The organism is Kitasatospora atroaurantiaca, from assembly GCF_007828955.1.
Taxonomy (GTDB): domain Bacteria; phylum Actinomycetota; class Actinomycetes; order Streptomycetales; family Streptomycetaceae; genus Kitasatospora; species Kitasatospora atroaurantiaca.
The window spans coordinates 282,844-742,550 of the sequence record NZ_VIVR01000001.1 but is presented as its reverse complement, the minus strand read 5'-3'; the positions used below and the strand labels follow the sequence as shown (position 1 = coordinate 742,550).

Here is a 459,707-nt window from a genome sequence, read left to right as displayed (position 1 = left end):
CCCGCAACCACTGGTGCCGGGGGATCAGCGAGGACAGTGCCGTGAACCACCGCCGGTCCGCCGGCTCGTACCGCACTGGCGCGGTGACCTGCCTGCGCAGCACCGCGTTCTCACGCCGCAGCACCAGCAGTTCGGCGTCCTCGGTGGCGTCCCGGCCCAGCAGTACCGCCGGGACCGCGAGCAGCTTCCGCGCCACCTGATACACCAGTGAGACGATCACCCGAACAGGCTTCCAGCAGGGAGTGGTGGTGCGCCAGACCTACTTTGATCAGCAGCGATGAGTTTCCAACGGCGCAGGTGGCGCGTCAGAGGACTTCCGGCTCGGGCGGCTCGAGAACTGGCATTACACCCGGGATGTCGAGGACCAGCTGGTCGCCGTGACCACGCCCGACGGACAGCTCTGGCGCTACACGTACGACCCGCTGGTCGCCGCACCGCCAGGTTGCGCATAGCGGAGGACGGGACCACCGTCCTGGAATGGACCGACTTCACCCGGGACGGCACGGCCCTCTGCGAGCAGACCACCTACGCTCCGCACCTCCCGGCCCGCACTCGCTCACCCGGGCAGTCTGACGTCAGAGTCACCTCGTGTGCCTGCGCTGCCGGTATGTCGTTCGGCATCAGGGTGACCCGGGATGCCGTGACGGCGCATCGGTGTCGAGCGCTGTGCCGGACCGGCCGGAGGAGGCCGCGGCCGGATCCGGTCGTGGCCTGCGCTGTGGTGCGGGAATGTTGTCCTGAGTGTTCCGGGGACTCTCGTCCGCGGCGACGTGGAAGAGAAACGCCAGATCGACCACGGATCGCCCGCGCATCCGGGTGTTGAAGTCCGAGTACTCCTTTTTGTTCGGGTCCTTGAGCCCTCCCCAGGGATCTCCCCAGCCCCGCTCGAGGAACGTGTTGTTGGTGAATTCGAAGAACGCTCGGGAGCCCCCACCGAGCGGGATGTGGATCTGAAGCCCTTGGTTCTTCAGCGCGGAGATCGGGTAGTCGCGGCTGATGACGTGCCGGTTGTGGCGCTCGGTGCCGGTCCACACCCGGAATCGGACGTCGGAGGTGAGATCGGCTCTGTCTCCGGGGGGACCGTCAGTGATCCGCCAAGTGCCGATGACCGTGTGGTCACGTTCCCAGCCTCCGAGCGCGGTCGGGCCCTGGCCCTCAAGGCCCTCGATCGGGACGAACCACTCCAGTCCGCGCTCCGGTACCACCGTGGTGGTGAGGGTGTGCCGGACCGGATCCGACTCGTCGGTGGTGTCGATGCCCTGAAGGACGAATGTCGTCGGCCCGTACAGATCCTCCGACTGCCAGACACGCGTTCCGGTCACGTCGATGCCGGCCGGGTGCGCGGCGGACAGGATCCGGTACCCGATGTGCGGCCCCTCCCACACCAGCCGGGCCGGATTGCCGTAGGACGGCTGGATCGGCTCCGGCCGGAAGTGCCGTGGCACGTCCGCGCCCGGCGGTACGGTCGCGTGTTTCTGGATGGTCAGGGTCTTGTCCGTCGTCTCCGCTCTGGCGTCGATCGTCAGGTCCTCGATGATGCTGATCACGGCCTCCCCGGTGCTCGAGGAGACCTCGACGTGGTGCAGGAGCAGAGTGAACCGGGCGTTCTTCGCCAATTCGCCCTTGTGCGCCGGGTGGTGGGGCGGTTTGCCGGGCTGCCTGTGGAACGTCGCGACGTAGATGTCGTTCGTCTCGCGCTTGAACGACCACTCGCGTGATGGATCGCAGACCGGGCGAATGGCTCCGGGGTTGGCCGTCAGTTCGGCCGAGATCTTGATGATGATCTTCGCGCGGGTGACGCCGGTGATGCCAGGGTTGGAGACCTGGATCTTCACGGTGGCGATCGTCGGCGGGCCGCTTTCGGGCGAGATCTGCAGTTTGCGTGAGTCCTTGGCGAGCTCGTACTCGAACCGCACCATCTTCTGCTCCCTACGGTCGTGGCGGCGGCGTCAGTGTGATGCCGGTGGTGGCCCATGAGGACGTGTGTTTCTTACCGTTCCTCCAGTACTCGTCCATGCCTGACCACCCGCGCGGGACCGCGAAGTCGCGGTGTCCCGGCAGGCACGGATTGTCCGGCGGAGCTCCGTAGCTGACCAGGCCGTCCCAGCGGCTCTGTGCGCGGTGGCGGAAGGGGTTGTACGGATCGCCCTCGGCCTTCTTCCTGATCAGTTCGCCCGTCTCGCGTGTGCGGTAACGCGGTTCGGCCGGGCCGCCCCGCTTCGGTACCGTGTACTCGACGGTGAAGGTCACTTGGGTGGCCTTGGTGATCGCGGAGGCCGGCACCAGGTGCGGGGCGAGCCACTCGCCGTTCTGTTCCGCCGCCCGCCTGGCCTGGTCGCCCAGGAGCGCCTGGCGGGTGGACCCCGCGTTCGTGGCGACGTGGAACATGTAGCGGCTCGGCAGGACCGAGTAGATCCAGCCGGTCACCCCGCCGTCGCCGACGGCCTGCTTCGTCAGCCTGGCCAGGTCGTCCGAGAGGCGTACCTGCTGGGCCGGGGTCAGGTTCCGTGTCGTCAGCCGTCTCCTGATCGCTGCTGTCGCCAGCTCGATCCAGCTCGCGCCGACCCGGCCCACCAGGTCGGGGGCGTACAGGTCGATGGCCGCCTTCTTGTCCGCACCGAGGCTCACGAAACCGTCCTGGGTGTACCAGGATCCGGGTCGCGGGTGAACGTGGTGCTCCAGGTCGTACCAGGTGCCCCAGGCGCGGAAACCGGCGCTGAAGACGGGCGCCAGATCCCGGGGCTCGACGGTGATGCCATGGGGGTTCTCGGTCCTCTCCTCGGGGCCGCGCAGATCGAACCGATAGAGCCGCTTGGTGATCTCGGGCGCGTCCTTGGCCTGGCTCCGCAGATACGGGAAGACCGTGACCTGATTCGAGGAGACCGGCGGGCGGGACGGCCCCGAGGCCGGCACGGGTGCGGGTCGGTCCCGCCCGCCGCGTACCTCGACTCTCAACTCACCTGCGGGCTGAGGCGGCGCGGTGTCGCTCGGGCGCCAGATCTCGGCGGGTGTCTGCCGCACCGAGAGGCCGTTGATGAGATTCCATGCCTCTGGACCCTTCATCGCCAGTTTTCTGGGCGCCGCGTATCCGACCACGTCGTCCGGCGCGGCTGGGTGCACGCAATCCACGACCCCGACCGTGGACGCCCAGGTCGTGAGCGCGGCCAGTTTGGCGCGCAGGGGGTGATCGGGAGTGCTGCCCGGCGGGATCGTGAAGAGCTCGTCAGCCACCTCGCCGCGTGCCTTCTTCAGAATGCCTGCACGGGGGGTCTCGGAGATGAAGTTGTGGTACGCCCGCCGTGTCGTCTGCTTGAGCTCCGCGGCGAGCCGTACCTCGCTGACGCCCACCACGTCGAACCGGGCGCACTGGGTGCGCGTCCAGCGCCTCCGCTCGTCGTCGTTCTTGGCCGTGCGGGCGAGTTCTGCCGCCGAGCGGAGCCCGGTGATCTGGGGCTGGGTCGCCTTGATGGCGAGCACTCCGCCCGGATGGTGGACCCCGAGGGACGCGGTGAGCTGGAGATATCCGCCGTGCGTGACGATCTCCTCGAAGGGACTCTTGGTCGTCGCGAATTTCCCGGGGCTCTCCAGCGCCGGGACGTTGAGCTCTCCCTCATCGATCGCGCCGCTGACCGCGTGGGCCGCGTGGATCATCTCGTGAGCGATGATCAGCTCTGGCGAGATCGCCAAGCCGTCCATCGTGAGCACCATGCGCGGATGGATCTGCACGTACGACACGGAGCCCGCCCCGTAGTACCTGCCCGTCTTGTAGGTGCCGAGCGTGACTGCCGTGAGCTGGGGCAGCCTGGGGTCGAGCTGGTTGATCGTCAGCCTGATCTCGGCGGGGCAGCCGTTGTCGGCGTAGACCGCCTCCTGCTCCCAGTAGGTCCGGTCAGCGGGCCTCTTGGGGACCTTCGGCGGTGGCACCGACGCGTTCGCGAAGAACTCGACCAGGGTGCGGCCCGACGGGACCTTCTCCAGCAGCCTCAACAGATCCATCACCTCGGTGACGAACACCTCCGGCTTCACCTGCGCGATGCTGGCCAGGGTCACGGTCGAGTCTCCCTGTTGTTCGTACAGCCGCTCGGTCAGCTTCATCACCGGCAGCGCGACGATGCCGGGCCGCACCTCATAGCCGTTGAACCACACCGGATTGTGATCCTGGGACAGGAAGAACCGCGGCGCCCTGAGCCGCACCTTGCGGAGCCGGTCGAACGAGAGGTCATCCACGGCGCTCCCTCAGATGTGTGTATCCGGTTCGGATCTCGACGGATTCCTCGGGCAACCTGGCGTTCACGTCCACCGCCGCGATCGGAGAGAACGCCCAGGTGGTCTCGGATTTCTCCCACCGGGTCTCGGCCCACTCCCAGGTGCCGGCGTGATGCGAGGAGGGGGCGGGCACGGCGACCGCCCCGCCGCGCGTCGTCGTCAGCAGCGGCCCGGTACGGAACGAGGGACGCAGCGCGGCGAGGGGATCGCGCACCAGCTCGTCCGGAAGCCGGAGCGTCGTTACCGGGAGGATTCCGGTCGTGGCATGGACGGACGCGTGCGGATCCATGATCATGGTCAGCTCGGTGACGGCCGAATCGGCGGCCAGGCTCACCGACTCGCCCTTTCCGACCGGGACGACGTAGCGGCTCGCGCCCTTCGCCGGGGACACCGCGTGAAAAGTGCCGTACGCCGTGCCCGTGTAGTAGCCGACCAGGCCGTCCCCCAGCCGCTCGGCCTCGCCGAGCCGGACCGGCCACCGGACCTTGGTGAACTCGGGCTTACCGGGCGCGAAGGCGTACTGCCAACTCGGGTCGGTGATCGGCGGGCCGTCCAGGTCGAGCGCGATCCTGGCCCTGACCACAGCCAGTGGCCGGCCAAGCAGGCAGGCGTGGGCGGCGGCGTGTTCCTCCTCGCCGTGTTCGATCCGCGCCAGCGACAGGCGCAGAGTCTCCCACCAGTGGGCGAACCCGTCCGGTCCTGAGGCGATCAGTCCGCCCAGCGTCGCCGCGAGCGCGGGGGCTCTGCGGGCGAACTCCGGCGGCAGCGCCCCGGTGTCGCGGGACAGCACACCCGGCAGCGGTTCGGCGACGACCCGCTGTGAGCCGGATTCGCCGCGAGCCACGCGCAGTTCCGCGAGTCCGCCGCCGTCGGGGGCGAAGCAGAGCAGTGCCCGGTCCGCGAAGTTCGGCAGCAGCCAGCCGACGATCGGAGCGGCGACGGGCTCGAACCGCAGTCGTGCCGGCTGGACGAGCCGGGGCCGCAGTTCTACGTAGTGCTGCCGTTCCTTCTCGTCGACGGCATGGCCCGGCTTGAGGGACGAGGGCAGGATCGGCCAGGTGGTCCGTTCGTCGGAGCCGATCACGATGGTCTGCGCCTGGCCGAACGCGTCCACCACCAGGAGTCGGGTGAACCGGAACTGGCCGGCCCTGATCGCCTCGAAGGGTGACGCGGGCCAGGAGCCGTCGTCGCCGGGCAGGTTGCCCGGGTTGGGGATGTGGTGCGGAGCCGGGCCGATCAGGTCCGCCAGGGCCCCGGTCGGCCTCCGGCCGAAGAACCGCTCGCGCAGCGCGACCTGGTCGGTGAGACCGCCCAGCGCCTGCGACAGCGGGTCGATTCCGGCGACCGTTTCGAGGAGTTTCGTCAGCGCGGCGATGTCGGCAGCGGGCAGTTGGGGATGATCCTCACGGTACTGGCGCACCTGGTTGCCCAGGTTGGCCAGCAGATGCGGGGTGAGCAGATTCCGTCCGCGCAGTGCGGTCACCGGGCCGTGCGGACCCTTGCCGTCCCACCGGTATTCAATTCCGTCGAAGGTCCAGTGCTTTCCGAACGGCAGCGGGATGTAGTCGATCTCCCAGATCAGGTACAGCGGCGACCAGGGTTGTCTCCACGTCGCTGCGGCGAAATCGGGTAGTCCGGGACTGGGCTTCCCGGCGTCGAGGGCGCCGAGTTCGCCCACCAGGGCCTTGATCGTCTCTGCGGGCAGGCTCTCCACATTGGGCGGCGGCGCGTAGGCGACCCCTCCGGACGGCAGATCCTCGATGAATCGGCAGTGCAGCGGCCCGCGGGTGAGCGGACGACCGGCTCGCGCGCCGGCCAGCAGCAGCACGGGGTCTCCGGCCCGCCGGTACGCGGCCAGCGGTACCCGGATCAGCTTCTGATAGCGCCCGAGCGAGTACCCCTTGGCGTCGAGGAATTTGGCGATCGCCGTCTCCCAGCCGCGGGGCTCGGGGGACCATGGCACGTTCTCCAGGGCCTTGTCGCGCGTGCGCCGTGCTCGGGCCACCTCACTCGCCAGGCTGCCCGCGCGGGTCTCGTCGAGTTGATCGGTGAAATCGGCCTTCTTGTACGCCTTCGGCAGCACGTCCAGATCCCGCAGCCACCACAGACAGAAGAGCCGCCAGCGCAATGCCTCCAGCGCGCGGTCCGCCGTCAGATAGCTGTCCTGCGCGGCGCGCAGGGTGTCCAGCCAGGCCGGCGGCGGAACGGGGCGGGTGCCCGAGGGCGCGTCCACGGTGACCACCGCGTACTGGTGGCCGCCCGGGGTCCGGGTGAATCCGGCCTGGTGGACATACTGCTCGTACTCGAACAGTCCGTCCGGTGTGCCGTCCAGCCGGTCGGACAGGCCGTGTTGAAGCGTGGTCAGCACCTCGGCCGAATAGGGCAGCTGGGAGTGCTGGTGGCGGACCAGTGCCGTCAGCGCCTCCACACCGGTTGTCCCGGCCGCGACCCTCATCCCGTTCGACGGGGGCACCACGACCAGCGACCGGTCGTCCTTCCGCCAGCGCACCGAGCGTGCCGTGCCGGCGCAGAACGTGTTCAGAGCACCGAGCCTGCCTCGTCGCCGACGGAACCAGCCGAAGTCGCGCAGGACGTCCTTGACGTTCGGTGTGGTCAGTGGATCACCCGCCCCGTTGGCGTACCATCCGGCCACCAGATAGCTCAGCGTGGCCGATTCCCCCACCCCGGTCAGGTCGTCGTGGAAGGAGAACACGTTCTTCTGGTACGGCTGGTAGGCGGCGAAGTCCACGATGCCGGGACCGAACGCGGTCAGGTGCGGCGCCCGTGGCGCGGGCTCCTGCCACGCACCGGCGGTGAGATCGTGCGCGCGGCCCAGCATGGTCTCGTCGCCGATCGGGGTGTCGTGCCGTACGAACATGACGGAGCCCCACTCGCCGACGTAGTCGCTCTCGATCAGCCAGGCCGCAGGCTTGCTGTCCGGCTTGCCGGTGAGATATCGGGCGACGAGCCAGCGGTTCGGTACGAACGGGAGCTCGAGCGCCCCTGACGTCGGGTGCTGGCGGGCGTGAGTGAGGGCCTCGGGGAGTACCCAGCGCAGGTGGACGCCGTTGTTCTCCGGATCGGTGCCGAAGCCGTTGTCGATGGCGCCCTCGTCGACCGGGTTGCTGCGGGCGTCGGTGAAATCCTGCGACCAGCGCTGGAAGGTCACCTCCTTTCGCACCGTGTCGTTGACGACCAGCGCCTCGATCTCCATCGGGACGATCCACTGCTTGCGTACGGCCATTTACGCGTCTCCCGCCACGGTCAGCACCTGGTACTCGGTGGAGGCCACAAGTTGAAGCGCCATCGCGCTCGGGCCGATGCCGGTTCCGAACTCGGTCTTCAGCAGCTCGTGCAGCCTGGCGCCGAGATCGAGCACCATCGGCTCGGCCGAGCGGAGCGCACCGGAGACCGGGACAGACTTGCGTGAGGCACCGATTCGTCCGGTGATCTCCCGTAGCGTGATCTTCTTCTCGGGGGTGATCCCGAGATGGGCGCTGCGGTGCGGCTCTTCCAGCGTGACGTTCGTCGGCGGGCGGCCGAGGAGCATCAGCTCCACGCCGGAGGCGAGGGTGGCTCGGCGCGCGACCGCGACCGGGCCCGCTTCGTCCACGCAACGGATCGCCATCCCCGGCCATGCGGTCACCAGCGCGGAACGCAACAGCAGTGCTGCCGCCGGAGTGGGGTGAGCGCGCAGGGCCCACAGCTGGTCGGCAGCCCACTCGTCCTCGGGGTCGCCGGTGGCGACGCTCGCCGCGCCGGCCTCAAGGGCATTGATCCAGTCCGGGTCCACGTGACAGAGCCGCAGGCGCTCCGACGGCAGCATTCGCGCGTCCGGGACCAGATACGCGAAGGGGACATGGTCCAGCAGGCGCAACCGGCTCAGCCAGCGTGCATGTGCGCTGCGCGCGTCCGGTTCGTGCTCGGGGGCCTTCGGCGGGGTGACCGTGGGTGCGAAACGTTTTCCGCTCGCCTTCAGGCGCCGCTGGGACCGGACCCCACGCGTGTAGCCGCTGCCGAAGTCCGTGTCGGCCACCGCGAGGGCCCGGCCGAGACTGAACGCGGCCGCGTAGCTGACGTCGAAGATCCCGAACTCCTCCAGATAGATCAGCAACTGCGACGCCGAACGGGGTCGGCCGAGCAACTCGGGAGGTGTGGGCAGCGGGCGCGGGCGCACCGGCGACAGCGGGCCCCGGTACCAGGCGAATGTGTGTTCGCCGCTGTGCGCGCGGAAGGGCAGCGGCACGAATCCCTGCCGGAGCCGTTGGGCCGTGTGCTTCGCGCTCGCGCCGGCCGACGGCGGTGCGGCAACCGGGACGCGCAGCGCGTTGTCTTTGACCGACGCCGCCGCCAGCGCCGCGGCGAGTGTCCCGAACCCCTGGCGGCTGGTGGTCAGATGGGTGTCGAACGACCACGACCAGAGTGACAGCAGGCGTACGGGCTTCGTCGGCGCGGTGTCCAGGACACTGCCGAGACCTTCGAGCGACACCAGGTGCGCGACGTATCTGCTCGGCCGGTCGGGGAATCGGGTTCCGGCGACGACCGCGTACCGCCGCCCGTCAGAGGCCGCACCTCTCGCTGTGTCGTCGGTCGATCCGCCCTGCCGGAGGTGCGCGATGTAGGGCAGGTCGGCGGTTCGCGGGGCCACTTTTGCGAAGAGGGCCGCCGGGACCAGAACGGTATGGCAGGTCGAGGACTTCTCGTCGGCCGACGGTGCGACAGCGGGCAGCGGGCGGACCTCGCCCGGCACAGGCGTCAGCAGGTCCGCCAGGCGGATCGCCTCGGTACGGCCCTCGGCGCCCGGGTCGCCGGTCAGCTCGCCGCGCGCGAACAGCAGAACCGCGAGCCACGAACCCTTCGGCGTGACCGGTACCTCCCACGGCAGGGTCTCCCGCGTGAGCGTCACGTGGGGGAGCAGGTTGGCGTAGCGACCCGTGCTGTTCGGGGCCGGGTATGCGCCGTGAACGAAGGCCGGGTCGAGCACGAAGCGGGGGGCGCGTACCTCGAAGCCGTGGTCGGCCTCGCTCACCTGCTGCGTGCCACCGTCGGAGTAGACGATCCGCTGCCCTGCCTTGAGCGTATAGTCGCCGACGGGCAGACGCGGGATCAGGCTGTCGTGGTAGCGCAGTGGGGGAGCCGGCGCGGCAGTGGGGTCCGTGATCACGAGGCGGCTCCGGCGGTGACGACGAGCGGGCGGTCGGCGAAGGCGTGGTCGGCGCCGGCGGCGAGCCGGGAAACCGATTCGTTGGCGCCGGGGCCGACGCCGAGGCGCACCAGCTCGTCGTACATTTCCTTCCGTGCGGCGGCCTTACTGTCCGCCTGCGCGATCCGTTTCAGCGAGTCCTCGCAGACGGTGGCGGGGTATCCGGTGACCTTGCCGGGTAGCGAGAGGACGCCCAGCGGCGTCAGTTCCGTCCGCTGCAGGGCCGATTCGTCGATGGCGCCGGGGCCGGCGGTGAGGGCGGCGTCCGGGATACGTACCACTACGCCGGTCAGCAGTCCCGTCACGAGCGGGTCGGTGGTGTCCCCGATGCTCTGAGCCCGTTTGATCGACCCCGACCAGAGCGCCTTGGGTACCTTGTGTTCCTCGCGGGTGACGGCCCAGTCCGAGTCCCTGGCGTCCTTCTCCTCCTTCCAGACCGGTGTGGCGACCCCGGCCGGACCCGTCACGGTGAGGGTCACCTCGGAGCGGACCGCCTCGCGCGCCATCGGGCGGATGTCGAGGCGCCCTTCCACGGCGAGCGGCAGCGGTGTACTGCCCAGACCGCCGACCGTGAGCGAGGTGACGGGTACGGTCGCGCCGAGCCGGAACCGGAATCCGTGTGCGCCGACGGCCCATGGCGTCTTCTGGTCCGGCGCGGGTCTCTTCGCGTCCGCGGCCCCGGGCAGCAGGCCCGACAACGCAGTCAGGCACAGCCGGTCGCCCGGCGGAAGGAGCTTGGCGAACGCGTCCCAGGCGATCGCCTCCGGCCCCGCCGTCCAGTCCGCGCCGAAGGTGACGCCGACGGAGAACTTCCAGACGCTGATGCGGAGATGACCGCCCGTCGCGGGCCCCCAGAGGGCCAGGTCGACGCCGACCTCGCCGTCGATGGAGCCGCCGCAGAGCATCCAGGACGAGACGGACCAGCGTACGTCGGCGCTGAACGTGGCCTCGAAGTGGAAGGGCTTCCACTCGACCAGCACATCGGTCTGCACGGTGAGCGAGGCGGACAGATGCCCGGCCGAGCCGCGGTGGGAGTAGCCGGCTTCCAGCCTCCCGCCGGCCATCGCGGCCGACGGGGTCAGCGCCATGTACGCGTCGCCCTCGATCGACAACCCCGAGGCCTCCCAGGAGAGGGAGAGCCGACGTGGCCTCGGATACCAGGCCGGCACCGGGAACGCCTTGTGGTACCCGCCGAGCGTGTACACGAAGTCGCCTTCGTGCGTACTGCCGGGGAACCACAGGTAGAAGGCGAATCCGCCGGACAGCACGGCGGCGGGGTCGATGACGTACGACCCTGCCGCCATCCGCCCGTCCATCATGAGCGTCCGGGTCGAGGACCGGAAGAGCGCGATCATCTCGACGCCGACCCGCGCGTAGGTCCGGCCCGCCTCGGTGAAATCCGCTGTCGCCTCGCCGAGCAGCCGAACCGTGAACTCACTGCCGAACTCGAGGAGTACGACGGCTTTCGCCTTGATCAACTCGAACGAGGTGACATGGATGCCGGCGGCCAGCCAGACGTGGCCCGCCAGCGGGGTGATCCACCCGCCCGGCCCGGCCAACGAGTCCAGGACCTCCAACGGAGACCGGCCCTTCACCTCGACGCCGGTCAGCAGCGGAAACGTGGCGACCTCGTCGAGGGTGGGGGCGCGGACGGTGCTGTTGTAGCCGAATCCGGCGGCCAGCCCGGTCACCACGAACGGCGGCGGCCCGCCGATCGTGCCGGTCGCCTGCGCGAACAGGAACATCGACGTCTGACCGTCGCGCTCATGCAGGTAACTGCCGACCGCGGCGAGCCCCACCCGAGGCGTGGTGATCGTGGCGAGTCCCGCCATGTTGAGGTCGTACCTGTCGTCCGGCGGTCGCATCATCAGCGCTCCGGACATCCCGATGGGCGGCTTGTCGTACGCCAGGCCGAGGCCGTCCAGCCGCGCCGCGACGGACGTGCCGTCCAGTGCAAGGCCGAGCCCGAGTCCCAGTGCGGAGATCGTCAGGCCGGCCGCGCCGAGCGAGGCGTCGAAGAGGACCCACACGCGCTGATCGGCGTAGCCGATGCCGACGCGCGCCACCTGGAGCGGGCCGAACCCGCGCCGCACCGGCAGCCAGGCAGTGGCGCTCGGTGCGTTGGCGACGGCGTCGTACCAGGTCTCCCCGGTGGTGCTCTCGATCACGGCGCCTTCAACCACTGAGCCTTCGACCACGGCGCGTTCGACCACGGGGCGCTCGACCACGGGGCGCTCGAGCGCCGGCCGAGTGCCCACGGCGATGGTCTCCGACGCCTTGCCCCAGTCGAGGCTGAGTGTCTTGGCCTCCCCGGCGACCTTCAGCTCGACGTTGAGCCGGGTTCCACCGTCGGCGGCGAACGTTGGCAGGTGGCGGTTCAACGTGGTGATCGCCGCGTTGAGCTTGTTGATCAGTGCCGGGGTGATCTTCGAAGGTAGGGACACCAGTGTCAGCTTGGTGACCGCGATGTCCTCGTCCTCCGGCAGCCTGCCGCGCAGCAGCGGTACCTGCGACAGCCTTGCCGGTGCGCCGGGCGGTGGCGTCACGCTCGCGGAAAACGCGTACTGGGCAGGCTCCTTCGCCTGCTCGCGCAGGCCAGCGAAGACCACGCTCGCGTTCGTGGTCCTGGCCCCGGCGATCAGCGTACGCCTCGTGGCGTCGTACGCCAGGTCCAGTTCGGTCACCGTCGGCACGAGCGCGGCCGGTACGTCAGGCGTTCGCATCCCGAGCGCGTCGGTGACAGCCGTGAACGGCACGCCGGTGGCGGCCTTACCACGCATGAGCACCGTCTGCTGGTCCTGGCCCACGTCGACGGTGAACGTGATCGCCTGCCGGGTGCCGTTCGTGCATACCGGCAGCGTCACCGTGAGGTCGGCCTTCTTCCTGGCGCCGAGGGCCGCGCTGACCCCGAGCGTGAGGAGCGTGTCCTCGAGCGGGATCGCCGCGGAGCCGGTGAACGCGGAGCCCGCGCCCGATGCCCAGGTGAAGCCGAGCCGAGTCAGGGTGAGCCCGCTCAGCGGCTTGGGCACGGAGAGCGAAGTGTGCCGGTCGAGCCAGCGGGTGAATCCGGCGAGGTCGACGTCGTACGCGTCGGCCGCCACTGCCCACGTCCTGCCCAGCCGGGAGGCACCGGCCGACATGCGGACCTCGCCGGCCTGGAGCGTCCCGGCGATCGAGACATTGAGTGCGCCGATCCCGGTGCTCGTGGCGCTGAACGACAGCCCGCTCAGAGTGAGGCCGAACTCCCTGGCGAGAGCCCACTCGCCATCCAGTACGCAGGAGATCGTGAACGTGGTCGCAGCCAGGTCGGCGACCGCCGTCGCGTGCGTGAAGGCATGTCCGTGCAAGGGCGTGCCAGCCAGGTGATCGGCTACCTGCTTGGGCAACTTCGCTCCGGGGCCGGTCAGTTCGGCGGACAGCTGTGTCAGTCCAGGCCCGGTGACAACCGCGTCCAGGGTGAAGCCGAGGATGTCGCAGGCTCCAGAAACCACCCACGAGACCCGGGGTTTGTCCGTGTCGAAGGTGACGCCGATCTCAAGGCCGAGGTTCTTCAGCGAGACCGCGCCGGGCACGAACGGCCATTCCTTGGTCGTCTGGACGCGCAGCGACGCGGTGATGAGTCTCCTGGTGTCGGCATCGGCGGTGACGGCGATGCGCGTCACGGACAGCCCCGCGAGGAGCTCCTTGACCGCAGCGGGAGGTGTCACATCCGCCTTGAGCAGAAAGGGCAACTCGGTGAGCCGTGAGATGTCGGGCAGGGGGAGAGCAAGGTCGGAGCTGAGTGTGTACGTGCCGGTGCGGCCCTCCCGCGCGACCAGCAGGCGCGCGCGAGCGCCGTTCGCGGCGTAGCCGTCGGTGGGAGTGTCGAATCCGGCGGACACTTCGGTCTTGACCGCCGTGGTGCCGTCCTTGGCGAGTTCGGCGGACAGCGTCAGGGTCAGGTCGCGGAACCCGAGCGCGCGTAGGAAGTCCAGTTCGAAGTTGAGGCCGCCGTACACGGACCACCCGGTGAGCGTGATCGTAACCCGGATCGCGCCGACGTTCTTCTCGGCGTGATCGGGGAAGAGGTCCACGGTCACCGTGGGCTTTCCCGGGTGGCCCGTGACCGTGGTCAGCCCGGTCAGCCGGTATTTCCCGGTGCGGACCCGGCGCGGCTTGACCACCGACAGCGTGGAGGTACTCAGATGAGCGGCGAACAGCGGGGCCAGTTCCCTCATCCCGAGTTCGCCCGGCGCGAGGGCGAACGACTCGCCAGGGCGATCCAGCCTCTTGTCCAGTTCAGCCAGCGACAACGGCACGCGGTACCTCCGGGGCACTGGTCGGGAAGTCGAGTACGAGAGGCGATGCTGATGGTCGGCCCTCGCCAGGGATGGCGACCTGGGCAACGCGGACCGGCTGATGGGTGGCGCCGACTGGGTCGGGCCCGACGGCAATGTCGGTCACTTCCCAGCCCGGGGCGTCGATCCACGGTGCGCCGACGGCTGATGCCGCGTCGGGATGTCCGACGAGCGCGATGCTCGTGAGGCCCTTCAGCGCGTTGCCCGTGCCGCCGGTCTCAAGCCGCGCCTTGGCCAGCAGCCAGGTCTCGGAGGTGGCGTCGCCGAGCAGCAGCACCCCGTTGGTCCCGTAGGTCAGCAGCAGCACCATGGCGTTGACTGCAGGGTCGGCGGCGTTGCGGTCACCGGAGGCGTTGACGGCGAGAATGTACAACTGGGCACTGCCCCTGGACAGGTACGGGCCGAACGCGTTGCCGTACGGGGCGGGCAGCTCGATCGCGCCGCGCGCGTTGAGCCATGCTTGCGCGGCGCCGTACTGTTCCACGCTCCCGGCCACGCAGACAGTGCCGAACTCGAATCCCGTTGGAATCCCGGGCAGTGCGTTGTAGTGGCTCCTGGTTGGCCCGGTGAGGAACAGGTAGTCCACGCGGCGTACGCCTTTGGATGCTTCCGGAACCAGGTCCGCCACCGGCGGCGGATCTGCGGATGTGGTCCCGCAATCCACCATGACGATCAACGGCCTCTCCTTGGTTGCCGCAGGATTGTCCCGGGGGAACCGAATGACGGTGCACGTCTGCCGACTGGACCGGGTCATGCTGACCACCGTCGGATCCGCAGCCATGCCGTACCTCCGCCACAAGGAGTTTCGTGCAAAAACCGATTGGCGACAGTATAGTCCGCATGCGTTCCATGTGGTCTCGCGGCGCGATCCCATGCAAGTGAAGGAAAGTCAGTCATTAAGAGAATGGGTCCTATTTGCGAAATCATATGCAAATTACTCGGGTTGAACTGGCCGTGTGGTAGGTGCTGACGGTCATTGATCCCTGCGGTATGCCGTCCTTGCGCGGTACGCGCAGAGGGTGGGTTGACCGCCCGGGAGTTTCAGCGACCGAGTCAAGCCGCCTGCGCGACCGGCTGGGCGGGGTGAACTCCCGTCCGTCGCGCAGAAGAGCCCAGAGCACGTTGACCCTTCGGCGAGCCAGGGCGATCAGGGCCTGGACGTGCTTGCAGCCTTCCGCGCGCTTCTTGAGGTAGAAGTCCCGGTTGGGTCCGTCCTTGATGATGCTGGTCTGGGCGGACAGGTAGAACACCCTGCGCAGGCGGCGGCTGTACCGCTTGGGGCGGTGCAGGTTGCCGGTGCGGCGGCCGGAGTCGCGCGGTACCGGGACCAGGCCGGCCGCGGAGGCGAGGCGGCCGGCGTCGGCGTAGGAGGCCAGGTCGCCTGCGGCAACGATGAACTCGGCGCCCAGGATCGGGCCGATGCCCGGCATGGACTCGATGACGTTCGCCTGCGGGTGGGCGTGGAAGGCCTCCTTGATCTGCTTGTCCAGGCCGCCGATCCGCTCGTCCAGCGCGAGCAACTGGGCCGCGAGGTCGGCGACGGTCGACGCGGCGACGCTCTCGCCGGGCAGCACAGTGTGCTGGGCGGCAGCGGCCTCCAGGGCGGTGGCCGTATCCGGGAGGCCGGCGCGTGGACTCGGGCTGCCCGAGATGGGCGGTCGTGACTACAGGGCCGTGATCGGGGCCAGGACTTGGGCGGTGAACTCGGCGAAGGCGTCGGGAAGATCGGCCATCGGAACCTTTGGTGGATACACCAGTACCACGGACGCTCCCATGGCGCGCAGCTCCCTGGCCCGCTCGACCGTGGCCGGCCTGGCACCCGCCGCCAGCGTGATGTCATCGGGATCGCGACCAGCTTCCGCGGCGGCCTGCCGGCAGTGCGCAAACAGCGGAGCCGGATCACTGCCGACTGGGAAGAATCCGTCGGCCAACCGGCCGGCTCGACGCGCGGCCGCGACGCTGTGTCCTCCCATGATCAGGGGGATCCCTCGGGGCTGAGCGGGTTTGGGGTAACAGCGGGCACGGTGGAACCGGTGGTGGCCGCCGGCAAAGGACTCCTCGTCGCTCCAGAGCGCGCGCAACACATGCACGTACTCCTCGAACCGGTCGACCCGATTGTCGAAGTCGACCCCGACCGCGTCGAACTCCTCCCGGTACCAGCCGAGACCGACGCCGAGCGACAACCTGCCGCCGGACAGGAAGTCGATGGTCGCGGTCTCCTTGGCCAGCACCACCGGGTTGCGTTGGGGCAGGATCAACATCCCGGTGACCAACCGAATCCTGGAGGTCATGCCGGCCACGTAACTGAGCCACGCCAACGGATCCGGGTAAGGCCACTCCGCCGGTACCGGCATTACGCCGTCCGCGGAGTACGGATAACGAGTGCACGACTCTGCGGGCAGTACCACGTGCTCGGGCACCCACAGCGAGTCCGCACCGTGCCGCTCGGCCAGCGTGACGAGCAGGCGGACCGCCTCCGGTGAGTCGAACGGCGGCATGCTCGGTGACAGTAGGCCCACTCTCATGCCCGGTGACCGTTTCCTTGTGTGCCGCCCAGCGAGGTCGCCAGCAGCTCACCCAGCCGATCGGCGACCGCCACCGTGGTCAGATGCGTGTTCGCTCTGGGAATGACCGGCATTACCGAGGCGTCAGCCACATAGAGGTTGTCCAGCCCGTGTACGAGGCCGCGTGCGTCGACCACCGCCATCGGATCGCGGGCAGGGCCCATCGCGCAGGTGCCGACCGGATGCCAGTAGCCACCGGCGGCCTGCTGGATCGCGGCGTCCTCCCGCTGCTCGTCCGACCACGGTGTCAGGCCGGCCAGCTCGGTCAGGCGATCGGTCTTGGCCAGCTGATGGGCCAACTCGACACCGTCCAGGACCACTTGCGCGTCATGGCCCTCCCGGTCGGTGAAGAACCCGTGCTCGATCACCGGCTGGGCCGATGGGTCCAGCGACTTCGCCCGTACCCTGCCGCGCGAGCGCGGGGTCATCACGAACACGTAGAGACTCGCCGACAGCGGCCCGGTGGAGAAGCCCTGTGCGTCCTTGGCCGGCCCTGCGGCGGGCACGATGTGCAGGTCCCAGAACTCGTCGGCTGCCTGGCCGGACCGAGCCTTGATCACGGTCTGCGCGACGTAGGACTCGGCCGCGTCCGGCATGGCCGCGGTCAAGGTCGGCAGCGGGTTCAGCGACACGCGGAGCGAGCTGTGGTCGACCAGGTTCTCACCCACGCCGGCCAGCGGATGCGATGCCGGGACACCCAAGGCCCGCAGTACCGGCTCCGGACCGACACCGCTTCGCATCAGCAACGGCGGATTGCCGTAGGTGCCGCAGCACAGCACCACCACATCGGCGGTCAACCGCCGGTATCGGCCGGTGCCCTCGGCGGCAGAGGCGGTCAGCACTCCGGTCGCCCTGGTGCCGTCGAATTCCACCTGCGCCGCCACGGAATCCGCGATGATTCGGAGGTTCGGTCGACTGCGGATCGGATCGAGGTAGGCGAACGCGGCGTGCCAGCGCGTGGAACCCACCGCATTCAGCGGCACCCAGCCAACGCCCTCCCGCTCGGTTTCGCCGTTGATGTCCTCCAGATAGGGCAGGCCGACCGTGCCGGCCGCCTCGATCACCGCCTGGTGCCACGCCGTGCGGTCGGTCTGCGGTACCGAACGGACCCGCAGTCTGGCCATCGCCTCCCGCAGGTAGGGCCGCAGAGTCCGGTAGTCCCAGGCGCCGTCGGAGAACGCCGCCCACCGGTCGTAGTCGGCGGCGGCGCCAATAGTGGCCCAACATCCGTTGTGTGCCGACGAGCCGCCGACCACGCGGGCGCGAGCGCAGCATGACGGCGCGGTCAGATCCCAGTCGTGGCCGCGTGCCGCCGACTTCGCGTTGAGCAGTTCGGCCGGCCAGCGCCGCGGGTCGAACGGCCCGTAGTCCGGTCCCGCCTCCATGAGTCCGACGGCGACCCGTTCGTCCTCGCTGAGCCGGGCGGCCAGCACACAGCCGGCCGCTCCGGCACCGACGATCAGCACATCGAAGTGTGTAGGTGGCACCACCGGCTCCTCCACCTCAGAACCCATTTACCGTTCGTGGTCGCATCTTGACTCATCGACACTGTAGTGGAATCGCTGCGTGAATCGATGGAGACCGCGCGTGGCCTGTCAAAACACGGAAGCCGCCTACGAACTAAGTGGCCCGGCTGAAGTTATTCTCAACCGGTCGACAGTTCTGCGTGGACGCTCCAGGGACGTGAATGAATGGCAGAGTACGTGAGAGTGTCCGAACGGCTCGCGCTGTCGTGCGATCTGGATGTTCCGATCACGGGTTCCGCCCAGCGGCAGGATGAGTACGCGGTCCATGTGTGCCAGGACGAGGCGAAGGCCTTGGAACGCCTCACGTCGGAGATCGGCGGCAGACGCGTCGCGCTGATCACGGATGACTCCGTGGCAGTCCTGCACGCGAGGCGGCTCGCCGCGCGGCTGGCCGACGCGGGGCTCGACATGTCGATGACCTCCTTTCCCGCCGGGGAGGCCAGCAAGAACCTCCGCACCGCGGGCGATCTGCTGGACTGGCTCGCAAGCACCGAGTTGGCCCGTCGTGATGTCATCCTGGCGGTCGGCGGCGGCGTGGTGATCGACACTGTCGGCTGGGTGGCGAGCGCCTATATGCGCGGGGTGCCGTACATCAATGTGCCGACGACACTGCTGGCCCATGTCGATGCCGCGCTGGGCGGCAAGGTCGCGGTCGACCACCCCAGCGCCAAGAACCTGATCGGCGCGTTCTACCAACCCGCGGCCGTGGTCTCGAATGTGGGTTATCTGAGCACGCTTGCCGACCGGGACCTGCGCGCAGGGCTCGCCGAGGCGATCAAGAAGGGTGTCATCGCCTCGCCGCAGCTCTTTGAGCTGATCGAGTCGAGGCACTCCGACATCCTGGCCGCCGAACCGGAAGTCACCGCCCAGCTGGTGCACGGGGCGAGCCTGATCAAGTGTCGGCTGATCGCCAAGGACCCCTACGAGGACGATCTGCGGCGGCCGCTGAACTTCGGTCACACCATCGGTCACGCGGTGGAGACGATGGCCGGATACGGACATGTGCTGCACGGCGAGGCGGTTGCCTTCGGCATGGCCTGCGCCGCACGGATCGCCGAGCGCCGCGGCCTGCTCGAACCTGCGCTGCTTCGGCGGGTCACTGGCCTGCTCGGCGAGATCGGACTGCCCATCACCCACGACGACCTCCCGGCCTGGCTGGATCCGGACGGGACACTGGCCGCGCTGGGCCAGATCCGCAAGATCAGGGGCGGCCGGCTCCGCTTCGTCCTGCCCGTGGAGATGGGTGAGACGGTCATCGCCGATGACGTGACAGACGACGAGATCCGCGCCGCGCTGACGGCAGGGCCCCCTGGGGGAAGCGATGACTGAGTTGGACGTGCTGGTCGTGGGCGGCGTGGGCGTGGACACCATCGTGCGGGTGCCCGAACTGCCGCTACCGCTGCGAGAGACCATCAGAGTCCCGCACATCCACCAGTACGTCGGCCACACCGGCAACGGCGTGGCACTGGGCTGCCACCACCTCGGCCTGCGGACCCACCTCGCGGACGTGATCGGGGCGGACCCGGAAGGCGACCTGGTGCGCGCCCGCTACGCGGAGGCCGGGCTCTCCTTCGGTTGCCTGATCCACCCCAGCGGCACCCGACGGAGCGTCAACCTGGTGGACCCGCAGGGAAGGCGGCAGTCGCTCTACGACGGCCGCCATCCGGCGGGCATGCGAGTGGACCCGGAACTGTACCGCGAGCCGCTGGCCCTCACCCGGCACGCGCACATCTCACTCATCGACTGGGCGCGCCGCGCGCTGGCGGACGCGATCGACGCAGGGCTGTCCACCTCGACCGATCTGCACAACTGGGACGGCAAGGAGGAGTACCGCCAGGACTTCGCGTACGGCGCCGAGTTGGTCTTCCTCTCCACCAACGCGCTGGGGGCCCGGATCGAGGAGACGGCCGAGGAGATCCTGGCGCGTGGCCGCGCCAAGGCGGTGGTCGCGATGGCCGGAGGCCACGGAAGCTACCTGAAGCTCCCCGGCCGGCCGCTACGGCACGTACCCTCGGTCGAGGTGCCCCCCGAGCAGGTGGTGGACACCAACGGAGCGGGCGACAGCTACGTGGCGGCCTTCCTCTACGCGTGGCTGTCAGGCAGAGCCTGGGAGGAGTGTGCCAGGGCGGGCTCGATGGCCGGAGCCCACGCCGTGCGCGCGGCGGGTACCCACACCTCCTTCATCACCGCCGAGGAGCTGGACGCTGCGCTGTCGTGAACGGCCGGGGCTACGGGAGCCCGAAGCGGTCGGTCGTCAGCTCCTCGCCGGCCAGCACGATGCCGTCCCGTACGCTCACGCCTGCAGGCACCGTCGCACCGGGCAGAACGACCGAACGCAGCACCTTCGCGCCGGGCGCGATGCGGCAGCCCGGATGCAGCACGCTCTCCTCGACCACCGCGCCGGCCGGCACGTCCACGCCCAGCAGGCTGCCCGTGTCCGGAGCGAACCGCGGCGCGGAGCCGGACAGCGTGTGCGGCAAGGACTCCGGCGGGATCGGGTGCGGCCGCGTCAACAGCCCGAGCTGCTCGCGGTGGTAGCGGTCCACGGTCCCGATGTCGGCCCAGTACCCCTCGACCGGAAAGGCCGTCACCGGGCGCCCTTGCGCGATCATCTCCGGTAGCACGTCACGGCTGATGTCGTGCTGCCAGCCGTCCGCGCCGCGCGCCGCCAGCTCGGTGAGCACGGCCCGCAGGGCGTCGATGCGGAACAGGCAGAAGGCCGTGAACACCAGGTCCGAGGTCGGGTGCTGAGGCTTCTCGACCAGGGCGCGTACGCGGAGGTCGGCATCCACCTCGACCATGCCGAACAGCCGCACGTACTCCGGCTCGATGTGCTGGACGCCGATCGTGCAGTCGGCGCCCGAAGCGCGGTGCGCGGCCACCATCGGCCCGTAGTCGAAGAGGTAGACGTGGTCGGCGTGCTGCACCAGCAGGTCGTTCGCGCCGGGCGCGAAGAGGTACTCGGCGTTGGCCAGCAGTGCGTCGGCGGTACCGCGCTCGGCCGGGCGTGGCGGCAGTACGGTACCCGGGCGGCGGCCACCGTCGGCGCGCAGCAGCTCCTCGTGCGGTCCGAAGTGCAGCCTGGTGCCCGGCCGGTCGTCCCAGTGCGTCAGCAGGTGGTGCACCAGATCCGACTCACGGTGCAGGGAGAGCAGCACCAGCTCGGGGACTCCTGAACGGACCGCGTTCGCCACACTGAAGTCGACCAGCCGACAGGAGGCCGCGTAGGGGACGAGCGGCTTGCAGACCCGCGAGGTCAGCGGCCCCATGCGTTCGCCGAGGCCGCCCGCCAGCAGCCCGGCGCGCACGCCGTCCAGGCTCACCAGGTCCTGCCCTGGGCGGTGGCCGAGGGGAGCAGCCGGCGCAGCACCGCCAGCGAGTTCGCCACCCCCTGCTCGGTCGGCAGCAGGGCGTCCTCGTGTTCCACGTAGATCACTCCCCGGTAGTCCTCGTCCAGCAGCGCAGCCACGATGTCCGGCCACGGGAGCTCGCCGGAGCCCAGCGCGCGGAACCGGATCGCGGGGCCTGGGCCGTAGCGCGACCAGCCGGCCCCGCGTGGGTCCTGCGGCTCGCGCCAGCGCTGGAGGTCCTTGGCGTGCACGGCGACGAGCTTCGCGCCCCAGCCCCGGACCGCGTCGACCGGATCGTGGCCCACGGCGGCGAGATTTCCGGGGTCCACGCAGAGCCGCACCCCGTCGGCGGCCGCCAGCAACGACCTCGCACTGGCCGGGTCGTAGACCACCTGCTTGGGGTGCGGTTCCACCACGACCTGTACGCCCAGCCCGTCGGCCAGGTCCAGCACCGGCCGGGCGGCCTGCGCCCAGGCGTCGATGTTGTCCTGCCAGTTCACCTCGCTGCCCCACCAGGAGAGCCAGCGCCCGAGGTCGGGCACGCCGAGCATCAGCCGCGCCTGCGGGGCGCCGAGGGCGGCGGCCAGCCTGACCGTCCGGAGTGCGGCACGCAGTCCGTGTGCCTGCTTCGCCTCGGCCGGGCCCGCCAGCACCGGATCGGTATGCGGCCCGTGCGGCCCGAGCAGCAGCTGGGTGTCACGGCTGTTGCTGACGCAGCCCACCTCCAGCTGCGCCGCGTCGAACAGTTCACGCAGCTCGCGGTCGTGGCCCGGGTGCTCCGACCGGTCGGCAGCGACCAGCCCGAAGCTGCTGTCGGTCGGCAGATCGATCACGTCGACCCCGGCCCGCGCGGCGGCCCGCAGCGCACCGTCGAGCCCGACGGGTGCGAAGGCCGCCAGGCACAGGCCCAGCCGGATCGGTCCGTGCGTCATCCGGCTCCTCCCTCGGCGTCGGCCAGGTCGGCGTGGTTACGGTCGACGTGGTTCAGGTCGGCGTCGTCCAATGAGTGCGTCCATGCCCACCGCCCCGCCATGGCCGCAGGCAGGCCGCTCGCATGCTCACGCAGGGCGGCCAGGACCGCCCCTGGCGGATCGTCGACGACCGTCGGCGGGGTGTCGGCTCCCAGTTCCCCGGCGATCCTCGTTCGCAGCGTCTCGGCGAACTCCGGGCAGCCCCGGAACACGCCGCCGGTGAGCGTCGCCGACCAGTCCTCGGTCAGCCGTACCGAGTCCCGCGCTGTGCGCACGCCGTGCAGGAGCTCGTCCAGAGCGGCGCCCACGACCTGGCCCGCCACCGTGTCGCCGTCCAGCCAGCAACGGCAGACGACGGCGGACAACGCGGCCACCGAGGCCTTGGGGTATGGCTGCGCGGCGAGCCGGCGGGCGAGCTCCTCCGCCGGTGCGTCCGCGTACTCGGCGATGGCCACGCCGAGCGCCGTCGGCGCGCCCCGCCCGTCGGTACCCCGTACGGCGGCCCGCAGGCCGCCCAGCCCGAGGGCGAACGCGCTGCCCTCGTCGCTGCCGAGGTACTCGCAGCCGCCGATCGAGTGGGGTGCGCGGACCCCGTCGCCCGCCAGGAACCCCGAGCCGGTTCCGCACACCACGGCCACGCCTCGGCCGCGCAGCGGGGGAGCGAGCAGCAGCGGCAGGATGTCCCGGGAGACCACCAGCGTCCCGGTGAGCCCGGCCGCGCCCGCCAGCCGGGTGAACCGGTCCCGTTCGCGCTGCGGCGCGGCGGTGTCGAGCGCGGCGGTAGCCAGCCACCCGGACGCCGGTTGCCCGCCCAGCCGGCCCGCAAGGGCGCGCAGCAGATCCAGCAGGCCTCGGTCGGCGGCACGTGAGCCGACCGACGCAGGGTTCACCGAACCTCGGTGCCACCGCGTCCCGTCGTCGAGCAGGGCCGTCGTGCTGCTGCCACCTGCGTCGATAGCCCAGTATCTCACTGTGAGATGCCTCCGCGGTTACTCTGCGTCGACCATTGCGCGCTACGCTACCGGAGCAGGGTGGTCGATCCCGCCCATCACGGCGCGGTGGCTTGGGCCAGATCTGACGGACGGGGTGTCTGACGGAGTGTCTGCGCGGCGGGGAGACGACCGAAGGCGGGAAGACGACCTGAGGGGCGGAGTCGCCGGCCTGCTGGCCGTCGCGGTGAGCTGGGGGCTGTTCTGGGGCGGCTGGTCCGCCCTGATCCCCGCGGTCAAGGCGGACCTCGCCCTGACCGACGAGCAGCTCGGGCTGGCACTGTTCGCCGTGCCGGTCGCCGCGGTGCCGGCCATGCTGCTCACCGGGAGGCTGGCCCAGCGGCTGGCCCAGCACACCCTGCCCGCTGTGACCGCGGCATTCGCCGTCGGCTGCCTGCTGGTCGGGCTCGCCTCCTCCCGCTGGACGTTCACCGCCGCACTGCTGCTGGTCGGCGTGGCCAGCGGTGGGATCGAGGTGGCGCTGAACGCCACCCTCGCCGCGCGGGAGGCCAGGGACGGCGTCCGCCTGTTCAACAAGGTCCACGCGGCGACTCCGCTGGCGATGGTGGCTGCGGCACCCGCGACCGGCCTGGCACGTGCCATGGGCGCGTCGCCGCGCGCGGTGCTCACGGTGATCGCGGTACTGGTGGCGCTGAGCGCCGTACTCGCGATCGACCCGCGCCCGTGGCAGGACGCGGCCACGGCGCCGGAGGGTGCGCCGCCCGGCCGGCTCTCCGGGGCGCTGCTGCTGGTCGGCGCGGTCGGTGCGCTCGTCCTGCTGATGGAGAACAGCGTGGAGCAGTGGGGCGCGATCCACCTCGGACAGCAGCTCGCAGCGGGGCCGTTCCTCGCCTCCTGCGGCCCTGCGGTGTACATGGCCGGCCTGTCGGTCGGCCGGATCCTTGCACAGTGGCAGGGCCCGCGGTTCGACGACGGCACGCTGGTGCGGCTCGGCGGAGCACTCGGCGGGGTCGGCCTCGCGGTCGCGGCGGCAGGCTGGAACGTGCCATGGACCTTGACCGGTTATGCGCTCGCGGGAATCGGGCTCGCGCCGGTGGTGCCGACCCTGCTGGGCGCGGTCGGTCGTGCGGTCGGCCCGGACCGGCGATCGAAGGTGATCTCGGTCGTGACGACGGTGGCCTACGCCGGCTTCCTGGTCAGCCCGCCCCTGGTCGGTGTGCTGGCCGGCCGGCTGGGGCTGCCGACGGCGCTCGGCATCGTGGCAACCTGCGGGGTGCTGGTGGTGACGGGCGCTCAGGCAGTGCGTCTGCTCCCGGCCCTGACCCCGACCGGAGAGGAGAGCTGATCGTGACGGTGCGTCACATGGGCGGCACTCGCGTGCGCGTGCTGGTGGTCGGGGCGGGCTACCTCGCCGGCCACATCGGCCGGCGGCTGGCCGGGCTCGGTCCCGCCGTCACCCTGAGCTCGCGGCATCGACCGGCCGGGTCCGAAGCCCGGCGCCTCGACTGGCTCCCGGTCGACGTCGCCCGGCGCAGCTCCGTACAGGCCCTGCTCGACACGGCCCGCCCGGACGCGCTGGTCATCGCGCACGGCCCGTCCGACATCACCTGGTGCGAGGCCAACCCCGAGCTGGCGGCCGCCGTGCACCACGGCGGCGCCCGGCACCTGGCCGAACTCCTCGGCGGCCGCCGGGCGGTGCTGATCTCCACCGACAACGTCTTCCCCGGCCGCGCGGCGAGCTGCGGCGAGTCGGAGCCCACCGAGCCTGCCAACGCGTACGGCCGCGCCAAACTCGCCGCCGAGGACACGCTGCTCGCGAGCGGCAACGTCCTCGTCTTGCGGGTGAGCCTGGTCTACGGTTGGGACCGCGAAGGTTTGCGGCCGAACTTCTTCACCACCTGCGCGCTGAAGCTGAGCGCGGCCGAGCCCGTAGCGGTACCCGACGACCACTGGAACAGCCCCGTGCTGGTGGACGACGTCGCCGCCTGGACCAGCGCGCTGCTGGCATCCGAGCACACCGGCGTCGTACACCTCGGCGGCCCACGACGGCTGACCAGGCTCACCTGGGCGCGGCACATCGCGCAGAGCTACGGAGTGGACCCCGCCCTGGTGAGCCCCGCACCCAAGCAGAGCACCGGCTACGCCTGCCGCCCCCGAAACGCCTGTCTGCACAGCGAGCGCGCCGGGAGCCTCCCCGAGCTCGCGGGCCTGGCCCCGACGGACGTCTTCGAAGCCACCGCCAAGCTCATCGCCACATAAATCGCCCGAGGAATCGCCCAACGAGAGGACCGGCCGTGACGGATCGCCAGCTGTTCCTGGCCAGCAAGCGGGCCGCCGTCAGCTTCGCGCCCGACCCGGACACCGGCGAGCTCCGACCCTGGCTGGCGCCCGGCGGCACCGGCAACGTGGTGGCGGAGCAGGCCGGTGTGCTGGACGTGACCTGGATCGCCAGCGCGGACACCGACGACGACCACCGCGCCGCCCGGGAGAACCCCGACGGTCTCACCCTCGGCCTGCGGTCAGGCCACAACATCCGGATCCGGCTGCTGCGCCACGACCGCGGCACCTTCGAGGTGGTGCAGAACTTTCTGACCGCACAGCTCCTCTGGGCGGCCAACAACTACGGCTGGGACACGTGGACCTCGCCCACCTTCGGTGCCGAGACCTACGGGGCGATGGAACACTTCGCGGAGTTCACCGGCGATTTCGCCGACGCGCTGCTGAAGAGCTCGGCCGAGGCGGCGGACCCGGTCTACCTGGTGCACGACTACCAGCTCGTCGCCGTCCCCGCCAAGCTGCGCGAACAGCGACCCGACGCGCCGATCCTGCTCTTCGTGCACATCCCGTGGCCGTCGCCCGACTACTGGCGGGTGCTGCCGAAACCCGTCCGCGTCGGCCTGCTGGAGGGCATGCTGCCCGCCACCACGATCGGCTTCTTCGCCGACCGCTGGCGGCGGAACTTCCTCGACTGCGTGGCCGACCTGATCCCCGACGCCGAGGTCGACCGCGACGCCGGCATCATCCACCGGCGCGGCCACCGCACCCGGGTACGCACCATGCCGCTCGGTTACAGCCCGCTGGCCATCGGCAGCGGCGAGCCCAGGATGCCGGACGGCTTCGCCGAGTGGGCGGGCGATCGCCCGCTGGTCGTCCACAGCGGGCGGACCGACCCCATGAAGAACGCCGAACGCGCGGTGCGGGCCTTCGTGCTCGCGGTGCGCGGCAACGAGCGCCTGCGCGATGCCAGGATGCTGGTGCGGATGAACCCCAACCGGCTCTACGTCGAGGCCAACGCCGATTACCTGCGCCGGGTCCAGGGCGCGATCGCCGAGGCCAACGCGGAGCTGGGCGCGGACACGGTGCGCCGGCACTGCGACAACGAGGTCGATCACACCCTCGGCTGCTTCCGCCGCGCGGACCTGCTGATGTTCAACTCCACGGTGGACGGGCAGAACCTGAGCACCTTCGAGGCGCCGCTGGTCAACGGGCGCGATGCCGAGGTGATCCTCTCCGAGCTGTGCGGCGCGGCCGAGGTCCTCGGCCCGGTCTGCCGGACCGTCAACCCGTTCGACCTGATCGAGCAGGCCCGGGCGATCGAGGCCGGTCTCACCATGCCGGCGGCCGAGCGCGCCGAAGCGGCCGAGCGCCGCCGCCGGGCAGCCGAGCCGTGGACACTGGAGGCCTGGGTGCGCGCCCAGCTCGACGGGCTGGCCGTCGACCACCGGGCCCGCCATGAGTGATCTCGCCGTCGACCCGCAGCAGGTGGCGCAGTATCAGCTCGGTGACGCCGTCCTGGTCAGGGGCGAGGGCGTCCGCGCGTGGGACAGCAGCGGGCGCGAGTACCTGGACTGCATCTCGGGAACCTTCAACCTGCTGCTCGGATACCAGCATCCCGAGGTGATGGCGGCGGTACGGGCACAGACCGAGGAGCTGGCGTTCGCAAGCTCCTCGTTCCAGACCGAGCCGACCAACCGGGTGATGCAGGAGCTGGTCAGGATCAGCCCGGACAACCTGACCCGGGTGAACCTTCGCAGCTCCGGCGGATCCACCGCCAACGAGGGCGCGATCAAGATCGCCCAGCACCACACCGGGCGGCGCGACGTGATCGTGCCGTTCCGAGGGCACGTCGGGCAGACCCTGGCCGCCGCGAGCCTCAACGGCAGCAGCCGGCTGCGCGCACCCTTCCCGCACCGGTTCCCCGGCGCGCTGCACGTGCCCGGGCCGTACTGCTTCCGCTGCTTCTACCGGCAGACGCCGGACGTCTGCGGAATGCTGTGCGTCGAGCGGATCGAGGACTTCATCGACTACGCGAGCTCAGGCAGCGTGGCTTGCGTGATCATGGAGCCGATCAGCGGCGTGGGCGGCAACGTCGTCCCGCCGCCCGGCTACCTGCAGGAGCTCAAGGCGTTCTGCGACGCCCGCGACATCGTGCTGATCTTCGACGAGATCCAGACCGCGTTCGGCCGCACCGGCCGGATGTTCGCGGCCGACCACTTCGGCGTGCAGCCCCACATGATGACCGTCTCCAAGGGACTGACCGGCAGCGGTCTGCCGTTGGCAGCCATCCTCACCGAGGAGCGAATGGCACCGTGGGACCGCTCACTGCACGGCTTCACCTACGGCGCACACACCCTGTCCGCCGCGGCTGCCGTGAAGACCCTGGAGATCGTCCAGCGACCCGGCTTCCTGGAGAACGTCAGGGCCGCTGGAGACGTCCTGCTCGACCGCCTACGTGCCCTGCAACAGGACAACCCGGTCATCGGCGAGGTCCGGGGGCTCGGGCTGATGCTGGGCGTGGAACTCGTCAGGCCCGACGGCGGCAAGGCGGTCGAGGAGGCCGAGGCCTACCAGCGTGCGCTCCAGCGACGGGGCGTACTCACCCGCGTGTCCGAGCACGGCCTGGGCAACGTCATCGAGCTGCGTCCTCCGCTGATCCTCACCCCGCAGGACGCCCACCTGGTCGCCGACCGCTTCGGCGAGGCCCTGGAGGCCCCGGAGGCTCTCGGGTGAGGGTGGTGCTGGGAGCTGACGGTCCGTCTCTGGACCGCACACCGTCCGTGCGCCCACCGGGGGAGCACGCTGTGCGCGTCCGCATCGAGGTGGCCGGGCTGTGCCGCTCGGACCTCAAGGAGATCGTCGGTGACCGGCACGGGGTGAGCCAGTTCGGCCATGAACTCGTCGGTGTGGTCGAGGAGTCCACGGTGCCAGACCTGCCACCGGGGCAGCGCGTCAGCCTGGACCCTAACGTGGCCGTAGAACGCGGAACGGGCTTCGCGACCCGAATGTGGGCGGCCGGCCCGGCCGACCGCCTCACGGCGGCGCTGCCGGTGGTGCCGCAAGGAGTCGACGCGCGCAGGCTGGTGTTCACCGAGCCGCTGGCCTGCGCCCAGCACTGCCTCGCCGCGATCTCCCGCCACCTGGGCAGGGACCTGCCGGGCCTGCGCCTCGGCGTGCTCGGTGCGGGGACCGCCGGAGTCCTCATCGCAGGGCTAGCCGACGCCCTGGGAGCCGAGGTCGTCCTCTGCAACCGCAGCGCGGACCGCACGTCGTTCCTGCGTGGACGCGGCGTGCTCGACGTCCCGATCGGGCCGATGGAGTCGTTGCCCGCCAACGGCCTGGACGTGGCAGTGGTGGCGACCATCCTCGTACGGCCCGTGGTCCTGGAACAGGCGCTGCGCGCGATCGTTCCGGGCGGCCTGGTGATGCTCTACGGCGGCACGGCCCCGGGTGACGCGCTGGCGGGGCTGAACTGCGACCTGGACACGACACGCCGCGACGAGATTGCGGTCGCCGCGTCATGGCAGGGCAAAGCGGTGCGCGTGGGTGGCAGCTACGGGACGGTGCCCGCCGACTTCGGTGCGGCGGTGGGAGCGCTGACGGAGCAGGCGTCCGCGGCTCTGCCCGTGGAGCGGATGATCACGCAGGAGATCCAGCTCGCCGACCTCCCGAGGGTTCTCCGGGACCAGATCACCGGCCGGCCCCTCGGCAAGACGTTGATCCGGCCGTAGGGCGATGCGGGCGCTACTGACGGAGTCGGCCGCCACCGGGCCCGTGAAGGCCGACGTGAACCGACCAGTGGATCCTGGACCCGCTCAGGCGTAACTGCAGCTTCGCATCCCGCTCGGCGCCTATGAGGTGGGGCGCGTGTCAAGTCGGGAGCCTTGGCGCGAGGCCTTGCGGTGGATCAGCGGTCGGCGGCTCGGCATCGTAGGGCGCGCGGGAGACCTGCCGACCGTTAGAAGTCATCGGCGTGCCGCGGTGTCACCCGCTTTCGCCGGGCGAGGAGAAGCGCGGAGATGAGGGCGCAGAGCTCGATGGCTCTGTAGCCGAGGAGAACTTCCTCGCCCCAGTTGTCGCGCATCCAGCCATGTATCGAACTGTCGATCACGGCGATGGCAATCGCAATCCATCGGGGCGGGCTTTTCCATCCTGTCGTCCGGAGGAATACGCAGACCAGGAGGGCCAGGCAGGCGATCCCGATGAACAGAGTTCCGAGATCGAGAATATGAAGGCCGGACATGCAACTCTCCATGGGTCGGTGACCGGTGGGGCGAGGTGGCGATCCCTCCTCGCCCCACCGGTGTCAGTCGCGTACGACTGCTAGGTTCCTGAGGATTCTAGCCGTGGGCTAGTACACCTCGTCGTCGTTGATCCATCTGGTGGTGAATGTGTAATCACCGATGAAGCGAACCGAGTACTCGAATCTGGCGTGCTCCTGCCACCACCCGGTGTACTCGTTCTTCCAGTAGACGTTGTTGTTGTAGTACTTCTTGTACTGGCGATACCTCTTTCGCGTCTGCCACGAGGAGCCTTCGATCGTGATGAAACCGGCGAAGGCCATGCTCGTGAATTCCTTGAGGATCGACCGGAATACCTTCGGCATCGAACTGTAGAAGGACGGTACCCAGTTCCCGTACGACCAGTAGCTCTGGACGTAGATCCACCCGGTGTTGGCGTGCCTCTCGCAATACCGTCCGTACCAGCCGTTGTCACACATGAGCTGGCGGCCGTCCAGGTCGTAGCCCATCACCGGATCAGCCGGGTACACGTACGCATTGGCGTTGCCGCCGTAGACGGGGTCCACTGACAGGAAGCGGCCGACGGCGGGGTTGTAGAGCCGGACTCCCATGAGGATGTCGCCGCTCGGGGTTTCGCTGGAGCGTTCCTGACCGCCGAGCCAGCCGTAGCGGGCAGTGGCAGTGCCGGACAGCGGGTTGCCGAACTCGTCGGCGGCCATCACGGTGACGGAGGCGTTGGGGTTGTTGGTGGGCAGGGTCATGGTGACGTCACCGTGCAGGTTGGTGAGTTGCAGGGCGATGTCACCGGTGGCGGAGGTGTAGGTCGCGCCGACACCGCCGCCGAGGTCCGCGACGTAGCGGGTGTAGGCGCCAGTGGTGGTGTTCTCCACGGTCCAGGACGGCGAGTCTCCGGAGCCGTCGTAGTGGTTGATCCGGGACGCGGTCTGGGCCCAGGTGCCCCCGGAGTTGGCCTCCGTGGTGTGGGCGCGGAACCGGCCGATGGGGTCGAGCTGCCAGGTGGTGCGGTTGTTGCCGGAGACCTGCTGGTAGACCAGGTTGTTGGTGTAGTAGGAGGTGGTGGTGCCACCCGGCTCGGCCGTGGTGCGGCCGAGTGCATCGTAGGCGTAGCCGGTGTCAACCAGCCGGTCGGCAGTGTCGTAGGTGTGGGTGACCGTGGTGCCACCGCTCGTGGGACAGGCCGGGGTCGAACCGTCGACCGCGGTCGCGCTGGTGGCGGTGGTCTGGCTGGTGCGGTTGGTGTTCCGGTCGAACCCGTAGGTCCGCACGGTGCAGGCCTTGGCCTGGCCCTGAATGACGGTCTCGCTGGTCGTGGTCAGGCGACCCCGCGCGTCGTATCCGTAGGCGTCGTTGATTCCCAGTCCACCGGAGGTCGACAGGGCGCGGGACACCTTCTGTCCGGTAGCCGAGTAGCCGGCCTGGTCGGAGACCAGGACACCGCCGGTGGAGTCGGTGTAGACGTGTGCAGTGCTCCGGCCGGTCTCGTCCACGCGCTCGGTCAGGGTGACCGAGCCGGGGAGGCTTTCGGTGGCCAGGCTCCCGTCGCCGTCGTACGTCGCGCTGAAGGTACCGGCGTTGGAGTCGGTCTTCGAGGTGGGCAGGCCGCGAGGGTCCTGGGCGGTGTCGTAGGTGTAGGTGGTGGTGGACGGCGCCGAGTCGGCCACTCGGGTGGGCCGGTTGAGGGCGTCGTACTGGACGCTCGCGGTGTTGCTGTCGGCGTCGGTGTAGGTCAGCAGACGGCCGAGTTGGTCGTAGGACTGGGTGACCGTCCTGCCGTCCGGGGTGGAGGCAGAGGCGAGCTGACCGGTGTTCTGGTCAAACGCCAGGGTCGTCGTCTGAACCGCCTGGCCGACGCCGTCGGAGATCGCCACCCGGGTCTTGCGTCCCGCGGTGTCGTAGCTGTTGGTGGTGGTACGGGCGACCCCGTTGGCGGCCTCGGCCGCCGTCGCCGGAGCGCCGTAGATGTTGTAGGTGGTTGTGGTGGTGGCCAGTTGGCCCGGGTTGGAGCCACCGCCGGTGATCGCCCCGGCCGGGGCGGTCTGGCAGACCAGGTCGGCCCACTCCGGGTGTCCGCCGCACGGGCCGGTGCCGGTGGCGGTGTAGTACGCAGTGGTGATCGTTCCTGCGTCGGTACCGGTCGAGGCGGGCTGCGAGGTGGAAACGACCTGACCGGCCGCGTTGTATGCGGTCACGGTCGTGATCGCCAGGCCGCCGGGGTCGACGACCGCCCGTACCGGGCTGCCCAGCGTCCAGTCGTAGGACGTCTGGGTCGTCCGCGTGTCGGCGTCGGAGGAGTAGCCGCTGACGGCTGCTCCGGTGACCGAGGTGGTCACCAGGTCGGAGGCCCTCGCCGAGCCGTCGGTCGGGCGGCCTTCGTCGTAGGTGTTGCGGGTGTGGGTGCGCGCCGAAACCACGGCGCCCGCGCTGAGTGCCGCGGAAGTACCCGATGCGGCGAGGGCACGCTCCAGGGTGGTCCTGTGCAGCGGCCCGAAGGTGTCCGTCCTGCGCAGACCGGCGGGGTCGAACACCTGCTGGGTCGACAGCAGCGTGGCACGCTGTGCGGTGCCCATCGAGGCGATGCCGAGCGTGTTGAGTTCGACGTTCGTGGCGTCTGCCAGGGCGAGTTCGCGGTTGGCCGCGGTCAGCTCCCGGACGGTGTTGCCGAAGGAGTCGTACTCGCTGGTGGTGATGTGCCCGCCGGGTTGGGCGGTGTTGACCTGACGCCCGGTCACGTCCAGGTAGGAAACGGTGGCGCGGGTGTACGAGGTCGAGGTGAGGTTGCCCGCTCCGGTGTTGGAGCCCGGTACCTGGTCGGCCGGGAAGACGGCGGTTGCGTCGGTGGGAGCATCCGTCTGCGCCCAGGCGGCGACATTCGAGGTGCCCATGCCGTAGGGGCCACCGGCCGCCGTGGTGAGCGGAACGCCGTAGACCACGGTGGTCGTGGCGGTGCCGTTGGTGGTCGAGGGCGAGCCCGGGGCGAGGGTCGGGTGGGAGACGTTCAGCAGGCGGCCCGCGTTGGTGTCACCGTCGGTACCCGCGGTGCCGTAGGCGAAGGTCCACGCCAGTTGGCCCGCTGATGTGAGGGTGCTGACCCGGCCGGCCGCGTCGTAGCCGTACGAGGTGACCACGTTCGGGGTGATCCGCGGGTCCCAGGCCGTGCGGAGCCGGCCTGTGGTGTCGTAGGTGTACTGCTCGACCACGGTCGCGGTTTCCGTGCCGGTGGCCGGGTCGGTCGCCCACAGGGTGACTTTGGTGGCCTGGCCTGCGTAGTCGCCGAACATCTCCGGGGTGGCGGTGGTGCTGTTGGCGTAGCCGAGCTCCAGGACACGGCAGCCGACGGCCGGGGTGGCCGGGGTGAGGCAGGAGGCGGTCAGGTCGGTGATCGCCGAGGTCGGCGCAGCCATCCTCACGAGCCGCACCGAGGCGGTGGCACCGACGGTCACGGTGTCGAACCGGTAGCGGGTGGTGTTCCCGGAACCAGCAGGGGTGGTGGAGGCCACCGTCCACACGCCCGCAGTGGCAGCGGACTTGGCGAACACGGTGACGGTGCCGTCGGTGTCGGTCAGGGTGTACTGGTCCGCCGTGCCGTCGTAGGACAGCGTGTACCCCTTCGCCCCCGGCTCCGGCGACCACGTGCCGTTCGCGTTCTTGGTGAACGCGGCTTCCGCACCGCTGGCGAGCACCAGCTGCACAGCGCTCGAGGTCACGGGCCGGATCTGGATGTAGTCCGCAGCGGCACGCTCGGATACACCGCCCAGGGACCACTGCGGACCGAACGGCGCGATCTCCCCGGCCGCAGCACCACCGGAGGGGTTCCGCGAGGAAGCGGTCCGCTCCACGGACAGTCCGAACCCGGAGGCGTCGACGGCCGACAGCCGGTAGTCGCCGGTGGACAGGTTGACCGTGCCGGGGCCGACCTGAGCGGTGGCCGCGCCGGAGGACTTGCGGTCCAGCGTGGCAGTGACCGCCGAGGAGTCGTACGGAGTGGTGGCGGTGGTGAACTCGCCACGGATCTGGACCGATCCGTCATCGGTCAGGGTCGAGGCTGCGTCCCACACCAGCGAGGGCGAGGCACCGTTGGTCATGGCCACCGGCCAGGCGCTCAGCGGGCTGCCGCCATTGGTCACGTGTCCGACCGGGATGTCGCTCCAGGCGTCCGAATCGGCGCGGCGGTACTGGAACTTCACCGCGCTCGACGTCGAGGGACCAGCCGCACCGAGGGTGACGCGGCGCGACGTACGGTCGCCGAGTCGGGGCGAGGTGACCGCACCGCCACCGGCGTTGAACGAGTAGGTGACCGGGTCGGACAGGCTGCCGGCCACGTTCCGCGTGAACACGGTCAGCGCGTGCGGGCCGTCCGTAGCCGGGGCAACCGGTACCGTCACCGCCGCACCCGTGGTGGCGACCGTGGCCTGCACACCCGAGTCGAGCTGCCACACCACGCCGGCCGTGTCCGTCGCACCGGACGGGGGCGTGATGGTGATATTGCCGCTCTGGCCCGCGCCAAGCGCCCAACCACCGGACGGGTAGTCGGTGGAGGTGACGGACGGCGTGCCGGGCTTGGCGGTGTTCACGGTGAAGACAAGCCCACCCTGAACGGTCTGGCGCGACCATATCGAGCCGTCGTAGCCCCACGGCCAGGCCGTGTACGTGTGCCCGTCGAGGAGCTTGCCCGCCGGGATCTGAGCGTTGGAGATACCTCCGGAGGCGGTCCAGGAGCCGTTGAGGTTGGCGATGACCTGGGTGTTGCCGCCGCCGGTGGTGTCGTAGACGTTCCACTGGGCCATCACATTGCCGCCGTCGGCGTCGGTGACGGTCGCCTGCAGCTGCGGGGTGGCGGTGTTGCTGTACAGCGTGGTCGTCGAGCCCGAGACCGAGCTGACGCCCGGTGCGACGGTCGGCGCGCTGGACATCGGGTAGGAGTTGTACGTGACCGACAGGTACGGGACGTTGCTGCCGTTGTTGGCGGAGTAGAAGCGCTTCCAGCTGTTGGAGTCGGTCTCGCTGGTCGCCCGCAGGCCGATGTTGGCGTAGTTGTAGCCGTGGTCACCGGCGTACTGGAGGAAGGTGCTGGGGTCGATGGAGACCCAGCCGGGGGCGATGGCGCCGCCGCAGGAAGCCGGGTAGCCCTTGGTCTGCGTCGTGGTCGCGTACTTCGTCGTCCAGGAGGGCTGGTTGGTCCACACCGTGGAGGTGGTGGCGGCGTTGGTCTGCCACAGCTCCCAGGAGTTCTGGACGCAGTTGGCGGACCAGTACTCGTACAGGTTGAGCGAGGAGGAGAGGACCTTGGTGTTGATCAGCTGCTGCACCGGGAACTGAAGGAACGAGCGCGCGACGTCGCCACCGGCGTTGTAGGTGCCGAGTTTGAGGTCGGTCGAGCTGTACTGCGGGGTGGTGTAGCTGATCTGCGCGAAGGTGTCGAGCACCGTGGACAGCGTCACCGAGGGGTCAACGGTGACCGGGTACTGGGTCTTCGCATCGGCGAGGAACTTCGCGTCCGGGGTGAGCGTGAGGTTCACCGTGTCGCCGGACTGGGTGACGTCCATCTTCACGGCGGCGCGGTGCGGGTGCTCCAGCGACTTTGCGTCGACGGTGGCGTCCCACATCACCGGCGCGGGGATGAACCCGGCGGCCTTGCCGTTCACGTCGGTGAACTCGACCGAGCCGTCCTTGGTCTGCTTGGCCATCAGGCCCTTGGCTGACACCGGGATGGTCACCTGGTAGCCCGCCACAGGACGCGACTTGAGGACGACGTTCTCCTCGAAGCCGGTCCGGGTGGCCTGTACCGTGACATCCGCACCCGGGGTGACGTCCCGGTAGGTGGCAAGGTCGCCGTGCAGGGACGGCTTCGGCAGGTTGCCCTGCCAGCCGATGGCGATTTGGTGCGCGCCCGCGCCCTCGGCGGCGAGGGTCGGGTTCTTGCCGCCACCGGCGAGCTTCAGGCCCTTGGTGTGCCCCTTCGGAGCCACCGAACCGTCCGGCGCTGCCTGCAGGGTGGTGTCCACGTCCACCCACTGCCCGTCCCGCTTGAACCGGAACGGGAGCGCGTATGAATCAGTGGTCAGCGTGCCGTCCGGGTTCGCCCAGGTCTTGGTCTGCTCGGTGCCCGCACCGAGCACCTCGACCTTGGCCTTGCGCAGCCGCGCCGTCGCGATCGCCGACGCCAGATCCGGCGCTGTGAGCGGCCCCGAGGGCGCCTTGGCGGCGGCCTTCTTCGAGGCGCCGGCCGAGCCGGCCGCCACGGCCTGCCCTGTGGAAGCAAGCGTGGCAGCGGCCTCTGCGGTCAGGATCAGGGCAACTGTTGCCGCGATCGGTACCAGCAGGCTGCGCTTGCCGCCTCTTTCGGGACTTGATGACACCCTGGGTGATGTGCGCCAGGGTGATGGCATTCTTCGATTCACCTGTGGTTCCTCCAGAACAGCCCGTCCGTGATTCGGAGGGCGTCGGGAGCCTATACAGGAGCCGCGTGACACGGTTTCGGGTGCTGACCTGCGAAAAGGTCTTCCGGTGCGATGGCAGGGCCGCCTCACAAACGCCAATTTCCGGGTAAGGCGCAGGTATTGGCTGTTTATTGATCTTACCAAGTTCTGACGATCCAACAGCTTTTCTGTTGGTCGGCCGAAACCTTGATCCGAACGTAATCGGATCGGTTTCCCGAAGTAGCAAAAGGACTGGGATGAGTGATCCCATGTCATGTGCTCAACCGATACATCGTGATTTGTCGGATTTAACGCTCTGGCGCCATCGACGGACCCTCGAATGGGTTCTTCCCGTGTGCTTCGGGTTGAGAATAATTCACTGCTCGAACACGGTGGGTTTACAAATTTCGCAACCCCGCTCGGTCGGTTCCGCAGGGTGTCCCCCTTGTCGGCTGGCCGGGGCACGGTGCACCAGCCCAGGTCGGGGCTGTGTTTTGCCAGGTCAGTGAGATTTTCTCGGCGAAATGATCTTCGCGAAGCCGGGTGAACCACTCGCTTCGGTGTGGACCGGACATCGTGGCCCTGGTGCCGGACAGACGTGAAGCCCCTGGGGAGACGCCGGCGTCGCGGGCCAGGCAGTGCATCCGCAGCCCGGTCCGACGCCCAAAGGGCAAGTCCGACCAGACACTTCACGTCGACAGCCGCATGTTCAACACCCTGCTGCGGCACGTACAGGCCCTCGGCGAGCGCACCGCAGCCGAGCTCAAGCAGCGATGGCGCACCCTGCCGCACGTCACGCTCAGCCCCACCGGATCGGCGACATCGCCCTCGCCGCCCTCGTCCTCAACGGAATCTGGGGTGATCACCGTTGAGAAAGCCTCAGTGGTCAGCGTTGTTGCAGGTAGTCGAGGTAGGTATCCAGGGTGGAAGGGCGGCGGGGAGCTCGGCGCATGACGTCGTGCCAGGTGCGGGCCCGGGCGTACTTGCGCACCGTGCGGCATCCGGCCGCCGGTGGCGCCGACGGCGGGTCGCTGGGTGTGCTCGACGATGTCGATCAGGTCTTCGAGGTCCCGGGGCCGGCGGACGAGGCGGTCCAGGTCGTAGAAGATGACGGCGTCGATGACTCCGCCGACGAGGTCGGCGAGGTCGGCGAGGAGGCGGCGGAACTGGGGGCGGACCACGACCCAGTCAATGGTGCCGTCGTCGCGGGTGATCTTCCGCTTCTTGAAGGCAGAGGTGTCGTTCTCCTTGTAGATCTTGGCGAACGGTCCCCAGCGCAGGTGGCGTCGGGTGTCCTCCGTGTCCTCCTGCTGCCGGTCGACTCCGGCTTCCAGTCCGAACCGGTCGGAGGACGTCCGCAGGTATGCGCCGGGCCGCTTCGGGCGGTAGGCGGACAGCTCGTCGTACAGGTTGAGGGTGACTCGGCCCCCGCGTGCATGGGCGGGGACCTCGAAGTCGTCCCAGATGGAAATGGTCATGGCGGGGGTCAGCTCCGGTCGTCGTGCCTTCCGACACCGGGCACGTTCCGTCCAACCCAGGGGTTTGGTCTGCCGCGAGTGGCTAGGATCCGCCGTCCCTGCATGGATACTTGCTGCATGCGCGTCGACTTCGATCCTCAGACCATGGGCCGCGATGCCTTCTACCGGCTGCTGACCGCTGTGGTCGTGCCCCGGCCGATCGCGTGGGTGTCCACGGTGTCGGCGGACGGCGTCGACAACCTGGCCCCGCACTCCTTCTTCACGATCTCGTGCGTCGAGCCGCCGATCGTGCAGTTCACCTCGGTGGGCCGGAAGGACTCGCTGCGCAATGTCGAGGCGACCGGCGAGTTCGTGGTGAACCTGGCGCCGGAGGCGTTGTTCGAGCAGATCAACGCCACGGCGACGGACTTCCCGGCGGAGCAGGGGGAGTTCGAGGCGGTCGGGATCGAGCCGGAGCCTTCGCTGGTCGTGAAGCCGCCCCGGGTGGCGGCCTCGCCGGTCGCGCTGGAGTGCCGGCTGCACAGCACCGTCTGCCTGGGCGACTCGACGATCGTGCTCGGCCGGGTCGTGCACGCGGTGGTGGACGAGGAGGCGCTGGTCGACGGGCACCCGGAGATCACCAGGCTGCGGCCGCTGTCCCGGCTCGGCAAGAACGAGTGGGGCACCACGGGCGAGCTCAGGGAGATCGCCCGGGTGCCGTACGCGAACTGGCGCGAGCGCTGACGAGGAAGGGCCTCTGGGGGAAGGGCGTCTGACGGACTAGCCGCAGTCGCAGCCGCAGCATTCGCACCCGTCACCGCAGCAGTCACAACCGTCGCAGCAGCAGTCGCAGCCGTCACAACAGTCGCCGCAGCTCTCGCAGTTGCGCTTGCACCAGCCCTCGCGCCGCTGCCTGTTCCACGGGTCGTCGTGGTCGCAGCAGAGCAGTTGGCACGTGCAGGCCATCAGCGACCAGACGGCGCAGCCCGCCAGCAGGTTGCGGCGCCGGGGCGGTGCCTCGCCGGGCGGCGCGCTGAACGCCCCGCCCTGCGGCACCCATGCTGCCGTCGGAGCCTGCTCGTCGGCGTGCGTTCCGGAGGCCGAGGTGCCGCAGCTCGGAGCGTGGCGGCCCGCGCGGCCGAAGACGCGGTCCACGGCCTGCTCGGTCTCGTGGGCGAGGAGCAGATGGACGAGCGCGCGGTCGGTGAGCTCGACCTCGCGGAGTGCGAGCCGGATGCCGTGGACGGCGTCGCGGCAGAGGCGTTCGGCCTCCGCGCGGTCCGTACCGGTGGCGGTGAGCGGGTTCCACGCGCCGGCGGCCGCATCCTCGGCCTGGTCCTCGGCGGCGTCCAGCAGGTGGGCGAGCCGTCCGAACAGCCGGCCGGCCTCGCTCAGCGCGTCGGCGTTGCCGGGGCGCCCGGCCAGGACGGCCGTGTGCGCGAAGGCGGCCGCCGTGGCGCTCTCGGTGGGCTCGGTCACCAGCAGCACCGAGCTGCCCGGTATCGCGCTGCGCTCGAGCTCGCCCTGCCGGGCGGCAGCGCTGAGCAGGACACCGGTGTCGAAGCCCACGACCGAGCCGCCGCCCGCGCTCTGCCGGTCCCACCGCCGGGCCACCGCCCGGGCGCTCGCCGCGACCGGGCGGCGCGCGAACACGCCGTCCCCGTCCAGGACGTGGTCCCGTACCTTCACCGAGGCGAGGGCCAGCGACACGGCCGCCGCCAGCCGGGCCCCCTCGCCGCGAGCCACCTCCGCGCTGCGCATGCCGCGCAGCGGGCACGGTCCGGCCTTGCGCCGACCTGATCCGCCAGACCCGCGCTGGTCCGCGCTCTGGGCCTCGACCAGCACCGAGATGATCAGGCCGTCGTAGTTGGTGGCCGTCCGGGCCAGCTGGCCATGGTCGTCGCGCAGCGCGAGGCAGAGCCCGCACAGGTGAGCCATCCACGCGGCCTTGAGCCGCTCGGACATGCGGTGCCCACAGGGCCTGATGATGCCGAACACGATCCCCCCTCGCGCCCCGGGCCGGTGCCGTCGGCCCGGGATGATCACGCGTCATCCTACGGCTGTGGCCGCCCCGTCAGGTATCCCCCGGGGAGGGCGGTGAAGAGCGGACCGTCCGGCCCGGCCACCGTCCACGGCTGGTAGGTGCTGTCCGGCGGCACGGAGAGGGTGCGGCCGCAGTCGAAGGCGAGCTCCAGCCCGCCGGCCAGGGTCGTCCCGGCCTCGGTCACGCGGGCGCCGATCAGCTCCAGCAGGCCGCCGGAGGGCTCCATGGTCAGCCCCGGGTAGAAGTGCTCGACCCCGGAGGCGGCGGTCAGGCGGAAGTCGCTCTCGACCGTCACCACGAGCCCCTCGGAGAGTTCGAGCGCGAGCTGGAGCCCGCCCTTGAGGGCCTCGACACGGCGGCCACCGAGCACGGAGGCGATCGAGCGGGCCATGGTTCCTCCCGGGTTCTTCGCGGGCCGAGCTGGTCCATTGTCGCTCGCTGACCTGCCCGTGTCAGTCAGAACGGTCCATCGGCGCGCCCGCCGGTGCCCGCGCGCACCCACCGCAGTCAGACCGGCACACCGCGCACCAGCTCCGCCGGTCCACCGCCGGCCGACCTCGTGGTACGGGCCGCCAGGCAGGAGCTCAGCCGGGCCCAGGAGAGGCCGGAGAGCAGCGAGCGCGCCTCCTCGGGCGCGCACATCCGCCACTCCACCAGCTCGGCCGGCGGCAGCCGGATCCCGTCCAGCTGAGCGGGCGTCACCTCGCCGCCGTCGAAGACGTAGACGAGCAGGGCCGGCCCCTCGGCAGCGGGCAGCCAGTCCAGCGCCAGCAGCCGTCCCGGCTCGCGCTCCCAGCCGAGCTCCTCGCGGACCTCCCGCCGCGCCGCCTGTCGGGGAAGCTCCCGGTCGGCCTCCACACTGCCGCCGGGCAGTATCCAGTGCGCGTCCTTCCCTCCGGGTCGTGGCCGTACGAGCAGGACCCGCCCGGCCGCGTCCGTGAACACCATCCGGGCCTTGGCCCGGATGCGCGGACGCCCCGCGATGTACGCGGCCCGGTCCTGCGGCGGGGGCTGGGCCGGTCGGCCGGAGCCGGTGAGCTCGAGGCCCTGGGCCCCGGTGTACGGCGGCGGGGGAGTGGGGGAGAGGTACGTCCGGGACCGGCCGACGGGGAAGCTGTCCTCCAGCTCCAGGGGCGCGGCGGCGCGAGGGGCCTTCAGACACGCCGTCACCCGCCGCGAGAGCTTGGGCGGTAGGGCGGAGGCAGCCTGGCGCGGTGTCAGGAAGCCCCAGCCGCCGATCTCGTCCGCCTGCGGCCGCAGCGCGGCGAGCTGCTCCGGGTGCAGCGGCGCGGCCCAGTACAGGTGTGCGGCGATCGGCGGGCGGAAGTGGTCGACGGACCAGTCGATACAGGCGAGTGGGCCGAGTTCCGGTGTGATGCCGAGTTCCTCGGTGATCTCACGGACGGCGGTCTGCCTGAGGGTCTCGTCCGTCGGCTCCCAGCCGCCGCCGGGGATCGCGATCGGGTGCTTGGCGTCGTACGGCAGCCGTACCACCAGCAGGCGTCCCTGCTCGTCCTGGAACAGCACACCGGCCGCCGCCAGCAGGCCCCGCCCCTCGCCACCGACGTCACTCAACCGCTGGTCCCCTTCCTCGGCCCTCCGGGGCCGTACGTCCTCGGAGTCGTGCCCCCTCCGGACAGGATGCAGGACACCGCACGGCGCATGCGCGGTTCCCGGCCACGGGACGGCGACTATGGCCCGGACGGGTCAAGGGCGCGTGGAACCTACAGGTTCACCCGGTCGGCGCTCCTGAGTGCCCGTCGGCCACAGAGGCAGCCACGGGTGCAACAGGCACCGTCAGGAGGTGCACCAGAACAGGAAACGCGTGCACGTCGGCGAGGGCGACGGCGCGGGCTTGCTCGGGTGGGCGGTGGACGGCTGGGGCTTGGGTGTGGCGGACGGGGCCTGGGAGGAGGCCGTCGGAGCTGCGGAGGACGGGCTGCCGCTCGGGCGCGCACCGGCGCTGGATCTGGCCGGTTTGGGCGAGCCGGAGGCGCTCCGGCCGGCCGCGGAGGCCGAGGGCACCGCCGTGGCGAGCTCGGTCCCGGGCTGCTGGTCCTCGGTCGGGGTGGGTACGGGAGTGCGCGCCTCGCCCGACTGCGGTGAGGCCAGCGACAGCACGCCGGCTCCGCCCACGGCCAGCATGGCGGCCGTGAGGGCGAGCGTGCGCCGCCGCTTCCTGGGCTTGCGTCTGCTCCGCCGGGTCTGGGCAGCTCGCGGCAGGGGTTCGGCGTCCGGCAGACGTACCGCGGCGGAGGCCGGGGCACCACAGCCAGGACATGACAGCGCACCGTTGAGGTGGCGCTGGCAAGGTGCGCAGTAGTCCATGGAATCTTCCCGTGCTTCCGTCTCGCGCGCAGGGCACGACCTGCAACACGACAGTAGGCACGGCACCCTTACTACCGACAGGTGTCAAGTGTGAGGCTTTGGGAGAGATCCCATGGTCCTGCCAACAACCTTGCCTGGCAGCCGAGTTGGCAGGACCGACCTTATTGACGTGCTCATGTGCCACCTCTGACACTTGCTCCCAGCTGACACCGGGTGCGCCGACCGGACGCGCCCGTGACCGCATCTCAGGCCCCCCAGGGAGACCCCCATGAGGAACCGCCGAACCAGCCGCCGCGCCGCCCTGCTGGCCGCCGCCGCGACGCTGCTCACCGGCACCGCCCTCGCCCTGCCCCAGACCGCCACCGCCCGCCCGGCCCCCACCGGCGAGCAGGCCGCCGCCATCGCGGCCGGCCTTCAGCAGCAGCTTGGCGCCGATCGCAGCGCCGGCTCCTATCTGGACGGCTCCGGCCGATTGGTGGTCACCGTCACCGATTCGGCCGCCGCCGATCAGGTACGAGCCACCGGCGCGGTGGCCCAGCTGGTCGCCCGCAGCAGCACCCAGCTCGCCGCAGCCACCGCGGAGCTCGACCGCACGGCCTCCGTGCCCGGTACCGCCTGGTCGGTCGACCCGGTCACCAACCAGGTCGTGGTCTCCGCCGACTCCACCGTCAACGGCGCCAGGCTGAACCAGGTGCGCAGCGCCGCCCAGGCGCTCGGTGCGGCCGTCCGGGTGGAGCAGGTCGCCGGCACCTTCAGCACCAAGCTGGCCGGCGGCGACGCCATCTACGGCGGGGGCTACCGCTGCTCGCTCGGCTTCAACGTGCGCAGCGGCAGCACCTACTACTTCCTGACGGCCGGCCACTGCGGCAACGTCGCCTCGACCTGGTACTCCAACAGCAGCCAGAGCACCAAGCTCGGCACCACCTCCAACTCCAGGTTCCCGAGCGACGACTTCGCCATCGTCAAGTACACCAACGGCAGCGTCCCGCCGTCCTCCGTCGACCTCTACAACGGCACCACCCGCCGGATCACCAGCGCCGGCACCCCCTCCGTCGGACAGAGCGTCAGCCGCAGCGGCAGCACCACCCACGTGCACAGCGGCACGGTGACCGCCCTCAACGCCACCGTCAACTACGCCGAGGGCACCGTCCGTGGCCTGATCAAGACCACCGTCTGCGCCGAGGGCGGTGACAGCGGCGGCTCGCTGTTCTCCGGCAGCACCGCGCTCGGCCTCACCTCGGGCGGAAGCGGCAACTGCTCCAGCGGAGGAACCACGTACTTCCAGCCCGTGGTCGAGGCGCTCAGCGCGTACGGGGTCAGCGTGTACTGACCCGTCTGACCCGTCGGACCGATCCGACCCGTCCGACCCGTTGTCCTGACGTCCCGCCGGGCGGCCGCGCGTGATCCGACACGCGCGGCCGCCCGGCGGACCGCCTCCCGGCCGTGGCCGAGCCGGATCATGCCCGGGTGAGCGAGACGAGAGCCGGCGAGGCGAGCGCACTGCCGTACGTGCTGATGGCGCTCACCGTCGGCAGCGGGTTCCTCGACGCGGTGAGCTTCCTGGGCCTCACCGGGTGTGAGGCGGTTCGGGCAGCCAGTCGTGGGCCGGGTTGTACTCCAGCCATCGGCTCTGCGCTGCTTCCGCGGCGCAGGCGGCGGTGAGGCTGGTCAGTCCCGGGTGCCGGTTGCCGGTGCGCCACAACAGCGACCAGGCGTACAGCGGTGTGGGACTGACCAGCGGGACGGAGCGCAGCCCGGGGATCTCCGGCCGGGGCACGTCCGCGGGCAGTAGCGAGAAGCGTTGCGGGTCGCCGGCCACCTCGGCGAGGAAGTGGGCGAGCCCCAGGTTGACGCTCGAGGCCCTGTTCCGGATGTCGAATCGGTCGGCGAACTGGTGGAGGAAGTCGAGCCGGTCCAGCGCACCTGGTGCCCACAGCACGCCGCCACGCAGCTGGTCCGGTCGCAGCGCCGGTTCGGCTGCGAGCGGATGGTCCGCGCTCAGTACGGCGTCCACCGGTTCGAGGCGGACGAGCCGGTGTGCCAGCCCTGCGTGCAGCGGAGGGTGGACCCGGCCGAAGGCCGCGTCGATGTCGCCGTGAAGCAGCGCCGCCGCCACCGACGGCAGGTCGCGCCCGTGCCCCAGCACCAACTCCCCGGCCCGTCCGGCGACCTGGGCCAGCGTCCGCATCGGCGCGTAGAGGTGCCCCCAGACGTCCACGCGCAGCGGACGGTCCTTCCCGACCGCCGCTGCGACGGCGGCGTCGGCGGCGGCCAGGGTCTGCCGGGCCGGTTGGAGAAAGCGCTGTCCGGCCGCGGTGAGGCCCACCCCGTTGCCGCCGCGCTGGAACAGGTCGGTGCCGAGCAGGGATTCCAGCCGCGCGATCCTCTTGGACAGCGCCTGCTGGGAGATACCGAGCGTCCCGGCCGCCCGGCCGAAGTGCATTTCCTCGGCGGCGCGCACGAAGGCACGTACCTGCGCCATGTCGAGATCCATGGCTCCCACCATAGGTGACAACCGAAAGTTGTCTGCTGTGCTTGTTCGTTGTTGGATCGCGGGGCGGGTGCGGGGGTTGCATCGTGCTCATGCAGAGACTGATTCCCACGGGGGAAGCGGCGCGCCCGGTCGCGTTCGCCGAGGTTGCCCAGCCAGTGCCGGAGCCCGGTGAGGCCTTGATCAAGGTCGAGGCGTTCGCGCCGAACCGGGGCGATACGTTCCTCCTCGACCATCCCCGGCCAGGGCTGCTGCCCGGCAAGGACATCGCAGGCCTGGTCGTGCAGGCCGCAGCCGACGGCTCGGGCCCCGGCATCGGCACCCGAGTGGTCGGCCATCCGGCGCAGGGCGGGTGGGCCGAGTACGCCGCCGTGCCCACGCACTCTCTCGCGGTGCTCCCGGACAGCCTCGACAGCGTACGGGCGGCGGCCCTGCCCCTGGCCGGGATCACCGCCTTGCGGCTGCTGCGCACGGCCGGTTCCCTGGCCGGCCGACGGGTGCTGCTGACCGGCGCCTCGGGCGGCGTCGGCCACTTCGTCACCGAGCTGGCCGTGGGGGCCGGGGCCGAGCTGACCGCGGTGACGGCCACGCCGCTGCGTGGCGAGCGCCTCGAAGAGCTGGGCGCGCAGGTGGTGCACGACGTGGCGGCGGCTCAGGGACCGTTCGACATCGTGCTGGAGTCCACGGGCGGGCCGGATCTGCCGATCGCCCTCTCCAAGGTGCGCCCGGGCGGCCTGCTCGTCTGGTTCGGGCAGGCGAGCCGCAGGCCGGTGACCCTCGACTTCTTCGAGCTCCTCAACGGGCCCGAGCGTGTCACGATCCAGCACTTCCACTACGCCGGCGGCCCCTACGGCTCCGATCTCGCGGCCTTGGTGCACCTGGTCGAACGGGGCCGGCTGCACCCGGAGATCGGCCGGATCGCCGACTGGACGGAGACCGCCGACACCCTGGTCGACCTGCGCGAGCGCCGGATACGCGGCAAGGCCGTCCTGCTGACGGGAGGAGCACGATGAGCGCCACCGAGTTCGCCGCCGCCCAGTGGACACGTGCCACCGGCGCGGGCGTCGACCCCCACGAGTACCGGCGCGTCACCGACGGCCTCACCTCCGTCGCCGACTGGGGACCGTCCTTCCTGCGCACCGGATTCGCCCACCTCCAGCGCGCGGAGAAGGCGGGATCGTCCGTCTCCGCGGGTGAACAGCTGCTGATGGCGGCCCGGTGGTTTCACCTGGCCACGCTGGCGCCGTATGCGGAGGCCGGTCGTGCCGCCGCCGAGGCGGACCACGCCTTGAGCAGGGCGCTCATGGTGCTGGAGCCCGGCGCCCGGCGCGTGAGCGGCGAGGGATTCACGGGCTGGCTGCGCGGCCCCTCCGACGCGCCCGGCACCGTGGTCGTCCTCCCCGGCCTGGACTCGGCCAAGGAAGAGTTTCTCGATCTGGTGTCCGCGCTGCTGGCCAGAGGGCTGGCCGTGTTCGCGATGGACGGCCCGGGGCAGGGCGTGCTCGCGGCCACGACGACCCTCAGGCCGGACTACGAGCAGGTCGTGGGCCGGGTCATCGACGCCCTCGGCGTCGCACGCATCGGACTCGTCGGCCTGAGTCCGGGCGGCTACTTCGCGGCCCGGACCGCGGCGCTGGAGCCGCGCGTGGCGGCGGTCGGGACCGTCAGCGGCCCCTTCCGCCTCGACTGGGAGGACCTGCCCCCACCGGTGAGGGACATCATGGCCCGACGCACCGGCGGACCCGACGCGGCCCGCGCGTTCGCCCGCCAGGTGGACCTTGCCTCCCTGGCACCCCGCATCGCGGCCCCGCTGCTGGTCGTGGACGGAGGCCGGGACGTCATCGCCGGAGTGACGAACGGCAAGCCCCTGGCCCGTCTGGCACCGCACGGCACTCACCTGTCCGTCCCGCACGGCGACCACCTCCTCGGCAACGCGCGGTCCGACTGGCTGCCCCACCTCAGCGACCACATCAGGAACGCCTTGACGGGAGCACAGGCATGAACCGCTTCGGCTGAGTGACACAGGCTCAGTGGCACAGGCTGAGTGGCACAAGCCGCTCCGAAGTGACCGCCGGCGTCGGGCATGCGCGCGGGCCGGCCCCCGCGAAGGGGAGCCGGCCGCGCGCATCAGGGCTACGCCGGGGCGCTTGCGTCCTCATGGAGCTGTGCGTACGGCGCGAGCTTCCTGATCGACTCGATGCTCTTCAGGCACTGTTCCTTCGACTCATGGGCGTCGCCGGTGACGACGACCGAGCCGTTGCTCGCCTTGAGCCGGAACCGGTGCATGCCCGATTCGTCGGTGTAGAGCTCGAATTTTCCTGGCATGGGAGTGTTCACCTCTCGTAGGTCGGCTCCCCCCAGGCGCAACCTAGGCCGAGCGCTGCTCGCGCGCATCCCGGGGCGTTCCGACCGGGTGTAGCGGATGCAGCGAGTGGCGCCGGCAGGTGACTGACGTCCGGTCAGCCGCCGACCACGGGGTAGTGGTCCGACAGGTCGTTGTAGGTGTAGCTGGTGCCCCAGCTGCTGACCGTCCACGGGGCGCTGTGGAAGCGCACGACCTGGTTGGTGTACGTGGCGGGCCGGGCGTGGTCGGCGCGGTAGAGGACGTAGTCGAGGTCCTCCTTCGGCTCGCCGGGGTAGCGGTACGCGGCGATCGAGTTGTCGACGGTGTCGAAGGAGTTCGCCCAGCCGGTGCGCGCGGTGGCCGGGACCACGTTCGCGTTGGACAGCAGGGACGGGTACTCGGAGTCGTGCGAGTTGATGTTGAGGTCGCCCGCGAGCAGCACCGGCTCGCTCGCCGGGATCTGCTTGGCGTCGATGAACGAGCGCATCGCGGCGAGCTGCGCCGCCCGTACCGTGGCCGGCTGGCCGCTGCTGCAGCCGCTGTCGGTGGACTGCAGGTGGGTGCCGACCACGTGGGTGCGCACGCCGTTCACGTTCAGCACCGCGTAGACGAAGCCCTTGTTGGACCACCAGTCCGCGCCGCAGGCGTCCTTGAAGATGTACTGCTCCTTCCGGAGGATCGGCCACTTGCTGAGCAGCGTCACCCCGCCGTCCTCGGGCGTGGTGGAGCTGTAGCTGCCGCTGGTGGCGTCCCACCCGCTGGTCGACCGGCCGACCACGGGGGTGTGGTACGGGTACGCGGCCGAGGCCTGGGAGATCAGGCTGTCCGAGGCCGCGTTGTCGAAGGCCTCCTGGAGCACCACCACGTCGTGGCCCTGGAAGACGTCCGCGGCGGCGATCGCCTTGGCCCGGTAGGCCTGGCCCCAGTTGGGGTACAGGTTGGTGCTCATCAGGAACGTGTTGTAGGTGAGCACGTTCAGCGGCTGGACCGTGACGGGGGCGCTCTCGGCGTGGGCGGCCGGCGCGGTGGCCAGCGGGCCGAGGAGGGCCGCGGCCGTACAGGCGACGGCGGCCAGGCGCGGGGTGCGACGGAGGACGGTCTTGGGCATCGAGGCTCCGCGAGAGGGTGTCGAGGACTCGTCAAGCGACGAGCTGTTGTGTAGTCAACTCGGGCTTCTTCACGCCTTTCAAGACGTTGGGCGATCATCAGATGAACTCGTCCGAAACTAGACCTACCGTCCAGTAGCGGAGCCGAAGCCCTCGACGACGAGCCGGTCGGCCCATCGGCGCAGCAGTTCGTCCACGGGCGGATGCCTCAGTCCGGCGGCCGCGGCCAACCGGTCCGCGGAAGAGGTGTCGTACCGGTCCTCGGAGAGGAAGGAGAGCGTCTCCGGTTCGACGCCGGTCAGCGCACGTGGCAGCCGCCGGACCAGGCCCACGGGCAGGATCAGCCGGGGCGCCCGCACCTTGAGGTGTTGCGCGAGGAGGGCGATCAGCATGGGCAGCTCCGGCGTGGCCGGGTCGAGCACCACGTGGTGCCGGACGGCGCCCTCGTCGTGGACGGGCGCGGCGGCGAGCAGCCGGGCGAGGTGGTCGATCGCCACCACCGGGACGAAGGTGCGGCGGCTGCCCGCCAGCGCGGGGAGCCGGCCGCTCCACAGCTGCTCGACCATGGGCGCCAGGCCGATGTACTGCCCGGCCTCGCCGGTGACGGAGTGTCCGATGACCGTGCTCGGGCTGACCACCGTCAGTGGGACGCCGAGCTCGGGTGCGAGCACTCGGACGACCGTGTCGCCCTCGACCTTCGAGGCCTCGTAGGCGCCGAGCGTGCGGTAGAGCCGGTCGGCCCGCTCGGGCGGCAGGGGAGCCTCGTGTCCTCCGACGCGGTAGCCCGAGAGGTGGACCAGCCTGCGCAGCCCCGGCCGGGTGGCGGCCCAGCGGACGGCGTTCGCGGCGCCGTCCACGTTGGCCGCCCGGGCCTCCTCGCGGCTCAGTCCGAAGCGGTACAGCGCGGCGAGGTTGAAGACGTCGCGGACCGCGCCCAGGCGTTCCTCGTCCTCCGGTGCCAGCCCGAGCCCCGGGCGGGCGATGTCGACGGCGACCGTGGTCAGGGCGCCGTCCTCGGCGCCGTGGTCGCGCAGCCAGCCGCGCAGTTCGCCGTCGCGCTCGGCGCCGCCGCGTACGCCTGCCGCCACCGGGTGGCCCTGGGTGAGGAGTTCGAGCACGAGCCAGCGGCCGATGAAGCCGGTGGCGCCGAGGACGAGGCTGGTCGGCTTGGGCATGATGAGCTCCTTTGTAACTGGATCGGTCTACATATTTTTGACACCTGAAACGATGTCGCCTGAAGGCTCGTCAGGCGAGCAGCAGCTCCGCCGCCCTGGCCGCCCGGTCGAGCGGGGTACGGCTGCGCTGCACCCGCGCCAGCAGCAGCGCCCCTTCGAGCAGGGCGAGGACGGTACCGGCCGAGGCGTCGGCCCCGGCCGGATCGCGGCCTTCCCGGACGAGCAGCTCGGCCAGCGCCCGCTGCCAGTCGGCGTAGGCGTCGGCGCAGAGGCGGCGCAGCGGCTCGTTGCTCGCGGAGACCTCCAGGGCCACCGTCGCCAGCGGGCAGCCCTTGGTGTAGCCGGACTGCTCCATGCGGTCCCCGAGGGTGTCCAGCAGGTCGCGGACCATGCCGGCCGGGCTGCCGCTCAGCGAGCCGATCAGCTCGCCCACCTCCCGGCCGGCCTCGGCCAGGGCCTGGCCCACCAGTTGGTCCTTGCCGGCCGGGAAGTGGAAGTACAGCGAGCCGCGCGGTGCCCCGCTCTCGGCCAGCACCTGGTTCAGGCCGGTACCGGAGTACCCCTGAGCCTCCATCAGGGCCCGGGTCGCCCGGACCAGCCGGGCCCGCGTCTCCTCGCCCTTGGCTCCCATGGGAGAGACAGTAGACCGATCGACATATTCCTGTCCAGGCGGTAACGAGGCCCGCTTCAGGCCGTTACGAGACCGGTTTTCAGGCCGTTACGAGACCCCGCGCGACGCCCAGAAGTCGGCTCGCGCCAGCACGGTGGTGTCGGAGTTGTCGGTGAAGAACCCGTCCACGCCCTGCTCGTACAGGAACCGCGCCCAGCCGATCGCGTCCCCGTACGCCGCCGGGTCGGTGCCGTGCCGGAAGTCGGCGGGCAGGAAGCCGTTCTCGTTGCGGACGGTGTACGGGTGCAGCACCAGGCCGCTCGCGTGGGCGTCGGGCACCAGGCTGGTCACCGGCTGCAGCTTGCCGGTGGCCGGGTCGGTCGGGGCGATCAGCTGGGTGGTCGGCCCGATGCCGTGGGCGTACCCCGCGATCCACCGCAGCCCGGCGGGCGTGACCAGGTCGGCGACCGTGCGGGTGTCCCCGGCGAGGACGAAGTCGTACGGGCGGGTCGTCCGGTCACCGAGCAGCTGGATGCGCGGATTCTCGACCAGGGCGGCGAGGCGCTGCAGGCTGCTCGGCTCGAAGGACTGCAGGATCGCCCGCCCCCGTCGGCCGGCCAGCCCGGCCCGGCGCAGCTCGGCGGCCAGCCGCTCCTCCAGCGGCAGTCCGATCGAGCGGAAGTAACTCGGGTGCTTGGTCTCGACGTACAGCCACACCTCGCGCCCGAGCGTGCGCGAGCGGCGCTCGGCGAACTCCGTGACCTCGCGGAAGGTCGGGATCGGCCAGCGGCCGTCGTAGAGGGTGTTGCGCTGGCGCTGCTGCGGCAGCCGCTCCTTCGCGCGCAGGGTGCGCAGCTCGGCGAGCGTGAAGTCCTCGGTGAACCAGCCGGTGAGCTGCTGGCCGTCCACGGTCTTCGTGGTCCTGCGGTCGGCGAACTCCGGGTGGTTCGCCACATCCGTGGTCTCGGCGATGTTGTTCTCGTGCCGGACGACCAGCTGTCCGTCCTTGGTGGGCACCAGGTCCTGCTCGATCACGTCGGCGCCCAGCTCCAGCGCCAGCTCGTACGAGCCCAGGGTGTGCTCGGGGCGGTAGCCGCTGGCACCGCGGTGGCCGATCACCAGCGGGTGCGGCAGCCGGTCGAGACCCGTCCCCGTCCGTACCGGCGGACGCGTTCCCGTGCTCTCGGCGGGCGCGTCGGCGAACGCCTCCGGCACCGCCGCGGTGCTCAGGGCGGCGGCGCCGAGGCCGACCGCTCCACTCGTACGCAGGAACCAGCGGCGCGAGTTCTCCGTCATGGGCTCTCCCGGCTCGTGGGTGTGTGTGCATGCCATCCGCACCCTAGGAGCGTAGGAAGCCGTGACGGTGTCCTGCTGCCGAACCCTGCGGAAAGCTCCGGGTAACCGGCGGCCCCCTCAGGAGCTTTGAGCCGCCGTCGGACGCCGGGCCCCGGCCCGCCTGACCACCACGACGACCAAGGTGACCAGCCCGAGGAGGACGGCGCACCGGGCCTGACCCCTCCGCCTCTACGGCCCGTGAGACCGGCGAGTTTCAATGAGCCTTTTCAGAGTTGAAGCCCGAGGGCGAGGACGGCCTTGGCGGCCCCCTCCACGAGCGCGTGCGGCAGGGTCTGTGACCAACGAGGCTCCCTGGCTGGTTGGTTGAGACGTGAGACATCTCGCTCAACCGCCCGGGAGCCTCGTTCGTTCTTCCCTCACACCGATCGCCCGGCCGTCGCCCGATCGGTGTCCTCCCTGAAGAGCTCGTACTGATCGCGTTACGGACGAATGATCCGGGAGAGAGGCCTTTTCGCGGACGTGACGGCCTTGTGGCGCGGGCGGCCGGCGCCGTGTTCCGCGCATGCCTCTTGCTGGAGGATGACGGCGATCTCGTCGACGTCGTCGTTGACGTCGAAGAACCCCTGGATGTCCGGTGCCGCCGCGCCGTTGACGCCGACGAAGAAGGTGTAGAGGTGGCCGTCGTCCGCCTCCAGGTAGCCCGCATACGTCTGCGCGTTGATCGCGAGCTGCTGGTTGAGCTGGTCGAAGCCGATGATGGTGCCGGGCTTGGCGAAGACCTTGCCCTTGGCCGGGCAGTCGGTGGTGCAGAAGAGAGCGCCCGTGCCGGACACGCCGAGGATCGGCAGTGAGGTGCGGAAGGCGTCCGCGTCGGGGGTGCGCAGCCAGTATGCGAGCAGCTGGTTGAGCCCGGCGGGCGTGACGCGGTCGACGGGAACATCGCCGCGTCCGTCCGCCATCTGGAACTGAGTCGGGTCGACGTTCGCGGTCTTGGTGAGGAAGTCGTGGATGACCGGGAAGCCGTCGAAGCAGTTGTTGCTGCCGCGGCTCACGGCCATGTTGCACAGGGCCAGGTTGGCGCCGAGGTTGTGGCTGACATTCAGGATCAGCTTGGCGTACTCGTGGTACGGCGGCGAGACGAAGGCGGCCACCTGGGGATCACCGGTGTACGAGGCGGGCAGCGTACTGTCCGGGTTGGGCCCGGTCGGCGGGGCGGTGACGGTCACCCCGGCGCGGCCCAGTGCCTCGATCAGGGCCGTGCGCCCGAATGCGTTGGGGTCCTGGATCTGGGAGATCTTCAGGGCGGGCTTGGCGTCGGCGGCGATCGTTCCGGAGAGCGTGATCCTCGTGCCGTCGGAGGACGCGGTGACCTGGATGTCGGTGGTGCCACCGGCGGCCACCGTCTGGACGTTGGAGGTGACCTGGTACGGCGCGACCTGCGGGCGCCAGCTCAGCTGGGCGGCCTGCCCGGGGGAGGTCGGCGTGGTCAGCAGGTCGATGAGGTTGTCGTTGATGATGAGCGGTGTCGGCTGGGGGCTGATCGACGGGGGCGTGAACAGCCGCGGGTCGATGACGACATCGCCGTCGACCGTGGTGATGCCCGAGTCGCGGACCTGGTGGGCGATCTGGTCCAGGCCGGCGAGCGGGTCCTCCGGCGTGAGGGTGGCGCCCGGGATGTCGTCGGCATAGGTGTGGTCGATGGGGGTGAAGTCGACCGACCCGTCCGGCTTGGTCCGGCCGCCCATGGTGAGGTCGCCCTGGGCGACGAGCGCCAGGTTCCCGGTGAGGGTCGACCCGTTGAGGTGGCCGATCGCGTTCACCGGCGTGGTGAAGCGGTGGTCCGGGCCGAGGGCGTGCCAGGCACCGGAGATGGTGATGAGCTTGATGGTCGAACCCGGCATGAAGAACTGGTTGGGGTACATGGAGTGGACGACCCGCCCGTTCTCCGGGTCGATCTCCAGCAGACCCCACTGCGCGTTCTCGTACGCGGGCTTGTTCATGATCGCCGTGATGTCGGGCCCGAGGTCGCTGTGAGGGCTCTCCGCAGGTGCGGCGGCGGCTGTACCTGCCACGACCGCGAGGGTGACGCCGACGGTGGCCCAGGCCCGAAGCCGACCACGGATCCTTGATCTCATTCGTCCAGCCGTTTCTGGAGTCGGAAGCCCCGTTTTGCAGGGCGCTCACGGCGCATGGTAGGTGTACGGACTCCGGGGGCGGGGCTGCTGCGCGGTGTGCTGACGGCGTGGGGTGTGAAAATCATTCGGTCGGTCGAAGGTGGGCACCCATATGAGTCGGGGTTCGAACACTTGACGAGTCGTCAGCCTGCGAGCATCTGCCGCTGAACCGGGTCCACGCCCGACTCCGCTTTCCCGTCGAACGAGGCGTGGCCACGGTCAAGTGCCGGCAGATCTTCCGCCACGCCCGCTGCAGCCCGAACTGGCTGACGTCAGCCGCCAAGGCCGTCCTCACCCTCGAGCGGCAACGCCGAAAAGGCTCAATGGCCGAGTCAAGCTGCCTGCGGAACCGGCTCGGATGGCGTGAACTGCCGCCCGTCGCGCAGGAGAGCCCGGAGCACGTTGACCCTCCGGCATGCCAAAGCGATGAGCGCTTGGACGTGGCGGCAGCCCTCGGCGCGCCTCTTGAGGTAGAAGTCGCGGTTGGGTCCGTCCTTGATGATGCAGGTCTGCGCGGACATGTAGAACACCGCCGCCGGCGATCTGTCCGCCCATGCAGATGCAGGCCGCACCGTGCACCTGGACGCCGGCTACGACTCGGACAGGACCCGCGCCCTGCTCGACGAACGCGGCCTGCACGGCCACATCGCGCGCAAGGGCGAGAAGGCGCCGATCCAGGCAAGTCAGAGGTGGTACGTCGAACGCACCCACGGCTGGCAGAACGCCTCCACCGCCTCGCCCGCTGCTACGAGCGCCGCGCCACCGTCATCGATGCGTTCTTCGATCTCACCGACACCATCATCACGGTGCTTAGCCTGATCCGCCGGGCATGGCCGACCCACCGATGGGACGAACACCCGAACCGCCGCCCGTGACACGTGAGGTGTCGAGGAGGTGGAGCAGCACCACGCCCACCGGGTGCGGCCCGGTGGGCACGGGCAGCGTGAGTTGCGACGAGCCGGGGGCGGTCGGAGCCGCCCACGCGTGGCGCGCTGCATCGATCGGTACGGCGGCCCCAACCCCTGCGGCCAGTGCGGCTGCGAGCATGCGACGGCGCGTCAGGTCCGTCTTGGCGACCGGTGTGATGGTCACGTGTCCTCCCCTGGCTTCTTGGACGGTGTTCGGCGTGCTGTCCGGGTTCGCCGGACGTCAGCGGGAGCCGCTCACGGCTCACCACGGTGTGCAGGAGTCCGGATCAGGACTCCGGGGCTGAGCTGCCTTGTTCGATCTGGTGGATGAGTCGCTTGAGGTGGGTGACCTCGTCCTGCAGGGCGCGGTCGCCGGCCGGGGTGAGGGAGAGCCAGGTGCGGGCGCGTTTGCCCTCGTAGCCCTTCTCGATGTCGACCAGTCCGGCCTTCTCCAGGACGGCCAGGTGCTGGCTGAGATTTCCGGCGGTGAGTCCGAGCGCCGTGCGCAGGAAGCCGAACTCGACCCGGCGCGCCTGGTGGGCGACGGTGAGGATGCCGAGGCGGACGCGCTGGTGGACCACGTCGTCCAGGCCGGTGACGGGGTGCGGGTCGGGCTGATCGGTCATGAGACGTCGCGCCGACGGGACAGTTCGGCCAGACCGAAACCGAGGGCGCCTAGCAGGAGCAGCACACCGGGTACGCCGAAGCGGGGCACGGCGGACCAGGGCGAGGTGAACGGGATCCCCGACCAGCCGGTGGTGAGCGGCACCAGCTCGATGGCCAGGTACACCGCGGTGAGCAGCAGCAGGGCGCGGCTGCGTTCCACCCAGGACAGCACGAGCAGGGGCAGCCCGACGGCTGCGGCGTTCCCGGCGAGTCGATGGAGGAACATCGCCACCCCGGACGTGGGGTCCAGGCGCAGGCCCCAGAAGTCGAGCTGTTCGCCGGGCTGCGGCATCCCGTGGCGGAGGCTCCAGATCGCGGTGGCGGTCACCAGGCCGACCAGGACGATCCCGGTGAGGATGTACGGCCGGACCGGGGTGCCGACGCCGCGGTTGCGGGAGCGGCGGATGTAGAAGAACGCCGTCGCGGCGTAGGCGAGGGCGAGCCCGATGGGCCAATAGACCGGCGAGCCCTGCGTAACCAGGGTGCAGCCGGTGCCTGCCGCAGGGTCGGTCGCCGTGCAGGGCACGGTCTCGACCTTGAAGGTGAAGCGGCTGACCAGGATCCCGCCCAGCGTGAGCGCACCGAGCAGCAGGAGGGGAAACCAGGCGCCGCGCTGGGCGGAACGGACTCGGCGGGTCAAGTCACCAAGGCCGGCGAGGACTTGTTGGGGGGTGTCCGGCGAGGGCACCGATGCGTCTGTCATGCAGTCAGCTTTGCATTGCAAACCAGTTATGACAAGAGACGACCCCCTGGGCCGCAAAGTCATCACGTTCCGACACCCGCAGACGCGCGCCGAGTGAACACTGCTCCGGGCGTGAGCACGCCACTTGAGCCGGACCAGTTCGAACCCTGGTCGCAGAGCCCGCCGAGCGCACCGAGCTGACGGCATGTCACGCCTTCCTCGCCAGGGCGACACCCTGGTGGTCCCCTCGCTCGACCGCTACGGCCGCTCGCTGAAGCACCTGGTCAACATGGTCGGCGAGCTACGCGGGCGCAAGATCGGGTTCTCCTCGCTGCCGCAGCACGTCGACGAGTGGTCGGCGGATCTGCGCTCGGTCCACGGCTGCGTCCGCTCCACCCTTCGCAACTACCAGGGCTCTGTACGGCAGTTCTGCGACGTCCTGACCAATCCGGCCTACGGGTGGGCGGAGGAGTGCCTGCGCCTGTTCGGCACGCACCCGGTCCAGGTGGTCCACGACTGGAACGCGGCGGTGCACGCAGACGAGGCCGAAGGCGAGCCGGAACGCCGAGCGTCTTTCTGCGCTCGGATGTGGAGCGCTTCTGTCAGCAGCTGGACGGGCTGGCCCCGGCACCGCGGATGCGGTTTGCTGGAGGAGCAGCAGAGCGCGCTGGTGGGCGTTTTGGACGAGGCCCGGGTGGAGGCGATGGCTCGGATGAGGGGTCGGGGCTGCGGCGGATCGGTACGTTCTGCGGGTCCCGCCCGAGCAGTACGGCGGCTGCTGGCCGAGCGGCAGGCCGGGGGCGGCCCGCGGGTCTGCCGCAATGCACCAAGCGGGCGCCCGACTGCTACTGGATGACCTCGTAGATCTCCTTGTGGCCGGATGTCGCGTTGCTGTTCAGCGTGTTGATCAGCGACTGCGTGTTCTCGTCCGGATTCACGAAGAACCCTCGTTCCATGGTGAGGTACTGGTCGAGGCTGTCGAATTCCCATTGGCACACGACCGTGTCCATGGGGCCGGCGTAGTCGACGTAGATGCGCCGATTCGTATACCCGGCTTCTTCAAAGACCTTGGTGAGGGTCTTGAACGCCGCCACGATCTCCGGCGCTTTCCCTCGTTCGGCTCTGTACACCTCGCGCATCATGTACACGACGCGATCGCCTTTCCGTTGCGGGACGAATGAATTCAGACGAATCAATGGGCGGTGGCTGCTACCGCACCAGAGGGGCCGATACGGCTGCCGTTGCCATGATGGCAGTCACACTCGTTGAGTGGCGTGTACGCCACGGAGCAACCTGGGCGCAGAGGCGTGAACGTATCGCGCAAGCATCCGACGACCGCATGCGCCCCACTCCGATGTGTATCGCGAGGGGGGGGAACGCCGATGACTCGTCAGCGGCAGCGGAAGGCCCGCAGCGTCCAATCAACCAGGGCCCGAACCCAAGATCAATCCTTAGCAATCCTGGAGGAATACCGGCCGAACCCCTGATCGCGCTGTGGCCGACGAGGGCGAAGTCGGCCGAGTGGTCCGACGGGCCGATCTGCTGCACCTGCTACGAGCGCGCCAATGCGCGTCCGGGGCCGCTGTCAGGGCTGCGGCACCGACCGGCTGCTGCCCGGCCGCGATCCGAACGGCGTCCCGGTCTGGCGCGACTGCGCGGGGATCAGCCGCGACTTCTTCTGTGACCGCTGCGGCTTCGAGGGGATGCTGCTCGGCCGTCGGCTCTGCGAACGCTGCACCCTGGCTGACCGGCTCGCCGACCTCCTTGACGACGGGACCGGCCAGGTCCACCCCCGCTGGAGCCCCTCGTGGACCTCCTTCAGGAGCTCGACCGCCCGAACAGCAGGCTGATCTGGCTCCGCCCCAACGTCTTCCACCTCCTGCAAGGCCTGGCAATCGCCGGCGCACCGCCTTTCAGTACCGGTCCCGACCCCCATCGACTGTTGACGCAGAGCAACAAGGTCCCATGGGCGTCCAGGAATACGCGACACCTCAACATGCGAGCCCACCAGTCCCAAGGGCCTCTACCGGGAACGCCCGCCGTCGTGCTGCGCCAGCAGCGCCTGCTCCTCCTCGGACGAGAAGCCGCGCCCCAGTGGCGGCTCGCCACGTTCGCGGTCCCAGGCCAGGACATCGGCCGCCGTCACCTCCAGCGGGGTCGCGGGCATGCCCGCCGCGCGGGCCCGCGCCGAACTGCGCTGCTGGGTCGGCCAGTCGGCCCGTACGAGGGGAAACAGCGGGGGGAGCGTCTCGGGAGTCACCCGGACGATCTCGACCTCGGTGCCCGCCACCTTCGCGCAGGTCTCGATGAGCCCGCCGAGCGTGGTCGGCTCGGCCGGTCCCACCGCGTGGAACGCGCCGGGGCGATCGTCCACGAGCAGCTGCACCACCAGACGGGCGAGGTCGCGCGAGTCGATGATCTGCACCGGCTGCCCGGGGTCGGCCGGAAGCGCCACCCGCCCGCCCTGCGCGGCCCGGCGCACCCAGTACGTGAACATCTCCGAAGGGTCGTGCGGCCCGGCGACCTTCCCCGGCCGCACGATCGTCGCCCGCGAGCCGTACCGGGCCAGCACATCGTCCTCGCAGGCCACCTTGGCCGGGCCGTAGGTGGAGTCGTCGAGCTCCTCGTGAGTCCGGACGTTCCGTACGGGCTCGCGGCGCGGCGTGTCCTCGTCCGAGCCCGGCTCCACACCCGTCTGCGCGTACACCGCATGGCTGGAGATGAACAGGTACCGGCCGACCCGGTCGCCCAACGCGTCCATCGCCTGCCCGACATGGTGCGGGACGTAGCCGCTGAGGTCCACGACGGCGTCCCAGCTGCCCTCGCGCAGCGCCGCGTAGTCGCCGGTGTCCCGGTCACCGATCAGGCGGGTCAGCTCGGGGAACAGATCCGTCCCGGTCTTCCCCCGGCCGAACAGGGTCACCTCGGCCCCGGTGCGGACGGCGTCCTCCACGATCGCGCGGCCCACGAATGACGTACCGCCAAGCACAAGGATTCGCATGGCCGTCGACCCTACCGACGGGGAACGTCCGAGGCTCCCGCATTTTCGGCGGATACCGAACGCGCAGGCGGATCAAACCATGTGCAGAGGCGGACGGCCTTCGGGCACACTGCGCGGGTGAGTGCCGACCTGTCCCGATCGCCGCAGGAGCGAGCGCTGCGCCACGTCGAGTCCCAGTCCTCAGGTGGGCCGCTCGACCCCGGGCTGCGGCTGACAATGAACCTCCACCCCGACCGCCTGGCGGGCGACCGGCTGATCCTGCTCAAGCTGGCCGAGGACGGCGTCTACCACTCGCAGTTCGTGACTGGGACCAGCAACGGGGGCCTGACCGCCTACCCCGGCGGTGACCGATGGCGCTGGGAGAGCCGGATCTTCGGCGGCGCGTATGACGACGCGCCCGTTCAGGAGCGTCCCGTCTACGGCGCGCTGAACTACCGGCGAGCGCCCGCCGGCGGGGCACCGCGGTTCGGTTCCGCACACTTCAGGCTGACCGCCGAGACCCTCCCACGAGCGACCTTCTGCTACCCGGACAGCTCGGCCGAACCATCGGACTTCGGCGTCGCGCACCGCTTCTCGCTGATCGAGGCGGCGGAGGTGGACGGCCACGACGCCCTGGACGGCCACATCGAGGCGCAGATACACGGACCGGTCAGGCTCGACCGCCACGTCGAGGCCTTGGTCCTAGACCCCAGCTATCGCGGCACGCCAGTCGAGGCTGCGGCCCGCCTGCTTCCGTGCCCCGTCGAGTGGCACGCCGGATTCCGGCTCACTGTTGCGGAGCTGCGACGCCACCCGGAGTACCGCGGGCAGGAGTACGTCGACCTGGGCGCCGAGATCGCGGCGGACGGCCGGCTCGACCCTCGGATCATCGGGGACGCCGCCCGTACGGGCCGCCACGACCAGCAGGACCTCAAGAAAGTCTGGCACTGCCTGGCACGTTTCGGCTCACCGCCCCACTCGGACGATCCCCTGAGCCGATGACGCTCGCTGGGATCGGCCACCACGCTTCCTGGAACACACCGGCAACCAGCGGTGGCGCCTGACGACCCGTCCGAACTTCCCCACCTCGGACCTGGCCGACTACGCCGAGGCCGCGCACCCGATGGTCCGACGACTCGCCCTCCTCGACCTGCAGACCCCTCCGGACACCGTGGACCGGCTGTCCACCGACCCCGCCCCGGAGGTACGGGCCGACGCCGCCCGGCACCCGCGCCTGCCGCTGCGGCGGCTCATCGAACTCCTCGACGACGAGGAACTCGCCCACGAGGCCGCCGCCAACCCGGCCCTGCCGCCGGCCGTCATGCACCGCCTGGTGGCGGTACTCGAGCTCCCTGAGGACAGGAACGTGGATCGCGTGGCGGGTAACCCGAGCCGGTCCTGAAAGCTGATGACTCCTGGCGGCCGCCGGGACACAATGCTCTGACGGCCATTCAGAGGAGTTGACGATGTCGTATCCGGAGCCCCGCTACCTTGGAGAAAAGGGCGAGATCAAGGCGGTGTTCAGGCCCGCTGACACCGAACCCGAGCTGAGCTCCCCTTCGGGCAACCGAACCCACTACCTGGCCACCCACGCGACCACGGGCGGTGAGTTCGGGCTGTACAAGGTGGACCTGGGCCCCAAATCGCCCGGCCCGGCGACTCACTTCCACCGGTCGATCTCGGAGTCCTTCTTCGTACTGTCCGGCGAGGTGCGGCTGTTCGACGGTGACCACTGGACCACCGGACGTCAGGGGGACTTCCTGTACGTACCGGTGGGCGGGCTGCACGCGTTCAGGAACGAGTCGGAGGAGCCCGCATCGATGCTCCTGCTCTTCTCCCCGGGCGCGCCGCGGGAGGAGTACTTCGAGCAGGTCGCCGAGATGGCCCGGCGTGGCGGCGAGGAGTTCACCGAATTCCTCGTCCGCCACGACAGCTTCTTCGTCGACTAGCGGTTGGTGTGCGGGCCGGCGGTGTCCGTGACGGTGCTGTCACTCGCCGACAGCGGAGCCTGGACGTCGGTCTGGGTCAGCGTCTTGACGTTGTTGAGGCTGCTGTCGACGACGCCCGCGTGGGCACTGGGGGCGGTCAGGGACGCGACCACACCGGCGGCGAGGGACGCGACGGCGAGCATGCTGCGCTTCTTCATACCGGGGCCAACGACTGGAACGGCCGCGCGTCACGGGTCCACAGCGGCTGATTCCGACGGAAGGATGGGCGACGGCGATGGCTTCGAGGCGTGCCGGCCACCAGCGGGCCCCGTGGGAGCGGCGTACGAGCCGCCCGGTTCACGTGACGCGGTGGATCGAGGTCCGGCAGGACGAGGTGGTGCGGCCGGACGGCTCCGTCGGGTACTACGACCACGTCGTGCTGCCGGGCTCGGTCACGGTGCTCGCGGTGGACGGCGGCGGGCTGGTCGCCGTGACGTCGCAGTGGATCTACACCCACGGCGGGTTCCAGTGGCGGCTGCCCGGCGGCGCGATCGATGCCGGGGACCAGGGGCCCGAGGACGCCGCGCGACGGGAGCTGGCCGAGGAGACGGGGGCCACCGCCCGCACCTGGGAGCTGCTGGGTGTGGTCCACGGGGCGGACAGCGCCACCAACCACCGCGATCACGTCTTCCGGGCGAGCGGGCTGATCCACGGACCCGCGCACCTGGAGCCGACCGAGGCCGACCTCGAGGTGTCGTGGCTTCCCTTCGAGGAGGCGGTCGCGATGGTGCTGCGAGGCGAGATCCACCACGCGGGAAGCACCTTCGCGCTCCTCGCGGCCGCCGCCGGAGCCTGAGGCGGCCTCAGTTCAGGGGCCTGGCAGCGCACTCCAGCCCCGCCAGGCCCGGACGGTGATCAGGACGACGCTCCCTTCCGGCGGCCGCGGGCCGTACTGCGGGTACTTCCGCCGCAGGAGTTCGATCGCTTCGTGATGGTCGGGAGAGGCCGCCGGGCCACCCGCGACGGGCGGCGGCACGACTCGGGCGTCACCGTCGGCGCGTACCCACCACAGCCGTTCCCACTGCTCGTCGTACTCGTCCACCAGGAGGCAGACGGCCGGGTGGGCCGCGATGTTGCGGAGCCGCTTCAGTTGAGGTGACCGTTTGGGTTTGTGGTCGACGGCGGTCACCACCGTGTCGCCGGCCTCGGTGAAGCTCCCGGCGAAGGTCACCGGGACCAGGTGGGGCCGCCCGTCGCTGCCGACGGTGGCGAGGCGGGCCACCCGGGCGAGTGCGAAGCGCCGCCGGGCCTCCTCGACGGCCATGTCCGGCACGGCGTCAGCGGTACGCCGAGGCGACATCGGCCATCCTGTCGAGGGCGCGCAGGGTCTCGCTCTTCGGCTGGGTGGGCAGGTAGAAGAGCACGCGGTCGACGCCGATCCGCGCGTAGGTCTCCACCGCCTCCGGCTTGTGGCCGGCCCCGTACACCACCACGGGCGTGTCGGGCCCGGCGACCTCCCGTAGCTTCTCGACCTTCGGCCCCAGTTGCTCCGGCGGAATACCTGTGGGCAGCCAGGCCGCGCCGTACTCGGCCACCCGCTCGAAGGTGCGCGGGGCGTCGCCGCCGACGTAGATCGGCGGATGGGGCTTCTGCACCGGCTTGGGCCAGCAGTAGGAGCGTTCGATGTTCACGAGATCGCCGTGGAACTCGGCCTCGTCCTTCGTCCACAGCTCGATGACGGCTCGGATGCGCTCGTCCATCAGTCTGCCTCGGGTGTGCGGATCCGTGCCGTGGTTGCGGACCTCCTCCAGATTCCAGCCGGCGCCTACACCGAGGACGGCCCGGCCCCCGGAGATCAGGTCGATGCTGGCCACCTCCTTCGCGGTGATGATCGGGTCCCGCTGGATGACCTGGGTGATGCCGGTGCCCAGCAGCAGGGTGGTGGTGACCGGGGCGATGGCGGCCAGGGTCACGAAGGGATCGAGCGTGCGGTAGTACATGCGCGGGAGCTCGCCACCCGCCCAGTACGGCGTCTCCCTGCTGACCGGGATGTGGGTGTGCTCCGCGAGGAACAGCGAGTCGAAGCCGCGCTCCTCCAGCGCGGGCCCGAGCACGGTCGGCTTGATGCCTTCGTCGGTGACGAACGTCGAGATCCCGAACTTCATCCACCATCACCTCATCCTGGGTCCCCGGAGCATAGCCACCGACGACGTATTTCGTGACAGACCATCACGAAAGGGACCCCCGATCGGCCGTCAATCCTCACCCCGGCTAAGGTCGCACGGATTCCTTCGGGTCGACCTGTAACGCGGGGGGTGGTTCCCCGCGTGCATAGGGAAGAAATCGGATCACGGAAGGACACATCTCGGTGGGGGAAGCACCCGCGGACTACCTGGAGTTCGCCACAGCGCGCAGCGGGCATCTCTTCCGCACCGCCTGCCTGCTGACCGGTGACTGGCACTTGGCGGAGGACCTGGTCCAGGAGACGCTCGCCAAGATGTACCGCTCCTGGCGGCGCATCGACCGCACCGCGTCACCGGTGGCGTACGCGCACAAGGTCCTGGTCCGCACGTACCTCTCGCAGCGCCGCCGTCGCAGCTCCGGCGAACGGCCCAGCGACCAGCTCCCCGAGCAGGCCGGCCGCGCCGACGACGCCGAGCTGCGCCTGACGCTGCTGGACGGGCTGGCACAGCTGAGAGCCAAGGACCGCGCCGTCCTGGTGCTGCGCTACTGGGAGGACCGATCGGTCGAGGAGACCGCGGCGATCCTGAAGCTCACGCCGGGCACCGTCCGGACCCAGAGCCTGCGTGCCCTGCAGCGGCTGCGCACCGTGCTCGGCGACGAGTTGGCCGAGCTCACCGCCTCGTAGCCGCACCGGCTTCCCACACCCACTCGCCCCACCGCGACGCTCCGAACGAACGGAGAACACCCATGTCCTCGGACGAGAACTTCGAACAGCGGATGCCCGACGCCATGAGCCACGCCGTCGCGCAGTTCGCCCCACCCCCCTCCGACCTGGTCCTGCGGGCCACGGCCCGAGGCAGGCGCCTGCGCCGGGCGCGCAACGCGCAGCTCGGTGCTGCCGCGGTGCTGGTCGCCGGCGGGCTGTTCGTCGGCCTGGGGGTGCTCGGCCCGTACACCGCCACAACGTCGAAGGCGAACCCGGCCGCCCCGCCGAGCCCGTCCCTCACACCCTTCGCCGACCCGTCGAAGATCGGGTCCACCGCCTACCGGAAGGACCTGCTGGTGTCGATGATGCCCAAGCGCGGAACGGTCTCGGAGGCCTCCGACAACCTGAGCAACGTCCGGCTGTCCTACGTCGACGGTCATGGCCAGAGCATGGTGGAGCTGAGAATCGAGGACGGTATGACCAGCTCCTTGGCCGGCCACATGGCCTGTCAGGACGTCCATCAGGCCAACACCGGCTGCCGGGCCGAGACCCGTCCCGACGGAACCCTTGTGCAGATCACGGAGAAGGGGACGCTCCCGGAGGGTCACATCGATGAGTGGAGGGTGGACACCCTTCGCCCGAACGGCCGCCGCGTGGTGGTGACCGCGAGCAACACGGCGCCCGCCGTGGGCCCGCAGAGCTGGCCGACGCCCGTGCCGAGCCGGGAGGAGCTGAAGGCGGTCGCGCTCGACCCGCGGTGGGACCGCTGACGGCCGGTCCGCCCCGTACGACCCGACACGCGGGGCGGACCCCCTGACGGCAGGGACGGTTCGTCGGCTACGGTGTCGGGCACGAGATCGAATCCTCCCGCGTGCGGGCCGGAGGGCGGTCGCGACGGGCGGCGCTGCCCGCGCATCCCCACCCGTCCCCCAGGCAAGCCGCGCACCGGAGGCCACCCGCGGCACAGTGCTGTGTCCGCGCCCTCTGAACTCCCCCCGAGGTGCGCGCAGATGAGGCTCACCCCCCATGAGCAGGAGCGCCTGCTCATCCACGTCGCGGCCGACGTGGCCCGCTCCCGGCGGGCCCGCGGGCTGCGGCTCAACCACCCCGAGGCGATCGCGCTGATCACCTCGCACGTCCTGGAGGGCGCCCGTGACGGGCGCACCGTCGCCGAGCTGATGGAGTCGGGACGGCACGTGCTCACCCGCGAGGACGTCATGGACGGCATCCCCGAGATGATCCCGGACGTCCAGGTGGAGGCCACCTTCCCGGACGGTACCAAGCTGGTCACCGTCCACGGGCCCATCCTGTGACGGGCGGGCTGCCGGTGACACCCGGCGAGATCCTGTACGGCGACGGCGACATCGGCCTCAACACCGGACGCCCCGTCACCCGCCTGACCGCCGTCAACGCCGCCGATCGGCCGATCCAGGTCGGCTCCCACTACCACTTCGCCGAGACCAACCCCGGTCTGGAGTTCGACCGCCGGGCGGCGTACGGGCTGCGCCTGAACATCCCGGCGGGCACCGCCGTGCGCTTCGAGCCGGGCATCCCGGTCGAGGTCGAGCTCATCCCCATCGGCGGCCGCCGCGAGGTGGCCGGACTGCGCGGCGAGACCGGAGGCCCCCTTGACCGCTGACCGTCACGCCCTCACCGTCACCCGCGAGCGTTACGCCGCGCTCTATGGACCGACCGCCGGGGACAGGATCAGGCTCGCCGACACCAATCTGCTGATCGAGATCGAGGAGGACCGCAGCGCCGGCGGCGACGAGGCGGTCTTCGGCGGCGGCAAGGTGATCCGCGAGTCGATGGGCCAGTCCCGCGCCGGCCGGGCCGAGGGCACCCCCGACACCGTGATCACCGGCGCCGTGGTGCTCGACCACTGGGGCATCGTCAAGGCCGACATCGGCATCCGCGACGGCCGGATCACCGCGCTCGGCAAGGCCGGGAACCCCGAGACCATGGACGGCATCCACCCGGACCTGGTGATCGGCCCGGAGACCGAGGTCATCTCCGGCAACGGGAAGATCCTCACGGCCGGGGCGATCGACGCCCACGTCCACTTCATCTGCCCGCAGCTCGCGGACGAGGCGCTGTCGTCGGGCGTCACCACCCTCGTCGGCGGCGGCACCGGGCCGGCCGAGGGCAGCAAGGCCACCACCATCACCCCCGGCAGCTGGCACCTGGCCCGGATGTTCGCCGCGATGGACGACCTGCCGCTCAACATCGGCCTGCTCGGCAAGGGCAACACCGTCAACACCGCCGCCATGCACGACCAGCTGCGCGGCGGCGCCCTCGGCTTCAAGATCCACGAGGACTGGGGGGCCACCCCCGCCGCGATCGACGCCTGTTTGCGGGTCTGCGAGGAGACCGGCGCCCAGCTGGCCATCCACACCGACACGCTCAACGAGGCCGGCTTCGTCGCCGACACCCTGGCCGCGATCGCCGGGCGCGGGATCCACGCGTACCACACCGAGGGCGCGGGCGGCGGTCACGCGCCGGACATCATCACCGTGGTCTCCGAGCTCAACGTGCTGCCCAGCTCGACCAACCCGACCCGCCCGCACACCGTCAACACCGTCGACGAGCACCTCGACATGCTGATGGTCTGTCACCACCTGAGCCCGTACGTGCCCGAGGACCTGGCCTTCGCCGAGTCCAGGATCCGCCCGTCCACCATCGCGGCCGAGGACATCCTGCACGACCTGGGCGCGATCTCGATCATAAGTTCCGACTCCCAGGCCATGGGCCGGGTCGGCGAGGTGGTCATGCGGACCTGGCAGACCGCGCACGTCATGAAGGCCCGCCGGGGCTCGCTGCCCGGAGACGGCCGCGCCGACAACCACCGCGCCCGGCGCTACGTCGCCAAATACACCATCAACCCGGCCGTCGCCCAGGGCCTGGACGGCGAGATCGGCTCGGTCGAGACCGGCAAGCTGGCCGACCTCGTCCTCTGGACGCCGGCCTTCTTCGGCGTGAAGCCCGACCTGGTGATCAAGGGCGGCCAGATCGCCTGGGCCCAGATGGGCGACGCCAACGCCTCCATCCCGACCCCGCAGCCCGTGCTGCCCCGGCCGATGTTCGGTGCCAAGGGACGGGCACCGGCGCGCAACTCGCTCAACTTCACGGCCCATGCGGCCATCGAGGACGGGCTGCCCGAGCGGCTCGGCCTCGCCAAGCCCTTCACGGCCATCCGCAACACCCGGGGCGTCACCAAGGACCACATGGTGAACAACACCACCCGACCCGAGGTCCACGTCGACCCCGACACCTTCACCGTCACCATCGACGGCGAGCCCGTCACCCCCGCCCCTGCCGCCGAACTGCCGCTCACCCAGCGGTACTTCCTGTTCTAGTGTCAGCGTTCCTGCTGCTCGCCGACGGGCGCTTCCCGGCCGGCGGCCACGCCCACTCCGGTGGTGCCGAGGCCGCCGTCAAGGCCGGCCGGGTGCACGACACCGCCAGCATGGCGGCCTTCCTCACCGGCCGCCTGCACACCGCGGGCCTGACCGCCGCCGCCCTCGCGGCAGCGGCGGCGGCCGGCCGCGACCTCGCCGAGCTCGACGAGGCGGCCGATGCCCGCACCCCGTCACCCGCCCAACGCGCGACCAGCCGACGCCTCGGCCGCCAGCTCCTGCGAGCCGCCCTCGCCGCCTGGCCGCACCCCGCCCTCGACACCCTGAAGGCGCAGTACCCGCGCGGCGCCCACCAGAGCGTCGCCCTCGGCGTCACCGCGTACGCCGCCGGGCTCACCCCCGCCCAGGCGGCGGCCATCGCCGCGTACGAGAGCGTCAACGGCCCCGCCACCGCCTGCGTCCGGCTGCTCGGCCTCGACCCGTACGAGGTCGCCGCCCAGCTCGCCCGGCTCGCCCCCCAGCTCGACGCCGTCAGCGCCGACGCCGTACGGGCCGCCGAAGCCGGCGAGCTCCCCGCCGCCTCGGCACCCCTGCTCGACATCTACGCCGAGCAGCACAGCTCCTGGAAGGTGCGTCTCTTTGCATCGTGACCACGTCGACCCCCACGACGCCCCCGTCATCCACCACGCCCACACCGAGCACCCCCGCCACCACCGTGCGCTGCGCATCGGCCTCGGCGGCCCGGTCGGCTCCGGCAAGACCGCGACCGTCGCCGCGCTCTGCCGGGTGCTGCGCGAGGAGCTCTCGCTCGCGGTGGTCACCAACGACATCTACACCACCGAGGACGCCGAGTTCCTGCTCCGCAACGCCGTCCTGCCGCCCGAGCGGATCACCGCCGTCGAGACCGGCTGCTGCCCGCACACCGCCATCCGGGACGACATCTCCGCCAACCTCGAAGCCGTCGAGGAACTGGAGGACGCGCTCGGCCCGCTCGACCTCATCCTGGTCGAGTCCGGCGGCGACAACCTCACCGCCACCTTCAGCCGGGGCCTGGTGGACCATCAGATATTCGTCATCGACGTCTCCGGCGGGGACAAGATCCCCCGCAAGGGCGGGCCGGGCGTCTCGACCTCGGACCTCCTCGTCATCAACAAGACCGACCTCGCCCCGCTGGTCGGCGCCGACCTCGACGTGATGGCCCGGGACGCCAAGGCCCAGCGCGGCGAGCTGCCCACCGTCTTCTGCTCGCTCGCCGCCGCCGACGGAGTCGCGCCCGTCGCCGCCTGGGTGCGCGAGCGGCTCGCGGCGTGGCGTACGCGATGACGGACGTGCTGGCGGAGGCGGTGACCGGCGCGCTCGTCGCCATGGCGCGGATCACCGCCGCACCCGACGGGCGGGGCGGCACCGCCCTGCCCGTCCTGGCCGGGGCCGGCCCGCTCGCGCTGCGCCGCACCCGGGGCCCGGGGACGGCGGCCCGGGTGGTGGTCATCGGCTCGATGGCGGCCCCGCTCGGCGGTGACCACCTGGCCATCCGGGCGGACGTACAGCCCGGCGCCGAACTGTCCGTCACCAGCGCGGCCGCCACCATCAGCCTGCCCGGCCGGGAGAGCGCCCCCGCGCGCTACGACCTCGACCTGACGGTGGGGGAGGGGGCCCTGCTCGACTGGCTTCCCGAACCCGTGGTCGCCGCCGCCGGCAGTCACCTGATCATGACCACCAGGATCGACCTGGCCCCCGGGGCCCGGCTGCGCTACCGCGAGGAGCAGGTGCTCGGCCGCCACCACGACTGGGCCCGGCAGGCCCCGCCGGGCAGGCTCACCTCCCGCCTGACCGTCCGTCAGGGCGGGCGGCTGATCCTCGACCAGCAGACCGACCTCGGGCCCGGCGCACCCGGCTGGGACGGCCCGGCCGGTCTCGGCGGCCACCGCACCGCTGGGCAGCTGCTCACCGTCGGCCCCGCACCGGCCCCACCCGACCCCTCGGCCGAAGCGGCCCTGCTCACCCTCCCGGGAGCCGGGGCCACGCTGCTCGTCGCCCTCGCCCCGGACGCGCTGACGCTGCGCCGGCTGCTCGCGCCATAGGCCCTGCCCAGCCGGCGCGTCCGGACCAACAGCCCGTGCGGTCCCTCGCCCGGCAGGCCTAGCCTGGATCATGAGCCCCAGCCAGGCCCAGCCGCGCCACCGCCCTCACTCGCCTCGCCGCCCTCGCTACCGCCCGCTGTCCCCGCTGCGCGAGCACCTGCGGGAGTCGTTCTGGCCGGCGCCGCTGGTCGCCTGCCTCGCTGCGGTCGTCCTCGCGGGCACGACGGGCTGGCTCGACGAGAAGGTCGTCGCCCTCACCATCAAGGAGACGGGGACGGCGGCGGACCTGCTGGCCTTCGGCGGCGCCGCGAAGAGCGTGGTGTCCACCGTCAGCTCCGCCATGCTGACCTTCATCGCCGTGGTCTTCAGCATCTCCCTGGTGGCCCTTCAGATGGCCGCCAGTCAGTTCAGCCCGCGTGTTCTGCGCCTGTACGTCCGCAGTCGGCTCACCAAGGCCACCTTCTCGGTCTGCCTGGCGACCTTCCTCTTCGCACTGCTCGTGCAGCTGAGCTACGACGACACCACCGACCCGACCAAGGTCGTCTCCGTCCCCGTCGTGTCCAGCGTGGTCGCGACGCTGCTGGTCGTCGTCAGCCTGGCGCTGTTCGTGCTGTACGTCCAGGCCACCATGCGTCTGCTGCGGGTGCCGCACGTGATCGACCGGGTGGCCACCGAGTCGCTCGCGACCATCGCCCAGTACCGGCTGATGCCACCCGACCTCGAACCCCCGGACTCGCCGACGGCCCCGACGACCCTGCTGTACGCGGGGCGTTCCGGGGTGCTGCGGGACATCGACATCCGGCGGCTGGTCCGGCTGGCGCGCAGGCACGACGCCGTCCTCCACCTGGTCCCGCGGATCGGTGACTTCATCGCGCCGGGAACCCCCGTCGTGCTCGTCTCCGGTGACCGCATCCCGCGAGCCGCCCGGATCGCCTCCGCGCTCAACGTGGGCGTCGACCGGACCATGCACCAGGACCTGAGTTTCGGCTTCCGCCAGCTGGTCGACATCGCCATCCGGGCGCTCTCGCCGGCGGTCAACGATCCGACCACCGCAGTCCAGGCGATCGACCGGATCCATCAGCTGCTCGCCCTGCTGGTGGATCTGCCGTTCGGTGATCTGCAGTTCCGGGACCGCGACGGCACGGTCCGGCTGGTCGAGCCGGTGCCGGACTGGCCGTCCGCGATCGACCTCGCCTTCACCGAGATCAGGATCTGCGGTGCCGCCCAGCCCCAGGTCACCCGTCGGCTCGCGGCGGCCCTGGACGACCTGCTGCGGATCACCAAGGACGACCGCCGCCCGCCCCTGCTGGTCCAACGGGACCTGCTGGAGCGGGCGGTCGCGGCGAGCGTGGCCGACCCGCAGAACCGCAGCTTCGCGCTGACACCCGACCGCCAGGGCATCGGCTGAGAATCGGGTATCCCAGGGGCGCGAGGAACTGCGCGAAGCGGTAGGGCACAGGTCGTTGCCTTCCGTCTCGCGCAGTTCCCGCCCGCCCCTGTGGTTGCCCCGCTGCCTCAGCTACCGGCGGCCGCCTCCTCGTGTGGCCGGGCGCGCTCGGGCAGGAGGAAGGCCACGGCGAAGGCCAGGGCCAGGCCGGCCGCCGCGAGCCCGAGCGTCCAGCCCGCCGCGTGCTGGAAGCCGTCGGAGGCGGCCCAGCCGAAGAAGGTGGTGCCGAGCACCGCGACACCGACGGACCCGCCGAGCTGCTGGACGGCGTTCAGTACGCCGGAGGCCGAGCCGACCTCGTGCTCCTCGACCCCGGCGAGGGCGATGTCGAAGAAGGGGGCCATGATCAGGCCCAGGCCGAAGCCGGTCACCAGCACCGCGGGCGCCAGCTCCCAGCTGGTCAGCGAGCCGGCCCAGTGCGCGGTGGTCGCCCACACGCCCAGGGCGCCGAGCGCGGCCACCACGAGCCCGCCGTGCAGCACCCGCCGCCCGTACTTGGGACCGAGCACCGCGCCGGACAGGACGGCGCCGCCGGCCATGCCCAGCGAGAGCGGAATCATCGTCAGGCCCGAGTGCAGCGGCGTCCAGCCGAGCCCGAGCTGCAGGTAGAGCGTGAAGACCAGCATCAGCCCCGAGAGCGCGCCGAAGAACACCACGCCGGTGGCCAGTGCGGCGGTGAAGGCACGGCGGCCGAACAGGGAGGGTTCGACCAGCGGCGAGCCGCCGCGCCGCTGGGCCAAGCGCTGGTAGCGGGCGAAGAGCAGCAGGACCGGCACGGAGGCGGCCATGCTCAGGTACGTCCACAGGGGCCAGCCGAGGTCGCGGCCCTGGACCAGCGGGAAGACCAGGAGCACGGCCGCCGTGCTGATCAGCGGCACGCCGATCAGGTCGAGCCGGACGGCCTCGGCGGCGCGGGTGAGCGCGTTGGCGGGGAAGAGCTTCGCGCCGGCCAGGACCGCGACGGCGCCGAGCGGCAGGTTGACCAGGAAGATCATGCGCCAGCCCGTACCGAACCAGTCGGCGTCGACCAGATAGCCGCCGAGCGTCGGCCCGAGCACCGAGGAGAGGCCGAGCACAGGGCCGAAGAGGCCGAAGGCGGCGCCCATCTCCTTGGGCGGGAACATCGTCCGGATCAGACCGAGACCCTGCGGGATCATCAGCGCGGCGAAGGCGCCCTGGACGGTGCGGGCCGTGATCAGCAGGCCGGGTCCGTCCGCGGCAGCGCACAGCGCCGAGGCGAGGGTGAAGCCGGCCGCGCCGAGGACGAACAGGCGCTTGCGCCCGTAGATGTCGCCGAGGCGGGCCCCGGTCACCAGCAGCACCGCGAAGGAGAGCGTGTACGCGGCCGAGAGCCACTGGATCTGCGACTCGCTGCCGCCGAACTCGCGGTGGATGGCCGGCGCGGCGACGCCGGTGATGGTGGTGTCGAGCAGGTCCATCGCCTCGACGACGAGGATCACGGCCAGTGCGAGCCAGCGCCGGCGGTAGAGCTGCGGTTCGGGTGGTGCTTCGAGCAGGTGAGTCGCCATGCGGGCGCCCTTCTGGAACGGCGTTCGACCGAACGAACGGTGTTTCTTGCGACGAACAGTGTTCTACAAAGGAACGGCGTTCGTGTCAAGTAATCTGTGGAGGTCGACGACCCCGGAGGTTCCCACCGTGACGAGTGCCGCACCGCGTCCGAGCTGGCCCCATTCCTGGCAGGCGAGCGAGAAGCCGAGTTCCAAGCGGCAGCCGCTCACCCGCGAGCGGATCGTCCGGGCGGCGCTCGCCATCGTGGAGTCCGAGGGGCTCGACGCCCTCTCCATGCGCCGCGTCGCCCAGGAGCTCGGTACGGGTGCGGCCAGCCTCTATGCGCACATCAGCAGCAAGGAGGAGCTGCTGGAGCAGGTGCTGGACCTGGTGTACGGCGAGATCGCCGTCGAGCCGCCCGACCCGTCCCGCTGGGAGGATCAGCTCAAGGAGCACCTGCGCCGGGCGCGTGCCGTACTCACCAGCCACGGCGACCTGGCCCGCGCCGCGATGGCCGCCAACGTCCCGGTCACCCCGAACGCCCTCGACAGCGCCGAGGCGATGCTGGCGATCCTCCGGGCCGGTGGGCTGGACGAGCAGACGATCGCGTACGGGGTGGACCTGCTCTCGCTCTTCGTCACCGCGACGGCCTTCGAGGAGAGCAGCCGGCAGCACCTCGGCGAGGATGACTCGCACGACTACGCCGAGCGGATCCGGGCCTTCTTCGAGACCGTCCCGGCCGACCGCTACCCGCTGGTGACCGCGATGGCCGGCCCCCTGACCAGGGACGTCGGCGACGAGCGCTTCGAGTTCGGCCTCGACATCCTGGTGGCCGGCCTGGCCCGCCGGGGACGCGGCTGACCGCCCGCCGCGCGCGCCTGACCCGGACAACGGCGAAGCCCCGCCTCGGGTGAGGCGGGGCTTCGAGAGCTTCGAGAGAGGGGCTTCAGCTCGCGTCGGCGATCTTGCGGCCGCGCCTGTCCAGCGAGGCGAGGTACTCGTTGTACGCCGCCAGCTCGGCGTCGCCGTCCCGGTCGGCGGCCCGGTCCTGGCGGCGGGCCTGCCGCTCCTCGGACTTCGCCCACTGCAGGGTCAGCGCGATCAGCACGATCGCCGTCGGGATCTCGCCGAAGGCCCAGGTGATGCCACCCGCGATCTTCTGGTCGTTGAGCAGGTTGGTGCCGGGCGGCGCCACCGCGGCGTTGAAGGTGGTGACCAGCTGGCCGGTCGCCATCATCACCGCCACGCCGAAGAAGGCGTGGAACGGCATCCCCATGAACAGCTCGATGATCCGCATCACGAAGCCCGGCCGGTGCGGCCCCGGGTCGACGCCCATGATCGGCCAGAAGAACAGCAGGCCGACGGCCAGGAAGTGCGCCATCATCCCGATGTGTCCGACCTTGTACTGCATCAGGAAGTCGAAGAGCGGGGTGAAGTACAGCGCGTACAGGCTCGCGATGAAGAGCGGGATGGTGAAGCCCGGGTGCGAGATCACCCGGACGTACCGGCTGTGCAGCAGCGCCACCACCAGCTCGCGCGGCCCCCGGCCGCTGCCCTTGCCGGCCGGGCGCAGCGCGCGCAGCGCGAGCGTGATCGGCGCGCCGAGCAGCAGCAGGATGGGGGAGAGCATGGACAGCACCATGTGCTGCATCATGTGCGCGCTGAACAGCACCATGCCGTAGTCGTTCAGCCCCGTGCAGGTCACCAGCGTGATCGAGCCGAGGCCGAGCACCCAGGCGATCACCCGGCCGACCGCCCACTTGTCGCCGCGCCGCCACAGCCGCACCGCGCCCGCGCCGTAGAGGACGAGCGCGACCAGGCAGCCGATCAGGAACGGCCAGTCGGGGGACCAGGTGAGGGCGGAGGAGGGGGTGAACGGTCCGAGCGTGCCCATGCCCCCGTGGTGGTGCATCCCTGCCATGCCGTCGCCCATCGGCGCGTCCTGCTTTCCCTCGTCCGTCCGCACGATCGGGCACCCGCGGGGTCCGGTTCGTCCGTTTTGCTTCGGCCCATAGCCTAGGCCGGGCTTACGCCGGGCCCGCAGCCGACCCCACCGCGAGTCCGTTCTCGGGGCCCGCCCCCGAGAACCGGCGTACATTCGAAATATCGGCGGGCAGGCGGTGTCGCATGGTCGAACTGCGGATCCAGCTTCTCGGCGGCTTCCGGGTGCAGGTGGGCCCGCGGGAGATCGCCGACGGGGAGTGGCGGCTCCGGAAGGCACGGAGCCTGGTCAAGCTTCTGGCGCTTGCGCCGGGCCACCGGCTGCTCCGGGAGCAGGTGCTGGACGCGCTGTGGCCGGATCTCGACCCGGAGGCCGGGGCCAACCAGCTGCGCAAGGTGCTCCATGAGACCCGGCGCACGCTGGATCCGGACCCGGCCGCGACCTACCGCTACCTGGAGTCCGGCGAGCAGCTGCGCCTTCGCCGCGCGGTGACCTGGGTGGACGTCGAGGCCTTCGAGGCGGCGGCGCTGCTCGCCCGGCGGACGGCCGACCCGGCGGCGTACGACCTGGCGATCGAGCTGTACGGCGGCGACCTGCTGCCGGAGGACCGGTACGCCGAGTGGGCCGTCGAGCGCGAGGAGACGCTGCGGGCCGAGTACCTCGGCCTGCTGGTCGAGCTCGGCCGGCTGCTGGAGGCGCGGGCCGAGGTCGACCGTGCGGCCGCCGCGCTGCGCAGGGCCCTGGCGGCCGACCCCTTGCACGAGGAGGCCGCCGTGGCGCTGATGCGGGTGTACGCGCTGGCCGGGCGACGGCACGAGGCCCTGCACGAGTACGACCGGCTGCGGGCCGCCCTGGAGCGTGAGTTCACTGCCGCACCGGGCCCGGCCGCCGAGCGGCTGCGCGAGCAGATCCTGACCGGCCAGGTCTTCCAGCCGGAGCTCACCGGCGACCTCTGGGAGCAGGTGGGCGATCTGCGGATGCTCTCGGGCGACACGGCCGGGGCCGCCGCCGCGTACACCTCCGCGCTGGCGGCCGCCGAGCCGGGGCCACTCGCGGTCCGGCTCCACCGCAAGGCGGCGACGGCGCACCTGGCGCACCACGACACCGAGGCCGCCGAGCGGCAGTTGCAGGAGCTCGCGACGCCGGATGACCGGGCCGTTTCGACCGACCGGGCCGAGGCCGGGCGGGTGCAGTACGTACGGGCCAACTGGCTGTGGGAGAAGGGCCGTTACGCCGAGGCGCAGCAGGCCGCCGAGGCGAGCAGGGAGGCCGCCGAGCAGTACGGCACACCGGACGACGTGGCGGCGGCGAACGAGGCGCTGGCCATCGTCCACCACATGCGCGGGGCATGGCGGGAGGGCCTGCGCAGCGAGATCGAGCGGATCGGCGCGGGCGCCGACGGGGACGAGCGGCTGGCGCGGATCTTCGACATCCACTGTTGCATCGGGGAGTACCACCTCTACGGCGACGGCCTCAACGACAGCGTCGAGGACTACGCCCGGCGCACCCTGGACCTGGCGATCACGCACGGCGCGCGCCGTGCGGAGGCGTTCGGCTGGTGCCTGCTCGGCGAGTCGCTGCTGCTCCAGGGCCGCTGGGACGAGGCACCGGGTTGCCTGGAGCGCAGCGCCCGGATCTACGAGGAACTCGGCGGCCGCTCCACGGGCCTGCCGCTGCAACGGCTCGCCGAACTCGCCGCCGGCCGAGGCGACAGCGAGGCGGCGGCGGAGCATCTGCGCCAGGGCATGGCGGCCGCGGCGATCTCCCCGCTCGCCCGGCACGCCTTCGGGCGGCTCTACGCGACCGCGGCCTTCGACGCGGTCGAGCGCGGCGAACCGGCGGAGGCGGTGCGGGCGGCACGGGCGGCCTCGGCCGCTGCCGCACGCTACGGCGAGTGCCCCAGCTGCGCGGCGCTGCTCTACCCGGTGGCCGCCGAGGCCTTCGCGGCGCTCGGCGACCGGCCGGGCGCGGCGGAGCACGCGCGGGCGGCCGAGCGGGTGGCCGGCCTGTTCCAGAGCTCGGCGTGGAGCGCGATGGCCGAGTCCGCCGCCGGGGCGCTGGCCGGGGCGCAGGGCGACCTGGCGGGGGCGCGCCGTCGCCACCTCGCTGCGGCCCAGCTGTACGGACGGGCCCGGCAGCCGTTCTGGGCGGCTCGGTCGAAGGTGCAGGCGGCGACGGCCGGTGCACTGCAGGAGACGGAACGCGAGCTGCTCGCCGAGGCCGCCGCGACCTTCGAGGCTCTGGGGGCGAAGCGGCCGCTGCGTGCGGTCGAGCTCCAACTGATCTGACGTTCTGATGTTCTGACGGAGAGGTGAGTGGCATGGCCGGGACGGTTCTTCCCCTGTCGCCCGAGACGATGACGACCGACCCGTACAACGCCCAGACGCCACCGGTCGCGCTGACCCAGCCGCTCACGCCGGTCGGCGCGTTCTTCGTACGTGACCACTTCGGCATGCCGCGTCTGGACCCGCACCGGTGGCGGCTGAGCCTGGGCGGCGCGGTGGAGGCGCCGTACGAGCTCGGGTACGACGAGCTGCTGGCCATGGGGCGGCGGGAGATCGACGTGGTGCTGGAGTGCGCGGGGAACGGCCGCAGCCGGATGACCCCGCGGCCGCCCGGACTGCCCTGGGGCGAGCGGGCGGTGGGCTGCGCCCGCTTCGGTGGCGTGCCGTTCCGCGAGTTCGCCGATCGGGCCGGGGTGGACCCTGACGTGGTGGAGTTCGTGTTCACCGGCGCGGACTCCGGCGAGGCCCACGGCCGCCAGGTCGCCTTCGAACGCAGCCTTGCGCTCGACGTCGCCCTGCACCCGGACACGCTGCTCGCCACACACATGAACGGCGAGCCGCTGGCGCCCGAACACGGCGCGCCGGTGCGACTGGTGGCCCCCGGCCAGTACGGGGTGGCCGATGTGAAGTGGCTGGTCGGGGCGCGCGCCGTCACCCGGCCGTTCACCGGCGTCTTCCAGACGGACGAGTACGTCTACGTCGACTCGAAGGGCACCCCTGACGGGCCGGTGACGACCGTCCGGGTCAAGTCGATGATCACCACGCCGGGGCCGGGCACGACCGTGCCCCGCGGCTCGGTGGTGGACGTCCACGGCTGGGCCTGGTCCGGCGGCACGCCCGTACGACGCGTCGAGGTGCAGCTGGACGACGGCGACTGGCACATCGCCACGCTCTCGCCGCCGACCGGCCCGTACGCGTGGACGGGCTGGTCCCTGCGCTGGGCCGCGAAGCACCCCGGAGACCACCGGCTGCTGGCCCGCGCCACCGACGCGGACGGCGACACCCAGCCCCTGCAGACGCCGTGGAACGCCCAGGGGTACGGGTGCAATCCGGCCGCGTCCGTGGACGTGGTGGTCCGCTGAGCCGACCCAGGGAACGGACAGGGAACGCTGACGGAGCAGGTTGGCCGACATGGACGAGTACGAGATCGGTGTCATCACCACCACCCCGCTGGGCGACACCAGCTACCTCCTGGTCAGCGGCGACGAGGCCGCGCTGGTCGATCCCCAGCGGGACTGCTGGGGGCTGCTCGAGTCCTGCGAGTCGCGGGGCGTGCGCATCCGGTACGTCCTGGAGACCCATGTGCACAACGACTACGTCTCCGGCGCCCTCGAAGTGCGGGCCTCGACGGGCGCCACGGTGGCCGGGCCGGCCCGCGCGGCGTACGCCTTCGACCACCTGCCGCTCGCCGAGGACGACGAGATCGCCGTCGGCGACGTGCTGGTCCGGGCCATGGAGACGCCCGGGCACACCGCCGAGCACACCTCGTACCTGGTCTTCGGCGACTCGCAGCTGGCGCCGAAGGCCGTGTTCACGGGCGGCAGCCTGCTGGTCGGCAGCTCGGGCCGCACCGACCTCTCGGGCGCCGACCGGACCGAGGGTCTCGCCCGGGCGCAGTACCGCTCGCTGCGGCGCCTCGCGCTGCTTCCGGACGGCACGCGGGTGCTGCCCACGCACGGCGCCGGGAGTTCCTGCGCGGCCGGCCCGGCCTCCGCCGACCGGACGACGACCGTGGGCGCCCAGCGGCACACCAACCCCGCGCTGGCGGCGGCGGACGAGGAGCAGTTCATCAGCGAGCGGCTCGTCGGGCTGCCGCCGTACCCGGCGTACTACCGGCACATGGCGCCGCTCAACCGCGCCGGGCCCCGCGTGCTGGGCGGTCCGCCGGGCATCCGGCCGCTGACTCCGGACGCGGTCGCCCGGCTGGTCGAGTACGGGGCGCTGGTCGTCGACGCGCGCGACCGCAGGTCCTTCGCCGAGGCGCACCTGCCGGGCTCGCTCTGCAACGAGCTGGACGACGGCTTCGCCACCCTGCTCGGGCAGGTCGTTCCCTTCGGAACGGCGCTGGTCCTGGTGCTGCCGGAGCCGGTCGCCGAGGCGGCGGCCGAGGCGGTGACCCAACTGCTCCGCATCGGCTACGAGGACATCGGGGGATACCTGGACGGCGGGATCGCACGATGGCTGGACAGCGGCCGCGCGCTCGGCTCGTTCCGGGCCGCCGGCGTGTCCGACCTGGTCCTGTCCGACCCACGGCCTCGCGTTCTGGACGTCCGCTTCCGGACGGAGCCCGGGACCGTCCCGGGCGCGCTGGCCATCCCGATCGACGAACTGCCCGGCCGGCTGGCCGAGATCCCCCGGGACCGCGAAGTGTGGACGGTCTGCGGACGCGGGCGGCGGGCATCCCTTGCGGCCAGTCTGCTCGATCGCGCGGGCATCCCCGTGACAGCCGTCGTCAGCGGCGGCGCACGGGATCTGATGACAGAAGTGACAGAACGGGATCTGATGACAGAAATGACAGAAGGGAGAGAGTTGTGAGTACCAACGGCTACGCACACCCGGAGACACTGGTCAGCACGGAGTGGCTGGCCGACCACCTGGGCGACGGCAGACTGCGGATCGTCGACGTGGACGAGGACACCGAGGCGTACGACAAGAGCCACATCCCCAGTTCGGTCGGCTGGAACTGGACCACCGACCTGCACACCGAGGTCGGCCGGGACTACCTCGACCGGGCGGCCCTTGAAAGGTTGCTCGGCGCGGCGGGCCTGGAGGACGACACCACCGTCGTGCTCTACGGCGGCAACAACAACTGGTTCGCGGCGTACGCGTACTGGATCCTTCGGCTGCGCGGCTTCGACAGGGTGAAGCTGCTCGACGGCGGGCGCAAGAAGTGGGAGCTCGAGAGCCGTCCGATGACCCAGGAAGTGATGGACTACCAGCACACCCACGTCACGATCGCGGGGCCGGAACGCCCGGAGATCCGCGCCCTTCGCGGCGAGGTGCTGGCGAAGGCCGGAACGGATGTGGGCATGGTCGACGTGCGGTCCCCCGAGGAGTTCCGGGGCGAGAAGCTGGCACCCCCGCACCTGCCGCAGGAGCAGGCCCAGGTGCCCGGCCACATCCCCGGCGCGGCGAACATCCCCTGGGCCCAAGCGGCCAACGACGACGGGACGTTCAAGTCGGCGGCCGAACTGCGGACCCTCTACGAGGGCAAGGGCATCACATCCGACCGCGAGGTGATCGCGTACTGCCGGATCGGTGAGCGCTCCTCGCACACCTGGTTCGCGCTGACCGAGCTGCTCGGCTACCCGGAGGTCAAGAACTACGACGGCTCCTGGACCGAGTACGGCTCACTCGTGGGCGCCCCGGTCGAGGTGGGCTGACACAGGAAGTCGGCCTGGCGGCGCTGCCGCCAGGCCGTCGCCCGTGCGCCGACCGGAGGTCAGATCGCGCGGACCAGCTCGTAGCCGCCGCCCTGCATGTCCGAGCAGAGCGCCCGGCAGCCGCCGAAGTGCTCGGCGAACTCGGGCTTGTCCTTCCATGCCTTCATGCTCGCCGGGTCCTGCCAGGACGCGAACGACACGAAGTGGTCGGGATCCTGCAGGTCGCGGATGAGCCTGGCCGACACGAAACCGTCGTTGGCCTGCTTGGTCCAGGTCAGAAACCTCGTCCAGCGGTCCACGAACTCCTCCGCCTTCCCATCGGACACCCGCCAGTTACCCGAGGCGAAGTACTTGCTCTGCTCGGTCATCGTGAACACCTCACTCATCCTCGACGCTCCGTACCTCCACCGTACGAACCCGGTGTTCCCCACGCGTTCCCGGGGATCAGTAGGTCGGGAACTCTGCCGTCTCGATGTCGTACACCCCGAGCTGGACGGTCTCGCCGAACTGGAAATCGCGGCGGGTGCTGTATCGGCGTCCTTCGGGAGTGGTGTGCGGAGCGGAGAGGACGAGCCCGGTGCCGTTACGGGGGTCGATGATCAGGTAGTGCGGGATCCCCATCGTGGGGTAGTCGCGCATCTTGCCCTCGTAGTCGTTCTCCGGGTTTGACTTGGAGACGACCTCCACCACCGCCGTCACGTCCCGCGGGTGGACGGCCTCGCCCGACTCCAGGGCGCTCTCGGGGAAGACCATGACGTCAGGGCGCCGCTTGATTCCCGACTCCGGGTCTTCGATGTCGGCTCCGCCGTGGGCGATCAACCCGGGTGTCGACTGCTCAAGTTGGCGGTCGAGGTGCTTGGCGAGCCGGTAGACGATGAGTTCGTGCAGGTTGGCCGGGCTCATCATCATGATGATCTCGTCCCCGCTGATCTCGGTCGCCCAGACGTCCTCCGGTGCGTGAGCGGCGAGCTCGTCCGCGACCGCGCGCATCCTGGCGTAGTCCATGTGCTGCCTCCTCGACGGATTCAGGTCCTGGTGAGCTGGGCCAAGCCTAGTGCGGTGAGCAGCGCCATCGGCACGGCGACGTCATTCTGTGGCGTGGAGGAATACCGGGTTGGTGAGGGCGGCCATCGGGCCCCAGGGGAGGTCGGCGCCCATGCTGTTGCCCTTGCCGGGGGTGCCGTCGGGCTTCGGGTGGCGGACCTCCGCGCGGACGTAGGTGGCGAGTGAGGCGGTGGTGCGCCAGACGACGGTGCCGGAGCCGGCCGCGGGGAGGGACTCCTGGTGCAGCTGGCCCTGGTCCGTGAGCAGGCGGACGGTGCCGCCGGGCACGCCGGCCACGGTCAGGCGGACGTCCACGGGTGCGTCCGCGGGCACGGCGAGCCGCTCGCCGATGCCCGCCCGGCGGCCGTGGCCGGTGGCGGTGAGGTCGAGCTGCACGGCGGAGGACTCGGCGATCCAGCTGCGGCCGGCACGGATCCCGTCGAGGACGCCGTCGCGGGTCAGGTCCTCGGCCAGGACCACGTTGTGCGGGGCGCCGATCACCTGCGGGACGCTGTGCGCGTCGCTGTTGCCGATGGCCGGCAGCCACCGGCGGCCGTGCCGGACGGCTGCGGCCAGCTGGGCGTCCCAGGTGTCCACCGCCGACTCGTCGTCGTACGTCCAGGGGCCGTTCCAGACCTCGACCGCGTCCGCGTCCTCGTAGCCGAACTTCCACTGGCAGCCGATGTACGGGCAGTACGGGTGCGCGGGCACCACCAGGCCGCCGCCGCGCCGCACCTGGCGGGAGAAGCGCGGGTACGCGTCGTCCCGGGACCGGTAGCGCCAGTCGATCCAGTCGCCCGGCGGCAGGCCGAGAGCGAGCCAGTGGCCGTTGCGGGTGGTGACCTCCTCGCCCGGGAGGATCAGGAGGTCGGGCCCGGCCAGGGGGCCCCAGACACCGTGCGAGGCCGAGGTGTTGTGGTCCGTCGAGACGATGAAGTCCAGCCCGGCCGTCCGGGCCCCCGCGGCGACCTCCACGGGGAGTCGGCGGCCGTCGGAGTACACCGTGTGCAGGTGGCAGTCGCCGCGGTACCAGGCGCGGCCGCGCCCGCGGGCGCGCTCCGGGGGATAGGACGGCACGAAGTCCGGGCCCGGCTCGCCGAAGCGCAGGGTCACCTCGACCCGGTAGTCCAATCCCTGGGGCGCCACCTGGTAAGGGCCGAGCACCACGTGCCAGGTGCCCGGACGCACCGGGCCGGGCAGGTAGCCGGGGGTCGCTTGCGAGCGGCTGATGGCGAACTCGCTGCGGAAGCCGCCCGACCAGCCCCGGAAGCCGGGGCCGCCGAGCCGGATACCGTGCTGGTCGAAGATCCCGATGTCGCAGGAGTTGCCCGGCGTCCCGGCCGGGACGGGCGGCCGGTCGTAGCTGTACGAGACGGCGATCTCCCGTACACCATCCGGCACTTCGACCGGCAGGTAGACGAAGTCGGCGGCGCCCGGCTGCAGACGGCCCGTCACCACGGAGGTCGCGTCCAAGTCGGCGGCAGCGGTGGGTGACACCGCCGCCAGCGTGAGCGCGGTCGCCGCGCCCGTCGCCACCCCCGCCCGGAGCAGGCTCCGGCGGTCGACCAGGTTCCGCTCCTCGGACTCACCTTGCCCGTGCTCACACATACGGCAGCCTCCCACCACCCGACAGCCGGTGCCGTACGGGACACCGGGCCGTTCCCAGGTGCCCTACCCGGCCGGGTGAACCACCGGTGAGGCGTACCCGGCCGGCACCGGTCCGCCGGCCGTCGATCGGGTGCGCCCGGGCCGCCGGATGTCAGCGGGGGCGGACCCGCGCGGCCAGGAGGGCGATGTCGTCCTCCGCGGCATGCGGGGTGAGCCCGTGGAGGACGGCGTCCAGGAGCCCGTCCAGATCTCCTGCCGTGGGCGGCCGGAGGGCGGCCAGTCTGGCGAGGGAGACGTCGATGTCCTCGTCGCGCCGCTCCACCAGGCCGTCGGTGTAGAGCAGCAGGACCTGCCCGGGAAGCAGCTCGCGGGTGCCCTGTTCGTAGCCGCCGAGGCCGGTGCCGAGGGGCGGGCCGGTGGGGACGTCGATGAGCTCGGTGGGACGGTCCGGGGCGATGAGTGCGGGCGGCAGGTGGCCGGCGCTGGAGAGGGTCCAGCGGCTGCGCGCCGGGTCGGCGAGCGCGAGCAGGCAGGTGGCGGGGCGGGCGGACTCGTCCTCGGAGATCAGGGCGTCGAGCTGGCGCAGGATCCGGTGCGGTGGGAGGTCCATGGCGGCCACGTAGCGGAGCATCGAGCGGTAGTTGCTCATGTCGACGGCCGCCTCGACGCCGTGGCCCATGACGTCCCCCATCACCAGCAGGGTGCGCCCGAACGGCAGCCTGACGGTCTCGTACCAGTCGCCGCCGACCACCGAGCTGGTGCCGGACGGGAGGTAGCGCGAGGCGAGTTCCAGGTTGGGGTGCGGGTTGCCCGGCTCCGCCAGCAGCGCGCGCTGCAGCTCCAGCGCGATGCCCTGCGACCGGGCGTAGCGGCGGGCGTTGTCGATGCTGATCGCGGCCCGCCCCGCCAGGTCCTCGATCAGGACGACCTCGTCGTCGGTGAAACCCGGGGACGATCCACGGGCCCGCGCCAGCACCATCGCGCCGATGACGTGGCCCCGCGCGGCGAGCGGCACCACGAGGACCGAGTCAATGCCCGCGGCCCGGTACGCCTCGAGGGTCCTGTGGTCCATGGCCGTCCGGCTCAGCTCGTCCTCGGACAGCAGGTTCGCGACCACCGGCCGGCCCGTTTCCAGGCTGCGCGCCACGGCGGAGCCTTCCCGGTACCGCACCGACTCGCCCGGCAGAGCGAGCCCGTCGGTGCGGAGCCGGACCTCCGGGGTGCGGGCCAGCCCGGTCCTGCGCAAGCGCGGCAGGCCGGAGTGCGTGCCGCCGCCGCTCGTACTGCCGCGGGCCGGCGCGTCGGGTGGCAGAAGGTCCACGGTCACCAGCTCGGCCAGTCTGCGGACGGCGAAGTCCGCCAGCTCGGCGCAGGTGGTGTCGATGTCGAGGGTGGTGCCGATCTGTTCGGCCGCCGCGTCGAGTATGGCCAGGCGGGCGTTGGCCTGCTCCAGGTCGTGCTGCTGTTGCTTCTGCGGCTCGGCGATGTCCAGGACGGCGGCGATGACGCCGGCCACCCGCCCGCCGATCTCCAGCCGCTGGTAGCGGGTGCGCAAGCCCGGCGATGCCGGCGTGGCGCCCGGGTGGGCCGGGCCTTCGGTGACCAGCTCGCGCGGTCGCCCGTCGTCGAGGACCCGGTGGAGGGTGCGGAGGGCGGCGGCGAACGGGGTTGCGGCGACGGGCTTGCCGATCAGGTCGGCGGGCTGCAGGCCGGTCGTCCGGGTGAAGGCGGCGTTGGCGTACTGCCAGCGCAGCTCCGTGTCGAGCAGCGCGAGGCCGACCGGGGCGAATCCGACCACCTGGCGCAGCAGGTCGGAGCTACCGGTTGCCAGGGCGGCGGCTGCCGCGTCGATCAGGGCGTCGGCGGCGGCCGGGCCCGGAACCTCCGCGTGCACCGTGTCCTCCTCACTCGCCGTACGGGACCTGCCCCATGCCCATGATCACGCCGCACCCGGCGGGCCGCACCCGGGTCGGACCACAGTGTGCCGCAGCGGACGCTGCGGCTCTCGAGCAGGGGGCGCGCCACACCCCGTCAGTCGGCCGCGAGGGCGCCGGCGGCGGGCCAGATCACGCTCTCGTCCATGTCCAGCCGCTCGGCCAGCGGGTGTCTCCACGCGGGCGGTGTGAAGGGCTCGCCCCAGTAGTCGGTGACGCGGACGGCCTCGCCGTCGATCAGCTCGGCGATCGACACGTTCCGGTACACCCGTCCGTCGCCGTAGTCCCCGCTCCACTCGACGACGAGCGTGTCACCGAGGGTGCGCCGCCTCCCGACGCCGAGACTCAGCCCGACGAAGTGCGACTCCACCTCCGCGATCCGCCCCCTCCCACGGATCAGCTCGCCGCTCTGCGGCCACTGACGCACCGCACCCTCCGCGAGCGGAACTCCGAGGATGCGCTCAAGACGGGTCTGGTACGCGGCGTCTCCCATGCCCGCACTCTAGGACCGCCCGCCGCGACGGCCACGGAGGCGGCGCCGACGGCGTCCTGATCCATCGTCAGGCTCCGGTCAGGGGCAGCTGAGGCGCGTGAGTCCGCGCTGCTACGAGCGGCGGCGCGCGAAGGTGAGGCAGTGGGATAACCACAGGGGCGCGTGGGGGCACCTCCCGGCCGAAGGCTGGGGGAGAACAGCGCGAAGCGGTAGGGCACGGGTCGTTGCTTCCGATCTCGCGCAGTTCCCCGCACCTCCCCCGTCGGCTTCCTGAGCTACGCGCCTCGGTCGGCCTCCCGGGCTGCGCGCTCCAGCCGGTTCCGATGGGCCTCCCACCATGCCGAGTCGCCGGGGGCCACGTTGTCGTCCCCGTTCCGCAGTCCCACGGTCCCGTCGACGAGTTCCCGGACGATGTCGGCGTGTCCGGCGTGCCGCTGAGTCTCGGCGATCACGTGGACGAGAATCCGGTGGAGCGTGAGTTCGGCCCGCTTTCCCCAGGGCACTTGGCCGAGCGCGTCGAGGGGGAGCGACTCGATCGTCGCGTCCGAGTGGGCCCACACGTCGCGATACAGCCCGACGATCCGGTCGCGCGTCTCGTCGGGGGTCGCCCACATGTCCGAGTTGGGCTCCGCGTCGCCTGTGATCCACAGCGCCGGCGCGGCGAAGGGCCGTCCGAAGGTTTCGCCGAAGTACACCGCCTCGGCACTGGTCACGTGCTTGACCAGTCCCAACAGGTTGGTGCCGGTCGGAGTCACGGGGCGGCGAATATCGTACTCCGACAGCCCCTCAAGCTTCCACAGCAGGGCATCGCGAGCGTCCTGCAGGTAGATGCGAAGGTCTGCTTTGTCATCCAGTCCGATCATCGGGCCAGTCTGCCGCTCGCGCGATCTCCGCGCACCGCCTTTGTCGACCGCTCGGGCATTGCCGGCCGCACTCGGCGGCGTGTGAGGCGTGGCGGCATTGCGCCATCCTCGGGGCGTGAGGCGGGCCACGGAAGATCGATGCGGCCGAAGGATCTCCTGTTTTCCGCCACATCTGCCGCAAGAATATCCATGAAAAGCTCACAAATGCAGCAGGAAGTGAAACTCCTCCTGGGGCGGTCGGAAGGTCCTTCGTCTGCGAATGGCCGGAAAGTCGGCCAACCATGAGCCCCCGCCGTTCGACTGTTACGGGCGGCATGTCCGCTCTGTAAGCATGGGATCGAGCGGATCGATCATGAAATATGCCACCGGCCAAGTCCGTGAACCAGGCCGTGTCCGAGCATTTCTGACGGTCCGCCGGTCCCAAGCGATGAACGGTTCTTCACGCGCCCCGCCACTCACGGGGCGCACAAGGGGGTACAGCTGTGTCCGAATCCACCCATGCCACCGAGCTGACGCGCCGCAGGATGCTTCAGGGGGCGGCCGTGGCGCTCACCGCCGCCGCGGGAACGGCGGTGCTCGGCCTGACCGGGCCCGCGAACGGGCCCGCCTCGGCGGCCGGGCTCGGCGCGTCCGACGAGTTCGACGAGGCCTACCGGGGCCGCCGTATCCAGGGCCGGCCCGCCCATGGCGCCGGCGGCGAGCACCACCACGGCGGCGGCTACACGGTGCTCATCGACGGCGAGCCGCTGCACATGATGCGCAATGCCGACGGCACCTGGATCAGCGTCGTCAACCATTACCAGACCTTCTCCACCCCGCGCGCGCTCGCCCGCGCCGCGGTGAACGAGCTGCAGGGCGCCGCGCTCGTCCCGATCGCCTGAGAGTCCGAACCACCCACCCAGCCGCACCACTTCACGAGAGGGACTCATGGCAGTCCGCAAGAACCAGGCGACCCTGACGGCCAAGGAGAAGCGGGACTTCGTCAACGCCGTCCTTGAGCTCAAGCGCACCGGCCGTTACGACGCGTTCGTCAGCACCCACAACTCCTTCATCGTCGGCGACACCGACAACGGCGAGCGGACCGGGCACCGTTCGCCGTCCTTCCTGCCCTGGCACCGCAAGTTCCTGCTCCAGTTCGAGCAGGCCCTGCAGAGCATCGACCCCAACGTCACGCTGCCCTACTGGGACTGGACGGCCGACCGTACGCCGGCCTCCTCCCTCTGGGGCGCCGACTTCCTGGGCGGCAACGGCCGCAGCAGCGACGGCCAGGTGACCACCGGCGCCTTCGCCTTCTCCGGCGGCAAGTGGACGCTCGGTGTACGCCCCGACAGTCGCTCCTACCTGCGCCGCGCCCTCGGGAGCGCGGTCGCCTCGCTGCCGACGCGGGCGGAGGCCGAGTCCGTACTGGCGATATCCACCTACGACGCCGCGCCGTGGAACAGCTCCTCCGAGGGCTTCCGCAACAACCTGGAGGGCTGGCGGGGCGTCAACCTGCACAACCGGGTGCACGTCTGGGTAGGCGGTCACATGATGACCGGCATGTCGCCCAACGACCCGGTCTTCTGGCTGCACCACTGCTTCATCGACAAGCTGTGGGCCGAGTGGCAGCGCCGCCACCCCGGACAGGGTTACCTCCCCACCGGCGGAACGGCCAACGTGGTCGACCTCAACGACACGATGAAGCCGTGGAACGACACCACCCCGGCGGACATGCTCGACCACACCCGCCTCTACACCTACGACACCGGCTTCTGACACGCCGGTGCCCCCGGCTCCCGACACTCGGGGACCGGGGGCACCCGGGGTGGTCAGATGACGGTCTCGGCCTCGATGTACCGCTCGGCGGGGACGGTCTTCAGGTCGGCGACCGCCTCGGCCAGCGGCACCAGGTTGATCGCGGTGCCCTGGAGGGCGGTGATGTGCCCGAAGGCGCCCTTGTGGACGGCCTCCACGGCGTGCCAGCCGAAGCGGGTGGCGAGCACCCGGTCGTACGCGGTGGGGGTGCCGCCGCGCTGGGTGTGGCCGAGGATGACCGGCTTGGCCTCCTTGCCCAGGCGGTGCTCCAGCTCTCGGGAGAGCTGGTTGGCGACACCGGTGAAGCGCTCGTGGCCGTAGATGTCCTTGACGCCCTCCTCCCAGTGCATGGTGCCGGGCTCGGGCTTGGCGCCCTCGGCGCAGACCACGATGGCGAACTTCTTCTGGCGGTCGAAGCGCTCGCGGACGACCGCCGTGAGCTTCTCGATGTGGAAGGGCCGCTCCGGCACCACGATCGCGTGGGCACCGGCGGCCATGCCCGCGTGCAGGGCGATCCAGCCGGTGTGGCGGCCCATCAGCTCGACCACCATGACCCGCTGGTGCGACTCGGCGGTGGTCTTGAGGCGGTCCAGGGCCTCGGTGGCCACCGAGACGGCGGTGTCGAAGCCGAAGGTGACGTCGGTGCAGGCGATGTCGTTGTCGATGGTCTTCGGGACGCCGACCACCGGCAGGCCCGCGTCGCTCATCAGCTTGGCGGCCTTCAGGGTGCCCTCGCCGCCGATCGGGATGACCGCGTCGATGCCCAGGTCCCGGCAGTACTGCTTGGCCCGTTCGACGCCGTCCCGCAGGTGGCTCGGCTGGACCCGCGAGGAGCCCAGGATGGTGCCGCCCTGAGCGAGGATGCCGCTCACCGAGTCAAGGGTCAGGGGGCGGTGCACGCCCTCCAGAAGTCCGCGCCAGCCGTCCTGGAAACCGATGATCTCGTCGCCGTGGTCGACCACCCCCCGGTGGACCACGGAACGGATCACGGCGTTCAGGCCGGGGCAGTCACCGCCGCTGGTCAGCACACCAATACGCATTGCTTTGCAACTCCCGAGCAGAACCGGACGGCCGGACTTCTGGCGTGAATCGGACAAAACTCGTCAGATCGGGCCATTGAGCAGCATACGGCTCCTGCGTCCGGCCGGGCAGGCGCCGACGCGGGGGCGGCGTCGTCGGCGCACCCGCGCGGAACTGCGGCTGGACGCCGAGGAGGGTGTGCGTCCAGCTTCGCTATTGTCGTACGAATTCATGCTCCCGGACACCGGCTGACCGCGATGCGGTCAGCCGGGCCCGTCGGCGCCGGATCAGGCGGGCTGGCGGGTCGCCGCGATCCGCTCGGCGCGCAGTGCGTCGTACCAGGTGGTGTCGGCCGGCGGCAGGGCGTTCACGTCGAGCGCCAGCTTGATCAGCATGTCGGCGACGGCGGGGTTGCGGGCCATCACCGGGCCGTGCAGGTAGGTGCCGAAGACGGTGTCCCGCCAGGCGCCCTCGGTGCCGTCCCCGGTGCCGTTGCCCCGGCCGACCTGGACGTTCGCCAGCGGCGAGACTCCCTGGCCGAGGTGGGTGACGCCCTGGTGGTTCTCGAAGCCGGTCAGCTGCGGCAGGCCCAGGCGCTGGTCGGTCTCGGCCAGCACGTCGCCGACACAGCGGGCACCCTCGCCGCGGGTGGTCCACACGTCCAGCAGACCCAGACCCGGCTCGCGCTCGCCCAGGTCGTTGATGAACTCGTGGCCGAGGATCTGGTAGCCGGCGCAGACCGAGAAGATGATCGCGCCGTTCTCCGCGGCCCGCACCAGGCCGCTGTCGGCCCGCAGCCGCTCGGCCGCGAGCCGCTGCGGACGGTCCTCACCGCCGCCGATCAGGTAGATGTCACCGCTGGTGGGCACCGACTGGTCGGAGCGGACGTCGATCCTGGTGACCCCGAGCCCGCGCTGGCGGGCCCGGCGCTCGACGACCAGGGCGTTGCCGCGGTCGCCGTAGGTGCTGAGCAGGTCCGGGTAGACCCACACCAGGCGCAGGCTGCTCTCACTCATCCTCGAAGGCCTTCCGTACTGCTGCGGCTCGCTCGGGTAGGACATCAGTTGGCCACGGCCTTCCGCAGCTGCTGGAAGGCGGTGTAGTTGGCGATCGCCTCGATCCGCCCGGGCGGCGCCATCCGGACGGCCTGCTCCAGCGTGTCCACCACGTGGAACTGCAGCCCGGCGACCTCAAGGCGGACGGCCAGGTCCAGCTTGCGCTGGCCCATCACGAAGATCGGGTGGCCGGCCAGGCGCTCGTAGTCGACGTCCCAGAGCCAGGAGGTGTCGGTGCCGTCGGCGTCCAGCGCGTTCACCGAGAGGATCACCGGCGCCGGCGGCTGGTCGATCAGCGAGAAGGTCTCCAGCCAGCCGGCCGGGTTCTTCGCGAGCAGCAGACGGACGTCGCGGCCCTGGTACGAGACCACGTCGTAGCGGCCCGCCACCGCCGTCACCGTCTGCATCCGCTGCAGGGCGACCTGCGGGGCCACGCCGAAGACGGCGGCCACGGCGGCCGAGCTGGTGGCGTTGGCGAGGTTGGCGCGGCCCGGCAGCTGCAGCTGGATCGGCCAGGCGCCGCGCTGCGGGTCGATGACATGGGTGCCCTGGAGCGCCCAGTGCGGCTGCGGACGGCGGAAGCCGCAGTCCTGGCAGAACCAGTCGTCCCCGGGGCGCTGCATCACGCCGCCGCAGGACGGGCAGGACCAGGCGTCCTCCTTCCACGCCTGTCCGGCGGCCACCCAGACCACCTTCCGGCAGGAGGAGGCGGCCCAGGTCACCAGCGGGTCGTCCGCGTTGGCGATGATCACCGCGTCGGTGTCCTTGAGGCCCTCGCGCCACTTCTCGGCCATCATGCGGGTCTCGGCGGCGCGGTCCAGCTGGTCGCGCGAGAGGTTCAGCAGCGCTATGGCCTTCGGACGGGTGTCGCGGGCGACCCCGGCCAGGTACTTCTCGTCGACCTCGATCACGCCGAACTTGGCGTCCGAGCCGCCCGCCAGCGCGGCTGTGATGCCGGCGGGCATGTTGGCACCGAGGGCGTTGGACACCACGGGGCCGGCGGCGCGCAGCGCCTCGGCGATCAGCCGGGTGGTGGTGGTCTTGCCGTTGGTCGCGCTGACCAGGACCACGTCGAGGTGCTCGGCCAGGGTGGCGAGCAGGTCGGGGTCGAGCTTGAGGGCGACCTTGCCGCCGATCACCGAGCCACTGCCGCGGCCCGCCTTCTGCGAGAGGGCTGCGGCCATCCGGCCGGCCGTCACAGCGATCTTGGCGCGCGCGGGCAGCGAGGCGTCGCGTACGGCCGCGGCTTCCGAATCGGTGCCTGGCATGCTCAGTGGTTCCTCCTTGCTGCGGCACCACCCTTGGGTCGTGCGGAGACCGTCGGGCGGCGGGGACGGGGCCAGCCTACCTACTCCGGCCCCCGGCACCGAGCGCCGGACCCCGTACGGCCTGTGACGGACTCTCGGGACGGGGTACCCGACAGGGGCGCGGGGAACTGCGCGAAACGGAAGACTTCGTGCCGCACCGACTTACGGAGAGCACCTTGCACCGCCCGGATCAGGTAGGAGGTGCAACGTGCTCTTCGGGAAGTCGGCTCAGGGTGGACGTCTTCCGGTTTCGCGCAGTTCCCCGCGCCCCTATGGGCTCGCCCGAAGCCCGGAGGGCCTCAGCGGCCGGGGCCGGTGGGCCAGGGGGTGGGGAGCTGTTCGGTGGCCTCGGCGAGGTGGGCGGTGATCACCAGAGTGCCGTCCTCGACCTGGTAGTCGAGCGGGGCCGCCAGCCGCCGCATGGTGGAGATCAGCCCGGTGTTGGAGGCGTGGGTGACGGCGTACACCGTCTGCACGCCGGCCTCCAGCGCGAGCGCCGCCATCCGCCGCAGCAGGTCGAACCCGAGCCCCCGCCGCTGCCACGCGTCCTCGACCAGCAGCGCCACCTCCGCGCTGTCGTCGTCCCACATCAGGTGCGCCAGCGCGACGACCCGCCCGTCCGAGGCCTCGACCGCGAGCGTCTGGCCGTGCCGGGGGTCGAGCAGGTGGTCCAGGTACTTGTCGGCGTCCTTGACCGGTCCGTGGTAGCGCTTGCGGAGCGCGTCGGGGGAGCAGCGGGCGTGCATTTCCAGCGCCGCGCCCTTGTCGTCCGCGTCCGCCCGGCGCACCGTGAGGTCGGCCCCGGTCGGCTGGCTCAGCCGGGCCTCGACCTTGGGGACGCGCGGCCCGAGCAGCGTGTCCAGCTCGACCAGCGCCTTCGCGCGGGCGAACTCGGTCGGGGTGAACGGCAGGTGCGGCCGGCTCAGCTCGATCAGGTCGCCGGACGGGGCCGCCAGCCGCATCACATGACCGTCCACACCGGTGGCGGCCCGCTGCCCGCCGCCCGGGAACTGCCGGATGGTGCAGCGGCCGAAGAGCTGGCGCAGGGCGACCGGCAGCTCGGCGGCGTCGAGCGCCGTCCGGGTGGCGAGGGCGAGGACATGCGTCGGTACGTCGACCAGGTCGTGCGCGTCGGCGGGGTCGGTCCAGATGTCGTGGCCCCCGGCGGCGGCCACCGTACGGGCCAGCTCGGCCCGGGTGAGAGTGAGCGGCGCGCGGACCAGGAACTCGTCCACCGTGCCGGTCGGCAGCGGGTGGGCCTGCATCGAGATGATGTTGATCCGCAGCTCCGCGAAGGCCGTGCAGACCCGCGCCAGACTGCCGGGGGAGTCCGAGACGGTGGTCCGGACCCGCCACAGCGCGGTCTGCTCGAAGCTGTCCAGCGGCCCGGTCACCGCGGGCTCGCCGGGCGGTGCGGCCGGATCGGGCGCGGGAGGCCCGTGTGGATGGCGATGTGCCCACCAGGCGTGGAACAGAGCCGTGGCGAGCAGCGCGGCCGCCGAGGCGGCCAGTACCACCGGGCCGTCGTGGCCGTGCACGACCACGTTGGCGACCAGGTCGGCCGCGGCGACGGCCAGGAACACCGCGGCGAGCTCGACGGTGTCTCTGCGCCACCGGTGCAGCCGGGCGCTGCGCCGCTGGGCGCGTGAGGGGTTGGCGGGCTGGGTGTGTACCGACGTGTCCATGGGAACATCGTGTCCCCCGGGTGTTTCACGATCACGAATCCTCCGTGACCTGTTGGTTAATGTCTCAGAATGGCATCCGAACGATTACCGGAGGATCAGCGCCCGCCCCGACGCTCCGTCAGCTCGGCCCCGGCGGCACGCACTTCCGCCAGCAGAAGCTCCAGGTCGGCCTCGGTGGTGGCGGCATTCAGAAGGCAGGCCCGCAGCATTTCGCGTCCGTCCAGCAGTGCCCCGGTGACAAACACGCGGCCGCGCAGCTGTACCTCCACCGGCAGTTCCTTGTTGATCGCGTTCACGACATTTTCGTCCGCACCGGCCGGCTTGTAGCGGAACGCGACGATCGAGGTCCGTACGGGCGCGAGCAGCTCCAGCTCCGGGTCGGCCTCGACCAGCTCACCGAGCCGCCGGGCCAGCGCCGTGCAGCGCGCGATGTCGGCGGCGATGCCGTCCCGGCCCCGGTGCGCGATGGTGGCCCAGACCTTGAGGGAGCGGAACGGGCGGGTCTGCTCCATCCCGTACTCGGAGAACCAGCCCAGCGCACCCGCCGCCTCGTCGCGCAGGTACGAGGGCACCAGGCTGAAGGTCCCGCGCAGCTCCTCGGTGTCGCGGACCAGGGCACAGCCGCAGTCGACCGGCACCCCGAGCCACTTGTGCGGGTCCAGCGCCAGCGAGTCGGCGCGGTCCATCCCGGCGTACTGGCCGGCGATGCTCGCGTCGAGGACGCCGAAGGCGCCGTACGCGCCGTCCACGTGCAGCCACAGCTGCTCCGCCGCGCACAGGTCGGCGATCGGCTCGAAGGCGTCCACCGCACCGGTGCCGACCGTGCCGGCCGAGGCGACCACCAGGAAGGGCAGCAGCCCGGCGGCGCGGTCCTCGGCGACGGCCGTGGCCAGCGCGGTGACGTCCAGCCGGCCGTCGGAGTCGGTGGCGACCGTGCGAAGGTGCCTGCTGCCCAGGCCCAGCAGCTCGACGGCCTTGCGGACGCAGGAGTGGGTCTCCCCGGTGGCGTACGCGATCAGCGGGGGCATGCCCGCCAGGCCGTCCTGGCGCACGTCCCGGCCGGCGCGCCGGGCGGCGCGGTTACGGGCGGCGGCCAGGCAGAGGATGGTCGCCATCGAGGTGCCGGAGGTGAGGATGCCGCCGCCGGCCGGGTGCGGGAAGCCGACCAGCTCGGCGATCCAGCGGACCACCGCCCGCTCCAGGTGGACGTCGGCATGGTCGCCGCCGGCCGAGCTGGGGTTCATCGCGGAGGCGGCCAGGGTGGCCAGCACGCCGGCCGGGGCCGGGGCGGAGTTGACCCAGCCGAAGAACCGGGGGTTGCCGTTGCCCATCGGAGCGGGCATCACCTGAGTGCCGATCACCTCCAGCAGCCCGGTGAGCGGCAGGCCCTCGGCGGGCAGCGGTGCCGTCAGCAGGGCCTGCCGCGCGGCGGGGTCCATCGGCTGCCAGACCGGCCGCCCCGGCAGCGCGTCGAGGTAGTCGGAGACCAGCTCGGCGGCCGCCCGGGCGGCGGTGCGGAAGTCGTCGGCGGAGGTGTCGCTCATGGTGCTGCTCCAGCGGAAGGGCCTGGGGCGCGGCATCCTCGGCGCACCTGACTGCGACGATCATATGGGGGCGTCAGTCGAGCGTGCCGGAGAGCCCGCCCGCGGAGCGGCAGTACCCGACGATCTCCTGATTGGTGATCTTGGAGCAGAGCCGTGCGGCCGCACCGGACTCGGTGTAGTTGACGGTGTAGTAGCTCACCAGGCCCTGCGTGCAGGCCTTGCGCTGCCAGCCGTCGGCGGCGCTGGCGCACTGCTGGGCGGCCCAGTCCTCACGGTCCAGGTTGTACTTCATGGTCCGCGAGCCGACGCCCCGGCTGCAGTCGTTGGCACCGCCGCTGGCCTTGCCGTTGAGGCACCACTTGAGGGCCTCGGCGAAGACCTCGGGGTGGTTGGCGTAGTCGTGCGAGCTCAGGTAGAAGGTCGGCGCGTAGAAGAAGCAGGCGGACTGGAAGAGCGAGGGCTGGTCCTTGCACGGGTACAGCGGGTCCTTGGCCAGCTCGGCCGCGGGGAGGTTGGCCTTGGCCTTCTCGTCCTCCTCGTCGGGGCCGAAGAGCTGCATGAACAGGCCCTCGGAGCAGGTGATCCGACGGCTGTCGGTGGGGAACTTGTTGCACAGCGCCCGGGCCTTCGCCACGTCCTGCTTGGCCACGAACATGGTCCCGTGGCCGACGCCGTGGATGCACGGGCCCTTGTTGGCGGGCGCGCAGAGCTTCAGCAGGTCCGACTCGGGGTCCTTGGAGGCGTTGAGCATCTCCTCGACGGCGCCGTGCAGATAGCCCGCCGCGCAGGTCTCGTGCGGGAAGGAGATGACCTTCTGGAAGTCCTCGTGATACCGCTTGACCGCCGCGTGGCCCAGCTCGTGCGCGATCGGGTGGCAGAAGCGGACGGTGTACGGGAGCTTCTTGGTGATCTTGTCCAGGTCGGCCAGCACCACGCCGGGGTCGCTCGCCTCCATCTCGCTCATCAGCTTGTTGCGCAGGGTGCTGCGCGTCCACACCGCCGGGTCTCCGGTCGGACCGGCCGAGACGCTCTGGGTGGCGCCCGGCTGTCCCGGCGCCTTCGCCGGCGGGCCGCCGACGGCGGCCACCGGAGCGGTCGACGGCGTCCACTGGGTGACGGCGACCGCCCCCAGCCCCAGCGCCCCCAACAGCACGGCTGTGATGATCGCGAAGATTCGCGGCTGCATGAGAATGGTCCCCCGGTTTGCCTCGGACAGGTTGCCTTCCCATCCTGGCGGTACCGGAGCTGGTTGCGCTGTCTCTGACGGCCATTCGGGAAGTGTCGGCTCCGTCGCCGGTGCGCCGAACTGGTCAACGAGAAGCGGACCCCCCGGTCACCAGGCGCACACAGTCTCACAGCATCTGCGACACGTGGTAGTCCCGGGGCCGGGAGTCCGGATCGCGAGCGGGCCCGCCGGACAGAGCCCACCCGACAGTGCCTCTGCGTGTACGGAGGGTAGCGGAGGGCGTCCACCGAAGACGCCCGGGGTGTCGGACTGAGGGCTGAATGTCTGAAGATCTGCCCGATTTCGGGCAGGATTCTTGGTTAAGCGTCGGTCGGCGGCCTAGGCTCCCCACTCGTGTCCGCCTCACCGCACCCTCACGAAGACCTGCTCGCCCACCTCACCCGCACCAGCCCGCTGGGGCCGGGCGAGGCCGCGCGAGTGGTCGCGGAGGTGCTGGCGTACTTCTCCGAGAGCACCGAGGAGTACGTCCGCCGCCGCCACGGTGAGCTGCAGGCACGGGGCTTGGTGAACGAGAAGATCTTCGCCCGGATCGGCGCCGAACTGGCCGCCCGCCGGGTCGCCGCGCCGGAGCTGTCCACCCGTCAGCTGCGCAGGATCGTCTACGGCTGAGCGCCCCCGGCCTCCGGCTGGGAGGCACCCCCGACCGCCAGTACCGAGAACCGAAGGAGTCTGCCCACCATGTGCGGAATCGTGGCCTACATCGGCCCCAAGGACGCGACCCCCTTCCTCCTGGAGGGGCTGCAGCGCCTCGAGTACCGGGGCTACGACTCGGCCGGCGTGGCCGTCACCGGCAAGAAGGGCGCTCTGAAGGTCTGCAAGGTCAAGGGCCGGGTCGCCGACCTCGCCGCGGCCGTCCCCGCCCGCCTCAGGGGGACGACGGGCATCGGCCACACCCGCTGGGCCACCCACGGCGAGCCCAGCGACGCCAACGCGCACCCGCACACCGACAACGCCGAGCGGATCGCCGTCGTCCACAACGGCATCATCGAGAACGCCGACGAGCTGCGCGCCCGCCTCGCCGCCGACGGCGCCGTCTTCACCTCGGAGACCGACACCGAGGTCCTGGCCCACCTCGTCGCCGCGCACGTGGTCGACGGTACGGAGCTGGAGGACGCCGTCCGCGCCGCGCTCGGCCACGTGGTCGGTACGTACGGCATCGCCGTGGTGGACTCGGCCCAGCCCGACCGCATCGTGGTCGCCCGCAACGGCAGCCCGATCGTGCTCGGCCTCGGCGAGAAGGAGATGTTCGTCGCCTCCGACGTCGCCGCCCTGGTCCGCTACACCCGCCAGGTCGTCCACCTGGAGGACGGCGAGCTGGCCACCGTCCGCGCCGACGGCTTCCGCACCTTCACCGAGGACGCCCGCACGGTGACCCGGCAGCCGTCCACCGTGGACTGGGAGATCGCCTCCTACGACACCGCCGGGTACGAGCACTTTCTGCTCAAGGAGATCCACGAGCAGCCCGCCTCCGTCGAGCGCACCCTCAGCGGCCGCCTCGACGAGCGCTTCGCCACCGCCCACCTCGGCGGCCTCAACCTGGACGCCCGCGAGCTGCGCGAGATCCGCCGGGTCAAGATCCTGGGCTGCGGCTCCGCGTACTACGCCGGTGAGATGGGCGCCCAGCTGATCGAGGAGCTCTCCCGCATCCCCGCGCACAGCGAGCCCGCCTCCGAGTTCCGCTACCGCAACCCGGTGATCGAGGCCGACACCCTGTACGTCGCGGTCAGCCAGTCCGGCGAGACCTACGACACGCTGGCCGCCGTCCAGGAGATCAAGCGCAAGGGCGGACGGGTGCTCGGCGTGGTCAACACCGTCGGCAGCGCCATCGCCCGCGAGTGCGACGGCGGCATCTACCTGCACGCCGGCCCCGAGATCTCGGTCGCCTCCACCAAGGCCTTCACCTCCACGGTGATCGCCTTCGCGCTGCTCGCCCTGCACTTCGGCCGCATCCACGACCTCTCGCCCGCCGACGGCCGCCGCATCGTGGCCGGGCTCAAGGCGCTGCCCGGCCACATCCGCGAGATCCTCCAGCAGGAGGACGAGATCGCCCGGCTCGCCGCCGAGTACGCGGACAACGCCGGGATGATGTTCATCGGCCGGGTCCGGGGCTACCCGGTCGCCCGCGAGGGGGCGCAGAAGCTCAAGGAGATCAGCTACGTCCACGCGGAGGCGTACCCGGCCAGCGAGCTCAAGCACGGCCCGCTGGCCCTGATCAGCCCCGAGCTGCCGACCGTCGCCCTCGTCCCCGACGACGAGCTGCTCGACAAGAACCTCACCACCCTCGGCGAGATCAAGGCCCGGTCCGGCCGCGTCCTCGCCATCGCCCACCGCACCCCCGAGGCCAAGCTCGCCGACCACTGCATCCTGGTCCCCAAGAGCGAGCCGGAGCTCGACCCGCTGCTCCTCAACATCCCCCTGCAGCTGCTCGCCTACCACGCCGCCGTCGCCCTCAAGCGCGACGTCGACAAGCCCCGCAACCTCGCCAAGAGCGTCACCGTGGAGTAGCCCACCTGTGGTGCCGCGCTGATGCCTCTTCAGCGCGGCACCACAGGCTCTCCGGAGCTATGGTTTCGAGCATGGGCTTGGAGTGGGAGCAGGTTGTGGTGGACGCCGCGGACCCCGCCGCGCTCGGGCGGTGGTGGGCCGGGGCGCTCGGCTGGGCCGTGGTCAACGACGCGGACGACGAGTTCGAGATCCGGCCGGCCCCTGACCGGCTGCCGGGGATCGTCTTCGTGCCCGTCCCGGAGGCGAAGAAGCTGAAGAACCGGCTGCACCTCGACTTCCGGCCGGACTCCCAGGCGGCGGAGGTCGAGCGCCTGCTCGCCCTCGGCGCGCGCCGCGCGGACGTGGGCCAGGGCCGGCAGACCTGGGTCGTCCTGGCCGACCCCGAGGGCAACGAGTTCTGCGTTCTCAGCCAGAGATGAACCGCAGCCCGGCCGGTTCCCGCGACACCGGTCGTCGTACACCGGCTGCCGGGACTCCCGGCCTGAGTGAGCGTCAGCTATGGTGCGAGCACGGATAGAGCGCGGCTGGAGCACGGACAGCGGTCGACGGGAGACGAGCGATGCGGTTCGGGATCATCGGTACGGGCACCGTCGGCAGGACACTGGCGGCCAAGCTGGTCTCGCTGGGCCACGAGGTCACCCTCGGGTCGCGGACCAAGGACAACGCGGCCGCAACGTCCTGGGCCGAGCAGGCGGGGCCGTACGGGCACAGCGGGACGTTCGCGGATGCCGCCGCCTTCGGTGACGTGCTGATCAACGCGACCGCCGGGACGGTCTCGCTGAAGGCCCTGCGGGCCGCCGGCGCCGAGCGGCTCGCCGGGAAGGTGCTGATCGACGTCTCCAACGCGCTGGTGTTCTCACCCACCGGCGAGGTGACGCTCGACCCGGTGAACACGGACAGCATCGCCGAGCAGATCCAACGAGAGTTCCCGGACACCAAGGTGGTGAAGGCACTCAACACCCTCTCCGCGCCCCTCATGGTGGACCCGGGCCGGGTGCCGGGCGAGCACAACCTCTTCATCGCGGGCGAGGACGTCGAGGCCAAGGCCACGGTGACGGCGGTGCTGGAGCAGTTCGGCTGGCCGGCCGGCTCGGTGCTGGACCTCGGCGGCGTCGCCTCCGCGCGCGGCATGGAGATGCTGATGCCGTTCTGGCTCAGCGTGATGCGCCGCTTCGGCCACGCCGACTTCAACTACGCGATCAGGAAGGCAGACTGACCCATGACCGAGCAGCCGCCACCCCCGTTCGAGCCGCTCGGCGAGGACTGGGAGACCGCCCTCGCCGTGGTCGCGCACCCCGACGACATGGAGTACGGCGCGGCCGCGGCCGTGGCCCGCTGGACGTCCCAGGGCAAGCGCATCGGCTATGTGATGGTTACCAGCGGCGAGGCGGGCATCGACTCGCTGGAGCCGGAGAAGTGCCGCCCGATCCGCGAGGCCGAGCAGATCGCCTCGGCGGCGCTGGTCGGCGTGGACGACGTGGAGTTCCTCGGCCACCCGGACGGCGTCCTGGAGTACGGCCTGCCGCTGCGCCGGGACATCGCCCGCGCGGTGCGCAAGTACCGCCCGGACATCGTGATCACGACCAACTTCCGCGAGACGTACGGCGGGATCTTCCCCAACCAGGCCGACCACATCGCCACCGGCCGGGCCACCCTGGACGCCGTACGCGACGCGGCGAACCGCTGGGTCTTCCGCGAGCTGACGGCGGAGGGCCACCAGCCGTGGGGCGGCGTGCGCGAGGTCTGGGCGGCGGGCTCGCCCGAGGCGCGGCACGCCGTGGACATCACCGACCACTTCGACAGCGGCGTGGCCTCGCTGAAGGCGCACAAGGCGTACCTGGAGGGGCTCGGCGGCCAGATGGCCGATGCGCAGGACTTCCTGGAGTCCATGGGCCGGATGGCGGGCAGCCGGCTCGGGGTGCGTTACGCGTCGTCCTTCGAGGTGATCTCGCTGCGCTGGTGACGCCGGCGCAGCAGCTTCACCACCACCAGGGCGACGACCAGCGCGCCGAGCACGGCCAGCAGGACCACCTGGTAGCGCACGGCCTGCCGGTAGAGCGTCCCGATGTCGGAGCCGGCCAGGTAGCCGAGTGACGCCCAGACGCCGACCCACAGCGCCGCACCGAGCACGTTGGCGGGCTGGAAGCGGCGCCAGCGCATGTCGGTGGTGCCGGCGATGATGCCGTTGGTCTGCCGGAGGCCGTCCACGAAGCGGGCAAAGGTGACCACCTGGCCGCCGTGGCGGGCGAAGAAGCGCTCGGCCTTGGCCATCCGGGTCGGGGTGATCAGCACGTACCGGCCCCAGCGGTGGACGAAGGCGTGGCCGCCGGTGGTGCCGATCAGGTAGCCCAGGCTGTTCCCGGCCACGGCCGCCACGAAGGCGATGGCGACCACCGCGGCGATGCTGAGCCGCCCGGTGCCGGCGTAGACGGCGGCCAGCACCAGGATGGTCTGGCCGGGCACCGGGATCCCGCAGTTGTCCAGGAAGACAAGGGCGCCCACCGCCGGATAGCCGTAGCTGTCCAGCAGTGGGGCCAGGTGGGCCAGGGGGCCCGGGAGCGGCGGCGGCATGGTTTCGGTGCTCCGTCCCGGGCCGCGAGCGGTGGGTTACCGGTGTGGCTGCTGACGCTCGATGACGGTGTCGGGACCCGGGTAGATCAGGCCGTCGTGGCCGTCCTCGAAGTGGACCAGATACGGCGGTTCTCCGTTGGCACCGCGAACCTCCATGATCTCGCCCTTGCGGTCCACCATGCCCACGTGCTTCCCGTGGATGAGGACCTGGTCACCTACCATGGCTTGCATCTTGTGCTCCTCCGCGTACGAGGACTCTCGGCGGCAGGCCTGCCGCCTGCGGCGCAGGAGGCCGTCCCGTCTTCCACTGTGCGGCGTGATCAGGGCAGCCGCAATGGCGTGAGGGCCTCAGACCGTGACCTGGTCGGCCAGGTAGCAGCGGAGCAGGCGCTTGCACTCGGCGATGAGCGCCGGATCGCCGTCCGGGTCGGTGCGGAAGGCGAGCTTGAGGACGGCGTCCGCGCACTCCATCGCCACCCGCAGGGCGAGGGGGAACCCGGGGGCGGCGAAGAGTCCGCCGCCGAGGGCCTGCAGGCGGACGGCGACGGCGGCGTTGTTGTCGAGCTCGGCGTCCAGCAGGTGCTCGGGGTCGGCCAGTCGGGCCGGTTCCTGGTCGGCCGCCGGGAGGCCGTCCACCAGGCCGAAGTCGACGTGGCCGAAGCCCGGCACGGCGCGTTTCATCGCGACGAACTCCTCGACGGCCAGGTCGACGAAGCCGGCTACGCCCTTCGGGGCCTCGGCGTCCGTCCGGCGGGCCAGCCGCTCGAGGTAGCGGTCCAGGTTCTGCTCGGCGAGGGCGGCCAGCAGGCTCTCCTTGCCCGAGAAGAACTGGTAGAGGGTGCCGATCGGCACCCGGGCGCGCCGGGCCACCTCCTTGGTGGTGAGCGCGCCGACGCCGACCTCGTCGAGGACGGCCGCGCAGGCGTCGAGCAGGCGCTCGTACCGCTCCAGACTGCGCTGCTGTACCGGTCGTCGTCGTGCCGCGCCGCCGCTGCCGGCCCGCTCGCGGCCGCCCGTCTCCGCCTTCATGGGCCCACTGTGCCGCATCTGGCATTCCGGGCGCGAATCACTAACATGAGGTGGACTCATATTTGTGGTTTCGCTTCCAAGGAGCAGCCCCATGCCGCACCCGAGCCGACTCGCCCTGCCCGCCGACTTCCGCTGGGGGGTGGCCACCGCCGCGTACCAGATCGAAGGGGCCACCGGGGAGGACGGGCGCGGCGCCTCCGTCTGGGACACCTTCACCGCCAAGCCGGGCACCGTCAGGGACGGCCACACCGGCGAGGTGGCCTGCGACCACTACCACCGCTGGCCGGAGGACATCGCCCTGATGCGGGAGTTGGGCATCGACGCGTACCGCTTCTCCGTCGCCTGGCCGCGGATCCAGCCCACCGGCACCGGGCCGGTCAACAAGGCCGGTCTCGACTTCTACGACCGGCTGGTCGACGGCCTGCTCGCGGTCGGCATCACGCCCACGCCGACGCTCTTCCACTGGGACCTGCCGCAGGCCCTCGAGGACCGGGGCGGCTGGCTGGAGCGGGACACGGCCCGGTGCTTCGCCGAGTACGCGGGCGTGGTGGCCGCGCGGCTCGGCGACCGCGTCGGCACCTGGATCACCCTCAACGAGCCCTTCGTCCATATGGTGTTCGGGTACGCCCTCGGCAGCCACGCCCCCGGCCGCTCGCTGATGCTGGACGCCCTGCCGGTGGCGCACCACCAGCTGCTCGGCCACGGCCTGGCCGCCGCCGTGCTGCGCGAGCACGGGGGCCGCGTGATGATCTCCAACAACTGCACCCCGGTCAGGGCCGCGAGCGAGGACCCGGCCGACCTTGTTGCCGCCGAGGCGTACGACGCGCTGCACAACCGACTCTTCAACGACCCGCTGCTACTGGGTAGTTACCCCGATCTCTCGGCCTTCGGCGTCGACCGTGACCTCGGCGGCGCGGTACGCGAGGGCGATCTCGACCTGATCGCAGCACCCCTCGACGGGCTCGGCGTGAACTACTACAACCCGACCAGGATCGCCGCGCCCACCGCCCCCGGCCTGCCCTTCGAGGAGGCCCCGATCGAGGGCGTTCCCCGCACGGCCTTCGGCTGGCCCGTGGTCCCGGACGGGCTGCGGGAGCTGCTCACCGGCCTCGGGCGGCGCTACGGCGCAGCCCTGCCGCCGATCACCATCACCGAGAACGGCTGCTCGGTCGAGGACGAAGTCCTGAACGGCGCGGTGGACGACCGGGCGCGGATCGACTACCTGGCCGGCCACGTCGCGGCGGTCGAGGCGGCGGTGGCCGAGGGCGTCGACGTGCGCGGCTACTTCACCTGGTCGCTGATGGACAACTTCGAGTGGGCCGAGGGGTTCAGTCAAAGATTCGGCCTCGTCCACGTCGACTTCGAGACGCAACAGCGGACCCCCAAGGCGTCCTACGCCTGGTACCGCAACCTGATCGCCGACCAGCGGGCGCGACACGGGAGGTAGGTTCGGGGGGTGTTCCTCGAAGGGACGACGCAGATCGACACCGCCTGACGAGAACCGGGTTTGGCTTCCGGCTGTCCGTTGTTGGCAAGACAGTAGACGGAGATTCCGGCCGCACCAAGCGACCTCAATCGGAACCGTCCACCCCCTTGCTGCCAGCACTTCGTCGGGAGCGGCCTCAATGCAGGTACCGCGCTGCGGCAAGGGGGCCCGGCCCTCGTAGGGTCATGTCAGAGCTCATATCCGTGCTTCGGGATACGGAACCGCAGGGGTCGTGGCAGGTAGGCGTGCCTGTCGTTCGGGGCCGTACAGGTGGGTGCCCCGCGTGTGCTGAGTGCCGGTCATCACGGCAATCGCCTGCTCGCTGGCACCCCCGCGTGCCCTGGGCCGGGCCAGGCTGGGCGGGTGCTCAGGAGATGGCCTGCACGACCTTGAACGCCTGTGCCCCGCTCGTGCCGCCAGCCCTCTCTGTTCGGTTCGAGGGAGCCGAATGCGTCGGCGTTGACGTCGCCGAGTTCACATCGAGCGGTCACGGCCGGTCGCCGAAGCGATGGCCGGCTTCGGGACCGTCACCCGATCACGTCCTGATGACGGGCGCTGACCACAGAGGACCGGGTCGAGGGGGCACCGCCGCGGCTCGATAGCTCCACGTGGCTCCGTTCGGACCCCTCGGGGCCGGCCGCAGTGCTGATGGACTGGCCCGTCACGTGACCGCCTGGCTGTGTGGTCTGTCGGCTGAGGTGTTCGTCCAGCTGTCGGGGCGGGTCCAGCGGTGTTCTTGTGCGCGGCAGCGGGGCGGGTGCCCGTGCGGCTGGGAAGGGCGCTGGACAGAGGTGACGGCCACCAGGACTGCGACCGGAGCCGGGTTGCTGCGCACGCTGTTCTTAGGAGAGCCGGGCGACCGCACGGCCGCGTACGGTGGGAAGGGGTGGCGAGCGGCTGGAACCGCCGCCCGGAGCTTGAGGGAAGGCCTTCGCCGTCGTGAAGCCGTCCGGTCGAGAACGTGAGCGCGACACGTATGCCGGCCGTCCCGCGGCGGTGGCTGACGGACCGGATCGGGGCGGCGCCGGGCAGCTGCTGCTGGAGCGTGAGAACCAGCTGCGGCGTCTCGAGGCGGCGATGGCACGGGCGAAAGCCGGCACAGGCGCCGTTGTGGCATTGGAGGGCTCGCCGGGGATCGGCAAGACCCGGCTGCTGCGGGCGGCGATGGAGCGTGCGTCGGAGGGCGGCATGGCCGTGCTCAGTGCTCGCGGCGGGCAGATGGAGACCGAGTTCGCGTTCGGTGTCGCCAGGCAGTTGCTCGAGCCGGTGTTGCTCGCTGCGGACGCAGGCGAGCGTGGGGTGTTGCTGGAGGGCGCTGCCGCTCCCGCCGCGTGGCTGCTCGGCGGTGGCCGCGCCGATCGTCTCGGCGAACCGGTCGGAGGAGGCGGCGATCGCAGCTTCGCCACGCTGCATGGGCTCTACTGGCTGACCGCCAGGTTGGCGGCGCGGACACCGCTGCTGATGGTGGTCGACGATGCGCACTGGGCTGATCAGCCGTCGCTGCGGTTCCTGGGCTACCTGGCCCACCGCCTGCAGGCCCTGCCGGTACTGCTGCTCGTCGCGGTGCGCCCGGAGGACCCCGGCGCTCACGGCCTGCTGCTCACGGAGCTGGTCGCGGACCCGGAGGCCGACGTCGTCCGGCTGGGGCCGTTCACGCTCGACGCGGTACGAACCCTGGTGCACGACGCATTCGCGGCATCGCCCCTAGGCCCGGGCTTCGTGCGTGATTGCTGGACGACGACGGGCGGCAACCCGTTCCTGGTCACGCAGCTGATCGCTGCTCTGCGTGCCCAGCACGCGCCGCCGACCTCGGCGGCAGTCGAGCAGGTCGGCGAGATGGGCCTGGAGACGGTGTCGCGGTGGATCAACCTGCGTCTGGCGGGCCTGCCACCGGCGGCTACGGAGTTGGCCGCAGCCGTGGCGGTGCTGGGCGACGGCGCCGATGGCGGGCAGGCTGCCCGGTTGGCGGGGCTCGATCCGGCGAGCTGCGACGAGGCCGTCGACGGACTCGTCTCGCTGAACATCCTGCGCGGCGCCGAAGACCTGGCGTTCGTGCATCCCCTCGTGTGCTGGGCGATCTATGCGCAGCTTCCCCTGCGTCGGCGGGCGCGAGGGCACCGGGACGCCGCTTGGCTGCTGTGGCACGCGGGGGCCGCGGTCGAGCGCGTGGCGTCGCACCTGCTGGCAGCCACCCCGGCCGGCGATGGGGAGGTCGTCGAGATCCTGCTCGACGCCGCCCGTTCGGCGACCCGCAAGGGTGCGCCCGACCTCGCGGTGCGCTACCTCAAACGGGCACTCGGGGAGTCGGCGCGCGATGCGTCCAGGCCCGAGATGCTGCGCGAGCTCGGTACCGCCGAGCAGAACGCAGGGCAGTTTACAGCGGCGGCAGAGGACCTGCGGCGCGCGCTGGAGTGCAGTAACGACATGGCGGCGAAGATCGAGATTGCGTTTCGCCTGCGCACCGCCCTGGTGTGGTCGGACCGCGCGCACGAGGTCGGGCCCGCTCTGGGCGGTGTCATAGCCGAGGCCGCCGAGCGGGACTCGGAGGGCGCGCTGCTCCTGGAGGCAGCCGTGGCCGGGGCCCTGCAGGTGGACCTGTCCACGCCGCGCGAGGTACGCGAGCGCGTCCGGCGGGTCGTAGCGCCTGCCTTCGCCGGCGAACCCGTCCCTCCCCACATCTCGAGTCTGGCGGCGGTCGAGGCGCTCTTCGCCAACGAACCGGCCGCACGGGTTGTCCGTCTGGCCGAGGAGGCAGCCCGCGGCTGGTACCAGGCGCCCGAGTTCGCACGTGGACCGATGAGGGCCCAGCTCTTTGTGGCGCTGATCTTCGCCGAGGGCCACGCGCTCGCCCGGCGGCTGCTCGACGACGATGTGGAGGATGCACACCACCACGGGTCGGCCGCGCAGTTCTTGAACGCGGCTGTGCTCCGTTCGACGCTCTTCCACCGCCTGGGCATGCTGGCCGAGGCCGAGGCCGATGCGCGCGCCGCGCTTGAGGCGGTGCACCTCCAGCCGGGACCCGGGCCGTCCCGCGACGTGCAGCCTGCTCACTCCCTGCATGCTCCGATGGCGATCGCGGTCCTGGTGGACACCTTGATCGAACGCGGGAAGGCAAGGGACGCCGAGCGGCTGCTGACCGAGACCGGGCTGGCCGACGCGGACAGTCCTCTGCTGCTCTTCTCCTTCCTGATCGGCGCGCGCGCCCGGCTGCGGGCAGCCCAAGGCCGGATGCCGGAGGCGATCAAGGACCTCCTCGCCCTGGGCGCCCGGCTGGAGGGCGCGGTGCTGACCCCCGCGCTCGTGCCGTGGCGGTCGCGGGCGGCGCTCGCACTCGTCGCCGAGGACGCCGGGGCCGCGCGTCGGCTGGCCCATGAGGAGCTCGGTCTCGCGCGGGCGTTCGGCGCGCCGCGGACGCTTGGGGTGGCGCTGCGCGCGGCGGCCCTGACGGGCAGCCCGGACGAACAGGTGGACCTGCTGCGCGAAGCGGTGGCTGTGCTGGAGGACTCGCCGGCACGCCTGGAGCAGGCGCGCTCACTCGTCGAGTTGGGTGCCGCGCTGCGTCGCAAGGGTCACCGCTCGGAGGCGCGGTCCGCGCTGGAGCGCGGGATGGACGGTGGCTGGTCCTGCGGGGCGACCGCGCTGGCACAGCGGGCGTGTGCTGAGCTACGGGCCTGCGGTGCGCGGCCTCGCCGGCAGGCGCTCACCGGGACAGATGCACTCACCGACGCCGAACGACGCGTCGCCGAACTTGCCGTCCAAGGCCTCACCAACCGGCAGATCGCGCAAACGCTCGTCATCAGCCCGGGCACCGTGGAGACCCACCTGCGCCACGCCTTCCAGAAGCTCGACATCACCTCGCGTCGTCAGCTCGCCGAGCACCTCCCCGGACCGGAGCAGCCTGCGGCCCGGCAGGGGAAATCCTCAGGGTCATGAGCGGCAAAGCTCAGGGTCGGCCCATCGATGCGACGTCATCTCATGGATGCCCACCATGAGAGCGACAACGAAAGGCGGGCCATGACCGAGGCGGCCGCGTCCCGCCGACGACAAAGGAGGCCGGCGATGTCTTCGCAGGCGATCATCCAAGCCCCGGCCCGCGTGCGGGACCGACTCTTCATCGGCGGCGACATGGTCGAGTCGGAGGCCGACGACCTGATCGCGGTCATCTCCCCGGCCACCGAGGAGCAGATCGGTTCGGCTCCTTCCTCGACGCCCGCCGACGTCGCCCGGGCTGTCCGCGCGGCCCGGACCGCCTTCGACGACGGACCGTGGCCGCGCATGTCCCCGGCGGAACGGGCCGACGCGTTGCAACCCTTCGGCGAGTACCTCCGGGCGCGCGTCCCGCAGACCGCTCAGCTGATCACCGAGGAGATGGGCTCGCCGATCACCTTCTCGAACCGCCTCCAGGCCCCGGTTCCGGTGATGCTCCTCGACTACTTCCGGCAGCTCGCGGTGACGTTCCCGTTCGAGGAGGACCGCGCGGGGCTGACCGGGCCCGCGCGGATCCTGCGGGAGCCGGTCGGCGTGGTCGGGCAGATCGTGCCGTGGAACGTCCCGCTCATCCTCACGATGGTGAACCTCGCGCCGGCTCTGCTCGCCGGCTGCACCGTGGTGCTCAAGCCCGCGCCCGAGACGCCGCTGGACGCGTACGTGCTCGCCGACGCCGCGATGGAGGCCGGCTTGCCACCCGGTGTGCTGAACATCGTGCCCGCCGAGCGCTCGAACAGCGAGGCGTTGGTCCGTCATCCCGGGGTCGACAAGATCAGTTTCACCGGCAGCTCGGCGACCGGGCGACGCGTCGCCGCCCTCTGCGGCGAGCAGTTCAAGCGGGTAACCCTCGAGTGCGGCGGGAAGTCGCCCGCCATCCTCCTGGAGGACGCCGACCCGGATGCCGTCGTGCCTGCCCTCATGCCGTACGCGATCATGATGTCCGGTCAGCAGTGCTTGGCCCAGACCCGGATTCTCGCGCATCGAAGCCGCTACCGGCAGACCGTCGACGCGGTCTCCGAGGCGGCGTCCGCGCTGACGGTCGGCGACCCGCACGATCCCCCCACCGAGGTCGGCCCGCTGGTGGCGGAACGCCAGCGGCGGCGGGTGGAGGACTACATCGCCAGTGGGCGGCAGGAGGGCGCGGTGATCACCGTGGGCGGCGGGCGGCCCGCGAACCTGCCGAAGGGCTGGTACGTCGAGCCGACGGTGTTCGCCGACGTCGAGAGCGGCATGCGCATCGCCCAGGACGAGATCTTCGGCCCGGTGCTCGTGGTGATCCCCTTCGATGACGACGACGACGCCGTCCGGATCGCCAACGATTCCAAGTACGGCCTGTCCGGAAGCGTGTGGAGCCCCGACGAGGACCGCGCCCTGCGGATCGCCCGCCGGGTCCGCACCGGAAGCCTGACGATCAACGACTACCGGATCGAGTTCGGCGCGCCCTTCGGCGGTTACAAGGAATCCGGGATCGGCCGCGAGTTCGGTCCCGAGGGGCTCAGCTCCTTCCTCGAATACAAGACGATCAATCTCCCCAACGGCACGGCCCACTCGCGGGAAGGCTGAGCAGGAGCATCCGGTTGGCGTGCGCACGGGTCTGCCCGGCGCAGCCTGAGGGGGCAGGCGAATAGGATGACAGGGTGTTCGACGGGCTGAGGGGTACCACCAGCGCTTCGGCCTGGTCCACGTCGACTTCGCGACGCAGCGGCGCACCCCGAAGGCGTCCTACGCCTGGTACCGCGAGCTGATGGCTGCCCACCGGGCGCGGCACGGGGGGTAGGCGGGGTGGCGATCCCGGAGGCGGCGGCGCAGGGGACGGATTGGTTCCGCTCAGCCGTTGTGGCAAGACAGTAGACGGGGATTCCGGCCGCACCAAGCGGCCTCAGCCGGAACCCGTCCACCTCCTCCTGGGGGGGCAGGGGGTGAAGGTTCAAATCCTGTCGTCCTGACAGTGAGACTCGACATCCTGCACCCGGCGCGGAGACGCTCCACGTTCGGACAGCAGGTCTGGAAGCCGCTGCCGAGTCATCGGGAGGCGGGCGGTCGGCGGATTACTCGAGTGGCAGTCAGATGCCGGCGGCGGTGCGGATGGCCCGTGCGGTGCCGTCGGGGTCCGGATCGGTGACGGCCAAGCGGGCGTACGGCGACGACCGCCACAGGTCGACGCATACGACGGGCTGGTGGGCTCGGACTCGGACAGCCGTAAAGTCCTTGCCTTGGGGATGCGGACGGATGCCGTAGGACAGGACGCCGGGAATCCAGGTGCCTCGTCCGCGCACGCCGCGCAGGGCACGCCACCAGTCGGGCTCGACGCTCACCTGATGGATCGCGGACACGGGTGCGCGGACGTCACGGCGACGCGCTGCCACCTTCTCCCACCACGACAGGTGGACGATGAGTTCATCGTCCTCCACCACGAGCCGCGCCATCGCTTCTCCGTACCGCTTTCCGGCGTTACGCCGGTTCTTGCTCTTGCGCCGTCACTCGGCTGTGGGCCGGCACCGGCGCCATTCCCTCCATCGCGATCCAGTACGGTCCTCGCCCACACCAACCACCTCCTTCCCGACCTGGACACCACCATGCTCGCCGACTGCGCCCACCTTCGCGTCGACCTGGTAGGCCGATAGGACTGGCTGGCCAGTGCGGGGCACCCATCGCCGCTGCTCCGCACTGCGGACGGCCGGGCAGCCGCCCGGAGGTGACCCACGGGGTGCTGCTCAAGGCCGTCCCGCAGGCCCAGTACCCCGCTGACCCGTATCGGCCTGCCGGTGGGCAGCGCCCTGGCCTGCATACCGATGGCGCGGTCGAGCGCACCCGGCGTCGACCACGACGACACGCTGGCCGACCTCGCCGCTGCACTCGCCCGCCACTGTGCCGAGCCGCTCGATGACGTGGCGACGCTCTGATCGCGCGCCGAGTTGGCAAGCAGCGCACCGACGTGGCGCTGTTTCTTGTCCGGTCGGTGAGGACCTGCGCGGTTCAGGGCGGGAGGCAGGCCGGCCCACCCCTGCATGGTCGGACCGGAGATCATGACGACCGGGCGGAGTACGGTGGGGACACCGGGGGCGGTTCGGATGCCGACTGTCCGTGGCGTCGTCCTCGGTGGTCAGTGGGTTCTTCCCGGGCCCGCAGATGGGTGGCTGGCCATGGTGGATGACTTCGAAGCGCCGTTCCCGGGGCTCCTGCCGGACCGGTTCCGCGAGTCGGCGAAACCGGGTTCGGTTCTGCTGAGGCTGGAGACGACGCGGTCGCGCGAGGGGGCGCTCGATGGTACGTGGTGGCCTCGTTCCCGTGACGTCGGTGCCGAGTTGCCCGGCCTGGTCACGGCGCTGACCGAGCACCTGGGCCCTGTCACGCGCATCGGCCTGGATGCGGACGCGTGGGACGACATCCCGGCCCGTCTGGTCGTCGACGGCCGGTCCGTGCACATCGACTGGTACCCGGTCGGTGATGACACGGTGATCATCACGCGGGGTGATCGCGATCATTTCGTGCTGCTCGTCATCCCTCCGCAAGCAAGCCTCGACGCGGCCCATGCCGCGATGGCGCGAGCGGTCGAGGCCGGCGGCACCGACTCGGCGCGGCGGATCCTCATCGCCACCGGCATCAGCTCCGAGCCTTCCGGCGAATCGTTCTGACCGATGCGCCACCCGTATCAGCTATTCGGGTGGCCAGGAAAGACATGGTGGAGACATGTCCGTCTACGTGAAACTCTCGGTCGAGGCCCGGTCGCCGTCCGAGCCGTCAAAGGGGCCGTTGGACATGCAGTACCAGGACGTCCCCGGCAGCCTCGCGTACGAATACGACCTGCACCCGAGCGGAGCGCTGCGGATCCTGCGCGTCTTCGAGGACACTCCGCACGCGGTCGAGGCGTGCTTCGGCCCCGGGGCGTGGCTCGAGGTCGCGGGCACCTACCTGCGAAGCGGTTCCGAGTACTGATCCGCGGGTCCTGCCCGGCGCAACCCCCGCCGAGCGGCGCCCGGCGGGGCACCGGGGGTTTCAGCGGCCGGGGCGGCGACCGCCGTGGCGGAACCGGACGGTGGAGATGATCATGGCGACCACCAGCACGGCCACGCCGATGAACAGCAGATAGAGCAGGCCGTTGGCGACGACGCCCACCAGGCCGAGCACGATCGCCACGATGATCAGGAACAACACCAGTGCCATCTCCGGCCTCCTTCGGGGCCTGTTGGGTCCTAGCGGCGTGCCAGGCGGCGTTCACCGCTCGCGCCCCGCGCGTACTCCACCTCGTAGCGTGCGAAGACGGCTGGCTCGTCCTCGGCGGGCAGCTCGCCGTCGGTGTCGATCGCCGGCGCGTTCTTGACCTGGCTCTTGGGGTGGGCGACCTGCAGATAACCGGGGCCGACCCGCGCGCCCGCGAGGGGGACGAACACCAGGCGGCGGCGCGTGGGCAGTCCGACCGTGACGGTGGCGAACGAGGGCTGGTCGGTCGCGGTGTCCACGTAGACGGACTCCAGCGTGCCGATCCGGTGTCCGTCGTTGTCGACCACGTCGTGGCCGCGCCATTCCCGGATGTCAGCTGCTTCGAACACCAGTAACCTCCGACATCTGTGGGCGTCTCCCATGGTCCCACCAGGGCGACCGCCGCACCTGCTCGGTGCGCTGGCCGGGCAAATCGTTTCGACCCCTGGCCGGGCTGCGGGTGCGCAGGCGATGGTCCACCGGTCGCCGTCGGCGTGCCGGGCCCATACGGTCGTGTCCCAGGGACAGTTCGTCGCACAGGAGGCCAGAATGCGGCACTACTGGTGGACTCTCGAGACCCAGGACGACGCCGGCCGCTGGTCGCAGCAGGACGGCGCGCCCATGCCGAACCCCCTGGAGTACGACGGGCCGCCCCAGCAGGCGGCAAACCACCTGCGGGACGTGTTCGTGCGCACGCTCTCCCGGCCTGCTCCCGGCCCTCGGGCGATCAAGGTCCGAGCCTGGGAGGGGCGCCACCCCGTCGGCGAGCCCCAGGCCGAAACCGAGTGGTCACGCGAGTAGCGCGACCAGCCGCAGCCAGTAGGGCTGGCGCGGCTCGCCGCCTCACCGATCCCTGCACAGGACGTCCCTCCGCGCGGGACGGATCCGGTCATCCAGTGCGAGGCTGCTCCGAGGAGCAGGGCTTCATAGCTGTGGCGGGCCGTCTACGGGTTTGCGAGATGGTCGGCGGTGCCGCCGCGCCACTCGACCAGAAAGAGGCTCGCGTCATCGGTTGTGGTTCCGCCCCGCTCTCGCATCAGGCTGTGGGAGAGGCCCCGCACCGTCTCCTGCACGCCTCCACCGGCGGGTCCGACACGCTCGATAGTGGCGATCAGGCGCTCCTCGCCGAACTGTTCCCCGCCGGTCTGGTGTTCCTCGACGAGGCCGTCGGTGTAGAAGAGCACCCGGTCGCCGCGCCGGAGCTGCCGCATGCTGATCTGTGGTGTGTCACCGCCGAAGCCGACCGGCAGGGTTCCGGGGCTGTCCAGGGCCTGGATGACCCGGTGGTCGCGGATCAGTAGCGGTGCCGGGTGACCGGCGTTGACCCACTGCAGCTGGCCCGTGCCGATGTCCAGGCGCATCATCTGCGCTGTGACGAAGTGGTCCGGGCCGAACTGCTCGTCGATGGCGGCATCCATGAACGCATAGAGCTCGGCGAGCCCGACACCGGCGCGCCTGGCATGCCGGTAGGAACCCACGGCGACGGTCGCCAGCACGGCGGCGTTCAAGCCGTGGCCCATCGCGTCGATCATGGCCAGATGCAGGATGTCGTCGTTGAGGGCGTAGTCCAGGCTGTCGCCGGCGACGTTGTAGGCGGGCTCCAGGATTCCGGCGACTGCGACCTGCGGAGTGTTCATCGACAGCGGGGGCAGCAGTGACCACTGGATCTCCGCGGCCACGCTCATCGGCTCGCGACGCCGCGCCTGGAAGAACTGGTCCGTGTAGCCGTTCTTGGTGACCAGCATGTCGGCGACCAGCCCTGCGAGACGCCGTAGCAACCGGCGGTCATCGTCATCGACACTGTCGAGGGTGACGGCCAGCACCCCGACCTCGTCACTACCGTCCAACAGCGGCAGGAACATCCGTATCCCGTCGGCCTGAGTGTGCTCGGCCGGGGCCGCGCGGAGGAAGACCTCGCCGGCCCGGGAATCGTCGATGGGCACCGGGTCTCCACCGGTGAGTCCCCGGCCCGGAAGCGGCACCAGCATGAGTTGGCCATAGTCCTGGAGGAGGATCGAGACGTCCCGGCCACCGATCGCGCGCACCTCTTCCGCCACCAGCGGACCGATGAGCTGCGGTGGCATCTCGTGAGCCCGGTCCAGCAGCCGCCCCAGCAGCCGCTCACCGAAGCCTTCCGACCGGTCCACCGCAGCCCTGCGGTTGTCCCGTGCGAATTCCGCCATGGGTACCTCAGTTCCCCGCAGCAGCCCTGTTCTTCGGCCGGCTTCCCTGCCTTGCTCCACGCACTTACGCGAGCGCCTCACTGGCGTCTCCTCTGTCTCAGCATCGCACCGGCTGTCACCCCGCGACACCCGAGCCAGGCTGGATCTTGTCAGCGTCTGCTGCGGTCCCCGGCCCGTCTCGAGCCGCGAATCGCCCGAGAATGGGTGAGGTGTTCGGGCGGTCCTCACGGCCGACCACCGGCAAATGCGCAACGCGGACAGGCAGTCGCGGTGATGAACTGACGCGACGGTATTCGTGCACCTGGCGGGCCCGAACGCGCGCTTTGCCGGAGTAACCTGGAGAGTGCCGGAGCACTCACCGGCAGGACGATCGCGAGGAGGCGTATATGCAGATCAGCGAAGCAGGAGCCCTGATTCTGCGGCTCGTGATCGCGAAATCCCAACCCGGCCTTTCGGTCGGGAGATAACGGGACCACTTAGGTGCCGGGGGCGCAGGTACAAATCCTGTTGTTCAGATCAGCGTTTATACAGGGCGTGGGCCGTTTCCGCAGAGATGCGGGGGCGGCCTTTTTGTTGTTTTCGCCAAGTATCAGGCGCAGCGCGGTCCCATCACGCGGCCATAAGCATTCGGGCCGTTTCTTGCCCCGCAATCTGGCGGGTTTCCGAGCGGCTCGGGAATACCGTAGAAGCATGTCCGTTTCCTCGCCCGGCGACCGTGCGGGCGTCGCAAACGCCGGGGACCAGCTGATTGGACGCGGACTCTCTGCAGGCGGCTTCGGGCGGCTGCCCGCGGCGCGGCGCGCAAGCGGTGTGCCGACGGGGCCGCTCCCTGTCAGCGGGAGGAGACATGATGAGTCCCGACGGACAACGTCCCGTAGTGGTCGGCGTCGATCCCGAACACCCCAGCCGCATGGTGCTCGCCTGGGCCGCCGATGAGGCGAATCGGCGCCACCTGCCAGTGCATGTCGTGCAGGCGTGGAAACCCGTGACCCGCGAGGGCATCTGGCCCCGGCTCTGGCCCGAACTCCACGATCGTGCCCAACTGCTCCGTACCGCAGGTGAGCACGCGCTCGACGAGGCGGCCCGCTTCATCGGGGAACGCCACCCCGCCCTGCAGGTGACAGCCCGGATCATCGACGGGGACCCGGCCGAGGTACTGAACAGGCAGGCCGAGCGGGCCGTGGTGCTGGTCATCGGCTCACGACCGCTCTCCGGCGTCCGGGACCTGTTCCACTCCGGGGCGGTGACTCTGCCGCTGATCGCGTCCGCGGGCTGCCCGGTGGTAGTCGTCCGGGACCCGGAGCACATCACCCAGCAACCGGCGTACGTCGTCGTCGGCGTGGACGGCAGCCGAACGTCAAAGGACGCCGTGGACTACGCCTTCGAAGCTGCGGCACTGCGGGGCGCCGAGCTGCGCGCTCTGTACGCCTGGAACCCTTCGCACCTCTCGGTGGCTGATGAGGACCGGGCGGAGCAGGAGTCCCGCCGGGTGCTCGCGGAGACAGCGGCCGGGCGGCGGGAGCCCTACCCCGAGGTGGAGCTCAAGCACGAGGTGGTGCGCGGACATCCGGTGGCCGTCCTGGCCGAGGCCTCCAAGCATGCCCTGGCCCTGGTCGTCGGCGCGCGGGGTGCCGGGGGTTTCACCGGCCAGCTGCTCGGGTCCGTCGGCCAGGGCGTTCTGCATCACGCTCGGTGTCCTGTCGTCACCGTGCCGGGGCCGGTCGGGCCCGGCGGACTCACGCGAGGGGCATCAGGCTGAAAGGGCGACGACGTGCCCAGCTCGCTGCAGAGGAAGTGTGCTGTTCAGCCGCCTCAAGGTCCGCGACGTCCACGGTCTGCAGGCGGGATACTCCGCGAGCGCCTCATCGAACTCGCCGCCCAGAACTACGCCGGCCGAGACCGCCGCGGAGTTCCCGAATCGACGCTTGGGTCTTCTCCGCGGTGCGACGCCGCAGGGCGGTGGCGACGCGTGGGGAGAAGGTGGCCCGGGTCTTGCTGCTGCGGGTCTTGGTCGTGGTGAGGACGCCTGTGACAGCTCCGGATCGTAGCGGCCTCGGTGGACGAAGATGGGGCCGTGGGCGCGGACGCGTTCGGATCAGGCGTCACGAGGTATCACGGCTCTCACGCAGAATGGCTGTCATGAGATGGCATCAGGCGTCATGCGGGGCGGACGAGATAGGCCCTGACCTGCGCGATTTGGACTGGTGAACATCTATCGGATATCTGTTCGACGGGGGCAGGCGGCCCGCCCCTGCGGGACCTGCGGCTGCGGTCCGCCCGTGCGGCCTGAGTCTGGCAGGCGAATAGGATGACAGGGTGTTCGACGGGCTGAGGGGTTGAGTCAGAGATTGGGCCTGGTCCACGTCGACTTCGCGACGCAGCGGCGGACGCCGAAGGCGTCCTACGTCTGGTACCGCGACCTGATCGCCGCTCACCGGGCGCGGCACGGGAGGTAGGCCGGGCGGTGCCCCTGGAGGCGGCAACCCGGCGAACATCGTCCGGCTGGGATGGAGGTGGCTTCCGGGTTGGTCCGTGCCACTCCGATTCGTCGGTCCGGTCCGGCGGGCCTCGCTCGGCCACCGTGGCCCAGCGCGGCGCGCAGCCGTTCCGCCGCGTCCCTGCGCTCGCGCCACCAGCCGTCGGGAACCGAGCCCACCGCGTTGGGTGTAGCCCTGTCACGGGGGAAAACCAGGTATCGCATCTGGCGTTGTGCCAATGCGGTCCTGCCGGCCAATTCCGTTGGCATGCTGGGCAGGTCAGACGCTACCGAGTCCTATCGTTTGGCTGTGATCTCGGTGTAGACGGGGACGCTAAAGGCGTTGAGCGCGACGTTGGAGACCTTGGTGGAGAAGCCGGCGATGCCATTGCGGTACCACAGGGGGATGGCCGGCAGGTCGGGGACGAGGAGCTTCTCGGCGTTCTGGAAGTCGGCGACGGCCTTCTTTGGGTCGGCGTCGGCGTTGGCCTTGTCGACCTGGGTGTCGAAGTTCGCGTTGCTGTAGTGGGAGATGTTCGCGGAGCCCCCGACGGTGTACAGGGGCTGGAGGAAGTCCTGGATGAGCGGGTAGTCCATCTGCCAGAAGGCGATGAACCCTCCGGTGGTCCGCTGGCTGAAGATCTGGTCCAGGTACTCGGCGAAGGTGCCGACCGGGCGGCCGATGCAGGCACTGGTCGAGCCGAGGGTGTTGTTGATGCTGTTGCAGATGGCGTCGACCCACAGCTTGTTGGGCTGATCGGCGTTGTAGCTGATGGTCAGTTGGCCGCCGGGGATGCCACCGCCTTGCTGGATGAGCGAGCGGGCCTTGTCCGCGTTGAGCAGGCAGACGTCGCCGCACAGGCCGGCCTGATAGCCGCCGGCGGTGCCGAGGACAGGAGAGGTGAAGTCGGTGGCGGGGGTTCGGGTGTTGTTGAAAATGGCCTTGGTGATGGTGGGCCGGTCGATGGCCATGGAGATGCCCTGACGGACCAGCTTGGCCGCGTCGGTGTTCCACTCCGGGCGGTAGAGGGGGAAATTGAGGGTGTCGATGATGCCGGCGGGCTGGTTGAGGTAGCGGCCGTTGAGGTCGCTTGCGGCGGTTTTCAGCGCGCTGGTGGGCAGGTTGTTGTCGACGTCGAGGTTGGCGGCTTGCAGGTCGGCGTAGGCGGCGTTGGGGTCGGTGTAGACCTTGAGGTCCACGCCGCCGTTCCTGGGCTTCTCGGTGCCGTTGTAGCCGGGGTTGGGCCGAAGCCGCATCTGCTTGGCGCGTTGCCAGCTGTCGATAACGTACGGGCCGTTGCCAATCGGCTTGTCCAGGTAGGCGGCGTGGTTGGTGAAGAAGGCTCTGGGCAGCGGGTAGTAGGCGACGTAGCCGAGGGTCTGCGGCCAGGTGGAGAACTTCTGGGTCAGGGCGACGGTGAAGGTGGTGTCGTCGACGACCTTGAGCCCGGACATGCTCTGGGCTGTGGGCGTACCGGAGGTGGGGGCGACGTCGCCGTAGCCCTGGACGTAGGAGTAGAAGCTGGCGTTGACCTGCTTGTTGGTGGCGAGCGCTCCGTAGTTCCAGGCGTCCACGTATGAGCCGGCCGTCACGGGGCTGCCGTCGCTGAACGTCCAGCCCGGTTTGAGTTTGACGGTCCAGTTCTGCTGGTCCGGGGAGGTGATCGACTCGGCCATCGCATTGCGGGCCTGGGCGGTCTTCGGGTCGTACGACACCAGGCCGGTGAAGATCATGTTGAGGGCGGCGGCGCCATTGACCTCGTTGGTGTTCGCTGGTTCCAGAGGGTTCTGCGGGTCGGCCCATGTCGCCCGTACGATGCCGCCGCCCCCGCCCCCGCCCGTGCTGGTGTTGCTGGCGCAGCCGGTGGCGATCACGGCCATTGATGCCGCGGCGATCACGGCCAAGCGCACTCGGGTGGCTGCGGGCACGGGAGATCCTCCTCGTTGGCCGCACCATTACATCCGCTGAGCGGCGGGGTGGACGCGCGGCGCGCGGGCTGCACCGCCGGATGGGCGACGAAGCCGGCACGCCTGCGGCTCGAGCTCTGATGATGCTTCAACAACTGCCGTGTCGTCTCCCGAAGAGACGTGCTGGCTTGGTGGCGGTAGCCTCAGCAGTGGGAATGAAGTTACTGGTCAGGGGGGTGCAACCGTCTCGCTGAGGCGGTGACACTGCTCGATGAGAATCGGTCCGAGTCCGGGGGACTGCATGCGGGTGGATCTGACGTACGACCACCTCGGTAGTCGGCTGAAAGCCATCGGCGATCGGGAGCTCACGTATGGGCGTTTCGACCCTCGGCCCCGCACTCTCGGCCAATGGACTCTTCAGTACCACCGGCTGGGGAACCGGCTGAGGGCCGTCGGGGGCGTGGAACTCACCTACGACCGAATGGGTAACTGGCTTCGCACCGCCGGGCAGTGGGCTCTCGACTATGACCGGATGGGTAATCGACTGCACCGGATTGGGCCCTACGATCTCACCTTCGATTGGATGGGTAGCCGGGTGCGCGAAATTGGTCCCATGACTCTCGATTACGATCAGTTCGGGAATCGTCCCCGCCGAGTAAACTTGCCTGATGAGTATGGCTCGCTGTCGGATGACCTGCTCTTGGCGTTGTTCCTCGTCCTGTTTCTGGAGCAAGAGGAAACCGAGGAGAGGCGGCGGCGAACGGCAGCCAGCTGATGCGGAGCCGCGGCAGGAACGGCCCAGGTCCAAGACGGAGTGGCTGAAGTGAACGCGGCCGGGTCAGTGCGGCGTTGTGCACCTGGTGGCCTGTCCCTGCCGCAACAACCTCGCCGCCGGATATCTCGAAGCGGGGAGGGCGGCCGTGCACGTACCCTATGGTCGCCCCGCGGTGCCGACGGTTGCCAATGTCGCCGCACTCTCGACGCCGCGCTGCGCATGGCACCACGGCCCCCGCGCCCGTCGTCCTCCACGGCCGGTACACCCGGCTGGAACCCCTGACCCCGGCGCACGAGGGTGTACGGCGTGGCCACGGGAAGCCACTGCCAGAGGCCGTCGTCGGGGCTGCCGGCGAGGTGCAGGTCTGGTACGACCGGGAGTGCCAGCCCCAGTCACGACGCGACGATCGTCGGAGTAACCCAATGTGGCCTCGGCGCTGCGGCGCACGGGGCCGCACACCGGCGCGGCGCTGGTGCAGATGGTCGCCACGCCCCTGGCCACTGACACCGCGGACGCGGCGGTGGCACCGTGGGCGGACGCAGCGATGCACCTGCTGGTCACCCTCGAACTGCATCAGGAGGCACGGTCCGGCCGGGCCCGTACCCAAGATTCCCGCCCGCGGTGCTCCAGCTGGTGTCCGCAGGACGCTTCCGCCGATGCCCGGCACCACCACGACCAGGTGCTTCAACGGCACCGGCGACTCCTTCTTCCGCGGCCGACGTAAAGAACTGACGCACGGTCACGAAAGCTGCTTCTCAGAAGGTACTGCCGCCACGGCCGGGCCCGGACGGAAATCGGCGGACAGGCTCCCGCGCGCTGAGGATCGCGCAGTGTGGACCGTGCCGGGTGGTGGCGGGGAGTCAGGGGCGCGGAATCCCGGGCCGCATGGTGGACGCCCAGAGGGTGGCGCCGCAGCCACGGGGATCGCTCTGGCCGATGGGCGACCAGGTGCGGGGTTGGGACTGACGCTGAGACACTCGACGAGTGATCGGCGCCCGAGGCTGCGTACGCCTCCGCGACCTGACGGCGGCCCACCGGGCGAGGGATACGGAGTGGGTCCTTGACACCTCGTCCGGGCCCTTCACGTCGCGCTCGATCGCCGCTCCGTCGATCTTGTGCAGCCCGGCGAGGAACTCCTCGCGGGTCCGCTCCGCTGTCGGTTCGGGGAGCGGAAGCGGCCGAGGAGGAGTTCCTTGACGAAACTCGGCTTATGCCAGTTCTGTTCGCGGGCCTCCTTGGTGACGCGACGCGGCGTGCCTCGCGCTCGGAGAACCTTGGCTGTGGCGGTCATGGAGCAGCACCTCGCGGAGCTTTGCCCACCTGGGACTACTCGACCGTACGCTCCGGGGATCCCTGGTCACCAGAGGTATGGTCGCGGCGCCAGGATGAGCCCCCGAAGGGCCGCTCGGCCGGCTCGCCCTCGGTCCGGTGGGTGGGCCTCGGGCGGAGCAGCGCGTACAGAGCGCGCGGGTTGGCCAGCGCGGTCGGCCTGAGCAACTGGAGGATCTGCAGAAACGCCTTGTGCAGCTGTCGGCTTCCCGCTATGCGGGTCACCATCCGTTCCAGCAGCCAGTCGCAGAACGGGCTCAGCAACGAGGGCCGTTCCGTCCACCGCGAGTCCTGCGCTGTCGCGAGCAGCCACGGCACCGAGGTACGGCGAGCGAGCCGACGCTGGAGTGCGCGGGTCCTGCCCGGATCACGCAGCAGTCCGGCGGCCCCGGTCCGGAGGTCCTCCGCCTGCATGGCAGCAACCGTCATCCCCTGCCCGTAGACGGGGTTGAACATGCACAGTCCGTCGCCCACGACCACGAACCGCTCCGGCCAGCGCGGCATCCGGTGGTAGAGCCGACGGCGGTTGATGAGCTTCGCATAGGTGTAGATCGGCGTCCCGGGGCCGACCGCCTCGGCCAGCGCGGTGATCGTCGCCGAACCGAGCCGCCGGGCCTGTGCCCGGAACTCCGCCGGGTCGGTTGACGGCTGGTCCGCGCCGCGCCCGAACAGCAGCACCTGGACCTGGCTGCCCTGGATGGCCACGCCCACGCCGCCCCGGCCGTGAGCCATGTTCTGCCCGATCTCGTAGACCCCGCCCCCGGTGTCCGACAGCGCGTCGTGCCGGTCAAGCCACGCGGTGACATACGACTGCCCGGCATCGACCACGACTTCATCGGGCGCCGGATACCCCAGCGCACCAAGCCAGTCGGCGGCCCGTGAGGTTCGCCCGCTGGCATCGACCACCAGGTCGGCGTCGATCACCTCGGCCGACGCATCCGACTCCCCGTCGGCCAGGGCGGTCACTCCGGTGATCCGCCCCCCGTCCTGCGCCGCGCAGAGCCCGGTCACCGACATGGCGTCCTGCACCGTCACTCCGGGCAGGGCCTTGACCCTGTCCCGCATCCTCGTCTCCAGAAAGTTCCGACTGAACAGCTGCAACGGCAGCCCGAGCGTCTGAGGTGGGGTCACCTGCCCCTGGTTCGATACCAGGAGCTGTTCCCCCATGTCGACCACCGCCGCCCCGTCCGCCCTAAGCTCCTCCTGCATGCCGGGCAGCAGCCGCTCGACCGCCTGAGCCCCGCGCAGCAGCATCCCGTGCACGTGGCGCGCCTGCGGCACCCCCGGACGAAACCCCTCGTCCGCCCCCAGCCGGTCCCGCTCCAACACCAGGACCTCGTCGAACGCCCCGGCCAACGCGGCCGCCGCCAGTAGCCCGGCGATACTGCCCCCAACCACAACCGCTCGCGTCATGGCGCCCACTCCCAGTCATTCAGCCTTGGGCTGCAGCCTGCCCGTTGACCGGACGGCCCATCCCGTCGAGTGCGGCCGAGAAGCGAGACCGCGTCCCGCGCGCGAGTCGCGCCGCGGAGCGAATCCGTGGCGGGGCGCCCCGATGGGCTCCGATGCGCTCCGGGCGCACCTCCGCCGAGACACTGACGGGGGCGAGCACGGGCCTCGCCCTGCGGAGGTCCGCCGGGCATCGCCCCACGAAAGCCGGAGCCCGCCTTTCGGACGTCCCTGTACGATCTGTCAGGACAGGCTGCTAACCGGTTCATCGGTGTGGTTCAGCTGCTCCGGGGTACCTGTCTGCTCTGCCGGCTTCGTGGCCTCAGGTGTGCTGCGCGCTGGCGTTGACATGCCGTCGCATTCATGGAGGCTTCGTGTCCTCACATATGGTGCCACCGCGGAAGGGACTCTTCGGCGCGCTCTACGAACTGTCCGACCAGGGTGAGGTCGACTTCGAGGAACTGGTTGCCGATGTGGAGGAGCTGCCTCAACGGCGGCGGATCTGGGGGAGCGGCGCCATCGAGCGTGACAAGTGCCATGTCGTGGTGGAGGCCGAATGTTCGGCCTGCCGGAGGGCTTTCCTCCGCCGCGCCGCCGCGACAGCGCTGTCCGAGCCGCCGCGATGCGGTGGATGTGGCGGGCACGACGAGCACAGCCCGACCGGGGACGTTGTCGCCTTGAAAGCACAGGAGGCCGGTGCCTTGCTGAGCTCGGGCATGCTCCACACCCTCGACACGGCGCCGGACGGTTCACGCGCCGGCGCCTACGACCCCGCTGCTGCCGGTGTTCTCGCCGGCGAGAACACCGCGGACAAGGCGATGACCTTGCCTGAGCTGGGGCGGTTACCCAGGAGCTGTCCGCCAAGGCGAGGGCTGGTCCCTCGGGCGGAGGCGCTGCTCATGGTCGCCTCCGCCGCCGTACCGATGCCGAGAACACCGACCATGGCGGCGTTCGCCGAGATCGGCTACGGGTGGGCGTGGTGCCAGCTCGACAACACTGTCCTGTGCCAGAGGTGTGTGAGCGGGCAGTCGATGGCCAGCTGTTACGGGACGTTCCCGGACTATTACCATTTCGTCTCGGGCGCGATGGGCGTGATGGAGGACTGCGCCAGGCTGACCGCCGGATATGTCCAGCATTGCCTCGTGGAGCACGAGGACCTGGCGTCTCGCCTTGTCATGGACAACTGGATGATCACTCTTCAGGCCGTATATCTGGATGTGCTGCACGAGAAGGCCAAGAGCCCGCAATTCGGCGCTGACGAGTCGAGGGCGCTGAAGTACCGGCTGATCAATTCGGGGATCCGGCCTCTCGCCCTGGCCGCGCTGCTGGAGGGAACCCACACCGGCCCTGCGGATGACGCGCTGGTCGACGCCGTGTCACTGCTGGCCCTGTGCGCCCACGAAGCGCTCGACCGCCGCCATGACAACTGCGCCAACGAGGCGTACAACCTGTTCTCCATCGTCGCCGCGCACCAGGGCGTGGACAGTGCGGGCCCGCTGGGACGCTTCTGTGTGGACGTGCTGGCCTGGGCAATCGACCATGGGTCGATGTGGCCTCTGCTGTTGGCCGGCCGGCAACTGATCTGGCAGGTGTATCAGGGCCGATACCAGTCATCGCTCCTCCTCGACAACCTCGCTCGAGACGCCGACTGCGCCCCGGGCGACCTCTACTGCGATCCGGTGCTCAACTCGCTCAACCCGCTGCTGACCGACGGAGCCGAGCAGACCGCTACCGCTACCGCCACCGCGAGCGAGGTGTTCTCGGTACGGGCCAGGTGCCGCGACCGCGCCGGCTACGACCGGATGGTGGCCGACTGCCTGGAGCATTTCGCCGCCTGCGAGACATGTCGCGGGTTCGACGCTGCCACATGGCAAGCCCGGCCGGCCCACATCACGCCCGCTTACCTGGCGAAGCACGGCGGGGACTGCCGCTGCTTGAACACGATGGCGGTCTATACCAGCCTGGTCTTGTTCGAGCAGGCGTTGTGGGCGGCCGACGCGGCCGGGACCTACACCGGGCCCACAGCGGACTGGGACCCGTTGCTGTGCTGAGGGGACCCCGCAGTGCGATCGCCGCCCACCCAGCGCGGCACGGGAGGTAGGCCGGGTGCTCCTCCGGGACGAGGCGTCGCGGATCGGCATGGCCTGACCGGACGTGGGTTGGCTTCCGGTCGTCCGCCGTGGCGGGACAGTAGGTAGAGGGAGATTCCGGCCGCACCAATCGACCACCCGGCAGGTCCGTCCGGACTTCCGCTGTGGCCACGGCCGCAGAGCGGACTGGATCGCCAAGTGGCCGTCGATACACCTCCAGCGGACGTGACCGCGCCGCTTACGGCGACACGCGTCGCTGGCCCAGGCGAATGTCCCATCGGCTTACGGATGCAACCGCGGAACCAAGAGTTCCTTCCCTTGTCGGCAAGGCCCGAACGCCGTCGAACGCGTCGCCATCCCACGGGAGGTCGTCACCCCACGCGACTGCTGGGCCGAGCTCGCCAGCTCATCACTCTCCGCCTCGATTAGTGGGGTACGTGCGGGTTCCCGCCAGTTCCTCAAGGCCGACATCACGGGCGCGGGACGCGGCCGGCCTGGCGCCGACGACTCTGGACGGGCTGATCAAGCCGGTGATCGAGGTCTGCGAGTTCTACGGCACGGTGCCGTGGCAGCTCTCGTCCCGGGAGGTCGACCGGTACTTCGCCGGTGTGGGCAAGCGGGCGCCGTCGACCCCGCCCGCCACCTCGCCGTGCGCGACCTGACGGGCATCCCGCGGCCGGTCCCCTCCGACCTCCTGGCCGGCCTGCTCGACCACGCCGCGACCCCGTCCGCGCGGCTCACCGTCGCCCTGGCCGCCGTCCACGCCGTCCCCGTCAACGAGATCCGCGACGCGCTCACCGCCGAGCTGAACCTCGCCCGCGGAACCCTCGAACTGCGCCGCGGCCTGCTGCGGCACACCCTCTACCTGGAGGAGATCACCCACCGCCTCGCCGCCGACTGGCTCACCTACCGCCACCACCGCTGGCCCGCCTCCCTCAACCCCCACCTGCTGGTCAGCCAGAAGACCGCACTCGACCCGGACCACCCGCCCGTCAACAGGAACTCCCTGCGCATCGGCCTGCCCGAAGGACTGACCCTGGAGGGCATGCGCCAGGACCGCATCCTCGACGAAGCCTTCGCCACCGGTGACCCGCTCAAGCTCATGCGGCTCTTCGGGATCACAGACGCGACCGCCATGCGCTATGTCGGCGCGGCCTACCCGGAACGCACCGCGAAGCTGCCGAGGTAGCTGGCCGATCCGGATGGCAGGGTGTCAGAGCGACGCGGCCTGCGCCGGGGCGTCGCCGGGCACCAGGCGCGGGACCAGGCGGACGAAGGTGACCATGCCGAGGACCTCGACCAGGGTCCGGGTGACCACGACGACCGCGGCGACGGCCAGGTCGCCGGGCGGGGCCAGGGCGAGCGGCAGGACGACGAGGGAGTTGCGGGTCGCGCCGGTGAACACGATCGCCCGGCCGGCGCCGGAATCGAGGCGGATCAGCCGGGCCACGGCCTTCCCCGCGAACGCCATCACGACCAGGAAGATCACGTAGTACGGGCCGACCTCGACGACGTCGGCGAGCTCCCAGCCCATGAACAGGTAGAGGAAGCCCGGCAGCAGCAGCATCTGGGCGACCAGGAGGACGGGGGTGGCAGCGAGGAGGCGGCGGTTGGAGCCGCTGGCCAGGCCGGAGAAGACGATGACGTAGTCCACGCACGGGCACAGCAGCACCAGCAGGACGCCGAGGCGCACCGCCTGGTCGGCGGGCAGGAAGGTGAACATCGCGGCGACGACCAGCGGCACCACGACGAAGTTCACCACCACCGCGGCGGACAGGAACCGGCCGTCGCGAAGGGACCGGAGCAGTTCGGCGGCCGGGACCTGGAGGAAGGTGACGAACAGCAGCGCGCCGAGTATCGGGTTGATCGCGTACTCCGGTCAACCGACACAATCCGCTGACCGGCGACTACACAAGGTCCGGAATGTGATCCTTCCCCCTCGGCTCAAGATCCCTTCCCAAACTGCTGGTCAGCACGCCTCACGTGTTGCTGATGGGGTCAGCTCTCAGTGGGCGGGAAGGCGGACGACGAGCCGGGCGCCCGGGGCGTTGTCCTCGATGTGGACGCTGCCGTGGTGGCCGGTGACGATGTCGTGGACGATGGCCAGCCCGAGTCCGCTGCCGCCGGCGTTCCTCGCACGTGCGGTGTCGAGGCGCGTGAAGCGCTCGAAAACACGTTGCCGGTCGGCTTCCGGGATACCGGGCCCATCGTCGGCGACCACCAGTTCGGCGACGCCGTCGTGGACCGCGAGGCGCACCTCGACGCGGCCGGTCGCGTGCCGGGCCGCGTTGTCCAGCAGGTTGCGCACGGTACGGGCGAGCGCCTCGGCGTCGCCGCTCACCCGCGCCGCGCCGACCGCGCTCTCGTCGATGACGAGAGGCGTCTGCTGCCTGGCGTGGCGGACCTCGGTGAAGACGATCTCGTCCAGGTCCACCGGGCGGCGCCGCAGGCGGGGGCGGGCGTCGAGGCGGGCCAGCCACACGAGGTCGTCGACCAGCCGGGAGAGCCGTTCGGCCTCCTCCGCCAGGTCGGGGGCGAGGGTGCGCCATTGCGCCGAGCCGGGGTGCCGGGCGGCTACCTCGAGCTGCGTGCGCAGGCTACTCAGGGGGCTGCGCAGCTCGTGGGCGGCGTCCGCGACGAATTGGCGCTGCTGCCGTGTGGCGGCGTCCAGCCGGGCGAGCAGGTCGTTGAGGGTTGTGGCGAGCCGGCCGAGATCGTCGTTGGCGGGCGGGACGTCGAGGCGGCGGCCGAGGTCGGAGGCGGTGATCTCCGCCGCTTGGGCCCGCAGGGCGTCGACTGGTCTCAGCGCGCGTCCGGTGAGTAGCCATGTGACGCCGGTGAGCAGGCCGACGACCACGGGCACGGCGACGGCGAGGCCGGTGGTGAGCTGGGCGAGGTTGTGGTCCACCGTGGCGGTGGGCACGGCGACGTACACGGTGAGCGGATCGGGCGTTGTCCCTGCGGGGACGGCTACGGCTCGCCAGGCGCCGTTCTCGCCCAGGGGCAGGCCGTGGACCGTGCGGGGCTGCGGGTCGCCGGAGGTGGCAGCGGAGAAGGTGAACAGGCGTGGCTCGCCCTCCAGGTTGGTCGAGCTGGCCCGGACTGCCCCGGCGCTGTCGATCACCTGTACTGCGGTGTCGCCCTCCTCGGAGGCCGGAAGGGAGGAGGTGACGCCTCCTGTCTCGAGGGCCGCTGCGACGACCTGGGCACGCTGGAGGGCGGTCTGGTCGAGGTGGTGGATGAGGCTGGCGTGGAGCCAGGCGACGAGCAGCACGGCGGCTCCCGCCAGGGCGGCCGCGATCACCACGCCGGCGGCGGCGCTCAGGCGCAGGCGCAGCGACCGCCGAGCCCACCATGCCGTGATCCGAGTACCCATCGGCTCACCCCCCGGTGCTCAGCAGCCGGTAGCCGACGCCGCGGACGGTCTCGATCGTCCGCCGGTTGAACGGGGCGTCGATCTTGCGCCGCAGGTAGCCGACGTAGACCTCGACGATGTTGCTGTCGCCGTCGAAGTTCTCGTCCCACACGTGGGTGAGGATGTCGGTCTTGCTGACCACCTCATCGGGGTGGCGCAGCAGGAACTCCAGGAGCGCGAACTCCCGCGGGGTCAGGGTGATCTCCCGTTCGGCGCGACGGCACTGATGCCGGGCCGGGTCCAGGGTGAGGTCTGCAGCCGCCAGTACCGCCGGGCGGGCCGGTGCCACGCGCCGCAGCAGGGCGCGCAGGTGGGCCAGCAGGACGACGTAGGAGAAGGGCTTGCTGAGGTAGTCGTCGGCTCCGAGGTCGAGTGCGTCGGCCTCGTCGTACTCGCCGTCCTTGGCGGTCAGCATGAGTACGGGGGTCCATACCTGTGCTGCCCGCAGGCGCTTGAGCACCTCGTACCCGGAGAGCCCGGGCAGCATGATGTCCAGGATGATGACGTCGTGCGGCTCGTGCGTGGCACTCCACAGCCCGTCGACGCCGTCGTGAGCCACGTCGACCGCGAAGCCCTCCTCGGCGAGCCCTCGCGCTATCGCCGCCGCGAGCCCCTGTTCGTCCTCGATCACCAGTACCCGCATGGCCTGCCTCATTCACACCGTACCCCGCACGGTGGGAGCGGCCCGGTGAGCGTCGGTGCGGCTCTCAGCATCCTCTCAGCATCCTCTCAGCGGCCGGAGCGGAGGCTGGGTCTGTCCGCAGAGGACATCCATCCCCATCAGGGAGGGAGACGCAGATGACCATCACCCGACGCAGGCTCGCACTCATCGCCGGCTCCGTACTGCTGGCCGGTGGGGCGGGTGGCGGTATCGCGATGGCGTCGTCGTCCACGCCGGCGCCGCATACCGTGCCAGCCTCCGTGACCACCGAAGACCGTGGTGCGGACCCGGACAACATTCAGCAGGGCGACCAGAGGGCCCCGGACCTCGGGAAGTCCGGCGCGACCGGGGAGCAGGAGCGGTCCGGCGAGGCACCGGAGAACGGCGTCTCCGACGGGCCCGGCGGCCACGCCGACTCGTCCAGCGCCGTCGACCACCGGTTCACCGGAGCGGAGTGATCGAACGCGCCCCAGGGCTTGCCCGGCCGTTGCGGCGCGAGCATGGCCTGCGGCCCGCAGTTGTCGTCCCCACCCGCGCCCGCCGCGCAGCCCGGCCTGCCGGCAGCGCGGGTGCGGGGCGCGGTCATGCACCGCGCAGTGCCTGTGTCCGAACCCCGGTGAGACGCGACGACCTTCTGGCATCCGGAAGTGCCGGGGTGGGGTGCCGGGGCGCATGTCGGTGCCGATCTCGCCCGGTGTGGCGGAAGGTGAGCAGTGCTCGTCGGCGTCCGGGGGTTGGAGCAGGTCGAGGCGGAGATCGTCCGGCTGGAGAGCGTGGCCGAGGCCGGGCCGCAGGTCCGCGGAGCGCTGGCCGGCTACCGGTGGGCGGCTGGCCGCAGGCACGTCGGACCGGTCAGCGGCGCGACACTGACGTCGGAGGTGGTCCCCAGCGACGCTCAGCTGCGCGGGGAGGAGCGGGCCGCCCGCGCCACCTCGAACAATCCGCTCCGCGACCAGGAGGAGCGCGACTTCGCCCGTGGGGTGGTGCGCGCGCTGGCGTGGGTGCTCGGGGAGAGCGCAGAGCATCCCTGACCTGGTTCTGGTCTCTGCTCTGTCGCCGCGTTGTCAGTCCTGGTCGGCGAGGTCCAGCCGGTAACCGTGGCCGCGCAGGGTCGTGATCGCCGGCAGTCGCGGGGGGACCGGGGAGGAGGCAGCCGCCTCGTGCAGGCGGCGGCGCAGGGAGGCCATGGTGACGTCCAGGGTCTTGGTCGGTCCGAACCAGTTCTCGTCCCAGACCTGCGCCATCAGGGTCTCGCGGGAGACTGCGGTGCCCGCGTGTTGGGCCAGGGCGGTGAGGAGTTCGAATTCCTTGGGGCGCAGGGCGATCTCGTTCCCGGCGATCAGGCAGCGTCGTGCGGCGGGGTCCACGGTCAGGTCGCCGAGGCGGATCGGGGTCTCGTCGGGCGGCGTGCCGGTGGGGCGGCGACGGAGGTGGGCACGCAGCCGGGCGAGCAGCACGGTCAGGCTGAAGGGTTTGACCAGGTAGTCGTCGGCTCCGGCGTCCAGGCCGGCGATGACGTCGATCTCGTCGCTGCGGGCGGTGAGGATGACGATGAGCAGGTCGGGGAATCGGGAGCGCAATTGGCGGGCGATGTCGATGCCGTCGGTGTCGGGCAGGCCGAGGTCCAGGAGTACGACGTCCTGGGGGTTGTTGCCGATCTGGGCCAGCCCGCTCGCTCCGGTGCGGCACCATGTGCAGCTGTAGCCGCTGCCGCGCAGTCCGGTCTCGAGGTGGCGGCCGATGGTGTCGTCGTCCTCGATGACGAGGACGCGGGTGCGGTCCTGGGGTGCGGGCGCGGGCATGCCTGGAAGGGTAGCGGGCGGTATGCCGGAGCGCGGCGCCTGCAGCTGCGCCGGGTGGGACGGCGTCCGACACGGGTTGGAGCGCCGCTCGGGCAACACGGTTATCGCGCGCGAAATGATCTGATGTGCCGTCACGTTTCACGGCGTCAGAGTTCACGGAGTTCTTCGACGGCGGGTCGGGTGGATCGGCGGGCGCTGTTCAGGGCCGCGGCGGCGATGGCGGCGACGGCGGCGAGGATGGTGACGCCGAGGTAGGGCCAGGGGATCGCGATGGTCGCGGGCGGTGGGTCGAAGACGCCGGTCAGGACCTTGACCAGCATCTGCGACAGGGCCCATCCGATGAGTGCGCCGCCGGTCAGGCCGCCCAGGGTCATGACGGCCGCCTCGCTGAGGACCAGTCCCCGCAGCTGCCTGCGGGTGGCGCCGAGGACGGTGGTGATGGCGAAGGTGCGGCGGCGTTCGGCCAGGCCCAGGGCCAGGACGATGCCGCCTGCGGCGGCGGCGAGCAGGACCGCGAAGGCGAGTTCGATCCGGGTGAGTCCGGCCAGGTCGACCGAGGTGAGGCTGGAGCCGACGGCGGAGCGGGTCTGGGTGATGTCGGTGACGGTGACGCTGGTGCCGAGCTGTTGACGCAGCTGGCTGGCCACGGCCTTCTGGTGCGTGCCGCCGGTGTCGAGGAGGAACGCGCCGACTGCGTTGTTGCCCGTCGTCTGGGCGACGTAGTCGGCGTTGGTGACGAAGAAGCTGTCCTTGGGGGCGGTGGGGAACTCCTTGACGACGCCCGCGTAGTGGAAGGCGACGGTGTGCAGGTCCTTGGTCCGGCTGTCCTGCAGTCGCAGGTTGACGGTGTCGCCCGGGGCCAGCTGGAAGTCCTTGACGGTCTCCTCGCTGACAAGCAGGGAGTCCGGGCGGGAGGCGAGCTGGGCCATCAGGCTCTTGGCGGTGCCGCCGGCGAAGTAGGCGTCCTGCAGGGAGGTGGCGGAGGCGATGGTGGCGGGCCGCACTCCGTAGAGGTCCTGCAGGTCCGCGCCGATGTAGGCGAAGCGGTGCTGGATCGGCTCGACATGCCGCACCCCGGCCACGGCCAGCCGGCTCCCGGCGTCGGGCCCGACGCCCGCGCCCGGCGGCTGGGTCACGGTGACGTCCGCGCCGTTGGTCAGCCTTGCGTCGACCTGGGCCTGCTGCTTGTAGGTGGCGTTGAACGTCGCGGTGGAGGCGGCGAAGGAGACGGCCAGGGCCAGCAGGACCGCCGACCGCGCAAGCGGCCGGCGCCGGCGGGACATGCTCGCGGCGGTCGTGCCGGCGAGCGCGCCGGCCAGCGGCCGGGCGAGACGGGCCAGCGGACGGCGGCCGTGGGCCAGGGCGAGGGTCGCCAGCCGCCACAGCAGCAGGGCTGAGCCGAGCCACAGCAGGGCCGGACCGAGGAAGGCCCAGTACGACACCGAGATGCTCGCCACTCCCTCCGGTGCAAGGACCAGGGCGTACTGGTTCCCACTGGACGCCTTGAAGATGAGCAGTGAGACGGCCAGCAGGATGAAGTCCAGCCCGAACCGCATCCACCAGGGCGAGCGGGCACGGCCGATGACCTGGCGGGCCTCGGCGACGGTGCTCACCCGCAGGTCGCGCAGCGCGGGTACCAGGACGGCCGCCGCGGCGATGGACAGTCCCAGCACGAGGGCGACCACGGACCAGCCCGCCGCCGAGGCGGCGGTGGCACCGAACGACGCTGTGCCGAAAGCGGACTGACCGGCCAGAGCGGCGACACCGAGGCCGAGCACGCCGCCGCCCGCACCGACCAGGGCCGCCTCCAGCCCGGCAAGGCCCGCCACCTGACGGGACCGCAGCCCCCGGGTGCGCAGCAGCGCCTGCTCGCGGCGCCGCCGGTCCGCGCCGGCGCCGGCGAAGGCCGCCGTCAGCAGGGCGGCCAGGACCGCTCCGGGGGCACCCAGGAACAGGAACAGGATCTGCGCGTACAGGGCGTCCTTGCGGGCGCCGTCCAGGGATGCGGCGAGGTTGTCGCCCACGACCGCGCCGCCGGAGGTCTTCGCCTCCAGGTTGTGCGCGGCGCGCACGGCGGAGGTGTACGCGGCGGCCGGGTCGGCGGGCAGCCGCGCGTCGCGGGCGACGTGGATCTGCGTGGTGACCGCGGCCGGGTCGACGGCCCGCACGGGAGCCGTCAGCGTGTTGAAGAGGGCGGAGGGCAGCAGCACCACGTTGTCCGGCGGGGCGGAGGGCTGGGACTGCGGCGGAGCGCCGATCTTCTGGAACAGGGAGTCGGCCTGCGGCAGGTCGACCACGCCGGAGACCTGGACCGTGGCCGGTCCCGTGCCGGGCAGCTTGATGGTGATGCTGTCACCCGGGGCGGTGTGCAGGTTCGCCGCGGTCTGCTGGGCCAACAGGATGCCGGACGAGGCACCGGTCAGCTGCCGGATCTCCTGCGGGAAAGCGGCCGGATAGCCGTCCGGCAGGCCGAGGACGACGGCTGCCCCGGTGCTCTGCGTACTCCCGCCCGCAATCGCCTGCAATCCGGTGCTGCGTGCGAATCCGACGCTCTCGGCGACCCGCACTCCGGCAGTCGACCGGACGGCTGCCAGGACCGTGTCGGGGTCGGCCTGTGGCTGCACCTCGACCTGCCAGTCCACCGCCACCGAGCGCACCGCGCGGGCGGTCATCGTCGACTTCGACGCGGTCAGGAACGAGCCCAGGGCCGCCACCACCGCGACGGCCAGGGCAATGCCGATCACCGTCCCCAGCAGCCGCCCGCCGCGTCGGCGGACCAGCCCGCCGACCCACATGATGATCGTCATGTCTCCTCCTGGCCCGCCGCCGGCGGGTGCTGATCGGTCGTCGGAGCGGCGAGCAGTCGCCCTTCGTGCATGGTCCACCGCTCATCCAGCCGCTGCGCGATGGCGGGGTCGTGGGTCGTCAGCACGAGCGCGGCCCCGACCTCGCTCACGGTCGCCAGCAGGACGTCCACGATGTGCTGGCCCGTTGCCCGGTCCAGCTGTCCGGTGGGCTCATCCGCCAGGACCAGGCGCGGGCCGAGGGCCAGCACGCGCGCGATGGCGACCCGCTGGGCCTGGCCGCCGGACAGCTCCTCGGGCAGCTTGTCCGCCAGGTCGGCGGCATCCACCAGACCCAGGGCCTCGAGCGCCCGCCGATGGGCCTGTGCTTCCGGCACACCGGCCAGTACCAGCGGCAGCCCCGCGTTCTCAGTCACGTCCAGTGCCGGGATCAGACTCGGGCCCTGGAAGACGACACCGACCTGCCCGGCCAGGGCGTCGCGGCCTGCGCCGCCGAGGCCGGGCCAGGCCACCCGGCCACTGGTGGGCTCCTCCAGGCCGGCCATCAGGTGCAGCAGCGTGGACTTGCCGGATCCCGAGGGGCCGGTGATCGCGATCCTGTCCCCTGCGTGTACCCGGCAGCTGGCGCCGTGCACAGCGACGACGGCGGCCGCTCCCTGCCCGAAGGTGCGTGCGGCGTCCTGGCAGTGGACGAGAACCTCCAGGGACGTCATGTCCGGATCCTCCCGTCGCGCAGGGGGATGACCTGGTCGGCGATCCGGACGGCCTCGGGACTGTGGGTGACGATCAGCACGCCGTGTCCGGCGCTCGCGCGCTCGCGCAGCAGGTTCAGAACGCGCTGCTCCGTCTGCCCGTCCAGTTCACCCGTCGGCTCGTCGGCGAGCAGCACGTCGGGGTCGTTGGCCAGGGCGACGGCCAGGCCGGCGCGGGCCAGTTCGCCGCCGGCCAGTTCCTGCGGCAGGGCCCGGGCGCGGTGCGCGAGGCCGACCTGCTCCAGCAGCTCGGCGATGTCCTGGGTGCTCTTTCCGGGGGCGGCGATCCGGGCCAGCCGGATGTTGTCCCGGACGCTCAGGTGGGCGATGAGGTTGCCGGACTGCAGCAGGACGCCGATACGGCGGGCCCGCACCCGGGCCCGCTCGGCCTCCGGCCGGTGACTGATCCGCTCGCCACCGACACGGACGACGCCGCCGTCGGGTTCGTCCAACCCGGCCAGGCACGCCACCAGCGTGGACTTGCCCGAGCCGGACGGCCCGACGACAGCGACAGTCTCCCCGGGCCGCACCCGCACACTGACCCCGCGCAGCGCGAGGGTCTCCTCCTCGCCCGCGCGGAAGAACCGGTACAGGTCGCGCGCGTCGAGCGCATCGACCCCGCCCGCCCGGCCCTGTGGCGCGGCACCGGGTGCGGTCATCACTTCCACCCGAACGAGTCGGTGACGATGCGCCACGGGTCCTTGTTGTCCGCAGCGACGGGACCGGACAGCGTCAGGTCCACCTCACGGCCGTTGTGGTAAAAGGCGTAACGCTCGAAGGCATCGCGCACCACCTTGCCCGTCACCGGGTCCGGGGCCGAGTCGCCCTGATAGGTCATCAGCACTGCTTGCCCGGCCGGCCGGGAGACCGTCGTGACTGCGCCCATGGCGAACTTGGGCACCTGCTTCTGGAGCGCGGGCACCACCTGGGAGGTGACCGACTGGGGCGTTGGCGCGGCCGGGACGGACGCCGATGCGATCTCGATCCGGTTCAGCTTGTCCGTGAAAACGATGGCCGTGCCCGCGGTCAGACGGGCCCAGCCCTCCGGGACCTTGAGCGCGAATCCGCCGTCCGGAGGCTGGTAGACGACAAACGCCTGGGTGTCGGGGATGTCACCGGCGGGGTTCGACTCCGTGGGCCCCGGCGTCGGCGTCTGAGGTGTCGGTGACTGGGGCGCCGTCGGTGGCGTGGGCGTCTGAGGAGCGGAGCTGCCCGGGGGATTTCCGCTGGCGCCGGTCGGGGGCGTCTTGCCGGCGCCGCCGCACCCCGCCACCAACGCCGCGCTCAGCGCCACGGCGGCAGCGGGAAGAAGAAGAGTGCGTCGCATGATCGCGTGCCCTTCACGTGGAGGTGACCGCCATATCCACGACGCTAGGCAGCAGGTGGTTAACGCCCGCACCGCTGCCGGTTAGAGGACGGCAAAACCACCAGGCGGCGCGCGGCGGTCACCGGCGTATCCGGCCCTGACGCAGTCATCATGGGCGCATGAGACAGCGTGTGGCCCGTGTGGCGGTGGTGGCCGTCCTGGTAGCCCTGATCCTGCTCGCCGTACCCCTCGCCCTGGTGATCAAAGCGGCCTACTTCGCCGACGAACGCGGCGAACTGGAGCGCGACGCCCTGGAGGCCGCCGTACGTGTCGGCCCGGAGTTCGCCGCAGGCGACCCGGTGGAGCTGCCTCCCGCCCAGAGCGACAGAGGCGTGGGCCTGTACGACGGGCAGATGCGCCTGCGCGCCGGCACCGGACCGGACGCGGCAGACGCCACCACCCGCCGCGCGGCCGGCGGGAAGGTGGTGCACGGGCACAGCGCAGACGAGCTCGTCGTCGCCGTTCCCGTCTCCACCGCGGAGCGCGTCATCGGGGTGGTCCGCGCCTCGGCCGGCAGTCAGGGCGTGTGGAACCGCGTCCTCCTGGCCTGGCTCGCCCTCCTGGGCGCAGCCCTGGTCGCATTCGGCGCCGCCCTGCTCGTCGCACGCCGCCAGGCACGCGCCCTTACCGCCCCCCTGGAAGCCCTGTCCCGGACCTCTCAAGCCGTCGCCGACGGCGACCTGACCGCCCGCGCCGCCACCTGCGGAATCGCCGAGATCGACCAGGTGGCCGGCAGCCACAACGCGATGGTCCAGCGCCTGGCCCGCCTGCTGCAGCACGAAAGGGACTACGCCGCCAACGCCTCCCACCAACTGCGCACCCCCCTGACCGGCCTGCAACTCGGACTCGAAACGGCCCTCACCACCCCCGAAGCCGACCTGCGCGCGGCAGCAGCGGAAGCCCTCGAGCAGTCCCGACACCTCCAGCACACGATCGACGAGGTCCTCCGGCTGGCCAAGGCCGAGGCAGCACCGGCCACCCACACCGCCTCCCAACCGGCTGGTGAACTCCTGGAGCGAGCCGAACGCCGCTGGCACGACCCCTTCGCCCAGGACGGCCGCCGCATCCGGTTCACCCTCGAACCCGGAACCGCAATCCTCCCGCTCCCGAGCCGCGCCGCCGAGCAGATCCTCGACATCCTCCTGGACAACGCCCGAAAACACGGCCGAGGCTCCGTCGAGGTGGCCCTGCGCGAAGTCGGAGACGCACTCGCCCTCGACATCGCCGACGAAGGAACTCTCACCCTCGACCCGAAGACCGTCTTCGACCGAGGCACCACGACCGGGCCCGGCACCGGCATCGGCCTGGCACTCGCCAGGGACCTCGCCGAAACCGCAGGCGGCAGACTCACCCTGGCCAAGACCGCACCGACGATATTCACCCTGCTACTCCCGCACCCGGGATAGGGCGAGCACCAGCACAAACGGCATGCCGAGGTCGGCCGGCACGGGACCGGTTCGGCAGGACGCCGTCCGGCGCCGGCGGCGGAGCACCAGGACGCCGAGTCCGGCGGCCACGGCGAGGGCGGGCATCCACATCGCGCCGATCGCGGAGGTGATGCCGATGCCGCCGAGGACGGCCAGGACCGGGCCCGCGCAGCACACCGCGCAGGCGGCTACCGCGGCCGTGCCGGCGCCGAGCGCGCCCCAGGGCCGGGACGGGCGGGGAGAGGTAGTGGTCATGGGGTCGCTCCGAAGAGGTCGGCCAGCATCCCGGCGGCGGACTTGGGTGCCCGCACCTCCAGCTGCAGGGCGGTCGGCACGCCGGACCGCTCGGCCAGCTGCGAGATTCGGTAGGTCGTCACACCGCCGACGGTAGACTTTCGACCCGACTCGAAGGTCAAGCCGGAACCCGCACCGTGGTCGACACCTGCAGCCTCACCTTCGTACAGGTTCACCCAGAGACTCCTCCAGGATTCCGCGAACCCGCGCGCTTCGTCGCGGACTGATGCGTAGCGACGGAGGCGCGCGTTACTACTGGAACGAGCTTGACCATCGTGTCCGTCAGGGCGGCCTCTGCTGGCCACACCGACGGATACGATGACAGTCTGTCCGACGGGCTGAGGGGTTCCATCAAAGGTTCGGCCTGGTCCACGTGGACTTCACCTCCCAGCGCCGCACCCCGAAGGCGTCCTACACCTGGTATCGCGACCTGATCGCGGTCCACAAGGCGCGGCACGCACGGTAGGTGGGCCTGCGGCTGACTGGCGTGACATGAGAATGGACGGAGAGCCCGGCCGCACGAAGCGGCGCCAACGGCGTGCTCGCAGATCTCTTGTGCAGGCTCGAGCCGAACATCACGATCGAAGGCGCACGACCGTACTGCAGTCGGGGTCTTCCAATCAGGTGTTTGGCTCGGTGGCCGGGAGGACGGCCCCGGCTTGGTCGGCCAGTTGGCCCTGGGACGAGCCAGGGCGGCCCGGTTCGTCCGATGGCCGAGGTGGTGGCGTGTTCGGCCTGCTGGGCCAGGGAGGGTGTAGACCGCTGGAGCTGGCCCCGGAGGGGCTGCATCGTCTGCGGATCGCGCGGGAGATGGTCGCCGAGGTGCTTGCGGAGATGACACCGGAGATGCCCGTGGTGACGGTCGAGGCCCGACAGCCGCCTGCGGGTGAGCGGGTGGCGGCGGCGTATGCGGGGCCGAGCGGCAGGTCATCGACGTGCTGACCGTGTCGAACCGGCAGCCGGGGATGGGGCCGGACGCACGCTTCTCAAGGTCCGCGAGGTGAGGAGGGCGGGGGCAGAGTCTCTGTTCAAGGTTGCTACCAACCGGTACGTTCGCGGTGGGGAACCCCTATTGCTCGGCGGACGCGCCAGGAGGCACGATGACGATTCCGTTCCAGGTCCGGGTCCAGGCGGCGGCTGTTAAGGCCGCCTACGCGATGCCCGGTCCGCTGCGGAGGCTGATCGCGGGCGCGCCGGTGCGGCGGGACGGCCAGGAGCTGGCGCTGGACGCACAGTTGCTGCTGCGTTTGCAGCAGCTCTCGGGCACGCACCTGGTCAGCCCCGGCGGGGTCGCGCACTCGCGGGCGGCGCTGGATCTGGGGCGGCATCTGGTGAGCGGCGCGCCGATCGAGCCGGTGGCGACACGGGAGATCCGCATCCCCGTCGAGTACGGCGAGATGTCGGCCACCCTGTACACGCCGGCCGGGCTCGCCGAGCCGTCCGGGCTGCTGGTCTTCTTCCACGGCGGCGGCTGGGTGCTCGGTACCCGGACGAGCCACGACAACACCGCGCGGTTCCTCGCCCAGCGGGCGGGCGTGCGAGTGCTGTCGGTCGAGTACCGGCTCGCCCCCGAGCACATCTTCCCCGCGGCCGTGGACGACGCGCTGGCCGCCTTCGACTTCGCCCACACCAAGGCCGCCGACCTTGGCAGCGATCCGTCGCGGATCGCGGTCGGCGGCGACAGCGCGGGCGGCAACCTGGCCGCCGTGACCGCCCAGCTGGCCGCCCGGCGCGGTGGGCCCGCGCCGGTGTTCCAGCTGCTGTTCTACCCGACCACCGACGCGTCGAGGCGCCGGCGCTCGCGTGAGCTGTTCGCCGACGGGTTCTTCCTCACCAGCGCGCACATGGATTGGTTCGCCGACCACTATGCGCCCGAGGGCGTGGACCGCACCGATCCCCGGCTCTCGCCGCTGCTCGCCGCCGACCTCGCCGGCCTGCCGCCCGCGTACATCGCGACGGCCGGCTTCGACCCGCTGCGCGACGAGGGCGAGGCGTACGCCCGGCGGCTGGCGGACTCGGGGGTGGTGGTCGCGCTCAGCCGCCAGCCGGACCTCATCCACGGGTACATCAACTTCCTGGGTATCGGCCGCCGTTTCCGCGAGGCAACGGCGGAGGCGGCCGGTGCGCTGCGGTTGGCGCTGGCAGCGGGCTGAGGTTCAGGGTGTGCCCGGGGTGCCGGTGGGGGCAGGCGGCGCCGGGCAGTTGACCGCGCACGGGCATCCGCCGAGCGCGCCGGCCGCGAGCGGGGCCGGAGCACCAGTGTCTACACATCCTTGGCTGCGGAGGACTGCGCCAGCAGCCGCAGTCAGCCGACCAAGAGGCAGCCGAATCGGTGGACCGGACGGAACGTCACGATCCCAAGCGTGGGCCGATGCGGGGTACGAGCACTCTCGATGTGATCACACCGTGGCCCTGTACGCCCCTGGATGATCGACCGAGGTCAACCTCTTGACCTCTGTGGCCCCAGCCACTAATTTGCGGTAGAAGCCGACCCCTAACTGCCGAAAGGAGGCGACCAGCGGATGTACACCAGCTCTGATCTCGGTCGCCTCGCCCGCCGCACGGTCTGGGTTCCGGGTCGGATCGCGCACGGCTGCTGAGCACGCCGTTTCTGATGTGCCCGTGCGTGGCACATTCCGGGCTTCCCGTCGCAACCTCCCGGAACGTCGCTGTGGCGTGCCGCGTTGCGCCCGCTCCTCTCACGTGACGTCCCGCCATGTCGCTGTGGCGTGCCATTCTGCGCCCGCTCCTCTCACGTGGCGAGTCTGAATACAGAAAGCTGCCTGAAATTGGCGAAGATGATGAATCGACCGATCGTCCACCGGAACGAAGGCTTGTCATGGTAGCGGCGCGGATCACGGTCAACGGGAAAGAAGCACCGATTTCACCGGCTGCGCCCCACACCACAGTGCTGGATTTTCTGCGCGAGCGTGGCCTCACCGGCACCAAGGAGGGCTGCGCCGAGGGTGAATGCGGCGCCTGTTCGGTCCTGGTGGCCCGTCCCGGGGTGAACAAGCCCACCGACTGGGTGGCGGTCAACGCCTGCCTGGTCCCGGTCGCGGCGCTCGACGGTCAGGAGATCATCACCTCCGAAGGTCTGGCCACCGCCGGTGAACCCGGCATGCCGCCGACCCTGCACCCGGTGCAGGAGGAGATGGCGGTCCGCGGCGGCTCCCAATGCGGTTACTGCACACCGGGATTCGTCTGCAGCATGGCTGCCGAGTACTACCGACCCGACCGCTGCGCGCACGCGGACTCGGCCGACAGCACCGACCACGAGCAGGGTCCGAACGGTTTCGATCTGCACGCGCTGAGCGGAAACCTGTGCCGCTGCACCGGCTATCGCCCGATTCGCGATGCCGCGTTCGCGGTCGGTATGCCCACCGACGAGGACCCGCTGGCACAGCGTCGCGAGCAGTCCCCGCCGGCACCGGTTGCCACCGAATACGTCCAGAACGACAGCGTGTTCCTGCGGAAGAGCACCCTGGCCGAAACGCTGCAGCTGCTGCGCGAGCGGCCCGACGCGGTGGTGGTCGCCGGCTCCACTGATTGGGGTGTGGAGGTGAATATCCGTTCCCGCCGGGCGGATTGCGTGGTCGCCATCGATCGGCTGTCCGAACTGCGGGAACTGCGAGTCGAATCCGACCACATCGAGATCGGGGCGGCGCTGACGCTCACCGAGATCGAGCGCCGCCTCGACGGCGGCATCCCGCTGCTGGCAGAGCTGTTCCCGCAGTTCGCATCCCGGCTCATCCGCAACACTGCGACTCTCGGCGGCAACCTGGGTACCGGCTCGCCCATCGGTGACAGCCCGCCGGTGCTGCTCGCGCTGGAGGCATCGGTGGTGCTCGCCGACGCCGACGGTCAGCGCGAGGTCCCGCTGGCGGACTACTTCACCGGTTACCGGCAGAGCGTGCGCCGTCCCGGCGAGCTGATCCGCGCGGTGCGCATCCCGCTGCCGCTGTCGCCGATCACGGCCTTCCACAAGATCGCCAAGCGGCGCTTCGACGACATCTCCAGCGTGGCAGTCGCTTTCGTGCTCGACATCGAGGACGGGATCGTCCGCAAGGCACGCATCGGCCTGGGCGGCGTGGCTGCCACCCCGATCCGCGCGCTCACCACCGAAGCGGCTCTGGAGGGCAGGCCGTGGGTGGCGGAGACTGTCGAGGCCGCAGCCCCTGTGCTGCAGGCCGAGGGCACGCCGATGAACGATCACCGCGCCAGCGCCGACTACCGATCCGCGATGCTCGGCCAGAGCCTGCTGAAGCTGCACGCGCAAACCACCGAGGCGGTGTCGTCATGAGTCATCTGTCCGAGCGCCCCGAAAAGCCTGTCGTCGGTGTCTCGATGCCGCACGAGAGTGCCGTTCTGCACGTCACCGGTACCGCGCTCTACACCGACGACCTGAACCATCGCACCAAGGACGTGCTGCACGCCTATCCGGTCCAGGTCATGAAGGCCCACGGCAGGATCACCGCGCTGCGCACCGAGCCCGCGCTCGCCGTGCCCGGTGTCGTCCGTGTGCTGACCGGTGCCGACGTGCCCGGCGTCAACGATGCCGGGATGAAGCATGACGAACCGCTGTTCCCCGACGAGGTCATGTTCCACGGCCACGCGGTCGCCTGGGTGCTCGGCGAGACCCTGGAAGCGGCCCGGCTCGGTGCGGCGGCCGTCGAGGTGGAACTCGACGAACAGCCCTCCCTGATCACGCTTCAGGAAGCGATCGCGGCGGGCAGTTTTCACGGCGCCCGGCCGATGATGCTGACCGGCGACGTCGACGCGGGCTTCGCCGACTCCGCGCACGTGTTCACCGGAGAGTTCCAGTTCTCCGATCAGGAGCACTTCTACCTCGAGACGCATGCGGCGCTGGCCTACATCGACGAGGCCGAGCAGGTGTTCGTCCAGAGCAGCACCCAGCATCCTTCGGAGACCCAGGAAATCGTCGCGCACGTGCTCGGTCTGCACAGCCACGAGGTGACCGTGCAGTGTCTGCGGATGGGCGGCGGCTTCGGCGGCAAGGAGATGCAGCCGCATGGGTTCGCGGCCGTCGCCGCGCTCGGCGCCAGGCTGACCGGTCGTCCGGTTCGGGTGCGGCTCAACCGGACTCAGGATCTGACCATGTCCGGCAAGCGGCACGGGTTCCACGCCACGTGGAAGATCGGCTTCGACGCCGAGGGCCGCATTCAGGCCCTGGACGCCACGTTGACCGCGGACGGCGGCTGGAGCCTGGACCTCTCCGAGCCGGTGGTGGCCCGTGCGCTGTGCCACATCGACAACACCTACTGGATTCCCAACGCGCGTATCGCCGGTCGCATCGCCAGGACCAACAAGGTCTCCAACACCGCCTTCCGCGGCTTCGGCGGACCGCAGGGCATGCTGGTGATCGAGGACATCATGGGTCGGTGCGCGCCGCTGCTCGGTCTGGATCCGATGGAGTTGCGGGAGCGCAACTTCTACCGGCAGGGCCAGTCAACACCGTACGGACAGCCGGTCGTTCACCCCGAACGGATCTCCGCCGTCTGGCAGCAGGTTCAGGACAACGCCGGCATCGCCGATCGCAGGCGCGAGATCGCCGCCTTCAACGCCGCGCACCCGAACACCAAGCGGGCACTTGCGGTCACCGGCCTCAAGTTCGGAATCTCGTTCAACCTCACCGCCTTCAACCAGGGCGGCGCGCTGGTGCTGATCTACAAGGACGGCTCGGTCCTGATCAACCACGGCGGCACCGAGATGGGCCAGGGCCTGCACACCAAGATGCTGCAGGTTGCCGCGACCACGCTGGGTATCCCACTGCACAAGGTGCGGCTGGCCCCGACGCGAACCGACAAGGTGCCCAACACCTCTGCCACCGCCGCCAGTGCCGGGGCGGATCTCAACGGCGCGGCGGTGAAGAACGCCTGCGAGCAGCTGCGCGAGCGGCTGCTGCAGGTGGCCGCCACCCTGCTGGGTTCGAACGCCTCGGATGTGCGCATCGTCGAGGGCGTCGCGCGCACTCTCGGCAGCGACAAGGAGCTGGCCTGGGACGACCTGGTGCGCACCGCGTACTTCCAGCGGGTTCAGTTGTCGGCGGCCGGTTTCTACCGGACCGAGGGTCTGCACTGGGACGCGAAGACGTTCAGGGGCTCGCCGTTCAAGTACTTCGCGCATGGCGCCGCCGCAGCCGAGGTGGAGGTGGACGGCTTCACCGGTGCCTACCGCATCCGGCGCGTGGACATCGTGCACGATGTCGGCGACAGCCTGTCCCCGATGATCGACATCGGTCAGGTCGAGGGTGGTTTCGTGCAGGGAGCGGGCTGGCTGACGCTCGAGGACCTGCGCTGGGACGCCAGTGACGGGCCGAACCGCGGCCGGCTGCTGACGCAGGCCGCGAGCACCTACAAGCTGCCGAGCTTTTCGGAGATGCCCGAGGAGTTCAACGTCACGCTTCTGGAGAACGCAACCGAAGAGGGCGCGGTATACGGGTCCAAGGCGGTGGGTGAGCCTCCGCTGATGCTGGCGTTCTCGGTGCGAGAAGCGTTGCGGCAGGCCGCCGCCGCCTTCGGGTCGAGCGGGGTCAGCGTCGAGTTGGCCTCGCCCGCGACGCCGGAGGCGGTGTACTGGGCGATCCAGGCGGCTCGCCAGGGCGATGTCTCCCGGAACGGTCACGCCCGCAACGGGTTTGCCACCAACGGCCACGCTGGAAACGGGCACGTCGCCAACGGCAGGATCCAAACCGATGCAAAAGCGCTGAGCGGTGCCTGACATGACGTGGGTCGCCGCGGTGGCACGGTTGCGAGCACGCCGGGAGTCCGGCGTGCTGGTGACCGTCGCGACCGTGCGCGGCCATGCGCCGCGCGACGCCGGTGCGAAACTCGTTGTGGGGCAGACCGAGACGTGGGGCTCGATCGGTGGCGGCAATGTCGAGGCCGTCGCGATCGACCGGGCGCGGGAGATGATCGCCGCGTCCAAGCCTGAGCCGGAGCTGATTGATTTCGCCCTGAACGACAAGGTGGTCAACCAGCATGGCGTGCAGTGCTGCGGCGGCATGGTCTCGGTGCTGCTCGAACCGCTGCCGGCGGTACGAGCGGTGGCAATCTTCGGCGTCGGGCACGTCGGGCTGGAACTGGCGCGCATCCTGGCACGTCAGGACCTCGACCTCCATCTGATCGACACCCGCTCCGACATCCTCACCGAGGAGCGGCTCGACGTGCTGGCAGACGCGGTGGCGCAGGTGACCGTGCATCACACGCCGCTGCTGCCCGAGGAGGTGCTGGCGGAGTTGCCGCGCGGCACCCACATCCTGATCATGACCCATGATCACGCCGAGGACGCCGCTCTGTGCGACGCCGCCTTGCGCACAACCCATCTCGGCTCCATCGGGCTGATCGGGTCGGCGGCCAAGTGGGTGCGGTTCCGCAAACGCCTCGCCACCGAGGGCGGTCACGACGAGGCCACCATCGATCGGATCAAGACCCCGATCGGGCTGGCCGACATCACCGGCAAGGATCCCGCGACAATTGCCGTGAGCGTCGCTGCCGATTTGCTGCGCACCTTCGAAACCGAAGGATGCTGACTCTCCAACCGGATCGACAGGGGTGCCCCGCGCTCGTGCGAACGCACAGGTGCGGGGCGCCCTTTCGACACGACCATGCCCGTCACTTCAACAGGCATCGGCCCCGGTGCGGCAGGCCCTGGACTCCTGGGCTGCGACAGACCGACCTGCCGGCAACAGACCCGCCGTGAGGGAGCCGAACCACCTCCGGCCTGGTCCGCGGTCACCTGAAGAAGACCGCTCTCGCTGGCGCAAGCTCCCGCCCGGCCGGATCGCCCTTATCGTCCTCGCTGTCCTCGCCACGACCAGCGGCTCTCCGATATGGCTCCAAGCGATCAACGACATGCGTAGATCGTGCCAAAAGGGGACATAGGTGGCGCGTTTTGCGTGTCTCTGGTGGCCCGGGGTTGTGATTCGAGCGCGCATCTGCCTAGGGTCACCGGCATCCGCCCAGAAGCGGAATCAACTTCTCCGGAACGCCGAGTCCTGCCGCCGGAGAGGTCTGGACGCAACAGAACGCACCACGGTAGGAGCGGGGGACCCAGGTAAGTCGCCGCAAGCGCGCCCAGCGCCTTCGCGGCTAGGGGTGAAGCCGTGCCTCCGCGCGGCCGGGCAACTCCAGCCCGAACCCGACAGCTCACCTCGTAGGCGTGGGAGAGGAATACTCCTTCATGCTGTCCGGAACCGGTCGTCATCGCCGTCCCCGTCAGACCTCTGCCAAACGCCTTGTCGCCGCGGCCACCGTGACCGGTGTGGGGGCCACCCTGCCGGTCATCGCCACCGGTGCCGCCAGCGCGCACGCCCTGGCCCCCGCCCGTGCCACCAGTGTTCAGACCGCCGCCCCCGCCCCTGTCGTGGCGCAGGCCCAGGAGACCGCTCCGGTTGCGCTGCAGGCGGCTGCTCCCGCGACGTACACCGTGGCCAGCGGTGACTGCCTGTCCAGGATCGCTGTCGGCCACCACGTGCAGGGTGGCTGGCAGAAGCTCTACGAGCTGAACAGGAGCACCCTGACCAAGGGGCCCGACCTGATCTTCCCGGGTCAGAAGCTGGTGCTCTCCGCAGCCGCTCCGGCCACGGCCACGCCGGCGTCTGCGAAGCCGGCGGCCCCGGCAGCGCCTGCCGCGAAGCCCGCTGTGCCGACGTCGAGGCCCGCCGCCCAGATCAGCTATTCCGCCGGTTCGATCCAGGCCCTTGCTGCCTCCGTCGTTCCGGCCGACCAGTTCGCCTCGTTCAGCCAGATCATCAGCCACGAGAGCGGCTGGAACGTTCACGCCACCAACCCGTCCTCGGGCGCCTACGGCCTGGCCCAGGCGCTGCCGGGCTCCAAGATGGCCTCGACCGGCTCGGACTGGCGCGACAACCCGGTGACCCAGATCAAGTGGGCGCTGGACTACATGAACAGCCGCTACGGCAGTCCCAACGCCGCCTGGGCGTTCTGGCAGACCCATCACTGGTACTGATCGGCAGCGAGCCGAGCCTGTCCGGAGGTGCAGATGCGGTCGGTGTGTTGCGACGTCCGAGCACGGGGCCGGGGCGGTCGTCGGCCTGACCCGGGTCAGTACGGCGTGGTGCACCTGGTGGTCCGGACGTCGGGCCGGTCCGCCGGCCCGCCCGTGGCGCACGATGGTGAGCAGGGCGGTGGTCACGGCGGGAGTGGCGGCGGTGACGTAGCCGTACGGCACCCGCGCGGTGCCGGCAACCGTCTTCCGCGGGCGACCCCATGAGCGCTCGACCTTCAAATCCGCCTGAAGCAGCGTCAGTTGCCGGCCGTCAGCGGGGTGGTCCATGCCGCACTGCCGGCGTGCCGCGCTCATGCGATTCTTGCGTGCCCGGCAGGGCAGCGCAGGCGGCCCGGCTGTCAGCCGCGAAGGCCCTCGAGATCCGCCACGGCCATTCCCGGGATCGGCCGTCACACAGTTCGACGAACCCGCCCCGCCCGGCGGCACGCAGCGCGCCAGGCGGACCTTTCCAACGGAGCATTGCCCAAAACGCCTGGCGCCCGGGCGGACGCACCGCTACCACCACATAGTCAGCACCTGCCGGGGACCGCGAGCCGCAGACCGGCACCCGGAATCGTCGCCCCGTCGATGGGGCATCGCCGAATTCGACTACCAGAGGGTAAATCAGATGATCATGGGACACCGCCGTGCCCTTAAGGCGCTCGCACTGGCCGCCACGCTGTCCACGGCTGTCATGGGATACCAAGCCACCATTCAGCCGGCCGCAGCTGCCGCATCCAACGTCACCATCGATTTCTCCACGGCCATCGGGCAAGTCAATCCGAACGCCTTCTCGGGAACCATTTCCACCTACGGTCAGAGCGGCGGCAGCGTCGTTGCCGCCGCGAAACAGCGCACCAAGCTGAAAAGCTTGGGCCTGTCCACCTACCGGGTGCCGCTGCAGTGGAACGGCGGCACTATCATCTCCTCGGCCGGCGGCGGCCCGACGAACATCTCAGGCGACCAGTGGGTGGACAGCATCGTTGCTTCCGGCGGCACCCCGAAGATCGTCCTTGGCGGGTCAAGTGACGACAACTTCACCCCGTCGGACGGCGCGAACATGGTGAACCACTTCAAATCGGAAGGGAAGCCGGTCGGCTACTGGGTGATCGGCAATGAGCCGAACAACGCCGGCATGAGCATCGGCACCTATTGCCAGCTGTTCAACAGCACTGTCTCCGCGATGAAAGCCGTCGATCCTACGATCAAGGTCGCCGGGCCCGCGTGGTCGTACTTCAACGCATCTGATCTCCAGAGCTTCCTGAACTGCGCAGGCAACTCCGTGGACATTGTCGACTACCACCACTACGCGATGGGCAGCACCTTCCTCGACAACGCCACCGCACTGTCCCAGACGGTGAGTTACGAGGACGAGATCACCCAGATCCGCAACATGATCAACGCCACCGTTCCCGCCCGCGCGGGCCAGATCGGTATCCAGGTCGGTGAGTACAACTGGTCCTGGCGTACAGCAGACGGCTACCCCGGCGCCTATCAGGGCGACGACCGCTTCTACCAAGCCGTCGACACCGTGTGGGGCGCCTCAGTGCTCGGCCACATCACCCGCGCAGGCGGCATCGGTCACCAGTACGCGGACCAGAACGGTGCCCTCGGCGAGACCTTCGAGAAGTCCGCCGATGCCACGCACTTCGGCATGCAGGTCAACGACCCCATGCCGATCTACTGGGGCACGCTGATGTTCTCCGGCGGATCAATGTTCCGGCCGTTCGGCCCGTCGCTGGTGCAGGCCTCGACGTCACTGCCGAACGTGGAGGTCTACGCCTCCTCGGGGCCGGGCAACGTCGTGCTGATCAACAAGGATCCGAGTGCCACCCGGACCGCGGTCATCCAGACCACGGGCCTCACCTCGGGTACGGCCGACGTATGGCAGACCAACCCCAACGCCCCGTTCGCCAGTCCGACCAAGAGCACCGCCGGCATCACGGACGGCCAGACACAAGTGACCCTGCCCCCGTACTCGGTCACCACCCTCATCATGCCCTCCGCGCCGACGCCGGCCTCCACGCCCACGTCCACGCCCGCGCCTTCCTCCACCCCCACGCCCACGCCCACGCCCACGCCTGCCCTCACCCCGACCGCCACCCCCACGCCGACCCCCACCCCCACGCCGCAGCCCCGACGTAGGCACTGGGGTCATGGCGGCGGCAGCGGCATCTGAGGTTCCCTTCCGAGGGTCCGACACGAAAATGGAGGGAACGACGCAGGTCAGACGGTTGCGATGGGACATCCAGGAGGCGGGGCGCTCGGTCGTCCGGCGTGCTCCAGTTCGGAGAACAGGCGGCGGTGAGGAAGAGGACTGCACCGGCCGCGTCGATCACGGTGTAGCGGTCGGGGTCCAGTAGGTGGCGAACGATGGCGCCACGGATGAGGCCGGCGCCGACGAAGCGTCTGACCCGACGCGGTGGTCCGGCACCGGCACAGGCTGCGTACCCCGGGCCCCGGCAGGTGGGGAATACCCCCCGGGGGTACTGAGTTGGAACGGGTGAGCAACCACGGAGACGCGCACGGGGAGGGCACCATGGACCAGCACGGCGGACATGAGCACAGCCGGCACGAGCACCACCACAGCAGTCACGCGGCCCCCGGGGGCGACAGCGGTTGGCGCACCGCCGCGCAGGCGACCCTGCACTGCCTGACCGGATGCGCGATCGGTGAGATCCTCGGCATGGTCATCGGGACCGCGCTCGGTCTGCACAACGGGGCCACCGTCGTGCTGTCCATTGCGCTGGCTTTCGTCTTCGGATACGGGTTGACCATGCGCGGCGTCCTGCGGGTCGGCCTCGACCCGCGTCAGGCGTTCAAGGTCGCCCTGGCGGCGGACACCGTCTCCATCGTCGTCATGGAGATTGTCGACAACGCCTTCATGGTCGCCGTCCCGGGTGCGCTGGATGCGGGGCTGACCCAGGCCCTGTTCTGGATCTCCCTCGCGGCCTCACTGGTCATCGCCTTCACGGTGACCGTGCCGGTCAACCGCTGGCTGATCGCACGTGGCCGGGGGCATGCGGTCGTCCATGCGTACCACCACTGAGCAGCCTCGCCTAATGGGACTTGCTGAGTCGTAGAGACTCGGTGCCGCAGCGCCAGCAGGTGAGCACTCTCTTCGCCGGAGCCATTGCGAGTTCTGGGGTCAGACCGTGCCCCTGCTGGTCGGCCGGAAGGCCATGACCGCTGATGGGGTGGCGTGCCCGCCGAGATGAGCGTGAGCACTGGATCCATTAGGCCGCGTGCCGTGTCTTCCGCGGGCTGCACGCCAGTGGAGTACCTGACCAGGGGAGGAAGACTTGCTGCTGATCGGCGACGACTGGGCCGAGGACCATCACGACGTCGAGGTTCAGGCCCCGGACGGCCGCAGGCTGGCGACCGCGAGGCTGCCAGAGGGCGCGGAAGGCATGGCCAAGCTCCACGAACTCGTGGCCAAGCACGCGGGCGAGGACCCCGATCCGGCCGATGTGGTCGTCGGTATCGAGACGGACCGGGGCACGTGGGTGCAGGCCCTGCTCGCCGCCGGCTACCAGGTCTACGCGATCAACCCCCGGCAGGTCGCCCGCTTCAAGGAGCGGTACGGCACCTCCGGAGCAAAGAGCGACAAGGGCGACGCCCATGCCCTGGCCGACATGGTCCGCATCGACCGCGACCAGCTACGACCCATCGCCGGCGACAGCGACCAGGCCCAGGCTGTCAAGGTCGTCACCCGCGCCCACCAGACCCTGATCTGGGAACGCACCCGCACCTTCCAGCGGCTCCGCAGCACGCTGCGCGAGTACTTCCCCGCCGCCCTGGCCGCCTACGCGTCCCTGGAACTGACCAGCACCGACGCACTGGAACTGCTGATCAAAGCACCCACACCACAGACGGCGGCGAAGCTGACCCGCACCCAGATCTCCGCTGTCCTCGCCCGCGCCCGCCGGCACAACCGGGACCAGAAGGCCGGCGCCATCCAGGCCGCACTGCGCGAGAAGCAGCTGGAGCTGCCCGAGCCGGTCACGGCCGCCTACGCGGCCGCCACCACTGCCCACGCCCGGCTCCTGATCGCCCTCAACGAGCAGATAGCCGCGATGGAAGAGCAGGTGAGGGCGCATTTTCTCGCGCACCCGGACGCTGAGATCTACCTCTCCATGCCCGGTATCGGAGAGATCACCGGTGCCCGGGTGCTCGCCGAGTTCGGGGACGACCCCACCCGCTACACCTCCGCCAAGGCCCGCAAGAACTACGCCGGCACCAGCCCGGTCACACGGGCCTCCGGCAAGAGCCACACCGTCCAGGCCCGCTACGTCCGCAACAACCGGCTCGCCGACGCCCTCCAGCGCCAGGCGTTCTCCGCCCTGCGCGCCTCGCCCGGTGCCCGTCGCTACTACGACAAGCAGCGCGCTCGCGAGGTCGGCTACAACCCCGCCCTCCGCCAGGTCGGCAACCGGCTCGTCGGCATCCTCCACGGATGCCTCAAGACCCGCACCCACTACGACGAAGCGACCGCCTGGTCCCACCACGCACACCTCCACGCCGCTTGACCTCAAACGTCATGGGGTGTCTGACCCGTTGCCGTATCGCATGTGTGATATGGCGACGGGTCAGCTCATGGCTGACTCGGTCTCGACCGGAGCGTCGCTCAGGCCCGGGGCGCGGGGTGTTGGACGTGGAAGAGGGCCTGGAGCCGCGAGGCGTCGACGGCCTCGGCGGGCGCCGACGGTCCTGGCCACGGCAGTGTGCGGCGGCGATCACGCGGAGGGGCGCCGGCAACCTCTGGCCAGGATGAGCGCCGCAGGACGACCCAGGTTCCCCAGCCGGCCTCGGACTCGATGCCCTCCCAGGTTCCGGGCAGGGCGCCGGCCACCGCGGCGGCGGGCAGATGCAAAGGCCCGTCTGCAGCGAGCTGGTTGATCCACGGCAGGACGCCGTCGGGCCGCAGGACGCGAGCCGTCTCGGCCGGGAAGAGCAGCATGTCGACGGCAGCGACTGCGGCCACCGAGGCGTTGGCGAGGGGAAGGTGGCTGGCGTCGGCCTGGATTCGGGTCGGTGAGCGTCCGGCGGCCTGACGGAGCATCTGCTCCGAGAGATCGACGCTGACCACCGTGGGAAACATGGTGGCCAGGAGGGGTGTGTCATGTCCGGTGCTGCAGCCCACCTCCAGACACGGCCCGACCGGAAGCGGCCCCCCGCGGGGCCGGCGCGTCGCGTAGCGGGTCGTCGCGGCCAGTGGCGCGGGTGGCGTCCCAAGCGGCGGCGAGCCCGTCGAACTGGCCGGCGATGAACGAAGCCGTCTCCGGTGTCCATGGGCGGCGTCCGGGCGCCAGTTCTCTGGCGAGGGCTCGGAGGACGTCAGCTGTGCTGGGAAGCGGGACCGGCTTGCTGTCCGGGGCGGCCAGCAGACGCGGCAAGGTTCGGATCACACAAGGCAGTTGAGCACGAGGCACGGGCTCGGCGCCTCGGGTCTGCGGATGGATCCCAAGGCTCCACCCCGGGTGGACCCAGCCCACCGAAATTCCGGTCCGGATCCGACGACCTTCCGCGTTTTGGCGACGACCGCCGACCGTTTGTCGCCTCTGTGATCAATGGGCGCCGTGCTGGTGATGCCGTTGGTGCGCGGGCGGCTCCGGCACCCTGGCGTCGCCGTCCCGGCGTGACGGGCCGGTGGTCGCGGCGCGGGGGTGCAGTCCTGCCAGGGTGACCGTGACGAGCCTTCGGACCGCGGCTTTGGACGGCAGGCTGCCGGCTGCACTGAGGGCATGGAGGCAGTAGTTGGCGAGCTCGTCGGGCATGACGTCGTCCCGGAGGACACCGGCCTTGGCGCCCTCACTCAGGAGATCCCGGACGAGGCCGGTGAGCTGCTGGTGCGCCCGCGCGACGTGTTCGCCCTGGTGCAGGAGCGCGGCGATGTTGCTTCCGTGGTGCCCGTGCCGTTCATGGACGATGAGCGCGTAGGCCTCCAGGACGGCCTGGATCCGCTCTTCGGCGCTGCCGGCCTGGTCCCGGGCCGTGGTCAGCTGTGCGAGATGGCTGGTGACCTGGCGCTCGTGCCAGGCGATCAGGATCGCCTCGACGTCGGGGAAGTACTTGTAGAGCGTTGCCCGTCCGATGCCGGTCTCCTGGGCGATCCGCGACATCGTCACCGACAGCAGCCCGTGCTCGGCCACCAGCGCCGCGGTGGCGTCAAGGGTCGCCTCACGCACGGTGTTGCGGTGCGCCTCGATCGTGTCGTTCCACAGCTTCGGCATCACCCCAATATACGCGGCGACGCCGGCGTGACACCTTGGACTTGACAGAGACAGAGTGTCTCGTAAAAGTTGCCGCCATGACGAATCCGAAGGACCCGCACGCGCCTGACCTGCTCCACTCGGACGGCGCCAGTGCCGCCGCATCCGGCCGCGCCCCGGCGGCGAGCAGACCGCGGTGGGTGAGCGTCTTCGCGATCACCGCCATCGCCCTGGTCGTGGTGTTCGTCATCGTGCACCTCGCCGGTGGCGGCATGGCAGGCCACCACTGATGGCCATGTCGCCGCGCGGGCGCAAGCTCGTGCTCACCGCCCACGTGACGACCTCGGTGGGCTGGCTCGGCGCGGTCGCCGTCTTCCTGGCCCTCGCCGTCGCGGGTCTGACGAGCCGTGACACCGAGCTGGTGCGGGCCGCCTATCTCGTGATGGGGCTGACCGGCTGGTACGTCATCGTCCCGCTGTGCTTCGCATCCCTGATGACCGGGGTGATCTCGTCACTCGGCACCACGTGGGGCCTTCTCCGGTACTACTGGGTTGTGGTGAAGCTCCTGATCACCGGCCTGTCCACCGTCGTCCTGCTGGTGCACATGCAGCCGATCGGCTACATCGCGGCCGTGGCGGCGAGGCCGGGGCTGTTCCGTTCCGATCTCCATGGGCTGAGGGTCCAGCTGGTGGTCCAGTCGGGCGCCGCCCTGCTGGTGCTCCTCGTGGCGACGGCGCTCTCGGTGTACAAGCCGCAGGGCAGGACCCGGCACGGGCGGCGCAGGCAGCACGGGGGACGGCGCCTGCCGGTGCGGCGACTTCTGCTCGGCCATTGGGGAGCGCGGCTCTGTCCTGACCATCCTGTGATCTTCCTTGCCGAAGACGTCGTCGTCAGCAACCACGCTGGACTCACGGCGAGAGGCAGGCCCGGCAGTGGTGGATGGGGGGACCACCAGGGCACCGAGGTGGCCGGCCGCGGCCCGCCACCTCGGCTGGTGGTCGGCGGGCGTCAGCGCGCCCACACCACGAAGGTGATCATCTTGTCGCCGTGGCCGAGGTCCCGGACGTAGGTGTCGGCCCCCTTCGAGTGCGACACCCCGCGCCCCCAGCTCGCGGGGGAGTCGTCGACCTCGAAGCCGGACGCCGTCTGCGGCGCGGCCAGACCGACCGTGGTGGTCGAGTCCAGGTGCGCGTAGATCGTCGCCAGCTCGTCGTAGTCGTGCTGGTTGGGGTGCAGGTTGTTGGGCGTCGAGTCGGGGTTGCTGGTGTAGTCCATGCAGGTGCCGAGGTTCGGGTTGTCGAAGTTCTCGTCCTGGTGGTCCAGACCGAAGGTGTGCCCGACCTCCTGACAGGTGACCATCAGCCGCCACGACGGCGTGTTGTACTTCGCGGTGTTGAAGTACGTGTCGTTGAGCTTGACCGTGCCCTGGGTTATGTGGGTCCCGCCGGTCACCGAGATCGACGCGATGCCCAGCCAGCCGTTGTTGCCGTAGGTGCTGTTGCAGACCTCGACCCGGCCGGTGGTAGCGGCGCAGCGCTTGTTGGACTGGCCGGCGACCACCGTGGTGTCCATGACGGAGGACTTGCTCCAGTCGCTGGAGGCGGTGGCCAGGTAGCTCTTCCAGTTGGAGCTCAGGTTGTCGCCGAGCTTGAGGGTGAAGGGGTTGGAGGTGCGGGCCCAGTGGTAGCCGCCCCAGGAGTGGCTGGCCGCGGCGGGGGAGCTGAATGCGAGGGGAGCGAGGACGGCGGCGGTGGCCGCGGCGAGCAGCTTGATGCGCACGAGGGGTCTCCTCAGCGGGGGGGATGGGAGCACACAACGGCCCTGGGTGGTGCACTCGTCCGCTCGGCGCGGCTGGGATTGCCTGCTCGGTTCGCCGTCGCGGACGTGACTGGCCGTTCCACTGGAGTGCGGCGTGTCGCATCGATGCCGGGGACTCCAGCAGGTGCGAGCCATGAAACTACTAGTAGTGTTAGTAGTGCACAAGGCTTCCGGCGCGAACATGCTCACGTGTCGGCGCGCAACGGCGCTCCGCCGCTCGGCTGTAGGCAACAGCTGGACGTGGCCGGGCACTTGATGTTGTGTCCTGCTCGTCCCGACAGTTGCCTGAGGTTGCAGGTGCCGGGCCCGACAGCGGAGCACAACCTGGAGGGGGACCCGGCCGACGCCGGCGGTCTTGGCGATCCCGGTCATCGTTGCGTGGGGGCTGCGCGCGAAGCAGACCAGTGCGGCGTCGGGACCGCCGGCAGGCGAACCGGGATCACAGTCGTCGACCCGGTGTGCGGCATGACGATCACCCCCGGGACGGCCGCCGAACACCGCGGCGGCCCCGAGGGCACCGTCTGCTTCTGCTCCGCCCACTGCGCGAGCGCGTACCACGCCCCGAAAGCCCCGGCATCGCATCGGTGCCGGGTGCGGTGAGGGGCTGTCAGTGATGGTGGCCGGGGCTTCCGTGCGGCGGGACACTGGGCGACGCCGAAGCGGCGGCCGGCTTCTGGGACGCCGCACCGGGCGGTGCCGGTGTCACCGAGGGCGCGGCGCTCGGATCGCCGCTCGGAGGCGCGGAGTCCTGCCCGTGCTGATGGTCGTGACCGTCCTCCCCATCGCTGTGGCCGTCGGCCGGCGCGCCGTGGTGGTGGCCGCCCGACTCCGCCGGCATGCCGGCGGCGACCTGTCGCAGCCCGGCATAGCCCGCCACTGTGAGGACGAGGATGGCCAGGCCGAGCGGGCCGAGGATCCGACGTACGGGGCGGCGGGCCTCCTTGAGGGTGTAGGCGACGAAGGAGAGGAGCAGCCCGGCCGGGATCAGGACAGCGGCGCGGTCGGGGAAGTCCTCGAAGTGCTGCATGCCGCCGCTGAGCATGCCGACGCCGAAGGAGAGTGCCAGCGAGGTGCCGAGCACGTTCAGTAGCCGGACGGCGGTGAGCCGGCCCGGCTGCTGGAGCTCGGAGGCCAGGGCGGCCACGAGGAAGAGGGCCGCGCCCACCGCAGCGATCACCGTGTAGCGGGCGGGATCAAGGGGATGGTGGACGATGGCGCCGCTGACCAGTCCGGCGCCCACGAAGTAGCCGACGTAGCCGAGGTACCGGCCGAGCAGGGAGGGTTCGCGACGGGCCTTGCGGGCGCTTGCGCGGCCGCCGGTCGGTGCCGACGCGCGGGAGCGGCGGTCACGTTCGGTGGGGGCGGTGGTGACAGTCATGGGAGGCCTTGGGAAGCGCAGGTACGGGTGACGCCCGCGCGCCGGGTGGCGGGCGGTGACCGGATGCGCTCGGAGCAGGCAGAGGCGGACGGCAGAACGGGGCCCAGCCCGTGCGGCGATGCCGCACGAGAACAGGGAAAGGGCCGAGCTCGGACCAGGGCTCCGGGCGCGGGCGCTTCTAAACCTGCAGGACTTGGATCCCGGTCAGGCGAGCATTCCCGCTCGAAGCCGGGCAGCCCATGTCGGCTCCCATGAGGGCAGCGGGCGGCGACGGGTACGGCGCGGCCGGTGCGGGCCACGGCCCGGGAATGGACGGCCCCTGTGGAGGGTGGCCGGTCAGACAAGCATGCGTGGAATGGTCATGGCCGGCGTCGTCGTGCCGATCCGGCGGCAGTGAGACCGTCGTCGACTCCGGCTGAGCATGTTGGCGACCCCTCTGCGCGGGGTGGGAGTGCCCGGCGGCATGGTGCGGTGAGGACGGCACCGCGTGAGCAGCGGCGGAGAAGTGCCCGGCGGCGTTCTCGCCGTCCAGCCCATGCGAGAGCATCACCGCGAGGACCGCCAGGAGTGCCGGAATCAAGCCCCACCACCTCGCGGCGGACGGATGAAAGCCGTCCAGACGGGGGCGAGGGATGGTGGCAGGCACGGCGCGATCCTAACCGAAGCCGCGCCGACAGCCGATTGTCACCTTGAGCCCACCGACGCGGCGATGCGCGGGACCGGTCGCTTTCTGTGCTGGACGCGGACAAATGTCGTTCGAGAGCCTGGCCGGTCACCTGTACGGCTCGGCGTCGCAAGTGGTGATGTCGGCGGTAGTATCCCCTCGCTGGCCGGCTCGCCGCCGGCGCCGGCCCTCCGGTCACCGCCGTCGTCCTCGGCGTGATCGCCCTCGCCGCCGCCGCAGCCGCCGCAGCCAGCGCGGCCCATGGCGATGCCGGTGTGGGCAGCGACCAGCGCGGGGGCGTCGTTGATGCCGTCGCTGATGACCTGCACCGTGCGCCCAGTCGCCTCCTGGTCGCAAACAGCGGTGACCTTTTCGAGGGGCAGCAGGAGCGGCTCGGACGTCGGGGACGCCGACGAGTGGGTCATCAAGAATGTCGCGGTGAAGCAGCCCAGCCCGGCCCTCATCGGGTTCACCGGCGCCACCGGGGACCTCAACGACAAGCACAGCGTGACGAAATGTGACATCTATTACTGACCCGCGCCACACCCACTCAGGGCGGTTTCCGTACCGGCCGCAGCGTTAGGGCCGGTACGGCGGGGAGTGCCGTCGTGCTCGTCCTCGAGCAGCCCCAGCGCCAGGCGACCCTGTCCGCGTGCCGAGGCGGAACGTGGCTTCCTCGCCGTGCAGCAGCCACCGGCCGGCGGTGGTGTCCCGTTTCGCACGGCGGCCACGTGCCCGCAGTTGGCTGATTTCCAGCCGTGCCGGGCCGTCGCAGGCGAGATGGCCGATTGATGGGGACCGTATTCCACGGACGCGATGCTCCTGAAGCATCGAGCCCAGAACCCGGTAGCTGAGCCGGGCCACTGAGTAAGACCCCGTCCCATGTGGTGAGTTCAGCTGTGTTCGTGGGCGGTGATGACGGCTACGAGGTCGCAGCTTGACATCCTGAAGCGTCACCTGCGGGCCGGAGCGCAGTGCGGAAATTCTGGCTCGCGGTTGGTCCGTCCCGACCGGGCGTGCAAGTGGTCCTGACACGGTGGAACATTTCCGCTCGAATGAGCGGGGTGAGGTGGTGTCACACGGGCGTGATGGAGCGGGCGGCTGCGAGGTCGAGGTCGAGGGCGCTGTCGGTGAGCATCCTCCTGGCTGCCGGTCATCCTGCGGCGGCCGGTCTTGACGACGTACGTCGCCGCGCCGCGCGCCGGGTCCTCCGCATCGCGTCCTTCCGCAGCGAGGTGGCGTACGGTGCGTTCCAGGTGGGTCTGCCGGACCTGGGGCGTGGTGCCTGGAGGTGCGGCGAACCTGTGATCACTCGGCGGCGTATGAGGGGACGGGCCATCCGATCCCTGGCACGGCGTCGGCGTCGCCTGGTGCAGGGGCAGCCATCACAATGCGGGATCTGCCCAAGTCGGTCGAATCCTCAGGTTTTCCCGTACTCGTCGTGGCGGCGCAGCCAGTGGGTCTCCTCGCCGTCCTCATGTCGGCCCATCGGCGTCCGGTCGAGGAGGCCGTAGTAGGCCATGGCAGGCTCAAGGCCGCGCGCAGTGCTGACGTACGTCCGGTAGACGGTGCCGTTCGAGAGCGCGTAGGCGCTCAGCCCGGGCCCCTCGGTGACGTACCCGAGCACGTCGGTGCCGCAGGCCTCCGCCATCTGACGCACGGTCGGCGGGATGTCACCCTCGAGGAACGGCCCCAGCTCCTCCTCGGTGTAATGGAAGCCGAGGTCGCGGTGGAAGTCGCTGCCGACGGTGGAGACCCAGTCGAAGCGCCAGCCCATCCGCTCCCGGTAGGCGAGGAGCTTGTCGACCGGCGCCCGCGAGGAGCAGATCAGCGTCACGTCGCGGGCTTTCAGGTGGACCGCGTTGGGGCTGAGGGTGTCCGCGATCGAGGAGCAGACCGGGCATCCGGCCTCGTACGGCGGGCCGAACATGAAGTGGTACACAAGCAGCTGCGAGCGCCCGTCGAAGAGGTCCGCGAGCGACTTGGTCCCGCCCTCGGTCTCGAAGCTGTAGTCCTTCTCGACCGGCACCCAGGGAAGCTCCCGCCGCTTCCGCGCGAGCTCGTCATTTCGTCGGGTGAGCTTCTTCTCCTCCGCAAGCAGCTCCTCTCGGGCCGCCTCGAATTCCTCCTGCGTGCCGATCCTGTGCTCGGGCATGGCCTTTCCCTCCTGGATGGGAGCAGAACACCGCATCGCGGCGTGCGGTCACCCGAAGTGGCAGCCGGCAGTGCCTGCCACCGGCTACCCGTCCGGCCATACATCCACCGTACGCGCGCGGCGGCGGGCCCTCGAGACCAAGCCAAACGGCCTGTTCGGCGTCGTGATCACACGGCGGGATGGAGGCTGCGCATCCAGGTGTGTCGCCGACTCGTGAAAACTGACCCCTGGACTCTTGGGTTCTCATGCTTGTCGCAACACTCCTTGATCATGATGGGTGTGTTGATGGCGAGGCGGGGACGTAAGCGCAGACTCGATAGCGAGGCGGAGTACTGGCGCCTGCTGCAGTCCGGGGCGGGACCTGGTCCCGTCCCTGATCCGTTTCCTCCCGTCGCGCACGTTCCCTGGTGGTCATCCCGTCGCTGTCTGTGAACCTCAGGCGTTCCGGTGGAGCGCCGCCGCCGCGCGCCGTCTCCCGGACGGGTTGTCAACGGCGAGACCCCATGCGTCGAGGTGAGGAGAGCAGGAAGCAAGCGTTGTCCGTCTGTGTGAGCGACCCCGTGAGCCTCCGGGGTGCGGGCCGGTGGTGGTGAGAGAAAGGGACCGCGACCCGACCGCGACGACTACGGTCGGATCACTCACGATCCGTCAGCCGGGAGACTCGAACTCGAGTGGTTCCATAGCCTGAACAGGGAGCTTCATCATGAGGATCGGTCTGCTGGGCACGGGCTTCGGCCGCGCGCACGCCGCGGTCTATGCCGCCCGGCCCGACGTGGAGAAGGTCGTTGTCTTCGGCCGGACCCCGGCGAAACTCGCCGCTTTCCGGGAGGAGTTCGGCTTCGAGACGACCACCGACCTCGATGCCGTCCACGGCGACCCGGACCTTGCACTGATCGACGTCTGTCTGCCCACGCCGCTCCACGCCGAGCAGGCGGTACGGGCACTGGAGGCGGGCAAGGACGTGCTGTGCGAGCTGCCGCTGGCCGGCTCGATGGAGGATGCCCGGCGAATCGTCGAGGCCCAGCGCGCCTGTGGACGGCAGGTGTTCGTCGATATGTTCGCCCGTTTCAGTCCCGTCAACGAGTACGTGCTCAAGGCCATCGCCGACAGGACGTACGGACCGCTGCGCACCTGGGAGATCGACACCCGCACCGCGCTGCTGTGGCCGGGCTACGACCTGCACCTGGCCTCCCTGGCCATGGATGCGATGCACACCGACCTGGACCTCGTGGCCATCGCCGTCGGCCTCCCAGCGTCCGTCACGGCCCTCGGCGTCGAGGGCGAACGGCGCGGCTCGGCCGCTCATGTGCTCCTCGACTACCCCGGGGGGCCGATCGTGCGGTGCAGCGCCTCCGCCCTCATGCCCGGGCCCTATGGGATGGGCGGCGGCGCACGCCTGGCCTTCGCCGACGGCGTGCTGGAGACACACTTCACGGGCGGCGCCGAGGGCCCGGGCCGTACCATCCTCGTCGAGTACACCGACGTCGGCCGGCGCACCATCGACCTGCCCGATCGCGCCCCGTACGCGACCGTTATCGACCATGTGCTGGCCTGCCTGGCAGGAAACGCCACGTCGCGGATTGCACCGGAGAGCGTCCTGGACGGCCTCCAGCTCACCCTCGACGTCCGGCGACGGCTCAGCCCGAGGAACTGACGCGGCTCCCGGCCCGGCCGCCTGGCCCGCGATGAGTGGGCCCGGGGCTCGCTCCGGCTCATGTTGACCCAAGGTCAGCGCCCCACTCGAATCAACCAGCGAAGTAGTACTGCCTTCTCTGCCGGCGCCGGGCCGGGGCGGCGGGCTGACCGGGCCTTTCGCTGGGATCAGGCCCCCTGAAGGCCCCGTCCCCATGCGCCTGCCTTGATGCCGGTGCGCCCGTGGGGCCGCGCCCGATAAGGGCGTTCATCACAATTCCCGGATGTGGCAATGCAGATTGGTATTGCCTGACCGGGACCGGGCTGGCTTCTGATCGTTCGTGGGCCTTGACCCCGGATGTTGGACACGGGCGATGCGGCTTTGGTCAGGGTAGTTGATGTTGTGCTGAGTGCCGTCTCGTAGGCGATGGGGCTGCGGTGTCCGAGGCTGGAGTGGCGTCGGACGGTGTTGTAGCGGTGTGCCCAGCGGAAGACCGCCAGACGGGCCTCGCGCTCGTGGTCCAGCCTCTGCGTCCTTGCAGCAACTCCCGTTTGAGAGTGGCGTTGAAGCTCTCGGCCGCTGCGTTGTCCGCGCTGCTGCCGCCGCGCCCATGGACTGGCGGACACCTGCTCGCCGGCAGGCGTCGGTGAACGCGCGAGGCTGGTGTATTGACTTCCGTGGTCGGTGTGCAGGACGGCTCCGGTCAGGCTGGTGCGGGTGCGTTCGCCGCGTGCAGGGCGTCGATGACCAGGTCGGCGCGCGTGTGGTCGGCCGGCGCCCAGCCGGCCAGGCGCCTGGATGCCAAGTCGATGACGGTCGCCAGGTAGAGGAAGCTGCCGGAGCCGACGGACAGGTAGGTGATGTCGCCGACGTACTTGGTGCTGACCGCGGCGGTGGCGCGGCGTGGTCGCCGCAGTCGCAGGCTGGCGATCCGGGCCGGCCCGGGGCGTGCGCTTGCCGGCCGCCCGGATCCAGTTCCGCAGGGTCTCCGGGTCTATTTCCGAGGTCGTCGGCGACCGACTTGATCGTCGATCCAGGACGCGACTCGTACAGCGCGACCGCGTCCGCCTTGAACTCCGGCGGGCAGTGCTTCATCACCATCTGTGCAGGACTCCTGTCCACCCAGACTCATCAAGGTCCGAGTGTGTCTGGTGTCCAACATCCGGGGTCAAGCCCCGTCCTGCAGCGTGTCCCGGGCTCCGCCCCGGACGGATGAGCGGAATACCCCCCAGGGGTATAGTGTTGACTGGGTTGAGCAACCACGGAGACAAGCGCGGGAGGGCACCATGGACCAGCACGCCGGACATGAGCACAGCCGGCACGAGCACCACCACGGCGACCACGCGGCCCACGGGGCCGACAGCGGTTGGCGCACCGCCGCGCAGGCGACCCTGCACTGCCTGACCGGATGCGCGATCGGTGAGATCCTCGGCATGGTCATCGGGACCGCGCTCGGTCTGCACAACGGGGCCACCGTCGTGCTGTCCATCGCGTTGGCCTCGTCTTCGGATACGGGTTGACCATGCGCGGCGTCCTGCGGGTCGGCCTCGACCCGCGTCAGGCGTTCAAGGTCGCCCTGGCGGCGGACACCGTCTCCATCGTCGTCATGGAGATCGTCGACAACGCCTTCATGGTCGCCGTCCCGGGCGCGCTGGACGCTGGGCTGACCCAGGCACTGTTCTGGATCTCCCTCGCGGCCTCACTGGTCATCGCCTTCACGGTGACCGTGCCGGTCAACCGCTGGCTGATCGCACGTGGCCGGGGGCATGCGGTCGTCCACGCCTACCACCACTGAGACAACCTCACCTGACCCGTTGCCGTATCGCATATGCGATACGGCAACGGGTCAGCTCGCGGCTGAGTGGTCGGGGAGTGGCTCTGGCAAGATTTTCGTAGCCGGAGATCGTTTCGTCCCGGTGCTGGGCAGCCTCTGACGGTGTTCTGCTGAACTGGTCTCGCTGTTGCCGCACTTGGCGGATGTGTTGGTGGCGTCGGTCGATGTTTCCGGTCCTGTCGTGGTGATCCAGGCCCGTACGCGGTCCCGGGATCCAGCGGGATGTACGGGATGCGGGGCGTTGAGCGAGTGGGTCCACAGCCGTTACGTGCGGCACCTGACCGACGCGACGGTCGGCGGCCGGCCCGTTCGGATCGACTTGAGTGTGCGACGCCTGTACTGCGAGGACCCGGCCTGCCCGAAGGTGACCTTCGTGAGCAGGTAGCAGGACTGGCAATGCGATACCAGCGGCGAACCCCCTGCTGCAGCACCTGGTCGAGGCGGTCGGCGTCGTGCTGGCCGGCCGGGGCGGGGCCCGGATGCTGCGCATCCTCAACGTCGTGCTCTCGCGGTGCACCGTGCTCGCCCAGTTGATGCGGGTGCCGTTGCCGCGGCCGGTGACACCCCGGGTGCTGGGGGTGGACGACTTCGCGCTGTACGGAGGCACCTACGGCACACTCCTGGTCGACGCCACCACCCGTCTGCCGGTGACGCTCTGGGAGGGCAGGGATGCCGAGCAACTGAGCCGCTGGCTCCGCGAGCATCCTGGTGTTGAGATCGCCTGCCGCGACGGCTCGCTCACCTACCGGCAGGGCATTGCCGCTGGTGCCCCCGACGCTGTCCGGGTCAGCGACCGGTTCCATCTGTGGCAAGGCCTGTCCCGGCGCGTTCAGGAAGTCGCCGCCGCCCACCGCAGTTGCCTGTCCGCCGCCCTGCCAGCCCTCGAACCGCCCGGGTCAGAGTTTCCCGAGGATGCGGAAGCGGATCCCGGCGCGGCGGACACGCCGGCCGGCCGTCATGCCCAACGGCTGTTCGAAGCCGTGCATGCTCTGACCGTTGCTGCCGGAGTCGTCGTCTTCCTCGCCGGCCCCGACGCCGGCTACATCACCGGCGCTCGGATTCCGGTCGACGGCGGCCTCGGCGCCATGAGCGGGCAGCCTCGCGTCGAGATCTGAACAGGGCAGGAACCGGGTGTCGCGTTCGGCACGTCCCAAGTGGCGGGTCCTGCCGACCCCACGTCCTCGGCTGTCCTCCGTCGCCGGCAGAGCAGTTGACCATACATCAACAGGAGACCCGGACCATGGCCGACCGAATCCGCCCAGCCCTGCACCGCGTGCTGACAGTGGTGACTATGTGCGGTGTGCTCGCTGCGGCCGCGAGCGGATGCTCCGCGTCCGACGGCGAGGACACCGCTGCGCCGGCCCGGTCGTCCGCCGCTCCGTCGACCGCTGCCGCACCAAGGGCGAACGCCGGGGGCGCGGTGGTTCTGCCGGAGCCGGGCATCTCCTTCGACTACCAGATCGGCGGTGCCTACCCGCCGCCGCCCGGTGTACGCGCGGTCTCCCGCGACCGTGCCGCGAAGCCCACGCCCGGCCTGTACAACATCTGCTACGTCAACGCCTTCCAGGCCCAGCCGGACGCCACCGACTGGTGGCAGGCCCACCACCCCGACCTGCTGCTTCGCTCCGGCGGCGCAATGGTCGTCGACAGGGACTGGCAGGAGGCCCTGCTGGACATTTCCACGGCTGCCAAGCGCGAGCAGCTCGCCGGGATCGTGGGCGAGTGGATCGACGGCTGCGCCGCAGCCGGATTCCAGGCGGTCGAGGCCGACAACCTCGACTCTCACGAGCGGTCAGAGGGGCTCCTGACCGCCGACCACGACCTGGCCTTCGGGAAGTTGCTCGTCGACCGGGCCCACGCGGGCGGTCTGGCGATCGGTCAGAAGAACGCCGCGGGCCTGGCACGGCAGGGGCGCAGCCTCGGGTTCGACTTCGCGGTCGCCGAGGAATGCGGGCAGTACGACGAGTGCGGGGCCTACGCCGACGCGTACGACGACCGGGTCTTCGTTATCGAGTACAAGGCCGAGGGGCTCGCCGCCGCTTGCAAGTCGTGGGGCAAGAGGCTGTCGGTGGTCCTGCGCGACCGGAACGTCGTCCCGGCCGGGGACGGTGCGTACCGCCGCCGCACCTGCTGAGCCGGTCCGGCGCGCGCGACACGAAGGGGAGTCGCATCGATGCGTGGGACGCGGGCCGCAGTACGGGCCGTGGGAGGCGTCGGGCTTGCCTTGGTGGTGACACTGCCGGGCCGTGAGGGACCGACAAGCCCGTCCACGCCGCCCTCCTGTGATGCTCCCGCCCGGGCACCGCACACCTTCGCCGACACGACCGACCAACCCGCCGTCATGCTCAGCACGTTCACCCCGGACCCGTACGTCCAGTACTTCCGCGACCTGCAGGACGTGATCCTCGGCGGCCAGGCACTCACCCCTCAGGCGACCCTCCACACCATGAGCCGCTACGCCACCTCGCTCGCCCGTCACCCCAGCCGTGCAGCCGAGCCGTGCTCTCCTCGCTGCTACGGCATCTCGGCGGCATCGAAGAGGTACACCTTGCGGAGGCCAGGCTGCGGCGGGCCGCTAACCCGACGCTCAGCCCGGAGGAGCTCGGCAAGCTCGACGCGGCGGTGGCTCTGATCACAGAGACGGCTGGTTCCTGACGCACCCCACTGGCGGCTGGGACGGTCAGGCCATGGGAAACATCTACGACTACTACGCGGCCACCGACGACGCACAGGCCCCGGGCGTCTTCGAGGACCGCCGCATCGACGACCCCTTCGGCACGATCAGCCTCAAGGGCGCCGACCCGTACCTGCTCCTCGGAGCCGTCGAGGCCGATTGACGCCACCCCTGCCCCTGGGCCAACGGCTTGGTTGCGCTCCGGAGGCGAACGATCGCCGCATGTGGCGCTCCGGTATCTGATGAGGAGTCATAATCCCGCCGTTTGACGGGGGTTGGGCCCGCCGAACGGCTTTACGCGCTGTAGTTTCCGTGAAGGTTTCGCCGTGGCCATGTCATTCCTCTCGGCGGACTGCCAGGCTTTTCCCAGCCGCACCGCAGGGTTCCCGCCCACCGTGCGCTCCCCCCCATCAGCTCCCTGCGCCTAACCCCACTGTGCGAAGGAGTCCCATGTCCTCACACGCCCGTACCCGGGTCCCGAAGGCTGCCATCGCCGCCTCCGCCGCCCTGCTCCTGGCCGGCATACCGGCGCTGGCGCAGGCCACCGCCACCGCCCCCACGGCCGCCGCCTCGCCGCAGTTCGCGAGCCGGGCCCAACTGTTCACCGACGCAAGGGTACAGAGCTTGGCGCTGGCCAAGTCGCTGGGCCTGAGCGACCAGGAGAAGCTGGTCGTCAAGGACGCGTTCCGGGACGCCGACGGCACCCGTCACCTGCGCTACGAGCGCATGTACCACGATCTGCCCGTCCTCGGGGGCGACCTGATCGTGCATCAGGCACCGAACGGGTCTACCAGGGGTGTCGACCGCGCCGCCAAGGCCTCGCTCAACGGCCTCGCCATCACCCCCGCCCAGGCCGCCCCCAAGGCACAGGCCACCGCCCTTGCCGCCGAGGCCGGGTCCACCGTTCAGACGGCCCCGCGCCTGGTGGTCTGGGCGGCGAAGGGCACCCCCATCCTCGCCTGGGAGACCGTGGTCACCAGCCGGCAGAAGGACGGCACCCCGAGCAAGCTGCACGTCGTAACGGACGCCAAGAGCGGTGCGGTGCTGCAGAAGTTCGAGGGCATCGAGACCGGCAGCGGCAAGGGCGTGTTCGTCGGCAGCGTCGACCTCACCACCACGCAGTCCGGCTCGCAGTACCAGCTGCAGGACGCGAGCCGTGGCGGCCAGTCCGCCAACGACATGGGCAACGGTACCTCCGGCAACGGCACACTGTTTGCCAACGCCACCGACCAGTGGGGCGACGGAACCGCCGCCAACCGCGAATCCGCCGCCGTGGACGCCTACTTCGGCGCCGCCAAGACCTGGGACTTCTACAAGAACACCTTCAGCCGCAACGGCATCCGCAACGACGGCGTCGGCGCGCTCAGCCGGGTGCACTACGACACCGGCTACGTGAACGCGTTCTGGGACGACTCCTGCTTCTGCATGACCTACGGCGACGGGCAGAACGACAGTGCCCCGCTCACCGAGATCGACGTCGCCGGTCACGAGATGACGCACGGCGTCACCTCGGCCACCGCGGGCCTCAACTACTCGGGGGAGTCCGGCGGTCTGAACGAGGCGACCTCCGACATCATGGGCACGATGGTCGAGTGGTACGCCAACCTGCCCGCCAACCCGCCGAACTACTGGATCGGCGAGCTGATCAACCTCAACGGCAACAACACGCCGCTGCGGTACATGGACCAGCCCTCCAAGGACGGCTCTTCGGCCGACTCCTGGTACGACGGCGTGGGCAACCTCGACGTGCACTACTCCTCGGGCGTGGCCAACCACTTCTTCTACCTGCTGTCGGAGGGCAGCGGCAGCAAGAGCATCAATGGCTTCGACTACAACAGCCCGACGGTGAACAGCACTTCGGTCACCGGCATCGGGCGGGACAAGGCCGCCCAGGTCTGGTACCGGGCGCTCACCACCTATTTCACCTCCACCACCGACTACGCGGGCGCCCGCGACGCGACGCTCAAGGCCGCCACCGACCTGTACGGCGCCGACTCCACCGAGTCCAAGCAGGTCGCCACCGCCTGGGCGGCGGTCAACGTCGGTTCGCTGCCCGGCTGATCGAGTAGTACCCCGAAGAACCTGTGGCATCCCGCCCGCCCGCGCGGGCGGGATGCCGTGCATGTTCCATTACGCCATTGCCGAACTCCCCGCAGTTGCGGGCGCGATGGCTGCTGCCCCGGCAGTCCCAGCCGCATTCGACGACGCACGACGGTGACCTTCCCCGGGACGTCCCGGGACCTCGGACGGGGAAGGTCGGCCCGTCACAGAGGTCCCGTCGTCACCACGACTCCCAGGAGAGTCGACTCCTGCCACTCGGCTTGCCCGAGTCCGACCGGTGAGGCGTCGTAGGGCAGCGTGCCCGGGTCGGCGATCCATTCCCGGGCCTTCTCCGGGATGGTGCAGCGGATGCCGCGCCTGCGCAGATAGGCACGGTTCGCCCGGGAGCCGTAGGCCCTGTCGGCGCGGACCGTGGCAGGACGCGTGCGCGGTCGTCCGCTACCGGGGCGAGGCACTCGGATGCTCTCCAGGACGGGCCGGAACTGCGGGCTGTCGTGCCGCTGGCCGGCGGTCACCAGGAGCGACAGCGGCTTCTGCCCCTGCTCGACCGCCAGGTGCAGCTTGGTCGTCCATCCGCCACGGGAGCGACCCAGGGCGTGATCGTCAGGCTCGACATCGACACCGCCGGGAGGTTCCTTCTGCAAGTCGCACCTGCGCGCTCCGGCGGCATGTTGGTGGGCGCGGGCGATCGTGGAGTCCACGTTCACCTCCCAGATGATCGGTCCGTTCGCATCGGCCCGGGCTTGCAGCTGTCCCAGAATCCGCTTCCAGGCCCCGTTGCGCTGCCAGCGCCTGAACAGGTCGTAGACCCGATCCCACGGGCCGTACCGCTGCGGCACGTCCCGCCACGGCGCCCCGGTCCGGATCCGCCACCGTATGCCGTCGATCAACTGTCCTGGTGCTGCAGTCCCTGCTCTCCGGCGGTGCGCCCGTCCCACGGCTGGCCACGGCCGAGCGTTCCGGCACGGTCGACCGGCGGGACGGCGTCGGCCAGGGCGACGATTCACGGCCGGCACCGTCGAGGTCTCCGCCCAACGCTGGCAGCTCACTGGACCCCCAGAGTCTTGGCCCCATGACGACGCGTGAGCCAAAAGGATCTGACGGTATGTCGCCCAATTGCGGGATTTAACTCCTCTTGGCACGAACGGAGAGTGGCGGCCGGGGATATCCGTAGCAATGCAACGACCATCATCGCGCGCACCGGAGGCACCGCATGACTCTGACGCAGCAGACCACGGCCATCACCGATGACACCACCGTGTCGATCGACCCCATGCGCACCGGGTGGACGCCCAACGAACCGGAGCTGTCGCCGGCGAACGTCAGCTCGGGCGACTTCGGCCAGCTGTTCGCCACCCAGCTGGACGGCCAGGTTTACGCCCAGCCCCTGGTCATCGGCGACACCCTGATCGCCGCCACCGAGAACAACATGGTCTACGGAATCCATGCGGTCAGCGGCAGCATCCTCTGGAGCAAGTCGCTCGGCAAACCGTGGCCCGCGTCGGCGATCGGCTGCGGTGACCTGGTGCCGAACATCGGGGTCACCGCCACCCCGGTCTACGACCCCACGACCAGGCTGGTGTACGTCACCGCCAAGGTCAACGACGGTCCCGACGTGCAGAACCCGCACTGGTACATGTTCGCGCTTGAGCCCGCCACCGGCAGCGTCCAGCCCGGTTGGCCGGTCACCATCCAGGGCAGTCCGGTGAACTTCCCGCAGAGCCGGTTCAATCCGTTCACCGCGATGCAGCGCCCGGGACTGCTGCTGCTCGACAATGAGATTTTCGCCGGCTTCGGCTCGCACTGCGACCACGGTCCGTACGTCGGCTATGTGGTGGGCGTCAGGACCGACACGCGCGCGCTGCGGATGTGGGCCACCGAGAACGGCAGCTCCTCCGGCATGGCCGGGGTCTGGATGAGCGGCGGCGGCCTGGTCTCCGACGGCCCTGGCCGGATCTTCTTCTCCACGGGCAATGGCGTCTCGCCCCCCAAGGGCCCGGGCAGCCGGCCGCCGGGCCAGCTGGCGGAGTCGGTGGTCCACCTCGCCAGCAGTGGTCCGGCCCTGGCCGCCAAGGACTTCTTCTGCCCCGCCAACGCGGACCAGCTGGACCGCGACGACATGGACCTCGGCTCCGGCGGACCGGTCGCCCTGCCGAACCCGCCGTTCGGCACCGGCACGCAGTACCCGCACCTGCTGGTCCAGATCGGCAAGGACGGCCGGGTCTTCCTGCTCAACCGCGAGAGCCTCGGCGGCCGCAAGCAGGGGCCCAACGACACCGACCTGGTGGTCAACATGGCCGGCCCGTACCACGGGGTCTGGGGCCATCCGGCGGTCTGGGGCGGCGACGGCGGTTATGTTTACGTTCCGGAGAACGACAGCGTGCTGCGCGCCTTCAGGTACGGCACCACCGGCACCGGCGTGCCCGCGCTGACCAGTGTGGGCACCAGCGGTCCGATCGGCCACTACCCGGGCTCCCCGGTGGTCTCCTCGCACGGGACGACCCCTGGATCGGCGCTGGTCTGGATCATCTGCCCGACCGGACCCGACGGCGCCGACGCCCAGGTGCGCGCGTACGACCCCATCCCGGTCCAGGGCGTGCTCAAGGTGCGCTGGTCCGCCAATATCGGCACCGCCGTCAAGTTCCCCGTCCCCGCCATCAGCAACGGGCGGGTCTACGTCGGGACCAGGGACGGCAAGGTGATCGGCTTCGGCAGCCCGTCCCAGTCGGCGCTGACCGGGAAGACGGTCGACTTCGGCCGGGTCGCGGTCGGCACCACCGGCCGCAGCGCCGAAGCGGTCACCGCGACCCGGACGGTGACGATCAACAAGGTGACCACTACCGCCCCCTTCGCCATCGGCACCCCGCCGCCGAACCTGCCCATCACGCTGAACAAGGACGGGAAGCTCAGTGTGCCCGTCGCCTTCACCCCAACGGTGGCCGGTGACGCCACGGCCACGCTCACCTTCGACGTCACAGTCGACGGAAAGCAGGGCATCGTGGGCTTCGACATGTACGGCACCGGAACCAAGCCGGGCTTCGCCGCCGCCCCGCCCTCGCTGGACTTCGGCGAGATCGCCACCAACACCTCCAAGAACCTGAGCGTCAGCATCACCAACACCGGCGACGCCGACGAGACGGTGGCCTCCGTCACCCTGCCCGCCGCGCCCTTCACCCTGAACAACCCGCCCAAGCCCGGCACGGTGATCCACCCCAGCGCGTCCTTGACCGTGGACGTGACCTACGCCCCGAAGGTCCCCAGTCCGTCGGGCGGCGACCGCTCCCAGTTCACCCTCACCGGTGTCTCCCAACGGTTCGTCACCGTGCCGCTCAGTGGGAAGGCGATCAACGGCGCACCGCATATGACGATCACTCCGATGGCGCTGGACTTCGGGAACGTACCGGTCGGCGGCTGGGCCGAGCAGAGCTTCGTGATCAAGAACACCGGCAATCTGCCGCTGACGATCACCAAGGCTGCGCCGCCCACCGCGCCCTACCACCCGATCGACCCCATTCCCGAGGGGCAGGAGCTCACCCCCGGCCAGGAGTACATCCAGCGCATCAAATTCGTGCCGACGGCCGTTGGGGCGGCTCCCACCGGGACGTACCTGATCACCGGCAACGATGGCCAGGGCGCGCAGACCGTCCGGTTCAACGGCAGCGGGGTGCAGAGCGGGCCGCTGCCACCCGTCACCGGCTGGGCGCTCAACGGCAGCGCCAAGCTCTCCGGTACCGACCTCGTCCTCACCGAGGCCCTCAACAGCCAGGTCGGTTCGGCGATCTGTCCGCTCGCCGTGCCCACCGCGAAGCTCTCCGGCAAGTTCTCCTCGGTCATCGGCGGCGGCACCGGGGCGGACGGCCTGGCCCTGGTGATCCTCGACGCCGGCCTGGAGACCGACCACTCCCTCGGCATCGGAGGTGGTGGTCTGGGTTACGCCGGGCTGCACGGGGTGGCGGTCACCCTGGTCACCCACAAGGGCCCCAGCGACCCGTCCGACAACTTCATGGGTGTGGCCACCGGCAGCAAGGGCCAGCAACTGGTGTACGCCGCCACCACCACCGGCATCCCCAACCTGCGCGCCGGCGAGCGGGTTGTCGAGTTCCGGGTGCTCAACGGGCGTCTGCTGGTGGCCATCGACGGCAGAGAGGTCATCGACGTCGCGGTGAAGTTGCCCAGCCCGGCCCTGATCGGCTTCACCGGCGCCACCGGGATGCTCAACGACAAGCACAGCGTGCCGAGGATCGTGATCAGTTACTGACCGGCGCCGCGTGGCAGGTCGAGGAGCTGTCCGCGGTGGAGGCCTTCGGCGCGGGCGGGCCGTACGGGGGTGACGGCCCGCCCGGCGGCCGTCAGGGGCAGTACTTCCAGGCGAGGCGGTAGACGGTGTTGATGTCGCCGTCGGTCGAGTCCATCGTCATGAAGCTGGTCGTCTTGGTCGGGTCGGAGGTGCCGGCGTTGACTCGCAGTTCGGTGTTTATGTTGAAGTTGCGCTGCTCGCCGCACGGCGCCCAGACCAGGGCGGCGACTGAGACGGTGTCGGTGGCCTGCCAGTTGTCGTCGTACGGGCCGTTGAACTGGTGGCTGAGGGAGTCGGTCTGGGGCGAGCCCTGGAAGTAGTAGTTGGCCCGCTGGACGGCCTTCGCGCCCTTCTCCAGGTGGGCGAAGCCGCGATAGTCGGCGGAGGCGATCGCGTAGGTGAAGCCCTGCGGGACGTGCACGCGAAGGTTCAGCTGACAGTTCTTGCGGAAGTCGGTCGGCTTGGAGCCGAGGCCGATCTGGGCGAGGTAGGAGCTGTACGTCACGGTGAAGGCGGTGTTGTCCGGGGCGACGGCGACCGCGGCGGTCCCGGCCGGACAGCCGGATCCGTTGACGGTCGCCACATCGATGACGATCTTGTCCGGCGGGGGCGTGGTCGGCAGGGCCGAGCTGCTCTGGGCGATCGTGCCGCCGAACAGCGATGCGACAACCCCCGTGGCGGCCAGCGCACGTAGCATCACGGGCTTTTCCTTCCGTTCATCCGACAACCCTGGGTGCCGCGGTGGTCCCGTGAAACCCGGGCTTTGGTCGCGAACATGACAACATGTGGGTCGGTTCGCGTCCAGGGATGTGACGCAAGCGGAACCGAGCCCGTCCGCGTGTGGGTCGGCAGGAGCGGCTGTGTCCGCTGGGGTGCTCGCTGGGCTGAGGGCTACCGCCAGCGCTTCGGGCCTCGTCCACGTCGACACCCAGGTGCACATCCCGAAGGCCTCGTGCCCCTGGTACCGCGACCTGATCGCAGCCCACCGCGCGAGGCGCGGGCAGTAGGTCGGGCATCGCGGCAAGACGGTGGACGGAGATTTCGGCCGTACGGAACGAGCGATGCTGACCGGAGTGCACCGGGATGCACGGATCCAGCCTCCGCCACCGAGGGATTCCAGGCCGAGAACATCAGTAATGGGAGATCGGGAGAGGCTCTCCAGGCTCATCGAGCATCTCCAGCCGCGCCTGCATGTCGGCGGCCAGTCCCACCACGAGAACGGACCCCGCCGCTACGGCCCGACGGTGTCACACGCGCTCGCCCAGCTGGTCGACCCCAAGAGGGATCGGTGGCAGCCGGAGCCGATCAATCCGGAGCAGCGGATCACGGCCGGCAGCATCGGTGTACTCGACACCCGGACGTATGCGTTCGAATACGTCCATGACGACTGGCTTGCCGATATCAGCGGCGATGACCTCGACCTCACCAGGATCGCTGAGATGACCAGGTCTCGATGACAGCGCCCCGGGCTGAGCTCAAGCTCGCCCGCCAGGGGCGATCACGGCAGGCGCTGGTTGCCCGTCATGTGCATGGGGATATCCCGGAGTCCGAGGGGCACGTGTGACCATGCACCTGGCCGACCGGACCGGAACCCTGTCGACCAGCCGCACCACGGTGGAGCACGTCTTCGCAGCTACCAGGGCGGCCCGGGGCGGGGCCATGGTGCTCAGCGGCTCGCGCGGCGCGCCCGGAGGTACTCGAGGCCGAGCAGGCGAAGGGCGGCGAGCTTGGCAGGGCCGGCCGAGCGGCGCAGCAGGGCCGGGATGTCGGCGCGGGCGGCGGCGCTGGTCAGCTCGTCCAGGCCGATCATGCAGCGGACCATGGGCCGGTGGGCGGGTGGGACGAGTCCGACCACGGCGCGACCCTCGGCGAGGGTGCGGTCGACCTGGTCGAGTTGGCCGGTGATCATCGCCCGGACGGACGGGAGGTTGCGGGCCTGCTCCAGATCGGTGCGGGTGACCCCGTGTCGGATCAGGGTCTGCTCGGGGATCGTCAGGCGGCCATCGGCCAAGTCCTCGGCGAGGTCGCTGACGAAGTCGAGCCGCTGGCTGGCGTCGATGAAGGTGCGACAGGCAGTCCGGTAGGCCGTCTGGTCGCCGTCCGGGCCGAGCAGGGTGGCGACCACCATGAACGCGGGCAGCGAGTAGCCGTCCACGTAGTGCTGGTAGTCGGCTTCGGTGGCGAAACCGGCGAAGTCGAGGTCGGCGGCGGCCCCGGCGAGGTGCTCCAGCGCGCGGTCGCGCAGGGTCGGGTGCGCGGCGACGGTGTTCAGCAGCGGGCGCAGCTCGGGGTTGTCGGTCCCGCCGGTGGCGAGGCTGTCGGCGACCTCCCGCTCCCAGTGCGCGTACGCCGCCTTCCGGTCGTCGAGCGGGCCGCTGTCGAGCAGGCTGTCGGTGCGGTGCATGTAGGCCGTGGCCGCGATCACGTGCGGCACGAGCCGCGGCGGCAGGAGGAGTCCTGAGGCCAGCACGGCCTCACGCTTGTACTGCGTCACCTGCCGACGCTGTCGGCTGTAGTCCTCGCGCAGTCCGGGGTCGTTGATCCCGGCCGCGTTCAGCGCGCTCTCCCAGCTGCCCACTCGCGTTCGCTCCCTCCCCGGTCGATGTACCCCGAGCCTAGACGGCGGTCGGCATCGTCCGAACAGAAGGGCAGGGACTCGGCGTGACGCCGGACGGTTCCACCGGCGAGGCCGTTCCCGCGAGGTCGTCGCTTCCCGTCGGCGGCCCGGGCACTCGGAGCCGCGAGCACCATACGATGACAACCTGTTCGACGGGCCGAGGGAAGAGGACGTTCGCAGCGAAGCGCCGCCGGCAGGGGGCGATGACAGGGTGTCCGACAAGCCCGGGGACCGTCGCCGGCAGTTCGATCGCGGTCACCACACGCGGAGTCGATGCGGATCAACAGTGCCGAACTCGCCGAGAACTACGTCGGGTTGTTACTCGGCCCGGTATTTTGACCGAGCCGAACCGAAGCCGCTCGGGTCCACGACCGACCAGAGGCGGCACCCCGGTCGAAAGGTGTGTCCAGCAGCAGGCCCACTCGTCCCGTTCCAGGCCGATGTCGCGTAAGGAGGGTCAAGGGGTGCGACCGGCCACCTGGCCCGCCGAAGTGAAAGGATCGGGGGTCGGAGCCGGCCCCGCGGTCGAGGACTGCCGTACGACGAGGCTGAAGGTGTTGGAGGTCGGCACCGGTGGCCCGGGTTCGCCGGTGAGGGCCTGTACGACGGTACGGGCGATGCGTTCGGCGTCCGCCGCGGAGTCGGTGGCGACCGTCGTCAGCGGCGGTACGGCCAGTGCCGCGGCCGGAATGTCGTCGCAGCCCACCACCGCACGACTGTCACGTCGATGCCCGCGGCCCGCATTGCGGCGGCTTCCTCGTCGTCCGGTGAGGAAGAGCGTCGACTGCACAGCCGGCAAGCTCGCCCGCATCGGACAGAGAGCCAGAGCATGGGAAGATCGCTTCCTCAACACCATCCGCACCAGAGCGGTCGTCGAAGCCATCCGAATCGTCATCGAGGAGCAGCTGTGACCGAGCAGCCCGGCCCGCAGCAGCGCATCGCCGACGCCATCCGCCCAGCCATGCTCAACGGCCTGCAGGACGCCGAACTGATCGGCGCGCCGGGCACCGAGCGCATCAACGAATGGGTCGACTGGATTGCGGCGGTCATCGCCGGCCAGGTCGTACAGCCGATCGCCGCCGAACGCGACGCCTTCGCGGACCGGGTGGACACCCTCACACACGTCGCCAAGCGCCACAAGGAGGGTTACAAGGACGCGGCCCGGGACGTGCAGCGACTTGAGGCCCGCGTCGCTGAGCTGGAAGCGGAGGTGACGCAGCTGCGTGCACCCGGTGTCGTGGTCGCCGGCCCGGGGGTGGAACCCGACGCGGCATTGGTGGCCGGCAAGCCGGCCCAGTCTCTCCGGGACCGGCTCCGCGCCAAGTACCCCGCCACCGCAGAGGCTCTGGACCGCCGGGATGCCGAGGCCAATCCGAGCCGGAACGCCGAGGACTGCACGCATTGCCCGAACGACCTGCCGTACCCGTGGAGCTGCCCCGGGCACGATGAGCCTGCGGCACTGTGACTTCCCGGCCGGACACGCGGCCCAGGATTTTGGGGCGTCGGGTCGACGGCAGCACAGTTCTGTGTTCGTGCGCGTGACCTCTTGGGCCAGGCCGAACGCCGTCGGGCGGAAGTTGGGGGTCAGGACCTCGTGCAGCGCCGCACTCATCATGACGACGGCGATCCTGGCACGTGGGTATGACAGACCGTCGGGCCCTTCGGCCTAGGCATCAGTCGTACGGCGCCGAGCGCACCAGGAGGGCGGCGCCGCGGCGCCTCGCGTGCTCGTGGGTGATCCGGACGATCTCGTGCCAGAAAGGCGCCGCGGTGAGGTACGTGCCGAGCGCGGCCATGATCCCGAGGGCCACGTCCACACTGATCCGGCCCTCCTCGGTCCAGTACACGTCCTGCAGGTCCAGCAGCAGCGCGAACTCGTCCGCGATCAGCGCCGTGCCGGCTCCGTAGCCCGCGGCGACCAGCGGATGCCGGACCGCCCGGTCGTCGCCGCGTACGGCGACCAGGCCGACGCCGGCCAGGGCCGCGATGCCGATGTTGTAGTGGTGCAGATGCCGCCCGCCCGCCGACACGTTGCCCCAGGGCAGCCAGCCGCCTCGGATGCCGTGGGTGATCAGCCGGACGGTGCCGAAGGTCGTACCGAAGGCGGTCCAGGTCACCAGGAGGGACCGCTTGGTCGGTGTCAGGTGGGTGTCGGCCGCCTGGCTCCAGCGACGTGCCAGGCCTGTGGGCGGGGAGCCGCGCTGCCCTGTGCGGGCGGTCATGAACCGGTCCCTTCTCGCTGTTCCTGCGGACGCTCGGTGCGATGCGTTCCCGCCGCGCCCCGCGCGGGCGCTTTCCCCGCGATCTGCCACCCGGACGGCGCAAGGCCGCTGCCGCCGGTACGAGGGCCCGGCGGTGCGCGGCCCGCAGCCGAGCCTCACGGCTCGTGCCCGGGCGCGTCGGGCGGCGGCCCCGTCCGGTGGGAGAGGGCGTGTCCGGCCGGCCCTAGAAGGCGCGGAATCAGGTGCATAACAAACGTTCGGTATGTAAAGTGGCGGCGTGTCGCTGATCCGCGGGGAGCCGCAGTAACCGCACGATTGCCGGTGCGGTTGGTGTCGACCGATCCTTGACGTTCGGGACTGCCGGCAGCCTGGGCTCTGAGGGAGGGGTTGTGGGGACCCCGGCCATGATGGCGTGCTCGGTGGCATTGCACAGTCCAGCCCGTGGATGGGCGGGCCGACCCGTCCCTGCCTGCCAGGCCCGAAGGAGATCTCGCATGCCCGACCCGGCCAGCCCGCTCCAGCTCACGGTCACCTCGGGCCGCCTGCGGCAGGCGCGTGAAAGTGCCGCCCGTGCCGGGGTCGACGCCCTCCTGATTTCGCCAGGTGCGGATCTGCGGTATCTGACGGGCTATCACGCCGCACCGCTCGAGCGGCTCACCTGCCTGGTGCTGCCCGTCGAGGGCGATCCGTTCCTGCTCGTGCCGGCCCTGGAGGAGCCGGCCGCACACGCTTCGCCTGCCGCGGGCCTCGATCTGGAGATCATCAGCTGGCAGGAGACGCAGGACCCGTACGCGATCGCTGTCGCGCGGCTGCCCGCGCGCGGGACGGTCGGCATCGACAATCGGATGTGGGCCGAGAAGGCGATGGCGTTCCAGGCAGCCCTGCCCGGCGGCAGGCAAGTCCTCGCCGGGCCCGTCCTGGGTGAGCTGCGTATGCGTAAGACGCCGAAGGAGGTGCAGGCGCTTCGGCAGGCCGCAGCGGCCATCGACCGCGTGCACGCACGCATGGCCGAATGGCTGCGGGTGGGACGCTCGGAGCGGGAGATCGGACGGGACATCGCGGATGCCATCATCACCGAGGGGCACGTCCAGGTCGACTTCGTGATCGTCGGGTCAGGGCCCAACAGCGCCAGCCCCCACCACGAGCTGTCGGACCGGGTGCTCCGTGCGGGGGACTCGGTGGTCGTGGACATCGGTGGAACCACTGCGGCCGGGTACTGTTCCGACTCCACTCGCTGCTACACGCTCGGCGAGCCGCCGGCGGAATACCGTCGCCTGTATGAGGTGCTGTTGCGCGCCCAGCGGGCTCAGACCGCCGCCGTGCGGCCGGGCATCACTGCCGAGGAACTGGACGCCGTCGGGCGGGACGTCATTTCGGACGCCGGCTACGGCCCGCAGTTCGTCCACCGTACCGGTCACGGAATCGGCCTCGAGACCCATGAGGAGCCTTACATCGTGGCGGGTTCGGCACGGCCTCTGGAAGAGGGGATGACGTTCTCGGTCGAACCGGGCATCTACCTGGCCGGACGCCACGGCGCCAGGATCGAGGACATCGTGGTGTGCACTGCGGACGGAGGCGAACGGCTCAACCGGACCAGCCGGGAACTCGCCGTCATCGCCGGCTGACCAGTGGCTCCAGCGCGGCGACGCCACCGGCGTCGGTCAAGGCGTTCCTCTCGTCCGTCGTGACCCGGATCTCGATCGACGTGCTCGGGTCGGCCCGGGTCCGGCGGGAGGAGGCGTACGTCGGGGCGTGGTTCCCCGAGCCGCTGCTGACCGACCCTGACCAGGACCCGGAACGCTCGGCGGAGTTGGCCGACTCGGTGTCGATGGCGGCACTGCTGCTGATGGAGCGGCTCAGTCCGCTCGAGCGCGCGGTCTTCGTGCTGCGGGAGGTGTTCGGTTTCGGCTTCCCCGAGGTCGCCCCGGCGGCCCCGGCCGAACCGGCGATGTCCCCGCGCGTCCGAGCCCGGGGACGCCGGCGTTTCGACCACGACCCGGGCCGCCGTGGTGCACTACGGCCGCCGGCCGCCGGAAGAGCAGGTGGAGCCGATCAGCGGGCTACCAGACGTACCGGCTCCAGTACGTCCAGTCCTCGGGTGGCGCCGGTCGGTCCGGATCGGGGTCGACGGGCGGCACGGGGCGGGCGCCGAAGAGGTAGGACCAGGCAGGGACGGTAGTTGGCGCCTCGAGACGATGCAGTCAGGACTCTCCCACCGGAGGTCGCGGCCGCACAGCGGGAGCCGGTGCACCCGCGACCTGTTCGCCACACGCCAGGGCGAGCAGGGCCGGGTGGCGATGAAGGCTTCTCAGAACCTCGGTGCGCGGTCGGTGGTGACGTGGCGTCCTGCGACGTCGCGTGCGGCGCCCTTACGTACGGGGCCGTGCGTCCCCAACCGAGTGTCCACCGGGGCCGAGTGCGCGCTCCAGTCATCCCCCAGCGCTCCCGGCTGAACTGCGGTCAGCACCCGGACGAGACCGGCGTGCCGTAACCCGATCTCGTCACCATCCATGGGGGACTCATGACAGCGGAGACCATCCGCTCGGCCACGCCGTCACAGCTCCGGCTGATCACCCACCACCGCCTGTTCCCGGGCGACGCCTCCTTCAACCTGCCGGTCTGCCACCGGCTGGACGGCGACGTCGATGTCGAGCGGCTGCGCTCGGTGCTCGAACGGCTGGGCCGCGGGATCGGCGCGTTCGGCGTCAGCTTCCACGACCGGGCCGGTGCGGCGGTCAGCGTCCAGGACGCCTCCCGGGTGGCGGAGTTCACGGTGCCCGTGATCGAGCTGCCCGGGCCGGGCCGGGTCCCGGTCGTCGAGCGGCTGACCGCGCTGGCCGACACGCCGATCGCCCCGGAGGCCCGGTCGCAGGTGGACTTCGCCATCCATCGGGCCGCCGACGGCGTGTACGTGTCGCTGCTCTTCTCGCACCTGGTCGCCGACGCCTACACGTTCTACAACTTCGTCGACGTGGTGGAGCGGCTCTACGAAGACCCGTCCGCCGACCTGCCCGGCACGGCCGCCCTCCACCCGGCCGATCTGGTCGACGAGCCGGTGACCGCGCCGGCCGCGCTGGAGTTCTTCGCCCGGCAGCTCGGCTCGCTCTCCTCGCTGACCAACGACGGGCTCGGACAGCCGCGGTCCGGCGGTGCGCTGGCGGGGACGCAGCGGCGGCTGGAGCTCGATGACGAGCTGTCCGCGCGGATCCGCGCACGGCTCGCCGAACAGGGCGCCAGCCCGTTCGCCTTCTTCCTCGCCGTGCACCTGGTGATGCTCTCCCGGCTCACCGGGAACCGCGAGCTGGTCGCGGGCGTGCCGCTCGGCAACCGGCGCGGTCTGCGCCAGCGCCAGGCGTTCGGCTACTTCGTCAACACCCTCCCGCTGGCGGTGGACCTCACCGCCCACCGGACCTTCGCCGACCTGGTCCGCACGGTGCAGGACGACTCGGTCGGCATGCTGCGGCACCAGAGCTTCGACCTGGCCGCCAACCTGCGCACGGTGGCCGAGGGAATGCAGAGCACCCTGCTGACTCTCGACAACGCCTTCACCTACTACCGCCAGCCGATCGAACTCCGGCTCCCCGGCAGCGAGGTGGAGCCGCTGCTGGTGCCCAGGCGGCAGGTCAGGTACCCGTTCGGTATGACCGTGGAGGATTTCGGGGGCCGGTTCGCGGTCAACCTCGAGTACGTCGACGGCCTGCGCGACGCCGACCCGGAGGGCATGCTGCGGCACCTGCTCACGCTGGTCGCCGAGGACCCGGAGACCGAACTGCGTTCCCTCCCCGCGATGGCTCCCGACCAGGAGCAGCGCATCCGGCGGCTGATCGGTGAGCCGGAGGACTTCGAGCTCCCGCTCTCGCTCACGGCCTGGTTCGAGCGGACCGTCGCCGAGCATCCCGGCCGCACCGCCGTCCAGGACGGCGACGACCGTCTGACCTACGCCGAGCTCAACGCCCGGGCCAACCGGGTGGCCCACCGAATCGCCGACCTGGTCCCCGGCGACTGCGTCGCGGTCGCTATGCGGCGCGGCCTCGACCTGGTCGCCGTCCTGCTCGGGGTGCTCAAGGCCGGAAAGACCTACGTGCCGCTCGACCCCGCCTCGCCCGCCGCCCGGATCGCCCACATCGTCGCCGACTTCGAGGGCGGGCTGCCGCTGATCGCCGACGAGAACCGGTGGCCGGACACCGGGATGCACCTGCTGGACAGCACGGCCCTGCTGGCCGAGGGCGCCGAGCACGACCCGGCGGGTGGCGACCGCCGCGCCGAGCCCGCGTACATCATCTTCACCTCCGGCTCCACCGGCCGGCCCAAGGGCGTCCAGGTGACCCACGCCAACGTGATGCGGCTGTTCCGCTCCGCCGAACGGCACTTCGGCTTCGGACCGGCCGACACCTGGTGCCTGTTCCACTCGTACGCCTTCGACGTGTCGGTGTGGGAGCTGTTCGGTGCACTGCTGCACGGCGGACGGCTGGTCGTCGTGCCGGAGCTGACCGCCAAGTCCCCGGACCGCTTCCTGGCCCTGCTGGCCGAGACCGGCGTCACCGTGCTCAACCAGACCCCCTCCGCGTTCCGGCAGTTGCTCAAGGTGCTGACGCCGCAGCAGGCCGACGCGCTCGCCGTGCGCCACGTGGTCTTCGCCGGCGAGGCGCTGTCGTTCGCGGCGCTGCGGCCCTGGTACGAGCTGATGGGCGAGCGCGCGCAGCTGGTCAACATGTACGGCATCACCGAGACCACCGTGCACACCACGTACCACCCGATCCGGCCGCAGGACGCCCTGTGCACCCGGGAGTCGGTGATCGGCAGGCCGCTGGCAGACCTGACGGTCACCGTGGTCGACCGGGACCTGCACCCGTGCCCGGTCGGCGTGCCCGGCGAGCTGCTGGTCGGCGGGGCCGGGGTCGCGCTCGGCTACCTGGGCCGGCCCGAACTCACCGAGCAGCGCTTCCTGCCCGGCCCGCGTCCGGGGGAGCGGCTGTACCGCTCGGGCGACCTGGGGGTGGTCCGTCCGGACGGCACCCTGGTGTACCTCGGCCGGATCGACCGGCAGGTGCAGCTGCGCGGCTTCCGGATCGAGCTCGGCGAGATCGAGTCCGCGCTGATGGCCGTGGACGGGGTCCGCGAGTGCGCCGTGCGGCTGTCCCGGTCCGCGCAGGGCGAGCCGGAGCTGGTCGGCTTCCTGGTCGGCCGCTCGATCGGCTCCGACGCGCGGGTCCGGGCCGCGCTGCGCGACCTGGTGCCCGCGTACATGGTCCCGGGCAGGCTGGTACGGCTGGACGCGCTGCCGCTCACCGTCAACGGCAAGGTGGACGACCGGGCCCTGCCCTGGCCGGCCGCAGAATCACCCCGGCCCGCAGCCCCGCTCCGGCAGGGCAACCACGAACTGGTGCGCGCGGCGTGGCAGCAAGCGCTGCCGGGCGCGGCCATCGGCCCGGACGACAACCTCTTCGACCTGGGCGGGTCGTCCGCGCACGTGATCGAGGTCTACCAGCGGCTCCAGGAGCGGTCGGACATCAAGGAGTTGGAGATCATCGACCTGTTCGAGCACACCACCGTACGCCGTCTCGCCGCCCACCTGGACGCGCTCGACGTTCCCGGACCGGCCGCCGCCGAGGAGGCGAAGACCGGTGTCTGAGCCGACCGACGAGACCGCAGCGATCGCCATCGTGGGGATGGCGGGCCGGTTCCCCGGCGCGGCCGACGTCCGCACCCTCTGGGCCGGCCTGCTCGAAGGAACCGAGCAGGTGCGGAGGTTCGGTGCGGACGAGATGCTGGGAGCCGGCGTCCCGCCGGAGCAGATCGCCGCCGACACCCATGTCCCGTACGGCGCCGACCTCGCCGACGCCGACCTGTTCGACGCCGAGTTCTTCGGCATGACGCCCCGGGACGCCATGCTGACCGACCCTCAGCAGCGGCTGTTCCTCACCTGCGCCTGGGAGGCCCTGCAGGACTCCGGGAACCCGCCGTCCCGCCTCACCGGGCGGACCGGCGTCTTCGGCAGCACGACCCTGAGCACCTACCTGCTCGCCAACGTCCTGCGCAGCCCCGAGTTCGCCGACTCCGCGTTGAGCTACCCGGTCCTGATCGGCAACGACAAGGACTTCCTCACCACTCGGGTCTCCTACCGCCTGGGCCTGACCGGCCCGAGCATGGCCGTGCAGAGCGCCTGCTCCGGTTCGCTGACCGCCGTGCACCTTGCCTGCGCCTCGCTGCGCCGCGGCGAGAGCGACCTGGCTCTGGCCGGCGGGGTCAGCGTCACCCTGCCGCAGACCGGCGGGTACGGCTACCAGGAAGGCGGCATCCTGTCCCGCGACGGGCACTGCCGGGTGTTCGACGCCGACTCCGCCGGCACGGTCAAGGGCAACGGCTGCGCCGTGGTGGCGCTCAAACGCCTCGCCGACGCGGTGGCCGACGGCGACCAGGTGTACGCAGTGATCCGCGGCACCGCCGTCAACAACGACGGCGCCGACAAGATCGGCTTCACCGCGCCCGGCCCCGCCGGACAGCAGGCGGCGATCCTGGCAGCCCTGGCCGAGTCCGGCGTTCCGGCCCACCGGATCGGCTACATCGAGACCCACGGCACCGGCACCGCGCTCGGCGACCCGATCGAACTGCGCGCCCTCGCCGCCGCGCACACGGCGGTCGGCGGCCCGGCGCCGGGCTGTGCCATCGGCAGCGTCAAGGCCAACCTCGGCCACCTGGACGCCGCCGCGGGCGTGGTCGGCCTGGTCAAGGCTGCCCTGGTACTGCGTCACCAGACCATCCCGCCGCAGATCAACTTCGACCGCCCCAACCCCCTTCTGCGGCTGGACCGGCTGCCCTACCGGGTGATCACGGAGGCCACCCCGTGCGACCCGCCGCTGGCCGCCGCAGCCGTCTCCTCCTTCGGCCTCGGCGGGACCAACGCGCACATCGTGCTGACCGCACCGCCGTACCGCGGCCCGAGCCCCGCGGGTCGGTACCCCGTCGTGCTCTCGGCCCGCGACCCCGAGGCGCTGCGGGCCGGCGCGCAGGACCTGCTCGACTTCCTGCAGACACAACCGGTGCCTGTGGCCGAGCTCGCCAGGACCCTGCTGACCGGCCGCGACCCCATGCCCGTCCGCCACGCCTTCACCGCCTCCGACACCGCGGAGGTGTGCGCCGGGCTGCAGGCCCTGCTCGACGGCGAGGAGCCCGACCGCACCGACGAGGCGGTCCTCGCCTGGCTCGACGGCGAGGACCTGCGGCCCGCGGACTGGGGCCTCGCCCGGGCGGGCAAGGTCTCGCTGCCGCCGTACCCGCTCCGGCCCGTCCGCCACTGGATCGAGCCCGCCGCGCCCCCTGAGCCCGCCGAGCCTGCCGATCCCGCACGGAGCGCCGGGAACGGCGAGCCCGCCGGGAACGAACGGAGCGCCGAGAAGGCGGCCCGGCCGTCCGTCGCCGGCGTCGTTGACCTCCTCGAGCGCCACCTGCGGAGGACGCCGATCAGCCCGGACGACGACTACTACGCGCTCGGCGGTGACTCGCTGACCGCCGTCGACATCGTCACGGCACTGCGGGACGCCTTCGGCGCGGAGATCGACCTGGACACCTTCGCGGCCCTGCGCACACCCCGCCGGATCACCGAGTGGATCGCCGAGCGGCTCGGCGGTGCCGGCTCCGGGGCCGTGGACGGCATCAGCCCGGTCCGGGACGGCGACGGGCGCACGCTCTTCCTGCTCCCGCCGGCGGGCGGCACCAACTTCTGCTACTTCCAACTGGCTTCGCACGCCGGGCAGGCCCGTACGCCTATCGCGGCCGTCACCTTGCCGGGCGACCGGCCGGCCACCCTGCGGGCCCTGGCGGGCGCGTACCTGGCATCGATCCGCATGGCGCAGCCGCACGGCCCGTACCGGCTAGGCGGCTACTCCTTCGGAGGCAACGTCGCATTCGAACTCGCTCTGCAGCTCCAGGCCGAGGGCGAGGAGGTCGAACTGCTGGTGATGTTCGACAGCCACCCGCCGGAGGCCTACGTGGGCTCACGAATCACCGACAAGGAATTCGCCGCCGCCTTCCCCCTGATGCTCCGTCAGGCCTTCGCCCACGACCTCGACCCGGCGGTGCTCGACAACCCGCCCGCCGACCTGGAGCAACTGCTCGAACTCGCGCGGCTGCCGCACTGGACCGAGGCCACGGTGGCCGAGTACCGCAGCTTCTTCCGCACCTGGAAGCACAACCACGACGCCCTCAAGGGCCACTACCCCGACCGGCCGCTGCGCACCGACCTGGTCCTGTTCGAGGCCGAGGAGCAGGAGAACCGGGACCTCCTGGAGGCCCTCCAGATCCGCACCGAACCGAAGACCCGCTGGCAGGGCCACCTGGAGGGCGAACTGGCCGTACTCCCCGTCCCGGGCAACCACTTCACCATGTTCACCGACCCCGCCCACCTGAGCCGTCTGGCCGCCGCCCTGGACTCCGTCCTGGCCGCCTACGACCGGCCCTGACCGTCGACGCCCGCGAGCGCCCCCGTCCGCCGGACGGGGGGCGCTCGTCGGGGAAGCTGCCGGTGAGGTGGGTACCGGGCCACCGGACCCCACCGGGTGGAGCGGGCCCGAGCGGGCCGGCCGCGCGGCAGGGGCGGGTGTCGCCCCGCCGCGCGGCCGACGACGCGTCAGCGGAGCGGTGTCGTGATGGTCGCGGTGTTGTTGTCGGTGTCCGGGTCGGGTGTGGTACCCGTGGCCCTCGCGGTGTCGGTGATGCTGCCCCCACCGGTGCTGACCGGCCTGACCACCAGGGTGACGGTGGCCGTGGTGCCGGAAGCCAGCACGCCGATGGTGCACTTCACGCTGTCGGTGGAGCCGACGGGCGGGGTGACGCAGCTGCCCTTGCTGGCGGCGGCACTGACGAACCGGCCGTTCGCGGGCACCGTGTCGGTGAGCGTGACACCCTCCGCACTCGTCGGACCGCTGTTCCGCACGGTGACCGTGTACGTCAGGTTCGCACCGTTCACGACCGGCTCGGGGGAGGCGCTGATGGCGACGGCGAGGTCCGCCAGCGGCCGTACGACGGCCGTGGTGAACTCGGTGCCGCCGCTGATGACGGTCGCGCCTTCGAGGAACCGGCCGCACGGCGCGCTCTCCCCGACGGCACAGACACGTACGGGCGTGTTCCGCTGAGTGGTGGTGCCGTCTCCTACCTGGCCGTTGGTGTTCCAGCCCCAGCCGACCACGCCGCCGTCGGAGCGCAGCGCCACGGCGTGGCCGGTGCCGGAGGTGACGGCGGATACGCCGGTCAGGCCCCGGGTGCAGGGCGCGCTCTCGCCGACGGCACAGACGATGACGGGCGTGGTCCGGTTGGTGGTGGTGCCGTCGCCGAGCTGACCGAGGAAGTTGTATCCCCAGGTGCGGACGGCTCCTGTGGTGGTCACTGCGGCGCTGAGGGCGCCGGTGCCCAGGGCGGCGATGCCGGTCAAGCCCTGAGTGCAGGGCGCGCTCTGGCCGACGGCGCAGACGCGCACCGGCGCATAACGGTCGGTGGTGGTGCCGTCGCCGACCTCGCCGTCGGCGTTGAGGCCCCAGGCGACGACGCTGCTGTCGGAGCGCAGCGCCATGCTGTGGCCTCCGCCGGCTGAGACGGCGGTGATGCCGGTCAGCGACGCGTTGCACGCCTGGTCGGCGCAGACCGGCTCGGCAGAGGTCGAGTTGGTGGTGGTGCCGTTGCCGAGCTCGCCACGTTCGTTGGCGCCCCAGGAGAAGACGAAGCCGCTGGAGAGCAGGGCGAGGTTGCCGCCCCCGGCGGTGATGGCGACCACGTTCGAGAGTGCGGACGTGCAGCTGTACCGACAGGTCGTGACCGGCGTGTTGCGTGAGCTGGTGGTGCCGTCGCCGAGCTGGCCGAAGGCGTTGGAGCCCCAGGCGGCGACGGTGCCGTCGGCAAGCAGCGCCAGGCTGTACGAGTAGCCGGCGGCGACGGCGACAACGCCGCTGAGGAATGCCGAGCAGGGTGCGCTCTGACCGGCGGCGCAGACCGGCGTCGGGGTGGCCTGATCGGTGTACGTGCCGTTGCCGAGCTGACCGGAGGCGTTGTTGCCCCACGCGAGGACGGTGCCGTCCGAACGCAGCGCGAGCGTGTGGAGGTCGCCGCTCGAGAGCGAGATCACATCCTGGAGCGGCCCGGTGCACGGGGCACCCCCGCAGACGCGGTCGGGCGTCGTGCGGTTGGCGATGGTGGTGCCGTCGCCGAGCTGGCCGTTGTTGCCCCGTCCCCAGCCGAGGGCGGTCCCCGGGACGCCGGGGCGCAGCGCCCTGACCCCCGGCCCGGGCGCGGCGTGCGCGGGAGTCACGCCGACGGCGAGCAGCAGGGCGGCGAGCAGCGCGAGGACGAGGACGCGCAGTCCTGGCAGGGACGGTCGGTGCGGCGGCCCGGGCGGGTGGTCCACGGTGAGGACGTGCGGCATGTGCGGTTCCTGACGTTGTCCGGGATCGGTACGAACCCAACATGCGCAGCCCGTACCGGGCGATCCGCGGCGACAGCACCGGCAGGTCACTCCGCCGGGTGCACCGCCACCACCTGCCACGGGGCAAGCTCCGACCCCGGGGCCGAGCCCGGCCGGCGGCAGAGGAACTGCGGCGGCCGCCCTGTTGCGGCCGAGGCGTTCGGCGCGCCCGCCGGCCGGGCGGCTGCTCGGCCGGCGCGGGCGGCATCAGCCGATGTCGTGTCCGCCGTGCCGGACGGTGTCGTGGGCGGCCAGCGCGGCGCGCAGTGTCAGCTGGTCGGCGCCCCGGGCGGCGTCCAGGCCGGTGAGCTCCGTGGCCTTGCGCAGGCGGTAGTCGACCGTGTTGGGGTGGACCTGGAGGCGGGCGGCCGCCTGGCGCCGGTCGAGGCCGCAAGCGAGGAACGTGCGCAGCGTGTCGAGCAGTTCGGGGCGCCGGGTCAGTGGGTCGAGCAGCACGGCGAGCCTGTCCCTGGCCCGGCTCGGGCGGCTCAGCTGGTACTCCAGCAGGACGTCGTCGAGGAGGTACAGCCCGGGTCCGCGGCCGGATGCCTGCGCCACCTCCCGTACCTCGCCCACCAGTCGGGCGGCGTCCGCCACGCCCCCCGGTGCGGCGGCGGCCGCTGCCACCAGCAGCTCGGCGCCGCACATCCGGCCGAGGTGTTCGACCAGCCGGGAGAGCCGGTCCCGGTCCGTGCTGCCGAAGTCGCCCGGCGGTGTGTCGGAGGGGATCAGCACCAGGCCGCCGTTCCCGGACAGCGCGGACAGCGGGTCGCCCGCGGTCTGGCGCTGCAGTTCGTTGCGCAGCCGCCGGAGTTTGCGGCGGGCGGCGACGGTGTGGTTCACACCGGGCAGCAGCTCGTCGGGGTGCGGTCCCATGGTGATGCCCAGGACCAGGTAGCAGGGCGGCAGCGGGAGGCCAGCGCGGTCGGCCGCGGTCTGTGGGTCGCCGCCCTCCAGCAGCCGGGACAGCAGCGACTGCCGGGCGACCTGCTCGTCGCTGAGCGCCGCCTGCCGCTCCTGGACGTACCCGGCCGCGACCGCGCAGCTCACCAGGCGGAGGTAGCCGAGCAGCCGGTCCTGGACCAGCAGCAGGTCCGGCAGGTCGCCCGGCCCTGCGGCCGCGAGGACCCGGGCCGCGCACTCCTGCGCACCGAAGTGGTAGGCCCCGACGACGGCCTCCAGCGGTACGCCCTCGTCCGCGCGCCGGGCCGATGATTCGCTGATCCTCGCCAGTTCGGTCTCTCCCGGCGGCTCGCCGGTGCGCAGCACCTCGGTGAAGGCCCGGATGCCGCGGTCCACCTCCCGGGTGACCTCGCCGCGAAGCTGTTCGGAGGGGAGTGCCCCGTAGGCGGGAAGCCCCTCGACGAGCCGGGCCATCACCGCGGGTGCCAGGGCCGCCGCGGCGGCCCTGAGCCGCTCGTGGACGGGTATGCCGCCGAGCTGCGGCGCCGAGTCGGGCTCCGCCGCGTTGGATGCGGTCACAATCCACCTCGCGAATCTCTGTTGTACGGCCCGGGGACACGGCGCCGTACCGCCGCCATGATGTTTTCCGGGACGTTACTTACCAGTTGGTAACACGTCTGCCGGTGGACCACCAGAGGTGCACGGACCCCGACCGCACCGTCCACCGGACCCCCACACCCCCACGCATACCGGAGGACCGCCTTGCCCGCGCGAAAGGCCGCCGCGCCCCCACCCGCCGCCTCCGTCCCCGTGCGGTGACCGACGTCATCCCGCCGGACAGCGCGGCCCGCGCCTCTGCCCTTCACGTCCATGAACCGGGTGCCCGACCACTCGTCAGGCCTCGAAGAGGTACCGACCGGACGGCCACCACAGCTCTGCCTTCCGGACGGCTTCGCCCGGACCACCCCACCTGCCCACCCACCTGAAGCGGCCCGGTCCCACGGCGGGCGGCTCGACCGAGGAGCGCGACCCGGGCCCGCCGCGCCACCCTGTCGCGCCTCCGCACGGCGGCGCCGCCCGCGGCGACCTGCACCTCCACCAGATCCCGATGATCCCAACCCACGAACCGGGGGAGAAATGCGAAAGAACACGTCTCGGCTACTCGCCATCGCCGTCACCGCCGCCATGGCCGCAACGGCCATGGCCGCTACCGCAGGCCCCGCCGCAGCAGCCACACCGTCGGCTGCTGCGGTGAGCGACCCGTTCTACACCTACGACGGCAGCGTGTCCCTGGCCTCGCTCGCGCCGGGCACCGTACTGAAGACACGGACCCTGCAGTACCACCTCCTGGGGCTTCCCACCCCGGTGAAGGCGATCCAACTGCTCTACCGCACCACCGACGCCCAGGGCCGCCCGGCCGCCAACGTCACCACCGTGGTGCGAAGCCTGACGGGCGACGGCAGCAAGGCGGTCTCGTACCAGTCGTTCTACGACTCCCTCAGCCCGCAGGACGGCCCGTCCCGAGCCATCGCCGGCGACCTCACCCTCGGTGGGCTGATCCCGAACGTCGAGGCCCTCTTCCTGGTGCCGCTCCTGTCACAGGGTTACAACCTCGTCATCCCGGACACCGAGGGGCAGACCGCCGACTTCGCGGCCGGCCCGGAGTACGCGACCAACACGCTGGACTCGATCCGCGCCGCGACCAGGTCCGCGGCCACCGGCATGAACTCCGACACCAGCTTCGGCCTCATGGGCTACTCCGGCGGTGCCATCGCGACCGACTGGGCGGCCGCACTCGCACCGGGCTACGCACCGGAGGTCAACAGAAAGCTGGTCGGCTTCACCGAGGGCGGCCTGCTCGTGGACCCGGCACACAACCTCAAGTACGTCGACGGCTCCCTGGTGTGGAGCGGCGTCATCCCGATGGCGGTCATCGGGGTCTCCCGCTCCTTCGGCATCGACCTCAAGCCCTACCTGAACAACTACGGCCTGACGGTGTACCAGCAGCTGGAGCACGGGTCGATCGCCGACGCCCTCGGCCACTACCCGGGGCTGACCTGGAAGAAGATGGCGAAGCCGCAGTACGCCGACCCGAACTCGGTGCCGGCCTTCCTCGCGGCGGTGAACAGGATCAACCTCGGCTCGGCCCCCACCCCGACCATCCCCGGCTACATCGCCCAGGGCAACGGCGGCGTCCTGGAAGGAACCTTCGGCAACCCGCCCGGCATCGGAACCGGCGACGGGGTGATGGTCGCCGGAGACGTCCGGGCCCTTGCCCGGCAGTACTGCGCCACCGGCAACGGCCCGATCAAGTTCCAGCAGTACGACCTGCTCAGCCACGTGGGCGTCCCCGTCGTATGGGCGCCCCAAGCCATCGGCTGGCTCAAGGACCGGTTCGCGGGCCGGACCGCCCCCTCCGACTGCGGTCACATCCCCGCAGGGAACTCCCTGGCCCCGGAACAGCCGGCGTCGACCTCCTGACAGCCCGGGCCCAGAACACCCCGCACCCCCGAGGCCCCGCCGCACCCGGACCCACGCGGCGGGGCCCACCCGCGCCCGGCAGCCACTGTCCGCGCCGAGCGGCACCACAGCTCCCCGGCCACCACCGGGTGTGCACCCATCGGGCCTTCCCCTGATGCGAGGACACTGGAGGCAGCTGGATCTTGATGGTCCAGGAGAACGGAGTCCCTGTGGGGATGAAGCGGCTTCCGTAACTGAGCCTGCCCCAGCAGCGATTCCCAGCTCAACCTCCCGAGCGTGTGAGCCTCTGTCCGCAGCCGGGGCCCCGAAGCCGGCCGGCGCCGATCCGAGCCAGGCGCTCCGAGTTCACGGAGATCATTTCACCGGGAGAACCGGGCTTCGGCATTACTTCGTCCAGGGAGAACTAGGGAAATTCCCGGATATGCACACGACCGAGACCAGGGATGGTGAAAGGGCAGGTCAGTCGGGCACACCGACGCCGAGGCGGGGACACGAGAGGTGATCCTGATGGAAGCCGTAGCCGAGTATCGCGCTTCTCCCGATCGATCCGACGAGAACGGGCGAGGACTCAGTCTCACTCTTCCCCGAAGACCTTCGAGCGTCGCCCGGGCCCGCGGCCATGTGAGGGCAGCGTTCGGCGGGCTGGGCCTGCTGCATCTGATCGAGACTGCGGTCCTGCTCACCAGTGAGCTGGCGACCAACGCGGTCCGGCATGCTCACGCCGGACGTACCTTCGAGATCACCGTGCGGTCCGTAGCGGACCACGTGTGGGTCGAGGTCGCAGATCAGGACGGCAGTCCCTTGCCGTCGACGCGCGCAGCACGGCTCGACGACACGGGCGGTCGAGGCCTCCATCTCCTCGATTGCCTCGCAGACAGGTGGGAAGCCGAGTCGAACGGCACTGGCAAGATCGTCCGGTTCGGGCTGTCGCTCGCCCGTCCCAGCTGAGTGCTCCGCCGCGCGCACCTGCAGTAACGACAGGACGCAGGATTCACGATTTGAGGTCGACCATGTGTGTCGGAATCGCTCGCGGGCTCGTAACCGAGGTTCGCTGCGCCCAGTGTGGCGCCCGCGCCCACCTCCGGGCGGTGCCCGGCAATGGAGACGGACCGCTGTTCTGCCCTCACGACGACATCCAGCACCGGTCGGGCATGGAGAAGTCCTCCCGCCATGGTCAGGACGAGTCCGGACTCATTCGGGATCCACGGTAGGACTGTGGTTCGGTAGTCCGCCGACCACCGCTCGGGCCCGGTCGTCCGGCGCAGCCGGAGGGGCGACGATGGTGGCGAACAGACTTCGGGTGACATGGCGCGGGTCCGGTCGATTGGACAGGCGCTGAGCAGTGGGACGGTTCGGGATGACCGGCAACAGGGCGCGCGCTCCCTCAGCGGGCCAGTGGATGGATGACTGGACCGCGGAGCGGTTTGTGGGGCGGGAAGAGGAGCTGGCCCGGCTGCGCGAGTGCGCGGAGTCGGTGCACGCCGGTCGGCCGTGCGTGGTGTCGGTGGAAGGGGAGCCGGGGATCGGGGTAAGACCGCGCTGGTTCGGGGGGCCGTCGCGGAGCTCGGCGACTGCACCGTGCTGTGGGCGGCCTGCGATGCCTCGGAGGCGGACCTGTCCTTCGGGATGGTCGGCCAGCTGGCGGCTCTGGCGCCTGCGGTCGACGTGGAGCAGCTCCCGTTACTGCGGGGGCTGACCGGGGCCGACAGGGCACCGTTTCGCGTCGGAGCGCAGCTGTTGGAACTGCTGGGGGAGCTTCAGGCCGGCGGGTCGGTCGCGATCGTGGTCGACGACGTCCCATGGGCGGATTCCGCCTCGCTGCAGGCGCTCGGGTTCGTCCTGCGCCGCCTGTGGGCGGACCGCGTGCTGATCATCTTGACCGCCCGCACGGTGCAGCAGCCGGGCGAGGGAGGATCGGAGGAGTGGCGCCGTTTGATGGCCGGCCGGGTCCGCGCCCGCCGGCTCCTCCTCTCCGGTCTCAGCGCGGCAGAGGTCGCTGAGCTCGCCGAGCGAATGGCGCCTTCAGGTGCCCCATCGGTCAGTCCCTCCGCCGTCGAGCGCCTCTGGCGGCACACGGCCGGTCATCCGTTGTACGTACAGACGATCCTTGCCGAGTTGCCCGTCGGGAGCGAATCGGGCCTGCCGGACCCCTTGCCCGTACCGCCATCCCTCGCGGACGGGATCGAGCGCAGTGTGGCGGCACTGCCGCAGGACAGCCGAGACCTGCTCGAGGCGCTGGCCGTGCTTGACACACGGTCACCGCTCCGGCTCGCGGGTGACCTCGTCAAGATCGTGGACCCTGCGGGTGCGCTTGAGCCGCTCCTTGCCGCCGGGCTGGTGCGGTGGTGGCCGGCGGAGCCGACCAGCCCGGTCGGAATGCGACACCCGCTCCAGCGCCAGGCCGTCTACGAGGCACTCGCCCCACAACGTCGACGGGACCTGCACGCGGCCGCGGCCGCGCTGGTGGACCGCGCGGCGTCGTGGCGGCACCGGGTCGCCGCCGCAGCCCACGCGGACGACGAGCTCGCCGCCGAGTTGGAAGCGGCTTCCGGGGAGCACCTCGACGCAGGAGATCCCGCCCGGGCCGCGACGCTTCTGCTGTGGGCGGCCGACCTCTCCGAGCAACGAGACGCGCAGGAACGGCGTCTGCTGACCGCCGCGGCGCAGCTCATGGGCAGCAGCCAGATCGTGCGGGTCCAACCGCTGCTCGGCAGAGCGGAGGCCTGCGCTCCGTCGCCTCTGCGCAGCCTGGTCCTCGGAAGTTACGCCGTCTCACGCGACGAGCTTGCGACCGGCCGGGCCCAGCTGTCATCGGCGGTTCAGGAAGGTCGCGGGGCACCGGACACCGCCTGGATCGCGGCGATGGCGGGCATTGTGCTGTCCGTCGCCGACACGTGGCTGGGCGACTTCGAACACGCGGTCCGGTCGGCTCGAGACGTGCTCGACCTCGCTGCCGACGATGCCTATGTCGCCCCGCGTGCGACTGCGGCACTCATGGCGGCGATGGCCGGGCTGGCGGGGCCGAGGGCCGCCTTGCGGGAGCTCGCCCGGGTGGCGCGGCTCCCCGACACCCCGGCAGAGGTCGTACCCGAGCACGCGATCCTGCTGAGGTGGCGCGGTGTGTACCGGACCGTTGCCGGGGACCACGCCACCGGTGCCGACGATCTTGCCGCGACCCTGCGTCTGGAGCGGACCGGCGACTTCCAGGACGAGTACACCTATGCCGCCCTCGGCATGGCCCAGTACCTGCTGGGGCGCTGGGACGAGGTGACGATCAACGCCGAGCACGCGATCACTGCCGCCGCCGTGGGCGACAAACCGTGGGGCCTCGTCCTGGCGCACACCATCGCCTCGCTGGTGCCCTCCGGCCGCGGCGAGTGGCAGCGAGCGGAGGAGCATGTGCGGGCGGCCGAGCACTGGTCGGCGGCCCTGGGTCTGAGCGCGTACGCGGTGTGGCCGGCGATCGCAGCAGCCACGCTGGCCCAGGCGCGTGCCGATCACCGCGTGCTGATCGACCGGCTCGAAGCCGTGCTGCGCGAGCCGACGGCCCTGCTCTCGATCCATGAAGGCAGCTGGCGGCCGTTGCACATCGAGGCGCTGCTGGCGACGGGCCGCCTGGAGGAGGCTGCCGCGTCGCTGCGGGCGCTGCAGGCCTTCGCCGAGGACGCCGGCTACCTGCAGGTGGCGATCGCCTGGCTGTCGGGTCGGCTGGCCCAGCAGCATGGCGACCTCTCCTCCGCACAGACCTGCTACGAGGAAGGACTGTCCCGACCGGTCACCGTCGACGACGCACCGCTGCACCGGGCGTTCCTGGAGCACGCCTACGGCCGGTTGCTCGCGCAGCACCTGCGCGACCGCAAGGGCGCCGGCGAGAAGCTGCGCAGCGCCCACGCCCGATTCGCCGCCCTGGGGGCACAGCCGTTCCAGCAGCGCTGCGTTGCCGATCTCGCCGCCTACGGGCTGCACACCCCGGAGGCCGGCAAGGACAAGCTGGAGACGCTGACCGACCGCGAACGCACCATCGCCCACCTGGTGGCCCGGGGACTGACGAATCAGGAGACCGCCGCCGAGATCTACCTCAGCTCGAAGACGGTCGAGTTCCACCTGTCCCGAATCTTCGTCAAGCTCGGCATCACCTCTCGCCGCCAGCTGCGCGATCTGGTCGGGGACACCTCGAGGTGAAGGCTGACGGTCGAATACCGGGGCGCGACAGCTCCGCGGTCAATGGCGTGGTGATTCCGGAGGGGACAATGCGCGCTGAGATCCTCTGACATGGACTGGCGATGGCTTCCCTCCGGCCGACGTGGCAAGACGGTGGGCGGAGATTCCGGCCGCACCAATTCGGACCTGCTCGCCGCGCTCGAGGGCGGGCGGACCGAGCTCGTCAGGTGCCTCGCCGCTGATCGCCTTCGTGTCGTGAAGGACACCGGCCGCGCTCGGCCAGGGGCCCCGGGGTACCGGGTCCCTGGCCGAGCGCGGAGTCACACGGTGATCTGCCGCCGGTCGATCACCGTCCGCAGCTTGCCGCTGGTGGGCGTCCGTTCGAAGGCGGCGGAGTCGGCCGTCTCGACCGTGCAGGCGAGCAGTCCCTCGGCCACGGCCGATCCCAGCTCGGGGATGGCGGTCAGGAAGGCGGCGCGGGCAGCCTTCCCGTCCGGGGCGTACCGCTCGTCGAGCCGGACGGTGGCCCGCTCCCGCCCGTCACCGGCGTCCAGGATCAGTTGCAGCTCTCCCCGGTAGCCGAGTTCCTCCTCTGCCACCGCGATGAAGCGCCGGACGTTGAAGAAGTACGTACCGACCCGGACGACATCCCCGTACCGGCCGAGGAGTTCGATCCGAGGGGTGTGGCTGCCGCAGGGGCAGACGCCCTCGATCGCGCGGCCGAGGTCGCCGATCTGGTACCGCTCCAGGCGCTGTCCGGCCCGGGTGCGGCTGGTGAAGACCAGTCGGCCCGGCTGCCCGGGAGCCACGGGGCGGTCGGCTTCCGGGTCCAGGATCTCCAGGGTGTGAAGGTCGGTCAGGACGTGGTGGACCGAGCCCTCGGCGTGGGTGCACTGGTAGCCGAGCGGCCCCAGGTCCGTGCTGCCGTAAGCCGCCGAGCGGATCAGCTCGACGCCGAACTCCTCGGTGAGCACCCGGCGCTGTTCCGCCGTGAAGTGCTCGCCGCCGTAGAACACCTTGCGGATCCCGCCGTACGCGCGCAGCACGGTGTTCTGGGAGTGGAACAGCTGCCAGAGGTAGGACGGCATGCCGAACACCGTGTCCGCCCCGTACGTCACCAGCGCCTCGGCGGTGGCGGCGTGGTCGGGGCCGCCGGCGATCGGGAGCTGAGTGGCGTTGAGGCGCTCCAGGATCGAGAAGAAGCTGATGAAGCTTCCGTACATGCCGCCGCAGTAGAACAGGTTGGCGGCGCGGTCCCGGGCCGGATCGAACCCGGCGGCGAGCAGGCCTTCGGCGGCGGCCCGCATCTGGATGTCGTAGTCGGCGTTGGTGAACACCGACAGGGCGGGGGCGCCAGTGCTGCCGCCGCTGCGGAAGTAGAGGTGGGCGTGGTCCGGCGCGAGCGTGCGCAGCTGCTCCTGTACCCCGGACTTGTCGAGCAGCGGGCCGCTCGGTGCGGCGGGGACGACGGCTGGCGCCGCCAGGTCGTCGAGGCAGGCGGTGGTGGCGAAGGCCCCGTCCGCCCGGACGCTGACGCGGCGGCTGTAGCGCTGGAGCGCGTAGACACCGTCGTGGGGCTCGCCGTGGTAGCTGTCGAGCATCCCGCCGACCGGGGTGACGCGCAGCACGCCGGCGGCGACCACCGCCTGCGACAACCGGGCGGTGTCGGCGCGGCCGGCGCCGATCGCGGCGGTCTGCAGATAGCGGCGCATCGGGCGCAGCACGGTCATGACGGAGGTGCGGGGCAGCGGCTTGACCCAGACGCTGCGGTGGAGCGGCGAGGCGGCCAGGGCAGGGCGGGTGTCGGCGAGGATGCGCCAGGAGCCGTCCTCGGCGGCGACGACCCGGGTGAGGCCGAGGTGTTCCTCCAGCCGGGCGATCAGTTCGGTGGTGGTGATCTCGGCGTGCTCGGCCGCGTCGAGCTCGGGCCGGGGCAGCCCGGCGGACGCGTCGGCGAGGTGGGCCGCGAAGCGCTCGGCGAAGGCGAACAGCTCGCCCTCGTCCTCGGTGTCGAGGTAGACGACCTGGGGGCTGGAGCAGGCCTGCTGCTCGAAGCGGCAGACGTCGATGGCGAGCGCGTCCAGGGTCGCCCGGTCCGACCAGGCGTCACGGGTCAGGTAGGCGAAGGAGATCCGGTGCCCCCACTCGACCAGGCGGCAGCCGGCCGGGGCCAGATCGGCGACCGAGCGGACGGCGTCCTCGCCGCCCCACACCGCCACCGCATCGGCGGGCTCGCACAGCAGCCGCAGCCACTCCGTGCGGGCAGAGGGGAAGCGCAGCGCGACGATCCGCCGGGCGAGGGCGCCGGTGGGATCGGCCGCGGCCAGTTCGGCGAGCAGGTGCTGCGCGAGCAGGGTGTCCGTGCTGCTGGTCTTGAGCACGTTGAGGTTGCCGGTGAGCAGGCCCTCGATCACGCTCAGCGGGGCCACGGCGGCGGCGTTGCCGGGAGCGATGTGGACGAGGAGCCCGACCGGTGCCCACGCCTCGAACGTGGTCTCCCGCCCGTCGGGCCGGGTGAACCGCTCGGGGCGCAGCCCGCCGAGTTCGCGACGGAGCTTGCGTTCCAGGGCAGGGCGGGCGATCGCGTCGGCAATCTCGGCGAGCGTCGCCGCCGCCTCGTCCGGGTCGATGCCGCCGCGGGTGAGCTCGGCGAGGAGGCGGGTGCGAACCGGGCCGCCCGCGGTGCCGAGGGCGTCGGTGAGGCGCTGGCAGGCGCTCAGCACCAGTTCGGTGGCCAGGGGTTCGGCCAGGGTCTGCGCGGCGAGCTCGGGCAGTTCGGCCAGCCGCCGGGCGGCCTCGTCGTCGTCGATGAACGAGCCCTGCCAGTAGTGGGGTCCGGTGGTCACGACAGTCCCTTCAGGAGTTCGGCGGCGGCCGCCGCGCAGTTGCGGTTGCGGCTGACCCCGGCGCGGCCGTGGATGGTGAACCACGGCGTGGGCAGCGGGCAGGGACACTCCCGTTCGGGGTGCAGCGAGGCGAGGTCGCCCATGACGACGCTCTGCGCCGGCACCGAGGTGATGTACGGGGAGACCAGGTGGAGGAAGCCGCGCTCGCCGTACGGCAGCGGCTCCAGGGTGCGGGTGTCGCGCACGGCCGCCCGCGACCAGACCGGGACGTGCAGCCGGTGGTGCCCGCACTCGATGTACGGCACGCAGTGCTCGACCGAGCCGAAGGTGTCGCGGATCCGCTCAGAGGGGATGCCCAGCTGCTCCGTGACCTCGGTGTAGAACTCGTCCTTGCCGATCTGCTTGTCGGTGTGGCCCTTCCAGCCGCCGCCGAGCAGGACCAGGGAGCCGGCGGGCAGCTGGAGCGGCGGCAGCCCGAGTGCGCGCATCCGCTCCAGGGTGAAGTGCAGGAACGCGGGGAAGCCCAGGATCCGTACCGGCAGCCCGTCCTCGGCGAACCGCTGCAGCGCCTCGATGCAGCCGTGGACGTCGAACTCGTGGCCGCTGCCGGTGTGCCGCAGCGCGTGCGTGGTGTGGTTCGCCGGGGCGAAGTCGCACAGGTAGTTGTCGGTGAACGAGGTGCCGAGCTTCAGCTGCGGCGCCGGCTCGTAGCTGTACAGCAGGTAGTTGACGGGCTGGTCGGGCGTGATCCAGCCGTAGTGGTCGAAGATCCGGGCCACCATGCGCTGCGCGGAGCGGATCGTCCAGGTGTCGAAGAACATCTGCGACTTCTGGCCGGTGGTGCCGGAGGAGGTGAGGTGGAGGAACACCTCCTCCCGTGGGATGGAGAGCACTTCGTGCCGCTTGAAGAAGTTGGCGTGCACCAGGGGTGTGCGGACCCCCGTGCCGACGGTCGGCGCCGGGGTCTCCGCCGGGCCGTCCAGCAGCGAGCGGAGGAAGGGCGAGCGCTGCGCGTGCCACGCGTTGGTCTCGGCCATCGCGGCGGCGAACAGGGCGTCGGCCTCGGGCCCGGCGGCGTACGGGGACGTCAGGTCGCACAGCTGCTGTACGTGCGGGAGCGCGGCGGGGTCGGGAACCTCGACCGGCGCGAGATGGATGTTCATGGGGCAACCTCGGGAAGGGGTAGGTAGGTCGAGGTCCAGGCGGTCAGGTAGGACCGCAGGTACGGCTGGAGCCGAGCGCTGACGGCAGTGGTCCTGAAGTCGATCTGACGGCTGGTCCGGGACAGCACCACGTAGTCGTGGAACCGGTCGCCGATCCGGCGCATCGCCGGGTAGACGGCGCTCGGGATGAACCCGGCGGCCAGGAAGGCGCCGAGCCCGGCGGTGTCGGCCAGCGGCAGCAGCGTCTCGACGTAGTCGGCGCCCGCGCGGGTGACGGCCGCCATCAGCGGCTCCAGCGCCCCGGCGACGGCCGCCGGGGACGGGTGTACCGCGACCAGCGAGCAGCTCGCCGCGACCGGGTCCAGGTCGGCGTACGCCTCGAACGCGCCGTCCGGCGGGGTGAGGACGGCGTTCGGGAGGTGCAGCGGGAAGAACCGCTCTCCGGGGTCGGGAAGGAGCTCCAGGAACCGACGGCGGACGAAGCCGGGCGCGGTGATCAGTTCGATCGGCGCGGTCACCGGGGCGGTCCGCCCGGCGGGCAGGGCGGGGCCGTCCGTCGCGCGCGGGTGGCCGTACTCGAGGCCGGTGCTCTGCCGGGCTGCCTCCAGCAGCGGGATCAGGGCTCCCGGTACCTGGCCGACGCTCTCCCGCCGGGCCAGGACGCCGTCGGCGTGCCGGGCGAACAGCGCGAGGCTCTCGCACCCGGCCACCTCGACGGCGTTCGGCATCAGGCCGATGGCCCGGAAGCCGTTGCGGGCGAAGACCTGCTGCGGGCCCGGGGTGACCACGCGGACGGTCGCGTAGATGGAGTCCAGGGCGCCGGTCGCGAACGCGTCCCGGCACACGTCGGCGGTCAGCCGACCGGCCAGCCCGCCGCCCCGATGCTCCGGGTGGACCGCCAGGCCCACCAGCTTGCCGATCCGGCTGCCGGGGTCGGTCTGCACCGCCACCGACCCGGCCAGGTGGCCGGCGCCCTCGTGACGTGCGGTCAGCCAGTGGGTGTGCGGGTCGGCGATCAGGCGGCGCATCTCCTCGGGGTCGCTGCCGAGCGCGACCGGATAGCCGTGGCCGTAGACGTCGAAGTAGAGCTGTCGCAGCTGCGCGACGTCCTGCGGGGTCGCGGGAGCGATCGTCACGGTCATCGCACGCTCCTGATCGGCTGTGCGGTTGGGGCCGGGTCCTCCTGCGGGGCGACCGGTTCGCGCCGGCCGGTCCACCACAGCGCGGCGGCGACCGGCAGCACGCCGAGGGCCTGGAGCAGGCACAGTGTCCGCGGCGAGAGGTGGTCGCCGAGCAGGCCGAAGACCAGCGAGGACACCGGGAAGGTCGCCCCCAGCAGCGCCTGCATCACCGCGAAGAAGCCGGGCCGGTCCTCGGCCGGCACCAGCCGCTGGAACAGCGCCACGAACCGCACGCCGATCACGCCCACGCACCAGCCGGCGACCGCCATCGACCCGATCGCCGAGGCCTGGCCGGCGGACACGCCGGGTAGGCCGAGCGCGGCGGCCATCAGGCCCAGGCAGCCGGCGCCGACCGCGGTGGGCGCACCCGGGAGGCGGCCGCCGGTGAACGAGCCCGCCAGCGTGCCGGCGCCCAGGGCCGCCTCGAGGGCGGCGACCGTCGAGCCGTCGGCGTGCAGGACCGTCCGGGTGTACAGCGGCATCACCACGAACACCGCCGTGGTGAACAGGTTCGCCGCGGTGAAGCAGAGCAACACGCGCCGGATGAAAGGCAGTTCGGCCAGGATGTGGCGCAGTGGTCGCCTCCGGGCGGGTGTGGCGCCGCCAGCGGTCGGTACGTCCAAAGCAGGGAACCGGGTCGCGCCGATCAGTGCCGCTGCCAGTAGGTAGGCCCCGGCGCACCCGGCGATGATGCCGGCCAGGCCCGCGAAGTCGACCACCAGCGGGCCCAGCAGTCCGCCGGCAAGCCCGGCCAGCGACTGCGTGCTCAGCTCGAACCCGGTCGCGGCCTCGATGTCGGAGTCCTCGACCAGCTCGGGAACGGACGTGGTCAGGCAGGGGTCGAAGACCGCCTGGCAGCCCGCCAGCAGCAGCGCGGCACCGTACGCGACGGCCATCGGCGGGGTTGCGGCGTACGTCCAGCCTGCCGTGCCGAGGGCGACCAGACCGGCGAGACCGGCCGAGGCGCCGAGAACGGTCCGGTGCGGGTGACGGGCGATGAGGGTGGCCACCAGCGGTGCCAGCGCCACCGCGGGCAGGGTGCTGACGGCGAGGAAGACGCCGGAGACGAGGCCGCGGTTCGCGCCGGCGGCGTAGCCCACCAGCCACCACACCATGCCGACCTGGAACATCCGTCCGGCGGCCTGGGTGAGCACCTGCGCGGCCCACACGGCGGCGAAGCGCCGGTTGCGCAGGACAAGCGGCGGGCGGCGCGTGGCCGCCCCGGTGGCGGTCATGCGTGCGGCCGTTCGTCGAGAACGCGGATCAGCTTGCCGGTCCTTGCGTTGACGGCGAGCTCGTGGTGGCGCACCCACGTGACGGTCAGCGGGTGGACGTAGCCGGCGGCGACCGCCTCCGGGTACAGCGGCCGTGCCGCGTGGAGCCCGGCCTCGACGGTGGCGGCGAGCTCGGGGAGTCCGGCGGGGTTGCCGTCGCAGGCCAGGCGCAGCACCAGCCCGTCCCGGCCGCGCCAGCGGCGCACCACCAACTGCACACCGGTCACCCGGCCTGCCGGGTCGGCGGCCCGTACGAGGTCGAGCACGTCCTGGGTGTACAGCGACACCGGACCCACCCGGACGCCCTCCTGGGCGCGGCCGAGGATGCGGAACTGCCCGGCGGCGACGTCGGTCCACTCCGCGCGGTCCCCGACGGGGTAGCGCAGCACGGGCATCAGCCGGCGCCGCAGGTCGGTCACCACGACCCGGCCCGGCACACCCTCACGGGTGATCGGCTCACCGGTGTGGTCGTCGAGGATCTCCACCACCGTCTCCGGCGCGAACACCCGGTGCACCCGGGTGTCCGGTCCCGGCACCGGCCGGCCGAGCAGCCCGGCGTCAACAGCGGCGTAACCGATGGACGACACACGGGCGTTGGGAAACACCTTGCCGAGCAGCGGCTGCTGGTCCTGGAAGAGGCCCTCGCCGCCGAACAGCAGCAGCTCCACGCATGGAAGTTCGCGACCGGAGGCCAGTAGGTGGTCGGCCAGCGCGCACAGCGTCGTCGGGGTGCCGGCCACCACCTCGACCTCGAACTGCTCCAGGGTCTGCGCGGTCGACTCGAGCGGCGCCGCCCCGCCGATCGGAAGCCGGACGTTGGCGACGGGGGAGTGGTTCAGTGCGTCGAGGATGAAGGTGTAGCTGGCGTACAGGTCGCCCGCGTAGAAGAGATCGGCGACCCGGTGTCCCGGACGAAGTCCGGCGTCGACCAGCCCGGCACCGAACGACGTGGTGAACTCCCGCCATTCCTCGCGGCTGTAGAACGAGAACTTCGGCGAGCCGGTGGTGCCACCGCTCTTGAACACCACCGCCTCCTCGAGAGGCCCGGTCAGCAGCCGGTTGTCGCGAGGCGTGTTCGCCTGCCAGAACTCGGTCTGCGGGACGACCGGAAGATCGGTCAACTTCGCCGTCCGGTCCGGTAGGCCGGCGTACAGCTCCGTATAGAAGGGTGAATTGCGGCGCACGAAGCGTATGAGTTCCGCTATTGGTTGAACGGGCATCGATTCCTGCTTTGAGGCATGCGAGGACGGAGCGAGATCACGCGGTACATGACCTCGCCCGATGAGTCGGACACGATCCAGGTCGGCGAGCTGCGGAGTTCGGATTCCACCGCGAATCGACGGGATCACTGGACCAGAACGGATCGAGCGTGTGACACCAGAGGTCCGGATGTGCACAGATCGTGGGTCAGCTGACATGAAGTGAGGAGTAGTTGGCCTCCCACTCGATGAAACAGAGGCTAGCACTCTCGCGTGCTTGCAGATTCCAATCCGAGATCCTTGCAGGGTCGGTAGGGAGACGAGCTGAGGCCCAGTCAGCGGCTTTTCCAGGTGGGCGGGAATGTCATGGTGAGGTACGTCTCACGGCGGGTGTGATCCGTAGGCGCTCCGCGGTGGATCAGCAGGATTCCCGCCGGTTTGTCGTTGAATCCGAGACATTTCACATTCGCCTGCCGGATTGCGCCACGGATGCCGGAATTGCCACCCGCCATTCGGGGGGTGCGGCCTCCGCCGTCCGGCGGGTCGGGCGCGGATGCATCGACGCTGATTCACGGACCCGGGACGCCGGCCCGGCCACTCCCAACGAGTGGGGAGGTTCACTGTGGTCCGATCACTCGGTCAACGGCCTACGCATTGTCCTCGGCGGCACTGTCGCAGCAGCAGGGGGCATCGGATCCGGGCTCGGGCATGGCCGGCCTTCTCCGCCCCGCTCGGTGCTTGCGCGATCACAGTTCATCAGCTCGACGGCCTACGGCCTGGTCCGCGACCACCGGACCGGCCCCGCGCACTCCGAAGCTAGGGGGCATCGTGGCCTGGTGGCAGCGGAACTCGAAACTGCCCGGGACGAGTAGTGCCGTAGGAATGAGCGGTGAATCTCTGACGGCCACCTGCCCAAGCTCCGCTGAGTAGGCCCGGGGCGCGGTGTCGGGATTGCTCCCGGCCCGTTTCCCCGGACCTCTCGCCGAACCCGCCGTGCGCCTCTCAACGCAACGGGCTCTCCACGGCCTTTGCCGTCAAGCTTCTTGCAGGGGCCAGGGACTGGGGATCGACTTGCTGCGGTAGCGATACCGGGTGACCGGGATCGCGCTGATCTTCTGCAGTTCGACCTCGCCCGCCGCTATCGGAAGCCACCGCCCGGAGGGGGTGACGAACCGGCGGCGGACATCCGACCACGTCCAGTGGTGCCGCTCGCGCAGCATCCGGATCAGCCTCCACCAGGTGAAGTTGTCCAGCATGCTGAAGGTGTTCTTCGCGACGGCGTGCCGGAAGTAGTTGGCCCATCCGCGCATGACCATGTTCAGACTGGTCAGCACGTAACCCAGGTCCTGTTGCGACGTCTTGCGGGTCAGGGCACGGATCTTCGCCTTCACCGACCGCTGGGGCCGTTGAGCGACGAAGGTGTAGACGTACCACTTGCTCGTTCCTCGCTTGCGGCGCCACTGGATGTGGAACCCCAGGAAGTCGAAACCCTCGCTCATGTGGACGACGCGGGTCTTCGCTGGCGAAAGCCGAAGGCCCATCGGCCGCAGGACGTGAGCGATCTCCTCGCGCAGGATCTCGGTGTCCTGCTCGGTCCCGTGGACCAGAACCACGAAGTCGTCCGCGTAGCGGACGACTCGCCAGTTCGGCAGGCCCTTGATACGCCGCCGCCTCTCCCGCTGTCGCTGGGTCGACATCACACCCTCCGGCTCCCATGCCCGGTGAAGGTGCTCATCGAGCACCGACAAGGCGATGTTGGCCAGGAGGGGCGAAATGACGCCTCCCTGCGGTGTCCCGGTGTGGGTGTCCTGAAGCTCTCCGAGTTCCGTGAGGACCCCGGCCTTCAAGAACGCCTTCACCAGGGCCAGGACCCGCTTGTCCTTGATCCGCATCCGGATGCGGTCCATCAACGGGGCGTGTTCGATCTCGTCGAAGCACGCCTGGATGTCCGCGTCCAGAACCCAGCGGTATCCGCGGGTTCCGAAGAAGTGGATCTCGGCAATCGCATCCTGGGCCCGCCGGTTGGGCCGGAACCCGTAGGAGACCGGCTTGAAGTCGGCCTCGAAGATCGGCTCCAGCACCAGCTTCAGCGCGGCCTGGACGACCCGGTCGGCAACGACGGGAATCCCCAGTCGCCGGACCTTCCCCGACCCGCCCGGCTTGGGAATCATCTTCTCCCGCACCGGAAGAGCCCGAAACGTGCCCGCCTTGAGCTGAGCACGCAGGTCGTCCAGAAACCCGGGAACTCCGATCCGCTCCTCCACGTCGGCGACCGTCAGGTCATCAACGCCGGCGGTTCGAGCCCCCCGGTTGCCGGCCACCCGATCGAACGCCACGATCAGCGTCGCCGGGTCGTGCACGAGGTTGAACAAGTCGTCGAACCGGCGGCCGGGATCGGCCGCCGCCCAACGGTGAAGCTTGGCCTGCATCTCCGATACCCGCTGACGAGGCCCCAACGGGGCTTGTTCCAGCAGGGCACCGGTGTTCACCGGTGCTTCTTTCGGCATTGCAGCCTCCTCCCTTCTCAAAACCGCTGCCGCCCTTCCCCATGTGCCGGGCTTTCCCCGGCTCGGAGTACTACGGCGGCTCCGCCCCACCCATCCCGTTCAGCAGTCGATGTGCCTATCCCGGCCCGCGAGTTGGAGGCCCGCCGACCGGGAACCGTGGACAGGCGGTTCCCGTGTTCACTGTGATTCGCTCGGTGGAGTAGGAGCCCGGCTGTATCCCAGCGGCATCGCCATGAGTACGCCGCAGACCTTCCTCATGGCCTCCCGGGCGCAAGCAATAAGACGCCCCAGGAGTTCCGGCCCCCGAAGGCGACCGTGCGCACCGCGCCCGACCCATATCCACCAGATTGGAGTCGGTGACGAAGTTAGGACGTAACGACGCCGGTTCCTCTCGTACTCCTCTCCACCACGCTTACCGGACCCGCACCATCTGGCAGTACTGGCACGTCCCGACGTTGTCAGGGCCGCTCCCGCCCTCCCCGGCATCACCCGGATCAGGCTGCCCTCAGCTCCACCGCCTTGCTGCGACAAGGTCAGCGGCGAAGGTCTCCCACCTCCGCTCGAACCAACAGCGCCTCACGGCGCAAACTGATCATCCGTCAGGTCATCCGGCTCTTCGCAGTTGAGGGTCTAGCGCCGGACGTGGGGCGGCGTCGCCGATGCAGGGTAGCGTGGCCACAGTCGCGCACCTGCCCGGGAGGTTGACGATGCACTCGAGGGTCCATTCGTTCCGCACACCCGAAGGCGTCACGCTCGGGGTCGAGCACTTCGGCGATGCGGCGGCGCCCCTCATGCTGCTCGCGGGCGGCACGACCATGCTGTCGTGGCCCGACGCGCTCTGCGAGTCGCTCGCGCGCGGCGGACGTCACGTCGTGCGCTACGACCTGCGCGACTCCGGCGCGTCGACAACCGTCGACCCCGAGGCGCCCGCGTACACGCTCCGGGATCTCGCCGCCGACGCGGCCGCGCTCGCCCGCGGACTCGCCGACCGGCCGGCGCACCTGGCGGGCATCGGCGTCGGCGGGATGGTCGCCCAGGTCGCCGCGCTCGAGCATCCGGACGCGTTCTCGGCGCTCACCCTCGCCGGGACGCGGCCCGTCGCCCCCGGCCCGGTCGACAACGATCTGCCCGACCACGACAAGGCGGCCATGAAGCGACGGTTCGCGCTCCCGACGCCCGACTGGTCCGACCGCGCTGCCGTGGCGGAGTTCGCCGCCGCCAGAGCGGAGATCCTCGGCGACGATCCCGCTGCGGCACGCGCGACCGCCGAGCGCGTCTTCGACCGCACACCGGGCACGGAACCGCCGGTCCAGATGGCCAACCAGATGGGCCTGGTGTTCTCCAAGCTCGACTGCAAGCCGCGGTGGCGTGAGCGCCTGCCCGAGTTCGCGATACCGGCGCTCGTGGTGCACGGTCGTCACAACCGGTTCTTTCCGGTCGGCAATGGCGAGGCGCTCGCGCGCGAGATCCCCGGTGCGCGGTTGCTGGTGCTCGAACAGGCCGCGACCGCGATCCCCGACGCGGCCGCCGATGAGGTCGCCGCGGCGATGCTCGCGCTCTAGATGCAATGCCGGTGATTTAGGTTGAATTCCGGCAGGTCGGGGCGGTCTTGGTCGGTCCGACAAGGACGACGCCGGGCGGGGCCGGTCGCGGCGGGTCGGAGTGCGTCAGGCGTTTGAGTGCCCAGTTGGACATCTTGCGTTTGATGACGCGGGGGTTGGTGCGCAACCTCCTTGGTGACAGGAGCCGTTCACCGATCTCGCGCAGGCTCTGGGTGAGTGCCCGGGCGAGTCGGGAGGGGGGAAAGCGCCGCTTGGCCGGTGACGTGGCGGCGGGCGATCCGCAGGGTGCGGATGAAGGAGATCCGGTCGGGATCGCAGTCGGTTCGGCGGGCGGCCTGGTGCATCAGATCGCGCAGGGCGTGGTGGACCAGGAGGAACGCGAAGATCTCCTGTTCCACCCCGCGCGGGTGCTGGGAGCGCAGGACGAGGCGGGGACCGCCCTGGTGGGTCTTGATCTCGTCCAGCGTGGTCTCGATCTCCCACCGCTGGGCGTAGAGCGCGGCGAGTTCCGCGGCCGGGGCGGCCTTGGGGTCCAGGATGCTGGTGACCAGCCGGTAGACGGTGCCGTCCTTGCCGCGTGGGCCCAGGGTGTACTCGATGACGCGGACCTGGATCGGATCGGCGCGGCGGTTCTTGTCCCGGGCCGCGACGATCTCCGACAGGTAAGAGCCGTCGTCGAGTGAGGTCACGACCGGGAACACGGCATCGCTCCTGGCCCGCCACAACAGGTCGGCGCCGCTGCCCGTGGCCGCCCGCCACAGGTCGAACCCGCGAAAGCCCCGGTCGGCCAGCAGTAGCATCCCCGGGCCCAGGGATGGGAACAACTGCTGGGCCAGCGCGGTCTCGTGGACCGTCAGCGGTGCGACCTCGGCCGCGAACACCGCATGGGTCCCGCACTCGACCAGGGCCACCACCCGGGCCTGCGGATACGCGCTCCTGCCCTGTCCCCGGCAGGTCCCCGGGCGGCCGAAGAACTCCGCGTTCCCCGCCGTGTCAGGCAGGTCGAACGTGGTGCCGTCCACCGCGACGAGCCGCCAGCGGCGAAACCACGCGCTGGCCGTCTCCTTCGTGGCCACCGGACGGCAGACCCGGGCGAACAGCGCCCGCAGGGGCTCCGGGCCCAGCCGGAGCCGGGCCCGGCCGATCGCCGCCGTTGTCGGCACCCTCCAGGCCCCTCGGCCGCCTTGCCGCTCCAAGCCCTGAGTGAGGAGCCGGGCGACCTCCTCGTAGCCCTGCCCACAGAACAGGCACATCGCCAGGACGAAGTACACGACCACCCTGGCCGGCAAAAGCCGGTGACGCTGCTCGACCCGGCCGCACTCCGCGACTACCTCGTCGACCAGCTCCGGCGGAAACGCACGGGTCAACACCCCCAGCGCGATCCGATCCGCGAACCGCTCGTCCGCCGCCGACTTCACCTGTCCGGGCCTTGGCACAACCCACTCAACGACCAGAACCCATCAAAGTCACCGGTATTGCATCTAGTTATTGATCGCGCGCATGCGAGCGGCGGCGTGCCCTCGACCGACACGGCGGTGGTGGCTGGGTAGGCGTCGAGGTCTCCCGATGATGGAAGTTCTCACACTGCCCATCCAGAAGACCTCGACTTGCCTGACGCTACCTTCGCTTCGCCCGCGCGGCCTGATTCGAGCAGGCGAATACGAAGACAGGGTGTTCGACGGGCCGAGGGCTACCACCAGCGCCTCGGCCTCGTCCACGTCGACTTCGAGACGCAGCGCCGCACCCCGAAGGCGTATACGCCTGGTATTGCGACCATGTCGCCACCCACCTGGTCACGTCCGCTCGGGCTGGGCCGGGTCGTGCCGATCGCGGTGGGTCGGGCGGCCGTCCGGCTGCCTGAGGGTGCGTCACGCCTCGTGCAACCGCTCGAATGGGCTGATTCGGTGTCAATGAGATCGCTCGCACGCGTCAGGACGGATCCTTCTCATCGTCAGGGTTACAGTCGGTGGCCGGTCGAGGTGGTCGATCCAGCAGTCGGGCGCTGGATGCCCCGGCCGCGTGGACGTAGATGCGGAGGGAGCGGGATGGCCACGGGCGAGGATCGTTCCTGGCGTATCTGGTACCAGAGCTTCACCGATCCCGGGGTGGACGCGCCGTACTTCGGCCGGTTGACCAGCCGCATCGAGGGCCTGGCGGATCCAGGCTTCGAGGTCGTCGTCCACGGGATGACGCCCGGCGACCGCCATCTGCACCGCCTGAGTGAGCTGCGCTGCTCGATGCAGGCCGTCCGCAACGCCATCGCGGCACAGGAGGAGGGGTACGACGCGTTCGTCATCGGGCACTTCCAGGAGCCTGGGCTCGCCGAGGCCCGCGCCGCCGTGGACATCCCGGTGATCGGGCTGGGGGAATCGACGATGCTGCACGCCTGCACGCTGGGGCGCAAGATCGCTCTGGTCACCATCAGCCCGGTCTTCGTCCCCTACCACGAGGAGCAGATCGTTCGGCACGGGCTGCAGCAGCGGGTGATCGCAGTACGCGCCGTCGACGCAGAAGTCGCGGACTTCAACCGGGCGTTCACGGAGCCGGAGCTGTACCGGCGGATGAAGGAGGAGTTCTCCCAGCAACTGCGTCCCCTGCTCGAACTGGGTGTGGACGTGGTCATCCCGGCCGGGGGCTATCCGATGCTTCTGTTCGCCGGAGAGCGGAGCTTCGGACTCGGTGGCGCCGTGGTGCTGGACGGGCTGCCGGTGGCCGTCATGGCCGCCGAGACGGCTGTCAGGCTCCGCCGCCTTAACGGCACGGGCGCAAGCCGTGCACCCGGGTCCGCACTGCCGAGCGAGCCGGCACTACGGGAATTCCTCGACGCCATGTGAGGACGGAGAGCCGCCAGCGGAAGTGTCGTTCGCGCACGGCGCCCTGCAGGCCCGGACGTCTACCCGATGGTGCACCGCCGACGCCCGGGGCCGGCCCTCCGTCCCCGATTCTGACCGCGACCGCTCCTGACCGCGACCGCTCCTGACCGCGACCGCTCCTGACCGCGACCGTGAATCGGCCTCGGGCGGCACGTAGTTCCGCATCGCCCAGCCGTCGCCCGCCTTGAGCCGGCAGGCGTGGGCCGTCGGCCGGTGAGCCAGTCAGCCGGCCCGGGTCGCGTCCGGCACGCCGGGCCGGGGTGCCAGGACCACCACCGCTGTCTCGGAAGGCCTCAGTGCCGCGAAGGCGTTCAGGTTCGCGTCGATCGTGAGCCAGCGTGCCCACAGCCGCAGCCGCTCCTCGTCCATGGCGGAGTGGGCGCGTACCAGCCGTCGCCCGTCGACCAGATTGACGACAGCATCCGGGTACAGACGGCGCTCGGCCAGGGCGAGTCCACGGAGCCCCCGGCCCGGGAGGGTGCCTGCTGGGCCGGGGTGGGGCGGGTCAGGCGGTTGCGGTGTGCCGTTCGAGGCGGGTGCCCCGGCGGAGGGTGATCGACATCAGGTGAGCCGCCGGACGCGCAGCACGCCGGTCAGCATCGGGAGGGTGAACTCGCCGTCGGCGGTTTCCGGCCTGCCCGCGAGGAACGCGCGGATCCGGCCGAGCGTGGCCTGTTGTTCCTGCTCCGGCATGACGAGCATCCCCGCGCGCGTCGCGAGTGTGACAACGAGGGAGTCGGCGGTGCGCCGCTGCCCGTGCGGAAACTCGACCTGCTCCGGCGAGCCGAACCGGGCGACGCCACTCTTCGGAAGGTGCATGTCCGCTGTCGCGGTGCGCCAGCTGCTGAGCGTGTCCCGCGGGCCGATGGCCGCGCTCCCGCTGACCTGCTCAAGTCCGGCGGCCCACTCGACCCGGTCGTCGATGACGTTCCACAGGCCGGCCAGAATGCCGCCGGGTGCCAGGACCCTGGCTATCTCGGGCCCGGCGACGGCCATGTCGAACCAGTGCATGGTGTTGCCGGCCAGCACGGCGTCAACGGACGCGTCCGGCAGCGGTATCGCCTCGGCACCCCCCGGCAGGGCACGGACAGCCGGCAGTGTGCGGCGCAGCTCGGTCAGCATCGCCGGGTCGGGCTCGACCGCGATGACGTCGGCGCCCAACGCAACCAGCGCGGCGGTCAGCTTGTCGGTTCCGGCGCCGAGGTCGAGCACCCGCAGGCCGGGCGCGGGCTCGAGCGCCCAGCGCACCGCGGCCTGCGCGTAGTCCGGGCGATGCTCGGCGTAGGCGGCCGCCGCCGCTCCGAACGACGAGCTGAGAAGCAGCTGTTCGTCCTGTTCCACGCGGTCACCCTATCCGTGCCGCGAGTTGGAGGCGATGCGGTGGATCGTCGAGCGAAATGACGACCTTGATGATCGATGCCGGCCCGATTGCGGCGGACGCCGCTGGTCACCCGGGTGGGTGGTGTGCCGCCGGCGGCGGACTTCCCGCTTGACGGTCTTCAGCCGATACCGCTGCCCCAGCTCGCCGAGGACGAGGAGGACGAGGAGGACGAGGAGGACGAGGAGGACGAGGAGGACGAAGACGCCGACGCCGAGGACGACGAGGTCGCTGACGAGAGCGTGTTCGTGCTCGGGGCGACCCGGGCCGTCGGCCTGGAGCACGAGAACGAGCCCGACTACGACCGGGCCCGCGCGGCCTGGGCGGCGAGGACCGGGAATCCGACGTCGGCCGTGCTCGGCCGGCTCGGCGGTTGCCCTGCATGGCTGCAGGCCGATGAGACCCCGTCCTGTTCCTCCTGTGCCCGCCCGATGCCCCTGATCGCCCAGCTTCAGGAAGGTCCGGACCCCAGCACCGCGATGAACTTCGGGGCGGTGGCAGGGCCTACGCCTTCGCCTTCGAATCCTGTCCCGGCGCCGCCTTCCTGTGGCAGTGGTGAGGAGGTCGCTGCTCGGGCACGGCGGCAGAGGCGCGGACGGGGCCACCGCCTCGTAGGCGCAGCGGTGTGGTTGGGCGCAAACCCCGGTGACCCGCGAGCCGGCCACACCGGACCTACGTCGCCGCGCCGCGTGCCGGGTCCTCCCCGCCGCGTCCTTCCGCGGCGAGGCGGCGCACCGTACGCTCCAGGCGGGTCTGCCGGACCTGGGGCGTGGGTGCCTGGAGGAGGGGGAGGATGGTGAGGTAGCGGCCGGTGCGGTCGAGTGCCTGGAAGGCGCGGTCGGCCGCGGGGTCGGCCGCGAGCGCGGCGGCGAGGTCGTCGGGGACGGTGGCGGTGCGCTGGGAGTGGTAGGCCCGCGCCCACCGGCCGTCGGCCTGCGCGCGGCGGACCTCGGCGAGGCCCGGTTCGCGCATGCGGCCCTCGGCAGCAAGGACCGCCACCTTCTCGACGTTGACCTGCGACCAGAGGCTGCCCGGCCGCCGGGGGACGTACTTCTGCAGGTAGTACCGCTCGTCGAGTCCACGCCGCTGACCGGAGACCCAGCCGTAGCACAGGCCCACGTCGACCGCCTGGTCGCTCGTCAGCGACGGGATCCCGGTGCCCTTCTTGGCCAGCTTCAGCCACACGCCCTCGTGTCTGGTGTGATGGACGCTCAGCCAGCTCGCGAACGCCTGCTCGTCGGCGAAAGGCAGGACCTCGACCTCGTCGATCTTCCCCGTGTTCTCCATCCGGCCAGGCTAATCGGGCGTGGTGGCGACGGAGCCGCTGATGAGGATTCGCGAAAATCCCCGGGCCCGCTCTCCGTCCACCACTTTGGGTGCGCGGGCATCGAGTGGCCGGAGTCGCCCGCCCCTCGGACGGTCCGGGTCGCTCGTCAGTGGCCGTGTCCATCTCCCGGCTGTCGTGGGGCCGGGGGTGGCAGTGAGGCCGAGACGAGGTGCTGGCCGCGCGGTGCAGGGAGAGGCCTCGGTTTCGAGGGCCGCTCGCCCCGACGTGGTGGCCGGCTTGGTCGAGCGCCCGCGGAGGGCTGCTCGGCTCGTGGTGTGGGGTGGGTTGTGCGCCGCCTGTTTGGGCGGCGCACAACGGGTGGGTGTCAGGCCTCGCAGTTGACGGGCTGGTTGCCGGATGCCACCCGGCAGAAGTCGGTGCCGGGGCCGCCGTCGACGGTGCCGGCGTTCGCGCCGACGCGGAGGAAGTCGGCCCCTGCGCCGCCGAGGATCCGGCCGGTCCCCGTGACCCCTGCGTCGGCCGTGATGTAGTCCCTGCCGTCGCCGCCGTCGATGGTGCCGGCGACGGTGCCGGTGATGACGATGTAGTCGTCACCGCCGAGGCCGTTGACGGTATCGCCGGCAGCGACCGCTCCGCATGTGATGAAGTCGGAGCCGGCCGTTCCGTTGATGGTCGTACCAGCGACGGGCCGGCCGTTGACCGTGCACGCGCTGAGTGCGTGGGCGGGGGTCGCGGTCACGATGAGCGGGGTGATCACGAGAGTGGCGGCGCAGAGCGCACGCATCGTGTGTCTGATCATAGGACAAATGACGCATGGTAATCATGCGCTCGCAACTCGCTGCTGTGGGTGACTCCGCCACTTGGCTGGCCGCCCTCCGCCACAAGGCACAATGGCGGGGGTGGGGAATCGAGGCGAGCAGGTCTGTCCCATCCCGGAGCACGGGGTGGGGATTTTCAAATTTTCAACGATCCCCATCACCGCGAGCTGGGGTCCCGGTGGCCCGGTCAGGGACGGAGCCGGCGCACCGAGGCATCGGCCGCCCATTCCCTCCCGGCAGGCCGTGGTCCAGCCGAGCCGGGTGAGGAGCGGACCGTAGGCTTCCGCGCCGAGACCGGTCAGCGCGATGTCTGCTGCCCGACGCGCGTATCTGGCCGCAGGAGGAAGGGAGTTCAGCGCCGCACAGGACTGGTCAACTGTCTGCCGACGGCCCACATAGGGCCATGATGTGTCGCCTCACCTGCCGCGACCGCCGCTCAGCCGTTCGACCAGGACCGGGTCGGGACCGTGAGCCCGGCCTACGATGACAGGGTGTTCGACGGGCCGAAGGGTTCCATCAAAGATTCGGCTTCGCCCACGTCGACTTCGAGACCCAGCGGCGGACGCCCAAGGCGTCCTACTCCTGGTACCGGGACGTGATCTCGGCCCACCGGGCGCGGCGCGGGGGGTAGGCCGGGCGCCCCTCCGGACGAGGCGACGCAGATCGGCATCTCCTGACCTGACCGGGTTGGCTTCCGGTTGTCCGGCGTGGCAAGACAGTTGACGGAGATTCCGGCCGCACCGAACGACCGTTTGTGAGAATCGCTCACTCTTGATCGGGTGACTCCCACTGACGAGGCGGGACTTCCTCACTCGTCGAGTAGCCGCCATGCGGTCAGGGCGAGCCCGGCCCGTATCAGTCCGGTGGGTTCGGTGAGTTCGATGCCCAGGGTCTTTGCGATCTGTTCGAGTCGGCGGGCGACGCTGCTGTGGTGCAGGTGGAGGAGGTCGGCGGCCCGGCGTAGGGAGCCGGTGGCGCAGTAGGCGTCCAGAGTCTCCAGATCCTCTGGATTGCCGGCGATTCGGGCGATGGCGGCCACGTCGGCGTTGTCGCGTGAGGTGTCCTGCGGTACCTCGGCCAGGAGCCAGCGCGCCCAGGTCGGTGTAGCGGATGACGGGTTCGCGCGGGGTGGTGAAGCGGAGGGCGGTGCGGGCTTGCCACCAGGATCGGTCGGGGCTTCTTGCGGCGCCGATGCCCGCGCGTACGCCTGCCGGAAGCCGGGCCGGGTCCATAGTGGTGGCCAGGATGACGCCCACGTCGGCGAGCGATGCGGCCTTCACCGGGCGGGTCGGGCAGACCATGCCGCCGATCTGGTCGAGCGGGAGCTGCGAGCGTACGGCGACGACGTGGACCGGCAGGTAGGCGGCGAACCCCAGGAGCCGTAACGCCCGTGCTCTGGCTGCCTCGTCGCTGTCGGAGCTGATCGCCAGTTCGACGAGGGCGGGGTCGGCCATGGTGGTGTGGGCCGGGCCGTACCGCTCGACGGCGGTCGCGGCGGCGATGGCGAGCCGGTCAAGGAGGACTTCGTCGAGAGGGTTGGGCGGGCCGGGGCGTTCCAGCGCTGCCGGACATCTCGACCGAGAGCATCGACGACAACCGGTTCAGGCAGTTCAGCCCGGCCGAGCTGATCGAGATGGGGCTGACGGCGCCTCCCGTCGGCGAGCCCGGCGGCCCTACCGGGGTGTACTCCAACACCAACAGCGTCAGATGTCCGTCGCGGTCAACCTCACGAGGTGGAACAAGCTGGACTCCTCGGGGAAGCCGCAGCACCACCCCATCGACGACGCGCTGTCGACGCTGTACCGGCAAGCGATGTGCGGCAACGGAACGCTGTAGGCCCCGGCGTCGGCCGTCTCCCAGTCGATGTCGGACGGTGTTGAAGGGCTGGGCGCTTCCAAGGTCCACGTGGTACCACTCGGTCCCGGTCGATCCTGCGGTGCAGAAGCGGGTGGGGCGGTCGTTGTCGACCGCCTTGGCGGGGAGTAGGAGGAGCCGTAGACCGAGCTCGACGTCGCGGTCCTGCCGGAGCCTCAGGCCGGTTACGCTCCGCGGGCTGAACGTGATGGCCTGACCGGAGCCGCCCTGCGGGAGGTCGTCCACCGGGACGGTCGAGCGGTCGCCGGTCCGCGCGACTTGGCGGAGACGCTGCCGTCCACAGGTGCGCCCCGATTGGGAGTGCAGGCGCGTCGTACAGTTCCTCAGTCGTTGGTCCGGCGAAGGCCGTTGTCGGCGAGCCGGGCAAGGAGCGCGGTCTGATCGCCGAGGCCGGTGACGTAGCTTCCGCTGGGGCCGTAGGCAGCGACGGCCTGATGGTGCTTTATCAGTAGGGACCCGCGGTAGGCGTCGTCAGCGGGCGTATTGCCGACCCAGAGGAAGACACGGAGGTCGCCGAACGGATCGTGGCCGGCGGCGATGATGTGTCCAGGCGGGGTGGTGTCGTCGGTGCCGGTCCAGTGGAGGGTGAGGTCGGCGACGCGGAACTGCAAAGCTATCTCCTCGGGAATGCGCTCGTCCGGTCGGGTGACGGCCGGGCGGTCGATTAGGGTGCGTTTCAGAAGTCGATCAAGCTCTGTAATGATCACCGTGTGGGACGTGGGGATCTGACGAGCGCACAGTGGGCCAGGCTGGAGCCGTTGTTGCCGGTGGGGAAGAAGCCGGGACGGCCTCCGGTCTGGTCCAAGCGGCAGCTGATAGACGGCATTCGCTGGCGGACACGGACGGGTGCGCCGTGGCGGGACGTGCCGATCAGGTACGGCGAGTGGGAAACCGTCTACGGGTTGTTCCGGCGTTGGCAGCGCGATGGGACCTGGAAGCGAATCCTCAAACAGCTCCAGGCCCGGGCCGACGCCGACGGGCTGATCACCTGGGATGTCAGCGTCGACTCCACCATCGCCCGCGCACACCAGCACGCCGCCGGCGCCCGGAAAAAGGGGCTCTTCAACGAGAACCGCCCGGCGGCGTCGACACCGAACCGGCCGACCACGGACTCGGACGCTCCCGGGGCGGACTGACGACCAAGCTCCACCTCGCGGTCGAGCAGGGGCAGAAGCCGCTGTCCCTGGTCATCACCGCTGGCCACCGCCATGACAGCCCGCAGTTCCAGAATGTGCTCGACCGCGTCAGCGTCCCGCGCGTCGGTCCGGGACGCCCGCGCACCAAGCCTCGCAAGGTCCGCGCGGATAAGGCATACGGCTCTCGCGCGAACCGCGCCTACCTGCGCAGACGCGGCATCCGCTGCACCATCCCGGAGAAGACCGACCAGATCCGCAACCGCAAGAAGCGCGGCATGCGCGGCGGCAGGCCACCGAAGTTCGACAAGGCCGACTATCGCGAACGCCACGCTGTCGAATGCGGAATCAACCGCCTCAAGAGACACCGGGCCGTCGCGACTCGATACGACAAACTCGCCGTCCGCTACGAAGCCACCGTGGTCATCGCGGCGATCAACGAGTGGCTGTGAGGGGCCGCGTGGCGCGCATCGCGCCGCACGAGGTTCATCGCGCTGGTTCCACCGGTGGCCACGGGGCCCAGGGAAGAGCTTCACGCCAGCCCGGCCGCCCCCGGGCCCAGTCCTGAAGCACTTCGGCAACGGGCTCCACGGCGAACACCTCGTGCTCGCGCGGCACCCGGGCGTGAAAGTGCCTGTCTGGGCCACCCTCGCGGTATTCGACCTGGTAGCTGAGGTCGTCGTTGAGATAGACCTGCATGTAGTGCTGGCCGACGGGTTCGAGGTCAAGCCGCTGGACAACGACAAATCGCCAGGTCAGGCTCATGTCGGCCAGCAGATCGTGCAGCTGGTCGTCAGACGGGTCGTCCCATGACGTCCCGTCCCACTCAATCGCCCGCAGTACCGGTGTTGCCATGACGGCGACTGTACTGGCCGATCATGCTGCGGAGATCAGCGGGCGACCGCTTATGAAACGCACCCTAATGCTCGGTGCTGCTCACGGTGTTGTCGATGACGGTCAGCTGCCTCGTGTCATACGAGTCCTCGCCCTGCGCGTCAATGGTGCCTGCCACCGTGTGGTCGAACGTGGACTTCTCGAAGGGGGTGTTCTGCCGCGAACCAACCCAGGCCCGGTAGGGCGATATTGATCTGTGGGGAAGCCGCCGCGACGAGACGTGCCGGGCGGGGCAGGCCTCGACCCTGACCGTCAGCCGGCCTGCGGGGCCTGCTCGGGGTGGTATTCGGTGAGCAGCAGGGCGATGTCGTCGGAACGGTGCGAGGAGTGCCGGGCCTTTCGCAGGAGTTGATCGGCGAGTTCCTCGAGGCTTCCGGCGCGGGCGTGGGCCAGCGAGGCCCGCAGGTCGTCGATGCCCAGATCGATGTCGCTGCCGCGTTCCTCGACGAGGCCGTCGGTGTAGAGGGCGAGGATCGACCCGCGGGGAAGGTCCAGCCGGGTCTCCGGATAGGTGCTGGTGCCGTCGACTCCGAGGAGCGGGCCGCCTGCCAGCTCCAGCACGTCGGTGCTGCCGTCGGGACGGCGCAGCAGCGGCGGGCAGTGCCCGGCGCGGACGGCGTAGGCATGGTCGGTGCCCGGCTCGATGCGGATGTAGCAGCAGCTGGCGAGCAGCCCGGGACCGAGGTCGACCAGAAGCCGGTTGGTTCCGGCCAGGACGGCGCTGGGTGAGTGGCCGGCCGTGGCGAAGGCTCGTACGGCGCTGCGCAATTGGCCCATGGTGCCGGCTGCGGCGACGCTGTGGCCCTCGACGTCTCCGACGACGAGGGCCACGCCGCTTCCGGTGGGGATCACGTCGTACCAGTCGCCGCCGATGTCCATTCCGCTGGTGCCGGGCAGGTACCGGCCGGTGGTGCGGATGCCCGGCAGGACAGGCAGGCGGTGTGGCAGGAGTGCGTTCTGCAGGCCGTGGGCGAGGGCGGACTTCGCGTCGTAGAGACGCGCGCGTTCGAGTGCCTGGGCGATCAGACCGCTGAGCGCGGTCAGGATGCTGCGGTCCTTGGTGGTGAAGTGGTGGATCTCGTCGAAGCCGAGGATGCAGGTGCCGACGGGGCGGTTGGAAGCGATCAGCGGCAGATAGGCCCAGGCCCCGACGCCTTCCGTGGGGTGGGCTGGATAGGCGTCGGTGCGATCCTGCCGGGACTCGATGAACAGGGGTACGCCGGAGGTCAGGGTCTCCGTTCCGGGCAGAGGAGTGTCGAGCGGTTTGCCTTCCAGCCAGTGCAGGAAACGGTCGTGGTAGCCGGTGTGGAAGAGCAGGTGCAGACGGCCTTCGTCGATCACGTAGATGGCCAGATGCTGTCCGCCGAAGGCCGGCAGGAGCTGGTCGCCGACGGCGTTGCACACCTCGTCCGTGGTGACGGCCTCGGTCAGCGCGCTGCCAAGCTGCAGCACGCGGTAGATGGCGCCCAGGCGCGCGGGCGCTGCCTGAGCCTTCGGTGGGCCGGGCGATTCCCGGGATTCCAACGGTGGCCCGGATACTGCCGACGGTGAGTGCGGCGGCTCGGAAGGCGCCACTCTGCCGGTCACGCCGTTCGTGTCCGGGTGAAGTGAGAAGGCGAGCCACCGGTCCGGCGGGCGGCAGACGAGAAAAGTGGTGGGCTGCTGCGAGACCAGCGCGGTTCGGTGCCGGTCCTCATAGACGGGATCGGACAGCCAGGGCAGGACATCCCACAGGCGGCGGCCGAGCAGCTCCGGGACACGCGCCCCGAGCAGCTGCTCCAGGCTGCGATTGGCGTAGGTGACCCGCCCGTCCGGGGCGAGGGAGAAGAGCCCGTCCCGGAGCCGCTCCACCGCGGTGACGGCTGCGGAGCCAGCCGCGGCGTCGAGCACGCAGCCGACCAGGTGACTCCGCACCTCCTCTCCGGGTGCCTCCGGCACGCGGCCCCACAGCTCCACGGAGCGGTACCCGTCGGCGGTGCGGATGCGCAGTCGGCGGGCGAGTACCCTGCCGTCCGCGATGGCCGCGCGGGCCGTGGCCCGGAGCGAGACGCGGTCGCCGGGGTGGAGCCGGGAAGCCAGCGTGTCGGCCCGCCCGTCGAATGTGCCGGGCGTGAGGCCGAAGATCGCGCACAGCTCGTCGTCGGCGGCCACGGCCCCGGTGTCGAGTCGCCAATCGAACAGGCCGACCCGTACGGCCGGTGCGGTAGGAGGCGGGACCTCGATGGGCACCGTTGTGGCGTCGTACTCGAGGACGCCCCCGCGGGCTCGGAGGTCGGCGAGGGCAGCGCCGAGCCGGTTGGCGATCGCCCGCAGGTGGCGAAGCTGGGCCCTGGACAGCCCCGCGTGCCCGGGCGGCGCCGACCACACCACCGCCAGCGCCCCCAGACTCTCCTGGCCGGCCCTGACCGGCACCGACGCCGAGCCGAACGCGTACGGCAGGGCCACCGCGAGCTGGGGATAGCGTCGCATCGTCTCGCCGGCGTCGGCCAGATGGACTGTCCGCCCCGACCGGTAGGCCGCCGCCACCGGAATGGGGCTGTTGACCGGGATGAGCCGCCAGCCACCGAGCAGGGACGGCGATGCACCGCAGGTGGCGGCCAGCACGATCGAACGGCTGTCCTGGGAGCGGAGAAACACGCTCCCGACATGGGCGCCGGTCTCCCTGATGGCCTTGACGACGGCCGCCACCAGGGCGTCCTCGCGCTCCGCCGTCACACTGTCGGCCTCCCCGGCCTCGGCCGCCCGGCCGGGACGGCCGGCACCTGTCGCGGCGGTCGCGTCCGGGTCGGTCGCCGCGTCGTTCCCGACGGGCGGCCTCGTTCGCTTCACCGGCTCGTGCCGACTCATGCTTCCCGATCTACGTCCGGGTGACGTCGCTGTCAAGGCCGACCGCGTGGCGACCAGGGGAGGATGGTCCGGTCGGGGGCGCCCACGGGTCTGGTGTTCCGGGCGTACCTGTTGAGCGAAACGGCCCCTGACCTGCGGCGACTCCGCATAGCGAGAAGTGCGTCTTCGGCGGGGAGGGGAGACGTCTCTCACCATGGCGCCTGTGGATCCCGCACAGCAGCGTGATCTCGAAGGCCGCAGCTCGCGGCTGGAGGTCGAGATGGGGGCGGACATGTCGCAGGATGGGGCCTCGCGCCCCAGATCCGGTCACTTCGCTGATCGGCATGAACGCCGCACGGTCTTGTAGGAGACCAGACCGTCGCGGCTCCAATGCCGGGCAGGTGTTCTCCGCCAGGGATCGGTCCCGCACGATGGACGACCGGCTGCAAAGACCTCCGCAAATGGTCGCCCGAGCCGAGCAGGGAGGTGGTCACCCGAACCGTAGGGCCGGGAGCGAGTTCCACCTCGTCCCGCGGGCCGAAGTGCCGGTCCTGCGCCGGGGGCAGTCGCTCCCAGGGGCCGAGCTGACCGTCGTGGTCGCTGGGCCGCGCAGCGTCCTGAGGCCGGGATCGATCACCAGCGCGTTGCGGTCCGGGCCGTTGTTGTGCGGGGTATCGCCGACGAAGCGCAGCGATGCGGCCTTCCGGTTCACCATGTGCACCGTCCAGTGGACGGCGACCACGCCAGGCGTGTGGGTGAGCTCGATCCACTCGTCGCCGCGCGCCGGGCGACACCGATCGCCGGATGGATCCTGACCGTGGCGACGTCGTCGATGTGCATGCTGCAAGCTCCCTCCGCGCCTCCGTGCGTGGGCAGACCCAGCAATCCGACTGTAGGCTGTTCGGTCTACATCTGACGGGACATCACTGCTCCTGTCGTCCGGTTCAACTCGGCGATGCGCCGGGCGTGGTAGCGGATGCTCGGGGTGATGCCGCGGGCGTCCGGGGGTAGCGCCCGGCCCTGCTCCCGGATCTGCGCCAGCAGGCTGTCCACCCCATCGGGCGAGGTCAGTGCGAGGACGCTCCGGGTTACGCCGGCCGCGCCGAGCACCCGCAGGCCGCGGTCGGCGTCGGTCAGCCCGTTCAGCTCGCCGCCCGGCTGATCCGGGATCGGGAACAGGCTGACACCGCTGAGCAGGGCGGCCGCACCGCCCGGGTCGGCGGCCTCCTGACCGATGGTGTAGACGATCCGGTCGTACAGCGCTCGGTCGGCCGGGTCGGTGCCGGTCGTCTGGAACTGGTCGAGGACGGTGTACCGGATCCGGGTCGGCAGATCGTTGGTCCGGGTGACGGGTTCCCACACCTCCAGTGAGAAGGCGCCGACGCCCGGGAGCGTGTTTCGGCGGTTGAATCCGTCGCCGAGGAAGCTGAGGTCGACCTTGGCCTGCTCCTGTCTCGGATCCGCCGGGTCCTTGGCGATCCGCCACAGCCCCCTGGGGTCGAGTCCGTCCTTCGGCCCCTGGGGGACGTCCGACTCGCTCGCGGCCAGCGGCCGGTCCTTGGCGCCCCAAGTGACCTGGCGCCGTCCGCCGGTGGCCTGCTCGACCTCGGAGGCGCCGCCGGCGCCGCCGCCCACGACGAGCACCCGGTCGCCGGGGTCGTAGCTCGCGCTGGTGTTGTCGCCGCCGTAGTTGACCCGGTGCCGGCGGATCAGTGCGGCCAACTGCTCGGCCGTCTCGGCGGGCAGCAAGTCCGGGGTGACCGGCTCGCCGGTGGCGGTCCGGATGATCTCGCCGGTGATCGGGTTCACCGAATAGCCCGTGTCCGGGTCGGCGATGGAGCCCGGGCTCCGGAAGCCCCCGTCCGGGGTGAACCCGAGTCGGCTCAGGGTGTCCGGGTCCACGGTGTCGCGGTCGACCTGGCGGCCGTCCTGGTCGAAGAGCAGCCGGGTGTCCTGGTCGACGCACACGCCGCTCTGCGGGTCCACGACGCAGGGGTCGGTGGGACGGCCCGACCGGTCGAGCAGGAACGGGGAGCGGTCGGGCAGCCGGACCGGCCTGCCGTTCTCCAGCTTCACGCCGAACAGCCAGCCGACCTGGTCGGGCAGCCCATCGGTGACCCTGTTGCCGTCCCGGTCCAGCACGGTCGGGGCGCCGTCGTGGTCGAACACGAGCCGGTAGTGGGTCTGAGGGTCGAAGAAGGTGCGGTCGGTGAGCTTCCTGGGGGCGTCGGGAATCCGGGCCGGCCCGAGGCCGGTGGCGACGTCCACCGTCCGGGCGTACAGCAGGCGACCGCTGCTCAGGGTCAGCCGGTACGCGGCGCCGTCCGGCCACTTCGCGTCGCCGCGCTGCTCGACCTTGGTGATGGCGGTCCGGTAGGTGGGCATCCCGGCCAGGGCGGCGGCCGTGCCGACCGCCTTGCCGAAATCCGTGGAGTAGCTGAAGTCCACCGGGTCCCGGGCGAAGTCGGTCGGCTGGAAGGGCGCGCCCGGCAGCTCCATGTCCATCGGGGGCTGGGTGAGTCGGAAGTCGCCCAGGTTGGTGACCATACCTGGGCCGGCGGCCACCGCGAGCACCGGCGGCACCTTGCCACCGGGGGCCGCCGGCGGGTTCAGCGTCAGGTAGTCGACGGTCGCTGCCCAGCCGCCGCCCACGATCACCCGGTTCACCACCGGCAGCGTGCGGGCCGCATCGAGCTTGTCGGTCAGCGCCTTGTCGGCTCTGGCACGGGCTGCGATGACACCGGTGGCGCTGTCCCGCAGGGTGTCGCGCTGGCAGCCGCGGACCGCGCGGAGCTGCTGGAGATCCTCCTGCGAAGCACCGTCCAGCAACCCGTCCAGGGACCCGGTGGGCAGCAGCCCCCGGACGGTGTCCGCCCGCGCGGCACTGGCGGCCCGGCCGGCCAGCGGCTCGTTGCCCGGGAACAGGTGCGGGGGTGAGGCCGGGTCCGGGTCCAGCAGGCCCATCGCAACCGCCGCCCCGAGCGCGTCCAGCTTCGCGTCGGACGAGCCGGTCAGCAGCCCCAGCGCCTTGACCTTGCCAAGGTCACGCGGGCTGAGCGGCACCGGTTCGGTGCCCGGCGGCTTGGTCCGCATGTTCTTGGTAGTGAGCAGACCCTCGACCAGGGCGCTGGTGACGTCGCGTCGGGCCTTGGCCTCCCGCTCGGTGACGATCCGGTCCAGCTCGGCCAGCTTCGCGGCCACGGCGAGCCGGACGAAGTCCGCCCGCGCCCGGTCCGAGACCTGCACCACGGCCGAGTCCGCGCCGGTGAACCGGGCGGTGGCCACCGGCGCGTACGACAGGCCGCTGCGCACCGACACCGGCTCGACGTCGATCGCGAAGTCGCCCCGGGTCACCCTGCCGGCGGCATCGACGCTCCAGCCGCTCGGCAGCAGCCCTGATTCCCGCAGCGCCCGCGCGATGGCGCCCCTGGTACCGTCGGGGTCGGCCGTGCTCTCCTTGCCGCCGAAGTCGATCCCGGCCGCCGCGTGGCGGACCTGGGGCGTGCCGGGGCAGGTTCCCGGCGCGAGCGCGGGCGCGAGCGACCGGGTGACGGCCACCGCGGGTGGGGCGAGTACCGAGCCGAGGCAACACCAGACGGACACGGTGAGGATCGAGAAGCGGACCGGACGACGCATGGACACGCGCGTCTCCCTCCGTCGTAGACGGAATTACTGACGGATCGTCACCGTATGCGAACGACCACTGCCACGTGTCGAGACACGCGGGCATCCGCATACGTGTCGCAACGGTCGGGTCCGCCGGTGCGGTGGTCACGCCAGCGCCCAGGGCGGTGGACGCCGAGAACGTCGGCCCGCTCCCGCTGGCTGCTGATGGCTTCGCCGCCCCGTCGGAGCGCGCCTACCCGCCTGGTATCGACGGCCGCTCCGCCAGTTCCCGGGTGACAAGCAGGCGTTGACCCCGGGGGTTCGGAGTCGCGAATCCTGGAGGCGCAGGGCCCGCCCGGGCGCAGGGCCCGACCGCCCGTCGCGCAGGGGGGACCACGTCGGCATGCGGAGCAATCCGGCGCTACACCATTTGCCTGACGAGTCGTCATGGGCCCGACGAGAATGGAAGGTTTCTGCGGCCCGCAAAAAGCGGGAGTTCACCACGTACTCGGACCTCTCCTGGAGCGTGCTCCGCAGGGTGCTCGCGGAGACCGACCTGGACTGAGGCTCCAGGGCGTGTATCGAGTCGCGATCACCATCCGGTCCGGGTGAGGTCTTTGAGCCAGATCATTGAGGCGCGCAGATGGAGGCCAGTGAGGTAGCTGTCCGGGGTCTTGTCGTACCGGATGGCGATGCCTCGCCAGGCCTTGAGCTTGTTAATCAGGCGCTCGACGGTGTTCCGTTCCTTGTAGAGCTCTGCGTCGTGGCTGACGGGTCGGCCGCCCTTGGAGCCCTTGTTCTTCCGGTTGGCGGCCTGGTCCCTCTTCTCCGGGATGACTGCCTTGATGCGGCGTCTGCGCAGGTGGGTGCGGTTGCCGAGGGACGAGTAGGCCTTGTCCCCGGCGACCGCGTCGGGTCGGGTGCGTGGACGGCCGACCGGCCCGCGGACCCGTACCTTCTTCAGCACGGGGATGAACTGCGGGCTGTCGGCGGCCTGCCCGGCGGTCAGGATGAACGCCAGCGGGCGACACTTCCGGTCGCCGACGACGTGAATCCTGCTGGTCTGCCCGCCCCGGGAGCGTCCCAGGAGGGCGGCCTTCAGTCGCAGCTTTCGGCGACGCCGGATGCGTCGTCGCTCCTCCCGCTCGGGGTCTGCGTTGGCTCCCTGCCCGCTTTGTTCGTTCAGCTGGAGCGGGAGTTGGAGAAGGGACCGCTGGCGCACGGCTGGGAGGACCAACGATGGACGCTGGTGCGGATCAAGACTCTGATCGGCCGGCGGTTCCACATCTCGTACACGGTCCAAGGTGTGTGGAAGCTGATGCGCCGCAACGGCTGGTCGTGCCAGCAGCCGGTCCGCCGGGCGATCGAGCGCGACGACAGGGCGGTCGAGGTGTGGAAGAGGCAGGTGTGGCCGCAGGTAAAAGCCTAGCGGCGGCGCTCGGAGCCTGGCTGGTCTTCGAAGATGAGGCCGGGGTCTCGATGACGCCGCCGCGGGCCCGCACCTGGGGGCGCCGCGGCAAGACGCCCGTCGTCCGGGTGCGCGGCCGCTCCCGCCGCCGGATCTCGATCGCCGCCCTGACCTGCTACAAGCCCGGCGAGCGGTCCCGGCTGATCTACCGGCCCAGGCTGGACGACGGCCAGGGCAAGGCCAAGGGCCGCAAGAGCTTCGCCTGGAGCGACTACCGCGACCTGATCGTCGCGGCGCATGCCCAGCTCGGCGGCCCGATCGTCCTGATCTGGGACAACTTGAACACCCACCTGGCCGCCGGTATGAAGAAGTTCATTGCGTCCCAGGAGTGGCTGACCGTCTATCAGCTGCCCCCGTACGCTCCCGACCTCAACCCGGTCGAGGGCGTCTGGTCACTGCTGCGACGAGGGTTCCTGTCCAACGTCGCCTTCGCCGACCCCGACCACCTCGTGCGGACGGTCAGGCGAGGCTTACGGAAGATCCAGTGCCGGCCTCACCTCATCGACGGCTGCCTGGCCGAGACAGGGCTGGTCGCCGCCCAGCCCCGGCCACCGACGCCGCGAGTTCAACCTGATAGCCAATGAGAGCCCGCTGACCTCAGCCATGGCCGCAACCCCGGTCCCCTGGTCGGGTTGCCGGATCGCTGACGCCACGCGCGCCCTCCGATCGCGGGCCTCCGGCGGCGGGGATATGGTCTACACCAGCCCGGTCAGTCGGAAAGCCGATCCCCTTCGCGCCGGCTGCCACCCGTGATCGAGCGCGGCGCGAACCCCCGCCCCGACGATGGAGGGAACCACGGGGAAGGCCGATGTCGCCGCCATCAACACCGCGCCCTTCTGGTCGGCCTGCTCAACCACGAACTCGAACCGCCCCGACGCGCACCCTGTGCAGCAACCGGCCCCGCCGGACACACGCCACCGGTACGCCATGCCATCGACCGTGATCAGGCGGGTGCCCTTCTTCCGCAGAGCCAACTGTCTCCTCCTCGACTCGGACGTAACGTCAGGCGCGAGCGTCGGCGCCTTCGAATTGAATCCGACAGCGCGGCTCGGCTTCCGCCCTGACGACCGACCCGATGATATGTCTGTCACCGGAGGTGATGCTCTCGTTTTCGGCGCCCGGGCCTTCGCCCTTGAAGGTGGACACGCGTTCGTGTGTCCACGCGGCGAGCGAAGCTCGCACGGGATCGAGCGCCGCTGCCGCGAGAACGTCGCCTTCCGGGTGATCTGCGCAAACCAGGCCCCCGACCACACGACGATCGCCCGCTTCCGGGTCCGCCACCAGGAGGCCCTCGCTGACCTCTGCGGCCAGGTGCTCGACCTCTGCGCCGAGGCTGGCCTGGTCGAGGTGGCGGTGCTCGCCGTCGACGGCTCGAAGTTCGAGGCCTCGGCCTCCAACCACGCCAGCCGTAGCTACGAGCAGATCGCGAAGGAGATCCTCGCGGAGGCGGGCCAGACCGACGCCGCCGAGGACGAGCTCTACGGCGATGCGCCACCCGGTACGACAAGACCCCGGACAGCTACCTCGCCGGCCTCCACGTGCGCGCCTCGATGATCTAGCTCAAAGACCTCACCCGGACCGGATGATGATCGCGACTCGATACGCGCCCTAGGACTCCCCGCACCGACGGAGGAGGGGGGTAGCCAGGGCGGGCAGCTCGGTGAGGCGGGCTTCGAGGTGATCGAGGGGGACGGACAGGGCGCCGCGGTGCGCCTGTGGGAGGAGCGCGAAGATCTCGCCGGGCAACTCCTGCACTCGGACGAACAGCTGCGCGCTCCCGCACCGGTACCGGCCCCGTCGGTAGTGTGGTGGCAAGGGGCGACGATGGGCGGGCACGGTGGGATCACGAGCTGGTGTAGCCGGGCGGCGCTCGCCGCTCGCCGCGGTACGCGCCCGGCTGCTGGCCGAGATCAACGCCACCGTGCACGGGCAGGACCTGCACCTGGAGCGTTACGACCGCCCGGCCGGCGACCCCGGCCTCTTCGGCCCGGCCAGCGTGGTGTGGCGGGTGCACGCACACCCGGCCGGGATGCTGGTGGGCGGCTTCGCGGCCTTGCTGCTGCAGTCCCTGCATCCGCTGGCGATGGCCGCCGTCGACGCGCACTCCGACTTCCGGGTCGACCCGACCGGGCGGCTCAATCGGACGGCCCGTTTCGTCACCACCACCACGCTCGGCTCGACGGCCGCGGCCGAGCAGGCGATAGCGGGCGTGCGGAAGATCCATCTGCGGATCCACGGCACCGCACCGGACGGCCGCCCCTACTGCGCCGACGATCCGGAGCTGCTCACCTGGGTGCACACCGCTGAGGTGCACTGCTTTCTGACCGGCTATCAGACGTTCTCTGCCACCCCGCTGAGCTCCGCCGAGTGCGACAGCTACTACGCCGAGGCGGCACGCGTCGCCGAACGGCTGGGCGCAACCGACATACCCCGGTCCCACGCCGAGGTGGTGGCCTACCTGGCCCGGATCCGGCCCGAGTTGCGCGTCACGCCGCCTGCCCTGGAGGTGCTCCGGCTGCTGCGCGGCTTCGGCCGCAGCCGTCGTGAGCGCCTTGCCGTCCGGGTGCTGACGAACGCCTCGATCGACCTGCTTCCGGACTGGGCCAGGGCCGAACTCGCCGTACGCCGACCCTGGTTGGTCCGGGCAGCCTGGGACCGCCCGGTGGCGCGGGCCGGCGGCCGGATCATGGTCTGGGCCTGCGGTCCCTCCCAGATCCGCGCCGCCGCGTACGCGCGGGCCACCGCCACGACCAGCGCCACCGCCGGACCACAGGAGACCGGTTGAGGATGGAGTCAGCGACCCGGCGCGTACGGCGAGGCCGAGCAGGTCTCGCTCCGCGGGCTCACCGTCCGGGCGGGGGTATGACGACATGATCTCTCCTCTCCCGGCGGTCCGTTCACTCGCTGGATCTCACGCGCGCCGCGTGTGCTGCCCCTGCGGCGGCCGCGCGCCCCCGAGCTGCTCCGCGAGGGCCGTCATCGCCGCCCCGAGTGGCAGGCAGACTGTGACGGCCGCGTAGTCGTCCCCGCGGGTCGCTCCCTGGTTCACGATCGCGACCGGCTTACCGGCGCGTGCGGCGTGGTGTACAAAGCGCAGGCCCGACATGACCGTCAGCGACGACCCGAGGACCAGGAGCGCCCGTGCGCCGTCGACCAGGTCGTAGCACTGCTGGACCCGGGACTTGGGTACGTTCTCACCGAAGAAGACCACGTCGGGTTTGAGGATGCCCCCGCACGTCTCGCACGGCGCGATGCGGAAGGAGGCCACCAGCGAGTCGGGCAGTTCCACGTCCCCGTCCGGGTTGACCGGTGAGTCCGCGTCCCTGAAGGCGCCGTTCATGGCGTGCAGGCGCCGGTCGAGGTCGTCGCGCGTACTGGTGTGCCGGCACCCGAGACAGACCACCCGGTCGAGACCGCCGTGCAGCTCGACGGCATCTAGGGTTCCGGCGGCACGGTGCAGTCCGTCCACGTTCTGGGTGATCACCGCCGACACGTGCCCGGACCGGCGCAGCTCCTCGACCGCCCGGTGTCCGGCGTTGGGCCGGGCGCGGGTGATCGTCTGCCGGCCGACGTGGCTGCGCGCCCAGTACCTGCGCCGGGCCTCCTCGCTGCCGAGGAACTCCTGGTAAGTCATCGGTGAGCGGCGCCGCAGGGTGCCGGTCGCGCCCCGGTAGTCGGGAATGCCCGACTCGGTCGAGAGCCCGGCGCCGCTCAGGACCACGACATCCCGATCAGCCAGCAGGCACCTGACCTCGTCCAGACCGGTGGCCCGCAGATCGCTTCCACCGGTCTGCGGCCCGTTCGGTATCGAGTGCACAGGCATGCGTACAGCCTAGGCCGGACGGTGCCGAGGCCCGTGCCTCGGCAGACCTCCGGGAGCAGAACCCCGAAGCCGAGCCGACGGGCAGCCCACCGCCGCCGGCCCGGGGGATCGGCGTCGCTGAGCCAGGTGCCTGCGGGAGCAGGAGGGCGCAGCTGCTCGGAACGGCGTCGGCCCGTCCGGCTCGCCCTGTTCGCCAGTGCTCTGACCGGGAACGTTTACCGGGTTGGCGGCGGCGGGGCCGGAACCGGTTGGATGAGACGGACATCCGACGAGTTTGGGGGCGTGGTGGCGGAGCTGGTCAAGATCAGGAGGCTGACCGACCAGGAGGGCCAGCAGTTACAACGGATCGTGCGCCGGGGCAGCACCAACACAGTGCACTATCGACGGGCGATGATGCTGCTGGCCTCGGCCGGAAGGCGCCTGACGCCACCTGATCGGCGACCGCCTGGACATCACCGGAGCCCGATGGTCACTGGCCGGGGCCGAAGCCGTCCTGAGACTCCGCGCCCTGCTCGCCAACGGCGACTTCGACCGTTACTGGACCTTCCACCTCGACCAAGAACACCAGCGCAACCACCGGGCCCGCTACCGACTCGCTGCTTGATCTACGAGGTCAGTCCCAGCAATCTGCACCCGCCGCGCACTGTCCCCAGTCGAGCGCGAGCCGCCCGCAGGTGCGCCTTTCGCCCTTGAACAGCAGGCCCGCAGCCTGCCCGCAGCCGCGCGATGTCCGCAACCCCGGGCCCAGTGGCGCCCGCAGGAGCGCGCGCACAACCGACAGATGCGTCACAAGTGCGCGTTTTACGCGTTCGGGTCCCAGTCTGCGAGCTGCTCCATCGGCTCGGTGTCGCCGGTGGTCTCCAGGCCGTCGAGCGGGACGCGCTCGTAGAAGTAGAGGACCAGTTCGCTCGCTGCGCCTCGCATCGCCATGTCGCCCGGCTCCGCGTCGGCGGCGAGGTCGTCGCAGCGGACGCCGTCGGCGTCGAGGGTCAGGCGCCAGGAGCGGCCCTCGGTCGTGTGCAGGTCGATGGTCGCCGGCTTGAACGGCCAGGGTACGGTCGTCGCCGAGACGGTCGTCAGGAACTCGTCGACGCCCTCGACCGCGACGTCCGTCGGCAGCGGCTGTGCGGCCCCCTGGGTGAGCTGGGCGTCGTAGGTGTGGACGGCGATCTCCTGGATCTGGTGCCGGGCCACGGCTCCGCTGGTCTCCGGGGCCTGCGAGCGGCCCCACCAGGTCCAGCAGCCGCGGTCCGGGCCGGCCTCGCGCATCGCGTCGAGCATGAGCTCGGTCGACTCGGCGAGCCAGGCGTCAAGGGCTTCGCGGTCGCGGGGCGCGGTCGGGGCGCCCTTCGGGTCCGTCCTCGCCGGGGGCTCAGCGCCCGGGCCCGCCGCGACGATGGCGGCCTGGCGGCGGCGGCCGTCGCCGAGGTGCTGCGCCAGTTCGCGCAGCGTCCAGTCCGGGCAGGTCGGGACCTGGACGTCAAGGTCGGGGGCGGACGCGATCGCGGCGCGGAACGCGGCCGAGCGGTCTTCGATCAGCCGCAGGACCTCGGGGAACTCCAAAATGTTTTGCACGGCGGTTGTGTATCACGGCGCTCCGGCCGCCGGGTAGCGAATTTGTCGGACGAACGCGTCGACGGCCGGGCGGAGCGCCGGCGCCGAAGCCGTCCTGAAACTCCGCGCACTGCTCGCCAACGGCGACTTCGACCGCTACTGGACCTACCACCTGGGCCAAGAGCACCAGCGCAACCACCAGGCCCGCTACCAACTCGCTGCTTGACCTACGAAGTCACTCCCAGCAATCGTTGGTGGGCGTGAAGCACAGGTGGACGTTGTTGTTCTTCGCCCAGCGCAGGATCTTCTTGCCGTTGTGGGCGGACAGGTTGTCAAGGATCACGTAGGCCGGGGCGCCGTCGGGGCGGGCGGCGCGGATCGAACGGAGTACGGCGAGGGTGTTCGCGGTGCCCTTCCGGCGGCGGTTCGGACGGCGGTGACGCCTGGCGCCCGTTCGTTCCGGTGGCGTTTCCGGGAACCCGTCGGACCTCGGTAGCCGTCTCGCTGCGCGGCTAGCAGCAACGGGTGCTACCGGTGCAGCCCCGGCCACGCTCGACCGTAGTGACGGAGCCTCAACGCTGTGGTGACAAGCGTCGATCACGTAGCCGGGCGCACCTGGCCGCCCCGCCCGTACTCGAGCCTCGGAAGACTAGGCGCAGGACGGGCACAGCCCGCGGTAGATGACCTCGACCTCGGACACCGTGAAGCCGAAGCGTTCCTCCGCCGGGAGGTCGGCCAGCGGATTGCCGGTCGCGTGGACATCGCGGATGGTGCCGCAGTTCGAGCACACCAGGTGCTGGTGCGGGTGGTGCGCATTGGGGTCGTAGCGCTTGGCGCGGCCGTCGGTGGAGACCTCGATGACCTCGCCGAGGGAGACCAGCTCGCCCAGGGTGTTGTAGACCGTCGCCCGGGAGATTTCGGGCAGCCGCTGGGCCGCACGGGCGTGCACCTCGTCGGCCGTGAGGTGCACGTGGTCGCCGTCGAGGACCTCCGCAACGACACGCCGCTGGGAGGTCATCCGCCAGCCGCGTCCTCGCAGTCGCTCCAGCAGGTCGCTCATATCGGTTCACCTATTCAGGTCCATTGGGATGTCCGGAGTTTACCAACGGGTTTCTTGGGTCCGATCGGATATGAGTCTGGCGTGCTTCTTGACTTAGATCTTGTCAATCGTAGGATCGATTTTGGTGACAGCCAAGGGATGGGAATTCCCCAGTACGGCAGGAGAGAGACGTGACGGCCACCGCCGAGGAGCTGCGCGGTGCCGGCCTGCGGGTGACGGGCGCCCGCGTCGCGCTGCTCGAGACCGTCCGTGACGGTGACCCCCTCGGCTCCGAGGCGATCGCCTCCGGGGTGTGCGGTCGCGTGGGCCATATCTCCCTTCAAGCCGTGTGTGAGGCCCTCCACGCGCTCACCGTCGCGGACTCGTACGCCGGATCGAACCTGCCGGCAGCCCGGCTCGGTTCGAGGGGAGCGTCGGGGACAACCACGTCGTGTGCCGGTCGTGTGCTCTGGCCACTGACGTCGACTGCGAGGTCGGCGAAGCCTCTGCCGACCGTGTCCGACGACCACGGCTTCTTGATCGACGAGGCCGAGGTCATCTCCTGGGGCCTGTGCCTCGACCGTTCCACCGCCCGCAGTTCCTTAGCATCGTGATCCGCCAGGTCCGGAAGGATTCCCATGTCTGAGAACCATGACGCAATCGTCGTAGACGCGAAAACGGAGGGCGGAGCTGGCTGCCCGGTCGCGCACGAGCGCGCCCCGCACCCGACTCAGGGCGGCGGAAACCGCCAGTGGTGGCCCGAACGGCTCAACCTGAAGATCCTCGCCAAGAACCCCGCCGTGGCCAACCCCCTCGGCGAGGAATTCGACTACGCCGAGGCATTCAAGACCCTCGACCTACCGGCGGTGAAGCGGGACATCGCGGAGGTGCTGACCACTTCGCAGGACTGGTGGCCCGCCGACTTCGGCCACTACGGCCCGCTCATGATCCGGATGGCATGGCACAGCGCGGGCACCTACCGGATCAGCGACGGCCGCGGCGGTGCCGGGGCCGGCCAGCAACGCTTCGCGCCCCTCAACAGCTGGCCGGACAACGCCAGCCTCGACAAGGCCCGCCGCCTGCTGTGGCCGGTCAAGAAGAAGTACGGCCGGAGCCTCTCGTGGGCCGACCTCATGATCCTCGCCGGCAACGTCGCCCTGGAGTCGATGGGCTTCAAGACCTTCGGCTTCGGCGGCGGTCGTGCGGACGTCTGGGAGCCCGACGAGGACGTCTACTGGGGTCCCGAGACCACCTGGCTCGACGACGAGCGCTACAGCGGCGACCGTGAGCTGGAGGATCCTTTCGGCGCGGTCCAGATGGGCCTCATCTACGTCAACCCAGAGGGCCCGAACGGTACCCCGGATCCGATCGCCGCGGTCCGCGACATCCGTGAGACCTTCCGCCGGATGGCGATGAATGACGAGGAGACGGTCGCCCTGATCGCGGGCGGTCACACCTTCGGCAAGACCCACGGCGCGGGCCCGGCGGAGAGCGTCGGCCCCGACCCCGAGGCCGCCCCGATCGAGCAGCAGGGCCTCGGCTGGAGGAGCTCCTTCGGCACCGGCAAGGGCGGCGACGCGATCACCAGCGGGCTGGAGGGTACGTGGACGCCCACCCCGGTGACGTGGGACAACAGCTTCCTCGAGACCCTGTTCCGGTACGAGTGGGAGCTGTTCAAGAGCCCCGCCGGTGCGAACCAGTGGCGGCCGAAGGACGGCGCCGGGGCGGGCACCGTGCCCGACGCGCACGACCCGTCGAAGAGCCACGCCCCGACGATGCTGACGACCGACGTCTCATTGCGGCTCGACCCGGTCTACGAGCGGATCTCGCGACGCTTCCTGGAGAACCCCGACGAGTTCGCGGACGCCTTCGCCCGGGCGTGGTTCAAGCTGACCCACCGCGACATGGGCCCCATCGTGCGCTACCTCGGCCCCGAGGTTCCGACCGAGCCGCTGCTGTGGCAGGACCCCCTCCCCGCGAGGACGTACGAGCTCATCGACGCCGAGGACATCGCCACCCTCAAGGACCGGGTGCTCGACTCGGGCCTCACGGTGTCCGAGCTCGTATCCACCGCGTGGGCGTCGGCCTCGACCTGCCGCCGCGGCAGCGACAAGCGCGGCGGCGCCAACGGTGCGCGCATCCGCCTCCAGCCGCAGAGCGGGTGGGAGGTCAACGACCCCGACCGGCTGGCGACGGTGCTGCGCACCCTGGAGGGGATCCGGCAGTCCTTCAACACCGCCCGGACCGGCGGCAAGCAGGTCTCGCTCGCCGACCTGATCGTGCTCGGCGGTGCTGCCGCCGTCGAGCAGGCCGCCAAGGACGCCGGCTTCGACGTCGAGGTCCCCTTCACACCGGGGCGCGTGGACGCGTCGCAGGAGCAGACCGACGTGGAGTCGTTCGCCGCGCTCGAGCCGACCGCCGACGGGTTCCGCAACTACCTCGGGAAGGGCAACCGCCTGTCGGCGGAGTACCTGCTGATCGACCGGGCGAACCTGCTGACCCTGAGCGCCCCCGAGCTGACCGTCCTCGTCGGTGGCCTCCGAGTCCTGGGCGCGAACCACCAGCAGTCGCCGCTCGGCGTCTTCACCGCAACCCCTGGTTCTCTGACCAACGACTTCTTCGTCAACCTGCTCGACCTGGGCACGACGTGGAAGGCGACATCCGAGGACGCGAACACCTTCGAGGGTCGCGACGCGGCCACGGGCGAGGTCAGGTGGACCGGCAGCCGTGTCGACCTCGTCTTCGGGTCGAACTCCGAGCTGCGCGCGCTCGCGGAGGTCTACGCGAGCGATGACGCGAAGGAGAAGTTCGTGAACGACTTCGTCGCGGCGTGGGACAAGGTGATGAACCTCGACCGGTACGACCTCGTCTGATCGTGACGTCCGGGTCGGCCCGCTCCGGCCGACCCGGACGTCCTCCGGGCGCGTCGCGTGGGTGCTGTGCCGACCGGCGGATGGGTCACCGGTCGGCGAAGTCCGGCAGTAGCCTCTTCGCCTCGGCGCCGACGTGGTCCAGGCCGGCCCTGGTGCTCTCCTGGCCGGAGAGGATCTTGAGCAGGTCGGCCCCGAACGGGTCGTAGAGAGCGCTGTACTCCGCGAGGGCGGGGCGTGGCCTGCCGCTGTCCAGCACCTTCTGGTAGCCGAGGATGCCGAGGTTGACGCTCACCAGGGAGGTGAAGGCGTCCGTGCGGGTCGGCAGCGTCGAGTTCTTGACGGCGGTGTAGGTCTGCGCGTTCGACGAGGTCATGAAGGCGATGAACTTCAGCGCGGCGGCCCGGTGCGCGGCGTCCGAGCGAGCGGAGGCGACGAGGTTGTGCCCGCCGAGCGGGGCACCGGCCTTTCCGCTGCTGCCCCCGGGGACGGTGGCGATGCCGAGGTTGCCGTTGTCGGCGAAGGCGGCGCCCCTGAATATGTTGGCGTTCTCCCACGGGCCTTGGATGATCGACGCGACCTTGCCGTTCTTGAAGGCCTGCATGACGTTGGTGTAGCCGTCGTCGGTCGTGTCGAGCCTGGCCACCCCCGGCGCGGTGACCAGGCTCTTGAGAGCGTCGATTCCCTTGACCGCGGCCGGCGAGCTGACGGTGATCTTCTTGTTCGCGAAGTCGACCAGGTCGACGTCCTCGCCGTAGAGGAACGGCATGGCGTAGTAGCCCTGGGGGTGGAAGGCGAAGCCGTCGGCGCCGGTCTCCTCCTTGATCTGGGCGGCGTCGGCTTTGAGCTCGTTCCAGGTGGCGGGGGGCTTGCTGATGCCCGCCTTGGCGAACAGGCCCTTGTTGTAGACCAGCGCGAGGATGTCGGTGGTCTGGGGCATGCCGTACAGCTTGCCGTCGTACCTGGCCTGCTCGATCAGCTGAGGCTGGAGCTTTTCGGCGTCGGTGGCGGCCTCGGTGCCGTCGAGCGGAGCCAGCAGGCCGGCCTTGGCCAGCCCCGCGGTCCAGTCCACAGCGGCTCTCAGCACGTCGGGAGCATCCTTCCCGGCCGCGGCCTGGAACCGCGCCCGGGCCTCGGTGAACGGGACGCTGACGTGGTCGACCTTGATCTCCAGGTTGGTTCTCTCGAAGTCGGCGACCAGCGCCCTGAACGTCGGGGCCTCGTTCACGGTGTCCGAGGTGTCCCACCAGGTGATGGTGGTGACGTTCGAGCTTTCGGCGGGGGAGCCGGGGAGGCCGCCTGAACCGCAGGCGCTCAGCAAGACAGTGATCGCCGCCGCGAGGGCGACCGGTGCGATGCGACGACGCACAGTTATTCCTTGGGGAGGTGAGGTGTCCGGGGCGACCCCAGGGCTGCACGTGACGACAGCCGGGCCATGGGTGTTGCTGCTCGCAGGCGCATCCGGCCCGGGATCGAATGTCCGCTCCCGCACCGACCGGCGGGTGTGTTCCGGCATCGGGGGCGGAGCGGGCTCAGAGGATCGTGCCCGGCCGGTCGCTGCCGTCCACCACCGGGTGTCCCGCCCGGGCCCACGCCCTCAGCCCGCCGTCGAGGTCCTGGGCCGCGATTCCGCGTGCGGCGAGCAGGGCGACAGCGTGCTGGGATCGCTTCCCCGCGCAACAGACGGTGATGACCTGACGGCCGGACAGCTCACCGAGCGGGGCGCGGCCGCGCGCGAGCCGGCTGAGCGGCCAGTGGAGCGTGCCGGGTGCGCGCCCGGCCTTCCACTCGGCATGCTCCCGCACGTCGAGCAGAACGGCCCCTGCGGCCTGGGCGGATCGAGCGTCGGTCGGGCTGACTCGCCGTTGGTGGCGTTGAGCAGTTCTTCGTACGGTGCTCACAGTGTCTCCAGCGGGACGTGGTGGCGCGCCGGCCAGGCCGAGCGGCAGGCCGTGCCGGGACGGACAGGGTCGCGGAGCGGGCACGGGGGAGCCTGCTCCGCAACGTCGGCCGCAATATTGCTGAAACTTGCGGCAAACCTTTGCGGCAGAACCTAGGCTCGTTCGGACGCCCGGGTCAACACCTCTGCGGACATTCGGCTCGGACGCCCTGTGTGATCGGCCCCGTGCGCGCTCGGAGTCGACCGTGCCGGCGGCCGCAGCGCCCGGGCCGAGTCGTGGTACGTCGGGGTCGAGGGACTCGCTGCGCCGGAAGGCTTTACGACGCCCGGCGCCGCCTCGATCTTGCGGCCGCTCGCATCACGCCGGGACTGCCTGGGCCCCTGACCGAACGTGCCGGCCGTCGCACGTTCGGTGATGATGGATGATCAGCGGCTTTCCCCCGCCTCCCGGCGCGCCGCCGGGAGGCCGACCACAAGAGGACCGACATGCCGGAAAAGGACGTTCTCGAGCCCGCCGTCATCGACACGATCGAGCGCTACTTCGACCTGCTCCAGGCCCATGCGCCGCTGCAGCAGATGTACGCGGAGATCCTCACCGAGGACTTCGAGACCGGGTTCCGGGGCGGGTTCATGTGGCGCGGGGAGTCAGGCACCCAGGAGTTCCTGGACGCGCGCTCCGAGTTCTTCGACGAATCGCACGAGATCACTCAGATCATCCACGCCGCCCTCGACGCGGACGGGATTCTGCTGGCCCGTACCCGACTGAGCTTCCTGCTTCGCAGGCGCGAGCCCGGATCGGCCCGGAGCGAGGAGCTCACGGGTGACGCCTTCCACCTGTGGCGCTTCCGCAGGGAACCGGACGGTGTCAGGTGGCGGGTGGCCGCCCAGATCGTCGAGGGTTTCGCGCGGCTCAACGAGGGAGCTCGGACGCTGTTCTCCGCCCCCACCGAGGGACTGCGGACCTGAGGGCCACGAGAACAGAGCCCGCGCTCCGGGGAGCTGCGTGGCGGCGGGCCCCGGACGAGAATGAGGGGAGATGGCGGTTCACCGCTGTTCTGCGCCGTTGTTCGCCGGAAGCGCCTGACGAACCGCCGGCGTCACGAGGGTGCTCTTCGTACGGTGGCCCGGGAAGCGGCGGCAGGTACCGGCTGGGCCGGGTGCGGACCGAGAGGAATCCGGTATCCCATGCGGACACAGACATCCTCGGCCGTACGTGTCGGGGCTTTCGTGTCGGTCGCGGTCGCGCTGTTCTGCATCCAGGTCGACTTCTTCGCGCTCAACCTTGCGATCCCCGGTATCTCGGCCGACCTGAACGTGACGGCCTCGGCCGCGCAGTGGACGCTCTCCGCCTACATGCTGGCGTTGGGGTGCTTCTTCATCGTGGGCGGCCGGCTGGGTGACGTCTTCGGGCGACGCCGCGTGCTGTTGACCGGACTCGCGCTGTTCGCCGCCGCCTCGGTGGGCTGCGCGCTGGCGCCCGGTCTCGGCGCGCTGGTCGCGGCGCGGATCGTCCAGGGGGTCGGTGCTGCGCTGATCTTCCCGGTCTCCGTCTCGGTGATAACCAACGTCTTTCCGCAGGAGAGCCGGGCCCGGGCCCTGGGCGCGGTGTTCGGTGTTGCCAACATCGGCACGGCGCTGGGCCCCTTCGTGGGCGGCGGCTTCACCGAGGGGCCGGGCTGGCGGTGGATCTTCTGGTTGCTGGCGCCGTTGAGTGCGCTGTCCCTCCTGGTCGCAGCGCTGTTCGTGCCGGACTCGCGTGACGATTCGGCGCCGCGGCAGATCGACCTGGTCGGCTGTCTGAGCATCGTCTGCTGTCTGGCGGCCCTCACCCTGGCGGTGGAGCGCGGCAGTGCCTGGGGCTGGGACAGCGCCCGCACCCTCGCACTCTTCGGCGCCGCTGCGGCGATGGGGGCCCTGTTCCTGGTGCGCGAGCGGAGGGCTTCTCACCCGCTGGTGGACCTGCGGCTGTTCCGCAACGTTCCCTTCGACCTGGTCACCGGCATGGGAGCGGTCTCCGACATGGGGTACGCGGTGACGATCTTCGTGGCGACCTTGTATCTGCAGGGTGTCCGGGGACTCTCCGCTCTCAGCGCCGGAACCGTCTTCCTGGCGCCCGCACTCGTCGTGGCGCTGACCGGACCGCTCGGTGCCTGGCTGGCACCCCGGATGCGGCCCACGGCGGTGATGGCCCTGGCCGGTGCGGTGGCGGGCACCGGAATGATCACCCTGAGCCTGGTCTCCGCCTGGTGGCTGTTCATTCCGGTGTTCGCCTGGTGCGGGCTGGGCCTCGGGCTGGGCTGGACCTTCGCCAGCGTCGCCACCCAGCAGGTCGTCCGACCGGCGAGAGCCGGTGAGGCCTCCGGCGTGGTGCTGACGATCCTGGTCACCATGGGTGCGGTCGCCCTCGCGGCCGCCGCCTCCGCCATCACCTCGCTCACCCCCGAGCGCAGCGCCGAGCAGGCGTACGACGTCATCCTGCGGGTCGGCGGAGCGGTCATCCTGCTCACTGCCGTTGCCGTCATGGTCGTTCGCCACCGGCTCGTCGTCCGGGGCAAGGTGCCGCCGTTGTCCATGCGCGCGCCCGAGATGCCCCGATCGGGAGGGTGAGGACGGCGCTTCCTTGGATGCCGTGGGTGAAGTCGACTCGCGAATGCGCCACGTGCCCCACGCCCTGGCTTGAAGCTGCCGAGAAAGCTCAGGCAACTGTCCGTCAACTGCCGGAGCAGTACGGGGCGGCCTGTCCGGACGCGGCCAGGGCCACGGCGTCGATGACCTGTGGGGCGGCGCCGGCGACGTTGTCGCTGGTGAAGGAATGGACGACCGGGGTGGTGGTGCTCATGGTGCGGGTCCCGGCTTTCGGTTGGCTTTCAGTTGACGATGGGTGAGGCGATGACGACGGTGATGTCCGCCGGATCGGTGCCGGTGCGGTAGAGGTGGGGGGCGTCCCCGGCGAAGGCGAGCAGATCGCCCGGCCCCAGCAGGCGGGGGGCGTCGGTGGGGCCGGCGGTCACGTGGCCGGTGGCGACCAGCAGGTGCTCCACCGTGCCGGTCGCGTGCGGCACACCCTCCAGCTCGGTGTCGGGAGGCATCCGCAGCCGCCAGATCTCCAGGCTGTTGCCGCTGCTGATCCGGCGCAGCAGCTCCCGGCCGACCTCGCCCTCGGGCGCCTCGGTGCCGGGGACGAACACCGGCAGCACCCGCCCGCTCCCGTGGTGTGCGGCGAGGCGCCGGTGGGTGCGGAAGGTACTCGTCCATCGGCATTCGCGAACGGCCGCCGTCCACCCCGGGCCGCCGCCTCGGCGGCGAGCACCGCCGCTCCGTCCGCACCGCTCGGCGCGGGGCCGTGCGGCAGGTGCAGCACCACCCGGGCCCAGCCGTCGAGGTGCATCGGCAGCACCACGAGAAGGCCGCGCGGCCCGCCGACCATGTGCACTCGCGCCGGGTCCAGCGAGGGATCCTCGACCCGCAGGTCGGCGAGCTGCCACGTGCCGGCATAGGTCCGGCCGCGAAACGCCGTACCGGCCAGGGCGCGCAGTGTGCTCGACGCGCCGTCGGCCGCCACCACCCAGCGGGCGCGCAGCGGGTCGAGGGCGTCCGACCGTACGGTGACGCAGTCGGCGTCCTCGTCGACCGACCGGACGGCCGCCGAGCGGTGCACGCGCACACCCGCGCGCTCGGCCTCCGCGGCGAGCAGGCCCTCGGTCGCGCACTGCGGGACGGTCAGGATGTACGGGTACGGGGAGCGCAGCCGTGCCAGCTCGAAGCCGCCGAGCCTGCGCCCTTGCGACCACATCTCCACCGTGTCCACGCGCCGGCCCAGCGGATGCAGCGACTCGGCCAGCCCGCTGGGGGCCAGGGCCTCCAGGGTCCGTGCGTGCAGGTCCGTCGCCCGGGACTCGGTGACCGGACCGGGACGGCGTTCCAGCACCACCACACCGAGCCCCGCCCGGGCGAGCAGCAGCGCGGCGCTCAGGCCGACCGGCCCTGCCCCCACCACCGCCACATCCGCGTCGACCGCCATGTCCGGCACTCTAGTCGGGCCCGCCCGGGCCCGCCCGGGCCCGCCCGGGCCCGCCCGGGCGCGGACCGCGGGCCCGGAACCCGGTCGGCCGTGCGATTCTGACGGTCAGTCAGCGATGGGTGGAGCAGCAGCGCGCTGCGGGCAAGGCGGCCCGGGCTGCCGGGATGCTCGGGCCTGTGGCGGTCGGCGGTGATGGAGAGCCTCCGGAAGCGAACGTACGGGCGCGGCTCCGTTGTGGTGATGGTGGTCGGGTCGTGGGCGGAATCGGTGCGATCGGGTGTCGTCGGGAGAACCTGCCCTAGCCTGCGGCGCTATGAACTCGATACCAGGCAGACAGCTGGACGAGCCCACCAGGTCCAGCGCCCCGACGAACAGGGATCCCGGGTTCACGAACCCCGAACGGAGCCGTCCCCCGGGCGCGGACTCCAGATTCACCAAGCCCCAGCTCAAGAGCCCCGCGAGCTCGGACCCCGAACGCGTGGACCCCGATCGCCTGGGCCCCCGGACCAGCGTCCTCGCGCCCAAGGACCCGACAACCGACACCCTCAAGACCGCGGACCACCGGGGAGGCGGCACCAAACCTGCCGGGGCACCCGCCGGCCCCTCCGCCAGACCCAGTGGCTACCTGTCCGCGCTGATCGCCTACGGCGTCCTGAAGCTGATCGGTTTCGCGGTGTTCCTGCAGCTGCTGGCCGCCTCCGGTCAATACCGCACCAAGGACCCCCGCTTCGGTGGCGGCACCCACGTCTGGGATGTCGTCGGTGCCTGGGACGGCTGGTGGTACCAGCAGATCGCAACCCACGGCTACCACTTCGAACTGCTCCCGGCGGTCGGCCAGTCGGGCACCCACGGACAGAGCCCCGCCGCCTTCCTCCCGCTCTACCCCGGCCTGATCCGGCTGGTCTCCACCCTCACGGGCCTGGGCACGTACGGCGCCGGGATGCTGCTCTCCGTGATCTTCTCGTTCGTCGCCGCCGCCGGCGTCTTCGCGGTCACCGCGCGGCTGCGCGGCAACCGGGTGGGTGTGATCGCGGCCGGCCTCTGGGCGGTGTTCCCCGGCTCCGGCTTCGAGTGGGCCGTCTTCGGCGAGCCGCTGTTCGTCGCGCTGGCCGCCTGGACCTGCTACGCGGTGATGACCCGTCACTGGTTCACCGCCGCAACTCTGGCCTTCCTCGCCGGTCTCGACCGCCCTGCTGCCGCCGCACTGATCGCGGTCGTCGGTCTGTCGGGCCTGGGAGCCATGGTCCGCCGTCAGAAGATCGTCGGCCCACTGGTCGCGGTCGTGGTCGCACCACTCGGCCTGCTCGGCTACCTCCTCTGGGTCGGCGATCGAACGGGCGACCTGCTCGGCTACGTCACGGCGGAGCAAGATGCATGGCTGCGCCACTTCGGCCACAACATCCGGCACACCGTCCCCGATCTGCTGCTCGGCCGCAGCACGTTCTCCCACCCGGCCGAGGATCTGCTCGGTCTGCTGCTGCTTCTCGCCGCCCCCTGCCTGCTGTTCCTGCTGCTCCGGCTGCGCCCGCCGCTGGTGCTCACCCTCCACACCGTGCTGGTCCTGGTCCTGGGTCTCGGCACCGGCCAGCTCTTCGACCACCTCTCCCGCTACCTGCTGGCAGCCTTTCCCCTGCTCATCCCGCTCGCCACGACCCTGCGCCGCCTCAAACTGCCCTCGCTGACCGTTCTGCTGGCCATGGCGGCAGCAGCCTCCGGCTGGTTTGCGGGCTTCGTCCTGTTCGAGCTCGGCGTGCCGTAGCCGGCGCCGCGGATGGGGCTCAGTCCGGCCAACGGGGGTTGGCCGGGCCCCACCGCTTCCGCCGGTCGGGTGAGCGGCGTGGCTGCACGTCTCGTACGCTCCCGAGCACGCGACCCCGGGCAACCCACGCGGTCGCCGTCCGGTATCTCCTGCCCTGCGTTGCAGGATCCCTTATGGTGGGCGGATCCGGTTCGGACCCAGCCGGCCGGTGTTGGGGGAAGGCGATGGGCATGGGCATCGAGGATCTCCGGCGCTTACACGACGAGTGCGTCCGCACGTTGGGTGAGGACCACCCGCGCACCCTCGTCGCTCGTGGGGAACTGGCCCACGCGTACTACCAAACCCGGGACTACGTCCAGGCGTTCGAGCTCCAGGACCGGCTCCTGGCCGACGTGGTGCATGTCCTCGGCGCGGATGATCGCGTCACGGTTTCCACACTCACCAACCTTGCCTCCATCTGGTTCTCCGGGTGGCTTGCTGACGATCGCCCTGAACTGGCCATCCCGCTTTATGAGTTGGCGGTCTCCGAGCAAGTACGGGTCGCCGGGGCAAACGATCCCGGCACCCTTTCCGCGCGAAACGATCTCGCCACCGCGTACCTCGCGGCCGGGCAGGCCGAGCGAGCCGTTGCGACGTTCGAGCAAGTCCTCGTCGACTGTCTCCGTGACCTGGGTGAGGACCACTCGCTGACCGAGACCGTGCGAGCCAACCTCGAATCCCTCGCGGGGATGCGGGACATGCTGGAGCGGAACGCGCGCCGGGAGCAGGACGACGCCGCGAAGGCGGACGAGATCGCCGTCGCGTTCGCCGAGGTACTGGGACTGGAGCCGATGGTGGCCGGCGGACGGGTGTCCGTCGCCATCCCCGCGATCGGCGAGACGGTCAGCCTGCCGGTCTGCGACGTCAAGCGCGTCACGAGGAGCCACACGCCGATGGGCGACGCGGCGCTCGAGTTCGTGATGATCGAGGGCGAGGACGTCAGACCGCTGATCGTCCTCGCCGACAACGTGGTGTTCGCGCCGGAGGATCCGGTCGTGGTTCTCCAAGCGCCGGTCCCCGTGGTGATTTCGAACGCGCCGCCCCTGATCAGCTATGCCGAGATGGTCGCGGACGCGGAGCGCTTCGCCATGGCCGCGGGTGCCGGCGGGACGGGCAACGACGTGGTGGCGGGGACGGGTCTGCTCGTGCGCTGCGTCATCGCGGGCGCGGTCCGGTTCGGACTGCGGTCGCTTCAAGCCGTCGCGTGGTGGCAGCGAGGCTGGGAGGCATGCGCCGCCGACTGGAGCCTGCCGCCCTTCCCGCGGGATCCGGTGTGGGACCACCTGACGCGTAGCGCGTCCGGCATGACCTTGACGCCGTCCGTTGTCGAGGAACGGGTCGACGACAGGGCAGCTGTCGAGGCCCTGACCGTGGCGGACTTCGAGGCGTTGGAATCGAGGTTGCTCGTCGCCCAGCTGGATGAGGAGTTCGTCGCGACCTGGAGGGCCTTGATGCCGATCACCCCGGCGCGGTTCACCGATCTGCTCACGGAGCGGCTGAGCGGGGCGCAGGCGGACATCACCCTGTATCCGGACGGCGCCGGCAGCGCTGACCTGGTGATTCGAAACGGCGGGGAGAACCAGGCCGTTCTTCAGTTGCGGTTCGACTTCCGGGCGAGCGCGATGACCATCGACGAGCTCCGCATCAAGGCGGGTGCGAGGGGGAGCGGGCTCTTCCAGCGCCTGCAGTACAACACCGAGCAGCTCGCCAGAGCGCTCGGCCTCGGGAGCCTGCACATCCTGGCCACCGACATCGGGAGTGTCGCCTTCGCCAAAGCCGGATTTCCGCAGGACCCCGAACTGTTCGCGAAGGTCCACGCGCCGGCCAAGGGGCGGCCCGGCCGGCCCTGAGGCCTGCCTGACAATTGATCATCCGATGGGTTCGCGGAGCCAGAGGATCACGGATGCGAGCACGAGTCCGGCGCGGTAGCGGACGGCGAGTGGAGGTTCGCCAGCCAGCTGTGCCCCGGATGCACCTGGGCAAGGAGGGTGGCCAGAGTCTGCCGCTGGGTGTCATCCATCAGGGGAAGTGTGCTGCTCACTGTGGTGGCGGGTCTGCTCGCCTTTGAACAGGTCGACGGCCCAGCCCCCGGCGACGTACCAGGGGGCGGATGTCCCTACCAGCCGGGCGGCCACCTGGGTGGGGGTCCAGGCGTCCGTCCACCTGGCCTCGGCCTCGGTGAGCTCGACGCCGCCCGGGGGGAGTCCTTCGGTCATTCGGCCAGCCTACCGGGAGGGCCGCTCGCCGAACTCGCGTACGCCGCGCTCGCCGTGCCACGGTTCGAGGGCAGTGGTGATGAGCATTCGTCAGACAGGCTTTCAGCGGTGGCTCGGCTTCGACACCAGCTTCCGGCGAAGGTGCGCCATCGCCTCCGGACCCACGGCCTCCTGCATGGCGGCCAGCAGTTGCCCGCACAGAGCCCGGGCGCGGACCAGGTCGGCCTTGGCAGTCGCGATCTCCTCCCTGACGGTGGGTACCTGCCGCGCCGCCACCGGACGGCTCAGGTCGCGCACCTCGCGGGACCGTGCAGCTCGCGTGCCTTCGGCGACGGCCAACAGGTACTCCGTGCGATCCCCGGTCATCCCCTCCTCGGTCGCGTGATCCCGTCCGATCGCAAGGACGCGGTCCAGCGTTTCGGCAGGCAAGAAGAACAGCGTCGTCGTCGAGAACCGGCTCAAGGCGGCCTGCTGGTCCCAACGCGTCAGCAGGCCGGACTTCGCGTCGAGGAAGGGCGCGAGTTCGACGTAGATCCCCGCATCGACGGTGGCCATCAACGCCTGGCAGTCAGCGAGGGCGGCACGCAGGGAACCGACCGCCGTGACCTGGTGTTCCAGCAGGTCCGCGAACTCCTCGGCCAGGCCGGGCCGCGTGGCACCGTCGACCATCTCCTCGGCCAGTGCCAGAAGCCGGTCACCGCGTACGCACAGATCCTGCAGCGCCACTGCGCAGCGGAGCATCGCAGCCGCCACGTCGGTGTCCTTGGCGGTGCGTCGGAGCGTCAGGAAACCGGTCCCGTACTGAGCGAGCAACTCCGCCAGTTTGGAAAGCAATCCGAACACAGCCTGGTCCCCTTGTCCGCCGCGACCGAATTCCAGCGCGATCAGCTTCCCATCATGGTGGATGGATCCCGTCCCCGGGCCATGATCAGCTCAACCGACCGGCGAAGAATCCGAGCGGTTCCACGGATACCGCGTTCTTGGTTCGGGTGGTCCCTTGCCCGTACTCGGGACGGGTCCTAGCCGGGCCAGGAGAGGTCCTGGAACTCGATGCCGTCGGGGCCGAGCCCGGTGTTCTCGGCGTGCTCCCGCATCCTGGCGCCGTACTCGGGGTGGTCGATCAGCGAGGTGTGGGTGTCGAAGTCCAGGTCGAGCACATCGGCGAGGTCGGCGAGGTAGACGTCGAGACCGGGGTACATCACGGCGACGTACGACAGGTCGTCGATGTCGGTGACCAGCACCGGGTACTCCCCGGTGCAGTCGGGCTCGCCCAGTAGAGCAGACGGCGGGAGTCGCTGCCGCCGACGAGCGGGAGGCACGGTCCGGGCAGGAGCTTCTCGAAGTCGGCGAACAAGCCGACCATGGCATCGCCGGGGCCGTACATCCACTCGGCCGTCGCACCGAGCGCGCGGCCGTCGAAAACGGGCTCCCGCTCGTCGTCGTACCAGCCGATGTCGCCGAGCCAGGAGCTGTCGAAGGCGAGCCACCGGCGCAGGCTCGGCGGCAGCGCCCTCCCGCCGGGCAGTCTCAGCCGGTCGATCACCTCGGGTGCGAGCGGCACCGCTTCGGCGATGTCCGGGGCGTCCGCCGTGGGCCAGCCGTCCTGCCTGACCCGTGCGACCACCTGGTCGATCAGCGCTGCTCCGTGCATGTTCTCGTTCACGGACCGCACTGTCCCACACGGCACCGACAGCAGCCGCGCCGACCGGGAACCTCGCGGGTGCCGGGACGCGGGATCGCCCAGGGAGACGGGCCGGTGAAGCGCGGCGCAGAACGCCGCGGGGGAGCAGCACATGTCGTACGTCCGCCGCGTGAAACACCATCAGGCCGGGCGCCTCAGGGGGCCCTCCGGGATGACGACCACGCCCACGGTCACAGCCTCGGCCTACCAACAGCAGCGAGGCTGCGGGCCGTCTCGCGGCCCCGGGCCCGCGCGCCTGACCGCAACCCGGAGTACCACCCCGTCACCGCAAGGAGCCCACCTGACCGCCGGGATGATTCGCACAAATGAGCAATCGTCAGATTTCATGATCTGTACCGGCCAGTATTCCCTTTCACAAATAATTCACTGCATTCCGCTTGCGCGGCGCCTTGCCGATATGGGCAGAATATGGGCCGTTTCCTGACCTGCGGTGAACAGCTCTCGGCGCGAAGAGCTGGAGAAAGAGCTGGATGAGGAGAGTAGTACAGTGATGTTTCGCGCCAATCCATCCGTCGACGACGCCTTCATGCCGGAGAATCCGGAGAACGAATGGCAGCCGTCACCGGAGCCGATGCCCGCTGCCGAACGGCATGGCACCGACGCCGTCCTGTCGGCGCACGAGATCGCCCTCATCCGAGCGAGTGTGACCGTGGTCGCACCGCATGTCGCAGAACTGCCGGCCTACTTCTACGGGGTGCTGTTCAGCCGCTACCCGCACGCCCGCGACCTGTTCCCGCCGGAGATGGACGTCCAGCACGACCGGCTGGTGCGGGCGCTCCTGCTGATCGTCGACCTCGTGGACGACCCGAAGCACCTGGTGCGCTTCTGCTCCGACCTGGGGCGTGACCACCGCAAGTTCGGCACCCAGAGCGCACACTACGCCGCGGTGGGCGAGTGCCTGCTCGCCACGCTGGCGCACTTCGCGGGCCCTGCCTGGACCGAGGACATCGCCACCGCCTGGACCCGGGCCTACACGGCGGTCGCGCAGGCCATGGACCAGGCCGCCGCAGCCGACGCCGCCGAACGGCCGGCCGTGTGGAACGCCCAGATCGTGCACCACCGCGCGTACGGACCCGGGCTCGCGGAGATCACCGTGCGAACCGACCAGCCCTATGCGTACACCGGCGGGCAGTTCGTCAGCATGGAGACGCCGTGGTGGCCCAAGATCTGGCGCTACTTCTCGCCTGCCAACGCCCCGCGGCCGGACGGGACCATCACCTTCCACGTCAGGGCCGTTCCCGGCGGCCGGATCAGCAACGCCCTGGTGCACCAGGCCTCGGTCGGCGACGTCGTCCGGCTCGGGCTGGCCCTCGGTGACATGGTCCTCGACCCCACGTCCACCCGCGACGTCGTGTGTGTCGCCGGTGGAACCGGGATCGCGCCGATCCGCGCTCTGGTCGAACAGGCCGCCCTGGACGGCGTCCAGCGGCGGATGGAGCTCTTCGTCGGAGCCCGTACCGCGAACGAGCTCCACGGACTCGACGACCTCCTCCACATGTCCCGGCAGCATCGCTGGCTCAACGTCCGTGCGGCGGTCTCCGACGAGGACGCTCCCGCGGGCAGCAGCCACCTGCTCAGGGTGCTGGCGGAGTCCGGGCCCTGGCGGCATCACGACGCCTATCTCAGCGGGCCGGGCCCGATGATGACCGCGGCCGGCCGGCTGCTGGGCCGCGGTGGAGTCCCTCTCGAGCGCTTCTACTACGACCCGTTCGTGCAGCTCGACGTCCCCGATCCCGGGGCGACGGCCGGGCCCGGCCACTGACGGCCGTCCAACGACGGCGCGGACAATGCGCCTGGCCCGTGCCGCAACGAGCGCGACGGGCAGGCTGGACCGGCTCGGGGGAGAGCGGCGCCTGGCGGACCCCTGTCAAGAATTCCCAGGTGGGGTTAGCCTGCTCCGCATGGCACCACGGCCCCCATCGCCCGTCGTCCTGCACGGCCGGTACGTCCGGCTGGAACCGCTGACCACGGCACACCTCCCAGACCTGCACCTCGCCGGCAGCCGCGACGACGGCCTCTGGCAGTGGCTTCCCGTGGTCACGCCGTACACCCTCGGCGAGATGCACACGCTGGTCGAACAGCGGCTGGCCCAGCAGGCCGCCGGAGGGGCGGTGCTGTTCGCGATCGTCCCGGCCGGCACCAACCGGGCCGCCGGGTGGGTCGCGTACACCGACATCGCGGTCGCCGACGAGCGCCTGGACATCGGCTGGCACTGGGCCGCGCGCTCCACCTGGGACACCCCGGTGACGACCGAGACCCACCTCCTGCTGCTCCGCCATGCGTTCGAGAACCTGGCCTTCGGCCGGGTCCAGTGGCAGATCGACCACCTCGACGTCCACGCCCAGCTCACGCTGTCCGGCCTAGGGGCCGTTCGCGAGGGCCCGCTGCGCCGCCACGCCCGGCGCTCCGACGGTACCTGGCGGGACACCCTCGTCTACGCGGTGCTGGCCAACGAGTGGCGAAGCGGTTGGGGCGCCGGGCTGTTCTGACTGAGGGTGGTGGCGGCGGCAATCGGTCGGAACGCAAGAAAGCTGCACGGCCCGGCGGCGGAACACCGGAGGAGGCCGCCGAGTCGGGCGGGCGACCTCCGTCTCAGAACTCGGAGTTGGCGAACCAGCGCGCCAGCAGCTCCTCGTCTCCCTCGTGCTCGAAGGCCTCCGCGTCGAGGGAGAGGCGGCCGTAGGCGAGCAGGAGGAGATCGGCTGCGGCTCCCCGGACCGTCGCATCGGCGGGGACCGCTGCTTCGCCGGCGAGGTCGAGCCCGAAGCCGTCGGGTCGCAGCCGGACCAGCCAGTCGCCGTCCGCGTCGGTGGACCGGAACCGGATGGTCTCGCCGTTGCCGCGGAGGTTGGCCACCTTGGGAGCGAAGAAACCGGCGAAGGGCAGATTCACCAGGAACTCGTCCACACCGTCAACCGCGACCGCACGGTCGATCTCGGGCCGGATCCCCAGCGCCAGCTCCGCGTCGACCCGGTGAATCAGGGTCTCGAACAGCATCCGGCGAGCCCAGAACCTGGCGTGGGGATCGGCGCCCCACACCCACATCGGGGTGTCCGGGTCGGTGGCCGCGAACGCGCCCGCCGCCTCTGTCGCGCTGTCGGCCAGCCAGTCGGCCCAACCGTCCTCCCGTCCGGGCAGCCGAAGGTCGACGTCGCGGCTTCGCGGGGGCTCCTGGATGCGCCCGCGCAGCAGGACCGAGAACCAGCGCTGCACGCTGCCGGCGTGCTTGACCAGGTCGGCCAGCGTCCAGCCCGGGCAGCTGGGTACCGGGGTCCCCAGATCGGCGCCCCTGACCGCTGCCACGAACCGGGCGGTCTCGGTGGCGACGGCCGTGCGGTGGTCGACCGGGGCCAGTCCGTGGTCGGGGCGGTCGGAGGTCCTCATCGTGTCGTGCCTCTCTGAAGGTTGACGGTCCTGATGCGGTGCGGTTCGGCGAGCCGCTCGGCCCGGCAGCCGATCGGGTGCGGGGTGCCGTCGGTGAGAGTCCGGTGCGCGGCGCCGGTGACGACGAGGAGAGCGGCGGTCATGGGGGTGCTCCAGAAGGGATTGAGGGCTTCGATGGTCGAGGACCTCAAGTAACGGCTTCGACGGTAGACCTCAATGGTTAAGGGTGTCAACTAATCCTGCCCGGCTCGAGCCATGGCCAGCATCACGCCGCCCCCTGCAGGGCGGTGAGCCGGGTGGGCGTGACTCCGCGCGATCGAGCGCATCGGCGTCGAACCGGACCGGGACTCGGCGGATGGTCACCTCTCCGGGCGCCTTGTGGCGGGTGACCAGCGGAGCGTGTTGGCCTCCCAGGGCGAGGGCCAGTCGCGTGCAGGCTGGGCGGGGAATGCTTCCGCGATGTCCGCGCCATCCGTGGTAGCTTGCTTTGCATGGTAGATGGCTATGCAAGCATCCCTGGGGCGGACGGCCGGGTGGCGAGTCAGCTCCGTAAAGGGGTGCTGGAGTACTGCGTCCTGGCATTGCTGCGGGACGGCCCCCGCTACGGGGTGGAGCTACTGGCGGAGCTCGCCCGGGTCGAGGTGATGGCAACCAGCCAGGGCACGATCTACCCCTTGCTGTCGCGTCTTCGGCGGACCGGACTCGCCGACACTCACCTGCGCGAATCCGAGAGTGGGCCGCCGCGCAGGTACTACACGCTGACCGACGCCGGCCGAAGCGCGTTGGAGGAGTTCACCGCGAACTGGCCCTCCTTCCGTGCCGCCGTCGACCACTTCCTCACCCCTGGAGAGACGACGTGAACGACACCCTCGCCCACCCCCTCGTGCGGGCCTACCTGACCTCGGTCGAGGAGCGGACCACGGCGCTTCCCGACGTCCGCCGGCAGGAGCTGCTGGCAGATCTGCGTGAGCACATCGAGGTGGCGCTGGCGGACTCCGACACCTTCGACGAGAACAGCGTGCGTCGTGTCCTGGACCAGCTGGGGACACCCGGGGAGATCGCGGCAGCCGCCCTGGCCGAGGAACCCGGCAACCACCCGGTACCGGAGAGCAGCAGGCACACCTCGGTCACCCTCTGCCTGATCGTCATGGCGCTGCCGGCCGCGCTCATCCCGGTGATCGGACCGTTCCTCGCCCTGGCTGCCACGGTCGCCGCACTCGTACGGCTGTGGAAGTCCCCGCAGTGGGTTCGCCGGGAGAAGCGCCAAGCGACGCTGCTCGTGCTCTCGCCGGTCGTCACCGTCCCGGCGCTCGCCGTCGTTCTCTCCGTGGCACTCGGCGGTCTGACCCCGATCACGTTGATGACCGCCCTCCTGGCGGCAATGTGCCTCCCGGTGGCCGCCGCCATCCGGCTCGGCCGTTCAGCCGCGCGACTCCGGCAGCAGCTTCGCTAGACGTCGGTCGGCACCGCAGTCGGAGGCCCTTTCGCGGTCAGCGAGGGTCTCCGGTCTGCTCGGTGGCGGTGGGCGTCGGGGACGGGTTCAGGCCGGCCCGTGGGTTGAGCAGCGCCGGGTTGTTGGTGAGGCGGAGGGTGTCGACCTCCAGGTAGCGGTGTGAGCTGAGGGCCCATTCGAGGTTGCCGCGCATCCAGGCCTTCATGCCGTCGGTGAAGGCGCTGATGGCGACCCGGTCGGCCTCCCGCAGGCCGTGCCAGGTGCCGCAGAGGGTGGTGAGTGACTCCTCGGCGCGGAGGAAGGCGTCGATGTCGCGGGCAACCCTGCGGTACACGTGGTCGATGGCGTCCTGGATCCCGCAGCAGAGCTCCCGGCTCACCGCGAGCACGCCGTTGGTGACCTCGCCGAGGACGAGTTCCTTCTTCAGCGAGAGGACGTCGTTGACCCAGACGACGACGTCGGCGGCCTTGTTGACCATGGTGCGGAGCTGCTCGGACTCGTGGAACAGCGAGGGGACCTCCAGGCCGGCCGCGTACTCCAGGAGGTCCAGCGAGGGGGTGATGCCACCCGAGGCGCGTCGCAGCTGGGTGTAGCCGCCGACGGAGGGGACGTGCCGGTGTTCGCGGTTGACCGCCTCGTAGCGGAAGGCGTCCAGGAACTGTCCCATATGGGTGATGAACCGCATCTGCCACTCGAGGCTCTGCTGGACGGCGAGACGCCGCCACACCTCGGCGAGTTCGACCGCGAGGGGCGGCACGTCCCGGGCCGGTGACGGTTCCCCCGACCGGAGCGAGAGGGCGGCGAGCATCCGGAGGGTGGCGCGGGTGTGGCCGATGGCCTCCGCCGACTCGCAGCCGTCGTAGAGGTCGTCGATGACGAAGGCCCAAGTGAACCAGCCTGCGAGTGGGGCGAGTCGTTCCGCTCGTAGATGCGGGTAGCAGCGGGCGATCAGCTCTCCCAGGTGCGTGTCGGCGAGTCGCTGGCGGGCTCGCGGGCCGTCCACCAGCCCGTAGCGGTCGGCCCAGTCCAGGATGAGCTGCTCCAACTCCGCCCGGTACGGGGACATGCGCGGCGGTAGCCGGTACAGGATGTGGTCGGGGCTGGGCAGCAGCCGGAGGTCGTCGGGGACGGGATGAGGCGTCGTCATACGGTGCTGGACTCCTTCGGGCCGGTCCGCTCCGATGCGGTTCACAGTCGCCTGCGGAGCCGTAGGTGCAGCGGGGCCGGATGGATCACGGTCCATGGCCGGGGTTCGAGCAGGTGGTGGGGCACGGGGCCGGGCAGCGGCTCCAGTTGCCACCGGGAGGTGATGACCGCGAGGGCCAGGGTGATCTCGGTGAGGGCGTAGACGTCCCCGATGCACTTGCGGGAGCCCACCCCGAAGGGGATGTAGGCCCCGCGCGGCAGCCTGGCCCGGCGTGCGGGCAACCAGCGGTCGACGTCGAAGAGTTCGGGCTCCGGGTAGAGGTCGGCGCGGTGGTGGATGAGGTAGGGGGAGAGCAGGACCGCGGTGCCCGGCCGGAGCCTTCGGCCGGCCAGTTCGACGGGTGAGGTGACGGTACGGCTGAAGAACCATGCGGACGGGTAGTACCGCAGCGTCTCCGTCACCACGCGGCGGGCGAGGTCCAGTCGGGTGAGGAGGTCGCGGTCGACACCGGCCCCCTCGGCGAGGACGGCCTGCGCCTCCTTCGCGACGGAGTCGGCCAGCGCCGGGTCCCGGGAGAGGAAGAACAGCGCCCACCCGAGCGCGGAGGCGGAGGTGCCGATGCCGCCGGTGAGCATGGTGACGACCTGGTCGCGCATCTCCCGGTCGCCCATCCCCTCCTTGACCATGAGCGCCAGGAGGTCGTGACCGGGGCCGGTGCCGTCGAGGCGGCGGGCGTCGATCGCGCCGTCGACCACCTGGCTCACGGTGGAACACGCCTGCCGGAAGCGGCGGTTGGCCGAAGTAGGCAGCCGGTCGAGCAGCCGGAACGGAGAGCGCATGTGCCGGCCGATGCCCTCGTGGAAGTCCGGGTAGGACGCGGCGATCCGGGCCACCGCGGCGGATGAGCCGTCCGCGGAGAACATCGTCCTGGTGATGATCCTGGCGATCAGCTGGTACGCGTGCTGCTCGATCTCGATCACCGCATCGTCGTGCCAGCCGGACGAGGTGGAGAGGGTCTCCTCCAGCATCACCTCCAGGTAGCGGGAGAGCGCGTCCGGGCGGAACGCCGGCTGAAGCTGTCGGCGCTGTCGGCGGTGCACCTCGTGGGGGGTGGAGCCGAGACCGTCGCCCAGGAACCACTTCAACTTGTCGAAGAGCGGCCCACCCTTGTCGAAGTGCCGGGTGTCGGTGAGGACATGGTGGAACAGGTCGGGGGAGCAGCACATCATCGCGCGCTGCGGTCCGAGTCGGAGTTCCACCAGATCGCCCCGCTCGGCGAGCGAGCGCAGGAACGGCAGCGGATCGCGGAACAGGGCCGGGGCGTGCCCGAGCAGCGGGCGGGCGCCGGGTGCACGGGAGGTGCGGTAGCCGGTTGCAGTGGTTGCGGTCATATCTCCCCATTCGCCGCAGGTGCTTTCCGGAAAAGGCGCATCAGGTGCCGCGCTTCCCGTGGGCAGCCAATTTGGCACTATTCCCGGGGAGTTGAGAAGGCCATGGCTGGCCCGAAAACATTTCCGAGCGCTTTCCGGCCGGTGTAAGGCATCCTGTCAGGAATCATGTCCTTGGTCTGATTCGCACCTCCGTGCGCGAACCGGGCCGCCTTCCGGTCGGGGTTGGGGGTCAAGGGGCGCATGTTCTCGCTCCCTGTCGGGTGTATCAGTTACGGTCGGCCTCGCTTGCGGGTGGAGCGGACCGCTTGCTCGGTCCGGCCGATGACGGCCGTGAGGTCGTCGGCGGTGATGATCGGCCGTTGGATCAGGATGGGATGGTCCGAGAGGGCGGCGATCCAGCCTGGGCGGCTCGCGGCGTCGCGGGGCCAGGTGTTCAGGCCCAGGTCGGCGGCGACCGGTTCGCCGGTGCGGGTGATGTCCCACGGTTCGAGGCGTAGCCGGCGCAGGACGTCCTCCAGCTCCTCGACGGTCGGCGGGTCGTCCAGGTAGCGCCGCACGGTGTACTCGGCGCCTTCCTCGTCGAGCAGTGACAGTGCGGCGTTGCACTTTGAGCAGTCCGGGTTGATCCAGATTTCCACTGGGGTTGGGTCTTTCGGGTCGGGGAACGGCGGACGGCGGGCGGGCGCTGGTCAGGTGGGCAGGCCGGTGAGGGCGAGGAACTCGGCGCGTGAGCGGGCGTCCTCGCGCAGGATGCCCAGCAGCGTCGAGGTCATCGTGCGTGAGCCGGTGGCCTGCACGCCCCGCAGGGTCATGCAGGTGTGCTCGGCCTCGATGACAACGCCGACGCCCTTGGGGTCGAGGTGGGCCTGCAACCAGTCGGCGACCTGTTTGGTGAGGCGCTCCTGGACCTGGGGTCGGCAGGCGAAGTGCTCGACGACGCGGGCGAGTTTGGACAGGCCCAGGATCCGGGTGCCGGGCAGGTACCCGACGTGAGCAGTGCCGACGAACGGCAGCAGGTGGTGCTCGCAGACCGACCGTACGGGGATGCTTCGGGCGAGGACGAGCTCGTCGTAGCCCTCGTCGTTGGGGAAGGTCGTCAGATCGAACGGTCGTGGGCTGAACAGTTCCGCATACGCGCGGGCCATCCGCCCCGGTGTGCCGCGCAGGCTCTCCGAGTCGGTCGGGATGCCGAGGGCGTGCAGGAACGCGGCGGCGGCATCTTCGGCCGCCGCCAGGTCCACGGCGCCGGTCTCGTGGACGACGCGCAGGGCGGGGCCGGTGCGCATCGGGGGTTTCTGCGGGCCTGCGGGCGCTGGGTGAAGGCGGGTGGTCATGTCAGCTGCCCCTGATGCCGAGTGCGGTGCGCAGGACCAGGACCACGGTGGTCACCGCGAACACGCCGTGCCCGAGGACGACCGCCATCGGGAAGTGCCGCTCGGCGGGCACCGCCTGTTCGTCGGCCCCGCACCGTGACGAGGATCGGATGGATCGGATGACCGTACGGTCCGGCCGGCACCGTGCTCACCGGCTCCTTCGCCGGTAGCTGGGACGGGTTCACCACGGCAACCACCTCCCGGTTGTTTCACCAATAAAGCTTGGCGTTATTCAGCCCGGAGGTCAACCATCGCAGGTCAGAACGCTGGCGAGAGTCCGCTCACCCACGTACGCAGGAGTTATCATGGAGTCGTGGCAACCGATCACAGTCAGCCGGAACCCGCGTCCGACGCCGCCATCGAGTCCGTGAGCGTGCTGAGCGACGACCTCCGGCGGCAGATGTACGCGTTCATCCGGCGCGCCCGCCGACCCGTCACCCGCGACGAGGCCGCCGAGACCGTGGGCATCTCGCGCAAGCTCGCCGCCTTCCACCTCGACAAACTCGTCGACACCGGCCTGCTGCGCGCCCGGTACGGGGCCCCGGGGGGCATCCGCAAGGTCGGCCGACAGCCCAAGGTCTACGAGCCCACCGACGAGGACATCCGCGTCAGCATCCCCGAACGCCGGCCTGACGTCCTCGCCGAAATCCTCATCGACGCCGTTCTCGCCGAGGAGCCCGGCGAGAACGGGAAGGCCGCCGCACTGCGCACCGCCCGCCGGCGCGGTGAGGAGCTGGGAACCGACGAGCGTGGACGCACCCGCCCGGGCCGCCTCGGCCCGGAACGCTCCCTCACCCTGAGCGAGGCCGTGCTCGAGCGGTACGGCTTCGAGCCGACCCGCGAGAAACCCGCAAAGGTACGGCTGCTGAACTGCCCCTTCCACCCCCTGGCCGCCCGGTCACCCGAGCTGGTGTGCGGGATCAACCACGCGTTTCTCGACGGCTTCCTCACCGGCCTCGAAGCCGGCGGCGTCGAGGCCGTCCTCGCACCCCGCCCCGGTCAGTGCTGCGTCGAACTGCGCGCCGCATCCGAGGGCAGCCACACCGACCTGCGGCACGCCGACCACGACGGCAGCTGCACGAGGGACCCGGAAACCCCACCCGCCGGCCCGTCCAGCCACGGCCCGCACGCATAGCCGCGACAACGACTCGGCCGCGTAAGGAGGAGACCATGAGTGAGAACCTCGATCGACTGGTCGCCGAGGGCGTGGCCATCTGGCTCGACGACCTCAGCCGCGAACACCTCGCAGGAGGCGGCCTGGCCCGACTCATAGGCGACCAAAGGGTCGTGGGGATCACCAGCAACCCGACGATCTTCGCCAAGGCCCTCACCTCCGGCGCCCGCTACAACGAGCAGACCGCCGACCTCGCCCGGCGCGGCATCCAGGTCGAAGAAGCCGTGCGGCTGCTCACCGCCTACGACGTTCGCTGGGCCTGCGACCTGCTACGCCCGTCGTTCGACGTGACCGACGGCGTCGACGGGCGGGTCTCGATCGAAGTGGACCCGCGGGTCGCGCGGGACACCGAGGCCACCATCGCCGAGGCACGCGCTCTGTGGTGGCTGGTCGACCGCCCGAATCTGTTCGTCAAGATCCCCGCCACCGTCGAAGGCCTGGGCGCGATCAGCACCGCACTCGCCGAAGGCATCAGCATCAACGTCACCCTGATCTTCTCCCTCGACCGCTATGCCCAGGTGATCGACGCCTTCATGGACGGCATGGAGCGCGCATACGCGGCGGGCCGCGACCTTTCGAAGATTGCCTCGGTGGCGTCGTTCTTCGTCAGCCGCGTCGACACCGAGGTCGACGGCCGCCTCGACAAGCTCGGTTCCGAACAGGCCCTGGCCCTGCGCGGGCGTGCCGGGATCGCCAACGCACGACTGGCCTACCGACAGTTCGAGCAGGCTCGTGCCACCGAGCGCTGGCACGCTCTCGCCGCTCGCGGGGCACGCACACAGCGACCGCTGTGGGCGTCCACGGGCGTCAAGGACCCTGCGTACGACGACACCCGCTATGTCGTCGAACTCGTGGCACCCGACGTGGTGAACACGATGCCCGAGCAGACCCTGCGCGCGGTCGCCGACCACGGCCGGGTCCGCGGCGACACGATCCACGGCACCTACCCGGCCGGCCAGCAGGTCCTCGACGAACTGGCAGCTCTCGGTATCCCCTACGACGACGTGGTCCGAGTGCTGGAGGACGAGGGCATCGGCAAGTTCACCGCCTCCTGGCAGGAGCTCTACCGGACGCTGCGAGCCCAAGTGCCGGGCACGTAGGACGTATGAACCCGGCGCCAAGCCGGCCACCTGCCGGCCCAGCCGATGGACCGGTCACGGAATCCTCGTTCGACAGCCACATCCGACGCGTGCCCCCGCAGGACGGAGCGACCACCGGCCCGTCAGCACGTCCTCCGCTCCCGATGACGCTGGTCTGCAGGTGGTCAGCGACTCCCGGACGCGGCGCGAGCCCGCTCCCGAAGGCCGGGAGCGGGCTCGCCCTTTGACGCACATGATGCCGCCGGGGTCAGGCAGCGGGCTTCGCCTCCGCCGGGGCGGGCGTGGCCGGTGTGGGGGAGGAGCCGCTGGTGCCGCGCAGGAAGAGGGCGAGCGTGGGGACGAGGTACGCCGCCCAGACCGCGACCTGAAGCACCGTCGGGTCCGGCTGGAAGTTGAACACGCCCTTGAGCAGCGTGCCGTACCAGCTGTCCTTCGGGATGGTGGTGGAGATGTCGAAGGCGAGGTCGTGCATGCCGCCGAGCCAGCCGGCCTCCTGCAGGTCGTGCACGCCGTAGGCGAGCACGCCGGCCGCGACCACGACCAGCATCGCGCCGGTCCAGGTGAAGAACTTGGCCAGGTTGATCTTCAGCGCGCCCCGGTAGAACAGCCAGCCGAGCACGACCGAGGTGAGCAGGCCGAGCATCGCGCCGACCAGCGGTCGGACGCCGTCGCTGGTGGCCTGGACGGCCGTCCAGATGAACAGCGCGGTCTCCAGACCCTCACGGCCGACCGCCAGGAAGGCGGTGACCACCAGCGCTACGGTGCCCATGGCGAGGGCCGCGTCGAGCTTGCCGTGCAGTTCGGCCTTGAGGTGACGGGCGGTGCGGCGCATCCAGAAGACCATCCAGGTCACCAGGCCGACCGCGACGACCGACAGCGAGCCGCCGAGCGCCTCCTGGGCCTCGAAGCTCAACTGCGTGGAGCCGTACTGCAGTACGGCGCCGAAGGCCATGCTGAGCACGACCGCGGCGGTGATGCCCGCCCAGACCGGGGTGAGCCGGTCGCGGCGGCCGGTCTTGACCAGGTAGGCGATCAGGATGCAGACGACGAGGCTCGCTTCGAGGCCCTCGCGCAGGCCGATCAGGTAGTTGCCGAACACACTGGGCTCCTCGAGAGGGTGGGGCGAACGGGGGGTCAGCTGACGGTGAAGGTGGTCTTCATGCCGTGGTCGGCGTGGTTCCCGATGCCGCACTTGAGGGTGTAGGTGCCGGGCACGGCCAGGGTGATGACGGCCTCGCCGGTCTGGCCGGGCTTGACCGGGCTCACCTCGCCGATCTCCTTCCCGTCGGGGCCGAAGACCTCCAGCTCGTGTTCGACGGAGCCCTTGTTCTCGAGCTTGAACTCGATCTTCTCGCCGGCCTTGGCGGTGAACGTCTCCATGCCCTCGAACTTGAGCTCGTACTCCTTGGCCTCGACCTCGACCTCGCGGTCGTAGGCGCTCTCGCTCGTCTGGCTGGGCTTGGCGGACTCGGCCGTCCCGCTGGGCTGAGCGGACGTCTTCTGGTCGGCGGTGTCGCCCGCGACGGTGATCTTCTTCCGGATGCCGTCACCGGTCTGGCCGGGCTTGCACGCGATCTCGTACGTACCGGCGGCGAGCTTCACCGTCATGTCGCGCGTGGTGCCGGGGCCGATGTTCTCGAGCTCGCTCACGACCTTGGTGAACGCCCCGTTGTGGTCGCCGTAGACGTAGACCTCGGTGACCCGGTCGCCCTTGTTGCGGATCGCGAACGTGACCTCGCCGGCCTTGAAGTCGCTCTTGGCGAGATCGCACGCGGAGTCGGTGGCGGTGATGGCGACCTTGGCGCTGTCGGCCGACGCCGCGGTGTCCTTGCCGTCGCCGCAGGCAGCCAGGAGCGGGAGGGCGAGCAGTGCGGCGCCGATGGCAGCGAGGGAGCGGTGCGAGCGCAATGGACTCTCCAGACGGTGGCAGGCGAGGGTGGGCGCGGAGAAAGCCTTGGTGAGCCCGCCGGTGAGGCGAGCCCGGCGCGGACTCTAGGGCAGATTAGCCTTGCCTAACAAGTCACTGGACGTCAGATCTCGTTCTCGCATCGGTGAGGTCACGGCTCGGACGGCCATGTCGTGCCGACGCATCGTCAGAGCCGTCTCCCCGGGTAGATCAAAGTACGTGGCAGATCGGGATCAGGAGCGCTACGCTCCCGGCCATGAAGACCCGTTCTGTCAGCAGATTGGGGGTCCCGTCCGCGCAAGGTGGGTGCTGATGCTCACTCAGACCGCGAACAGGGATTCCCGCCTTTCCCTCTGGCTGCGTGTGCGTGAGTTCGCCGTGCCGCCGTCCATGATCGAGACTGCGACCGCCCGCCGCACTGCCGGGGACTGGGCAGGGGCGCGCGCCGCCGCAGGTATCGACGTCGCATCACCGCCCGTCCGGGCAACACCCCGACGGAGTGGCAGCGGTGGGCGGAGGAGGCGTTCCACCCGCCGCTGCCGTGGCGGGAGTTGCTCGGAGCGGCCGTCCGCTCGGCAGCCTCCGGCGCCGGCGAGGACTACACCTGCGGCCGGCCGTCGCGGCGCTCGGCCGCGGTGCCCGGCGCTGTTCTGCCGAGCCTCCGGCGCTGACCGCCTCGGGTCTCCGTGATCATCGACACCTCCGGGTCGGTCAGCGACGCCGAACTGGGCAGCGCGCTCCTGGAGGTCGCCGCGATCTCCCGTGCCGTGGGCGGCCGTCGCGACCTGGTCACCGTACTGCCGTGCGACGCGGCGGCCCAGGCCGTGCACCCGCTGTGCCGTGCCGAGGGAATTCCGCTGCTGGGCGGCGGCGGCACGGATCTACGCACGGGCTTCGCCAAGGCCCTCCGAGCGCAGCCCCGACCGGACGTTATCGTGGTCCTGACCGACGGTCAGACACCCTGGCCGGACACGCGACCACCGTGCCGGACGGTGGTGGGTCGGTTCCCTCGGCAGTACGCAGCCCGGTCGTGGGACGAGGACAACCCCGACTACGCGCCGGACTCGCCACCCGAGTGGGCACGAGTGGTTGACATCGGGTCGGCTCCCGCTGCTCGGTAAGCCCTCGGGACGGCGAGGGCAAGTCCGGTACGTACGCCCAGCCCGGACCGCTCGGCCATATTTGGCCGGTCTGTTGCCTGGTCCCCTGACCAGCGCGAACGACACCATGGGGCACTGACCGCCGCAACCGGCAGCGCGCAACGCGACGCTGACGGAGCGAACTCTGACCCAAGGGAGTTGACGAGCATGTCCAACCCGAATTCGAGCAAGCTCATCCGTCGCTGCAAGGCTGTCATCGGAGCGGCGGCACTGGCGCTCGCCTCCGCCGTCGCCGCACCGACCGCCGCACACGCCGATCCCGTGCACCATTACTACATCGAGATCGGCGGCACCGGCGCGGCGGCGGACTTGCCCACCTGCACCTCGTCCTTCTACTTCGCGAATCAGCATCTGAACGGCGGCATCGCGGTTCCCGTCTGTTATCCGGCGAGCGGTGGTCCGTTCGTCGGGAGCCACAACGAGATGCCGTCCCCCTTCGCGGCGAGCTTCGGCGACAGCGTGAACCAGGGCTACCGGAACGCCTTGGCCGCGCTCGAGAAGGCCTACCACGCCGACCCCACGGCGCGCTTCACGATCGTCGGCTACTCCCAGGGCGCCTGGGTCGGCGACCTGCTGCTCCAGACGATCGCCAACAACGGCACCGACGTCCCCCGCTCGCAGGTCAACGGGATGCTCTACTCCGACCCGCGGCAGCCTGACACCGGCTTCTGGCACCTGGTTCCCAAGGGCGTCTATCTGCCGCTGGTCGCGGTGTCCCCCGGCACCGGCCCGGTGGACTTCCCCGGCGTCCCGGTCCAGCGCTTCTGCATTCACACCGACGGGGTCTGCGACGCGACGTCCCTGGACTCGTTCAACGGCCTCCTCCAGCAGCACCCGCTCTACTGGCAGGACAACAACATCATGACGAAGACCATCGGCAACGACGGCGGCAACGGGATCGTCTGGCTCCCGTCCGCCACCTGACCAGGATCATCGAGGCCACCCGGCCAGCACCGGGTGGCCGGCCCCGCCTCCCCGTGACCGGGTCGCGCCGATCAGCTTCGGTCGGCCCGGTCGGTCACGACGGCCTGGTCCGCGCGCCCGGTCCGCAGGGTGGCGAACCGGGCCGGCGCGTAGTTGGACTGCTGCTGACGGAACGAGTGCCCGAGGTGGTGCTGCAGCCGGATGTGCCGGAACTGGTACACGGCGCCGGTCTGGCGCAGCACTCCCTTGCGGTAGGCGTCGTCCAGGAAAGTGACCATGTTCCAGGGCAGCTTCCCGGTCAGGGGCAGCCAGATACGGGACAGGACCACCCACTGCCCCCAGGCGGTGAAGGAGAGCACGTAGGACAACGCGCCCCCGAGCCCGCCGACGGCACCGATGAAGAGCCCGTCCGACAGCCCCCAGTTCATCGGCCCGAGAAAGCTCTGGAGCAGCTCGACGACCAGGCGCCCGCCGCCGGCGATCGCAAGGGTGAGCATCGGTACCAGGACGAGGATCTGCCCGCTCACCGTCGCACGGTTCGAGGACAGCAGGCCCATCGGGGTGGCCGCGAAGGTGACGTCCAGCGGCGCTTCGAGCACGGCCATGAGCCCGAAGACCAGCCCGGCTGCCGAGCCGAAGATCAGCCCGAAGGCGAGCATGTTGATGAGCGTTCCCTCGATCACGTCGCCGTTCGTGAGCGGGATGCCGAGGTAGAGCGCGCGTTCGAGGGTGAGGGCGCACGCGCAGCCGACTCCCATGACGAACCCGCCCAGCAGCACGCTTCCGAACCGGGTGGTGAACGTGCGGACCGGCCCGCGGCCGATGCTGTCGTGTGCCCGGGGCAGCCGTAGCCGCACCCGGGCCGGCTCGAAGACCCCGCCGCCGAACGCGGCCATGACGCCGTACACGGATCCGAAGGCCAGGCCGGCGACCGGCCCCAGCAGCGCCCCCTGCACCAGGACCTCGCTGAACCCGAGTGGCGTGACGAGCAGGCCGACAACCCAGTCGGCCCCGGCGATGCACAGCGCGGAAACCAGCACGACCGTTGCGATGCGCGTCGAGCGGCGCAGCGAGTCGGCGATCTGCCACCAGGCGAGGTCCTGCCGGTCGCGGTCGAGCCGCACCAGGTGGTGGGCAAGGTAGCCGAGCCAGCGCTGGGCGAGCTCCGGGTCCCAGTTCCGCTGCCCGCCAGGACGGCTGCCGACGACCTGCTCGGGTGCGCGGCGGCGGTAGACCGTCGGCACGAAGCCCGCCAGCAGGTGCTCCTCCAGCAAGTGCTCCGCGGGGAACTTTGTGCTGTTCAGCAGCTCCGACGGATGCCTGTCCTGCGTTTCGCTGTACATCGTGCGCGCCAGGATGACCATCAGAGGGGTGCTCAGAACCCTGGCCAGGATCCTGCTCGCCGGAGTCTCCTGGGCCCGCAGCTCCGTCAGGACGCCCTCCCACACCGCTTCCGGCTCGCCGTCGCCATCGCCGTCGTCGCGGGCGACCGGCCGGGCGGTCCGGGGCAGGTAGGCCGCGAGGTCGTCGAGGGTGAGGTCGGTGAGCTCGATCCCGGCGGCCAACACCAGTGGCGTGCGTGCCGCCAGGACCGCCTCGGCGAACTCGCCACGGCGGCTGGTCAGGACGAGCGGCAGCGAGGTGGCGTTGAGCTCCTCGAGCGCCTCGCGCCGGAGCCCTTCCGCTATCTCGTCGAACCCGTCCAGGACCGGCAGGATGAGGTCGGCGTCGACGAGTGCGGCGGCCAGCGTCACCCCGCTGGGGACCCTGCGGGCCAGATGCGGATGGTCCCGCAGAAGTCGACCGATCAGCCAGTCCCGCAGGGCCGTGGCCGTCGGGTCCCAGGAACCGACGCTGAAGATCACCGGCACCGGGTCGGAAAAGGCTCGCGTCTCCAGGAAGTCCAGGACGAACCTGATCGTCAGAATCGACTTTCCCGAGCCGGCCCGGCCGAGAACCACCAGTCGCCCGGACGAGATCTTCCGGTAGACCTCGGCCGTACTCCGCAGATCACCGCTCAGATCCACGCGACCCGGCGCGGCGCCCGCTTCGAGGCGCTGAATGTTCTCCGAATAGTCCGTCAGATCCGCGGGCGCCTCCTGCCAGCCCACCGGCAGTGGAAATGGATCGTGCACCCGGCGCTGTTCCTCCTCGCGCCGCCAACGGCGCCTGACCTCCCGCGCCAACTCGTCGGCGGCGTCGGCGAGCGCGCCTCGTATCGGCGACGGTTCAGGACTCCTGGGGGGCGGCACGGCTGGCGCGCTCTCGGCCTTCCCGAGCGTGGCCGCCAGCAGTTGGCGGTCCTCGGGCCCGACCTCCAGAGCATCCGCCAGCAGGTTCACCGTCCCGAGCCGGTGGTCGGTGGACTTGCCGGTCTCCAGTCTGCGAATCGTGCGAACGCTCACGCCGGAGCGTTCCGCCAGCTGTTCCTGCGTCAGCCCCGACTGCGTCCGTAGCCGGCGCAAGAGCGTGCCGAGCTGATCCGTCACTGCGGCGCTCCCTCTACTCGAGTCACGGCCGTGACGAGCCTACCCTGACGGCCGGTCATATATGGCCGGTGCTCTGGCCTGTGCACTTAGCAGCGCGAACACCAGCATCAGTGCTGTGCCCAGCCGGTCGGTCAACGGACCGGCCGGGTGGCGTTCCGGATCCGGACGACCTGTGAGGAGTCGACATGGCATACCGCTACTGGTGTGGCGAGTGCAGTTTCAAGACGCCCTGGCTGAGCGAGTCCCAGGGCGAGCAGAAGCAGCTGGAGCACTACGCCAAGCAGCACCCCGGAATTCCCCCCGGCGGCCATGTGGAGGTCAACCGGAAGAACCCCGGCGGAGGCATCGGCTGCCTCCAGGCCATGGCCATCGCCGTCCTGCTGCTGATCCTCGCGGCTTCCTGCCATCGCTGACGCCGGCCGTTGCTGATTGATCCAGGGGGAACTCCACCATGACAGACCACTACTGGCACAAGGACGATGCCTCCACCACCCTTCCCACCTGGCAGCAGACCCCCCGGGCCACACCACCACCCCTGGGCCGGCCCGGCCCGCTGCCCGCGTCCTTGGCTCGGGCGCAGCCCGCACCGCCGCCCGCGCCCGCGTCTGTGGGTCAGGCGCAGCCCGCACCCGCACCCGCACCCGCGCCCGTGTCCGCGGCTCAGGCGCAGCCCGCACCCGCGCCACCGGGGACGCCACACCAGGGGGCCGCGCCCAAGGCGCCGCCGCCCCGCCCCCGGCGTCGGGTCAGGCCGTTGCTCGGCCGCTGGCGGGTGCCGCTCGCGGCCATGACGCCCTGCCTCCTGCTGGCCGGGATCGGCTGGTGGCTCTGGCCGAGCCAACCCGGCGCCGTCCCCCTGCACTTGGTCGAGGGCACGGTTCATGCTGCGGTGCTCACCCCGGACGAGGCGAGCCGTACGACGGGGATCACCCTCGTCTCCGGCCCGCGGGCGAGCAAGCCCGCTCCGGCCCTGTCCGCCGATCCGGCGAGCTGCCGGATCGCGGTGGGACCGACCGGCCAGGCGGTCTTCGGGAGCGACTGGACGGCCTTCCTGTCGGCCACCTACCAGGACGCCGGGGGCCTCGGCACCTACACGATGACCCAGGTCATCGGCGTCTACCCCGACAGCGACAAGGCCGGTGGGGTGCTGCGGACCCTGGACGGCGGACTCCACGCGTGCTCGTCGGCCGTCCGCAACGCCGAGGACGGGCGCAGCTCCAAGTGGACCTACCGCATCGACAGCACCACTCCGGACGGCATCGCCTGGACCGCCACCCAGGACGGTGGCAACGGCTGGTCCTGCTACCGCCAGGCCCAGCTCAAGGGCAGGTCGCTGTTGCAGGTGGGGATCTGTGAGGCGGGCGACGGGCGGCCGACCGTCCAGGCGCTCACCGAGCTGGTCGCAACGAAGGTGAGCGGATGACCATGCCGGGCAAGCAGGCACCGGGTATGGGGCGAGAACCTCGAGGGGGACGTGTTCCGGTGGCTCACCGAGGGTGATGACCCGGACCGCTGGCCGATCGTGGTGTGGGCGCGCGGTCCCGCGACGACGTACCGGTTCGAGACGGGCATGGTCGAGCCGCTCCACGCGATGGTGAGCGGCGAACCGTGGGCGCCCTGCCCGGGCTGGATGCACGCGCCCACGACCCGCTGGACGAGGACCTCGGACTGGCTCCGTCGGGGCCTGGAGATCTCTGCCGGGCCGCCGACGGCACGAACACCGTCCGACCGAGCAGGACAGAACATTCGCGAGCACGAAACGAAGGAGACAGATCCTCATGCCTGAGACGAAGGGCCTGCTGCTGCCGGCCTATGTGGTGGCCGACGAGTCGGGATCGATGGGGCCCTACCATCGCGAACTCGAAGGCGGCGTGGTCTCCCTGTGCGAGGGGCTCCGTGCCGAGCCGATGGTCGCGGCCAAACTCCGGTTGGCCGTGCTGGGTTTCTCCGACGACGTGCAGGTCCGGCTGGCCGTGGCCGACATGCGTACGGAGACCACGCTGCCGAAGATCGTCATCCGCGGCCTGACCAACTACCGCGCCGTCTTCGACGACCTGCTGCACCGCATCCCCTCCGACGTGCAGTGGCTGCGCGGCGAGGGGTACAAGGTGCACCGCCCCGTGGTCTTCTTCCTCAGCGACGGCCAGCCCACCGACGGGGAGGCCTGGCGGCAGCCGCATGCCGCCCTGACCGACAAGAAGCGGAACCCGACCGCGCCGAACATCATCGCCTGCGGCCTCGGCGATGCCCAGGCCCGGACCATGGTCGAGGTGGCGACCCGCCCCGAGTTCGCGTTCGTCGCCAAGCCCGGGACCGACATCGGACAGGCGATCTCCGAGTTCTTCAACGCGCTCACCGCGAGCCTGGTGGCCTCGGGAGACGCGCTGAACTCGGCCAACCCGCAGCTGGTCGTCAACCGTCCGGACCAGTTCACCATGGCAATCGACGAGGTCGGGCTGTGACGCCGCAACTCCCGGACGGCCCGGTCCGTCCGACGACCACGACCGCCGCGCCGCCGCTGCCAACCGTCCCGCCGGCACCACTCATGGCCCCGTACGCGTCGCCGTACGCGTCGCCGTCCGGGCCTGCGTCGGAACCCTGGCGGCGGATCACGGTGGACGTGCCCGGTCCGGACTTCGAACCGACGCCACCCGGGCGGTATGCCTACGACTTCCCCGACACGATCTGTGACGGATGGTCGACTCGCGAGCTGACTCTGCGCTTCGCCTCGGTGCGCGGCGCCAAGCACCGCTACTACCGCCAGCCGCGCCAGGACTCCGCCCGGGCCGCCGTACACGAACCCACCGGAAGCGTCGTCTTCGCGGTCGCCGACGGCGTCTCCAGCGCCGCCGAATCCGAAGTCGGAGCCGTCGAGGCGTGCCGTGCCGTCCTGGAGCGCATGCTTGATCAGCTTTCGCAGGGGCCCGGGCCGCTGGACTTCCGCGACGTCGCGGGCCACGCCGCCGAACGGCTGCGACAGCTCGCGCAGTGGCGAATGGGCGGCCGAGAACCGCAGCCGGCCGACGTGGCCGCCCTCTACGCGACCACGCTGGTGGCCGGCGCCGTCCGCCCGGATCCGGGCGGTCCCGTCGTCGAGCTCTTCCGGATAGGGGACTCGGGGGCCTGGCTCCTGGACCGTTCCTCCGGTCGGTACCGGCCCCTGTTCGACTCGAAGACCGGCGGCGACACCACGCTGGTGTCGAACGAGGTGTCGCCGCTGCCCCGGGTGCCCGCGCAGCTCGAACAGACTGCTGCCCGGCTCGTCACCCCCTTGGCCCTCCTCGTCGGCACCGACGGCTTCGGGGACCCGCTCGGCGACGGCGACGGACAGGTCGGCGCGTTGTTCGCCCGCCACCTCACCACGGCGCCACCACCGCTGTGGCTCGCCCACGTCCTGGACTTCTCCCGGGAGACCTTCGACGACGACCGCACCCTGTTGGCGGTCTGGCCCCGGGGGGAGGCGGGTCCGCGATGAGCCCCGACCCCACGGGCCCCGTCACACCCACCGTCGATCACGGTTCGCTGGCCCTGGGCCGCCAACTCGGCCAGGGCGGCCAGGGATCCGTCCACCAGGTACTCAACAAACGGATCAACGAGTCGGCCGGCGGCGGTTGGGAGGTCGTCTACAAGGAGTACAGCGCCAACGTCCTGCCGCACCTGGACGAAGCGGCCCTCGCCTCCAGCGCGGCCCTGCTCGGCGAGCTGAGCGGCGCCGACGGGCGCTGGCTGAGCGAGAAGACCGCGTGGCCCGCCGCCGTGGTCCAGCGCCAGGGCCGGACCTGCGGGTTCCTCATGCGCGCCGTGCCCGACCGCTTCCAGTTCAGCCTCCGGACACTGACCGGGGCGAACGGGGGCCCGCGGCGGCTCGCCAACATGGAGTACCTGCTCAACGACGACACCTACATCGCCGGGATCGGTCTGACCGTCAGCGACAAGGACCGGCTGCTCCTGCTGGCCGACCTGGCCGCGACCCTCGCCCGGCTCCACCGGCTCGGCATCGCGGTCGGCGACCTGTCACCGAGGAATCTGCTCTTCAGCGCCTCGCCGCAGCCCGAGTGCTTCCTCATCGACTGCGACGCCATGCGCCTTCGCGGCGCCACGGCGCTGCCGCAGGCCGAGACTCCCGACTGGCAGGTACCCGCGGGCGAGGAGCGGGCGACCCCGACGAGCGACGTCTACAAGCTCGGTCTGCTGGCGGTCCGGCTCTTCGCCCGCAACCAGACGTCGACCGACCCCACCGCCCTCGCCGCGACGAGTCCGGCGCTCGGTGACCTGGCCCGCGCCTCCCTCGACCCCGACCCGGCACGGCGGCCGACCCCCGCCGCGTGGGCCGAACAGCTGACCTCGGCCGCGGCCACCGCCCCGGCCAAGCCTGCGCGCAAGCGCAGGAGGACCCCGGGGGCAGCGACACCGGCGGCGCCACCCACCCGTCCCGCCACCGGCCGGCCCCACGGAACGACACCGCCGGCGCCGAAGTCCCCCGCCGCCCAGGCCGGCGGTGTGCTCGGTGCGCTCGCCGCCGTTGTGGTCCTCATCCTGCTGGTCGTCAACAACCAGCATTCCCTGCGGACCGACACCTCCGGGAGCACGGTCGGCGGCAGCCGGCAGACAGCCCGCTACACCCCCCACCCGCTCGACACGCGCACGACTCCCACGCCGACCCGGACCCGCTGGGAGACCACCCCCGACCCGGTCCGGACCACCTCCGCCCCACCGACGCCGACCGACGCGATCGGCACCGCGCACGTCGGCGACTGTTTCGACGACAAGGGCACGAACGGCCACGCCGACCTGTCCACCACCAGCTGCACATCAGGGGCGTTCAAGGTCGTGCGGATCAACACCGCTACGACCGACCTGGACAGCTGCGACAACGTCCCGGACAGCGACAGGAGTGTGTCGTCCAGCCGCCACGACCTCGTCCTGTGCCTCAGCTACCAGAGCCCGGGAGGAACCGCCTACCATGCCGGCCAGGGCGACTGCGTGTTCGGCGCCCCAGGCGGGTCCGCGTGGGGAAAACAAGCCTGCCAGACGGGGAATTTCAAGGTCCTTGCCGCCTACCGCGGGACCTCCGACAAATCGAAGTGCGACCCTTGGCCGCACTACAACTACTGGCGACACTTCTCCGTCGCCGCCGACTCCCGTCTCGACGTCCTGCTCTGCCTCTCCATGAACTACCCCGACGACGCCGGCTACGCCACCGTCAAGGAGTGCCTGTCCAAGTCGGGTTCGACCTTCACCAACGTCGGCAGCTGCAACGCCTCGAACGTCTACGTCACCGGACGCACCAGCACCCCCAACGCCCCCGCGTTCTGCGGCCACGACGGCTCGACCTACTGGCGGTCCGCCGACTACCCGGCCTTCGGGTACACCGTGTGCTGGCGATGGCGATGAAACCCCACGGCGCCGCGCAGGCCTGTGGCTCGCGCGGTCGTACATCGGGACTCCCGCGGCGTCCAGCCGGGCGATCGCGGCACCGGACGGCCCCCGCGCGGTCCGGCCAGGAGGTCGGACGCGCGTCCCTGGGGGAGTCCGCCGCCGTGAAGACGCCGGCACCGGCGACGAGCAGCGCGAGGGCGCACCACCAGGCCGCCGGTGCTCGCAGCGGGCCGCTGACCATGACTCAGTCTTCGATCTCCTCCACGGTCACCTTGGCGACCGGGTTCTCCCAGCCGTGCAGGTCCGGGCAGAGGTCGCCGTTGCCCTGGATGCCGGGGTGCAGGTGGATCCGCTGGTGGGGCGTCTCGTCCACGGCATCGTCGATGTTGCCGTTCGGGTCGCCGGCGAGCTGGACCGGGCCCAGCCCGCTGCACGGGTCGACGATGTCCCCGCTGCGCTCGGTGTTGAGCTCGGTGCCGGCGTCGTAGCCCTTGAGCAGGAACTCGGACGGGTGGCCCTTGTGCGGGAGGCGGACGTGGTCCAGGCCGAGGAAGCCGTCGTTCGTGCAGATCAGCATGGCCGCCAGGGACAGGCGGTCCCCGTGGCGGGCCTTGATGGTGAAGGTGACGTGGTCGTCGAAGCCGCCCTTGTTGGTGCCCCGGGGAGTCAGCGGGCGTGCGACGTCGACCGCCTGCGTCACCCCGGTTGCGCCGTTGAACAGGTGGAACATCGGTACCTCGTTGCCGTCCTCCGCGATCTGTTCGAGCTCTCCGGACGCCGGGCGCCCGACCTGGAACATGTGCGGGCCACCTTGCCGGGTGGTGGCGGCGACGGGCGGCGAGAAGGGCTGCCCGTGCGTCAGGTTCTCCAAGGTCACCCGGTAGGTGTGCAGTTCGGAGCCGGGGATGGAGGCCGAGGCGGTGGCCGGGGCTCCGACGGCCAGGAGTGCTGCCAGGCTCGCGACGGCCACGAGCTTGCGCGAAGGACGCATGCGGGGACTCTCTTTCACCGGGGGTCTCGTTTGCCCCGTTTTGTCTACCACGGGCGCTGCCCATGACCGGCACCACACAGTCGTCCGAACGGGTCATCATCATCGGTCGGCAGACAGCGAGATGTGAGATCACGGCCACTCTCGGTATCGCACGTAGGAGTCCTCGCTCCTCGGGCCGTGAACGCGGGTCCGTCAGGCTCCGCTCGGCCCCGACGACACCGACCGGCGGTCCAGAACTCTCGCCGCGCCGTGCTGGCGCGCATACTGGATCTTGTGTCCATGCAGTGGGTGCTCCACGTGGACCTCGACCAGTTCGTCGCCGCGGTCGAGGTGGCTCGCCGCCCGGAGCTGCGTGGTCGGCCGGTGGTGGTCGGCGGCACCGGTGACCCGACCCAGCGGGGGGTGGTGGCCACGGCCTCCTACGAGGCGCGCGCGTTCGGCATCCGGTCCGGCATGCCGTTGCGTCTGGCGGCCAGGCGCTGCCCGGAGGCGGTGTTCCTGCCCACGGACCCGCCGGCCTACCAGGAGGCCTCCGATCGGTTCATGGCAGCGCTGCGCCGGTTTCCGGTCGTCGTGGAGGTCCTCGGCTGGGATGAGGCCTTCGTCGGGGCGCACACCGACGATCCGGAGGCACTGGCCGCCGAGATCCGGGAGGCGGTGCAGGACGCGACGGGGCTGTGGTGCTCCGTGGGCATCGGGGACAACAAGCTGCGTGCCAAGCTGGCCACGGGCTTTGCCAAGCCGCCGGTCCGCGGCGGAGCCGCCGATCGGCACAGTTTCCGGCTCACCCGGGAGAACTGGGTGGCCGTCATGGCCGGGCGTCCGACCGACGCGCTCTGGGGTATCGGTACCAGGACGGCGAGGAAGCTGGCCGAGGCCGGCCTCCGAACGGTCGCCGAGCTGGCCGGGGCCGACCCCGACGAGCTTGCCGAGCGATTCGGCCCGGTCATGGGACCGTGGTACCGGATGCTCGCACTCGGTGTCGGGGACACCGAGGTCACGGCCGCCCCGCACGTCCCGCGCTCGCACAGCCGGGAGACCACCTTCCAACACGACCTGGTCGAGCGGTCGGAGATCGATCAGCACGTCGCCGCGCTGGCCGGGCGTGTGGCACAGGATGTGGCAACCGAGGGCCGCCCGGCCACCCGGGTCGCGGTGAAGGTCCGCTTCGCGCCGTTCACCACTCAAACCCGCAGCATCACGCTGTCGACGCCGACCTTCGACCCGGGCGAGATCACCCACGCGGCACTGGCGGTGCTGGAGCGGTTCGAGCTCAGCCGCCCGGTACGGCTGCTCGGTGTGCGCGCCGAGCTCGGCGACGGGTAGAAGCCGACGACGTCCTGGCCGACCTCTTGCCCGACCGACGCATCCGCACCTGACCGCAGCACGAACGGCGGCCAGGGCGGCGGCCTGGTGATCACGGGCCCGAGGCCGGCGTGTGTGCCGGAGACCGGCGGCCGTTCTGGTGATCCTGGGAGCGGGAGCGGGAGCGGGAGCGGGAGCGGGAGCGGGAGCGGGGGACGGGTGTCGAGGGCGAGAGCCTCGTCGGCGGACGGGACAAGGCTCACGCTCCCTGGAGTCGCTACTTGGGCGGCAGGGTTGCTGCGAAGGTGCGGCCTTGGTCGATCCAGTCGGCGAGGGCCGCGTCCTCGGCGAGGGCGGATGGCTCGACGAGGATCCAGCCGCGCATCGGACGTCCGGTCAAGTCGAAGATCCGGACGCCTGGGCGGGCCAGGGCCGAGTCGGTGTCGTCGGGGCGGAGGCGGACGATGAGTTCGTCGCCGTGCACGCCGACGGCCATGTTGCCGTTCAGGAGGAAGGCCAGGCCTCCGAACATGCGCTTCTCGGTGATGCCGGGGACATCGCCCAGCCTCTCGCGGATCCGCTGGGCGAGGCCTTCGTCGATTGCCATGACGGTCCCTCAGAGCGTGGACAGCGGCTGCGGCTCGCTGGTTTCGTCGTGCGTGTTCAGGGGGCTTGGTGGACGGTCCTGCGGTCGTCGGCGATCTCTACCTGGAAGGCGATCTCGGACATCGTCGTGCTCCTTGTGCTGAGGGTGATGCGGGGGTGGGGATCGCCGGTTATCGCGCCGGGGTGAGAATGCGTTCGAGATCGCGTAGGTCCTTGGTGATGGACGAGCGGACTTTGCGCGCCATGACCGGCGCAGCCAGGCGGTAGTAGCCCCTGGCGTCGCCCTGCACGCGAATGCGCGCCAGGGTGCCGCGCGCGTGCGGGGCGAAGGTGTAGGTGACGTGCATGGGCATCGGACCGGCCACGGAGACCATGTCCAGCAGCCTGAGGGGTACGTGCTCCGCAACGCGGAGCACGTAGTCGATGCGCTTGCCGAGGAAGTACGCCGTCCGGGTCACCTCGGCCCCGACGCCGAACCCGCCCTTGTCGGCTTCCCGGGTCAGCCGCGCTTCGCGGATGCCCTGGGTCCAGTCGGGGTCGTGACGCCAGTCCATGGCGTAGCCGGCCACCTGGTCGGGCGGGAGCGGGATCAGTCGTTCAGCCGTCTCGTCGATCGTCATGCCGCTGCCTCGTGCTCCGTTGCCGTCGCCCTCACGGGGCCGATCAGGCGCCCCATCCAGGATTGCGACCGCTGAGGGCGAGCGCGCGGTGGAAGGCGCTCGCGTCGGCCGGTACGGCGACGGCCGGGCCGTAGGCGCCGTTGGCGCGGGCGTTGTCCGCGAGCTGCTCGACCACGGCGAGGGCGACCTTCGACGCGTCGTCGCCGACCGTGAACGGCCGGCCGGTGGCGCGGGCGAGGTCCCAGCCGTGCAGGGCGAGCTCCTGGAGGGTGATGGCGGCCGCGAACTCGGCGGGCATCTCGCCGGGGCCGAACTCGGTGGTGCCTTCGTACGCGTCGGCCTCGCCCCAGGCTGCGGCGGCCCGGCGGGCGGACTGGGCGACCTCGTCCGGGGCGGTGACGGAGCCGGCGGAGGTCTGCGGCTGCTTGCGGGCCGCCCGTTCGGAGGAGGGCAGGACCTCACCGAGGTGGGCGAGGAGCTCGGCGACGCTGAACTTGTCGCAAGGTGTGCGCTCGGAGAGCTGGTCGGTCCGTACGGCCGAGGCGGTCTCGGCGAACGCGGCGGCGAATTCCTGGATGGCGCTGTGCATGAGGGGCTCCTGGGTCGGTGGGTGCGTGGGTCGCGGGGTCAGTCGGTGAAGAACGGGGATGGCTTGCCGGTCTCGGCGTAGGCCTTGAGCTGCACGAACTTCGTCGCCCAGCCGTACGTGAAGTTGCGGTAGCCGTCGTCGACGGCCGGGAATCCGCCGTGGGTGAAGCGCAGGACGGTGCCGCCTTCGGGCTGGGGCAGCAGCTCGTAGGTCTGCTCTGTGCCGGCCCAGGGGCCGTTCTCACCCGCCAGGACGAGCCGCTTGCCGGACTCCGCCTCGGTGACGCGCAGCCGCCAGGGCTCCGGGACGCCGGGGAACGACAGCTCGTGCAGGGCGTCCACTCCCTCGCCCGCGGTGGCGGTCGTGGTGAACCAGCTCCGGATGCCCTCGGTGGTGGAGATCGCCGCGTACAGGGTGTCCGCGTCGGCCTCGATGTGCAGCTGCATCGCGATGTCGGCCATGACAGTGCTCCTTTCTCGTTGCTTTAGTCGACACTAAAACGACAGCCGCCATGAAGGCAAGTTCAAGCCATGACTAAAATGAGGGGCATGGAAGCGGTGCAAGCGGTTGCCGAGCCCAGGCGGCGCGAGATCCTGCGGCTGGTCTGGGACACCGAGCTGTCCGCGGGCGAGATCGCCGAGCGGTTCGACGTCACCTTCGGCGCCGTCTCCCAGCACCTCAAGGTGCTCCGGGACGCCGGGCTGGTTACGCTGCGCCAAGAAGGCCGCAAGCGCTACTACCGGGCGAACCGGACGGCCATGGGCCCGCTGGCGGACTACCTGCAGGCCATGTGGGCCACCAGGCTCGACACCCTGGCCGACCTCGCCGAACAGGCCGAACGCGCAGCACAGGAGAAGAGGCCAACCTGATGACCGCTCAACTGGTGACCGTCGAGCGGCGGATCGCCGCCCGCCCCGAGACGGTGTTCTCCTTCTTCACCGATCGCGAGCGCTGGCTGTCCTGGATGGGCAAGGACGGTGAGTTCTCCTTCGAGCCGGGCGGTGCTTACCGGACCAACGTCACCGGCGACAACCACGCATCGGGCCGCTTCCTCGAGGTCGACCCGCCCAAGCGGGTGGTCTTCACCTGGGGCTGGGAGACCGGCGGCATGCCCGTCCCGCCCGGCTCCACCACCGTCGAGATCACCCTCGAACCCGACGCGGAGGGCACCCTGCTCCGCCTGGTCCACCACGACCTCCCCCCGGAGGCCCGCGCCCCCCACAAGGAGGGCTGGACCCACTACATCGACCGGCTCACCGTCCGGGCCGAGGGCGGCGACCCCGGCCCCGACCACTGGATGGAAAACACCCCGGCCTGACCTGCCGTCATGGCATCACAGCCAACGCTGGTGGCCCTCCCGAGGAGTGACAGGCGATGAGGACAGTCCTGGTGACCGGGGCGACCGGGAACATCGGATCGAAAGTGGTCGGCGAGCTTCGAGGTCGAGGGATCCCCGTCCGCGCGTTCGCGCGGGATCGGGGTCGGGCCGCCGCAGTCCTCGGCAGTGAGGTCGAGGTCGCGGTAGGAGACTTCGCCGAACCGGACTCGATCCGGCGAGCCCTCTCCGGGGCCGACCGGGTCTTTCTGATGTGCGGCAACGACCTGCGCCAGGTCGAGTACGAGACGAACGTCATCGATGCCGCCGTTGCCGAGGGTGTGCGGCGGATCGTCATGCTGTCCACGGTCGGGGCCGAGGTCGGCGCGTCGGCGGCCTTCGCCGACCAGCACGGCCGCATCGAGCAGCACCTGCGTGACTCCGGCGTCCCGGCCGTGATCCTGCGCGCCGGCTACCTGATGTCGAACATCCTCGGCTCGGCGCAGACCATCGCACAGACCGGGCAGTTCTTCGTGCCCACCGGAGAGGCGCGCATGGCCATGATCGACCCGCGCGACGTGGCCGCTGCCGCGGCCACCGTCCTCACGGTGGACGGGCACGACGGGCAGACCTATCTGATCACCGGGCCCAGGGCGATCACGCACGAAGAGGTCGCCGAGGAGCTGTCCACCGCCACAGGACGTGCGATCGAGTTCGTCGACGTACCCGACGAGGCGGCGCTTGCCGGCATGGCCCAGACCGGAATGCCGCAGTGGCTGGCCGAGCAGATCGTCGCGGTCTTCCGGTCCATCCGAGAGGGCGTGAACGCCCACACCACCGAGACCTTCCGTGAACTGACCGGTCGTGAGCCCAGGGCCTTCGCCGACTTCGCCCGCGACATCGCCACCCCGCTCCTCACGGCCTGACCCGGCAGCACCGTGGCGCCGACCGGTTGGGCCGGCGACGGCCGTCGGATCCGGGCGCACGGCTGCCGGACATGCGGGTGAATGGTCGCAGTGGTGGCGTGTCCGGAAACCAGTCGTCAGACCAACGCGGTCACAGTGTGTTCGTGTCCGGAAGGAGTCCGGGTCACCGCATTCCTCGATGACGAGGGCCGGAGGGAAGTCGCACATGGACCGTACTCAACCGGGTCGGCTGCGCAGCCTCGCGCTGACGATCGGAGCCGTGCTCACCATGCTGTTCGTCGGGGTGGGCGTCGCCACCCCCGCCGCAGCCGGCGGGCCCGGGCACAAGGAGCAGACCGTACGGGTCCTGCTGCTCGAGCGGGATCCGTTCGTCGGTAACGGAGCCAATCCCCAGCCCGGCGACGTCCTGCTGTTCCAGGAGCCGGCCGTCGACGCTGACGGGCAGGTGATCGGCGATGCGATCACCCGGGTCCAGGTCTTCCAGGAGGGCAGCTACATGCTCGACTGCACGGTCCGCCTCGCGGAGGGCAACCTGGTGTTCTCCGGGGCCGAGTTGTTCGAGCACATCGCCACGGAGTCGACCTTCGCCGTCACCGGGGGCACCGGCCGCTACAGCGGCGCCGGCGGCCAGGTGTCCGTCACTCCGGGCGGGTCCGTCCAGGGTCAGCCTGCTGACCTGCTGACCTTCCATCTCAAGCACTGACTCCCCGGTCCGCAGCAGAGAGCGCCCCTCGCCCGGTGCACGGGCGAGGGGCCGAAGCCGTCGACGGCCCAGCGCGTCCGGGTGGTGGCTACGGGCGTTCGGGTGATCGATGCGTGAGCCTTCGCGGTCCGTGGTGCGCTGGTGTGGGAGCGTCACCAGTGGATTCCGAGTCGACGTGAGGACGGGCATGACAACTGAACTCGACCGGGACGACTTCGGTCGGATCACCCATGATCCCGCCGCCGGCAGGCTCGAGCTCGAGTGGTTCGAGTCCACGGAGGGGATGGCCGACCAGGACTTCCGGCGCAGCCTGGAGCGTCTGGCCGCGCTCTCGGAGGAGCACCGGCCACGGCACGTGGTGATCGACGTGACCCGGTTCGCGTTCTCGCCCGATGCCGACACCGCGCGGTGGCGGCAGCGCGAGATCATCCCGCGGTACAACGCCTCGGGGATCGAGAAGTTCGCGTTCCTCCTGCCCGCGTCGGCGCCCTCGCCCGGCGAGCCGGCGCCCGAGCCGGGGGCCGACTTCCCGACCGGCTGGTTTCCGACCCGCGAGGCGCTCGAGGAGTGGCTGCGGCAGCCGTGACCCTGGGCGCTCCGGTCAGGAGCGACCGCGAACGCCTCGGCGCGGATCGCGATGTCACCGAGAAGCGGAAATCCGAGACGGACGTTGTCAGGGTGCGCTCCTACAGTGTCCGCATGGTCCCTGACACACAGCCAGAAACCTCCCCGCAGCACCTGCTTCAGCAGTGGATCGGCGATCTGCCGTATCAGCTGCTGCTCCTGGAGAAGGTCCTCCGTCCCGCGGATGTCCCCTTCGACTACTCCGCCAAGTCGCTGGACGCTCTGGAGGCGCGTCTGCTGGAGCAGTACGACTCCGCCCCCGAGGAGCGGACGGAGTTCGTGGAGAGTGCGATGGCCTATCTCGGCGAAGTCCTGCTCGGCATCGCGGGCGGCGCTTGGGGCTGGAACACTCGGCCGGTCGGCGATCTCCCGGGCCAGCCTGTCGTCTGGCCGGACGCGGAACTGGAACTCTCGCCCGTCGCACCGATGTTACTGATCTCGTACGCCCTTCGAGTCCGCACCGGGAGCGCGTTCGCCGAGGAGATCGAGCGGCTGCGGCAGGCCGTGACGGCGCGGCAGCACGCGGTGCCGGGGTGGGAGCCGGTCAAGGAGCACACTCCGCACGTGGACCCCGGGGTGCGGCTGCCGGAGGATCCGGCGCTGACGGCGTGGCTGGCCGAGCGGAGGGAGGCGCTCCCCGCCTGGGCCGCCGACGCGTTCGAAGGAGCATGGAGGTGGAATTTCCACCCCGACACGTTGGACTGGCTGGAAGCCGTCATGAGGCGGCGGTTCGCCACGGTGGAGGAATTCGACGCCTCGCGGGACGAGCCGTTCGTGCAGGGCGCCTGCTGGTACATGGGCGAGGTGATCCGGCGGAACAAGGGGGCGGTGTGGCAGTACATCCCGTTCGATCCCGACGCCGAGCCCGGAGCCCCGGGGTCGCGGGAGAGCGTGTGGACCGAGGTGCCGTTCGTGGATCAGCCGGACAAGCGGCTCGGGGGCGCGGCGATTCCGCTGGGGTGCCTGCGTGAGCTGCTCCTCGAGGAGGAGGTGGACGGCAGGCGGGAGGACAGGCTGGGGGACGTGCTGTTCTGGTTCAGGCCGTCCTCGTACGCACACGTGGGGGCGCTGCTGAAGCGGATGGGCATGGTGCCGCGGGAGAAGGTCGACAGCGTCCTCGCGGAGTACGCCGAGTTCGCACACAATGAGCTGACACCCCATGAAGTGCCCGGCGCGCTCGAGGAGTTCGGTGTGGCAGTCTCGGCCCACGGGGACGATGTCGACTATCTGGAGGAGAGCTACGAGGGCATTCTGGAGCGGGCCGCGGCCCTCACCGACGGCGCGGTCACCATCACCGACGTCCGGCTGCGTGAGGACGAGGAGGACGGCGAGGTCCTGGAGTTCGCCCGCAACGGCGTCCTGGTGACCCAGCAGACCGAGCACCAGTCGGACGAGTACCTCGACCACCTGGCGATCGCGGAGTTCATCGGCCACGTCGATCCCGACCCCGGCGACGACACGCGCCGGTTCCACCTGGTTGACTTCGTGCGCCTCAGGGACAGCAACTACGACAGCTACTACGTTTTCGCCACGCCCGAACAGGCGACCGTGCTGGAGAAGGAACTCGGCCTGGAACTGCGCTGAGCGCACCGAGCAGGTCGTCGGGAACACCGAAAGAGGCGCTCCTCAGCACCTGATTCCTGCCCGGCAAGGTCGGCCACCCGACGGCGTCCCGCCGGGTGGCCGACTCGTCATGGCGGCTGCCGTCAGGCGGTCTCAGCGGCCATGTCCTCGTCCTGCTCGATGTCGAAGTCCTCCATGTCGTCCACCTCCTCCCGTACGCGCCGACCTGCGAGACGCGCAGGGCGGGCTACAGCGGGGACGGCTCGGCGGCCATGTCCTCGTCCTGCTCGATGTCGAAGTCGTCCACATTGTTCACCTCCTCCCATGTGCGCCGACCTGCGGGAGAGCGTGCAGGGCGGGCTACAGCGGGGAGGGCTCAGCGGCCATGTCCTCGTCCTGCTCGATGTCGAAGTCGTCCATGTCGTCCACCTCCTCCCGGGTACGTGCGGTGCGCCGCGACGGGTTCGCCGCGGGCGGGTCATGGGGGTGTGCGGCGGCGGGTCAGCGGGCTGCCGCAGGGACGTCCGCCGCACCGATGTCGGAGAGCTTGCGCAGCGCGGCGCGCAGCGTGTCCGGGGGTACGGAGAGGCCCTCCAGGGCCGGCGAGGAGGCGAGCTCCCGGAGCGGCCGGCCGTCCAGGGCCAGCCACAGCCGGGCCATCGGCTCGGTGACCCGGGCGCCGTGGTCCCGGCCGGTGAGCGCGATGCCGTTGGCGAAGCGCAGCAGGCCGTAGTCGTACCGGCGCAGCGGCCCGTCCTGCCCGACCCGGAACGGCGGCAGCGCGGCGGCCGGCGCGTCCCAGCCGAGCAGCACCGCGTACCCGATCAGGTGGGAGGTCAGCAGTGCCCGTCGGCGGGCGACGGCCGCGAGTTCCTCCGGCGGTGCGTCCAGCGCCAGACCGCAGTTGAGCAGCGCCCAGGCGGAGTCCAGCAGATGGGCGGTGCCGGGGTGCCGGCCGAGCCTGCGCAGGGCGACCTTCTCGTGGTCGTACACCTCGCCGACCCCGCCGATCCCGCTCTCCAGGGCGTGCAGCAGGGCGCGGTGCGAGGAGGCCATGGCGGTGACCAGGTCGCCGGAGGTGATGGCCCCGTGGACGTCCTCCTGCAGCTCGACCGCGAAGCAGGCGTGCCGCAGGATCGCCAGCTTCCGTACCGTCTCGCGGTCCAGGGCGTCGAACAGGGCCCGGTGCGCGGGGTCGGCGCCGAGCAGTGTGCCGTTGGCCAGCCGCAGCAGCAGCTTGCCGTCCGACATGGACAGCGAGAGCTGGGAGCGGTCCTTGGACTCCACCCGGAAGCCGGCCGCGTGGTCCACCAGTTGACGGAGTTTCGCGGTGTCCAGCGGGGTGACCTGGACGGTACGGGAGCCGATCGAGAAGGTCCGGCCGGGGGCTGCGGAGCCGTCCGCCCGCGCGATGTACAGGTCCAGGTCGGAGAGCGCGTGCCCGAGCCCCATGGCCAGGCTGCCCGAGACCACCGCGAGGCCGACCGGGGCCTCCGCCTCGCAGCGGGCGGCGGCCTCCCGTGCGGTGGCCAGGACCTCCTCGGTCGGGTGGTCGGTGGGACGTTCCCCGGATAAGGCCGTGTTCACATGTCCTCCCGGAAGGTGACGGGTGTGTCGCGGACCCACAGGTGGGTGGAGTGGACGGCGGGGCCCTTGCGCAGGGTGGAGCCGGCCGCTGTGCGGTAGTTCTGCCGGACGTCCGAGGTGCCGGCGATCCGGGCCAGGAAGGCGTCGAGCTTCATGCCGACGGCGGCCCCGGCCACGGGTGCGAGGGGCACTCCGTCGCGGAGCAGCCAGCCGGACATCGCCAGCCTGATCGAGTTGTGCGCGGCGTCCAGTGCACGGCCGCTGCCGTCGTCGATCCGGGTGACGTGGAGCACCGGGCCCGCGCCGCCGAGGAGCCGGTCGAGCGGGTGGACCGGCCCGTGGAGGGCGAGCACCGAGCCCGCCACCGCGATCCCCGCGCCCACCCCGGAACCGGACGGGACCATCCAGCCGTGGCCGGTGCTGCCCTCGCCCGGCCCGGGGGAGCTGCGGTCGTGGAGCAGCGAGCCGAGCAGGCCGTCGTCGACCAGGACGGTGCGGTGGGCGGCCGTGCCCTCGTCGTCGCACGGGGTCGGGCTCAGACCGGCCGGGCCGGCCCCGTCGTCGATCAGGCTCAGCCCCGGTGCCAGCACCCGGGCGCCCGGGGCCCGCAGGCCGGTCCGGTCCAGGTCGGGGCGGTCACCGTAGAAGACCGCCGCGATCTGCGCGAGCAGCCGGGCCGCCGCCCGGGGAGCGATGACCAGGTCGACGGTGGCCGGTGCCGGGCCGGCCGCCCGGCGGGCCGACGGCAGCCGGCGCAGGGCCTCCTCGAGGGCCTCGTCCGCGATCTCGGCCGAGGAGATCTCGCCCACGCAGCGGGCGGTGCGCCCGCCGGTGCCGGTGGACCGCCCGCTGCCGTCGGCCGCGGCCACGGTCAGCGCCAGGGTGGCCTCCGGGTGGCGGTACTCGACGACCCGCCCGTCGGAGGCGGCGACCGTCACCCGCTGTGCGACGTGGTCCCAGGTGGCCTGCGCCTTGACCACGCCGGGCCGGGACGCCGAGGCGGCCAGATCGCGCAGCCGGGCCACCGACTCCGTGGTGCCGACCGAGACCAGCTCCGCCCACGGCGCGCGGATCGCGTCGTCGCCGGGAGGCTGCGGGGCCGGTCCGTCCCAGTGCCGCAGCTCGCCGGGTGAGCGCAGCCGCCGGGCGATCCGGACGGCTTCGGCGAGCGCGGCCGGATCGGTGCGGCTGGTGGTCGCGTACCCCACCGAGCCGTCCAGCGAGCTGCGCACCATCGCGGTGGCGGTGAGGGAGTCGCTCACCGACTCGACCTCGCCGTCGACGAGGCGGACCCGGCGGCGCAGCGCGGTCCGGGCGACCAGTTCCAGGCGCTCGCCGGGCAGCGCGTCGTGGATGGGGGACGGGTCGACGGTGATCGGTTCCGCCATCTCAGCCACCCACCGTCTGCATCCGCTCGACGAGCACGGACGGGGACTCGGCGGCGGCCGGGATCCACTGGCCGTGCTTGCCGCAGATCATCGGGCAGAGCAGCGGGTCGTCGCCGACCGCACGGATGCCGCGCAGCACCTCGCGGGCGTCGGCGGTGATCGCGACTCCGGAGACCAGCTCCGCGGGGGTGCCGCTGCGGATCACCCTGGCCTCCTTGACGTCGATGGTGAGCATGCCGGTACGGGCGTTCACGGCGCCGCCCTCCGCGGCCAGCACCCACAGGCCGGTGGCCAGCCCGGCGACCATGGCCTGCGGGTCGGTCCCGCCGGGGGCGAGCCTGGTCAGGCTGGTCCGGGGCAGCACCGGGTGCGCGTACGACTGCCGTCGTCCGTTGCCGGACGAGGCCTGACCCTCCGTCAGGTCGGCGTGCCGCCGGTCGGAGAGGACGTGGTGGCCGTGGCCCCGGTCGATCACCAGCGTCTGCGGGTTGGGCGTTCCCTCGTCGTCCCAGGGGGCGGCCCCCCAGGCGTCGGCGCCGGAGCAGCCGTCGCGGACCGAGACGCAGGAGTCGGTCACCGGCCCCGGGGCGGCGGTGTGCACCGGGGAGGAGCCGGCCGCCACCATGTCCGCCTCGCAGGGGTGCCCGAGCAGCTCGTGCACCAGCAGGCCGGCGGCCTTGGGTGCCAGGACGACGGGGAGCGCGGCCGGCGCGACCGTACCGGTGCCCAGCACCCGCCTGGCCTGCCCGGCGGCGCGCTCGCCGACCTCGGCGGCCTGGGCCGCCGCCAGCACGCCGACCGGGGTGGCGGCGCAGTGGTTGGAGCGGCCCTTCCGGCGGTCGGAGCCGTTCCGGGCGAAGGCGTCGACGGCCACCCGGGTGCCGGGTGAGGTGAAACTCCGCAGCACGCCACGGGAGTTGGCGACGGTCACGGTCCGCAGCCAGGTGGTGCCGCGGACCCGGACGCCGTCCGTGCCGACCGCCTCGGCCGCCAGCAGCGCCGTGCGGGCCCGGTCCTCCAGCAGGGCGAGGTCGAGCGCGTCGGCCCAGTCCGTGCCTGCCGGAGCGCCGGGGGGAGCGTCGGAGAACGGTGCGGGGGCGTGCGTGCCGCCGGCCATCGCGCTGTAGCCGGCGGCGGCGCGGCCGGCGAGGTCGAGCAGCGAAGCGGCGTCGTCGAGCGGGGAGAAGGCCTGGCAGCTGCCGGCCGGCCCGACCACGCGCAGGCCGACGCCCCCGGCGAGGCCCGCCGAACGGCTGGTGCGGTCGCCGCTCGCCAGGGTGATGGAGGCGTCGACGCGCAGCTCGTGGAAGATCTCGGCCCAGGCCGCGCCGCCCGCCAGTGCCCGGGCGAACACCCGGTGCCGTAATCGGGGGTCGTGGACCGCCTCGGGAGGCGGCGCCAGTGCTGCCGGCATCGGCTCATTCATGGTCGTCACTCCCGTCCCTGGCACTCCGATAGCTCTGGATCCGCAGCAGCACGGCCGCGACGGCGAACCAGCCGAGGCCGACCACGGCCTCCCAGCCGGCCTGTGGCAGCGGATTTCCGCCGTCGAGTCCGGCTCTGATCGCGTCCAGGGCGTGCCGCAGCGGCAGTACCTGGCCCAGCGCGTCGAGCCAGCCGATCGAGGTCGGCGCGATCACCTGACAGCCCGCCAGCAGAACGGCCGCGAGGAGGTTGCCGACCAGTACGTCGGCACGGCGGCCGACGGAGGCGGCCGCCCCCGCCAGGCCGAAGGCGCCCAGGGAGAGCGCCGTCAGGGCCAACAGCGGGAGATAGCGCAGCAGGTGCAGCGCCGTCCCGCCCTGCCCGACCACCACCGAGGCCACCGCCAGCACCGCCAGGGCCGAGACGAGGGCCTCCGCCGCGTACGGCCAGGAGCGGCAGAGCGCGACGGTGAGCCGGGGGAGGGCGCCGGTGCGCAGCCGGTACGAGGTGCCCTCCTGCTTGTCGACCGCCAGGACGTCGGCCAGCCGGACGACGGTGGCGGTGACCAGCGCGTAGCCGGTGGCGCCGATGAAGGCCCGGCGCATGCCGCCCGGGCCGGCCAGCAACTGGCCGAGCAGGACGTAGAAGACCGCCTGGAGGACGGCGCGGGGCAGGATCGAGGTCAGGATGATCTTCCGGCTGTACACCGAGACGTACTCCTGGCCGCCGAAGGCGCAGGCGGCGCCGAGCCGGAAGCCGAGGTCAGCGAAGCTCAAGGGTGCCCTTCCTGCGTGCGCGGTCGAGGACTCGGGAGAAGACCGCCCAGCCGAGGGCGGCGTAGCAGAGCGTCAGCAGCAGCACCATGGCCAGCGCACGGGCGTCGAGCCCGCCGGCCAGCGCCCGCTCCAGGCCCGCCCTGGCCCAGCCGAGGCTCACCAGGGTGGAGGGCCAGTGCAGCCAGCCGGGCAGGTAGTCGAGCGGGATGAGCATGCCGCCCAGCAGGAAGACCGGATAGCTGAGCACCTCGGAGATCCGTACGGCCGCCCTGGTCAGCACGAACAGCGAGCTGAGCAGCAGCCCGAGGGCGGCGGCCGAGCCGATCGCGGCGAGCGCGAAAAGGGCGAAGGCGAACGGTGCGCGGACGGTCAGCGGGTGGCCGAGGCCGGCCAGGACGACTGCCGTGGTGAGCCCGATGCTCAGCGCCTGGAAGGTACTGGCGGCCAGGCTCTTGGCGGTCAGCAGCAGCCGGGTGCTCCACGGCGAGCAGACCAGCCGGGGCAGTGTGCCGTACTCGATTTCGCGGCGCAGGATCCCGCCGGCCGTCCAGATGCTCGCGCCCCAGAGGGTGGAGAGGCCGGACGCGACGGCGAAGCGGCCCAGATCGGTGCCGCCGCTCCTGGCCGCCGACCCTGCGATGAGCAGCATCACGGCCGGCTGGACGATGCCCAGCATGATGGACATCGGGTGGGCCCACTGGGTGGCGAGCTGGACCCGGGCCGAGGTCAGGAGCACCGCTGCCGGTTCCTGGAGGCGCGTTAACGTCAGGCTCATGACAACTCACCTGCCAGTTGACGGTAGACGTCCTCCAGCCGTAGCGCCTGCACCTCCAGGTCGACGACCGAGTCCGGGCTCAGCCGTTCGCCCAGCCACTGGAAGGTCGAGGGGCTCCAGGCGGGGATCCGGACGTCCGCCGTCCACAGGCCCTCCCGCAGGGTCACCCCGGTGACCACCGGACCGCCGGTGTCCTGGCCGTCCTGCTCCGGCGGCTCGCCACGCCCGGTCACCCGGACGGTGGCCGTGTACCCGGACCGCTTGCGGAACTCCTCCAGGGACAGGTCGTGGATGATCCGGCCCTGATGGAGCATCACCACGCGGTCGGCCAGACTCTCGATGTCCAGCAGCTGATGGGTGGTGATCAGTACGGTGACGCCCGACCCGCGCATCGCGCCGATCGCGTCGCGCAGCCGGTGGGCCTCGACCGGGTCGAGGCCGATCGACGGCTCGTCCAGCAGCAGGACCCGGGGTGACGCGACCAGCCCGACCGCGATGTGCAGCCGCTGCCGCATCCCGCGCGAGTACGTCTCCACCCGCTGGTCCGCCGCGGCCAGGAGCCCGACCTCCGCCAGTACGGCCTCGGTCCGCTCGGCCAGCCGGCCGCGCGAGAGGCCCTGGAGCATCCCGAAGAAGCGCAGGTTCTGCCGGCCGGTCAGCCGCCCGTAGAAGCCGCGGTCGCCGCCGTAGACCACCGAGACCTCACGGCGGACCTGCCGGGCCCGGCCGACGACGTCGTGCCCGGCGACCCTGGCGCGGCCGCCGGTGGGCAGCAGCAGGGTGGAGAGGATCTTGATGAGGGTGGTCTTCCCCGCCCCGTTGGCGCCGAGCAGGCCGATGATCTGGCCCTCCGGCACCGTCAGATCGACCTGGTCCAGTGCGGTCACCGGCTGCCGGCCGGTGCCGTACGTCCGGCAGAGGCCCTCGACCTCGATGGCGTTCACGAGCCCGCTTCCTGTGCACCGTGGGGGAGTCGGCGGCCGACCAGCTCGGCCAGCGTGCGCACGCTCGCCTCCAGCACCTCGCGCACGGCCTCGAGACGGTACCCGCCGGCCGCGAAGTCGCAGGAGAGCACGGCGCCCTCGGCGGTGCGAGCGGCCGTCACCATGAACACCGGGGTCCGCATGTGCGGGATCTCGGTGCGCCGGGGGTACGGGCTGATCCTGAGGCCCGGCAGCTCGGGGCGCACACCGCCGCCGTCCTGATAGGAGAAGTACAGCCAGGGGACGGCGAAACGCTCGTCCAGCCGCGACGGGTCGAAGCTCTGCACCGCGCCCTCGCCCGACCGGTACCGGCGGACCATCCACCACAGCGGCAGGCTGTGCCGGACCGACTCGGCCACCCGCTCGCGCACCTGGCCGAGCAGGCTCTCCGCCCCGGCCTCGGGCGGCACTTGGCACCAGACCTGCACCTCGTGAGCCAGATTGCCGACCAGGTGCTGCGCGCGCAGCTCGCGGCGTCCGGCCTCCATGAAGGCGGCCCCGATCCAGTCGGACTCGACCCGGGGCCGCAGGCCCCGCAGCACGGCGGTCAGATAGAGCATGAAGGGAGTGGCGTGCCGGGAGGCCGCCGCCTCGGCCACCAGCCGGGCCACCTCCTCGGGCACGGGGACGCTGACGCACGCGGACGCGCCGGTGGCGAGCGGGTCCTCGGCGAGCGCCGCATCGGGCCGAAGGCGGGGCGGGAACATCCCGTGCTGGTCGAACTCGCGCTGCCAGTGGGCGACCGCCCCGGTGGCGGAGTCCGGTTGCAGCTCGGAGAGTTGAGCCTGCAGGTAGGAGGTGTAGCTGTGCCGCTCGGCGTCCTCGGACGGGGTGACGGCTGCGGAGGGCTGCTCGTACAGCTCCGGCAGCTCGGCCATCAGCCGGCCGAAGGACTCGCCGTCGCAGACCAGGTGCTCAAGGCCCAGTGCGAGCACGTGCCGCTCCGCCTCCAGGTGCAGCACCAGCGCGGAGGTGAGCGGCCCGTCCGCCAGATCGAAGGGGGCGTCGCAGAACTCCTCCAGCAGCCGCTGCGCCTCCTCCTCCCTTTTCTCGAGCTGGAGATGACTGAGCGTCAACTCTCTCAGCGGCCAGCATGCCCGGGCCGCGTCGGTCAGTTCGGCGTGCAGCGGCTGGTCGGGGTCGTACGGGAAGACCATGCGCAGCGCATCGTGGCGCGCGACCAGGGCGCTCAGCGCCGTGGCCAGCCGGGAGGTGTCCAGTGGGCCCTCGATCAGGTACGTGTGGCACACCGGTTGCGTACGGCCGTCCGCCATACGGCGGTTGAAGAGCAGCCGGTGCTCCTGGGTGACCGAGACGGTGCGCGTCCACGATGCCCGGCCGAGCGCGGAAGGAGACGGGAAATCCGCCTTCGGCGGGCCGGAGGGCTGGACGGCGGCGGCCAGCAGTTCGGCCGTCGGGTGGTCGAAGAACGCGCCGAAGGATATGTCGACGCCGCAACTGTTCCGAATCCTGGCGGCCACTCCGGCGATTGCCAGGGAATGCCCGCCCAGGTCGAAGAAGTCGTCTTCCTCGGAGACCGGAATACCGCCGAGGACTTCGGACCAGGCGGCTGCGATGTGGGCGGCGAGGTTCACTGGGTGAGTCGGTCCGGAGGAAGAACGAGCCTCTCCAGAATCCATCTGCACTCCCCGATCAGATGAATGTCCGTCACGCCGACGATGGCGTGCACAAGTCCCACACCTTTGCACACGGTCGGAGTGGGCGCAAGAGCGAGATGCCGGCCCGTCGACGGTGTCCGGGTGTGGCTGAAATGGGCAGAAGATCCGGGCCGTGAGCGCTCATCACCTTGCCCTGGCAGATCATCTGACGCATCGTCAGGCCCCTCGAGGGTGGCGAGCGAGCGGTAAACTCCAGGTGACGGTGACGTTGCGCACTGTTAAGCGCCGTGGTGGCGCGACCGGCCGCCGGCGCACCGCCGAAGCCCCGTCCGGACCCTCTGTTCGAGGGGTTGACATGGCCTGACCGACGGGTCCTATGCTGACGCCGATCGAGCCCGCAGACTTCCGCTGTGCGGTTTGAATTCACTAGCTTGGGGGAGCTGTTCGGTGATGCAGGAATCCCCGCAGACGGCATCGAAAGCGCCAGCCGCCGAACGATGTCGTCGCGACAGAGCTGAATCCGTTCTCGCGGCGGTATTCCTGATCAACTCCACGGGTACCGCGCTGTTTCTCTCGGTCTCCACCCTGTATTTCACCCGTGTCGTGGGATTCTCCGCCGCCCGGCTGGGGCTCGGGCTGTCGCTGGCCGCCCTGCTGGGGCTCGCCGCTGCCGTCCCCGCCGGCGCCGCGGTCGACCGGCTCGGCGCCGGCCGGATGCTGATACTGGCGCACATCTGGCGGGCCGTCGCCTTCTGCGCCTATCTGCTGGTGCACTCCTTCGCCGCCTTCGTGGTGACGGCAGCGCTGATCGCCGTCGCTGACCGCGCGGCGCCGCCTGCCAGCCAGGCCCTGCTCGCCGAACTGGTCCCGGCCTCACGCCGGGTGAGCGTCCTGGCCCGGCTGCGGGTCTGGGAGAACGTCGGGTTCACGGTCGGGCTCGCGGGCTCCGCGCTGGCCGTCTGGCAGGGCTCCGTCTCGGCGTACCGGGTGCTCATCCTCGGCAACGCCGCCTCGTTCCTGATCGTGGCCGTCCTGGTGGCCACCCTGTCCGGCAGCGCGGTACCCGAGCGCCGGCCCCAGGGGGCCTTCGCGGCCCTGCGCACACTGGCGGGCTCGGACCGGCCGTACCTCTATCTGACCGCGCTTAACGGGGTGTTGGCGCTCAACGCGTCGCTGTTCGCGATCGGCGTCCCGCTGTGGATCCTCACCTGGACGCCGCTGCCCCGCTGGTGTGTGCCGGCCGTCATGCTGCTCAACACGGTGCTGGTGGTGCTCTGTCAGGTGAGAGCCGCGCGCGGGGCGGACACCCTGCGCAGCCACGGACGGCTCCTGCTGCGCTCGGGGGCCGCGCTCGGACTGGCGCTCGTGCTCCTAGGGCTGTCCCAGGGCGCGTCCACCCTGGTCTGCGCGCTGCTGCTGCTGGTCTCGGTGGCCGTGCTCACCTTCGGCGAGATGTGGCACTCGGTGGGTGGCTGGGGGGTCTCGCTGGAGCTCGCGCCGGAGCAGGCGCGGGGCCGCTACCTGGCGGTGTTCGGCCTCGGGATCGGCGCGCAGGAGGTGGTCGGCCCGGCTGTGGCCGCTCTGCTGGTGGCGCAGGGCCGAGCGGGGCTGATCGTCGCGGCCGCCGTGCTGCTCGCTGCCGGGGCCGGTGCCGACGCGGTGGTGCGCGCTCTGCCCGAACGGGCCGCACCCACCCCGGTCGAGGCTGCCGCCGAGAGCGGCTGACCAAGGCCGACCACTGCGGGACGGCGTCCGGGACACCTGGCGCTCACTGTTCGAGGCTCTCCGGTAAGGCGTTGCGAGCACAGATATGCGAGGACGTACGTCATGGGCATGACAGTCGATGGCCCACCCGAGGCTGCCCGGCGCGAGCTGCTCGCCGACGCCTGGGCGATCCAGGCCCGGGCAGAGGCCGCCGACGTCCGGGCTGCCATGCTGCTCGGCGCAGTCGAGTCACCAACTCCCGTAATATGGAATATATCTGATGAGTCATCAGCGCTTCGGACGGAGCCGGGGTCGGTGACCTTCTCGGCCGAGGTGCTCGGGGCGGCACGGGCCGGCGGCCCGTTCGTGCCGAGGCCGCCCGCCGGTCCGGACTCCGGCGCGGACGTCGGCGCGGATCCGCTGGCGTGGAGCGTCCTGGTCGCCGCGACCGCGCTGGCGGCCGGGGCGGCAGGACGGCAGGTCAGTGTGCGCTGGCCGGCCACCGCGGTCGGCGGCCTGGACCCGGCGGCCCCGGCCGAGTGGGAGCCGCAGGACCGCGCGGACCTGCTCGCCGCCGTCCTGCTGGCCGCCGACGAGGAGGCCCCGACGGTGGCCTCCGCCCTGGCCGCGTACCTGCCCCACGAGGAGCTGCGGGCCGCCGCCCGCCGGGCCTTCGTCGCTTCGCTCGCCCATCCGGAGCCGTCCCGGGCGCAGCTCGCCCGCCGCCGGGCCGGCTCCGTGGTGACCTCCGGCTGGCTGCTCGCCGACCTCGCCGCGGCCTACCGGCAGGCCGCCCGGCCCGAGGTCCGGGACGCGCTGGCCGAGGCCCACCACCGGATCGGCAAGGCGGTGCTGGCCGCCCCCGACGCCCGGGCGGTCTCCCGGATCCGCCGCAGTACGCACACCGGGCGGCTCTACCGGCTGGACCGGCTGATCGCCCAGATCGCCGCCCTCGCACAGGACGAGGCCGCGCAGCCCGGAGTCGTGGCCGGTGTGGACACCGCCCTGCTGCGGTCCTCGCTGTGCGCGGCCGGCGAGGCCGGGACGCTGAGGATTCGCGACGAGGCGGTCTCCGACGGCCGCACCACCGTCGACCTGTGGCACGCGCTGAGTGCCGTCGGCGCCCGCGGTGAACTGGTCGGCGGCGACCGCTACTCCGGCTTCGTACTCGCCCGGGGCAAGGAGGACGCGGGCCTGCTGGCCGCCGACGGCAGCTGTCTGCAGGTCGAGTGCGGCCCGCCCGGGGGCGCTCCGGCGGGCCGAGCCCCGCAGCCGGGCGAACCGGCCGTCGCCGCACTCGAGTCGGCCGACCACCGGCGGCCGCTGCGCTGGGTCACACCGCTGGCCCCGCCCGAGGCGCAGCGCGAGGACGCCCCGCTGCGCCTGCGCTTCCGCGACCACGACGTCTTTGCGCCCGACCCGGAGCCCGCGCACCTGATCCGGGCCTGCGGCCTGCTCTACCGGCGGCTGCGCTCGGACGTCGACGCCGAGACCTACTTCCCTGACGCGGAGATCACCGCGGCGCTCGCCCTCCTGGGGGCCGGCCTGCACCCCGGCGGAGTGCTGGTGGTCGGGAGCGTCATCGACTCCGCGGACGACGCCGTCCGTCACACCGACGCCGACGTGTTCCAGCGGCTTGACGGCGAGGGCGGTCCGGTCCTGCGCCACTGCGCCCGGATCGGCCTCGGCCTCGGCCCGGCCGTGCCGGAGGACCGTCCGATTCTCCTGACGCATCATCAAGAGGGAGGCGAGTGAGCCGTGTTCGTTCTCGGACACCTGGTGAGCCTGCACGAGTCCAAGGCCTTCCCCGAGCTGGCCCTGCATGAGGGCGAGCACGGTATGACCGCCATGCTCCCCGACCTGCTGAGCTGCCACGACTGGGGGTACTCCCGGGCGTGGGCGCTGGCCGGCGCCGGGCTCGAGGCCGAGCTGGTGCTCGCCCACATGCTCGGTGACGCGGTGGTGCACTACGGCGTGCAGTGGCGCGGCCACGAGCGCAAGAGCGGCTGGGCGTACCGCCGGATGGGCCTGGTGACCCGCCGTTACGACGAGTTCCACGCGTACGCCGAGGAGCGCGGCTGGCGTCCGGCCGGCCTTCCCCGCGACAGCCGGCGGGGCTGGGCGCACACCCTGGTGGAGTACTCCATCGACCAGTGGCTCGCCGACCGGCGCGACCTCTCGGTGATGCACCGTCAGGTCAGGGAGGCGGCCGAGGCGACCGCTGCGGACCTGGCGTGGGTGCACGGCCTGGTCGAGCAGCACGTCATCACGCCGAGCAAGCCCATCGAGTCGCAGCCGTACCGGTACTGCGGCGCGCTGACCCGCTCGACCGAGCCCGACGAGATGCACCTGCGCGGGCTCGCGCTCAAGTTCCAGCTCGCCGAGTCGCCGGATTCCCTCCGGTGGCTGCGGGGCTGGCTGCGCGCGATCTGGCAGGAAGTCGGCGAGGAGGAGATGGCGGACGTGCTCTCCTCTCTCGCCCGCGCCTGCGCGGACCCGGTGCGGTACGGCTACCCCCTGGAGATCTCCGCGTTCACCGGCGGCACGGCGGACGAGGTCCGGCGCTGGCGCGTCGACGGCACACCCGTAAGCGAGCCCGGCAGCCCGGCCACCGGCCTGCCGGGGAGGGAGAACCATGCTTGACGCACGAGAGCGCGAGGCCAAGCTCGCCCTGGCCCGCCGGGCCGCCCGTGACCTCGCCCGGCGCGAGGGCGTGGAGTCCGTCTACCTGAGCGGCAGCCTGGTCGCCGGCCTCGGCACCTCGCTCTCCGACGTGGACGTCTTCCTGATCGCGGAGAACGAGGGCTCGGCACGCCCCGAGCAGCTCATGGTGGACGGCCAGCGGATCGACGTCGAGGTCCGCACCCCGGCCGATCTGGACGAGCTGGTGCGGATGTTCAGTACCGTCAGCGGGACCAGACGCTCCCAGGATGCGCTCTTCAAGGCCGACCAGCGCTTCGACGACGTGGTGCGGCTGCTGTACTCGGAGAGCGTGCAGGCGGGCCCCGCGTACACGGCGGCGAGTGCCGCCCTGGGCGGGCAGCGGGACCGGATCCGCCGCGCCATCCTGGCGTTCCGTCAGCTCCGCTGCATCAACGCCAGCGAGGACGCGGCCGGCTTCCTGCGCGACGGGGAGACCGAGGGCGCCCTTCTGGTCACCCACGCGATGCTGCTGGAGGCGATCGAGCTCTACCTGGCCGGCTGCGGCGACCTCTACCTCGGGCCGAAGTGGATCTGGCAGAAGCTGGCGCGCTCGGGCGGCGGCCTCGTCCCGCAGGAGCGGCTGCGGGCCCTGCTCCACCACGTCCCCGAAGACCCGCGCCGCCAGGCGGAGTTCGTGCGTGCGCGGCTGCGGGCCGTGCAGGCGCTGATGCTGGCGGCGCTGGTGCGCGGCTGGGACACGCCCGACGCCGCCGACTGGCCGCACTGGGGCACCGACGAGGCGCAGGTCCATCGCAATCACGAGTGGCTCCCGCTGCGGATGGACGACGGGACCTTCCTGATCTACATCGACGAGCGCCAGCTGAAGGCCTCCACCGACGCGCTGACCCTGTGGGGCGCGTGCGACGGCAGCCGCCCGATGGCCGAGGTGGCGGCCGAGTACGCCGCGGCGCAGGGGCTGGCCCCCGACGCCGAGGCGAAGGAGGCCGTCGACACCGCCGACTACCTGGCGGCCCAGGTCCGCAAGGGCCTGCTTCTCGAGCCGGCAGCGGAGGGATGACGCCGTGAATCTGGCGGACTACGACAGCAGCGCCGACCGCGCCGATGGCCCCCGGCTGCGCGAGCGGTTCCGCGCCGACAGCTTTCTCTTCTTCCGCGGGCTGCTGGACCCCCAGGAGGTCGCCGGCGTACGGCGCGCCGTGCTGGAGCGGCTCCGGTCGATCGGCTGGCTCGCCGAGGGAAACGACCCCGACGCCGCGCTGCCCGGCGAGGTGCTGCACCACGACCGCGGGGTGATGGACGGCCGGCCGGTGATCGACCCCGGCTGGCGGGAGGGCTACCGGGCGGTGCAGTCCCTGGAGGCACTGCACCGGCTCGCCCACGACCCCGGCCTGCGCGCCGTCCTGGCCCTGCTGCTCGGCGAGCGCGTGGTCGTGCACCCGCGGAAGATCGCCCGGATCTCCTTCCCCGGCCTGGTCTTCCCCACCCCGCCGCACCAGGACGCGCTGTTCAACCAGATCCCCGTGGACGTGCTCACCGTATGGATCCCGCTCGGGGACTGCCCGGCCGAGCTCGGCTCGCTGCGGGTACTGCGCGGCAGCGCCAACCAGGGGGTGCGGCCGGTCTTCTCGGAGCACGGGCTGGGCGGGGAGTCGGTGGACGTACCGCTGGACGCGCCGGACTGGGTCGGCGGCGACTACCGCTGCGGGGACGCGATCGTCTTCCACAGCCGGACGGTCCACATGACCCCGCCGAACCTGGGCGGAGCCGTCCGGCTCTCGATGGACTGCCGCTTCCAGTCCGCCGACGACCCGGTCAAGCCCGCGGCGCTCATGCCGCACGGCTACTCCTCGAAGCAGCTGCCGGGCTGGAGCGACCTCACCAGCGGGTGGCGGACCGCCCGCTGGGTCGAGGTCGACGAGCCGGTCCGGATCGCGGCGGTCCCGGGCGGCCGCCCGCAGCGCTCACGGCTGCTCCACGAGACGCACGACCACCAGCAACCAGGAACAGGGGTGCACGGATGACCACGATCGACACCACGGTGTCCCCGCCCGCCGGCACCGCCGCCATGGAACTGGTGGGGGACACCCCGATGGTGGAGCTGGCGAGCATCGGCGCGGGCCTGCCGCACCGGCTGCTGGCCAAGTGCGAGTTCATGAACCCGGCCGGCTCGGTCAAGGACCGGATCGGACGGCACATCATCCGCCGGGCCGAGGACGCCGGACTGCTCAAGCCCGGCCGGAGCACCCTGGTCGAGGCGACCGCCGGGAACACCGGCATCGGCCTGGCCGCCGCGGCCGCCGGCCGCTACCGGGTGCTGGTGACCATGAGCAGCAAGATGGGCCCCGAGAAGGAGGCGATGATGCGGGCCTGGGGGGCGGAGGTCGTCCGCTGCCCGTACGGAGTGCCGCCGCAGAGCCCCGACTCCTTCATCAACACGGCCCGCCGGCTGGCCGAGGAACTGCCCGACGCCTACTACGTCGACCAGTTCGCCAACCCGTGGAACCGGGAGGCGCACGAGCTGACGACCGGTCCGGAGATCCTCCGGCAGACCGGCGGCGAGATCGGCGCGTTCGTCTCCGGCGCGGGCACCGGCGGCACCTTCAGCGGCGTCGGCCGGGCCCTGCGCGCGGCCGGCAGCAAGGCGCAGCTGGTGCTGGCCGACCCGGTCGGCAGCATCCTCGCCTCCCGTTCGCGCGGCGGCAACGCGCCGGCCGGGCCTTACCTGATCGAGGGCATCGGCGGCGACTTCGTGCCCGAGCTGCTGGACCTCGGTTCCGTCGACCGGCCGATGAACGTCGCGGACGCCGACTCGATGCGGATGTGTCTGCGCCTCCAGCAGGAGGAGGGCCTCTGGGTCGGCGGCTCGGCGGGCTGCGCGGTGGTCGCCGCGGTGCGGCTCGCCCGGCTGCTCCCCGGGCCCCGGACCAACATCGTCGTCATCCTGCCGGACGGCGGCGCGCGCTACACCTCGACGATCTTCAACGAGGCGTGGCGCGAGGCGCGCGGCATCACCCGCCCGCGCTCCGACAGCGAGGAGGACCGGTGACCGACCCCACCCGGCTGCGGACCGCACTGGAGCAGGCCGCCGAGTACGCCGCCGGCATCGGGCCGAGGGACGACGAGGTGCTGCTGCTCACCGGCTCCTCGGTCCTCCCGTTCGACACCGGCGGCGGCGACCTGGACCTCGTGCTGATCACCCCGGACCAGGACCGCTTCGCCGAGTTCGCCGCCCGGCGGCACTCCGAGCGGCTCACCGAACAGCTCGCCAACGGCTATGCCATGAGCTACGTCGACCTGGACGGCAACGAGGCCGACGTCGAGGTCTGGCCCACCGACCGGGTGCTCGGCGCCGCCCGCGCCCTCGACCTCGGCATCCGCGACGTTGAGGCCGTCGAGGCCGACTTCACCCGGGTCGGCGGCCTGGACGTCAAGGTAGGCACCGACCTCTTCCACGCGCTGCGCTGCGGAGTCCCGGTGCACGGGCCGGACGGGCTGCGCGAGCTGCGCGCCGCCGTGCCCTGGGCCGCCTACCAGGCCTTCAAGCGCGACTGCTTCCTGGTCAACGTCCGCGACGCCACCAAGGGCATCCCCGCGAGCCTGCGCGCCGACCGCCCCGACGAGGCGTACCTCAAGCTGTGCTGGGCCGCCGACAGCCTGGTCGACGGGCTGATCTTCCATCACGGCCTGTCCATCAGCCGCTGGAAGTGGCGGCTGCGCTACCTGCCGCTGCTGGACCCGTGGATCGGTGAGTGGTACCGCGACGTGCGGTTCACCGCCCGCCTCGACCCGGCCGAACTGACCGAGCACGTGGAGGTGCTGCGGGACGTCTGGAAGCGCTTCGCAGGCACCGACCCGATCGACGCGGACCCGATCGACGCGGACCCGATCGACGCCCACCCGTCCGCCGCCTGACCGGCGCGGCCGCCCCGACGCCGGACCACCCGGTCACCCCGAACCCCGGCTCCCACCTGACACGTCGAAAGGACGTCGCATGGACATCATCGGACACCTCGCCGTCATCGAGCACGCGGCCACCGCCGGCTCCGAGGTCTGGGAGGAGGACGCCGTGCTGGCGCTCTTCCCCAACCTGGCGCACTGCCACGAGTGGGCGTACGGCCGGCTCAAGGAGGCCGTGCAGCGCCAGGACGAGCAGCCCGTCGACCGGGCGGCCAAGCTGATCGAGGGTCACATCATCACCGACTGGGTCATCCACTACGGGCCCACGCTCACCCCCGAACCCCAACGGATCGGCTGGGCCTACCAGGAGATGCACCTCGCGGTCGACCGGATGGACGGCTTCTTCGACAACGCGCTGCGCCTCGGCATCACCGACCGCGACCCCCGCGACCACGACACCCGGGCCCACCTGGAACGCGACTTCGGCCACACCTCCGTCGAGTGCGCGCTGGACTTCCGGGTCGGCAGCCACGTCGCCGACAGCGTCCGGGAGAACGGCCTGCGGCAGAGCCTCGCCCGGCTCGGCGACCCGGCGTTCGGCCGGAACCTCGCCGCCGAGGTCTTCTCCGGCACGGGCGGCTACACGAAGGAGCCGGACTCGCTGCTCGCCCGGACCATGGGCGAGTACGGCGACTGGGCGAGCAGCATCGAGCACCCCGAGGACTTCGCCGCGCTGACGCTCTGCACCAAGTTCGACTGGCCCTACGACCGGCGCACCGTCGACTACGTGCTGGAGTTCCTGCACGGCATCGAGCGCGAGCTGGACCACGACCTCGCCGAGCAGCTGGTGGACGAGGTCGTGGCGGCGATCGCCGACCCGCGCCGTATGTCGATGACGGTCTGAGGCACCGTCATGATGCCATCCAAGACCGAGGACCGCCCCGGGCCGCTCCCGGACGAGAAACTGCTGGACCTCTTCGAGCAGCGGATGCTGGACATCTGGTCCCGCGGCGCCTTCGACCTGGCCGACCCAGTCGGGACGGCCAGGCTGGTACGGCTGCTGCTGGGCCGGGAGGGCTTCGGGCCCACGGCCCCGGTGCTGGCCGAGTCGGGCGTCCGGGCCGAGTGGAACCGGGTCTTCGCCGAGCAGCGCTCCGAGTTCGTCGCGTCCTGGCTGGCCGGACACCTGACCGGTCCGGTGCTCGACGTGCTCGGCGGCGACTTCACCGTGCTGCGGGCCCTGCTCCGGCACGGCCTCGACGCGGGCTCGGTGACCGGGTGCGAACGCTCGACGGCGTACGAGAGCGACTGGTCCCGGCTGCCGTTCCCGGTGCACGACGTCCCGGCCGACGTACGGCTGCCGGAGGGTGAGTACGGCTCCGCGCTGCTGTGCACCGTGCTGCACCACGAACCGGAGGTGCGGCGGCTGCTGGACGCCGTCGCCCGGACCGGGGCCGAGCGCTGGGTGATCGTGGAGAACTGCCTGGACGCCGAGAACAGCGAGGAGTTCCACCTCTACGTGGACGAGTTCTTCAACCGCTGCCTCAACACCTTCGACGTGCCGTGCGTCCCCCAGCACCGCACCGCCGAGGAGTGGCGGACGCTGCTCGGCGGGTACGGCGAGGTCACCGTCGAGGAGAGCCGCACCGATGTGCCGGGCATGCCCTTCCCGTACACGCTCTTCGTGGTGGAGCGGTGACGGGCGGGCCGGCGGGCGAGGTCTCCGAGGCCAGCACCGCGTACCTGGTGCGGCTCGCGGGCGCCCTGGTCGAGGAGTACCGGGCGGAGGGCTTCGCCGTGCCGGCCTCTCTCGCCGAGGCGGCGGACGGCGGCCTGGCGTTCAGGCCCCTGCTGGAGCGCTACCGCGCGGCGTCCGGGCAGCTCGCCGGGCTGCTCGACTCCTCCTTCGAGGCCGCCGCGGCGTACCGCTCCATGGAGGAGTTCTGGGCCGACGCCGCACAGCAGGAGCAGGGGTTGAGCCCCAGGACGTACTGGGACAGCTACGAGAACGGCCGGCGCCGCCGCGCCGAGCAGCTCGCCGCGGCCGCCTTCGGCAGCGAGCAGGCCGTCCTGGTGAACGCCGGGATGTCCGCGCTGGACGTGGCCGTCCGCGCCTCCGGCGCCCGGCCCGGTGACACCCTGCTGGTGCACGACCGGATGTACTTCGAGACCCGGGACCTGCTGGACGCGCTGTACCTCCCGTGGGGCCTGCGGACCGTCCCGGTGGACCTGCGCGACGCCGAGGCGGCGACGGCGGCGATCGCCCGCCACAGCCCCGTGCTGGCCCTCGCGGAGCTGGCGCTGAACGGGCCGCGCTGCGACGTGCCGGTCCTCGAACCGCTGCGCGCGGCCGGGATCCGTACCGTCCTGGACTGCTCCGCGCTGGGCCACGGCACCGTCCCGGCCGAGCTGATGGCCGGGCCGGACACGCTGTACGTGGAGTCCGGCATGAAGTACCTGACCCGGGCCGCGGGAAGCGGGGTCCTCTACGGCTGGGGTGAGTGGGGAGAGGCCGCCCGGCTCTGCGCCCGCCGCACCGGGCAGCAGCTGCAGGGCAGGGCGCTGCACCGGATCCGCCCCGGCGAGGTGGCGGCCTGCCGCAGCCGGCTGGCCCTGCACTCCGCCAGGCGCCGACGGTTCGTCGACACGCTGGAGCGGTGCTGGCCGGACCTGGTGGTCACCGACGCCCGCCGGGCGGTGGCGGACCGTCAGGACCTGCTGGCCCGGGCCGTCGAGCGGGGCGCCGACGGCTGCATGGCCTTCGTCGCCCTGCCCGAGGGCGCCGCGGCCGACCCCGAGGCGGCCCACCGTGCCCTGGTGGCCGAGTGGGCCGGGGCCTGGGAGGAACCGAGGATCCGGGCCGGTTTCGGCTGGACGCTGACCACCGGCCGGGCCTACGGCCGCGACCCGCTGAACACCGCGCTCGGGGAGTGCTTCACCCGGATCAGCGTCGGCATCGAACCGGAACAGCAGATCGACGACCTGGCCGCCCACCTGGCCCAGGTGGCGAGGAAGGCGACCCGATGACAGCAGCCATCGAGCCGGGGCGGGCCCTGCCCTGGCCGGCACGGTTCACCACCCGGCCGGGCGCCGACCCGGCAGCCAGCCTGCGGCAGCTCGACGGGCTGTGCCGCGAGCTGTGGGCGGTCGTCAGGCTGCTCGCGGCCGGGACGCTCGACCTGCCCGAGTTCGAGCTCAAACTCGCCTCCGGCGAGGCCCTGTTCACCCTCACCGAGGTGGCCGCCACCGTCGAGGAGCGGGTGGTCGAGCTGGGCGGCCGCCCCGACCGCTCGCTGCCGCCGGAGCTGGCCCGGAGGCTCGCGGCGGCGCTCGCCACGCCGGCGGGCGACCGCCTGCCCGTGCTGGTCCGCCACTGGTACGAGCCGCTCCTGGCGGCCTTCGCCGACGCGGCCTTCGACCCGCTGCTCGACGGGCCCTCCGAGCGGGTCCGCCGCCGGGGGCTGGCCGACCTCCGGGACGCCTTCGCCTGGTTCACCACCGCGTGCGGGCCGGCCGAGCCCAAGGCGTACCCGGAGCCGGCCGAGGCCGAGGTGCGCCGGCCGGTGATGGGCGCCAGGGACGAGAGGTTCCGGCTCTTCGACCACACCCGGGACTACCGCAAGGCCGACGACTGGGAGACCTCGGGCTCCGCGTACCAGGACGACCTGGTCGAGCTGCTGCGGATCAACCGCGACGAGATCGACGCCCTGGAGACCTTCGCGCTGGCCCTCTTCGACCTCGTCGAGGAGGCGCCGGTCGAGGTGCTGCGCCACCTCGCCCGGCTGGCCTGGGACGAGGCCAGGCACGCCGCGTCCGGCCACGCCCTGCTGGCCGAGCGCGGCGAGGACCCGTACCGCTTCGAGTGCAGCATGATCGGGATCAAGGTCCGCGGGGCGATGCCGGGTTGGGACGCCTGGACGCAGATCACGCTTTTCGGAGAGCTGGGGATCATCGGCCCGATGCGCAGCCTGGAACGCGAGGCCCGGCGGCGCGGGGACGAGCGGACGGCGGCCGCGTTCGCCTTCATCTGCCGGGACGAGACCCTCCACCTCAAGGAGTCCCGGAGCCTGCTGGACCGCCACCACCCGGCCGGCGGCCTGGCGGCGGCCGGCGAGGCGGCGCGGAAGCGGGCCGGGAAGCTGCTGGAGGAGTACGGCCTGCTCACCGAGGAGCAGTACGCGGCGCTCGACGAACGTCAGATCTTCGAACTGCTGGGGGAGTAGTGGTCGTCACCGAGCCTGCCGCCGACTGGCTCCACTCGGTGGCGGGGGTCCAGTCCCACCACCGCTCCCTGCTGCTCTGGCCGGACCTCCTGGACGGCGCCGGCTGGTCGCGCGTGCGGCCGCTGCTGCACACGGGTGCCCGGATCCTGAGCCTGGGCCGGCCGCTGCCCGACGGTGAGTCGGCGGCGCTGCGGGCGGTGCCGCTGGAAGTCTGGGGCGCCGACGCGCCGGACGGGCCTCCCGGAGGGGCCGCCTGCGACGTCCCCGGGCCGGCCTGCGACGTCCCCGGGCCGGCCTGCGACGTCCCCGGGCCGGCCGAGTGGCAGCAGCTCGCCGCGCTCTGGCAGCAGGCCGGCCTGACCCCGCTGCCGCCCACCGCCAGGGACGACCCGTCCTGGAGCCATGCCCGGATCCACCGGGACGGCCGCCCGGTCGCGGCTGCCGGCGCCCAGCAACTGCTCGCTCCGCTGGGCGAGTCCGGCGCCAGGCTGCTGGTCTGCTCGGTGGTGTGCGAGCCGGCCGCACGACGTACCGGGGCCGCCCGGCGCTGCGTCCAGGCCCTGACCGCCGGGCGGGGCGGGGCAGCCGCCCTGCTCGAGCCGGGCTCCGGCTCGGACCGCTTCTTCGCCGGGATCGGCTGGCGGCCGGTCGGGCGCGCCTACCTCTACCGCTACTGCTGATTCCGCGTCACCACGCCTCAGGAGGGTCACCATGCGCCACCGCCTCAGCCTCAGCGGCGAGATCCCGCCGTCTCCGATCATGGAGATGTTCGAGGGGGTCGGTCTCATCCGCAGCGAGTATGTGCTGCGCTCACAGGGCCGGTTCATCACCAGGCCCGAGGCGCGGCAGCGTCTGGGCGACTACGTGCGGGCGGTGGCCGAGGCCTGCCCGACCGGGCCGATCTGGTACCGCACCACGGAGTTCACCTCGCAGGAGGCCAACACGCTGGACGGCGTCGACCGGCGCTACCACGAGGCCGACTTCATGAAGGGCCGGCGCGGGGTCAGGCGGGCCCTGGAACTGCCCGAGGCCTTCGAGACCGAGCTGCGGGTGGTCGCCGAGGTCGCCCGGGAGCACCGCAACGTCCATCTGCTGCTGCCCTTCGTCCGGGACGCCGCCGACTTCTCGTTCGCGGCCGACGTACTGGAGCGGATCGACTGGCCGAACCGCTTCGGCTCGATGATCGAGATCCCCTCGGCCCTGCTGGAGGCGGGCAAGCTGGTCTCCATGGGGGCGACCAACCTGATGCTCGGGCTCAACGACCTCTCCTCGCTGCTCACCGGGACGAGCCGGCAGGACCGGGACATGAAGCTGCACCCCAGCGTCTGGTGGGCGGTGGAGACCCTCCGCGAAGCGGTCGGCGCGGAGATCGACTGGGGCCTCGCCGGAAATCTCTCGAAAGCCGTCCTGGAACGCGCGGAGGACAGCGGCGTACCGTATGTATCGATGCATTACGGCGAACTCCCAGAGCTGCGCGGAGTACCGGCCGAGGAATTGCCGGACATCGACTTCGTGAAGCGCACGAAGGAATTCACCAGGAGTCAGATAGCGCTCGCCGAGGACCGTGACCTGGCCGAGCGCCAGGCCGCTCGGACCGTGGCCGAAAATACCCGCCCGACCATCCCCGGGCAGTAGACTCACGGCAATTCCAGCTGCACTCCCACCGCGCGTAAGGACCTGAGAATGACGGATGTCGGCGCACCCAGCCAGTTCGACCCGTGGCCGGACTGCCAGGTGCACGTGGAGTGGGGGCCCACGGGCGCCGGGCTCGCCGCGGCGCGGGGCGACATCGTCGTGGTGGTGGACGTGCTGTCCTTCTCGACCACGCTGGCCGTGGCGGTGGCCCGCGACTTCACCTGCCTCGTCTACAGCGGTGCCGAGATCGAGCGGATGGGTGGCCTGGAGGCCGCCGCCACCGGGCTGGGGGCGCGGCCGCTCAGCAAGCGCCGCCGGGTGCCGCCGGGCCAGATCTCGCTGTCGCCGCAGAGCCTGCTGTCCGCCGAACCCGGCCAGCGGGTGCTCTTCACCTCGCTGAACGGCGCCGCCGCGGCCGGGGCGGCGGCCGGCGCCCCGGCGCTGCTGGTGGGCGGACTGCGCAACGCGAGCGCGAGCGCCGCGGCCGTGTCCCGGCTGCTCGACGACGGCGTGGCGAAGCGGGTGACCGTGGTCGCCTGTGGCGAGCACTGGAGTTCCGTGGAGCCCGGGGTCGAGGGCATGCGTCCCTCGCTGGAGGACTGGCTGGGGGCCGGTCTGATCTGCTCACGGCTGGCGGACGCCGGCTGCTCGCTCTCCGCCGAGGCCTTGGTGGCGGCCCGGGGGTGGACCGGCCCCGAGGCCCTTGCCTCGTGCATCTCGGCCCGGGAACTGGTGGCCGCCGGTTTCGGCGACGACGTCGCGCTCGCCCTGGAGGTCGACGTCAGCGACACGGTGCCGGTCCGGGTCGAGGGGGAGGGCACCGGCCGGGTGTTCACCGGTGCTGCGGCGGCTGTCCGCAACGCCTGACGGGTGGGTGCGGCGGCCGGGTCTCCACCCGAAACCCGCCGCACCCACGGAAGCTCACTCCAGGGGGAAGGAGAGCGCGACCCGCAGCGTGTGCCGCTCCCAGCCGTCCAGGAACAGGTCGTTCGCGTCGAAGGCCCGCTCGATCTCCGAGCAGGAGTCCGGACCGTAGCCGTCGGGCGTGAGCAACTGCCGCAAGGCGTCGTACAGGTCCAGGCGGCTGCGGATCTCCCCGGCCGCACGCCCCTCGGCCGGCGCCGGGGCGGCGGGAAGCTCGGCCGACAGCTCGCCGACGGTGGCGGCCCAGCGCCCACCCGGCTCGCCGAGCGCCGTCGCACAGCGCCCGGCGAAGGCGGACCACCGCGCGCCGGGCCGCAGCAGGTGGTCGTACGCGAGCAGCGCCGCCGCCCTGGTCGCACAGCGGTGCACGATGTCGTACGGGTGGGAGGCCTCGCGCAGTGCGCCGGGCATCCGCAGCCGTCGCAGTTCGGCCAGTGTGCAGCGGGCCGGGAGGCCGGGGTCGGCCAGTGCGCGCAGCGTGGCGTCACCGAACAGGGTGCTGACGTCCAGCGCCGTCTGGGCCGCGTCGTCCGGGGTGTGCAGCACGGAGAAGCACCGGTGGGCCGCCGGGGAGAGCGAGCGCAGGTCGCCCGGGTGCCGGGCGGCGTAGGCGCTGGGCCCCTTCCAGGAGTCCAGCAGACCGGCCAGGTCGATGTCGTGCGCGGTCCGGACGACGGCGGGCACCGCCATGTCCAGCGTGGCGAGCTCGTGGGAGAGCCAGGAGCTCGGGGCCCGGCCCGACCTGGGCTGCTTGAACGTCCCGTGGGCGTAGAGCGCGGCCAGGACGGGCGGGCGCAGCAGCCGCGCGGTGGTGGCCACCACCTCCAGGCGCACCGGTGCGAGGCGCCGGTCGAGCGGCGCCCAGAGGTCCTGGACCATGGCGTCGGGCATCAGGACGAGCAACGCCGTGTTCCGCCCGACGGGAGACATCCCCTGCCCCACTTCCGCCTCCTCCGTGACCTGGGCCGACCGCACGCCGCCCCGGGCCGGTCCCTGGCGGGGCCGGCCCGGGGCAACGGGAATTCAGATGCGAATGGGAAGTTCTTCTTCTTCGGGCTCCGGCTCTTCCGGCGGCATTCCCAACCTCCTGCGCAGGTGTCGCGGTCGAGAGGAAAGCATGTCTCCGGGCCCGCCCGCTGTCAACGGCCCCGGGGAATTCACCGAGGACCGGAGAAGTTTCCGGGAAAGGGTTTCGCGCCGCGGCGTCGGTGCTAGGCTGCGATCCGCATCAATTCGGTGGCCGAACGGCAGGCTGCGGGCCGGCGCGGCATTCGACCGGCCGGCGCGCGAAGGGCGGGGGTCCGGATTTGTCCGTGACGGGAGAAGCAGGCCGGGCGACGGCCGCGGAGCTCGCCGAGGCGGAGCTTCCCGAAATACCGGTGGACGCGCTGCTGCGCCGTTTCCGGGAGCAGGCCGAGCGCCGCCCCGAGGCCGTCGCGCTGACCGAGGGCGAGCGGAGCCTGAGCTACGCCGAGCTGGCCCTGGCCGCCGGGCGCGTCACCACGCTGCTCACCGAGGCGGGGGTGCGGCCGGGCGAGCTGGTCGGCGTACGGCTGCCGCGCGGCGCCGACGTGGCGGCCGCGGTGCTGGGCGTGCTGGGGCACGGCTGCGGCTACCTCCCGATCGACCCCGCGTACCCCGCCGCCCGGCAGGACCACCTGGTGGGCGACTCGGGTATCCGTCATGTCCTCCAGCAGGCCCCGTCCGAGGCCGGTGCGGGGACTGACCTGGCGGTACTGCCGGTGCCCGGCGCGCCGTCGACGCCGCACCCGGACGGGCGGACGCTGCCGCCCGGCACCGCGTACGTCATCTACACCTCAGGCTCGACCGGCCGGCCCAAGGGGGTGCCGGTGAGCCAGCGTCAGGTGGCGGCGCTGATGGCGGCCACCGAGGAGCACTTCGACTTCGGCCCCGAGGACCGCTGGGCACTGGTCCACTCGCACAGCTTCGACTTCAGCGTCTGGGAGATGTGGGGCGCCTGGTGGCACGGCGGCAGCGCGGTCGTCGTCCCGGTCGAGTGCACCTACGACGCGAGCCTGCTGGCCGGGCTGCTGGCCGGCCACCGGATCACCGTGCTGAACCAAGTGCCCTCGGCGTTCGGGCAGTTGGTCGCCGCGATGGCCGAGTCCGGGCGATCCCTGCCCGCGCTGCGGCAGATCGTGTTCGGCGGCGAGGCGGTCAACCTCTCGGACGTCCGCCGCTGGCGGGATGCCGGCTGCGCGCCCGGGGCCCGGCTGGCCAACATGTACGGGATCACCGAGACCACCGTGCACGTCACGTGCTGCGCGCTGGACGGCGAGCCGCAGGCGGGGCCCGCGGGTACCACCCCGATCGGCAGGCCGCTCGCGCATCTCGGCGTGCTGCTGCTCGACCCCGACCTGCGGCCGGTCCCGCCCGGCACCCCCGGCGAACTCGCCGTCCACGGCGCGGGGGTGGGGGAGGGATACCTGAACAGGCCGGAGCAGACCGCCGAGCGCTTCATCCGCCTGCCGGGCATCGCCGGACCGGTGTACCGCAGCGGTGACTGGGCGGTCGAGGACGATCAGGGCGGGTTGCACTACATCGGGCGCAAGGACGACCAGATCCAGCTGCGCGGCCTCCGGATCGAGCGTGGCGAGGTGGCGGCAGCAGTCCTCTCCCACCCGGAGGTCGCCGCCTGCGTCGTCACCGCGCCCCGCAACCCCGTCGGGGACCCGGTCCTGGTGGCCCATGTCGTGCCGCACCGCGAGCCCGGCCCCTCGCGTACCGAACTCCGCAGGCATGTCGCGGAGTTGCTGCCCCGGTACATGGTGCCCTCGCGTTTCACCACCCACCGGGCCCTGCCGCTGACGGCGCACGGCAAGGTGGACCTGGCGGCCTTGGACCAGCTCCAGCCCCAGCCCCAGCCCCAGCCCCAGCCCCAGCCCCGGACTCTGGCCTAGGCCCACCGTTTCACGGCCCCTACCAGGAGTGCCCGCCCATGACGCGTTCATCGGCCACGCCGCCCGGCCGCCCGGCCGCCGATCTGGTCCGCCCGATCCTCGCCGCTGCTCGGCGGAACCCCGGGCTGCCCGCGGTCACCGCGCCCGACGGCACGGCCGACTACTGCGCGCTGGCCGCTCGAGTCGACCTGCTGGCAAGGGAGTTCGCCGACCGGGGGGTCGGCCCCGGCAGCCGGGTGGGGCTGGTGCTGACGCCCGGCCGGGAGGCGGTCGCGGCGGCGCTGGCGGCCATGAGCCTCGGGGCGGCCTACGTGCCGCTCGATCCGCAGCAGCCGGCCGAGCGCCTCCGGACGATCCTGGCGAACTGCTCGCCCGGAGCCGTCGTCGCCGAGGCCGGGCCGGCCGCCGGGCTGCCCGGCGCACTGGTGCCCGGCGTCGCCGTCGGGCCCTGGCGCCAGGACCGCACGGCGACCGTCTCAGAGCCGGCGGTACGGGCGGACGACGTCGCGTACGTCGTGCACACCTCGGGCTCGACGGGCGTCCCGAAAGCCGTGCAGGTGGAGCACGGCGGCGTGGTCAACCTGCTCCGGGACCTCGACCGCCGGGCACCGGTGCCGACGGCGTTCACCGGCTCGTGGTGGACCAACCCCTCCTTCGACGTCGCCGCCTGGGAGGTCTGGGCACCACTCACCCGGGGCGGTCACCTCGTCGTGGTGCCGCAGGAGAACCGCCTGGAGGCCCCGCGGTTCGCCGACCACCTCCATCGGCACGGGGTGCAGAGCGCGTACGTCCCCCCGGCCCTGCTGCCCGAGTTCTGCGCGCTGCTCCGGGCCGACCGGCAGTACTGTGCCGGGCTGGTGCGGCTGCTGGTGGGCGTCGAGCCGATCGCACTGGGCCTTCTGCAGTCGCTGTGCCGGGCCAGGCCCGGGCTGATGGTGGTGAACGGCTACGGCCCGGCGGAGACCACCATCTGCTGCACCCTGCACACCGTGTCGGCCACCGGCGGCGAGCCGCACGAGCGCACACCGATCGGCACGCCGGTGGCGGGCAACCGGGTGCTCCTGCTGGACGAACGCGGCCGCGTGAGCGCAACCGGCACCGGCGAGCTGCTGGTCGTCGGCGCCGGTGTCGCCCGCGGCTATCTGCACGCCGACGGCGCCTCGGCGACCGGCTTCGTGACCGCCCCGGACGGGAGCGGGGAGCGCGCGTACCGCACCGGGGACCGGGTCACCACCCGCCCCGACGGGGAACTCGTCTTCGTCGAGCGGGTGGACCGGCAGCTCAAGATCAACGGCCACCGGATCGAACCCGGGGAGGTCGAGACCGCGATCCGGCAGAGCGCGCGGGTCCGCGAGGTGGTGGTCGGCCGCCGGGAGCTGCCCGGGGCAGGGGCCGCCCTGGTGGCGTACGTCGTTCCGGAGGCGGGCGGGCGGTGGGACGACCGGGCCCTGCGGGCCGGCCTGGGGCTGCTGCTGCCCTCGTACGCCGTGCCGCAGGTGATCCTGCCATTGCCCGCCCTGCCGCAGACCCGGCACGGCAAGACCGACCACGCGGCGCTGGCCGCCCTGCCGCTGCCGGCCGCGCCTGCAGAAGCGGTTGAACTCGCGGCGGGCACCGCCGCCGTGGTGGCGCGGGCCTGGCAGGCCGAGCTCCGCCATCCGGTGCTGCTCACGGCAGGGTTCGCCGAAGCGGGCGGCACCTCCCTCGGCGCGGTACGGGTCGCGGCCGCGCTGCGCCTCGGCACCGGCCGACAGGTGTGGGCTGCCGACGTGATGCGCGCGGGCGGCATCCGGCACCTCGCCGAGCTCCTCGACGCGGCCCCGCCCGCGCGCCCGGGCGCCGGCGCCGGGGCGGGGACGGCGCCGCTCGGCACGACCGAGCAGGGCATGTGGTTCCAGGACAAGGTGCACGCCGGCCGCGGCATGTACGCCGAGGCACTCTGCTTCGAGCTGCCGCCCGGGGTCGAGGCGGAGCGTCTGGCGAAGGCGGTGGCCGCGGTCTGCGACGCGCATCCCGTCCTCTCCGCCGCCGTGCGGGAGCAGCCGGACGGGCCCTGGATGGACCTGTCCGGCGCCCGGCCGGCCCTCGAGGAACGCGAGCTCGGCGAGGCACCGGATCTGGCCGAGCTGGTCCGGCGCTCGGTGGATGTGACGGCCGGTCCGCTCTTCCGGCCGCTGCTCTGCCGCACCCCCGACGGGCAGCGCCTGCTCCTCCTGGTCTGGCACCACCTCGCGACCGACGGCTGGTCGGCCCGGATCCTGCTGGCGGACCTGGCCCGCTGCTACGACTCCTCCGTGCCGCCCGACCGGGCGGGCCGGACCATCTGCGACCTCATGGCGGAGCGGACCGGCTTCCTCACCCGCCCGGGCCTCCCCGACCGGGTCCGCCGCGCCGCGGCACTCCTGGAGGGCACCGTTACCCCGGAATCCGCCGTGGGGGCAGGCACCGGGCTGCGGACCGGGACCCTCGCCGTCTCCCTCGACCCGACGACCACGGCACAACTGAGCGCCGTCGCCGCCTCCGCCGGGGTCACGCCGGCGGTCGTCCTCCTCGCGGCGTACGAGCAGGCCCTGTGTGACGTCCTCGGCCGCTCGGACTTCCCGCTCGGCGTTGCGGTCACCGACCGGGCCTGGCTCGACGCCGAGCGGACGGCCGGCTGCCTGGTCGACACGGCCGTACTGCGCGGCGTCCGGCGAGACCTCACGGCCGACACCGCCCTGCGCACCCTGGCGGACGGGCTCGACGACCTCACCAGGCCCGAGCACCGGGTACCGCTCCCCGCGCTGGTGGCCGAGGTGCGCCGGGCCGCCAGGCTGCGCCACGCCGACTTCCCGTCCTGCTACTTCAGCCTGGACGAGGAGCCCGAGCTCCGTCTGGGCGGCGTCCGCTGTACACCGGTGCCCGTCGCCCGGACGGGCGGGCGCTTCGACGCGACCCTCTCGCTCCGGGTCGGGCCCGACGGCGTACGCGGTCACCTGGAACACCGGTGGCGGCTGCTCACGGACACGGCCGCGCAGCAGCTCCACGGCCGCCTGCTGCACCACCTCGCGGTCCTGACCGTGGCAGAGCCGGCCCCGAGCGGCCCGCTCAGTCCGGCTCGGGGATCGCGGCCCGCAGACGCGCGGTGACCTCGGCGGCCTCGGCCTCGCTCGCGTACCGGCTGCGCGGCCAGAAGAACCCGCGCAGGCCGTCCTTCGGATTGCGGGGCACCACGTGGACGTGCAGGTGAGGCACCGACTGGCTGATCCGGTTGTTGGCCGCCACGAAACTACCGACCGCTCCCATGCCCCGCTCCACGGCGGCGGTGACGCGCTGGACCCGGGTGAAGAACGGCCCGACGTCCCCCGGGGGCAGGTCGGTCACCGTCTCGACGTGCCGGCGGGGGACCACCAGGACGTGCCCGGGGAAGAGCGGCCGGTGGTCCAGGAACGCCACCGCCACCTCGTCGTCCAACACCCGGTGCGCGTGCGCGGAGCCCGCCACCACCGCGCAGAAGAGACAGTCCACCTTGCGAGTATGGCCCTGGGCGGCGGTCAGCGCAGAGGCAGCGTCAGCTCGGACGGGTCGTCCGCCGGGGAGCTGAACGACACCCGGCTGCCCAGCGGGGTGCGGCCGCCGTACAGCGGGTCCTTGGTGTCGAGGACCAGGGCGAGTCGGTGGCCGGCGGGCAGGTCGTAGGCGGTGGCGAACAGGGAGACGTCCAGGGGGAAGGCCTGCCCAGGCTGCCTGCCGGACCAGCTCTGCGGGGCATGGGAGATCAACTTCCCCACGCCGAGGGCGTTCACGTCGTAGAGGTAGCCGAACACCGTGCCCTCGGACGCGGAGGCTGTGACCGTCGTGTGCAGCTTCGCGCTGCCGCGGATCTGCTGCGCCGCCGCGTACGGTGCCGACTGCCAGACGGCTCCGGCGGAGCGCGGCAGCAGCGGGAGGACGACCGTCGGCGACAGCTTGGCGACCTGGTCGAGCAGCCCGGACAGTTCGGTGGGGCCGCCGTCGGCGCCCGAGTCCGTACCGCCGACGACGGAGGTGTGCCAGCCCGTGGTGGCAGCACCGCCGAGGGTGCCCGTCCCGAGGAGGTTCGCGCTGCCGAGTCGCAGGCGCTGGGCGTGGGAACCGACGGACTGCCAGTCCGGGTAGCTCTCGTGCCGGCCGCTCGGGCGGACCTCCAGTTCGACCGGCTGCCTGGTGTCGGCGACGGCGCCCTTGAGGTGTTGGTCGAACCAGGCTCGCGCGCTCGCCCAGGTGGCGTTGTGCAGGCCGAGCAGGCTGGTCAGCTCCTGGGTGGCGTGGTCCCCGGGGCGCAGTTCGAGTCGCTTGGGGCCGGTCAGCCGCTGGTAGAAGGCGGCGATCTCGCTGGGGTTGAAGATGCTGTCGCCCCACGCGTTGGCGAGGAAGACCGCCGTACCGTTGGCGTTGATCCGGTCCACGTACGTGGCGGGGGACCTGGTCTGCGCCCACTTGACGACCTCGGGCAGCTCACGGTCGGCGAAGAGGTCGGCCAGGGCCCGGTCCAGCTCGGCGCCCCGGCGTCCGGTGGGTGTCTGAATGGCGGTCAGAAAGGCGGCGGCCTGCAGGTGCCGGGTCTGACCGCTGTACAGGGAGTCGGTGAGGTCCCCCCAGCCGCTCATCGCGGCGACCGCCTTGATCCGCGGGTCGAACGCGGCGCCCATCAAGGTCAGGCCCCCGCCCAGGGACAGGCCCGTCATGCCCAGGCGTCGCGGGTCGGCCGAGGTGTGGGCGAGCGTCCAGTCGATGACCGAGGAGATGTCGGCCACGTCGGTGGGCCCCGCCACGTCGACCTTGCCGCCGGAGAGCCAGAACCCGCGCACGGTGTACGTGACGACCACGTAGCCGTCGGCGGCGAGCTGCCTGCCCTGGGCGATGTACTCCAGGTCGTTCTGCCCCCAGCTGGCCGGCTGGACGATGGCCGGGTAGCGGCCCCGCTCGTCGGCGCCGGGCGTACCGGGCGCCGGGGTGAAGACGTCGGCCTTGAGGACCACGCCGTCCTTCATCGCCATGTCGGCAAGGCGGAAGGACGGCAGGGCCCCGGCGACGGCCACCGCAGAGCCGGCCGACGGGACCGCCGACGCCGGAGCCGCGGTGACGGCAAGTGCCGCGACGATCGCTGCACCTGCCGCCAGACCTCGCAGGCGGCGGCTTCCGAAGGTGCGGTGGGATCGCGTCATTGATGCTCCATCAGGGCTCGGGTCGTGGTGCCAAGGGGACACCCGAGTCGGAGCGTAGGGCGCGAGACGGAGCGTTGGTGAGACGATGATCGGCCAAACTTACCGGCGGGTAGCAATCAAGTTCGTCCTGGCGGTAGGGCGGAGCCGTCGGTCACCGCTGTGCTGATGTGCTCTTCGTCAGCTGTCGGGGGATCGTGGCGCGGTTGAGATGGCAAGGACGGTGGAGCGGGGGACACCGAAGAGGTCGGCGAGTGCCCCGGGCGGCGGACGAGCCTGGCGATGTCCTCAACAAGGGCGCGGTTCTGAACCGCGCCCCAACCGGGCAGGTCGTGTTCAAAGACGGTGCAGCGTCTCGATGATCTTTGCAGTAACGGCCTTGGTGGAGTACGGGTTCTGTCCGGTCACGAGCCTGCCGTCAGCGGTGGCGAAGGGGGTCATCGGGATGGTGTTCCTGATGTAGTGAGCGCCCCGGTTGCGGAGTTCGTCCTCCAGCAGGAACGGCACCCGCCTCTTCACCATGGCGATGCGCTCCTCGATGGTGGAGAACCCGGTGACCGTGCGGCCGTCGACGAGCAGGGAGCCGTCGGAGAGCGTGATGTTCAGCAGTCCGCTCGCGCCGTGGCAGACCGAGGAGACCACGCCGCCGTTCTCGTAGATCTGGCGCGCGGCCTGCTGGAGCGCGACGTTGGAGGGGAAGTCCCACATGACGCCGTGTCCGCCTGTGTAGAAGATCGCGGCATACTGGGCGGGGTCGACGTCGGCCGCGCTGGTCGTGCGGTTCAGGCTCGACATGAACGCACGATCATTCAGGTATTCGCGTGCCTGCTTGTCGGCCCATCTGGTGCTGCGTGGATCCAGCGGCACCTGCCCCCCTGCTGGACTGACGATGTCGACCTCGAAGCCGGCCTGGCGGACTCCGTCGTAGAAGTGAACCAGCTCTGCGATCCACAGGCCGGTCCGGTGGGGGTTCGTCCCGTAGGTCGCCTGGTTGGTGACAACGGCGAGGATTCTGTTCATCTGTGTTCTCCCAGAGGTGAGGCAGCGTTCTGGCGGCCGACCGAACGGTGAACCGGGTCACGACCTTGCTTCCACGCAGCTGGTCGCCGCTTGGTCCTGTCCGCCATCGTCCTGGTCCCGCCGATCGGCGGGACCAGGCCGTGCCACGGGTTAGGTGTTCAGACCTGCTCGGTGGGGCGCACGAGCAGCTCGTTGACGGCCACGTGCCGGGGGCGGGTGACGATGTAGCCGAGGGCGTCGGCGATGTCCTGGCTCTGCAGCCGCTCGATGTCGCCCAGGGAGCTGGCGATCAACTGCTGAACGACGTCCGGATTGTGCGTGCGCAGCTCGGTGTCGACGCTGCCCGGCTCGACCACGGACACGCGGACGTGCTGGCGTGCCAGCTCCTGGCGCAGCGATTCGGTGAAGGCGCCGACGCCGAACTTGGTGGCGCAGTACACCGCGGACATGGCGAAGGCGCTGCGGCCTGCGACCGAGCCGATGTTGACGATGTCGGCGACCTGGCGCGGGTCCTGGGTGGCTGCCTTGAGCAGGTGGGGGACGGCCGCGTGGGTGGTGTACATCAGGCCCATGAGGTTGATGTCCATCATGCGCCGCCAGTCGTTGAGGTCCGCGTCGGGGGCAGGCCCGAGCAGCATGAGACCGGCGTTGTTGACCAGGATGTCCAGGCGGCCCAGGCCCTCGACTGCCCGGGAGACCGCTTCCGCGGCGGCTTGGGCGTCGGTGATGTCGGCGGGCACGACCAGTGCCTGCCCACCGGCGCTGGAGATCTCCGCGGCGAGGTCGGTGAGCCGGTCCTCGCGTCGGCCGACCAGCGCCACTGACGCCCCCTCACGGGCGAGCTCCAAGGCGGTGGCGTGGCCGATGCCGCTGGAGGCTCCGGTGACCAGGGCGACGGTTCCTTCAAGGCGACGAGTCATGGTTCAAGCCTTTCGATGACGGGCCACGCTGTTGCGGGCCGTGCGGGCCGTGCGGGCCGTGCGGGCCGTGCGGGCCGTGCGGGACAGGGGCGGACGGTCCTCTTTGTGTGGGCCGTACGGGGGTGGAGGCCGCTCAAGGCCGGGCCAAGGGCACAATGTGGAGGTGAGCATCACCGGGCAGACCACCGACGCCACTCGCCAGGGCACCGAGGCCGAGCGGGAACTTCCGCCTCGCGAGCGCCTGGTCCGCGCCGCGTCGCGGCTGTTCTACTACGAGGGCGTACGTGCCATCGGAGTGGAGCGGCTGATCGCCGAGGCGGGGGTGACGAAGGCGACCTTCTACCGGCACTTCGCGTCCAAGGACGACCTGGTGGTGGCCTATCTGCTGACCAAGGATGCCTACTACCGGGCAGTGGCCGAACCGCTGGCCGTCGGGCACCCGCCTGCGGAGGCCATCGATCTGATCTTCGAGGCGATCGCCGAGCACGCCCGCGAGCGCGGGTTTCGCGGATCGCCGTTCATGAACGCGGCCGCCGAGTACCCGGACGCCACCCATCCTGTGCGCGGCCTGGTCGCGTCCCATCGGGACTGGCTCCGCGCCCTCTTCCAGGAACTGCTCGCCCGGCTCGGCCACAGCGACCCGAAGTCGGCTGCCGGGGCTCTGCTGATGCTCTACGACGGTGCGATGGTCGCCGGCTACCTGGACGACTCGACGGCTGCCCGCAGGACCTTGCTGGACGCGGTCCGGCTGATCCGATCGCAGGGCTGATTCCCTCCGGGCCGCGCGAAACGGCGACCCTCTGCGGGGCCCCGGCCAGGCCGGGGCGCCGAGGATGTTGGACATAACCTGCTCCGTCTTCGCGAAAACCGCCCCGCTCGGAGAGCGGGAGCCCTGTGACCACACCAGGTAGAAAGACCGGTCATTCCATCCAGGGCCGCCGTCGCACACGTCGCCGTGCCGCGCCCGGCTCACTGCCAGGATCCACCTCCGGAGGTCCTGCCGCCGCCCTGCCAGAGCCGTGGGCGGCCGTGGCTCACACGGCCGGGCGAACGGCGCCGCAACGGGCTTTCCGATCCCAGGAAGGAGAAAGACTGGTCGTTCTACTTGCTCGACGATAACCTCCCCCGGCACCTTCGCGCCAGCCTCGCTCTGGGCGGCCTGGTCTCCCTCGCCATCGCCCTGGTGCGCGACAGTCCTCCTGTCGGCCTCCCAAGCAACACGGCGCTTCCGATCCCCGGCCCTGTACGCCGACCGGTGCCCTCACTCGTCGTCGGGGGCGTTTTCCTCGGGGGCGTGCGGGTCGCGCAGCGGGCAAGCGGGTCGTCGGTCACGGTGAAGCCGTCGGCGGCGAGCCGTTCGACGGCGGTGTCGGGGCTTCGGCGACGTTGAGCTGGGCGCCGATCATGCGGCGGAAGCCCTCGTCGGAGATGAACTGCAGCAGATGCAGGGTTCTGAAGATCCGGCCGTAGTGGGCGAAGGCGTCGCCGATCCCGGTGGGGTTGCCGTCGCGCGAGAGCATCCGGATCAGGTCGTGGCCGCGGCCGTCACGCGGCAATCGCGCGGAGGCCGTCCTTCGGCCATCCGCGCCTGCGAACCGTGGACCGGGAGCTCGGTTCGGATCGGGCTCCGCTTCAGTGCGGTCGGGCGGTGCTCGCGCGCTCGACCAGCCGGGGCGGGACGGTGGTGACCGTGCCGGCGGCGTTGCGACCGGTGGTGATCTGGTCCAGGAGCAGGGTCACGCACTGACGGCCGACCTCTTCGAAGTCCTGGTGCACCGTGGTCAGCGGCGGCAGGAAGAAGGCCGACTCGGCGACGTCGTCGAAGCCGACGACGCTGACCTCGTCCGGTACTCCGCGACCGGCTTCGTGCAGGGCCCGGATCAGGCCGAGGGCCATGTGGTCGTTGGCGGCGAACACGGCGGTGACCTCGCGGCGGGCGGCGAGCTCCTTGCCGATGGCGTACCCGGACTCGGCGCTCCAGTCGCCGAAGAGGAGCGGCGGTACCGGTGCGCCGGCCTCCTTGAGGGTGCTGTGCCAGGCGGCGGCCCGGCGCCTGGCCGAGTAGGAGTCCTGCGGCCCGGCGAGGTGCCAAACCGTGTGGTGTCCCAGCGAGAGCAGGTGCTCGGTCGCGGCCCGGGCGCCGGCGGCCTGGTTGTTGTCGACGGAGGGGAAGCGCTGGTCCGGGTCCCCGTCCGCGACCACCACCGGGACACCGGAGGGCAGTTGGAGGCCGGGCCGGTCCAGGATCTGCGCTTCGATCAGGACGATGCCGTCCACCGCCTGGCTGGTGAGCTGGGAGAACGCCTGCTGGACGGCTCCCTCGGTCTGGGTCTGCACGCCCGCGACGTTGACCGAGTACCCGGCGCTCTGGGCCGCCCGGGAGATCGCCTGCAGCGTCCGCGCGTTCCCGTGGGCGCTGAGGTCGAAGCTGATCACGCCCAGCATGTGGAACTGCCCGGTGGCCAGGGCCCGGGCGGCGGTGTTGCGCTGGTATCCGAGCATCCGCATGGCGGAGAGCACCCGCTCGCGGGTCTCCTCGTCCACGTTGGTGCGGTTGTTGGCCACCCGGGAGACGGTCTGGGCGGACACCCCGGCCAGCGCGGCCACGTCCGCCTGCGAGGGCGGCCTGTTCCTGCCCGGTACCGCCTGGCTCTCGTCGAGGCCCGTCATCCGTCCGTCCTCCCGGTGTTCGGCGCTGCCCGGAAACCCTAGCGGGACGCCGTGCTGTGTTTGCGCAAACACACTATCGCGCACAGCGGCCACCGAGTCCACATCTGATCGCCAGGCCAAACCGCCTGGTGAGAAGGGAACTTGCGCACAGGCCATTGACATCCCGGATCGTCCGCGGCCAGACTCTCGGCGAACCGGCCATGGCCGCGCAAACATCACCACGCAAACATCGTTCCGCCGGAATGGACAGGACCGAGCCGTGAGCAAGCCGCCCCCCACCGCACGCCCGTCCAGGTACGGGTACGTCTTCCTCGCACCGTTCCTGCTGGTCTTCCTGGCGGCCATCGTCGCGCCCCTGCTGTACGCGCTCCACCAGAGCTTCTTCCAGGACCGGTTGATCGGCGGCACCGTCTTCGTCGGCCTCGACAACTACCGGCGGGCCTTCACCGACCACCTCTTCCAGGCGGGCCTGCTCCGGGTGGCACTGTTCCTGGCCGTTCAGGTGCCGGTCATGCTCGGCCTCGCCCTGCTCGCGGCCCTGGCCGTGGACAGCGGCCGGCTGATCAGGGCAGGCCTGTTCCGGATCGGCATCTTCATCCCGTACGCCGTCCCCGCCGTGGTCGCTTCGCTGATGTGGGGCTACCTGTACGGGCGTCAGTTCGGCCTGGTCCACCAGGTCGGCGACGCACTCGGCCTGGCGATGCCCGACCTGCTCGGCAAGTCCTGGATGCTCGCCTCCATCGGCAACATCGCCACCTGGGAGTACGTCGGCTACAACATGCTCATCCTCTACGCGGCTCTGCGGGCGATCCCCGAGGAACTGTACGAGGCGGCCTCGGTGGACGGCGCGGGCGAGTTCCGCAAGGCCTGGAGCATCAAGATCCCCGCACTCCGGCAGGCCCTGCTGCTGGCCACGGTCTTCTCCATCATCGGCAGCTTCCAGCTCTTCAACGAGCCCAACATCCTCCAGGCACTGGCCCCCAACGTGATCACCACCAGCTACACGCCCAACATGTACGCCTACAACCTCGCCTTCAACGGCCAGCAGTTCAACTACTCGGCCGCCGTGGCCGTGGTGCTCGGCGCGGTGACCGCTGTGGTCGCCTACACCGTCCAGCTCCGGACGGCCCGGAAGGAGCAGGTCCTGTGACCGCCCGCGCGCGCCGACGGCGCCCCGCCGGCAGTACGGCGCTCACCGGGGTGATGCTGCTGATGCTGGTCTACACCCTGCTCCCGCTGCTGTGGCTGGTGATGAGCAGTACCAAGGACAGTGCCTCGCTCTTCGACAGCTTCGGGCTCTGGTTCGGCCACGGCTTCCACCTCTTCCAGAACGTCCACGACGTCGTCACCTACGACGGCGGCATCTACCTCCGCTGGTTCGGCAACACCGTGCTCTACTCCGTGCTCGGCGCCGGCGGCGCGGCCGTCATCTCCACGGCCGGCGGCTACGCCCTCGCCAAGTACGAGTTCCGCGGCCGCAGGCTGATCTTCGCGGTGGTCCTCGGCGCCGTCACCATCCCCGGCACCGCGCTGGCCGTCCCGACGTACCTGCTGTTCAGCAAGGTCGGCCTGGTCGACAGCCCCTGGGCGGTCCTGATCCCGTCACTCGCCAGCCCGTTCGGCCTCTACCTGATGCGGGTGTACGCGCTGGGGGCGGTGCCCGACTCGATGCTGGAGGCCGCCCGGATCGACGGCTCGGGCGAACTCCGCACCTTCTTCACCATCTCGCTGCGCCTGCTCGCCCCGGGCTTCGTGACCGTGCTGCTCTTCTCGCTGGTCGCGACCTGGAACAACTACTTCCTGCCGCTGATCGTGCTGAGCGATCCGCAGTGGTTCCCGCTCACCGTCGGACTCAACCAGTGGAACAGCCTGGCGACCGGCGCGAGCAGCGTGGGAACCACCAACTTCTACCCCCTGGTGATCACCGGCAGCCTGCTGGCGATCGTCCCCCTCGTCCTCGCCTTCCTGTTCCTGCAGCGCTTCTGGCAGTCCGGCCTGGCGGCCGGAAGCGTCAAGGAGTAACGCCCGCACCCGACTTCTCCGTACCCACCCCCTTCAGAGGAGAACTCCAGCCATGACCGCCCCGAAGCCCTCCCCGCGCAGACGCCTGCTGCTGGCTCTGCCCGCCGCTGCCCTCGCCCTCTCGCTCACCGCCTGCGGCAGCTCCGGCGGTGGCGGAGGTTCCACCGACACCGCCGGCGCGCTCGACAAGCCCGTCACCCTGACGTACTGGACATGGGCGCCCAACATCCAGAAGACGGTCGACCTGTTCGAGCAGAAGTACCCCAACGTCAAGGTCAACGTGGTCAACGCGGGCCAGTCGGCCGCCGAGTACACCAAGCTGCAGACCGCCGTGAAGTCCGGCAGCGGCGGCCCGGACGTCGCCCAGGTCGAGTACTTCGCCCTCCCCGAACTCGCGCTCTCCAAGCGGCTGGTGAACCTCGACGACTTCGGCGCGCAGAAGCTGAAGTCGACCTTCACGGAGTCGGCGTGGTCACAGGTCACCGTCAACGGCGGGACCTACGGCTTCCCGCAGGACACCGGCCCGATGGTGATGTTCTACCGGCAGGACATCCTCCAGAAGCTCGGCCTCCAACCTCCCAAGACCTGGCAGGAGTTCGCGGCCGACGCCGAGAAGATCCATGCCGCCGACCCGAACGCCTACATCACCTCCCTCGACCCGGGCGACGCGGGCGGCGTCGACAGCCTGCTCTGGCAGGCGGGCAGCCGGCCCTTCCAGGTCAAGAGCCAGACCGAGATCGGGGTGAACCTCGCGGACGCCGGCGCGGCCAAGTGGTCCTCCCTGTGGTCGAGCCTGCTGAGCAAGAAGCTCGTCGAGCCGACGCCCGGCTGGACCAACGAGTGGTGGCAGGGGATGAGCAGCGGCAGGTACGCGATGTGGATCACCGGCGCCTGGGCGCCGGGCAGCATCGCCGCCACCATCCCGCAGACCGCCGGCCAGTGGCGGGTCGCCCCGATGCCGCAGTGGGACGCCGGCAGCACCACCACCGCGGAGAACGGCGGCTCGGCCAACGTCGTGCCGGTCACCAGCAAGAACAAGGCGGCGGCGGTGGCCTTCGCCCAGTGGATCAACTCCGACCCGGTCGCCGTCAAGTCGCTCTCCGACAACGGACTCTTCCCGGCGACCAGCGCGCTGCTCAACGACCAGGCCTTCCTCGACAGCCCGGTGAAGGTCCTCGGCGACCAGCAGGCCAACCGGGTCTTCGCGGAGTCCTCGGCGCACGTCGCCACCGGCTGGCAGTACCTGCCGTTCCAGGTCTACGCCAACTCGGTCTTCAAGGACACCGTGGGCCAGCCCATCGGGGCCGGCAGCGATCCCGCGCCCGGCCTCAGCGCCTGGCAGAACCGGATCACCGACTACGGGAAGCAGCAGGGGTTCACCGTCAGCGGCGGCTGAGCACGCCGGCCGCCAACCCTCTGCCCGCTAGGAGCACCGCACCGATGCCTGTCCTGCAGATCGCCGACGACGGATTCCGCCTCGACGACCGCCCCTTCCGGATCATCTCCGGCGGGCTGCACTACTTCCGGGTCCACCCGCAGCAGTGGGCCGACCGGCTCCGCAAGGCGCGGCTGATGGGCCTCAACACCGTGGAGACGTACGTCCCGTGGAACCTGCACGAGCCACGGCGCGGCGAGTTCCGGATGGAGGCCGGCCTCGACCTGCCCCGGTTCGTCGAACTCGCCGCCGCCGAGGGCCTGTACGTCCTGCTGCGGCCGGGCCCGTACATCTGCGGGGAGTGGGAGGGCGGCGGGCTGCCGTCCTGGCTGCTGGCCGAGGACGACATCGAGCTCCGCAGCAGCGACCCCCGCTACCTCGCGGCCGTGGACGGGTACTTCGAGGCACTGCTGCCGCCCCTGCTGCCCTTCCTCGGCACACGCGGCGGCCCGGTGCTCGCGGTGCAGCTGGAGAACGAGTACGGCGCGTACGGCAAGGACGCCGGGTACCTCGGCCACCTGGCCGAGCAACTGCGCCACCACGGGGTGGACGTACCGCTGTTCACCTCCGACCAGCCGGCGGATCTCGCCGCCGGCGGGCTGGACGGTGTGCTGCGGACGGCCAACTTCGGGAGCAGGGTCGGGCCGAGTCTCGCCGAGCTGAGGCGGCACCAGCCGAACGGTCCGCTGATGTGCAGTGAGTTCTGGATCGGCTGGTTCGACCGGTGGGGCGGTGTGCACGCCTCACGCAGCGCTGCCGACGCCGCCGCGAGTCTGGACGAGCTGCTCGCGGCGGGGGCCTCCGTCAACTTCTACATGTTCCACGGCGGTACCAACTTCGGCTTCACCAACGGCGCCAACGACAAGGGGACCTACCGGCCGACCGTCACCTCGTACGACTACGACTCCCCGCTCGACGAGTCCGGCGATCCCTCCGCCAAGTACACGGCCTTCCGCGACGTGATCGCCAAGTACGCGCCCGTGCCGGACGAGCCGACTCCGTCGGCCGTCCCGAAGCTCGACCTGGGTAAGGTCGAACTCGCGGAGAGTGCAGGCCTGTTCGCGCACGCCGGTCTGCTCGGCTGCGCGGTGCGGGCCGAACGGCCACTGAGTATGGAGCAGCTCGGCCAGTCCTTCGGGTTCGTGCAGTACGAGAGCGAGTTGCCCGTGGCGGGCCCGGCCGTGCTGCGGGTGGCGGCGGTGCGGGACCGCGCCCAGGTGTTCGTGGACGGGCAGCCCGTGGGCGTCCTCGAACGGGAGAACCACGAGCACGCGATCGCCTTCTCGGTGCCCAGGGCATCGGCGACGCTGACCGTACTGGTCGAGAACCAGGGCCGGGTCAACTACGGCCCCGGCATCCATGACCGCAAGGGTCTGCTCGGCGAGGTCACCCTCAACGGCGCGGCGCTGAACGGCTGGAGGTGCAGGCCGCTGCCGCTGGACAGCCTGGACGGCCTGCCCTTCACCGCCACCACCGCCGCACCGGTCGGGCCGGCCTTCCATCGCGGAGTCTTCGAGGTGGACCGTCCGGCCGACACCTTCCTGGCGCTGGACGGCTGGACGAAGGGCAGCGCCTGGATCAACGGCTTCCCGCTCGGCCGGTACTGGTCCCGCGGCCCGCAACGCACTCTCTACGTCCCCGCCCCTGTCCTGCACCCCGGCCGCAACGAGATCGTGGTGCTCGAACTCCACGCCGCCGCCGCCCACACCGTCGAACTGCGCGACCACCCCGACCTCGGGGCCACCGAAGAGTAGTGCCGCCGTCTCCGCCACGCTGCTCATCGGCCCGGCCGTTCCCCCGTCTTCCACCGCGCCCCACGGCCGCCGGACCTGCCCTGGCCGCCTCGTGGGCCGGGCCGAGTGCCTGGTGCCGCCAGGTCGCACGCGATCGGTCCCGCCGGGCGAGGCTGTGCGGCGCCCGGGGGCGCCGATTGCCGGCCTCTATCTTGCCGGTGCGGCATCACTTACCTTTGGCGTGACGGTCCGAACGCCTTGCGCGACGGCGGTGAGCCGGCCTGCGATCCGTTCGAGAGCGAGCCACTTCGGGGAGGGGCGACATGGGGCTGATTCATGCGTGGCGTATGCAGAAGCTCGTTTCGGACGCCAGAACCGCTTTTGACCGAGGCGATGTGACGTTCGGCGCCGGCTTTGACATCGATACCCGCGCCAGAGTGTCCATGAAGATGATCCGTAAGGAGATCGACTTGATCATCAACGCCGTGGAGCCGATCGGTTGGGAGTGTGTCAGCGTTCAGCCGTTCCTCGCGTCGGTTCAGATCGACTTCATTCGAAGGCGCTGAGTACCAGGCGTTCGCGGCGCGGCCCGCCCCCACCCGCTGGAGGTTGACGGCCGGCCTGAGCAGGGGCTCAGACCTGCGGCTTGAGCCAGGTCAGATCCAACTCGTGTGCCACGGACGCGGCGATCGCGCGGAGCTCTTCCGCCTCCGGGACGGAGCCGAGCGACCCGGCCAGCGTTGCCTGCGCGGCGGCGACGTGGGGTCGGGCACCGCAGGCGGCCCGCAGGTGTAGTGACCGTCGAAGCAGGGCTACTCCTCGTTCCTTCTCGCCCTTCTCGCAGAGCTGTGCGCCCTGGTGGCGGACGACGTAGGACTCCAACAACAGATCGGATCCGGCCTGGGCGAGCGGATGGGCATGGGCGTAGCCCTCGGCGGCGCCGACCGGGTCTTTGTGCAGGTTCTCCAGGGTGACGGCCCGCCAGAATGCGGCCCAGCCTGCCAGTGGCGCGTGATCGACGACGGAGGCGAACTCCTCGACGGGATCGCCGCCCAGCGCCGGCCCGACCCCTCCGAAGAGGCGTCGCCAGTATTCGAGCTGGGCGGTGAGAAACACGGCCAACTTCGGCTGGGCGCCCCGAACGGCGTCGATCGCGGCCAAGGCGTCATCGACCGGGTCGAGTCGCCACATGTGCCGGTCGACCAGGATGTCGGCACGCAGCGCAGTAGCCGTGTGGCCGTCCGGGAGCAGAGCGAGGGCTGTGTCCCACTGGCCGGCGCGCTGCAGACGGCGTGCGGCGGCGAGTTCGGGCGAGTCAAAGTAGGTGGCGTCATACGTCATGGCGGTCATGCTCACATCGGGGTGACGGACGGTCAAATGCGTTACGGGGTCGCGGCCCTGATGCGTACCAGTGGTGGTATTTACGGAGTGTCATACCCATGCTTCACTCGGCTGGCCAGGGCGAGCGTGCAGCTGCCGCGCGCTCGCGGCCTGTCGCAGGAGGACCCATGCCGGGAACTCGCCTACGCCGCGGAGCACTTACCAGGTCCGTGCAGTGGGCTGCTGTTCGGCTGCTGGCATCATCTCGCCCAAGGACGACTCCGCCTGGTTCTCGGTGGATCCGTCATGCGGCATCAGCTCGGTCGGAGCGCGGTAGCCCTCGCCTGGTCGCATGCGGTACCTCGACCAGGTCGATTTCTACCAGCACGGCATCGCGGTAACACCGTTCCAGACCGCCACCGACGGAATCTGGACCTCAGCTCGCGAGATCAGCAGCCTCCAGCCGCTCATGGAACTCGGATCCGACTCCTTGGCGTTCCAGCTGCGACGGCTCACGAAGCGAAGCGGTGCGGCAACGAGGCCGATCCTGGCCGCTACGAGCTGAAGGCAGGCGCTTTCTCGCGAAGGGCAGCACCGGCCGCCTCAACGGTGCTGCCGGGAACGGCTGGATGACCGTCGAGCCGTATTTCGTACAGGAGTTCTGACGGCTCCGGTCCCGCTTCCGTTAGTCACCGGCAGGTCGTGGCGTACAGGGCCGACCGCGCTCTGTTCGGCTACGATCTGTCAGCTGATGCAGCCTCAGGAAACGGTGATCGCGATGGTCGGCAGCACCCGGATCGGCCCCATCGGTGCCCTCGCCCTGGCGCTGGCCTGCTGCCTGGGCGCGCTTCCCCCGGCCGGTTCGTCCCAGGCGCCGGTGCGCGGCCTGGGAGACCCGGTGTTTCCCGCGCTGGGGAACACCGGGTACGACGCGCTGCAGTACGACCTCGCCTTCGACTACCGCGCCGACACCCGGAAGGTGGAGGCCGTCACCACGATGGCCGCACAGGCCAGGCAAGACCTTGCCCGCTTCGAGCTCGACGCCCTGGGCCTCGACGTTCACCGGGTGCGGGTCGACGGACGGGTGGCCGGCTTCGCGCTGCACGACGAGAAGCTGGTCGTCACACCGGCCCGGCCCGTGGCGCCGGGAGCCACGATGACCGTCCAGGTGGAGTACACGGCGAATCCCCGGGCCGCGCTGCCTCACACCGGCTGGGTGCCCACGGCCGACGGGTTCGCGGTGGCGGGGCAGCCGAACAGCGCCCACACGGTCTTCCCGTGCAACGACCATCCCAGCGACAAGGCCCGCTTCACCGTCCGCGTCACCGCCCCGAGCGACCGTCTCGGCGTCGCCAACGGCTCCCTCGCCGACACCACGGAGCACGACGGGCGGACCACGCGCACGTACCTCTCCCGCGACCCGATGGCCACCGAACTGCTCCAGGTCTCGGTCGGCCGCTACACGGTGCGTCAGCGCCCCGGGCCCGGCGGCCTGCCCCTGCGGGACGTCGTCCCGACGGCGCGGGCCGGTGCCACCGAGCCCGCGCTGGCGCTCACGCCGGGGCAGCTCTCCTGGATCGAACAGCGCCTAGGGGCCTTCCCGCTGGAGACGTACGGGCTGATGCCCGCCGACACGGACGCCCCGGAGGCGTTCGGCTTCACCGGTCTGGAGACCCAGACCCTCACCCTCTACAAGCCCGGCTTCCTGCTGCAGCCCGAGCGGTCGATCGGCTCGCACATGATGCACGAGCTGGTCCACTCCTGGTTCGGCGACAGCGTCACGCCGAAGACCTGGGCGGACCTCTGGCTCAACGAGGGCCACGCCGACCTCTACGGCCTGATGTACCGCTACGACCGCGGCTGGCCCGACTCCCTAGGCCTCACCACGCTCGAGGCCCGGATGAAGAACACCTACGCCAAGGGCGACCAGTGGCGCCACGACTCCGGCCCGGTGGCCGCCCCCAACGCGGCGAATCTCTTCGACAGCCAGCGCTACGTCGGCGGCGCCCTGGTCCTGTACGCGCTCCGCGAGAAGGTCGGCGGCCCCACCTTCGACCGGATCGAGCAGTCCTTCCTGCAGCGCTACCGCGACAGCACCGCCGACACCCACGACTTCATCGGGACCGCCTCCGCGGTGGCGGGCCAGGATCTCGGCGGCTTCCTCACCGACTGGCTCTACGGCACGAAGACCCCGCCCATGCCCAACCACCCGGACTGGAAGGTCACGCCCGCCGCCGCCCGGGCCCGCAGCGCCGAGGGCGCACCGCAAGGTTCCGCGACCCTCTGACGGACCGGCGGGCGCCGCGGTCAGAGCCGCTCGGCGCCCATGCGCAGCTCGGCGACCTGCCCCGGCCGCACCGTCACGGTGGTCTCCACCGTGACGCGGTTGCGCCAGACGGTGTACTCGCCCGAGCGCAGCGGCGAGATCACCACGCAGTGCACCGTACGGTCGCCGAGGTGGCGGGGCCGGACGGCGGCGTGGGTACGGGCGTGGTCCCGCCCGGCGGGGCTCACCTCGATCTCCACCCCGTCCAGCTCCGGACCGGTGTGGATGACCAGGGCGCCGAGGTCGCCGCCGATCTCGAGGACGACGGTGCCCTCACGCGACGGTGCGGGCAGCGGCGGGTGGCTGTGGTGCATCAGGGCTCTCCTCCGAAGAGAGGTGCCGGGCGGCTCCGAGGGGAGCCGCCCGGCACCTCGGGTGACGTGGCGTCAGGACGGGTTGTGGTAACCGTCGTAGGGGACGCCGAGGAACGGGAAGGTGGTCAGGTACGGGTTCTGGACGTCGGCAGGGGTGAGGCCGTCGGTGATCTGCCCGGCTGCGGCGTCGGGGGTGAAGCTCGGGTCCACGAGCGGGAAGGTCAGCCCGGCGATGGCCCGCAGCTCCACGGTCACCACGTCGTCGAACACCCGGCGGCCGTTCGGGAAGCCGGCCGCGTCACCGGCCACCAGGCCCAGGATGTTGGGGGAGGACGAGGGCGGCACCGCCACGTTGAGCCGCAGCAGGTCCGCCTGGGTGTCGCCGGTGAAGTTCTGGAAGCCAGGGACGATCCCGGCCGGGATGCCGGTGAGCAGGATGGCCAGCAGGTCGGCGCGCGGCTTGCCGGACTTGTTGAGCGCGTCCAGGTTCGGGAAGACCCCCGGGTAGAGCACCGGCAGCAGGCCGGCCAGCTCCGGGTTGGCCACGTAGGCGGCGAAGTTCTTGTCGTCGGAGGGCGGCTGGGAGTTCCACAGGTCCTTCTTGCCCATCGGCACGAGGACCTCGTTGAACAGCGGGTTGCCCAGCCGCGAGACCTGGACGAACGGGCCGGAGTGCGTCCCGTGGCCGGGGTCGCCGTGACGTACCTGGGCCTGCCGTCGGCCCGCCGTGGTCCACACCCCGATGGTGGCGCGCGGGTCGGTCACATCGCTCGGGCGGCAGCCGTCCTTGGTCAGCTCGGTGATCGGGACCTGCAGGGCGAGGCTGTGCACGTTCAGCTGCTTGGTGGTGTTGACACCCGGATCGTTCTGGGTGAACACGCTCATCCCGAACTGGTTGTGCAGGGTCTGGAACGGCCGCAGGTTGCCGAGGTCGAAGATCGAGCCGAGGTCGACGTAGAAGCCCTCCGCGCGCTGCCCGGCGAAGACCTGGCGGCCGCCGTCGAGCTGGTGCACCGCGGCACTCGCCAGCGAGGGGTAGTCCGGCGTGGAGAGCGGGCCGATGTTGCACGGCGGGCAGGTCAGGTCCCGGCCCAGCACGGTCTCCCGGCCGTCCGCGGTCAGCCGGGTGAGGGTGTAGCTCTGACGCCGGTTCCAGGCGGGCGAGTCGAGCGAGGTGATCGGCGCGGTGTTGTAGAGGAAGGTGTCCGGGTTGACCACCGTGGTGGTGAAGGCGAAGCGGTAGGTGATGTCGGCGCGCCCGTCGCCGTCGTTGTCGATGTGGATCTCGTAGCGCACGTCGTCGCCGAACTCGAAGAAGTTCGGGCCGCCGGCGGCGCCCTGCAGCGGAAGGTAGTTGGCGATCAGGGTGACCGTCTCGGCCGCGTCCGGGCTGACGAACGCGTACAGGTCGGTGCTGTCCGCCACCGGGTCCTTGGAGATCTCGGGAGCTTCGCGGTGGGACGACACGGGTGCCTCACAAGGGTGGGAGAGGGCAGGTGGGTGGTGGGGCCGGCCCGGCCGAGGGTGCGGGCCGGGCCGGGGGAGTGGCGCAGGTCAGCCGAGGGCGCGGACCAGCGCGGCGGCCAACTCGGGGTTCCGGACCCGCTGGTGGGTATGCCCGGTGAAGAGGTCGAGCTCGCCGGTCCGTACGTCGCGCAGGTGCACGACCATCGGTTCGTCCAGGACGGGCGGCTGCTCCGGACGCCTGGGTGCCCGGGGCAGCGGGGCGGCCTGGGCGGAGGCGGCGCCCAGGCTCAGCAGACCGACCGCTCCGGTGGCCGCGGCTCCGCTCATGAGCCGGCGGCGGGAGAGATTCGGATCGGTGGACGGGGTGGGGGAGTTGGTGTCCGGGGACATGCTGTCTCCTTCGACTCGGTGAAAGGGATCGGCACACCGCGACCGAGCTGCGCGGCCGGTGTCCTCGGCCCTTTCGAGTGCCGCTTCACGCCGCGAGTTCCCGGTGCCGGGAATACGCGGTCGGAAGTACGGCAGAGGGTGTCGGCCGGCTTCCGGCGGGGGCGGCGGCCAATCGGAAGTGAAACGGTGTCAGATCCCGTGGTCAAGTCGGCGCGCCCGGGGCGTTTTTCGGGCGAAGGGCAGCGGCTCCCACAAGAGTGCAGCTCAGGGCACTCGTCCTGCGCTGAACGGTGGATTCGTGAATCGGGTCCGCCGCTAGGTCATGGGAGTGCGGAAAACCACCCGTGGTTGAAGCGCGTACGAATTGAGAAAGGGGTGCCGAGTCGTCCGGCGATCAGCGGCCGACGCGTTCGCTCCCGGCCTCGGGCCGCAGAGGGTGGGCGGGCCGACCGGCTCCAGGGAGCACCAGGTCGAGGCCTTCGCGGTCGGCCTCGCCGAGGGCCAGGGCGGCTGCGAGCTCGGCGGGCAGCGTACGCAGCCCGAGCAGTCCGCCGGTCAGGGAGGCGGTGGCCCGGTGCCAGTCGCCCGAGCGGCGCAGCAGCGCGTGGCCGGCGCCGTGCACCGTGTAGCCGGCGACCCGGGCGCCTGCCGTCCGGGCCTCGGCGGCGAAGAGCCGGGTGGCGGCCGGGTCGGTGATCCGGTCGCGGTCGCCGTGCAGGGTCAGCAGGGTGCGGCCCTTCAGCTGCGCGGAGGGCTCGCGCTCGGGGCACCAGGGCGCGAGCGCCACCACGCCCGTGACGCAGGGGTGGCCGGCGGCCCGCAGGGCGGCCCGGCCGCCCATCGAGTGCCCGATCAGCACGGTGGGAACGGGGCCGAGCTCCTCCGCGAGGTCGCACAGCGCGGCGGTGGTGTCCCGCGCGGCGTCCGCCCGGTCCCCGTTCCAGCCGCGGAAGCGGTAGCGCACGACGCCCACGGCCACCCGGGCGCCGGCCGTCTCGCGGGCCACGGCCCGGACGAAGCCGCGCATCCGCAGTCCGGGGAGATTGACCGGCCCGGGGCGCTTCTCGCTGTCGACCTGCCCGCCGTGCAGCAGCAGCACGGCGGCGACCGGTGCCTCGGGCCGTACCCGCCAGGCCAGCGCCCGATGGCCGGTCGCGTGTGCCCTGGTCGTGTGCATCTCCACCCTTGACCTGTCCCGTGTCGAGCCTGCTGCCCAGGCCTGTGCGCCCGTGCTTGATCGGAGCCGCGCCGCGCCCGTGCGGGACACTGCCGAGGACGGCCACTGTACGCCGCGCGGGCAGGCGCCCGGCCGCGTTCGGCCCGATCGGCCGTCGCTCGGGGGCGCTCGGGAACGGGCGAGAGCTGTACCGGGAAGCTACCGACGAGTAGGTTGCTGGCGTACCGTTGCCGCCGACCCGGACGGAGCTGTCATGCCCTCCCGCCGCGTACCTCTCTCGCTCGCCGCCCTGCTGGGGTTGGCCGGGGTGATGCACTTCCGCAAGCCCGAGCTCTTCGACCCGCTCGTCCCCGAGCAGCTGCCCGGTGACGCCCGGACCTGGACCTATCTGAGCGGCGCCGCCGAACTCGCCTGTGCGGCCGCCGTGGCCGTCCCCGCCACCCGCCGCGCGGGCGGTCTGGCGGCTGCGGCCCTGTTCACCGCAGTCTTCCCCGGCAACGTCAAGATGGCCTGGGACTGGCGCGCCCGCCGCACCCCCGAGCGCGCCATCGCGTACGGGCGGCTCCCGCTGCAGGTGCCGCTGGTGCTGTGGGCGCTCAAGGTGCGGCGCGAGGCCTGAGACGGAATCAGGGACCGGGTATGTCAGGCCCGGTTCACTTGCGGCCGTCGGACCAGGTCAGGCCCCAGCCGTAGGACTCGTCGATGAGCTGGTGGTTGGACCGGCCGGCGGTCCGCTGGTAGTAGCGGCCCTCGCGGCGGACGACCAGGCCGCCCGCGCCGTCGTTCTCCAGGAGCGCGACGACACAGCTGGTGGCCGGGAAGTCGCAGCCGTCCAGCGCGAGTTCCACCGGCGGGCCGGCTGCGGGGAAGAGCGTGGCCAGGCCGTTGAGGCCGGTCAGCGGCTGGGTGTCGAAGGCGAAGGCGAAGATCAGCAGGCGCTTGATCAGGGCGGACCGGTCGAGGTTGATCCACAGGTCCTCGCCGGTGGCGACCGAGCCGGTGCGGTCGTCGTTGGCCAGCTGGACGTAGGGGGAGTACTGCAGGCTGCCGAAGTTCTGGCCGATCGCCTGGACGATGCCCCTGCTGCCGTCCTGCAGCTCCCAGAGGCAGGCGAGATCCAGGTCGCGTCCCGGCAGCTGGGGCGCGGCCTGGGCCGCCGCCCGGAGCCGCTTGGCCAGCCAACCGCCCTGGCGCTGCTCCTGGTGTTGCGGCGGCACCGCCGGAGTCCAGTTGAGGTTCACCCGCAGCAGGCCGCCGGTCGCGCCGTGCTTGGCCAGCGAGAGCACCGGGTCCTTCGCGGTGAGCGAGACCTTGCTGAAGTTCAGCGGGGCCGGGGCGGCGGGCTTCTCGTACCCGCCCTGCTGCGGCGCCGGCAAGGGTGCAGGCGCAGGTGCAGGCGCAGGCGCCGCCGTCGCGGGTGGGGCGGGCTCCTCCTCGACCTGGATGCCGTAGTCCGTGGCGAGTCCGGCGAGCCCGGAGTCGTAGCCCTGCCCGACCGCGCGGAACTTCCAGGCGTCCCCCCGCCGGTACAGCTCCCCGAGGACGAACGCCGTCTCGCTGGTGGCGCCGGTGTCCTCGAACCGGGCGAGCTCCTGACCTGAGGACGCGTCGAGCACGCGCAGGTACAGCCCGGGCAGGCTGCCGAAGGTGCCGCCGTCGCTGGAGGCGGCGAGCACCACGGTCTCCACACCGGGGTCGAGCGAGGCCAGAGCGACCGTCAGGGAGTCCACCACGCCGCCGGGGACCTGCTGCTTCCCGGCGTGGCGGACGGCGCCGGAGGCGTCCTGCGGCTGGTTGTAGAAGACGAAGTCGGCGTCGGAGCGGACCCTCCCGCCCGAGAGCAGCAGCGCCGAGGCATCCGCGTCCGGGACCCCGGGCCCGCTGCGCCAGCCCAGCTCGATGCGCACACCGGAGGCGGCCAGCGCGACGTTCGCACCCTTCGATATCAGCATCAGCGGTCCGTTCCTGTCCGGTCGGAAGTCGGGGGCAGCCCAGGGGAGGCGGCCGCGGTCATGCGACCCAGCCTACGGCGCAGATGGACGGCGTCGGCCGTCTGACGGTCCGCGAGCTGTCGGGCCGTCAGCACGCTCCGGCGCTCAGGTCAGCCACTCCGCCAGGGCGCCGGCGACCTCGACCGAGACCCCGGGCGAGCTGCCGTGCTCGGCGCACCACAGCAGGTCGTCGACCGCGCGGGCCTGCGCCCACCGGCGGGCCCGGTCCCGGTCCAGCCCGGCGGCCTCCACCACCAGGTCCAGCCGTCGTGCCAGCGCCCGGCGGGTGTCGGTGGTGGCCGTCAACTCCGTCCACCGGTTGCGCAGGAAGGGCAGGACGTCGAACGCGGCCTCGCCGACCATCCCCTTGGGGTCGATCGCGAGCCACTCGTCCCGCTGGGCCGCGAGCACGTTGCCGTGGTGCAGATCGCCGTGCACGAGTACGGGCGCGTGGTCCCGGCCGAGTTCGCGGCAGGTCGCCACCGCGGCGTCCACCACCCGGCGGGGGCACGGGCGGCCCAGCCGCTCCCAGCCGGCCGGCAGCTCGTCGGCCCATCGCCGGGCCAGGTCCTCGAGGCGCGGCAGCCCGTCGGCAGCCGGCCCGGCCGGTACGGCGAGCCGGGCCAGTACCGAACCCAGAGTGGTGGCGGCGGTGTCCTCGTCGACGTCGTGCAGGGACCGGTCGGGCGTCAGTCGTTCCAGCAGCAGCGCGCCGACGCCCGCCTCCGGGTGCGGGTCGAGCTCGAGGTCGGCGTCGATCAGCAGGACCACGCCGCGTCCCTCCCACGCGCGCAGGGCGACTGCCTCCGGCCGGGACTCCGTATCCATCAGCCCGACCTTCAGGGCGGCGGCGCCCCCGTCCGGCAGCCGGACCGGCAGCACGACGGCCCCTACCCCGTGGCTCGCGGGCCCGTCCACCTTGAGCCGCCAGCGCCGCAGCGCTCCACCGATGTGCGCGGGCAGTGCGGTCACCCACCGGTCGGCCTCCGCGCCGAGCAGCTGGCGGATGCCGCTCAGGTACGAGGACGGCAGCGTGGGAACATGATCCACAGTCACGCCGAGCAGTATGGCAAACGCCCGGCGGAGCGCGACGGGGTGTCAGGGACAGCCCGGGTCCGGGGCGTCGACGGACAGCGGGCTGCCCTCCGGCACGAGGTACGTCACATACAGGACCACCGGCTCGGTGCCGAGGTTGCGGCCGATGTGCACGTTCTGCTTCCCGGCCGGCTCGACGAAGGCGCCTCCGGCCGAGGTGGTCTCCACGGTGCAGTCGCTCATGGTGCGGGTGATCGTGCCGGACTTCACCACGACGATCAGCTGGCCCGGGTGGTAGTGCCAGCCGGTCGAGCCGCCGGGGGCGATGGTGACCTCGCGGACCACCACGTCCGTCCGTCCGTGGCCCTTCACCGCGATCGTGCCGTCCGACGTGCCCTTGGCCAGTACCGTCGCGCTCACCCCGGTTCCGGGAGTCGCGGAGGCCGCCGCGGGGAGGACCCCGAGTGCCACCGCGACCAGGCCGGCCAACCCCACCCTGCGAGTTCTGCCGCCGCTACCTATCACCGAGGCCCCCCAACCCATGGACAGACACTGCAGGTTGGCCAGACTATCCTCCGCAGGCCCGGCTACGCGGCGTGATCGGTGACCGCCGTGCGGGGCAGGGCCAGGCAGAGCGCCGCGCAGAGGACGAAGATCCCGGTGATCCAGGGCGCGACGGCGGTGAGGGCGCTGCCCAGGCCGTCGGCGGCGTGCTGGAAGAAGAGGGTGGCGAGCGTGGCCACCCCGAGTGCTCCGCCGAACTGCTGGGCGGTGGAGAAGATTCCGGAGGCATCGCCCGCGAGGTCGGCCGGGACGGCGGAGAGCACCACGGTCGCCAGCGGTACGACCAGGAAGCCCAGGCCCGCGCCCGCGAGGAGCAGCCCCGGTGCCAGCGGCCAGGCGCCGGTGTGCGCGGCGCCGGCCTGGGAGACGGCGTACCCGACCCAGCCGAAGCCGCCTGCCATCAGCAGGGCGCCCGCGGCAAGCACCAGCCGACCGAAGCGTACGGCGAGCGTGTCGGCCACCGGCGCGGTCAGGAAGCCGCCCACCGAGAAGGCGGCGGTCACCAGACCCGCCTGCAGCGGGGTGTAGCCCTGGCCGAACTGCAGCCAGACCGCGAAGACACCGAGACGAAGACCATCGACCTGCTGATGCGGAGCGGCCCGCTCACCGCGAAGGAGCTCGCCGAGCGCTCCGGCCTCGCCCCGGCCTCTGTCACCGGGTTGGTCGACCGCCTGGAGCGCAAGGGCTTCGTCCGCCGGGTCAAGCACCCGACCGACAAGCGCCGGATCCTGGTCGAGCACCGGCCCGAGAAGCTGGCCGAGCTCTCGGCCCTCTTCGAGGACTGGGGCCGCGAAGTCCACGAACTCTACGAGGAGTTCACCACCGAGGAGCTGGAGACCGTCACCCGGTTCCTGGTCGGGAGCGCCCGCCGCCAGCGTGCGGCCGCCGCGCGTCTGACGGAGCAGAACCCGTGATCGTCATCGCCCGGCCCGCTCCGGCGGAGCCGCGCTCGCGGCCCTGATCACGGCGGGCCGCCGGGCCTCGTAAGGTGGTGGCCAGGACGCGACCCGAAAGGCAGTCACACCATGGCCGGCACCTCCGCAGACACCGCCCCCACCCCGCGCGCCGAACTCGGCGTGATCGGCGGCTCCGGTCTGTACGCCCTGCTGGACGACGTGACCGAGGTCGCCGTCGACACGCCGTACGGGCCGCCCAGCGACTCGCTCTTCCTCGGCGAGGTGGCCGGGCGCCGGGTGGCCTTCCTGCCCCGCCACGGGCGCGGGCACAGCCTGCCGCCGCACCGGATCAACTACCGCGCCAACCTCTGGGCCCTGCGGTCGCTGGGCGTGCGCCAGGTGCTCGGCCCGTGCGCGGTGGGCGGCCTGCGGGCCGAGTACGGGCCCGGCACGCTGGTCGTCCCGGACCAGTTCGTCGACCGCACCTCCGGCCGCCTGCAGACCTACTACGACGGCCTGCCGCTGCCGGACGGCAGGATCCCCGAGGTCGTGCACGTCTCCATGGCGGACCCGTACTGCCCGGACGGCCGCCGCTCCGCCCTCGCCGCCGCCCGCGACAACGCCTGGGAGCCGGTCGACGGCGGCACCCTGGTGGTCATCGAGGGCCCGCGCTTCTCCACCCGCGCGGAGTCGCGCTGGTTCACCGCCAACGGCTGGTCGGTGGTCGGCATGACGGGCCATCCGGAGGCCGTACTGGCCCGGGAACTGGGCCTCTGCTACACCTCGCTGGCCCTGGTCACCGACCTGGACGCGGGCGTCGAGACCGGCGAGGGCGTCACCCACGCCGAGGTGCTCGCCGTCTTCGCCCGCAACGTGGACCGGCTGCGCACCGTGCTGTTCAAGGCCCTGGAGGGCCTCCCGACCGCCCGGGACTGCGTCTGCTCGCACGCCCTGGACGGCCTGGAGACCGGCCTCACCGGGGTCTGACCGCTCAGCTGCGCCTGCGCCACCGCCGCGCTCCGGCCCACAGGGCCACGAGCACGGCGGTGGCCGCCAGCAGGAGCAGCCAGTTGCGCAGGTACGGCAGCGGGAGCACGGTCGCGTTCCCGTGGTCCACATCCGCCCGCAGCACCGACGGAAGGCCGACCGCCGTGATCGCCGCCGCGAGGATCAGCCCGAAGCGCACCGGCGTGCTGCGGGCGAAGGTCGCACCCGCCACGCAGACCACCGGCACCCACAGCCCGTCGTGGATCAGCAACCCGCCGACCGTCCACCAGAGCACGTCCGACGGGTCGGTGATGTAGGAGTCGTTCAGCAGCCCGTACAGGCCGTACCCCATCAGGGCGACCCCGCCGAGCCCCGTCAGCAGTCGCAGCACCCGCATCAGAGGACCTCCATCCGGACGACCCACTTGGTCTGCAGGACCCCGGGCCGGTTGGGCGCGATGATCCGCGCCGGGTAGCCGTGGTCGGCGTTCAGCACCTGGCCGTTCACCCGTAGCGCCAGCAGCGTCAGCGGATCCTGCGCGTACGTCGCGGGCATCTCCATCACCCGGTACGGCCCGTCCGCCTCCAGCGAGGTGACCCGCACCCGCGCCGAGGCCGGGGCGCCGGCACGCGCCAGCAGGTCGCGGACCCGCACGCCCGACCAGTACGCCGCGGCGCTCCAGCCCTCGACGCAGGAGATCGGCAGGTGCGCCTCGTGCTGGGGGAGGGCCAGCAGCTGGTCCATCGTCAGCTCGTACGGCTGCGGGCCGTCGACCCGCAGCCGCCAGTCGGCCGGCGCGGTGGTGGTGCCCGCCTGGGCGGCGGTCCGGTTGATCGGCAGGCCCGCCGGGCCGATGTCCGGGCGGCGCGGGGCCAACAGGTCCAGCCGCCGCAGCCACGGCACCGTCTGCCCGGCCGTGGTCAGCGTGACGACGGCGACGGAGGCCGTCACCGCGCCCAGGAACGCCCGGCGCTGGGCCAGGCCAGGTCTGACCCGCCGCCAGTGCTCTGCGATCAGCGGCCCCTTCGCAGCGATGTGCAGCAGCAGTCCGCCGGTGGCCAGCCAGCCCAGCCAGAAGTGCGTCTGCCGGAACGGGAACGGCCATGGGTACCACTGCAGGGTGTTGAGCAGCCCGGTGAACAGCTCCAGCAGCATCGAGGCCACCAGGACGGCGATGCCGAGCCGCTCCAGCGCGTGCAGCACACTGCGGGCCGGCGGCCACTCGAAGAGCCTCGGGTACACCGTCCACAGCTTGGCGCCCAGCAGCGGGATCGCGGCGATACCGGCGATCACGTGCAGGCCCTGGGTGACCCGGTAGCCGTCCACCGGGCGGCTCGGCAGATGGTCGCGCAGCCAGGTGGGCGGCTCCTGCAGGGCATGGCTGAGCAGACCGGTGAGGAAGCAGGTCAGCAGCGCCGCGCCCAGCCAGCGGCCGATCACCACGGTGGTGCGCGGCTCGTGCAGGGCGGAGGTGAAGCTGCCTTCGCGCAGCGGGCCCCGGCGGAGCGTGTCCGGCGGGGACGGCAACGCGATGTCGTACGGCTTGCGGCGGGGATCGGGGGTTTTTTCGTCCACCCCTCCATCAGACCGCCCGGAGCCCGCCTGGAGGTGTTTCGACCTGCTTACGGAAGTCGAACGGCGGCACGCTGGTCCTGCCCGTGGCCGTCCGGCGGTGGCAGGGTGAGGGGGTGCTCACCCGTACCGTCCTCCCGTGCGCCCTCGTCGTGGCAGCGCTCGCCGCCTCCCTCGCCCGCACCGTCACCGGCGGCGGGACGCTCGGCAACCCGGCTCCGCTGTACGGCTGGTACCTCACCGACGCCGCGCTCTTCGCGCTCGCCGTGCTGCTGCTGCGCCGCGTCCCCGCCCGCTACGTCCCGGCGCTGGTCCTGGCCGGCAGTGTCGCGGTGGCGGCCGCCGCGCTGCTCGCGCCGCCGCGCACGAGTGACGACGCCTACCGCTACGTGTGGGACGGCCGGGTGCAGGCCGCCGGCATCTCCCCGTACGCCTACGCGCCCGACGACCCGGCCCTCGCCGGACTCCGGGGCCCGGGCCTGCCCGGGGACTGTACGGGCTGGGACGAGCACCGGACGGCCGCCGGCTTCTGCACCCACATCAACCGGCCCGGCGTCCACACCATCTACCCGCCCGTCGCGGAGGCGTGGTTCCTCGGCCTGCACCTGGCCGGGGGCGGGGTGCGGGCCGCCCAGGTCGGCGGGGCGCTGCTGGCGGTCGCGACCACGGGAGTGCTGCTGATCCGCCGTCAGGACCGCTGGACCGCCGCGCTGTGGGGCTGGTGCCCCGGCGTCGCGGTGTGGGCCGTCAACGACGCGCACGTGGACGTCCTCGGCGCCTTGCTGCTGGTCTGCTCGCTGGGGCTCGCCGCGCGTGGCCGCGCCGTGGCGGGCGGCGTCCTGGCCGGCGCCGCCATCGCCACCAAGCTGATCCCCGCTCTCGCCCTGCCCGGTGCGATGTCCGGCATGCTCGCCCGGCGGCCACGCCCTCGCGACCTGCTGCTGCCCGCCGTGGCACTCGGCAGCGTGGCACTCGCGTACCTCCCGCACGTCCTGGCCTCCGGCGCAGGGGTGGTCGGCTACCTGCCGGGCTACCTGCGGGAGGAGGGCTACGAGCCGGGTCACATCGACCGTTTCGGGCTGCTGCGCCTGGTCCTGCCCGAGCGATGGGCACCGTACGGGGCGGCCGTGGTGCTGCTTGCCGTGGTGCTGTACGTGCTGCGGCGCGGCGATCCGCACCGTCCGTGGGCCGGCGCACTGCTGGTGACGGGGACGGCGCTGCTGCTGGTGGCGCCGAACTACCCCTGGTACGGCCTCCTGGTGGTCGCCCTGGTGGGTCTCGACGGACGCTGGGAGTGGCTGGCCGTCCCGGCCGCAGGCCAGGCCCTGTACCTGGTGGGCGGCGACACGCAGCAGCCCGCGTACGGCGCCGCCCTGGGGGTGGTGCTGGCGGGGGTGGCGGTCCGCCATCTGATGCGGCGTCGGGCCGGGCGGCGGCCGGGCGCTGCGCCACACGAGGCTCCCAAGAAGAACCGTTTCACCCCACCTGCCCGACTCTAGGGTGATCCCGACCTGCTGGTTTATGGACAAGGACCACCCGCTCATGCGTCTCCGCAACACCGTCGCCGCCGCTGTCGCCGCCTTCGCACTCGTACTGTCCGCACCCGGACCTGCCCTCGCGGCCGACGGCGAGTTCACGTACACCTACCTGGACGAGGACGGCACTGCGCGGGTCGGCCTGCTGATCGACCCGGAGAGCCGGGAGTGCGTCAACCTGCCGGAGGCTGACTCCGACGAACTGCCGTCCGCCTACGCGCCGAAGAACAGGACCGGTGCGACGGCCACGGTCTTCACGGCCATCGACTGCGACGGCGACTACTACAGCCTGCGCCCGGGCGGTGGGGCCTCGGACCGCCTGAAGCTGCGCTCGGTGGTCTTCTCCTGAACCTCTCGCCGTACGGCCCGGAGGCCCGGCCCGCTCAGCGGTTGCCGGACTCCGGGCCGACGGCTACCCGACCGGGCCGATGCCGTCATGACGCAGCGCCAGGAACCTCCGCCCGTGCGAGCTCCAGCGCTCGACCTCGGTCAGACCGGCCTTCGCCGCCCGCGCGGCTGTCGCGTCCGCTCCCAGCCGCGCCCAGGCGAACGGCGGCCCGCAGCGTCCGTCCGCTCCCTCCACCCGGACGGTGAGGCGTTCGTCGATCTCCTCCGCCTCGACCTCGACGAACAACAGCCCTTCGGGGGCGAGGAGTTCGGCGACGCGCCGGAGCAGGGCGTCCGGATCCCCGCCGATCCCCAGATTCCCGTCCGCGAGCAGGGCCGCGCCCCACCGGCCCTCGCCGGGCAGCCGGTCGAAGACCGACCGGCAGAGCGCGGGCCCGCCCAGGCCGTGCGTACGGGCGACCGCGGCGCGGGTCACGTCCACGCCCAGCGCCGGCACGCCGAGGGCGAGCAGCTCCGCGACCAGCCTGCCCGGGCCGCAGCCCAGGTCCAGCACGGGAGAGTCCGACCGGAGGCAGCGCCGCAGCAGACCGTGGTCCGCGCCCGCCGCCGGGGCGCACCACCGCTCGACGTCAAGCTGTACGCGTCCGCCGTCCGCCCGGCTCAACCAGAGCGGTCCACGGCCGGTCCGCATCGCCTCCGCGAACGGGTCGTCGACCCATGGCAGCGTGAGAGTCAACCCGTCACCTCGGAAGAGGAGTTGACGGAGCGCCAGTAGGCGCCGAACCGTCCGCCCGGCGCCACCGCGGCGACCTCGGCCGCATCCCGGGCGGTGTCGACGTCGGCGAGGGAGGGAAGCTGACGTACCGTCATATCAGCGAGCCGCTCCAGCAGTACGGCACCCGTCCGCCCGGTCGACATCGGCACGCCCACCAGCAGCCGCCGGGCGAGCTGCGCCGTCGGCCGGGCCAGGCCGAGTGCCCAGAACCCGCCGTCCGCCGCCGGGCCGTACCAGGCGTCGACCCCGGCGCGGTGTGCAGCGGACAGCGGCTCCGCCAGCATCCGCCCGGTCAGCTGCGGCGTGTCCATCCCGACCAGCAGCGCCGGTGCACCGGGTGTCGCGTGCCCGAAGGCGGCCGCGAGCCGTTCGTCCAGGCCGCCGCCCGCCTGCGGCACCACCTCCCAGCCCGCGGGCAGCCAGCGGCCGGGAGCGCCGTCCAGCACCAGCACCCGGCGCCCGGCGGGCACCCCGGACAGGGTCTGCAGGGTGTCCGCCAGCGCGGCCTCCGCGAGCGCGGCGGCCTGCTCGGGCGTGTACGGCGGGGTCAGCCGGGTCTTCACCCGGCCGGGGACGGGTTCCTTGGCGATCACCAGCAGGGTCGGCGGCGCCGCCGCGAGGACGGCCCGCATGTCGCGCACCGCCTGCCGCGTCCCGCGCAGCGTCCCGGTCACCTTGGACCGCCCCGCGCGCGGACGGTAGTCGACGGGCCGCTCCTCGATCCGCATCCCGGCGGCCGAGGCGGTGAGCACCATCTCCAGCGGATAGCCGGACCGGCGGTCGCCCAGCCCGAGCGCCAGCAGCCGCTCCCGGCGGGCCGCCCGCATCGGCCCGAGATCGTGCAGCGCGGCCCCGGTACGGCTGCGCAGCCGCCGGGCGAGTTCGGCGTTGGCCAGCCGGGCGTGCACCGGCCACGCGCCCAACGCCGTCGGGCGCCGTCGGCCGAGCACCAGGTCGGCCGTGCCGTCCTGGACGGGGCCGGCCACCCGGGGGAGCTGGGCGGGGTCGAGCGAACCGTCGCAGTCCAGGAAGCACACCACCTCGGCGCTCGCCGCCAGCATTCCGGCATGGCAGGCCGCACCGAAGCCCCGGCGCGGCTCGGTGACGACGGTTGCGCCGAGTGAGCGGGCCAGCTCGGCGGAGCCGTCGGTGGATCCGTTGTCCACGACGATCGCGCGCCAGCCCGCCGGGATCCGGCCGAGGACCCAGGGCAGCGCCGCCGCCTCGTCCAGGCAGGGAAGCACCACGTCAACAGAGGGGGGAGGAGTGGTCACCCCGCTCACGCTACCCAGCGCTCGGCGGTCGAAGGCGGCATCGGCACCTTACGGAAATCGTACGGAGCAGCCCGCGAGTGCCGGCCGGGCGCGAGACCTTACCTATCCTCGAACCGTGACAGAGAACCCCACCACCGGCCGCATCCTGGTGGTCGACGACGACCCGACCGTGGCCGAGGTCGTCGCCGGCTACCTGCTCCGCGCGGGCTACCAGGTCGACCGGGCCGCCGACGGCCACCAGGCGCTCGCCCGCGCCGAGGCCGCCAGGCCGGACCTGGTCGTGCTGGACCTGATGCTCCCCGGGCTGGACGGCCTGGAGGTCTGCCGCCGCCTGCGCGCCACCGCGCACGGCGCCGCGCTGCCCGTGGTGATGCTCACCGCCAAGGGCGACGAGGCCGACCGCATCCTGGGGCTGGAGCTCGGCGCGGACGACTACGTCACCAAGCCGTTCAGCCCGCGCGAGCTCGTGCTGCGGGTCCGGTCCGTACTGCGCCGGGCAGCCGGCGCGGCCGCGGCCCCGCCGTCCCCCGGGCTGCTCACGGCGGGCGACCTGGTGCTCGACCCGCAGGCCCGCCGGGCCCACCGTGCGGGGCGCGAACTCGCCCTGACCCTCCGCGAGTTCGACCTGCTCGCCTTCCTGCTGCAGCACCCCGGAACGGTCTTCGGACGCGAGGAGCTGATGCAGCGGGTCTGGGGCTGGGACTTCGGTGACCTGTCCACCGTCACCGTCCACGTCCGCCGCCTTCGCGAGAAGATCGAGGACGACCCGGCCGCACCCGCCCTGATCAGCACGGTCTGGGGCGTCGGCTACCGCTTCGACCCGGTCAGGGGCTGATCCGCCGTGAAGGGCCTTCTTCTCATCGCCGCTTTCGCCGCGCTCGGCGCGGGCGCCGCCGGACTGCTCGGCTGGCCGGTCATCCGGCTGCTGCGCCGCCGGTCGGTGGCTCTCTCGCTGTTCTGCGTCGCGGTGGTCACCGTGCTGGCCATGACCTCGGGCACGCTGGCCGTCGCCCAGGCCATGTTCCTGTCCAACCACGACCTCGGCGTGGTGATAACGGTGCTCTGCATGGCGGCGGTCGTCTCGCTGGTCACCGCGGCCCTGCTGGGGCGGCAGGTGGTCGCGGGCAGCCGGGCGCTGGCGGTGGCCGCCCGAACGGTCGGCAGCGACGCGGGGTTCGCCGCCCCCGCCCAGCCGCTCGGCTCGGAGCTGGCCGCACTGAGCGCCGAGCTGGCGGCCACCAGCGCCCGGCTCGCCGAGTCGCGGCAGCGCGAGCAGACACTGGAGCACTCCAGGCGCGAGCTGATCGCATGGATCTCGCACGACCTGCGCACCCCGCTGGCCGGGCTGCGCGCGATGGCGGAAGCCCTCGAGGACGGGGTCGCCGACGACCCCGACCGCTACCTGCGGGGCATCCGCACCGAGGTGGACCGGCTCACCGGCATGGTCGACGACCTCTTCGAGCTCTCCCGCATCCAGGCCGGCGCGCTGACCCTGTCACCGGCCCGGGTCTCGGTCTACGACCTGGTCGGCGACGCCATCGCCGGGGCCTACCCGCTCGCCCGGCAGCGCGGGGTGCGGCTGGAGGGCGCCGAGGTGGCGCCCGAACCGGTGGAGGTGGACGGCCGCGAGATCACCCGGGTGCTCGGGAACCTCCTGGTCAACGCGATCCGCTGCACCCCGGCGGACGGAGTGGTCGCGGTCGCCGCCCGGCGCGAGTCCGACGAGGTGGTGCTCTCTGTGACCGACGGCTGTGGTGGCATCCCCGAGCAGGACCTGCCCCGGGTCTTCGAGACCGGCTGGCGCGGCGTGACCGCCCGTACCCCGCGCGCCGCCGACCACGCGGCCCGTCAGGACCACCACGGTGACAGCGGCGCCGGCCTGGGCCTGGCCATCGTCCGCGGCATCGTCGAGGCCCACTCCGGCCGGGCGAGCGTACGCAACGTCAGCGGCGGCTGCTGCTTCGAGATCGCCCTCCCGACGGCCGCCGCCGGGCGTGCCTGACGGCGGCCGTCCGCCCTGCTCGAGACTCTGGTGGACGTGCGCGAGATCGAACGCGCGCGGCCGCCGCCGATCGGACTAACCGCCGGTCGCCGCCCGTGGAAATCGGGCGATGATGGCAACCGGTCGCCATTGCGCGGCACCGGCGGTAATCGGGACGCAAAGGAAGAGATCGATGGGTCAGGTTTATCTTCAGCGATTCGCGTATCGGGACGGCGTCATCAAGTCCGAACTCGACCAAGCGTGGGCCGAAGGCTTCAAGGCCTTCGCCCAGGCGGGTAATTGGGGCGGAGTGGACCGAGGCGTGACGCACCGCCAGACGTACGGCACGGGATGGGGAGGCTACGTGCTGATCGAGGTGGAGGATCCCGACGCCTTTGGACGCTATCAGGCCTACCACAACCAGAAATACGGCCACGTGGCTCAGATCACGTGGGAGCCCGTGTTCGACATGGATCGGGCGTTCGAGGAGACCATCCGGAACTCGAAGTGAGAGGCGCGGTGAAGGCCGCAGCCGACAAGGATGACGACAGATGGCGCGGAGAGAGCTTCTCCAGCAACACGGCCACTGTCATCCCTCCGGCCTGATACCTCCCAGCGGGAAAGCGTGCCGGCATCATGAGGTAGCGGACGTGGCGGTAGGTCGTGGACGGCTGGGCGTGGTCGAGCCGTCCACGACCTACCGCTACGTGTCCCCGTATCCGGTGACCACCCGGCCGACGCCCTCGGCCGAAACGGCTGGCCCGACACATCGGGCAACTGCCAGACTCACTCCGTGCGGGGGATCATCGAGGGCATGGCCGACCGCCTGGCCGAGGTGCCGGGCGTGGTCGGGGTACTGCTCGGCGGCAGCCGGGCCCGCGGAGAGCACCGGCCGGAATCGGACTGGGATCTCGGCGTCTACTACCGTGGCGGGCTCGATCTCGCCGCGTTGCGCGCGCTGGCCGGTCCGGGGGTGGACGTGGCCGGGCCCGGGGGCTGGGGGCCTTGGGTGAACGGCGGTGCGTGGCTGACGGTCGACGGCATGGCAGTGGACTGGATTCTGCGGGATCTGGACCGGGTCGAGCAGGTGTGGGCGGACTGCCGCGAGGGCCGGTACGAGGTGGGCGTTCAGGCGGGGCATCCGCTCGGGTTCTGGTCACCGTGCTATGCGGGTGAGGTGGCACTCGGTCAGGTACTGGCCGATCCGACCGGCGAGCTGACGGAGCTTCGGCGGCAGACCGCGACGTACCCGGAGCCGCTGCGAGAGGCATTGACGGCAGGGGCCTGGGAGGCGGAGTTCCTGGTCGGCTCTGCGGCAAAGGGCGCGGCCCGCGCGGACACGCTCTACGTCTCGCTGTGCCTGTCACGGGCCGTCGGCGTGTTGGTCCAGGTGCTGTTCGCCGAGGACCGGCGTTGGTGCCTCAACGAGAAGGGCGCGCTGGCTGTCGCCGAGACGCTGCCGGGCGCGCCAACCGGCTTCGGCCCACGTGTCCGCCGCCTGCTGGGCGCGCAGGGCGAGACTGCCGATCTGCTGGCAGCAACGGTGGCCGACGCCCGGGTCCTGGTCGAGGAGACCCTCGCCGTGCTGAAGGACTCCGCCGAGGAGCAGCGCAGAACGAGCTAGGCGCCGGCGGCCACCGTTGCCGTTGGGCGGTCGGCGGTGCCGGGGGAGATCAGGCGGCGGCCGAAGAGGCGCCAGGCGGAGACGGTCAGGAGGGCCATCACCACGGCGGAGACCCAGAACGGGCCGGTGATGCCCAGCCAACGGGCCATCGGGCCGCCGATCAGGGCTCCCACGGCCGAGCCGCCCACCGCGAGCATCATGAAGACGCTCTGGACACGGCCCCGCAGCTCCTCGGGGACGGCGCGCTGACGCAGTGTCACCTCGACCGCTCCCCACACCGAGGAGTGCAGGCCGAACGCCACCAGGACCGGCCCCGCGATCCAGACGGTGCCGGCCAGGGCGAGCCCGAAGTGGGTGAGCGTCTCGATGACCAGGCCGGCCCGAAGCGGCTTGCCGCCCGGCGGACGCCTCAACGGATTTTGGGCTCATCGGCCTGCCCCACACCAGCGTGGCGCACTCGGAGCCGTGGCTCAGGCCAGCCTCAGGTCGATGAAGGGCACGCTGTCACCCGGCAGCAGGTACCTCTCGATCTCGACAAATCCGTGCCCTTGCGCGAACCGGAGACCGTCCGGGTTGGATGCCAGGACACAGGTCTCGATGACGTCGGCGCCCAGCTCTCGCGCCAGGTTCAGCCCTCGTGCATAGAGTTCCTCGCCGAACCCCTGCCCGTGGTGAGCGGGGAGCACGCGGGCGATCACCGTGGCGGTCGACGAGTCACTCGTGGGCGGACGTACCGTCGAGCAGCCCACAAGGACGTCGTCGAGATATGCGACCTCCAGGTGGTTGCGCCGGGCGCGCTCACGCACCTCGTCGAGAGACAAGGCATCGGTGGGGATGATCAGGTTGTGGACCTGCTGCCAGTCCTGGAGCGAGGCTTCGCCGTCCACCCGCTCGATACGAAGATCAGTCATCGCAGCAGGAAACCCGGCGCATCGCGGGGCGTCAACCGCAATAGCCGCCCGAGCCAGGCCGTGTCATCGGCCGATCGGCGGCCGCGTCCATGCCGTCATCTCTCTCAACTGCCCGTCCAGCCCGGGCAAGTCTGTCAGACAGCGCCGCGACCTCGGTGGGCCGGCGCGACGTCAGTTCCGTGCCTCTGGACCGCACGATTCCCGTCCACCTGGCCCTGACCCGGGTCCGGGCGGGGCGGGCGCGATCTGCGAGCATCGGAGAGTGACGGACAGCCACCTGGACATCAAGGACCTCATCATCGACTGCGTGGACCCGGAGCGACTGGCCTCGTTCTGGTCGCAGCTCCTCGGGAGACCGATCACAGCGAGGATCGGCCCCTATGTCTGGCTTGCACGTGGCAACGGCCCAGGAGTGGGCTTCCAGAAGGTCACCGAGCCGAGGGCCGGCAAGAACCGCATCCACTTCGACGTCGCCTCGCCGGACCCGGCCGCCGAGCAGGAACGTGTCGAGGCGTTGGGCGGTCGGCTGCTCGAACAGTATGCGGCGGGAGGCTTTCTGGTCATGGCCGACCCCGAGGACAACGAGTTCTGCATCATCCCCCAGGGGTCGTTCGAGCTCGACGACGACGGACGCGCGAGCTACCTCGACGACAACGGCACCTCTCCCCGGTCGGCCTGAGCGGGCGTCGGGACGCGCTGAAGAGGTGGAGGCCGCTGGGGCTTGTGGGGCGGCGGCATGCACGCTTCAATCAGTAAGGAAAGTTTCCTAACTCACGCCTCCAGGGCGGTGAGTGGCGGAGCGTCATGCCCAGCGATCGGCAACCAGAAAGAGGTGCCCTCCCGTGAACCCCCAACTCCCCGGCCCTGCCCCGTCCCGTCGGACCATCCTCGGTGCAGCACTCGGCGGCGCGGCAGCGGTCGCGCTGCCGGGTGCTGCGGCCTCGGCGACCTCGTCCGGCCTGCAGTCACCCGCAGAAGCTGCCGCGGCGGCAGCCGCGGGCTGGGCGCTGCGCTGGTCGCCGTCGGCGAGCCGCGACGGACTCGGCGCCTTCGAGACGGTTGAGGACGACCGCGCCGACTCGCACCCCGCCGGACACCCCCACATCGCCACCGACGGCGACAACTTCCGGTTCACCATGCACACCGTCGACCGCGACAGCTCGCCCGACCGTCAGCGCCAGGAGGTCACCGGCATGCGTAACCCGTCCGGCGGCGCCTTCCTCAGGTGGCTGCCGGGCGAGACCTGGCGGGTGACGTACTCGATGTTCATCCCGAGCTCGCTCAAGGCGACCACCTCCTTCACGCACATCATGCAGATGAAGCAGCCGGGCAACGGGACTTCGCCGATCCTCGTCCAGTCGCTGCGCCGGGTGGGCGGCGTCCAGACCATCGAACTCAAGCTGGCGGAACAGGACATCCTGATCGGCCGGACCAACCTCGACCCGCTCCACGACAAGTGGGTGGACGTGGACTTCCAGATCAAGATCGGCAACGGTACGGCCGGCTCCGTCCGCTGGATCCTCAAGCGCGCCGGTGCCACGGTCATCGACGCCTCGAAGAACGGTGTCGACACCTTCCTCGAGGACAGGGTGCGGCCCAAGTGGGGCATCTACCGTTCCCTCGGCGACACCTCCGGCTCGCTCCAGAACTGCCACCTGCTGCTCACCAACATGCGCGGCTACCAGCGGGTCTGAGGGGCGGCGCGATGCGTCGGAGAAAGTTGACATGTCGGAACTCTCCGACGCATAGTGGTGGGTATGGCGGTAGCAGTGGTGGATGTGTTCAGTGCCCTGGCCAATCCGGTACGGCGCAAGCTGCTGGAGGCTCTGCAGGACGGTCCGCGCGCGGCGGGCGATCTCGCCGGCGAGTTCGCCCTGAGCCGGCCTGCGGTCTCCGAGCACCTGGCGGTGCTGAGGAACGCGCGGCTGGTGCGCGAGGAGCCGCGGGGGCGGCATCGCTACTACCACCTGGAGGCGGCTCCACTTGCCGAGGTGGGCGAGTGGCTGCATCCCTTCGAGCACTACTGGCGTGCCCGGATGGGGGCGCTGCGCGACCTGATCGACGAGGAGAACCCGTGAGCACCACCGACCCGACCGTGATCCGCTGTGAGCAGTTCATCGCCCATCCGCCCGCGGCGGTCTGGAAGGCCCTGACCGACCCCGAGCTGCATGCGCGGTGGTGGGCGGCGGGCGATGTCCGGCCCGTCGTCGGCCACCGCTTCACCCTGGACATGGGGCCGTGGGGACAGCAGGCGTGCGAGGTGCTCACCGTCGAGCCCGAGCGCCTGCTCCGCTACAGCTTCGCCCCCGGTTCGCTCGACACCACGATCACCTGGCGGCTCAGCCCCGAAGGAACCGGTACCCGCCTGTTCCTCGAACACGCCGGGTTCGACCTCGACTCGCCGCTGGGCAAGGCCGCGTTCGAGGGAATGGGCCATGGCTGGCCGGACGTCCTGGCGCGCATCGAGCCGGCCCTCTCCGCGGCAGACCTCTAGCTGGCATTCCGGCAGCACGTGCAGTTCGAGGCACATATGGGCAGGGGCTGATCCGCGTCGCTGCAACCGTGAGGGCGGTCGGTGCGTCCCGCGTTCCGATGGGTGCGGCGCCGGGCCGATCCGGAGAGTATCGGGGCAGGTGAGCCGGTCGGTGTCCGAAACGGTGAGTGGTGTTGCGAAAACGCGCCTGGACAACGGGCCCTCCGGGGTGGCGCGGGGACGGTCGGCAGGGGTGGTGCCGTGGGGAGTAGCAGCGGGCACGGTCGCCTGGTGTCTCGCAGGAAGCCGGCGCGCCGCGCACATGAGTAACTACCCCTGGAATGAATGGACACCGGTCGGTTACGGGGCCGCCAAAGGGGTGCTCCTGGGGCTCCTGGCGAGCTGGTGCGCGGTCTTGAGCCTTCGGCTCGGAGGAGCTTCTCAGCGGGAAGGAGACGAGAGGGCGCGTTGCGCTTCCTTGGTTCTCGTAGGCGGCTTCTTGGGCGGCCTTGCACCGGGGACAGTCCGGGACTTCATGGGAACGCCGAAGCCTCAGACCTTGTACTACTGCGACCAGCCGCGGCCCGAAACGGAGTGGTACTGGCGCCCGCTGCTCTCCGAGTGGCTGACCTACACCGTGCTGCCCGCCCTCGGCTGTGCACTGGTCCTGGCGGTCGGCGCTCTGGTGTCCGTCCGATCCTCGCGGAGGGGAAGAGTCGGTTGGGCGGTGCTGGCTGTGGTCGGGGTAGGCCTGCTTCTTCTCCCGTACTTTGCAACAGCCGGTCTGCCCGCGCCGGAAGGCAACGGTCGGCATGTCAACGAGTCGGCCTGGGCCTGCATCGTCGTCTGGGCCGCTGGACTCGGCGTGTTGGTGAGCTCCACAGTGTCGCTGGTGAGGCTGAAGCGGTCGGCTTGCCCCAACTGAACTGCACGGCACTCGCCCTGCGTGATCATCACGTGCCTTGCGCCCGGCGCACTTCGGCTCGGGTGCGGTCATCACCGCCGACCTGAGCACGCTGGACCTGCACGGTTCGTACTGCGCCGAGCACGACGGACCGGGATACGCCGTCTTCCGAGTTCACCGCGACGGGCGGCGACCCGACCGAAAGCCGCTGACTCCAGGCCGCCGGCCAGTGTGTGCGACATCCCGCGAGTTCTCCTGAGGCCTGCTGAGTGCCCGAGGCCGTGGCCAGGGGCTTCTTCCTCCTTCGAGTGCTCCGCCGGCCTGTGACGTAACCTCAGGATTCCTGAAGCGTTCTCAACTCATCCGACCGATCTGCGGTCCGGTCGAAGGCGAGGAGGCGCGAGTTGGCGGCGCTGGCGGTGGTGCGGGACCTGCGCGAGTACCGGGATCCGGTCTCGGCGGAGGAGCTTGAGCAGTTCGAGACCGACGTGCTGGCCGGGTTCGTCTTGGCCCGGGCCTCGGCCGGGCTGACGGACGGCACGATTCGCGGCGACGTCGGGCACCTGGAGCAGATGCGGACGTGGTTCGGCCGTCCGCTGTGGGACATGGAGCCGACCGACGCGGACGCGTACTTCGGGCGGGTCCTGCGGGGCTCGCCCAGTGGTACCCGGCTGGCCCGCTCCCAGGCGCTGACCACGTACTTCATGTTCCTGGAGCTTCGGCACAAGGTCGAGATCCATCAGATGACCGGGCGCGTGGTCGAGTGCCCGATCGACGAGATGAACCGTCCGCGCGGCTCCAAGGACGCTCAACTGCGGATCCCGCCCACCGAGCCGGAGGTCGGTCAGCTATTCACGGGCTGGGGCGGTGAGCTCGCGACCTGCCGCAAGTTTGCTCCGACAGCCCGCAACTACACCGCCGCGAAGCTGATGTCGCAGGTCGGGTTGCGGGTGAACGAGGCGTGCAAGCTCGACCTGGACGACATCAAGTGGAACCTGGGCCGGTTCGGCAAGCTCCATGTCCGCCACGGCAAGGGCGCTCGTGGCTCGGGGCCACGTGAGCGAATGGTGCCGCTGATCAACGGCGCGGACCGGACGCTGCGGTGGTTCATCGAGGATGTGTGGGGCCAGTTCGACGACGACCACACCCGCCCCGGCGCCCCGCTGTTCCCGAGCGAGCGCAAGAACACCGACGGCTCCGCGCGCCGGGTCGGCGATGACGCCCTGCGTGATGGTCTGGCAGCGGCCGTCGAGGCCCATCTGCCGCTCTGGACAGAGAAGTTGACTCCCCACGTCCTGCGGCACTTCTGCGCGTCGGAGCTCTATCAGGGCGGCCTGGACCTCATCGCAATTCAGGAGGTTTTGGGACATTCATGGATCGCCACGACGATGCGATACATCCACGTCCAGCAGACCCGGGTCGAAGACGCCTGGATCACCGGGCAACAGCGGGCCGCGAAGCGACTGGAAGGACTCCTGGGATGAAGTGGAACCTACGGCTGACCGCCGCGAACAAGGGCGTCTGGAAGGCATCTGAGCTCCAGCGGAGCCTGGCAGAGCACGGCCTGGTGATCTCGGCCGGGAAGATGTCCGGGCTGTGGTCCGGGCAGCCGGTCTCCCTGAAGCTGGAGGACCTCGATGTCATCTGCGTCGTTCTCGACTGCGAAATCGGGGACCTGCTGATCCCCGAACCAGCGAAGGTCCAATCCCCCGGGCAGCAGGAGACGGCTCGAGCGGCGGTCGGAGCCAGCACCACCGCCCCGACAGTGGTGCCCAAGCGCCGCGACGGCCGTTCCCTCCCGCCGGTCTGACGCCGGCATCGCCGCGGTGGGCAAGATCAGCGATGACAAGCCGGCAGCCTCCTGCGCGGGCTGCTTCGCTTGGGGACAACTGCCCGGCCGGTACTGCCGAGGTTGCTACACCTACGGCCAACAGCATGCCGTCGGACGGTGCTCGGGTTGCCGACGCGAGGTTCCCGTTGACGACAAGCACGGCTACTGCCGCCTCTGCCGGGCTCAGGCGACCTGGGCGATCAAGGCCAGCGGCAAGGCATCGGTGTTGGAGCCGTACCTACGTCAGGTGACCTGCCAGCAGCTGTTCTTCGCGAACCTGCAGCGGCCCCGAAGCGGCGGCCCGCCAGTCGGCAAGCAAGGGCGTCGCGTTCCGAAGCGGTCACCAGCACCTGCCTGGCCAGGCACGCTGGCGGACTGGATCCAACCGCCGTTGTTCGCCGCCGCACGGGACTACCGCAAGTTCGACCGGAAACAGCACGCTGACCTGGCCAATCCATGGCTGGTTCGAGGTCGGCGGGCAGCTCGCGCGCTGAGCGAGGCGCGCGGGTGGAGCCGCTGGATCACCAGTGACGTCGACCGGGCTCTGGTCATCGTGCTGTCCGGTCATACAGAGGCCGAGCCGATCCGGTACTCCGAGCTCTTCCCGGCCCTGCGAATCCGGGGGCTCCCGGTAGGTCGGACCGCCGAAGTCCTTGACCAGCTGGGCCTGTTCACCGACGATCGCGCTCCCGCAGTCGACCGGTGGCTGGAACGCAAGCTCGACGCAGTCGCCCAGGGCATCCGCAGCGAGGTCGAAGCCTGGGCCCGCACCCTGCTCGACGGCGGGCAACGGTCCGAGCCTCGCGCGCGACAGACAGCATGGGCCTACCTCAACGAGGTCCAGCCGGTGCTGCTGGAGTGGTCCAGCCGCTACGACCATCTGCGGGAGGTCACGCGCGAGGACGTCATCGCGGCCCGGGACGCCGTCAGCGGCAAGCAGCGGGAGAGCCGGCTCGTCGCACTGCGGTCACTGTTCCGTCACGCGAAGAAGAACGGCCAGGTCTTCCGCAACCCCACCCTGCGGATCCGCGTCCCACGGCAGGCCGGCGGCGTCATCCAATCCCTCGGGCAGCCGGACATCGACGAGGCGATCGCCGCCGCCACCAGCCCGGACATCCGGCTCATCATGGCCCTGGCCGCCGTCCACGCGGCACGACCGAGGACGATCCGCACGATGCAACTGGATGACGTCGACCTCGGCAACCGGCGCATCACCGTGGGCGGGCACGTCCGCCCACTCGACGACCTCACCCACCGCGCTGTCCTGGACTGGCTCGACCACCGCCGCAACCGCTGGCCGAACACTGCCAACCCCCACCTGCTGATCACCCAGAAGACAGCCGTCGAACTCGGGCCGGCGGGCAAGCTCTGGACCACCCGGGCCACCCGCAACCTCACCGCCACCCTGGAACGGCTCCGCGTCGACCGCCAGCTCGAAGAGGCCCTCACTCACGGACCCGACCCGCTCCACCTCTCCCTCGTCTTCGGCATCGACGAGAAGACCGCCATCCGCTACGCGGACTCGGCCCGGCGCCTCCTGGAAACAGTGCCGAGTCGTGGAACTCCGTGACAGCATCGCTGGATGATCAACGCTGAGGACCTGGTCGGCAGACGCCTGCTTGACCAGCACCTGGGGCCCGTCGAAGAGCATCTCCCGAGGTGGGCGCGTGAATCCATCGCCCTGGGTTCACAGCGAGCCCACCTGGAGAAAACCCCTGTTCATGTCCCACACCGTGCGAGATGCTGCCGGACATGATCGAGCGTGAGTTCGCGATCCGGGCGGCCCAAGAAGATCTGGATCGAAGGTTCTCGGGGCGACTGGTGGTGACCAAGGCTGAGGAGCACGAACTCGTCTGGATCGTCTACTACCAGACCGCGGAGTACCTACGCACGGGCGACCCGAGTCAGCTCTTGGGCGGCAATGGCCCCTACCTGGTTGATCGCCTCGATGGGAGTCTCCACCAGATCGGACCGGTCACCGCTGTTACCGGCGAGTGGGAGCTGGACTACCGGACCCGCATTCGGAAGATGCCCACACGCACCGCAGTGGATGACCTGCACGAGGAGATCCGCCGGGCAGCGGCGGCCCACGGACGAATCATCGCCATGCACGTGCTGCGGCAACGGGTCCACACGCTCACGCACGCGCAAGTCATCGAGTACGTCACCGCTCTGCAGGCTGGCGCCGCACCACCGCACCTGGTGGACATCGCCACCAGGGCGCTCGTCCCTCCCCTCGATCCCGTCCTCAGCGTCCACACCATCCGCGGCGCGGACCTGACCCAGGCTCTGGAGGCGACCGACAAGGGTGGACCCGTGTCTTGATACGAACTCGCGGGTCCCCTCGCGAGAATCAGGGTGGTGGACCCGCGGGTTCACCATGAAGGACCTTCGGTTTCCATGAACCCACGGGGCTCTGGCCCCCAGAGTCCTACCTCTGACCCCAGCCGCAAGGTAGCTCGCGCTGCTGGTCAACGGTTCGTCAGGTCGCCCGTTGCCCCGGGGCCGCCGGTTCGTTGAGCCGGTCGGGTGATCCCGTGAGCTGAGGCGAGAGGGCGGGAACGTGCGGCAGGAGTGGTCGCCGGAAGACGTGGTGGCGTGCTGGACGCTCGTGGACGGCGACTGGGACTTGGTGGCGAACAAGACCGGTCCGAGGCGGTTGGGCTTCTGCCTGGTGCTGAAGTTCTTCGAACTGGAGGGCCGGTTCCCGGAGTCTGTTGAGGAGATCCCCACAGCAGGCGGTGGAGTACGTCGCCGAGCTGGTGAAGGTCCCGGCCGCGGACTTCGTGAAGTACTCGCTCACCGGCCGGACGGCCGAGTACCACCGCGCGCAGATCCGCGAGGCGCTTGGCTTCCGTCCCTCGACGCGGGCGGACGAGGAACGACCGATCGCGTGGCTGGCGGACGAGGTCTGCCCGGTGGAGCTGGTGGAGGACCGGCTGCGGGAGGCCCTGCTCGTGCAGTGCCGGGTGGACCGGATCGAGCCGCCCGGCCGGATCGAGCGCATCATCGCCTCGGCCCAGGCTCGGGCGGAGAAGGCGTTCTGCGCGCGGACCATCGAGCGCCTGGGTGAGATTGCACGTCCCGGTTGCGCTCAAGTCCTGTTCCTCCTCCGAGGTCGCGGCGATGATCGAGGGCCTACTGCGGCACTGCACGGACGCGGACATCGAGTCGAACTACGTGGACACGCACGGCGCCTCGGTGGTCGGGTTCGCCTTCACCGAGCTGCTGAACTTCCGGCTGCTGCCCCGGTTGAAGAACATCGGCAGCATCCGGCTGTCCCTGCCGGACGACGGCCCGCCCAGCTGGCCGGCGCTCGGCGGCTCGCTGACCAGGGCGATCAAGTGGGACCTGATCGCCCAGCAGTACGACCAGATGGTCATGTACGCCACCGCGCTCAGGTTGGGCACCGCGGAGGCCGAGCAGGTCCTGAACCGGCGCGGTCTGACCGCGCTGTTCTGGTCGAACATCAACCCGTACGGCACGTTCCGCCTCGACATGGACACCCGCCTCGACCTGTCCACAGTGACGGTCCCGGACCAGCGCGCCCGAAGCGAGCACGTGGCCACGGCTGAGTGACAAATGCCTGGCATCGGTGTGCGGGCTTCACTCAGCCTATCGCCGACGATCCGTCATAGACCGTGTGAGCACCAGCCGCGCGCGGGGCTGAGAGGGCGTTCTCTCCGTCGCCGGCCGACTGCCACGCGCGGAGACTGCCCGTTTCCCTGTCACCGGTGCGGCACTGTGGTGAGGAAGTCCAGGACGAGCGGGCTCGCGACGGCGCGGAACTCCTCGAAATAGGCGTGCCGCGCTCCGGGGATCATGTGAAGCCGGGCGCCGGGGATGCGATTCGCGAGCAGAGGAGCGTTGGCGGCGGGGTTGAGCAGGTCGTCGCTGCCGTGCACGACCAGAGTGGGTGCGCTGATGCCGGGCAGGAGGTGCCACGCGTCGTGCTGGTTGCTGGCCGCCAGGTGGCGACGCTGGGCATAGGCGGGCATGGCCGGATCGCCGAGCGTCCGGTAGGGGCCGGGGTGGGTCGCCAGCCAGGCCGGGCTGTACATCAGGTCGAGCAGGGCCTGCCGCGTCGCACACGGTTGCGGCTGTGCCAGCGACCTGCGCACGTCGTTGGCGCGTTCGACGCCGTGCAGGCCGCCGGGCGACGTGCAGCCGAGTACCAGGGCGCGCACCCGGTACGGATGGCGGGCCGCGAGGTGCTGGGCCACGCGTCCGCCCATGGACGTGCCGTAGACGTCGGCCCGGTCGACACCGAGCTCGTCGAGCACCGCGATCACGTCCTGCGCGAAGACCTCGGTGCTGTAGGGAATGTCGGGCTTGTCGCTCTCACCCGTACCGCGGTAGTCGAGCGTGAGGGTGCTGCGGTCGGCGTGGAAGTCGTCGCGCACCCCGTCCCACCAGTGGTGGTTGTTCGCCTGGCCCGCCAGCAGGACGAGCGGCAGTCCCTCGCCTTGGACCTGGTAGGCGATACGGACCCCGTCAGGCGTTGTCGTGTGCTGCATCGGCGACCTTCTCCCGTCACTCGTGGTCGGCCGACCCAGTAGTGAGCGAGGCTCACTCGAAGCTTTTGATCAGCTTCATGGTCTGGTGCGACACGATGCGGTGCACCGCGGGGAGCTTCGTCATCTTCTCGGTCTGGAAGCGCTCATACGCGTTCCCGTCGGCGACGTCGACGCGGATGATGTAGTCGGGCACACCGAAGACTCGACGGACCTCTGTGACCTCGTCGAAGGCGGCGACAGCTCGCTCGAACTCCTCCACGGTCTGCCTGTTGGTCATGGTGATCTCCACAGACATGACCACGCAGAAGGGCCGGCCCGCGGCAGCGGGATCGATCCTGGCCCGATAGCCGGTGATCACCCCTTCCTCCTCCAGGCGTTTGACGCGGCGCAGACAGGGCGCCGGAGTCAGACCGATCCGAGCGGCCAGCTCGATGTTGCTCAATCGACCATCCTTGGAGAGATGAAACAAAATTGCTCTGTCGGTGGCATCAAGCTTCCTTGCGTTGCTCATAGGGTCATTATGCGCCCATCTATGGCAATCATTTGCGGACGATACTGACATAAAATTGTCGAATGACTTCCCAGCCAGTCGTTCCTTCGACGAGCCCTCCTCCCTCACCGACCACGGACCCCGGCGATGAGGTTCGGGAAGGCGTGCGCATCGTCACGCCTGCGGCGCTGGGCGCCCTGCCCATGGGGTTGGCCTTCGGCGTCGTGGTGTCCCAGTCGCCCTTGGCATGGTGGTGGGCCCCGGTATTCGCGACGGTGATCTTCGCGGGATCGCTGGAGTTCGTGGTGCTGGGGATGGTGGTGGCCGTGGCACCGCTGGCGCAAATCGCGGCAACGGCGTTCCTGGTGAACTTCCGCCATGTGTTCTACGCGCTGTCGTTCCCGTTGCATCGAGTGCACGGGCGCGGGGCGAAGGTGTACTCCACGTTCACGCTCACAGACGAGGCGTGGGCGCTGACCACCGGTCCGCAGGCGCAGCGTTGGAGCAGGCGGCGCATCCTGACGATTCAGGCGGCGCTTCAGGTCGTGTGGGTCGCTGCTGTCACAGTCGGCGCCCTGGCGGGGACTTTCCTCCCGGACAGCGTCGTCGGGCTGGACTTCGCGGTGACGGCGTTCTTCCTCGTCCTGACCATCGACGCGTTCCGCGTCCGGCGCAGCGTCCCCCTGCCCGTCATCGCGCTGCTGTGCGCCCTGGGCTCGTACCTGCTCTTCGGGGACGGAATGCTCGTGGCCGCCATGACCGCCTTCGTCGCGATCCTGCTCACCCAGTACGCCCTCACCTGCATCAAGCGCAGGAGCGCCCATGCCTGAGCCGACCTACATCATCACGGCCGTACTCGTCTGTTCGGCCGTCACCTGGGCGCTGCGGGCCGCGCCGTTCGCCTTCCTCGCACCGATCCGGCACAGCGCACTGCTGCCGTACCTGAACGAAAGCATGCCCGTCGGCGTGCTGACGATTCTGGTCTTCTACACCCTGCGCCATACGCCGGTCGACATCGCGCCGCAGACCGGGGCGGCCGTGGCCGCCCTGGTGACCACTGCGGCACTGCACGTCTGGCGCAAGAACGCCGTCCTCAGCGTCGTCGGCGGAACCGCCGTGCACGTCGCGGTCGCCTCCACCCTTCCTCTCTTCTCCTAGTCCGTGCCCCATCCGCGCACTCCGAAAGGACCCATGCCCGTGCCCCGTTCACCCAGGTCAACCGGACCGGCTACTCCCGTAGGGTGGGCCGATATGCTGACCACAGCTGACAGCGCCGCCGCCGCCGTCCCTGCTCTTGCCGCCCGCACCGCCGACGTGGGCGGGTCCCCCGTCCGGGAGATCCTGGCGCTGACCGCCCGCCCCGACGTCATCTCGTTCGCGGGCGGCCTGCCCGCCCCCGAGCTCTTCGACGCGGAGGGCATCCGCGCGGCCTACGACGCGGTGTTGCGCGAGTCGCCGCGGCAGGTGCTGCAGTACTCGACTACCGAGGGCGACCCGTTGCTGCGCGCGGCGGTCGCCACCCGGCTCACCACACGCGGCCTGCCGACCGACCCCGAGGACCTGCTGGTCACCGGTGGCTCGCAGCAGGGACTGTCGCTGCTGGCCTCGGCCCTGCTGGAACCCGGCGACACGATCCTGGTCGAGGACCCGACCTATCTCGCCGCGCTGCAGTGCTTCGGACTCGCAGGCGCTCGGATCATCCCGGTCCCCACCGACGCGGACGGCATCATGCCGGACGCGCTCGACGCGCTCGTCGCGGCGGAACGGCCCAAGCTTCTGTATCTGGTGCCCAATTTCCAGAACCCGACCGGCCGCACGCTGCCGCTCGCACGCCGCAGAGTGGTCGCGCAGGTCGCGGCGCGGCGCGGACTCTGGATCATCGAGGACGACCCGTACGGCGAGCTGCGCTTCAGCGGCGAGCCGGTCCAGTGGGTCGCAGGCTGCACCGGAGCCGAGGACCGCACGGTGCTACTGAGCAGCTTCTCCAAGGTCCTGGCCCCCGGGCTGCGGCTCGGCTGGCTGCGCGGCCCGGCCGCGCTCCGGCGCGCCTGCGTCATCGCCAAGCAGGCCGCCGACCTGCACACCTCGACGGTCGACCAAGCCGCCGCAGCCCGCTACCTCGCCGACTGCGACCTGGACACTCACCTCGCCACCGTCCGTGACGCCTACCGCGAGCGCCGCGACGCCATCCTCGCCGGACTCGCGAACGCGCTGCCCGCCGGCAGCAGCTGGAACCGTCCGGACGGCGGCATGTTCCTCTGGGTCCGCCTCCCCTCCGGCCACGACGCGACCGCCCTGCTCCCGCAAGCGGTCGCCCACAACGTGGCCTACGTCCCCGGCGCCCCCTTCTTCGCAAGCCGCCCAGACCCGGCGACGCTGCGCCTGTCGTTCACCACCCACACCCCCGCCGAGATCGCGGACGGCCTGAACCGCTTGGCCAAAGCCCTGAGCTGACCCCAGCCCCTGCAGCGAGCCGCAGGCAGGCACAGCCCCTCCCCGGTCGCAGAGCGCGACCAACTCGATGATGGGGGCGCTGTGCCTGTCGAGCTATCACCCAGCCCTGGTCGCGCCCTACTGGCGGACGCTTCTAAGACACGTACTGCTCGATGAGCCGGTCTGTCTCGGCGTCGAGGTGCCGGGGCCGGGTGGAGAACCCGGCCACCAGATCCTCCGGCACCATCTCGACGTAGGACGACGCGGGCGCAGGGGTCTGGCTGTTCATGGGCGCGGGGTCGTCTGGAAGTCCTGTCGCACCAGGGCTTTACCGTTCGGCAAGGGGTACTCGCAGCGACTCAGGGCTGCGAACCCTGCATCCGACATCGCTGAGGTCAGCGTCTCGGGGTCGATGTCCGATGACACCGAGGCGAGAGCGTCGAACGACGATGAGTAGTCCGTCGAGCTGACGAAGCCTGCCGTGTCGTTGCGCTGGATCACGCACGACAGCACGCCGATGGAGCGGGCGTTCGCGGCCGCGAAGGCGGCGAACTCTTCGGCGCCCACGTACTCGATGATGAGGTTGGCGATGAGGAGATCGACGCGCGCGATCCTCACGGAGCGGTCGATGCTCGTCTCGATCAGATGGAGGCGATCGCCGAGGGCGTCGCGATATCGGGTCTTGCAGGCGTTGAGGTAGTCGGGGTTGATGTCGTACCCGTACACGGCATCCGTGGTCTCAGGGTCGATGAGGTCCAGCCCGTTGCCTCCCGCGACTCCCAGCACCCCGATCGCACGGAACGGGTACGCCGCGAGCTGTTCCCCGGTGATATCGCGGAGCCGCTGAAGCTGCCCGACCCCTGGGTCGCCCATGTGCCGCTCGTACACGTCGAGGTGAATCCCACGCCAAGGATGCTCGGGCGCGCCCCGGCGGCGATCAGAGGCGGTCATCGTGCCGGACCGGACGGGTGTCGTCGTGGCTGCATCGGTTGGTCCCCCTCAATGGCTCCGCAGATTCAAACCGAGGTACCGGCGGGAAACGTCGTGCCGTCCCCATCGCTCCCGGCACGGTAGTTGCAGAACCTGGCCTGGTCTCGGAAGCTGTCGCCGAGGTTCATGCGAGCGGCCTGGTGCCGTTCGGCGTCAATGATCGTACTCGCCGACTCGGCGATGTCCGCGGCACGGTCGAGCGGGAGAAACAGCACGCCGTCGCCAGCGAGCACGAAGCCATTCCCAGTCTCGCGGTGGTCCCCAACTCGCGCAGAGGCGAGCGCGTCCGGTTCCTACGCGTCAAAGCGTTGCGAGCCTGCGGGGAGCGCTCCCCGGCTGAACATTGTCGCGCGAGGCACCGAAAGCCGCATGAGCTGATTGACCGCCACCATGGCCGCCAGCGCGAGTGCGAAGGCGGCGGCAGACCCGCGCGGGACCAGGGCTTGCTGCGGGGCGTTCCCGGCGATTGGCCTCGCACTGCCAGGGGATTGACAGACCTGTTCGGTGTGCCACGGTCGACGGTGTACGGGCACCTGAACCGTGAGAGGACCGTGCCCCGCCAGGCGAAGAAGACCACGGTCGCGACGTCCTGACCGCTAGTTTGCGGCTCGGGTCAGAGATAGGAGTCCGGGGCCAGGAGCCCCGTGGGTTCATGGAAACCGAAGGTCCTTCATGGTGAACCCGCGGGTCCACCACCCTGATTCTCGCGAGGGGACCCGCGAGTTCGTATCAAGACACGGGTCCACCCTTGTCGGTCGCCTCCAGAGCCTGGGTCAGGTCCGCGCCGCGGATGGTGTGGACGCTGAGGACGGGATCGAGGGGAGGGACGAGCGCCCTGGTGGCGATGTCCACCAGGTGCGGTGGTGCGGCGCCAGCCTGCAGAGCGGTGACGTACTCGATGACTTGCGCGTGCGTGAGCGTGTGGACCCGTTGCCGCAGCACGTGCATGGCGATGATTCGTCCGTGGGCCGCCGCTGCCCGGCGGATCTCCTCGTGCAGGTCATCCACTGCGGTGCGTGTGGGCATCTTCCGAATGCGGGTCCGGTAGTCCAGCTCCCACTCGCCGGTAACAGCGGTGACCGGTCCGATCTGGTGGAGACTCCCATCGAGGCGATCAACCAGGTAGGGGCCATTGCCGCCCAAGAGCTGACTCGGGTCGCCCGTGCGTAGGTACTCCGCGGTCTGGTAGTAGACGATCCAGACGAGTTCGTGCTCCTCAGCCTTGGTCACCACCAGTCGCCCCGAGAACCTTCGATCCAGATCTTCTTGGGCCGCCCGGATCGCGAACTCACGCTCGATCATGTCCGGCAGCATCTCGCACGGTGTGGGACATGAACAGGGGTTTTCTCCAGGTGGGCTCGCTGTGAACCCAGGGCGATGGATTCACGCGCCCACCTCGGGAGATGCTCTTCGACGGGCCCCAGGTGCTGGTCAAGCAGGCGTCTGCCGACCAGGTCCTCAGCGTTGATCATCCAGCGATGCTGTCACGGAGTTCCACGACTCGGCACTGTTTCCAGGAGGCGCCGGGCCGAGTCCGCGTAGCGGATGGCGGTCTTCTCGTCGATGCCGAAGACGAGGGAGAGGTGGAGCGGGTCGGGTCCGTGAGTGAGGGCCTCTTCGAGCTGGCGGTCGACGCGGAGCCGTTCCAGGGTGGCGGTGAGGTTGCGGGTGGCCCGGGTGGTCCAGAGCTTGCCCGCCGGCCCGAGTTCGACGGCTGTCTTCTGGGTGATCAGCAGGTGGGGGTTGGCAGTGTTCGGCCAGCGGTTGCGGCGGTGGTCGAGCCAGTCCAGGACAGCGCGGTGGGTGAGGTCGTCGAGTGGGCGGACGTGCCCGCCCACGGTGATGCGCCGGTTGCCGAGGTCGACGTCATCCAGTTGCATCGTGCGGATCGTCCTCGGTCGTGCCGCGTGGACGGCGGCCAGGGCCATGATGAGCCGGATGTCCGGGCTGGTGGCGGCGGCGATCGCCTCGTCGATGTCCGGCTGCCCGAGGGATTGGATGACGCCGCCGGCCTGCCGTGGGACGCGGATCCGCAGGGTGGGGTTGCGGAAGACCTGGCCGTTCTTCTTCGCGTGACGGAACAGTGACCGCAGTGCGACGAGCCGGCTCTCCCGCTGCTTGCCGCTGACGGCGTCCCGGGCCGCGATGACGTCCTCGCGCGTGACCTCCCGCAGATGGTCGTAGCGGCTGGACCACTCCAGCAGCACCGGCTGGACCTCGTTGAGGTAGGCCCATGCTGTCTGTCGCGCGCGAGGCTCGGACCGTTGCCCGCCGTCGAGCAGGGTGCGGGCCCAGGCTTCGACCTCGCTGCGGATGCCCTGGGCGACTGCGTCGAGCTTGCGTTCCAGCCACCGGTCGACTGCGGGAGCGCGATCGTCGGTGAACAGGCCCAGCTGGTCAAGGACTTCGGCGGTCCGACCTACCGGGAGCCCCCGGATTCGCAGGGCCGGGAAGAGCTCGGAGTACCGGATCGGCTCGGCCTCTGTATGACCGGACAGCACGATGACCAGAGCCCGGTCGACGTCACTGGTGATCCAGCGGCTCCACCCGCGCGCCTCGCTCAGCGCGCGAGCTGCCCGCCGACCTCGAACCAGCCATGGATTGGCCAGGTCAGCGTGCTGTTTCCGGTCGAACTTGCGGTAGTCCCGTGCGGCGGCGAACAACGGCGGTTGGATCCAGTCCGCCAGCGTGCCTGGCCAGGCAGGTGCTGGTGACCGCTTCGGAACGCGACGCCCTTGCTTGCCGACTGGCGGGCCGCCGCTTCGGGGCCGCTGCAGGTTCGCGAAGAACAGCTGCTGGCAGGTCACCTGACGTAGGTACGGCTCCAACACCGATGCCTTGCCGCTGGCCTTGATCGCCCAGGTCGCCTGAGCCCGGCAGAGGCGGCAGTAGCCGTGCTTGTCGTCAACGGGAACCTCGCGTCGGCAACCCGAGCACCGTCCGACGGCATGCTGTTGGCCGTAGGTGTAGCAACCTCGGCAGTACCGGCCGGGCAGTTGTCCCCAAGCGAAGCAGCCCGCGCAGGAGGCTGCCGGCTTGTCATCGCTGATCTTGCCCACCGCGGCGATGCCGGCGTCAGACCGGCGGGAGGGAACGGCCGTCGCGGCGCTTGGGCACCACTGTCGGGGCGGTGGTGCTGGCTCCGACCGCCGCTCGAGCCGTCTCCTGCTGCCCGGGGGATTGGACCTTCGCTGGTTCGGGGATCAGCAGGTCCCCGATTTCGCAGTCGAGAACGACGCAGATGACATCGAGGTCCTCCAGCTTCAGGGAGACCGGCTGCCCGGACCACAGCCCGGACATCTTCCCGGCCGAGATCACCAGGCCGTGCTCTGCCAGGCTCCGCTGGAGCTCAGATGCCTTCCAGACGCCCTTGTTCGCGGCGGTCAGCCGTAGGTTCCACTTCATCCCAGGAGTCCTTCCAGTCGCTTCGCGGCCCGCTGTTGCCCGGTGATCCAGGCGTCTTCGACCCGGGTCTGCTGGACGTGGATGTATCGCATCGTCGTGGCGATCCATGAATGTCCCAAAACCTCCTGAATTGCGATGAGGTCCAGGCCGCCCTGATAGAGCTCCGACGCGCAGAAGTGCCGCAGGACGTGGGGAGTCAACTTCTCTGTCCAGAGCGGCAGATGGGCCTCGACGGCCGCTGCCAGACCATCACGCAGGGCGTCATCGCCGACCCGGCGCGCGGAGCCGTCGGTGTTCTTGCGCTCGCTCGGGAACAGCGGGGCGCCGGGGCGGGTGTGGTCGTCGTCGAACTGGCCCCACACATCCTCGATGAACCACCGCAGCGTCCGGTCCGCGCCGTTGATCAGCGGCACCATTCGCTCACGTGGCCCCGAGCCACGAGCGCCCTTGCCGTGGCGGACATGGAGCTTGCCGAACCGGCCCAGGTTCCACTTGATGTCGTCCAGGTCGAGCTTGCACGCCTCGTTCACCCGCAACCCGACCTGCGACATCAGCTTCGCGGCGGTGTAGTTGCGGGCTGTCGGAGCAAACTTGCGGCAGGTCGCGAGCTCACCGCCCCAGCCCGTGAATAGCTGACCGACCTCCGGCTCGGTGGGCGGGATCCGCAGTTGAGCGTCCTTGGAGCCGCGCGGACGGTTCATCTCGTCGATCGGGCACTCGACCACGCGCCCGGTCATCTGATGGATCTCGACCTTGTGCCGAAGCTCCAGGAACATGAAGTACGTGGTCAGCGCCTGGGAGCGGGCCAGCCGGGTACCACTGGGCGAGCCCCGCAGGACCCGCCCGAAGTACGCGTCCGCGTCGGTCGGCTCCATGTCCCACAGCGGACGGCCGAACCACGTCCGCATCTGCTCCAGGTGCCCGACGTCGCCGCGAATCGTGCCGTCCGTCAGCCCGGCCGAGGCCCGGGCCAAGACGAACCCGGCCAGCACGTCGGTCTCGAACTGCTCAAGCTCCTCCGCCGAGACCGGATCCCGGTACTCGCGCAGGTCCCGCACCACCGCCAGCGCCGCCAACTCGCGCCTCCTCGCCTTCGACCGGACCGCAGATCGGTCGGATGAGTTGAGAACGCTTCAGGAATCCTGAGGTTACGTCACAGGCCGGCGGAGCACTCGAAGGAGGAAGAAGCCCCTGGCCACGGCCTCGGGCACTCAGCAGGCCTCAGGAGAACTCGCGGGATGTCGCACATGTGCGCTGAACGCGCTGATCGGGCGTGGAACCCGATCAGCGCGTCGCGGGCGACAGGTGTATCAGCTCAGGTGTCGGGTGAAGAACCGCAGTGAGCTGTCCAGTTCGAACATCGGGATCTCCCCGTGCTTGCCGGGGTTGGCGTGCAGCGTCTTCTCCGCCGACGCGAAGGCGTCGAACAGTGCCAGACTCGCCGCCCGCGGCACCCGCTCGTCGTCCCACTGCACCAGGAACTCCACCGGGACGGTGATCCGCGCGGCGGCCTCGGCCGAGGTCTCCGCCCCGTTCAGGCCCAGCACCGCCGCGCGGACGCGGGGCTCGGCGGCGACGAACGGAACGCCGAGCCCGCAGCCCAACGACATCCCCCAGTAGCCCACCGGGCCGGCGCCGACGTGGTCGAGTTCCTGGACCGCGTCCAAGACCGCCCGCCATTCCGGGACGCTCTGGTCGGCGATGAGGGTGTGGACTTCGGCGAGCACCGGAGCCACGTCCCCGCCGGTCTGCATGCGGTTCCGCATCTCGCCGATGAGCCGGTTGTGTTCCTCGGTTCGCGGCCGGTCGCCATGGGCGGGTGCGTCGACGGCCGCCACCGCGAAACCGCACTCGGCCGCGAAGCGGCGGGCACGCGCCTCGATGCCGGGGGCCTTCTTGTGCTGGCCGCCGCCGTGTCCCATCAGGATCAGGGGGCGGGTACCGGCGGTGCCGTCCGGCGTCCACAGCACGCCGGGGATCTCACCGAAGGTGAAGGGGAGGGTGAAGAGCTGTTCGGTGACGCCGTCGGACGACGTCCGGGAGGTGAACCGCATGTGCGTTTCAAGCCTTTCGGGATGCCTTCTGCGGGCACTCCCTAGCCCATACAAGGGAGGGAGCCCCGACCTGTTACAGCGTTGATCGGTCTCACCTCCTCGGTTCGCAGCAGCACCTGGCGACGCAGAAAGTACCACAACCAGCTCTCGCCAGGACGAACCTATTCTGATGCGGCACCAGTTCCTTCAACCTCAACCTCAACCTCAACCTCAAGCTCAGAGCGCCAGAAGTGCTAGTACGTCAGGCAGTCGGGCGATCAACCCGGTGGCGCCGGCAGCCTTGAGCTTGGCGGGGTCGGTGAGGGCGGTGTAGCCGTAGACGTCCATCCCGGCCGAGCGGGCAGCGGAAGACACGGGAGGATCTGCAGGAGATCGTCTCGCTCCTCGCCGCTGCCCAACTCGCTTTCGTGAACGCGGCCCGACGATCACTCCATCACTCACAGGACCCACTCGACTGGCAGCTCGGGGGACCGCCTGCGTGGCATGAGATCGAGCCGTGCGCTCCTGCGTCAGGTGCCGGCGGGCCTGCATAGGTTGTATGGAGTCGAACACGACTGAGGCCGCCCGACACGCCCCGATGGGGCTGGACTCGTTGTGTAGCGCGCCGAGTACTTCGTCTCCTCGACAATCCTCAGATGGAGCGTCAGTTTTCCTTCCAGGAAGGCAGATCCGCTCACCAGGGGCGGTTCGGCAGACGTGTTGCACGGCTGTGACGGTTGGCGTACAGATCCCGGATCTGGTGCTGCCAGTCTTCTCTCATCGCGCGTATCAGCAACCGGTCGAACAGGTGAACTCGGGCCGTCGGCAGGCGAGGGCGGCCGGCGCGATTCACGAAGCACGCATCTTCACCGTTCCGGGGGGAACCAGTCATGTCCGCTCGCACTCGCCGCACGACGGCAGCCGCCGTCGCCCTCACCGCCGCCATCACCACGGGCGGCGCCCTCCTGCTGACCGGATGCGGTCCGACGGACAGCACCGACACCGGCGCCGCCCCGGCGGGCAGTGCTCCCGCCTCGGCCAACCGCGCCTCCGCGACCCCCTCCGGGGCCACCCGCGCCTCGGCCTCTCCCACCGCCACCAAGCCGGCTGTGAACGGTACGGCGAACAGCAAGCTGACCATCAGCAACGGCACCAACCACGTGCTGATGAACGGTACCTCGGTGGACTTCGGCACCATCGTCAGGGACCTCGCCTGGTCCCCGAACGGCAGCAAGGCCGTGTTCATCAACGGTTCCGGCGACCTCGTCGTCTCCAACCCCGACGGCAGCGGCCGCGTTGTCGTGGCCAAGAACCCCGGCGGACAGACATGGTCGCACCCCACCTGGCAGGTGATGGCAGCGGACGAGAACGTCCCGACCACGAAGAACAACATCTTCTTCGCCGTCGCGCAGGGCGGCACCTCCCGCCTGGCAGGCGTGTCCGCCACGGACGTCAACGGCACGCCGCAGACGCTGAGGCTGGGGACCGAAGCCGGCGACAACGTGCCCGAGCTGCCGCAGACCGGCAACACCTGGCCGAACAGCCGCGGGTCCCACGGCACCGCCGTCTACGCCAACACCACCACCGGCGACGTCTACATCCGCGACGACTACCTGCGTCAGCAGGGCAGTGTGATCACTCAGGGATCCCAGCCCGCGCTGGCCCCGAACGCGCAGGAGATTGTCTTCGTCCGCTCCGTCGGCGGCCACGACCACATCTTCGAGGAGAACCTCCTCGAGGGCCGGACCGCCAAGGACCTCACCCCCAACGCCACCACCGACTACACCGAGCCCGCCTGGTCCCCCGACGGCACCACCCTCGCCGTCCGGACCCCCGACGGCATAGCCACCCTCCCGGCCGACGGCTCCGCCGCCCCGACCATGGTCTCCACCTACCCCGGCCTGCCCGCCTACCGCGGTTGACCCTGGACGACGGGACCGCCCGAGAGCCGCTCAGCCCGTCGGCCGCGGCGGCTCCCGGTCCAGCCGGGCGAGTTCGGCCCGCAGCTCCTCGAGGTGCGCGTCGGCGGTGTCGTGCGGCAGGAACTCGACCACATCGAGAAAGCGGAACAGGACCTGGGTCTCGGTGACCGCGTACTCGTAGTCGCCGAACCCCACCACCGCGCCCATCACGCCGCGGACGGCGCCCCGGACGACGTGCGCCGTCATGTCGTCCGGTTGGTCAGCGGACAGTCCGCGCCGCGCGTTCGGGCGGGCCAGATAGGGGCACACCATCGAGGCGTACAGCATGCACGCCCGGTGCCCCGGCCCCTCAAGGGTCGGCGCCAGATTGCGGTAGGGCCGCCCGGCGGCCAGCGCCTCGCCGATCGCAGCAGTCTCCGCGGCACCCACCACGCGCCACACCGAGCCCCGTGGCATCACCGTGTTGCAGACGGAGCACAGCCGCATCCGCGCGCAGTCGGCACTGCGCCCGTAATCGGTGAGGGCGAACTGCGGCTGGTCACCCTCCCACGGGGTGATGGCAGGGACGGGATAGCCGCGGGTGTCGCGGGGCCTGACCTCGACGGTCGGCGGCATCGGGACTGCGTCGAATCGCACGCTCCATGCCTACCAGGCTCCCGCCGGACACGCGCCACCGCCCCCAACCCGCCGGACTCACAGCTCAGCCACGACAAACGACCGTACTGCAGCCAGGAACTGAGTATCCGTCACCAGGATCTGCCGACAATTCGCCCACCGGCTGGCATGGTTGGACAGGCCCTGGGTCACACCTGATCGAGCGACCGCTCCGCCCGCGCGCGGAGCTCGTCGAGGTCGAAGCCAAACGGCTCAGGTCCGCAGCGGCGCGGCAGCGAACTCCGCCATACCGTCGGCGAATTCGACCCGCGGGCACCAGCCCAGCTCGGCCCGCAGCCGGGCCGAGTCGGCCGTGATGTGCCGGACATCACCCAGCCGGTACTCGCCCGTGACCACCGGTTCCGGTCCGCCGTACGCCGCCGCCAGGGCCGCGGCCATCTCACCCACGGTGTGCACATCCCCGCTGCCGACGTTGTACGCCCGCGCGCTCCCCGGCGGGCGGGCGGACACCGCGGCCAGCGCGGCCAGGTTGGCCGAGGCCACGTCGGAGACGTGGACGAAGTCGCGCCGCTGCCCGCCGTCCTCGAAGACCCTCGGCGACTCGCCGCGGGCCAGCGCCGAACGGAACAGGGACGCGACCCCCGCGTACGGAGTGTCGCGCGGCATCCCCGGCCCGTAGACGTTGTGGTAACGGAGCGTCAGTACCCGGCCGCCGCATGCTCTGGCCCAGGCGGCGGCCAGGTGCTCCTGGGCCAGCTTGGTCGCCGCGTACACGTTGCGCGGGTCGGCCGGCGCGTCCTCGGACACCAGCCCCGGAGCGAGCGGGGCGCCGCAGCGCGGGCAGGGCGGCTCGAAGCGCCCGGCGTCCAGGTCGGCGGGCCGCCGAGGCCCCGGCGAGACGTCCCCGTGCTCCGCGCACCGGTAGCGCCCCTCGCCGTAGACCACCATCGACCCGGCCAGCACCAGCTCCCGTACGTCCGAACGTGCCATCGCGGCCAGCAGCACCGCCGTACCGAGGTCGTTGCAGCCCACGTAGTCGGGCGCGTCGTCGAGGTCCAGGCCCAGCCCCACCATCGCCGCCTGGTGGCACACCGCGTCCACCCCGCGCAGCGCCCGCTCCACCACCTGCCGGTCCCGTACGTCACCCCGGTGGAACTCCACCCCGTCCGGCAGCACCGGTGCCCGACCGGCCGGGTGCACCGCAGGGAGCAGCGCGTCCAGCACCCGAACCCGGTGTCCGGCGGCGACCAGCCGGGCCGCCACGGCCGACCCGATGAACCCGGCACCGCCGGTGAGCAGAATCTCCATGCCCGCGACGCTAGCCCGCCCGGGCGGTAGAACGGCGACGTACCGACAGGCCGTCAGCGGTTCGTAAGAACGGCGGGGGAGACTGCCGCTGAAAGGACGAGGTGCAAGGCAGGATGCACGCAGGACTGCTCAGGCTCACCGGCGCGGCGACCGCCCTGTACGGCGTGACCGTCGCGCTGCGCCCGGCGCTGCTCGCCGGGCCGTCCGGGCTGGTGGACGAGACCGGCGCGGTCGCCCCGCACACGGAGGTCTGCCTGCGTCCGCTCGCCTGGCGCGACGCGGCTTCCGGGCTCGCCATGGTGCTGGCTCCCGAGGGGGACGCCCTGAGGCTCGCGGCTCTGGTGCGGATCGCGGCGGACCTCGGCGACGCCGTCCTGCTGGGCGCCACCCTGCCGCGCGAGCGCCGGGGCATGGCGGTGGCGGTCTCGGCCGGCTGGGGTGCGCTCTCCGTCGCCGGACTCCTGCTGCCGGTGTCCGTCGACCGATGGCGCGCTGCCCGGCGAAGAGCCGTTGCCCGGTCGTAAGGCGTTGCCCGGTGAAGAGGACCCGACCTCGAAAAGGACCTAACCTCCTGTCATGGGTGCGCTGAACGAGCTCGACCGTCAGCTGTTCGTCCGTTTCGCCGCGCGTCGCCTGCGCGGCGCGGACCCCTGGCTGCCCAGACTGACCCATGCCGCCGACCACGGCGTGCTGTGGCTGGCCTCCGCTGCCGTCCTCGGGGCGAGCGGCAGCCGTACGGCCCGCCGGGCAGCGCTGCGCGGGGTGGGCTCGCTCCTGATCGCCTCGGCCGTCGCCAACCTGCCGGCCAAGTACGCGGCCCGGCGGCCGCGGCCCCTCCTCGACCCGGTGCCGGTGGTCCGCCGACTGCTCAAGCAGCCGGTGACCAGCTCCTTCCCCTCCGGGCACTCCGCCTCGGCGGCCGCCTTCGCCACCGGCCTCGCCCTGGAATCGCCCCTGCTGGGCGCGGTCGCAGCCCCGGTGGCAGCCGGTGTGATGGCCTCCCGGGTCTACGTCGGCGTGCACTACCCGGGCGACGTGCTGGCCGGGGCGGCACTGGGCGCGGGAGCGGCCGCGCTCACGCTCCGTTGGTGGCCACGCAGGCCGAACCGTCCCGCCGCCACCGCCCCGCCCCACCTCGACGCGCCCGCGCTCCCGCGCGGCGCTGGGCTGTCCGTGGTGGTCAACATCAGCGCGGGCCCGGGCGTCCCGCCCAGGGGCGGACAGGGGCCGGATCCCGTGGTCGAGGAGCTCCGAGCGCTGCTCACCGAGGCGGAGATCCAGGTCTGCGGGCCCGGCGACGACCTGGCGGAGCTGATGGACCGGGCCGCGGCGCGTGCCGTCCGCGCCGGGGGAGCGCTCGGTGTCTGCGGCGGCGACGGCACCGTCAACCTCGCAGCGACGGTCGCGGCCCGCGAGCTCCTGCCACTGGCGGTCTTCCCGGGCGGCACGCTCAACCACTTCGCCGTAGACCTCGGCAGCCCCACCCTGCGGGCCACCGCCGAGGCGGTCGAGACGGGCAGTGCGGCCGCCGTGGACCTCGGCCGCCTCCGCGGTGACGGCCTGGACCGCATCTTCCTCAACACCTTCAGCATCGGCGTGTACCCGGACCTCGTCCGCGTCCGCGAGCGGCTGGAGAAGCGCCTCGGCAAGTGGCCGGCGCTGGGTGTCGCGCTGGTCCGGGTGCTGGCGGCGGCGGAGCCCGTCCCGGTGGCGGTGTCCGGCGTGCCGCGCAGGCTGTGGCTGCTGTTCGCGGGCAACGGCGCGTACGACCCTCCGGGCTTCGCGCCGAGTCACCGAAGCCGCCTGGACGACGGCCTGCTCGACATCCGGGTGGTCGACGGCAGCCGCCCGTTCGCCCGGACCAGACTGCTCGCAGCCTTCCTCTCCGGCACCCTCGGCAGATCGCGGGTGTACCGCGAGGCCAGGCTGCCCGCCCTCGACCTGACCGACCTGCGGGGAGTGGGGCACCTGGCCCTGGACGGCGAGGCGGTCCCTGCCCCGGACCGTCTGCTGCTCGGCAAGGCTTCCCGCCCTCTCACGGTCTACCGGCCGGCTCATCCGGCCGTCCCGTGAGCGGCCCTCCCCGTGACCGTGGACCCGGCATGATGGGGGAGTGCCCGAAGGTGACAGTGTCTTCCGCGTCTCCGCGCTCCTGCACGAGGCCCTCGCCGGCCAGGTACTGACCAGCGCGGACCTGCGCGTGCCCGCTCACGCCACCGCCGACCTGACCGGCCGGCGGGTCCTGGAGGTCGTCCCGCGCGGCAAGCACCTGCTGACCCGCTTCGACGGCGGCCTCACCCTCCACACCCACCTCCGGATGGACGGCCGCTGGGAGCTCTACCGCCCCGGCGAACGCTGGAGCGGCGGGCCCTCCCACCAGATCCGCGCGATCCTCGGGACCGGGGACCGTACGGCCGTCGGCTACCGCCTGCCCGTCGTCGAGCTGCTCCGCACCGCCGACGAGCCGAACGCCGTGGGCCACCTCGGTCCCGACCTGCTCGGCCCGGACTGGAGCATCGCCGAGGCGCTGCGACGGATCGGCGCGCAGCCTGAGCGCCCGCTCGCCGAGGCGCTCCTGGACCAGCGCAACCTCGCCGGGATCGGCAATGTCTACGCCAACGAGCTCTGCTTCATGGCCGGGCTCACCCCGTGGACACCGGTCGGCACCGTCACCACGCTCGAACGCCTGCTGGCCCGCGCCCATCAACTCCTCGACGCCAACAAGCTCCGCCACGGCCACGTCACCACGGGCAACACCCAGCCGGGCCGGCAGAACTGGGTGTACGGCCGCGCCCGCCGCGCCTGCCTCCGCTGCGGCACCCCCGTCCGCACGGCGCCGCACGACCGCGACCGCCCCGCCTTCTGGTGCCCGAACTGCCAGCGAGGCCCGGCGCCGCCCGGCTGACGGGTGGCGGAACCGACGAAATGAGGTGTTGCGGGGTGACGGAATGAGGACGGTCCGAGGAAGGTACCCCCATGTCACGGCCATGGTGTCTTGTGCCCGGGCGGCCGGCCCGTGCCGTCCAGCTGGCCCGGCCACCAGCTCCACTGGCCAGGTTCGCAAAACCTGAACCCCACCACCTGGGCGGTGTGGGGGATCGCAACTTCGAACGGCGGTTACGCGGGCACGCCGGGGGTGTCGGCGAGCAGGGCGCGTAGGGGCGCAGTGTCGGGCATGTCGGCGACGGCCGCGTCGAGGGCGTCGTCCATGTCCTTCTCCCATGCCTCGGGCAGGGCGAGTCCGGGCTGCCCCGACCAGGCGATGTCAGGGGTGGCGTGTCCGGCCCCGGCGAGGCGCAGATGGACCATGCCCGCGAGCCCGTCGAAGACCTTGGGCCGGATGAAGTTGCGGGCCGACGGCCCGATCAGCCGCGCCGCCCGAGGCGGTTTGGGCATGCGGTCGGCGACCGCCATCCACAGCAGGCCGCGGTCGAACGCGTTGAGTACCTCCTCGAGGCCGGGCAACTCGTCGTCCGGCACCCCCTTGGCCGTGGCATCCCGGCGTACGGGCGCAGGCCCGTCTGCGCCTTGCGCCGAGGAGCGCAGCGCCCTGGCCACGGCGACCCGTAGCGGCCGGGACCAGCCTTCGGCGTCGGCGACCGCGCGGGCCATGACGAGGTCGTCCCAACTCATGCGCCGCAGCCGCATCGCCTCCGGCGGCAGCGTGCGCGCCTCCAGCGCGGCGAACACCCGGTCCGGGTCGTGCAGCAGGGTGACCGCGGCCGGCTCATCGGAAGACCCGTCGGTCCGGCCGTCGGCGGGCAGCTTCTCGATCAGGGCGATCCGTTCGGCGGTCGGCGGGTGCGAGTCGTACCGGTGCGGCCGCGGCGGGCGCTGCCCGGCGGAGAGTACAGCGAGCCGCTCCGCCGTCCGGGCGGCGAGCAGCCGTCGGAAACCGCCGTGCACCTCGCCCACCGGCGGCAGTGCTCCCAGCGGCCCGCCCATCGCGGCGTATGTGTCCAGGTAGTGGGTGTGCACGGCGTCGAGCACCGGAAGGGTGCGCAGCGCAGCGACCGTCGCGTCGCGGCCCGCGTGCCGGGCGGCCACTTGGTCGGCGGCGAGCTCCTGGTGGCGGGCCATGGACTGCGAGGTCCGCAGGAACATCCGGGCGTAGCCGACGTACAGGGCGCCGATCGCGTAGTGCAACTGGGTGCTGCCCCCGCGGAACACCTCCACCGTGTGCAGTACTGCCTCCCGGCCGCGCATCGTGACACCGCCGAGCCGGGTGTCGAGGTTGCCGTAGTGCCCGAACTCGTGGGCGAGGACGGCGCGCAGCCGCGGGACGGTCAGCCCGGCGAGCAGCGGCAGGCCCAGGAGCATACGGCGCCGTCCGGGCAACAGCCCCAGCAGGCGGCTCTGTTCGGCGACCCCCGCGTTGACCTCGGCGACCAGGTAGAGCTCGTCCGGCGGCCGCTCCCCCGTCACCTCGGCAGCGGCGCGCACCTCTTCCCACAGCTCGGGCTGGTCCTGCGGCGTGACCGCCACCGCGTGCGGCACCGGGCCCAGACGCCCGGCCCGCAAAGAGGCGAACATACCCCGCAGAATCGCCACCGCCAGCAAGACGGTGACGGTCAGGACCGTGCCCTCGAACCAGGCCGCCCGCTCGGTGAGCAGCCGTGTCACCAGCAGCCAGTCGAGCACCGCCATGGCCGCTAGCAGAACCACGCCCATCAGATAGAAGCCGGCCAGCAGCACGAGCGCGCGGACAGCGCGCAGCCGAAACGTCATCGGAAGATCCCTCCACAGGGCATGGCCAGCCCGAACGGGGCAACGACGCTCGCGGATCCTATCCCCAGCTCTCCGAGCAGGTCCGCCGCCCCCCATTGAGCACGGCAGACGCCGCGCCCGCGGAACCCAGCCACGTGGACTCGGTGGAACTCCCCCTGGCTCATTGCGGGATCTGCACATGATCAGAGCCGTAAGTGACCAGGTCAGCGAATTCCGTCGGTTGCCCGAATCCCGACCTGCGCTGCTGGGCCTGTGCGCTCTCGGCGATGATCGCGCGCTCCCCGTCCTGGAACGCCTCGCGGTGCACGACCCGGCCTGTACCGCCCTGGCCGCCCTAGGTGCTGCTCACCGGGGCCCGGCGTCGGCCGGGCAGGCCCTGGCCCCGAGCTCTTCGTGATCAGCTGCAGGGCGCCGAAGCCTTGTCATGTGATCGCGAACAAATACACTCTCGTGAGCACTCGTGAGACAGTCGTAGTGCCTGTCCAGCTCTGCGTCACCAGCCGTGGTACCGACCCAGGGCCGGACCGCCGTGCCGTGGCACCGATGAGACCGATGAGGGGGCCGTGAGTGGGAACTGCAAGCACCGAGCCGGAACCGCGCCAGCCTGTGATGGCGGACGTGGCGCGGGTGGCCGGCGTGTCCCACCAGACGGTGTCGCGAGTACTGAACGGTGCGCCGCACGTCCGGCCCGACACCCGTGAACGGGTGCTCGCCGCCATCCGTGAGCTGGACTACCGTCCCAACTCGGCGGCCCGGGCGCTGGTCACCCGGCGCTCGCAGACCCTCGGTGTGGTCAGCTTCGGCAGTGCGCTCTACGGCCCCGCCTCGATGCTGGACGGTATCGAGCAGGCGGCCCGCAGCGCGGGGTACTTCGTCAGCGTGGCGAGCCTGCGCTCGCTCGACAGCCGTTCCGTCCAGGAGGCGGTGGACCGGCTGCGTGACCAGGGCGTCGAAGGCATCGTCGTCATCGCGCCGCAGATCTCGGCGGTGAGCGCGGTGGCGAAGCTGTCCAGCGCGGTGCCGGTGGTGGCGGTCGGGTCGGGCAGCCAGTCCCGGGTGCCGGTGGTCGCGGTCGACAACGAGGCCGGTGCGCTGGCCGCCACCCGTCACCTGCTCGACCTCGGGCACGAAACCGTGCACCATGTGGCCGGGCCGGCGGGCTGGCTGGAGACCAAGACCCGGCAGGACGGCTGGCGCAAGGCGCTGGAGGCGGTCGGCGCCGAGGTCCCGCAGGTCCAGAGCGGTGACTGGAGCGCCCGCTCCGGGTACGAGGCGGGGCTGAGGATCGCGGAGGACCGTGAGGTCACCGCCGTGTTCTGCGCCAATGACCACATGGCCCTGGGACTGCTGCGTGCGCTCCACGAGGCGGGCCGGTCGATCCCGGGCGACATCAGCGTGGTCGGTTTCGACGACATCCCCGAGTCCGCGTACTTCGCGCCGCCCCTGACCACCGTGCGCCAGGACTTCGGCGAGCTGGGCCGTCGTGCCCTGGAGCTGCTGGTCGAGGAGCTGGCCGGCGTCGGCCATGCGCGCAGCCATGTGCTGGTCTCGCCGGAGATGGTGCTGCGCCGGAGTGCGGGTCCGGCCGCTCGCCGGTAGTCGACTCGGGCCACTGCAACCGGCCACCGGTAGCCAACTCGGCGCACTCCCAACGGATTCACTCGGCCGGGCCCCACCAGGTCAAGATTGGGTAACGGGACACCCGACCTCTTGTCCGTCGAATTGTTAGCGTTAACAATCTCACAAGAGCGAAACGGCAGTGCCACCTCCCGTTCACACGAACGACGCGGACCAGGTGCTGCCCGAACCACGCCGGACCGGGCTGCGCATCGCCCCGCGGGAACGGCGCCCCCCACCCGAGAGGAACCCCAAGATGTCCAAGAGAGCTGCGGCGGCCCTGGTCGCAAGCGCGATGGTCGCCGTTCTGTCCGCCTGCGGGTCCGGCGGCTCCGGCGGGAGCTCGGCCGACGGTACGGGCTCCGGTCACAAGCTCACCGTGGGCTTCTCGCAGGTCGGTGCGGAGAGCGGCTGGCGCACCGCCAACACCAAGTCCGTGCAGGACGCGGCGAAGAAGGCCGGCATCACCCTGAAGTTCTCCGACGCCCAGCAGAAGCAGGAGAACCAGATCAAGGCGATCCGCTCGTTCATCCAGCAGAAGGTGGACGTCATCGCCTTCTCGCCGGTGGTCGAGTCGGGTTGGGACACCGTACTCAAGGAGGCCAAGGACGCCAAGATCCCGGTCGTCCTGACGGACCGTGCGGTGGACTCCAAGGACGAGTCGCTCTACGCCAGCTTCCTCGGCTCCGACTTCGTGGAGGAGGGCAAGCGGGCCGGCGACTGGCTGGTGAAGCAGTACCAGGGCAAGACCGACGCGGTGAACATCGTGGAGCTCCAGGGCACCACCGGCTCCGCCCCGGCCAACGACCGCAAGGCGGGCTTCACCGACGTCATCAAGGCCGACTCCAAGTTCAAGATCGTGGCCTCCCAGACCGGTGACTTCACCCGGGCCAAGGGCAAGGAGGTCATGCAGGCCTTCCTGAAGTCCCAGCCGAAGATCGACGTGCTCTACGCGCACAACGACGACATGGCCCTCGGCGCGATCCAGGCCATCGAGGAGGCCGGCAAGAAGCCCGGTACCGACATCAAGATCATCTCGGTCGACGGCGTCAAGGACGCCTTCACCGCGATGAGCCAGGGCAAGATCAACGTCGACGTCGAGTGCAACCCGCTCCTCGGCGACCAGCTGATGGACCTGATCAAGAAGGTCAAGGCCGGCGAGCAGGTGCCGCGCCGGATCAAGACCGAGGAGGGCGTCTTCACCCAGGACCAGGCCGCGGCCGCCCTGCCGAACCGCCAGTACTGACCGGCCCGGAGACCGGGGGCGCGGGTCAGTGACCAGCGCCCCCGGTCCCCGACCACGAGAGGAGGGGCGGATGCCGGCGCAACGCGCACAGCAACCGGTCCTGGAAGTACACGGGATCCGCAAGGAGTTCCCGGGCGTGCTGGCGCTGGACGGGGTCGACTTCCGGCTCTTCCCCGGCGAGGTGCACGCGCTGATGGGTGAGAACGGCGCAGGCAAGTCCACCCTGATCAAGGTCCTCACCGGCGTCTACGAGTCGGACGGCGGCGAGGTCGTCCTGGACGGCCGGACCGTCCACATCTCCGGCCCGCTGCAGGCGCAGCTGGCCGGGATCAGCACGGTCTACCAGGAGGTGAACCTCTGCCCGAACCTGTCGGTCGCGGAGAACATCTTCATCGGCCGCGAGCCGCGCCGGTTCGGCCTCATCCACTGGTCCGAACTTCGCCGCCGCGCCGCCGAGTTGGTCGCTGATCTCGACCTGGACATCGACGTCACGGCCCCGCTGAACAGCTACTCGATAGCCGTCCAGCAGCTGGTCGCGATCGTCCGGGCGGTGGACGTCTCGGCCAAGGTGCTGATCCTGGACGAGCCGACCTCCAGCCTGGACCGCGACGAGGTGCGCCAACTGTTCGCCGTGATGCGGCGGTTGCGCGACCAGGGCGTGGCGATCCTGTTCGTCTCGCACTTCCTGGACCAGATCTACGAGATCTGCGACCGGATGACCATCCTGCGCAACGGGCGCCTGGAGGGCGAGTACCTGACCAGTGAGCTCCGGCAGGTCGACCTGGTCGCCCGTATGATCGGCGGCGAACTGGCGAGCCTGGAGGAGCTGTCCGGCAGCACCCGCCGCGAGCCCGCCGCACCGGCCGGCACCACGCCGTTCCTGCGCGCCGACGGCCTCGCCCGCAAGGGCGCGATCGAGCCGTACGACCTGACCATCCGCCCCGGTGAAGTCGTAGGCCTGGCAGGTCTGTTGGGATCCGGTCGGACGGAGGCGGCCCGACTGCTCTTCGGCGCCGACCACAGCACCCAGGGCTCGGTACGGATCGAGGGCGCGGACGCCACCCTGCGCACACCGCGCGCCGCGATCTCGTACGGCATCGCCTTCTGCTCGGAGAACCGCAAGACCGAGGGTCTGGTCGGCGAGTTGACGGTGCGGGAGAACATCATCCTCGCCCTGCAGGCGGCCCGGGGCTGGACGCGTCCGCTCTCCCGTACCAAGCAGGACGAGATCGCACTGCGCTGGATCCGGGCCCTGGACATCCGCCCGGACAACCCCGAGGCGCTGGTGCGCAATCTCAGCGGCGGCAACCAGCAGAAGGTGCTGCTGGCCCGCTGGCTGATCACCGACCCCAAGCTGCTGATCCTGGACGAGCCGACCCGCGGGATCGACATCGGTGCCAAGGCAGAAATCCAGAAGCTGGTGGCCAAGTTGGCCGGTGACGGCATGTCCGTGCTGTTCATCTCGGCCGAGCTGGAGGAGGTGCTGCGGCTCAGCCACCGGGTGGGTGTGCTGCGGGACCGCCGGCTGGTGGCCAAGCTGCCGAACGACGGCTCGCTCACCCCCGAGCGCATCATGACGACGATCGCAAGCGGAGCCCAGTCATGACCAAGCACCGCCTCTTCTGGCCCGCCGTCGTCCTCGTGGCGCTGCTGCTGGCCAACCTGGCGTTCACCCCGGACTTCTTCGCGATCCGGATCAAGGACGGGCACCTGTACGGGAGCCTGGTCGACATCCTGCACTTCGGCGCGCCGCTGATCCTGGTCGCCCTGGGCATGACCCTGGTGATCGCGACCGGCGGCATCGACCTCTCGGTCGGCTCCACCGTCGCCATCGCCGGCGCCCTGGCCTGCCTGCACATCAGCGAGGCGGCCGACCCGGCCGGCGTGGGCACGGTGCTCGGCGCGGTCGCGATCGCGCTGGTGGTGGCCCTGGTGCTGGGGGTGGCCAACGGCGTGCTGGTGGCCAGGGTCGGTGTCCAACCGATCATCGCCACCCTGATCCTGATGGTGGCCGGACGCGGCGTCGCCCAGCTGGTGACGGACGGTCAGATCATCACCGTCACCAGCGATCCGTACAAGCTGATCGGCGGCGGCTACTGGCTGACCATGCCGTTCGCGATCCTGCTCGCGGGAGCGGTCGTCCTGCTGACCTCGCTGCTGACCCGGCGCACGGCCCTCGGGCTGCTGCTGGAGTCGGTCGGCGGGAACCCGGTGGCAAGCCGGCTGGTCGGCATCCGGGCGATGGGCCTGATCGGCCTGGTGTACGTCTTCAGCGCGCTGTGCGCGGCCGTCGCCGGGCTGATGATCAGCTCCAACGTCTCCAGCGCGGACGGCAACAACGCCGGGCTCTGGATCGAGCTGGACGCCATCCTGGCCGTGGTGGTCGGCGGCACCTCGCTGACCGGCGGGCGGTTCTCGCTCGGCGGTACGGTGATCGGCGCGCTGATCATCCAGACCCTGTCCACCACCGTCTACACCATCGGCATCCCGCCGGAGACCACGCTGGTCTTCAAGGCCTTCGTGGTGATCGCGGTCTGCCTGATCCAGTCACCCGCCTTCCGCGCCAAGGCCGCCCGCCGGCGGTCGTCGGCCAAGCACACCGCGCGGCCGCAGCCGCTGAAGCCCGAGGAGGTGGGGGCATGACCTCGAACGCCCTGGCCCGTGGCCGTGGCCGCGAGTACATTCCGCTGCTGGTCACGTCCGTCCTGCTGGTCTCGATGTTCAGCGCCGGCTCGGTCCAGTACGACGGCTTCTTCTCCGGGCAGGTGCTGCTCAACCTGCTGATCGACAACGCCTTCCTGCTGGTGGTCGCGGTCGGGATGACCTTCGTGGTGCTGACCGGCGGGATCGACCTGTCGGTCGGCGCGATGGTGGCGCTCTCGACGATGATCTCCGCCTGGCTGGTGGAGCAGCACGGCTGGCCGCCGCTGCTGGTGATCCCGCTGGTGCTGGTGGTCGGGACGGGCGCCGGGTTCGTGATGGGGTGGGTGATCCACACCTTCGAGATCCAGCCGTTCATCGTCACGCTCGCCGGGATGTTCCTGGCCCGCGGCCTCTGCTACACCATCAGCATCGACTCGATCTCGATCACCGACCCCACCTACACCGCCTTCGCGCAGACCCGGATCCCGCTGCCGGGCGACCTGTTCGTCTCGCCGAGCGTCCTGATAGCCGTCGGCGTGCTGGCGATCGCCTTCGTGGTGCTGCACTACACCCGCCTCGGCCGGAACGTGTACGCGCTGGGCGGCAGTGAGCAGTCCGCGCTGCTGATGGGCCTCCCGGTCGCCCGGACGAAGATCGCGGTCTACGCGATCAGCGGGTTCTGCTCGGCGCTCGGGGGAGTGCTGCTGACCTTCTACATGCTCTCCGGCTACGGGCTGCACGCCGTGGGCCTGGAGCTGGACGCGATCGCCGCGGTGGTGATCGGCGGGACGCTGCTGACGGGCGGCTCCGGCTACCTGCTCGGCACCGCGCTCGGGGTGCTGGTGCTGGGCCTGATCCAGACGGTCATCAGCTTCCAGGGCACGCTCAGTTCGTGGTGGACCAGGATCGTGATCGGCGGCCTGCTGTTCGTGTTCATCCTGCTCCAGCGCCTGATCGTCGGCCGCCGCAAGGCCTGACCGCCCTGCGGCCGGCCTGCGGCTGGTCTTGACAGGCAAATTGTTAGCGCTAACAATCACTGTGCGCGCTTGTCCGAGCCGCTCCCGCAGCGGCCACCCACTCCGCCGGCCGGACCGACTCCCCCGCTTCCGTCCGACCGGCCGGCGGCACCCGTTCCGCCCCTCTTGAGGGAGAGGCGGCGGAACGGCGGCCGGCCGCCGGACCTCCGCAGGGACGCGGTGGCCCGGCGGCCGGCATCAGCGCACCAGCTCCGTACGAAGGATGTGAAAGTGACCGTGACTCCTCCCACCCAGGACGCGGAGAGCTACGTCGTCGGTGTCGACTTCGGCACGCTCTCCGGCCGGGCCGTGGTGGTCCGCGTACGCGACGGCGAGGAGGTCGGCTCCGCCGTCCACGAGTACCCGCACGGCGTCATCGAGCGCGAACTCCCCACCACCGGCCAGATCCTGCCGCCCGACTGGGCCCTGCAGCACCCCGAGGACTGGCGCGAGGTACTGCGCACCGCCGTCCCCGCCGCCGTCGCCGCCAGCGGCGTCGACCCGGCCGCCGTGATCGGCATCGCCACCGACTTCACCGCCTGCACCGTCCTCCCCGTACGGGCCGACGGCACCCCGCTCGCCGAGACCGCGCTCGGCGACCGTCCGCACGCCTGGCCCAAGCTCTGGAAGCACCACGCCGCCCAGGGCCAGGCCGACCGGATCAACCACCTCGCCCACCTGCGCGCCGAGAAGTGGATCTCCCGCTACGGCGGCAAGATCTCCGCCGAGTGGCAGTACGCCAAGGCACTCCAGCTGCTCGAGGAGGACCCGGACACCTACGCCGCCACCGAGCGCTGGATCGAGGCCGCCGACTGGATCGTCTGGCAGCTCACCGGCGTCGAGACCCGCAACACCTGCACCGCCGGCTACAAGGGCATCCACCAGGACGGCCACTACCCCAGCGAGGACTACCTCGCCGCCCTGCACCCCGACTTCGCCGACTTCGCCCGCACCCGGCTCGAGCACCCGCTCTCGCCCCTCGGCTCCCGGGCCGGCTCGCTCACCGCCCAGGCCGCCGCCTGGACCGGCCTGCCCGAGGGCATCGCCGTCGCCACCGGCAACGTCGACGCCCACGTCGCCGCCCCCGCCGCCCAGGCCGTCGAGAACGGCCAACTCCTCGCCATCATGGGCACCTCCACCTGCCACGTCGTCAACGGCGCCACCCTCGCCGACGTCCCCGGCATCTGCGGAGTCGTCGACGGCGGAATCGTCGAAGGCGCCTTCGGTTACGAGGCCGGCCAGAGCGCCGTCGGCGACATCTTCGCCTGGTGGCTGCGCCAGGGCGTCCCCGCCGACTACCTGGCCGAGGCTGAGGCGGGCGGCGAGGACCTGCACCAGCTGCTCACCCGCAAGATCGCCGACCAGCCCGTCGGCGGTCACGGCTTGGTCGCCCTCGACTGGATGAACGGCAACCGCTCCACCCTGGTCGACCACCACCTCTCCGGCGTCATCATCGGCCTCACCCTGGCCACCCGCCCCGAGGAGATCTACCGCGCCCTGCTGGAGGCCACCGCCTTCGGCACCCGCACCATCGTCGACGCCCTGGAGCAGGGCGGCGTCCCCGTCACCGAGTTCATCGTCACCGGCGGGCTGAAGAAGAACGCCCTGCTGATGCAGATCTACGCCGACGTGCTGCGCCGGCCCGTCTCGCTCGCCGAATCCGCCCAGGGCCCGGCGCTCGGCTCCGCCATCCACGCCGCGGTCGCCGCCGGCGCCCACCCCGACGTCCGGGCGGCCGCCGCGGCCATGGGCCGGGTGCAGCGCGGTGCGTACCAGCCGGACACCGCCCGCGCCGACGCCTACGACGCCCTCTACGCCGAGTACCGCCTCCTGCACGAACACTTCGGCACGGGCCCCGACAAGCAGCTGCACCGCCTGCGCCGACAGCGCAACGCCGCCCTCTCCCGGAACAGCGAGGTCTGACCCATGACGTCCCCGATCGATCTGCTGCGCCGCCAGGTCAGCGACCTCCACCAGGAACTGGTCCGCTACAACCTCGTCGTCTGGACGGCCGGCAACGTCTCCGCCCGCGTCCCCGGCGAGGACCTGCTGGTGATCAAGCCGAGCGGTGTCTCGTACGACGAGCTGACACCCGAGAACATGATCCTCTGCGACCTGGACGGCAAGGTCGTCGAGGGCGAGCACTCCCCGTCCTCCGACACCGCCGCGCACGCCTACGTCTACCGGCACATGCCCGAGGTCGGGGGAGTGGTGCACACCCACTCCACGTACGCCTGCGCCTGGGCGGCGCGCGGCGAGGCCGTGCCCTGCGTACTCACTGCCATGGCCGACGAGTTCGGCGCCGAGATCCCGGTCGGCCCGTTCGCCCTGATCGGCGACGACTCCATCGGCCGGGGCATCGTGGAGACCCTCCAGGGCCACCGCTCACCCGCCGTCCTGATGAAGAGCCACGGCGTCTTCACCATCGGCAAGGACGCCAAGGCCGCCGTCAAGGCCGCCGTGATGTGCGAGGACGTCGCCCGCACCGTCCACATCTCCCGCCAGCTCGGCGAACCCCTGCCGATTGCGCAGGACGACATCGACCGGCTCAACTACCGCTACCAGAACGTGTACGGCCAGCAGTCCGCTGCCCGCTAAGGAGATCACCCCATGAAGTCGATCGAGGGCCGCGAGGTCTGGTTCCTGACCGGTAGTCAGGGCCTGTACGGCGAGGACACCCTGCGGCAGGTGGCCGACCAGTCCCGGCAGATCGCCGACGCGCTGGACGACGACTCCGGCATCCCCGTCCGGGTCGTCTGGAAGCCCGTGCTCACCGACGCCGGCGCGATCCGGCGGATCTGCCTGGACGCCAACGCCGACGACGCCTGCATCGGCCTGATCGCCTGGATGCACACCTTCTCCCCGGCCAAGATGTGGATCGCCGGCCTGGACGCGCTGCGCAAGCCGCTGCTCCACCTGCACACCCAGGCCAACGTCGCACTGCCCTGGTCCTCGATCGACATGGACTTCATGAACCTGAACCAGGCGGCCCACGGGGACCGCGAGTTCGGCTACATCCAGTCCCGCCTCGGCGTCGCCCGCAAGACCGTCGCCGGACACGTCACCGACCCGTCGGTCGCCGTCCGGATCGCCTCCTGGGCCCGGGCCGCGGCCGGACGGGCCGAGCTGAGCAGCCTCAAGCTGGCCCGCTTCGGCGACAACATGCGCGACGTCGCCGTGACCGAGGGCGACAAGGTCGAGGCCCAACTCCGCTTCGGCGTCTCGGTGAACACGTACGGCGTCAACGACCTGGTCGAGGCCGTCGACGCGAGCACGGACGCCGACGTGACCGAACTGGTCAAGGAGTACGAGGAGACCTTCCGCGTAGCTCCCGAACTCCGTGCGGGCGGCGACCGCCACGACTCGCTGCGCTACGCCGCCCGGATCGAACTCGGACTCCGCGGCTTCCTGACGGACGGCGGCTTCAACGCCTTCACCACCAACTTCGAGGACCTGGGCGGTCTGCGCCAGCTGCCCGGCCTGGCGGTCCAGCGGCTGATGGCCGACGGCTACGGCTTCGGCGGCGAGGGCGACTGGAAGACCTCCGTCCTGCTGCGCACGCTCAAGGTGATGTCCGCCGGCCTGCCCGGCGGCACCTCCTTCATGGAGGACTACACCTACCACCTCGAGCCGGGCCGGGAGTTGATCCTCGGCGCGCACATGCTGGAGGTCTGCCCGACCATCGCGGCCGGCGTGCCGTCCTGTGAGATCCACCCGCTGGGCATCGGCGGCCGGGAGGACCCGGTCCGCCTCGTCTTCGACGCACAGACCGGCCCGGCCGTGGTGGTCGGCCTGGCCGACATGGGCGACCGCTTCCGCCTGGTCGCCAACGAGATCGACGTGGTCGAGCCCGCCGAGCCGCTTCCGAACCTCCCGGTGGCCCGTGCGGTCTGGCAGCCCCGCCCGAACCTGCGCACCTCCACCGAGGCCTGGCTCACCGCCGGTGCGCCGCACCACACCGTGCTCTCGAGCGCGATCGGCGCCGAGGAGCTGGGCGACCTCGCCGACATCCTCGGCACCGAGCTGCTTGTCATCGACGCGGACACCACGATCCGCCAGTTCACCAAGGAGATCCGCTGGAACCAGGCCTACCACCGCCTGGCCCAGGGCTTCTGACGGCAACGGTCCGTGGGGCGGCGTCCGACCGTGCCGGACGCCGCTCCTCCCTCCACCTGGAGTTGCATCACCTCATGACCATCGCACCGAAGCACCCCGGCGAGGAAGGCGTGACGATCCGCCGGGAGCCGTACGCGACCCTTCCCGACGGGCGGCAGATCGACCGCTGGGTGTTCGGCTCCCAGGACACCGTGACGGCCGAGGTGCTCAACCTCGGCGCCCGCCTGCAGGCCGTCCACGCCCCGGACCGGGACGGGCGGCGAGCGAACGTCGTGCTCGGCGGCGCGAGCGTGGCCGACCTGCTGGGGGAGGCCTGCTACTTCGGGGCCACCGTCGGCCGCTACGCCAACCGCATCGCCCGCGGTGAACTGCCGCTCGACGGCACCGTCCACCACCTGCTGACCCAGCCGAGCGGGCACACCCTGCACGGCGGCCCGGACGGCTTCGACACTCGTCTGTGGGACGCCGTCGAGGTACGCGAGCCGGGCCGCGTCGGCGTCCGCCTCGAACTGCACAGCCCCGACGGCGACCAGGGCTTCCCGGGCGGCCTGACGGTCAACGTCACGTACCTGCTCGACGGTTCGGGAACGCTCACGATCGAGTACGCCGCCGCCACCGACGCCACGACCGTGGTCAACCTGACCAACCACGCCTACTTCAACCTTGCGGGCGAGGGCAACGGCACCGTCCTCGACCACGTCCTGCAGGTCGAGGCCGACCAGTACACGCCCGTGGACGGGCAGTTGATCCCGTACGGGCCGCCGTCCCCGGTGGCCGGCACACCCTTCGACCTCACCGAGCCGCGCCCGGTCGGCGAACGGATCTCCGCCGACCACCCGCAGCTGTGGCTGGCCGGCGGCGGCTACGACCACAACTGGGTGCTGCGCCCGGACGAGGGCGACGGGCCGAGGACGGTAGCGGTCCTGCGCCACCCGGCCAGCGGTCGGCGGCTGGAGTGCCTGACCACCGAGCCCGGCCTGCAGATCTACACCGGGAACCTCTTCGACGGCTCGCTCACCGGCCCGGGCGGCGGCGCGTACAAGGCGTACGCGGGCATCGCCCTGGAGACCCAGCACTTCCCCGACTCCCCGCACCGGCCGGCCTACCCCTCCACCGTCCTGCGCCCGGGGGAGGAGTACCGCTCGACAACGGTCTACCGCTTCTCGGCGGACCGGAGCTGAGCCTGCTGCTGCGGGCCGAGCCTGTTCCTCAACCTCTGCCCTCGGTCGGCTGCGAGCCGACCGAGGGTTCAACCCTCTCCTCAAAGGCCCGCGGTTGCCGCTAGGTTGAGCCCATGTGTGTCTCTACGGACCATGCTGAGTTCTTCGGCACCACCCTGTTCATCGGACGTCGGCATCACTCGCAGCACGGGCTGATCCACGTACTGGGCTACCAGAACACCGCGGTCAACCTCGCCGCCGGTACCAACGCCATGCTGCTCCATCTGCCCGCACACTCCATGACCCGCGAGAACTTCCTCTCCGCGGGCAATTGCCCCGAAATCCTGTCCCGCATGGTGGATGCGGCACGCCCACGGACACGGGGCGCAACCGACCGGTCGAGGGGGTCGGGCACCGGCACCCCGGTCCAGGTGTTCGACCACGACATCTACACCGTACTGCTCGCCGACGACGCGACCCGGATCCCGGCTGCGCTGACCCAAGTGCCCTCGCGCAAACGCCCCCGTCTCGATCCCGAACTGCTGCGGTTCTACGCGGACCACTACCCGGACCACACGATCGTGGTCTGCTGCTTCGACAACGCCGATGCGAAGAGAGCCGGCCCGCTTCTGCTGTGGTACCAACCCCTGGAGCCGGACCTGCTCACGGCCCCGGCCCTGGACTGCCACACCGGCGGGGTTCCGGCCACGGACACTCCCGTACCCGCCGACCACTGGGTCCTGTTCGGCACCGACGAGGCCTCGTACGACTGGGGCACGCCCGTGAACTACCCCATCGACATGCCTGATCAGCTGTACGAGTTCCTCCCCGGCACCGTCATGGGCAGCTACTTCGGCCACGAGCCCCTGCCCAACGGCGACTTTGCCATCACCCATGACGACCTCCTGGCCGGAAGCCTCGACCGGATCCGCAGGTTGCAACCGGCCGTCCACCGCTTCTAGCGGGACGTGTTCGGGCTCAAGCCGCAGTTCGAGGCCGAGAGCGGCCCGTACTGATCGAGCTTCAGGAGTGGTCGAGGCTGCGCGAGCGGGCCGGTAGCGCGTCGGCACAGGAGGTGCAGCAGCGGGGTCCGTCCGCGGTCGGGCCTCCGTCGCGTAGCCGGCCGGCCGACGTGTGGTCGTCGGGCCGCGCTGCGATCGGTGAGCGGCTGGGCCGGGGCGGATCTTCTGCGTGAGCGAGTTCAGCGACGCACTCCGCGGCCGTCCCGCTCGCCTCCTGGGCCGAGACCCGGGAGCCCACCGCGGACGAAGTGTGCTAGACAGGCAGCAATCAAAGGGGCCTGCGTGCACCAGCTCAATCTCGGAGTAATGGCACAGTCACGTAAAGAGAACGAGCGTCGACTGCCGATTCACCCCTCACACTTCGAGCGGATCGACCCCGACCTTCGGGGGCGCATCTTTCTTGAACACGGCTACGGAGAGCGCTTCGGCATCTCCGACGCACAGTTGGCACCCCTGGTCGCCGGGTTCGGATCCCGCGAGCAGCTCATCGCCGACTGCGACGTCATCCTGCTGGCCAAACCACTGCCGGAGGACCTCGCGGAACTGCGCAACGGGCAGGTTCTCTGGGGCTGGCCGCACTGCGTCCAGGACGAAGAGCTCACCCAGATCGCCATCGACCGGAAGCTGACCCTGATCGCCTTCGAGGCGATGAACCACTGGACCAACGACGGCTCGTTCAACCTGCACGTCTTCCACAAGAACAACGAGTTGGCCGGCTACTCCTCGGTCCTGCACGCCTTGCAGCTCATCGGCTCGACGGGTGACTACGGCCGCCGGCTCCGTGCCGCCGTCCTGGGCTTCGGTGCGACCGCGCGAGGGGCGGTGACGGCTCTGAGCGCCTTGGGCGTTCACGACGTCGACGTCCTCACCCAGCGCGGCGTCACCGCGGTCAGCTCACCGATCCACTCCGCGCGTATCGTTCAGTTCGACCACGACGACTCCGATCCCCGCCGCAGCTACGCCCTGACCGACGACGGCCGGGTACCGCTGGCCGAGTTCCTCGCCGAGCACGACATCATCGTCAACTGCGTACTGCAGGACACCGATGCGCCGCTGATGTTCATCGACGACGACGACCTCGACCTGCTCGCCCCGGGCACCCTGGTCATCGACGTCTCCTGCGACGAGGGCATGGGCTTCGGCTGGGCGCGGCCGACCTCGTTCAGCGAGCCGACCTTCGTCGTGGGCGACAACGTCCGCTACTACGGCGTGGATCACAGCCCGTCCTATCTGTGGGACTCTGCGACCTGGGAGAACAGCGAGGCTCTGCTGCCCTTTGTGCGGGCCGTGCTCACCGGCCCCAGCACCTGGGAGTCCCACGAGACCGTCCGCCGCGCCGTCGAGATCCGCGACGGCGTCATCCGGAACCCCAAGATCCTTGCCTTCCAGCACCGTTCGGCGGAGTACCCGCACCTCGCGGCGTCTGCGCCGGACGGCGCGTCCCCGGCGGAGCCGGCTTCCGCCGGGCCACCGCGATGACCGCGACCTCGGCGGTCCCCGGCCGTTGACCGGATGACCGCCCAGCGCCCCTTCCGAGCCATTCGGAGGGGGCGTAGTCATGTGGCTCGCTGCTCGTGGACCGCAGGGGGATCCGGCACGATCACTTGACGTGGCCGACTGTTAGCGTTAACAATCGCGCAACGCGGTTGGAATGCGGACCTGAGTGCCGGCGGTATCCACGGCCTTCAGCCTCCTGAGACCGCGCATTCGCTCGCGGGTGAGCGCCGCGTATCCCCCCGCTGCAGCGGCGCCACCGTCCAGAAGGGACCGAAGTGACCCGCACCCGCACATGGTTCGCTCTTGTGATCGCGTTGTTCGCGCTGCTCTGCACCACCCTGACCCAGCCGGCGACGGCGGCCGCCGGGCAGACGTACACCAACCCGGTGAAGTCGCAGAAGGGGGCAGACCCCTGGCTGCAGTACTACGACGGCAACTACTACCTGATCACCACGACCTTCACCGGCGTACTCACCATGCGCAAGTCCCCGACCCTGGCCGGGATCTCGGCCGCGCCGAGCGTCCAGGTCTGGTCCGACACCACGCCGTCCCGGGGCACCAACATCTGGGCCCCCGAGATCCACCTCTTCAACGGCCACTGGTACCTCTACTACTCGGCCGGCCAGGTCGGGTCCAAGTGCTGCGACTCGCAGCGGACCCACGTGCTGGAGAGCGTCGGTACGGACCCGATGGGCCCGTACGTCTACAAGAACATCCTCACCGGCTCCAACCTCACCCCCGGCGGCTGGCTGATCGACGCGAGCGTCCTGCAGCTGAACGGCAACCTCTACCTGCTCGGCAGCGGCTTCATCAACGGCAGCCCGCAGAGCCTGGTCATCGCCCCGCTGAGCAACCCGTACACGATCAGTGGCAGCTTCAGCGTCATCTCGACGCCCGGCCTGAGCTGGGAGACCCAGGGGAACCTGGTCAACGAAGGGCCCGAGGCGCTCTACCACAACGGCCGGACCTTCATCACCTTCTCCGCCTCCGACTGCCAGACCCCCGACTACAAGCTGGGCCAGCTGGAGTACACCGGGACCGACCCGCTGCTGGCGTCCTCGTGGACGAAGAAGTCGACGCCGGTTTTCCAGCGCAACGATGCTGCGGGTGTGTACGGGCCGGGCCACAACGGGTTCTTCACCTCGCCGGACGGTACGGAGAACTGGATCGTCTACCACGCGAACAGCTCCGCCACGGCCGGCTGCGGCAACGCCCGCACCACCCGGGCGCAGAAGTTCACCTGGAACGCCGACGGCACACCGAACTTCGGCACCCCCGTCGCGACCGGCACCTCACTGGCCGGGCCGTCGGGTGAGACGGCGGCGACGCCGACCTCGTACACGCTGGTGAACCGCAACAGCGGTAAGTGCCTTGACCTGGAGAACGGCTCCTCGGCAGACGGTGCCAACGTCCGCCAGTGGTCGTGCAACGGTGCGGATGCGCAGAAGTGGCGGATCGAGGACCAGGGCGATGACACCAGCCGTCTGGTGAACGTGGCGAGCGGCAAGGTGTTGGACGTCGCGGACTGCTCCTCCGCGGACGGTGCGGACATTCGTCAGTGGTCGTGGCTGAACAACGCATGCCAGAAGTTCCGGATGGTCGTCACCGACAGTGGCTGGGTCCGGCTGGTGAACGCGGCCAGCGGCAAGGTCGCCGACGTCAGCAACTGCGGCACCGCCGACGGTACCGACGTCCGCCAGTGGACCTGGCTGAACAACGCCTGCCAGCAGTGGCAGCTCAAGGCCAACTGACCATCCCTGCACGAGGAGACACCACCGTGACCCGCACACGCCTGCTCCCCGGCGTCCTCGCCACCGGTGCGGCCCTGGTCGCCGGCCTGCTGCTGCCCGCACCCGCTCAGGCCGCCGTACCCGCCTCGCCCGCCGTCTCGTACACCAACCCCCTGGTGAACCAGCGCGCCGACGCCCAGATCTACAAGCACACCGACGGCTACTACTACTTCACCGCCACCGCCCCCGAGTACGACCGCATCATCCTGCGGCGCGCGACGACCATCCAGGGCCTGTCCACCGCCCCCGAGACGGTGATCTGGACCAAGCACGCCACCGGCGCGATGGCGAACCACGTCTGGGCGCCGGAGATCCACTTCATCGACGGCAAGTGGTACGTCTACTTCGCCGCGGGCAGCTCGGACGACGTCTGGAAGATCCGGATGTACGTCCTGGAGAGCTCCAGCGCCAACCCGCTGACCGGCAGTTGGACCGAGAAGGGTCAGATCGCGACCCCGATGGACAGCTTCGCGCTGGACGCCACCACCTTCGTCGTCAACGGCACCCGCTACCTCAGCTGGGCCCAGAAGGACCCGGCGATCGCCACCAACTCCAACGTCTACATCGCAAAGCTCACGAACCCCTGGACCATCTCCGGCACGCCCACCCGCCTGACGGTGCCGACGTACAGCTGGGAGACGGTCGGCTACAAGGTCAACGAGGGCCCGGCGCTCATCCAGCACGGCGACAAGGTCTTCCTGAGCTACTCGGCCTCCGCGACCGACAGCAACTACTGCCTCGGCCTGCTCTCCGCCCCGGCCTCCAGCAACCTGCTCGACGCGGCCTCCTGGACGAAGAGCGCGACCCCGGTGTTCACCAGTAACGCCGCGACGGGCCAGTACGGCCCGGGCCACAACCAGTTCACCACCTCCGAGGACGGCAAGAGCGACATCCTCGTCTACCACGACCGCAACTACAAGGACATCACCGGCGACCCGCTCAACGACCCCAACCGCCGCACCCGCGTCCAGAAGCTCTACTGGAACGCCGACGGCACGCCGAACTTCGGAATTCCGGTCGCGGACGGGGTCACGCCCAAGCGGCTCTCCTCGTACAACTATCCGGACTACTTCATCCGCCACTTCGACTTCCGGGCGAAGCTGGAGCCGAACGTCACCAACCTCGCGGACTCGCAGTTCCGTACGGTGACCGGGCTCTCCGGCAGCGGCACCGTCTCCCTGGAGTCCGCCAACTTCCCCGGCTACTACCTGCACAGCAAGAACGGCGAGGTCTGGGTCGAGAAGAACGACGGCACCACCGCCTTCAAGGACAGCGCGAGCTTCTACCAGCGCGCGGGCCTCGCCGACTCCGCGGGCGTCTCCTACGAGTCGTACAGCACGGCGGGCCAGTACCTGCGGCACTTCAACTTCCTGCTCTACGTCCAGCCCGTGAGCACTACGCCGGCCAAGGGCGACGCCACCTTCTACCAGCAGTGACCACCGTCCGGCCGCGCCCCCTTCCGGACGCGGCCGGGCTCCGACCAGGAGGACAACGTTGTCCAAGCTCGTCCAGTGCGCCCGTGGCTTCGTGGCAGCCGCCCTGATGGCCGTCGCGGTCGTCGGTCTGCCCGGCACCGCGCACGCGGCCGCACCACCGGCCGGCACGGCGACGCGGTACACCATGACCGCGTTCACCAACACCAGCGAGTCCAACATGTACGTCTACGAGTCGCCGGACGCCACGGGCTACCGCCTGCTCAAGGCCTCGGCATACACACCCCCGACCGGCCTGATCCGCGACCCCAGCATCATGCGGCACACCGACGGCCGTTACTACCTGACCTACACCACCAACTGGGATGGCAACACGATCGGGTTCGCGACCAGCACCGACCGGGTGAACTGGACCTTCCTGGGGAACCAGACCATCCCGCTCACCGGCATCAAGAGCGCCTGGGCCCCGGAGTGGTTCGTCGACACCGACGGCAGCGTCAACGTGATCGTCTCGCTCTCGACCACCGGCAGCGACTTCAAGCCGTACAAGCTGACCGCCACCAACGCCGCCCTGACGACCTGGACGACCCCCACCGCGCTGGCCGGCATCGCGCCGAACTACATCGACACCTTCGTCGTCAAGGTCGGCTCGACCTACCACGCGTTCAGCAAGAACGAGACGACCAAGTACATCGAGCACTCCACCGCCACCAGCCTCGGCGGCCCCTACACCTTCAAGGGCACCGGAAACTGGGCGGGTTGGGGCAACTGGGTCGAGGGTCCGGCCCTCGTCCCGCTCGACAACGGCGGCTGGCGGATCTACTACGACGGCTACAGCGCCCACAAGTACTACTACAGCGACAGCTACGACGGCTTCACCACCTGGAGCACCCCCACCGAACTGCCCGGACTCAGCGGCTTCGCCCGGCACTTCACCGTGCTCAAGGAGACCGTCCCCGGCGGAGTGACCCTCCCCACCGGCGTCACCCGCTCGCTCCAGTCGGTCAACTACCCGAGCAGGTACGTCAGTTCTCGCGACGGACTCGGCTACCTCGACCCGGTGGACGCATCCAGCTCTGCGACCGTGAAGGGGGACGCGACCGTCACCGTGGTGGCGGGCCTCGCCGACGCCAACTGCTACTCCTTCCGCAGCGCCGACGGCCGCTACCTCCGCCACTGGGACTTCAAGCTCCGCCTCGGCACCAACGACGGCACCGCCACCTTCCGCGGTGACGCGACCTTCTGCGCCCGCCCCGGCTCGGCCGCAGGATCCGTCTCGCTGGAGTCGTACAACTACCCCGGCCGCTACATCCGCCACTACAACTACGAACTGCGCACGGACGTCTACCAGGACACCGACACCTTCCGCGCGGACAGCTCCTTCCAGGCCGTCAGCCCCTGGGCCTGACGCGGTATCACCACGCACCACCCGGAGCCGGGTGCCTAGAAGAGTGCTTCCTGGGCGCCCGGCTCCTCGGGCTTCCTGCACAACTGCAGGTCGAGCCCGCCGCACGGCACCCGCTCCGCCGGGGCCAGCGTCCACCCCGTCAGCAGTCGGGTGTCCAGCAGCAGCGGGGGCTCGTGCTGATCGGTGTCGAGGAAGAGGTGTCTGCCCACCGGGGCGCGGAGAGTCCCGGCGACAGTGGCGCCGTCGCTGAGAGCGGCTACCTCGCGGTAGACCGGCGGAGCGCCGTCTGCCAGCCCGAACAGCTCCACGTGGTCGACGACCGGCCCGGCCGGGAAGACCTCGATCGCATGGCCGTCCAGGACCCTCAGCGCTCCGGCGCGCAGCTCCACCAACTCCTGCCGCCGCTGCTCGGCGTCGGGCAGCCCCCACCAGCGCTCGGCCTTCGCCCTGGTGGCCAGCCGCTCGCGCGCCAGGCCGGCCTGTGCGACCGTGAGCTCGGCCCGGCGCACCCCCGGCAGCCGGCCACGCCCGACGAACGTGAAGGCCAGGGCTGCCTGCTCCAGCAGGCGCGCGGTGCCGCGCTGCTCACCCGTGATGCCCACCTTGAGCATGCCCCTGCCGAACCAGGCGAGGTACAGGTGGTACGTCCGGCCGTCGTCGAGGATCTGGTCCCGCGCGAGCGCGAGCCCGAGGTCCGCGCCCTGGCAGGCCTCGCACTGAACGGCCTTGGCGCCGGGCTCGATGATCGCCAGGTGCGGGCACGGGTGGTACCTGCCGGCGGTCCACACTCCGGTGCAGCGTCTGGGCCCGGAGACCAGCCAGCTCACGGCCGTGCCGGCGCCGGCGACCCGCTCGTGCTCGCGCCGCCCGTTGACGGCGGTCAGCGACGGCAGGCCGCCCCGCCAGCGCAGGCCGGTGGCGATCCAGCCGGGCGCGTGGCGTGGCGGTGCGGATTTCGACACGGTCGTCACAGGACGTGAGAGTACGTCCTCCCGCTGACAGCCGGCGCCTGCCCTGGTCGGCCGGCACCTCCGACGGCACGACCTCAGCGAGGGCGCCCCCGGGGATGGGGCCAAGTGGTCGGCTTTCGAGGTTCTTCGTGGGTTGATCAGCAGCCAGGACGACGGAGGCTCACTCCTTTCGTCGGTGGGTGGAGCGGTACTGCCAGGGCTTGATCGCATCGGCCTGGGCGGGATGACGAGTGACGACGCCACCCTTCTCTTGAGCGAATGGCGTCGAGGCACCGACGCCCGTGGCCACCCCGCCGCAGCCCCCACGGGCGGCCGGACCGGCCCGGCAGGGGCGGAGTACCGTGGGGACATCGGGAGGCTCGACCGGAGGCAACCGACGGGGCGCTCCCTGTATCAGCGGGCCTGGCCTGCGCCCGCGGATGGGTGGCGAGCCATGTCGGATGAATCCGGCGCTCCGCACCCCGGGCTTCTGCCGGACCGGTTCCGGCAGTCGGCGAGGCCGGGCACGGTCCTGCTGCGACTGGAGACCACACGGTCGCGCGAGGGGGCGCTCGACGGAGCGTGGTGGCCTCGTTCGCGTGACATCGGTGCCGAGCTGCCCGGTCTGGTCACCGCGTTGACCGAGCATCTGGGGCCCGTTGTGAGTGTCGGTCTGGACGCGGATGCGTGGGACGACGTCCCGGCGCGTCTGGTCGTCGATGGCCGATCGGTGCACATCGACCGGTATCCGGTCGGCGACGACACGGTAATCATTACGCGAGGCGACCGCGATCACTTCAGTCTGCTCGTCGTCCCCCCGCAGGCGAGCCAGGAGGCGGCCCTTGCCGCGATGGCGCGAGCGGTTCAGGCCAGCGGCTCCGACTCAGCACGGCAGGTCCTCATCGCCACCGGCATCGGCTCCGATCCGCAGGTCGAAGCGTCCTGAGGTGACGGTCGGCAGGGCGGGCTTCAGACAGGAAGGCGAGGCGGAGAGATGTCCGTCTACGTGAAACTCTCGGCCGAGGCCCGGTCGCCGACGGAGCCGTCGAAGGGGCCGTTGGACATGCAGTACCAGGATGGCGCTGACGGCGTCACGTACGAGTACGACCTGCATCCGAGCGGGGCGCTGCGTGTCCTGCGCGTCTTCGAGGACACGCCGCACGTGGTCGAGGTGTGTTTCAGCTCCTCGGCGTGGCTCCAGGTCGTGGGGACCTTCCTGCGAAGTGGCTCCGCGTACTGACGGGACCCGCTTCGTGGCCAACCCGCGCCGAGCCCCACTCGGCGCGGGTTGGCAGGCGCTCAGCGGTTGGGAGATCGGCCTCCGCGCCGGAATCGGACGGCGGAGATGAGCAGGGCGACGACCAGTACGGCGATGCCGATGAACAGCAGGTAGAGCACGCCATGGGCGACAACGCCGACGAGCCCGAGCACGATTGCCACGATGATCAGGAACAGCACCATTGCCATCGTCGGCCTCCTTCGTGGTCTTCAGGGTCCTACCGGCGGGCCAGGCGGCGTTCCCCGCCCGTGCCCGGCGCGTAGTCCAGCTCGTAATGGGCGAACACAGCCGCTTCGTCCTCGGCAGGCAGTTCGCCATCCGTGTCGATCGCCGGTCCCCGCTTGACCTGGCTCTTGGGCCGGGCGACCTTCAAGTAGCCGGGACCGACCGTCGCGCCGGTCAGAGGGACGAACACCAGGCGGCGGCGCGTGGGCAGGCCGACCGTGACCGTGGCGAACGATGGCTGGTCGGTCGCGGTGTCCACATAGACGGACTCCAGCGTGCCGATCTTGTGGCCGTCGATGTCCACCACGTCGTGGCCGCGCCATTCCCGGATGTCACCCGCTTCGAACACCAGCAACCTCCTTTGCCCGAGTGCCTCCATCGTGACACCTTGGCCATTGCCGCACCCATCCGGTGAGCCGGCCGGGGCTGGCGCGACCGCAGTCCGAGCCGCAGTACAGGCGGACGCCCACCGGTCGCCGTCGGCCTGCCCGGCCCTTACGGTCTGTTCTGGGGCAGGCTCGTCGTCACAGGGAGGCCAGGATGCGGCACTACCGGTGGGTTCTGGAGACCCAGGACGACGACGGCCACTGGTCCCGGCGGGACGGCGCCCCCATGTCTGACCCGCTGGAGTACGACGGGCCGCCCCAACGGGCGGCCAACCACCTGCGGGACACGTTCGTGCGCACGCTCTCACGGCCCGCTCCCGGCCCACGAGCGGTCAGGGTCCGCCTCTGGGATGGGCCCGATGCGGTCGGCGAGCCTCAGGCCGAGGCCGAGTGGTCACGAGAATGAGGTGCTCGGCTCCGGCCGACGGGGCAGGTGTGTCTGCCGGCTATGCGGATGCCGGCCAGGAGGCGGCCCGGCTCCGGGCAAGGTCCGCGCGCAGATCTGCCTCACCGGGGCCATAGGTGGGCGCGATGGCCGAGGGCAGGAAATCGGAGCGGGACTCCGGTTCTGCCACACCACCGTCCGCCTCCGTGGCGAGCAGTGCGCTCGCGGTCCGGGTTCCGGCGGGGTCGGCCGCCTTGGACATCAGCCGGGCGGCCTCGACGGCATCCGTCGACGGCGGGATGACGAGCAGGTTCAGCTGGAGCGGCGTGTACGAGTACACCGCGATCATGTGCTCGTCCTGCTCGGTGGTGAACCAGCCGGCGTGGACGGTGTGGCCCGCGACCGGGATACGTCGCGGGATGACCGGCCACTGCGTGGGGTTCACGGTGATCCGGGTGACCCGCCCCCACCGCTTGTCCAGTTCGGCGGCCAGGGAAGGGATTCGAGAAGAAGATCTCGCGAGCGGGGCCACCAGGCTCCGTCCAGTCTGCCGGCCCGCACGCCGTCGGGCGCAAGGGAGAGTCGCACGGTGGATTCCAGGGCAGAAGGCGGCGTCGCACGATCGAGGGCCACAGTCATGATCAAGGACCTGTCTCCGGAGCCGACCGGGGCCGGGGCCGAGATAGCCGTTCGCCGGAGACGACGCCAGTGTCAGGTGCCGGCGTACGAGGTGCCCTCGGTGACCTCCAGGTTACTCTCGGTCCGGCCTGAACCTGGCATGGTCGCGGTGACCACAATCCACGAGGATCGACCACCAGGGCTGTCACGTTACTTACCGGAAGACAGGGACCGGCAGAAGCTGGCAAGATGGCTGCCGTGATCACATGTCGAAAGGCTGATGCCGCGTAGACGGCCCCGCGCGCTGCGCGCCGGACAACCGCTTCCTCGCGTTTGGGGACCTGCCCCGCCCTCCCGTATCCATGGCCTCTCTGCCAGAACAAGCCTGGCGGTAAGCCGTGTTGAGAGACTGTACGGCAACGGATACATCGACCCTGACGCCACCGACTGGGCCTTGAGGCGGTACCGGGAGTTCCTGAGTCCACCAGGCCGACGCGCCCTGTACCCACGGGAAGCGCTGTGCTCGTGTCGCGGGTGTTCCTTCGATGACGTCAGGCACGCACGTGACGTGCTGGAAGAGGTCCTGGGGAAGCTGCCGACCCGGGCGAGCGCCGAGCTCGCACAGCTCCTACGGCCGTTGGACGCGGAATTCTTGCGGCGCACGCTGCCGGATCCGTTCGCCCATCGCCGAAGGTGGCGCACCCATCTCTGGTGGTACCGCCGCCTGGCCCGCGCATCGGAGTCGGGATGAGGTCGGTGGAACGCTGACGCAGGGCCTGGCGTGAAGGCGGCCCTGGACTCCTTATGTGCGGCCGGCCTCGTGAAGGTGCCGAAGGTGTCGGATGCTCAGTTCACGCCCGCGTCCGCCCCCGCGTCCCGCCCGTCAGGGCACGGCGGGGTGTGGCGGCGACACGGCGAGGCCAGGTGTCCGACCCGGTGTGCATCGTGCTTCGCCCAGGAGGTGCCGTGATCATTCCAGCCCACCAGGCCGGCCTGGCGGATCGGCCGGCGGGTGGTCAGTAGGCGACGGCCCGAGTCGCCGCTTCCTCGCCCCAACCCGCCGGCGGAACGCCGTCATCCAGGTATCCGTCAACGCCCCGCGCACGGCAGTGCTCCGGCAGAATGAACGGCCATGGTAGACACCTCGTTCCTGGTCGCGGTGCTCGGCGTCGGAGGCACCCTGGCGGGCGGCGCACTCACCGCCGTCATCAACAGCCGTGCGCAGCCGCGTGCCGAGGAAGTATGGGAGCGTGAGCAGATACTGAAGGTCCGGGCCCAGGAGTCGGCGCACGCACACGCGGTACACAGCGAGCACCACAGCTGGCTGCGCGCGCGCAGGGAGTCGGCCTATCTGGCTTTCCTCGAGGCAGCCGAGGCCGCCCGAGTAGATGTGCTCGACCTGGCGATAGCGATCCGCGAGCGCGCAATCCCGGCAGAGGAGCTGGAGACCTTGCGCATCGCCGCGCGCGAACGGATGCGCACCCTGCTGCGGACACGCGACGTGCTGGAGATCGCCGGGCCGGAGGCCGTCGCCGAGCCGGCCCGCACGCACTACGCCAACCTGGTGGACTACTGGCGCAAACCCACGCGGATGCTGGAACGCCGGGCGGAGAGCGAGCCGGCCGAGGCCGAGTACGGACTGCTGCGGGCCGCCCTGTTGGAGGACCGCGAGCAACTGGAGGACTCCCAGCGCGCGGTGGTGGCCGCAGCCCGGTCCGCGCTCGAACAGCTCCCGGCTGCGGTAGGGCCGACAAGCCGGGGCGAGGAAGCGGCGACTCAGCCGTGACGTGACAAGGACCACCCGGTCGGGGATGCTGTGACGCATTCTCAGGCCCGCTCGGTCTGCTCCCGTCCTGCCCTGACAGGACTGTCCGGGTTTCGCCGTCCCCGACCGGCCGGGAGTGCGGCTTCGCACCCTGGACGACTTGTTCGCCTACGCCGACGCCGAGAGCGTACGCCTTCGGACGGACGGCACCGAGGTCCGGGTCCGCCGCCCCTTGGCCGGCCGCGCCGGACGTCGCGCAGACGGCTCCGCCCGGTCACTGGAACCAGGACCGGGCGGAGCCGTCGTCAACCTCGCTGACACACGAGAGAGTTGGAGATGAAAGGGGTCAGGAGCCGACCTTGCGCTTGTTGTAGACGTCGAAGCCGACCGCCGCCAGCAGCACCAGGCCCTTGATGACCTGCTGGTAGTCGGTGCCGATGCCGACCAGCGACATGCCGTTGTTGAGGACGCCGAGGACCAGGCCGCCGATGATGGCGCCGAGTACGGTGCCGACGCCGCCGGTGGCGGAGGCGCCGCCGATGAACGCGGCGGCGATGGCCTCGAGTTCGAAGTTGATACCGGCCTGCGGCGTACCGGCGTTGAGCCGTGCGGCGAAGACCATGCCGGCCAGCGCGGCCAGCACGCCCATGTTGACGAAGGCCAGGAAGACGACCCGCTTGCTCTTGACGCCCGACAGCTTGGCCGCCGCCTCGTTGCCGCCGATCGCGTAGGTGTGGCGGCCCAGGATGGAGTTGCGCATCAGGTAGCCGAAGGCCACCAGCAGGACGCCCAGGATCAGCAGCACGATCGGGAAGCCGTGGTAGCTCGCCAGCAGCATGGTGAACACCAGCACCGCTGCGGTGATGGCCGCCAGCTTGGCGAGGAAGAAGCCCAGCGGGAGCAGCTCGAGGCCGTAGCCGGCGGCCTGTCGGCGGCCCCGGATCTCCTGGAGGACGGCCAGCGCGAGCACGCCGAGGCCGAGCAGCAGAGTCAGGTTGTGGTAGTTGGTGCTCGGGCCGATCTCCGGCAGGAAGCCGCTGCTGATCTTCTGGAAGCCCTTGGGGAACGGCGCGACCGACTGGCCCTGCAGCAGGATCTGGGTGCCGCCGCGGAACAGCAGCATGCCGGCCAGGGTGACGATGAAGGACGGGATGCCGACGTAGGAGATCCAGAAGCCCTGCCAGGCCCCGGCGGCGGCACCGATCAGCAGCGCGGCGATGAGGGCCACCGGCCATGGCACGTCGTGCTTGACCATCATCACGGCCGCGGCCGCGCCGACGAAGGCGGCCAGTGAACCGACCGAGAGGTCGATGTGCCCGGCGATGATGACGATCATCATGCCGATCGCCAGGATCAGGATGTAGCTGTTCTGCTGGATCAGGTTGGTGACGTTGAGCGGCTGGAGCAGGATGCCGTCGGTCCAGATCTGGAACAGTACGACGATCAGCCCCAGCGCGACCAGCATGCCGTACTGCCGGACGTTGCCGCGCAGTGCCTGCGCCAGCAGGGCGCCGACACCGCCGCGCTCCGGCCGGTCAGCCGCTGCGGCCGCCGCGGCCGCCGCGGCCGCTCCGGCCGCCTGGGTCTCCGAGATGTCCGTGGTCTCTGTCTGGGCCATGCCTTACACCTGCTCGTCGTCGATTGCCGCGCTCACGGTCATGAGGCGCATGAGTGATTCCTGGGTCGCGTCCGCTCTGTCCACCTCGCCGGTGAGCCGGCCCTCGGCCATCGTGTAGATGCGGTCGCACATGCCGAGCAGCTCGGGCAGTTCGGAGGAGATGACCAGCACCGCCTTGCCCTGGGCGGCGAGTTCGGCGATCACCGTGTAGATCTCGGCCTTGGCGCCGATGTCGATGCCTCGCGTGGGTTCGTCGAGGATCAGCACCTCCGGTTCGGAGAAGATCCACTTGCTGAGGACGACCTTCTGCTGATTGCCGCCGCTGAGCTTGCCGGTCTCCGCGAACACCGAGGGAGCCTTGATGTTCATGGTCTTCCGGAAGGACTCCGCGACCCGGGTCTCCTCGTGCTCGTTGACCCAGCCGCGCCGCGAGACCTTGCCGAGTGCGCTCAGCGAGATGTTGCGGCTGATGTCCTCCATCAGGTTGAGCCCGAAGTGCTTGCGGTCCTCGGTGACGTACGCGATGCCGTGTCCGATCGCCTCGGGGACGGTGCGGGTGCGGATCTCGCTGCCGTCCAGCAGCACCCGGCCGCCCGCGTAGCGCCCGTACGAGCGGCCGAAGACGCTCATCGCCAGCTCGGTCCGGCCCGCGCCCATCAGGCCGGCGATGCCGACGATCTCGCCCCGCCGGACGTTGACCGACACGCCGTCGACCACCTTGCGCTGGTGGTCGATCGGGTGGTGGACGGTCCAGTCCTCGACCGCGAAGGCCACCTCGCCGATCTCCGGCGCGCGCTCGGGGTAACGGTGCTCCAGGTCGCGGCCGACCATGCCCCGGATGATCCGGTCCTCGGAGACGCCCTCCGCGTCGACGGCGATGGTCTCGATGGTCCGGCCGTCGCGCAGGATGGTGACCGAGTCGGCGACCCGGGCGATCTCGTTGAGCTTGTGCGAGATGATGATGCAGGAGATGCCCTGGGCCTTGAGCTCCAGGATGAGGTCGAGCAGCTTTCGGCTGTCCTCGTCGTTCAGCGCGGCCGTGGGCTCGTCCAGGATGAGCAGCTTGACCTCCTTGGCGAGCGCCTTGGCGATCTCGACCAGCTGCTGCTTGCCCACGCCGATGTCGGCGACCCGGGTGTGCGGGTTCTCGTGCAGGCCGACGCGCTTCAGCAGCGCCTTGGCGTGCGTGAGGGTCTTGTTCCAGCTGATGATGCCGCGGGTGGCGTGCTCGTTGCCGAGGAAGATGTTCTCGGCGATGGAGAGGTACGGCACCAGGGCGAGCTCCTGGTGGATGATCACGATGCCGCGCTGTTCGCTGGCCCGGATGTCCTTGAACTCGCAGGGCTCGCCCTCGAAGAGGATCTCGCCCTCGTAGGAGCCGTGCGGGTAGACGCCGCTCAGCACCTTCATCAGGGTGGACTTGCCGGCGCCGTTCTCGCCGCAGACGGCGTGGACCTCGCCGGGGGCGACGCTCAGATTGACGTCCGAGAGCGCCTTGACACCGGGGAAGGACTTGCTGATCGAACGCATCTCGAGGACGGGTCCGGCCATGGTGGTGCATCCGTTCGACTGGGGGCGGGCACGGGCGGGGGGACCTGTCAGGTCGTCTTCCCCGCCCGTACACGCCCGGCTCGGTACGGCCCTGGCTTCGGGCCCGGCGGTTACTTGAGCTGGTCGGCGGTGTACTGCCCGCCGTCGACCAGCACCTTCTGGTAGTTCTCCTTGTCCACGCTGACCGGCTGCAGCAGGTAGGCCGGGACGACCTTGACACCGTTCTCGTACTGCTTGGTGTCGTTGACCTCGGGCTTGCCGCCGGTGAGCAGGGCGTCGCCCATCTGCACCGCGACCTTGGCCAGCTCGCGGGTGTCCTTGTAGACGGTCTGGGTCTGCTCGCCCGCGATGATCGACTTCACCGAGGCCAGCTCGGCGTCCTGGCCGGTGACGACCGGCAGGGCCTTGCCCGCCGTGCCGTAGCCGACGCCCTTGAGCGAGGAGAGGATGCCGATGGAGATGCCGTCGTAGGGGGAGAGCACCGCGTCGACCCGGGCCGAGGTGTAGGACTTGCTCAGCAGGTTGTCCATCCGGGACTGGGCGACGCCGCCGTCCCAGCGCAGGGTGGCGACCTGGTTGAAGCTGGTCTGGCCGCTCTGGACGACCAGCTTCTTCTCGTCGACGTACGGCTTGAGCACGCTCATCGCGCCCTGGAAGAAGAAGGTGGCGTTGTTGTCGTCCGGGGAGCCGGCGAACAGCTCGACGTTGAACGGTCCCTTGCCACCCTTGAGGCCGAGCTTGTCGACGATGTACGTGCCCTGGAGCACGCCGACCTTGAAGTTGTCGAAGGTGGCGTAGTAGTCGACGTTCTTGGTGCCCCGGATCAGCCGGTCGTAGGAGATCACCGGGATCTTGGCGTCGGCGGCCTTCTGGAGCACGTCGGTGAGCGAGGAACCGTCGATGGCGGCGACCACCAGCAGCTTGGCGCCCTTGGTGATCATGTTCTCGATCTGCGAGACCTGGTTCTCGACGACGTTGTCGCCGTACTGCAGGTCGGTCTTGTAGCCCTTGGCCTGGAACTGCTTGACCATGTTGCTGCCGTCGTTGATCCAGCGCTCCGACGACTTGGTGGGCATCGCGATGCCGACGAGACCGCCCTTGGCGTCGCCGCCGCCGCTGCTCGCGCCGTCGCCGACGCCGTTGGCGCTCTGGCCGCAGGCCGCCAGGGTCAACGTGAGGCCCGCAGCAGCGAGGCCCATCGAAACCTTCCGCACAATTCCTCCAGTGGTATGCCGCGATCGGCGCGACCTCGGCAGGGGCCTCGGATCGGGTCGAGCGGGGGTCGAGCGCGGGGGTGGCCCGGTGTGGGGGTGGGCCGGGGTGCGCTCGGGTCGGTACGGGCGGCCGGGCGGTTGGTGGAGCCGGGTGTGGGGCCCGGATCGTGGCCGCTCTGGCCTGGCGTTACATGAGTGTTAACGCTCACAGAAACTGCGTCAAGTGCCCTGAGATCACCGTTGGGTCTCGCGCGGGCATAGATAGTGATGCGGTCGTCCGGGGGCTTGACGGTAGAATTGTTAGCGTTAACAATCCGGCGGACACGCGGGATGCGCAAGTGCGCACCATCGGCACCAGGACATGGAAGGCTCCGGAGCATGGAACAGCGCGTACTCGGCAGCACGGCCCGCAAGGCATCCGTCGTCGGCCTCGGCACCTGGCAGCTCGGCGCCGACTGGGGAGACGTCCGGGAGGAGGACGCCGCTGCGGTGCTCGACGCGGCGGTCGAGGCCGGAGTGACCTTCCTCGACACCGCGGACGTCTACGGCGACGGCCGCAGTGAGCAGCTGATCGGGCGCTATCTGCGCGGGCGCCCGGACGCGGACGTCCTGGTCGCCACCAAGATGGGCCGCCGGCTGCCGCAGCTCCCCGAGCACTACACCCTGGAGAACTTCCGCAGCTGGACGGACCGCTCGCGCACCAACCTGGGCGTCGACCGGCTGGACCTCGTCCAGCTGCACTGTCCGCCGACCCCCGTCTACTCCTCCGACGAGGTCTTCGACGCCCTGGACACCCTGGTCGAGGAGCAGCGGATCGCGGCGTACGGCGTGAGCGTCGAGACCTGCGCCGAGGCACTGACCGCGATCGCCCGGCCGGGCGTCGCCAGTGTGCAGATCATCCTCAACCCGTTCCGCCTCAAGCCGCTGGAGGAGGTCGTACCCGCCGCCGAGCGCGCGGGTGTCGGGATCATCGCCCGCGTCCCGCTGGCCTCCGGTCTGCTCTCCGGCCGCTACACCAAGGAGACCGTCTTCCCGGCAGACGACCACCGGACCTACAACCGCGAGGGCGCCGCGTTCGACCAGGGCGAGACCTTCGCCGGGATCGACTTCGCCCGGGGCGTCGAAGCCGCCGCCGAGTTCGCCGATCTCGCCCCCGAGGGCGCGACCCCGGCGCAGACGGCGCTGCGCTGGATCATCCAGCAGCCGGGCGTGACCACGGTCATCCCCGGCGCCCGCTCCCCGCAGCAGGCCCGCGCCAACGCGGCCGCCGCCGCCCTCCCGCCCCTGCCGGCCACCACCCTCGACGCCGTCCGGGACCTCTACGACCGGCGGATCCGCGCCCAGGTGCACGACCGCTGGTAGTCCCGGTCGACCAGACCCCATCTGAGCGCCCGGTCGCGCCCCTGGGGTTGGTCCGACGCCTCACCTGACCGAACCCCATCGACGCCGCCGTCGCGCCGTCCTAGGCTCAGGCGCATGTCTGTCTCCCTGAGCGAAACCGTGCGCAAGATACTCGACAGCCCGAATCCTGCCGTCCTCGGCACGATCAACCCCGACGGGAGCCCGCAGACCTCGGTGGTCTGGGTCGGACTCGACGGGGACGACCTGCTCATCTCCACGGCAGCCGGCCGGCGCAAGGAGCAGAACGTCCGCCGCGAGCCCCGGGTCAGCCTCAGCGTGTACGACACGGAGGACCCGCTCCGGTACGTCGAGGTGCGCGGCTCGGCCGCGGTCACCGAGGACGTCGGCCGCGCCCTGGCCGTCTCGCTGGCCGAGAAGTACGAGGGGCCCGGCGCCGGCGAGGAGTACCTCCAGCTGCCGCCGGAGGTCGTACGCGTCACGATCCGGATCACTCCCCAGCGGGTGCTGGGGAGTGCGGCCGGCTCCTGAACGGCCGGCTCCTGAACGGTCAGCTCCTGAACGGTCAGCTCCTGAACGGTCAGCGCAGCACAAGCGCCGGGTGCCTGGGGTCGTCCGACCGTACGGTGAGGTCCGCCGCCGAGGCCGGGCCGGTCTCCGCCTCGTAGCGGGCGAAGGCCGGCAGCGTCCACTGCTCCTCGGCGGGCGTGCGGCGGGCCAGGGCGCCCGGCGACAGCGCGAGGTGCACGGTCAGCTCGAACGGCAGCCAGCGCCCCAGCAACAGCGCGCCGTCGAGCAGCAGCACACCCCCGGGCGGCAGTTCGGTGTACGCGGCCCGGGTCGCCCGGTCGGCGGCGGCGTCCCAGAACGAAGGCAGCACCCGGCCGCTGCCGCCCGGCTCCAGTGGGTCCAGCACCTCGCGCAGCAGCGCACCGTCGTCCAGCCAGAGGTCGTGGTAGGCGTCCGAGTCCTGCCGCCCGTACTCCAGCCGCACCGAGGCCGGACGCAGGAAGTCGGCGGCGGACACCCGCAGCACCGGCCGCCCGCGCAGCTGCAGTGGCTCCACCAGCGCGTCCGCCAGCTCACCGGGCCGCGCGGCGGGGGCCCCGTCGACCGCGACCCGCAGCCGCCGGCCGTCGTCGGCCGGCAGTGCCTCGATACGGTCCGCCAGCAGCTGCACCAGCTGCTCCGGGGAGATCGGTCTCACCTGCAAGGCCCGTCGGTCCTTTCCTGATCGCCAAGTCGACTATATTGCAAGGCAACTGATAGGTATTCACATCTCGGGGGAGCTCCGTGCGCATGCTGACCCTTGCCGACGTCGACGCCTTGGCCGCCGAGGCGCACGCCGGGCAGGTCGACAAGATCGGCGTCCCGTACATCGAGCACGTCCGTGCGGTGGCGGCGGGCGTGGCTCCGTTCGGGGCGGGTCTGCAGATGGCCGCCCTGCTGCACGACGTCCTGGAGGACACCGAGCTGACCTCCGACGACCTGTTGCGGGCCGGTGTGCCGTTCAGCGTCGTGGCGACCGTCCGCCGGGTGACCAAGGCCCCGGGCGTGGCCTACCGCGCGATGCTCCAGCAGATCGCCACCGACCACTCCGCCACCCTCCTCAAGATCTCCGACAACGCCCACAACTCGCACCCGGCCCGCGCGGCCCGGCTCTCCGAACCCGAACGCCGCCGCCTGGCCGACCGTTACCGCGCGGCTCGCGAGGTCCTCTGGCCGGCCGCCTCGGCGGAGGACATCCGCAGGATCGTGGAGATCGTCAACCCTTCGCTGCTCGCCGAACTCGCCGCACCCCGGACCGACGCCGGTTCCCTCCTCCCAGGGCTCGCCCTTCCATAGCCGTCCGGTCGCGCCGGGTGACGGCCGGGCCGGGTGCGGGCCATGGTGAGTGGCCGGTGCGGCCCGGCAGGAGCAGGCTGGAGGGGAGACAGGAACGTGTCCGGTCGGCCGCGCGCGCCGTCGTCGTGCCGCGGCCGGTGCCGGGTGCCCGAGACATGGAGTCGGCAATGTCTGAGATGCAGGACAGGTTCACTGACAAGGCCGCGGAGGACCGCGAGGACGCCCGTGCGGCGGACCCGGAAGAGGGCATCACTTCCTACCAGACGGCCCACGCCGGGGAGGAGTCCCTGGCCGAGGGTGACCGGTTCGACGAGACGCTGGAAGACAAGACACGGTGAACGAGAACCTCGCGGCACAGCCGCAGAGTACCGAGTGGCAGCTGAAGCTCCGGCTGACCGAGGACGGTGACCTCACCCAGGCGCACGTCGTCCTCGACACCGGCGAGGCCGTCCTGGAGGCCGACGCCGAGGCGCACCGCAGCCCGCACGACCCGCCCGTCGCCGGCATCGGCGACGAGCTCGCCGCCGGCCGTGCCCTGCTCGACCTCGGCCACCGCCTGGTGCACGCCGGGTCGGTCGCAGCCGAAGCAGCCGAGTCCGCCCGGCGCCGCGACGACGAGTGACCTTCGCCGGCCCCCGCGCCGACGGCGTGAACATCCGTCAGCACCGATGAACCGGTGTACGAATCACCCGAATCGTGACCTTTCAATGCCCGCGAGCGGGAACCTTTCCGGCTCGCGGGCACGTCGCACTGATCGGCCGCACAACCGTGCGGAGGTCTGCCGGGCAGTGACAGCCCCGGCCATGCAAGGCGGCGACAGGTGGAAGACGAAAGAGCCACGGTTCACGGGCACAAGGGAGCAGTCCCCGAGGACGCCCGCTGGGAACTACCCGGGTACACGCACGGGCGCGAACTCGGCTCCGGAGCCAGCGGCCGCGTCGTCCTGGCGCACCACGACGCCACCGGCACACCCGTCGCGATCAAGTACCTGAGCGGCGAGGCCGCCGGCAACGAGTCCTTTCGCGCCGAGGCCGAACTGCTCGGCCGGCTGGACTCGCCGTACGTCACGCGGCTGTACGAGTACGTCGAGGGCCCCCGCGGCGCCGCCATCGTCATGGAACTGGTGGACGGCATCGCGCTGCGCACCCTGCTGCGCGAGGAGGGCGCCACCCAGCCGGAGGCCGCGCTCACCGTACTCAAGGGCTCACTGCTCGGCCTGGCCGCCGCCCACGCCGCCGGAGTCGTGCACCGCGACTACAAGCCGGGCAACGTGCTCGTCGCCGCCGACGGCTCCTCCAAGCTGGTCGACTTCGGCATCGCCGTACCCCGGGGTGACTCCGCCGACATCGCGGGCACCCCCGCCTACATGGCCCCCGAGCAGTGGGCCGGCTCGCCCGCATCACCCTCGGCCGACGTCTACGCGGCGACGGCCACCTTCTTCGAGTGCCTCACCGGCGCCAAGCCGTACGCCGGGACCACCCTGCTGGAGCTGGCCGTCCAGCACACCGAGGCGGCCGTCCCCGACGACCAGGCCCCGGAGGCGCTGCGCCCGCTGATCCGCGCCGGCCTGGCCAAGACCCCGCAGGAGCGGCCGGAGAGCGCGGCGGCGCTGGTCACTCAGCTGGAGGCGGTCGCGAGTGCCGCGTACGGCGAGGACTGGGAGGAGCGGGGGAGGCGCCAACTCGCCGCTCTGGTCGCCCTGCTGCCGCTGCTGCTGCCCGGCGCAGGCGGCCAGGTCGCGGGCACCACGGCGCTGGCCACCACCACCCTGGCCCCGCCGCTCCCTCGGCCCAGCCTCGGCGCGAGCCGCCGGGCCAAGCTGCTGGCCGCCGCCACGGCCGTCGTCATCCTGGGCGGCACGCTCGCGGGGGTGGCGGCAGCCGGGAGCACGGACGACGCCGGACACACCACCGTCGGCGGCCCCGCGCCCGAACTGACCAGCACCCTCGCACCGCCGCCCAGCGGCGGCCCGTCGGCGGCCCTGCCCTCGCCCTCACCCTCGCCCTCGGCGAGCACCGCCTCCGCCTCGCCCAGCGTCTCGCCGACTCTCAGCCCGAGCCCTTCCACGACCCCGACCCACGCCTCCGCGACCCCCAGCGCCTCGCCGACCCCGAGCCCGTCGCCGACCTTCTCGGCGCCCAGCCTGCACGTGATCTCGATCGTCCTGGAGGCCTACGGCTGCTACGGCCGGTACGGTACGGTCGCCTCCGTCACGGTGATCACGGACGGCGCCGCGGACGGCAAGCTGACGCTCTCCTGGATCGACCGTTCGGGCCGGACCCTCCAGACCCAGGCCGTCGACACCATCACGCTGCCCAAGGGAAAGACCCAGATCTCGAACCGCTACACCCACACCTTCGGCTCCCAGGACAACTACCCGACCTGGGGCGTACGGATCGCCACCGACCCGGCTGCCGACAAGGGCCAGAACACCTACCGCGAGCTGTACGCACCGTCCTGCAACCCGCCTCGCTGAGCAAGGAACCAGATCATGACGACCCCTCAGCAGCCCGGCCCGGAACTCCGCCTGGGCCGGGTGTCCCGGACGCCCGCAGAACCGACGATGAACCTCGGCCAGGTCGTGCCGCCCGCCGAGCCCACCGAGCCCGCCCAGCCCTCGGCCGACGAGACCGTGCATCTCGGCCAGGTCGCCCCGCCCACCCAGCCCCCGGCCGAGGAGACCGTACGCCTGGCGCCGGAGCCCGAGCCCCTCGCCGAGGTGACCGTACGTCTCGAGGCGAAGCCCTGGCCCCCGGCCGGCCAGACCTCGCACCTCGGGCCCCCGGCCCCCGCCGAGGACGTGGCGAACGCGACCTTCCTGGACCCGAGCTGGACCACCGCCGCACAGCCACCCCAGGACGAGCTGCGCCGCTTCGGCCCCGGCGTCCCACCGCAGGCGGCGGCCGTCTGGCACGGCACCGCGCAGCAGCCGACGCCGGAGCCGGAACCCCGACGCCGCCGGAAGCGGGGCTGGCTGGTGCCACTCCTCGTCCTGCTCGCCGTCCTCGCCTACTTCGCGTGGCAGCGCTACTCCCCGGCGACCACCGTGACCGCCGTCTCCGTCACGGCCGACCCCGCCGGGCCGTCCTGCGACGGCACGGCGGTCGTCACCGGCAGCCTGGAGACCGACGGCGGGGCCGGCACGGTCCAGTACCACTGGAAGCGCAGCGACGGCACGGACTCCGGCCTGCTCTCCCAGCCGGTCCCGCGCGGTCACCACCGGACGGACGTCGTGCTCCGCTGGACCTTCCAGGGCCACGGGAGCATGCAGGCCACCGCCACCCTGGAGGTCGTCTCGCCCACCGCCCGCACGGCCGCCGCGACCTTCACCTACACCTGCGCCTGACGGGCCAGCGCGGCCGGCAGGTCGTCCAGTGAGCGGATCACCTGGACGCCGTCGGCCGCCGCGGTCCCCGTGCCGGCCCGGTCGAGCCAGTACGACCGCAGCCCCGCGTCGCGCGCCCCGAGCCCGTCGACCTCGTACTTGTCGCCCACGTAGGCGACCTGGCCCGGCGGCAGGCCGAGGGCTTCGCAGCCGGCCAGGAAGACACTCGGCGAGGGCTTGGCCGCGCCGTGCTCCTCCGAGCAGACGAGGGCGTCGCCGAAGTAGGGGAGCAGGCCGATCCGGTCGAGCTTGCGACGCTGGTGCTCCAGCGAGGAGTTGGAGACGACGCCCAGGCGGTAGTCGGCGGTGAGCGACTTGAGCACGGGCTCGGCGTCCGGGAACGCCGACCATGCCGCGTCCCGGTGCACTCCGTAGCCGGCGAACCAGGCGGCGGCGTCCTCGTCGGACAGCCCACCGTCCGGGACACGCCCGACATGTGCGAGGAAGCGCCGGGTCCGCGTCCGCTGCTGCTCGGTGAAGTCGAGTTCACCCGCCAGGAACCGGGCGTACTCCTCCTCCATGATCCGCCGCCACACCTCAACGGCTCCGTCCGGCGACGGAAACAGACCGAGCATCCCCAGCGCCGTCAGGTGCCCGAGCAGCCCGACCTCCTCGGACGTCGAGTAGTCGAACAGGGTGTCGTCCACATCGAAGAGCACACCGCGGACCCGCATCGTCCAGCCCCCAAATCCCCTACCTTGCCCCGAAGGGCTCGCAACCCGCCCGAGCCTGCCACAGCCTCCGGGCCGCCGGCCCGCCGGGCTGCGCGACGGGCCGGCGCGACAGCGACCGCTCTGCTGTCGAAGTGTCAGGATGTGCCGTGACCTCACCCACCCTCATCGTCGTCAGCGGCCCGTCGGGCTCCGGAAAGACCACACTCGCCCACGCGCTCGCTCGCGCTCTCGGCTGCCCCGCGATCTGCCGGGACGAGATCAAGGAAGGCATGGCTCATGCCACCCCCGGTTTCACGCCGAGTCCGGGCGACCCTCTCACGCAACGCACGCTCACGACGTTCTTCGAGGTCATCGGCCTCCTGCTCAAGGCGGGCGTGACGGTGGTGGCGGAGGCCGCATTCCAGGACCGGCTCTGGCGGCCGGGTCTCGAGCCCCTGGCCGGTCTCGGAACGATCCGGATCATCCGCTGCACCGTCGATGCCACCGTCGCCCAGGCCAGAATCGCTCGCCGGGTCGAGGAGAACGCCCGCCGGGCCGCCCATGACGACCACGATCTCCTGCGGGCGCTGGCGAGCGGAGAGAGCTCACTGGACGCCTTCGTCCCGATCTCCTTGGCTGCGCCGACGATCCACGTGGACACGACGGACGGCTACCACCCGTGCCTCCCGGACATCCTGACCTTCATCAATGACCGGTAGGGCGACAGGCGGTGGGTCACTGCACGCGGACGACGACCTTGCCGCGCGCATGGCCCGCCATCAGGTAGCTGATGGCGTCGGGAACCTGGGCCAGCGGGTAGGTCCGGTCGATGACGGGTGTCACCGAGCCGGCCTCGAGGAGTTCCCCGAGGATCTTGAGGTCGGCGTGCTTCTCCATGGCGACGAGCCCGCGCAGGCGCTGGCCGACGAACGGCGACAGCAGGAGCGCCCGCAGCTGCCGGTCGTTGCCGCCGATCCACCGGCCGCCCTCCTCGCCGCCGACGATGACCAGCGTTCCGCGGGGGGTGAGGGCGCGGCGGAGCCGGGAAAGCGAGCGGTTGCCGGCGATGTCGAGGACGAGGTCGTAGCGGCGGGTGCCGTCGGTGGGATCCTCGCGCGTGTAGTCGATGACCTCGTCGGCGCCGATGGAGCGGACCAGGTCCGCCTTGGCGGTGCTGCAGACGCCGGTGACGTGAGCTCCGAAGGCCTTGGCCAGCTGCACGGCGAAGGTGCCGACGCCGCCCGACGCACCGATGACGAGGACCGTCTGGCCGGCCTGCAGTCGTCCGCCGCGCACGGCCTGAAGGGCGGTGCATGCGGAGACCGGAACGGCGGCCGCCTGCTCGAAGTCGAGGTTCCCCGGCTTGTGCGCGAGCCTGCCCTCCTTGGCGCACGCGTACTCGGCGAAGGACCCGTTGCAGCTGCCGTACACCTCGTCACCCGGCCGGAAGCGTGTGACGTCCGCGCCGACGGCCTCCACTCGTCCTGCGACGTCCATGCCCGGGACGCGGGTCTTGGGTGCCCGGAGGCCGAAGCCCATGGCGCGGACCAGGTACGGCATGCCTGCCATCAGGTGCCAGACGCCCATGTCGACGGCGGCCGCGTGGACCCGGACGAGCACCTCGCCCCGGCCGGGTACCGGCCGCTCGATCTCCTCGAGGCGAAGGACCTCGGGCAGTCCGTACGTGTCCTGAACGATGGCCTTCACTGGTTCTCTCCCTCGGTGTCGGGGTACTGGAACACGTCGTCGAGCGGGACGGCGAACACACGGGCGATCTGGAAGGCCATCTCCAGGGAGGGCGAGTAACGGCCCTGTTCGATGGCGATGACGGTCTGCCGGGTCACGCCGATGCGGCGGGCGAGCTCGGCCTGGGTCATCTCGCCGCGGGCGAAGCGCAGGGCCCGGATCGCGTTGGTGACCCTGGTCGGCTTCACCACGGGTGGAAGCCCAGCCGGTAGGCGACGATCTTCGCCGTGGATCCGAGGATCGCCGACAGGGCGAACGCCAGGTAGATCGCGTTGGCGATCCAGAACCGGTCGATGTCGGCCATCGCCATGACGAGCCCGGCCACGCCGCCGATCACGACGAAGGACTGGCCGACGTACTCGCCGAAGCGGTGGATCTCCCGGTCGCGCTGGTCCTTGGCGTTCGCCTCCTTGGGCGAGACGATGGCCACCGCGATGTTGAGCACGATCGACGCGACGATCGCTGCGCCGACCGTCCACAGCAGGGCGGACACATAGGGCACCTGGGCGAGAGGCGTGTCTCCGGGCCGCCCGAGAACGGCCGCCAGGTAGGCCGTGTACGACACGATCGTGACCAGCAGCATGATCCAGGCACGTGTCTCTTCGAGTGCCACTTCAGCTCCTCATGTAAAGAAAACCTGACACTCGGGAGTGTCGAGCAGCCTGGACACGATGTCAAGTTTTCTGTACATGGTTCTTTTCTGTACATGGTTCGGCCGGCCGCGCCGCCGACGCCTCAGCGAGCGGAGATCCCGGCGGCACGGGCCAGTGCCGTGCACCAGCCGGACCGGAACGGGAGCTGCGCCAAGCCCCCCGCCCGGCGCAGGTCGACGAGCTAGATCGGCGGGGAGCACCTCCGCACCGCCACCGCCGCCACGGCCGTGCACCCCGCCAGGACCCACCACAGCAGCCCGGGCCCACCCGCCAGCAGCGCCGTCAGGGCGGCCGGCGCCGCGGCCCTGCCGAGGCCCGTGGACAGCTCCCAGCGGGCCAGCGCCCGCCCGAGCAGGTGCGGGGGAGCGGCCGCCACCACCAGCGCCGTACCCGAGCCCGCGTAGAGGACCTCCCCGGCGGTGTAGAGCACCGCGACGGCGGCCAAGCCCGCCGCCCCCGCCGTACCGCCGAGGCCGCCCGCCGCCCAGAACCCCAGGTAGGCGAGCGCCAGCAGCCACCCCGCCCAGCTGAACACGGCCCGCCGCGAGCGCCCGGCGAGCCGGACCACGACCGCAACCTGAGCGACGATCACCAGCACCGTGTTGCCCACGAAGATGCCGGAGGACCAGGCGGGGGAGGCGTGCAGGTACGTGACCAGGAGCGCCGGCAGCGCGACCTCCAGCACGTCGAAGCAGAACGCGTACGGCAGGTTCGCCACACTCAACCGCCCGATCCACCCGTACCCTTCGAGCCCCGCGGCCCGCCCGGCCGGCTTCTCCCGCGCCGCCGACTCCCCGGACACCCGCATCGACCACACCAGCCCGGCCGCCGTCACCGAGGCCACCGCCGTGACCGCCGCCAGCGCCCGCAGCGTTCCCGCGCCGCCCGCCAGCGCGAGCGTCGCGATCAGTGCCCCCGCGCCCAGGCCCGCGTTGCGCAGTGACCGCCCGGCCGCCAGCGCCGTGTCCCGGGCCCGGCCCTCGGCCAGCGTCGCGACCATCGCCGCGTGCGTGGTCAGCCAGGACTGGCTGCCGATGCCCAACAGCACCGCCGCCGCCACGAATCCACCCGAGCCGTGCGTTGCCGGCAGCACCCCCACACCGGCCGCCCGGACCAGCAATGTCGCCGTCACCGGCAGGCTCCTCGCACCACGGTCGATCCAACGGCCCGTCAGCGGCACCACCGCCAGCCCGGCCAGCATCCCCAGCGTCAGGGCGAGACCGACCCCGCCCGCTCCCAACCCCAGCACGCTCACCCCGTACAGGAGCAGGAACGGCCGGAACATCCCCGCGCCGAGCGCGTCCACCAGCAGCGCGAGTGTGTACCGCCACCCACCCACCAGGCCCAGCGAGGTGAACCGGGCCGGCCGCGCCGTGCCGATCGGCGGCGCAGGCCGCTCGCCGCTGCGGACGGCCGCGTGGTCATGAACGGACTTCTCCTGAATCAAACCCATGACCGTCACGCTGCGCCGCGCCGACGCCGCCGGGCACGCCGATTGACGACTGCCGTCAACCCACGAAGAGCCACGCCCCACCGGATGGCAGGATCGGCCGGGTGAGCCTCACCATCGACATCACCGGCCTGCCGCCCGAGCGGCTGCTGTTCACGCCCTCGCCGCTCGCCGAGCTGAACGCCATGCTGCACGTGCTGGCCGAACCGGCCCACCACCCCACGCTGCACGGCTGGGCCACCGCCACCACCGCCTCGATCCGCCCCGAGCTCGCCGAGCGGCTGCTGGAGGCGGACTTCCTCTGGCGCTCCTCGCGCGCGGACTTCCTCGTCCCCGGCCTGCCGGGCGCGACCCTCGCCGAGGAGCTCGACGCGGTCGACCGGCTCGATGACGAGCAGTACGTGGCGGGCGCCCTGATCACCACCTGCGGGTCCTCCCGGCTCAGCCACAGGCTGGCCTCGCCGCTCACCGACCCGGTGGCCCAGGAGCGCGCGCGTGATCTGGCGCTGGCCCGCGGCCCGCGCCAGGCCGCCTTCGCCGACCGGCTGCTCTCCGACCCACCGGCCGTACGGGCGCTGATCCGGCGTCTGCTGGAGGAGTGTCAGCAGGCCTTCTTCGCCGAGGCCTGGCGACAGGTCCTGCCCAGCCTGGCGGCCGACGCCCGCCACAAGGCCGACCTGCTGGCCCGCCACGGCCTGGCCGAGACACTCAGCGCGATCTCACCCGCCGTGACCCTCGACGAGTCCGCCCCGCCGCGCCGCCGCATCGTCATCGACAAGTTGCAGGACAATGCCACCAGTGCGGTCGAGCACGGCGGCCTCACCTTCATCCCGACCGCCTTCGGCCGCCCGCACCTGCTCGTGGTGCACGCCCGCGGCTGGCGCCCCGTCCTGCAGTACCCCGTCGCCGAACCGGGCCTGGCCGAACCGGTGTCGCTGGCCCTCGTCCAGCAGCGCCTGGAGGCACTGGCCCACCCGGTACGGCTGCGCCTGGCCCGGACCATGGCCCGGGGCGCGCACACCACCGGCGAACTCGCCGACGCCTGGCAGCTCACGGCGCCCGAGGTCTCGCGCCACCTGGCCGTACTCCGCAAGGCAGGCCTGCTCACCACCCGCCGACGCGGACGCTACGTCCTCTACCAACTCGACCTGGGTCACAGCGCCCGGCTGGGCGCCGACCTCCTGGAGGCGGTCCTGCGCTGAGGCCCACCACGACACCGGGGGGCGTCACGCGCGCCCGGCCGCCCGCTGGGTCCGACGGGACAGCGAGTCGACGACGACCGCGGCGAGCAGCACCGCACCAGTGATCATGAACTGGATGGCGTTGCTGAGCCCCTCGATGTTCATCCCGGACTGGATCGACCCGATCACCAGCGCACCGAGCAGCGCCGACCAGGTGCTGCCGCGTCCGCCGAAGAGGCTGGTGCCGCCGATGACGGCGGCGGCGATGGAGTTCATGAGCAGGTTGCCGCCGCCGGACGTCTGGCTGGCGGACTGGATCTGTGCCGCAAGGAACAGACCGCCGACCGCGGCCATGGTCGAGCAGATCATGAAGACCGAGATCCGGATCCACGAGATGTTGATACCGGAACGGCGAGCGCCCTCGATGTTGCCGCCGAGCGCGAAGATCTGACGGCCGTACGAGGTACGGCGGAGCACGAAGTCCAGGACGATGATGAAGATCAGAAAGATCAGCAGGGCAAGCGGGAGCCCCTTGTACTGGTTCAGGACGTACGCCGCCAGGAACGCGACGATGGCGAGGACGATCGTGCGCAGCGCGATGTCGGTCGGCGGCCGGTACGGGACCCCGGCCTGGCGGCGCCGGTTGGCGTCGTACACCGCGCCGGCGACGTAGAGCACGACGGCGACCAGCGCCACCGCGTACGCGGCGATGGCCTGCCCGTAGATGGTCGTGTAGAGCCGGGAGACGATGTCGTCGCCGGAGAGGTTCACGGTGCCGCTGGCGCCGAGGATCTGGAGCATGAGGCCGTTCCAGGCCAGGTTGCCGGCGAGGGTGACGACGAAGGCCGGGACACCGACCTTGGCGAAGAAGAAGCCCTGGATGAACCCGACGATGGCTCCTCCGACCAACGCCGACAGCAGGGCGACCCACTCGTTGACCCCGTGGGTGACGTTCATGACGGCGAAGATCGCGGCGCACAGGCCGCTGACCGATCCGACCGAGAGGTCGATCTCGCCGAGCAGCAGGACGAACACCACGCCGATCGCGATCATGCCGGTGCCGACGATCTGCTGCGAGAGGTTGGAGAGGTTCTGCGCGGACAGGAAGGTGCTGTTCAGGCTGCCGAACACGGCCCAGATGATGACCAGAGCCAGCACGACCGGGAGCGAACCCAGCTCGCCACTGCTCAGCCTGCGTCTGAACTCGCCGATGTAGCCCTTGACGCCCTCCTGCCGCACGATCAGGCGGGGGTCGACGGCGGGAGTCGCCTCCGGCGCCACCGGGACGGGTGCGTTGACGCCTCCCTTGGGCATGTTGTCCTCGGGGAGGGGATGGTGCCGGGGTTCGCCGCTCCCGCCTCCGGGCGGCGGTGTGTAGTCGCTCACTGCGTTCCCTCCGTACCACGGGTCTGGCGGCGGGTCACGGCGTTGTCCGTGGCGCCGGTGATGGCGGAGATGATCTCTTCCTGGGTGGTGCTCCTGCGTTCGAAGACACCGTTGTTGCGGCCCAGGCGCAGGACGGCGATCCGGTCCGCGACCGCCATGACGTCCGCCATGTTGTGACTGATCAGGATGACGCCGAGCCCCTGCTCGCGCAGGCGCTCGACCAGGTCGAGGACCTGGGCCGTCTGCTCGACGCCGAGGGCGGCGGTGGGCTCGTCGAGGATGACGACCTTCGGCGAGCCGATCAGCGAGCGGGCGATCGCGACGGTCTGGCGCTGACCACCGGAGAGCGAGGCGATCGGGATGCGCACGCTGGGGATGCGGATCGACAGCGTGTTGAGGAGGGTGCGCGAGCGCTTCTCCATCTCGACCTCGTCCAGCACGAAGAACCGTTTGATCTCGCGGCCCAGGAAGAGGTTGCCGACCACGTCGAGGTTGTCGCAGAGCGCGAGGTCCTGGTAAACGGTCGCGACGCCCAGGTGCTGGGCGTCCTGGGGCCGGTGGATGGTCACCGGCCGGCCCTCCCACTCGATGACGCCCTCGTCCGGCGGGGTCACCCCGGCGATCGCCTTGACCAGCGTGGACTTGCCCGCGCCGTTGTCGCCGACCAGGGCGACGACCTCGCCGGAGTGGACCTCCAGCTCGACGTCGGTGAGCGCCTGCACGGCCCCGAACCGCTTGGAGACGTCGCGCATGGCCAGTACGGGTGCGCCGTTCACAGAGACCAACTCCCTTGTCCGTCCGACTACTGGGTGGTTGGTCCGGCTCATGGCCCGATTCCCTGGGGAGCCGGGCCATGAGCCGGACCGCAGCCACGGACCGCTACGTGAGTCCGGCCGCCTTGCACGCGTCGGCGTAGGCGGCGGTGCAGATCTGGGGGATGGTGTAAAGGCCGTCGGCAACCACCGTGGACTTGATGTTGTCCTTGGTCAGCACGACCGGGGTGATCAGGTTCGACTTCACGACCTGGCCGCTGCCGTTGGTGGCGTTCGTCGGGGCCACCGTGGCCTCCAGAGCCTTGCCCTGGGCGAGAAAGACCGCCATCGTGCCGGCCGCGTCGGCCTCCGGCTTGTAGGGCTTGTAGATGGACATCGTCTGGGTGTTGATCAGAATGCGCTGCACGGCGTCGAGCTGCGCGTCCTGGCCGGTCAGCGGGACGCTCAGGTCCACGGCCTTCAGTGCGGTGGCGATACCCGCGGCCATGCTGTCATTGGCGGAGTAGACGCCGACCACGTTCTGGGGGCCGAGCGCGGTGAGGGCTGCGGAGGCCTCCTGGTTGGCGTTGTTCGCGTCCCAGTCCGGGGTGTCGTACTCCTTGCCGACGGTGAGCTTCCCGTCGATGGCACTGTGCGCGCCCGCCTTGAACTGGGCGGCGTTCGGGTCGGTCGGCGAACCGTTGATCATGATGATCTTCCCGCTGGACGCCTTCGCCCCTACCGCGGCGACCAGCGCCTGGCCCTGGAGCTGGCCGACCCTCCTGTTGTCGAAGGAGACGTAGGCGTCGATCGGGCCCTGGGCGAGCCGGTCGTAGGCGACCACCTTGACGCCGGCGTCATGGGCCTTCTGCACCGAGGACTGGATCGACTTCGAGTCGACCGCGTCCAGGATCAGGACCTTGTTGCCCTTGGTGAGCGCGGTGTCCACCTGGGTCTGCTGCGTGGTCGCGTTCTGATTCGCGTTGTAGTAGTCGATCTGCGCGTCCGGGGCCAGCGCCTTGATCTGGGCCTCGATCAGCGGGCGGTCGAACTGCTCGTACCGGGTGGTCTTGGTTTCCGGCAGCAGCAGGCCGATCTTCACGGGCCCGGCTGCGCTGCCGGATGCGGTGGTACCGGTGGACTGTTTGGCGCTGCCGCAGGACGCCATGCCCAGGCCGATGGTGATTGCGGCGGTCGCACTCAGGATGCGACGAAGACCGAGCTTCACGGACGTGCCTCTCAGACTCGAGCTGACCCCCGGATTCCGAGTCTGGGATCGGTGGGCCGATGCCGCGAGCGAGAGTGCGCCGAACGTGGCTGCTGAGGCGTGGCGCTACCGGACGATCCGCAGCACCTGCCCCACCTCGAGGTGGTCGGGATCGGCGAGGGAGTTGGCCTCGGCGAGCCGCTCGGCGGTGGTGCCGAACCGTGCGGCGATGCCTGACAGGGTGTCACCCGCCCGGACCGTGTACGACCGCGCGCCGTACTCCTGCTCGAGGCGGTGCAGCTGGCGGGGCCCCGGGATGCCGTCCGCGTCCGGGCCGGTCTCGCCGATACTGAGCTGGTACTGGCGGAAGCTGTCGGTGTCCGCGTCCCCCCAGACCGGCCCGGGGCCCTCGGTGTACCGGGAGCAGCCCGCGGCGACCAGCATCTCGCCCATCGCGGTGATGTGGTCACCGCTGGCGCCCGGCCCGTACGGACGCCCGTCGATCACCACCTGGCGGTTGCTCTGCGGCGGGATCTCGGCGCCGGCGCCGGCCGTGGGCAGGTCGGCCTCGCTCGCCTCCTGCCCGAAGTAGACCACGCGCCGGCGCCCGCGCCAGGCCGGATCCGCGCAGACCAGGCCCTCCGGGTAGTCCGGGTAGCCGTAGGAGTCGACGTAGTCGGACCTGCGCCGGTAGGTGCGCCGGTAGACGCCGTCGCCGTTGGGCGAGCCGTCGTCGTTGGTGTTGCCGGCCACCACGGTGATGGTGTCCGCCGTGTACGCGATGCAGATGCCGGTGTGCTCGCCGCCGGGCCCCCAGGGGTTGCCGGGCTCGCCGAACAGCACCTGCGCGCCGATCGCCGGGTAGACCGAGAGCCGGCCGCGCTGCTGGAACCAGTCGCGGGCGACGGCGCAGGAGGCGGTGTCGGGGAAGTGGGCCGCGTTGCCGCTCTCCTTGGCGACGGCGGAGACGAAGTCGGCGCACCAGCTCTCGGCCGGGCGGCCCATCTCGGCGGAGAAGCGGTTTCTGTTGCCCGCGCCCTCGCGGTAGCCGATGTAGCTCTTCGCCTTCTCGATCATGGCCTTCGCGCCCGACATGCTGCCTCCAAAAAGTACCGGGGCCCTGCCAACGAGTGTCGGCAGGGCCCGGTTACGGCGCTCGTTCGTCAACGAGCCGGTGAGGCGGGGAACTTCAGCAGCGGCCGAGCGTCTCGCAGTCGTCCCAGCGGGTGGCCGGGGCCTCGTTGCGCTCGGCGGTGCGCGGCGCGGGGGCCTTCAGCGACTTGGCGGCGGCCGGGCCGGCGGCCAGACGGACGGCGATGCTGTCCAGGACGCTGCGCGGGCGCGGGCCGGCGAAGTTGTTCACCATCACGGTGAAGGCCAGCCGACGGCCGTCGGGGGCGGTGGCGTAGCCGGACAGGTTGTCCACGCCGCTCATCGAGCCGCTCTTGGCGTGCACGTTGTTCTCGGCGGCGGTGCCGCGCATCCGGGCGGCCAGCGTGCCGCCGACCAGGCGGGCCGGGTTGCCCGCCACCGGCAGGGCCTCGTACCAGCTCTTGAACCAGGGCTTGTCCTGGGCGAGCTTCAGCAGGGCGGTCATCTTGCCCGGCGTGATCAGGTCGTAGCGCGACAGGCCCGAGCCGTCGACCTGACGGCCTGCCGGGCTGTCCAGGCCGTTGGCCTTGAGGAAGGCGTTGACCTGGGCGACACCGGTGCCCCAGGTGCCCTGGCCGCCCTTGACCTTGCCGATCTCCTTGGTCAGGTGCTCGGCGATGCCGTTGTTGCTGATCTTGAGCATCGGCACGATCAGCTCGGAGAGCGGACGCGAGTCGTGGGTGAGCAGGGCCTGCGAGGTCTCGGTGCCGGTCGCGGCCTTGACCGGGCGGACCACCTTGACGCCGTGCCGGGCCAGCGCACCGTCGAAGACCTCGCCGGTGTAGCGGGCCGGGTCCTCGACGGTGGCGTAGAAGTCGACGGGCGCGGCCCCGGCGGCCAGGCTGCCGGAGAGGGCCAGCTCGTTGACGGCGCGCTTGCGGGTGACGTCCGCGCTGCTGCCGCTGCCGGCGGCACCGGTGGTGATCTGTCCGCTCAGCTTGACCGGCGCCTCGGCCGGGAACAGCGTGACCTTGGCGGCCTCGCCCGCCGCGCCGGGCGTCACGGTCACCTTGACGGTGTCCATCGTGTACTCGGAGTCGGTGGCCACGGTCAGGCCGGAGATCTGCGGGCTGTAGGAGTACGGCTCGTCGTCCCAGGCCCAGCCGGGGCCGAGCGGGGTGCTGTCGTAGCGGCTGCCGTCGGCGAGCACCCGGCCGGTCACGGTGGTGATGCCGGCAGCGGCCACCTTCGCGGCCAGGTCCTCCAGGTCCTGCGGTAGCAGGCTGGGGTCGCCGCCGCCGCGCAGCACCAGGTCACCGCTGAGCACGCTGCCCTTGCGGGTGCCGGTGGTGCGGACCTCGGTGGTGAACACGTGGTCGGCGCCCAGGAGGTCGAGGGCGGCCGCCGAGGTGACGGTCTTCAGGGTGGACGCGGGGGTCAGCAGCGCGTCCGCCTGGTGCTGGTACACCACCTGGCCGGTGGTGGTGTCGATGACCTGGACCCCGGCCTGGGCACCCGCGAGGCGCGGGTCGGAGAGTATCGCGTCGATGTCGGCGGCCAGCGTCGGATCGACCGGCGCGGGCGTGTCCGCCTGAGCGGCACCGGCCAGCAGGGAGGCGGCGATCGCCACTGCGGCGAACGGCAGCGTGCGGCGGCGGAGGCGTGAGGTCAAGGTGGCTCCATGGACGTCGGGTACGGCGGGGCGCAGACCTGCCCCACCGCACCGGACGCGGGCATGCTCGAACAGCCCCCGCAGGCCGGCACAGGTCGGCTGAACGCCCCCGTTTGTCGTGCACGCAGAATATCATCTGACGATCTGTCAATTGATCTTCGGGTCCGGCCCTCGGGCCCGGCGTGCACCTCATCCACTCACACGCTCCGACGCGCCGTTCGGTCGCACGGTTCCGGGAATTTCTTTCAGCCCGTCCCGAAGGCCGTCACGCCCGCCATGGTGCCCAGCAGGACCAGGCCTCCCGTCAGGACGGGTGAGACGAAGTGCGGAAGCGGCCCGGTGGAGGTCTGCTGGAGCACCCGGCCGTCGGAGGGGTTCAGCGCGTACAGCTGCCCGCGGCCGTAGTCGACCACCCACACCGCGCCACCGCCGACCACCGGGGAGCCCGAACCGTTCAGCGGCATCCGCCAGCCGGTGTGCAGGGTGCCGTCGCCTGTGACGGTGACCTCGAGCAGCTCGTCCTGGCACGGCAGGTACACCGTGCTGCCCGAGACCGCCGCGCCGCCGTAGGCGGGGCAGAGCTTCGCCTGCGACCTCTCGCCGCCGATGCCGCCGAGGTGCTCCGGGTCCAGGACGTAGCCCGTGCCCCGCTTGCCGACGGCCAGGACGAAGGCGCCGACCCGGACGGGGGAGAGCGAGCCGAGGTCGAGGTCGGCGGCGTTGTCCTCGGCCCAGGTGGACGGGGCGAAGAAGTCCGTCCGCTGCAGCTCCTCGGAGAGCGCCAGCACCGAGTCCGAGCCGTCGAACGTGCCGCCGGTGGCCTCGCCGTTGCCCACCGACACCAGCAGGCGGGAGCCGTCCACCACCGGCCCGCCGGGGGCCCAGATGCCGCCCTCGCGGGTGGTCGGCACGGCGTACGAACGGACCGGCCCGGCGCCGGTCACCGGGGCGGAGAGCACACTGCCGACGTACCGGCCGCAGTCCCCGAACAGGCCGCCGTACGCGACCACCACGCGCCCGTTCAGCAGGGTCAGCGCCGCCCGTTGCTGGTGCGCCACGGCCTCGCCCTTGGGCGGATCGAGGCCCCGTCGGACGACCACCTCGCCGGTGGCCGCGTCCAGCCCGGCCAGGACGTGGCTGCCGCCCGCGAGCTCGGCGACGGCGAAGACCAGGCCGGTCGTCGGGTCGTAGACCGGGGTCCCGGTGATCCCGAGCGGGTCGATGTTCCCGCACGGCAGCTCGGCGCGGCGCGCGGGGGAGCCGAGGTGGCGGCTCCACAGCACCGAGCCGCTCCCGGCGTCCAGCGCGTAGACGGTGTTGTTCTCGGTGGCCGCGAGGACCCGGGCCCCGACCACCAGCGGCTGCCCGTAGACCGCGCCGTCCAGGGCTGCCGACCAGGCCTTGGTCAGCCCCCGCACCGGCGGCCGGCCGGGGACGGTGCCGGTGCGGGCCGCGTCGCGGTGGTACGTCGGCCAGTCGCCCTCGGCTGCCGGGGTTGCCGTGCGCCCGCCCGTCGAGAAGACCTCCGGGCTGTGGGTGCTCGTCGAGGAGGCCTCCGGGCCCTGGCCGCTCTTCGTGGCGCACGCGGGGAGCAGGGCCAGGAGCGCCGCGACGATGACGCCGCCGAGCGTGTCACTGCGGCGCCGTGGCACCGCCGCCGGCCTTCACGGCCTCCACCATCGCCTGGTGGACGTTCCGCGCGGTCGCTTCGTCGGCGGCCGCAACCGGGCTGCCCTGCACGGTGAACCAGTCCAGCGCGCCCGTGTACTGGACCGTCAGCCGGGCCTCGCCGTCGATCCACATCGTGTGCACCGTGAGGTCCCCGGTGATCGGCCCGGCCTCCTCGGTCATCACCCCGCCGTGGCCCGCGAGGATCCCCTGTGTCGTCCAGGTCGCCCAGGTGTTCACAGCGCCTCCCCGGTATTCGGCCGCAGGCCGTGACTGATCATGCGTCAAGACATACCCGCCACCGTACTCCTCGACTCCCCTTGTCACCTGTACGAGGGCGTGTTCCCGGGCACATCATGTTGTCTTGACAACAGTTGTCCAGGCATTGATGCTGGAACGGTGACAGGAACCACCAGCGGACTGCGCGACCACCTCGGCTACTGGCTCCGCCGCCTCTCCGACGAGGTGCACGGGCGGTTCGAGAAGGAACTCGCGCGCCACGACGTGACGGTCTCCCAGTGGGCCGTCCTCGTCACCGTGCACCGCGGCGACGCGGTCACCACCAGGGAGGTGGCCCGCTTCATCGACATCGACCCGGGCGCGGTCTCCCGGCTGGTCGACCGGCTGGCCGCCAAGGGGCTGATCACCCGTGAGCCGGACCCGGCCTCGCGCCGCAGCCTCCGGCTCACGCTCACCGAGACCGGCCGAGAGCTCGTACCCCGACTCGCCGAGATCGCCGACCGCAACGACGCCTACTTCTTCGGCGCCCTGGAGCCCGGCACCCGCGCCCAGCTGGAGGCCCGGATCCGGCAGCTGCTCGCCGAGGACCACCACCCGGCCGGGGACGGCCCTGCCGCGCCGCCCCCGCAGAACCGAAAGACCCGGCCATGAGCACCACCCCCGTCACCGCCCGGTCCGTCACCAAGACCGTCACGATCGCCCGCCCCGCCGCCGAGGTGTACGCCTTCCTCGCCGACCCCGCCAACTGGCCCGTCTGGGCCGTCGTCAACGTCAAGGCCGTCGAGCCCACCGACGACCCCGAGTGGTGGCTGATGGCCACCCCGCACGGCCCGGCGCGGCTGCGCATCCGGGGAGACGCCGAGACCGGCCTGCTCGACCACGACTACGTGGAGGAGATGGCGGCCTGGAGCGTGCCCGCGCGGGTCGTCCCCAACGCGGAGGGCAGCGAATTCATGATCACGTTCTTCCAGCCCCCGTCCTTCAGTGACGCCTTCTTCGACGAGCAGACCGCTCTGGTCGACATCGAGCTGGCCACCCTCAAGCAGGTCCTCGAAGCGGGGCCGGCCGGATGAGGACGCCGCCCGACCGGCTCACCGCGGCGGCCGCACGGCTCACCGAGGAACTGGCCGCGCTCGGCAGCGCCGAGCGGGCCGAGTGGGACCGCACCTACCTGCGCAGCGAGCTGGGGCACCTGGGCGTGCCGGTCCCGGCCCTGCGCACGGCCGTCACCGCGGCCCGGCGCAGCCTGGCGCCGCTCAGCAGGCAGGACACCCTCGCGCTGGCCGCCCTGCTCTGGCCGGACGGCGTCCACGACCACCGCCTGGCCGCCGTCGAGCTGCTCTGCCAGGGCGCCGACAAGCTCACCCCCGCCGACCTCGCGCTGGTCGGCCGCCTGGTGCGCGAGAGCCGTACCTGGGCGCTGGTCGACCCGCTCGCCGTCCATGCCGCCGGCCGCATCGTCCTCGCCGACCCTGCCGCCTGCGGCCCGGTCCTCGACGGGTGGGCGGCCGACCAGGACTTCTGGATCCGCCGCGCGGCGCTGCTGGCGCTGCTGCCCGGCATCCGCACCGGCAGCCCCGACCTGGAGCGCCTCGACCGGTACGCCGACGCCCTGCTCGAGGACCGCGAGTTCTTCATCCGCAAGGCCACCGGCTGGGTCCTGCGCGAGATCTCCAGGAGCGACCCGGCTTTCGTCCGCGCCTGGGTCGAACCCCGCCTCACCCGCATCTCCGGAGTCACCCTGCGCGAGGCGGTCCGCCGACTCCCCGAGGCGGACCGGACGGCCCTCACGGAGGCGTACCGACGCCGCCCGACCGCCGGGCACTGAAATCGTTTGGCGCGGCCGCTCCGACGTGGCAGGGTCCGGTGCCGAGGACAGGAGCCGGAGAGATGACCGAGCAGAGCGACGCGTCGCGGGTACGGATCGAGCCCTGGACGGAGGCCGACCTCCCGCTGCTGCGCCGGACGAACGCGCCCGAGATGACGGCACACCTGGGCGGCCCGGAGACCGAGGAGAAGCTGCTCGTGCGCCACCGGCGCTACGTGGAGTGGGCCGGCACCGGGACCGGGCGCAGGTTCAGCATCGTCCTGGTCCCGGAGCGCGAGGCGGTCGGCAGCATCGGCTACTCGGAGCGCGTCTGGCGGGGCGAGACCGTCTACGAGACCGGCTGGAAGGTCCTGCCCGCGTACCAGGGCCGAGGCATCGCGACCGCGGCCGCCGCCGCGGCCGTCGCGGCCGCCCGCGCGGACGGCAGGCGCCGCCACCTGCACGCCTTCCCGTCCGTCAGCAACGCCGCTTCGAACGCGATCTGTCGCCGGCTCGGGTTCTCGCTCATGGGCGAGTGCGACTTCGAGTTCCCTCCCGGGAGCTTCATGCGGTCCAACGACTGGCGCCTGGAGCTGTAGACCGCCACGTCAGGGGGCCCGCCCCGGTTGCCCGGGCGGGCCCGTGGGAGCGGGTCTAGCATCGTTCGTATGGGAGAGCGACCGATCGCGCCCACCGCGCCGCAGCTCGTACTGGAGACCGACGGCGACTCGCAGGTGATGAGCCCGAGCCGCTCCTACAACGTCGGCCGCGACCCGACGGGTGACATCGTCCTCGCCGACCCCCGGGTCTCCTGGCACCACGCGGTGCTGCACGTCGGCGACGGACACTGGATGCTGGACGACATCGGCAGCACCAACGGCACCTGGACGCAGGGGCACCGCGTCGAGCACCTCGACCTCGGACCCGGCACCACCGTCCGCTTCGGCAGCCCCGAGGACGGCCCGCAGGCCACCCTCACCGCCCTGCCCGAGCCGACCACCACCGCTCGCGCGCCGTCCGCGCTCACCTCGATCACCGGCTCGTACCGCCCGCCGACCAGCGTCCGCCCGCTGCCCGCCCGGGTCGTCCGGATCGGCCGCGCCACCGACAACGACCTGGTCGTCCCCGACCTCTCGGTCTCCCGCCACCACGCCGAACTGCGCGCGCGGCCCGACGGCCGGTACGAGATCGTCGACACCGGCAGCCACAACGGCACCTACCTCAACGGACAGCCGGTGCTGCAGGCCCTGGTCGGCCCCGACGACCTGGTGGGCATCGGGCACTCGATGTTCTGCCTGGTCGGCGACGAGCTGCAGGAGTTCGTCGACACCGGCGACATCGACCTCGACGTCGAGGGCCTGGTGGTCCGGGTGGCCGGCGGCCGTGAGCTGCTCGACCGGGTCACCTTCCCGGTCGGCCAGAAGTGCCTGCTCGCCGTGGCCGGCCCCAGCGGCTCCGGCAAGTCCACCCTGCTCAACGCCCTCACCGGCCTGCGCCCCGCCGACGAGGGGACCGTCCGCTACGACGGCCGCGACCTCTACCGCGACTACGCCGAGCTGCGCCGAAGGATCGGCCTCGTCCCGCAGGACGACATCCTGCACACCCAGCTCACCGTCCGCCGCGCCCTGCGCTACGCCGCCGAACTGCGCTTCCCCGGCGACACCGCCCCCGCCGAGCGCGCCGCCCGGGTCGAGGAGGTGATCGGCGAACTCGGCCTGGAACAGCGCGCCGACCAGGTCATCTCCAGCCTCTCCGGCGGCCAGCGCAAACGCGTCAGCGTCGCCCTGGAACTGCTCACCAAGCCCTCGCTGCTCTTCCTCGACGAGCCCACCTCCGGCCTCGACCCCGGGATGGACCGCTCGGTGATGCACATGCTGCGCGATCTCGCCGACGACGGCCGCACCGTCATCGTCGTCACCCACAGCGTGCTCAGCCTCGACCTCTGCGACCGGCTGCTGCTGCTCGCCCCCGGCGGGAAGATCGCCTTCTACGGACCGCCCGGCGAGACCCTCGACTTCGTCGGCTTCACCCAGTGGCCCGAAGCCTTCGAGGCCTTCGAGAACGACACTGCCCGCGACTGGGCCGGCCAGTACCGCGACTCCGACGCGCACCGGCAGTACATCGCCAACGCCATGAACAAGCCGCGGCGGAGCGCCGAGACCGCCCCACCGCCCGTCAAACCGCCGCCCCCGCAGGGCTGGTGGTCGCAGCTCGGCACCCTGGTGCGCCGCTACACCACCGCGCTCGCCGCGGACCGGACCTTCCTGGCCGTCATGATCGCGCTGCCCTTCGTGATGGGCGCGATGGCACACGCCCTGGCCGGCAGCAAGCTCGACCAGAACTCCGCCCTCAACGCGCTGCTCATCCTGTGCGTCGGCGGCGTCCTCATCGGCGCGGCCAACGCCGTCCGGGAGCTGGTCAAGGAACGCGTCATCTACCAGCGGGAACGTGCCGTCGGCCTCTCCAGATCCGCGTACCTCTGCTCGAAGGTCGTGGTGCTGGGCACCATCACCGTGGTCCAGGCGGTGGTGCTCACCATGGTCGGCCTGGCCGGCGTCAAGCTCCGACCACAGGGCGGCAGCGGGGTGTTCCTGCCGCCCCTGGCGGAGATCACCCTGGCCGTCGCGCTGCTGTCCTTCACCGCCATGATGCTCGGCCTCCTCATCTCCGCCCTGGTGAAGAAGGAGGAGGTCACCATGCCGCTGCTGGTGCTGCTGGCCATCGTGCAGGTGGTCTTCTGCGGCGCGCTGCTCCAGCTCAACGGGGTGCCGGTGCTCAACCAGTTCTCCTGGCTGATCCCCTCCCGCTGGGCACTCGGCGCCATGGCGGCCACCCTCGACCTGCACGCGATCGTCCCCGGCAAGCTCACCGACGACCCGCTGTTCGCCCACAAGCAGTCCATCTGGCTGCTCGACATGGGCATGCTGGTGGTGCTCTCCGCGATCCTCGGCTTCGTGGTCGCCCGGCTGCTGCGCCGGCACGAGCCGGCCATCATGCGCCGGTAGCCGCCATGGACCGCCCGTACGAGTTCCGGCCCACCCATGTCGCCCCCGAGGACGGCCTGCAGACCTGGGCGAGCCCGGACCCGTCCCGGCCGTCCGCGCGGATCGACCCGCTGCTGCCCGTCCAACTCGCCGGGACCAGCGGCAACTGGGCGCGGATCGTCTGCTCCAACGGCTGGTCCGCCTGGGTGGACGGCCGGCTGCTGGTCTCCCTGCCGCACCGCCCGCCCGGCACCGCTCAGCCGCTCGCCACCACCGACGACCCCCGCCCGCTGCTCGCCGCGCTGGAGCGGGCGCTGGCCTCGTACCGGGAGCTGGTCGACGAACTCGCCGACGGGCGGCTCGACCTGGAGACCTTCCGCCGGCGCAGCAGCGGGATGCGGCTGGGCGCCGTGGTGGACGGGCCGGCGGCCTGGCTGCTCGACCTGGAGCAGGGCCGCTGGTACTACTGCGACGGGACGCAGCTGCAGACGTACGCCACCGTCGAGCGGGGTGACACATGAGTGGTGCGGCGGCGCCGTCCGACCTGTCCGGCACGCAGCTGGCCGGGTACCGGCTGGACCGGGTGATCGGCCGGGGCGGGATGGCCGTGGTGTACGAGGCGGAGGACCTGCGGCTCGGCCGCGTCGTCGCCGTCAAGCTGCTCGCCCCCGAGCTGGCGCGCAACGACGTCTTCCGGCAGCGCTTCGCCCGCGAGTCGAAGATCGCGGCGGCCATCGACCACCCGCACATCGTCCCCGTCTACGAGGCGGGGGAGGCGGAGGGCGTGCTCTTCATCGCGATGCGCTACGTGCGCGGCCGCGACCTGCGGGCGCTGCTGGACCGCCAGGGGCCGCTCTCCGTCCGGCAGGCCGCCAGGATCACCGGCCAGGTGGCCTCCGCCCTGGACGCCGCCCACGCGCATGACCTGGTCCACCGGGACGTGAAGCCCGGCAACATCCTGGTCGCCGAGGGCACCGACACCGAGCACCCCGAGCACGTCTACCTGACCGACTTCGGTCTCACCAAGAAGTCCCTCTCGCTGACCGGCCTCACCACGGTCGGCCAGTTCGTCGGCACGCTCGACTACGTCGCGCCCGAGCAGATCTCCGGCAAGCCCGTGGACGGGCGGTGCGACGTCTACAGCCTCGCCTGCGTGGTCTACGAGGAGCTGACCGGCGCGCCGCCGTTCCGCCGCGACGACGACCTTGCCCTGCTCTGGGCGCACCTGAACGACCCGGCGCCGCCGCTCACCGCCTCGCGTCCCGACCTGCCGCCCGCGCTGGACGCGGTGCTGGCCAAGGCCCTCGCCAAGTCTCCCGAGGAGCGGTACGACAGCTGCCTCGCCTTCGTGGCGGCGCTGCGCGCAGCGGGCGAGTCGCCCGCCGTCGAAGCGCCGGTGCCCACCCCGACCGAGGTGATCCCGGTGCTCCCCGAGCCGGTCCCGGCGCCCCCGACCTGGGCCTGGCCGGTCTTCGGCGTCGGCGGACCGACCTGAGCGGGAGCTCAACGACCAGGGCGGATCGAGCGAGGCCGGATCGGGCGGGCCATCAGGGCGCCGAGCAGGCCCGCGAGGGCGCCCCAGAGGGCGGCCAGGGGTACGGAGATCAGCAGGTCGGCGCGGAGGAAGACGCCGCCGGTGCTGTCGAGGCCAAGCAGGGAGAGCCCCAGCGAGGCCGAGATCCGGGTGAGCAGTCCGATCAGCAGCATGGCGACGGCCATGGCCACGGCCAGGTGGGCCGCGTACTTCCACAGGCGCAGGTCGGCGGGGGAGTGGAGCGCCGCTCCGAGGCCGGCGAGCAGGAGGAGTACGGCGGCCAGGACCGCCAGCAGCCAGGAGCGGCCGTCCTGCTGGGCCAGCGAGCTCAGGTCGAGCGTGACGTCCCGGGCCTGGGAGGTCTGCAGGACCGAGGCGAGTGGGTGCGGCATCGGCAGGCCGATGCTGCCGCCCGCGTGCCCGTGCCACACTCCGCCGAGACCGACCCCGAGGGCGATCCAGGCCAGGTTGGGCAGCGCGAGCAGGATGACGGCGAGTGTGTCGCGCGGGTGCCCGTCCACGGTGGCGGAGACCAGGCCTGCCACCAGGGCGATGACGACGTAGACCAGCAGCAGTGTCAGCACGGCGTGCGCGGCGGGCCGGACGGCTGCCTGGTACCGCAGCAGGCGGGGCGGCAGGGGTGCCCTGCGCGATGCCGCGAGGGCCAGCGCCAGGACGACGACGATCCAGAGCAGGCCGAAGCCGATGGTGGGCAGCACCGGGGCACGGAAACCCACGGTCGGGGCCGCGCCGAAGAGGCCGCCGAGCTCGTCCAGCAGCGGATCGCCGGTCGGGACGGTGAAGCTGTGCTGGGCGGACAGGCGGAGCAGTAGCAGGAGACCGGTCCACAGCAGCGCCGTCCGGGCCGCCCGCGCCGCCCACTCGCCGGGCCTGACCACGGCGTGCAGCCGCAGCGGGTGCAGGAACACCGCACCCGTGACCAGCGCGCCGACCAGCGTGACGGACAGCGGCAGGGCCGTGATCCCGCCCTGCGCCTCGGCCACGAAGGCCGCGCTGCCGGTCAGATCGACCGGGACCCCGACGGCCATCAGGACGAGGGCGGCGAGGACGGCCGGGAACGCCCCGGCGGGCAGCGTGGTGGCGCGCGCGAACCACAGGCCGAGGGCGGCCACCGCGGTCATGGCCAGCAGCGGGGCGGCGGCGGACGCCAGGGCGTCGGCCCAGGCACGTCCGGGGCCGGGGCCCTGGCTGGTCCGGGCACGTCCGGGGCCGGGGCCTGCGTTGGTCCGGGGGTGGTCACTCTGATGCACGCTGACTCCTGGCGGGTGTGAGGCGCCGTCACCGGCCCCGTTCCGAGCCGGGCACCTCCAGCCTCGGGCACGGGCCGGGCTCCGGCGAGCTGTCGGTGGGCCAGGTGGCGGCCCCTCAGCGGTTGCGGGCGGGCGTACGGGCCAGACAATGAGGCAGCGGGGGAGACCAGCTGTGGGAGGCAGGCCGTGAATTCCCAACCGCCGTCGGAACCCCCGTCCGAGCCGCCGTCAGGGCCGCCGTCGCAACCGCCGTCCGGACCGTCCTCGGGGTCACCGTCCGGGTCGGGTTCCGGGCCGAGCTCCGGGTCGGGCGTTCCGCCGTCCGGGGCATCGGGGCCTCCCGCGGGCCCTCCCTCCGGGCCGCTCTCCGGCCCCTCGTCGGGGGCTCCCTCCGGCGGCGGGGCCGCCGGAGGGCCCGACGCGACGCGTGCGTCCGGCCAGTCCAGCCCCTCCAGCCCTTCCGGGGTGTCCGGAGGACCGCCCTCGCAGCCGCCCGGCGGGCCGCGGACACTGGTCACCGCGTCGGGCGAAGGCCCGCGACGGCCGTGGTGGCGCAACCCGCGGGTGATCGCACCGGTGGTGGGAGCGGCGGTGGTCGCGGGCGTGCTCGCGGCCGTCCTGGTGAGCCAGGGAAGCAGCTCCAAGGTCGAGGCGGCGCCGCAGGTGGCCCTTCAACCGGTCGGCGCGGCCGGGCCCGACCCGTTCACCGGTTCGGTCGCAGCGGCCTCGGCCACCCCGTCCGCCCACGCGACGGTCTCCGGCTCGACCGGGGCAGCGGGAACCGTCACCGTGCAGGGCTCGGAGGTGGGCCTGTACGGCGGCAGCAAGAACGCCACCACCTGCGACGTGCCGAAGCTCGCCGCCTTCCTGAACGCCAACCCCGACAAGGGCCGCGCCTGGGCCGGGGTCGAGGGCATCGAGCCGAACGCCATCTCCTCGTACCTCAGGTCGCTCACCTCGGTGGTGCTGCGGGCCGACACCCGGGTCACCAACCACGGGTTCAGCAACGGTGCGGCGACGGCGTACCAGGCGGTGCTGCAGGCCGGGACGGCGGTGCTCGTCGACTCACGCGGGCTGCCCAGGGTGCGCTGCGCCTGCGGCAACCCGCTGCTGCCGCCGGCCGTCACGAAGACCGCTCCGACCTACACCGGTACGCCCTGGCCGGCCTTCAAGGAGCACGAGGTGGTGGTGGTCACCCCGGCGCCGGCGCCGGTGAACACGATCGTGGTGGTCGATCCGTCGAGCGGCGAGTCCTTCGCCGCGTCCGTCGGCGGAGGTGGCGCGTCCGGTTCGGCCTCGCCGTCGGCCTCACGGCACACCACCTCGCCCGCCCACCCCGGGTCGTCGGCGCCGTCCTCGCCCGCATCCGGGTCGCAGGCGCACCCGTCCGGCGGATCCGGGTCGTCCACCTCCGTCGGCTCGTCGCCGGAGGCCCTGTACTCGTCGCCGGCCCGGTGAGGGTCGGGGGACACTGGAGGCATGTGCCGGAGTATCAAGACCCTCAGACCTCCCGTGACGCCCGACGTCACCGACGAGGACATCCACGCGGCGGCGTTGCAGTACGTCCGCAAGGTCTCGGGATTCCGGGTGCCTGCCGCGCACAACCGCGACGCCTTCGAGCAGGCGGTGGACGCCGTGGCCGAGGCCACCCGGGAGCTGCTCGCCGACCTGGTGGTACGCGGCGCGGCAACGGCCTGACGACTGCTGCGGGATGCTCCTGCTCTTCGGGCCCCCGCCTCGGCGGGCTACCTGCCGGTGAGCGGCTTGCCGTAGACCGTGGAGCTGCGTCGGACCGTCATGCCCAGCCGCTCGTAGAACGGCAGCGCGCCGGTCTCCGAGTGCGTCCACAGGGTGCAGGTTCGTTGCCCCTGTTGGTGGAAGCTGCGGTACGCGTACTGCAGCAGGGTGCCGGCGATCCCCCGGTTGCGGTGGTCGTGCCGGACTGCGACCCGCTCGATGTACCCCTCATCGGTGCCCGGGGTTCTCACCGACAGCACAGCGCCGACCATGTGGTCGCCGGCGAATGCCGCCGGCGACGCCGCTGGTGCAAAGGTGGCGCGCTCGACGGTGTGCCGGGCCCACTCGTCATAGGACTTCCGGCGCTTCTGCCACTCGTCGAAGGCGTCCTCGGTGAGCCGGTAAGCCGCTCGTTCATCCCCGGGCCGGAACGGCCGCACCGTGATGCCGGCCGGCGGCTCGGGCACTGTCGGTTCGGTGGGCATCGCGATCGCCAGCAACCACTGGGTGACGAACGGGCCGTACCCGTGAGACCGCAACAGGTCGATGGCCGCGCGGTCCTCGTCCGATACCGTCTGCGCGAGCCGTTCGCTGCCCGACTGGCAGGCCCGCAGTTCTGCCCAGTCGAGCAGCCAGCGGCCCAGGCCTCGCCCGCGGTGCCCGGGGTGGACGTCGATCTCTGCCCGCCGACCGCCCTTCACCCAGGCTCTGGCGACCAGTTCCCCGGCCGAGTCGTGCACAAGCAGGGTGTCGACCGCCAGGTCCAGGCCGGGCATTGCGAGGTCGGCGACGATCGCCCCGGGATCGGTGTCGACGCGGCCGTGCAGCTCACGCTCGCACGCGGCGACCAGACGGTGGATCTCCTGGGCATCGACGGTCGTCGCCGAGCGGTTCCGATAGCCGGCCGGCAACTGCTGTGGCGCAAGGTTAGGCACGTGGTGAACCCTGCACCATCGGTACTCGATCTGTCGCCCGATTACCTGGCCACGGCCTTCCGGTGCGTGATCGTCTCGGCTGCGCCGCACGGCTGCCCCCGCCTCGGTGGGGGCAGCCGTGGTGCGGGTCAGCTCACGTTGACGGCGGTGTCGTCCAGGACGAACGAGGTCTGCTTGGTGTAGTCCTCGGCGCCGGTGAACTTCAGGGTGATGGTCTGCCCGGCGTAGGCGGACAGGTTGAAGCTGCGCTGGACGTAGCCGGCGGCTGCGTTGGTGTTGGAGTAGGTGGCCAGGGTGGACAGCACGGTGCCGGAGCTGTTGAGGACCTGGGCCTTGAGGGTGTCGTACGAGGTCGTGCCGGTCTCGGCGGTGTCGATGTGCAGCCAGAAGCTGAGCGTGTAGGTGCTGCAGCCGGCCGGCAGGGTCACCGTCTGGGCGAGGGTGTCGGTGGTGGTGCTGCCGTAGCCGTCCAGCCAGGCGTCGTAGCTTCCGGTGCGGGCGGGTTCGCCGGTGCTGCTGTTGATGGTGCTGCTGCCGCCGGAGTTGGTCTCGGTCCAGGGCGCGGCCGAGCCGGTCTCGAAGCCGGGGTTGCCGAGCAGCTGGGCGGGCGTGCAGCCGCCACCCGAGGCGCTGATGGTCCAGGTGAAGGTGGCGGAGGCGGACGGGCCGGTGGAGTCGGTGGCCGTGGCCGTGACGGTGTACGTGCCGGCGGCGGTCGGGGTGCCGCTGATCAGGCCGGTCGAGGAGTTGACGGACAGGCCGGTGGGCAGGCCGCTCGCGCTGTAGCTGAGGGTGCCGCCGGCGGTGTCGGTGGCCGAGAGCTGGAGGGAGGAGGCGGTGCCGACCGTGCCGGTCCGCGCGCCGGGGTTGAGGCTGACGCTGCCGGTGCTGCTGCCACTGCCCGAGGCGAGCCAGGCGGTGGCGTTGAGGGCGAGGGCGGCGTTGGTGCCGGCCGGGTCGTCCCAGCCGTTGAAGAGGGTGTTGCCGGACTGTCCGGTGCCGTCGTCGGCGGGGGAGCTGTCGCCCCAGATGGCGACCCGGCCGCTGCCGAAGGTGCTGGTGACGAAGAAGGCGCCGGTGTTGCCGCTGTATCCGGTGCGGTACACCAGGCCCTTGACGGAGGGGTTGTCGGCGGGCTTCAGGGTGAAGGTGGTGCCGTTGCGCAGGATGGACCCGGTGACGGTGCCGAAGGAGCCGTGCAGGACGGGGTCGCTCGCATCGCTGATGGCCCGCGGGTTGTCGGTCGTGATGTTGAGCAGGTCGACCGAGAAGCCGAAGGGGTCGCTGTCGTCGACCCCGTTGCTGGTCAGCAGGTCGTTGATGATGGCGGGGGAGTCCCAGCCGTCGTTGTTGCGGTCGCTCTGGGTGTGGTCGGAGATCAGGAAGAGCCCGCCGCCGTTCTGCACGAAGGTCATCACAGCCGTCTTCTCCGCCGCGCTGAGCCGGATGTTCGGCTCGGGGAGGACGAAGGTGTCGAAGTTGGCGAGGTCGAGCGCGCCGCCGGTGCCGTAGGTGATGGTGGAGCCGGAGGGGAGCGTCTTGAGGCTGTAGGAGCCGGTCTTCTGCAGGGCCACGCCCCAGGCGGAGATCGCGCCGGTCCAGCTGGTCTCGGTGGTGGGGTTGGCGTTCTGGCCGAGCGGGTCGGGGATGCTGGTGCTGATGATCCAGTCGGCGTTGCCGGCCGTCTCGGCCTTGCTGTTGTCGAACAGCACGCGGTGCTGGACGGCGGCCGTCGCGGCCGGGGCGGCTTTGACGGCCGGGGTGACGGCGGCGGCCGCGTGGTGCGGCGCGACGGCCGGCCAGGCGAGTGCCACCAGGGCTGCGGCGGCCAGTGCCACCGGGCGGAAACCTCTGGTCCTGCTGATCATGCGTCAGACTCCTCGTGCCGTGGGGTAACAGAGGGCGGTGCTACGCGCGTAGGCGCACTGCCGAGAGGCAGCATGGGGGGCGCCGACGTCATGTCCCCTCATGTTCGGGCAACGGGCGCTTGAACGGAACACGTCTACTCGTAGTCGCAGAGTTCCGGGCCCAGTTCCGCCAGCGGATACCGGAACTGACCGTGTGTCACCCGGGGGTTCTACGGGCGCTCGGCGAACTCCGCGAACACTCGACGCGCCGGAGCAGTGGCCTGCCGACGTGGACGAGGACACGACGAGATGGGCTCAGGTGTGCGGGGGCAGGACCTCGATGGACACCCACGGGCTGGGCTGGAGGCCCTACTTCCATGCCCGCCCCAGCGGGAGATCACCCGCGCTCGCTCACCATGCTCGGTACGACAACAGAAGGCCCGACCGCCGTCTGTCCCGGTCGTGCCAGGATGCTTGGCATGTCTGCTCGTGCACTGAGCTTCGGCGCGATCGCGGAAGCCTACGAACGGTTCCGGCCGGGGTATCCCAAAGAGCTCTTCGACCTGGTGATGACGTATGCGGGCCGGCCGGTTCGGACTGCCCTGGAGATTGGTGCAGGGACAGGTAAGGCAACCCGTCTGTTCGCCGAGCACGGGGTCGCGGTCACGGCGACGGAGCCCGACGCAGCGATGCTCACCGAGCTGCGCAGGATGGTGCCCGCAAACGTGAGGACCGTCCGGGCCGCGTTCGAGGACCTGCGGCCGGGTGAAACGTACGGGTTGGTCTATGCGGCAGCGGCCCTGCACTGGACACGCCCGGAGGGCCGGTGGTCACGTGTGGCCGCGCTACTGGAACCAGAGGGTGTGTTTGCCTCATTCGGTGGCCCGGTTCAGCTGGCCGACCCGGCTGTTGAGGAATCTGTGCGTGCGGCACGGGCGCCGTTCCTGGAGAGCGATGAGTTTCCGTCTCCCGACGGGACCGCTCCGGATGAGGAGATGCAGTGGCCGGGCACGGAGCTGCAGCGGTCTCAGTTGTTCTCCGACGTTCAGCAGGCCGTCGTCAAGCGGCGCTTGACCGTGAGCGCTCCTCACTACATTGGTCACCTGTCGACCGTGTCGGCGTATCTCCAACTGCCGCACTCGAGGCGGCAGCAGGCGTACGACGCGATCGCGCAGGTCCTGCCCGAGACGGTCGAGATCGCCGCCGATATCACAGTCCATCTCGCGCGTCGGCGATCCGAGTAGTAGTGACATTCCTCTGGCTGTGCCCGGCTGACCACTCAACACCTGACCTGCTGCTGAGGATCCTGAACGGGATGACGCGAAAGCTGCGGACCGGCTCCGCCCGGCGCGACGTACCGGACCGCTGCAGCTCCGGCTCCTGGCGGACTCCTTACACCCGCTTCCGCAGGTGGGCATCGAAGAGATAGGACAACTGCCCGGGCAGGGGTTTGGGACCGAAGGATGTGGCCTTGGCCGGCATACGGATTCCGGCCAGAGCCAGCCGGTGGACCAGTCCCTCAGCAGGAGCAGCCAGCGCGATGAGTGTGCCGCGGCCCACCTCCGGTAGAGCGCCGTCCGGCTCACCGTGCACGTAGTTCACCGCCGCGGCTTCACGATCCCCCATCGAACCCAGGATCAGCCGGTCCACCAGGGCACTGTCGATCGTCCGCCATTCCGTCGGGCAGCCGTCCCACGCCGCATCCACTGCCTGCGGTCGGACAGCACTCAGCGACCAACAGCCTTCGGCGCCGCGAACCACCAACGTGCCCGCGCTCGGCAGGAACCGATCGTCCACCTCGTGAACAGCGAAGATCTGCCGGGCACGGTCGATGACCCGCCGGGGGTCGAGCATCGGCAGCCACCGGTGGATCGCACGGAGCGTCAGGGGCCGCACCGCGCTGTCGACCACCAGCCCGAGAACCCGGTCCCACGGACCCGGCAGCCCCTCGTACTCGAGTTGGAGGGCCAGCGCGGCCGCATAGCGATGATGCCCGTCGGCGATCAGCGCAGGCCGACTCCCTACCTGCCCGGTGATCCACTCCTGCGCGGCAGGATCCGGCACCGGCCAGTAGCAGTGACGCACGCCGTCCGCAGCGAGCACCGACCAGGCGGGCTCTCCGCAAGCCACGGCTGCCAATGCCGCATCGAGGCTCCCCACGCCCTGCTGCGCGAGCAGCACGGGCTCGTTCCAGCCGCCGTTTCGACCGGCCAGCGATCGCTGCCGCTGGACACCAACGGCGTGAACCTCCTCGTGCGGCAGCACCCTTCGCTCTGCGAACCCGGACAGCTCGACCGCCCCGATGACGCCCCGCTGGAGCAGGACACCGCCACGGCGCTGTTCCAGCACGAACAGCGCCGGCGGTCGGCCCGCCCGACGAAACGGGTGCAGCACCGGACCGGATGCGGACACACCGTCCGACGGACGCAAACGGTCGAGCGAAACTCTCACATCCCCTCCTCGGGAGAACGGCGGCCGCGATCAGGTTCCAACCCGGATCACCCGGTGGGCCCGGCGCTGCCGTGGGCCGATCACCAGGAGGTGTACGGGGTACGGGTGAGGGAGGCGTTGGAGTAGCGGGGATCGGCGCTGACGTCGGGGCCGATCCAGGACGGAGTGGGGGGCTCGGCCTGTCCCTCGTCCCACTCGACCTCGGCGACGAGCAGTCCGGCGTTGGCGCCGGTGTACTCGTCGACGATCCAGCGGCCCGGGGTGCGGCCGAGGTGGTGGCGGTGCTTGTGCAGCGGAGCGCCGAGGCAGAGGGCGAGCAGTTCGCGGGCGTCCGCGGCAGGGATGGGGTACTCGAACTCCAGGCGGGCCGGGCCGACCCGGCGGCCCTTCACGGTGAGGAAGGCGGCGCCGTCGCCGACCAGACGGACCCTCACCTCCCGCTCGCGGTCCATCGAGAGGTACCCCTGGGTGATGCTCTCGCCGGACACCACCTCGGCCCGCCATCCGTCGCCGGACAGCAGGTACTTCTTCTCGATCTCCACAGCCATGTCTCTCTCCTACTGCCAGAGAATCAGTGCGATACCGGCGAGCATCACACCGGCGGCAGCCATACGTGCTCCGCCGAACCGTTCCTTGAAGAAGACCGCCCCGATGCCTGCACCGACGATGATGCTGGACTCGCGCAGGACGGCGACGGGCGCGAGCGGGGCGTGCGCCTGGGCCCAGAGCACGAGACCGTAGGACAGCACCGACATGACGCCGCCGAGCAGGCCGCGGGCGGTGACCGGCCGCAGCCGCTCGGCGAGCCCGCGCCCGTGCGTGAGAACGGCGTAGAGCGGGACGGCGGCGCCGTCCAGGACCATCAGCCAGGCGATGTAGCCGAGCACCGCCGCCGAGGAACGGACCCCGAGGCCGTCGACCACCGTGTACGCCGCGATGGCCAGGCCGGTGGCAACGGCGGCGGCCACGGCGGGGGCCACTCCCGGCCCGGCACCCGCCCCGGGGCCTCGACGGGAGCGCAGGCCCCACAACGCCAGACCCACCAGGCCGACCGAGGCCACCGCGACGCCGAACGCACTCGACCCGTGCAGCCGCTCGCCGACGAACACCGCGGCGACCAGGGTGACCACCAGCGGAGCCGTACCCCGGGCGATCGGGTAGACCTGCCCGAAGTCGCCCAGCCGGAAGGAGCGCATCAGCAGGATCTGATACCCGACGTGCAGCCCGACCGACAGCAGCAGGTAGGGCCAGGCCGCGGCGGCCGGGACCGGTGCGAGGCAGGCGAGGCCCAGCCCGCACGCGGTCCGGCCGACACCGACCAGGCAGAGCCCGGCCAGCTCGTCCTTGAGGCTGTGCGCCACGGCGTTCCAACTGGCGTGCGTGACGGCGGCGACGAGCACCACCGCCACAACGACCGGCGTCACCTGGCCGCGGCCCGCGACCCGGACGCGACGGCGGCCGGAGCCGCGTCGGCACCGCCCAGCTCGGCGAGCACCGCTGCCCGCGCGGCCGGATCGAGCATGTCGACATTGGACCGGAAGCACCGTGCGCCGCCGACGAGTTCGGCAAGCTGGTCCTTCATGGTGCCCAGCACACCGGTGAACCGCTCGACGTCGCCACCGCAGTGCGTCATCAGGTCGTCCTTCAGCCCGTAGGTGGTCACGGCGAAGGCGAACTGGTCGAGGAAGAGCTCGGACCTGGCGGCCGTGATCTCCTCGAACCCGGGCCGTCCGGACGGGTTGTAGTCGGTGATGACGATGTTGCGGATCGGCGCGGAGTCGACCGGCCCGCTCGTGAACAGCAGCTCGGGCGGGGCCACGAAGTCCCCGGCCTCCAGGTGGGCGGTGAGCCCGTGCCGGTCGATCAGCGCCCCGAACGAGGCGTCCCGCCGGACCCGCACGGCCGACGGGACACCGTGGGCGAACCCGTCCCGCACCAGCAGATGGGTGTTGGACAGGAAGCGAGCGCCGTCCAGGCAGGCCTGGGTGAGGAACACCGTCTTTCCGCCCGCGTTGGGGCCGATCAGCAGTGTCGCCCCGCCGTCGCCGAGAACGAATGCGGCGGCCTTCAGGTGCAGGTAGCCGTGATCGACGGCGAAGTCGGTGAGGATCCGCTTCACGAAGTACGGCCAGACCGTGCGCTCCAGGCGCCGGCCGAAGACGTACGACCTCCGGCCGTCGGTGATCAGGTGGGCCGGATCGCCGAAGACGTGGTTGAGGTAGTAGCCCGCCCGGAACCGCTTGGCGCGCAGCGAGCGATCCGCGAGCCGGGCCAGCTCCTCGACGTCGTAGCCGTCCCGGTCCAGGTCGATGCAGTAGATCTCGTAGTCGGGCTCCGCGCTGTCGGGCGCCTCGCGGGAGAAGTAGGAGTAGGCCGGGAACTCCTCCAGGTTGGTGGCGATCCGCACCTTCAGCAGGTTGAGGTCGACCGTCCGTGACGAACGCAGCGGAAGCCGGTTGAGGTCCAAGGGCATGGCAGCTCCTACTGGTCGACGGTGGATCCGACGAGGCTGCGGATCGCCTCGGAGATGCTCCGTACGGTGGAGAAGGTCTTCCGGTCGAGCATCGAGTCGGGGAACTCGACCCCGAACTCGTCCTCCAGACCGACCATCAGCGAGACACTGCCGAGCGAGTCCAGGCCGACGGACCACAGGTCGGTGTCGGGCCCCGGTGTGTCCTCGCCCGGAGCAGCGCGCAGCGCAGCGGCCACGATCCGCAGGACCCGCTCCTCGACCGCCTCGTTGTCGATGCTCATGCCGCCGCCCGCTCGTTGAAACGGGCCACGATCTGCTGCGGGGTCCACTCGACCCGCTTGCCGGCATGTGCGCCGCGCGGCGCGCAGCGCACATGCACCAGGGTCGGGCCGTCCGCCGGCACGACGTCCCGGAGGTCCTCGGCGGAGTCGACGGTGTACGCGGCCGCGTAGCCCGCCGCCAGGGCGAGGCCGGCCGGATCGCCGATCCGGACCGGGCGCTGGCCACCGGTGCTCTCGTGCACACCGTTGTCCAGGACCATGTGGACCAGGTTCGGGCTGTGCTCGGCGATCATCGGCAGCACGCTGAGGTTCATGGCGAAGGAGCCGTCGCCGTCGAGGACGACGACCTGCTTCTCCGGCTGCGCCAGCGCGACGCCGAGGCCGACCGGGGCGGCCATGCCCATCGAGCCGACGAGGTAGAAGTTCTCCGGCCGGTCGGCGGTGTTGTAGAGGTCGCGGGTGATGAACCCGCAGGTCGAGACGTAGAGCGAGGAAGGGAACTTCCGCGCGGTCTCGACGATGGCTTCCTGGATCCCCAGCATCCCTAGACTCCCTGCTTCACGATCAGAACGGGGGTGCCCCGCCGCCCATCAGACGGGCCGCCCTCGCCCTTGGCGAGGCAGCGCTCCACCGACGCGTACGGGTCGGCCGGGTCGAAGAGCGTCCAGCGCAGGTCGAAGACGTCCAGCAGGTTGGTCAGCTCGCGACCGATGATGTCGTGCTCGACGGCGTCGTTCCCGTCGTGGCCCCGCCAGCTGACGACCAGCGGGACATGGACGTCGTAGATCAGGTTGAGCGAGGTGAGGACGTTCAGCGAATAGCCGAGCCCGGAGTTCTGCATCAGCACCACGGGCTTGGCGCCGGAGACCGCGAGCCCGGTGGCGACGCCGATCGCGGAGTCCTCGCGCGGGGCGGAGAGGTAGCGAAGGCCCTCGGTGAGCTCGGTCGCGGGGCCTTCGAGCACCTTGAACACACCCTTCAGCAGCGAGCAGGGCACGCCGGTGAAGTGGGTGTGGCCGTGGTCGGCGAAGGCTCGGACGAGCTCCTCCGCCGGGCTGGGCCGGTGGGCATCCGGCCCGGCCGGGTGGCCGGCCTGGAGTATTGCGGTGGTCATGTCGTTGCATCTTCCTGCGGAACGGACGGGGCCCGGGGCCCCGGCGGAGTGGCCTACGGCCAGGCGTTGAGCTCGGGCAGCGGGTTCCCGCCGTCGGTGACGGGCGTGGCCGTGGTCGGGCGGCCGGAGATCCAGGCGGCCAGCGCGCGCTGTCCGCCGCGGACGACCACATCGGCCCGGGTGGTGTCACCCCACGTCAGGCCGGTGTCCTCGGCGGCCAGGGCGACGGCCGGGCTCTGCGGCAGGCGCGCGGTGAGGAAGTCGACGACGTGGGCGGAGAGCGCGAGGCTCCAGTCCTCCGAGCGACGGCCGACACCCAGGTCGACACCGTGCAGCTCGGTCTCCCGCCACCAGGCGAGCTGGGTCGCCAGCAGCGGCGAGTCGCGGTACGCGCAGGGCAGGTCCCAGCCGTCCGGGCCGAGCGCGGCCCAGGCCTCCTCCAGGGCGGTGAGGCCCTCCTCCAGCTGCGCCCGCAGCCACTCGACCGGGCGGCCGTGGTTGGCCTCGATCGACTTGTCACGGGTCGGCCGGCCGCCGTCGTACACCTCGATGGTCTCGCCGCGGACGGCGTAGCGGGCCTGCCGGGCGAACGCCTTGGAGAGGTCGGCGAGGTGGATCAGGATGTGGCCCCTGGTCCAGCCGGGCAGGTCGATCGCCTCGCGGGCCTGCTCCTCGGTGAGGTCCGCGGCGGCGGCCCGGAGCCGGGCGTGGGCCGCGGTGATCTCCGCGAGCCGCTCGGCGATGCCGATCTCTCCGTGGGTGTCGGTGCTCATGCGTGCTTCCCTTCGTTCTGGTGGTGCCGGCCGGCGGTGTCGCCGTGCGGCATGAAAGCGTTGATCCACTTGAGAATGTCACGGATCACGTGGTGGTCCTTGTTCGGCCGCAGGGCGCCGATCTGGTGGTACATCACGCCCTCGCTCGGCGGGCCGAGGAAGGTGATCCGGGGCTCGACCGAGCCGTCCGCCCGGACCGGGTGGAACTCCGGCGTGAGATCGAGGCCGCCGGGGACGAAGTCGGGCTCGTCCAGGCCCGGGTTGGTCCACTTGCGGACGATCCCGCGACCGAGCAGGTTCGGGTAGATCGGCATGACGTCGCGCTCGGCGTCGAAGCGGTGGACGCGGGCGTCGACGAGCGAGTCCACCAGTCGGGTGGCGCCGGTCAGCGGGCCGCTGATGCGGAACTTGCCGGCGTTCTCGTCGCACTCGATCCGGGCCTCGGGGCCGGCCGAGATGTCCACGTGGCCGGCCTGGATCAGCGCGGTGATCTTCTCCATCGCCTCGCACGAGGCGCCCTGGCAGAGCCGGTTGTGGTGGCCGGTGTAGACGTCGAGGAAGTCCCGGTGCGAGGAGGCGAGCAGCCCGCCGAAGTCGACCGCCTCGATCACCACACCGCGCAGGTCGCGCCAGGCGGCGTCGGCGGCGGCCTTCGCCGGGTTACTGAGGTTGCCCTGGGCAGCCCAGCGGATGTCGGTGTCCAGGAAGTCCAGGAAGACCTCGCGGTACTCCTCCGGGGTGCGGTAGGAGTCGCGCGGGATCGGGCTGATGGTCTCGGCCCAGGAGAAGCGGTGCCGGGCGGCCGAGGCGGCGTGCCGCCAGGGCGAGCGCGCGGTGGCCACGGCGCTGGCGAACTCGTGCGGACGGTGGGCCAGTTCGAGCAGCCGGCCGGCCTCCTCGGCGCCGTGGACCACGGTCAGGAAGGAGGTGGTCGCGGCGCGGACCGGCAGCCCGGCGCCGGCCGAGCCGTCGAGCGGAGCGGCGCCGGAGATCACCCAGTCGACGGCGGCAGCGGTCTCCAGCGACAGTGCGTCGATCGGACCGGTCAGCAGTTCGCAGGCCTCGCGGTGGTCGGGGAAGGCCTCGGCATCGGCGAGGAACTTCTCGTACGCCGGCCGGGCCGCGGCGATCGCCAGCTCGCGGAACTCCGGTCCGTAGAGCGTGCTGTAGTAGATGAGCGCCATCTCCAGCACGATCAGCGGGAAGAGATGCTTCTCGAAGTCGAGCTGGAGCTGCTCGACGCCGCTGATCAGGTTGCGGCGGCCCACCGTACGGCGCAGCTCGGCCACTGCTGCGGTGGTCAGGAAGGCGCCCTTGTACTCCAGGGCCGCGATGTCCCGTTCCTTCTCGTTGTACGGACGCGCGAAGGTGAACAGGCCGTTGCGGCTGAAGACCACGATCGAGTCGGGCTCGGCACCGCTCGGACGGTACCCGAGGGTGCCGTCCGCGTCACGCTCGAACACGCCGCCGCGGCCCTCGGTGAGGTAGAGCACCACGTCGATGCCGGTCAGACCCATGCCGAGGCAGCCGACGGAGGAGCCGGGGCCGGTGCGGTCCGGGGTGAGCGACTGCTCCAGCGGGTAGGCGGAGGGGATCAGCCGGGCCTGCGACCTCTCGGCGAACCGGGCCCAGGCGACCTGCAGCGGGTCGGTCTCCGGCTTGTTCGACGAGTGGCCGGTGAGCATCAGCACATAGTCGGCCTCGAACGGCGGCTCCTGGTCGGTGGTGAGCACCGCGAAGCGGTCGCCGCGCTCCTCGAGGTCGCAGACCTCCGCCTGGCGGAGGGTGACGGTGATGCCCTCGGCGGCGCGCAGCATGGCGACGTAACGCTCGAACTGGTCCTGCAGCGCCAGGCCGTGCACATAGCGCTTGGGCCAGTCCTCCGCGACCATGTCGAAGACCGGATCACCGGTCTCCTCGAACTTGGTGCGGCACCACTCGAGCAGGGTCGGCCGGTCGCCCTCGGCGAGCAGCGGACCGGCATCGACCACGCTCTCGTCGGCGGCGAACGCGACCTGGCCGACGATGCGGTTGAGGTAGCTGGTGGTGGTCTGGCGGGGGCTGTGGACCTGGCCCGAGCCGTACTCGCCGGAGAGGTCGTAGATGACGATGTCGAGGGGGACGGCGGCGTCCTGCTCCCGGGTCAGGGCGGCCAGCCGCTCCAGGACGTAGGTGCAGGTCGGGCCGCCGCCGACGATAGCCAGCTGGATCGGTTCCATGGTCATGGGCCTTTCGGTAGTCACCGGCTCACCGCCGCAGCTTCGGCCGGGACGGGGGAGGACGGGGAAGCCGCTGCGGTGTGCTGCCGGACGACGTCGTCGAACGCGGCGAAGAAGCCGGTGATGTCGTCCGCGGTGAGCTGGCCCATGTTGGCCAGCCGGAACACTCCGGCGGACTTCTCCTGGGTGGCGTAGATGACGTAGCCGTGCAGCTTGAGCCCGTCGTGCAACTCGTCGTACGTCATGCCGTTGGAGAGGTAGGCGTTGGTGATGGAGCTCGCGCGCTGGTGGGGCGGGAGCAGCAGGTCGATGCCGCGCTCCCGAAGACCGGCGCGGATGGCCTCGGCGCGGTCGGTGTAGCGCCGCTTCCGGGCGGCCACCCCCTCGGCCATGGTCAGGTCGAGCGCCTCGTCGAGGGCGCGCAGCACCTGAAGGGCCGGTGTGAACTGCGGGGTGCGCTTGCCGATCTGCGAGACGTAGTGGGCGTGCAGGTCGAGGTAGAAGGTCCGGCCCGGGATGTCGGCAAGCCGGTCGAAACGCTGCCGGGAGGCGACCACGAAGCTGATCCCGGGCAGGCCCTCCAGGCACTTGTTGGCCGTACCGACGCACCAGTCGACGTGGTCGGCGACGATGTCCAGGTCCTCGGCGCCCAGGCTGCTGATGGCGTCGACCAGCAGCGAGCGGCCGTGCCGGGCCACCAGCCGGCCGATCTCGCCGACCGGGTTGAGCATGCCGGTGCTGGTCTCGTGGTGGACGGCGGCGACATGGGTGATGCCGGGGTCGGCCGCCAGGGCGCGGTCCACGGCGTCCAGGTCGATCGGGTTGGCCCAGCCGAACTCCAGTCGCAGGACCGGGATCCGGTGCACTTCGGCGATCCTCATCAGCCGCTCGCCGTAGTGGCCGTTGTCCAGCACCAGCAGCCGGCCGTCGGCGGGGACCACGGAGGAGACCACGGCCTCCAGCGCTGCGGTGCCCGAGCCGGTGAGCAGCACGGCGGCATGGGTGTCGTCACCGCCGCAGACCTCGGTGACCTTGCGGCCGACGGTGGCCAGCAGGTCCTGCGCCTCGGGCTCGCGGTGGCACTCGTCGGGCGAGCCGATCGCGGCCTTGACGCGCTCGTGCACGTTCACCGGCCCCGGGTTGAGCAGGACGACGCGGTCGGCCGCCGTCCGGGCGGTGTTCAGGGTCATGACGGGCTCCATGGACGGGAGATCAGCGTGAAAGGGGTGTCGGCGGGCCACTCGGCCATCGGCGCGAACAGGTGTCGCAGGCTCCCGGCGGCGCGGTCGCCCCGGGCGATGACGCACTCGGCCCCGCGGCGGGCGTGCTCGGCGAGCGCCTCGACCTTGCCGGCCATCGCCCCGGTGGCGTCCCATGCGTCGGTGGGCCAGAACAGCCGCTCGGCGACCGCGAGGTCGTCCGGATCGAGGTGGCGCAGGACGGGGGAGCCGGGGCCGCCGGTGAGGATGCCCGGCACGTCGGTCAGCGTGACGATCCGGACCGGGCCGAACTCCTCGGCCACCATCAGCGCCGGGACCTCGTCGCTGCTGAGAATCCGCAGCGTCCCTACCGAGGTGACCACGCAGTCGCTCGACAGGACGGGCAGGGCGCCCTCGGCCAGCAGTCGGCGCACCACCCCGGTCTCGGTGATCGTGCTGCCGTCCGCGCGCTCGCCGAACATCGCGGTCACCTGCAGCGGCACCGCCCGGACACCCCGCTCGCGCAGCCGCGCCGTCCAGGCCCACCGCATGGTGAACGCGGGTTCGGTCAGCGCGACCGCCGCGTACGGGTCCTGCCGGTCGGCCTTGATCCGCAGCCCGACCGGGTGGCAGAGCGCACCGCCGCCGGTGACCAGCACGACCCGGCCCGGGTACTCGGCGATCAGGTCGGCGACCTGGCCGGCGAACGCGCCGATCGCGTCGAAGTCGGTCTCCCCGGTGTCCTGCTTGTCGGACAGCACGCTGCCGCCGATCTTGAGGACCAGCAGCCGGGGCTCACCCGGGCGGGTCGGGGCGGCCGGGCCGGCCGGCACGGTGACGGTCGGGCTCATCGCAGCGGCACGTTCGAGACGGTGCCGGCGGTGTGCCGGCCGGAGTTGAACAGCCGGGCCAGGAAGGGCTCCTGCCACCGGGCGGTCTGGCCGTCGAGCGAGCCGTACTGCTCCAGGTAGTCGGTGTCCTCGGGCCGCAGCGCGTCCAGCACCAGAGCCGGGATCGCCTCGGGGAACAGCTGGGCGGTGAAGTACAGCGCGTAGTACGCGATCGGCTCGGCGCCGAAGCTGCGGACCCGGTCCAGGAAGCGCTCCCAGTCCTCGGCGCGGTACGCCTCGGCGACCAGGCTGAGGTCGAGGAACTTGCTCAGCTGGAGGTCCTGCCGGTCCTCGATGAAGTGCAGGCTGGTCGCTTCCTTGTGCAGGTGCGAGCAGAGGTCGAGCAGCCGGTCGTCGGCGGCCGGCACGGTGGCGGCGGTGCCGCAGAGCACGGCCGGGACGGCGCGGTCGAGCAGCTCGGCGGCCCCGGCCGACACGCCGGACTTCTTCTGGAAGATGTCGTGGCAGATGTCCACGTTGAAGTCGGAGACGTCCGGTCGGCTGGCCGTCTTGCGGTACGGCAGCTGGTTGCTGAGGTTGATCCGCCAGAACATCTGGGTCTCCCGGCTGTACGGCTCGATCCGCTCGCCGTCCTCCGCGAGGCGGCCCTGGGTGTAGCCGAGCTTGGTGAGCACCTTGTCCGCGGCCGGGGCGTCGGCCCGGTCGACCAGGACGTCGAGGTCGGCGATCCGGCGCAGCGCCGGGTCGTGGTACTCGCCCTCGCCGAGCGAGAAGCCCTTGCGGACGGCGAAGCGGACGCCTGCGGCGTTGAGCTCGTCGAAGACCCGGCCGAACTCGTCGGCCAGCGCCAGGTTCCGGGCCCGGTTGCCGAGGTAGGCGGTGGTGAAGACCCAGGGGTACGGGAAGCCCGCGGAGTCCCCGCTCTTGCGGTCGAGCCGGTACCGATCGACGTGCCGGCCGATCATCGGCAGCATCTTGTGCCGGGCGGCGGCCTCCAGGAAGGCGCCCCAGTCCAGGTCGGGCCGGTTGGCGAGAGCACGCACCTCGGCGACCTGCTCGGCGGAGAGCCGGAGTCGGGCCAGCTCGAGCAGCAGCCGGTAGTGCGCGGGGAGATCCTGGACGGTCATTGCGTCAGCGGTGTTCTCGGATGCCATTCTTCAACCTTCAGAAGGACGCACGCGGTTGCGCGTCGATGGTGAGCTGCTGCAGGGCACGGTGGTCGGTCTTGCCGTTGTGGGTGAGCGGCATGGCCTCCAGCACCATGAGGTGTCTGGGCACCATGGCCTCCGGAAGCGCCTCGGCCAGGAACGTCCGCAACTCCTCGGGCCCGACCGGCGTGCGCACGGTGACGTACCCGGCGAGCTCCGGCCGTCCGGCCAGTACCGGGACGGTGACGGCGCACTGGTCCACCGCCGGGTGGCGACGCAGCACCACCTCGATCTCGTCCAGCTCCATCCGGACACCGGACACCTTCACCTGGCGGTCCACCCGTCCCAGGTACTGCACGTTGCCCTGTTCGAACCGGGCGAGGTCACCGGTGCGGTAGAGCCGACCGGTCGGCGAGCCGGGGTCGAGCACGTCGCGGAAGAACGCCCTGAGGCTGTTCTCCGGGTCGTTGACGTACCCGAGGCCCACCACCACGCCGCCGACGAAGAGTTCACCGGCCTCGTCCGGTTCGGCCGCGCGCCAGGTGCCCTGCTCGGGCTCGTGGACGAGCAGGTAGAGCTCGGCGTTGGCGATCGGGGAACCGACCGGAAGGCGCGGCCGGTCCAGATCGGCGCCGGTCACCTCGTGGTGCGTGATGTCGTCCGAACACTCCGTCGGGCCATAGGCGTTGAGCAGCCGGATGTGCGGGGCGGCGGCCAGCATGCGGCCGGCCAGGCCCGGGTGCAGCTCCTCGCCGGTGGAGATCAGCCAGCGCAGCCGGGGCAGCACCGCCCCGGGCCGGCGCTCGGCCTCGTCGGCGATCCAGCCGACCACGGTCGGGACGAGCTCGACCACCGCGACATCGGTGCGCTCCAGCAGCCGTACCAGCCGCCTGGGGAAGCCGAGGTCGGCCTGTCGTACGACCACCACGGTGCCGCCGACCAGCAGCGGGGCGAGCATCTGCCAGATCGAGATGTCGAAGACCAGCGGGGCGGTGAAGGCCAGCCGGTCACCGGCGGCCAGGCCGAGGTCGTCGACCTTGGCCCAGAGGTGGTTCAGCATGCCCCGGTGCTCGACCAGGGCGCCCTTGGGACGGCCCGTGGTGCCGGAGGTGAAGATGCAGTAGCGCGGCTCCCCGGCCTGGTCCCGTTCGAGCGGCTCGGCGGGCCCGATGCGGTCGGCGGGCGCGGGCAGGTCGAGGACGGGGACACCGGACTCGGCGGCGGCCCGGGCGGCGGCCAGGCCCCGCGGCTCGCCCTCGGCGGGCTCGCAGTAGTCGAGCAGCCGGTCGGCGCCGCTGCGGGTGAGCACATCGGCGACGCGCTGGGCCGGCCAGTCCGGGTCGATCGGCAGGTAGACCGCGCCGAGGCTCTCCAGGGCGAGGAAGACCAGGACGGTGTCGGCGGTGCGGTCGCCGACGGCGGCGACCACATCGCCGGCGCCCGTGCCGGCCGCGGCGAGCGCGTCCCGCAACCCGGCGACCCGGGTGGCCAACTCGGCGTAGCCGATGACCGTTTCACCGTCCATCACGGCGGGCGCGGCGGGGCTCTGCTCGGCGTACCGGGCGGCGTGGGCGAGCACGCCGAGGCCCGTCGGGCGGCCCTCGCGCGGGTCGCGCAGCCCGAGCGCCACGGCCCGGGCGGCGGCGCCGGCCGCGAGCGGCAGCTCGGCCAGGTCGGGGCTGAGGCTCATCGGGCACCCGCGCTCTCGTACCGGTCCAGGTCGTGGAAGAAGCCGTCGATGGTGGTGGCGTCGCCGGCGGCCGTCGCCCACCGGTGCACGTTGGCGCCGACCACCAGGTCGAGCAGGCCGAGCCCGAACGGGGAGAAGACCACGGTCCGGTCCGCGGGCGCGGTGAACCGGCCGGTCAGGACGTCGTCCAGGGTGGCGTGCAGGAACTCGCGGTTGCCGGTCCGCTGCTCCGTCAGGTGGACCGAGGTGTTGGCCTGCAGTACGTGGTCGACGTCGTCCACCACGTTGACGCTGTCCAGGATGATCTCGGTGCTCAGGTCGCGAAGCGAGACGTGCAGGACGACGGGATGGTGCGAGAACCAGTCCGGGTCGGTGATGTGCGGGGTGGCCGCCGTGGTGGCGAAGACGACCAGGTCCGAGGAGCGGATCAGCTCCTCGGCGGAGGAGTGGACCCGGACCGCCGTGCCCCGATCCGCCCCGAGTACCTGTCCGGCGAACGAGCGGGCGTACTCCTCACTGAGGTCGAAGACGCCGAACTCCTCGACATCCCAGCCGAGTTCGGAGAGATAGGTGTGGAGGTAACGGGCGATCAGTCCGGTGCCGATGAAGCCGATCCGGCGCGGGGCGCCGCGCTCGGCGGTGAGGGCGCGGGCGGCAACGGCGGCCGAGGCCGCGGTGCGCACCGCACTGATGATCGAGCCCTCCAGGCAGGCGAACGGGTAGCCCGTCACCCGGTCGTTCAGCACCAGCATTGCCGAGGCGCGAGGGATGCCCAGCTCCAGGTTGGTCGGGAAGCTGGAGATCCACTTGATGCCGTCCACCCCGACCTCGCCGCCGACCGAGGCGGGCAGCGCGATGATGCGCGAGGCCGGCCGGTCCGGGAAGCGGAGGAAGTACGAGGGCGGGTTCACCGTGTGCCCTGCACCGTGCAGGCGGTAGGCGTTCTCCACCAGGTCGAGGATCTCGGCCCGGCGGCCCTCCAGGCTGCGGTGGACGGCCGCACCCGGGACCACCGAGAAGACCGGCGGCCGCGTTGTCGTGTGCTCACCCATGACTGTTCCCGCTCTCCCATGCTGCGTCGCCGTAGTGCTCGGCGGTCCAGGTGTCGTCGTAGACGGTGTCGATGTAGCGCTCGCCGAGGTCGGCGGAGATCGCCACGGCTGTGAGGGTCCGGCCGGGGTCGTTCTGCCGCAGCCACTCGCCGGCGCCGCTGACCACCGTTCCGGTCGACCCGCCGAGCAGGAACCCGCGGGCGGCGAGGCTGCGGCACATCCGGACCGTGTCCGCCTCGCGCACCCGGACGATGTCGGTCACGAGATCAGGGGTGATCAGCGGCATCGGCTCACTCGCGCCGAGCCCGGGGATGTGCCGGGAGCCGGCCGCCATCCCGAAGTTGACCGAGCCGACGCTGTCGATCGCGACGACCCGGACATCCGGGTGGTTCTCCCGGAAGTACCGGACGCACCCCGAGAGGGTGCCGCCGGTGCCGGCCCCGACGAACAGCACGTCGAGGCCGGGGAACTGCTTGGCGATCAGCGGCGCGGTGTTCTCGTAGTGCGCCAGCCAGTTCGCCGGGTTCTCGTACTGGTTGAGCCAGACGTAGGTGCTGTCGCTCGCGCACAGCTCGTGCACCCGGGCCTTGCGGGCGGCGAGGTAGTTGCCGCTCCCGTCCGGCTCGTCGACCACCACGACCTCGCTGCCCAAGGCCCGCATCAGCTTGAGCGCCGTCGGGTTGCACTTGGGGTCGGTGACACAGACGAAGCGGAGCGAGTTCGCCGCCGCAACCACGCTCAGCGCGACCCCGAGGTTGCCGGAGGACGACTCCACCAGCGTGGAGTGCCGTCCGATGAGGCCCTGGTGGATGCCGGCCGAGACCATCGACACGGCCGCCCTCAGCTTCACCGAACCGGCGAAGTTGAATCCCTCGCACTTCAGATGGAGGTTGACGCCGAGGGCCGGCCTGAGATCGATGTAGACGTCACTGTCGAAGATCTCGTCCGCTGTCGAGATGATTGCCACGGGTCCTGTCCGCTTCTCGTCGTTGAAAACTGCGTTCCGGCCCGCTGGTCAGGCGTCGAGCTTCTGCCACTCCGGCAGGCGCTGCAGGTCGAAGATGTCCTGCACGGAGGCGATGGAGTCCTCGACGACCGTGGAGTCACCGTGCCGGTAGACGGCGCGGTAGGTGTCGCGCAGGGCGGTCACGGTCGCGCGCAGCCCCTGGTTGGCGTAGATGACGACCGAGACGCCGGCCGCCTTGATCTCGTCGATGTGCCAGTCCGGGTAGGTGGTCGGCACGATGACGACCGGGCAGCGGAAGTCCCAGCCCTCCAGGAAGCCGAGCACCTGGTCGCGGCTCTTGGCCTTCGAGTGCACCAGCACCGCGTCGGCGCCGGAGTCCGCGTACGCCCGGCAGCGCTCCAGCGCGGCGGCCACGTCCAGGCCGCTGATCAGTGCCTCGGTGCGGGCGATGACGAACATGTCGTCGGTGGACTGGGCACGCTTCGCGGTGACGATCTTCGAGGCGAACTCGGCCGTGTCCAGCAGGGTCTGGCCGCCGGCGACGAAGCTGTTCATCTTGGGGAACAGCTTGTCCTCGATGCACACCGCGGTGATGCCGGCGTCCTCGAACTCGTGCACCATGTGCGCCACATTGAGGTTGCCGCCGTAGCCGGTGTCGCAGTCGGCGACGACCGGGATCCGCAGCACCTTCTGGATGTTGGCCGCGGACTCCAGGTACTCGGCCATGCTCAGGATGGACGCGTCGGGCACCCCGCGCGAGGCCGAGACCTCCAGACTGGACGACCACACGGCCTGGAAGCCCGCCTCCTCGGCGAGCAGCCCGCCGAGTGCGTGGTTGGCCCCGGCGACCCGGACGATCTCGTGCTCGCCGAGGACGGTGCGAAACGACGGGTAGCTGACTCTCTGCACTTCCGAAACTCCTCTGTAGGCAGCCGGCGCTGGGCGTTCGCCGCTCTGGGAGGCGAAGCTAGTAAACGCTTGGCAACGTTGTCAACAAGCTTGGCAACCGTTGCCAAGCTCTTTCCGGCCGTGCTACGTTCCGCGACATGACAACTTCCTTCGTGCCTTCGAACCCGCGTACTCTCGAAGCGCCCGCAGAGGCTTTCCACACTTTCTCGGCGCAGGCCCAGGGCGAACTCGCCGCCTATGTCGCGGAACTCGACCGCGCGTACCCGGAAGGTCGGGTCGACGCCATTCCGGTCGACCCGGCCGTGTGCCCGACCTTCACCGCCGAGGTCGAGGCGACCCGCGGTGTCATCGACTCCACCGCGCATTTCCTGGTGTACGACCGGGTCGAGGGGGTGGACTCGCTCCGCGGCCAGGCCATCTACGCCTGGGTCCTCGGGACCGCGCTCGGCACGCCGATGATCCAGAACACCGACGACTGGCGGATGATCGAGGTCTACGACCGCGGCCTGCGCCGCACCATCGAGGCCGGAGCCCGCTACCACCAGACCAAGCAGGGCTCGTACATGCACAACGACGCCGTGAACGACGTCGATCCGATCGACTACCTGCTGCTGTCCTGCGGCCAGGCCGCCCATATCGGCGGCGAGAGCATCCTGGTGGATGCCAAGACCGCGCACGAGTTCCTGCTGGGGTACCCGGAGATCCTGGAGGTGCTGACCGAGGAGTTCTGGTTCGAGAAGCGCGGCATGTCCGAGGAGCCGGGCTTCTTCCGCTCGCCGATCATCCGGTACTCGCCCGACGGCGAGGCGCTGGTCCGGTACTTCCGCACCTACATCGAGGTGGCGCACGAGAAGGTCGGGGAGCCGCTGACCGAGCGCCAGATCGCCGCGCTCGACTTCTTCGACGCCGTACTGGACCAGTCCGCCGTGCAGATCCGCATCCAGTTGGAGCGCGGCCAGACCCTGGTCTCGGCCGACGACCGCTTCCTGCACACCCGGACGGCGTTCGTGGACCGCTACCAGCCGCGCGAGATCGACATGCGCACCGACCGGCCCGAGGACGTCAACCGGTACATGTTCCGCATGTGGTCGAGCAAGTAGCCGACCGTGGAGATCACCTCCGAGGCCGAACTCCTCGAACTGGTCGGCCCGGCCAACCCGGTGGTGTTCGACAAGGCGGCCGCGCGGCTCGGCGAGTTCGAGCGGCGGTGGCTGGAGAACTCCCCCTTCTGCCTGATCGCCACCTCGGGCGCCGACGGCAGCTGCGACGTCTCGCCCAAGGGTGACCCGCCCGGGTTCGCCCTGGTGCTCGACGACACCACGATCGCCATTCCCGACCGGCCGGGCAACCGCCGGCTGGACAGCTGGCGGAATGTGCTCGGAAATCCGCGGGTCGGACTGATATTCATCATTCCCGGCCGCGGTGACACCCTGCGGATCAACGGCCGCGCGAAACTGCTGCGCGACGCCCCTTTCTTCGACCGGATGGTGGTCAAGGGGAATCGCCCGAAAATCGCCTTGGTGGTCGAGATCGAGGAAGCGTATTTCCACTGCGCCAAATCATTTCTCCGGGCCGGCCTCTGGAATCCGGCCGGTTGGAATCCCGACGCGGCGCCCTCCAGGGCACACATCGCCCGGGCGACGGAGTGGACCGGGAAGACGCTCGAAGAGTTGGAGCACCGCTACGGTGCCCAGTACGAGAGGAAGCTGTACTGATGACCGTGGCTGACGCCGGCCCGCTCTCCCATGGGCAGCTCTCGGTCTGGCGGGACATCGAGGGGCTCCCTCGTGAGCGCTGGCACGAGGCGAACACCTGGGCCCACTGGCCGGTACCGGACGGGTTCGGCACCGAGCGGGTCCGCCGGGCGCTGCACACACTCGGCGCCAGGCACCAATCCCTGCACACGCTCTACGAGTTCGACGATCCCGCGAAACCCCGCCAACTGCTCCGCCGGTTCGACGGGGACGTGGAGCTGACCGTCGCCGAGAGCGCGCCCGGCGGCCCGGCGGCGGTCGCGGCCGAACTCCTCGGCCGCCCCTTCGACCTGCGAAGCGAGTACGGCTGGCGGGCCAGGATCGTCACCGACGGAGGCCGGCCCTCGGGGGTCGTTCTGGTCAAGCACCACATGACCGCCGACGGCTGGTGCGACGGTGTGCTGGCCGCCGACTTCCAGCGGCTCCTCCAGGACCCGGCCCTGCCCGCCGAGCCGTCCGCGCCGGGGCCGTCGGAACTCGCCGCCTGGCAGCACGCCGAGCACCGGAGCCGACAGCGGAACGCCGCGTCGGCGCACTGGGAGAAGGTCTTCACCTCCGGCCGGGCCGGCTACCCGCGCGCCGACGCGCCCGCCACCGGCTACCTGCAGTGCACCCTCCGGTCGCGGCACGCCCGGGCCGGCGCCCGGGCCCTCGCCGACCGGACCGGTACCCCGCTGTCCAGCGTGGTGTTGGCCGCCTACACCTTCAGCCTCGCCCGGGTGACCGGAATCGGCCTGCTGGTGGCCCAGTTGATGTCCTCCAACCGCTTCCTGCCGGAGTGGCGCGAGGTGGTCACCTCGATGAACCAGTGGACGGCCGCGCCGCTGGCGATGGCACCCGGCACCGGCTTCGCCGAGCACGCCGCGCTGGTCCACCGGGCCTCCCTTGCCGCGTACCGGCACGGCATGTACGACGTGGACACCGTCGCGCGGCTGCGCGAGCGCAACTGGCCGCACCCCGTCCCGTACGAGGCCACCTGCGCCTTCAACTTCCTCACGCTCGACGGGCTCTCGGCCCCGGCCGAAACCGATCCGCTGATGGTCTGGGAGGAGCCGTTCTCGACCATCGGGCACGGCTGCTACCTGCGCGCCGCCGACGAGGGCGGCGAATCGCTGGCGCTGCGGCTGCGCACCCGGGACATCCCGCAGGACCAGGTCGCGGCGATCGTCGAGGGAACGCACGCCCTGCTCGTCTCGGGGATGTCCTGACCGTCCCGTTCTTCCCGTACGTCCCCGGCCCCTTGGAGGGGAAAGTGACAGACCATCTGATAGTCATCCACCGGTGGAGCGACCGGTACGCCGACTACGGCGACTACGTCGACCACGGCACGCACCGGGTCAGCTATGTGACGACCCCCCGGGCCGTCGGCTCGCTCCCCCCGGGCGCCGCGGCGACCCGACTGGTCGGCAGCACCGAGGACGCCAAGGAGGTGCGCGCCGCCGTCGCCTCGCTGATCGAGCAGCTCGGCCGTCCGGCGAGGATCATCGCGCTGCACGAGGTCGACCTGGACATCGCGGCCGAGCTGCGCGAGGAACTCGACGTCCCCGGTGAGAACCTGGACGGACTCGCTCCGTTCCGCGACAAGCTGGTGATGGCCCGTCGGCTCGCCGCCGGGGGCATCCCCCACCCGGCCACCGAACCCGCCCCGGAGCACGCCGCCGTGCACGCCTTCGCCGAACGGCACGGCTGGCCCGTGCTGGTCAAGCCGGTACGGGGCACCGCGAGTTCGGGCGTGACCCGGCTGGATTCCACCGCCGCCCTCGACGCCTACGTCTTCCCGCCCGGCGTACCGATGCTGGTCCAGCCCTACCTGCCGCACGAGATCCTGCACGTCGACGGCGTGGCCACCGGCGAGGGCCTCGGTCCCTGGCGTGCCTCGCGGTACCTCAACACCTGCCTCGACTTCACCCGCGGCGCCGCGCTCGGCTCGGTGGAACTCGACGACCCGCGACTGCTGGACGCCATCGGCGAGTTCACCGCCAGGACGGTCCGCGCACTGTCCGACGGACCGTGGGTCTTCCACCTGGAACTGTTCCTCTCCGGCGGGGCCGACGCGCCCGAGCTCCAGGTTCTGGAGGTCGGAGCCCGCCCCGGCGGTGCCGAGGTCCCGTTCATCTGGAAGGAGGTGCACGGGATAGACCTGATGGCTGCCGCCTTCGCCGTCCAGGCCGGCTCCCCGCTGCCGACCGCGGCGACCGCCTCCGGCAGCACCTCCCCGGCAGCCGCCGAGCTCGGCGGCTGGCTGCTCGTCCCCACCCCCACCACCCGCCCCTGCCGGGTCACCGCCGCGACCCCACGGGCCGGCACGGCCGACGGCCCGTACACCGAGCGCATCCCGGCACCGGGCGAGACGCTGGCGGACGTGCCCGGCTACGAGCACTCCGGTGCCCGCTTCAGGTTCCGCGGCGCCGACACGGCCGAGGTCGAGGCCGCGATCCTGAGGACCGCAGCCGAGTTCGACTTCAGCTGCACCCCGATCGACCCCGAGGCCCCCGCCCGGGTGGTGATCGTCGGCAATGGCGGCCGCCAGTACCGCGAGTACGCCTTCGCGGCCGCCGCCGCGCGCACCGAGGTCGCCCTGGTCGGCGACACCGCGCCGACCTGGCAGCTGCCCTACCTGAGCGGACACCGCTCGGCCGACTCCACCGACCTGGCGGCGCTCACCCGCGCCGTCGCGGAGTGTGTGGCCGAAACCCCCGGCGCGGCAGGTGTGTTCACCTGGAACGAGGTCCTGCTGGAGGCCACCTCCACGGTCGCCGCCCGGCTCGGCCTGCCGCACATGTCCCCGGCCGCCGTGCGCAACTGCCGTGACAAGCTCACCACCCGGCAGCTGCTGCTCGCCGCGGACGTGCCGTCCGCCCGGTTCGCGCATGTCCACGGCCAGGAGGAGGCGCTCCGGGAGGCGGAGGCGATCGGCTACCCGGTCGTGGTGAAACCGCGCTCGCTGGCCGGCAGCGCCGGCGTGGTGCTCGCCCGCGACCCCGACGAGCTGCGCGCCGTCTACCACCACGCCGACGACGCCGCCTTCCCCGGCCTCGACCCGCTCGACGGCCTGGTGCTGGAGGAGTACCTCGACGGCCCGGAGATCAGCATCGACAGCGTGGTGGTGGACGGCACCGTCCACCCGGTCAACGTCGCCCGCAAGCGGCTGGGCTTCCCGCCGTTCTTCGAGGAGGTCGGCCACCTGGTCTCGCCCTGGAGGGACGAACCCTGGGCAGACGCACTCTGCGAGCTGGTCGCCGAGGCCCACCGGGTGCTCGGCGTCCGGGTCGGCGTCACCCACGCCGAGGTCCGGCTCACCCCGGCCGGCCCCCGCCTGGTCGAACTGAACGGCCGGCTCGGCGGCGACTTCATCCCGCATCTCGGCCACTTGGCCACCGGCGTCGACCTCACCGCCGCCGCCGCCGATCTGGCCCTCGGCGCAGAGCCCGACCTCCGGGCCACCCACGACAGGTGTGCCGAGGTCCGGTTCCTCTACCCGCCGCAGGACGGCGTCGTCCGCTTCCTCGACCTCGACGCCGCGGCGGCCGTCCCCGGCGTGGTCGAGGTGATCGCGCTGGCCGAACCCGGGCAGCGGCTGCTGCTGCCGCCGCGCGGGGTCGTCCCCCGACTGGCGGCCATCATCGCCACCGGCGCGACCCCGGCCGAGTGCCGGGAGACGCTGGACCGGGCGAGCGCCCTGGTCCGCGCCGAGACCGATCCACTGCCGGGGGACGAGCGATGAGCAGCCTGCGCACCTTCGCCGACAGGCTGGTGGACTCCTACCTGCCGCCCTCGAGGGACGGCCGGATCTTCGCCACCACCGTGGTCATCCACTCGGCCGGCACCGGCCTCTACCTGGCCGGCGGCACGGTCTACTTCCTCCGCGGCATCGGTCTCAGTGCCGCCCAAGTGGGCATCGGCCTGACCGTCGCCGGCCTGATCGGCTTCTTCACCACTGTGCCGGTCAGCATGCTCGGCAACCGCTTCGGCGCACTGCGGATGCTGCGGATGCTCCAGGTGTGGCGTGCCGTGTGGTTCACCGCCCTGGCCTTCGCGGACAACGCGGTGACCTTCATCCTGTTCGCCTCACTGCTCGCGATGGCGCAGGGGCCGACAACACCGATGACCCAGATGGTGGTTGGCACCATCGCCGACGAGGCCGACCGGACGAAGACCTTCGCCGTCATGCGGTCGGTCTCCAACGTCGGCTTCACCCTGGGAGCCCTGGCCGCCGCGCCGCTGCTCACCGTCGGCAACACCTGGACCTTCCGGGCGATCCTGCTGCTCGACGCGCTGTCGTTCCTGTTCGCGGCCGGGCTGCTCGGCCGGCTCCGGATCAGGACGGGTGCGCCCGAGTCCAAGCGCGCGCCATGGCGACAGGGAGCACTGGCGGTCTTCCGCAACCGCAGCTACGCAGCTCTCACCGTGACCAACGGCGTGCTGTTCCTGCACACCACCCTGCTGTCAATCGGCCTCCCGCTGTGGGTCATTCAGAACACGGAAGCGCCGGCAGGTCTGCTCGGCGTGCTGCTCACCATCAACACCGTGCTGGCGATCACTCTCCAGGTGCACCTGGCGAAGCGGGTCAAGACGTCCCGGGACGGCACCCGGGCGCTGCGCAACACCGGGCTGGTCCTGGCCGCCTGCTGCGCGGTGCTCGCGACCACGGCAGGGCTCGGCGGCCGGGCGGCGGTGCCGCTGCTGATCCTCGCCGTGGTGCTGCTGACCCTGGGTGAACTCTGGCAGGCGGTGGGCAGTTGGGAACTCTCGTACCGGCACGCGCCGGAGGAGGAGCGCGCGGCGTACCTCTCGGTGTTCAGTCTCGGCGGTTCGGCCGTGGGCATCGTCGGCCCGGCGCTGCTGGCGCTGGTCGTCGCCGGGGGGACGGCCGGGCTGCTCGGGCTGACCGCGGTGTTCCTGGTGGCGGCCGGGGCGGTCACCGCGATCGGCTCGGCGCTGGAGCGGGCCGAGGCCGCTCCGGTCACCCTTGGCGGCGAGCAGCAGGCCGCGAAGACTGGCAACTGATTGCCAAGCATTGTCAACACTTGCCAACGCGCTGACCTGCGACTACGTTCTCTCCTGAGCCGAACGCCCCGGGCAGCTTGCCGCAGGGGTGGAAGGCGATTTCCACCCTGCCCCACAAAGGACCCTCGCATGAAGAAGACCCTGGTCGCGGTCATCGCCGCCGCCACCCTCTCGCTCGTCGCCGCACTGTTCGCCGCCCCTGCGGCCTCGGCCGCCGGAGCCGGCGCCCCGTACGCAGCCGACGCCCCCGCCGCCATGCTGGGGAGCATCGACTGGCCGTAAGGCGACAGTGCCCCATTGCGACCGGGGCTCTTGCCAAAGGTTGTCAACCATTGCCAACCACGTGCTAGACTGGCGTCACACGGATCTTTCACATCCCGTGCTCCCGGCGCCCGGCCCGATCCCAGGGCCGGGCGCCGGGAGTTCCTCGTTCCAGCCGGGCCGAGGAGACGTCTCCACAGGGCGGTTGTGGCAGTGTTGGATCAGCCTGAGTTCGGTCGGCGTCTGCGCCAACTGAGGTTGCAGCGGGGCAAGTCGCAGGCCGACCTGACCGGCCCCGGCATGTCGTCCGCCTATCTGTCGCGGCTGGAGTCCGGGGCACGCCCCCCGACCGACCGCGCCGTCAGCTACCTCGCGAGCCGTCTCGGCATGCCGGTCACGGCGTTCGACGAACCGGCCGAGCTGGACCTGGCGGAAGTGCTCGCCACCGTCTTCACCCTCTCCGACTCCGACGGCAACGCGGACGCACGCGACACCCTGGCGTCCGCCCTGGCCACCGCCACCGACCCGGAGCCCCTCACCCGCTGGCTCGCGCTCTCCGAGCTGGCCCGCCTGCACAACTCGCTCGCTGACTATCAGCGGGAGCACGAGATCCTGCTCGAACTCAGCGCGCTGGCCAACGAGTTGAACCGACCCGCACTGCAGATCCATGCCCGGCTCCGGCTGGCCCGCTGTTGCCGACACCTCGGCAACGCAGCTGACACCCGGCAGGCCGCGCGGGAGGCCCTGGAGCTCGGCAACCGACACAGCATCCGGGTCTCCACGCCCGACCTGATCCGCGGCAAGCTCCTGCTCATCTCGGCCGAGGCCGAGCTCGGCGACATCGCCGAGGCAGCCCGACTGAGCGACGAGGTCTGCGAGTTGCTCGACGGCATCCAGGGCCCGGTCGCCGCCGAGGCGTACTGGACGGCGGCCACCGTCGCCACCCGCCAGGGCAAGTTCACCCAGGCCAAGTCCCTGCTCGGCCAGGCCATGCGTGTGCTCGACAGCCGCGAGGACATGACCCTCTGGATGCGACTCCGGCTGGCCGGGGCCTCGCTCTCGCTCCAGGCGCTGCCGCCCCGGGCAGAGGACGCGCAGTTCCTGCTGGAGGCACTGGCGCCTGCGCTCAACCTGGTCGGCACCAGCCGTCATCGCGCGGAATTCATCTTCCTCCAGGCCCAGCTGGCCTTCCATCAGGACCGGATCGAGGACGCCGGGGAGCTCTGCAGGCAGACCGCAGAGTCCATGGAACTGCTCTCCTTCCGCGACCAGGTGCTGCTGAAGGTCCTGGAGTCCCGGGTGGCCGCCCGGTCGGGCGACGGGAGCGCCGTCCAGCGCCTGTCCGCCCTCGCGGCCGAGGTCCAGGCGAACGGCATGCCCGAACTGGCCGCCGAGGTCTGGCGGGCCATCGCCGAGAGCGTCACCCACCCCGACTCGACCCCGCAGGGCTGAAACCGCCCGAGGCAGTCCAGCTGATCATTCGAGGGGGCGCCGGGAAACCTCAGCCGAGGAAGCCCCGAAGCAGGGCGGCCGTCGCCTCCAGGTGCTCCTCGGTCGCCCGGCGCGCGCCCTCCACGTCACCGGTCAGGATCGCCTGCGCCATCGCCCGGTGCTGCTCCGAGGCGTGGTCGATGTTGCGCTCCAGCATGGGGATGGCGTTCAGCAGGTCGTTGAGGCGCATCCGGCTCTCCGCGATGCCGGAGGCCAGCGAGTGCGACCCGGTCAGTTCGGCGATCGCCAGGTGGAAGCGCGAGTCCAGCTGCCGGTACGCCTCCGGCGAGGCGTCCTCCAGCTCGGTGAGACGTTCCTGCAGGTAGCCGCGCTGCTCGTCGGTCAGCTGCCGGCGCGCGGCCTGCTCGGAGGCGCCGGTCTCCAGCACCAGCCGGTACGTCAGCGCGTCCTCCAGCTCGGTGCCCATGTCCTGGACGGCGCGGCGCAGCTCGCCGAGGTCGGGCGGGGGGAGCCGGTACGTGACGAAGGTGCCGCCGTAGCGGCCTCGGCGGGACTCGACGCACCCGGCCTGCTGCAGCGAGCGGATCGCCTCGCGCAGGGTCTCCCGGCTGATGTTGAGCCGGGCGGCGAGGTCGCGCTCGGCGGGCAGCCGGTCGCCGTAGCCGAAGACACCGAGCTTGATCGCCTCCAGGATCCGCTCGACCGTCTCCTCGAACGCGTTGCCCGTCCGGACGGGGCGGAAGATCGCGCCGCCCTGCCAGTCCATCCGCGTGTCGCGCCCGTCTGCCTCGTCCACTCGGGAATCGTACCGAGGTAGCGGCCCGGACAGACCCTCTTGACGTGAAGGCCGTCCGGGGTGAAGCATGCGCACTACGTCAATGGTCTGTTTCCGGTCCATTGATCGACCACAGTGCTGTGGGCGCACGTTTCGGATCCCCCACCGAACCCCCAGGGGTGCGCATGTCCTCCGAGAACTCACCCGTGAACTCACCCGTCGACCACGCTGCCGCGACCATGTTGCCGGCAGATGCACCAGCCGTTTCGTCCGACGAACAGCGGCTGCACGAACTCGGCTACACCCAGGAGCTCGCCCGCTCGATGTCGGGCTTCTCCAACTTCGCCGTCTCCTTCTCGATCGTCTCCATCCTCTCCGGCTGCCTTACCCTCTACGGCTTCGGCATGAACACCGGCGGCCCCGCGATGATCACCTGGGGCTGGCCGCTGGTCGGCCTGATGACCCTCTGCGTCGCCCTCGCGATGGCCGAGATCTGCTCCAGCTACCCGACCGCCGGCGGCCTGTACTACTGGGCGGCCAAGCTAGCCCCCTCGCGCGGCGCCGCATGGGCCTGGTTCACCGGGTACTTCAACTTCATGGGCCAGGTCGCCGTCACCGCCGGAGTCGACTTCGGTGCCGCGTTCTTCGCCAACGCCTTCCTGGAACTGCAGTGGGGCTTCGCGGCCACCCCGGCCCACACCGTCGAGATCTTCGCGGTGATCCTGCTCGCCCACGGGCTGCTCAACACCCGGGGCGTACGGCTGGTGGCGATCCTCAACAACGTCAGCGTGTGGTGGCACCTGGCCGGCGTGCTGGTCATCGTCGGCGCGCTCGTCCTGCTGCCGGCCCACCACGCCTCCGCCTCCTTCGTGTTCACCAAGTTCGTCAACAACACCGGCTTCCACAGCTCGTTCTACGTCGCGATGCTCGGCCTGCTGCTCGCCCAGTACACCCTCACCGGCTACGACGCCTCCGCCCACATGACCGAGGAGACCCACGACGCCGCCCGCTCCGGCCCGCGCGGCATCGTCAACTCCGTCCTGGTCTCGCTGGTCGCCGGCTGGGTGCTCCTGCTCGGCATCACCTTCGCCATCCAGGACTACGACGGCGCGCTCGCCAGCTCCACCGGGGTGCCGCCCGCCCAGATCTTCCTCGACGCCATCGGCGCGAGCGGGGCGAAGCTGCTCCTGCTGATCGTCATCGGCGCCCAGTTCTTCTGCGGCATGGCCTCGGTGACCGCCAACTCCCGGATGATCTACGCCTTCTCCCGCGACGGCGCACTTCCGGGCTCGCGGATCTGGCACCGCATCAACCCGCGTACCCAGACACCCACCGCCGCCGTCTGGCTCGCCACCGGCGGTGCCTTCCTGCTCGGCGCCCAGGACCTCTGGAACGCCACCGCGTACGCGGCCGTCACCTCCGTCTCCGTGATCGGCCTCTACATCGCCTACGTCATCCCGGTGTTCCTGAGACTCCGTCAGGGTGACGCCTTCCAGCGAGGACCCTGGCATCTGGGACGCTGGAGCAAGCCGATCGGTACGGTGGCGGTCGGCTGGACCGTGGTGATCACCGTGCTGTTCATGCTGCCGACCCTCAACCCGATCACCGCCGCCAACTTCAACTACACCCCCGTCGCCGTCGCGGCCGTCCTCGGCTTCGCCGGAGTGTGGTGGCTGGCCTCGGCCCGGCACTGGTTCACCGGCCCCAAGGTCCAGGGCTCGCCGGAGGAACTCGCCGCCCTCGAACGAGAACTGGAGAAGTCATGAGCAGCCCCCGCCTCACCCTGGACCGACTACGAGAACTCGTCGCCGAAGGCGCCGTCGACACCGTCGTGCTCGCCATGACCGACATGCAGGGCCGCCTGCAGGGCAAGCGGATCGCCGCCGAGTTCTTCCTCTCCGACGTCGTCGCGAACGCCGCCGAGGGCTGCGGCTACCTGCTGGCCGTCGACATCGACATGAACACCGTGGACGGGTACGAGATCTCCTCCTGGGAGAGCGGCTACGGCGACTTCGTCCTCACGCCCGACTTCGCCACCCTGCGGACGATCCCCTGGCACCCGGCCACCGTGATGGTCCAGTGCGACGTCCACCACCACGACGGCACCCCCGTCGCCGTCTCGCCCCGGCAGGTGCTGCGCCGCCAGCTCGAGCGCCTCGCGGCGTACGGCTGGCGCGCGTACGCCGGCACCGAGCTGGAGTTCATCGTCTTCCGGGACACCTACGAGCAGGCCTGGGACAAGGACTACGCCAAGCTGACCCCGGTCAACCAGTACAACGTCGACTACTCCATCCTCGGTACCTCGCGCATCGAACCGCTGCTGCGCCGCCTGCGCAACGAGATGGCCGGTGCCGGGCTCACCGTCGAGTCGGCCAAGGGCGAGTGCAACCTCGGCCAGCACGAGATCGCCTTCAAGTACGGTGAGGCGCTTGCCACCTGCGACGACCACTCGGTGTACAAGACCGGCGCCAAGGAGATCGCCGCCCAGGAGGGCTGCAGCCTCACCTTCATGGCCAAGTACAACGAGCGCGAGGGCAACTCCTGCCACATCCACCTGAGTCTGCGCGACGCCGACGGCGCACCCGTCATGGCGGGCGACGGCGCGCACGGCTTCTCCAAGGTGATGGAGCACTTCCTGGCCGGACAGCTCGCCTGCCTCGCCGACTTCGCGCTGCTGCTCGCGCCCACCGTCAACTCCTACAAGCGGTACGTCCCGGGCAGCTTCGCGCCCACCGCGATCGCCTGGGGCCGCGACAACCGCACCTGCGCCCTGCGGGTCGTCGGGCACGGCCAGTCGCTGCGCTTCGAGAACCGGGTACCCGGCGGTGACGTCAACCCGTATCTCGCCGTCGCCGCACTGATCGCGGCCGGACTGTACGGGGTCGAGCAGCAACTCGAGCTGGAGCCCGAGTTCACCGGCAACGCGTACGCCTCCGACGCCCCTCGCGTCCCCGCCACGCTGCGGGACGCGGTCGACGCCTTCGAGCACAGCGAGGCGGCGGCGCTGGCCTTCGGCAAGGACGTGGTCCGCCACTACACCCACGCCGGCCGGGTCGAACTGGCCGCCTTCGACGCAGCGGTGACCGACTGGGAGCGGCGCCGCGGATTCGAGCGACTGTGACGGAACGCCCGCTGGTCGGGATCACCAGCTACCTCGACGAGGCCGCCTGGGGCGTCTGGCAGCAGCCGGCGGCACTCCTCCCGCAGCTGTACGTGGACGCGGTCGACCGGGCCGGCGGGACGCCCGTCCTGCTGCCGCCGCAGACCGGCGGCAGCGGGCGACTGCTGGGCCGGCTCGACGGGCTGGTGCTCGCCGGGGGCCCCGACATCGACCCCGTGCGCTACGGCGCCGCCGCGCACCCCCGCACCGGCGAGCCTCACCCGGTGCGCGACGCCTGGGAGTTCGGGCTGCTGCACGGCGCGCTCGAGCGCGACCTGCCGGTACTCGGCATCTGCCGGGGTATGCAGCTGCTCAACGTCGCCCTCGGCGGGGACCTGGTGCAGCACCTTCCCGAGGAGGCCGGACACCAGATCGCCCCCGCCACCTACAACCGCCAGGCCGTGGTGATCAGCCCCGGCAGCCGGACGGGCGAGATCCTCGGGCGCACGGCGAAGGTGCCGTGCTACCACCACCAGGCGGTCGGCCGGCTCGGCACCGGGCTCCGCGCGACGGCCTGGAGCGCGGACGAGACGGTCGAGGCCGTCGAACTGCCCGACCGCCGCTTCGCGCTCGCCGTGCAGTGGCACCCCGAAGCCGACCCGGCGGACACCCGCCTCTTCGAAGCCTTCGTCAGGGAGACAGCCAAATGACCAGTACGGAGCCCGACCTCTTCGAGGTGGTCAACCCGGCCACGGAGGAGGTGATCGAGACGGTGGCGATGGCCGGCCCGGCCGAGACGGACGCCGCCATCGCCCGGGCCAGGGCCGCGTTCGACAGCTGGCGGCGGGTCGCCCCCGCCGACCGGGCCAGGCTGCTGCGGGCCTTCGCGGCGGCGGTGGACGCCGACCGCGAGAACCTGGCCCAGCTCGAAGTCGCCAACGCGGGCCACACGGTGGGCAACGCCCGCTGGGAGGCGGGCAACGCCCGCGACGTCATCGAGTACTACGCGGCGGCGCCCGAGCGGCTCTTCGGCCGGCAGATCCCGGTCGCCGGCGGGATCGACGTCACCTTCCAGGAACCGCTCGGCGTCGTGGGCATCATCGTCCCGTGGAACTTCCCGATGCCGATCGCCGCCTGGGGATTCGCCCCGGCCCTGGCGGCCGGTAACACCGTCGTCCTCAAGCCCGCCGAGCTGACGCCGCTGACCGCCCTGCGGCTCGCCGAGCTGGCCCTTCAGGCCGGCATCCCCGAGGGCGTGTTCCAGGTGCTGCCCGGGCGCGGACCGGTGGTCGGCGAACGCTTCGTGACCCACCCCGACGTGCGGAAGGTGGTGTTCACCGGCTCCACCCGGGTCGGCAAGGCCGTCGCGGCCGGGTGCGCCGCGCAGGTCAAGCCGGTCACCCTGGAACTGGGCGGCAAGAGCGCCAACATCGTCTTCGCCGACGCCGACCTGATGAAGGCCGCGGCCACCGCGCCGTACGCGGTCTTCGACAACGCGGGGCAGGACTGCTGCGCGCGCTCCCGGATCCTGGTGCAGGAGAGCGTGTTCGACGAGTTCATGGCCCTGCTGGAGCCCGCCGTCCTGGGTGTGCGGGTGGGCGACCCCCGGGACGAGAAGACCGAGATGGGTCCGCTGATCTCGGCTGCGCAGCGGGAGCGGGTCGCATCCTACGTACCCGAGCAGGTCGCCGTGCAGGGACTGGTGCCCGAGGGCAGGGGCTTCTGGTTCCCGCCGACCGTGCTGGCGCCCGTCGACCAGAGCTCGCCGGCCTTCACCGAGGAGATCTTCGGGCCGGTCGTCGCCGTTGTCCCGTTCCGCGACGAGGAGGACGCCCTGCGGATCGCCAACCGCACAGAGTACGGCCTCTCGGGCTCGATCTGGACCCGCGACCTGGGCCGGGCGCTGCGCGTCGCGCGGGGGGTGGAGGCGGGCAACCTGTCCGTCAACTCCCATTCCTCGGTGCGGTACTCGACCCCGTTCGGCGGCTTCAAGCAGTCCGGCCTGGGCCGCGAACTCGGCCCCGACGCCCTCAACGCCTTCACCGAAACCAAGAACGTCTTCATCTCGACCGAGGAGTAGCAGATGACCAACCGTCTCGACGGCCGCGTGGCCGTCATCACCGGTGCGGGCAGCGGCATCGGGCTCGCCACCGCCCGCCGGTTCGCCGCCGAGGGTGCGAAGGTGGTCTGCGTCGACCTCGACGAGGTGTCGGGCAAGGCCGCCGCCGTGGAGGTCGGCGGACTCTTCGTCCAGGCGGACGTGACCGACGAGGACGCCGTCCGCGCGATGTACGAGACCGCGGTGGCCGAGTACGGGCGACTGGACATCGCCTTCAACAACGCGGGCATCTCGCCGCCGGACGACGACTCGATCCTGACCACCGGGCTCGACGCCTGGAAGCGCGTCCAGGACGTC

Annotated in this window: 412 protein-coding genes, 25 pseudogenes and 1 riboswitch (2 of these 438 only partly in view); of the genes and pseudogenes, 223 read left to right on the top strand and 214 right to left on the bottom strand. The window is 71.0% G+C overall.

Going from position 1 to position 459,707, the window contains the following annotated elements; genetic code table 11:
- The 10 genes and pseudogenes from FB465_RS03415 to FB465_RS03370 all read right to left on the bottom strand — a co-directional run.
- Positions 1-220: the 5' portion of an integrase gene (locus FB465_RS03415; RefSeq protein ID WP_145787474.1), read on the bottom strand. 113 nt of this gene lie to the left of the window's left edge; 220 of the gene's 333 nt are visible here — the first part of the coding sequence; it begins with the start codon at positions 218-220; its stop codon lies beyond the left edge, outside the window.
- A 400-nt stretch (positions 221-620) separates the two neighbouring features.
- Entirely contained in the window at positions 621-1,919 is a 1,299-nt protein-coding gene (locus FB465_RS36595; protein ID WP_246192476.1) for a hypothetical protein, read from the bottom strand.
- 10 nt (positions 1,920-1,929) lie between these two features.
- Positions 1,930-4,227 (bottom strand): hypothetical protein, encoded by a 2,298-nt coding sequence (locus FB465_RS03405; RefSeq protein WP_145787473.1) that lies wholly within the window; start codon positions 4,225-4,227, stop codon positions 1,930-1,932.
- Positions 4,220-7,510, bottom strand: coding sequence for a hypothetical protein (locus FB465_RS03400; RefSeq protein WP_145787471.1), 3,291 nt, complete (start codon positions 7,508-7,510; stop codon positions 4,220-4,222). Before FB465_RS03400 ends, FB465_RS03405 begins: the two co-directional genes overlap by 8 nt.
- Positions 7,511-9,430, bottom strand: coding sequence for a hypothetical protein (locus FB465_RS03395; RefSeq protein WP_145787469.1), 1,920 nt, complete (start codon positions 9,428-9,430; stop codon positions 7,511-7,513).
- Positions 9,427-13,767, bottom strand: coding sequence for a DUF6603 domain-containing protein (locus tag FB465_RS03390; protein ID WP_145787467.1), 4,341 nt, complete (start codon positions 13,765-13,767; stop codon positions 9,427-9,429). The genes FB465_RS03395 and FB465_RS03390 overlap by 4 nt, the downstream gene beginning before the upstream one ends.
- On the bottom strand, positions 13,748-14,482 hold the full coding sequence (locus FB465_RS03385) for a ComEC/Rec2 family competence protein (protein WP_145787466.1): 735 nt from the start codon (positions 14,480-14,482) through the stop codon (positions 13,748-13,750). The genes FB465_RS03390 and FB465_RS03385 overlap by 20 nt, the downstream gene beginning before the upstream one ends.
- A gap of 377 nt (positions 14,483-14,859) precedes the next feature.
- Positions 14,860-15,410 (bottom strand): annotated as a pseudogene (locus FB465_RS03380) (transposase); the annotation flags it as partial.
- Between the two features lie 60 nt (positions 15,411-15,470).
- A complete protein-coding gene (locus FB465_RS03375) occupies positions 15,471-16,304 on the bottom strand; it encodes an LLM class F420-dependent oxidoreductase (protein WP_170290488.1) in 834 nt (277 codons plus the stop codon).
- Between the two features lie 23 nt (positions 16,305-16,327).
- A complete protein-coding gene (locus tag FB465_RS03370) occupies positions 16,328-17,872 on the bottom strand; it encodes a GMC family oxidoreductase (protein WP_170290487.1) in 1,545 nt (514 codons plus the stop codon).
- A gap of 189 nt (positions 17,873-18,061) precedes the next feature.
- Between FB465_RS03370 and aroB the strand changes: the two genes are divergently transcribed.
- A complete protein-coding gene (gene aroB, locus FB465_RS03365) occupies positions 18,062-19,225 on the top strand; it encodes a 3-dehydroquinate synthase (protein ID WP_145787460.1) in 1,164 nt (387 codons plus the stop codon).
- The gene (locus FB465_RS03360; protein ID WP_145787459.1) at positions 19,218-20,114 is read left to right on the top strand and encodes a carbohydrate kinase family protein; all 897 of its coding nucleotides are present in this window, start codon (positions 19,218-19,220) and stop codon (positions 20,112-20,114) included. Before aroB ends, FB465_RS03360 begins: the two co-directional genes overlap by 8 nt.
- Positions 20,115-20,124: 10 nt before the next feature.
- On the opposite strand, the gene FB465_RS03355 is transcribed toward FB465_RS03360, so the two are convergent.
- From FB465_RS03355 to FB465_RS03345, 3 genes are read right to left on the bottom strand one after another with little or no spacing between them, the layout of a single operon-like run.
- Positions 20,125-21,219, bottom strand: coding sequence for a sugar phosphate nucleotidyltransferase (locus FB465_RS03355; protein ID WP_145787457.1), 1,095 nt, complete (start codon positions 21,217-21,219; stop codon positions 20,125-20,127).
- Positions 21,216-22,178 carry a sugar phosphate isomerase/epimerase family protein gene (locus tag FB465_RS03350; RefSeq protein ID WP_145787455.1) on the bottom strand — a complete coding sequence of 321 codons (963 nt, stop codon included), beginning with the start codon at positions 22,176-22,178 and terminating at the stop codon, positions 21,216-21,218. Before FB465_RS03350 ends, FB465_RS03355 begins: the two co-directional genes overlap by 4 nt.
- Positions 22,175-23,188: a BadF/BadG/BcrA/BcrD ATPase family protein gene (locus tag FB465_RS03345; RefSeq protein WP_342791777.1), complete on the bottom strand. Its 1,014-nt coding sequence runs from the start codon at positions 23,186-23,188 to the stop codon at positions 22,175-22,177. Before FB465_RS03345 ends, FB465_RS03350 begins: the two co-directional genes overlap by 4 nt.
- A 205-nt stretch (positions 23,189-23,393) precedes the next feature.
- On the opposite strand from FB465_RS03345, the gene FB465_RS03340 reads away from it, so the two are divergent.
- The 5 genes from FB465_RS03340 (at position 23,394) to FB465_RS03320 (ending at position 29,175) form a co-directional block, all read left to right on the top strand.
- Complete coding sequence (locus tag FB465_RS03340) at positions 23,394-24,512, top strand: MFS transporter (protein ID WP_145787452.1); 1,119 nt, start codon at positions 23,394-23,396, stop codon at positions 24,510-24,512.
- A gap of 2 nt (positions 24,513-24,514) precedes the next feature.
- A complete protein-coding gene (locus FB465_RS03335) occupies positions 24,515-25,426 on the top strand; it encodes an SDR family oxidoreductase (RefSeq protein ID WP_246192475.1) in 912 nt (303 codons plus the stop codon).
- Positions 25,427-25,461: 35 nt separating this feature from the next.
- Positions 25,462-26,907, top strand: a complete 1,446-nt coding sequence (locus FB465_RS03330; protein ID WP_145787450.1) for a trehalose-6-phosphate synthase — start codon at positions 25,462-25,464, stop codon at positions 26,905-26,907.
- Entirely contained in the window at positions 26,900-28,177 is a 1,278-nt protein-coding gene (locus tag FB465_RS03325; protein ID WP_145787448.1) for an aspartate aminotransferase family protein, read from the top strand. Before FB465_RS03330 ends, FB465_RS03325 begins: the two co-directional genes overlap by 8 nt.
- A gap of 71 nt (positions 28,178-28,248) precedes the next feature.
- A complete protein-coding gene (locus FB465_RS03320; RefSeq protein WP_170290486.1) occupies positions 28,249-29,175 on the top strand; it encodes an alcohol dehydrogenase catalytic domain-containing protein in 927 nt (308 codons plus the stop codon).
- 227 nt (positions 29,176-29,402) lie between these two features.
- Here FB465_RS03320 and FB465_RS03315 read toward each other — a convergent pair whose 3' ends face one another.
- The 3 genes from FB465_RS03315 to FB465_RS36230 all read right to left on the bottom strand — a co-directional run bounded on the left by FB465_RS03315 (position 29,403) and on the right by FB465_RS36230 (position 37,600).
- Positions 29,403-29,687: a hypothetical protein gene (locus FB465_RS03315; RefSeq protein ID WP_145787445.1), complete on the bottom strand. Its 285-nt coding sequence runs from the start codon at positions 29,685-29,687 to the stop codon at positions 29,403-29,405.
- A 108-nt stretch (positions 29,688-29,795) separates the two neighbouring features.
- Positions 29,796-35,945 (bottom strand): DNRLRE domain-containing protein, encoded by a 6,150-nt coding sequence (locus tag FB465_RS35590; RefSeq protein WP_170290485.1) that lies wholly within the window; start codon positions 35,943-35,945, stop codon positions 29,796-29,798.
- Positions 35,946-36,811: 866 nt separating this feature from the next.
- Complete coding sequence (locus FB465_RS36230) at positions 36,812-37,600, bottom strand: recombinase family protein (RefSeq protein WP_211785711.1); 789 nt, start codon at positions 37,598-37,600, stop codon at positions 36,812-36,814.
- A gap of 117 nt (positions 37,601-37,717) precedes the next feature.
- Between FB465_RS36230 and FB465_RS03280 the strand changes: the two genes are divergently transcribed.
- Positions 37,718-38,323, top strand: a complete 606-nt coding sequence (locus FB465_RS03280) for a flavin reductase family protein (protein WP_145787443.1) — start codon at positions 37,718-37,720, stop codon at positions 38,321-38,323.
- Between the two features lie 36 nt (positions 38,324-38,359).
- Here FB465_RS03280 and FB465_RS03275 read toward each other — a convergent pair whose 3' ends face one another.
- The 4 genes from FB465_RS03275 to FB465_RS03260 all read right to left on the bottom strand — a co-directional run bounded on the left by FB465_RS03275 (position 38,360) and on the right by FB465_RS03260 (position 41,951).
- Entirely contained in the window at positions 38,360-39,577 is a 1,218-nt protein-coding gene (locus FB465_RS03275; protein ID WP_145787442.1) for a DUF5685 family protein, read from the bottom strand.
- A 56-nt stretch (positions 39,578-39,633) separates the two neighbouring features.
- Positions 39,634-40,014, bottom strand: a complete 381-nt coding sequence (locus FB465_RS03270) for a DUF6188 family protein (RefSeq protein ID WP_145787440.1) — start codon at positions 40,012-40,014, stop codon at positions 39,634-39,636.
- Positions 40,015-40,130: 116 nt separating this feature from the next.
- Positions 40,131-41,198: an NUDIX hydrolase gene (locus FB465_RS03265; protein WP_145787438.1), complete on the bottom strand. Its 1,068-nt coding sequence runs from the start codon at positions 41,196-41,198 to the stop codon at positions 40,131-40,133.
- A 222-nt stretch (positions 41,199-41,420) separates the two neighbouring features.
- Positions 41,421-41,951 (bottom strand): hypothetical protein, encoded by a 531-nt coding sequence (locus tag FB465_RS03260; protein WP_145787436.1) that lies wholly within the window; start codon positions 41,949-41,951, stop codon positions 41,421-41,423.
- A gap of 268 nt (positions 41,952-42,219) precedes the next feature.
- Between FB465_RS03260 and FB465_RS03255 the strand changes: the two genes are divergently transcribed.
- Entirely contained in the window at positions 42,220-43,281 is a 1,062-nt protein-coding gene (locus tag FB465_RS03255) for a S1 family peptidase (protein ID WP_145787434.1), read from the top strand.
- A gap of 237 nt (positions 43,282-43,518) precedes the next feature.
- On the opposite strand, the gene FB465_RS03250 is transcribed toward FB465_RS03255, so the two are convergent.
- The gene (locus FB465_RS03250) at positions 43,519-44,445 is read right to left on the bottom strand and encodes a LysR family transcriptional regulator (RefSeq protein WP_145787432.1); all 927 of its coding nucleotides are present in this window, start codon (positions 44,443-44,445) and stop codon (positions 43,519-43,521) included.
- 89 nt (positions 44,446-44,534) lie between these two features.
- Here FB465_RS03250 and FB465_RS03245 point away from each other — a divergent pair, with 89 nt between their 5' ends.
- Both FB465_RS03245 and FB465_RS03240 read left to right on the top strand, forming a co-directional pair.
- Positions 44,535-45,455 carry a zinc-binding dehydrogenase gene (locus FB465_RS03245; protein ID WP_145787430.1) on the top strand — a complete coding sequence of 307 codons (921 nt, stop codon included), beginning with the start codon at positions 44,535-44,537 and terminating at the stop codon, positions 45,453-45,455.
- Positions 45,452-46,444, top strand: coding sequence for an alpha/beta hydrolase family protein (locus tag FB465_RS03240; RefSeq protein ID WP_145787429.1), 993 nt, complete (start codon positions 45,452-45,454; stop codon positions 46,442-46,444). The genes FB465_RS03245 and FB465_RS03240 overlap by 4 nt, the downstream gene beginning before the upstream one ends.
- 131 nt (positions 46,445-46,575) lie before the next feature.
- Here the strand turns inward: FB465_RS03240 and FB465_RS03235 are convergent, their stop codons facing one another.
- The 7 genes and pseudogenes from FB465_RS03235 to FB465_RS03200 form a co-directional block, all read right to left on the bottom strand.
- Complete coding sequence (locus FB465_RS03235) at positions 46,576-46,767, bottom strand: YegP family protein (protein ID WP_145787427.1); 192 nt, start codon at positions 46,765-46,767, stop codon at positions 46,576-46,578.
- 134 nt (positions 46,768-46,901) lie between these two features.
- Complete coding sequence (sph, locus tag FB465_RS03230; RefSeq protein ID WP_145787425.1) at positions 46,902-47,894, bottom strand: sphingomyelin phosphodiesterase; 993 nt, start codon at positions 47,892-47,894, stop codon at positions 46,902-46,904.
- 123 nt (positions 47,895-48,017) lie between these two features.
- Positions 48,018-49,067, bottom strand: a complete 1,050-nt coding sequence (locus FB465_RS03225; protein WP_145787423.1) for an SDR family oxidoreductase — start codon at positions 49,065-49,067, stop codon at positions 48,018-48,020.
- Positions 49,068-49,137: 70 nt separating this feature from the next.
- Positions 49,138-49,698: a TetR/AcrR family transcriptional regulator gene (locus tag FB465_RS03220; RefSeq protein WP_145787421.1), complete on the bottom strand. Its 561-nt coding sequence runs from the start codon at positions 49,696-49,698 to the stop codon at positions 49,138-49,140.
- 87 nt (positions 49,699-49,785) lie between these two features.
- A complete protein-coding gene (locus FB465_RS03215; RefSeq protein WP_145787419.1) occupies positions 49,786-50,973 on the bottom strand; it encodes a glycerophosphodiester phosphodiesterase in 1,188 nt (395 codons plus the stop codon).
- Between the two features lie 479 nt (positions 50,974-51,452).
- Positions 51,453-53,045, bottom strand: a complete 1,593-nt coding sequence (gene dacB, locus FB465_RS03210; protein WP_246192474.1) for a D-alanyl-D-alanine carboxypeptidase/D-alanyl-D-alanine endopeptidase — start codon at positions 53,043-53,045, stop codon at positions 51,453-51,455.
- A gap of 434 nt (positions 53,046-53,479) precedes the next feature.
- Positions 53,480-53,677 (bottom strand): annotated as a pseudogene (locus tag FB465_RS03200) (IS110 family transposase); the annotation flags it as partial.
- Between the two features lie 40 nt (positions 53,678-53,717).
- On the opposite strand from FB465_RS03200, the pseudogene FB465_RS03195 reads away from it, so the two are divergent.
- A pseudogene (locus FB465_RS03195) lies at positions 53,718-54,022 on the top strand (transposase); the annotation flags it as partial.
- A 320-nt stretch (positions 54,023-54,342) separates the two neighbouring features.
- Here FB465_RS03195 and FB465_RS03190 read toward each other — a convergent pair.
- Together FB465_RS03190 and FB465_RS03185 are read right to left on the bottom strand one after the other, a co-directional pair.
- The gene (locus tag FB465_RS03190; protein WP_145787416.1) at positions 54,343-54,681 is read right to left on the bottom strand and encodes a winged helix-turn-helix domain-containing protein; all 339 of its coding nucleotides are present in this window, start codon (positions 54,679-54,681) and stop codon (positions 54,343-54,345) included.
- The gene (locus FB465_RS03185; RefSeq protein WP_145787414.1) at positions 54,678-55,424 is read right to left on the bottom strand and encodes a hypothetical protein; all 747 of its coding nucleotides are present in this window, start codon (positions 55,422-55,424) and stop codon (positions 54,678-54,680) included. The genes FB465_RS03190 and FB465_RS03185 overlap by 4 nt, the downstream gene beginning before the upstream one ends.
- A 184-nt stretch (positions 55,425-55,608) precedes the next feature.
- On the opposite strand from FB465_RS03185, the gene FB465_RS37410 reads away from it, so the two are divergent.
- Positions 55,609-56,259: a recombinase family protein gene (locus tag FB465_RS37410; protein WP_145787413.1), complete on the top strand. Its 651-nt coding sequence runs from the start codon at positions 55,609-55,611 to the stop codon at positions 56,257-56,259.
- Here FB465_RS37410 and FB465_RS03175 read toward each other — a convergent pair.
- The gene (locus tag FB465_RS03175) at positions 56,249-56,551 is read right to left on the bottom strand and encodes a hypothetical protein (RefSeq protein ID WP_145787411.1); all 303 of its coding nucleotides are present in this window, start codon (positions 56,549-56,551) and stop codon (positions 56,249-56,251) included. The two genes, FB465_RS37410 and FB465_RS03175, sit on opposite strands and share 11 nt — an antisense overlap.
- Positions 56,552-56,968: 417 nt before the next feature.
- Between FB465_RS03175 and FB465_RS03170 the strand changes: the two genes are divergently transcribed.
- Complete coding sequence (locus FB465_RS03170; protein ID WP_145787409.1) at positions 56,969-57,253, top strand: hypothetical protein; 285 nt, start codon at positions 56,969-56,971, stop codon at positions 57,251-57,253.
- A gap of 173 nt (positions 57,254-57,426) precedes the next feature.
- Here the strand turns inward: FB465_RS03170 and FB465_RS03165 are convergent, their stop codons facing one another.
- Entirely contained in the window at positions 57,427-58,404 is a 978-nt protein-coding gene (locus tag FB465_RS03165) for an NAD-dependent epimerase/dehydratase family protein (RefSeq protein ID WP_145787408.1), read from the bottom strand.
- A gap of 216 nt (positions 58,405-58,620) precedes the next feature.
- Here FB465_RS03165 and FB465_RS03160 point away from each other — a divergent pair, with 216 nt between their 5' ends.
- From FB465_RS03160 to FB465_RS03150, 3 genes are all read left to right on the top strand, one after another.
- Positions 58,621-59,385 carry a DUF3626 domain-containing protein gene (locus tag FB465_RS03160; RefSeq protein WP_145797103.1) on the top strand — a complete coding sequence of 255 codons (765 nt, stop codon included), beginning with the start codon at positions 58,621-58,623 and terminating at the stop codon, positions 59,383-59,385.
- A gap of 121 nt (positions 59,386-59,506) precedes the next feature.
- Positions 59,507-59,785, top strand: coding sequence for a hypothetical protein (locus FB465_RS03155; protein ID WP_145787406.1), 279 nt, complete (start codon positions 59,507-59,509; stop codon positions 59,783-59,785).
- A 64-nt stretch (positions 59,786-59,849) separates the two neighbouring features.
- Positions 59,850-60,332, top strand: coding sequence for a cupin domain-containing protein (locus FB465_RS03150; protein WP_145787404.1), 483 nt, complete (start codon positions 59,850-59,852; stop codon positions 60,330-60,332).
- On the opposite strand, the gene FB465_RS03145 is transcribed toward FB465_RS03150, so the two are convergent.
- Positions 60,329-60,529, bottom strand: coding sequence for a hypothetical protein (locus FB465_RS03145; protein ID WP_145787402.1), 201 nt, complete (start codon positions 60,527-60,529; stop codon positions 60,329-60,331). The two genes, FB465_RS03150 and FB465_RS03145, sit on opposite strands and share 4 nt — an antisense overlap.
- 77 nt (positions 60,530-60,606) lie before the next feature.
- Here FB465_RS03145 and FB465_RS03140 point away from each other — a divergent pair, with 77 nt between their 5' ends.
- Positions 60,607-61,167 (top strand): NUDIX domain-containing protein, encoded by a 561-nt coding sequence (locus tag FB465_RS03140; protein ID WP_145787401.1) that lies wholly within the window; start codon positions 60,607-60,609, stop codon positions 61,165-61,167.
- 12 nt (positions 61,168-61,179) lie between these two features.
- Here FB465_RS03140 and FB465_RS03135 read toward each other — a convergent pair whose 3' ends face one another.
- Together FB465_RS03135 and FB465_RS03130 are read right to left on the bottom strand one after the other, a co-directional pair.
- Entirely contained in the window at positions 61,180-61,644 is a 465-nt protein-coding gene (locus FB465_RS03135) for a TIGR03668 family PPOX class F420-dependent oxidoreductase (RefSeq protein ID WP_425461239.1), read from the bottom strand.
- 4 nt (positions 61,645-61,648) lie between these two features.
- Positions 61,649-62,476, bottom strand: a complete 828-nt coding sequence (locus tag FB465_RS03130; protein WP_145787399.1) for an LLM class F420-dependent oxidoreductase — start codon at positions 62,474-62,476, stop codon at positions 61,649-61,651.
- A gap of 203 nt (positions 62,477-62,679) precedes the next feature.
- On the opposite strand from FB465_RS03130, the gene FB465_RS03125 reads away from it, so the two are divergent.
- The 9 genes from FB465_RS03125 (at position 62,680) to FB465_RS03085 (ending at position 70,046) form a co-directional block, all read left to right on the top strand.
- Positions 62,680-63,180 (top strand): SigE family RNA polymerase sigma factor, encoded by a 501-nt coding sequence (locus tag FB465_RS03125; RefSeq protein WP_145787398.1) that lies wholly within the window; start codon positions 62,680-62,682, stop codon positions 63,178-63,180.
- Positions 63,181-63,242: 62 nt separating this feature from the next.
- Positions 63,243-63,971 (top strand): hypothetical protein, encoded by a 729-nt coding sequence (locus FB465_RS03120; protein ID WP_145787396.1) that lies wholly within the window; start codon positions 63,243-63,245, stop codon positions 63,969-63,971.
- A 240-nt stretch (positions 63,972-64,211) separates the two neighbouring features.
- The gene (locus FB465_RS03115) at positions 64,212-64,514 is read left to right on the top strand and encodes an urease subunit gamma (protein WP_145787394.1); all 303 of its coding nucleotides are present in this window, start codon (positions 64,212-64,214) and stop codon (positions 64,512-64,514) included.
- A gap of 14 nt (positions 64,515-64,528) precedes the next feature.
- Positions 64,529-64,840, top strand: a complete 312-nt coding sequence (locus FB465_RS03110) for an urease subunit beta (protein ID WP_145797101.1) — start codon at positions 64,529-64,531, stop codon at positions 64,838-64,840.
- Positions 64,830-66,557: an urease subunit alpha gene (locus FB465_RS03105; protein ID WP_145787392.1), complete on the top strand. Its 1,728-nt coding sequence runs from the start codon at positions 64,830-64,832 to the stop codon at positions 66,555-66,557. Before FB465_RS03110 ends, FB465_RS03105 begins: the two co-directional genes overlap by 11 nt.
- Positions 66,557-67,207 carry an urease accessory protein UreF gene (locus FB465_RS03100; RefSeq protein ID WP_145787390.1) on the top strand — a complete coding sequence of 217 codons (651 nt, stop codon included), beginning with the start codon at positions 66,557-66,559 and terminating at the stop codon, positions 67,205-67,207. The genes FB465_RS03105 and FB465_RS03100 overlap by 1 nt, the downstream gene beginning before the upstream one ends.
- A complete protein-coding gene (gene ureG, locus FB465_RS03095) occupies positions 67,197-67,880 on the top strand; it encodes an urease accessory protein UreG (protein WP_145787389.1) in 684 nt (227 codons plus the stop codon). The genes FB465_RS03100 and ureG overlap by 11 nt, the downstream gene beginning before the upstream one ends.
- A complete protein-coding gene (locus FB465_RS03090) occupies positions 67,877-68,638 on the top strand; it encodes an urease accessory protein UreD (RefSeq protein ID WP_145787387.1) in 762 nt (253 codons plus the stop codon). The genes ureG and FB465_RS03090 overlap by 4 nt, the downstream gene beginning before the upstream one ends.
- A 70-nt stretch (positions 68,639-68,708) precedes the next feature.
- Positions 68,709-70,046 (top strand): DUF2254 domain-containing protein, encoded by a 1,338-nt coding sequence (locus FB465_RS03085; protein ID WP_145787386.1) that lies wholly within the window; start codon positions 68,709-68,711, stop codon positions 70,044-70,046.
- 107 nt (positions 70,047-70,153) lie between these two features.
- On the opposite strand, the gene FB465_RS03080 is transcribed toward FB465_RS03085, so the two are convergent.
- On the bottom strand, positions 70,154-71,614 hold the full coding sequence (locus tag FB465_RS03080; RefSeq protein ID WP_145787384.1) for an MFS transporter: 1,461 nt from the start codon (positions 71,612-71,614) through the stop codon (positions 70,154-70,156).
- Between the two features lie 127 nt (positions 71,615-71,741).
- Between FB465_RS03080 and FB465_RS03075 the strand changes: the two genes are divergently transcribed.
- Positions 71,742-72,455, top strand: a complete 714-nt coding sequence (locus FB465_RS03075; RefSeq protein ID WP_170290484.1) for a TetR/AcrR family transcriptional regulator — start codon at positions 71,742-71,744, stop codon at positions 72,453-72,455.
- 85 nt (positions 72,456-72,540) lie between these two features.
- On the opposite strand, the gene FB465_RS03070 is transcribed toward FB465_RS03075, so the two are convergent.
- Positions 72,541-73,506, bottom strand: coding sequence for a cytochrome c oxidase assembly protein (locus FB465_RS03070; protein WP_145797100.1), 966 nt, complete (start codon positions 73,504-73,506; stop codon positions 72,541-72,543).
- Between the two features lie 215 nt (positions 73,507-73,721).
- On the opposite strand from FB465_RS03070, the gene FB465_RS03065 reads away from it, so the two are divergent.
- Genes FB465_RS03065 through FB465_RS03050 form a run of 4 tightly spaced genes read left to right on the top strand, consistent with a single transcriptional unit; the run spans position 73,722 to position 79,204 of the window.
- Positions 73,722-75,824 carry an ATP-binding protein gene (locus tag FB465_RS03065; protein ID WP_145787381.1) on the top strand — a complete coding sequence of 701 codons (2,103 nt, stop codon included), beginning with the start codon at positions 73,722-73,724 and terminating at the stop codon, positions 75,822-75,824.
- A 32-nt stretch (positions 75,825-75,856) separates the two neighbouring features.
- Positions 75,857-76,903, top strand: coding sequence for a sulfite oxidase (locus tag FB465_RS03060; protein ID WP_145787379.1), 1,047 nt, complete (start codon positions 75,857-75,859; stop codon positions 76,901-76,903).
- Between the two features lie 49 nt (positions 76,904-76,952).
- Positions 76,953-78,356, top strand: a complete 1,404-nt coding sequence (locus FB465_RS36580; RefSeq protein WP_145787378.1) for an MBL fold metallo-hydrolase — start codon at positions 76,953-76,955, stop codon at positions 78,354-78,356.
- The gene (locus FB465_RS03050) at positions 78,353-79,204 is read left to right on the top strand and encodes a sulfurtransferase (protein WP_246192471.1); all 852 of its coding nucleotides are present in this window, start codon (positions 78,353-78,355) and stop codon (positions 79,202-79,204) included. The genes FB465_RS36580 and FB465_RS03050 overlap by 4 nt, the downstream gene beginning before the upstream one ends.
- A 59-nt stretch (positions 79,205-79,263) precedes the next feature.
- On the opposite strand, the gene FB465_RS03045 is transcribed toward FB465_RS03050, so the two are convergent.
- The 6 genes from FB465_RS03045 to FB465_RS03020 form a co-directional block, all read right to left on the bottom strand.
- Entirely contained in the window at positions 79,264-79,590 is a 327-nt protein-coding gene (locus FB465_RS03045; RefSeq protein WP_145787374.1) for an antibiotic biosynthesis monooxygenase family protein, read from the bottom strand.
- Positions 79,591-79,648: 58 nt separating this feature from the next.
- Positions 79,649-80,209: a Uma2 family endonuclease gene (locus FB465_RS03040; RefSeq protein ID WP_145787372.1), complete on the bottom strand. Its 561-nt coding sequence runs from the start codon at positions 80,207-80,209 to the stop codon at positions 79,649-79,651.
- Positions 80,210-80,290: 81 nt separating this feature from the next.
- A complete protein-coding gene (locus tag FB465_RS03035; protein WP_145787370.1) occupies positions 80,291-81,856 on the bottom strand; it encodes a CehA/McbA family metallohydrolase in 1,566 nt (521 codons plus the stop codon).
- Between the two features lie 151 nt (positions 81,857-82,007).
- Entirely contained in the window at positions 82,008-83,750 is a 1,743-nt protein-coding gene (locus FB465_RS03030; RefSeq protein ID WP_145787368.1) for a SpoIIE family protein phosphatase, read from the bottom strand.
- 137 nt (positions 83,751-83,887) lie between these two features.
- The gene (locus FB465_RS03025; protein ID WP_145787366.1) at positions 83,888-84,283 is read right to left on the bottom strand and encodes a nuclear transport factor 2 family protein; all 396 of its coding nucleotides are present in this window, start codon (positions 84,281-84,283) and stop codon (positions 83,888-83,890) included.
- Positions 84,284-84,558: 275 nt separating this feature from the next.
- On the bottom strand, positions 84,559-85,146 hold the full coding sequence (locus tag FB465_RS03020; RefSeq protein WP_145787364.1) for a DinB family protein: 588 nt from the start codon (positions 85,144-85,146) through the stop codon (positions 84,559-84,561).
- Positions 85,147-85,628: 482 nt separating this feature from the next.
- On the opposite strand from FB465_RS03020, the gene melC1 reads away from it, so the two are divergent.
- Positions 85,629-86,027 carry an apotyrosinase chaperone MelC1 gene (gene melC1, locus FB465_RS03015; protein WP_425461119.1) on the top strand — a complete coding sequence of 133 codons (399 nt, stop codon included), beginning with the start codon at positions 85,629-85,631 and terminating at the stop codon, positions 86,025-86,027.
- Positions 86,028-86,073: 46 nt separating this feature from the next.
- The gene (melC2, locus tag FB465_RS03010) at positions 86,074-86,901 is read left to right on the top strand and encodes a tyrosinase MelC2 (protein WP_145787362.1); all 828 of its coding nucleotides are present in this window, start codon (positions 86,074-86,076) and stop codon (positions 86,899-86,901) included.
- A gap of 53 nt (positions 86,902-86,954) precedes the next feature.
- Here the strand turns inward: melC2 and FB465_RS03005 are convergent, their stop codons facing one another.
- From FB465_RS03005 to FB465_RS02980, 6 genes are all read right to left on the bottom strand, one after another.
- Positions 86,955-87,980, bottom strand: a complete 1,026-nt coding sequence (locus FB465_RS03005; protein WP_145787360.1) for a 6-phosphofructokinase — start codon at positions 87,978-87,980, stop codon at positions 86,955-86,957.
- A gap of 267 nt (positions 87,981-88,247) precedes the next feature.
- On the bottom strand, positions 88,248-88,976 hold the full coding sequence (locus FB465_RS03000) for a type 1 glutamine amidotransferase (protein ID WP_145787358.1): 729 nt from the start codon (positions 88,974-88,976) through the stop codon (positions 88,248-88,250).
- Between the two features lie 44 nt (positions 88,977-89,020).
- Positions 89,021-90,283, bottom strand: coding sequence for a MurT ligase domain-containing protein (locus FB465_RS02995; protein WP_145787356.1), 1,263 nt, complete (start codon positions 90,281-90,283; stop codon positions 89,021-89,023).
- A gap of 338 nt (positions 90,284-90,621) precedes the next feature.
- On the bottom strand, positions 90,622-92,007 hold the full coding sequence (locus tag FB465_RS02990) for a GNAT family N-acetyltransferase (RefSeq protein ID WP_145787354.1): 1,386 nt from the start codon (positions 92,005-92,007) through the stop codon (positions 90,622-90,624).
- 95 nt (positions 92,008-92,102) lie between these two features.
- Positions 92,103-93,551 (bottom strand): pyridoxal phosphate-dependent decarboxylase family protein, encoded by a 1,449-nt coding sequence (locus tag FB465_RS02985; RefSeq protein WP_246192470.1) that lies wholly within the window; start codon positions 93,549-93,551, stop codon positions 92,103-92,105.
- Positions 93,552-93,624: 73 nt separating this feature from the next.
- The gene (locus FB465_RS02980) at positions 93,625-94,737 is read right to left on the bottom strand and encodes a hypothetical protein (RefSeq protein WP_145787350.1); all 1,113 of its coding nucleotides are present in this window, start codon (positions 94,735-94,737) and stop codon (positions 93,625-93,627) included.
- 393 nt (positions 94,738-95,130) lie between these two features.
- Here FB465_RS02980 and FB465_RS02975 point away from each other — a divergent pair, with 393 nt between their 5' ends.
- From FB465_RS02975 to FB465_RS02955, 5 genes are all read left to right on the top strand, one after another.
- Positions 95,131-95,406 (top strand): hypothetical protein, encoded by a 276-nt coding sequence (locus FB465_RS02975; RefSeq protein ID WP_145787348.1) that lies wholly within the window; start codon positions 95,131-95,133, stop codon positions 95,404-95,406.
- A gap of 69 nt (positions 95,407-95,475) precedes the next feature.
- Positions 95,476-97,302 carry a glutamine--fructose-6-phosphate transaminase (isomerizing) gene (glmS, locus tag FB465_RS02970; protein ID WP_145787346.1) on the top strand — a complete coding sequence of 609 codons (1,827 nt, stop codon included), beginning with the start codon at positions 95,476-95,478 and terminating at the stop codon, positions 97,300-97,302.
- Positions 97,303-97,373: 71 nt separating this feature from the next.
- Positions 97,374-97,721: a VOC family protein gene (locus FB465_RS02965; RefSeq protein ID WP_145787345.1), complete on the top strand. Its 348-nt coding sequence runs from the start codon at positions 97,374-97,376 to the stop codon at positions 97,719-97,721.
- A 140-nt stretch (positions 97,722-97,861) separates the two neighbouring features.
- A complete protein-coding gene (locus tag FB465_RS02960) occupies positions 97,862-98,518 on the top strand; it encodes an NADPH-dependent F420 reductase (RefSeq protein ID WP_145787343.1) in 657 nt (218 codons plus the stop codon).
- Positions 98,519-98,521: 3 nt separating this feature from the next.
- Positions 98,522-99,265 carry a PIG-L deacetylase family protein gene (locus FB465_RS02955; RefSeq protein ID WP_145787341.1) on the top strand — a complete coding sequence of 248 codons (744 nt, stop codon included), beginning with the start codon at positions 98,522-98,524 and terminating at the stop codon, positions 99,263-99,265.
- Here the strand turns inward: FB465_RS02955 and FB465_RS02950 are convergent.
- From FB465_RS02950 to FB465_RS02940, 3 genes are all read right to left on the bottom strand, one after another.
- The gene (locus FB465_RS02950) at positions 99,226-99,873 is read right to left on the bottom strand and encodes a DedA family protein (RefSeq protein ID WP_145787337.1); all 648 of its coding nucleotides are present in this window, start codon (positions 99,871-99,873) and stop codon (positions 99,226-99,228) included. The two genes, FB465_RS02955 and FB465_RS02950, sit on opposite strands and share 40 nt — an antisense overlap.
- Positions 99,874-99,909: 36 nt before the next feature.
- Positions 99,910-100,104, bottom strand: coding sequence for a DUF1918 domain-containing protein (locus tag FB465_RS02945; RefSeq protein ID WP_145787336.1), 195 nt, complete (start codon positions 100,102-100,104; stop codon positions 99,910-99,912).
- A 117-nt stretch (positions 100,105-100,221) separates the two neighbouring features.
- A complete protein-coding gene (locus tag FB465_RS02940) occupies positions 100,222-100,902 on the bottom strand; it encodes a TetR/AcrR family transcriptional regulator (protein ID WP_145787334.1) in 681 nt (226 codons plus the stop codon).
- 91 nt (positions 100,903-100,993) lie between these two features.
- Here FB465_RS02940 and FB465_RS02935 point away from each other — a divergent pair, with 91 nt between their 5' ends.
- From FB465_RS02935 to FB465_RS02920, 4 genes and pseudogenes are all read left to right on the top strand, one after another.
- A complete protein-coding gene (locus FB465_RS02935) occupies positions 100,994-102,349 on the top strand; it encodes a GH1 family beta-glucosidase (RefSeq protein WP_145787333.1) in 1,356 nt (451 codons plus the stop codon).
- A gap of 978 nt (positions 102,350-103,327) precedes the next feature.
- Positions 103,328-106,321: a helix-turn-helix transcriptional regulator gene (locus FB465_RS02930; RefSeq protein ID WP_145787331.1), complete on the top strand. Its 2,994-nt coding sequence runs from the start codon at positions 103,328-103,330 to the stop codon at positions 106,319-106,321.
- 126 nt (positions 106,322-106,447) lie between these two features.
- Positions 106,448-107,938, top strand: a complete 1,491-nt coding sequence (locus tag FB465_RS02925) for an aldehyde dehydrogenase (RefSeq protein ID WP_145787329.1) — start codon at positions 106,448-106,450, stop codon at positions 107,936-107,938.
- Positions 107,939-108,023: 85 nt separating this feature from the next.
- Positions 108,024-108,152 (top strand): annotated as a pseudogene (locus FB465_RS02920) (family 1 glycosylhydrolase); the annotation flags it as partial.
- Positions 108,153-108,438: 286 nt separating this feature from the next.
- Here the strand turns inward: FB465_RS02920 and FB465_RS02915 are convergent.
- Positions 108,439-108,801, bottom strand: a complete 363-nt coding sequence (locus FB465_RS02915; protein ID WP_145787327.1) for a hypothetical protein — start codon at positions 108,799-108,801, stop codon at positions 108,439-108,441.
- A gap of 717 nt (positions 108,802-109,518) precedes the next feature.
- On the opposite strand from FB465_RS02915, the gene FB465_RS02910 reads away from it, so the two are divergent.
- Both FB465_RS02910 and FB465_RS02905 read left to right on the top strand, forming a co-directional pair.
- A complete protein-coding gene (locus FB465_RS02910; protein ID WP_145787325.1) occupies positions 109,519-110,010 on the top strand; it encodes a DUF5994 family protein in 492 nt (163 codons plus the stop codon).
- A 55-nt stretch (positions 110,011-110,065) separates the two neighbouring features.
- On the top strand, positions 110,066-110,311 hold the full coding sequence (locus FB465_RS02905) for a hypothetical protein (RefSeq protein WP_145787323.1): 246 nt from the start codon (positions 110,066-110,068) through the stop codon (positions 110,309-110,311).
- 60 nt (positions 110,312-110,371) lie between these two features.
- Here the strand turns inward: FB465_RS02905 and FB465_RS02900 are convergent, their stop codons facing one another.
- Together FB465_RS02900 and FB465_RS02895 are read right to left on the bottom strand one after the other, a co-directional pair.
- Positions 110,372-110,539, bottom strand: coding sequence for a DUF2207 domain-containing protein (locus tag FB465_RS02900; protein ID WP_145787321.1), 168 nt, complete (start codon positions 110,537-110,539; stop codon positions 110,372-110,374).
- Between the two features lie 29 nt (positions 110,540-110,568).
- A complete protein-coding gene (locus tag FB465_RS02895; protein ID WP_145787319.1) occupies positions 110,569-110,925 on the bottom strand; it encodes a PRC-barrel domain-containing protein in 357 nt (118 codons plus the stop codon).
- Positions 110,926-111,124: 199 nt separating this feature from the next.
- On the opposite strand from FB465_RS02895, the gene FB465_RS02890 reads away from it, so the two are divergent.
- Complete coding sequence (locus tag FB465_RS02890) at positions 111,125-111,376, top strand: hypothetical protein (protein ID WP_145787317.1); 252 nt, start codon at positions 111,125-111,127, stop codon at positions 111,374-111,376.
- A gap of 143 nt (positions 111,377-111,519) precedes the next feature.
- On the opposite strand, the gene FB465_RS02885 is transcribed toward FB465_RS02890, so the two are convergent.
- Complete coding sequence (locus FB465_RS02885) at positions 111,520-112,758, bottom strand: PP2C family protein-serine/threonine phosphatase (RefSeq protein ID WP_145787315.1); 1,239 nt, start codon at positions 112,756-112,758, stop codon at positions 111,520-111,522.
- Positions 112,759-113,608: 850 nt separating this feature from the next.
- On the opposite strand from FB465_RS02885, the gene FB465_RS02880 reads away from it, so the two are divergent.
- Together FB465_RS02880 and FB465_RS02875 are read left to right on the top strand one after the other, a co-directional pair.
- Complete coding sequence (locus tag FB465_RS02880) at positions 113,609-114,517, top strand: universal stress protein (protein WP_342791776.1); 909 nt, start codon at positions 113,609-113,611, stop codon at positions 114,515-114,517.
- A gap of 568 nt (positions 114,518-115,085) precedes the next feature.
- Positions 115,086-115,214: pseudogene (locus FB465_RS02875) on the top strand (family 1 glycosylhydrolase); the annotation flags it as partial.
- Positions 115,215-115,531: 317 nt separating this feature from the next.
- Here the strand turns inward: FB465_RS02875 and FB465_RS02865 are convergent.
- On the bottom strand, positions 115,532-117,163 hold the full coding sequence (locus tag FB465_RS02865) for a peptide ABC transporter substrate-binding protein (RefSeq protein WP_145787307.1): 1,632 nt from the start codon (positions 117,161-117,163) through the stop codon (positions 115,532-115,534).
- Between the two features lie 439 nt (positions 117,164-117,602).
- Between FB465_RS02865 and FB465_RS02860 the strand changes: the two genes are divergently transcribed.
- Entirely contained in the window at positions 117,603-117,917 is a 315-nt protein-coding gene (locus FB465_RS02860) for a hypothetical protein (RefSeq protein WP_145787305.1), read from the top strand.
- Positions 117,918-119,243: 1,326 nt separating this feature from the next.
- Here FB465_RS02860 and FB465_RS02855 read toward each other — a convergent pair.
- The gene (locus FB465_RS02855; RefSeq protein WP_145787303.1) at positions 119,244-120,659 is read right to left on the bottom strand and encodes an FAD-dependent monooxygenase; all 1,416 of its coding nucleotides are present in this window, start codon (positions 120,657-120,659) and stop codon (positions 119,244-119,246) included.
- Between the two features lie 410 nt (positions 120,660-121,069).
- On the opposite strand from FB465_RS02855, the gene FB465_RS02850 reads away from it, so the two are divergent.
- From FB465_RS02850 to FB465_RS02840, 3 genes and pseudogenes are all read left to right on the top strand, one after another.
- Positions 121,070-122,746 carry a hypothetical protein gene (locus FB465_RS02850; RefSeq protein ID WP_145787301.1) on the top strand — a complete coding sequence of 559 codons (1,677 nt, stop codon included), beginning with the start codon at positions 121,070-121,072 and terminating at the stop codon, positions 122,744-122,746.
- A gap of 515 nt (positions 122,747-123,261) precedes the next feature.
- Positions 123,262-123,417, top strand: a pseudogene (locus FB465_RS02845) (site-specific integrase); the annotation flags it as partial.
- A gap of 17 nt (positions 123,418-123,434) precedes the next feature.
- The gene (locus FB465_RS02840) at positions 123,435-123,974 is read left to right on the top strand and encodes a hypothetical protein (protein ID WP_211786042.1); all 540 of its coding nucleotides are present in this window, start codon (positions 123,435-123,437) and stop codon (positions 123,972-123,974) included.
- A gap of 24 nt (positions 123,975-123,998) precedes the next feature.
- On the opposite strand, the pseudogene FB465_RS02835 reads toward FB465_RS02840, so the two are convergent.
- The 3 genes and pseudogenes from FB465_RS02835 to FB465_RS02825 form a co-directional block, all read right to left on the bottom strand.
- A pseudogene (locus tag FB465_RS02835) lies at positions 123,999-124,661 on the bottom strand (arsenic resistance protein); the annotation flags it as partial.
- A gap of 129 nt (positions 124,662-124,790) precedes the next feature.
- Positions 124,791-126,161: a sensor histidine kinase gene (locus FB465_RS02830; RefSeq protein WP_211785710.1), complete on the bottom strand. Its 1,371-nt coding sequence runs from the start codon at positions 126,159-126,161 to the stop codon at positions 124,791-124,793.
- A gap of 4 nt (positions 126,162-126,165) precedes the next feature.
- Positions 126,166-126,843, bottom strand: coding sequence for a response regulator transcription factor (locus FB465_RS02825; protein WP_145787295.1), 678 nt, complete (start codon positions 126,841-126,843; stop codon positions 126,166-126,168).
- A gap of 155 nt (positions 126,844-126,998) precedes the next feature.
- On the opposite strand from FB465_RS02825, the gene FB465_RS02820 reads away from it, so the two are divergent.
- Together FB465_RS02820 and FB465_RS02815 are read left to right on the top strand one after the other, a co-directional pair.
- Positions 126,999-127,319, top strand: coding sequence for a hypothetical protein (locus tag FB465_RS02820; protein ID WP_145787294.1), 321 nt, complete (start codon positions 126,999-127,001; stop codon positions 127,317-127,319).
- A 255-nt stretch (positions 127,320-127,574) separates the two neighbouring features.
- The gene (locus FB465_RS02815) at positions 127,575-127,892 is read left to right on the top strand and encodes a hypothetical protein (RefSeq protein ID WP_145787292.1); all 318 of its coding nucleotides are present in this window, start codon (positions 127,575-127,577) and stop codon (positions 127,890-127,892) included.
- Positions 127,893-127,925: 33 nt separating this feature from the next.
- Here the strand turns inward: FB465_RS02815 and FB465_RS02810 are convergent, their stop codons facing one another.
- The 5 genes from FB465_RS02810 to FB465_RS02790 all read right to left on the bottom strand — a co-directional run bounded on the left by FB465_RS02810 (position 127,926) and on the right by FB465_RS02790 (position 133,513).
- Positions 127,926-128,663, bottom strand: a complete 738-nt coding sequence (locus FB465_RS02810; protein ID WP_145787290.1) for a response regulator transcription factor — start codon at positions 128,661-128,663, stop codon at positions 127,926-127,928.
- 146 nt (positions 128,664-128,809) lie between these two features.
- Positions 128,810-131,470 carry an ABC transporter permease gene (locus FB465_RS02805; RefSeq protein WP_145787288.1) on the bottom strand — a complete coding sequence of 887 codons (2,661 nt, stop codon included), beginning with the start codon at positions 131,468-131,470 and terminating at the stop codon, positions 128,810-128,812.
- On the bottom strand, positions 131,467-132,180 hold the full coding sequence (locus FB465_RS02800) for an ABC transporter ATP-binding protein (RefSeq protein WP_145787286.1): 714 nt from the start codon (positions 132,178-132,180) through the stop codon (positions 131,467-131,469). Before FB465_RS02800 ends, FB465_RS02805 begins: the two co-directional genes overlap by 4 nt.
- Positions 132,177-132,878, bottom strand: a complete 702-nt coding sequence (locus FB465_RS02795) for an ABC transporter ATP-binding protein (RefSeq protein WP_145787285.1) — start codon at positions 132,876-132,878, stop codon at positions 132,177-132,179. The genes FB465_RS02800 and FB465_RS02795 overlap by 4 nt, the downstream gene beginning before the upstream one ends.
- A complete protein-coding gene (locus tag FB465_RS02790) occupies positions 132,878-133,513 on the bottom strand; it encodes a hypothetical protein (protein ID WP_246192468.1) in 636 nt (211 codons plus the stop codon). Before FB465_RS02790 ends, FB465_RS02795 begins: the two co-directional genes overlap by 1 nt.
- A 191-nt stretch (positions 133,514-133,704) precedes the next feature.
- Here FB465_RS02790 and FB465_RS02785 point away from each other — a divergent pair, with 191 nt between their 5' ends.
- Positions 133,705-134,991: a sensor histidine kinase gene (locus FB465_RS02785; RefSeq protein ID WP_211785709.1), complete on the top strand. Its 1,287-nt coding sequence runs from the start codon at positions 133,705-133,707 to the stop codon at positions 134,989-134,991.
- Here FB465_RS02785 and FB465_RS02780 read toward each other — a convergent pair.
- Together FB465_RS02780 and FB465_RS37405 are read right to left on the bottom strand one after the other, a co-directional pair.
- Positions 134,971-135,267: a hypothetical protein gene (locus tag FB465_RS02780; RefSeq protein WP_246192467.1), complete on the bottom strand. Its 297-nt coding sequence runs from the start codon at positions 135,265-135,267 to the stop codon at positions 134,971-134,973. The two genes, FB465_RS02785 and FB465_RS02780, sit on opposite strands and share 21 nt — an antisense overlap.
- Positions 135,264-135,389, bottom strand: coding sequence for a hypothetical protein (locus tag FB465_RS37405; protein ID WP_281292322.1), 126 nt, complete (start codon positions 135,387-135,389; stop codon positions 135,264-135,266). The genes FB465_RS02780 and FB465_RS37405 overlap by 4 nt, the downstream gene beginning before the upstream one ends.
- A gap of 254 nt (positions 135,390-135,643) precedes the next feature.
- Between FB465_RS37405 and FB465_RS02770 the strand changes: the two are divergent.
- From FB465_RS02770 to FB465_RS02725, 10 genes and pseudogenes are all read left to right on the top strand, one after another.
- Positions 135,644-135,772: pseudogene (locus FB465_RS02770) on the top strand (family 1 glycosylhydrolase); the annotation flags it as partial.
- 260 nt (positions 135,773-136,032) lie between these two features.
- Complete coding sequence (locus FB465_RS02765) at positions 136,033-136,248, top strand: hypothetical protein (RefSeq protein WP_145787278.1); 216 nt, start codon at positions 136,033-136,035, stop codon at positions 136,246-136,248.
- 158 nt (positions 136,249-136,406) lie between these two features.
- A complete protein-coding gene (locus tag FB465_RS02760; RefSeq protein WP_145787276.1) occupies positions 136,407-137,459 on the top strand; it encodes an alpha/beta hydrolase in 1,053 nt (350 codons plus the stop codon).
- A 686-nt stretch (positions 137,460-138,145) separates the two neighbouring features.
- Positions 138,146-139,609: a xanthine dehydrogenase small subunit gene (locus FB465_RS02755; RefSeq protein WP_145797095.1), complete on the top strand. Its 1,464-nt coding sequence runs from the start codon at positions 138,146-138,148 to the stop codon at positions 139,607-139,609.
- On the top strand, positions 139,606-142,047 hold the full coding sequence (gene xdhB, locus FB465_RS02750) for a xanthine dehydrogenase molybdopterin binding subunit (protein ID WP_145787274.1): 2,442 nt from the start codon (positions 139,606-139,608) through the stop codon (positions 142,045-142,047). The genes FB465_RS02755 and xdhB overlap by 4 nt, the downstream gene beginning before the upstream one ends.
- Before the next feature lies 1 nt (position 142,048).
- The gene (xdhC, locus tag FB465_RS02745) at positions 142,049-142,858 is read left to right on the top strand and encodes a xanthine dehydrogenase accessory protein XdhC (RefSeq protein WP_145787272.1); all 810 of its coding nucleotides are present in this window, start codon (positions 142,049-142,051) and stop codon (positions 142,856-142,858) included.
- Between the two features lie 486 nt (positions 142,859-143,344).
- Positions 143,345-143,503: riboswitch (cyclic di-AMP (ydaO/yuaA leader) on the top strand.
- An 86-nt stretch (positions 143,504-143,589) separates the two neighbouring features.
- Positions 143,590-144,297: a LysM peptidoglycan-binding domain-containing protein gene (locus FB465_RS37400; protein WP_281292321.1), complete on the top strand. Its 708-nt coding sequence runs from the start codon at positions 143,590-143,592 to the stop codon at positions 144,295-144,297.
- Positions 144,298-144,964: 667 nt separating this feature from the next.
- Positions 144,965-146,515, top strand: coding sequence for a GH39 family glycosyl hydrolase (locus FB465_RS02735; RefSeq protein ID WP_170290481.1), 1,551 nt, complete (start codon positions 144,965-144,967; stop codon positions 146,513-146,515).
- A 360-nt stretch (positions 146,516-146,875) separates the two neighbouring features.
- The gene (locus tag FB465_RS02730) at positions 146,876-147,385 is read left to right on the top strand and encodes a DUF4396 domain-containing protein (RefSeq protein ID WP_145797094.1); all 510 of its coding nucleotides are present in this window, start codon (positions 146,876-146,878) and stop codon (positions 147,383-147,385) included.
- A gap of 253 nt (positions 147,386-147,638) precedes the next feature.
- Positions 147,639-148,865, top strand: a complete 1,227-nt coding sequence (locus FB465_RS02725; protein WP_145787266.1) for an IS110 family RNA-guided transposase — start codon at positions 147,639-147,641, stop codon at positions 148,863-148,865.
- Between the two features lie 98 nt (positions 148,866-148,963).
- Here the strand turns inward: FB465_RS02725 and FB465_RS02720 are convergent, their stop codons facing one another.
- Together FB465_RS02720 and FB465_RS02715 are read right to left on the bottom strand one after the other, a co-directional pair.
- The gene (locus FB465_RS02720; protein WP_281292320.1) at positions 148,964-149,479 is read right to left on the bottom strand and encodes a class I SAM-dependent methyltransferase; all 516 of its coding nucleotides are present in this window, start codon (positions 149,477-149,479) and stop codon (positions 148,964-148,966) included.
- Positions 149,480-149,903: 424 nt separating this feature from the next.
- Entirely contained in the window at positions 149,904-150,569 is a 666-nt protein-coding gene (locus FB465_RS02715; protein WP_145787262.1) for a TetR/AcrR family transcriptional regulator, read from the bottom strand.
- 77 nt (positions 150,570-150,646) lie between these two features.
- Between FB465_RS02715 and FB465_RS02710 the strand changes: the two genes are divergently transcribed.
- Positions 150,647-150,838: a hypothetical protein gene (locus FB465_RS02710; RefSeq protein ID WP_145787260.1), complete on the top strand. Its 192-nt coding sequence runs from the start codon at positions 150,647-150,649 to the stop codon at positions 150,836-150,838.
- Positions 150,838-151,617, top strand: a complete 780-nt coding sequence (locus FB465_RS36220; RefSeq protein WP_211785708.1) for a hypothetical protein — start codon at positions 150,838-150,840, stop codon at positions 151,615-151,617. Before FB465_RS02710 ends, FB465_RS36220 begins: the two co-directional genes overlap by 1 nt.
- On the opposite strand, the gene FB465_RS02700 is transcribed toward FB465_RS36220, so the two are convergent.
- Together FB465_RS02700 and FB465_RS02695 are read right to left on the bottom strand one after the other, a co-directional pair.
- Complete coding sequence (locus tag FB465_RS02700; protein ID WP_145787259.1) at positions 151,557-152,327, bottom strand: zinc metalloprotease; 771 nt, start codon at positions 152,325-152,327, stop codon at positions 151,557-151,559. The genes FB465_RS36220 and FB465_RS02700 overlap by 61 nt on opposite strands.
- Before the next feature lie 646 nt (positions 152,328-152,973).
- Positions 152,974-153,744: a hypothetical protein gene (locus FB465_RS02695; RefSeq protein ID WP_145787257.1), complete on the bottom strand. Its 771-nt coding sequence runs from the start codon at positions 153,742-153,744 to the stop codon at positions 152,974-152,976.
- 1,027 nt (positions 153,745-154,771) lie between these two features.
- Here FB465_RS02695 and FB465_RS35575 point away from each other — a divergent pair.
- The gene (locus FB465_RS35575; RefSeq protein ID WP_170290480.1) at positions 154,772-154,942 is read left to right on the top strand and encodes a hypothetical protein; all 171 of its coding nucleotides are present in this window, start codon (positions 154,772-154,774) and stop codon (positions 154,940-154,942) included.
- Positions 154,943-155,828: 886 nt separating this feature from the next.
- Here the strand turns inward: FB465_RS35575 and FB465_RS02685 are convergent.
- Positions 155,829-156,563, bottom strand: coding sequence for a DUF899 domain-containing protein (locus tag FB465_RS02685; protein ID WP_145787253.1), 735 nt, complete (start codon positions 156,561-156,563; stop codon positions 155,829-155,831).
- Between the two features lie 703 nt (positions 156,564-157,266).
- Here FB465_RS02685 and FB465_RS02680 point away from each other — a divergent pair.
- Complete coding sequence (locus tag FB465_RS02680; protein WP_145787251.1) at positions 157,267-158,217, top strand: Gfo/Idh/MocA family protein; 951 nt, start codon at positions 157,267-157,269, stop codon at positions 158,215-158,217.
- A gap of 167 nt (positions 158,218-158,384) precedes the next feature.
- Here the strand turns inward: FB465_RS02680 and FB465_RS37835 are convergent, their stop codons facing one another.
- Positions 158,385-158,822 (bottom strand): integrase core domain-containing protein, encoded by a 438-nt coding sequence (locus FB465_RS37835; protein ID WP_425461118.1) that lies wholly within the window; start codon positions 158,820-158,822, stop codon positions 158,385-158,387.
- A 77-nt stretch (positions 158,823-158,899) separates the two neighbouring features.
- Entirely contained in the window at positions 158,900-159,112 is a 213-nt protein-coding gene (locus FB465_RS37830) for a DDE-type integrase/transposase/recombinase (protein WP_425461238.1), read from the bottom strand.
- A 370-nt stretch (positions 159,113-159,482) separates the two neighbouring features.
- On the opposite strand from FB465_RS37830, the pseudogene FB465_RS02670 reads away from it, so the two are divergent.
- The 6 genes and pseudogenes from FB465_RS02670 (at position 159,483) to FB465_RS02650 (ending at position 164,765) form a co-directional block, all read left to right on the top strand.
- Positions 159,483-159,991 (top strand): annotated as a pseudogene (locus tag FB465_RS02670) (DUF4396 domain-containing protein).
- Positions 159,992-160,175: 184 nt separating this feature from the next.
- Positions 160,176-160,415 carry a transposase family protein gene (locus FB465_RS37650; RefSeq protein ID WP_342791876.1) on the top strand — a complete coding sequence of 80 codons (240 nt, stop codon included), beginning with the start codon at positions 160,176-160,178 and terminating at the stop codon, positions 160,413-160,415.
- Between the two features lie 94 nt (positions 160,416-160,509).
- Entirely contained in the window at positions 160,510-161,145 is a 636-nt protein-coding gene (locus tag FB465_RS37395) for a transposase (protein WP_211785706.1), read from the top strand.
- Between the two features lie 125 nt (positions 161,146-161,270).
- Positions 161,271-162,164, top strand: coding sequence for an endo alpha-1,4 polygalactosaminidase (locus FB465_RS02660; protein WP_145787247.1), 894 nt, complete (start codon positions 161,271-161,273; stop codon positions 162,162-162,164).
- Positions 162,165-162,717: 553 nt separating this feature from the next.
- Complete coding sequence (locus tag FB465_RS35560; protein ID WP_170290478.1) at positions 162,718-162,867, top strand: hypothetical protein; 150 nt, start codon at positions 162,718-162,720, stop codon at positions 162,865-162,867.
- Positions 162,868-163,154: 287 nt separating this feature from the next.
- Complete coding sequence (locus FB465_RS02650; RefSeq protein WP_145787245.1) at positions 163,155-164,765, top strand: M4 family metallopeptidase; 1,611 nt, start codon at positions 163,155-163,157, stop codon at positions 164,763-164,765.
- A gap of 323 nt (positions 164,766-165,088) precedes the next feature.
- Here FB465_RS02650 and FB465_RS02645 read toward each other — a convergent pair.
- Positions 165,089-165,658, bottom strand: a pseudogene (locus FB465_RS02645) (IS5 family transposase); the annotation flags it as partial.
- Between the two features lie 320 nt (positions 165,659-165,978).
- On the opposite strand from FB465_RS02645, the gene FB465_RS02640 reads away from it, so the two are divergent.
- The gene (locus tag FB465_RS02640; RefSeq protein WP_145787244.1) at positions 165,979-169,023 is read left to right on the top strand and encodes a choice-of-anchor D domain-containing protein; all 3,045 of its coding nucleotides are present in this window, start codon (positions 165,979-165,981) and stop codon (positions 169,021-169,023) included.
- A 91-nt stretch (positions 169,024-169,114) separates the two neighbouring features.
- Here the strand turns inward: FB465_RS02640 and FB465_RS02635 are convergent, their stop codons facing one another.
- The gene (locus FB465_RS02635; RefSeq protein ID WP_145797093.1) at positions 169,115-169,759 is read right to left on the bottom strand and encodes a DUF4360 domain-containing protein; all 645 of its coding nucleotides are present in this window, start codon (positions 169,757-169,759) and stop codon (positions 169,115-169,117) included.
- Between the two features lie 439 nt (positions 169,760-170,198).
- Here FB465_RS02635 and FB465_RS02625 point away from each other — a divergent pair, with 439 nt between their 5' ends.
- Positions 170,199-170,519: a hypothetical protein gene (locus tag FB465_RS02625; protein WP_170290477.1), complete on the top strand. Its 321-nt coding sequence runs from the start codon at positions 170,199-170,201 to the stop codon at positions 170,517-170,519.
- Positions 170,520-170,728: 209 nt separating this feature from the next.
- Here FB465_RS02625 and FB465_RS02620 read toward each other — a convergent pair whose 3' ends face one another.
- Together FB465_RS02620 and FB465_RS36550 are read right to left on the bottom strand one after the other, a co-directional pair.
- Entirely contained in the window at positions 170,729-171,640 is a 912-nt protein-coding gene (locus tag FB465_RS02620; RefSeq protein WP_145787240.1) for a phytoene/squalene synthase family protein, read from the bottom strand.
- Between the two features lie 496 nt (positions 171,641-172,136).
- A complete protein-coding gene (locus FB465_RS36550; RefSeq protein ID WP_246192463.1) occupies positions 172,137-172,388 on the bottom strand; it encodes a substrate-binding domain-containing protein in 252 nt (83 codons plus the stop codon).
- A gap of 58 nt (positions 172,389-172,446) precedes the next feature.
- Between FB465_RS36550 and FB465_RS36545 the strand changes: the two genes are divergently transcribed.
- Entirely contained in the window at positions 172,447-172,590 is a 144-nt protein-coding gene (locus FB465_RS36545; RefSeq protein ID WP_246192462.1) for a hypothetical protein, read from the top strand.
- The gene (locus FB465_RS35550; protein ID WP_170290475.1) at positions 172,587-173,144 is read left to right on the top strand and encodes a hypothetical protein; all 558 of its coding nucleotides are present in this window, start codon (positions 172,587-172,589) and stop codon (positions 173,142-173,144) included. The genes FB465_RS36545 and FB465_RS35550 overlap by 4 nt, the downstream gene beginning before the upstream one ends.
- A 208-nt stretch (positions 173,145-173,352) precedes the next feature.
- Here the strand turns inward: FB465_RS35550 and FB465_RS02610 are convergent, their stop codons facing one another.
- Complete coding sequence (locus FB465_RS02610; protein ID WP_145787235.1) at positions 173,353-173,901, bottom strand: hypothetical protein; 549 nt, start codon at positions 173,899-173,901, stop codon at positions 173,353-173,355.
- Between the two features lie 494 nt (positions 173,902-174,395).
- On the opposite strand from FB465_RS02610, the gene FB465_RS02605 reads away from it, so the two are divergent.
- The 4 genes and pseudogenes from FB465_RS02605 to FB465_RS02590 all read left to right on the top strand — a co-directional run bounded on the left by FB465_RS02605 (position 174,396) and on the right by FB465_RS02590 (position 182,360).
- Positions 174,396-175,526, top strand: coding sequence for a M24 family metallopeptidase (locus tag FB465_RS02605; RefSeq protein ID WP_145787232.1), 1,131 nt, complete (start codon positions 174,396-174,398; stop codon positions 175,524-175,526).
- Positions 175,527-175,540: 14 nt separating this feature from the next.
- Positions 175,541-175,891: pseudogene (locus tag FB465_RS02600) on the top strand (RNA polymerase subunit sigma-24); the annotation flags it as partial.
- 531 nt (positions 175,892-176,422) lie between these two features.
- Complete coding sequence (locus FB465_RS02595) at positions 176,423-179,533, top strand: non-ribosomal peptide synthetase (RefSeq protein WP_145787230.1); 3,111 nt, start codon at positions 176,423-176,425, stop codon at positions 179,531-179,533.
- Positions 179,526-182,360: a polyketide synthase gene (locus FB465_RS02590; protein ID WP_145787228.1), complete on the top strand. Its 2,835-nt coding sequence runs from the start codon at positions 179,526-179,528 to the stop codon at positions 182,358-182,360. The genes FB465_RS02595 and FB465_RS02590 overlap by 8 nt, the downstream gene beginning before the upstream one ends.
- A gap of 167 nt (positions 182,361-182,527) precedes the next feature.
- Here the strand turns inward: FB465_RS02590 and FB465_RS02585 are convergent, their stop codons facing one another.
- Together FB465_RS02585 and FB465_RS02580 are read right to left on the bottom strand one after the other, a co-directional pair.
- Complete coding sequence (locus tag FB465_RS02585; RefSeq protein WP_145787226.1) at positions 182,528-184,312, bottom strand: RCC1 domain-containing protein; 1,785 nt, start codon at positions 184,310-184,312, stop codon at positions 182,528-182,530.
- A 246-nt stretch (positions 184,313-184,558) separates the two neighbouring features.
- A complete protein-coding gene (locus FB465_RS02580; RefSeq protein WP_145787224.1) occupies positions 184,559-185,833 on the bottom strand; it encodes a PucR family transcriptional regulator in 1,275 nt (424 codons plus the stop codon).
- A 558-nt stretch (positions 185,834-186,391) separates the two neighbouring features.
- Between FB465_RS02580 and FB465_RS02575 the strand changes: the two genes are divergently transcribed.
- The 4 genes from FB465_RS02575 to FB465_RS02565 all read left to right on the top strand — a co-directional run bounded on the left by FB465_RS02575 (position 186,392) and on the right by FB465_RS02565 (position 191,917).
- Positions 186,392-187,735, top strand: a complete 1,344-nt coding sequence (locus FB465_RS02575; RefSeq protein WP_145787222.1) for a lipase family protein — start codon at positions 186,392-186,394, stop codon at positions 187,733-187,735.
- A 507-nt stretch (positions 187,736-188,242) separates the two neighbouring features.
- On the top strand, positions 188,243-188,683 hold the full coding sequence (locus FB465_RS02570; protein WP_246193109.1) for an ATP-binding protein: 441 nt from the start codon (positions 188,243-188,245) through the stop codon (positions 188,681-188,683).
- Between the two features lie 62 nt (positions 188,684-188,745).
- Entirely contained in the window at positions 188,746-188,946 is a 201-nt protein-coding gene (locus FB465_RS37825; protein WP_425461117.1) for a DUF7455 domain-containing protein, read from the top strand.
- Between the two features lie 280 nt (positions 188,947-189,226).
- Positions 189,227-191,917, top strand: coding sequence for a LuxR C-terminal-related transcriptional regulator (locus FB465_RS02565; protein WP_145787218.1), 2,691 nt, complete (start codon positions 189,227-189,229; stop codon positions 191,915-191,917).
- Between the two features lie 299 nt (positions 191,918-192,216).
- Here FB465_RS02565 and FB465_RS02560 read toward each other — a convergent pair whose 3' ends face one another.
- From FB465_RS02560 to ltrA, 6 genes are all read right to left on the bottom strand, one after another.
- Positions 192,217-194,742: an acyl-CoA reductase gene (locus FB465_RS02560; RefSeq protein ID WP_145787216.1), complete on the bottom strand. Its 2,526-nt coding sequence runs from the start codon at positions 194,740-194,742 to the stop codon at positions 192,217-192,219.
- Positions 194,739-195,905 (bottom strand): LuxE/PaaK family acyltransferase, encoded by a 1,167-nt coding sequence (locus FB465_RS02555; protein WP_145787214.1) that lies wholly within the window; start codon positions 195,903-195,905, stop codon positions 194,739-194,741. Before FB465_RS02555 ends, FB465_RS02560 begins: the two co-directional genes overlap by 4 nt.
- Positions 195,902-197,047 (bottom strand): GNAT family N-acetyltransferase, encoded by a 1,146-nt coding sequence (locus FB465_RS02550; protein ID WP_145787212.1) that lies wholly within the window; start codon positions 197,045-197,047, stop codon positions 195,902-195,904. The genes FB465_RS02555 and FB465_RS02550 overlap by 4 nt, the downstream gene beginning before the upstream one ends.
- Complete coding sequence (locus tag FB465_RS02545; protein ID WP_145787209.1) at positions 197,044-198,321, bottom strand: MFS transporter; 1,278 nt, start codon at positions 198,319-198,321, stop codon at positions 197,044-197,046. The genes FB465_RS02550 and FB465_RS02545 overlap by 4 nt, the downstream gene beginning before the upstream one ends.
- Positions 198,318-199,580 carry a phenylacetate--CoA ligase family protein gene (locus FB465_RS02540; RefSeq protein WP_145787207.1) on the bottom strand — a complete coding sequence of 421 codons (1,263 nt, stop codon included), beginning with the start codon at positions 199,578-199,580 and terminating at the stop codon, positions 198,318-198,320. The genes FB465_RS02545 and FB465_RS02540 overlap by 4 nt, the downstream gene beginning before the upstream one ends.
- 1,013 nt (positions 199,581-200,593) lie before the next feature.
- Complete coding sequence (gene ltrA, locus FB465_RS02535; RefSeq protein ID WP_484140822.1) at positions 200,594-202,156, bottom strand: group II intron reverse transcriptase/maturase; 1,563 nt, start codon at positions 202,154-202,156, stop codon at positions 200,594-200,596.
- Between the two features lie 617 nt (positions 202,157-202,773).
- Between ltrA and FB465_RS02530 the strand changes: the two genes are divergently transcribed.
- Positions 202,774-203,628 carry an alpha/beta fold hydrolase gene (locus FB465_RS02530; protein WP_145787203.1) on the top strand — a complete coding sequence of 285 codons (855 nt, stop codon included), beginning with the start codon at positions 202,774-202,776 and terminating at the stop codon, positions 203,626-203,628.
- Between the two features lie 188 nt (positions 203,629-203,816).
- Here the strand turns inward: FB465_RS02530 and FB465_RS02525 are convergent, their stop codons facing one another.
- Positions 203,817-205,064 (bottom strand): IS4 family transposase, encoded by a 1,248-nt coding sequence (locus FB465_RS02525; protein WP_145787201.1) that lies wholly within the window; start codon positions 205,062-205,064, stop codon positions 203,817-203,819.
- Positions 205,065-205,673: 609 nt separating this feature from the next.
- On the opposite strand from FB465_RS02525, the gene FB465_RS02520 reads away from it, so the two are divergent.
- Positions 205,674-206,462: an aspartate/glutamate racemase family protein gene (locus FB465_RS02520; RefSeq protein WP_145787199.1), complete on the top strand. Its 789-nt coding sequence runs from the start codon at positions 205,674-205,676 to the stop codon at positions 206,460-206,462.
- A 261-nt stretch (positions 206,463-206,723) separates the two neighbouring features.
- Here the strand turns inward: FB465_RS02520 and FB465_RS35545 are convergent, their stop codons facing one another.
- The 5 genes from FB465_RS35545 to FB465_RS02500 form a co-directional block, all read right to left on the bottom strand.
- Complete coding sequence (locus FB465_RS35545) at positions 206,724-206,870, bottom strand: hypothetical protein (protein ID WP_170290474.1); 147 nt, start codon at positions 206,868-206,870, stop codon at positions 206,724-206,726.
- A 192-nt stretch (positions 206,871-207,062) separates the two neighbouring features.
- Entirely contained in the window at positions 207,063-207,842 is a 780-nt protein-coding gene (locus FB465_RS02515; protein WP_145787197.1) for a class I SAM-dependent methyltransferase, read from the bottom strand.
- A gap of 9 nt (positions 207,843-207,851) precedes the next feature.
- On the bottom strand, positions 207,852-208,163 hold the full coding sequence (locus FB465_RS02510) for a hypothetical protein (RefSeq protein WP_145787195.1): 312 nt from the start codon (positions 208,161-208,163) through the stop codon (positions 207,852-207,854).
- 388 nt (positions 208,164-208,551) lie between these two features.
- Positions 208,552-209,166 carry a YdeI/OmpD-associated family protein gene (locus FB465_RS02505; protein WP_145787193.1) on the bottom strand — a complete coding sequence of 205 codons (615 nt, stop codon included), beginning with the start codon at positions 209,164-209,166 and terminating at the stop codon, positions 208,552-208,554.
- Between the two features lie 365 nt (positions 209,167-209,531).
- A complete protein-coding gene (locus FB465_RS02500; RefSeq protein WP_145787191.1) occupies positions 209,532-209,966 on the bottom strand; it encodes a hypothetical protein in 435 nt (144 codons plus the stop codon).
- A gap of 521 nt (positions 209,967-210,487) precedes the next feature.
- On the opposite strand from FB465_RS02500, the pseudogene FB465_RS02495 reads away from it, so the two are divergent.
- A pseudogene (locus FB465_RS02495) lies at positions 210,488-210,616 on the top strand (family 1 glycosylhydrolase); the annotation flags it as partial.
- A 177-nt stretch (positions 210,617-210,793) separates the two neighbouring features.
- On the opposite strand, the gene FB465_RS02490 reads toward FB465_RS02495, so the two are convergent.
- Positions 210,794-211,024: a helix-turn-helix domain-containing protein gene (locus tag FB465_RS02490; protein ID WP_211785705.1), complete on the bottom strand. Its 231-nt coding sequence runs from the start codon at positions 211,022-211,024 to the stop codon at positions 210,794-210,796.
- A 668-nt stretch (positions 211,025-211,692) separates the two neighbouring features.
- Between FB465_RS02490 and FB465_RS02480 the strand changes: the two genes are divergently transcribed.
- Entirely contained in the window at positions 211,693-211,821 is a 129-nt protein-coding gene (locus FB465_RS02480; RefSeq protein WP_425461116.1) for a hypothetical protein, read from the top strand.
- A 362-nt stretch (positions 211,822-212,183) separates the two neighbouring features.
- Here FB465_RS02480 and FB465_RS02475 read toward each other — a convergent pair whose 3' ends face one another.
- Positions 212,184-212,567: a hypothetical protein gene (locus tag FB465_RS02475; protein ID WP_145787187.1), complete on the bottom strand. Its 384-nt coding sequence runs from the start codon at positions 212,565-212,567 to the stop codon at positions 212,184-212,186.
- A gap of 3 nt (positions 212,568-212,570) precedes the next feature.
- Here FB465_RS02475 and FB465_RS02470 point away from each other — a divergent pair.
- Positions 212,571-213,445, top strand: a protein-coding gene (locus tag FB465_RS02470; protein WP_425461115.1) for an IS5 family transposase whose coding sequence is annotated in 2 segments (ribosomal slippage) — positions 212,571-212,919 and positions 212,919-213,445 — 876 coding nt in all. Because the reading frame shifts where the segments join, the coding sequence is not laid out codon by codon here.
- Positions 213,446-213,479: 34 nt separating this feature from the next.
- Here the strand turns inward: FB465_RS02470 and FB465_RS02465 are convergent.
- The 5 genes and pseudogenes from FB465_RS02465 to FB465_RS02445 all read right to left on the bottom strand — a co-directional run.
- On the bottom strand, positions 213,480-213,848 hold the full coding sequence (locus tag FB465_RS02465; protein ID WP_145787183.1) for a hypothetical protein: 369 nt from the start codon (positions 213,846-213,848) through the stop codon (positions 213,480-213,482).
- A 291-nt stretch (positions 213,849-214,139) separates the two neighbouring features.
- Positions 214,140-216,734, bottom strand: coding sequence for a SpoIIE family protein phosphatase (locus FB465_RS02460; protein WP_211785704.1), 2,595 nt, complete (start codon positions 216,732-216,734; stop codon positions 214,140-214,142).
- 469 nt (positions 216,735-217,203) lie between these two features.
- Positions 217,204-217,455 (bottom strand): hypothetical protein, encoded by a 252-nt coding sequence (locus FB465_RS02455; protein WP_145787181.1) that lies wholly within the window; start codon positions 217,453-217,455, stop codon positions 217,204-217,206.
- Positions 217,456-217,619: 164 nt separating this feature from the next.
- Positions 217,620-220,355, bottom strand: a complete 2,736-nt coding sequence (locus FB465_RS02450) for a hypothetical protein (protein ID WP_145787179.1) — start codon at positions 220,353-220,355, stop codon at positions 217,620-217,622.
- Positions 220,356-220,911: 556 nt separating this feature from the next.
- A pseudogene (locus FB465_RS02445) lies at positions 220,912-221,460 on the bottom strand (IS5 family transposase); the annotation flags it as partial.
- A 21-nt stretch (positions 221,461-221,481) separates the two neighbouring features.
- Between FB465_RS02445 and FB465_RS37820 the strand changes: the two are divergent.
- Positions 221,482-222,371 (top strand): annotated as a pseudogene (locus FB465_RS37820) (IS630 family transposase); the annotation flags it as partial.
- Positions 222,372-222,482: 111 nt separating this feature from the next.
- On the opposite strand, the gene FB465_RS02430 reads toward FB465_RS37820, so the two are convergent.
- Both FB465_RS02430 and FB465_RS35540 read right to left on the bottom strand, forming a co-directional pair.
- A complete protein-coding gene (locus FB465_RS02430) occupies positions 222,483-222,761 on the bottom strand; it encodes a hypothetical protein (protein WP_145787177.1) in 279 nt (92 codons plus the stop codon).
- Positions 222,762-222,789: 28 nt separating this feature from the next.
- Positions 222,790-222,933, bottom strand: coding sequence for a hypothetical protein (locus FB465_RS35540; RefSeq protein WP_170290472.1), 144 nt, complete (start codon positions 222,931-222,933; stop codon positions 222,790-222,792).
- Here FB465_RS35540 and FB465_RS37815 point away from each other — a divergent pair.
- Together FB465_RS37815 and FB465_RS02420 are read left to right on the top strand one after the other, a co-directional pair.
- Positions 222,868-223,053, top strand: a pseudogene (locus FB465_RS37815) (transposase); the annotation flags it as partial. The gene FB465_RS35540 and the pseudogene FB465_RS37815 sit on opposite strands and share 66 nt — an antisense overlap.
- A 571-nt stretch (positions 223,054-223,624) precedes the next feature.
- Positions 223,625-224,572, top strand: a complete 948-nt coding sequence (locus FB465_RS02420) for an oxygenase MpaB family protein (RefSeq protein WP_145787173.1) — start codon at positions 223,625-223,627, stop codon at positions 224,570-224,572.
- A gap of 126 nt (positions 224,573-224,698) precedes the next feature.
- Here FB465_RS02420 and FB465_RS02415 read toward each other — a convergent pair whose 3' ends face one another.
- A complete protein-coding gene (locus FB465_RS02415) occupies positions 224,699-225,610 on the bottom strand; it encodes an NAD-dependent protein deacetylase (RefSeq protein ID WP_145787171.1) in 912 nt (303 codons plus the stop codon).
- 285 nt (positions 225,611-225,895) lie between these two features.
- On the opposite strand from FB465_RS02415, the pseudogene FB465_RS36540 reads away from it, so the two are divergent.
- Positions 225,896-226,039: pseudogene (locus tag FB465_RS36540) on the top strand (IS630 family transposase); the annotation flags it as partial.
- Positions 226,035-226,214, top strand: a pseudogene (locus FB465_RS02405) (ISKra4 family transposase); the annotation flags it as partial. The pseudogenes FB465_RS36540 and FB465_RS02405, both read left to right, overlap by 5 nt.
- A gap of 197 nt (positions 226,215-226,411) precedes the next feature.
- Here the strand turns inward: FB465_RS02405 and FB465_RS02400 are convergent.
- The 3 genes and pseudogenes from FB465_RS02400 to FB465_RS02390 all read right to left on the bottom strand — a co-directional run bounded on the left by FB465_RS02400 (position 226,412) and on the right by FB465_RS02390 (position 228,224).
- Entirely contained in the window at positions 226,412-227,185 is a 774-nt protein-coding gene (locus tag FB465_RS02400) for a maleylpyruvate isomerase family mycothiol-dependent enzyme (protein ID WP_145787169.1), read from the bottom strand.
- A gap of 220 nt (positions 227,186-227,405) precedes the next feature.
- A pseudogene (locus FB465_RS02395) lies at positions 227,406-227,591 on the bottom strand (IS630 family transposase); the annotation flags it as partial.
- Between the two features lie 222 nt (positions 227,592-227,813).
- The gene (locus tag FB465_RS02390; protein ID WP_145787166.1) at positions 227,814-228,224 is read right to left on the bottom strand and encodes a Fur family transcriptional regulator; all 411 of its coding nucleotides are present in this window, start codon (positions 228,222-228,224) and stop codon (positions 227,814-227,816) included.
- A gap of 170 nt (positions 228,225-228,394) precedes the next feature.
- Here FB465_RS02390 and FB465_RS02385 point away from each other — a divergent pair.
- Together FB465_RS02385 and katG are read left to right on the top strand one after the other, a co-directional pair.
- Positions 228,395-228,817, top strand: a pseudogene (locus FB465_RS02385) (Fur family transcriptional regulator).
- A 24-nt stretch (positions 228,818-228,841) separates the two neighbouring features.
- Positions 228,842-231,076 carry a catalase/peroxidase HPI gene (gene katG / locus FB465_RS02380; protein WP_145787164.1) on the top strand — a complete coding sequence of 745 codons (2,235 nt, stop codon included), beginning with the start codon at positions 228,842-228,844 and terminating at the stop codon, positions 231,074-231,076.
- A gap of 85 nt (positions 231,077-231,161) precedes the next feature.
- Here the strand turns inward: katG and FB465_RS02375 are convergent, their stop codons facing one another.
- Positions 231,162-232,442 (bottom strand): extracellular solute-binding protein, encoded by a 1,281-nt coding sequence (locus FB465_RS02375; protein ID WP_145787162.1) that lies wholly within the window; start codon positions 232,440-232,442, stop codon positions 231,162-231,164.
- 163 nt (positions 232,443-232,605) lie between these two features.
- Complete coding sequence (locus FB465_RS02370; protein WP_145787160.1) at positions 232,606-232,974, bottom strand: rhodanese-like domain-containing protein; 369 nt, start codon at positions 232,972-232,974, stop codon at positions 232,606-232,608.
- A 485-nt stretch (positions 232,975-233,459) separates the two neighbouring features.
- Here FB465_RS02370 and FB465_RS02365 point away from each other — a divergent pair, with 485 nt between their 5' ends.
- The gene (locus tag FB465_RS02365; RefSeq protein ID WP_145787158.1) at positions 233,460-233,939 is read left to right on the top strand and encodes a hypothetical protein; all 480 of its coding nucleotides are present in this window, start codon (positions 233,460-233,462) and stop codon (positions 233,937-233,939) included.
- A gap of 219 nt (positions 233,940-234,158) precedes the next feature.
- Entirely contained in the window at positions 234,159-235,580 is a 1,422-nt protein-coding gene (locus FB465_RS02360; protein ID WP_170290470.1) for an MFS transporter, read from the top strand.
- Positions 235,581-235,683: 103 nt separating this feature from the next.
- Here the strand turns inward: FB465_RS02360 and FB465_RS37390 are convergent, their stop codons facing one another.
- The 3 genes from FB465_RS37390 to FB465_RS36535 are packed head-to-tail and all read right to left on the bottom strand — an operon-like array spanning position 235,684 to position 236,994.
- Positions 235,684-235,812, bottom strand: a complete 129-nt coding sequence (locus FB465_RS37390) for a hypothetical protein (RefSeq protein ID WP_281292318.1) — start codon at positions 235,810-235,812, stop codon at positions 235,684-235,686.
- A 28-nt stretch (positions 235,813-235,840) separates the two neighbouring features.
- Entirely contained in the window at positions 235,841-236,035 is a 195-nt protein-coding gene (locus tag FB465_RS02350) for a cupin domain-containing protein (protein ID WP_246192459.1), read from the bottom strand.
- Complete coding sequence (locus FB465_RS36535) at positions 235,981-236,994, bottom strand: FAD-dependent oxidoreductase (protein ID WP_145787154.1); 1,014 nt, start codon at positions 236,992-236,994, stop codon at positions 235,981-235,983. The genes FB465_RS02350 and FB465_RS36535 overlap by 55 nt, the downstream gene beginning before the upstream one ends.
- 478 nt (positions 236,995-237,472) lie before the next feature.
- Here FB465_RS36535 and FB465_RS02340 point away from each other — a divergent pair, with 478 nt between their 5' ends.
- Together FB465_RS02340 and FB465_RS02335 are read left to right on the top strand one after the other, a co-directional pair.
- Positions 237,473-238,753, top strand: coding sequence for a glycosyltransferase family 39 protein (locus FB465_RS02340; RefSeq protein ID WP_246192458.1), 1,281 nt, complete (start codon positions 237,473-237,475; stop codon positions 238,751-238,753).
- Between the two features lie 230 nt (positions 238,754-238,983).
- Positions 238,984-240,642 (top strand): tetratricopeptide repeat protein, encoded by a 1,659-nt coding sequence (locus tag FB465_RS02335; RefSeq protein WP_145787152.1) that lies wholly within the window; start codon positions 238,984-238,986, stop codon positions 240,640-240,642.
- A gap of 162 nt (positions 240,643-240,804) precedes the next feature.
- Here FB465_RS02335 and FB465_RS02330 read toward each other — a convergent pair whose 3' ends face one another.
- From FB465_RS02330 to FB465_RS02315, 4 genes are all read right to left on the bottom strand, one after another.
- Complete coding sequence (locus FB465_RS02330; RefSeq protein WP_145787150.1) at positions 240,805-241,008, bottom strand: nucleotidyltransferase domain-containing protein; 204 nt, start codon at positions 241,006-241,008, stop codon at positions 240,805-240,807.
- A gap of 102 nt (positions 241,009-241,110) precedes the next feature.
- Positions 241,111-241,851 (bottom strand): hypothetical protein, encoded by a 741-nt coding sequence (locus FB465_RS02325; protein WP_145787148.1) that lies wholly within the window; start codon positions 241,849-241,851, stop codon positions 241,111-241,113.
- A 176-nt stretch (positions 241,852-242,027) separates the two neighbouring features.
- Positions 242,028-242,249, bottom strand: coding sequence for a hypothetical protein (locus tag FB465_RS02320; RefSeq protein ID WP_145787146.1), 222 nt, complete (start codon positions 242,247-242,249; stop codon positions 242,028-242,030).
- Positions 242,207-242,671: a hypothetical protein gene (locus tag FB465_RS02315; RefSeq protein WP_145787145.1), complete on the bottom strand. Its 465-nt coding sequence runs from the start codon at positions 242,669-242,671 to the stop codon at positions 242,207-242,209. The genes FB465_RS02320 and FB465_RS02315 overlap by 43 nt, the downstream gene beginning before the upstream one ends.
- A 529-nt stretch (positions 242,672-243,200) precedes the next feature.
- Here FB465_RS02315 and FB465_RS02310 point away from each other — a divergent pair.
- A complete protein-coding gene (locus tag FB465_RS02310; protein ID WP_145797090.1) occupies positions 243,201-244,472 on the top strand; it encodes a globin domain-containing protein in 1,272 nt (423 codons plus the stop codon).
- Between the two features lie 139 nt (positions 244,473-244,611).
- A complete protein-coding gene (locus FB465_RS02305) occupies positions 244,612-245,199 on the top strand; it encodes a GNAT family N-acetyltransferase (protein WP_145787143.1) in 588 nt (195 codons plus the stop codon).
- A 103-nt stretch (positions 245,200-245,302) separates the two neighbouring features.
- Here the strand turns inward: FB465_RS02305 and FB465_RS02300 are convergent, their stop codons facing one another.
- Together FB465_RS02300 and FB465_RS35530 are read right to left on the bottom strand one after the other, a co-directional pair.
- Complete coding sequence (locus FB465_RS02300) at positions 245,303-246,094, bottom strand: maleylpyruvate isomerase family mycothiol-dependent enzyme (protein WP_145787141.1); 792 nt, start codon at positions 246,092-246,094, stop codon at positions 245,303-245,305.
- Positions 246,091-246,237: a hypothetical protein gene (locus FB465_RS35530; protein WP_170290469.1), complete on the bottom strand. Its 147-nt coding sequence runs from the start codon at positions 246,235-246,237 to the stop codon at positions 246,091-246,093. Before FB465_RS35530 ends, FB465_RS02300 begins: the two co-directional genes overlap by 4 nt.
- Before the next feature lie 348 nt (positions 246,238-246,585).
- On the opposite strand from FB465_RS35530, the gene FB465_RS02295 reads away from it, so the two are divergent.
- Both FB465_RS02295 and FB465_RS02290 read left to right on the top strand, forming a co-directional pair.
- Complete coding sequence (locus FB465_RS02295) at positions 246,586-246,954, top strand: PadR family transcriptional regulator (RefSeq protein ID WP_145787139.1); 369 nt, start codon at positions 246,586-246,588, stop codon at positions 246,952-246,954.
- The gene (locus FB465_RS02290) at positions 246,951-247,547 is read left to right on the top strand and encodes an HAAS signaling domain-containing protein (RefSeq protein ID WP_145787137.1); all 597 of its coding nucleotides are present in this window, start codon (positions 246,951-246,953) and stop codon (positions 247,545-247,547) included. Before FB465_RS02295 ends, FB465_RS02290 begins: the two co-directional genes overlap by 4 nt.
- Positions 247,548-247,584: 37 nt before the next feature.
- Here the strand turns inward: FB465_RS02290 and FB465_RS02285 are convergent, their stop codons facing one another.
- From FB465_RS02285 to folE, 4 genes are all read right to left on the bottom strand, one after another.
- Complete coding sequence (locus tag FB465_RS02285; protein ID WP_145787135.1) at positions 247,585-248,694, bottom strand: terpene synthase family protein; 1,110 nt, start codon at positions 248,692-248,694, stop codon at positions 247,585-247,587.
- Positions 248,695-248,735: 41 nt separating this feature from the next.
- Positions 248,736-250,085, bottom strand: a complete 1,350-nt coding sequence (locus FB465_RS02280) for a cytochrome P450 (RefSeq protein ID WP_145787133.1) — start codon at positions 250,083-250,085, stop codon at positions 248,736-248,738.
- Positions 250,086-250,354: 269 nt separating this feature from the next.
- Entirely contained in the window at positions 250,355-250,723 is a 369-nt protein-coding gene (locus tag FB465_RS02275; RefSeq protein WP_145787131.1) for an ArsC/Spx/MgsR family protein, read from the bottom strand.
- A 51-nt stretch (positions 250,724-250,774) separates the two neighbouring features.
- On the bottom strand, positions 250,775-251,371 hold the full coding sequence (gene folE, locus FB465_RS02270) for a GTP cyclohydrolase I FolE (RefSeq protein WP_145787130.1): 597 nt from the start codon (positions 251,369-251,371) through the stop codon (positions 250,775-250,777).
- A 400-nt stretch (positions 251,372-251,771) separates the two neighbouring features.
- Between folE and FB465_RS02260 the strand changes: the two genes are divergently transcribed.
- Both FB465_RS02260 and tal read left to right on the top strand, forming a co-directional pair.
- Positions 251,772-252,593 (top strand): helix-turn-helix transcriptional regulator, encoded by an 822-nt coding sequence (locus FB465_RS02260; protein ID WP_246192456.1) that lies wholly within the window; start codon positions 251,772-251,774, stop codon positions 252,591-252,593.
- A 35-nt stretch (positions 252,594-252,628) separates the two neighbouring features.
- Positions 252,629-253,732 (top strand): transaldolase, encoded by a 1,104-nt coding sequence (gene tal, locus FB465_RS02255; RefSeq protein ID WP_145787126.1) that lies wholly within the window; start codon positions 252,629-252,631, stop codon positions 253,730-253,732.
- Between the two features lie 247 nt (positions 253,733-253,979).
- Here the strand turns inward: tal and efeU are convergent, their stop codons facing one another.
- Complete coding sequence (gene efeU, locus FB465_RS02250; protein WP_145787124.1) at positions 253,980-254,831, bottom strand: iron uptake transporter permease EfeU; 852 nt, start codon at positions 254,829-254,831, stop codon at positions 253,980-253,982.
- A 35-nt stretch (positions 254,832-254,866) separates the two neighbouring features.
- A complete protein-coding gene (locus FB465_RS36530; protein WP_246192455.1) occupies positions 254,867-255,640 on the bottom strand; it encodes a cupredoxin domain-containing protein in 774 nt (257 codons plus the stop codon).
- Positions 255,641-256,072: 432 nt separating this feature from the next.
- On the opposite strand from FB465_RS36530, the pseudogene FB465_RS02240 reads away from it, so the two are divergent.
- Both FB465_RS02240 and FB465_RS02235 read left to right on the top strand, forming a co-directional pair.
- Positions 256,073-256,759, top strand: a pseudogene (locus tag FB465_RS02240) (vWA domain-containing protein); the annotation flags it as partial.
- Positions 256,760-256,945: 186 nt separating this feature from the next.
- Positions 256,946-257,722: a PE-PPE domain-containing protein gene (locus FB465_RS02235; RefSeq protein ID WP_145787122.1), complete on the top strand. Its 777-nt coding sequence runs from the start codon at positions 256,946-256,948 to the stop codon at positions 257,720-257,722.
- A 71-nt stretch (positions 257,723-257,793) separates the two neighbouring features.
- Here the strand turns inward: FB465_RS02235 and FB465_RS02230 are convergent, their stop codons facing one another.
- Positions 257,794-260,211, bottom strand: coding sequence for a helix-turn-helix domain-containing protein (locus FB465_RS02230; RefSeq protein WP_145787120.1), 2,418 nt, complete (start codon positions 260,209-260,211; stop codon positions 257,794-257,796).
- 185 nt (positions 260,212-260,396) lie between these two features.
- Here FB465_RS02230 and FB465_RS02225 point away from each other — a divergent pair, with 185 nt between their 5' ends.
- The 5 genes from FB465_RS02225 to FB465_RS02205 all read left to right on the top strand — a co-directional run bounded on the left by FB465_RS02225 (position 260,397) and on the right by FB465_RS02205 (position 265,605).
- On the top strand, positions 260,397-260,624 hold the full coding sequence (locus tag FB465_RS02225; RefSeq protein WP_145787118.1) for a hypothetical protein: 228 nt from the start codon (positions 260,397-260,399) through the stop codon (positions 260,622-260,624).
- 38 nt (positions 260,625-260,662) lie between these two features.
- Positions 260,663-261,634, top strand: a complete 972-nt coding sequence (locus tag FB465_RS02220) for a sensor domain-containing protein (RefSeq protein WP_145787116.1) — start codon at positions 260,663-260,665, stop codon at positions 261,632-261,634.
- 355 nt (positions 261,635-261,989) lie between these two features.
- Positions 261,990-262,673, top strand: coding sequence for a vWA domain-containing protein (locus tag FB465_RS02215; RefSeq protein ID WP_145787114.1), 684 nt, complete (start codon positions 261,990-261,992; stop codon positions 262,671-262,673).
- The gene (locus FB465_RS02210) at positions 262,670-263,686 is read left to right on the top strand and encodes a protein phosphatase 2C domain-containing protein (RefSeq protein ID WP_145787112.1); all 1,017 of its coding nucleotides are present in this window, start codon (positions 262,670-262,672) and stop codon (positions 263,684-263,686) included. The genes FB465_RS02215 and FB465_RS02210 overlap by 4 nt, the downstream gene beginning before the upstream one ends.
- The gene (locus FB465_RS02205) at positions 263,683-265,605 is read left to right on the top strand and encodes an LppU/SCO3897 family protein (protein ID WP_145787110.1); all 1,923 of its coding nucleotides are present in this window, start codon (positions 263,683-263,685) and stop codon (positions 265,603-265,605) included. The genes FB465_RS02210 and FB465_RS02205 overlap by 4 nt, the downstream gene beginning before the upstream one ends.
- A 229-nt stretch (positions 265,606-265,834) precedes the next feature.
- Here the strand turns inward: FB465_RS02205 and FB465_RS02200 are convergent, their stop codons facing one another.
- On the bottom strand, positions 265,835-266,581 hold the full coding sequence (locus FB465_RS02200) for a spondin domain-containing protein (RefSeq protein ID WP_145787108.1): 747 nt from the start codon (positions 266,579-266,581) through the stop codon (positions 265,835-265,837).
- A 279-nt stretch (positions 266,582-266,860) separates the two neighbouring features.
- Here FB465_RS02200 and FB465_RS02195 point away from each other — a divergent pair, with 279 nt between their 5' ends.
- A complete protein-coding gene (locus FB465_RS02195; RefSeq protein WP_145797089.1) occupies positions 266,861-267,907 on the top strand; it encodes a DNA polymerase IV in 1,047 nt (348 codons plus the stop codon).
- 256 nt (positions 267,908-268,163) lie between these two features.
- On the opposite strand, the gene FB465_RS02190 is transcribed toward FB465_RS02195, so the two are convergent.
- The 4 genes from FB465_RS02190 to FB465_RS02175 form a co-directional block, all read right to left on the bottom strand.
- Entirely contained in the window at positions 268,164-268,493 is a 330-nt protein-coding gene (locus tag FB465_RS02190) for a TfoX/Sxy family protein (RefSeq protein ID WP_145787106.1), read from the bottom strand.
- Positions 268,494-268,662: 169 nt separating this feature from the next.
- A complete protein-coding gene (locus FB465_RS02185; protein WP_145787104.1) occupies positions 268,663-269,112 on the bottom strand; it encodes an SRPBCC family protein in 450 nt (149 codons plus the stop codon).
- Positions 269,113-269,155: 43 nt separating this feature from the next.
- On the bottom strand, positions 269,156-269,701 hold the full coding sequence (locus FB465_RS02180; RefSeq protein WP_145787102.1) for a TIGR03086 family metal-binding protein: 546 nt from the start codon (positions 269,699-269,701) through the stop codon (positions 269,156-269,158).
- Positions 269,702-269,739: 38 nt separating this feature from the next.
- Positions 269,740-270,162, bottom strand: coding sequence for an SRPBCC family protein (locus FB465_RS02175; protein WP_145787100.1), 423 nt, complete (start codon positions 270,160-270,162; stop codon positions 269,740-269,742).
- 87 nt (positions 270,163-270,249) lie between these two features.
- Here FB465_RS02175 and FB465_RS02170 point away from each other — a divergent pair, with 87 nt between their 5' ends.
- From FB465_RS02170 to FB465_RS02145, 6 genes are all read left to right on the top strand, one after another.
- Entirely contained in the window at positions 270,250-270,570 is a 321-nt protein-coding gene (locus tag FB465_RS02170; protein WP_145787097.1) for an ArsR/SmtB family transcription factor, read from the top strand.
- Positions 270,570-271,019 (top strand): SRPBCC family protein, encoded by a 450-nt coding sequence (locus tag FB465_RS02165; RefSeq protein WP_145787096.1) that lies wholly within the window; start codon positions 270,570-270,572, stop codon positions 271,017-271,019. The genes FB465_RS02170 and FB465_RS02165 overlap by 1 nt, the downstream gene beginning before the upstream one ends.
- A 56-nt stretch (positions 271,020-271,075) precedes the next feature.
- The gene (locus FB465_RS02160) at positions 271,076-271,942 is read left to right on the top strand and encodes an SDR family oxidoreductase (protein ID WP_145787094.1); all 867 of its coding nucleotides are present in this window, start codon (positions 271,076-271,078) and stop codon (positions 271,940-271,942) included.
- A gap of 205 nt (positions 271,943-272,147) precedes the next feature.
- A complete protein-coding gene (locus FB465_RS02155; RefSeq protein ID WP_145787091.1) occupies positions 272,148-272,645 on the top strand; it encodes a hypothetical protein in 498 nt (165 codons plus the stop codon).
- A gap of 187 nt (positions 272,646-272,832) precedes the next feature.
- Positions 272,833-273,231 carry a hypothetical protein gene (locus FB465_RS02150; protein WP_145787089.1) on the top strand — a complete coding sequence of 133 codons (399 nt, stop codon included), beginning with the start codon at positions 272,833-272,835 and terminating at the stop codon, positions 273,229-273,231.
- Between the two features lie 113 nt (positions 273,232-273,344).
- Positions 273,345-274,853, top strand: a complete 1,509-nt coding sequence (locus tag FB465_RS02145; protein WP_145787086.1) for a hypothetical protein — start codon at positions 273,345-273,347, stop codon at positions 274,851-274,853.
- A gap of 480 nt (positions 274,854-275,333) precedes the next feature.
- Here the strand turns inward: FB465_RS02145 and FB465_RS02140 are convergent, their stop codons facing one another.
- Genes FB465_RS02140 through FB465_RS02110 form a run of 7 tightly spaced genes read right to left on the bottom strand, consistent with a single transcriptional unit; the run spans position 275,334 to position 283,361 of the window.
- Positions 275,334-276,419 (bottom strand): hypothetical protein, encoded by a 1,086-nt coding sequence (locus tag FB465_RS02140; RefSeq protein ID WP_145787084.1) that lies wholly within the window; start codon positions 276,417-276,419, stop codon positions 275,334-275,336.
- Complete coding sequence (locus tag FB465_RS02135; protein WP_145787081.1) at positions 276,416-277,807, bottom strand: metallopeptidase TldD-related protein; 1,392 nt, start codon at positions 277,805-277,807, stop codon at positions 276,416-276,418. The genes FB465_RS02140 and FB465_RS02135 overlap by 4 nt, the downstream gene beginning before the upstream one ends.
- A gap of 1 nt (position 277,808) precedes the next feature.
- Positions 277,809-279,233, bottom strand: coding sequence for a TldD/PmbA family protein (locus FB465_RS02130; protein WP_145787079.1), 1,425 nt, complete (start codon positions 279,231-279,233; stop codon positions 277,809-277,811).
- Positions 279,226-280,008, bottom strand: coding sequence for an ABC transporter permease (locus FB465_RS02125; protein WP_145787077.1), 783 nt, complete (start codon positions 280,006-280,008; stop codon positions 279,226-279,228). Before FB465_RS02125 ends, FB465_RS02130 begins: the two co-directional genes overlap by 8 nt.
- Positions 279,995-280,783, bottom strand: coding sequence for an ABC transporter permease (locus tag FB465_RS02120; protein WP_145787075.1), 789 nt, complete (start codon positions 280,781-280,783; stop codon positions 279,995-279,997). The genes FB465_RS02125 and FB465_RS02120 overlap by 14 nt, the downstream gene beginning before the upstream one ends.
- On the bottom strand, positions 280,780-281,727 hold the full coding sequence (locus FB465_RS02115) for an ABC transporter ATP-binding protein (RefSeq protein WP_246192453.1): 948 nt from the start codon (positions 281,725-281,727) through the stop codon (positions 280,780-280,782). Before FB465_RS02115 ends, FB465_RS02120 begins: the two co-directional genes overlap by 4 nt.
- Entirely contained in the window at positions 281,724-283,361 is a 1,638-nt protein-coding gene (locus tag FB465_RS02110; RefSeq protein ID WP_170290468.1) for a condensation domain-containing protein, read from the bottom strand. Before FB465_RS02110 ends, FB465_RS02115 begins: the two co-directional genes overlap by 4 nt.
- Positions 283,362-283,835: 474 nt before the next feature.
- Here FB465_RS02110 and FB465_RS02105 point away from each other — a divergent pair, with 474 nt between their 5' ends.
- The 14 genes from FB465_RS02105 to FB465_RS02040 all read left to right on the top strand — a co-directional run bounded on the left by FB465_RS02105 (position 283,836) and on the right by FB465_RS02040 (position 298,375).
- Entirely contained in the window at positions 283,836-285,110 is a 1,275-nt protein-coding gene (locus tag FB465_RS02105; protein ID WP_246193106.1) for an MFS transporter, read from the top strand.
- 102 nt (positions 285,111-285,212) lie between these two features.
- Positions 285,213-286,844, top strand: a complete 1,632-nt coding sequence (locus tag FB465_RS02100) for a hypothetical protein (RefSeq protein WP_145787069.1) — start codon at positions 285,213-285,215, stop codon at positions 286,842-286,844.
- Between the two features lie 3 nt (positions 286,845-286,847).
- Positions 286,848-287,732, top strand: a complete 885-nt coding sequence (locus FB465_RS02095) for a hypothetical protein (RefSeq protein ID WP_145787067.1) — start codon at positions 286,848-286,850, stop codon at positions 287,730-287,732.
- Entirely contained in the window at positions 287,725-288,810 is a 1,086-nt protein-coding gene (locus FB465_RS02090; RefSeq protein WP_145787065.1) for a nucleotidyltransferase domain-containing protein, read from the top strand. The genes FB465_RS02095 and FB465_RS02090 overlap by 8 nt, the downstream gene beginning before the upstream one ends.
- Positions 288,811-288,814: 4 nt before the next feature.
- Positions 288,815-289,774: a phytanoyl-CoA dioxygenase family protein gene (locus tag FB465_RS02085; RefSeq protein WP_145787063.1), complete on the top strand. Its 960-nt coding sequence runs from the start codon at positions 288,815-288,817 to the stop codon at positions 289,772-289,774.
- Positions 289,771-290,799 carry a PLP-dependent cysteine synthase family protein gene (locus FB465_RS02080; protein ID WP_145787061.1) on the top strand — a complete coding sequence of 343 codons (1,029 nt, stop codon included), beginning with the start codon at positions 289,771-289,773 and terminating at the stop codon, positions 290,797-290,799. The genes FB465_RS02085 and FB465_RS02080 overlap by 4 nt, the downstream gene beginning before the upstream one ends.
- Positions 290,796-291,665 carry a hypothetical protein gene (locus tag FB465_RS02075; RefSeq protein WP_145787059.1) on the top strand — a complete coding sequence of 290 codons (870 nt, stop codon included), beginning with the start codon at positions 290,796-290,798 and terminating at the stop codon, positions 291,663-291,665. Before FB465_RS02080 ends, FB465_RS02075 begins: the two co-directional genes overlap by 4 nt.
- A 79-nt stretch (positions 291,666-291,744) precedes the next feature.
- Positions 291,745-292,554 (top strand): hypothetical protein, encoded by an 810-nt coding sequence (locus FB465_RS02070; protein ID WP_145787057.1) that lies wholly within the window; start codon positions 291,745-291,747, stop codon positions 292,552-292,554.
- Between the two features lie 12 nt (positions 292,555-292,566).
- A complete protein-coding gene (locus FB465_RS02065; RefSeq protein WP_170290467.1) occupies positions 292,567-293,349 on the top strand; it encodes a hypothetical protein in 783 nt (260 codons plus the stop codon).
- The gene (locus FB465_RS02060; RefSeq protein WP_145787053.1) at positions 293,346-294,677 is read left to right on the top strand and encodes a PLP-dependent transferase; all 1,332 of its coding nucleotides are present in this window, start codon (positions 293,346-293,348) and stop codon (positions 294,675-294,677) included. The genes FB465_RS02065 and FB465_RS02060 overlap by 4 nt, the downstream gene beginning before the upstream one ends.
- A complete protein-coding gene (locus tag FB465_RS35525) occupies positions 294,674-295,873 on the top strand; it encodes a hypothetical protein (RefSeq protein ID WP_170290466.1) in 1,200 nt (399 codons plus the stop codon). Before FB465_RS02060 ends, FB465_RS35525 begins: the two co-directional genes overlap by 4 nt.
- Positions 295,873-296,553 (top strand): hypothetical protein, encoded by a 681-nt coding sequence (locus FB465_RS02050; protein WP_145787050.1) that lies wholly within the window; start codon positions 295,873-295,875, stop codon positions 296,551-296,553. Before FB465_RS35525 ends, FB465_RS02050 begins: the two co-directional genes overlap by 1 nt.
- Positions 296,554-296,584: 31 nt before the next feature.
- On the top strand, positions 296,585-297,508 hold the full coding sequence (locus FB465_RS02045; protein ID WP_145787048.1) for a putative PEP-binding protein: 924 nt from the start codon (positions 296,585-296,587) through the stop codon (positions 297,506-297,508).
- Between the two features lie 48 nt (positions 297,509-297,556).
- Positions 297,557-298,375 carry a 2-phosphosulfolactate phosphatase gene (locus FB465_RS02040; protein WP_145787046.1) on the top strand — a complete coding sequence of 273 codons (819 nt, stop codon included), beginning with the start codon at positions 297,557-297,559 and terminating at the stop codon, positions 298,373-298,375.
- A 54-nt stretch (positions 298,376-298,429) separates the two neighbouring features.
- Here the strand turns inward: FB465_RS02040 and FB465_RS02035 are convergent, their stop codons facing one another.
- Entirely contained in the window at positions 298,430-299,374 is a 945-nt protein-coding gene (locus tag FB465_RS02035) for a hypothetical protein (RefSeq protein ID WP_145787044.1), read from the bottom strand.
- A 371-nt stretch (positions 299,375-299,745) separates the two neighbouring features.
- On the opposite strand from FB465_RS02035, the gene FB465_RS02030 reads away from it, so the two are divergent.
- Together FB465_RS02030 and FB465_RS02025 are read left to right on the top strand one after the other, a co-directional pair.
- Positions 299,746-301,353 carry an amino acid adenylation domain-containing protein gene (locus FB465_RS02030; RefSeq protein ID WP_246192452.1) on the top strand — a complete coding sequence of 536 codons (1,608 nt, stop codon included), beginning with the start codon at positions 299,746-299,748 and terminating at the stop codon, positions 301,351-301,353.
- A gap of 38 nt (positions 301,354-301,391) precedes the next feature.
- Positions 301,392-304,481, top strand: a complete 3,090-nt coding sequence (locus tag FB465_RS02025) for an amino acid adenylation domain-containing protein (RefSeq protein WP_145787042.1) — start codon at positions 301,392-301,394, stop codon at positions 304,479-304,481.
- On the opposite strand, the gene FB465_RS02020 is transcribed toward FB465_RS02025, so the two are convergent.
- From FB465_RS02020 to FB465_RS02005, 4 genes are all read right to left on the bottom strand, one after another.
- Positions 304,441-304,860: an HIT family protein gene (locus tag FB465_RS02020; protein WP_145787040.1), complete on the bottom strand. Its 420-nt coding sequence runs from the start codon at positions 304,858-304,860 to the stop codon at positions 304,441-304,443. The two genes, FB465_RS02025 and FB465_RS02020, sit on opposite strands and share 41 nt — an antisense overlap.
- Before the next feature lie 26 nt (positions 304,861-304,886).
- A complete protein-coding gene (locus tag FB465_RS02015; protein ID WP_145787038.1) occupies positions 304,887-306,539 on the bottom strand; it encodes a CocE/NonD family hydrolase in 1,653 nt (550 codons plus the stop codon).
- Positions 306,540-306,872: 333 nt separating this feature from the next.
- Positions 306,873-307,556: a type 1 glutamine amidotransferase domain-containing protein gene (locus tag FB465_RS02010; protein ID WP_145787036.1), complete on the bottom strand. Its 684-nt coding sequence runs from the start codon at positions 307,554-307,556 to the stop codon at positions 306,873-306,875.
- 158 nt (positions 307,557-307,714) lie between these two features.
- Complete coding sequence (locus FB465_RS02005; protein WP_145787034.1) at positions 307,715-308,476, bottom strand: SDR family NAD(P)-dependent oxidoreductase; 762 nt, start codon at positions 308,474-308,476, stop codon at positions 307,715-307,717.
- Between the two features lie 163 nt (positions 308,477-308,639).
- Between FB465_RS02005 and FB465_RS02000 the strand changes: the two genes are divergently transcribed.
- Entirely contained in the window at positions 308,640-309,245 is a 606-nt protein-coding gene (locus FB465_RS02000) for a TetR/AcrR family transcriptional regulator (RefSeq protein WP_246192451.1), read from the top strand.
- Positions 309,246-309,804: 559 nt separating this feature from the next.
- Here FB465_RS02000 and FB465_RS01995 read toward each other — a convergent pair.
- Positions 309,805-310,032: a Tn3 family transposase gene (locus FB465_RS01995; RefSeq protein WP_145787032.1), complete on the bottom strand. Its 228-nt coding sequence runs from the start codon at positions 310,030-310,032 to the stop codon at positions 309,805-309,807.
- A 76-nt stretch (positions 310,033-310,108) separates the two neighbouring features.
- Complete coding sequence (locus FB465_RS01990; RefSeq protein ID WP_145787029.1) at positions 310,109-311,146, bottom strand: LacI family DNA-binding transcriptional regulator; 1,038 nt, start codon at positions 311,144-311,146, stop codon at positions 310,109-310,111.
- Between the two features lie 259 nt (positions 311,147-311,405).
- Here FB465_RS01990 and FB465_RS01985 point away from each other — a divergent pair, with 259 nt between their 5' ends.
- The 5 genes from FB465_RS01985 (at position 311,406) to FB465_RS01965 (ending at position 316,902) form a co-directional block, all read left to right on the top strand.
- On the top strand, positions 311,406-312,296 hold the full coding sequence (locus tag FB465_RS01985) for a carbohydrate ABC transporter permease (protein WP_145787027.1): 891 nt from the start codon (positions 311,406-311,408) through the stop codon (positions 312,294-312,296).
- Positions 312,293-313,168, top strand: a complete 876-nt coding sequence (locus tag FB465_RS01980) for a carbohydrate ABC transporter permease (protein ID WP_246192450.1) — start codon at positions 312,293-312,295, stop codon at positions 313,166-313,168. Before FB465_RS01985 ends, FB465_RS01980 begins: the two co-directional genes overlap by 4 nt.
- 52 nt (positions 313,169-313,220) lie before the next feature.
- Entirely contained in the window at positions 313,221-314,564 is a 1,344-nt protein-coding gene (locus FB465_RS01975; protein WP_145787025.1) for an ABC transporter substrate-binding protein, read from the top strand.
- 44 nt (positions 314,565-314,608) lie between these two features.
- Positions 314,609-316,357 (top strand): glycoside hydrolase family 35 protein, encoded by a 1,749-nt coding sequence (locus FB465_RS01970; RefSeq protein ID WP_145787023.1) that lies wholly within the window; start codon positions 314,609-314,611, stop codon positions 316,355-316,357.
- Between the two features lie 302 nt (positions 316,358-316,659).
- Entirely contained in the window at positions 316,660-316,902 is a 243-nt protein-coding gene (locus FB465_RS01965) for a hypothetical protein (protein ID WP_145787021.1), read from the top strand.
- Between the two features lie 67 nt (positions 316,903-316,969).
- Here the strand turns inward: FB465_RS01965 and FB465_RS01960 are convergent, their stop codons facing one another.
- Entirely contained in the window at positions 316,970-317,677 is a 708-nt protein-coding gene (locus FB465_RS01960; RefSeq protein ID WP_145787019.1) for a hypothetical protein, read from the bottom strand.
- Positions 317,678-318,008: 331 nt separating this feature from the next.
- Here FB465_RS01960 and FB465_RS01955 point away from each other — a divergent pair, with 331 nt between their 5' ends.
- The gene (locus FB465_RS01955) at positions 318,009-318,221 is read left to right on the top strand and encodes a hypothetical protein (protein ID WP_145787017.1); all 213 of its coding nucleotides are present in this window, start codon (positions 318,009-318,011) and stop codon (positions 318,219-318,221) included.
- 186 nt (positions 318,222-318,407) lie between these two features.
- The gene (locus FB465_RS01950; RefSeq protein ID WP_246192449.1) at positions 318,408-319,943 is read left to right on the top strand and encodes a M1 family metallopeptidase; all 1,536 of its coding nucleotides are present in this window, start codon (positions 318,408-318,410) and stop codon (positions 319,941-319,943) included.
- 20 nt (positions 319,944-319,963) lie between these two features.
- Here FB465_RS01950 and FB465_RS01945 read toward each other — a convergent pair whose 3' ends face one another.
- The 4 genes from FB465_RS01945 to FB465_RS01930 form a co-directional block, all read right to left on the bottom strand.
- Positions 319,964-320,296, bottom strand: a complete 333-nt coding sequence (locus FB465_RS01945; RefSeq protein WP_145787015.1) for a phospholipase — start codon at positions 320,294-320,296, stop codon at positions 319,964-319,966.
- A 72-nt stretch (positions 320,297-320,368) separates the two neighbouring features.
- On the bottom strand, positions 320,369-321,763 hold the full coding sequence (locus FB465_RS01940; protein WP_145787013.1) for a DUF4331 domain-containing protein: 1,395 nt from the start codon (positions 321,761-321,763) through the stop codon (positions 320,369-320,371).
- Between the two features lie 87 nt (positions 321,764-321,850).
- On the bottom strand, positions 321,851-322,153 hold the full coding sequence (locus FB465_RS01935) for a hypothetical protein (RefSeq protein WP_145787011.1): 303 nt from the start codon (positions 322,151-322,153) through the stop codon (positions 321,851-321,853).
- Positions 322,154-322,547: 394 nt separating this feature from the next.
- Positions 322,548-323,330: an alpha/beta hydrolase gene (locus FB465_RS01930; protein WP_145787009.1), complete on the bottom strand. Its 783-nt coding sequence runs from the start codon at positions 323,328-323,330 to the stop codon at positions 322,548-322,550.
- Positions 323,331-323,583: 253 nt separating this feature from the next.
- Between FB465_RS01930 and FB465_RS01925 the strand changes: the two genes are divergently transcribed.
- On the top strand, positions 323,584-323,949 hold the full coding sequence (locus tag FB465_RS01925; protein WP_145787007.1) for a DoxX family protein: 366 nt from the start codon (positions 323,584-323,586) through the stop codon (positions 323,947-323,949).
- Between the two features lie 34 nt (positions 323,950-323,983).
- On the opposite strand, the gene FB465_RS01920 is transcribed toward FB465_RS01925, so the two are convergent.
- From FB465_RS01920 to FB465_RS37385, 4 genes are all read right to left on the bottom strand, one after another.
- Positions 323,984-325,282 carry a TerD family protein gene (locus FB465_RS01920; protein ID WP_145787005.1) on the bottom strand — a complete coding sequence of 433 codons (1,299 nt, stop codon included), beginning with the start codon at positions 325,280-325,282 and terminating at the stop codon, positions 323,984-323,986.
- Positions 325,283-325,426: 144 nt separating this feature from the next.
- Positions 325,427-326,377, bottom strand: coding sequence for an aminoglycoside phosphotransferase family protein (locus tag FB465_RS01915; RefSeq protein WP_211785701.1), 951 nt, complete (start codon positions 326,375-326,377; stop codon positions 325,427-325,429).
- Between the two features lie 42 nt (positions 326,378-326,419).
- Positions 326,420-326,899 carry a cupin domain-containing protein gene (locus FB465_RS01910; protein ID WP_145787003.1) on the bottom strand — a complete coding sequence of 160 codons (480 nt, stop codon included), beginning with the start codon at positions 326,897-326,899 and terminating at the stop codon, positions 326,420-326,422.
- A gap of 44 nt (positions 326,900-326,943) precedes the next feature.
- Positions 326,944-327,423 carry an MFS transporter gene (locus FB465_RS37385; protein WP_342791775.1) on the bottom strand — a complete coding sequence of 160 codons (480 nt, stop codon included), beginning with the start codon at positions 327,421-327,423 and terminating at the stop codon, positions 326,944-326,946.
- Between the two features lie 9 nt (positions 327,424-327,432).
- Between FB465_RS37385 and FB465_RS01900 the strand changes: the two genes are divergently transcribed.
- Both FB465_RS01900 and FB465_RS01895 read left to right on the top strand, forming a co-directional pair.
- Positions 327,433-327,834 carry a MarR family winged helix-turn-helix transcriptional regulator gene (locus FB465_RS01900; protein WP_281292376.1) on the top strand — a complete coding sequence of 134 codons (402 nt, stop codon included), beginning with the start codon at positions 327,433-327,435 and terminating at the stop codon, positions 327,832-327,834.
- A gap of 111 nt (positions 327,835-327,945) precedes the next feature.
- Positions 327,946-328,803 carry an S-methyl-5'-thioadenosine phosphorylase gene (locus tag FB465_RS01895; RefSeq protein WP_145786996.1) on the top strand — a complete coding sequence of 286 codons (858 nt, stop codon included), beginning with the start codon at positions 327,946-327,948 and terminating at the stop codon, positions 328,801-328,803.
- A gap of 4 nt (positions 328,804-328,807) precedes the next feature.
- Here FB465_RS01895 and FB465_RS01890 read toward each other — a convergent pair whose 3' ends face one another.
- Both FB465_RS01890 and FB465_RS01885 read right to left on the bottom strand, forming a co-directional pair.
- Positions 328,808-329,200: a hypothetical protein gene (locus FB465_RS01890; protein WP_145786994.1), complete on the bottom strand. Its 393-nt coding sequence runs from the start codon at positions 329,198-329,200 to the stop codon at positions 328,808-328,810.
- Positions 329,200-330,330, bottom strand: coding sequence for a molybdopterin-dependent oxidoreductase (locus FB465_RS01885; RefSeq protein WP_145797082.1), 1,131 nt, complete (start codon positions 330,328-330,330; stop codon positions 329,200-329,202). Before FB465_RS01885 ends, FB465_RS01890 begins: the two co-directional genes overlap by 1 nt.
- A gap of 161 nt (positions 330,331-330,491) precedes the next feature.
- On the opposite strand from FB465_RS01885, the gene FB465_RS01880 reads away from it, so the two are divergent.
- Positions 330,492-331,874: an MptA/MptB family glycosyltransferase gene (locus FB465_RS01880; RefSeq protein WP_145786992.1), complete on the top strand. Its 1,383-nt coding sequence runs from the start codon at positions 330,492-330,494 to the stop codon at positions 331,872-331,874.
- Positions 331,875-331,917: 43 nt separating this feature from the next.
- Positions 331,918-332,259 (top strand): hypothetical protein, encoded by a 342-nt coding sequence (locus FB465_RS01875; protein WP_145786990.1) that lies wholly within the window; start codon positions 331,918-331,920, stop codon positions 332,257-332,259.
- A gap of 63 nt (positions 332,260-332,322) precedes the next feature.
- On the opposite strand, the gene FB465_RS01870 is transcribed toward FB465_RS01875, so the two are convergent.
- From FB465_RS01870 to FB465_RS36510, 3 genes and pseudogenes are all read right to left on the bottom strand, one after another.
- The gene (locus tag FB465_RS01870) at positions 332,323-332,994 is read right to left on the bottom strand and encodes a methyltransferase domain-containing protein (RefSeq protein ID WP_145786988.1); all 672 of its coding nucleotides are present in this window, start codon (positions 332,992-332,994) and stop codon (positions 332,323-332,325) included.
- Positions 332,991-333,665, bottom strand: coding sequence for a TIGR04282 family arsenosugar biosynthesis glycosyltransferase (locus tag FB465_RS36515; RefSeq protein ID WP_246193102.1), 675 nt, complete (start codon positions 333,663-333,665; stop codon positions 332,991-332,993). The genes FB465_RS01870 and FB465_RS36515 overlap by 4 nt, the downstream gene beginning before the upstream one ends.
- Positions 333,639-334,316: pseudogene (locus FB465_RS36510) on the bottom strand (glycosyltransferase family 2 protein); the annotation flags it as partial. The pseudogene FB465_RS36510 and the gene FB465_RS36515, both read right to left, overlap by 27 nt.
- Before the next feature lie 133 nt (positions 334,317-334,449).
- Here FB465_RS36510 and FB465_RS01860 point away from each other — a divergent pair.
- The 4 genes from FB465_RS01860 (at position 334,450) to FB465_RS01845 (ending at position 337,912) form a co-directional block, all read left to right on the top strand.
- Entirely contained in the window at positions 334,450-335,142 is a 693-nt protein-coding gene (locus FB465_RS01860; protein ID WP_145797081.1) for a response regulator transcription factor, read from the top strand.
- Between the two features lie 6 nt (positions 335,143-335,148).
- On the top strand, positions 335,149-336,309 hold the full coding sequence (locus FB465_RS01855; protein WP_145786984.1) for a sensor histidine kinase: 1,161 nt from the start codon (positions 335,149-335,151) through the stop codon (positions 336,307-336,309).
- Positions 336,310-336,481: 172 nt separating this feature from the next.
- The gene (locus tag FB465_RS01850) at positions 336,482-336,799 is read left to right on the top strand and encodes a hypothetical protein (protein WP_145786982.1); all 318 of its coding nucleotides are present in this window, start codon (positions 336,482-336,484) and stop codon (positions 336,797-336,799) included.
- A 303-nt stretch (positions 336,800-337,102) separates the two neighbouring features.
- Positions 337,103-337,912: a nucleotidyltransferase domain-containing protein gene (locus FB465_RS01845; RefSeq protein WP_170290778.1), complete on the top strand. Its 810-nt coding sequence runs from the start codon at positions 337,103-337,105 to the stop codon at positions 337,910-337,912.
- On the opposite strand, the gene FB465_RS01840 is transcribed toward FB465_RS01845, so the two are convergent.
- Positions 337,909-338,325 (bottom strand): MFS transporter, encoded by a 417-nt coding sequence (locus tag FB465_RS01840; protein WP_145786977.1) that lies wholly within the window; start codon positions 338,323-338,325, stop codon positions 337,909-337,911. The two genes, FB465_RS01845 and FB465_RS01840, sit on opposite strands and share 4 nt — an antisense overlap.
- A gap of 57 nt (positions 338,326-338,382) precedes the next feature.
- On the bottom strand, positions 338,383-338,823 hold the full coding sequence (locus FB465_RS01835; protein WP_145786975.1) for a GNAT family N-acetyltransferase: 441 nt from the start codon (positions 338,821-338,823) through the stop codon (positions 338,383-338,385).
- Between the two features lie 262 nt (positions 338,824-339,085).
- On the opposite strand from FB465_RS01835, the gene FB465_RS01830 reads away from it, so the two are divergent.
- From FB465_RS01830 to FB465_RS01780, 10 genes and pseudogenes are all read left to right on the top strand, one after another.
- Positions 339,086-339,502, top strand: coding sequence for a VOC family protein (locus FB465_RS01830; protein WP_145786973.1), 417 nt, complete (start codon positions 339,086-339,088; stop codon positions 339,500-339,502).
- 163 nt (positions 339,503-339,665) lie between these two features.
- Positions 339,666-340,517, top strand: a complete 852-nt coding sequence (locus FB465_RS01825; RefSeq protein ID WP_145786971.1) for a Tat pathway signal sequence domain protein — start codon at positions 339,666-339,668, stop codon at positions 340,515-340,517.
- Between the two features lie 63 nt (positions 340,518-340,580).
- Entirely contained in the window at positions 340,581-340,901 is a 321-nt protein-coding gene (locus FB465_RS01820) for an ArsR/SmtB family transcription factor (RefSeq protein WP_145786969.1), read from the top strand.
- Positions 340,898-341,317 carry an SRPBCC family protein gene (locus tag FB465_RS01815; protein ID WP_145786966.1) on the top strand — a complete coding sequence of 140 codons (420 nt, stop codon included), beginning with the start codon at positions 340,898-340,900 and terminating at the stop codon, positions 341,315-341,317. Before FB465_RS01820 ends, FB465_RS01815 begins: the two co-directional genes overlap by 4 nt.
- A 1,287-nt stretch (positions 341,318-342,604) precedes the next feature.
- Positions 342,605-343,684 carry a tyrosine-type recombinase/integrase gene (locus tag FB465_RS01805; protein WP_145786596.1) on the top strand — a complete coding sequence of 360 codons (1,080 nt, stop codon included), beginning with the start codon at positions 342,605-342,607 and terminating at the stop codon, positions 343,682-343,684.
- The gene (locus tag FB465_RS01800; protein ID WP_145786597.1) at positions 343,681-344,010 is read left to right on the top strand and encodes a helix-turn-helix domain-containing protein; all 330 of its coding nucleotides are present in this window, start codon (positions 343,681-343,683) and stop codon (positions 344,008-344,010) included. The genes FB465_RS01805 and FB465_RS01800 overlap by 4 nt, the downstream gene beginning before the upstream one ends.
- Before the next feature lie 412 nt (positions 344,011-344,422).
- A complete protein-coding gene (locus tag FB465_RS01795) occupies positions 344,423-345,601 on the top strand; it encodes a site-specific integrase (protein ID WP_145786598.1) in 1,179 nt (392 codons plus the stop codon).
- Positions 345,602-345,783: 182 nt separating this feature from the next.
- Positions 345,784-346,356: a YrhB domain-containing protein gene (locus tag FB465_RS01790; RefSeq protein ID WP_145786599.1), complete on the top strand. Its 573-nt coding sequence runs from the start codon at positions 345,784-345,786 to the stop codon at positions 346,354-346,356.
- Between the two features lie 416 nt (positions 346,357-346,772).
- Positions 346,773-346,988, top strand: a pseudogene (locus FB465_RS37810) (DUF4158 domain-containing protein); the annotation flags it as partial.
- A 136-nt stretch (positions 346,989-347,124) separates the two neighbouring features.
- Positions 347,125-347,469 (top strand): annotated as a pseudogene (locus FB465_RS01780) (Tn3 family transposase); the annotation flags it as partial.
- 290 nt (positions 347,470-347,759) lie between these two features.
- Here FB465_RS01780 and FB465_RS01775 read toward each other — a convergent pair.
- A complete protein-coding gene (locus FB465_RS01775) occupies positions 347,760-348,548 on the bottom strand; it encodes an alpha/beta fold hydrolase (protein ID WP_145786964.1) in 789 nt (262 codons plus the stop codon).
- A 52-nt stretch (positions 348,549-348,600) separates the two neighbouring features.
- Positions 348,601-349,059, bottom strand: coding sequence for an Lrp/AsnC family transcriptional regulator (locus tag FB465_RS01770; protein ID WP_145786962.1), 459 nt, complete (start codon positions 349,057-349,059; stop codon positions 348,601-348,603).
- A gap of 143 nt (positions 349,060-349,202) precedes the next feature.
- Here FB465_RS01770 and FB465_RS01765 point away from each other — a divergent pair, with 143 nt between their 5' ends.
- The 3 genes from FB465_RS01765 (at position 349,203) to FB465_RS01755 (ending at position 351,492) form a co-directional block, all read left to right on the top strand.
- The gene (locus FB465_RS01765; RefSeq protein WP_246192447.1) at positions 349,203-349,868 is read left to right on the top strand and encodes an AzlC family ABC transporter permease; all 666 of its coding nucleotides are present in this window, start codon (positions 349,203-349,205) and stop codon (positions 349,866-349,868) included.
- Positions 349,861-350,196: a branched-chain amino acid transporter permease gene (locus FB465_RS01760; protein WP_145786958.1), complete on the top strand. Its 336-nt coding sequence runs from the start codon at positions 349,861-349,863 to the stop codon at positions 350,194-350,196. The genes FB465_RS01765 and FB465_RS01760 overlap by 8 nt, the downstream gene beginning before the upstream one ends.
- Before the next feature lie 93 nt (positions 350,197-350,289).
- Positions 350,290-351,492: an aminotransferase-like domain-containing protein gene (locus FB465_RS01755; RefSeq protein ID WP_145786956.1), complete on the top strand. Its 1,203-nt coding sequence runs from the start codon at positions 350,290-350,292 to the stop codon at positions 351,490-351,492.
- 133 nt (positions 351,493-351,625) lie between these two features.
- Here the strand turns inward: FB465_RS01755 and FB465_RS37380 are convergent, their stop codons facing one another.
- The 9 genes from FB465_RS37380 to FB465_RS01715 form a co-directional block, all read right to left on the bottom strand.
- Complete coding sequence (locus FB465_RS37380; RefSeq protein WP_281292317.1) at positions 351,626-351,760, bottom strand: hypothetical protein; 135 nt, start codon at positions 351,758-351,760, stop codon at positions 351,626-351,628.
- Entirely contained in the window at positions 351,757-352,422 is a 666-nt protein-coding gene (locus FB465_RS01750) for a hypothetical protein (protein WP_145786954.1), read from the bottom strand. Before FB465_RS01750 ends, FB465_RS37380 begins: the two co-directional genes overlap by 4 nt.
- Before the next feature lie 65 nt (positions 352,423-352,487).
- Positions 352,488-352,694, bottom strand: coding sequence for a hypothetical protein (locus tag FB465_RS01745; RefSeq protein WP_145786952.1), 207 nt, complete (start codon positions 352,692-352,694; stop codon positions 352,488-352,490).
- Positions 352,695-353,190: 496 nt separating this feature from the next.
- Positions 353,191-353,763, bottom strand: coding sequence for a YrhB domain-containing protein (locus FB465_RS01740; protein WP_145786599.1), 573 nt, complete (start codon positions 353,761-353,763; stop codon positions 353,191-353,193).
- A gap of 182 nt (positions 353,764-353,945) precedes the next feature.
- Complete coding sequence (locus FB465_RS01735; protein WP_145786598.1) at positions 353,946-355,124, bottom strand: site-specific integrase; 1,179 nt, start codon at positions 355,122-355,124, stop codon at positions 353,946-353,948.
- Between the two features lie 412 nt (positions 355,125-355,536).
- Entirely contained in the window at positions 355,537-355,866 is a 330-nt protein-coding gene (locus FB465_RS01730) for a helix-turn-helix domain-containing protein (protein WP_145786597.1), read from the bottom strand.
- A complete protein-coding gene (locus FB465_RS01725) occupies positions 355,863-356,942 on the bottom strand; it encodes a tyrosine-type recombinase/integrase (protein WP_145786596.1) in 1,080 nt (359 codons plus the stop codon). Before FB465_RS01725 ends, FB465_RS01730 begins: the two co-directional genes overlap by 4 nt.
- 234 nt (positions 356,943-357,176) lie before the next feature.
- Positions 357,177-357,920 (bottom strand): dienelactone hydrolase family protein, encoded by a 744-nt coding sequence (locus tag FB465_RS01720; protein WP_145786950.1) that lies wholly within the window; start codon positions 357,918-357,920, stop codon positions 357,177-357,179.
- Between the two features lie 216 nt (positions 357,921-358,136).
- The gene (locus FB465_RS01715; RefSeq protein WP_211785699.1) at positions 358,137-358,274 is read right to left on the bottom strand and encodes a hypothetical protein; all 138 of its coding nucleotides are present in this window, start codon (positions 358,272-358,274) and stop codon (positions 358,137-358,139) included.
- 515 nt (positions 358,275-358,789) lie between these two features.
- Between FB465_RS01715 and FB465_RS01710 the strand changes: the two genes are divergently transcribed.
- Positions 358,790-359,821: a TolB-like translocation protein gene (locus FB465_RS01710; protein WP_145786948.1), complete on the top strand. Its 1,032-nt coding sequence runs from the start codon at positions 358,790-358,792 to the stop codon at positions 359,819-359,821.
- A 30-nt stretch (positions 359,822-359,851) separates the two neighbouring features.
- On the opposite strand, the gene FB465_RS01705 is transcribed toward FB465_RS01710, so the two are convergent.
- Positions 359,852-360,457, bottom strand: a complete 606-nt coding sequence (locus tag FB465_RS01705) for a hypothetical protein (RefSeq protein WP_246192446.1) — start codon at positions 360,455-360,457, stop codon at positions 359,852-359,854.
- A gap of 231 nt (positions 360,458-360,688) precedes the next feature.
- Positions 360,689-361,744 carry an NAD-dependent epimerase/dehydratase family protein gene (locus tag FB465_RS01700; protein ID WP_145786946.1) on the bottom strand — a complete coding sequence of 352 codons (1,056 nt, stop codon included), beginning with the start codon at positions 361,742-361,744 and terminating at the stop codon, positions 360,689-360,691.
- Between the two features lie 113 nt (positions 361,745-361,857).
- On the opposite strand from FB465_RS01700, the gene FB465_RS01695 reads away from it, so the two are divergent.
- Genes FB465_RS01695 through FB465_RS01685 form a run of 3 tightly spaced genes read left to right on the top strand, consistent with a single transcriptional unit; the run spans position 361,858 to position 364,649 of the window.
- Entirely contained in the window at positions 361,858-362,268 is a 411-nt protein-coding gene (locus FB465_RS01695) for a hypothetical protein (protein WP_145786945.1), read from the top strand.
- 52 nt (positions 362,269-362,320) lie between these two features.
- A complete protein-coding gene (locus tag FB465_RS01690) occupies positions 362,321-363,817 on the top strand; it encodes a bifunctional phosphatase PAP2/diacylglycerol kinase family protein (protein WP_145786943.1) in 1,497 nt (498 codons plus the stop codon).
- A gap of 40 nt (positions 363,818-363,857) precedes the next feature.
- A complete protein-coding gene (locus tag FB465_RS01685; protein ID WP_145786941.1) occupies positions 363,858-364,649 on the top strand; it encodes a DNA-formamidopyrimidine glycosylase family protein in 792 nt (263 codons plus the stop codon).
- 212 nt (positions 364,650-364,861) lie between these two features.
- Here the strand turns inward: FB465_RS01685 and FB465_RS01680 are convergent, their stop codons facing one another.
- The gene (locus FB465_RS01680; RefSeq protein WP_145786939.1) at positions 364,862-366,472 is read right to left on the bottom strand and encodes a M48 family metallopeptidase; all 1,611 of its coding nucleotides are present in this window, start codon (positions 366,470-366,472) and stop codon (positions 364,862-364,864) included.
- Positions 366,473-367,081: 609 nt separating this feature from the next.
- On the opposite strand from FB465_RS01680, the gene FB465_RS01675 reads away from it, so the two are divergent.
- The 14 genes from FB465_RS01675 to FB465_RS01610 all read left to right on the top strand — a co-directional run bounded on the left by FB465_RS01675 (position 367,082) and on the right by FB465_RS01610 (position 385,420).
- The gene (locus FB465_RS01675; RefSeq protein ID WP_145797078.1) at positions 367,082-368,071 is read left to right on the top strand and encodes a LacI family DNA-binding transcriptional regulator; all 990 of its coding nucleotides are present in this window, start codon (positions 367,082-367,084) and stop codon (positions 368,069-368,071) included.
- A gap of 274 nt (positions 368,072-368,345) precedes the next feature.
- A complete protein-coding gene (locus tag FB465_RS01670) occupies positions 368,346-369,335 on the top strand; it encodes an ABC transporter substrate-binding protein (RefSeq protein WP_145786937.1) in 990 nt (329 codons plus the stop codon).
- Positions 369,336-369,405: 70 nt separating this feature from the next.
- Positions 369,406-370,941: a sugar ABC transporter ATP-binding protein gene (locus tag FB465_RS01665; protein WP_145786935.1), complete on the top strand. Its 1,536-nt coding sequence runs from the start codon at positions 369,406-369,408 to the stop codon at positions 370,939-370,941.
- Positions 370,938-371,978 (top strand): ABC transporter permease, encoded by a 1,041-nt coding sequence (locus FB465_RS01660; protein ID WP_145786933.1) that lies wholly within the window; start codon positions 370,938-370,940, stop codon positions 371,976-371,978. Before FB465_RS01665 ends, FB465_RS01660 begins: the two co-directional genes overlap by 4 nt.
- The gene (gene yjfF, locus FB465_RS01655; RefSeq protein ID WP_211785698.1) at positions 371,975-372,955 is read left to right on the top strand and encodes a galactofuranose ABC transporter, permease protein YjfF; all 981 of its coding nucleotides are present in this window, start codon (positions 371,975-371,977) and stop codon (positions 372,953-372,955) included. The genes FB465_RS01660 and yjfF overlap by 4 nt, the downstream gene beginning before the upstream one ends.
- 270 nt (positions 372,956-373,225) lie before the next feature.
- The gene (locus tag FB465_RS01650; RefSeq protein WP_246192445.1) at positions 373,226-374,917 is read left to right on the top strand and encodes a ribulokinase; all 1,692 of its coding nucleotides are present in this window, start codon (positions 373,226-373,228) and stop codon (positions 374,915-374,917) included.
- Between the two features lie 3 nt (positions 374,918-374,920).
- Positions 374,921-375,592 carry an L-ribulose-5-phosphate 4-epimerase gene (locus FB465_RS01645; protein ID WP_145786929.1) on the top strand — a complete coding sequence of 224 codons (672 nt, stop codon included), beginning with the start codon at positions 374,921-374,923 and terminating at the stop codon, positions 375,590-375,592.
- 12 nt (positions 375,593-375,604) lie between these two features.
- Positions 375,605-377,110, top strand: coding sequence for an L-arabinose isomerase (gene araA / locus FB465_RS01640; protein ID WP_145786927.1), 1,506 nt, complete (start codon positions 375,605-375,607; stop codon positions 377,108-377,110).
- 74 nt (positions 377,111-377,184) lie between these two features.
- Entirely contained in the window at positions 377,185-378,291 is a 1,107-nt protein-coding gene (locus FB465_RS01635; protein ID WP_145786924.1) for an aldose epimerase family protein, read from the top strand.
- A 113-nt stretch (positions 378,292-378,404) separates the two neighbouring features.
- Positions 378,405-379,232: a hypothetical protein gene (locus FB465_RS01630; protein WP_145786923.1), complete on the top strand. Its 828-nt coding sequence runs from the start codon at positions 378,405-378,407 to the stop codon at positions 379,230-379,232.
- A 342-nt stretch (positions 379,233-379,574) separates the two neighbouring features.
- The gene (locus FB465_RS01625) at positions 379,575-380,771 is read left to right on the top strand and encodes a N(5)-(carboxyethyl)ornithine synthase (RefSeq protein WP_145786921.1); all 1,197 of its coding nucleotides are present in this window, start codon (positions 379,575-379,577) and stop codon (positions 380,769-380,771) included.
- 293 nt (positions 380,772-381,064) lie between these two features.
- On the top strand, positions 381,065-382,540 hold the full coding sequence (locus FB465_RS01620) for a family 43 glycosylhydrolase (RefSeq protein ID WP_145786919.1): 1,476 nt from the start codon (positions 381,065-381,067) through the stop codon (positions 382,538-382,540).
- A gap of 26 nt (positions 382,541-382,566) precedes the next feature.
- Complete coding sequence (locus FB465_RS01615; protein WP_425461113.1) at positions 382,567-384,015, top strand: family 43 glycosylhydrolase; 1,449 nt, start codon at positions 382,567-382,569, stop codon at positions 384,013-384,015.
- Positions 384,016-384,121: 106 nt separating this feature from the next.
- Positions 384,122-385,420 (top strand): glycoside hydrolase family 43 protein, encoded by a 1,299-nt coding sequence (locus tag FB465_RS01610; protein ID WP_145797075.1) that lies wholly within the window; start codon positions 384,122-384,124, stop codon positions 385,418-385,420.
- A gap of 35 nt (positions 385,421-385,455) precedes the next feature.
- On the opposite strand, the gene FB465_RS01605 is transcribed toward FB465_RS01610, so the two are convergent.
- The gene (locus FB465_RS01605; protein ID WP_145786917.1) at positions 385,456-386,382 is read right to left on the bottom strand and encodes a DUF2797 domain-containing protein; all 927 of its coding nucleotides are present in this window, start codon (positions 386,380-386,382) and stop codon (positions 385,456-385,458) included.
- A gap of 442 nt (positions 386,383-386,824) precedes the next feature.
- Between FB465_RS01605 and FB465_RS01600 the strand changes: the two genes are divergently transcribed.
- Positions 386,825-387,316, top strand: coding sequence for a DUF5994 family protein (locus FB465_RS01600; RefSeq protein WP_145786915.1), 492 nt, complete (start codon positions 386,825-386,827; stop codon positions 387,314-387,316).
- Between the two features lie 117 nt (positions 387,317-387,433).
- Positions 387,434-387,610, top strand: a complete 177-nt coding sequence (locus tag FB465_RS35520) for a hypothetical protein (RefSeq protein ID WP_170290464.1) — start codon at positions 387,434-387,436, stop codon at positions 387,608-387,610.
- Between the two features lie 59 nt (positions 387,611-387,669).
- Here FB465_RS35520 and FB465_RS35515 read toward each other — a convergent pair whose 3' ends face one another.
- Positions 387,670-387,837 (bottom strand): hypothetical protein, encoded by a 168-nt coding sequence (locus tag FB465_RS35515; protein ID WP_170290463.1) that lies wholly within the window; start codon positions 387,835-387,837, stop codon positions 387,670-387,672.
- 29 nt (positions 387,838-387,866) lie between these two features.
- Entirely contained in the window at positions 387,867-388,223 is a 357-nt protein-coding gene (locus FB465_RS01595) for a PRC-barrel domain-containing protein (protein WP_145786913.1), read from the bottom strand.
- Positions 388,224-388,414: 191 nt separating this feature from the next.
- Between FB465_RS01595 and FB465_RS35510 the strand changes: the two genes are divergently transcribed.
- A complete protein-coding gene (locus FB465_RS35510) occupies positions 388,415-388,666 on the top strand; it encodes a hypothetical protein (RefSeq protein ID WP_170290462.1) in 252 nt (83 codons plus the stop codon).
- 40 nt (positions 388,667-388,706) lie between these two features.
- Here FB465_RS35510 and FB465_RS01590 read toward each other — a convergent pair.
- Positions 388,707-389,284, bottom strand: a pseudogene (locus FB465_RS01590) (DUF5994 family protein).
- A gap of 1,111 nt (positions 389,285-390,395) precedes the next feature.
- On the opposite strand from FB465_RS01590, the gene FB465_RS01580 reads away from it, so the two are divergent.
- Together FB465_RS01580 and FB465_RS36505 are read left to right on the top strand one after the other, a co-directional pair.
- On the top strand, positions 390,396-391,049 hold the full coding sequence (locus FB465_RS01580; RefSeq protein WP_145786908.1) for a hypothetical protein: 654 nt from the start codon (positions 390,396-390,398) through the stop codon (positions 391,047-391,049).
- Positions 391,050-391,137: 88 nt separating this feature from the next.
- Positions 391,138-391,287 (top strand): annotated as a pseudogene (locus FB465_RS36505) (transposase family protein); the annotation flags it as partial.
- Between the two features lie 87 nt (positions 391,288-391,374).
- Here the strand turns inward: FB465_RS36505 and mmsB are convergent.
- The 3 genes from mmsB to chvE form a co-directional block, all read right to left on the bottom strand.
- The gene (gene mmsB, locus FB465_RS01570; RefSeq protein ID WP_145786906.1) at positions 391,375-392,646 is read right to left on the bottom strand and encodes a multiple monosaccharide ABC transporter permease; all 1,272 of its coding nucleotides are present in this window, start codon (positions 392,644-392,646) and stop codon (positions 391,375-391,377) included.
- Positions 392,647-392,649: 3 nt separating this feature from the next.
- The gene (mmsA, locus tag FB465_RS01565; RefSeq protein WP_145786904.1) at positions 392,650-394,197 is read right to left on the bottom strand and encodes a multiple monosaccharide ABC transporter ATP-binding protein; all 1,548 of its coding nucleotides are present in this window, start codon (positions 394,195-394,197) and stop codon (positions 392,650-392,652) included.
- 110 nt (positions 394,198-394,307) lie between these two features.
- Complete coding sequence (gene chvE / locus FB465_RS01560; protein WP_170290461.1) at positions 394,308-395,396, bottom strand: multiple monosaccharide ABC transporter substrate-binding protein; 1,089 nt, start codon at positions 395,394-395,396, stop codon at positions 394,308-394,310.
- 393 nt (positions 395,397-395,789) lie between these two features.
- Between chvE and FB465_RS01555 the strand changes: the two genes are divergently transcribed.
- On the top strand, positions 395,790-396,773 hold the full coding sequence (locus tag FB465_RS01555; protein ID WP_145786900.1) for an aldo/keto reductase: 984 nt from the start codon (positions 395,790-395,792) through the stop codon (positions 396,771-396,773).
- A 114-nt stretch (positions 396,774-396,887) separates the two neighbouring features.
- Positions 396,888-397,301, top strand: coding sequence for a PPOX class F420-dependent oxidoreductase (locus tag FB465_RS01550; RefSeq protein WP_145786897.1), 414 nt, complete (start codon positions 396,888-396,890; stop codon positions 397,299-397,301).
- A gap of 49 nt (positions 397,302-397,350) precedes the next feature.
- Here the strand turns inward: FB465_RS01550 and FB465_RS01545 are convergent, their stop codons facing one another.
- Positions 397,351-397,983: a nucleoside/nucleotide kinase family protein gene (locus FB465_RS01545; protein WP_145786895.1), complete on the bottom strand. Its 633-nt coding sequence runs from the start codon at positions 397,981-397,983 to the stop codon at positions 397,351-397,353.
- An 86-nt stretch (positions 397,984-398,069) separates the two neighbouring features.
- Here FB465_RS01545 and FB465_RS01540 point away from each other — a divergent pair, with 86 nt between their 5' ends.
- The 5 genes from FB465_RS01540 to FB465_RS01525 all read left to right on the top strand — a co-directional run bounded on the left by FB465_RS01540 (position 398,070) and on the right by FB465_RS01525 (position 401,961).
- Positions 398,070-398,615 carry an HD domain-containing protein gene (locus tag FB465_RS01540; protein WP_145786893.1) on the top strand — a complete coding sequence of 182 codons (546 nt, stop codon included), beginning with the start codon at positions 398,070-398,072 and terminating at the stop codon, positions 398,613-398,615.
- 167 nt (positions 398,616-398,782) lie between these two features.
- Complete coding sequence (locus FB465_RS35505) at positions 398,783-398,953, top strand: hypothetical protein (protein ID WP_170290460.1); 171 nt, start codon at positions 398,783-398,785, stop codon at positions 398,951-398,953.
- On the top strand, positions 398,950-399,237 hold the full coding sequence (locus FB465_RS01535; RefSeq protein ID WP_145786891.1) for a dsRBD fold-containing protein: 288 nt from the start codon (positions 398,950-398,952) through the stop codon (positions 399,235-399,237). Before FB465_RS35505 ends, FB465_RS01535 begins: the two co-directional genes overlap by 4 nt.
- A gap of 198 nt (positions 399,238-399,435) precedes the next feature.
- Entirely contained in the window at positions 399,436-401,091 is a 1,656-nt protein-coding gene (locus FB465_RS01530) for a serine/threonine-protein kinase (RefSeq protein ID WP_145786889.1), read from the top strand.
- A gap of 15 nt (positions 401,092-401,106) precedes the next feature.
- On the top strand, positions 401,107-401,961 hold the full coding sequence (locus FB465_RS01525) for a hypothetical protein (RefSeq protein WP_145786887.1): 855 nt from the start codon (positions 401,107-401,109) through the stop codon (positions 401,959-401,961).
- On the opposite strand, the gene FB465_RS01520 is transcribed toward FB465_RS01525, so the two are convergent.
- Complete coding sequence (locus FB465_RS01520) at positions 401,946-402,674, bottom strand: HAD family hydrolase (RefSeq protein WP_145786885.1); 729 nt, start codon at positions 402,672-402,674, stop codon at positions 401,946-401,948. The two genes, FB465_RS01525 and FB465_RS01520, sit on opposite strands and share 16 nt — an antisense overlap.
- A 146-nt stretch (positions 402,675-402,820) precedes the next feature.
- Between FB465_RS01520 and FB465_RS01515 the strand changes: the two genes are divergently transcribed.
- Positions 402,821-403,372, top strand: a complete 552-nt coding sequence (locus FB465_RS01515) for a P-loop nucleotide/nucleoside kinase family protein (RefSeq protein ID WP_145786883.1) — start codon at positions 402,821-402,823, stop codon at positions 403,370-403,372.
- 16 nt (positions 403,373-403,388) lie between these two features.
- Here FB465_RS01515 and FB465_RS01510 read toward each other — a convergent pair whose 3' ends face one another.
- The 4 genes from FB465_RS01510 to FB465_RS01495 all read right to left on the bottom strand — a co-directional run bounded on the left by FB465_RS01510 (position 403,389) and on the right by FB465_RS01495 (position 406,505).
- Entirely contained in the window at positions 403,389-404,360 is a 972-nt protein-coding gene (locus FB465_RS01510) for an NAD(P)-dependent alcohol dehydrogenase (protein WP_145786881.1), read from the bottom strand.
- Positions 404,357-404,590: a helix-turn-helix transcriptional regulator gene (locus FB465_RS01505; protein ID WP_145786879.1), complete on the bottom strand. Its 234-nt coding sequence runs from the start codon at positions 404,588-404,590 to the stop codon at positions 404,357-404,359. The genes FB465_RS01510 and FB465_RS01505 overlap by 4 nt, the downstream gene beginning before the upstream one ends.
- Positions 404,584-405,012, bottom strand: coding sequence for a hypothetical protein (locus tag FB465_RS01500; RefSeq protein ID WP_211785697.1), 429 nt, complete (start codon positions 405,010-405,012; stop codon positions 404,584-404,586). The genes FB465_RS01505 and FB465_RS01500 overlap by 7 nt, the downstream gene beginning before the upstream one ends.
- 221 nt (positions 405,013-405,233) lie before the next feature.
- The gene (locus FB465_RS01495; RefSeq protein WP_170290459.1) at positions 405,234-406,505 is read right to left on the bottom strand and encodes an MFS transporter; all 1,272 of its coding nucleotides are present in this window, start codon (positions 406,503-406,505) and stop codon (positions 405,234-405,236) included.
- Positions 406,506-406,606: 101 nt separating this feature from the next.
- Here FB465_RS01495 and FB465_RS01490 point away from each other — a divergent pair, with 101 nt between their 5' ends.
- On the top strand, positions 406,607-407,704 hold the full coding sequence (locus FB465_RS01490) for a DUF5937 family protein (protein WP_145786877.1): 1,098 nt from the start codon (positions 406,607-406,609) through the stop codon (positions 407,702-407,704).
- Between the two features lie 24 nt (positions 407,705-407,728).
- Here FB465_RS01490 and FB465_RS01485 read toward each other — a convergent pair whose 3' ends face one another.
- The 7 genes from FB465_RS01485 to FB465_RS01455 form a co-directional block, all read right to left on the bottom strand.
- Positions 407,729-408,997 (bottom strand): sugar ABC transporter permease, encoded by a 1,269-nt coding sequence (locus tag FB465_RS01485; RefSeq protein WP_145797071.1) that lies wholly within the window; start codon positions 408,995-408,997, stop codon positions 407,729-407,731.
- Positions 408,998-409,065: 68 nt separating this feature from the next.
- Positions 409,066-409,845, bottom strand: coding sequence for an ATP-binding cassette domain-containing protein (locus tag FB465_RS01480; RefSeq protein ID WP_145786875.1), 780 nt, complete (start codon positions 409,843-409,845; stop codon positions 409,066-409,068).
- A gap of 103 nt (positions 409,846-409,948) precedes the next feature.
- Positions 409,949-410,989, bottom strand: a complete 1,041-nt coding sequence (locus FB465_RS01475; protein ID WP_145797070.1) for a sugar ABC transporter substrate-binding protein — start codon at positions 410,987-410,989, stop codon at positions 409,949-409,951.
- Between the two features lie 165 nt (positions 410,990-411,154).
- Positions 411,155-412,123 (bottom strand): peptidoglycan-binding protein, encoded by a 969-nt coding sequence (locus FB465_RS01470; RefSeq protein WP_145786873.1) that lies wholly within the window; start codon positions 412,121-412,123, stop codon positions 411,155-411,157.
- 94 nt (positions 412,124-412,217) lie between these two features.
- Complete coding sequence (dacB, locus tag FB465_RS01465; RefSeq protein WP_170290458.1) at positions 412,218-413,792, bottom strand: D-alanyl-D-alanine carboxypeptidase/D-alanyl-D-alanine endopeptidase; 1,575 nt, start codon at positions 413,790-413,792, stop codon at positions 412,218-412,220.
- A gap of 245 nt (positions 413,793-414,037) precedes the next feature.
- The gene (locus FB465_RS01460) at positions 414,038-415,444 is read right to left on the bottom strand and encodes an outer membrane protein assembly factor BamB family protein (RefSeq protein ID WP_246192440.1); all 1,407 of its coding nucleotides are present in this window, start codon (positions 415,442-415,444) and stop codon (positions 414,038-414,040) included.
- A complete protein-coding gene (locus FB465_RS01455; protein WP_145786869.1) occupies positions 415,425-415,700 on the bottom strand; it encodes a hypothetical protein in 276 nt (91 codons plus the stop codon). Before FB465_RS01455 ends, FB465_RS01460 begins: the two co-directional genes overlap by 20 nt.
- Positions 415,701-415,859: 159 nt before the next feature.
- Between FB465_RS01455 and FB465_RS01450 the strand changes: the two genes are divergently transcribed.
- The 7 genes from FB465_RS01450 (at position 415,860) to FB465_RS01420 (ending at position 421,986) form a co-directional block, all read left to right on the top strand.
- Complete coding sequence (locus tag FB465_RS01450) at positions 415,860-416,351, top strand: MarR family winged helix-turn-helix transcriptional regulator (RefSeq protein WP_170290457.1); 492 nt, start codon at positions 415,860-415,862, stop codon at positions 416,349-416,351.
- Positions 416,348-416,773 carry an SRPBCC family protein gene (locus tag FB465_RS01445; protein WP_145786865.1) on the top strand — a complete coding sequence of 142 codons (426 nt, stop codon included), beginning with the start codon at positions 416,348-416,350 and terminating at the stop codon, positions 416,771-416,773. The genes FB465_RS01450 and FB465_RS01445 overlap by 4 nt, the downstream gene beginning before the upstream one ends.
- Positions 416,770-417,528, top strand: coding sequence for a DNA alkylation repair protein (locus FB465_RS01440; protein ID WP_145786863.1), 759 nt, complete (start codon positions 416,770-416,772; stop codon positions 417,526-417,528). Before FB465_RS01445 ends, FB465_RS01440 begins: the two co-directional genes overlap by 4 nt.
- A 62-nt stretch (positions 417,529-417,590) precedes the next feature.
- The gene (locus tag FB465_RS01435; protein ID WP_145786861.1) at positions 417,591-418,106 is read left to right on the top strand and encodes a GNAT family N-acetyltransferase; all 516 of its coding nucleotides are present in this window, start codon (positions 417,591-417,593) and stop codon (positions 418,104-418,106) included.
- 69 nt (positions 418,107-418,175) lie between these two features.
- Entirely contained in the window at positions 418,176-420,512 is a 2,337-nt protein-coding gene (locus FB465_RS01430) for an FHA domain-containing protein (protein WP_145786859.1), read from the top strand.
- A gap of 5 nt (positions 420,513-420,517) precedes the next feature.
- Positions 420,518-421,012, top strand: coding sequence for an SH3 domain-containing protein (locus tag FB465_RS01425; protein WP_145786857.1), 495 nt, complete (start codon positions 420,518-420,520; stop codon positions 421,010-421,012).
- Positions 421,009-421,986, top strand: a complete 978-nt coding sequence (locus tag FB465_RS01420; RefSeq protein WP_145786855.1) for a serine/threonine-protein kinase — start codon at positions 421,009-421,011, stop codon at positions 421,984-421,986. Before FB465_RS01425 ends, FB465_RS01420 begins: the two co-directional genes overlap by 4 nt.
- Before the next feature lie 8 nt (positions 421,987-421,994).
- Here FB465_RS01420 and FB465_RS01415 read toward each other — a convergent pair whose 3' ends face one another.
- Positions 421,995-423,296 (bottom strand): streptophobe family protein, encoded by a 1,302-nt coding sequence (locus FB465_RS01415; protein ID WP_246192439.1) that lies wholly within the window; start codon positions 423,294-423,296, stop codon positions 421,995-421,997.
- A 465-nt stretch (positions 423,297-423,761) separates the two neighbouring features.
- Here FB465_RS01415 and FB465_RS01410 point away from each other — a divergent pair, with 465 nt between their 5' ends.
- Together FB465_RS01410 and FB465_RS01405 are read left to right on the top strand one after the other, a co-directional pair.
- Complete coding sequence (locus FB465_RS01410) at positions 423,762-424,754, top strand: DUF6777 domain-containing protein (protein ID WP_145786853.1); 993 nt, start codon at positions 423,762-423,764, stop codon at positions 424,752-424,754.
- Positions 424,755-424,775: 21 nt separating this feature from the next.
- Positions 424,776-424,994, top strand: coding sequence for a DUF2277 domain-containing protein (locus tag FB465_RS01405; RefSeq protein WP_145786851.1), 219 nt, complete (start codon positions 424,776-424,778; stop codon positions 424,992-424,994).
- Positions 424,995-425,041: 47 nt separating this feature from the next.
- Here the strand turns inward: FB465_RS01405 and FB465_RS01400 are convergent, their stop codons facing one another.
- A complete protein-coding gene (locus FB465_RS01400; RefSeq protein ID WP_246192438.1) occupies positions 425,042-425,968 on the bottom strand; it encodes a GNAT family N-acetyltransferase in 927 nt (308 codons plus the stop codon).
- Positions 425,969-426,096: 128 nt separating this feature from the next.
- A complete protein-coding gene (locus FB465_RS01395; RefSeq protein ID WP_145786849.1) occupies positions 426,097-427,836 on the bottom strand; it encodes a putative Ig domain-containing protein in 1,740 nt (579 codons plus the stop codon).
- 458 nt (positions 427,837-428,294) lie between these two features.
- On the opposite strand from FB465_RS01395, the gene FB465_RS01390 reads away from it, so the two are divergent.
- Positions 428,295-429,059 carry a class I SAM-dependent methyltransferase gene (locus FB465_RS01390; RefSeq protein ID WP_145786847.1) on the top strand — a complete coding sequence of 255 codons (765 nt, stop codon included), beginning with the start codon at positions 428,295-428,297 and terminating at the stop codon, positions 429,057-429,059.
- 148 nt (positions 429,060-429,207) lie between these two features.
- Here FB465_RS01390 and FB465_RS01380 read toward each other — a convergent pair whose 3' ends face one another.
- The 16 genes from FB465_RS01380 to FB465_RS01305 form a co-directional block, all read right to left on the bottom strand.
- Positions 429,208-430,266: a DUF1015 family protein gene (locus FB465_RS01380; protein WP_145786844.1), complete on the bottom strand. Its 1,059-nt coding sequence runs from the start codon at positions 430,264-430,266 to the stop codon at positions 429,208-429,210.
- Positions 430,267-430,346: 80 nt separating this feature from the next.
- Entirely contained in the window at positions 430,347-430,814 is a 468-nt protein-coding gene (locus FB465_RS01375; RefSeq protein ID WP_145786842.1) for a CYTH domain-containing protein, read from the bottom strand.
- Between the two features lie 9 nt (positions 430,815-430,823).
- Positions 430,824-431,690: a DMT family transporter gene (locus FB465_RS01370; RefSeq protein WP_145786840.1), complete on the bottom strand. Its 867-nt coding sequence runs from the start codon at positions 431,688-431,690 to the stop codon at positions 430,824-430,826.
- Positions 431,687-432,739, bottom strand: a complete 1,053-nt coding sequence (locus FB465_RS01365) for a FomB family phosphonate monophosphate kinase (RefSeq protein WP_145786838.1) — start codon at positions 432,737-432,739, stop codon at positions 431,687-431,689. Before FB465_RS01365 ends, FB465_RS01370 begins: the two co-directional genes overlap by 4 nt.
- An 8-nt stretch (positions 432,740-432,747) precedes the next feature.
- On the bottom strand, positions 432,748-433,020 hold the full coding sequence (locus FB465_RS01360; RefSeq protein WP_145786836.1) for a phosphopantetheine-binding protein: 273 nt from the start codon (positions 433,018-433,020) through the stop codon (positions 432,748-432,750).
- Entirely contained in the window at positions 433,017-433,562 is a 546-nt protein-coding gene (locus FB465_RS01355) for a thiamine pyrophosphate-dependent enzyme (RefSeq protein ID WP_145786818.1), read from the bottom strand. The genes FB465_RS01360 and FB465_RS01355 overlap by 4 nt, the downstream gene beginning before the upstream one ends.
- A gap of 2 nt (positions 433,563-433,564) precedes the next feature.
- A complete protein-coding gene (locus FB465_RS01350; RefSeq protein ID WP_145786816.1) occupies positions 433,565-434,134 on the bottom strand; it encodes a thiamine pyrophosphate-binding protein in 570 nt (189 codons plus the stop codon).
- Positions 434,135-434,187: 53 nt separating this feature from the next.
- Positions 434,188-434,907 (bottom strand): maleylpyruvate isomerase family mycothiol-dependent enzyme, encoded by a 720-nt coding sequence (locus FB465_RS01345; RefSeq protein WP_145786814.1) that lies wholly within the window; start codon positions 434,905-434,907, stop codon positions 434,188-434,190.
- Entirely contained in the window at positions 434,904-437,132 is a 2,229-nt protein-coding gene (locus FB465_RS01340) for an FAD/NAD(P)-binding protein (RefSeq protein WP_246192436.1), read from the bottom strand. Before FB465_RS01340 ends, FB465_RS01345 begins: the two co-directional genes overlap by 4 nt.
- 14 nt (positions 437,133-437,146) lie before the next feature.
- On the bottom strand, positions 437,147-438,316 hold the full coding sequence (locus FB465_RS01335) for a 2-aminoethylphosphonate aminotransferase (RefSeq protein ID WP_145786812.1): 1,170 nt from the start codon (positions 438,314-438,316) through the stop codon (positions 437,147-437,149).
- Positions 438,313-439,176 carry an amino acid kinase family protein gene (locus FB465_RS01330; protein ID WP_145786810.1) on the bottom strand — a complete coding sequence of 288 codons (864 nt, stop codon included), beginning with the start codon at positions 439,174-439,176 and terminating at the stop codon, positions 438,313-438,315. Before FB465_RS01330 ends, FB465_RS01335 begins: the two co-directional genes overlap by 4 nt.
- Positions 439,173-440,330, bottom strand: a complete 1,158-nt coding sequence (locus tag FB465_RS01325; protein WP_145786808.1) for a nucleotidyltransferase domain-containing protein — start codon at positions 440,328-440,330, stop codon at positions 439,173-439,175. Before FB465_RS01325 ends, FB465_RS01330 begins: the two co-directional genes overlap by 4 nt.
- 10 nt (positions 440,331-440,340) lie before the next feature.
- Entirely contained in the window at positions 440,341-442,014 is a 1,674-nt protein-coding gene (locus FB465_RS01320; RefSeq protein ID WP_145786807.1) for an amino acid adenylation domain-containing protein, read from the bottom strand.
- Positions 442,011-443,066, bottom strand: a complete 1,056-nt coding sequence (gene sbnB / locus FB465_RS01315; protein ID WP_145786805.1) for a 2,3-diaminopropionate biosynthesis protein SbnB — start codon at positions 443,064-443,066, stop codon at positions 442,011-442,013. Before sbnB ends, FB465_RS01320 begins: the two co-directional genes overlap by 4 nt.
- Positions 443,059-444,033 (bottom strand): 2,3-diaminopropionate biosynthesis protein SbnA, encoded by a 975-nt coding sequence (sbnA, locus tag FB465_RS01310; protein WP_145786803.1) that lies wholly within the window; start codon positions 444,031-444,033, stop codon positions 443,059-443,061. The genes sbnB and sbnA overlap by 8 nt, the downstream gene beginning before the upstream one ends.
- A gap of 48 nt (positions 444,034-444,081) precedes the next feature.
- Entirely contained in the window at positions 444,082-444,942 is an 861-nt protein-coding gene (locus FB465_RS01305) for an isocitrate lyase/phosphoenolpyruvate mutase family protein (RefSeq protein WP_145786801.1), read from the bottom strand.
- 137 nt (positions 444,943-445,079) lie between these two features.
- On the opposite strand from FB465_RS01305, the gene FB465_RS36210 reads away from it, so the two are divergent.
- The 7 genes from FB465_RS36210 to FB465_RS01280 all read left to right on the top strand — a co-directional run bounded on the left by FB465_RS36210 (position 445,080) and on the right by FB465_RS01280 (position 453,416).
- The gene (locus FB465_RS36210) at positions 445,080-446,042 is read left to right on the top strand and encodes a TauD/TfdA family dioxygenase (protein WP_211785695.1); all 963 of its coding nucleotides are present in this window, start codon (positions 445,080-445,082) and stop codon (positions 446,040-446,042) included.
- A 6-nt stretch (positions 446,043-446,048) separates the two neighbouring features.
- Complete coding sequence (locus tag FB465_RS36205; RefSeq protein WP_211785694.1) at positions 446,049-446,657, top strand: pyridoxamine 5'-phosphate oxidase family protein; 609 nt, start codon at positions 446,049-446,051, stop codon at positions 446,655-446,657.
- Entirely contained in the window at positions 446,657-447,904 is a 1,248-nt protein-coding gene (locus FB465_RS01295; protein ID WP_145786799.1) for a condensation domain-containing protein, read from the top strand. Before FB465_RS36205 ends, FB465_RS01295 begins: the two co-directional genes overlap by 1 nt.
- A gap of 44 nt (positions 447,905-447,948) precedes the next feature.
- Positions 447,949-450,420 (top strand): ATP-grasp domain-containing protein, encoded by a 2,472-nt coding sequence (locus FB465_RS01290; protein WP_145786797.1) that lies wholly within the window; start codon positions 447,949-447,951, stop codon positions 450,418-450,420.
- Positions 450,417-451,703 carry an MFS transporter gene (locus tag FB465_RS01285; protein WP_145786795.1) on the top strand — a complete coding sequence of 429 codons (1,287 nt, stop codon included), beginning with the start codon at positions 450,417-450,419 and terminating at the stop codon, positions 451,701-451,703. Before FB465_RS01290 ends, FB465_RS01285 begins: the two co-directional genes overlap by 4 nt.
- Positions 451,704-451,832: 129 nt before the next feature.
- A complete protein-coding gene (locus tag FB465_RS35500; protein ID WP_170290456.1) occupies positions 451,833-451,985 on the top strand; it encodes a hypothetical protein in 153 nt (50 codons plus the stop codon).
- A gap of 192 nt (positions 451,986-452,177) precedes the next feature.
- Entirely contained in the window at positions 452,178-453,416 is a 1,239-nt protein-coding gene (locus FB465_RS01280) for a helix-turn-helix domain-containing protein (protein WP_170290455.1), read from the top strand.
- A 49-nt stretch (positions 453,417-453,465) separates the two neighbouring features.
- Here FB465_RS01280 and FB465_RS01275 read toward each other — a convergent pair whose 3' ends face one another.
- Positions 453,466-454,212 carry a FadR/GntR family transcriptional regulator gene (locus FB465_RS01275; RefSeq protein WP_246192435.1) on the bottom strand — a complete coding sequence of 249 codons (747 nt, stop codon included), beginning with the start codon at positions 454,210-454,212 and terminating at the stop codon, positions 453,466-453,468.
- A 218-nt stretch (positions 454,213-454,430) separates the two neighbouring features.
- Here FB465_RS01275 and FB465_RS01270 point away from each other — a divergent pair, with 218 nt between their 5' ends.
- The 5 genes in view from FB465_RS01270 to FB465_RS36195 are tightly spaced (at most 3 nt apart) and all read left to right on the top strand, a layout consistent with a single transcriptional unit that may run on beyond the window.
- Entirely contained in the window at positions 454,431-455,957 is a 1,527-nt protein-coding gene (locus FB465_RS01270) for an amino acid permease (RefSeq protein WP_170290454.1), read from the top strand.
- Complete coding sequence (locus FB465_RS01265) at positions 455,954-457,312, top strand: glutamine synthetase family protein (RefSeq protein ID WP_145786791.1); 1,359 nt, start codon at positions 455,954-455,956, stop codon at positions 457,310-457,312. The genes FB465_RS01270 and FB465_RS01265 overlap by 4 nt, the downstream gene beginning before the upstream one ends.
- Positions 457,309-458,001 carry a gamma-glutamyl-gamma-aminobutyrate hydrolase family protein gene (locus FB465_RS01260; protein ID WP_211785693.1) on the top strand — a complete coding sequence of 231 codons (693 nt, stop codon included), beginning with the start codon at positions 457,309-457,311 and terminating at the stop codon, positions 457,999-458,001. The genes FB465_RS01265 and FB465_RS01260 overlap by 4 nt, the downstream gene beginning before the upstream one ends.
- The gene (locus FB465_RS36200; protein WP_145786787.1) at positions 457,998-459,371 is read left to right on the top strand and encodes an aldehyde dehydrogenase family protein; all 1,374 of its coding nucleotides are present in this window, start codon (positions 457,998-458,000) and stop codon (positions 459,369-459,371) included. The genes FB465_RS01260 and FB465_RS36200 overlap by 4 nt, the downstream gene beginning before the upstream one ends.
- A 3-nt stretch (positions 459,372-459,374) precedes the next feature.
- Positions 459,375-459,707, top strand: the start of a protein-coding gene (locus FB465_RS36195) for a 3-oxoacyl-ACP reductase (RefSeq protein ID WP_145786785.1). Its footprint extends 435 nt past the window's final position; the window shows 333 of its 768 coding nt (coding positions 1-333); its start codon is at positions 459,375-459,377; its stop codon lies beyond the right edge, outside the window.

Bases quoted from the DNA above. Each gene is read 5' to 3' on its own strand.
- FB465_RS36595 (WP_246192476.1), bottom strand. From the start codon at position 1,919: ATGGTGCGGTTCGAGTACGAGCTCGCCAAGGACTCACGCAAACTGCAG.
- FB465_RS03400 (WP_145787471.1), bottom strand. From the start codon at position 7,510: ATGGCCGTACGCAAGCAGTGGATCGTCCCGATGGAGATCGAGGCGCTG.
- FB465_RS03375 (WP_170290488.1), bottom strand. From the start codon at position 16,304: ATGCCGCCGTTCGACTCACCGGAGGCGGTCCGCCTGCTCGTCACGCTG.
- aroB (WP_145787460.1), top strand. From the start codon at position 18,062: ATGGCAGAGTACGTGAGAGTGTCCGAACGGCTCGCGCTGTCGTGCGAT.
- FB465_RS03360 (WP_145787459.1), top strand. From the start codon at position 19,218: ATGACTGAGTTGGACGTGCTGGTCGTGGGCGGCGTGGGCGTGGACACC.
- FB465_RS03350 (WP_145787455.1), bottom strand. From the start codon at position 22,178: ATGACGCACGGACCGATCCGGCTGGGCCTGTGCCTGGCGGCCTTCGCA.
- FB465_RS03325 (WP_145787448.1), top strand. From the start codon at position 26,900: ATGAGTGATCTCGCCGTCGACCCGCAGCAGGTGGCGCAGTATCAGCTC.
- FB465_RS03315 (WP_145787445.1), bottom strand. From the start codon at position 29,687: ATGTCCGGCCTTCATATTCTCGATCTCGGAACTCTGTTCATCGGGATC.
- FB465_RS36230 (WP_211785711.1), bottom strand. From the start codon at position 37,600: ATGACCATTTCCATCTGGGACGACTTCGAGGTCCCCGCCCATGCACGC.
- FB465_RS03280 (WP_145787443.1), top strand. From the start codon at position 37,718: ATGCGCGTCGACTTCGATCCTCAGACCATGGGCCGCGATGCCTTCTAC.
- FB465_RS03270 (WP_145787440.1), bottom strand. From the start codon at position 40,014: ATGGCCCGCTCGATCGCCTCCGTGCTCGGTGGCCGCCGTGTCGAGGCC.
- FB465_RS03260 (WP_145787436.1), bottom strand. From the start codon at position 41,951: ATGGACTACTGCGCACCTTGCCAGCGCCACCTCAACGGTGCGCTGTCA.
- FB465_RS03255 (WP_145787434.1), top strand. From the start codon at position 42,220: ATGAGGAACCGCCGAACCAGCCGCCGCGCCGCCCTGCTGGCCGCCGCC.
- FB465_RS03250 (WP_145787432.1), bottom strand. From the start codon at position 44,445: ATGGATCTCGACATGGCGCAGGTACGTGCCTTCGTGCGCGCCGCCGAG.
- FB465_RS03245 (WP_145787430.1), top strand. From the start codon at position 44,535: ATGCAGAGACTGATTCCCACGGGGGAAGCGGCGCGCCCGGTCGCGTTC.
- FB465_RS03240 (WP_145787429.1), top strand. From the start codon at position 45,452: ATGAGCGCCACCGAGTTCGCCGCCGCCCAGTGGACACGTGCCACCGGC.
- FB465_RS03235 (WP_145787427.1), bottom strand. From the start codon at position 46,767: ATGCCAGGAAAATTCGAGCTCTACACCGACGAATCGGGCATGCACCGG.
- sph (WP_145787425.1), bottom strand. From the start codon at position 47,894: ATGCCCAAGACCGTCCTCCGTCGCACCCCGCGCCTGGCCGCCGTCGCC.
- FB465_RS03225 (WP_145787423.1), bottom strand. From the start codon at position 49,067: ATGCCCAAGCCGACCAGCCTCGTCCTCGGCGCCACCGGCTTCATCGGC.
- FB465_RS03220 (WP_145787421.1), bottom strand. From the start codon at position 49,698: ATGGGAGCCAAGGGCGAGGAGACGCGGGCCCGGCTGGTCCGGGCGACC.
- FB465_RS03215 (WP_145787419.1), bottom strand. From the start codon at position 50,973: ATGACGGAGAACTCGCGCCGCTGGTTCCTGCGTACGAGTGGAGCGGTC.
- FB465_RS03190 (WP_145787416.1), bottom strand. From the start codon at position 54,681: ATGACCGATCAGCCCGACCCGCACCCCGTCACCGGCCTGGACGACGTG.
- FB465_RS03185 (WP_145787414.1), bottom strand. From the start codon at position 55,424: ATGACAGACGCATCGGTGCCCTCGCCGGACACCCCCCAACAAGTCCTC.
- FB465_RS37410 (WP_145787413.1), top strand. From the start codon at position 55,609: ATGTCACGCCTTCCTCGCCAGGGCGACACCCTGGTGGTCCCCTCGCTC.
- FB465_RS03170 (WP_145787409.1), top strand. From the start codon at position 56,969: ATGCGCGTCCGGGGCCGCTGTCAGGGCTGCGGCACCGACCGGCTGCTG.
- FB465_RS03165 (WP_145787408.1), bottom strand. From the start codon at position 58,404: ATGCGAATCCTTGTGCTTGGCGGTACGTCATTCGTGGGCCGCGCGATC.
- FB465_RS03160 (WP_145797103.1), top strand. From the start codon at position 58,621: ATGAACCTCCACCCCGACCGCCTGGCGGGCGACCGGCTGATCCTGCTC.
- FB465_RS03155 (WP_145787406.1), top strand. From the start codon at position 59,507: ATGGTCCGACGACTCGCCCTCCTCGACCTGCAGACCCCTCCGGACACC.
- FB465_RS03150 (WP_145787404.1), top strand. From the start codon at position 59,850: ATGTCGTATCCGGAGCCCCGCTACCTTGGAGAAAAGGGCGAGATCAAG.
- FB465_RS03145 (WP_145787402.1), bottom strand. From the start codon at position 60,529: ATGAAGAAGCGCAGCATGCTCGCCGTCGCGTCCCTCGCCGCCGGTGTG.
- FB465_RS03140 (WP_145787401.1), top strand. From the start codon at position 60,607: ATGGCTTCGAGGCGTGCCGGCCACCAGCGGGCCCCGTGGGAGCGGCGT.
- FB465_RS03130 (WP_145787399.1), bottom strand. From the start codon at position 62,476: ATGAAGTTCGGGATCTCGACGTTCGTCACCGACGAAGGCATCAAGCCG.
- FB465_RS03120 (WP_145787396.1), top strand. From the start codon at position 63,243: ATGTCCTCGGACGAGAACTTCGAACAGCGGATGCCCGACGCCATGAGC.
- FB465_RS03115 (WP_145787394.1), top strand. From the start codon at position 64,212: ATGAGGCTCACCCCCCATGAGCAGGAGCGCCTGCTCATCCACGTCGCG.
- FB465_RS03090 (WP_145787387.1), top strand. From the start codon at position 67,877: ATGACGGACGTGCTGGCGGAGGCGGTGACCGGCGCGCTCGTCGCCATG.
- FB465_RS03085 (WP_145787386.1), top strand. From the start codon at position 68,709: ATGAGCCCCAGCCAGGCCCAGCCGCGCCACCGCCCTCACTCGCCTCGC.
- FB465_RS03080 (WP_145787384.1), bottom strand. From the start codon at position 71,614: ATGGCGACTCACCTGCTCGAAGCACCACCCGAACCGCAGCTCTACCGC.
- FB465_RS03070 (WP_145797100.1), bottom strand. From the start codon at position 73,506: ATGCACCACCACGGGGGCATGGGCACGCTCGGACCGTTCACCCCCTCC.
- FB465_RS03065 (WP_145787381.1), top strand. From the start codon at position 73,722: ATGGTCGAACTGCGGATCCAGCTTCTCGGCGGCTTCCGGGTGCAGGTG.
- FB465_RS03060 (WP_145787379.1), top strand. From the start codon at position 75,857: ATGGCCGGGACGGTTCTTCCCCTGTCGCCCGAGACGATGACGACCGAC.
- FB465_RS36580 (WP_145787378.1), top strand. From the start codon at position 76,953: ATGGACGAGTACGAGATCGGTGTCATCACCACCACCCCGCTGGGCGAC.
- FB465_RS03045 (WP_145787374.1), bottom strand. From the start codon at position 79,590: ATGAGTGAGGTGTTCACGATGACCGAGCAGAGCAAGTACTTCGCCTCG.
- FB465_RS03040 (WP_145787372.1), bottom strand. From the start codon at position 80,209: ATGGACTACGCCAGGATGCGCGCGGTCGCGGACGAGCTCGCCGCTCAC.
- FB465_RS03035 (WP_145787370.1), bottom strand. From the start codon at position 81,856: ATGTGTGAGCACGGGCAAGGTGAGTCCGAGGAGCGGAACCTGGTCGAC.
- FB465_RS03025 (WP_145787366.1), bottom strand. From the start codon at position 84,283: ATGGGAGACGCCGCGTACCAGACCCGTCTTGAGCGCATCCTCGGAGTT.
- FB465_RS03020 (WP_145787364.1), bottom strand. From the start codon at position 85,146: ATGATCGGACTGGATGACAAAGCAGACCTTCGCATCTACCTGCAGGAC.
- melC2 (WP_145787362.1), top strand. From the start codon at position 86,074: ATGGCAGTCCGCAAGAACCAGGCGACCCTGACGGCCAAGGAGAAGCGG.
- FB465_RS03005 (WP_145787360.1), bottom strand. From the start codon at position 87,980: ATGCGTATTGGTGTGCTGACCAGCGGCGGTGACTGCCCCGGCCTGAAC.
- FB465_RS03000 (WP_145787358.1), bottom strand. From the start codon at position 88,976: ATGAGTGAGAGCAGCCTGCGCCTGGTGTGGGTCTACCCGGACCTGCTC.
- FB465_RS02995 (WP_145787356.1), bottom strand. From the start codon at position 90,283: ATGCCAGGCACCGATTCGGAAGCCGCGGCCGTACGCGACGCCTCGCTG.
- FB465_RS02990 (WP_145787354.1), bottom strand. From the start codon at position 92,007: ATGGACACGTCGGTACACACCCAGCCCGCCAACCCCTCACGCGCCCAG.
- FB465_RS02985 (WP_246192470.1), bottom strand. From the start codon at position 93,551: ATGAGCGACACCTCCGCCGACGACTTCCGCACCGCCGCCCGGGCGGCC.
- FB465_RS02980 (WP_145787350.1), bottom strand. From the start codon at position 94,737: ATGCAGCCGCGAATCTTCGCGATCATCACAGCCGTGCTGTTGGGGGCG.
- glmS (WP_145787346.1), top strand. From the start codon at position 95,476: ATGTGCGGAATCGTGGCCTACATCGGCCCCAAGGACGCGACCCCCTTC.
- FB465_RS02965 (WP_145787345.1), top strand. From the start codon at position 97,374: ATGGGCTTGGAGTGGGAGCAGGTTGTGGTGGACGCCGCGGACCCCGCC.
- FB465_RS02960 (WP_145787343.1), top strand. From the start codon at position 97,862: ATGCGGTTCGGGATCATCGGTACGGGCACCGTCGGCAGGACACTGGCG.
- FB465_RS02955 (WP_145787341.1), top strand. From the start codon at position 98,522: ATGACCGAGCAGCCGCCACCCCCGTTCGAGCCGCTCGGCGAGGACTGG.
- FB465_RS02950 (WP_145787337.1), bottom strand. From the start codon at position 99,873: ATGCCGCCGCCGCTCCCGGGCCCCCTGGCCCACCTGGCCCCACTGCTG.
- FB465_RS02945 (WP_145787336.1), bottom strand. From the start codon at position 100,104: ATGCAAGCCATGGTAGGTGACCAGGTCCTCATCCACGGGAAGCACGTG.
- FB465_RS02940 (WP_145787334.1), bottom strand. From the start codon at position 100,902: ATGAAGGCGGAGACGGGCGGCCGCGAGCGGGCCGGCAGCGGCGGCGCG.
- FB465_RS02935 (WP_145787333.1), top strand. From the start codon at position 100,994: ATGCCGCACCCGAGCCGACTCGCCCTGCCCGCCGACTTCCGCTGGGGG.
- FB465_RS02925 (WP_145787329.1), top strand. From the start codon at position 106,448: ATGTCTTCGCAGGCGATCATCCAAGCCCCGGCCCGCGTGCGGGACCGA.
- FB465_RS02915 (WP_145787327.1), bottom strand. From the start codon at position 108,801: ATGGCGCGGCTCGTGGTGGAGGACGATGAACTCATCGTCCACCTGTCG.
- FB465_RS02910 (WP_145787325.1), top strand. From the start codon at position 109,519: ATGGTGGATGACTTCGAAGCGCCGTTCCCGGGGCTCCTGCCGGACCGG.
- FB465_RS02905 (WP_145787323.1), top strand. From the start codon at position 110,066: ATGTCCGTCTACGTGAAACTCTCGGTCGAGGCCCGGTCGCCGTCCGAG.
- FB465_RS02900 (WP_145787321.1), bottom strand. From the start codon at position 110,539: ATGGCACTGGTGTTGTTCCTGATCATCGTGGCGATCGTGCTCGGCCTG.
- FB465_RS02890 (WP_145787317.1), top strand. From the start codon at position 111,125: ATGCGGCACTACTGGTGGACTCTCGAGACCCAGGACGACGCCGGCCGC.
- FB465_RS02885 (WP_145787315.1), bottom strand. From the start codon at position 112,758: ATGGCGGAATTCGCACGGGACAACCGCAGGGCTGCGGTGGACCGGTCG.
- FB465_RS02880 (WP_342791776.1), top strand. From the start codon at position 113,609: ATGAGTCCCGACGGACAACGTCCCGTAGTGGTCGGCGTCGATCCCGAA.
- FB465_RS02855 (WP_145787303.1), bottom strand. From the start codon at position 120,659: ATGACGCGAGCGGTTGTGGTTGGGGGCAGTATCGCCGGGCTACTGGCG.
- FB465_RS02830 (WP_211785710.1), bottom strand. From the start codon at position 126,161: ATGGGTACTCGGATCACGGCATGGTGGGCTCGGCGGTCGCTGCGCCTG.
- FB465_RS02825 (WP_145787295.1), bottom strand. From the start codon at position 126,843: ATGCGGGTACTGGTGATCGAGGACGAACAGGGGCTCGCGGCGGCGATA.
- FB465_RS02820 (WP_145787294.1), top strand. From the start codon at position 126,999: ATGACCATCACCCGACGCAGGCTCGCACTCATCGCCGGCTCCGTACTG.
- FB465_RS02810 (WP_145787290.1), bottom strand. From the start codon at position 128,663: ATGCCCGCGCCCGCACCCCAGGACCGCACCCGCGTCCTCGTCATCGAG.
- FB465_RS02805 (WP_145787288.1), bottom strand. From the start codon at position 131,470: ATGACGATCATCATGTGGGTCGGCGGGCTGGTCCGCCGACGCGGCGGG.
- FB465_RS02800 (WP_145787286.1), bottom strand. From the start codon at position 132,180: ATGACGTCCCTGGAGGTTCTCGTCCACTGCCAGGACGCCGCACGCACC.
- FB465_RS02795 (WP_145787285.1), bottom strand. From the start codon at position 132,878: ATGACCGCACCCGGTGCCGCGCCACAGGGCCGGGCGGGCGGGGTCGAT.
- FB465_RS02785 (WP_211785709.1), top strand. From the start codon at position 133,705: ATGAGACAGCGTGTGGCCCGTGTGGCGGTGGTGGCCGTCCTGGTAGCC.
- FB465_RS02780 (WP_246192467.1), bottom strand. From the start codon at position 135,267: ATGACCACTACCTCTCCCCGCCCGTCCCGGCCCTGGGGCGCGCTCGGC.
- FB465_RS02760 (WP_145787276.1), top strand. From the start codon at position 136,407: ATGACGATTCCGTTCCAGGTCCGGGTCCAGGCGGCGGCTGTTAAGGCC.
- FB465_RS02755 (WP_145797095.1), top strand. From the start codon at position 138,146: ATGGTAGCGGCGCGGATCACGGTCAACGGGAAAGAAGCACCGATTTCA.
- xdhB (WP_145787274.1), top strand. From the start codon at position 139,606: ATGAGTCATCTGTCCGAGCGCCCCGAAAAGCCTGTCGTCGGTGTCTCG.
- xdhC (WP_145787272.1), top strand. From the start codon at position 142,049: ATGACGTGGGTCGCCGCGGTGGCACGGTTGCGAGCACGCCGGGAGTCC.
- FB465_RS02735 (WP_170290481.1), top strand. From the start codon at position 144,965: ATGATCATGGGACACCGCCGTGCCCTTAAGGCGCTCGCACTGGCCGCC.
- FB465_RS02730 (WP_145797094.1), top strand. From the start codon at position 146,876: ATGGACCAGCACGGCGGACATGAGCACAGCCGGCACGAGCACCACCAC.
- FB465_RS02715 (WP_145787262.1), bottom strand. From the start codon at position 150,569: ATGCCGAAGCTGTGGAACGACACGATCGAGGCGCACCGCAACACCGTG.
- FB465_RS02710 (WP_145787260.1), top strand. From the start codon at position 150,647: ATGACGAATCCGAAGGACCCGCACGCGCCTGACCTGCTCCACTCGGAC.
- FB465_RS36220 (WP_211785708.1), top strand. From the start codon at position 150,838: ATGGCCATGTCGCCGCGCGGGCGCAAGCTCGTGCTCACCGCCCACGTG.
- FB465_RS02695 (WP_145787257.1), bottom strand. From the start codon at position 153,744: ATGACTGTCACCACCGCCCCCACCGAACGTGACCGCCGCTCCCGCGCG.
- FB465_RS02685 (WP_145787253.1), bottom strand. From the start codon at position 156,563: ATGCCCGAGCACAGGATCGGCACGCAGGAGGAATTCGAGGCGGCCCGA.
- FB465_RS02680 (WP_145787251.1), top strand. From the start codon at position 157,267: ATGAGGATCGGTCTGCTGGGCACGGGCTTCGGCCGCGCGCACGCCGCG.
- FB465_RS37395 (WP_211785706.1), top strand. From the start codon at position 160,510: ATGCTGCGCATCCTCAACGTCGTGCTCTCGCGGTGCACCGTGCTCGCC.
- FB465_RS02660 (WP_145787247.1), top strand. From the start codon at position 161,271: ATGGCCGACCGAATCCGCCCAGCCCTGCACCGCGTGCTGACAGTGGTG.
- FB465_RS35560 (WP_170290478.1), top strand. From the start codon at position 162,718: ATGGGAAACATCTACGACTACTACGCGGCCACCGACGACGCACAGGCC.
- FB465_RS02650 (WP_145787245.1), top strand. From the start codon at position 163,155: ATGTCCTCACACGCCCGTACCCGGGTCCCGAAGGCTGCCATCGCCGCC.
- FB465_RS02640 (WP_145787244.1), top strand. From the start codon at position 165,979: ATGACTCTGACGCAGCAGACCACGGCCATCACCGATGACACCACCGTG.
- FB465_RS02635 (WP_145797093.1), bottom strand. From the start codon at position 169,759: ATGCTACGTGCGCTGGCCGCCACGGGGGTTGTCGCATCGCTGTTCGGC.
- FB465_RS02625 (WP_170290477.1), top strand. From the start codon at position 170,199: ATGGGAGATCGGGAGAGGCTCTCCAGGCTCATCGAGCATCTCCAGCCG.
- FB465_RS02610 (WP_145787235.1), bottom strand. From the start codon at position 173,901: ATGACCGCCCGCACAGGGCAGCGCGGCTCCCCGCCCACAGGCCTGGCA.
- FB465_RS02605 (WP_145787232.1), top strand. From the start codon at position 174,396: ATGCCCGACCCGGCCAGCCCGCTCCAGCTCACGGTCACCTCGGGCCGC.
- FB465_RS02595 (WP_145787230.1), top strand. From the start codon at position 176,423: ATGACAGCGGAGACCATCCGCTCGGCCACGCCGTCACAGCTCCGGCTG.
- FB465_RS02585 (WP_145787226.1), bottom strand. From the start codon at position 184,312: ATGCCGCACGTCCTCACCGTGGACCACCCGCCCGGGCCGCCGCACCGA.
- FB465_RS02575 (WP_145787222.1), top strand. From the start codon at position 186,392: ATGCGAAAGAACACGTCTCGGCTACTCGCCATCGCCGTCACCGCCGCC.
- FB465_RS02570 (WP_246193109.1), top strand. From the start codon at position 188,243: ATGGAAGCCGTAGCCGAGTATCGCGCTTCTCCCGATCGATCCGACGAG.
- FB465_RS37825 (WP_425461117.1), top strand. From the start codon at position 188,746: ATGTGTGTCGGAATCGCTCGCGGGCTCGTAACCGAGGTTCGCTGCGCC.
- FB465_RS02555 (WP_145787214.1), bottom strand. From the start codon at position 195,905: ATGAACATCCATCTCGCGCCGGTCGAGGTTCCCGACCCCGCCGCGCTC.
- FB465_RS02550 (WP_145787212.1), bottom strand. From the start codon at position 197,047: ATGACCGTGACGATCGCTCCCGCGACCCCGCAGGACGTCGCGCAGCTG.
- FB465_RS02545 (WP_145787209.1), bottom strand. From the start codon at position 198,321: ATGACCGCCACCGGGGCGGCCACGCGCCGCCCGCCGCTTGTCCTGCGC.
- FB465_RS02540 (WP_145787207.1), bottom strand. From the start codon at position 199,580: ATGCCCGTTCAACCAATAGCGGAACTCATACGCTTCGTGCGCCGCAAT.
- FB465_RS02530 (WP_145787203.1), top strand. From the start codon at position 202,774: ATGCACTCGAGGGTCCATTCGTTCCGCACACCCGAAGGCGTCACGCTC.
- FB465_RS02520 (WP_145787199.1), top strand. From the start codon at position 205,674: ATGGCCACGGGCGAGGATCGTTCCTGGCGTATCTGGTACCAGAGCTTC.
- FB465_RS35545 (WP_170290474.1), bottom strand. From the start codon at position 206,870: ATGGACGAGGAGCGGCTGCGGCTGTGGGCACGCTGGCTCACGATCGAC.
- FB465_RS02505 (WP_145787193.1), bottom strand. From the start codon at position 209,166: ATGGAGAACACGGGGAAGATCGACGAGGTCGAGGTCCTGCCTTTCGCC.
- FB465_RS02500 (WP_145787191.1), bottom strand. From the start codon at position 209,966: ATGATCAGACACACGATGCGTGCGCTCTGCGCCGCCACTCTCGTGATC.
- FB465_RS02480 (WP_425461116.1), top strand. From the start codon at position 211,693: ATGTCCGTCGCGGTCAACCTCACGAGGTGGAACAAGCTGGACTCCTCG.
- FB465_RS02465 (WP_145787183.1), bottom strand. From the start codon at position 213,848: ATGGCAACACCGGTACTGCGGGCGATTGAGTGGGACGGGACGTCATGG.
- FB465_RS02460 (WP_211785704.1), bottom strand. From the start codon at position 216,734: ATGAGTCGGCACGAGCCGGTGAAGCGAACGAGGCCGCCCGTCGGGAAC.
- FB465_RS02415 (WP_145787171.1), bottom strand. From the start codon at position 225,610: ATGCCTGTGCACTCGATACCGAACGGGCCGCAGACCGGTGGAAGCGAT.
- FB465_RS02390 (WP_145787166.1), bottom strand. From the start codon at position 228,224: ATGAGCGACCTGCTGGAGCGACTGCGAGGACGCGGCTGGCGGATGACC.
- katG (WP_145787164.1), top strand. From the start codon at position 228,842: ATGTCTGAGAACCATGACGCAATCGTCGTAGACGCGAAAACGGAGGGC.
- FB465_RS02365 (WP_145787158.1), top strand. From the start codon at position 233,460: ATGCCGGAAAAGGACGTTCTCGAGCCCGCCGTCATCGACACGATCGAG.
- FB465_RS02360 (WP_170290470.1), top strand. From the start codon at position 234,159: ATGCGGACACAGACATCCTCGGCCGTACGTGTCGGGGCTTTCGTGTCG.
- FB465_RS37390 (WP_281292318.1), bottom strand. From the start codon at position 235,812: ATGAGCACCACCACCCCGGTCGTCCATTCCTTCACCAGCGACAACGTC.
- FB465_RS36535 (WP_145787154.1), bottom strand. From the start codon at position 236,994: ATGGCGGTCGACGCGGATGTGGCGGTGGTGGGGGCAGGGCCGGTCGGC.
- FB465_RS02335 (WP_145787152.1), top strand. From the start codon at position 238,984: ATGGGCATCGAGGATCTCCGGCGCTTACACGACGAGTGCGTCCGCACG.
- FB465_RS02330 (WP_145787150.1), bottom strand. From the start codon at position 241,008: ATGACCGAAGGACTCCCCCCGGGCGGCGTCGAGCTCACCGAGGCCGAG.
- FB465_RS02310 (WP_145797090.1), top strand. From the start codon at position 243,201: ATGTTTCGCGCCAATCCATCCGTCGACGACGCCTTCATGCCGGAGAAT.
- FB465_RS02305 (WP_145787143.1), top strand. From the start codon at position 244,612: ATGGCACCACGGCCCCCATCGCCCGTCGTCCTGCACGGCCGGTACGTC.
- FB465_RS02300 (WP_145787141.1), bottom strand. From the start codon at position 246,094: ATGAGGACCTCCGACCGCCCCGACCACGGACTGGCCCCGGTCGACCAC.
- FB465_RS35530 (WP_170290469.1), bottom strand. From the start codon at position 246,237: ATGACCGCCGCTCTCCTCGTCGTCACCGGCGCCGCGCACCGGACTCTC.
- FB465_RS02295 (WP_145787139.1), top strand. From the start codon at position 246,586: ATGGTAGATGGCTATGCAAGCATCCCTGGGGCGGACGGCCGGGTGGCG.
- FB465_RS02285 (WP_145787135.1), bottom strand. From the start codon at position 248,694: ATGACGACGCCTCATCCCGTCCCCGACGACCTCCGGCTGCTGCCCAGC.
- FB465_RS02280 (WP_145787133.1), bottom strand. From the start codon at position 250,085: ATGACCGCAACCACTGCAACCGGCTACCGCACCTCCCGTGCACCCGGC.
- folE (WP_145787130.1), bottom strand. From the start codon at position 251,371: ATGCGCACCGGCCCCGCCCTGCGCGTCGTCCACGAGACCGGCGCCGTG.
- tal (WP_145787126.1), top strand. From the start codon at position 252,629: ATGAGTGAGAACCTCGATCGACTGGTCGCCGAGGGCGTGGCCATCTGG.
- FB465_RS02235 (WP_145787122.1), top strand. From the start codon at position 256,946: ATGTCCAACCCGAATTCGAGCAAGCTCATCCGTCGCTGCAAGGCTGTC.
- FB465_RS02225 (WP_145787118.1), top strand. From the start codon at position 260,397: ATGGCATACCGCTACTGGTGTGGCGAGTGCAGTTTCAAGACGCCCTGG.
- FB465_RS02220 (WP_145787116.1), top strand. From the start codon at position 260,663: ATGACAGACCACTACTGGCACAAGGACGATGCCTCCACCACCCTTCCC.
- FB465_RS02215 (WP_145787114.1), top strand. From the start codon at position 261,990: ATGCCTGAGACGAAGGGCCTGCTGCTGCCGGCCTATGTGGTGGCCGAC.
- FB465_RS02205 (WP_145787110.1), top strand. From the start codon at position 263,683: ATGAGCCCCGACCCCACGGGCCCCGTCACACCCACCGTCGATCACGGT.
- FB465_RS02200 (WP_145787108.1), bottom strand. From the start codon at position 266,581: ATGCGTCCTTCGCGCAAGCTCGTGGCCGTCGCGAGCCTGGCAGCACTC.
- FB465_RS02195 (WP_145797089.1), top strand. From the start codon at position 266,861: ATGCAGTGGGTGCTCCACGTGGACCTCGACCAGTTCGTCGCCGCGGTC.
- FB465_RS02190 (WP_145787106.1), bottom strand. From the start codon at position 268,493: ATGGCAATCGACGAAGGCCTCGCCCAGCGGATCCGCGAGAGGCTGGGC.
- FB465_RS02185 (WP_145787104.1), bottom strand. From the start codon at position 269,112: ATGACGATCGACGAGACGGCTGAACGACTGATCCCGCTCCCGCCCGAC.
- FB465_RS02180 (WP_145787102.1), bottom strand. From the start codon at position 269,701: ATGCACAGCGCCATCCAGGAATTCGCCGCCGCGTTCGCCGAGACCGCC.
- FB465_RS02175 (WP_145787100.1), bottom strand. From the start codon at position 270,162: ATGGCCGACATCGCGATGCAGCTGCACATCGAGGCCGACGCGGACACC.
- FB465_RS02170 (WP_145787097.1), top strand. From the start codon at position 270,250: ATGGAAGCGGTGCAAGCGGTTGCCGAGCCCAGGCGGCGCGAGATCCTG.
- FB465_RS02165 (WP_145787096.1), top strand. From the start codon at position 270,570: ATGACCGCTCAACTGGTGACCGTCGAGCGGCGGATCGCCGCCCGCCCC.
- FB465_RS02160 (WP_145787094.1), top strand. From the start codon at position 271,076: ATGAGGACAGTCCTGGTGACCGGGGCGACCGGGAACATCGGATCGAAA.
- FB465_RS02155 (WP_145787091.1), top strand. From the start codon at position 272,148: ATGGACCGTACTCAACCGGGTCGGCTGCGCAGCCTCGCGCTGACGATC.
- FB465_RS02150 (WP_145787089.1), top strand. From the start codon at position 272,833: ATGACAACTGAACTCGACCGGGACGACTTCGGTCGGATCACCCATGAT.
- FB465_RS02145 (WP_145787086.1), top strand. From the start codon at position 273,345: ATGGTCCCTGACACACAGCCAGAAACCTCCCCGCAGCACCTGCTTCAG.
- FB465_RS02135 (WP_145787081.1), bottom strand. From the start codon at position 277,807: ATGGCGGAACCGATCACCGTCGACCCGTCCCCCATCCACGACGCGCTG.
- FB465_RS02130 (WP_145787079.1), bottom strand. From the start codon at position 279,233: ATGAATGAGCCGATGCCGGCAGCACTGGCGCCGCCTCCCGAGGCGGTC.
- FB465_RS02120 (WP_145787075.1), bottom strand. From the start codon at position 280,783: ATGAGCCTGACGTTAACGCGCCTCCAGGAACCGGCAGCGGTGCTCCTG.
- FB465_RS02105 (WP_246193106.1), top strand. From the start codon at position 283,836: ATGCAGGAATCCCCGCAGACGGCATCGAAAGCGCCAGCCGCCGAACGA.
- FB465_RS02100 (WP_145787069.1), top strand. From the start codon at position 285,213: ATGGGCATGACAGTCGATGGCCCACCCGAGGCTGCCCGGCGCGAGCTG.
- FB465_RS02090 (WP_145787065.1), top strand. From the start codon at position 287,725: ATGCTTGACGCACGAGAGCGCGAGGCCAAGCTCGCCCTGGCCCGCCGG.
- FB465_RS02080 (WP_145787061.1), top strand. From the start codon at position 289,771: ATGACCACGATCGACACCACGGTGTCCCCGCCCGCCGGCACCGCCGCC.
- FB465_RS02070 (WP_145787057.1), top strand. From the start codon at position 291,745: ATGGACATCATCGGACACCTCGCCGTCATCGAGCACGCGGCCACCGCC.
- FB465_RS02065 (WP_170290467.1), top strand. From the start codon at position 292,567: ATGCCATCCAAGACCGAGGACCGCCCCGGGCCGCTCCCGGACGAGAAA.
- FB465_RS35525 (WP_170290466.1), top strand. From the start codon at position 294,674: ATGACAGCAGCCATCGAGCCGGGGCGGGCCCTGCCCTGGCCGGCACGG.
- FB465_RS02045 (WP_145787048.1), top strand. From the start codon at position 296,585: ATGCGCCACCGCCTCAGCCTCAGCGGCGAGATCCCGCCGTCTCCGATC.
- FB465_RS02040 (WP_145787046.1), top strand. From the start codon at position 297,557: ATGACGGATGTCGGCGCACCCAGCCAGTTCGACCCGTGGCCGGACTGC.
- FB465_RS02025 (WP_145787042.1), top strand. From the start codon at position 301,392: ATGACGCGTTCATCGGCCACGCCGCCCGGCCGCCCGGCCGCCGATCTG.
- FB465_RS02015 (WP_145787038.1), bottom strand. From the start codon at position 306,539: ATGACGCGATCCCACCGCACCTTCGGAAGCCGCCGCCTGCGAGGTCTG.
- FB465_RS02010 (WP_145787036.1), bottom strand. From the start codon at position 307,556: ATGAACAGAATCCTCGCCGTTGTCACCAACCAGGCGACCTACGGGACG.
- FB465_RS02005 (WP_145787034.1), bottom strand. From the start codon at position 308,476: ATGACTCGTCGCCTTGAAGGAACCGTCGCCCTGGTCACCGGAGCCTCC.
- FB465_RS01990 (WP_145787029.1), bottom strand. From the start codon at position 311,146: ATGACGGGCCTCGACGAGAGCCAGGCGGTACCGGGCAGGAACAGGCCG.
- FB465_RS01975 (WP_145787025.1), top strand. From the start codon at position 313,221: ATGACCGCCCCGAAGCCCTCCCCGCGCAGACGCCTGCTGCTGGCTCTG.
- FB465_RS01970 (WP_145787023.1), top strand. From the start codon at position 314,609: ATGCCTGTCCTGCAGATCGCCGACGACGGATTCCGCCTCGACGACCGC.
- FB465_RS01965 (WP_145787021.1), top strand. From the start codon at position 316,660: ATGGGGCTGATTCATGCGTGGCGTATGCAGAAGCTCGTTTCGGACGCC.
- FB465_RS01960 (WP_145787019.1), bottom strand. From the start codon at position 317,677: ATGACGTATGACGCCACCTACTTTGACTCGCCCGAACTCGCCGCCGCA.
- FB465_RS01955 (WP_145787017.1), top strand. From the start codon at position 318,009: ATGCGGTACCTCGACCAGGTCGATTTCTACCAGCACGGCATCGCGGTA.
- FB465_RS01950 (WP_246192449.1), top strand. From the start codon at position 318,408: ATGCAGCCTCAGGAAACGGTGATCGCGATGGTCGGCAGCACCCGGATC.
- FB465_RS01945 (WP_145787015.1), bottom strand. From the start codon at position 320,296: ATGCACCACAGCCACCCGCCGCTGCCCGCACCGTCGCGTGAGGGCACC.
- FB465_RS01935 (WP_145787011.1), bottom strand. From the start codon at position 322,153: ATGTCCCCGGACACCAACTCCCCCACCCCGTCCACCGATCCGAATCTC.
- FB465_RS01930 (WP_145787009.1), bottom strand. From the start codon at position 323,330: ATGCACACGACCAGGGCACACGCGACCGGCCATCGGGCGCTGGCCTGG.
- FB465_RS01925 (WP_145787007.1), top strand. From the start codon at position 323,584: ATGCCCTCCCGCCGCGTACCTCTCTCGCTCGCCGCCCTGCTGGGGTTG.
- FB465_RS01920 (WP_145787005.1), bottom strand. From the start codon at position 325,282: ATGCTGATATCGAAGGGTGCGAACGTCGCGCTGGCCGCCTCCGGTGTG.
- FB465_RS01910 (WP_145787003.1), bottom strand. From the start codon at position 326,899: ATGGGTTGGGGGGCCTCGGTGATAGGTAGCGGCGGCAGAACTCGCAGG.
- FB465_RS01895 (WP_145786996.1), top strand. From the start codon at position 327,946: ATGGCCGGCACCTCCGCAGACACCGCCCCCACCCCGCGCGCCGAACTC.
- FB465_RS01890 (WP_145786994.1), bottom strand. From the start codon at position 329,200: ATGCGGGTGCTGCGACTGCTGACGGGGCTCGGCGGGGTCGCCCTGATG.
- FB465_RS01875 (WP_145786990.1), top strand. From the start codon at position 331,918: ATGCGTCTCCGCAACACCGTCGCCGCCGCTGTCGCCGCCTTCGCACTC.
- FB465_RS36515 (WP_246193102.1), bottom strand. From the start codon at position 333,665: ATGCGGGCCGTCCTCGCGGCGGCGCCGCCGACCCTGCTGGTGATCGCC.
- FB465_RS01850 (WP_145786982.1), top strand. From the start codon at position 336,482: ATGGGTCAGGTTTATCTTCAGCGATTCGCGTATCGGGACGGCGTCATC.
- FB465_RS01845 (WP_170290778.1), top strand. From the start codon at position 337,103: ATGGCCGACCGCCTGGCCGAGGTGCCGGGCGTGGTCGGGGTACTGCTC.
- FB465_RS01835 (WP_145786975.1), bottom strand. From the start codon at position 338,823: ATGACTGATCTTCGTATCGAGCGGGTGGACGGCGAAGCCTCGCTCCAG.
- FB465_RS01820 (WP_145786969.1), top strand. From the start codon at position 340,581: ATGGCGGTAGCAGTGGTGGATGTGTTCAGTGCCCTGGCCAATCCGGTA.
- FB465_RS01800 (WP_145786597.1), top strand. From the start codon at position 343,681: ATGAAGTGGAACCTACGGCTGACCGCCGCGAACAAGGGCGTCTGGAAG.
- FB465_RS01790 (WP_145786599.1), top strand. From the start codon at position 345,784: ATGATCGAGCGTGAGTTCGCGATCCGGGCGGCCCAAGAAGATCTGGAT.
- FB465_RS01775 (WP_145786964.1), bottom strand. From the start codon at position 348,548: ATGCAGCACACGACAACGCCTGACGGGGTCCGTATCGCCTACCAGGTC.
- FB465_RS01770 (WP_145786962.1), bottom strand. From the start codon at position 349,059: ATGAGCAACGCAAGGAAGCTTGATGCCACCGACAGAGCAATTTTGTTT.
- FB465_RS01760 (WP_145786958.1), top strand. From the start codon at position 349,861: ATGCCTGAGCCGACCTACATCATCACGGCCGTACTCGTCTGTTCGGCC.
- FB465_RS01755 (WP_145786956.1), top strand. From the start codon at position 350,290: ATGCTGACCACAGCTGACAGCGCCGCCGCCGCCGTCCCTGCTCTTGCC.
- FB465_RS37380 (WP_281292317.1), bottom strand. From the start codon at position 351,760: ATGAACAGCCAGACCCCTGCGCCCGCGTCGTCCTACGTCGAGATGGTG.
- FB465_RS01750 (WP_145786954.1), bottom strand. From the start codon at position 352,422: ATGACCGCCTCTGATCGCCGCCGGGGCGCGCCCGAGCATCCTTGGCGT.
- FB465_RS01740 (WP_145786599.1), bottom strand. From the start codon at position 353,763: ATGATCGAGCGTGAGTTCGCGATCCGGGCGGCCCAAGAAGATCTGGAT.
- FB465_RS01730 (WP_145786597.1), bottom strand. From the start codon at position 355,866: ATGAAGTGGAACCTACGGCTGACCGCCGCGAACAAGGGCGTCTGGAAG.
- FB465_RS01720 (WP_145786950.1), bottom strand. From the start codon at position 357,920: ATGCGGTTCACCTCCCGGACGTCGTCCGACGGCGTCACCGAACAGCTC.
- FB465_RS01710 (WP_145786948.1), top strand. From the start codon at position 358,790: ATGTCCGCTCGCACTCGCCGCACGACGGCAGCCGCCGTCGCCCTCACC.
- FB465_RS01700 (WP_145786946.1), bottom strand. From the start codon at position 361,744: ATGGAGATTCTGCTCACCGGCGGTGCCGGGTTCATCGGGTCGGCCGTG.
- FB465_RS01695 (WP_145786945.1), top strand. From the start codon at position 361,858: ATGCACGCAGGACTGCTCAGGCTCACCGGCGCGGCGACCGCCCTGTAC.
- FB465_RS01690 (WP_145786943.1), top strand. From the start codon at position 362,321: ATGGGTGCGCTGAACGAGCTCGACCGTCAGCTGTTCGTCCGTTTCGCC.
- FB465_RS01680 (WP_145786939.1), bottom strand. From the start codon at position 366,472: ATGACGTTTCGGCTGCGCGCTGTCCGCGCGCTCGTGCTGCTGGCCGGC.
- FB465_RS01675 (WP_145797078.1), top strand. From the start codon at position 367,082: ATGGCGGACGTGGCGCGGGTGGCCGGCGTGTCCCACCAGACGGTGTCG.
- FB465_RS01670 (WP_145786937.1), top strand. From the start codon at position 368,346: ATGTCCAAGAGAGCTGCGGCGGCCCTGGTCGCAAGCGCGATGGTCGCC.
- FB465_RS01665 (WP_145786935.1), top strand. From the start codon at position 369,406: ATGCCGGCGCAACGCGCACAGCAACCGGTCCTGGAAGTACACGGGATC.
- FB465_RS01660 (WP_145786933.1), top strand. From the start codon at position 370,938: ATGACCAAGCACCGCCTCTTCTGGCCCGCCGTCGTCCTCGTGGCGCTG.
- yjfF (WP_211785698.1), top strand. From the start codon at position 371,975: ATGACCTCGAACGCCCTGGCCCGTGGCCGTGGCCGCGAGTACATTCCG.
- FB465_RS01645 (WP_145786929.1), top strand. From the start codon at position 374,921: ATGACGTCCCCGATCGATCTGCTGCGCCGCCAGGTCAGCGACCTCCAC.
- araA (WP_145786927.1), top strand. From the start codon at position 375,605: ATGAAGTCGATCGAGGGCCGCGAGGTCTGGTTCCTGACCGGTAGTCAG.
- FB465_RS01635 (WP_145786924.1), top strand. From the start codon at position 377,185: ATGACCATCGCACCGAAGCACCCCGGCGAGGAAGGCGTGACGATCCGC.
- FB465_RS01630 (WP_145786923.1), top strand. From the start codon at position 378,405: ATGTGTGTCTCTACGGACCATGCTGAGTTCTTCGGCACCACCCTGTTC.
- FB465_RS01610 (WP_145797075.1), top strand. From the start codon at position 384,122: ATGGCCGTCGCGGTCGTCGGTCTGCCCGGCACCGCGCACGCGGCCGCA.
- FB465_RS01600 (WP_145786915.1), top strand. From the start codon at position 386,825: ATGTCGGATGAATCCGGCGCTCCGCACCCCGGGCTTCTGCCGGACCGG.
- FB465_RS35520 (WP_170290464.1), top strand. From the start codon at position 387,434: ATGCAGTACCAGGATGGCGCTGACGGCGTCACGTACGAGTACGACCTG.
- FB465_RS35515 (WP_170290463.1), bottom strand. From the start codon at position 387,837: ATGGCAATGGTGCTGTTCCTGATCATCGTGGCAATCGTGCTCGGGCTC.
- FB465_RS35510 (WP_170290462.1), top strand. From the start codon at position 388,415: ATGCGGCACTACCGGTGGGTTCTGGAGACCCAGGACGACGACGGCCAC.
- FB465_RS01580 (WP_145786908.1), top strand. From the start codon at position 390,396: ATGGTAGACACCTCGTTCCTGGTCGCGGTGCTCGGCGTCGGAGGCACC.
- mmsB (WP_145786906.1), bottom strand. From the start codon at position 392,646: ATGGCCCAGACAGAGACCACGGACATCTCGGAGACCCAGGCGGCCGGA.
- mmsA (WP_145786904.1), bottom strand. From the start codon at position 394,197: ATGGCCGGACCCGTCCTCGAGATGCGTTCGATCAGCAAGTCCTTCCCC.
- chvE (WP_170290461.1), bottom strand. From the start codon at position 395,396: ATGGGCCTCGCTGCTGCGGGCCTCACGTTGACCCTGGCGGCCTGCGGC.
- FB465_RS01555 (WP_145786900.1), top strand. From the start codon at position 395,790: ATGGAACAGCGCGTACTCGGCAGCACGGCCCGCAAGGCATCCGTCGTC.
- FB465_RS01550 (WP_145786897.1), top strand. From the start codon at position 396,888: ATGTCTGTCTCCCTGAGCGAAACCGTGCGCAAGATACTCGACAGCCCG.
- FB465_RS01540 (WP_145786893.1), top strand. From the start codon at position 398,070: ATGCTGACCCTTGCCGACGTCGACGCCTTGGCCGCCGAGGCGCACGCC.
- FB465_RS35505 (WP_170290460.1), top strand. From the start codon at position 398,783: ATGTCTGAGATGCAGGACAGGTTCACTGACAAGGCCGCGGAGGACCGC.
- FB465_RS01525 (WP_145786887.1), top strand. From the start codon at position 401,107: ATGACGACCCCTCAGCAGCCCGGCCCGGAACTCCGCCTGGGCCGGGTG.
- FB465_RS01520 (WP_145786885.1), bottom strand. From the start codon at position 402,674: ATGCGGGTCCGCGGTGTGCTCTTCGATGTGGACGACACCCTGTTCGAC.
- FB465_RS01495 (WP_170290459.1), bottom strand. From the start codon at position 406,505: ATGGGTTTGATTCAGGAGAAGTCCGTTCATGACCACGCGGCCGTCCGC.
- FB465_RS01485 (WP_145797071.1), bottom strand. From the start codon at position 408,997: ATGCCCAAGGGAGGCGTCAACGCACCCGTCCCGGTGGCGCCGGAGGCG.
- FB465_RS01475 (WP_145797070.1), bottom strand. From the start codon at position 410,989: ATGGCGTCCTGCGGCAGCGCCAAACAGTCCACCGGTACCACCGCATCC.
- FB465_RS01470 (WP_145786873.1), bottom strand. From the start codon at position 412,123: ATGTCGGGCGCGAAGGCCATGATCGAGAAGGCGAAGAGCTACATCGGC.
- FB465_RS01445 (WP_145786865.1), top strand. From the start codon at position 416,348: ATGAGCACCACCCCCGTCACCGCCCGGTCCGTCACCAAGACCGTCACG.
- FB465_RS01440 (WP_145786863.1), top strand. From the start codon at position 416,770: ATGAGGACGCCGCCCGACCGGCTCACCGCGGCGGCCGCACGGCTCACC.
- FB465_RS01435 (WP_145786861.1), top strand. From the start codon at position 417,591: ATGACCGAGCAGAGCGACGCGTCGCGGGTACGGATCGAGCCCTGGACG.
- FB465_RS01430 (WP_145786859.1), top strand. From the start codon at position 418,176: ATGGGAGAGCGACCGATCGCGCCCACCGCGCCGCAGCTCGTACTGGAG.
- FB465_RS01425 (WP_145786857.1), top strand. From the start codon at position 420,518: ATGGACCGCCCGTACGAGTTCCGGCCCACCCATGTCGCCCCCGAGGAC.
- FB465_RS01420 (WP_145786855.1), top strand. From the start codon at position 421,009: ATGAGTGGTGCGGCGGCGCCGTCCGACCTGTCCGGCACGCAGCTGGCC.
- FB465_RS01405 (WP_145786851.1), top strand. From the start codon at position 424,776: ATGTGCCGGAGTATCAAGACCCTCAGACCTCCCGTGACGCCCGACGTC.
- FB465_RS01395 (WP_145786849.1), bottom strand. From the start codon at position 427,836: ATGATCAGCAGGACCAGAGGTTTCCGCCCGGTGGCACTGGCCGCCGCA.
- FB465_RS01390 (WP_145786847.1), top strand. From the start codon at position 428,295: ATGTCTGCTCGTGCACTGAGCTTCGGCGCGATCGCGGAAGCCTACGAA.
- FB465_RS01375 (WP_145786842.1), bottom strand. From the start codon at position 430,814: ATGGCTGTGGAGATCGAGAAGAAGTACCTGCTGTCCGGCGACGGATGG.
- FB465_RS01365 (WP_145786838.1), bottom strand. From the start codon at position 432,739: ATGCCCTTGGACCTCAACCGGCTTCCGCTGCGTTCGTCACGGACGGTC.
- FB465_RS01360 (WP_145786836.1), bottom strand. From the start codon at position 433,020: ATGAGCATCGACAACGAGGCGGTCGAGGAGCGGGTCCTGCGGATCGTG.
- FB465_RS01355 (WP_145786818.1), bottom strand. From the start codon at position 433,562: ATGCTGGGGATCCAGGAAGCCATCGTCGAGACCGCGCGGAAGTTCCCT.
- FB465_RS01350 (WP_145786816.1), bottom strand. From the start codon at position 434,134: ATGACCACCGCAATACTCCAGGCCGGCCACCCGGCCGGGCCGGATGCC.
- FB465_RS01345 (WP_145786814.1), bottom strand. From the start codon at position 434,907: ATGAGCACCGACACCCACGGAGAGATCGGCATCGCCGAGCGGCTCGCG.
- FB465_RS01340 (WP_246192436.1), bottom strand. From the start codon at position 437,132: ATGACCATGGAACCGATCCAGCTGGCTATCGTCGGCGGCGGCCCGACC.
- FB465_RS01335 (WP_145786812.1), bottom strand. From the start codon at position 438,316: ATGACCCTGAACACCGCCCGGACGGCGGCCGACCGCGTCGTCCTGCTC.
- FB465_RS01330 (WP_145786810.1), bottom strand. From the start codon at position 439,176: ATGAGCCCGACCGTCACCGTGCCGGCCGGCCCGGCCGCCCCGACCCGC.
- FB465_RS01325 (WP_145786808.1), bottom strand. From the start codon at position 440,330: ATGGCATCCGAGAACACCGCTGACGCAATGACCGTCCAGGATCTCCCC.
- FB465_RS01320 (WP_145786807.1), bottom strand. From the start codon at position 442,014: ATGAGCCTCAGCCCCGACCTGGCCGAGCTGCCGCTCGCGGCCGGCGCC.
- sbnB (WP_145786805.1), bottom strand. From the start codon at position 443,066: ATGGGTGAGCACACGACAACGCGGCCGCCGGTCTTCTCGGTGGTCCCG.
- FB465_RS36210 (WP_211785695.1), top strand. From the start codon at position 445,080: ATGACAACTTCCTTCGTGCCTTCGAACCCGCGTACTCTCGAAGCGCCC.
- FB465_RS01295 (WP_145786799.1), top strand. From the start codon at position 446,657: ATGACCGTGGCTGACGCCGGCCCGCTCTCCCATGGGCAGCTCTCGGTC.
- FB465_RS01285 (WP_145786795.1), top strand. From the start codon at position 450,417: ATGAGCAGCCTGCGCACCTTCGCCGACAGGCTGGTGGACTCCTACCTG.
- FB465_RS35500 (WP_170290456.1), top strand. From the start codon at position 451,833: ATGAAGAAGACCCTGGTCGCGGTCATCGCCGCCGCCACCCTCTCGCTC.
- FB465_RS01270 (WP_170290454.1), top strand. From the start codon at position 454,431: ATGTTGCCGGCAGATGCACCAGCCGTTTCGTCCGACGAACAGCGGCTG.
- FB465_RS01265 (WP_145786791.1), top strand. From the start codon at position 455,954: ATGAGCAGCCCCCGCCTCACCCTGGACCGACTACGAGAACTCGTCGCC.
- FB465_RS36200 (WP_145786787.1), top strand. From the start codon at position 457,998: ATGACCAGTACGGAGCCCGACCTCTTCGAGGTGGTCAACCCGGCCACG.